Genomic DNA, 461,373 nt, shown 5'->3' on the forward strand with positions numbered 1-461,373 from the left:
ACCGTGTAGTTCTCCTTGAAACAAAATAGGAGCCGCAATCAGCGATCGGGCTTGAATTTGCTGCATCAAGCGCCCAGTCATCTCAGTTTTCAGGGAACTATGAGCCTCACCGATCGATACTAACTGATCCGCCATCAGTGCTTGGTATAACCCGCTGATTTCCTGCACAGGAATGCCCACCTCTGGCACAGTGCGGCTTGTCCCAGTTTGGCTTTTATCGCGATCGCCCAACCGTCGCCAGAAGTAACGGTGTTGCGGTTCATACCAGTAAACATTCGTGCGATTGGGTTGGATGAAGCGATGGGTTTCTTCAATGATAGATTCGAGTCGTTTCTTGAGAGTGGGCAACGATCGCAGTTTGGTCAACAAATTTAACAGCGGTTCAGCAGGACGTTTGGTTTGCTGGCGCTGCTGTTCTATTTCTAGTTGGTAAAAGGCTTCGGCCAAGCCGCCCAGAACCAGTGATAGTCGCACTTTCTCTTCAGAATGCGGTGATGTACCCCATAGGGCTGATCCCAGCATTACCACACCGAAGCAACGATCCTTGTGGCGAATCGGAAAAATGATTGTGCCTTGAATATGGAACTTTTGAGCAGCCTTACACCAGTCTCCGGCTCTGGGTTCTTCGCGCAAATCTGGAACGCCGATCGGTCGCTGTTGAATCACCACTTGTTCGAGCAGATCCCCTGGATTAAGAGAAATGCGCTGCTTCAGGAACGAGACATCACCCGTTGGAGTCACACCGCCTTTGCCAAAAATACGATGTCCAACGCGATCGTATAGCCCCAGCCACACTAAACCATAGGCAAACTCGGCTTGAAGATACTTGAGCGTGATGGCAATTAATCCATCTGCTTGATCCTCTTCTCGCAATGCCTGAAGAGCGCGTCCCAGGGCAACTAATTGTCGTTCGTAGCTCGACGGCTCTTGCTGCAAGCCCATGCCAGTTCCATTCCTGCATCATCCGCAGAATCCTGGGTTTAGAATGCCCCTAAAAGGTAAGTCCTCTTGCACAGGTTCTAGATTTCCTCTACCTATTCACCAGACAACGGTTGGAATCTCCCACCCTCACCCTAAACCCTCTTCCACAGGGCGAGGGACTGCCGATCCGGTTCCCCTTCTGCGATTGACGAGAGCGGGGGGTGGAGGATGAGTTTGGTTTGGAAAGCAAGATTCAGATGCAAGATCAACGATTGCCAGGCTAATATGTCCGTCGATTCATGAGTAGCATTTTGCCAAGGACAATTGTTTCACCCAGTAATTTTGATTTGGCTTAGAACAGTTGGCTACGGCTAGACTTGTTCTCGATCGCTTGGCTGCTCTTGAAATTGAGCCAACGATCGAAAATTGAAATCTAAAATCTGTTGGTAATACTGCGATCGTTGTTGATTGTGTAGCTCGTGCCAGCGTAACCCAATTAACGTTGTCATCGATAGCATGTATGCAGGTTCCTCTAGCTGCGTGAAAATGAAACCGTTCACGACAATGGTTAAGATGATAAACCGAGATAGATCATCTAAACAGAATCGCTGCCAAGCAACGTAGAGAATGCCTAAATAGCCCACAATTCCTAGCAGACCGAGATCGCCCCAAATTCCAGCAAATCCCCATAGAGGAGAGAAAAAACTAGAATCTAGGTAATGTCCTCGCCATGTACTCCAAATCGCATCTCCATAGGGACGGGACGTTGCGCCTAGCGGATTCAGCAAATAACCATAGTCCCTAATCATCCAGCCACCCAACCGCCCAATGGTATGCCCTGGGCCCAAACCCAAAAACCAGTTAAGCGATGAGGTGTAGAAGGTAGGAAGAATTCGGAAGGGACCTAATTTGAGAACGGTAGCATCTCCTTCGGGTGTATAGATTTCTGGTCGAATCCACCCTGCAAATGCGCTGGCGATCGGATGATCGACATTAAAGATAAACCAGAAAATCGCATAGAAAACGAGCGCAGCTAGAATGACATATTGCAGGGTTTTTAAGGGATCTTTAACTCGTGACAAGATCAAAAGAACCCATGCTCCTAAGAAAACCATCAATACCTGTTTCGCATCAGCTAGAAGCATTTGCCAAAACGTAGCAGCAAACACAGCTACGCGAATCCATATTGGCACGGATTTAGCGCTGACAAAGTAATACAAACCAAATGCCATGGACACAAACGAACCTACCACGTGCCCACCATTAGAGAGAAAGAAAACGCCTTGAACACCGTCTTCATCGGTTAAGTCACCGCGTGACAATTGTCCTATTCCAATGAGATAGTCTTGGGCGAATGCCAGTCCTACATGAAGAGCGATGAATCCCAAAATCCAGTTTTTGAATCGATCTAAACTTTTAGGAGAAGGCGCAATACTCACAATCGCGGCCAGGAACACATACGCTTCTGCTAGCAAGAGAAAATTCATCGCAACATTGATGAATCCTGCATTATTTAAGAGAGCGCTAGCCAACATGATGGCGAAGAAAAACACCAAACTGGCAATTAGTGCCTGGACACTAGCAATTTGTTTTTTATCTCGAACACGGGTTTGTAGGAGAACAATGCCAGATGCAATGGGAACGACACCAAAGTGCAAAAAATTAATAATGGAGGGAACCCCCATAGACTCAAGAATGCGAGGGAAGAACGCTGTCGCAAACGCAATTAATAGCAAAATCGAGTTTGCAATTTGTCCCCTTTCCCGTTTGCTAGCTTGTGTTTCTACCATTATTGATTGTTCTGTTGACTAATCTCAGAAGTTTCTCTCAAATTGGTCTACCTGGCGATATTGTTTGTCGCTTATGAGCGATCGTGTAAATGTTAATTAGTTCCTGGTAGTTTCTCTCGACTGTGTATTTTGCCTCAAACTCGGCTCGCGCTGCTTGGCGCATGTGGGCCAAGGTTGCTGGATTCTCTAACAACCATTTCACCTGCTTGCTGAGATCATCCGGATCACCAGGGCAAAAATGTAACCCAGTGCGCCCGTTATCCACTAACTCTGCGATCGCTCCAATATTAGCGGCAATAACGGGGGTTCCTTTGGCAAAGGCTTCGACGGCAACCCGCCCAAAGGTTTCATACCATTTAGAGGGAAAGATCAGACAAGTTGCCTCGCCCATCAACCTATAAACCTCTGCCAGAGGTTTACGTCCCAACCATTCCACCTTTGGTAAGCGCTGTGTTGCTTCAATCACGCGATCGGACAGCGGTCCATCTCCGACAATCTTGAGCGGTATTCGATCGCCCAACAGGGTCCATGCGTCCAGTAATGTGTCTAGGCCCTTTTCGACCGAAAGCCGACCTACATACAGCGCATAGCCGCCGCTGCCCTGTCCTAAACCTGGATCAGGGTGAATAAAGTGAGGCTTAACGACAATTTTTTCAGCCGGCAATCCCCCTTCAATAAATTTCTGTCGAGCAAACTCCGTCAACGCTACATAAAGATCAACCGTTTTCGTCCAGGTTCGCATGAACCGATGTACGGTCAGCAATGTGGCTACACCAGCCGATGCCACCTTGTTCTCTCGATAGCAACCGTGCTGCACACCTGGATATGGAATAACTTTTCCCAAACAATCTTCACACACCTGCCCTCCCCGAAAAAACAAGGCATTGGGGCACAGCAGTCGATAATTATGCAGCGTTTGTACGATCGGCACGCCTTCCGCCTTAGCGGCATAGTAGATTGATGGAGAAATCAGCGGAAAGAAATTCTGTACATGCATGACATCAAAGGATGCGGCGGCTAATGTCCGCCGAACAGCTTGGTAGGCGTCCTGTGACCAAACGGTTTTAGCTGCCAGTTGAACTCTGCCGAAGTGAGCCAGGCGATCGTTGGTCTCTTCATAGACTTCAACCTTGTGTCCCCTTTCACGAAGCAGCGCTACTTCTGCTTCATAACATTCGTCTTCGCCGCCGCGAATTTTGTATTCATTGTGAACTGCAAGAACATGCATCGGTCTCTGCCTTTTTTGCTTTTAGGCTTGAATGATATGAATAGAACGGTGAATTAGAAAATGTATTGAATAAACTCGTCAGTGACTAATTGAGAGGAAAATTCTTGTTCCATGAATTGCCGACTGTTGCGTTTCATGGATTCAATTAGCGGTTTGTTTTGAACCAACTCACTTAATTGCTGTAAAAGCTCAGTTTGTGAATTAGAGATATAACCATTCACTCCATTTCGGATTACCTCCGGCGCACCAAGTGCATTCTTTGTCGTTAGAATTGCTAGCCCCGCACAAGCTGCTTCACCTAGGACGATCGGATAGGCATCACACTTTGTAGGTAACACGAAAATATCATGACTTTTGAATAGTTGGCGATGGGCAGATTGTCCAAAATTAATATCGGTCTTAATGTCAACTTTTGGATGATCGACCGCTAGCGTTTTAGTCACCAATGTTAAGTGTAAATTAGGATTATTTTGCTCTAGAAACCATTGCAGCAGCACATCTCCTCCCTTCCGGTACATGTCTCCACCGACAAAGAGAATTCGTATCTGTTGATCTTGGCGATCGGGGCTGGGTTCAAAAATATCCAAATCAAAAGAAAATGGTAATCTTCCCTTTCGAAGTTTATTTTTTGGAACGCTATAGTCTTTCGCAATTTCCTCTACCACAGCGTCTGTTAACCCGATGATGCTTTTCTGTTTATTTAAAACTTTTTTGTGTATCCAGGTTAGCCATGGTGGAGAAGGCAGAAAATTCCAAATAGGTTCATAAAGCTTTCGTGTCCAATCGGTGACAATAAAACTACTATTTGGTTTGACGACCGGATAGGCAAAGAGGGCAGGACTGATCCCCTGAAACAGAATTTTTCGACCTTCTGATTGAGCTTTTCGTACTTCTCTCCACAGTTCGTAGGACTTCAGAATCCGTCTTCGTAAAAGATCCTGACTTTTTGAATGTTGATCGCGCCGAATGAGGAAGCGATATACTTTTAGATCAATTTGTTTATCAAATACTTGAATCAATCGGGTTTCAAGGGTTGTACTGCCGAAATCAATTGGAAAGGTGACTAGAAGGAGTTTGTGATTCATAGAAGTTATTCATGATAGAAGGTACACACGGTATTTTTGAACTGATTGAGCGCATAGCCTTTTAATGAGCTATGTTTGAGACGGTATCGTGAATGCTGCAAACTCTCTTGAACCTGATCGGGCGGTTTTAGGATTGCACCAAGCTGGCATAAAGCTGAGACAATTCCTTGCCCCTAGCCTGCCAACTATGCTGTGCTTGAACCAGCATTTTTCCTGCTTGCCCCATATTCGATCGCAAATCCGAATCAGTTGCTAACTGCACCATTGCGGCGGCCATATCGGTGACGGCTTGTTCCGGAGACTGGGCCGCAACCTTAAAGCCAGTTTCTTTGGTGACTTGCACCCCCGGACCACCTAAGTTCAGGCAAATCACAGGGCGTCCAGCGGCCATTGCTTCTAAACAGACCCAACCGCCCGAATCGTGTAGACTGGGATGCACCAACACATGAGATTGGGATAGCTTTTCCAGGGTTTGTTCGCGGGGTAGCCTGCCCCAAAACGTTACCTGATGCGCAATGCCTAGCTCCTGGGCTAGTGCCTGAAGCCGATCGCGCTCTGGGCCTTCTCCACAAATCCAATATTCAGCATCAGGCAATTTTGCACCTGCAAAGGCGCGAATTCCCAAGTGGAATCCTTTCCAATGCAACAATCGTCCCATGCTAATAAATCGTATTGGAGCAGCCTCCGGCTGCTGACATTGCGACAAACGAGCCACTTCTTCAGCTGGTAGCCCAGATTCGGTGAAAATTTCTACCTCGTTAGCTCCCATTCGATAAAGCCGTTGCGCAGTGTCTTCGGTTGTGGCCCGAATGACGGTACTGCGTTTAACTGTCAGTCGCGTAAACGGATCAAGTTCTCCGATGCCACGGGTAAGTGCACGCGCCGTTTCATAGACCTTGGCACGTAGGCTAAAATCCTTCCAGAAGGTTTTGGGGGCTGTTTCTCCACCACCAACCGGGCCCCAAACCAACGGCACAGGCAACAATGATAAGAAGCAGGGAGTTGAATACTTCACAAAGGTGACGTGGTGAATTAAGTCAAAGCCAATTTCCCGGTGTAGCCGTTGCGCCACAAAATAGGCTTGAATTTGCCACAGATAGTAGTGAATTTGCATTGCGCCTGACTGCCCCAAGCGCATACTGTCTTGCCAGAAAGGTAAGGTGAAGTAAACAAAGTGAAGATTGGGGACAGGGTTTTGCGCTAGTTCGGCTTCGATCGCCCGCCTGCTTTCGTCGGGTCGGGTCAAAACCCAAACGTCATGGTATTTGGCTACCTCGCGGGCGACGTTCCAACCGACTCCAGGCTCAGAACCTCGACCCGGTTCACAAGAATAAGCAGAGATCAAAATTTTCATCGCTAGTGTACTCAGGTGAGAGAGGATTTGAAAGAACAAAAAGAACAAATAGTGGAACGCGATCGGCTGAAAATCGGAGTTGGATAACGTCACCAGTTCATATCTTGTTCATAACCAAGTTCAATTAGTACATCCCCAGCAACGCGCTTAAAGGCTTCTTTGTGTTGCGGATTAAACTTCGCTCTCCAACCGCCTCTGCGTCCCTGTCCTCCTTTGACAAAGGTATGAGATTCTGCTGGATTCATCATGTGTGACGAGAACCGCTTGTCAATTTGCTGTGGCGTTAAGTTCAACTCCAAAAAATTCGCAATTTTTTCAATCGTTTGCAGGCGAATTTCCTCGCTGCTTTCTCCCCGCTCACCAACCAAATCCTCAAATTTGACGGCTAGCGCTGTTGGCTCATAAATCCACCCCTTCCAGCGAGCAAAGTCCTGACCAATATCCGGTTGAGAGACATTGGAACCAAAAGGTGAACCCACAGGAACACCCAAAATAGAACTCATGAGATGATCATCAAAATCCTTTTGCTGTTTATAAACCTTGTGTAGGAAAATTCGTTCTTCCTTCATCACCCAGCGTGCGTGGGATACAGCAACATCGCGCAAATCCCGATAAATAAATAGGATCTTGGAATCGAACTCTTTGAGAATGTTAAGAATTACATTGCAATGCATTAAGTGCGATCGAACAATGGCATGATTAGGAGCAGAACCAATCTTCCAGCGAATATGAGCAGGGGTGTTCATAATTCCACACAGAGCTTGAACGGAAACGATATCATTCCATTTGACAAGCCCTGGCATAGAATAAAGAATCTGATAGAGTAAATGAGTGCCACTCTTTGGATAAGAATTGCAGATTACCAAGGATTTAGAAGAAGTTGGTTGACGCATCCTTTCTTTGAGGTATCTCGTCAAGAAAACGAGGTCTCGCATGTGCAGACGTGCAATGTCATATGCTTGATAACTCAACAGATTCGAGCCTCCTACTTCAGATGCAAACTAACAAGCTGTCCAATTGGGTTCTAATCTAATGGCCTTGTTCTAGAAGCGTTTCGTAGACTTCGGCAATTCGTTCTCCTGTTTTCCTCCAAGTAAATTGCTTTGCTCTTTCTATTCCTTTCTCCTTGAGACAATTACAACAGGACAAATCGGTTTGTAGTTGGTAAACCGCCTTAGCGATCGACTCCACATCGGTAGGGTGGACTAGATATCCGGCCTCGCCGACGACTTCGGGCAATGAGGTAACATTCGATGCAATTACCGGAGTGCCGCAAGCCATCGCTTCTAGCACGGTCAAACCAAACCCCTCCGAAAGAGACGGAGCCACCAGCACATCGGCTGCATTATATAACTGCACCAAAGCGCGATCGTCCGGTTCCCCCACATACGAAACACAGTCTTGAAGTTGATGAGCTTGAATAAACTGCTGTTGTTCGGTATTAAAGTCGGTGCCTGCCTTCCAAAAGTGAATAGGCAGTCCTCGACTTTTGAGCAGCGCCACAACCTCTAAAATCGTAGAAACATTTTTGCGAATGTGATTCGATCCCACATTCAATAGGCAGAAAGTGTCCGCTGCTATACCCTGCTGCTGGCGGAATGCCCTGATCTCGTCGGTTGGCAGCACCCGAAATTTCTCGTCTACTGCATTGGGAATCACCGTAATTCGCGATCGATCGAGACCTAACCATTGCACGACCTCATCAGCTGTATAGGACGAAACCGAAACAACATGACTGGCTTTGTGCATTCCCCAAATCGCGTATTTCCAAATGGACATACTGAGCCAGGGATACTGTGCTCGTCCCTTATACGTTTCTGGTTGGGTCAGGTTGATAATGTCATGACAGGTAACGATCGTCGGTTGCCTCTGTTTTTGCAGCCAATAGGCAAGATGTCCGTCGCTGTGGTCAATGATGTGAAACACATCCACTGGCTGCTGCATAAGTACCCGAGGAAAGTGCCAATAGCGCTCGTAGTATCGTTGTACCTGATTAACAAATTTAATGGTGCCAGTAAAGCGTTGAGGGGCTAGTTCCACAATTTCCCAATTGGGACGAGCCGCCTTCAATCCACTGACAATGCCATCGGCATAGACATCCATGCTGAATGATTCGGTTCGGGTTCGACGGATAATGGCAACACGCATGATTGATAAGCGGCTCGTAGCGGTAAAAGATAGATCACGATTGTAATTTAGACATTCGCAAAATCTGGGTTTGGTTCTGCAACCCTGTTCTTTGCATGACGAATGCGGTTGATCACCTGTAAGAAGGCATTCAACTCGGTGTTCAAATCTTGTCCAGCAAACACTTCTTGCGATCGTTCACTATAAAGACGGCGAGTTTCAGCATCGGTCAGTGACAAAATTGCCTGCACCAGTGCATCCACCTGCCCGTATGGATAAACCAGTCCGTTATAACGATGTTGCACCGTGTCGCTGTAGCCCCAATTGCCGCAGCGATCGCTGAGAATGGGAGGACATCCCACAGCCATTGCTTCTGAAACCACCAGTGGATGCGGATCAAACTGAGAAGTCGAAATAAAAGCATCCATAGCGGCATAGTAGAGTGGCAATTGGCTTTGATTGACAAATCCAATGTTCAACACCTCGCCATTGAGTTCTGCCAACCGTTGATCGATCGCCGCTTGCAACTCGCCGCCGCCAATCATGATCCCTCGTACTCGTGAATCAACTCGATGAGCTTTCGTGATTGCTTCAATGAACTCAAACGGATTTTTCCGAGCAATATACTTACCAACAAAACAATAAAGAATTGTGTCGTTGTTCCAGCTTAATTCTCGACGAATACGTTGAATCTCGTCCTGTCCCTGCGCAATCGTTTGTTCATAGCGCTCGCGATCGACAGGATAGCAGCCTCGCACCATTTTGGCATCTGAAACACCATAGTGTCGTAGGTAAATCGCATTGTGATCGCCGCTAGAAATCCAATGATCCGCCAAGCTGTACATCAGCGGATAGAGCGTTGCCAGTGCAATCTGGCGCGCTCGACTATAGTGGTCATCACTAATAATTGTGGCATCATTTTGCATAATAATTGGAATACCACGTAACTTACACAACAACACGGTCAGTCGATAGGAAAGCGTATAGAAACTGGGCAAAAACACCGCATCAAAATTTGTAGGTTTGAGGCGAGCAAATAACCCTGGGTGAAATAGATTTTTGCTGATTTTTGATGCCACCTGTCCTGTTATAGTTTTGAGATATTCGTACTCATACCCGCTAGTGAGATCCACATCCCAAGGTTGCGAACTACCTAGATGACGATCGCCGCTTGTCTGATTCTCATTACAAAGATAGAGGGCTGTCACTGATATACCAGGCTGTTGATTCAGCTTACGCCACAAAGGTGCATGATGCTGTGTCGGATGGGTGAATACAATGCCTAAACGAAACGTATTTGACATAGGAAGTCACTGTAATTTAGTCAAGGTTAATGATAAGTGTCCCCAAACATTCACCCTGTTGCGCTGCGAATTTGCAATCCATTTATTTGCTGGAATGATGCACTAAACTTGAGTATTTTGTACCTGTGGAATCAAAAATTCATCTCTTTATTTCTTGTGTGCTCTATTTAGTAGGTTTAATTGTTCCTACTGGTGTATTTCTATGGGGATCAGTAATTTGTATTAGTGGGAAAATATTTGCGTTGCCGTTCAGAATTTAGCACCTCCTGCCACCGTTCGAGCAATCGTTCGGCAATGCGCTCATGCGTATAAAGTTGATGCACTCTTTTAATGCCATAGTGCTCAAGTTGCTTGCGCCAATGAGGGTCACGGCTCATCCGCTCTAAGATTGCTGCAAGTGCCTCTGCGTTGCCCTCTGGAAATACCACATCCGATCGCCCAATCACATTTGGAATTTCACCTGAATTTGAACCAACCACTGGAACACCCATAGCCATGGCTTCAATCAGCACGTGACCAAATTGTTCTTTCCAGGTAGCGATCGTTCGAGATGGCAAAACTAATACATCAAACTGTCGCAAGATAGCAGGCACTTTGTCGTGGGAAACGGCCTTCTGCCAACTCACTCGATCATCCACTTGCTGCCGAACGGCTTCTTGTTTAAGGTCTGCTTCCGATGACCCCGATCCACACAGTGTCACATGACAGTCTATCCCTGATTGCGTCAACAACCGAACTGCTGCAAAGATAGTATCAATCCCTTTTTCTGGAACAAAGCGACCAAGAAAGCCAATCTGCAACCTATTTGACGTGGAGTTTGACGCGGAATTTGACGAACGGTCTTCCGGTTTTGAAGAACTGAATATTTTGGGATCAACACCCAACTGAGGAATCACTTCTAGTTCGCCAGTGTAACCCCATTGGCGCAACAACTGCGCTCCATCTTGATTACCAGGAAGCATCAACTGAACAGTATTCATGACAAATTGACGAATCCAACGACGCGGTCGAGACAATTGGCGATCGAGATTTTCCCAACCAAACAACGCTAGGGGTTTTCGTGCTAACCGACTCCAAATGGAAAATTCAAGGGCACAAAGTGAAAAAACTTCTTCTTCTACCTGAATCAAATCTGGCTGAAAGTCTTGAACAACCTGCCAAATTTTCCAAGGTGCATACACATGCGCTCCCCCTCGCCCTGAAAACAAAACTGGGGCTTGGTAGAGTTTGATATTGGGGTACGGATTTTCAACTTCAAACTGGCGATTCCACTCTAACGATTTCCAATTGCTGGGAACCAACAGACCGACTTCTACTTTTCCAGTATTAGCAATCGCGTTCAGCTTTCCCTGATTGACGCCTACCACATAGGTATGGCTGACAAATAAGACGCGTAAAGTCGATCGTTCCATGTTGGTTCCGCTCCATAGTTGCTTACGTAGATGTTGCCATGCGCTTCCTGCCCAATCTGCTCCACAACTTCGGTCGTTTCTGTGGCACAAACAGCCAGGTGATGCCAATTTCAGCAAGAGAGCGTGGTAGAATTCCAACTCCAACGAACCAGAGGCTGTACAGTAACCGCTTTTGCCAGTTGTAGTCGGAATATTGCCACAATGCCTTAATACCTAAATACATCAGCCGCAGCGGATGATCCGTCTGAACTGGATGATTGATGGGATCAAGCCGGAGAGAAGACAGCCGTGACCAGACGCGACCAAACGATCGCATATACAAATTGTCTGGCACTTGGTAGCCTAACTTCGTTCCCCATTCCTGAATTAGCTCACACCGCTGCAAGTCGTGGCGAATAAAGCGATGAAATCGACTGCTGGCAATACTGGTCATAGCCCATTGGTTGCTGTCATGCAAACGATACACTCCCAACGGTTCTTCTACTGCGACCACTTCACCAAATAAGGGAATCAAAACAGATAAGTAATCATCTGAGGTAGTGGCGTACTCTGCGGCAATCGGCATAACCTTTGACAGCGCTTCCCGACTGAGAGCATTCCCGCTTGTAGCAACACCGTTATAGCCACCTTGCTCTAGAACTGTTTTCCAAACCTCGCCATGTGCCAATGATTGAGTGATGGGCGGATAGGAAAACCCGCGGGGTTCACCCTTGGTATCGACTACATTGAGGCGATAATGTACTTTGGAAATTCCAGGTTTCCAAGCCGCCACAATGCGTTCGACTGCTTGAGGATATAAGTAATCATCAGAGTCTAAAAAAATAATGATTTCGCCTTGGCTTTTGATAAACCCACTATTAAACGCGGCTCCTTGTTTGCCATTGACTTCGTGGAATATGGGAATGATGCGATCGCCATAGGCGCTAATAATTTGCCGCGAATTATCTGTCGAACAATCATCGACTACAATTACCTCAATAGCTGTATAGGTTTGATTCAAGGCACTATCAATTGCCTCGGCAATGAAGCGATCGTAGTTATAGTTATTAATAATAATGCTAACTCGTGGCTCAAATGACATATTTGTGTCTCTTCTATCTCATTTAGGATGAAAGCAATTGCTCACAAATCCATCAGCAATCTCTTGATTGTTTTACCAGCGACAGACCAATTCAAACGAGTGCGATACTCATTAAATGCAGATAGTGCTAATGCTTGATAGCGATCGTAGTCAGTAAATACAGCAGTAATATATTGACAGTATTCGGAAATATCTGCGGCTGGAGCAAACAATCGACCATTAATATCGTTTTTGATGATGGTAGGCACTCCGCCAACGGCTGTCGCAACACAAGGCACTCCCATCGCATTTGCTTCACAAAACACAAGTCCATAACATTCGGCCCTTGTCGGAAGAATTAAAAAATGAGAGTCTGCTAGTAGGTGCGCAATTTTTTCTTTACCACCCTGAGTGGCTTTACTAATGAAGCCAAGTGGACGAACAAAATCAGGATAGGAATCACCCGAGTCCGGCTCACAGCCCACAATTGTTAGCTCTGTTTTAAGCCCTGATGCATTGAGTAATTCTGCAACCTTTAAGGCAATATCTCCTCCTTTTCGGGCCCAATCAACGCCCAAAAAAATTAGCTTACAGACGTGATTCGATCGAGCCTTAATAATTTCCTGAACTTCGCTCAACGATAAGCTATTTTCCAGATTTGCCCCAAACGGAACAACCTTCACCTTGTCTGGATCAGCATTATAGTGCTCAATGGCTGTTTGAGCCGCCCAATCTGATGCAAAAATCGCAAGGTTACTTTTTTGTAAGGCTAATTGTTCCATGCGATGCCAATCGCGAACAGTTTCTTGGCAAAGCTGGCTATAGTGTGGATAGGAGCGATTTAAACCAGCAAAGGTGGCATCTGCATAAAAAACAATCGGTTTTTGAGATTCAAGATAGGCGATCGGATTACTAGTAACGCTAAAGACAATATCCGATCGAACTTTTGCTAACTTCTGAGAAACTTCTTGAGCATAATCCTTCAGAATGATAGGTTCTGGATCTCGTAAATACCGCTTACCTGATAGTTCATGATAGTGGCGCTTTATCTTTCGTACAACTTTGTGGCTCCATCGATCTTGAAGCGGCCCAATGTAATCCAGCAAAATAGATTGCTCACTCAGAGAGCGTGCAATGTAGTACCCTGTTCCTGACCATTGGTGAACATCTTGAGCATTGTAGGTAGTGACGTAGGCGATTTTCATAATGTTTACTTGTTGGTAGTTGCAAGAAGTAAGTGCTTAATCACGACGCTAACGACTCCAGTTTCAACAGCAAATGCTCAAGTTTGTTTGAACGTATTGTCCAAACTTTTGAATTGAGAATAGGCTACTAAGCACAGAGCTTTGATAAACAACTTGACCGTTCTTAAATCAACATGCCAAGTAATTGCACGGGTTGCTAATTTCATTAATTCCGCGCTGTAGCTACGAAGATTTTTGCAATTGCCACGATAGTAAACTCGCGCATGGGTGGAATTAAAGTAGGAGAAGATCGGTTGTTTACCCTGTTGCTGCAACTTAGTATTCAAAAAATCATCAACAGAATGCAGAAATTCACGTTTGACCGGTTTTTTATGCTGATACCACCAGTTATTATTGCCATGCACCCGATACTGTGCGAAGACTTCGTTTGACGAATAAATATCTCCTAGCAAAGACGCCGCTTTGACTAAAAAGTCATCAGCACAAGTTTTAATTCCTTGGCAAGGCAAAGGAAAGATTTGGGCAGCAAGAGAACGGGTGAGCGCGAAACCGCTGGTTGGAGAGGCTAAATAAGGAATGTAGCGATACTTATTGGCGTGCTTCAACACTTCAGCCGCAGTGCTGATTTGCAGCAATGCTCCATCCAGTACGGCTTTTCGCTCCTTAGTTGCATCTAAATCCTTCCACTCGCAGGAGCCACGCAATGGATCAACGGCTGGATCAACGTCCAAACGCTTCCCGGTGTTGCCAATAATTTCTAGTGAATGAAAAATTAGAACATCCGGATTGTACGATCGGATCTGATTGAATAACCCAACCATCTGTTCAACTTTATTGGGTAGAAAAACATCATCTGCGTCGAGGAAGAACAGTATCTCTCCGTGGCTGCATTCAAACGCAGCATTAAAGGCAGAGGCTTGCCCGCCGTTTTCTTTCAGAACCGGAATAATTCGATCGCCGTAGCTCAAAATGACATCCCGTGAATTGTCTGTCGAACCATCATCCACTACAATCACCTCAACGTGAGGATAGGTTTGATTCAACGCACTCTCAATCGCTTGTGTTAGAAATCGATCGTAGTTGTAGTTGTCAATGAGGATGCTGACGAGTGGCAAACTGTCCATGCTAAAACCCCTAAATGGGTTAGTAAGTTGCAGATGTGATACCCTGCTACACTTTACTGACTGAGTCAATAGGTATCAGGATAGTCAAGCGAGATTCATAGGTAGATCGATATCGATCTACTGATTAGCTGTCTATTCAGTTGTAGAAATGAAACTTGACCCTGAGGAACGCACAAAAGATGACTGGGAGTAGCCGAGGAATCCATATCTGACTTCCCTTAAATCCACTCTGAACGGTCTTTCAAGTAGGACTCACCCTTTGGTGCTTCCCTTTGATGCTCCCAGTCGTCACCTGATCAGAACTCAAAACTTTCTCTCTGTGCGCTTAAAACTTTCTGAGTTGCCATGACTGTTGCTTGCCGAATTGCTTTGTGCAACTGGCGCTGATGGGGATGCATTTTGTGTAAACGGTAGAACTCTGATATTTTGGCTTTCAACGATCGATCGAGGGGCGTTGGCAATCGATCGCGAAGCGATTCAAGAATAATCCTAGAGTACGTAGCACCTTTGACCAAACGCGAGAGATACTCTTTGGTTAGTCGGTTTTTAGGTATGAGGTGCGTGAGTTTGAGCGCTGCAAACAACCCTGTACACAAGCCAAGATCACATGCGGTATAGGCCATATCAATGTCTTCACAAGCAAGCGGGATGTCTCCTCTACCTGACGATGCTCCTCTCCGACCTAATTTTGACCGCACCGGATGATGTTTAGCATTCTCAGCATAACGCTCTGCTACAACCTTGCGAATACAAACTCCGGCCCCGTAAGGTGTTGTGTCTAATTGGTTCAATAGATTTGACCACTGATCTCGTTCCACTTCGCGAAGGGCCAGATACCCCCAGTATGGCTTAGTCCATTCAGGCGGAGGAACCTCAAATTCAGGTAGAATTTGTCCTCCCCAAGCTCCAATAAAAGGATAGTCTTTGCTGATTTGTAGAGCCACTTCAAGATAGCTTGGATCTAAAACATTATCATCATCAACAAAAACCAGTGTTTCCGCGCTTGCTTCAGCAATCCCACGCAACCTTGCAGGAGTGAGACCGAGTTCGTCTTCTCGAACTTGACGGGAATGAGGATGCCAGCTTAAGTCAATTTCTGAATCCAGTGGTTTGTTGCTTGCATTGTCAATCAGCAGCAACTCCCAGCAGTCTTTTGGTAATGTTTGAACACGGAGCGAACTCAAAACTTTCTCAAGATAATCCCGGCGAGGATTATGAGTGCAAATAATGACTGATAAATGTTGACTCATGGTTCTCTCCAAACTTGAGTTCTATTAATTAGATGCGCTGACTTTTTGCTTGCTTAAGCTATTTTTGGACTAGTTGTCTTTGGACTAGTTTAGATACAGCTTTGCAAATTTCTCTAGCACTCTTAATGAACACGAGAACAGGTCACACTTTGTCAATCTCCAGCACTTTTTTCTTGGGAACAAGTTACATATCAATAGACACTTTACACAGATAAAAGTTCCTCGATCGTCTGTTATTTTACGTTTTTATGATTTCATAAAGGCGTTTATAGGCTAAATGACCTAATTCAATTTGTTGTTGTGCAGCGCCTAACAATTGAGGCCTGATCTGTGCAGATAATTGCCATGCTTTTTCCATGCTAGTAAGCAGTTTTTCACTGATATTTTTATCATTCAAAAGTAGAACCTCACAGCCTACACCAAACTGATCAGCCAAGCCCAAAAACTTATCGATGTAGTATTGTGACTTGGCGAGACACACAACGGGTATGCCTTGTGAGAGGGCAAATACACCCGCATGATAGCTTCCAGTTACAACCACGCGACACCGCCCTACTTGGGCAATCACTTTAGATGGAGTGTCAAGCTGTTCGCCACCATCGGACGTGTCATCATAACCCATCAGCAGTTGCCGAATTGACGCACTATCTGTTTCCATAAACCCTTGATAGAAACCGTGGGCGATCGGAATTGGAATCAGCGGCACTTGCTCTTGTTTTGCAAACGTGTGCAAGGTTGATTTAATTACATGAAGCAAATGGGTATTGATTCCTGAATAGGCCGCCATTCTAAGATTAATTCCAAGCCCTTCTCCCAGTTCCGGCTGATGGGCTGAATAGGCTAATTCGATGGCATCATCACCTGTGACAATCACTTTCTCTTGGGGAACCTGAAAAGATTGGAGAAATGGCATTCCTACTCGTTTTTCTCTCAAGCTAAACAAGTTTACAGACGAGAGCGTCGATCGAGCCGTCGCCACTAATTGGTGATCTTTAAGGGGGCCAAAGCCTTGTCCGAACATGGCAGTGGGTTTGCCTAGCTTGGTAGCAAGCTTGAGAGTTTTTAGAGCAAAGTTGGTATGATCCTTAAACTCATCTGTAATGTATCCTCCTCCCGATGCCACCACCAAGTCCGCATTCGCAATCGCCTCTAGAAACGCATCGACCTCGTTCAGCCTAGCTGGATTTCTACGCAGTTTGAACTTAAGGTAGGAGCGCGATAATGAGGGAAAGTGGCTCCAAAGTTGATTTTCTAGAGCCAGCCACTTTTCAGCCATCCATGGGTTAGATAGCGATCGGTACACATGATGAACAAGTGGAGAAAAGCGTATATTACGACCGATGGGTGCTAAGGATTGTGCAACGGAAATATGCTCATTTAGCATATCCGGAACTGTTGTAAAGGTATAGATCTGTGCACCTGGAAAGAGACGATTTAGCCTTGCAACTAGAACTTGTAGCATTGCTAAATCGCCTATGTTTTTTACCTCATAGCCGCCATGCTCTACAAAAATTCTCATGGTGAATTGATGGGTTGAAACTACAAAATCACTGCGCTCAAGGTTGGGCTAGTTCTCATTAGCCAACTGTGTTCTAGCCGAGTAGTTTCAAGCAGAATGCTGGATGTAGATTAACCGAATTATCGCTTCTTATTAGCTTGCTTCATGCTGCATTTGATGATATTTCCACAGCTTGCCACGTAGGGAAAGAAGTTCTTGATAGGTTCCCTGTTCCACAATTCGTCCTTGCTCCATCACCACAATTTGATCGGCTCGCATGATGGTGGAGAGACGGTGTGCAATGGCAATCACGGTACGTCCAACCGATAACTCCTCCAGGGATTTTTGAATCAATCGCTCGGAGACGGAATCCAGCGCACTAGTGGCTTCATCGAGGATCAAAATTTCGGGATTTCTCAACAGGGCCCGAGCAATGGCAATGCGCTGTCGTTGTCCACCGGATAGCCGTACCCCCCGATCGCCTAGGACAGTCTCTAAGCCTTCAGGAAGCTTCTGAATGAACTCTAATGCATTGGCCAATCGAGCCGCTTCTAGCACCTGTGCTTCGCTGATGTTGTTAAGACCGTAGGCAATATTATTATGAACGGTGGCATTAAAAATGAATGTGTCTTGACTCACGGTTGCCATGCGGTGGCGAACAGACGTGATATCAAATTCTCGTAAATCAACACCGTCAAACAAAATGCGACCGCGAGTGGGGTCATAGAAGCGAATAATGAGATCGGCTAATGTGGATTTACCGGCACCGGATGCCCCGACTAACGCAACGGTTTTTCCTCTGGGAATGGTGAGTGAAACATCTCGCAACACTAGACTATCCGAGTCGTAGCCAAAATCCACTCCAACAAATTCAATTCCTTTCCGTAGCCCTTGAAACTGAGCTTTACCATTGCGCAAATAGGGTTTGTTGTCGGTGCTTAAGAACGCTTCAATGTTTTGAATTGAGCCTTGTAATCTGCTTAGTCCTGCGAATCGTCCGCTGACTTCTTGAATGGCGGGTGCGGCTCGAATAATGACGAAGATGAAGGTTAGCAGGGACGCGATCGTCAAAGTACCGTTGCTGACAAATACACTGATCCCGATGACTAAAATACCGATCAACACAATGCTGGCGGCCGCCTCAGCGATCGGTCGAACCACCGCATAGCGCACGGTTGCAATTTCAGAGGTGGTTGCGACCTTGTCACTGGCTTTGTAGAAGCGCTTTCGCTCGAACTCTTGAGTAGCAAAGGCATGAACGGTACGGATGCCGTTGATGAATTCCGCCGCCGTGGCTGTTAAATTTCCTCTCGCTCTGGCTTCGGGAAAACTGGATTCACGCACCCACCTGTTCAGTGTGGAAAGCCCGACGGCAGTCAGCCCAAACAGGGCGGTAGCTAACAACGTGAGTTGCCAGGAAATGCCAAAAGCAAGTACACCATAGGCAATAATCACCATCGACTTCACAAAAATATTCGCGAAGGTCGATACGGCTTCTTGCAGTTGACCCACTTCCGAGGTCAAGGTGTTTAAGAGTTCCCCAGCTTTGGTCTGTCCATAGAAGCGTAAGCTGAGGGCTTGCAACTGCTCGAACACCTGTTTGTATAGGTTGTTGATTAATTTAATGCGCCCAAATTCTGCATAGATGGTGCTGAGATAGCCAAAGATAACGCGCAGCAGGGTAGACAGCAAAATGAGACCTGAAATGCGATAAAGCCGATCGAGGGGTGCTGCATTGATGCCTAAAAGCCAAACATCGATCCATTCAATGCCAGTTTGTAACGGTTCTGAGTTCGGTTCTACAAGGTTTTGCAGAAACGTGAGCAAGAAACTGATACCAAATCCTTCAAAAGCGGCTGTTAAAAAGGAAAAAATAATTACTAGTACAATTAAGCGCGGAAATTTTTTAATTTCCTGCAACATTAACTTGTTTTCTTGCCAGAAGTTTGTCGCTTTGATGAACTGACGCAAAAAGGAAGGAAGTTGGTATGCCATAGAATTTGTCTGCTGGACGGTTCTGTAAAATGGCTGGCGTCGAAAGTACCAGAAGATGTGCGAAATTGCTTGAGTGAAACTAGATTAAGAGCGATCGCGAACAGAGAAGCAAAACGGCTTCGTAACTTTATTGCCGTTGATTCAGAGTTGATCCAGAGCTTTCTTCAATCAAGACATCTTGGCAATCCACGGTTAAGGTTTGCTTCTGCAACAACGTTTCATCTACTGTGACGTTCACACTCAATCTTCTGTAACATTCGGTTGGATCAGGAAATTTCACAATTCCTACCTCTTAGTTCATTGAAATTTGATAGATTCTGTTGCGCAATTAACTGTTTTGAGCAAGGCAACATGGTGCCTGAAATTCGCTATAGGACAGCTAGACAGAGGCTAACTAACTTCAAAATCGATCGGGAGCAGTCCGTACATCCTAAATTACAAAGACTTGATGAACACCGCCTCAGATCACAAGTAGAATTTCGGATTTGAGCATACTATAACTTGAACAAAAATCAGTGTTTCTACCGAGGCCATAACCATGACTTCACTCTCAATCCCGTCCATCTTGAGCTAAATCCGCTTTACCCTAAGATCTAATCCAACGTTGTGCAGGCCTTTTCATCAAGTTCCTAGTGCTGTCACGTGGTTCTTGCCAAGGCGTTGCATCTACTGTTGAGTTGTTTTAACGAAGCCTTCACACTCATTTGAGAGATCTTTGAGAGATCCTGCTTTCAATCATGACTATTGCTCTTACTCTAGGCGTTGTCGTTTTGGCCTTGGTTTGCTTTGTTGGCGAATGGTTGCCTGTTGATATCACTGCCATTGGCATTATGCTGCTGTTGATGCTTTTGGGATTAGTCACTCCAGAAGAAGGCATCTCCGGGTTCAGTAACTCTGCCACGATCACTGTCATGGCAATGTTTATTCTCAGTGCTGGAATTGCCCGCACAGGAGTAATTCAGATAATCAGCAATTTGTTGATGCAGTGGGGAGGCAAAAATTCAACCCAGCAAATTCTTTCCCTAGGCGCGATCGTGGGGCCTATTAGTGCGTTCATCAACAACACAGCCGTTGTGGCCGTGTTTATGCCGATCGTCGAAGATTGGTGTCGCAAACAAAGCATTTCGACTTCCAAGCTGATGATTCCGCTGTCCTATGCTGCCATTTTGGGCGGTGTTGTCACCACTATCGGTACTTCTACCAACGTCTTAGCCAGTGGCATTTCCAATCAGCTTGGCTATGGGGAATTTAGTTTGTTTGAGTTTACAGCGATCGGATTAATTACTTTTCTGGTAGGAACTGGGTATTTGGCCCTGGCATCCCCGCGTCTGTTGCCCGATCGAAGACCCCCCAACAGCGACAACATGGATCAGTCTTATGATTTGAAGGACTACGTTAGCGAGGTGGTGATTACACCCGGATCGAGCTTGATCGGTAAAACGCTCCGTTCTAGCCAGCTTCAGCGTAAATTTGACATTGACGTACTAGAACTCATTCAGAACGACATTCACTTTCCACAACCGCTAGCCAACAAAGTGCTTTCGGCAGGGGATGTGTTGTTAGTGCGAGCGAATCGCGAAGATCTGCTCAAAATCAAGAATGAAAAAGAAATTGATATCCTGCCAGAAATTCTATTCAAAGATCTAGAAGCAAGCCTTAGCTCTGGGGAAGAAACAGTAGCAGAAGTCTTGGTATTGTCCAACTCCAGTTTGATTGGCTCTACCCTGAAAGACAGCCGCTTCCGACAGCGCTACAACGCAACGGTGTTGGCTATTCGTCGAGGAGAAGAACTGATTCGTGAACGATTGGGAAAGGTTCCCCTGCGGTTTGGGGATGTGCTGCTGGTGCAAGGCCCCAGAGAAAGTTTTCTTGGTTTGCAAACCAGCCGTGATGTGTTAGTCATCGAGCAGCTTGATCTCGAAATTCTGCGCCGTGACAAAGCTTGGATTGCCCTTGCAATTCTCTTAGGAGTGATTGTGGTTGCCGCACTGGATTGGCTTCCTATTCTTGTGACTTCGCTGGTTGGTGTTTTTCTGATGGTGGTGACAGGGTGCTTAAAACCCGGTGAACTGTATACCGCTGTGCGGTGGGACATTATTTTCTTGCTGGCTTGTTTGATTCCGCTAGGTTTGGCGATGGACAAATCAGGTGCAACCGAATGGCTAGCCGACAGCTTGATTGCAGCGGGTGGTGGGCTATCTGGCTACTGGCTTCTCGTGTTTTTCTATCTGATTACGTCGCTGCTCACAGAAATTCTTTCTAACAATGCCACTGTGGTGCTACTGCTGCCAGTGGCGGCCCAGGTGGCGGAAAAGCTGAGTCTGAATCCGTTTGCCTTCATGTTTGCCGTTGTGCTGGCGGCATCTAGCAGTTTTATTACGCCGATCGGCTATCAAACTAACACGATGGTATACGGGCCTGGTGGCTATCGCTTTCTCGATTTTGTGCGCATCGGATTACCGTTAAATATGCTGTTGGTGGTCGTCATTCCGCCCCTGATCATGGCAATCTATGGGTTGCAACCTCAGTGAAGATATTTCAGTGACCATAAATTGATAGCGCTGAGGTAAAAGCCGTGGGGCGGGTGTCTTATCTGTAATTACAGAAGATACCTGCCCTATATTCAACAGTATGGCTTGATTGACTCACCGCTCTAAACCTAACAGCCTACGTTCAACCAGTATCAGCTTGCTAGATATATTGAAGCACGTCTTGCGTTTCGTACCGCACCTTTGGTCTTGCCGCTGCCCGATCGTCCTCGGCGCGGTAGCCAGCCGGACACAGCACCACTGACGTATAGCCCTGCTCAGCAAATCCTAAAATTTCATCATATTTTGCCGGAATGAATCCTTCCATCGGGCAGGTATCAATTCCCAGCATAGCCGCACAGGTCATAAACTGTCCTAATGCAATGTAGGCTTGGCGCTTCGACCATTCGTTCACATCTAGTGGAAAGGGTGGTTCGGACAGAAACCCCTTGATCATGTTAGAAAGCCCTTCTAGAGCATCGATCGACGTTTGTTGTACTTCGGCCATGCGGGCAATATAGCGATCGACATCGGCTGTATTCACATCTTTTTTGATCGTAAATACAACCAAGTGGGATGCATCAACGACTTGCGTTTGCCCCCAAGCTGGCTCCACAAGCTGCTGACGCAGGTTCGGATTTGTCACAACAAAAAACTTCCAGGGTTGAAGTCCAAATGACGACGGAGCTAGCACCAAACTTTGCTCTAGGGTTTGCCAAACATCGTCAGGAATTTTGCGAGTCGAATCAAATTTCTTGGTGGCATAGCGCCAGTGTAGTTGTTGAAGGACTTCCGTAGGATTTGCGATCGAAGATTGCATAGGTGGTATCTCCATAATTGTGAACTGCCGGGTATGAGCCTAACATTAAGTAATATAAACAGTCTTGTCTCATCTTGTTTAGCCGAGCACAAGCTGACAAAAGCTGAGTACTAAACTAAGATTTGTCTGATAGAACCAACCTGTTTTGCTTGCCAAACGATCGCCAAAACCACTACGGCTCCGGGCGGCGTTGTGTTTGAAAATGAGTACTGGCTGGCCGATCATTGCATTGGCGCGTTCGGTGTAGGCTCGATCGTTCTTAAAACGAAGGCGCATCGAGAGAATGTATGGGAATTAACGCCGAAAGAATCACACTCACTAAGGATATAAAGCACTAATGCGAGTAGTTCTTCAACGAGTGTCCTCATCGCAAGTAGTAGTGAATGGGCAGATAATTGGCAAAATTGGGCGCGGTCTAAATCTGCTAGTGGGCATTGCCGAGACGGATACCGATGCTGAACTGGAATGGATGGCAAAAAAATGTCTGGAACTGCGGCTATTTCCGGGTGAAGAGGGCGATCGGTTCGATCGATCCGTGCAAGAGATCCAGGGCGAGCTACTTGTGATCAGTCAGTTCACACTCTATGGCGATTGTCGTAAAGGGCGGCGACCTTCATTTGATCGAGCGGCCGCTCCTGATATTGCCCAGAAGTATTACGAGAGATTCGTAGAAAAACTGCGCCAAAGCGGACTCACAGTCAAAACAGGTCAGTTTGGTGCCATGATGGAAGTTTCGATCGAGAATCAAGGCCCAGTCACAATCTGGCTGGAGCGAGATGCCATGTAATGACTGGGTAAAGTACACCGCACCTATAAGTTTTTCAAATTCAACTTAATATTTTATTGTTGACGACTTATAAAAATGCCTGCTAATGTTAAGAAACATTTCGTTTGCCGGTTCTGCTTATCGTTAGCTATGACACACTGCACCGCTTCTCATTGGAAGCGCTCCCTGTTGATCTCTGATTCAGCGAACGCTTCACTTATGGGTAAAACAATCTTTTGCGATTTTGATGGCCCAATCGTCGATGTATCCGATCGGTACTACAGCACCTATCAACAGGGGTTGGCCCACGTTCAAGCAGTCTACGCTTCACAAGAACAGTCGCTTCCGCTCCATGTGCTGACAAAACACCAATTTTGGCAAATGAAACAGGAGCGCACCCCCGACCCTGAGATTGCAATGCGATCGGGGTTGCAAGGCCAGCAAATTGATCTGTTTTTGCAGCAGGTCAAACAAATGGTGAACCACCCTGAGTTGTTGCAGCAAGACCAGCTTCAACCCGGTGTAAAACAGGCATTGACGCAGCTTTATGTAGAAGGGGTGCAATTAGTGTTAGTAACACTGCGCTGTCAACAGCAAGTGCGACAATTGTTGCGTCAGTATGGCATCGCCCATCTTTTCAGTCAAATTCATGGAGCAACGGACGAGCAGGCTGCCTATCTCAACCAAGCAGAACACAAGACTCAATTACTGGCAGCCGCTATGACTGCAACTTCCATTGAACCTCATCCAGAGCCTTATACACCCGATCGCGCAGGTTCTACCCACGCTTGGATGATTGGCGATACCGAAGCCGATATTTTGGCAGGTCAGGCAGTGGGAATTTCCACGATCGCCCTTACCTGTGGCATTCGTAGCCAAGCCTATCTACAGCGCTTTGCTCCTTGCCAAATTCATACCGATTTAGCCACGGCCGTCACCTCCTTGCTAAAAACCGATCGCCATAATTGTCTTCCCAAGCATGTTGCTGCTTAGAGGCAAGATATTTAGATAGTGTAGAGATAATGTAGGTAATGGCTAGTGAGACTTGCTAGCGAGTTATAGGGCGCTTGAGCGTTTGCCCAGCTTTAATAATTTTGCTGGGTGGCTGCGGCTTCTCTAAATCACCAATTTGCTCCCACCAGCGATTGAGAGGGTAGTAGATAGCTGGGGCCCAAAGACTGCTGAGAATTGCAGAACTGAGAGCAATTTGCTGATGATAGACCCAAATTTCGCCTAAATTGCGGTTCACTTGGGCCGCATCTGATCCAAAAGTTTGCCAACTAAATTGAATGGCAATGATGGTTTCAGCAACAACCGCCATACCAAATACAATCAGCGCGATCGAAATAAAATCTTCGCGGATGTACCGCTGCTTCTGAATACGGGCAGTGAGAATCCCGACGATTGCTAAACTCAGCGCATGGGTTGGTGTCGGAGATGTCATGCCGTCTTGGATGAAACCTAGAACCAGTCCAGCCAGTGCCCCTTGAAATGCCATACGCTTGACACTCCAAGCCACGACCCAAATCAACAACCAATTGGGGCCGACCGCCAAAAGCTCCATACCAGGCAATCGAGTGGGCAAGAGCAGTAAGCAAAGCAAAACTGAACCGACTGTCACTGCCCAATTTAAAGCCCGCAGCGCCAGAGGATGCGATTGTGACCGTTCTGAATTATTCAATCCTTCTCACTCCTCAACCCAGATGAATCACCCGTTGAGTAGAGACGTTGCTGACTCGGTGAAAACTACTCAGGCAAAAACGACTCTCCAGCACGTTGTTTCTGTTCTCCTAATCGATTTAACTCATTCCCTGGATCTGTCTGAAACAGTTCAGACGCCTCCCTAGAAATATCAAGCTTGGGGTTAGGAGAGACCACGACCCACTCCAAATGGCTGATGGGAGCCGACAACGCCACCACCGCTTCAGGGGCAGGACTTTTGTTTAGGTTGATCGACTCTACCACGCCAACGGGCAAACCTGGCGGAAACAATTGGCTGTAGGAAGAGGTAGATACAACATCGCCAGGGCGCACATCAGGAACTTTATCAAAAAACTCCATGATGACTCGATTAGCGGCTTGCCCACGAATATAGCCCATGAAGCGCGATCGGCTAATGGTTACCCCAACTTGACTGGTAGGATCGCTAATTAAGAGGACTCGGCTTGTATTAGGTGTCACCTGGGTTACCCGCCCAATGATGCCACCGTTGCCAGAAACAATGAAACCAACCTCAATCCCGTCACGGCTGCCCCGCCCCAAAATCACCTGCTGCCACCAGTGGTCGGCACTGCGTCCAATCACCGGAGCGACGATACCAGCACCAGGATTTTCTGTCCGGTAGCCCAACAGTTCTTGAAGCTGACGATTCTGGCTCTCTAATTCCACTAGCCGTTGTTCCAACTGCTGCACTCGCACGGTTTCCACCTCAGCCGCCGGTTCACCCATAAAGGGTCGAGCCAAGGACTGATATAGCTCCAACACAGCCGCCCCTTGGGTTTGGCGAATTGCCCAAGCTGCGCCAAGGGCTAAGCCAATTAACCCAATCCGAATCCCGTATCGATCCCACCAGCGATGCAGTGCGTACATTCAGGTCAACAATTAACTCTAGGTGGCTTTCCAGCAAACAATGGAGCAATGCTCCCGATCGAAAAATAACCTTACAGATAAACTCACTGCTGATGAAAGGACGCGCTAGAAATTGCGAGAACGACCGCTGAACACCCGCTCTAACTGCTTAAAGTTCTCTAGAACTCGCCCTGTACCCAACACCACACAGCTTAGCGGATCAGCCGCTACATGTACCACGATTCCAGTTTCGTGGCTGATTAGAGTATCTAATCCTCGTAGCAACGCACCACCTCCTGCTAACATGATGCCCCGATCGATAATATCAGCCGCCAATTCTGGAGGAGTACGCTCCAGAGTGCGCTTGACCGCTTCAATAATAACCGATAGCGGTTCTGACATTGCTTCTCGAATCTCGGCTCCCTTCACTGTCACTGTCCGAGGTAGACCAGAGAGCAAGTGCAACCCGCGCACATCCATCAAAATGTCATCATCGTCATCGAGTGGATAGGCAGAGCCGATCGTGATCTTGATTTCTTCAGCGGTTCGCTCCCCAATCACTAGGTTGTGTACCTTCTTCATGTAGTTAAGGATAGCTTCACTTAACTCATCGCCAGCGACCCGAACTGACTCGCTCAGCACAGTGCCTTGCAAACTTAGAACAGCGACTTCGGTCGTGCCACCACCAATGTCAATAATCATATTGCCCGTTGGTTCTGCCACAGGTAGGCCTGCCCCGATTGCCGCTGCCACAGGTTCATCAATCAAGTACACATCACGAGCACCCGCTTGGGACGCAGCCTCCATCACTGCTCGTCGTTCTACACCTGTCACCCCACTGGGGATACCAATGACAATTCTAGGGGCGATTAAACCCGTGCGTCCTTCATGTACCCGACGAATAAAGTGCTTCAACATTAACTCGGCGGTATCGAAGTCGGCAATAACTCCATCACGAAGGGGGCGCAACGCCACCACATTGCCCGGCGTTCGTCCCAGCATCTTCTTTGCATCTTCACCAACGGCCAAGGGAACTTTATCCTCTTGATCGATGGCTACTACAGACGGCTCTTGCAGGACAATGCCCTTACCAGACACATAGACAAGCGTGTTGGCGGTACCGAGGTCGATACCCATGTCGCGTGAGAATGAGAAGCGATTGAAGAAACCCACTAATTTCCTAAGCTCCCAAAACGAGTGGTCTTGGTTGAATGTTTACAACAGCAAAATTCACAAAGTGGATTTTATTATGTTTTCAACTTACCGTCTAGTCATTTTGTTAAACTAATTTATCACTTTAGTTTACTCTTTACCTTCTAACTGTTTAGCTTCTAACGATTTACCGTCGAGTTAGCGATCGCATCTTTTAGAAGTAGCCGTCAGACTTTAGCAAAACCGTTTGGCTAGTTGTTCAATTATTTGTAGTTGAGTGCCATTTTTGCCTAAATTATCTAAAATGAAAGGTAAAAGAATAATACTTTTGTACTAGTCGCATTGGGTCAAGCCTTTTTGGAGAAGCTATGAGTCTTAATGTCGTTACATTAGTTGGGCGGGCTGGTCGAGATCCAGAAGTACGCTACTTTGAATCTGGAAGTGTGGTTTGCAAACTAACCTTAGCGGTCGATCGCGCCCGCCGCAACAGCGATGAGCCAGACTGGTTTACTCTAGAGATGTGGGGGAAAACAGCAGAAGTAGCGGCCAACTATGTCAAGAAAGGCAGCTTGATCGGCATTACAGGGGCACTGAAGTTCGATCGCTGGCAAGATCGCAGCACTGGAGCCGAACGTACTAGCCCCATAATTCGTGTAGATCAACTGCGATTGTTAGGTTCCAAGCGAGACAATGAAGCGGGAATGGCAAGCTTTGCAGGAGACGACGAGTTTTAATTCAAGGAATTGTCAGCAAAAAAATAGAGCATAGTCTAGCTATGCTCTGATTTCTATCTAAAAGGAACTCGTATTAATAGAATATCAATTACACCTTCGGATTTTCAGAATCTACTTCCGGAACAATATCAGGGCGCTCTTTATCTTCCCAACCCGGAGGGCGCTTGGAATTATACCAGGCAATTGAACCGATCGTTGTAGCTGCAATAAAACCAACAATAAGGACTAGTGTAGCTGATATAGGGAAATGAGGAGCTTGCGAAGCTACTTCTGCTACTAAAGATGTCATAGGTGAACCCTCTTAAATTATGTCGTAATCGAGTTTTAGACTACCAGTCGAGTTAGAACAGAGCATCTTCCTTTATGGAGATCTTAGATAATCCCATGAAGCTAGAGGTGTTGTCTAGGCAATTAGCTTCAGAAATGATCAATCTATTGCCAGTTTCAGGCTGTTGTACGGCTAATTCTTGGCACAGGATGCGATCGGTCACAATCGCTTGCATCAGTTCACTTGTGAATACTTCAAGTTGGGCTTCCGGCAACGCATCAAAGAGAATACGCTGATTAGGGAATACTACTTTCTCAAAATAGAAATCGCGAACGTTTGTAATTTTAATGATTTGAATATGAGGTGTAGTGTTGTTATAACTACACAGTATTTTGTGTTTGTGGCGTTTGGGAAAGGCGGAAAGGACTTGATGCGGGGGCTGAAACATGATGACGAATCCTCTGGAATAGACAGCAGTCGAGTAATGACAGGAGTAACTAACATTAAGAAAACCTTATCTATTTTCACAGATGGTTACGTCTGTCGTAGGAGGGATCAAGGTTTTCAGTATCGTCATAGAGGAAAGACGAATTTGTTTTAGTTGGGGAGCAATTTGACCAGAATATTTAAATTAACTGAGCACCGATCGCAGGACCTCAAAAGTACTTGCTTAGATTACACCTACTGAAGAAACTGCAAATCGTGTATTTTACGGTTGTTGCGATCGATCAATTTAATACCAAAGATTAGTGCGATATAACGATAGCTATCTTCTGTCATCTGTACCTTTCCTTACAATTAATTAACGGCATAGGTGATCAAACTAGATAGGTCTAACTTGCTTTCCAAGCATTAATATTGCTCATCAATTAATGACGAGCCGCCCTTGAGGTTCTAACTAGAGAGTGACGGTACGATCGGCATAAGGTGATCTTCTGATAGAGGCGAGAGAGGGGACGCAATTTGTAGGGTGGTATAAGCTATCTAAACAATCCAAAATAAGCGTTTGTAAACACAATTTGTAGATACGATAGAGATATGAATTACCTGGTGGCTGTTCTAGCCGATCGGATTCGAGCAGAAGCAGCATACTCTGCGTTAGAAGAGAAAGGTCTACCAAATCAACAAATCAGCATTGTTGGAGCAGGATATCAGAGCGCTGATGAATTTGGCTTGATTGACCCAAATAGCCAAGCTGGTAAACGATCGGGGCAGTTAGCTTATTGGTTGATCCCGTTTGGATTTGCGGCGGGTTATTTGTTTAATTTGCTAACGGGCATTGAAATTATCGGCTGGCTGGGACCACTGGGAAACCACCTCCTGGGTGGGCTGTTGGGGGCAGTCTCCGCTATATTGGGGGCGCTATTTGTTGGAGGTGCCGTGGGTTGGACGGTGGGCAGTGGTGATGCTTTGGTCTACCGCAATCGCATAAACAGTGGCAAATATTTGATCGTGGTAAAAGGTGACGAATCGATAGTACAAGCAGCCACTCCTATTCTGCGGCAATTTGAGCCTGAGAATCTTCAGGGTTATACCGAATCCACTAAATAAATTGCAGATCAGTGGTATTCAGTAGTGTTCAGATAGCACCTCAACGTTGGTAGGCAAAAGCACTACCGAACAGGCAGCAAAGAAGTTTACAACGTTTGATAGTTGATCCGAAATAGTTGAAATGAGAGGGACAAAATCAATGGCAACTGATCCACTTCTCAAAATTCGGGAGTCTGGTCAAAGTATCTGGATGGATAACTTGAATCGTCAGCTAATTCAGTCTGGCAAATTAAAGCAAATGGTCGAGGCTGGTAAAATCACGGGTCTTACGTCAAATCCGGCCATTTTTCAGAAGGCGATATCTAGCAGCGATCTCTATGATGCAGATATAGAAGCAGGCATTAAAGCTGGACGATCGCCAGTGGAAATTTACGAGTCGCTAGTTTTCGATGATATTCGCAAAGCCTGTGATATTTTTCAACCCGTTTATGAAGCAACGGATGGGCTAGATGGCTACGTTAGTATTGAAGTGTCGCCAAACTTGGCACGAGATACGCAAGGCACGATCGATGAAGCTCGCCGCTTTTATCAAGCAATCGATCGACCGAATGTCATGATTAAAATTCCAGGTACACCGGAAGGTTTTCCTGCGGTTGAACAGGTAATTGCTGATGGCATCAACGTCAACATTACATTGCTATTCTCGGTAGAAAGCTATGAAAAGACCGCTGAAGCTTATATGCGAGGATTGGAGCGGCGGGTAGACCAGAATCAGTCCATCCACAAATTGGCCTCTGTGGCTAGTTTCTTCTTGAGCCGCATTGACACGAATGTGGACGATCGTATTCAAGAGCGGCTGAGGCAGGTGGGTACCGATACCCTTAATAATGAAGCGCGTTTGCGGCAAGTTTTGGGTAAAGTCGCCATTGCTAATGCCAAAATTGCTTACCAAACTTTCAAGAAGATCACTGCGAGCGAGCGTTGGCAACGGTTAGCTAAGCAGGGTGCAAATGTGCAGCGGCTACTGTGGGCTAGTACTAGCACTAAGAATCCCGACTATAACGATGTGATGTACGTCAATGAATTGGTGGGGCGCAATACAGTAAACACGTTGCCTCCAAATACGATCGATGCCTGTGAAGATCACTGTGAAATTATGGCCGATCGCATTGAGTCGAACATCTCAGAAGCCTATCAGTTGATTGAAAGCTTGAACGACCCAGATATTGCTATTGATCTCGATGAAGTTATGGATGAGGTCATGCAAGAAGGAATTGACAAGTTTGTACAACCCTTTGAGTCGCTGATGCAATCAATTCAAGACAAGGTTGATCAAATGACTGTGGCAAAGTCATAACGCCTTTGGCAATAGAGTGGAGTTGCGGATGTTGACTCTAATTAAACATTGAACAATCTGCAAAGCGTGTTTCTGCATGTCAGGAATGCGCTTTTCTGTAAATAAATTTAAGTAGCAATTCTTAACATAAATCTGTAATATTGCGATCAAGCGTTTCTTCGAATCAGCTGTAATCGTATCGCTGATCACGCTTCAGCACAATTTTTACTTCCAATGCTAAAGAAATAAAAATTGCTAGCAAAAGCTCTTTAAAAATGCCCTAAAAGCCAGATGAAAACGAGCTTTGCGGTCACTGCATCTGTCTGAAAATGATCCTTATAACTATGTTAAGAAGCAGTCCGTTCCCAATTTCAACGGCTTAACCTGATAGTGATGGCGTTCGATCGTATCTTGAGTTGCTAGTTGAATCAAATAACACTCGATCAAAAAACGAAGTCCAAAGCATCAAAGTCCAAAGTATCAAGCACGTTTGACTCGGGTTGTGGGGCTGATTCGATTTCTGCTGGCACCGTTGAACCGAATCATCTTCCGTACCCAATCCTATGATAGGTCGCTTAACCTAGAGATATGAAGCAAATTCCTATTTCCTTGCTAACCCTTGTCGCAGGTGTTGTCATTACCCTAATTAGCATTTGGGTTGGTCAAAATCATGGTCTCCTGCCGGAGCAAGCCTCAGAGCAAGCTCCCCTGGTTGACAACCTGTTCAACACCATGATGATCATCGCTACTGCGCTATTTTTGGTTGTTGAAGGCGCGCTGGTGGCGTTTATGATCATGTTCCGCAAACGCGAAGGAGACGAAACGGACGGAGAACCGATCGAAGGAAACCTGCCCCTAGAGGCATTTTGGACAGCGATCCCAGCCATTATTGTGATTGGACTTGGCGTTTACAGCGTGGCGGTTTTCCAAGAAATGGGTGGATTAAACCCAGGGGATCATGCCGTCATGGCTCACGGTTCCCCCTCAACGCTGGTGGCACAAATGCCAGAAGGGGAGCCGATCGCTGGCGATGTAATGCCACTGATGGCAGAGTCCGAAGGCACATCTTCCGATGAGGTTCGTCCTTACTATGGTTTCGGTAGCCCTGATCAAGATCAAATCAAACCAGCAGATTTGGTCGTTAATGTCACTGGAATGCAGTACGCCTGGCTATTCAACTATCCGGGAGACAACATTACCACTGGAGAGCTACATGTACCCGTTGGTCGAGACGTGCAGTTGAATCTATCCGCTCAAGATGTGATTCACTCGTTTTGGGTTCCCCAGTTCCGCTTGAAGCAAGATGCGATTCCTGGTCTTAAAACCGAATTGCGATTTGTCGCTACTAAACCTGGAACCTATCCAGTCGTCTGCACGGAACTGTGTGGAGCTTATCACGGTGGCATGCGATCGCAGGTTGTTGTGCATCCTCAAGAAGAGTTTGATCAGTGGCTTGATGAAAATCGCGTAGTGGCGGAGCAACCCGTTGATTCAACAGTCGCTACGAATCCAGCTGACATGAGTGCCATCGAGTTTCTTGCACCTGTGTCTCAAGCCATGGGAATTCCTACCGATGCTCTGACTCATCTCCATGTCGCGCACGACTCTTAAATCTCTGACACCTGGGAGCTTGATTGAAAAGCTCCAACCAATTTGCCCCATCTACGCTTGATTCATTCACATTTGACTCATTCTACATAACGACGATTCCTGCAACCGCTATGACCCAAGCAGAAGTACCCGTCGGTAGCCAAGTCTATACCGAACACCACACCACACATAAAGCGTGGAAGTGGTATGACTATTTCACCTTCAATATTGACCACAAGGTGATCGGAATTCAATACTTGGTGACGACCTTCATTTTTTACTTAATTGGAGGGCTGATGGCTGTTGCCATGCGCACGGAGTTAGCCACGCCCGATCCAGACTTCCTTGATCCCAATCTCTACAATGCCTTTCTCACCAACCACGGAACCATCATGATCTTCATGTGGATTGTTCCGGCATCGATTGGCGGCTTTGGTAACTACTTAGTACCGCTGATGATTGGTGCGCGAGATATGGCGTTTCCGAAACTGAATGCTCTGGCTTTTTGGATGGTGCCTCCCGCTGGGTTGCTGTTGATGGGCAGCTTCTTTTTCGGGGGGGCGCAAGCAGGCTGGACTTCTTATCCACCGCTGAGCGAAATCACTGCTAACACTGCCCAATCCATGTGGATTCTGTCGCTGGTACTAGCTGGAACGTCCTCCATTTTGGGTTCAGTGAACTTTGTCGTCACTCTGGTCAAAATGCGCGTTCCCAGCCAAAAATGGGATCAACTGCCACTGTTTTGCTGGGCAATTTTTGCCACGTCGATTCTGGCGCTGGTTTCTACCCCTGTCCTGGCAGTAGGACTAGGGCTGTTACTGTTCGACATCAACTTTGGCACGGCTTTCTTTAAACCCGAAGCCGGTGGACAGGTGGTGATGTATCAGCACTTGTTCTGGTTCTATTCCCACCCAGCCGTGTATCTGATGATTCTGCCGATATTCGGCATTATGTCGGAAGTGATTCCCGTTCACGCCCGTAAGCCCATCTTTGGTTACAAGGCGATCGCCTACTCCAGTTTGGCGATTTGCTTAGTGGGATTGTTCGTCTGGGTGCACCACATGTTTACCAGTGGTACACCACCCTGGATGCGCTTATTTTTCACCATCTCCACGTTGATTGTGGCTGTTCCCACAGGGGTGAAAATTTTCAGTTGGGTGGCTACCCTGTGGGGCGGTAAGATTCGCTATACCAGTGCCATGCTGTTTGCAATCGGTCTGCTGATTATGTTCGTGTTAGGTGGTTTAAGCGGTGTGACTCTGGGAACAGCCCCGGTAGACATTCACGTACACGACACCTATTATGTGGTGGCACACTTCCACTACGTTCTTTTTGGTGGCTCGGTGTTTGGTATCTATGCCGGTATCTATCACTGGTTTCCCAAAATGACCGGACGGATGATGAATGAAACGTTAGGACGCATTCACTTTGCATTGACGCTGATTGGTGCAAATCTAACTTTCCTGCCTATGCACGAATTGGGTCTGAAAGGAATGCCGCGTCGGGTTGCAATGTATGATCCGCAGTTTGCTCACATTAATGTCATCTGCACGATCGGTGCATTCATTCTGGCGTTCTCCACAGTCCCATTTATCATCAACGCCATTTGGAGTTGGAGATACGGTAAAAAAGCGGGCGGCAATCCTTGGAATGCATTGACCCTAGAGTGGACAACTGATTCTCCGCCCATTATCGAGAACTGGGAAGTATTGCCTGTTGTCACTCATGGTCCCTATGACTATGGCATGAATGGCCACAGTGCCAACGGCAATGGCTATGGTGAAGCTATTCCGCCAGAACCGTCTGCAACTCGATAAACCCAGATGGTGGTCGGTAATGGGTATCGGAAACGGCGTACTCGCAAACCGCTATTTCAATTACCGATTACCGATCACCTCATTCCCTATGATTTGTGCATAACTCATTTACTGTTTCATTTCGACGAGCGCTTTAAGCTTATGCAAGGTTCCACCATTGATCCCACGAAAGCGGAACTGAATTCTCACGCTCCGGCGGCTCCGATCGAGCATCACGAGGAGCATCCTGATCTACGAGTGTGGGGATTAGTCACCTTCTTGATTTCAGAATCCCTAATGTTTGGGGGATTGTTTGCCACCTATTTGTTGCTGCGCGGTGCGGCGACAAGCTGGCCGCCTGAAGGCACCGAAGTCGAGCTACTGTTACCGACTATCAACACGATTATTCTGGTTTCTAGTAGCTTTGTGATTCACTATGGCGATGTCGCTATTAAGAAAGATAATGTAGCGGGAATGCGCAAGTGGTATATTATCACCGCCATTATGGGAGCCATCTTCCTAGCAGGTCAGGCGTATGAATATGCCACGCTGGGCTATGGCTTAAAAACCAATATTTTTGCCAACTGCTTCTATGTGATGACGGGCTTCCACGGGCTGCACGTATTTGTGGGACTGCTGCTCATTCTGGGGGTGCTGTGGCGATCGCGCCGTCCAGGGCATTATTCGTCTCACAAACACACAGGGATTGAAATGGCAGAAATCTATTGGCACTTTGTCGATATCATCTGGATTGTGTTGTTTGCCTTGCTCTATATCTTGACGCAATTCTAAAGTCCAGTGTTCATTTCAATCAAAGACGCAGAGGAGGGCATTGTCGCGGCAGTGCCCTATTGTTTTGCTATGTGTTTCATCTACCTGCTTCTCTTTTTAAAGTTTTAAAGAGAATGGGTGAGCCATGCCCACCCAATGGTTTGACGTTTTAACTAATTTTTCTCTGATTCGTTCCAGGCAGATATTTACTTACCGCTTACTCTTATCTGACCTCAATCCTCGGTCTTCCAGTTCAACCAATCTTGGGGCTTAAGAAACGTTTCATACAATTGCGCCTCGCGAGAGCCTGCTTCTGGTTGATAGTTATATTCCCAGCGCACCATTGGCGGCAGTGACATCAGAATGGATTCAATTCGGCCATTGGTTTGCAGCCCAAAGATTGTACCTCGATCGTACACCAGGTTAAATTCTACATAACGACCCCGGCGATACAATTGAAACTGACGCTCTCGATCGCCCCACTCGGTGTGGCGACGACGTTCGGCGATGGGAACATAGGCAGGCAAAAACGCATTGCCACAATCTTGAATGAAGGCAAATATTTCTTCCCAACTGCGAGCTTCTAGCTCCCCGACGGTGTTGCTGTGAGTAGCGGCAGGGCCATCTGGATCAGGGCCTCGATAAAGCTTGCCAAATCCATCTTGGTAGTCAAAGAAGATCCCGCCCACACCTCGCGTTTCCTTGCGGTGCTTCAAGTAAAAGTACTCATCACACCACTGCTTAAAGTTTGGGTAGTACTCAGGATGATGTCGATCGCAGGCAGCTTTGAGCGTTTGATGAAAATGCACCACATCTTCCAGGAAAGGATAGTAGGGAGTGAGGTCAATGCCTCCACCAAACCACCACACAGGACCCGCCTCAAAGTAGCGATAGTTGAGGTGAACGGTTGGAATGTAGGGATTACGTGGATGCAACACCATCGATGTGCCAGTTGCATAAAATCCATGTCCAGCCGCTTCTGGGCGCTGCACCAAAATTGAAGGTGGTAAGTCTTTTCCCCAAATCTCAGAAAAGTTGACGCCGCCTTGCTCAAATACGCCGCCACCCTTCATCACGCGAGAACGACCACCGCCCCCCTCATCGCGCACCCAGCTATCTTCCTGAAAGGTTCCTTCGCCGTCGAGGGCTTCTAGCCCTTGACAAATGTGATCCTGTAACGTTCTTAAAAACTCGCTAACCCGCTCTCGCGAATCAGCCGGAGGCAACGATCGAGTAGGCGAGTTTTTTTTATCAGGAAAGGATTTCACCATAACTTCAAAAGATGCGGCTAATTATCGACAAACAACTCGTGAGAGTTGAAACAACCATATAGAGACGAACGTGAAACTCAAAGGCAAACAGTCAATCAATTCCATCTACTTCCAACTTAGCAGGGCTTACCCAAACTCAGTCAAACGCCTAGAATCTCCGGAATCGATCGTTATTGTTTAACCTCAATCTAGGCTATACCGAATTTGTCCCCTCAGATGAATCGATAAATGAATGTAACGAAGCTTCACAAATAAGCTTCGTTAGATTGTTGCAAATCTTAAGACTACTGCAAATCTTAAGACTACGGCTTTCATCATCAGGACAACGTGATCACTGCGAATGGGTTGAAAGAAGAAGAAGCAAACCCTAACAGCCTTCCTGCAATTCATTGATATTCGATATTTGAGTTCTACTAAGTTCTACTAAGTTCTACTCAAAGTACGGAACTAGAGATACCTGCTTGACCAATTGAACCGATCGTCTAGATTACAATAGATAAGCTAAAGAAATCCATCGATAGGGCAGCCATCCTGGGGTTAATACTGAGATGAATAACACCATGTCGTCTGCCAAGCGGATTTTGGTAACGTTTAGATGCGGGAGATGACCTAAAATGTCAAGCTTCTGGTGCAAATTGATTCATAGACCCTTCAATGGCTTGCCGCCGCTAGCTGGAACTTATCATGTTCTCAGTTCCGCTTCGGTGGATGATCTTTGGCGAAAAGTGGTTGATTTAGCAGATGTTTCTTGGCATCCGCTGTTGGTTCGTACCAATGTTCCCTACGGATTAATTCCTAAACCCGGTTTAATTTATCAAGCAGTCAGTCGGCTTTTCCCAATCTCCATCCGGATTTTTGTCGAACGAGTCCAGCCCAACGAACTGTTAAGCGTGCGAATTTATGCCTTGCCAGGACTGGAAGAACGAGTCACCTATCGGATGGAATCCACGTTGTGCGGCACGCGAGTGTCTTATTCGGCTACCTTACGGGGGTGGCTGTCGCCGTTGGTGTGGTCGGTCATTCGTCCTTATGCAGCCCGGGTTGCCAGTGAGTTGGCACAAGCAGCCGAGCGCGATCTCCAACAAACAGAGTCCCCGTCACCAGGTACCTCTAAACCCAATTTAGACTTGCTGTTGGTTTTCTTGTCCCTTGGCATGGGTTGGGGATTAGGAGTTCGAGGGTAGGAGTTGGGATAGCAGTGGGAAAAAGCAGAAAAGTAGGCTTTTAACCCTTTGATCGAGCGTCTTCATCCAACGCTTTGCCCTTCGGCTCAGTCGGGTCTGCTCTACAATAGGCCGTAAGCTAGGAACTTATGCTTAGATGATCTTAGTGCCTAGGAGTGTCTAGACGATCTGAGGATGACGAGGGTGGAGAACACAATGCCTACAATGCTTGATACAAGTACCGTACTAGAGGTGCTGCGGCCGGTGCAAGATCCTGAACTTCGCAAAAGCTTAGTTGACTTGAATATGATTCGGAATGTTCAGGTGGATCACGGTAAGGTTAGCTTCACGTTGGTTTTAACCACTCCTGCCTGCCCTTTGCGCCAATTTATCGTGGAAGATTGTGAACGGGCCGTCAAAACTTTACCAGGTGTAGATACCGTTGTTGTAGATGTTACGGCTGAAACTCCGCAACAGAAAGCCTTGCCCGATCGCGCTGGCATTGCTGGTGTTAAAAATATCTTGGCAGTTTCCAGTGGTAAAGGTGGAGTCGGTAAAAGCACCGTGGCGGTGAATGTGGCGGTGGCGCTGGCTCAGTTAGGGGCAAAGGTAGGGGTGATTGATGCTGATATCTATGGCCCCAACACGCCAATGATGCTAGGTTTGGGCAATGCCAAGGTAACGGTACAGCAAACGGCCAATGGTGAAATCCTAGAACCTGCCTTTAATTACGGTGTGAAGCTAGTTTCGATGGGCTTTTTGATCGACTTTGATCAACCCGTGATTTGGCGCGGCCCTATGTTGAATGGCATTATCCGTCAATTTCTTTACCAAGTTCAGTGGGGCGACCTAGATTACTTAATCGTAGACATGCCACCTGGAACTGGTGATGCCCAGTTGACCCTGGCACAGGCAGTCCCGATGGCAGGTGCGGTTATTGTCACAACCCCGCAATCGGTTGCGTTACAAGATGCTCGACGCGGGTTGCGCATGTTTCAACAACTGCAAGTTCCAGTTTTGGGTATTGTTGAAAATATGAGCTACTTTGTACCACCCGATCTGCCCGATCGCCAGTACGATATTTTTGGCTCTGGGGGCGGTGAAAAAACCTCTCAAGAACTTGGACTGCCCCTCTTGGGCTGTGTTCCTCTGGAAATGCCCGTTCGAGAAGGTGGCGACCGAGGAATTCCCATTGTTATTGACTCTCCAGCGTCTATATCAGCACAAGCATTAATGGCGATCGCTCAACAGATTGCCGCTAGGGTCTCCGTTGCAGCCCTGTCCTAATTCCCAAACTCTCGCTCGAAAAGGCTCACGAACCTCTAACCCCCACCCCCGTTCCTTATGCTCCAACGATCCTTTAGTCGCCTCAATTGGAAAGCATTGTTGCAACCGTGGCAGGAGTTTGATTGGCTCTTGTTTGCCCTTGTTGTCGGACTCACCGTTTTTGGTGGCGTCGCCATTCGCAGCGTAGAGTTGCACCACGATACTGGTACCTGGTGGCAACATTGGATTACGGGCGGCGTTGGTATGGGTTTGACCTTGATGATTGCCCGATGGCGGTACGAAAATTTGATTCAGTGGCGCTGGATTATCTATGCCCTGACCAATGTGGGGCTACTAATTGTTATTTTCTTGGGAACAACGGCCAACGGGGCCCAGAGTTGGGTAGCTGTGGGTGAGTTCTATGTTCAACCGTCTGAATTTGCCAAAGTAGGTGTCATTGTCACCTTGGCAGCAGTGATGCAAGAACGAGGTGCCTCAACAATCGCCATGGTGCTCAAAATTTTGCTGATTACCGCTCTGCCTTGGGGATTAATCATGCTGCAACCAGACTTAGGAACATCGCTGGTCTTCGGTGCAATTACGTTAGGCATGTTGTACTGGGGCAATGCAAACCCGGGTTGGCTGATCCTTTTAATGTCACCGATCGCTTCTGCCTTTTTGTTTGGGCTATTTCTACCCGGCTGGTTGGTATGGGTGGTGCTGATGGTCATGATTGCTTGGCGCACCTTGCCGTGGGCTTGGACTGGAGCATTTGGCGTGGCGGTTGTGAATTTGATTGCCGGGGGACTTGGAAAATTTGTTTGGGAACAGTTGCTGCAACCGTACCAACGCGATCGCCTGGCATTGTTTCTCAACCCCGATCAAGATCCGTTAGGCGGTGGCTATCACTTGATTCAATCTCGCATTGCCATTGGAGCCGGGCAGTTGTTCGGGCGTGGGCTAAATCAGGGCACCCAAACGCAGTTAAGCTTTATTCCAGAACAACACACCGATTTTATTTTTTCAGCGATCGGGGAAGAATTGGGCTTTGTTGGCTGCGCGCTCGTTTTGTTGATTTTTTGGCTGATTTGTTTGCGGCTAGTGCTGATTGCTCAAAATGCTAAAGATAATTTTGGATCGCTGCTGGCGATCGGGGTATTATCGATGATTGTATTTCAGGTTTTGATCAACATTGGCATGACTATTGGACTGGCACCAGTCACTGGCATTCCATTGCCTTGGCTGAGTTATGGTCGAGCCGCACTGTTAACCAACTTCATTGCGATCGGGCTAGTAGAATCGGTTAACAATCATCGCCATCGCTTGAAGTTCTGAAGCGCTATTCAAGACTGCTATAGCCCGACTCGGTGACAATTTCATAGCGCACTAGCTCGGTTACATCAAATTCTACATAGGTTGGAATCACCAAAGCCTGTGGTGACAGGGCAGGCACAAGAAAAAGTTGACCGTCTGCATCATACAGAAAGAGGCTAACTTTTTCGTCATCCCCAAACTCTGCCACAATGCCGAACTCAAATCCTCGCCAACTACTCGATTTTCGCGCTGCCCAATCTTGGGAGCGGTAAGGGTGTTTTAACCGCACAATATCCCCTAGGCTCAGCCTATAGTTTTTAGCCATTGCTTCGATCTCGCTTAATTTGTAATTTCGTGTAATTTCGCGCATCTCATCGTGTCTATTGTTCCTCTATTGCTCATCCTTTCGTCGTATTGCTTCATACCACCACTCCCGCTCCGTTGGCGATAGCTTTACATGGTACAACGTCACGACAAACTGCCGTCCTGAGTATTCTTGCCCAATCACTTCAACACTATAAGAGGGGCTGTTTTTAGTGGCCATGTCAGGAATAAAGCGTTTGCCAATGCGCCGCCAACTCGGTTCCTTACCGCGCCATTCCAGGCGACAGCACGGCCAAGGTAATTCTTCGCGATCGAACAGGCGACAACAGGGCCCAAGGACTCGATAGGTGAAATGTCCACCAGGACTGTAAAACGTGTAGCCGTAGGGGTAGGGATGAACTGGTGACAAGATGGATGAAAACGAAGAAATGAAAAGAGAGGAAGGAACCACAACAATCGCCACTCAGAAGATTAAAACAATCTCTAAAAATAGTAGCCAAAAAAACCAGAACGATCGCCACCAGCACCGGAGCGATCGTCGTCGAGCATATTTCAAAGTGACAATAACTGTAAAATAGATAACCGTAAAACTGAGTCCTCTAGTCTGGTCATCTAGCTATCCTAGCTACAGCACAACCTGAAGATGACCCAAGCCAATAGTCCTACGACTAACTCAGCTTACCAACTGGATTTCACTACACCGGGCAACAACCCCTCGTGCGCCATTTCCCGAAGAACGTGACGAGATAACCCAAAGTCGCGGTAATAGCCTCTGGGGCGACCAGTCTTCCAGCAGCGATTGCGCAATCGAGTCGGAGCGCTATTGCGGGGCAACTGCTGAATTTTGCGGTGAATTTCAATTTTTTCTTGCTGAGTTTCAGCCGCAGCAAACTGCTCTAGTAGATCCTGTCGTTTCTGAGCGTATTTTTCTACTAGCTTTTCGCGCTTCTTCTCACGCTCAATCATGCTCTTTTTTGCCATGAAAAAATTTGGAACCCTCATTAAGTAGCATTTTCCATTATATCGAATTCTTTAGCAGCGTGAATAGCTTGACTAGAACCTCAGATCGGCAGGCTGACGGTTTAACGAGAGCCGCAGCAGCGACAGGGTCAGAATCAGTAAGAACATCACTAGCCCGATCGTACAGGCATAGCTGATTTCGAGATCTTGAAAAGCGCTTTCATAGATGTAATAGACCAGCGTCTTGGAGCTATTGCGCGGCCCCCCCTGAGTCATGATATAGACTTCCTCGAAGACTTTGGTGGCTGAAATAGCAGAAATTACAGCTACCAGAAACAAGTAGGGGCGCATCAAAGGAACCGTAATATCCCAATGTTTGCGCCAACCATCAGAACCATCGATCGCCCCTGCCTCATACAAATCGGCGGGAATCGATTGTAACCCCGCTAGATAAATCACCATGTAGTATCCTAATCCTTTCCAAATGGTGACAGCCATAACGCTGAACAAAGCAAAATTGGGGCTAGTCAGCCAAGGAATGCCATCTTGGGTTAGGCGCAAGGCCCGCAGCAGTTGGTTGAACAATCCGGTTTCGGCATACAACCAGCGCCAGGCAATCCCTGCCACCACCATGGAAATCACCACGGGTGTGTAATAGGCGGCACGGAACCAGCGAATACCTGGCAAGGTTTGATTCACCAAAATAGCAAGGCCCAGCGGTGCTATCACTAGAATTGGAACTACACCAATCAAATAAATTAGTGTATTGGTTAGGGTTTTCCAGAACACCCGATCGCTCAACAGTCGTCGAAAATTTTCTAACCCAATCCACAACGGCGGTTGTGTAATATCGTACTCGTAGCGAGTGAAGCTCAGATAAAACGCTTGCAGCGCCGGATAAAAAACAGTTAGCCCCAAAATTAGCAGGGCTGGCAGTAGGAACAGATAAGGGGTGAGGCGTTGGCGATACACGGGCAAGAGGTTGGAGATAGGAAGTTAGGGTAAAGTCTAAAGCATAACGATAAAAAGTGTCCCCTAAACGAGACCAAACTCCGCGTCTGTCCAGAAGCTTGTGTCAATTGTATTAACTGTGCCTAGAAGTGAACTTCAGAAAAACCCTTCTGGCTTATTTTTCATTCTTCATCTATGGCTGCAAGCTTGCGGCTAAACACCCACGGGTGTAAATAGGGCTTCTTCGATGCGTTCGAGTGCTTTTTCAATATCATCATTGACCACTTGAATATCAAACTCATGGGCCGCCGGAATTTCAGATTTCGCGCGTTCTAAACGACGGGCGATCGACTCTTCAGAATCATGTCCGCGACTGCGCAGGCGATATTCCAGTTCCAGCAGAGAAGGTGGCAAAATGAAAATTTGAAAGGCTTCTGGAAAGTTTTGGCGAATTTGTCTTGCGCCTTCCAGTTCAATTTCCAGTACCACCCAGCGCCCTTGGCGAATATTTTCCTCTACAGGACGGCGAGGTGTCCCATAGCAATTTCCGGCAAACTCTGCCCATTCTAGTAACTCGTTATTGAGTACCATCCGGTCAAATTCCGCACGACTAACGAAATAGTAGTGTTGTCCGTTAGTTTCACTCGGTCGAGGCGGGCGCGTCGTCACAGATACGGAAAAATAGAGTTCTGGATGCCGTTGTAACAGCGATCGCAGCAGTGTTCCTTTGCCCACGCCGCTTGGTCCAGTTAATACAATCAGTTTACCTATTGCCATGGTTGGATCTCGAAATTCAATAGATTGGGGTACTCAACTAGATACGTTTTTAGATACTCATCAATTAGACACGCGACTCGATGATTGACTAGGAAACCTGATTGATCTGTATCTCGATCGCCGACACGATAAGAAATTGTGATTCAGTATACCTTGTTGAGTTGCCATCAAACCGCTTAGGACAGTGAGTTTTGCATTTCCAGGACTTGAACTTAAGGTCTAAGGTGTGAATCGTCCTGTTTCAGTTCAATTCACCCTCAAAACCTTTTTAAACCCCAAGCACTAACTATCTCCGTGGTCTCCTTTATGAATCACAAAGCGATTTGCTACCGTTTCAGGCTGAATTGCTGACAGCACAACATGTCCTGAATCTGTAATAATGACCGCTCTTGTTCTGCGCCCATAGGTGGCATCGATTAGCTGACCGCGATCGCGAGCATCGCTAATAATTCGCTTAATCGGTGCGGATTCCGGGCTAACGATGGCAATGACTCGGTTGGCAGAAACGATGTTGCCAAAGCCGATATTCACCAGCTTAATGTCCATCATGTAATTTAAATCACCCAGCCAGAGGATACTAACAGCTTATTTCCAATGGTATCGGCAAAAATTTTGACCAACAAGATAAAAAAAGAGTGGATGAAGAAAGAAACACGGTAAGACCTGCCGTTGAGATAGGCAGTGAGAACAAGCCAGAAGTGGAACAAGGAGTGGGATAAAGTAGAAATATGAAGAAAAACTAAAACTTTGAGTTTAGATAATTAATGTCAAACTGCTGCTGATTAGGTTAGCTAAAAAGGGATAGCCAACCTAGCTTCCGCCTCCCAATCCCTAACTCCTCTTTACCCCTCAACCCCTAATTCCACCTCTTCTGCCGTGCAACCTGTAGACTTCACCACTTTCACTGCCACCTGCGCAGAACTACAAGCAGATTGGCTGCCCGCCCGCCTAGAGCAGGTCTATCGATGCGATCGGTATACGGTTGCCTTGGCTTTGCGCACCTTGAAGCAGCGCGGTTGGTTAACATTGTCTTGGCATCCTAATGCTGCTCGGCTATGTATAGGAGAGGCTCCACCCCGAACGCCCGACACCTTTACCTTCAGTCAGCAGTTGCGGCATCAGATGAGCGGGTTGGCCTTAGTAGCGATCGAAACAATTGCCCCCTGGGAGCGCGTAGCCGATTTGCAGTTTGCCCAACGTCCTGGTGATCCTATTCTCTGGCATTTGTATGTCGAGATTATGGGCAAATACAGTAATGTGATCCTCACCAATTCGTCCAACCTAATTGTGACAGCCGCGCATCAAGTCAACAGTCAGCAATCGAGTGTTCGCACGATTCAAACCTCACAACTTTACGAAGTGCCACCCGCTTTGACCGACCCCATACCCAGTCTGGAGGAACCGAAACAGCGCTGGCAGGAACGGGTAAGCTTGGTTCCCGGGCCATTGTTACGCAATTTGCTGAAGAACTATCGGGGCTTGAGTTCGGCGTTGCTGCGATCGATGCTTCAGGCAGCCGAGTTAACCCCAGAGCAATCCACTGAGACTTTGCAAGAATCTGATTGGCAACGCCTGTTCGATCGGTGGCAACAGTGGCTACAGGCGCTTGAGCAGAAGCAGTTTCAACCCGGCTGGCTAGCAGAGGGCGGCTATACGGTGATGGGCTGGGGAGCTACCAACCCCGAGAAAAGCGTACAAGTGCTGCTGCATCGCTACTACACTGATCAACTGAATCAACAGGAATTTGGGCAACTGCGCCACCAACTCAGCCAAAAACTGAGCAGTTTGCTGAAGAAGTTGCACAGCAAAGCCCAAGATTTTCGAACGCGCTTGACTCAATCGGAGGATGCCGATCGCTATCGGGAACAAGCCGATTTGTTAATGGCTTACCTGCGAGCATGGCAACCCGGGATGACACAAATGGTGCTACCAGATTTCACCACCAATGAGCCTGTCATCATCGCTTTAAATCCAGAGAAAAATGCCGTGCAAAACGCCCAAGCCCTCTACAAACGCCACCAAAAATTGAAGCGATCGCGGGCTGCCTTGGAACCCTTGCTAGCTGAAGTGCAAACTGAAATTGATTATCTAGAACAGGTAGAGGTGGCGATCGAGCAATTGAACGAATATAAGCAGCCGGATGATTTGACTTCGCTGATGGAAATTCGCGATGAATTAATTCATCAAGGTTACATCAACGATCCCGATCAGCGCTATCGCCATGCAGCATCTTCCCAAACAACTAATTTCTTGCGCTATCAAACTCCAAGTGGCTTCGATGTGTTAATTGGTCGCAACAATCGCCAGAATGATCAACTCACGTTTCGCGTGGCGGGTGACTATGATCTCTGGTTTCATACGCAGGAAATTCCCGGTAGCCATGTGTTGCTGCGGCTTGATGCAGGAGCCATCCCCGATGAAACCGATCTGCAATTTACGGCGGATTTGGCAGCTTACTATAGTCGTGCTCGTCAAAGCGAACAAGTGCCAGTGATTTACACGGAACCGAAGCAGGTGTTTAAGCCCAAGGGGGCAAAGCCAGGCATTGCAATCTATAAACACGAGCGCGTGATTTGGGGACAGCCGCAGCGGATTACGGGTGGGGAGTAGGAAGTGGGGAGTCGGGAAGAGGTACGTTTCACGGACTTTTATTTCCAAAGGTCTATATCTTTTGTAGTTGGACTCCATTAATCGTTTCGCTGATTTTCTGAAGTGATTCTTCGATTCCTTTCTGTTTTCGTTCACTGTAGCGATCAGTAAGATAATCGGTGTGTTCTCGTAGCAGCAATGTAAATTTGTAAAGTTCTTCCATTACATCAATCACACGATCGCGATAGGGCGAGTCTTTCATTGTTCCATCTTCGTTGAATTCTTGGTAAGCTTTGGCAACTGAGGATTGGTTAGGAATGGTGAACATCCGCATCCATCGTCCAAGTAATCGCATGGTATTAACTGCATTAAACGATTGTGATCCGCCACTAACTTGCATGACGGCTAACGTTCTGCCCTGTGTGGGCCGAACGGCTCCTAAACTGAGGGGAATCCAATCAATTTGGTTTTTCAAGATGCCTGTAATTTGACCGTGCATTTCCGGGCTTGACCACACTTGTCCTTCCGACCAAAGGCTTAATTCGCGCAATTCCTGTACTTTGGGGTGGGCATCTGGGACACTACCGTAAACGGGCAATTCACGTGGGTCAAAGAACTTCACCTCGGCTCCAAATTCCTCAATAATGCGGGCAGCTTCTTCAGCTAACAAACGACTATAGGAACGCTCGCGCAGGGAGCCATACAAAAACAGAATTCTGGGTCTGTGTTCAAGGGGCATCGCGTTTAACCTCGTTTAGAAATAATAGGCATGAATCAATTGGCAAAGATCCCGAATGATCATTGGGTGCAATCCTCAGATGTTCGATCGCACCAGACGGAAGGATCGGCTTTGCAGCAATCTTCTGTTAAAAACGCTAGCAATGCCCCAGTTCCTGCCCAATTGATGGAATAGAAGATCTGCCGCTGTACTCGCCAAGAACGCACCAAATTCGCTCGCTCAAGCTGAGCTAAATGGCGAGATAAGGTTGAAGGATTCGCAGCTAGGAGCGCCGCAATTTCTCCGGCAGGTAAACCAGAGGGTCCCGATCGTACCAGCAAACGATAGGCGGCAAGGCGGGTTTCTTGAGCCAGGGCTAGTAGCGCTTCGATCGCAGTTTTAGATTCCATTCTTTTAATTTAACATAGTTGCGCAATTATGCAAGTTTGCAATTGAAAAGTTGGCAGCAGGGCTACAGCTCTGCTGTGTTTTGCCAACGCCAGGCACAATGACCGGCAGTGTCACTAATTTAGGGGGGCGATCGGCTCTGGTGCTAGAGGCTCTGGTGCTAAGGGTTCCGGTTCGGCAAAATCCAAGGAAGAGGGATCTGGTGTGCTAAAGACAGGTTCTTCAAAGGGTTGTGGCTCAGGGTCCAATGGTTCTACTGGTTCCGCAGGTAGATCAAGGGGCAAATCAGCAGGCCGTTCTTCAGGCGCATCAAAGGATTCCGGTATTGTGGTTGGTTCGGGTTCTGGAGGGACGGGTTCAGTGGGAGATGTCAGTGCATCAAGTGGGTCGCTTCTTTGGTCAATCGGCCCAGGTTCTACAGCATCAGGGGAGGAGAGGGGTGTAGGTGTAGAGGAGTCTGCGGGAATTGGCGTCGAGTCTGGCGAGTCTGGCGTGGTAGTGGGTTCCGTAGCCGTCTGTGGCACTTCTGGTGCTTCTTCAGCGGTTTCAGTGGGTGCAGCAGGCAATTCCACCTCGGTGCGCTCGCCCCGCCGCCGCACTTCCCGGTTATAAGACGAGCCTTCGATCGTCATGTCTACTTCGATAGGAATAGCAGTGCCAGCACCCGCCCCATCAAACTCGTATTGTTGGCGAACTTGCTCCAATACTGCCTGATCCAAGTCTGAATTACCGCTAGACTCAATCAGCGTCACACCAATCACCCGCCCTTGCTCATCAGTTTCAGCCACTACCCGCACCCGCCCTTCTGCTCCTTCGGCCAAGGCGCTTTCAGGATAGTCAATTTTGGGACAACTGCGGCAACTCGCCGACCCGCCGCCTGCTCCCGCATCATTGTCACCACCAGGGGGATTAGGGCCTGTTGCCGTCGCATCCGCATCAGTGCCGTTGCCCGGACGCGGGGCGGGTGTTGATTCGGTTCCAACGGGTCGATCGCGATTGGTGGCTGCCTCGCTGGTTCGCTGGCGATTTCGTCGCAGTTCTTGCAAAATGTCTTGCATCGATCGGCGCGGTTCGGTATCGGGTGCGCTTTCAGGTTCAGGACGAGTAAAGGCAGCGGGTGGGTCAGGTTGGGATTCCGGTTCAGGCTCCGGGCGCGGATCGGGCACTACCGAATCCAGCAAAGTTTCCGGTTCTTCGACAGGGGTTTCGGCAACGGGTTCAATTGGCTCGGGGGGGGCAATGGGTTCCTCGAGCAGGGTGGTTGTATCAGGAGGGGGCGCGGCAGCAGGAGCAGCACTTTCTTCAGGTAATTCAGCTAACTCGGTGGTTTCTACCATTTCCTCTGCGGGAGAGTCGCTCGGTTCACTAACAACAATCAGAATCTCTTCCGGAGTGGTTCGCTCCACCATTTCAGGACGGTTGACTTTCAACAATAGGGCAACACCATGCAGCCCCAGCGAACCAACCAAACTATAAGTGAGGAATCGCTTCAGCGCTTTGGCTTCTTGCGCTCGCTGTTGTGCCGCCGTTTGAGAAAAAGTCATGAGATAAAGAGAATGGGCTTAATTCTTGAGAAAGATTTTAACTTGAATTTGGAAGGCTTCGTTGGTGGTCTATCGATTAGTCTGTTGGCAATGTTCCACAAGCCCTGAGTCTATCACGGCTGTAAAAGTGTTTAAACAAGGCAATTTTCAGAGCCGTTGCGATCGCAACTTGCAGCAAATCCTTACCGGCCAGATTTCTTGACAAAACTTAATAATCGAATTTACCTGGCAAATATTGACAGTAGGTTCGGATAGCTTTACGCTCACTTGAGAAGGATTCGCAACAGTTACACGGTTTACAGTTTTTCGATCGGTTTATCTGTATGTTCATATTTGATTTGCTGGTAGCAGGCGGAGTGGTCATGATTCCGCTGCTGGGGTTTTCAATTTTGGCGATCGCGCTGATTTTGGAGCGGTTACTCTTCTGGTATCGGGTGAATCGTCGCCAAAAGCGCCTAGTGCGCGATGCCCTAGCGGCGTATCAAAACTCTCCTGAAATGGCACTTGCCAAGTTGAAACAGGGGGCAGATTTACCGATCGCCCGTATTTTCTTAGAAGCCGTAGAAATGGATCGGGTATCGCCCAATGCATTTCGATTAGCCTTAGAGAGCGCCACTCAGGCAGAATTGCCCACCCTGCGCCGCTTCAACACTGTGTTCGACATCATCATCAGCGCTGCTCCGTTGCTGGGATTGCTGGGTACAATTTTGGGGTTGATTCGTTCCTTCGGGTCGCTGCAACTGGGCGATGTGGGCAGCGAAAGCGCGATCGCTGTCACGGGTGGCATCAGTGAAGCCTTGATTTCAACCGCAGCAGGACTGACGGTGGCCATCTTTACCCTGATTTTTGCCAACATCTTTCGCGGCTTTTATCGACGGCAGCTAGCTCAAATTCAAGAGTATGGCGGGCAGTTGGAGTTGTTGCACCTGTGCCGCTATGAAGGACATCCTGATACGCTGCCCATTGCGGTGGGAGACTAAATTATGCGAATCATCGATAATGAACCCGATGTGCCCGCCCAAATTAATATTGTGCCGATGATTGATGTGATTTTTGCAATTCTCACATTTTTCATTATGGCCACCCTGTTCTTGACTCGATCGGAAGGTTTACCTGTTAATTTGCCCAAAGCGCAAACGGCCCAATCTCAGCAGCAGACCCGTATTACGGTGACGATCGACGATGAAGGACAAGTATCGTTGAATCGACAACCTATTGAAGTTTCTCAATTAGCGAATCAAGTTAAAGTACTGATGGAGAATGAATCCAGCGCGCTGGTGATTATCAATGCCGATACCAAAGTTGAACATGGCCAGGTGATCGCAGTTATGGATCAATTGCGTACGGTTGAAGGAGCAACCCTGGGAATCGCTACCCAGCGGCCATAATTTCAGCCTATGACTTTGTTTCTGCATCAAGCTAAGACCACATTTCGGCGATCGCACGCTCTCCGATTGAGCGGTCTGGTGATAGGGCTATGTCTGCTGTTGATCTGCTTAGTTCTCAGCATTACACTTGGAGCCGCCGATTTATCCTTGCCCACCATTTGGCAAGCATTAGTTGCATTTGATGGTTCCACTGACCATCTAATCATTACCACTGTGCGCTTACCTCGATCGCTGATTGCGATGACGGTAGGAGGCGCATTAGCCGTGGCCGGAGCCATTACTCAAGGGCTAACCCGTAACCCATTGGCGGCTCCCGATATTATTGGCATCAATACTGGAGCCGCGCTGGCAGTGGTAGCGGTGACGTTTTGGTGGGGCAGTGCTTCTACCAATACCTATGTTTGGGCTGCATTTTTGGGTGGCACGATCGCCGCTGTGGTGGTGTATTGGCTCGGCTCAGTCGGGCGTGGCGGGTTAACACCCCTGAAACTGATTTTGGCTGGGGCCGCTCTGTCCTATCTACTGTCTTCAATCACGACGGGAATTTTGATCCTCAGCCAACGCACACTGGATGAAATTCGCTTCTGGTTGGCGGGTTCCGTCGCCGGGCGTGATATTGATACTTTGCTGATGGTGCTGCCCTATATTTTGCTGGGATTGGCGATCGCCCTGGGGCTAAGCCGACAAATTACCGCTTTGACCTTGGGCGAAGAAGTGGCCAAAGGCTTGGGTATTCGCACGGTCTGGGTGGAAGCGTTGGCAACAGTTGTAGTGATTTTGCTGGCGGGCAGTTCGGTGGCCTTGGCCGGACCGATCGGCTTCATTGGCTTGATCATTCCACATGTGTCCCGCTTCTTTGTTGGCGTTGATTATCGCTGGTTACTGCCCTATGCGGCGATCGGTGGAGCCATTTTGTTATTGTTAGCAGATGTGGGTGCACGAATTGTTGTGAGACCGCAAGAGTTACCCGTTGGCATTATGACGGCTTTAATTGGCGCACCGTTTTTCATTTATTTGGCTAGACGCAAGGTGAAAGGATGAAGGACACATTCAATCTGTTCCGCTCTTAACCCCCAACCTTGGATTTTCTCTCTCGACATTCAGTGATTAATTAACTAATCAATTCAATTATCGCACTCATGACAAGGCAGTGGTTGATTCTTCGTTCACAGCAGGTTCCGTTTTCAATGCGGCTCGATCGCCGTGTGCCGTTTTTTCTATTGGGTCTGCTGGTCATTGCCGTTGTAATTTTTATTGTGAGTGTTGGGTACGGCGAATATCCCGTGGCTCCGATCGATGTGATCAAAACATTACTGCGATTCGATACAGGCAATGCAGATCATGCCTTCATTATCTACGTGCTGCGGTTGCCACGGGCAATCGTCGCTTTTTTAGTAGGAACGGGCTTGGCAGTGTCTGGAGCTATCCTGCAAGGGCTTTCGCGTAATCCCCTCGCCGCGCCAGAAATTGTAGGCGTCAATGCGGGAGCTAGCCTAGTTGCTGTCGCCATGATTGTCGTATTGCCCTCGCTGCCTTTGGTACTGTTGCCCATGGCTGCCTTTGCTGGAGCACTGATTGCGGCGCTGTTGATTTATGTGTTGGCGTGGAATCAGGGAGCAACTCCGATCCGTTTGATTTTGGTAGGAATTGGAGTCAGTGCCATTGCTGGCGCATTTACCAGTTTGATGATTACCTTTGGCAACATCTACGATGTCAGTCAGGCATTAGTATGGTTGACTGGCAGCGTGTATGGGCGCACGTGGGAGCATATTCAAGCTCTAATCCCCTGGCTTCTAGTATTTTTGCCGCTGACGGTTTTGCTGGCCCGCGACTTAAACACCCTGGCGTTAGGAGATGAGGTTGCCCGTGGGTTGGGCAGTCGGGTGGAGTGGCAACGCGGGTTGTTGTTAATCACTAGTGTAGCGCTGGCTGGGTCCTCGGTGGCGACGGCGGGCACGATCGGCTTTGTAGGCTTAATGGCTCCCCACTTGTCACGGCAGTTGGTCGGGGCCTCCCATGAGGGATTAATTCCGGTGACGGCGGTGACAGGAGGCGTCATGGTGCTATTGTCCGATTTCGTGGGTCGATCGTTGTTTGCACCGATCGAACTTCCCTGTGGCGTTATCACCGCTGCAATTGGGGCCCCCTATTTTCTCTATTTGCTCTATCGGAATCAAACAGCCTGAAGAAAAAAGGATGGAACCTACTAGCAACGATATTGATCATCAAATTGACCGCGAATATGCGCTCACGACTCGTCATTTGTCCCTGGCATACGATGGCACATTGATTGTCGAGCACCTGGATTTGGCGATTCCAGCCGGTCAGATCACCACCTTGGTCGGTCCCAATGGGTGTGGCAAATCAACGTTGCTGAAAGGATTAGCGCGACTGCTGAAACCGATCGCTGGCACCGTGTATTTGCACAGCGCGTCTATCTTCAAGCTATCCACTAAAGAAGTGGCTCAACAGTTGGGCATTTTGCCCCAAAGCCCCACCGCACCAGAAGGCTTGACCGTGCGAGAACTGGTTGCTCAAGGTCGTTATCCCCATCAAAGCTGGCTGCAACAGTGGTCTACCGAAGATGATCGCCTCCTAGAACAGGCATTAACGATTACATCACTCTTGGAGCTAGCCGATCGCCCCCTCGATACCCTTTCCGGTGGACAACGACAGCGGGCATGGATTGCCATGACCCTGGCCCAAAACACACCTATTTTGTTATTAGATGAACCCACTACCTTCCTAGATTTGTCCCACCAACTCGAAATCCTCGATCTGCTCTATGACCTGAATCAGCACGAAAACCGAACGATCGTCATGGTGCTGCATGACCTCAATCAAGCCTGTCGCTATGCCGATCATTTGATTGCGGTAAAAGCGGGTAGTGTTTACGCTCAAGGTCATCCCAGCCAAGTCATGACCGAAGCAATGGTGCGTGCTGTTTTTGGTATTGATAGCCGTATTCTGCAAGATCCTGTTACTCAGACGCCCATGTGTGTGCCGATTGGCCGTAAAGCCAGACAGAGCCAGCTTAAGCGCACCTAAACGGTCCTCGCCCCCACCGGACCCATTCCCTTAATTTTGTTAAGAAATGTCTCTGTTCGCACAGTTAACCCCATCCTCTTTATGTAACGAACGGAAATCTAGATTACCTTAGAAGAAGATTCATTCCAGTTCTCGCTCTGCTGGTTTTGAGGGAGAGGTGGAATTTGGGCGTGCATCTATGATTGATATCGATTGACAGCGATCGATTGATAGCTAATGTTGCTGAAGCGGCTAAGGCTAAGGCAATTGTCGCTACGGACAGGGTCACGAATTGCGCCATTCCTGATTGCTCTCTAAAACTTGGATACTGAAACATAAAATGCTCACTCCATCTGAGGTTAGCCAGTGTCTCAATCTGGCAAGGGCACTTGATTTGATCACATCTAGTCGTACAATTGGTGGCGTCATGTATGTCTACAACGCGGCTGGGCAAGCAAAAGCTTGGGAGAATTTTGTAGCAGAATATCCCTTGGAGCGGCTACAAGCTATGGTCAAAAACCAGCGCTGAATTGGTGAAGATTGCTGTCCTTCCATGGTGGAAGTGAGCTAGTATCGGATCGTCCTTTGTTAACCAGATACTCATGGCGATTTCCCTAGCACAGAATGCGATCGCCCTGCTGATTGATTTGGCAGAGCGAGGGGAAATTGATCCGTGGGATGTCAAGGTGATTGAAGTCATCGATCGGTTTCTCAGCAAGCTGCAACCGGGTAGCGGTGGTTCCACTGGGCAAGTTGGACGGGCCCAATATGAATCGGACTTGTCTGAATCGGGACAAGCGTTTTTGTATGCTTCAATGTTGTTGTTGCTCAAAGCAGACAGTTTGGCCCGCCAAGAAGCCGATCGCGATGCCCCTGACGATGAAGCCGTAGAATACCTAGACGAGTCTGCCTGGAACACGCCATTGCCGCCTAACTTAGAGCGCACCCTTCGCCGACGGGCTGTTTCGCCTCCGGCCCAAAACCGACGAGTGACGCTGCAAGAACTGATTAATCAGTTGAATTTAATGGCCGCAGCCATCGCCGATCCCCGGCCACGACGGGTGTCTGCTCGTCGGCCCAAACCACAATCTCGATCGCAAGCCATTCGGGCCATTGCACAACTGGCTCACCAAGAAAACCTGTCGGAAATTGCGGCCATCTTAGAGCAGTTTCTCACAGATTATTGGCAAGATAATGATAGCGGTACAGGTAATTCAGATACGAATTGGCTCAACTTTGAAGAATTGCTGTCCATTTGGGCAACCGCGCAAACTCAAGCACCCACGAAATCGGTCAAACCTCCCTCTCCTCCTGAACCCACCGTTCACGATCGGGTGGGGGTGTTTTGGGCGTTGCTGTTTCTCTCTGCCCAATCCAAAGTCGAATTAGCTCAAGAAGAGTTCTACCAAGATTTGAAAGTCCGCAAGTTGGTTTTAGACAATCCGGCGGAAACGGCTTTTGATAGCAACTTACCAGCTATTGCTCCACCCGACTAGAGCCGCACGTCAGGCAATAGAGCGAAGAAATTAATTAATCTCCGCCTGGAATGTGCAAAATTTGCCATTGACCATTCACTTTCCCAAATAGAACGCGATAGCCCAGTGGTGAGTAGGCATAGCGATTCGACACATAGCCCGATCGATTGTTGGGCAAAATCACCGGAGTCCAGCCGCTGAGCAAATCGAGCGATTGATCTTCAGGTGGCAGTTCTTCCCAAGCCATGCGATCAAATTCCACCAGTTCATTGGAAAGGATGCCAATCACATCGCTGTTGGTGCTGGGTTGCGCCCGTACATTTACATTCTCACCAACCACAATCACTTGGCTCAGTTCATAATCAACGCCTTGTGCCGTCGCAGGAGCCGGATACTGTTCAACAAACAACTGGTTGAGGTTATGGCAAACCCACCCCTCAAACTCAGCATCACCATTGGAATAGGCTTCTTGAGCGGTAAGTGGATCACAGCCTGGAAACAGGGCTTTTTCCAGAATTGACCACAGCAAGGCATTAGGGTTGTGTAAATCTAGTTCCTCGATCGTCAGCGGTGCGCCAAACCCCAAGCTTACTCCAGAAGCAGGAATCAGCGCGGCTGCAAAATCTGCGTCACGGGACTGAACCGCTTGGCGTAGTTTTTGCCGAAACTGATCAAACTCGCTACCGGAGACCACTTCATCTCTCAGGACGATCGAACGGTGTGGAAAATCACGCAGATGGGCTGTATCTGTAGCATCACTCAATTGATCTGGCTCAGTGGCTTGCAATTCTTGAGACAATTGCGCCACTTCTGTCGATTGCATCTTTACAGCTAATCCGCCGCCTATTGCCATTGCTGTCATCACCACGAGCGCGCTTACCCAATGCTGTATCTTCATGAACCAAACCAGTCTGTCTACAATCCGCAACAACCTTGACGACGAAATTCAGTTCAACTTGCTCCATCGCAGCCAAGGGTTAAATTTGCTCAAGCCACAAGGAAACGATCGCAACTCGATAAGATGAGGATCGGGCAATGTACAGAGACACACCACTATGAATCAAGCTTTACGAGATGTACAAGCAACGGCTGGAGCTACTTTCACAACCGTGGCAGAGATAGAAGTCCCCAACAGTTTTGGCAATGATGTAGAAGCACTCAACGCCCTGCAAACGGGTGTTGTCCTGCACGATCGCTCGCACTGGGGACGGATTCAAGTTGCAGGAGACGATCGCATTCGCTTTCTCCATAATCAAACGACGAACAATTTTCAACCCTTACAACCAGGGCAGGGGTGTGACACAGTGTTCGTCACCTCTACCGCCCGCACAATCGATTTAGTCAGCGCTTATGTGCTAGCGGATTCAGTGTGGCTACTTACCTCTCCCGGCTACAACCAACCACTGATCCAGTGGATGGATCGCTTTATTTTCTTTGCCGATCAGGTCGAATTGCGCGATCTCACAGATACCACCGTTGCCTTTAGCCTCATCGGAGTTGGCAGCGATGCTCTGTTGCAAACGTTAGGAGCGGGGGCAATCGTTGGGCAACCTTCTAACTACCACCTTGTCACCAATTTGGGTGGCATCGAAACGCGAGTCGCCGTAGGATGTGGGCTAGCCATTTCGGGTTACACGCTGTTTGTGGCGGCCGATCAATCAGCGGCACTGTGGCAATGTCTAACCGAAGCAGCAGCCGTGCCGATGGGTGAACAGGTCTGGCAACGATTGCGCCTTGAGCAAGGGCGACCCGCACCCGGACAAGAACTCACCGATGATTACAATCCCCTGGAAGCTGGGCTGTGGTACACCATCTCGCTGAGCAAGGGCTGCTACATTGGGCAAGAAACGATCGCCCGTTTGCATACCTACAAGGGCGTCAAGCAACAGCTTTGGGGCGTTAAGCTCAGCCAACCCGTCGCCCCGGAAACCCCCGTTTTAACCAATGGCGAGAAAATTGGCATCCTGACCAGTTGTACCCAAGCCAATGATCATGCGATCGGACTCGCCTACATTCGCACCAAAGCGGTTCAACCCGGTTTAAAGGTACAAGTTGACGAAACCGAGGGAGAACTGATAGCTGTGCCGTTTCTATCTCATGAGTATCCTTAACCTTAGTGATCGGTAATGGTGATCGCTACGGGGTGCTCAAGTCAAGGTTGTCAGCTTTGCTAGTATATCTTTCACCGTTGCAGGCAATTGACGCATAATTTTTCCTTTCTCTCGATCGAGCGCTACTAACGTGACATGGGCCGTCACAAACAGGTCTTGTCCATCCGGCGACTGGATCTGATACTCCCATTTAATGCGCACGCCATCTATGCCAATCATGCGGGTTTTCACAATCGCAGTCATACCAAATCGCAGCGATCGGTGATAGCGAATATTTAGTTCAACAACAGGTAACTCGCATCCCAACGCCACCAAATCAGCATAGTCCACGCCAAACAAGCGCAAACATTCGATTCGAGCTTCTTCCATCCAGGCAATATAAGCCCCGTGCCAAACAATTCCAGCACAGTCGGTATGGTGAGGATGCACCCGCACTGGATACTCAAACCAATTGTCGATCGGTTGGTCGGAACGTGTTTGAAGCGTGTTAGTTGGTTCTAGGGATGGCTGCATACGTAGTTCTTAAACACACCGATTTACCTGCTCTATCTGTGCAATTATTACATGCTTCTCTGGTCAGAACGATTGGGGACGGCTGGGTGTACTGACGATTTAGTAATTTAATTTAGTGATTCATTAGTCTGTTCACCTGCTAGGCACTGTTATTGACCCAGCAATATTTGATCTTGATTTGAGATCTTGATTTGATCTTGCCTTCCGCCCCCCTCATCCCCCAGCCCCTTCTCCTTTTCTGGGAGCAGGAGAGCCGGATCGGAAGTTCCTCACCCTTTGGGAGAAGGATTGAGGGTGAGGGCCGATGTCGTAACAACAGTTGCCGGGCTAATAAATTAAATCGTTCCCCCTCATCCCCCAACTCCTGCTCTCACAGAGGGCGAAGGAAAGCTGAAACGATTGAATGGTTTGCAAACTTCCGCTTCCACTCTAGGCAAGGAATGTAGGGTGAGGGCAGAAACCTTTGGTCGGTCAATCTGCCAGCACTCCTCAGTACAACTCTGCCAATCGTGCCTGAATCTCACTAATGGAAAACACGGCTTCAAACTCGATGCCTTGGTTGGCGTAAAGTTCTGCTCCACCTTGATGTCGATCGACCAACGCTAGAATGCGATTCACTTGATAACCCGCTTGTCGCAATCGATCGACCGCCTTGAGAGCCGATTGCCCCGTTGTCACCACATCTTCTAGTACGACTACCTCACTGTTAGGTGCAAGTACTGGCCCTTCAATATAGGCCTGCGTGCCATGACCTTTGGCTTCTTTGCGCACAATCAATGGCGTAATCGATCGACCTTCATACGCGGCTGTGACACTAGTTGCCGTTACCATTGGGTCAGCCCCCAAGGTCAGCCCCGCCACAGCGATCGTTTCGACCGGTAATTGCGAAACCAAGATCCGTCCAACGGCCACACCACCCTGGGGGTGCAGCGTCACCTGCTTGCCATTGATGTAGTACGCACTATGTTGTCCGGAAGATAAAGTAAACTCTCCTTCCTGATAGGCCACGTCACAAAATAAATCCAGAAGATATTGGCGTAGAGCAGCACGATCGGCTTGCACTACGAAGGTTGTTGCTTCAAACACAGATAAACGTCGAAACGGTTGATTAGGCATAGACAAACAAGCTGAAGGTACGTTGAGGCTAATCAGTCTAACAGACAACCAACCTGCGTCTGACTTATTAACAGCAATTTTGGCTCTGTTGAACAATTTAGTTAACCGTTCACCCCATTCTTATTAACTGAAACTTGTTCTGCTCACCTCTAAATAACTACTAGCTAAAGCAGACCTTGACGCTCGCTTTTCGTCTACTTACGCCCCAGTCTGATCCTTACAAAAAGAAAATTATCTGTTGCGAGATTAATGTTTTTTGTGTCAAGCTGGATCGTAGACTTTATGATGAACTAGAGACTAAATAGAAATGGTTAAAGGGGAACTCTAGGGATGAAAGAGTAAATTCTATGGCTTTCGTTTCTTCAAATCAGGTTCGTGAGGATTCAGGAGAACAGCAATGAGAATTGTACGTGGAGACGTACCAAAACCAAACGTAAGAAGAGTGAGGATTGCTGCCTTGACACTATTATTTGTTGGGTCTTTTTCTGTCAAAGGAATGGCTCAATCCACTGTTCGTGTGACACAGTCCGATGGAGATCTGGTTGAATTGCCAACTGTGTTAGATCAGTTTGAAGATGTTTACTTCACCCGCGATCGCAACTTTTACCAAAACCAGCGGTTTCCGCGGATGCTAGCCCCATTTTTTGGTGTTGTTGAACGAGATATTGCCAGAGATGGTCGCCGAATTAATCACCTTTACCGCGAGGTCTTGGAACAGCAAATCAACAGCACCGATCTAATTCGAGTGGCAGATTTGCCCAGCCCTTTTACCGGATCATTGGCTACGACACCGCTTTACCTAGAAGAGCCGATTCCTCCTGCTCCCATTCCTCGCTTTGCTCCCCCCCCTGTTCCTGTGCCGCCTATTCCCAGAAGCGCCCCGACAACTCCAGAACGTCCGGTTCCGGCTCTGTGGTAATGCTATAGGTTCAAAATTCCAACAGCCACTCGGATGCTCGTTCTCCTAAGTCGATCGGAATGCTGACCGCTTTCCCCAATCGAGGTCGATCGCGCGTTTGCTCAATAAAAGCCTGTACCTGGGCAGTTCCTCCCCAAGCATTGATGTAGGTTGCAATCGTCTCCAAATGGGCTAAATATTCTGCCTCGGATAGGGGAAATGAGGCTTGCTCCAGGTACTTCCACATCACTTGCACAAATACCTTGCCTTGAACTTGTCGCAGTTGAACGTCGTAGGAGCGTCCCCACTTTGTTAACAATAGCTGGTGCAATTCTTCTCCAGTCATAGTTTTTCGTAGTCGAAACGCTTGTCCTTTATGCAAGTCTCCCTCTAAAACGGTAGCTTACGCTGGCAATTTTCAGAAGCAGACTCAAGACATCTAACTTTACAAAGCTCAATCAGCTAGACCAAAACTAGACTAAATACTGAACAGGTTAATGCATTGTTGATAACAAAGTTAATTAATGTAATGAATGGGTAATATGAGGTTTTCATGGAAATTCGGCAGCAGCTAGATCGTCAACGTGTGAAGCATATCGTCAGCAGCTATCACCTTGATGGTGAGGAGGTGCATCAATTCGATCGCTATTTAGAAGAGCTATTTGGTTGTTATCCATGCCCTCTCATTGAGTTGGCCTTAGTTGAAACCCTCATCGATCACTGGCTGTCGGTGCCGTTAGTACGGGGCGTGGCGTTTCTGACCGCAGCCCACAATAAGTTGAAACAATGGGACATTCAACCGATCGTCAGCACTATTACACCAGAGCAATTTCAGCAAATTTCTGGACTTGATCCCACCCCTGTTTTTGGCTCTACCGAACTACCCCCCACTTGCCCAATTGTGCGTCCTTCTCATTAGCACTTGATCTGGAGATGGTTGCAACGCATTTCAAACTGATAATGATTCGGAATTTTGTGATCGATGTTTCCACTTAAGCTTTCTGAGATTTTGCTACGGCAACCAGTCCATCTACAATCACTTGGTGTTGTCGCAAGGCAGCGGCAGCAGCTCTAGCTGTGGCCCCGGTCGTGTAAATATCATCAATCAGCAGAACAGTAGGAGGGCGACGATCGCGCCAACGGGGGTTAAGGGCGAAGGCATTGATTAAGTTTTGCTCTCGTTCGGCGGATGATAAACCAAACTGAGCCTCGGTTTGACGCAGCCGAATTAGACCATGGGACTGAAGTGGCAAGCCAGTATATTGACAAAACGATCGAGCAATCAACTCCGCCTGATTAAACCCCCGCTGCTTTTGTTTGGTAGCGTGCATGGGAATGGGAACCACAGTGAGGGAACGCCCAGTCGCATGAGGGGACGCTAGCCATGCTTGCCCCAACCATTGCCCTAATGGACGTGCTAACTTGGATTGATTATCGTATTTCAAGGCTCGAAGCGATTGTCGTAGCGCCCCACCATAGAATCCCCAAGCAAAGACTGGTAACTCTCCCTGCCGTTCTTGGCGATCGTGGCATTGGCAAGCCTTTAATTTTTTTTGGCAATCTTGGCAAAGCAGGGATAAGCTAGAACGCTGACACAAGGGACATTGAGATTGAAATAATAAATCCAGCCATGTTGTGAATGGGTTCCAGGCTCCCATAGCTTCGCTCTCCTTGCGCCTGCATCCGCCAATTGACAGTAGACATTTACCCAACTGGCATGGATAGAATAATTAGGTGTAACAAATCTATAGTTCCACTTTTGCTGGTGGGGCTTAACATGTTTAGTATCTTTAAGGTCGTCTTGCGTTTATCGCTAACTGTAAACTTCTCTTAATCCACATCAAACAAGGAATTATCGAACACTAATTGCCCATGCCTCCTGTAACTAAACAGAATCGCGACTTACCAACCATTAACGAACGCATTCGATTTCCAAAAATCAGGGTGATTGACACGGATGGCGGTCAGCTTGGCATTATGACCCCTCGCGATGCTCTTAGGCTTGCCGAGGAAAAAGAGTTGGATTTAGTTCTGGTGAGTGACAAAGCAGATCCGCCAGTTTGTCGCATCATGGACTATGGTAAGTTCAAGTTTGAGCAGGAGAAGAAAGCGCGGGAGGCTCGCAAAAAGCAGCATACTTCTGATGTGAAAGAAGTAAAAATGCGCTACAAGATTGAAGATCATGACTACCAAGTTCGTGTGAATCAAGCCAAGAAGTTTCTCAATGCCGGAGATAAAGTGAAGGCAACCATTACCTTCCGAGGGCGAGAAATTCAGCATCGCGACTTGGCAGAAAGCCTACTCTTGCAAATGGCCACCGATTTGCAGGAATTTGCCGAAGTGCAACAAGCACCTAAGCAAGAAGGGCGAAACATGATGATGTTATTGGCTCCGAAGCGGTAGGAATGATTCTAGAACGACTCTAGAGCTTTTTCTAGAACCAAGTAGAACAGCAGGTAGGGTGGGCAATGCCCACCTTCTTTTTTTTAATGTGTATCTCTCAGTCGTCTTACGATCGCCTCTACAACTAGCTCTTCTCTAGACACCGATGCAAGTGTTTCAAATGATAGCTTCGGCGCAAGCGCGGTATCAGCGGCAGGCAATGCAATGCCAGAATTTGTAGTTGAATTTGTAGTTGTTTCATAACGGTTAGCAACCCAACAAATACAAGGGGCAAAGCCACTATGGCAAGCATTGTGTGAGGTACTCAACCCGTTGCCCGTAAAAGTTTTGTATATTTTGATGCAAAATTTAGGCGAGTAACAAAATAGTAGCGATCGATGGCTTTTACAATGCTCAGGGCATGTTTAGAGGGTAGGCAGTCAACCGCACGACAGACCCTCGTTTGCTATGAGATTAATTCAGGAGTCATCTGCTCATTCATTAACCCAAACCCAGGTCAACGAGCGCCTGATTCCACCCTGGGTCGTTCAGGGACTGCGATGGTTCAACTTACGCCCCGAAGAAGGCAAACGCACCTTTCTCATGTTTGCTTTTTACACACTCAGTTCTGTTGGCATTCTGTGGCTGGAAGTGAGTATTGCCGCTCTTTTTCTGAATGAGTATGGGGCTGAGTGGCTTCCTTGGGTTTATATTGCCAGTGCGGCAATTGGCACCGGATTGGGCATTGGGTACGCTTGGCTGCAAAAGGTGTTACCCCTGCACCGCGTTCTAGTTTGCACCGCAGGGTTGATGGCGCTGCCCTTGTTGCTGTTTCGCTTGGGGTTGCATCCAGCCCTGATGGGAAGCTACACCGTTTTTCTAATGCGGCTTTGGCTAGAGGCGATTTATGTCATCAGTGAATTGAATACATCGATCGCCGCCAATCAGTTATTCACCATTCGCGAAATTAAGCGCACTTATCCCTTAATTAGTAGCGGGATTTTAGTCGCGGATGTGCTGAGCGGGTTATCGCTGCCGCTCTTACGCGGATTAGTGGGTTTATCTAATGTTATTTTGCTAGCTTCGTTGATGCTGTTTCTGGGCGCGGGGGTGTTGCTCTATCTCACAAAAGCCTATCGCCCATTTTTTCCAGATTCCCGCTATCGCTCTTCCAATCGGGAACAGCGCTTCACCCGCCACCGATTGCGCAAACCGCAACGACAGTATGTGATGTTCGTCTTTGCATTTTTTGTGCTGGTGCAAGTGCTGGCGCTTCTGCTGGATTTTCAATACCTTGGTCAACTGCAACAGAGCATGAGTTTGGAAACGATCGCCGACTTCCTAGCCTTATTCAGCGCAATTTTGGGTAGCTTTGAACTAGTTATGCAGTGGTTCATTTCTGGGCGCTTAATTGAACGGTTAGGGATATTTACAGGAATCGCGGTGTCCCCGGTTCTCCTGCTTGGACTCGGTTTGTTGACTTTCGGCGGCGTCATCAGTTTGCTGGTCGGTGTGATTCTGCTGAAATTTGTTGATGAACTGCTGCGCTATACCCTAGTGGCCAGCACCGGGCCACTTTTGTTTCAACCCATCCCCGAAGCCAACCGCAACCGAATACAATCTGTCGTGCGTGGCATTGCTGAACCTGTGTCAACCGGGGCGATCGGTGTAGGGTTGGTGCTCACCCTGGGATTTTTGCAGCTATCCCATCCAATCGCACAAACTCTAAGCAAGGCAGCAGGCTTTGTGTTCCTAGCCTATACGGTTCTGTTTTCGCTGCTGTGGCTATTGACGGTGATACATTTAAGAGCCAAATATCTGGTGGTGCTCGTGTCTAGCAGCGATCGGGGGCAACTCAGTCGTTTCAACGTTGATTTGCCTACCCTCAAACGCAATTTGATAGAAGCATTGCAACGAGCAACTACGGATGAAGAGCGCTCGTCTTGTATTAAGTTGCTCACCGATGTTGACCCAACTCAAGCAAATGCTGTTTTGGCGCCCCTACTGTCCAGCTTCTCACCAGCATTGCAACGGCAGAGTTTGGTAGCCATGCTTCACTTTCCCAACCCTGTTTATTTGAGCCATGTACAAGCGTTGGTCACTCAGCCAACACCACAGCCTATATCACCCGAGGTACTAGCGCTGGCGCTGCGCTATAGGTGGTTGAGCGATCAGGCAGACGTGGCACAATCAGAGGTGGCACAACTGAAGCCCTACCTTCGTGCCGATGTGGAACCCGTGGTGCGGAGTACAGCGGCGGCTCTGATGCTACGGCACGGTAATTCGGTTCAGAAAGCTGAAGCCACAACGGTGTTACGACGCATGTTGACCAGCAAGCAAGAACAGAACCGGATCATGGGCTGCCAAGCTCTGGGAGATGCGGTCTATCTACAGTCTCTACGGCTGTACATTAAACCAATGCTGCAAGATCCGTCCTTGCCTGTGCGCTGTGCCATGCTGGAAGCGATCGCTGCTACGCACTTGGAAGAATATTATCCTGCCCTGTTGCGAGGGTTGTCCTACCCATCTACCCGGGAAGCTGCCCAACGATCGCTGGTTCGATTGGGAGATGAGGTACTTCCACGCCTAGTAGCGTTTGCCGAACATCCTCACACACCCTCTGGGGTTCGTATCTATGCCTGGAACACGGTTGGGCAGATAGCCACTCCCAAGGCGATCGATTACTTAATCGATCGGCTGACGTCCACTAACGGCACAACGCAGCGAACGGTGCTACGGGTGTTGCTGCGCATTCCACACGAAGCTGGCGTTGAGGCAGTCTTGACGCAACTAGGACGGCGTGGCATTGAGCATTTAATTCTTCAGCAAATTCAGTGGTTGGCGCACGTCTATGCAGGGTTAGTTGATTTGCAACCTCTGCAACTTCAACAATTTGCAATGGTAGAAGCCGAATTGCTTTGGCGAGCCTTGCGTGATGCAGAAACCGATGCGGTTGAGCAAATTTTCTTGCTTATGCGCTTTCTGTATGATGCCAACCAAATTCAGGCGGCGGCGTTTAACCTTCAATCCAAAACGCGAGACAGTATGGCGCGAGGGCTAGAGATTTTAGACAATACTATCGATCTATCCAGTAAGACAATCATTCTTACTATTTTCGATCGGTTATCTGATCATGAGAAGCTGCAACACCTTGCCCCTCTAATCAACTATCGATCGCTGAAGCCCAGTCAACGACTACATCATTTGCTAGAATTACGCCATTTTTTATCAGATTGGACGCTAGCATGTTGTTTTCATTTGGCCCGTCAGACAGGTTGGACATTGACATCTGAACAAATTTTGTTTGGGTTGTGCGCTGCTAGTGGCTTTGTTCGGGAAGCCGCATTAGCTTATTTGCAAGTGGTGTTCCCAACCCGGCTACGATCCGTGTTGCCGCTGTTCAAAACCGATCCCGATCGCCTTGTGGCGCTGCAAGTCCGGCAGATGATGGCAGAATTGAGAAACCCCGTTCATCAATAGTTCAGTCTTTTTTAGTTGCAAGTGTTCTAATCACCTTGTCCCATGCTCACCGTCGATCGCCTGCTGTTTGTTCGGAACGTACCTATTTTTCAAGAACTGCGTGATGATTTTCTCGTGCGACTGGCTGCCATTATGGAAGAATTGCATTTTCCAGCGAAACACACAATCTTTACTCAAGGCGAAGAAGGTCGATCGCTTTATATTCTCGTTTCGGGACGGGTGCGGGTCTTGAGTGGCACTCGAGAACTGGCACAACTGGCTCAAGGAACTTGCTTCGGTGAAATGGCAGTTCTAGACGCCGAACCTCGTTCTGCTTCTGTTATCACCCTGGCACCGTGTCAATGCTTAATGCTGACCCAACAGCAATTGTACGAGGCGATCGAAGAAACCCCTGGCGTGGCGGTGAATGTGATTCGGTTGCTGTCCCGCCGGATTCGGGAACTGAATCAACGCCTCGATCGGTTGCAGGAGGGGTAGGGATGGGGAGGCGGAGGTCGAGCTTCATGGAGGCACTGCTGCGGTCATTACTGGATCAAGGAATAGTACATGCAGGGGATTGGGTGCCCTTCGATCGCTATTGCAGCGGTATAGTCTACTACCGGGCTGAACTGCATCATGCTCCAATTAGGGGTGGGATGTCCATTGTGTGCAAAGGCAACAATCGAATCGGATAAGTTGGTAATTTCAACACGCTTGAGTCCGGTGAGTCCTTCACCTGTCGCTTTCAAGTAGGCTTCTTTGCATGTCCATAGTTGAAAAAATAGGGCTTGTCGGCGTTCTATGGGGCATTGATTTAACAATGCTACTTCGTTTGGCAGAAAAAACCGTTGAGCTAACTGCTCCATCTCTTGGAGCGGACGATTGTATTCGACATCAATTCCAACTAAGCGATTGCATGTAATGGCATAGAGCGCTATCTGGTGAGAGTGCGACACGTTAAAGCTGAGGGGCGTTGCAGCTTGAAGGGAACTTAAACTGGGTTTGCCGCGTGCACTATAGGAAAACTCTAGCTGATCGGCCGCAAGGGGCAAGTAACACGATAGAATTAATCGCAAAATTCCCCGCCCTGCTACAAATCGTTGGCGATCGCGAGGGAAGCGAAATCGATTGGCTCTTGTCTGCTCATCGGGCGACAACAGCAACGCAAACTGCTCTAGCTGCTGGGTGGAACAATCGAGCTTGGCCCGCCAAATATGCACAGCAGGATTTACAAAAGTTATGGCTGGTAACTGCTCGAAACATCGCTCTTGCCAACAACTCAACACCATAACAACCCGCCGTGTATTCAGTTACTTCAATATTGGCATTGATAATGAGCCGTTTCACGCAGCCAGCCGAGATATCCTCAGGCAATAGGGGTTGGGGAATGAGGGCGAGACTTGCAAACGTGACACGGTCCCTGCTCTTGTTAACGTTACTAACGTGCTTACGAGGGTTCTTTATTGTTAATCGGAAATGGTCAATCGGATTAGCCATTAACCATAGTTCTAGCAAGGAACGATCGTTTTCTTTTTAAGTACGGTACTTATGTCTTCGCGGCGATCGAATCCCTAGCAAAATGCTTAAGTGTTTGTCCGATTCCATATAGTTATAACCCTAACAATTCACAAAAATCTCTAACAATTTGTTACTTCCTTAAAGCTTTTAAGTTTTAGTTGAATTTCTTTAGAACAAATGTCTTCCGCTATACGTAGAGTTTTAGTGACCAATAATTCAAATTTCTTTCTACCTGTAGCGTACTGGTTAAACAGGAACACTTTATCTATTAGGAAAACGACTGTATATAGTACATAAATACTATTTTCTTGAAAATTTAATTATGCTAATTATTAATGTAGAGAGGAAAATCCACTTTGAATCTCTTCATTTGAATTTGATGGGATTCTAAGGAAGTTATCACACCCTTGAATTTACTGCCGTGCCAAGCGTTGCTTGGCATGGTTCACTCCTAGGGAATTGTGAAAACTTGAGGCTGTAGTCATCAATAATATGAGATTACGCCCATTGAGATAAGCTAATCTAACCCGATTTTGGAGGGCAATGAATCCATGGAAACACTCGCGTTTCTCCATCTCGCTGAAGAAAACGAAAATTCTCAAGTTCGGGAATTGACGTTAGATACAAACAAGTTTGCTGGCAAGGCGGCGATCGGTGCATTGGGAATTGCGGCCGCGGCGGTGGGTGCTTTTGGTATCGCAGACAGTGCTTCAGCTTATGGCTATGGCGGTTGCTATAGCTATGACTGTGGCTATAACTACTACTCGTATGATCCTTGCTATGACTACGGGTGTGACAAGTACTACTCGTATGATCCTTGCTATGACTACGGGTGTGACAAGTACTACTCGTATGATCCTTGCTACTACGATTCCTGCGGTAGCAGCCACTACTACTCGTATGATCCTTGCTATGACTACGGGTGTGACAAGTACTACTCGTATGATCCTTGCTACTACGATTCCTGCGGTAGCTACTATTCTCCAAAAATTCACTTGTCAGTGAAAGAAATTCAGATCGCTCTGAAGAATGCAGGGTGCCATGTTTACGTAGATGGTGTGTTTGGCCCGATGACAGCCCATGCTGTTAAATCATTCCAAGCTGCCCATGGTCTGCATGTAGATGGCGTTGTGGGACCGCAAACCACAGCAGCGCTACTTCAGTATCTTTAGAGCAGTACCTAGCTAGTTGAACCATTAAATTTGTTCAGACTTAGCTAAGCACCGCTAGGTTGATCTTCATCTCACAGAACGTTGCTGAATCCTAATAGCCGATCGTCTGCCAAAACGATCTAGCGCCGATGTTGTGGCAAAACCACCAACCTCCTTGCTAACAGGCTGTTGAACCGGCAACGTTTTTCTATGAGCCATTTTAGTTGCACCGCCCACAGTCTAGATCTATCTAAGGAAAAAGTGACTTATTTCTTCAGTAACGTTTAAAGAACCTTGTGCACAAGTAGAGAAAAGTTTATGCGGGATGGTAGTAGAATGCTACGCCCAGTAAAATATAGGTCGCTAGTAGCAACGTTCCATCAAGCCAATTGCTGCGTCCACCAAAACTAACTAAATTGGTGACTAAAACAGCGATCGCCATCGCTGCCACTTCAAACGGATTGAAATTCAGGTCGATCGGTTGACCAATGATGTGTCCTACGAATAACAGCACTGGGGCCACAAACAACGCCACCAGCAAACTATCGCCCGTTACTACCGACACAACCAAGTCCATTTTGTCTTTGAGGGCTAGTCGGACAATGGTGACATAGCCTGCTACATCGCTGATCAGTGGCACCAAAATCACGCCTGTAAATAAGGAAGTTAGCCCCAGGCGTTTGGTTTCAGGTTCTACTACCCCAACAAATAATTCCGATTCAATGGCAACGGCGATCGCGGAGCTAAGCAAGACCACCAGCCACATTATTAAACTCGATCGAACCTTGGATGTTTGCTCTGCTTTGGCGGGTTGGTCTTCGTCAGTGTCCAGCAGGCCCATGTCATAAAGATAGCTGTGAGTTTTTAGGGAGAATAGCAGTGTTAAGCCGTAGACCACAATTAGCACCGTGGCTGTAGCAATAGAAAGATTGTGGATAGCGGTTCTGTCTACTACTCTAGAGGTAGAAATAACTAAGGTGGGCAGGGCGATCGCAATCACCGCTAATGTAATGGTGGCTCCATTCACGCGGATTAAAATCGGTTGAAATTCTTGTTCCTTATAGCGCAACCCTCCTGTTAGCATTCCCAGCCCCAACAGCAGTAATAGACTACTGAGAATACTGCCCGTGATGCTGGCTTTCACGATTTCAACTAACCCTGCATTCAGCGCCACCAACGCAATAATGAGTGCTGTTGCATTAGCAAAAACCGCATTAACAATTCCGCCGATGGCGGGCCCCGTCACAAGAGCTACCTTCTCTGTTGCAGTTCCTAACAATATAGAGAGCGGCACAATGGCCAGAACGGAAGTGAAAAACACGATCGATTGACCCCAATGCAACAAACTGGCGGCGATCGAGATGGGTACAAAGATCAGCAGCAGTAGGGGCAGAACTTGTCCAACCGAAAGTTTGCGTTTAACTAATAGGGAGAACTGGCGATCGGATTTCATGAATGCAAAGAAGATGAGTGTGTTTTCAGCGTAGACCCAACCGCCAATCCTGGCATCCGTCTGATGTTAGGACAATAGATGAACTGGCATGAGACCGATCAAGATTCAACCAAGTGCAAGACTTGATTTAATTTGCCGCTGCGGAATCCTTCTAAATCTAGCGTTACATAAACAAACCCATAGGACTGAAACGCCGCGACTAACGCAGGCAAATCTGTGGTTTGCACAAATTCCTGGATTTGTTCTGGTGGTAATTCAATTCGCGCAACATCGCCAGCCGATCGAACACGCAGAGTTGTAAGCCCCAACTGCCGCAAATAGCGTTCGGCGCGTCCAACTCGCTGCAACTTGGCAATCGTGATTGCTTCGCCATAGGGAAACCGCGAACTGAGGCAGGGCTGTGCAGGCTTGTTCCACCACGGCAACTCAAGCCATTTTGACAATTCTCGCACCTCGGCTTTGGTGATACCAATTTCGGCCAGGGGCGATCGGGCCCCGCGTTCTTTGGCAGCTTGAATGCCGGGGCGATAGTCACGCAAATCGTCAGCATTGACGCCATCAACTACATAGGGATAGCCGCGTTCTATAGCAAGGGGTTTCAAGGTATCGTGGAGTTCGCTTTTGCAGAAATAGCAACGGTTGACCGGATTCGCTGCATAGTTGGGGTTTTCAATCTCATGCGTTTGCACCACTTCGTGGGCAATGCCGATAAACGCTGCCTGCATCCGGGCTTCTTCCAAATCTTCGGGAAGCAGCGATGGAGACTCTGCGGTGACGGCCAAGGCTCGATCGCCCAACACATCATAAGCAACCTTCGCAACCAGCGCACTATCAACACCACCAGAGTACGCCACCAGTGCTCTGTCAGCTTCGGCCAATAGGGCTTTTAATTTTTCAAGTTTTTCTATCAACATTGTTGAGTAACACGACCCATACCAAGATAAAAACAGCTTGCAGCATTGCTTCAAGTTCCTCTAGACTAGCAATTTTAAGCCGGAGTTTAAGGAATCGAAGCCTGGTAACTCCTGCAAGCGAGGAATCAAATCATGATCTATAGCGCTAGGGTTGGAACACAAACGGTTTATGTAGAAAATCGTGGCACGCAAACCTTCATTACCTTCAGCAATCAGTCTCCGGGGCAGCAGCAATCTCAGTCAAATAGCTTCACAACGGGCGAGTGGACGGCTACTCCAACGCTGGTTCGATCGGCAACCGGAGGAGCAATTCTTCAGATTCAGTCGAGCCAAGGGCAGTGGTTCATTCAGCTTCAAGCAAACGGAATTCAGCACTTAACATCCCCCCCCACTCTAGAAACGGCTGAAGTTATTCCCATGCAACAGCAAGACACATCACCCGTTGCTCCAGAGATGCAGCCAATGCAGCCAATGCAGCCAATGCAACCAATGCAACCAATGAAAATGGGAGATATGGAAATGCAAATGAATCCGATGCAGATGCGGATGGGCAACATGGAAATGCGCATGGGAGAACCATCGTCAGTATCAAACACCGCCGCTTCAACTCACACTTCAACTAAACAGTTTTGTACCCAGTGCGGTCATGCGGTTGCACTCACCGATAAGTTTTGTGCCCATTGTGGTCATGCACAACAAGGATGAAGTCAAGGATGAAGTCACTGAAACACTAGAAAGCCGATCGATTCCTTTAAGATGGAAGAGAGTTAAGATCTGTTAACTTTACATTTAGTTTACATTTAGAGAAACCGCACCATCGAATCGTGACGACTCAGCTTCCTCAATTATCTTCCCCCTTAGAATTTCATACTTGGAATTGGCACGGGCATAACATTTGTTATACCGCTATTGGCACAGGGCAGCCCCTTGTGTTGATTCATGGCTTTGGGGCGTCCATTCGCCACTGGCGGCGCAACATTCCCGTTCTAGCCGAGGCCGGACATCGGGTGTTTGCGATCGATTTGCTGGGGTTCGGCAAGTCCGATAAGCCTGTCCTGTCCTATTCGCTAGAGTTGTGGGAAGACCTACTGCAAGACTTTTGGACAAATCAGATTCAACAGCCCGCGATTTTTATCGGCAATTCGATCGGCGCGTTGCTTAGCTTAATGATGCTGGCTCATCATCCAACCATGAGCGCAGGTGGGGTGCTATTAAATGCAGCAGGTGGGTTAAACCATCGCCCTGAAGAACTAAACCTACCGCTGCGGCTAGTGATGGGTGGCTTCACTAAACTAGTGAGTTCACCGCTGATTGGGCCAGTTTTGTTTAACTTAATTCGCCAGAAACCGAGATTGCGCCGCACCCTTCAGCAGGTCTATCACGATCACACTGCTGTGACGGATGAGTTGATTGATCTGATCTATGAGCCGTCGTGCGATGTAGGGGCACAGCAAGTATTTGCCTCTATTTTGACCGCACCGCCTGGACCCAAGCCAGAAGATCTGTTGCCCAATGTATCGCAACCGCTGCTGGTGCTTTGGGGTGAAGCCGATCCCTGGACTCCGATCAGCGGCTCTAGACTCTATCAAGCGTTGGCAACAGAAGCGCCCGATCGGGCTAAGTTTGTCTCTATTCCCAATACAGGTCATTGTCCCCATGATGAGCGCCCAGAAATTGTCAACGCCGAAATTCTCAACTGGCTGACTGATCTCAACGCTAGGTGATTGCTCACTATTCGATCGATTCGCACAGGTTTATCAGGTTTCTATCATTCAAGTCTATGTCATCCAATCCTTACAAGCTGCTGTTTGTTTGTCTAGGCAATATTTGCCGATCGCCTTCGGCTGAAAACATCATGAATCACCTGATTCAACAGCGGGGGCTGCAAGCGGAGATTGTCTGCGATTCTGCCGGAACCTCTAGCTATCACCTTGGTAGCCCACCCGATCGACGAATGACAACAGCGGCAGCACGGCGGGGCATTGCTTTGGTGGGTTGGGCCCGGCAGATTGAGCAATCGGACTTTGAACAGTTCGATTTGATTCTAGCTATGGACAAAGAAAACTATCGCGATATTCTAGCTCTTGATCGCAGCGGACGTTATGGTGATAAAGTGCGGCTGATGTGCGACTTTTGCCGTCAGCATCGCGATCGAGAAGTGCCTGATCCCTACTATGGCGGGGCAGATGGGTTCAATTATGTAATTGATTTGTTGCTAGATGCCTGCGAAGGCTTACTAGATTACATTGTGGCGGCTCAATCAATTGAGAACCGCTGAAGTGTAGGACGATACGCTTCAATGCTACATTCGAGTTTAATCTCGCCACAGTGAAATTCCACCCAAAAGCCCTGCTACATTCGGCACAATTTGCACATTGGACGGCAATTCCACCTCTAACTTTTTGGCGTTGCCGCCGCCCAAATACAGACGATCGTAGTTGAACAACTGCGACAGCGAATCGATTGCTTTCAACAGACGGCGACTCCAGCGCTTTTTACCAATGCGATCGAGTGTGGCCCGACCCAACTGTTGTTCATAGGTTTCATTCTTGCGGAACGCATGGTGGGCCAATTCCAAATTAGGAACCAGTCGGCCGTTGACAAACAGGGCTGAACCGAAGCCTGTACCTAACGTCACCACCAGTTCAACACCGTGTCCGTTGACGACGCCCAATCCTTGAATATCCGCATCATTAGCCGCTCGGACGGGCTTACCAAATCGCTCCGCCAATGCTGCTGCTAAGTTAAAGCCAATCCAGCTGGGGTCTAAATTGGCCGCCGTTTCAACCACTCCAAACCGCACCACTCCTGGAAACCCAACAGATATGCGATCGAACGTTTTATCAGCAATCAACTGATCCAGCGTCAACAGAATGGCTTCCGGCGTTGCAGGCGTTGGGGTATCGAGCCGATCGCGCTCAGAGAGGGGATTGCCCTGTTGATCTAACACCATGACCTTGACCCCGCTACCGCCAATGTCTACCGCCAGCGTTTGCAGTTGATTGACCTGAGTTTCTGCCGCCATCATTCGATCACACACCCTCCATAGAAACAACCTATTTCTTGCGCGTGATTGCGCGCGCTTGGAGGATTTAGTATAGATCATCCCAGACGAGGACATCAATGAGGGCAGTATCAAGAGGACAGTATCAAGACACCTCGTTTGGCGTTGCGTGAACAGAAGTATGATTCTCGTGCTGAAGCTTCTTGCAGCCCTCACCCTAGCTCTCTCCTCTGGGAGAGGGAACACAAGTCTGGCTCCCTGCTCCCTAGGGAGCAGGGTTGGGGATGCGGACAATTCGTATCGGCGTTCAGCAACGCTCTCGTTTCAAATGAACGCGATCGATACTTTAGGAATGAGAAGCTTTCAGAATGAGGAAAACGATATGTCGATCGGTCGGAGGTAAGCAGAAAGTGGGAATGGGGGGCAGTGTTGACGAAAACTGTCCGAAGGATTGTTAACCGAAGGATTGTTAAGGATTACCTACCCACCGTCTCAGAGTAGAGACGACCTCGTCGATCGCCATTTCTTGTGAGGCATGATCACGACGGGTGACAACTTCCACTTTGCCCTGCTTCAGCGATCGTCCGGTAACAATGCGGTAGGGAATGCCAATCAAATCAGCATCTTTGAATTTGACTCCGGCTCGTTCATCGCGATCGTCTAGCAGGGTTTCAACTCCGGCGGCATTCAGGTCGGTGTAAAGCTGTTCTGCGACCTGCACTTGTTCAGTGTCGGTGACGTTGGGAATGACGACGATGGCGTGAAACGGAGCAATGGCGACGGGCCAGATGATGCCGTCTTTGTCGTAGGATTGCTCGACTGCGGCTTGCGCTAAGCGCGATACACCAATGCCATAACAGCCCATCACCAACGGGGCTTCTTCTCCTTGCTCGGTGGTGTAGGTGGCTCCCATTGCCGTAGAGTATTTCGTGCCTAGTTGAAAAATGTGCCCGATTTCAATCCCCCTGGCACTTTGCAGAATTTGATTGGAGTCGTGAACCGCCCGATCGCCCGGCCTAGCTTTGCGCACATCCAACACGACTTTAGGTAATTCAAATTGCTTACCCCAGTTGGCTCCTACCACGTGGTAGCCCGATTCGTTGGAGCCTGTGACAAAATGTTTCAGGTCGATCGCTGTTTTATCCACCAAGCGGAGAAATTTTGCCGCCAAATTTTTCGTCGATTTAATATAGTCATCGCTGAGATCAGGAGCAATATAGCCCAAGGGCAATGGTTTTGCTGCCCACTCCTTTTGTGCCACTTCATCGGGGACGGTCAACCCAATGACTGCTTTGCCACCGTATTGGCTGCCCAACTTGACTAACTCATTTTGTAATTTGACTTCGTTTACTTCTTGATCACCTCGAATGCTGACAATCACCAACACGTTCATACCGTTGTCATAGGTGACTTGATACAGCACATTTTTAAGAATTTGCGTCGGCGAACATTTGAGAAAAGCAGCTAACGTTTCGATCGTCGGTGTATTAGGCGTATCCAACTTTTCATACCGCTTGAACGGCGATGGTTCGGCATCGGCTGGTAATGAAATTGCTTTTTCTACATTGGCGGCGTACTTACCATCATCGGTATACAGCACCTCATCTTCGCCTGCCTCTGCGAGCACCATAAATTCCTGAGAACCAGAACCACCGATCGCTCCAGAATCGGCATCTACGGCACGAAACGCTAACCCTGTGCGCTGCATAATCCGGTGGTAGGCATCGTGCATTTTCTGATAAGACACCTTCATTCCGGCTTCGTCGGCATCAAAAGAATAGGCATCTTTCATGATGAACTCTCGTCCTCGCATTAAGCCAAACCGAGGACGAATTTCATCGCGAAACTTCGTTTGAATTTGGTATAGGTTCAGCGGCAACTGACGATAGGAACGAATCATATCGCGAGCAATTAAAGTAATCACCTCTTCGTGGGTTGGGCCTAATCCCAATTCGCGCCCTTGCCGATCTTGCAACGCAAACATAATGCCCTCAGCTTGGGTATAAGTGTCCCAGCGTCCCGATTCTTTCCACAACTCTGAGGGTTGCAACTGTGTCAACAAACACTCCTCTGCGCCAGTTGCGTTCATTTCTTCGCGCACAATCCGAGAAACTTTTTGCAACACCCGCCACATCAACGGCAAATAGGCATAGATACCGCTACCGATGCGTCGAATATAACCAGCCCTTACCAAGAGTTTATGGCTAGGAATTTCTGCCTCTGCCGGATCTTCCCGTAAGGTGGCAAACAGCATTTGAGACAGGCGCATGATTCCGTTCCCTTTATCTAGTCTGGAGGTTTGCTATATCAGTCTAAAGCATTGTGCCAGGGTGATTACATCGAGTTGCGTATTCCTGAGTCATGGTCTCTCAACTTGCTTCAATCGATGCGGGTGTCTATCCCAAAAGCAACGGCAGGCCAATGGCAGATAAGACCAGCAGTTTCGCTAGATTGTGGTGATTCAGCAAAACCTGGATTGGCTCTTTGCCGATGACCAGAATGTTTTTGTAGCGGGCGATTTGCTGTGGTATTTGGTGGAAGGACGCAACACGTTGATTGTTCCGGAGAAGAACTGCAAATTTATCGCCTTGATGGGCAACTAGATGGGCAACTATATTGTCTCCTTTGCAGCGATTCAGCAACAGCTAGAACAAGAACGCTAACGGGTGGAAGAGTTCAGGCACTGTTACAGCAATATTGCAATCGATTTGGGGATCTAGGCGATCGAGCAGAGTAGGGAACCAGCCGTGAATCGGGGATCTTCAGAACAAATTCTTTGACTTGAAGCGATCCCAAGCGCGATGATGAACATTAGACTCTATTCCAGCAGCGTTTTACAAAGCGTTAGACTGTATTGATTGCGACAAATTGATCCTAATAAATTGATTGTGAGCGGAGACGTTGAACGGCTATGAGCATCGCAGTGCTTGGTTTATTGCTTGCTGGATTAGTGCTATTGGTTATTGGCGCAGAGGCGCTAGTCCGAGGTTCATCCAAGCTGGCCGCGATGGTGGGAATTTCGCCATTAGTGATTGGGCTGACGATCGTAGCATTCGGGACAAGTTCGCCAGAAATGGCAGTCAGTATTCAATCGAGCCTAACAGGACAGGCAGATATTGCGCTAGGAAACGTGGTCGGTAGCAATATTTTCAATGTGCTGTTAATTTTAGGACTGTCGGCGCTGGTGGCTCCATTGGTGGTGGCTCAACAACTGATCCGTCTCGATGTGCCGATCATGATTGGGGTATCTGTCCTAACATTGTTGTTTGGACTCGATGGTCGCATCAACCGATCGGACGGCATCGTTTTGTTTATAGGCGTTCTGGTTTATACCGCTTTTCTGATTTACCAAAGCCGTAAGGAAAATAATCGCGAAGTGCAAGATGAGTACAACCGCGAGTATGGCAATCGCGGGTCCGGCAGTCTACAACAATGGATTATCTATTTAGGATTGATTGTGGGTGGGCTATTTCTGCTAGTTCTAGGTTCGCGCTGGCTAGTGCAAAGTTCAATCGCCATTGCACAAGCGATCGGGGTAAGCCAGTTGATTATTGGGTTAACGATCGTAGCAGCAGGAACGTCACTGCCAGAGCTTGCTACTTCGGTTGTTGCTAGCATCAAGGGTGAGCGAGATATTGCAGTGGGAAATGTGGTAGGCAGCAATATTTTCAATATTTTATCGGTCTTGGGATTATCAGCAGCCGTTTCTCCTACAGGGGTTACTGTTTCTAGTGCCGCCTTGCACTTTGATATCCCAGTCATGATTGCAGTGGCATTTGCCTGTGTTCCTATCTTTGTCACTGGCAATTTGATCAACCGCGCAGAAGGCATTTTATTTGTCGGATACTACATTGCCTACACCATTTACCTGATTCTAAATGCGATGGATCATGACCTTTTGCCCATGTTCAGCAATGTAATGCTGTTTTTTGTGATTCCGCTGACGGTGATTACCTTGGCGACTGTTTTGTGGCGATCGATTACCAAACCCAGTAAGCAAAAGCAGCTTTGAGAAGTGAGTTTTAGTCCCTCATCTAGTTCCACCGTTTTTTCAAGCCATCGCCTACACTAGAGATAGTCCGATTCGCTAGGATCGGGGCAGTCAGTTAACCTATTTCGTAGTATTGCAAGGTGTAGATGTCCATGAGACGCAGACCAAAAGCACCACCTAGACCTCAATCCCGTCCATCAGACGATTACTCCAGCTTTTCTGAACGCTCTGAACGCCCTGACCGATCGGGCGGACTTGCTTCGGTGTTCAACACCGCGACGATGGCAGTACTTGTGGCTGCTTTAGTGGTCGGGATCGGGCTGGGTATGTTTTTTGGCTCAACCACCACGTCGTCTGATTTAGGCAGCGTGGCCACTCGCTATGATATCGATCGCAGTGCCCCTGACCCTGAACTGTGTGTACAGTACGGAGCCAGCGCGATGGCGGTTGATTTGCGAGCGTTTCTAACGCTGAACCCCTTTAATGTTTATGTCTCCCAGCCCAGAATGCAGCCAGGTTGTGTAATTCGTAGCAGTAACTGGTCAATTCTACAAAGCCGCAACTTGGTCAATTCTCAAGAGGCCAATCAGTGCCGCGACCGCATGAATACGTTTGCTTATACAGGCAGCATTGAAAATCAAGCAAGCGAACCTCGAATTGATTGCGTCTATCAGAATGATGCAGCAGGTAATCTCTTCTTAAGACAGCCTGGTGTGGGTGGTGCACCACCGGAAGCTCAACGGTTCTAATCTCGCAATCTCCAGATCACGTTTGTAAGGGCCGGTTCCAATCGGCCCTAATTTTGTTTATACTTAACGCCTTACCTTCACTGAGTTTTACTGACTTAAATAGCATTCACACCAGATCCTCACCCACCGCCTGCGGTACCGCTCCTTAGTAAGAGGAGGTTGGGAGGGGTCTCGTCCGTTGCAGTTCCCAATTTAAATTGGGATTAAAAGCGGTAGTTGCGATCGCGTACCCAGAGACTAATTGGAACAGCGTTACCGCTAGCATCGACTTTGATATCCACAACAAACGCTCGTTGAGCTTGTCCTTGTACTTGGCTAATATCGGTGTTGATTTGCTCCCGCCGATCTTCGGGCATGTAGTAGGTTTCCAGCCCGTACAATACTTGCCAGCCATTGAAGTGTCCCTGTAATGCCACTTGATGATCGGCTAAATCGGTGGGGCGATCGGCACTGACGCGCACAGGTTTCCAAGGTGTAGGCGGTGTAGTTATCTCTGGGGTTGGAGCTTCTAATACCACATAGAATTTGGTGTATTGTCCGGATGCTTGGGTGAGATAGTCCCCACCGGGTAACGATCGCAGCAGGTCTGGATTGGAAATATCGTAGCTTAGGGTTTGATAATAACCGCGCAGGAGATCGTAGGGATCAACTGGAGCGGTTTGCAGTGTTACAGGTGTGCCGGCAATATAGGTGTAGGCATCACGGGCTGGCACAGCCACAATCAACATGGCTTGAAATAGCAGCGGAACCCACAATCGCCATCCAGGTAAGCGTTTGGTTTGCTTCGGCAGTGCTTCTGTTTCGGGCAGGAGTTGCAGGTCGGGTTGGAGGGGTTCGATCGGTTGTTGGTTCATAGGGGTTGAGCGTGGGGAATTAGGGGTTAGACGGTGGGAGTGGGGCTAGTGCGTTCACTCTTCACTCATTGGCATTTCCGATAGTGCTTTGATATGTCCATAGACAAAACAATCAGGAGCGTCCTTTGTATGGCAGCCGATTTGCTATCGAGTTGGGCGACTTTGACCCGGTTTTCTGTTGCCAGCTGTTGCCAAGTTGCGTTCAAACCACAGCCCGGCAACAATCACGCCAAATCCACATAGGGCAAAAACGATCGATTTCAGCAACAGTCCGGTGTTGTATTCCAACATGCGGGTGATGATGCTTAAGACCAGTAGCATCATGCCGCTCCAAAAGGTAGAACGAGTGCCAAGGGCTAACCCATCACGGATAAGGACGATCGCTAGCCCAAACAGTAGGCTGTTGAAGACAAAGGTGGCAATTTCAGGAATCGCAGCGACTTCTGTATGCCAGATGAAGGTACCAGCCATGAGCATCAGCATACTGACGATGAGTTCGGTGTTAGCAAGCTGGCTGCCTGGCTGAGTGAATCGCTGTTGGGTCAGGAGTTGCCACCAACCTCTGATTGTGATAAGACCAAGAATCGTGACATCAACCAATGATTGCCAATTCCGCACATAGGCGAATTCAGCGGTAGAAGACCCGATGGCTGGAGAAATAGCCCACAACCAATGAAAGGCAAACACATAAAACACAATGCTGAGAAACCAAATGGCTAAGCGGCGGGCAATCGGTTGCAAGGCAAAAGAGGAATGTGAGATGTGAGATGCGGGATGAAGAGGAAGCCGATCGATCGGGTGTGTGCGAACTTGCCATAGGCGGCGACTGTAAACCCATAGTAGGGCTGGAGGCAGCACAAAGGCAATGGCAACGAGCCAGCCAGGAGACACGAGTTGACCATAGCCCCAACCCGCAAGGGGTCTGAGGTTGAAGACGAGTGAGCCAGTAACCAAACTCGCTCCCAGAGCAAAGATGACTCGCGATTGACAGCAATCTGCTAAGGGGATGAATAACACACTAGCAAGAAGAGGCATGTGCTGCACGAAGAATTGCCACCCGAAGCCTTCTCGCCCGATCGACCAATCTAGCCAACCCAAGCCATAGCCCCAACCAATCAAAATTGCAGCAAATACACCTAAAGAGGTGAGGCGTAAGCTGTAGGCCATCGCCACGACCCCTAGCCCCCATACCCAAAGCAACGGATAAAAATTGCCGCTTTGGTGAAACATTTGCGACATCAGTGACAGGTTTGCGCCGAGGAGCAATGCGCCTAGCAGCAGCAAACCATGCCCCAGTTTTTGAAACCGCCGATTCGTTGGGCGTCGCCACAGATAAAATCCGCTAGCATTAACGCTGATAAATAATGTTAGTAGCAAAAAGATTTTGAACGACCGTGGCCAATCTTGCCAGTTGGCAGCAACAAAGGTAATGCCTCCTAAGCCCAGCAGAACGGCTCCTAACCCAATTAGGATGGCGACGAAGCGATGGCTGGCATCCTGTTCAAGCGCCGTGAACTGATAGCGATCGGCTAGCTTTTCGTATAATTCAGCATTGATTAGTCCTTCAGTCCACCACTTTTCAGACTCTTGGCGCAACTGACGGCGAAAGGTTTCAGTGACCATGTGTGTGAAACGACGAATGGATATGTTCAAGATAGCCACTCTGTTTTCCTGCCACGCGGTTTTAAGGACACTCTCAGATCTGGCTAATTCGGATTTGTCTACCGGGTTTGTCGAATTGAGAATTGATACACTTTAGATGCACAAGCTGCAAAATTTGGAGGTTTGCGATCGGTGCTCAAAAACTCCTCACTGATCAGCGCATTCTTGATATAACGGGCAACGCTTCTGTTCTTGCGGGTTTTCACCATCCCACTGTGACTGAACAGATTATTGAGTTGAAATGAAAGCCATGGACACACTTGTGGGTAAGACGTTGCAAGGCGGCAAATATACCTTGGAGCAACAGTTAGGAGAAGGCGGTTTTGGCATCACCTTCAAGGCAATCCACCATTTTCTTGGGCAACCTGTGGTAATCAAAACCTTGAATCCGGCGATTCAACGGCATCCTCAGTTTGATAAGATTAGGCAACAGTTTCAGCATGAAGGTCGCCGCTTGGCTTTATGCGTTCATCCCAATATTGTGCGCGTCAATGATTTTTTTATTGAAGATGAGAGACCGTATCTGGTGATGGATTATGTGCCGGGACCGACGCTGAGACAGGTTGTGTTTCCCCATAACCCACTGCCAGAACCGATCGCAATTCACTACATTCGCCAAATTGGATCAGCATTGCAGGCAGTGCATCAAAGTGGGTTATTGCATCGAGATATTAAACCGCAGAATATTCTTCGGTGTGAAGGCACTCACAAGGTAGTATTGATTGATTTTGGCACAGCCCGTGAATTTACCCCTGGGTTGGTTCAAACCCATACAGGGCTGGCGTCTGAAGGATATGCCCCGATCGAACAGTACATTGCTGAAGCTAAACGCACTCCCGCGACGGATGTGTATGGACTGGCAGCCACTCTCTACTCCCTGTTGACGGCGGAAGTTCCGGTGGCAGCACCAATCCGTCACCATCAGCCGCTCCCCGAACCCCGTGATCTCAATCCTACTGTAAGTCAGGCTGTCAACCATGCGGTGATGCGAGGTTTGGCTGTGGAAGCGTGGGAGCGCCCCCAAACGGTGGCGGAATGGCTGACTTGGTTGCCGTCGTCGGAGGAGGCATCGCCTGTGGAACCGGGCATCAATTCATCGATCGCTCCTGAGATAATGACACCGACGGTTGCGACTCAAGCAATCTCCCACACAAGCTTTCTGCCCGATGCCACTCAGGTAACAGCTGCAATCCCCCCAACGGCAACCGCACCGTCTAACCATTCTGCTCGATCGGGCAAAGTCACCGGGCGTGTGTTAGCGGCAATGGCAGTCGCTGGAGTGCTGGCCGGAGCAGGCGGAGCGTTTTGGTTTCACTCACGGCAGGTAGATGCGAATTCAAATACTGCACCGTCTATCGCCACAACCCCGGTTCTGGAGCAAGACACAGCCCCTACTTCCAACCTGCCGATCGCCCCGATTGACGGCGAGTCTGAATTATCCTCACCTGAAAGTTTTGCCACGCCTACTTTTCCCGAAGAAACCCCTCGTACGGAAACAGAAAGCCCACAACCAGAGCCTACGCCTGAATTGCCAACGCCATTATTAAACAATCGACCGATCGTCGGGCTGCCTACTGGAACATCTGAACAACAAGTAGTGGCTCTATTAGGCGCTCCTTCACAAACCAATGCCAACGGCTATTGGCCCAACACCCACACAGCACTTTATGAAGTCGTACCAGAGCAAGTGACGCTGGGATTTATCTATGACAAAGACAGCGATCGAGTGCGGCAAACCGAAGCGGCTTTTGCCCAATCGGTTGATCCCGCAACCATTCGGGAAACTGCTAGTGGAATGCTCAACAGCGCGCTTCCCGCCGATGTAGAGCAAGGGCTGGATCAAGTTTGGTCACGACAGACGAATCGCTATTCGTTTACCGTGGGAGATTTAAGCGGGGTGATTGAACGAAACAATCGCGATCGCATCTATATCGGGATTTGGGAAGCAGACTTGCATGAGTAAGGGCAGGAACAAGAGCAGGTGGAAACATTAAGAGGACATTAAATTTATCAAATTTATCCAGCGAAAGCAGGGGCGGGTCTCCCTGATACATCAGTTTTTAGACAGAATAAATCACCAGCCTCGACGCTCTTTTGGATGTCTTGTTGGCTCAGTCCGACAGACGCAGTAGTGACATAAAGATTCGTCAACTCTTCTCCACCAAAGGTGCAGCAGGTGGGCCGTTGAACTGGAACGTCTACGCGCATCATCTCGTTACCATCGGGATCGAACCGAATGACACACCAGCCATTCCACATGGCTGACCAAATACAGCCCTCGCTATCTACCACCAAGCCATCCGGTTCAAACGTTTCGTGGCTAAGGTCTATCAATACTCGGCGATTGTCAATGGAACCAGAGTTGGCGTCAAAGTCATAGGCATAGATCAAATGCGGTTTAGAGTCGGTGTGATAAAAGGTGGTATTATCAAGGCTCCAATCCAAGCCGTTGCCGATCGTCAAACCTGTTTCCATCAGGTGCAGCGAACCATCGGGATCATACCGATACAAAGCCGCCTGTTCTTCATCTTCGCTCATCGAATTAAACCAGAAGCGTCCTTGCCGATCGCACTTGCCATCATTGAAGCGATTGTTAGGTTTGTCAGCCTCTACAACCAGAATGGGAAGGACCTGCCCCGATTGTGTATCCAAAAAGGCAATGTGATCGCGTTGGGCCATAATTAAGCGATGCTCGCCTGCTAGCGCGATTGGACCTACTACATCCCCTACCTCAAAGAAGCGATCGTTGCCGGTCGATGGATTAAATTCATGAACCCGATGATTGAGAATATCAACCCAATACAACAACTGCCGATCGGCATCCCAGAGTGGACATTCTCCTAGACGAGCGCGGGAATTTAACACGTTTTTGATGGCAGTGCTTGTCATAGTGATAGTGATAGTAAACAACTGATGAGAAAACCGAAGATAGATTCGTTAAAGTAAATCTTTGAACAAGAGTCCGAATCGTCCTTGCACGATTTCAGTCCAGGAACGCGATTGCCATTCAGAATAAGTTAAACAATGGCTGTCTTCTAAGGCAGATACAAAAAAACGATCGAGATGTTGAATCAGCGGAGGGTAGGTAGTGGACACATTCAACTCGTCATTGTGAAAATAGCTGCGCGGATCAAAGTTGGCGCTGCCTGTGCTGGCCCAACCGCTATCGATGAGGGCTAATTTGGCATGCATCATACTTGGTTGATACTCGCAGATTTCCACTCCCGCTGCTAGCAGTGGCCCATACAATTCCCGCGAGGCAAACCGAACGATTGGCTTATCGTTGCTTTCGCCCATAGTTAGCACTCGCACATCCACCCCGCGCTCTTTCGCATCAATGAGAGTGTCACGAGTGGGCGTATCAGGAACGAAATAGGGGCTACCAATCCAGATGCGATCGGCAGCAGCCATAAAACTAAGCTGAAACAGCATCCGAATTGCAGACTCGTCCAAGCTAGCCGCATTGTAGGTGATATACAGGGGCACATCGGCATCAGATTGGATGGGCATGGCCTGGGCTAGATCCACACGACCGCCATCGTAAGCCCAATTTTGCAGGAAGAATCCCTCCATTAGGCTAGCAATTGGGCCGGTATAGCCCACTTCAAACTCTAACCAAGGAGCAACATCGCCAATATCTGGATCGCCATCCCAATCGTCCGAAACTCCTGCCCCGCCAATTAGCACTTGTTGACCATCAATCACCAACAGTTTGCGGTGTGTTCGAGAGTTGTAGTCTAGCGGTGCTCGCCAGTCAAACTCACGGAAAAATCGTACCTCTGCGCCTGCATTAGTCAATCGTTGCCAATAATCATCGGGAATGGAGCCAGTTCCATGATTGTCTACCAATAGTTGCACCGTCACACCGTTGGTTGCTTGCTCAATTAAAGCAGCCGCAAATTCATCAGCCCGTTGACCAGGGGTCATGTAGTAGGTCTCAAATTGAATCGATCGTTGGGCTTGACGAATCGCCTCCAAACGAGCGGCATAAATGGCATCGGCGCCTATCCAAAAGCCAATCAGTTCACCGTTGGTTGGCAAACTGCTAGATAATCCCATGACCATGCGCACAAAGCGATCGTCCTCAAGGCTCGGTACATTGGCGAGCGAATAGGTAACGGACTGCCGAAAAGCACCTCGTAGGTACAGTAGCCCCAACGGAACCAGCAGCAGCATAATTAAACCCGCCCCCAGCCACTTTAGCCACGGGGTTCGGGGTTGCTGCTTTGAACCGCGTCCTCGCTTCGACATGTATTCCATCACCTAGACTACCTAAAAAGCCTCGGTTGGGTTTTCTACGCAGACCAGGCTTCCCGAAAATCGGCATACAGCGTCAGTCCGCCATCGATAAACAGAGTTTGACCGGTAATATATGCGGCTTCATCTGAGGCCAAAAACGCTACCGCCGCCGCCATTTCTTCGGAAGTACCAGCCCGGCCCATAGGAATATGACTTTCGACAACGGCTCGCTTTTCGGGATCATCCGTCCATTCATTGTTAATCGGCGTAACTGTGGCCCCCGGTGCGATCGCATTCACTCGGATGTGGCGATCGGCATATTCCAACGCCAATGTTTTAGTCATGTTCTCCATTCCCCCCTTGCTAATGGAATAGCTCACATACATAGGACGGGGAATAATTTCGTGAACGCTAGAGATATTGATGATAGTGCCGGGGCGATTTTGTGACAAGAAGTGCTTGATGGCTTCCCGGGCACACAGGTAGGCTCCGCGCAGGTTCACATTGATGACACGATCGAATTCATCCGCTGTTACCTCGTGCGACGGCTTCTCGGTTTGGATTCCCGCATTATTGATGAGGATATCTAAACTGCCAAATTTCTCGATCGTGGCATTGACCATGCGCACGATATCTTCTTCCTTAGAGACATCACCCTGCACAAGTAAAGACTGTACTCCACAATCTTCAACCTGACCGCAGGCTTGCTGCATCGCCACTTCTTCCGTTGTTTGTGCCCCTTTGGGATCACTCCGGTAATTAATGACAACATTACACCCCTCTTGAGCCAACCGAACCGCAATAGACTGACCAATGCCAGAGCTTGCTCCTGTAATGAGAGCTGTTTTTCCTTTAAGTCCTTTCATAAGTAATTCTTTAGATGTATTCCAGATTTGCTAGTGATTGGACAGCCTCGAATCCAGCAGCCTACTTAATATCGGCTCCATACCAGTAACTCTCGCGCAATACTGTTGCGCAATGGCTCTGCTCTAGACAAAAATCAAAAAGGTACCATCCCCTGACGACTCAAAATGAATAATCAGGCGTTTGCCATTAGCCTACACTCGCTCCTCTAACTGCACCAACCGCTTCAACCAACGCTAGAGGAAGCCTCCCTCGTTTGATCTGCCTTCACTATGAGCCGTTTTCAGTGAACTCACATCCATCAGAGGATATAGAGCCGCCTTTTAAAACCTACACTGGAGGAATCCCATTAAGAGATTCTAAGGTTAAATTGAGGTCTTTAGAATGTATACCAGAGCACTCAACATTGGCTCGCTAGATTGGTACCTCAAACTCCTTCGGCTCAGTCGGCTCTAAGAGGGTGTTTGAAAAGATTTGAGGTGTCAAATTTATGCCAACCGCCTCACCATAATCCGAATCATGGCAAGGTAGATCAAGGTTTCTGATGTCTCTGGTAATAATTCATAGTCTCTGACCAACCGTCTGCATCCCATTAGCCAACCAAAAGTTCGTTCTACCACCCACCTCTTTTTGAGCAAGCTAAAGCCTTTGGTTTGCTCAGGTCGCAGTACAACTTGCACAATCCAACGACAAACATCCATCACCCACATCAGAAAAGGTGCGCCATCGAACCCGCCGTCTACCCAAATGGTGATTAAGCGTGAAACCTTTTTCTTCATCCGTTTGACTCGTTTGAGGACACGTTTGCCCCCTTCGCGTTCCCCCAGGTTTGCCGCACTCACAAACACCCGCAAAACCAGTCCTAACGTATCCACCGTTAAAAATCGTTTGCGTCCTGTAATCAGCTTGCCTCCATCAAAGCCAACTTGTTGATGAACTCCTGCTGCACTCTTGATGCTTTGGCTATCGATGATCGCTTCTGATGGACTAGGATAGCGTTGCGCATCGATGCGAACCCACTGGTGCAACTGGTCATGAATGGAAATCCAGGTGCCGTCCAATCGCCAGTTGCGGAAGTACGTGTACACCGTCTGCCAGGCTGGGAAATCACCAGGTAAAGAACGCCAACGACAGCCTTCAACCAGAACATAGAGCATGGCATTGAGCACCTCCCACAGGTCAACGCTGCGAGGACGACCACCTGGCTTTGCTGCTGGAATTAATTCACTCAAAACCTCATATTGGGCGCGGGTTAGGTTACTGGGATATGCTTTACTCATCTGACTCACTCAGGGCTGTAGATATTTGCTATTCGCAGCCTACACTGAGTGAGCTTTTTTACGACCTTCCTGGCTTCTCAAACACCCTCTAAAGGGTAAACAAACTCTGAATGGTTTATGAATTTCTAGTTAGTTCAATGAGTTTGAGTCAGTGCTGGTTGAATCGATCGAAAATTCCTCAGCGCGTTGGGTGGCTTGTTCTTTCGCCATGTTTCTCACCTTGGTGTCGTAGAACAAACGGGCAATATGTCCCAGTGAAAACATCAATGCTGCATTACTCGTTGGCCCAACCACCGTGCCTACAACTGGCAGAACTTCGATAAAATTCAGCCCGGTTTTTAACACGCCTGCTCCACTGGTTGATAGTCCCCAGACGGCTAGTAATTCACCTCGTCGCGTGGGATCATTTAAAGAGAACCCATAGATGGCGGCAATGTGGTAAGTCAGTTCAGCTTGTAGAGCAGCGATCGCTGTGAGATCAACCGCAAACAAAGATAGAGCCAGCGGTGGGGCCGCATTCGTCAAGAACCCAATACCAGCCGCCTTTAAGGTGATGTCGTTGATCACGCGATTGGCCAGTTCTTCCGGCGTTTCCAGCGGATACTTTTGTTTTAAATCGGCAACCTCGCGTTCAACTTTTGCGACATCTACTTGACCAATGGCTGCCATCAGCCAGCGAAGACCTGGTACACGGGTTGCATATTGCACAAAGGAGTTCTCAGCAATGGGTGTAACAATTTGCCCTACGGTTTCGGTACTCCGTTCTACCAGGTCATGCAGGACATTGCCGATCGCTTCTCCGGCTTCAGAGGTCAGCTTGACGGCATTGGCAATAGCCTCGTTCATTGCATCCATATTTTGTTGATTAGATTGAGACTGGGACGATTGATCTTGAGAGGATGGATCTTGGACGGTCATGATGTTAGTGAACCTTAACCTTACAACCTTAAATAGGAACGCTCCTTGGATGAGGAGCGACTTTTTCCTATATGTTCCACTTTAGAAAAGAATGTCTCCAGCATCCTCTACCTTTTGGTGAACGCCGATCGTTGCCTAGCGGCTATGAATCGTTGCGATTGCCTTGTCGCATTTTGTATGGATATTCAAATAAATAGATTGAGTCAGATAAATAGATCGAGTAAGAGCCTGTTGCTTGTAAATAGATCGAGTAAGAGCCTGTTGCTTGGCGTGTTCGTAGATATTACTTTACCTTTTGTGGGCTACAGTCGTCCGGCAATTCCTCAAGGGTAACCTTCAGAGCACGACATAACGCTTTTACCTGTGGAATGGTTAATTCTGGTTGATATTCGCCGCGTTCCCACGCACTGATTGCACGCCGTGAAACCGTTCCAGATCCGGTTTTGTCTGGAATTTGTTTAGCGAGTTCCGCTTGGGTTAACCCCACTTGCAAGCGCAATTGTTTGAGAGGCGAAATCCATTGCTCTCGACTGGGTTGGTTTCTGTCCGTTAGCATAGGAGCGCGACCAGAAAACACGATATTAGATTTGAGGGCCTTGTGCCTAGACCGAACTTGTCTGGGACGACAAGATTCAATTCAGGCAACTTGACAGGATGAACTTTGAGAAGTAGGCTTCCTATTAAGCAATGAGTGTCGGCAAATTTGCTGGTTTTTTGCCGAATCACGTTACCCACTGAGATCAGATTGGGGTCAAAAATTGGGGGCATTTACAAAGGAAATTTAATTTCTTGAAAGTTTATTCTGATTGGGGCTTCTTGTACCTGTGTACCAGTTAAAGAACTGATCAACAGATATCCCATTTTTGCGAACAACGCATCGATGAGTTGAGAAAAGTGGGAGACATCACCAAAAAACTGTTGGGTACATCAGTAATTTCCTAAAACAACTCCTGCTTATATCCCCTAAGAGAATGGCGTAATTTACATAGTATTTTGCAATACATCAAAGGCGTTTCTTGAACGTTTCGATTTGGTGTTTTCTTAATAAACACTACTGTTTATTTTTTCGATCGAATTTGATCAAATTCGATCGTCTTTTCGTATGCAAAAACTCAGAATATAAATAATAAATAAATAGGAAAATTTTATTAATTTAAAAAGAATTAGACTTTCAGCACCGAGGCTCTACATATAGAGTTTATTCCAAATAAAATAAACTATTAACTCTATATATGCGGCTTACTAGCGATAAATTAACCGTTCAAAAAACATTTAAAAGCTAAATAAACCAGATCGAACTATTCACTTGTTTCGGGAATTGTGCTAACTTCTAATAGTAAAGAAATTCTCTTTTTGAGATTTCTTTAAACCATGTTAACCAAGGTTTCTTAAACTATATATCCACTCTTCTTAATCCGCTTGCTTTATACAATTAGCAAGTTTGTTTTTGTTAGATGGGTATGGAACTTTGGCTGGACGCTTCAGGTTGAAGGTGTCGCTAGCATGGCTACTCACGATACTTAAATTATGAGGAAAAAGCTCTATGGAGACTCTCGCTTATCTGCACTTGGTTGAAGATTACGAAGCTTCTGATGACAAAGCCGTTAACCTGCAAGGACTAAAGAAAGCCACGATCGTAGGCTTGGTAGGTGCCGCTGCGGTGGTGGGTGGTGTCGTTGGCACGGCGGATTCTGCCTCTGCCTATGGCTACTATGGCTGTGGTCGTCACTGCTATCGTAGCTATCGGCCTCGTTACTACTCCTATCACTACTACCGTCCGGTTCGCTATCACTACTACAATCCCTGCTGGTAGGTTGCAAAACCATCCATGCCGGTGATGTAGAGTGTTAGTCCATGCTGTGACAATTGTTGTTATGAACACTCATTCCCGCATTTGCTTTGGCCGCATATTGTTGGCTGGCAGATGCGGGAAATCCATTCAATCCCTGTTCATTGAGGTTTCGATCGATAGCTGCTACAAATTTGCCTAACCAAGGGCATTAATGAAGTCATAAATGCAATGGGCAAGTTCTAACTTGCAGCACGGTGGCACAATTGTTTGCTGCCCATGGCGATCGAGAAGAATAGCTTGATTTTGCTCGCTACCAAACCCGCTGTTTGGCTGATCAATTGGATTCGCCACAATCGCATCGAGATGTTTTCGCTGTAGTTTTTCTAGGGCTGGGGGGACAATCTCCCCGGTTTGGGCCGCAAACCCAATCAAACGCTGGTGAGGTTGTTTTATCTGACTTAAGGCAGCAGCAATGTCCGGAGCAAACTCTAGGGGCAAAGACTGGGGTAACGATCGCTTCGGTAGCTTTTCTGAACTGATATGAGCCGGACGCACATCCGCTACGGCCGCTGCCATGATGATCCAGTCGGCTTGGGAAACATGCGTCAACATAGCCTGATGCATTTCAGCCGCACTAATCACTGCCACCTGTTGCACCTGCGGAATCATCGACAGCAATTGACTGTCTATTGGAGCATGAACCAGTGTTACCGTTGCCCCCCGATGTTGCGCTGCTTGCGCTAAGGCAATACCCATTTTTCCACTCGATGGGTTGCCAATAAACCGTACCGGATCAAAATGCTCGCGTGTGCCACCTGCACTAATCAAAATATGCTTACCAGCAAGATCTCGCCGTCCTTGGGTGTACAACAGCGATCGAAGCTGCGCCACTATCTCAGTCGGTTCGGCCATGCGTCCAGCCCCAACTCGATCGCACGCCAAAATTCCGGCTCCGGGTCCAACCGTGTGAACGCGATCGTCTGAACAAAGTTGCTGCCAGTTGCGTTGCACCGCTGCTTGCTGCCACATGTCGGTATTCATAGCAGGAGCCAGCAACACAGGGCAGGTGGAAGCCAGAACCGTGTTGGTCAGCAAGTTATCTGCCAATCCGTGCGCTAGTTTGGCCAGGGTATTGGCTGTCAGGGGAGCAATGAGCAATACCTCAGCCCATTCTCCCAACTCAATGTGCAGCGGACGAGAGTAAGTGGGTTGCCAAAATTCTTGATCTGTATAAGCCGGATGGCGAGACAAACTCGCAAAGGTGAGGGGAGTGACAAACTGCTGCGATCGATCGGTGAGCATCACCCGCACCTCGGCCCCTGCTTTAGCCAGGGTTGAAACCACCTCACAAACTTTGTAAGCGGCAATCCCCCCGCCCACCCCAATCAGAATGCGTTTTCCTAGCACCATGAGTTAATAGCTTGACGATCGTTTGGAGTGTCTTAGTCGGCAACGTCTCTCAGTCTTTCAGGTAGTATCATATGCCCCCATTCACCCAAGCATCAAAAACGAATCTATGGGCGTTTGAGATAATTTGAGATGGGTAATTGAGATGGGTGATTAGGAGTTAATTACAGTGAAGTCGAACGATAAGCTGACTGAACTGTAAACTGCGCAAGCTCAAAACAGATCGTCAAACTCGGCTAAGCCTCATCATAGGCTTCCAGATCCAGCAAATAGAGATAGGGTTCAACTAATTCAGGTCGTTGGAACGCGATCGCCCGCAGAAAGTGCCAGTCTTCCAAGCCTTCAAAAGGATTGGTGTATTCGTCTTGTTCCAACCGCTTAGCCAAGTCAGCAATCTCTGCTTCAGTAACCTTGGCAACGTCTTGCCCAGAAAAGTGCAACGTTTTCATCTCCGCCCCTCCTGTTTGCGCATCTTGCCTTGATCGAAATTGATCGAACCTTGATTGAACCCGTTCAAAATTTCCGCAATGCTACAGATGCCGCCTCTTTCCCTATCCTATAGCGGTTTTGAGGGGGAATCGGGAGAAATCACCGTTTCTTCTATAAAACTTTGCATCAATCTCAAAACATGTGGCTGAATTTCATGTCCCATGTCAAGTTCCCGGTACTGCACAGCTACACCCAAGGCGAGTAACTGATCGCGAGCTTGATGAGCCGCCGCTAAAGGCACAACCTGATCCTGCCGCCCATGTACCATCAACACCGGAGGTACAGAGGCAGAACCTTCGCCAATTGCTAACCGTGCTGGTGCATGAATATAGCCACTCAGCACCATCAATGCCGCCAGCGGTAACTTGAGTCCGACATCCAGAGTCATGGCCCCACCCTGAGAAAACCCTGCCAACACGGTGCGGGATAGGGGAATTCCGGTTGTGGATTCTAGCGATCGCAACCATTCAATTAGCTGTTGACGGCTTTGGGTCAACTCGGGTTGATCGTAAAACTCAGGATTGCTGAGAAATGTGTAGTTTTCCGGAAAGTTGTACCAAACTCGACCGATCGGGGAATACAAGTAGGGGAACGGCGCATCTGGAAACACAAACTGGTAATTGGGTAAGTTCAAAAAAGACGCCAGAGCGGATACATCCTGGGCATTGGCGCCCCAGCCATGCAGCATCACCAGTAACCCTTGGGCTTGTCCCCGTTGGGGAGGAATCGCGATCGTTTGCAGAGACACAGTCTGTTTTATAGGTAGAGATGGGTAGAAAATTGTGAGCAATAGAATCTATTTCGTTTCATTCTAAACCTAGAATTCTTGACTCAGAATTTTGCTCGGGTCGCAATTCGACTATTCTGAGGAAGACATGCAACGGATTTTAAGACTATGGCACGGTTGGCACTGCTGAGTACGTCAGATAAAACAGGGATTGTAGAATTGGCACGTCGTCTGGTTGAGGAGTTCGAGTTTGAGCTACTGAGCAGTGGCGGAACGGCCAAAACCTTGCAATCCGTCGGAATTCCCGTGATGAAAGTTTCTGACTATACAGAATCACCAGAAATTTTGGGAGGACGAGTCAAAACGCTGCACCCCCGCATTCATGGTGGCATTTTGGCACGGCAAACTCTGCCCGAAGACCTGGCTGATTTGGAGGCTAACCACATTCGACCGATCGCCTTAGTGGTGGTGAACCTATACCCATTTGAGCAAACCGTCGCTAAGCCAGATGTCACCCTAACCGAGGCAATCGAGCAAATTGACATTGGCGGCCCGGCCATGCTGCGAGCCGCTGCCAAAAACTTTGCCCATCTCACAGTGTTGTGCGATCCCAGCCAATACAGCGAGTATCTCGATGAACTGCAAGAACACGGAGATGCCTCAGTAGAATTTCGTCAAGCTTGTGCACTGCGAGCGTTTCAACACACTGCCGCTTACGATCGGGTGATTTGCGAGTATCTGGAGCAACAGAAATCCACAACCGCTTCATCCTTCTCGCTTTTCGGTACGCTGCTGCAACCCCTACGCTATGGCGAAAACCCACATCAACCAGCAGCTTGGTATCAAACGGGATCTGCACCCACTGGTTGGACAGCAGCAGAAAAGCTGCAAGGTAAAGAACTGAGCTATAACAATTTGGTGGATCTGGAGGCGGCTCGCAGCCTTGTGGCCGAATTTGCCAGTGACGATCCCAGTGCGGTAATTATTAAACACAACAATCCGTGTGGGGTGGCGATGGGCAACACAATCGCCGAAGCTTACCAAAAAGCGTTTGCTGCCGATTCGGTGTCGGCCTTTGGCGGTATTGTGGCGTTCAATCAATCGATCGATGCGGATACGGCCAGCGAACTAACCAAGACGTTTTTGGAATGCGTGGTGGCTCCCGGTTGTGATCCAGACGCACAACAACTGCTTCGTGCAAAATCGAAGGTGCGGGTTTTGGTGCTGCCAGACTTAGTGACTGGCCCAACACAATTAGTGAAACCGATTGCAGGTGGATTTCTGGTACAAGCGGCGGATGATCAGTCCGTTGATCCGAGCCAGTGGCAAGTTGTCACCGATCGCCAGCCCACAGACGCACAACTGGCCGAACTGCTGTTTGCTTGGAAGGTGTGCAAACATGTCAAGTCCAATGCCATTGTAGTGACAGCCGATCGCACGACCTTGGGTGTGGGGGCTGGTCAAATGAACCGAGTCGGCTCGGTGCAAATTGCCCTGGAGCAGGCTGGCGCGAAAGCCCAGGGAGGCGTTTTGGCGAGTGATGGATTTTTCCCGTTTGATGACTCGGTGCGTACCGCCGCTGCCGCAGGCATTGCCGCTATTGTGCAACCCGGTGGCAGCGTCCGTGATGCTGATTCGATCGCGGCAGCGAATGAACTCGGGTTAGTGATGATGTTTACAGGTATGCGCCATTTTTTACATTAATGGATGAATGAGGTAGGACAGAATGAAGGACGAAGAGTGGCTGACGCAAAATCTAGTCATCGAACGAACCAAGGATACTATGCAACCCGATCGCTCAACACCCGATCGCCCTGCTGAACCAACGGAAGTTGAATTAACGTTGCTGTTGTCGGGTGGACAAAGCTATACCTTGTCGATTGCTCCTCATAATCCCTTATTGCAACAGCTATTCGCCGTCTTGATGGAAACGCCGCAACGATCTCAGCGGTTGTTTCAAATTCCCATTAAGCAAGGGCAAGCCGTGTTAGCCTTTCCGTCCGATCGACTGGTTGGCATCGTGACAGAACCGCCGATCGTGATTCAATCTCCTCCAAAGTCAGCCGCCGTTGCTCAGAAAAACCCGATCGGGGTGTTATCTGCTGATCCACTAGTTTCCCAATACATTCAATTTGAAAACTTTCTTACGCCGGAAGAACATCAGCGCTTATTGAACTACACCATTCAACACAAAGCTGAATTTGTTTCGACCCAAACATCTACCAAAGCTGCAAATTATCGAGAATCGCTGGTATTGTATGTATTTCCAGAATTTGCAAATTTGATTAGCCAGCGTGTTCAGCAAGTTTTTCCTGAACTAGTATCCAAGCTTGGGTTGAAACCTTTTCAAATTAGTCAAATCGAAGCGCAATTAACGGCTCACAATCATGGGAATTTCTACAAAATTCACAACGACAATGGCAGCCAGGAAACGGCCACCCGTGAATTAACCTATGTCTACTACTTCTATCGGGAACCGAAAGCTTTCTCTGGTGGGGAACTGGTAATTTATGACAGCAAGGTAGAAAACAATTTCTATGTCCGGGCAGATACCAGCAAAATTGTGCAGCCGCTCAACAACAGCATTGTCTTCTTTTTGAGCCGCTATTTGCATGAAGTATTGCCTGTGGATTGTCCGTCTCAGCAGTTTGCCGATAGCCGCTTTACCATCAACGGTTGGATACGTCGTTCTTAGGCAACTGCCTATTCTTAACTCAAGCGTTGTTTCAGCCAAAACGCCAGAAACGGTGAAGCTACTCGATAACCCTGCTCTGGCCCGTACAGCAATCCCTTTTGCGCTAGACTAGCCAAGGCTCCCTGGAGTCCGCCACCTCTAGAAAGCTGGTGCTTTTGGATATATTCCCGCGCTTGAGGTTTATCGGTTGGATCAAGCGCAAGGCTTTCCAAAACGCGAACTTGGCTGGCGGGTAATAGTAGGATCAGTGATTCGAAGGTATTGGACAAATCCTCCACAAGGGCAAGGGTGCTGCGATGAACGTGATGCGCTTCAATTAACCCGTCGATCGCTGGTGTTGATGGCACTTTCGGTAACCTGTCCCAGTCGATTGGCGCATTCATAAAGGCTTGGCGATCGAGCCAGATCCGCCGAGCGAGATTTACCGCATCGCCCGTATGTCCCTGAACAATGCTGAGAAATAGCTGGAGTGCTTGAGTTTCTGCATCAAACCGCAGCCCCTCGCCGGCCATTTCCGGCACAATCCAAGCCTGCATGGTTGCATCATCGAGGGGGGCGAGAGAAATAATCGGCAGATCGCTGCACTGCGCCCACGGTTCAATGACGGTGGCAACAAGAGCATAGCTGACTCGACTCTGTCGCCGAATTTCTTGTTGTAAATACTCTTCCCATTTTCCAGTGCGATCCCACGATCGAATATGGGGAAAATTCAGAAAAACTGTGACCACGCGACAGTCCATCCACTCCGCCATCATTTGAGGCAACGCTAGCAAGGATTGAAATAAGCTCCATTCCTTCCCCGAGGGTAAATGCCAGATGAGGCGAGGTCGCTGGGATTGCTCTAACACTAATGGATAAGACTGCGTCCATTGCTCGATTAATGCTAATTCTGTGGCACTAGAAAACACATCCAGAATGCTATCTGCCAACAGCCGCAAGAATCGATTGGCACTAGTGGTGCGGAGACAATCGATCTCAATCACCTTTGCCCCAACCTGCTGAGCCGCCGCCCGAATCAACGTTCGCCGCCCAATTCCCGGTGCGCCCACTAGTAGAAAATCATTATCTTCAATCAGAATTTCACTAATTTGCCGAAGCTCAGTTTTGCGACCAATCAGGTGTTGTGGAGTAAACAGGCTATTGACCATTGGGTTCGGTAAGGAAACTGAAACAAGAGACAACCACAAGAAACACAAGCTGACTAGCGTTATCTCCTAGTTTGGCATTACTTGCAACAACACTAACAATTAGTGCTAGATTATGCATCTAAGGCACTATAAAATTTTGCTGTACTGTTTGCTGTATTGTTTATTACCCGCATTGAGCTACTCTATGGCGTCTCATTCGTTGTCTAACGCTTTCCCCACTGTTTCGGTTCAACACTCGCCGTGGCATACGGTATCGGCGGCACAAGTGACAGAATTTCTGCAAAGCGATCGCGCTACAGGGCTAAGTTCCCAGCAAGTAGCAGAACGGTTAGAAAGATATGGCCCCAATGAATTAATTGAAACCAAGGGCCGATCGCCCCTCGACATCTTTATGGATCAGTTCAAAAACATCATGCTGATCATGCTGATTGCTGTAGCTGTAATCTCAGCGATTTTGGATATACGCGAGGCGCTAGCACTGGATCAATTTATCTTTCCCAAAGATGCCACAGCGATTCTGGTTATTGTGCTGCTAAACGGCATTTTGGGCTACGTTCAAGAGAGCGGAGCCGAGAAAGCTCTGGCGGCATTAAAGAATTTGGCATCGTCGAAGGTGCGGGTCATTCGCAGCGGTAAGACTCTGGACATCGACTCTAAAGAGTTGGTTCCAGGAGATTTGATGCTGTTGGAAGCAGGTGTCAAAATTCCAGCCGATGGTCGTATTTTGGAAGCAGCCAATTTGCAAGTGCGGGAAGCGGCGCTGACCGGAGAATCTCATGCCGTCAACAAAGAAGTCGAGGTACAGTTACCCGATAATGCGCCGCTGGGCGATCGGCTCAATTTCGTGTTTTCTGGCACAGAAGTGGTGCAGGGACGAGCCACAGTGCTGGTGACGGAAACGGGAATGCAGACGGAGTTGGGCAAAATTGCGACGGCGCTTCAGGAAGTCGAAGCTGAGCCAACCCCCTTGCAAAAGCGTATGACTCAGTTGGGCAATGTGTTAGTGACGGGATCGCTGATTTTAGTGGCGATCGTGGTGATTGGGGGAACGCTATACGATCGTAGTCTGTTCACCGAACTGGTGGAAGTGTCGCTCAGTATGGCGGTAGCGGTGGTCCCCGAAGGATTACCGGCCGTTATTACTGTCACGTTGGCGTTGGGAACTCAGCGCATGGTACGGCGCAATGCTCTGATTCGCAAACTTCAGGCGGTAGAAACGCTGGGATCGGTAACGACAATTTGTTCTGATAAAACTGGCACGCTGACCCAGAACAAAATGGTGGTGCAGGCGATCGGCACTGCGAAACATGCGTTACGAGTAACTGGAGAGGGCTATGCACCAGTCGGAGAGTTTGAATGTCGAGGACAGAAAATTATCGCGAACCAAGAAGCTGATTTACAGAAGCTGTTGCTGGCTTGCGTGTTGTGTAATGATGCAGTGCTGCAAAAAGAACAGGGCCAGTGGGCGATTCTGGGCGACCCGACTGAAGGAGCATTGTTGGCAGTGGCAGGCAAAGCTGGCATCCGCAAAGCTGAGCAGGAGCAACAGTTTCCTCGGGTAGCAGAGTTTCCGTTTTCATCGGAACGCAAGCGCATGAGCGTCATGGTAAAGCATTCAAGCAACGGATCTGCCCCGTACATTATGTTTACGAAAGGCTCACCGGAATTAACCCTGGAGCGATGCACGCAGATTCAGATGGGTAGCCACGTCAAACCGCTAACGGACGCCCAACGATCGCACATTTTGAAACAAAATAACCAGTTAGCTAGTCGCGGATTGCGGGTACTGGGATTTGCTAGCAAATCGTTGAATGAATTGCCACTGGAACGCTCTGAAGATGAATCTGAGAATGGATTAACCTGGCTAGGATTAGTGGGCATGTTGGATGCACCGCGCCCAGAGGTACGGGAAGCTGTGGCTAAGTGCCGATCGGCTGGCATTCGTCCAATCATGATTACGGGCGATCACCAACTAACAGCACAGGCAATCGCTGAAAATCTGGGGATTGTTAAACCGGGTGATATGGTGCTGACTGGGCAACAACTCGAAGAGCTAGTCGATCGAGAACTCGAGGCAGCCGTTGAGGATGTCAGCGTCTATGCCCGTGTGTCACCAGAACACAAACTGCGAATTGTCCGGGCCCTGCAACAGCGCGGTCATGTGGTAGCAATGACGGGAGATGGCGTCAACGATGCCCCGGCTTTAAAGCAATCAGATATTGGTGTCGCTATGGGCATTACGGGCACAGATGTTAGTAAAGAAGCCAGTGACATGGTGTTGCTGGATGATAATTTTGCCACAATCGTGTCAGCGGTGGAAGAAGGGCGGGTCGTGTACACCAACATCCGCCGCTTCATTAAGTACATCCTGGGATCAAATATCGGGGAAGTGTTGACGATCGCGGCGGCCCCATTACTGGGACTGGGTGGGGTGCCACTGTCTCCGCTGCAAATCCTCTGGATGAATCTTGTTACCGATGGCTTGCCGGCCCTGGCGCTGGCCGTTGAACCGGGCCGACCGTCGCTTATGAAGCAGCCACCTAAAAATCCGCAAGAGAGCATCTTTGCCCGTGGACTAGGCACCTACATGATTCGCATTGGCGTTATTTTGGCAGTGGTGACCATTGCGCTGATGATGTGGGCCTATGGCTATACCGAACAGGTACAGGGCAATGGTTTAGATCGCGATCGGTGGCAGACGATGGTATTCACTACGCTCTGTTTAGCTCAAATGGGACACGCCTTTGCCATCCGCTCCAGCAACCAGCTGATGCTGCAAGTTAATCCCTTCTCTAATCCGTTTGTGCTGGCGGCTGTCGGAGTGACGAGTCTCCTACAGATTTTGCTGGTTTACGTTGAACCTCTACGGAACTTTTTCAACACGCACTACTTAAGCAGCACGGAACTGCTAATTTGTGTTGGCTTTAGTTCACTGATCTTCGTTTGGATTGAGCTTGAAAAGCTCGTCATTAACGGGTTCGCAGCGTTGCAACATCACGCTGCTTCATCAAGAAAATAACCCAACGAAGGCAAGCAAAAAGGCGAAAGCAATCGCTTACTCTTGCCCAAGTGGTGCACTATGGCAATCAAGAAAATACGCAGGACAAATTCAATTGGTCGATTCCGCGCTTAATTACGGTTTCACTTCAGCTTTCATCCTTTTACAATGACATCCAACTGAACGATCGCCCAGATCCATCACGGCGGCGAGGGTTCAGGTTGGGTAGGTGCGGATTCTGCATCGTTACCCTCTACGGAATCGCTCGGCGGCGAAACATTGATATTGACATCGGGGATAGTCACGTCCGGCGGTTGAATGTTGATTTGAGGTGGTTGAACCTGTGGCGCTTCTCGCTCTGGCAACTCAACATTGATCTCCGGGGGTTGATTGGCTGGAGCGGGTACTTGATTTTGCTGCATCGTTGTATAGAAAATTGCACCTAATGCTCCAAGAGCCACAACAAATAGACCAATTAGCAGCACACTGGTTGCATTCGCATTACTACGCGCAATTTCTGCATCTCGACGCAATTCCCGTTCATATAGTTCTCGGTCCGTTCGATTATTTATAGAGTTTACACAAAGTTCGATAAAGGACTGGGCACAATGACACTTATCGTTTTTCATTAACAGTCGTTGAAACACTCGCGTTACGTAAACGCCGTATCGATCCTGTTAAATCTACGTAAGTTCAAGCTAAATTTATTGTATTCGATGCGACCTTTATATCGGTTCTGTATACGGAAATAGCGCCACCTATCCTTTGGAAAGATTTGTGAGACTGATTCGGTTTCGACGTAGAATTCAAAACACTGGTGTTTAATTGGGGGTTAGGAGTCAAGTTCTGGGGATTGATTTTTGGGGATTAGGGGTTAGGTTTCAGATAAGATCTGTCTGTCCCACTGCCCGATTTCTAACTCCCAACCTAAATTCCATCCTCCAACCTCCACCTCGCAATCTCTAGCTCCCCGATTCCCAAAATGCGTTTTGACAAAATTCTGATTGCTAACCGAGGAGAAATTGCCCTTCGGATTCTACGTAGCTGTGAAGAAATGGGAATTGCTACCGTTGCAGTGCATTCTACAGTCGATCGCCATGCGCTGCATGTGCAACTTGCCGACGAGGCCGTTTGCATTGGTGAGCCTCCCAGCAGCAAGAGCTACCTCAACATTCCCAACATCATTGCTGCCGCGTTAACTCGTAATGCCACTGCTATTCACCCAGGATATGGGTTCCTGGCAGAAAACGCTCGGTTTGCTGAAATTTGTGCAGATCACCAGATTGCCTTCATTGGCCCCACGCCCGAAGCCATCCGGATCATGGGTGATAAGTCAACAGCCCGCGAAACGATGCAGCGGATTGGGGTTCCGACCGTGCCCGGCAGTGACGGACTACTCACCAGTGAACGAGAGGCGCTGGTAGTGGCCAAGGAAATTGGCTACCCAGTCATGATCAAGGCTACAGCCGGGGGGGGTGGACGTGGCATGCGCCTGGTTCGGGGCGAAGAGGAGTTAGTGAAGTCATTTCTGGCAGCACAAGGGGAGGCAGAAGCCGCGTTTGGCAATGCAGGGGTCTATCTAGAAAAATTTATTGAGCGCCCACGTCATATTGAGTTTCAAATCTTGGCTGATAATTATGGCAATGTGGTGCATTTAGGCGAGCGAGATTGCTCGATTCAGCGCCGTCACCAAAAGCTATTAGAGGAGGCCCCTAGTCCGGCACTCTCGACCGATCTACGCGAAAAAATGGGAAATGCGGCTGTGCGGGTCGCCCAATCGATCAATTACGTGGGAGCCGGAACGGTGGAATTTCTGCTCGATCGATCGGGGCAATTTTACTTTATGGAGATGAACACGCGCATTCAGGTGGAGCATCCCGTCACTGAAATGATTACTGGGTTGGATTTAATTGCCGAGCAAATTCGCATTGCTCAAGGTGATCGCCTATCCTTCACCCAAGAGCAAATTCAACTACGCGGTCATGCCATCGAATGCCGCATCAATGCAGAAGACCCAGATTACAACTTTAGTCCCCATCCTGGCCGTATCAGTGGTTATTTGCCGCCGGGCGGACCAGGAGTACGCATGGATTCCCATGTCTATACCGATTATGAAATTCCGCCCTATTACGATTCTTTGATCGGCAAACTGATTGTCTGGGGACACGATCGCCCCACAGCCATTAAACGAATGCGTCGCGCCTTGCGCGAATGCGCCATTACTGGGCTTCCAACCACGATCGGCTTTCACCAGCGCATCTTAGAAGCCCCTGAATTTCTGGAGGGCGAGGTGTACACTAACTTTGTGGAGCAGTTGATGGCGCGGTAGTTCTTCGCCCCAGATCAGGCAGGGCAGCCCATCCAACAAGGTACTCCCACCGGCTACTCCAGGACTTGCCAATCTTGAATTCGCCACTGATCGCCCTCACGAATCAGAGTGTATTCAATCTCTAGAGTTGACTCGTAGGAGGAACTCTCATCCAATTGACCATTATTGTAGAAGTCGCCTCGTTCGGTAACTGTTGCTTGTACGATCGCCGTATTAACAGCACTCTCGGTGTTGCTTGAATTTGCGGCTGATGCCCCGGAACCTGTCGCAGTATCATCAACATCAGAGCCATCAGATTGAGTCGTTGCGGTTTCGCCAAGGATTGGTTCAACTGAGGAGACTTCAACGGGTGAGTGTTCATATTGCCAATAGGAATTGCTGGCTTCGAGTTGTTCGGCTCGGGTTTGCCATTCAGACAAGGCCGGCTCCGTTAAAACATCCGCCAACCGATCGGTTGTGTAGGTTTCTCCTAACGCCTCTGCCTTGGCTGACAACCAAGCCTCAATCACTGAAGCAGCACTCGTTTCGTTGAGTGCTGCACCCACCGTTGACGCTTGTCCCTGCGGCTCCATCACAGTGGCTAGGACGGGGGCTAAGGGTTGCACCTCCTCAACGGTTCCTTCGATCGAAGGCGCAGATCGAGTCAATAACCGCGTCAGCAGATATCCCAGAAAAAGCAACCCGATGCCAATAGCACCTAGTAAGAATAGACGATCCAATCGTAATTGACCGCCTACTCGTCGGGTTACGGGCGCCCCTCCAGAGGCATGACCTCGCCGTGGGCGGTGGAGGGGAGGGGGCGGTGGAACCGCTCCCTCAGCAAGAGATGGCTCCGAGAACGGCACCATGCTCTCGGCAGACGTGAGTCCCGATCCGTTCAGATGAGGGCGATCGACCGGGTTCACCTCAGTACCATAGCGGTTTGTAGGCGGAGACGAGAGCAGGCTTCCAGTTCGTTGCCCCAATGGCTGCACAGACGGTACTCTGTCATAGGCGGATGAACCATAGGCAAGGTTGCGGCGACTGCTCCAAGGGCTGACCGGTTCGGGGTCGCTGGGCAATTCCTCCAAGTACGACTGCACATCCTCATCCGCAAAATATTCCTTTAGCGAAGCCTGTTTGCGAACTAAATCGCGAAAATGAGGAAACACCTCGTTTTGCAGCCAACGTTCGCTGTAGAGGCACAATCCTGGCAGGAGATCCGGAGAGCCTTGAGAATGTTCCCGGATGAACGCGATTGAGTCAAACTCTTGGCTGAGATCCAGCGCCCGTGTGGCTTCTTCCGTTTGTCCCAACAGCAACGAACAGATGGACTGTTCCAAGTGCACATCTTGTCGAGTACTCAACCGCAGCAGCATGGTCTTCGCCCGGCGAATCAGCGCTGGTTGTCGATCGGCAAACCCCCGCGCCAACAAAGCATAGACCGATAGATAAACAGCCACCGCCGAGGGACGGCGAGCTTCGGACTCAAACAATGTTTGTTGTTCCGCGGCTGTCAAATAGCTACGCAACTGTTGAATAAACCGTAAGAAATCATCAATAGCCAACCCCGACTGATCATCCCCATTGCCATCAATGCCTTGGCGATCGTTCAACATATCTTGAAGCAAACTCAGTCCTTGTTGTCGAGCCGCTTCCTGGTATTCGGGCAACGCCACAAGCTCCAAAATTCGGTAAGGACGCAGCTTGTAGAGATCTGACTGCATTTCACCACGCAAGCCGGGAAACAGTCCGGCGCGCAGTAACACCTCTTGACCCGCTTGCAACGATTCGGCCGCACTTTCATACTGCCCTTGCTGCCACTGTTCGCGTCCCAACTCTAGGCAGGCTAGCGCATGAGTCAGCACAATATCGGCTGCTACAATCTCTGGCTCACCAAACTGCCCTTGTTTAAGAGCAAAATTGTTGCCATTCAAGTAGGGAGCACTGTACTTGAGAACTAACTCATATTCTCCCAAGTCTAATAAAATCAGCAGCGCCCCTACTAGTTGCTCCGGAGCAATATCAATGAATGCATAGGAATCGTCATAGTCAGAGGAACCCAAACTGTGCGAATCGTCGAATGCCTCTGAGTCGCTAGTAATCTCAGGCGATCGCCCAATTTCTGCTAATTCATAAGATTTGGACAAAAAATTAGCATCATACTCTTGGCGCTGACTGGGTTCCGAAAGCACCGAGTAGGCTTGATCAATCAATTGTCGCCGTGTCTCAATCGCCACTTCGGAAAACTCGCGTCTAGGAAGTTGCAAGGTGCGATCACGATGAGCCTGCTGCAACTGCTCAGCCGTTGCCTGACTTGGTAAGCCTAAAATTCGGTAGTAATCCAGCGGAATTCGCACAATTCCCTTCCCCCGCAACAATCGATACTATTCGGTTCGGTAGAGTCAGTCCCTGCTTGATCGGACGGAATTCCATCGTAGCAAAGAGCGATCGTAGCCGATTAGCTAGAATTTAACTCCCAAGCATAGCCAAAAACGCCTTCAATCATCTGAACGTTTCACAACGTCAACCGCTGACCGTAAGGACTTCGGCAACCCGCGCGTTCTTGGGCTTTGCTTTTAAGCTGGGAGTTCAATCAAATTCACCCCTATGGTTATACTTTGGACTTTAAAGGAGTGCAACAAACGTAAGCAACCTTTACGCGAACAATCTCAACAATCCCACTGTTCCTCGATCTATCCGTCCTCAATCACCCAATCTGATGCTTCAAAACCCCAGCTCGAATTCCAAAAAATTTAAGGAAATTACGAAATACTAGCACAAGAATTTGTAAAACCCTAGCCCGATCGCTTGAATCGAGGTGAGGAATATCGTTATGCTGATGTTCGGTGCAGACTTCACATTCATTCTGGCGTTGCTTGGCTTAACTGGGCTTTACTTTTTACAGGGCTTTATATAAGGTAAGAATTCCTTGAATTGACTATTGGTTCAGCAACGAAGCAGGGTACGCTGTAAAAGAAAGATTTATATTAAACGATCGTTGTCTTCCAGGAAGGATAGTACATTTCCATGATTCAAGAACGGACTATTCCCACCTTGCCCTCTATCAATCCAATCACACGGGACGAAGGACTGTTGCTCTACGAAGACATGGTCTTGGGGCGTACCTTTGAAGATAAGTGTGCCGAAATGTACTACCGAGGCAAAATGTTTGGCTTTGTGCACCTTTATAACGGGCAAGAGGCGGTGTCCACCGGGGTGATTAAAGCCATGCGCCCTGGAGACGATTATGTTTGTAGTACCTATCGCGATCATGTCCATGCCTTGAGTGCAGGGGTACCGGCTCGCAATGTCATGGCCGAGTTGTTTGGCAAAGCCACCGGATGCAGCAAGGGGCGTGGTGGTTCAATGCACTTATTTTCTGCTGAACACCGCTTATTAGGCGGATATGCGTTCATTGGAGAGGGGATTCCGGTGGCATTGGGCGCCGCGTTTCAAACCAAATATCGCCGCGAAGCCCTGGGTGATCATTCGGCCAATCAGGTGACAGCTGCCTTCTTTGGGGATGGGACAACTAACAATGGTCAGTTCTTTGAATGCCTCAACATGGCCGCCTTGTGGAAGCTGCCAATTCTTTTTGTGGTGGAAAACAATAAGTGGGCGATCGGTATGGCCCATGAACGTGCCACCTCTCAACCGGAAATCTTTAAAAAAGCCAGCGTGTTTGGCATGCCGGGTGTGGAAGTAGACGGCATGGATGTCTTAGCCGTGCGTACCGTTGCTCAAGAGGCCGTGGCCCGGGCCCGGGCTGGGGAAGGCCCGACCCTAATTGAATGTCTCACCTATCGCTTCCGAGGGCATTCGTTGGCCGACCCAGATGAACTGCGATCGAAAACTGAAAAAGAAATGTGGCTGGCCCGCGATCCGGTTAAGCGCCTTGCTACTTATCTATTGGAAAAGCAACTGTCTGATGAAGACGAACTGAAAACGATCGATCGAAAAATTCAGGAGATTGTCAACGAAGCTGTGCAGTTTGGACAGGAAAGCCCAGAACCTGATCCCAGTGAACTCTATCGCTATGTGTTTGCGGAAGATTAGAGAATCAAAAATAGGGAGTCAGGAGTAGGGAATAAGGGAGAACGATAGGGGGTAGGATTGTGGAGGCTAGGGTTGTTTTGCTAAACCCCAGCCCCCAGTTCCTACTCACCAATTGCTATGCCAGACCCTATCATGTATCAAAATGAGGATGCCTATGTGGTACTGGAACCAAACCAGCCTGAGCAGTTCCTCACATCGACTGAATTGTTTGACAAGTTGAAGTCGATTCTGATCGATCGCCAAGCTGATTTGCCGCCAGATTTGCAGCGGTTTTCGGATCTCAATGACCAGGCAACTTACCTCATGGAAACATCCTGCGAGTTAGATGTAGGACCAGAAGGGTTTTTGCAGTGGTATGCTGTGCGGCTAGAGAAGTAGACGACGATCGTTTTTTCAGCCTTAGAGACCAGCGCTAGTGCCCTTTAAGTGACGATCGAGAAACGCGATCGTGCGTTGCCAAGCATCTTCTGCGACTTCGGGGTTATAACGAGTTCCAGATGGGTTCGCAAAGGCATGATCGGCTCCCTCATAGATGTAAATTTCAGCCGATTTACCCAGCGAATCTAGGGCAGCTTTGAACTCGTATACAGTCTCAGGCGAAGGGTTATCGTCTAACTCACCAAATACCCCTAAAATCGGCATTTGCAGACTTTGAAGTTGCTCCGGATCAGTGACCAACTGCCCACCATAGTAAATTACAGCAGCAGCGAGTTGATCGGGAAGCTGTAGGGCAGTATTAAGTGACCAACTACCGCCAAAACACCAACCAATACTAGCAATTTTGGGAGCCTGCTGTTCGGTTTCAAGATATTGATACGCTTGACGCAGATTCTCCTGGAGCGTCTGCGGCGTTTGCAGGGCCGCTTGAGTTAGCTGCCGTGCCTGTTCTGGTGCTTCGGCAACCTGTCCTCCATATAGATCGACCGCCAGCGCCGTATAGCCTTCCCCAGCTAAGCGATCGGTCATCATGCGAATGTTGTCGTTTAGCCCCCACCACTCATGAATCACAATCAAACCGGGCAACGGTTCAGCAGCATCAGTAGGACGCGCTAAATAGCCCATCACCGGGCGACCGTCAACCATACCATAGGTTACCTCCTCTGAAGTGACGGGAACCGTTGGAGCAAAAGCTAAAGCTGGAGAAGCCACCGGCCGATCGCCTTCGTGAGAATGCATCATTTGCTGGCTGTAGTCAGGCTGACTGGAACCTTGAGCCGAAACCGCCCACTGGTGACCAGGATTCCCCAAACTAACAGTTAAAACCACAACGCAACTGAGCAAAGCCAGTGCAATCCATTTACGCATGGTGATTTAAGGGAAGAACAACATTTGAGACCTTAGTTAAAAAATCTTTACTTTGAGATCTGTCTTGAGGAAGAGTTTTCTTAGCCAAAGCAAAACAGTCGATCGGTCCTAAACATGCTGGGAACTTGATTTATGGTTTATGCTTCTAGGGGTTAGTGATGGCAGCGATAACGCCGGAAGCGTCATAGCAGACAGGCAACGAAGCCGAGCAACGGGCCTCACCGTCCTGTCTATCGCTATTTCTATTGATTCGTTTCACTGTTGATACGTCGCCAAGCAATCATTTCATGAGAAAATTCCGCAAATCGCCTGCCCGTCTGAACACCCTATTCACCCTCCCCAATGCGATCGCCCTTGCCTTTTTACTGCTGTGTGCGCTGGCTGGCTGGTGGTTTAGTACCCAATCGGGATTGAATTTATCCTCAGTTGATGCCTTTGTAGTTTCTATTCAAGCTCTTGGCAATTGGGGCATTTTTGCCTATATCGCTTTTCTGGTTGTGGCGATCGTGATTGGACCCATCCCCAGCACGCCCATGACAATGGCAGCCGGAATGGTATGGGGTCCCGTCACGGCTGGAATTTATGGCGTCGTGGGGTTATGTTTAGGCAGCATTGCCGCCTACTGGATTGGTCGCACCTTAGGGCGATCGGCCGTGAAAGTCTTGATGGGCAAAAGCATTCATTTTTCCAAACACCGTGGCGAAATCTACCTAGGCTGGATTGTATTCGTCACCCACTTACTGCCCGTCATGCCCTACGACCTAGTGAGCTACGGAGCCGGCATTTCCGGCTTATCCTTCCCCATTTTTGCCCTAGCCAACTTGTTTGGACTAATTCCCAACACCTTGCTATTAACTCACATGGGAGCCGCCTTTACCATCGGCTGGCCGATCGCCATTTTGCTAGCCGTCGTATTTCTCTCACTCTTCATAGTCCTACCCTGGGGCATAAAGCGACACAACTGGTTTGGACTACGCGACACCATCCACCTCGAATAACCCCACCGATTCCCTACTCCCGATTCCCGCCTCCCAACTCCACGCTCGGCTCAGCATTCAAATCACGCGCTAACTGAATCAAATTGCCACCATTCACAAACACCTGCCGCGTGGGATAGTGTTGCAGCAATTCCAACAGTGAAACCTGTTGATCCTCTTTAGCTGCCATAATAAACGCCGATCGCAGCGCTTGAATATTTGCCTGCCGCGAGGGAGTATGTACCACCTGAGTTATTTCGCTGAGGACATACTCGCCCCCTTCGGTGTTGAGCAGATTGTCCAACAAGTGGTGACTCACCTTAACTTCTGTGGTTAGAGCAGCCCGTAAATCCTCTGGAGCAACACCCGCCAATTCCAAGTAAAACCCGATCGAATTGGACACATCTCCTGTGTTAGCCAGCCTTTCCAAGTCACGTAGGGTAAATGAGGCTTGAAAGGCTCCATATGTCACTACAAGTTCTTCGGCTGCTGTTGCCGGAGCGATCGAACTTCCCACCATCATGCCTGCTAGCAACACAACATTGAGCGACGATCGAAGGCGTTGTCGAAGGTTTTGGAGGATGCCAACAAACTTCATCGTGGATGCCTCTGAGCGATCGGATGCCCCTGATCATACCGTAGGCGAGGTTGTCTGGCTCAGTCATCCTTAGGTTACGCTACGAGAGTTCGACCATGCACTTCAGAATTAAGAAACGTCAAGATTTGGTGAAGACGATTCCAGCTTTATTAGAATCACCAAGCAGGCTGAAGGATGGTAGATGCGAGTACTCAAGAAGCGGGAAAAGAAGCAAAAAAATTGTCAGGAACCGCTCAATGCCAAACGTTGGCGCTCTGTTTTTTCCCGTAAAAATTTCTTTTACAGCATCTTTAGCGGCTTGGTGCTGTTGGGTAGTATTACTGGCATGAACTGGAGCCTTGCTTACACCCAAGCTCAGCTAGTTCCCCAAATTGCCAAGCTCTTGCACGATACGATCGATCGCCCAGTACAACTGGGAGCCGTAGAACGAGTTTCGCTGACGGGGCTACGGCTAGGACCATCCATGATTCCAGCTACCGCCACCGATCGCGATACCTTGACGGTTGAGGCGATCGAGGTGCAGTTTAATCCACTGAATGCTATTTGGAAGCAAAAAGTTGAATTGACAATTACGCTAATTCGCCCCACCGCGTTTATTGATCAAGATGAGGCTGGTACGTGGCTCAACCTGGATTTGGAATTGGATGATGAAGAACTTGTAGAAGTCAAGCGTATTCGCCTGCACGACGCCTCGATCGAGTTAGCAGGTCAAGCAAAATCACTGCGGTCGCTTGTCCATAATCCAGAAGCTCAAGGGATTCCCGTTGCCTCTAGCCATGTCAAACTTCAACAGGTTTATCTCGACTGCACCCTAACTGAAACGCCTGATCTGGAACTGCAACTGCGCCTGTCGGGTCAACCAGCAGCGGGCGGTAAATTTCGGTTAACTGGACATATTCAACCCACTGCTCACACAGCAACCCTGAAACTACGAACAGCAGATTTAGATGTTACTGCCCTCAATCCCATATTGCCTCCCACAGCTCGGCTCGATCGCGGTCTATTTACCAGCCAACTCACGCTACAAGTTGCTCCCAATCTCCCGATCGATCTGAACGGCAAAGCCACTCTCAAGGAACTAGCGGTGCAAGTCGAAGGCGAACCGAATTTATTTACACAAACTAACGGGCGCTTTCGGTTTCGAGGACAAGAAATCTGGGTGAGTAACGGTCAGACAGCCTATGGTCAAATTCCCTTTGAAGCGATCGAGGGCACGGTTCATCTCGAGAATGGGCTGAACTTAAAGGGCAGAGTAGCCTCGGTGGCAGTTCCTGCGTTTCTGAGCACCTTTGATTTGCCCACCCCATTTCCCATCAACGGGGCGCTGCAATCGCTGGATCTAACGGCAACCGGACCAATCGATGGAGCTATCTTTGCAGGCACAGTTCGGGATGTACAACCCGTTCAAATCGATCGGGTGGCCATTGCCTCGGCGCTGGGCACGTTTACATATGATACCGGAGCCGATCGCTTAGAAATTCACAGTGCCAATATTTCTCCAGAAGTAGGAGGGGTGGTTTCTACGCAGGGTCTGGTGATTTTGGGGGAAGAGGAAGAAGGCGAACCCGATGATGTCATGCTGAAGGTAGCGGTTCGGGATGTGCCAAGTGACTCGATCGCGCGACTGTATGGCGTCAACCCAGCAGAGATTCAGTTGGGGCAATTTCAAGCCAAGGCAACGGTGTCTGTCATCAATGAAGTGCCCGATGTACAGCTTCAGTGGCAATTCACCGAGGCATCCTACCCAGCCCAAGGGATAGTGAAACTGGAGAACGATCGGCTGCGGCTGCAAGATACTCGGATTCACGTGGGCGACGGCTGGCTTGATCTGGCAGGTGAGTTGGTCAACGATCGCTGGCAATTGCAGGCACAGGGCGTTAAACTGCCGCTACATCAACTGCCCAACCTGCCCAATCTGTCCGGAACTCTGCAAAGCACCATCTACTTGACCGGCGCGATCGATCGACCCGTGCAATCGGCTCAGGGTGACATCACGGCCCACCTGGAAACCTCTGGTGGCAGCGTCAAGGCTGAGGCTACCCTAGCTGATGGTCGTTGGCAAGCCCACATCAACAGTTCGGGGCTGGCGATCGATCAATCTCCTGTGCCCGGTGCAATCATAGGTAGCTTGAACGTGGCAGGGCCATTGGTTGCCCTGACTCCCGATGCCCTGCAAGCGACTGGGCAAGTCAAGCTTTCGGAGGGACTATCTCAGGATATTGAGTGGCTGAATTATCCTCTAACAGCAGCGTTTCAGTGGCATGGCGATCGGCTAGAAATTCAGCAAGCAGAAATGGCTGGATTGCAAGTCAGCGGCACGATCACCACCCAGTTCAATGATTGGAACTGGCAGCCTGCGCAGATTACTGGCTTAGACCTCAACGTTCAGCTTCAAGATCAAGAATTAGCCACCTTGCCCTTGCCCGCTGATTGGCCGGTCACGATTGCGGGATTGGTTGATTTGCAGGGACGAGTCACCGGAACCTTGACCGCGCCCAATTTCAACGGCAACCTGCATCTGCATCACCTTGGGGTGAATCAATTAGCATTTGAGCCTTCGTTGAGCGGCCCGGTCTACCTGAAATCTGATCGCGGCTTGGGAATGAATCTGCAAGGCAGCCGCGATCAACTTGCGCTGGTGCTAGACGATCGCTACCATTTGCAAACCTTCACCGTCAAGCACGATCAGGCAATGGCTCAAGTGGTGCCTCGATCAGCCACTGACTCAAACTCCAATCGCTGGCTAGCAACGGTGCAACAGTTGCCGTTGGAATGGCTACACGATCTTGACCGAATGCTAAACCTGCCGGAATTCAGTGGGTTACTCTCTGGACGATTCGATGTGACTTTGGGATCGGCTCCAACCGTGCTCGGAGACGTTACCATCGATCACCCGGCATGGGGAATCGTGACGTCGAGTCATCCCGTTCATGCTCACAATCGCTTGGTTGGCAAGCTACGCTATGACAATCGATCGCTGGTGTTGACGGATGGACAACTGCGCCTTGGTAACAGCCTTTATTACCTTGCTGGACAGGTATCTCACAGCAATCCATTGCATTGGTCAGGGGAATTAACAACAGATTCAGGACATCTACAAGACTTGGTGACGTTGGTTCCGCCTGCGCAGTGGCAAGCAGTTTTCAATCAAGCCGCTCAAACCGATCGCCCTTCCTCCTCAACTCCCAATCTTATCCAGCAGTGGCTACTAGCAACTGGGCAACAGTCTGGTTTGCCGATTGTTCCTACGCAGGAAGGGGACATACCACACCCATTGGCACGCGCTCAACTGCAAGGCACGTTCGCCACGCAAATCAGGGTTCAGCAAGCTGCGGCCGGGATACAAATGAATTTTGGGCTACAAGGACAGAATTGGCAGTGGGGTCCCTACGGCATTGAGCAGATTACGATCGCAGATGGTCAATTTGACGGTCAACAAGTGTCAGTTGCACCCTTGCACCTACAAGGATTGAGATACATATCAGATCACCAGTCGCTCCAGCAATTTGATACCTCCGTTTACTTTTCTGGGCAAATCGGTGATCGATCCATGGGAGAAATGGCGATCGAAGGAGTTCCAATTCCGCTGTTGGGGCAGTTGCTAAATGTGCCCATTCCGTTAGGTGGCAATCTCCATGCAAGGGCAACTGTAGCAGGTCATTCGACCAATCCTGACATCACAGGAACCGTTGATATGTTGGGATTGCGGCTGAATAGGCGACAACTGCGCGATCTACAACTGGTGTTTCGCTATCATAACCAACAGTTTCAAGTCAAAGACTGGCGTGCACTCGAATAGAATCACTGAGATTGGCGTTTGATTTGGCTCCTCTATCATCCAAGTGGGGAACTTGTACCCCCCTTTTCTGGTCTAGAGGAACGCTTTTTGTGCTTGGCACTCACCACTCAGCACGTTGTTATCGATAAACCCGTTCCCTTAATCATGGCTCAACGTACTCAATCTTTGGTTGCCCTACTTCTAACAACCGTCCTTACCGGACTTGAACTGATTCCCACCTCGGTTGCGGTTGCTCAAACACGCTCTAATACGTCAGCAGCTTCTATCACACCCGACGAAACTACAGACTGTGAAATTCTAATTATTGGTGGTGGGTTGGCAGGGGCGGCCACAGCTTATGAAGCCTTGTTGGCAGGACGTACTGTTTGCATGACGGAACTGACTGATTGGGTAGGAGGACAAATTTCTTCTCAAGGAACCTCAGCACTGGATGAAGCGCAACGGCAACGCGCGCTACGGTTCTACTCTCGCGGCTATCTGGAACTACGGGAACGGATTGAAGACAAGTACAATGAAATTAATCCGGGCGATTGTTGGGTGAGTGAATCGTGTTTTCTGCCAAATGATGCCCATGAAATCCTTTGGGAACAGCTTCAGTCCGCCCGTAAACGAGGCCGAGGAGAACTGAAGTGGTTTCCTTCTACGGTCATAAAAGATCTCCAACTGAGCACCGACGGCAAGATCATAGAAAGTGCGATCGCTATTCAGCACGAACCCGCCCCAAATGCACCGCCCCTCAACACCGAACCCCTGTCTGCCACGATCGAAGACGCTTACCGCTACGAAGACTCCGATCGTTTCAACAAAACCGTAATTCGCTTCGTTCCCCCGGTGAATTCTGACGAAGCCAAAGCCTCCCCAACCCCCATCTCTCAATCCCCCTGGATCGTCGTCGATGCGACTGAAACGGGTGAAGTGATCGCACTGGCAGATGTTCCCTATCGACTAGGACTCGATCCACGTTCCTACCTTAACCCCTCGTCTCCCACCGCAACAGGCGACCCATATTGTACACAAGGTTTCACCTACACGTTTGCGATGGAGCAGACCAAGGAGCCACAGCCGCAAGAGATGCCGGATTTTTATCCACAATATGCTCCCTACTATAGCTACGAACGCCCCCGCGAGGATGGCAATTATTTTGATTATGTCTTCACCTATCGCCGCATCTGGAGTCCAAAACCGCGAGCGCATGCTAGTCCGTTCGGCGTATCGCAACCCAAACCCGGTGATATCTCCATGCAAAACTGGACGTGGGGCAATGATTACCGTCCGGGCACGTCGCAAGATAATTTAATTTACACTCGTGACCAGCTTGAACAAACTGGACAACTAGATCCCGGTGGCTGGATGGGTGGCTTGCGCACTGAAACGCTGCGTCGGGGCGAAGAAAATGCCTGGGGCTACTACTACTGGCTGGTGGCTGGAACCACAGATTCTCAGTTGGGTGACGGGGTCAAACAGCCAGCTCCTAATCACCGTTTTCTCAGCGGATTCGATGCACCAATGGGCACAGAGCATGGATTATCGAAATATCCCTACATCCGCGAAGCTCGTCGCATTATCGGTCGTCCGTCCTATGGCCATACAGATGGATTTATGATTGCAGAGCTAGATATTTCCCGCGTTGATTACCTCGATCCTTTCTATCGACAAACCTTGCCGCCGGAGATGTACCGTCAGCTATGGGTTGCCCTATCTGGTTTGGAAGCCGCCACTGTCATTCGTCAGGGACTTCAGCCCGAGCAAATCACGCGCCGCACTCGATCGACAATTTATCCTGATGCTGTTGGGATTTCCCAGTATGCGATCGACTTTCACCCCTGCATGACCCTGTCACCCCCAGAAACCCCCGGCAACACCGAACGGGAAGGAGTACGCCGATCGCATGGGCAAGCTTATCCTGCTCAAATTCCCCTACGCGCCATGATTCCGCAACGGGTGGATAATCTGCTAGTCGCAGGTAAGAGCATCGCTACCAGTGTGATTGCGGCGGCGGCCTATCGGGTGCATTCGTTTGAGTGGTCGGTGGGAGCCGCCGCTGGCACAACCGCCGCCTTTGCCTTAACTGAAGGCATCATGCCCTACGAACTGGTGGATGATCTGCCGCAACCCGAACCGTTGCTGGAACAACTTCAGGCTCAATTGCAAGCAAACGAGAATCCGATCGCTTTTCCTGACACGACAGTGTTCAATCTCGACTGGGAAGATTGGCGCGTCTGGTAGAGGGCAAGAGAACAACACCAAAAATCAGGGTACGGCAATACGGCACCCTGACGAGATGAACCAGTGATGGATTGTTTTACTTTCTTAGGCTTCTGGCACACGTAGACGACGACGCAGCCCCAATGCCCCCATCAATCCAGTAGCAGCTAATGCCATCACCATCGTGGGTTCCGGCACTCCGGTCAGTTCTCTGACGTTGGCTTCTCCAATATCAACAACCACAACTACATCGTTGAAGTCGCGATCGGAATTTTCGTTGGCGATCCCGGTTAGCGGATCGATTCCCTGTGCCCACAAGTCGCCATATAAATCTTCAAACCCCAGAATCAGATAGTTCCGATAGGCATATGCCACTACATGCTGAAGCCTATCCAGGTTCGATGCTGTTTTGGTTCCAAAGATATTTGTGCCGCCATTGTAGCCATCCGCTCTAAGCCAGAAGTCAAGCTGCGTACCAGCCGCCATCTTACCTAAACTGACAGTATCGCCTAACTTCAAGGCATCTCCGCCCCAATTGCCGATCGCCTCTGTGGAGGAAATATCACTAAAAACTAAACCAGACGCATTCGTGGCTCCAGTGGCTTCAAACGCAAGCTGGTTACGGTAACCCGCTCCCTCGTTGATGAAATGCACTTTAACTTCGTGCTCGTATTTCAGAAACAACTTGCTAGGGTCAAGTAAAAACTGTCCCGCACCAGGTAGCTGGATGCGCTCAGCTTGAACAAACTTCTGAAACGGAGCATCATCAAAGCCAATTTCGGTTTTGCTCCTGATGGTTGGTTGTGTCCAAGAGTTATTCCAGGAGAAGGCTTTAACGGGTGCAGCTAACGCTAACACACTGGCTAAGACTGTAGATGTAGCAAAGAGGGTTGTTAGAATTGAGGTCTTCATGGCAAGATTTTCAGGCTTAATTCCTTAGGATGAATGACTAGAGCAGGTAAAAAATTAACTACGTCCCATCTTGGCTAAAGCAAGTAATTAATGACACCGAATATCTTCGGAATTAAAGAATGATAGATAGATAAAGGGATGGAGTTTATTTATCTAGGTTTTATGCACTAGATACTGCGCATTGTTTTCTACGTAAATAGCAGGTAAAGAAATTACCTACTATTTCTAAGTACGTAAACTTAATGATTCAGGTTTTTTGCAGAAGGGATGCATCAACGCAAGGTTCTCTGAAGTACTGAGGTTTCCGCCTGCTGATTCTCATGAGCGCTGTTCTAGACTTAAAAATTCTGGGAACTCTTGAGGCAGAATTCCGTGTAAATTGAACAACATTCCATTCATTTATGTGAGGTTTAAAGAGCCTTCATGCAGGTATTAGTCACTGGAGTTGCTGGGTTTATTGGATATCACTTAGCCAAACGCCTATTGTCTGACGGGCTAGCGGTAATTGGTGTAGATAATTTGAGTGATTATTACGATGTCAACTTAAAAAAGGCTCGTTTAGCGCAACTAACTCATCCGCAATTTACATTCCAGCTTCTCGATTTAAGCGATCGGCACGGTGTAGCCCAATTGTTTCAAGAGCACCAGTTTGACTACGTGGTAAATTTAGCAGCGCAAGCAGGTGTGCGGTATTCCCTGATCAATCCGCTGGCCTACATAGATAGCAACATCACCGGATTCGTCAATATCCTGGAAGGCTGCCGCCACAGCGCAATCAATCATTTAGTGTTTGCCTCCTCTAGCTCAGTGTATGGCATCAATCCAAAAGTGCCATTTTCTACCCGCGACAATGTAGATCATCCCATTTCGCTCTATGCTGCTACCAAGAAGTCCAATGAACTGATGGCGCATACCTACAGCCATCTATATCAGATCCCCATAACGGGATTGCGGTTCTTTACAGTCTATGGAGCATGGGGGCGCCCGGATATGGCCTATTTCAAATTCGTCAAGGCGATCGACGAAGGCAAGCCGATCGAGGTTTATAACTTTGGCAAAATGAAGCGCGATTTCACCTACGTTGATGATGTGATTGAGGGCGTGGTGCGCGTTATGCACAAACCGCCACAGCCAGACGAATCTACCTCTAAATCCCCTTCTAATGCTTGCTATAAGCTCTACAACATCGGCAATAACCAGCCTGTTGAGTTAATGCAGTTTATTGAAGTGATTGAATCCCTGTTAGGTAAACAGGCACAGAAACATATGCTGCCCATGCAACCGGGAGATGTACCTATCACCTACGCCGACGTGGATAATCTGATGCAAGAGGTGGGCTTTCGTCCTGAAACGCCGATCGACGTAGGCATGGCGCGATTTGTCGAGTGGTATCGCGACTATTATGGTTCGGTTCAGGATTAGTCCTCATCAAAAACCGGGGCCCAAATTTCCTCAACAATCATCTCCCAACCCGGCAATAGTTCTGGCACAGTCAAACGATCACCATTTCCCAGAATCTCCGCCTTTTCCACGCCCTCAACTCCAGGGCGGTAAACTTCTAATGTTTGCGTCCTAGGATCGACTAGCACTCCCACTTGAGTGCCCAATTGCAAAAACTCCTGAATCTTTTGGCGTAGTCTGGGCAATGTATCATTCTCAGATTTGACTTCAAACATGAGATCGGGAACAAGCTGAGCATACTTGCTGGTGGTGCGTCTCAGCCGCTCTGCCCGAATAAAAGACGCATCCGGCGCACGCACATCCTCCTCAGCATTGGGTAGCACGTAACCTGCACTCGAAGCAGCAACTCGCCCTAGTTTGCGGGGTCTGACCCAATTCCCCAGTTGACGTACGATTTCGGCTGCCACTTCGTCAGATTCCAACCCGGATGGACTCATCACAATAATTTCTCCATCTACCAATTCCATTGGATAGTCGGGGAGTTGTTTTTGTAGCTTTTCTAAATCTTTGATCGTTAAGCCAGACATACGCAAAAGAATGAAGGATGGAGAAGGACAGGAGTTGAGTGGCTTTGCTGTGAGTACTCAGCCCAGCATAAGTCTAGATTAGACTTTCTGTGGCGTCTGGCAACCGATCGCTGATTTTGCCATGAATGGCTGAGATGGCAACGGTACGAGGCGAGGCGAGATAGTTTTGTCCAGTAGGGTGGCCACTGCGCCCTTTAAAGTTGCGATTAGTAGCATAGATACCGACTTCGTTTGCACCCAAAATGCCCATGCCCGCGTTGATACAGGCTCCACAACCTGTTTTCAGGATGTGTGCACCTGCCTGTTCCAAAATATTCAGATAGCCAAGGGCTTCTGCCTGTTGCCGAATCGCTTGAGAGGCTGGCACAACAAATAAACTAACGCCGGGCGCAACATGCTGTCCCTTCAAGACAGCGGCTGCTTGGGCTAAATCAAACAGTTTGCCACCGGTGCAGGAACCAATGAAGGCACGAGTGATTGCCACATCGCCAATGTCACTCACACTGCCTACCTGATCGGGCTTGGGTGGACGAGCCACTTGGGGTTGCAACTGGCTCAAATCAAAACAATACACCCGCTCATAGTCGGCCCCTGGATCGCTAGTAACAGGTTCTAGTTCCGTTGCATTATCCATGTGACGACGCAAGTATTGACGAGTCGAGTCATCTACAGGCAATAGCCCACAAACCGCACCACATTCGATCGCCATATTTGCTAGGGTCATGCGCTCGTCGATCGGTAGTTGATCGATAATGCTGCCGCAAAACTCCATAACTTTGCCAGCAGCCCCGTCACAGCCAATCTGTCCCAAGATAAACAGCATGATATCTTTAGCGCTGAGGTGGGGCGACAAAGTTCCCGATAGCTCAAATAACAAAGTAGCCGGCACGCGCAGCCACAGATCGCCCATTGCCAATAGATTGGCCATGTCTGTGGTGCCTACGCCAGTGGCAAAGCTGCCAAACGCGCCATAGGTGCAACTATGCGAATCGGTTCCCGCAATCACCATTCCCGGTCGAACCAAGCCCTGCTCTGGCAACAGCACATGACAAATGCCTGCTGCATCTCCCGGCGAAACCACATCAAACAATTGACACCCCTGTTTCTGGGCAAATTGCACCATTTGCTGATGCATCTGTGTAGCACGTGAGTCAGAGCGAATATCGTTAATTTGAATAAAGTGATCCGCCACAAACACTACTCGATCGGGCTGCCACACTCGCGCATCTATCCCAAACTCTTGATAAAACAACTCGCCCACCGTCGCTGCAATGGCATCATGGGACATGGCCAAATCAACTTTAACAAACACTACCTCGCCCGGCTGCACATAGGCATTGCCTGATGCTCGAGCCAGCATTTTTTCAGCCATGGTCATGGGGCGTGGTTTCGTTTGGCTAGGAGGTACTACTTGCTGCCCTCTGCGACGCTGTTGATTAAAGGCAAATAAACCACCCGCTGCCACAATAGCCTCGATGACAGGATGCGGTTGATGATCACCAAGTTGCTCCAGCGCTAGCCCGATATTGATGCTATTTCGATAGAAAATTTCCGCGAACGATCGCGCCCGCACCGTGCGAATACCCGCCGATTTAATGGCCAACGGTGCAAACTCGCGGCTAGATCCACAGCCAAAATTAGTGCCAGCTTCAATCACGCTATAGTTTAGAAGCTGGCCTTCTCCAATTAGATGCTCAAATGCATAGTGCCTAAGATGCTCTGGATCAGAATTTGTTCCGCGCTGGGCTGGAATGATGTCATCGGTGTTGATGTCATCTCCCAACACTAAAATTGTTTCAGACAAACTCATCGGTTGCATCGATCGCCCCGGACAAATGCCTGTTACCCTTGCTCATTGCTTATCCAAGCCAGCCTAGCACTAAAGCCGTGCTGGTGGATTGAGAAAGCGGGTAGCAAACTTAAAGGCATCGCCCAGATCCACGTCGCCGTCCCGATTACCGTCTAAAAAGGAACTTAGGACAGTATTTGATGCTGTGCTGCCCGGTTTTCCAGAACCCATTTTCAGAAAACCTAGTGCAGCCGTTATCAGTCCTGGTAACATAGACTGCACCATGTTGGCGCTTAGGCCCGTTTTTTGAGCTACCGTTTGAGCAAGCTGCTGTTGCATTTGCGGCGACAGCACAGACGACAGCATTCCTAATCCAGAACTGCCGCTTCCGGTGAACTGACTCAGCATACTTTCAAGCCCGCCTGGCCCAGTCTTAGGTTGCTGTTTCAGCATCGAACGCAGCCCCCCAGTCAAAGCTGATAAGGCTGTTTGAGTGGTGGCACTATCCACCCCACTAGTAGTCTGGTTGATTGTATTGACGATTGAACTCAACTGATCCACGCTACCCTGCTGATTGGGATTGTTGATAGCGCTGAGCACATCAAAGAAAAGTCCCATATTCTAATCCCTTAAAGCCGTTATGAATTTACAGCTAGCCCGTACTGCGATTAAGCAAATCAACGATTGCATCGACAAACTTGCTATCAATCAAGCTTTTAGTAGCTAGCAGTTCTAATTGCCTGATTTTAATACTAAACGGCTACTTTTAGAGCTATTTCCCTTCTGTTTGCACAGTGGTTGCTCCATCTGTAGCTGGAGTAGTCCCTAGCCCTTTGCCGGCAAAGTACTTATTGAGGAAGGTGCTTGCCAGCGATAGCACGATCGGCCCAAGCAGAATGCCAAGCAATCCCTGCACCGAAAATCCTGGAACCAAGATAGACGCTAACCAAAAGCAGATGCCATTAATGACAAGAGCAAATAAACCAAGCGTTAAAAATGTGATCGGTAGTGACAAAAGCGACAAAATCGGTTTGATAAAGCCATTCACTAACCCGATCGCCACCGCCGCTATCAGCGCTGCTGGAAAGTTGGAGATATCTACCCCTGGTACAACCAGATCAACGATGAGCAGCCCTAACGCTGTTGCTAAGGTCGTTAATAGGATTCCAAGCATACGGGTGTTCCTTCGTTCTAAAAATATACAAAGTATTTACCAAGTGAACATGAGTAAACCGTCAAACCAGCTAAACCGCTTCTAGAAGAATCAGTTATCAGCCTGCGTCTGTTACGTTTGTACGCTTTGAATGATTCGTTTTGTCTTAAAGATTAAGCGTGAATACTGATTACTTTATCAGAGATTTGATTGAGGGTATAACAGATCCACGAAACAATTCCTTGACGTATTTTCTGTAGCCTTGAGAACACTAAATATGTGCTCTTGCCGACAATTTGATACGGTTGCTTAACTGGTTGCTATCTAACCTGTAAGCGAACCTAGCGATCGACACTGTGAGCATAGGCGATCGTATGACTAACTTATGCAAATCCAGGTTTGAATCTATCTAGTCTTGTTAAGAGTTTTATGTTATTCAGTTAGAAGCCCACTTAAAACGATCGGAAGCTAACACACGAACAACAGTCAGGCTACTTTAATATTTCTCAAAATCGATCGAGCTTCTCGACACAAGTAGCGGACGGTTCGTTTCAAAGCATCTGATGTCGCGTCAATGAGTAAATATCAGTAGTGTATAGGCAGGTAAGTATATGAAGATACTTCGATTTGTTTTGGCTATTTTGCTTCCTCCGGTTGGTGTTTTCCTAACTTACGGACTGAGCACAACCCTATTGATCAACGTTTTGTTAACGCTGTTGGGTTGGGTTCCTGGCATTATTCATGCAGTTTGGGCACTGTCTAAATATGAAGAGAAAGTAACAGCCATCGATCAATAGCAGCAGATAGAAATGAATGGATTGAGAACATTGCCTAAAGCTCTTAATCCTTTTATAAAATGCTGGGTTTCCTTAGCTGCTTATTGTTAAGTTTCTACCTGAAAAAGTTTTATCGAGTTGATTGTGGAGAACAGTAGGTTTGGCGCACCCATGCCGATTGCACCAAAGAAACTAATATATCGCTGTTGAGTGGATTCACCAAGAAGCCGTCTAAATCCGGATTTTCTTCTTGACTTAACCAGTTAGAAACTTGAAAATCAGTCAAAGCAACAATTGTTACGCAATCGGAAGAGTTTGAAACATTTCGTAGCTTTTGCACTAATGCCTTCGTCCAGTTCTGTTGCCCTCCTGACAAAATGATGAGATAGGGGGGCGTTTGGCTAGCTTCTTCTAAGGCTTGATCAAACGATCGAGCAATTACCACAGGACATTGCAATTGAGTCAGCAACGAACCCAACGACTGTAAGTTCCTAGAATCTTGGTCTAGTACTAAGACATAACTCGATAATCGGTTCATATTAAACACGTTACGCTAGAGGCTAATATAGCTTGCTGGCAACCTCCGATTTTCTAGAGTTGGACGGCCGTAAAGCTTTTATTTGGCGGCTTTCAAGCGTCCGCCGTAGGTTTAAAATTTTCGTTTTTCTTCGGTTTCTTTTGATAGAATTTCTCAATCTTTCTAGAAAGTTAATTCCAGAATTTCTTAATCTGAAAGCAAAGTGCGACAGGCTCTGAGTTTAAGCCAAAAAGGATAAGATCTAAAAATCATTGCAGGTCATTGAAGCCCGAAACAAAACATTTCGCAGTACGCGATAGTCTTAATCATCTTTCGTATTGTTACGCTTTTGAAGCAAGGGGCGTTTAAGTTCTGCTTTGAATTTAAGTTGCCATAACGATGGATTCGAGCCACCTGATGGTAATGGTTGAATGGTGTAAGCGGACAGGTGTTCGATCGAGTGTCGCCACTCTTTTGTAGGTCGTGGATGAAACAAAAAAATATCAGTGTACTTTTCAGGAATATTTAAGATGAAAGGATTAATTTCTTTAGTAGTAGGTTGGTTGCACGTGTAACAACGAGGGCGAATGAACAGTGGCGTATTGGCTGGAAGCACATAACTGAGTGAGAGCAAATCGGCTGTCTCTGCATCACTGATTAGCAGCGGAGAAACTGCTTGATTCACCAACTGAGCAATTGCAACATTATCTGAATTGTGCGGTTTAATCCACCAAGTTGATGCTTGATGAATGGTTAAACAGGACACCAGTCCCCCGGCAAGAATGGCAACGGTAATCCAGCGCCACCGCCTGTTGCAAAGGATTGAAGCTAGGAAGTGAGCCATTGCCAGTTCGATGCCCAATAAGGCTGGAATCAAATAGCGCGGGGCTGTTGATCGAGCACCACCCAACAGCAAATCGGGAATAATCAATGCCAATATTGGGACTCCGGTTATCATGACAACCAGCAACCAGATGGGTTTGGGTGTCTGTCGAATCAAGTGGTAGAAGGCGACGCCAATCAAAACAATGATGCCGGATTGGATCAAGCGATCGACCACTGTATCACTGCGATCATAGAACAACCGCCCCAGCATACTGGCCCAACTGCTGGCTAGGCTAGTCCAAGAGCGCGTAGTTTCCGTCCATCCTGTAACGGTACGAATTTGTGCCACCTGAGTAGCAACTGTCCAAAGCCAGGGCAAAAACGCTACCACTGCCAGCAGGGTTGCCACCAGATAAGCAACAACCGTGTGACTCAGGCGAAATGTTGCCAAGCTGAACAGATACAAACCGTGGGCGATCGCCATTAACCCAGTAAATAAAAACGTATAAAAGCTAGCTGTTAATGTCACCGCATAGATGCTCCAGCTAACTGTTGAGTTTACCCGGATTGCTCGCAACAAGCTCGCTGTTGCTAACACAGTTGTCATCGTCCATAAACTATATTGGCGGGCTTCTTGAGCATAGAGAAGATGAAATGGAGAAACGGCAACCAAGGCAACTGCCATCCAGGTAACCTGCAATTGATTTGTCTCCTTTCTAGTCCTGCCTACAAACAACTCCCAGCACAGCCAATAAACACTGGGAAAAGTCAGCGCGCTAAAAATGGCAGGCAGCAACCGCATGGCAAAGACTGAATGCCCAACCCAGCGCATCCAGCCGTAAGACAAGCTGTAGTAGAGCGGTGGATGTTGGGTGTCTTCCACGGCTAGACTATGCCAGGTGTCTGATAATTGACGCCGTGGGTGGGGTTGTTGAAACGTCTGTAGGGCGGCAATTGTCACAATCGAAGATTGGCTGAACTGCTCAACAATCTCTGCTTCGGTGTATCCGGCCGAGCGTAACGAGGTGAAGGTTTCGTCATACCAATACACGTGACGCTCGAGATGAGCAAAGCGAAAGCAAAGCCCTAGTCCTATGAAAATCAAGCTAACTGAAACAATACGCCGCATTCAGGTTTCTCTAACTCTCGTGTCAGTGTGCCCAGGATACGTGCACTCTATTGCACAAACAATTAGAGCAACTTGGTAGAATGCGTTCGTTAAAATGACTCTAACTCCTTTCCTAGCTAGAGATTGATATGGTGTTGCCACAGACTACCCGTTCTATGCCGATTCCTTTCTTAGAAAGTGGCGATCGCCTAAGGATATATCCTTTGCTAGACGGATGATGGTTCATTTTCGGCTACTTTAAGCAAAGATAATCTACCAAAACACAACAATGGCTAATCCAGATGCGATCGCCAGTTCAAGTGAATCGATTGGCGAATTTTTTACCAAAAATGACATCGATGCCGCGAAAGCTGCACTACAAGAAGCTGGATTTTCAGATGAACAAATTATTTTACAAGCTGAAACGCCAGAACCCAATCAACCTGTTCAAGAAACGAAAGCGGTCGAAAGTGCTAAAGGTGGAGCAATCATAGGAACCCTGTTCGGTGGATTGTCCGGATTGTTGATTGGAGCGATTACCAGTAGCCTTCCAGGAGGCAGCGTTAGTTTTCATGTCAATCCTATAGCAATGGCACTGGCAGGTAGTGCGATCGGTGCGTTTGGCTTTACGCTGATTGGTGTTGCATCAGGCGTTAATGCTCCTCAAACTCAATCTGTAACCACTGTTGAACCCTCCTATAAATACAACTTACGAATTCGCGGCGGTGAAGAAAATGTGCGACGAGCGGCCGAAGTTCTGCGTCAAAAAGGCATTCAACAATAGAATCCCTTACGCTTGCACTCCCTATGCTTAGACAATGCCCCACCGGCGTCTCCAACTCGATGTTGATTCTCGCTGCGATTGTTGTTGCTCTTGTTGATGCCGCGCCGAGATCACTTCTGCTGAGTCTGACAAGCTGGGGTCGCGGTAGGGAATAGCCGCGCGAGTCTGTAAATGCTCTTGCTCCAATTGTGAAAGCGGCTGTAGGGAACTGGCATCAAAGGTAGCAACTGTGCCTTGAGACCATTCGTGAGGTAAGTGAGATTCTTTCACGGGGATGGTGCCGATAGAGAATCCTGCTGCTAGCATCGCCGATCGCACCGAAGCGGAACGAGAATAGGTTGCTAATCGACCATCCGCTGCCAAACATTGGGATACCTGCTGAAAGAATTCAACCGTCCATAGCTGCGGACAACGACGGGGAGAGAACGGATCAAAAAAAATCGCATCGGCTTGGAATCTTGATTGACATAACATTTGAATGGTCTGTCGTGCATCGCCAATTATCAGTTGAGCAGTTAATCCTGATTGTTGATACTGATGATTGATCGCTATTGCAGTCAACACAGCTTGTACTTGTAGCGACCATCGCTCAATGAGTCGTGGCTCAATCGCAGCCCTAGGCACCGTTGCGTCTAACTCTAAACCGTACATTTCTATCTGACAAGCTGGATTAATTTGCCAAATGGTTTCTAGAGCAGCCGCAGTGTTGTATCCCAGCCCATAGCAAATATCAAGAAGACGCAAACGATCGTGCTTGGCTTTTTGAACTAGTTGCGTCGCGTGGACAAACTTTGTGAATGCCTCGGCTCTGGCTCCCTGTTGGCTATGAAAGGTTTCACCAAACTCCTCTGAAAAGAACGTAAAGGAGCCATCCTGAGTAACTTGAGGAATCCAGGTGTGTGCTTGCTTCATGCGATGTGGAGCCTAGCATTTCGATCTGATTTAGCGGCATCGCCCACTTTAACACCAAAATAGCGAGATTCAATTGTTCGTACCACTAATTAACCACTAACTAAAATCTCTCCCTTCAGCATTCGTTGCGCTGCATCCAACAGAACCTCTTCCAAGTAAGGCTTGGTAAAGTATCCCTTCGCTCCAAGTTGAACTGCCATTTGACGATGCCGATCGGCTCCTCTAGAAGTCAACATGGCAATTGGAATATCACAAAGATTTGGATCTTTCTGTAAGCGCGACAATAGCTCTAATCCATCCATTCTTGGCATTTCAATATCGCAGAAGACCAGGTCACAGGGCAACCCCGATCGCAGTTTTTCCCAAGCTTCCTGCCCATCACGCGCCTGTTCGACGCGATAGCCGACTTTATTGAAGGTCATTGACAATAGTTCGCGCACAGTAATGGAATCATCCACAATCAGGACAGTTGGATCGGTCTTCGCAGTAGCGGCGTCTGGTGCTCCCAAATCGCCATTTGTTTCCCATAGCACAGGGCTAGCTTCCCGACGAATCCGACCTTGGGATAGATCAATTAGTTCCAACACATCCGCGATTGGCATGATTCGGCCGTCTCCTAGTACTGTCGCCCCTGCCACTCCGATTGGCTTGGGAACAGGCCCTTCTAGCTGCTTGATGACAATTTCCTGTTCGCCCAATACCTGATCTACTTGCAGCGCTAAGTAGTTGCTAGAGCTACGAAGAACAACGATTGATAGGATATCATCTTCCTGATTTCCACCATAAACGCTACCCCGTCCCAAAACACGGTTGTACTTCAGCAAATCGGAAAGGGGTTGAAACGGCAACAACGAGTCGCGCCACTGGATGCAAGACCGCCCTTGCTCGTCGATGTGAACACCATCCTTTGGCACATCCAGCATATCTTCGACGCCATCCATTGCAAAGGCAATCCGAGCACGATTACTAATACAGCAAAGCGCCTTAGAGATACTGAGGGTTAGGGGTAGACGAATCGTGAATGTGGTTCCTTTACCAATAGCAGAATCAATGCTGATGCTTCCTCGAATTTCACTCAGGTTATTGCGAACAACATCTAAGCCCACCCCGCGTCCTCGCAGGTCATCCACATTATCAGCCGTACTGAATCCGTGGTGAAACAGCAGATCATAGATTTCAAGCCGCGACAATTGCTGAGCTTCTACCGAGGAGATGAGTCCTTTGGCAACTGCTTTGGCTTTGACGGCATCTATATTAATGCCTGCTCCATCATCACTGACTGAAATGACTGTTTGATTACCTTGATGAAATGCACGGATGGTAATCTGCCCTACCGCAGATTTTCCAGCGGCGATGCGTTCAGCAGGAGTTTCAATGCCGTGAGCGATCGCATTATTAACAAGGTGCGTCATTGGGTCGTATAACTGCTCCACAATCATTTTGTCAATCAGCGTATCGCGTCCTTCAATCGTTAATTCAGCTTGCTTACCATATTTAATCGCATTGTCACGGACTCCTCGCGGTAGACGATCGGCTGTTTGCGCAAACGGCACCATGCGAGAGCGCGTTAACCCTTCCTGAAGTTGAGTTGTGATTTGGCGAAAGTTCCGGGTGATTTGATCACTTTCTTCGACTACAAAATCAATATCAGACGCAGACTCTCGCACTCGTACAATCAACTCAATCATTTCCTGTGAAAGGGTATGAAACCCTGTAAAGCGATCCATTTCCAGAGCATCAAAGCTGATCCCCGTCACGTGATTGGGTGAAGTTGCTGGAGCACCATAATGTTGAGAGAGTGAATAATTTTGACGACTAGACAACAATGAGCTTTCCAGTAATGATCGCTCGTATAAATCACGCATTCGTTGTCCAACATCGTTTAATTGTTGTACCTGATAAAGTAGGTTGTCGAGAAATTGGCGTAATCGTTCTTGGGCTTGCTCCAAACTGTTCCGGTTGACAACCATTTCACCAACGAGGTTATTCAAATTGTCCAAATGTTTGACAGAAACCCGCATCGTTTGATCGCCCGTGACACGGCGACGAGGCAGTCGGTGAGCCGTCGGATGACTAGGATTGCGAGTTGGCAAAGACCCAACACTTAATTTCTGATCGGTTTCTTGCAAGAGTGCTTCCAGATCCCCAAACTCGCGATCGTCTGTTATTGAGGTAGCTGAGCCTGTTGTGGCTATTAGAGAAAATGAAGAGTTTAACCTAGCAGATGGGCTGGTTTCGCCTTCAAGCAAAGCCTCTAAATCAGCGAAATCATCTGCGGTCAAGGCAGAATTTTGTGCTGGTTCTGGTTCGTTCTCCAGCATCGCTTCCAGTTCTGAAAATACATCTTCCTCAACAGTGGAACTTGACGATGAGGAACCGATCTCGGCAAATGACTTGGCTTCCAGTATACACTCCAACTCTGAAAAATCCTCCGATGCATCCAATGCAATCGGCACGATTGAGGCTACACTTGTCTCTTCTTCTGCTAAAGAGTCAACTTCTGAGTTAGTTGAAATCGTTTCAAAGTCTTGTTTGCTTGTAGAAATATTTGCTTGCTCAGATTTTTGTTTGTCAGAGTCAGCAAAACTACTATAAATTTCTTCTGTTGCAGTCTCAATAGAATTGACATTAGAATCCTGTAGATCTGCCCTATCAAATTCGAGATACTCTAAGCTTGAATGAGCGAGTAATGGATTTTCTCCATCTATGGCAGCATCTTCAAACAATTCAGCCTCAGCTAGTTCTATACCATTGAAACTGAGTAAGTCGCTCGAATCAAGTTCACCTGTTGTTTGCTCAGTTGTTTGATGATTAATGGTTTCTACTTCTTCACTATTGATAGTATCGATCGCAGCGATTAGAGTCAGATCAGAGTTAGAACTAAGATTCAAATTAAGTTCCAGCTTCGAATTCAAATTGCTTGTATTCAATTCATTTCCGCAGAACAATTGAGAGAATTCAGTAGTTTCTTCAACTGTATTACTTGAATTCAAAGGTTGATTCTCATGATTATCACAATTCTCAAACAGAATTTCTACGAGAGAGTCATGCGCTTCTGAACTAAGATGATTCTCTAAATTAGAATTATTTTCGATCAGAGATAATTGATCTGAGTAATCAACCAAATTAGGCAAGAATTCATCGTTAACTTTTGAATTATCTGCACTTGATATTGAATTTGAAAATTCATCTAGAATTTCATCCACATCAAGTTCGTTTTCATTCGCTGTTGCACCGAGATTCAACGAAAACATGCTTAAATCTAAATCAAGTAATGAGTTTCCGTTCTCTTGCGGTAAAGCTTCAGCTTCTAGGTTTAAATGGTCCTCTAGAGATGCGATCGCTCTCTCACCCTGATCTTTCAAACTTTCTACGCAGAGGAAATCAGAAGATTTAGATTCTTGTGCTAGTTCAAATAAGTTTTCTAATTCTGAGTTGTTAGTGTCTTCTGAGCGATCGTCTTCCCAACTCTCTATTGCGCCGAACTCAAAGCTCAGCAGACTGGTTGAATCATCGATGGGTTTTAACAACTCTGTCACTGAATCCGTCGCATCAACCTCGTCTAGTGTTTCATCCAACGATTCATCCAGTGTTAAAGATGAACTATTTAGATCAGAAAACCCATCATCAAGGTCTTGAGTCGAGGATGCTTCAGCGCAGTCCCTGTCCTCACTAGGGTCGCTGCCAATTTCGGTATCGGGCTGGACAAAGAACACCGCTATGTCGTCTGAGGTTGAGTCAGGCAATTCTAACGCAGACGGCAAATCATTCGCTATTTCTTCTAAAGCAAGTTGCAACTGTGAACTAGCCAGATCCGAACTCGTGGGAGTAGATAGAGGAGTTGTAGAATGATGGTTAGTCTGAAGTGCCACTGCATTCAACAAGCCAGATAAATCTTCCTCCTCTTCTTCATCCAGAGTTAACTCCGCTGCTGAAGCTGAATCCGTCTGATCTTGATTGAGCAGATCCTGGAACTCACGAATTTCTACAGCCGATAATTCTGGTGATGCCTCTACAAAAAATTGAGGCACTTCTTCGTCCGACCAAGTAGAGTCCAAGTTTGGAATATCGGTTTCAAATAAATCGGCCAGTGAATCTAATTCTGCTGTTCCTACTTCTGGTCCCGATCGTTCACCAATTTCAGTAGTAAGTGATTCTGAATCACTTTCAGCGATAGCTGCATCGTCAGACAACAGATGCTTCTGCGCTTGCGTTGAACAAGCTAGTTGATCGTTTTGTTGATCGTTTTGCGGTTCCACAGGATGGATGCCTTCAAACAGGTTCTCCTCAAACAGCCAATCATCTAGAGCATCAGAATTTGGGGTAACCGGAATGTCTAGGTCAAGCTCGTCTAGCTCAGAGTTATCTAATTCAGGAAGCTCTAACTCCAGATCGCCCCATGCGGTTGAATCATCGATCGAATCAGTTTCGCTACTCACCGTACTCAATAGGTCAGCTAAATCCGCTTCAATGGCAATTTCATCGTCAACGGACTCTTCTTTGGACTCTTCCAGCGAGAACTGTAGAGGCAACAAGTCAAGCAATTCATCGCAAGCTGCCACTTCAGCAACACGACCCGATAAAATCATTTCTTGCGAGCGTTTGAGGTCTTTAATCAGAAGCGGGGCTAGGGTGCGGTAGTTATTGTCCGGGTTGCCAATGGCCCGTTGAGCGACTTCCAGCAAAGTACTCCAATTTAGTAACTGGAACTGGTCTCCATATTGCCCCAAAACACGACAAAGATTTTGCAGTTGATTGCGATTGTCAACAGTATCTGGTCGTTTGAAGAGTTGCAGCATCTCTCGCAATCGAGCCGATACTTCAGTTTGAAACACGAAGCGAAGGGCATTCTCTTCCTTAGCAGCAACTAATTGATTAACCGATTGAGCAGGCTCCGCAGCGACTGGCACAGCTAAATCGACATCATCTGGTGGAGTTCCTCCAGCTTGATTCACCAAGAAGCTCAAATGTTGACTGAGTTCTGCAAATACTGGCTCCACCTGGGTCATTGCTTCCTGCGCTTTATCAGGAGAGAGTCCAAATGGCTCTTGCAGTTGGGTCACTAGTTCATGCAGTGTATCGTAAACTTGAAGAAACAACGTTTCTAGTTTTTGATCAACTTGAATTTGAGGACATTCTTTTAGAACTTTAAAGTAATCTTCTAAACGATGAGCCGTATGCTGAATGCTGTCGAGTCCCAACATGGCGGCTCCTCCTTTGACAGAGTGTGCTGCTCGGAAAACTTCATGCACCATGTCCGAGTCTGTGATGGTTGCTTGCAAGCTAACCAGCCCTTGCTCAATAGTGTTGAGGTGGTCTTTAGCTTCCTCAATGAAGTAGCCCATAATGCGCTGTTGTTGTTCCGACAGCATGGCAGTATTCCTCTAATTTGCTTCGATCGCCGAACGAGATAGCGTAAGTGAGCGGATAGCTGAAACGGGTATGACTGGAACCTGTATAGTCAGGGACTACTGAAAATGTACCCACATCAGCCGAAATCTCCATCAAGCTTAGTATTCTCCACCATCCTACTCAGTCAAGATGACAACCAGATGACAAAAAAGTGACATCAACGGTAACGCCCCTGATTGATGCACCAAACCCACAAGAAACGATCGGTCAAACCCATCAAAACAGTGATTTCAGCTAATTTTTTTAATTCTTTTCAACACGGAACCGTTCTACAGAGGTAGAAAGGTCACGAGCAACGCCTACGAGATTTTGCAGAGAGGCAGATACACGCTGTGCTTCTTGTGACGTTTCTTGTGCCGTCAATTCTACTGATTGCATGACTTGCGCTACAGCCCGCGAAGTTTCGGTTTGTTCAACCGTATCGGCAGTAATCGATCGTACCAAGGCATCAATACGATTCGATACTTGAATGATATCCTCTAGCGAGCGTTTAGCCTGCTCTGCTAAGCGTGTCCCCTCAATGACCTGCTGCGTTCCTTCCTCCATCGCAGTCATCACAGAACTCGTTTCGCTTTGAATTTGTAAGACAATCTGCTCTATTTCCTTGGAAGCCTTGGCAGCGCGATCGGCAAGCTGACGAACTTCATCCGCCACAATGGCAAACCCGCGCCCGGCATCGCCTGCTCTCGCGGCTTCAATGCTGGCATTTAATGCCAACAGGTTAGTTCTAGACGCAATTTGAGAAATAAGTGCAACAATCTTAGAGATTTCTTGAGAAGATTCTGCCAACCGTTTCACCTTGCGGGTTGTTTCAGCTACAGTTTCGCGAATCTCCAAAATTCCTGAGACTGTCCGTTCCACTGCTTCCCCACCCTTCAAAGCCGTTGCCGATGCCGAGCGCGCCACATCTTCTGCTTCACGAGCGCTTTCTGCCACCCGCTGAATGGAGTCAGTCATTACCTGGACAGAGTTAAGCGTTACAGCCAATTCTTCTGCTTGACGTAAGGCATCAGCCGAAAGCGATCGGGCAAAAATTTCGTTTTCGGTAGAGCTTTTCGTTACCTGTCGCGCCGCCGTTTTCACCTGTTGCACAATTTCCCGTAAATTTTGAATGGTTAGGTTAAACGAATCTGCCACCGCACCCAGCACATCTGCTGTAACCTCTGCCTGCACGGTGAGATCTCCCCGTGCTGCCCCTTCAACATCATCCAACAGGCGAATCACTTGGCGCTGTAAATCTTCTTTAGCTTGTTCCTGTTCTTCAGCCTTACGTTGTGCTTCAGCCGTCGTGGTCAGAATCACTCGTGCCATCTGATTAAAACTGGCGGCTAATTGCCCCAACTCATCCTCTGAGTACACAGTAGCTTTGGCATTAAGATTGCCCTGAGAAATGGCAGTAAATTGAGTTTGCAAATTGGCGGCTGTTCGTCGGGTCTGCTGTATTAGCAATCCACCTAGTGCCGCTGAGACTCCAAAACTGGCTAGTCCGGCTGTAGCACTCATAGCCAATCCGGCAATTGTCATATGAGGCAGCACCGTTGCTCGGTTTTCTCTCGGAACGCTGCTAGCAAATGCAAAGTTTACGGAAGCCACTGTCACCGCCGAGATTACTCCTGTCACTCCCGCAATGATCCACTTCTTACGAGACAGTGGCGCATTTTCCAAAGGAGCTAGCCAACCCTGTTCCACGGTCACCTCTGGTTCTAGTGTTCCATCTGCTGGGGCGAAGTTTGGCAAATTAGTCGCTCCAGCCATCGAAAACACATCGTCTTCTGGCAGCAGGGGAGTGTCACTACTGTCATCAAAGTCGAAGGTTGCTGTAGACGAGGACTGATCGACACTGCCAATTGAAGGCGTTGTAAAATCGACCGAATGGTCTGATACATCAAAATCCGGTAGGCTGCCCAAATCGTCAAACTCATCAAATTCATCTAAGAAGTCAACGCTGCTGGGTTGGGTTGCTGGGTTGGAAGAGACATGATTGGAAAAATCAGCGTCTTCAAACTCACTGAAATCAATGGTTTCGCCTCTCAGGGCTTCATCCTCACGAGGTTCTGTAAACCTGTGATCAGCGAAGGTTTGAACGTCTGCATCGTCTACATCAGGCGACGAATAGGAATGAGCCTGGACTGGATTGACACAGTGCGCTTCGGTTTCTGGCGTGGCAAAGTCTTCTCCCATAAACAGTGTTTCATCGTCAGAAGAACGCAGGTCAAACCGCAGAGAGTTTGATGCCGTTGAGTGCGGTGGAGAATGGAAATCTTCTAACGGTGGAATCTCGAGATCATCCAATGCATTGATAAATGAGCGATCGTCACTCAACTCTACTCGATCGAACTCAGCTTGGTTGCCAAATGGATGAATATCCGTTGTCACTGAATCCGCAATTGTTGGATCAAAAGAATAAGGCTCGTCTGTAAACGAAAAGGGATTGTCTGAAGCGAAATCAGTTGGAGCGTGGACTGCCGTCTCCTCCAGATCGGGAAGAGCGGAGGCAGAGCTTTCTTCTTCTAGAGTAAATTCAGCAATATTAAGGGAATTGTCTGCTCCATTCACTTCGTTAGTCACATGGGGCGACATGAACGGATCGGTGTAGGGGTCGATCGAGGTGACATCAGCATTAATGTCTGCATGAGCCGTATCAGAAAAGACGGTATCAGCAAATGCTGGATTGGCAAATTCGTCATCGGTGAAAGCGTCAGGGAGAGGCTCATCCATCAAAGCACTGGTCGCATCATCGTTTGCTATATCAGACGAGGCAGATGTTGTGGCACCAGGTGGCATTACAAACTGCTCAACATAAGCCAAGCCATCGTTGGCATAGTTGACATACTCTGTATCGTTTGTGAGGGCAATAACCGCCTGATATTGGTCGTGAGCAATATCATACTGCTGTAGCCCGCAGTAAACATGCCCTCTTAGTAAACAAACGCTTGGATCGTTAGGATAATTCTCGGCTAGCCGATCGATGATGACAGCCGCATCTTCATAATTGCCCTGAATGTAAGCGCGTTGGGCGTTTTGATAATCTTGTGCATATCCTGTAGATCCCATTTGCCTTCTCCTGCCCGTACTACTCCAATGTATTTGGTATCGCCAACTTTCTGTTCTAAGTCTCTGGGCGAGTTGTTAGTTATGCTGCCCATCGCGCCGATCGCAAAATGGCTATTTGATCCAACAGGCGAAGAAATTTTAGCTCCTCCGTATCTAACACCCATTCTCCTCGCAGGAAAGGAACCATGCCATCAGGAGCGTTGGTTGGCATCTGTACTTCGTCAACGTTGAGCCAATCCATTCCTACGATACGATCAACCGCAAGTCCTAGCATGGCATCCTGATCTTCGATCGCAATCACCGATATTTCTGAACGATCGGTACTAAGCGGAGATAGTTCTCCCAAAAACTGTCCTAAGTCAGCCACCCAAATCACCCGTCCTCGAACGTTTAAGGTTCCTAGTAACAAAGGAGAAACATTAGGAATAGGAGTAATGCGATCAGGCGGTAAGGAAATGACTTCTTTGATTCCAGTCGCAGGTAGAGCAAACTCATCCCGGGAGGTTGCAAAAAACCTCAGATGCAACTCACCTTCCGGGCTTTCTAGCTCTTGAAACTCTGAAGCTTGATCGTGACCTTTAGGAGTTAAAAAGTCTAAGTTTCCAATCATGCATCATTCCCTGCCCTAACTACAGGATTATGAACCCCTCTTCACCCTTAACCTACCCCTATCACAGCGTTCCATTTCATGTAACATCCTAAATTTTCCTCAGCAAGCTTTAAAAACAAACCTTCCATTTATTTCGGCAATGGGCTGAAATCGTCCGATAGGTTCATACCAAACTCAAGAATACTTGGTCTTCACTTCACTGAATGCACCCAACCACCCCTCAGCCGCGCAATAGCTGTTTGACCGTTCCAACCAGTTCTGTTGGCTGAAACGGCTTGGCGATGTAAGCATCAGCCCCCTGTTTCATGCCCCAATAGCGATCGAATTCTTCTCCTTTTGAAGAACACATCACCACTGGCACATCTTGAGTATTGGGATTAGCTTTTAACCGCCGACACACCTCATATCCATTCATACGAGGCATCACAATATCTAACACCACCAAATCGGGGCGCTGACCCTGAACTTTCTCTAACGCCTCGACCCCATCGCTAGCAACCGTCACCTCTAAACCACTGCCGCGCAACAAGTCAGTGATCATCTCGCGCTGAGAAATACTATCTTCCACAACTAGAACTGTACTCATAACTGCTTCGACTGACCCCACTTACTGACAAAGGTTAGGAAAGACTTACCCTGATTGAGTCCCTACCTCTTACTGAATAAAGCACACTCGATCGGTATAGTTTGTCTTTTAATGGGGATCGTTGCCAATTGTTACAGACGATCAAACTAACCATCTGTCAAAGTTCTAGCTTATCTTGCCAGGCTTGTGCCAACAATTTATTGAGGTTAGGGCGATCGCAAATAACTTCTCTCTTTTCGTTGGTTGTGTCCGTCGATTGTATTAGTTGATTACAGCACTTGGGGTTCCGATCTATTTGACTGTGAGTGTCTGTGAGTAAGCCGATTAGTAGAGAGGGATTGCCTGAATGTTAGCGCACACCATTTGTTGAATTCAGCGAATTTTAGGGAACTCTGCATATAGCCCCAACCCTAGATCAATTCACGTAATGCCAATCCTCTATTAGGTTTCACAGTATACCAATCCCTCTCAACTTCCCTTTGTTAAGGGGAGAAGCCGCCGGCAGTGGGGTAAATTCTATGCAGCATGACAAAGCATTGGTATAACAACCCTACGTAAGAACGGGCAAATACACAGACTAGACGATATCAACTATAGGCAAAATTCAGAAAAGACAATTGGGTTAGACAACCTACAAATACATTGGTTTATAGACACAGAAGAGGTTCGTCAGCGTGCTGTATCTAGCGGAAGTCATACGCAAGACAAGAGTCATTGGAAGCAGCAAAGCAGAGTTGAGACTGCTAGCCTGTCAGCGATCGGAGCTAAACTGGAGTGCCATACCCGGTGAAGAAATCATTGCGGCTCCAGATGAGATTACCTATGGGGCTGGGGTACTCATATTTGTTGATTTATCGACTGGCAAGCAGGTGCAACGTCATACAGAAGCTGGGCGGCAGCTTGTCACGATTCTGCAAAACTTTTCGCGCTTGCAAGAAAAAGCCAAAAATCAAGAAGAAGAAATTGAACAGTGGAAAGAGTCGTTGACCTATCAAAGTCAGGAGCTTAATCGCCGGGAACTGGAAATGGAGACTCGACAGGAGCACCTGGAGCAATTGGCAGCAGAATTTGAGCAATTAGAACAGCAACGGCAGGAAGTGACTACGGCTCAGGCAGAACTCGATCGTTTAAGGGCAGACTATGAACGCAAAAGCCAAGAATTGGAAGGAGCTTGGGCCCAAATTCGCGGAGCAGAAATGCGACTAGAAGAACGCCAAACCCAGCTTCAACAGGCTTCAATTCTAAATGATGACCAAGCCCGCCAGCTTCAAGCACTGCTCGATCAAATTTCTGGAGCGATCGCGCCAACCCAGCCCATCCACGAACAGCTTCATACTTCGTTTGATCTGATAGCACAACAACAGCAATCGTTAGAGCAACACTGGCAACAACTAGAACAACATCGCCACGCCGCCGAGCAACTTCAAGCTGAGGCTGAGCGCCAAGCTCAAACCGTGCAGGATCGTTGGCAAGCCTGGCATCAAGCTGTTACCGCCCTAACTCAAACTCGCGCTAATCTGCAAACTCAGCAAGAGAGGCTGAACTTGAAGCAAGAGCAACGCCAAACTGTCATGCTGCGTTTGCAAACCCAAGAAGCTCTCTGTCAGCAACTGACGCAACTATTGGGTTCTTCCGACAAGACAGTGCTAGCGGAATTAGAAGCAATGCCTCTGGAGAACCTACAATCGATCGTCATAGACTTAGAACAGGAATTAGAGAAACTATCTCGGTTTGTCAGTAGTCAAGAAGAAGAGTTGAGCTTACAGCGACAAGATATTGAAAGTCTGCGCCATCAGATTCAGCAGTCCAGCGAGTACGATCGATTGCGTCTAGAAACTGAGCTAGCTGACGAACAGGATCGATACCAAATGCTCAATGAAACCTTGGTGGGGCAACGTCGGAATCTACTGGAGCGACAGACCATTTTGAAACATCACCAAACAGTTTTGTTGAGACGACACGGCCATTCGGCAGACATGCCTCCCTCAATTGATCTAGCGCCCGTGCTATCTCAAATCGAACAGTTACGGCAACAATTGTCAGAAGAATTACAACGTTTAAACCAAGAGATTCAGCAGCTGACACACTCCATTCAATCCCTACAATCTACATTGCAACAAGACGATCGGCAACTAGAGATTCAGCAGAATGAATTGCAACAGTTGGAACAACAAGTGCGATCGCAAGTGGCTGGAGTCGCGGATCTACGTGGGCGGATCACCGTCTACCAAGACAGCTTGCAGCCTTTTCAAGATCATCTCCAAGCCTTAAACGTCGAAGTGGAGGCGATTGCCAGTGTCATGACGCAATTTCAAGAAGCCAGAAATGCCCAACACCGGGCTATTCATGCAATGCAGGAAACGATTCAGCGGTTGATCAATCCTGTCGTAGCCGAGCTAGCCGCATCATAAAATTTCAGGGCAATCGTAGATACAGTCTGTAGAATGGTGCATAGCTAAGTTGAAAGTCAAGTTGAAAGTTAATTCAGGAATTTCATGTGCCTGAGTTGTAGCTTTTCCATCGAGTGATTCCTGCGTTAGTTGTGCATGTCCTCACCCCAACCTCCTAACCCATCTCCTGATCCAAAGCAGTCGCCAGAGCCTGTGCAATCGACTCATTTGCCGGGTTCACCTCATTCGACAGCGGGTCCTGCTCCGACTCCACCTTCCCCACCTGATTCGGTTTCCAAATCAACCGGATCGAAGACACTATTGGGAGCCATTACCCGAGCCGTCCAAACTGTGCGGGCCCGAGTGAATTTTTCTCAATTGCTACTTAAGCCAAATGCTAGAGTACCGGAGATTTGGGTACAGGATGCTGACGCTCCAAAAGCAGAAATTTATCCGTTATTAGGGGAATATTATAAGTTAGGGCGTAGCTCGCGATCGTGCGATATTGTTGTCCGTAATCCGGTCGTAAGTCAGGTTCACCTGTCGCTGACTCGAGACAAGCGGCAAGGTCGGGCCCCCTTTATTTTGCGAGATGAGAACTCAACTAATGGGATTTATCGGGGCAAGCGTCGCATCACAAAATTGGAATTACGCCACGGAGATGTCCTAACCCTTGGCCCACCGGAATTAGCAGCGGCAGTGCGACTTGAATACAACGACCCGCCCTCTTGGTACGTCAAAGCCGCTCGATATGGGCTATATGGCTTTACAGGGCTGACGGCTCTTACCGTGGCTTGGGTAGGGATGGAGTGGACGCGATTCAGTGTGACTCCGTTACCCACTTCCGTGCAGGGCCCTGTCATTGTGTTGGCACGAGATGAGGAAACGCCGCTGCGGCCGATCGAAACTCGGGCACATGTGGAATTGCGTAACCTAAGAGATTTTTCACCCTATCTCCCCAAAGCAGTGATTGCATCAGAAGATTCTCGCTATTACTGGCATTTGGGAGTTGATCCCCTTGGCATTTTGCGTGCTTCATTGACGAATCTTCGCGGTGGTGAAATTCGTGAAGGAGGCAGCACTGTCACTCAGCAACTCGCTCGCAGTATCTTTCGAGAGTATGTCGGCACGGAAGATTCGGCCGATCGCAAATTGCGAGAAGCTGTCGTCGCGCTCAAGCTGGAAACCTTTTACAGCAAAGACGACTTGATGCTGACCTATCTCAATCGGGTCTATTTGGGTAGTGGCAACTATGGATTTGAAGATGCCTCTCAGTTTTACTTTGGCAAGTCTGCTAGGGATCTTACTCTCGCTGAGGCGGCAACGCTGGTGGGAATTCTGCCAGCCCCCAATAACTTTAATCCAGTCCGAGACTACGACACAGCGGTAGAGTTGCGCGATCGAGTCATTAACCGCATGGTAGCTCAGGGCATGGTTAGTGCCGAAGAAGCCCAACGGGCTAGGCGATCGCGAATTGAGATTAATCCAACTGCGATTGAAGAACTAGAAAGTATCCGTGCCCCCTACTTCTACAACCATGTGTTTGCAGAGCTAGAAATGTTATTGGGTGACCAACTAGCACAAGAAGGCAATTTTATCGTTGAAAGCACAGTAGATCTAGCGATGCAGGCTGCCGCAGAGGCTTCGCTTGAAGCGAATGTGACATCCACAGGAACGGCCGTAGGAGTGTCGCAAGGCGCGATTGTGTCGCTAGACTCCAGTACGGGTGAAGTATTAGCCCTAGTGGGGGGGGTCAATTTCCAAGAAAGTCAGTTTAATCGAGCCACGCAAGCCCTACGACAGCCGGGATCAGCATTTAAGGTTTTTGCATTCGCAGCCGCCTTAGAACAGGGAATTTCTCCGGGGACTGCGTTTTCCTGTGCTCCATTAGAATGGGCAGGGCAATTTTTTGAAGGTTGTCGCTCTGGATCTGGAGCGCTAAACATGTACGATGGGTTAGCCTTGTCAGAGAATGTTGTAGCGCTGCGAATCGCTCAGGAAGTTGGGCTAGAGCGGGTAGTTCGCATGGCGCAACGGATGGGCATTCAGTCTGAACTCAATCCGGTTCCTGGTTTAGTGCTAGGACAAAGCGAAGTCACGGTGTTAGAACTGACAGGAGCCTACAGCGTTTTGGCTAACCAAGGTGTTCGCAACCGACCGCACACCATTGCGCGAATTTTAGATAGCAGCGATTGCGCCGACATTAACGATCGCAATACCTGCCGCATCATCTACGAATTTGGACAAAACGGTGAAGCGGACGTTCCAGTTCTTGATCCAGGGGTGGCAGACACTATGACGTCGTTGTTAAGGGGCGTGGTGCAAGGTGGAACGGGTAGCGCCGCCGCGATGGGGCTAGGGGAAGTCGGCAAAACGGGCACCACAAATGACAATGTGGATTCCTGGTTTGTGGGCTACGTTCCTCGTCAAACGATCGTGACAGGCATTTGGTTAGGCAATGATGACAATACCCCTACCGATGGCGGCAGTGGGATTGCGGCACAGCTTTGGCGCAGTTACATGTCACAAATTCTTCGGTAACGATAGTTGAATAACCTTGTAGTTCGCGGATTTGCTACGCTAGGGTTCAAATCTACTGTTTGTCGAACAGTAGAGTAGTTGATCTAGATTCAACCCAGATTTAACCAGAACTCAGAATAGGGACTTAAGAGCATGACCACGATCGCCGTAGTAGATTACGACATGGGCAATTTGCATTCTGCCTGCAAGGGGTTGCAGAAAGCTGGGGCTACGCCAATCGTAACGGATTCAATGCAGGAATTAGCCCAAGCCGATGCGGTGGTCTTGCCGGGTGTGGGAGCTTTTGATCCAGCCATTCAGCATCTGCGATCGCGTGACTTAATTCATCCGCTACAAGACATCATTGCCAGTGGTAAACCCTTCCTAGGAATTTGTTTGGGGTTACAAATCCTCTTAGACGGCAGCGAAGAGGGAGTTGAACCGGGTTTAGGCGTGATTGCTGGTATGGTGCGGCGATTTCGCCCTGAACCTCGCATCACCATTCCCCATATGGGTTGGAATCAACTACAGTTAACGCAGCCTACGCTCCCTTTGTGGCAGCAGCTTCCCCTTGATCCGTGGGTCTACTTTGTCCATTCCTACTACGCAGACCCAACTGATCCAGCAGTTCGATCGGCCGTGATTACACACGGTAGCCAAACAGTGACAGCGGCGATCGCCCGCCATAACCTCATGGCTGTGCAGTTCCATCCCGAAAAATCCTCAACCGCCGGACTGCAAATTTTGGCGAATTTTGTGGCGAGCGTGAAACAACACCAACTTGTCGGTGCAACGGCAACATGAGCCTACGGATTTATGGTAATCGCCAACTGAAAACTTTACCCGGTCAGGAAACTCGTCCAACAGCAGCGCGAGTTCGGGAAGCGCTGTTCAATATTTGGCAGGGGAGCATTGCCGAATGTCGTTGGCTCGATTTATGCACGGGAACCGGAGCAATGGGAGCCGAAGCTTTGTGTCGTGATGCGGCATTGGTGATTGGCATTGAGCAATCGGGACGAGCCTGTCACATTATCCAGCAAAATTGGCAGCGCGTCGCCCAACCCCATCAATTGTTTCAAGTCATTCGGGGAGACGTGATGCAGCGCCTACCCGATCTAGCCACCCAACTGAATCACCCCTTCGATCGCATTTACTTTGACCCGCCCTACGCCAGCGAGTTGTATCAACCGGTACTTGAAACGATCGCCCGTTGCCACCTACTCGCTCCAAGGGGCGAACTCGCGGTTGAACATAGCCCCGATCGTCCATTGCCCAAATTAATTGAGTCTTTAGAATGCTGCCGTCAAAAAAGCTATGGCAACACCGCATTGACATTCTACTGCGTTTGCTAAGCTCTGCCCCTCTTCACAACACCGCACAATTTCATTCTTGGAATAAACCAGAAACGGGCAAAACAGACCCTCAGAACAGCAATATTGCAAGATCAACGATTGCCATCCCTAAGCTGTCTGCTTGCCCATTCAGTGATTTGACTTGTTCAGCCCTCAACTTGTCATCAACTCTACTTCCGGCTGTGATTTAACCCATGAAGCAGAACCTGATAGCGAGAGCTTCAGGATTATGAATTAAGCTGGTTGCCCCGCTTGAACTGCATGTAGGCAGCGACGAACAAGCCTGCCAGCGTCACCGGAATCAAACCAAGCACAATTCCTGAAAGTAAGGGTTCTACCACAACACAACCTCCTTATCGCTGTTTGGATTGTATCAAATTCACAGACCTTACCCTTTTCGTTACACTTTGTAGCGTTCTATCATAATTAGTAGGAACCCTACGAGCGATCGTTATTTAGCAATTAAAGCTAAACGCTAGTAGCTTGAGTGCTCAATTGGTCTCACTTCCAGGCAACTGCTTCTGTTGTACCTTTCCTCGGTAACTGATTGTAGAAACCATGAATTGAATTGAAAAGCTTAAATTTTGCTTATGGACAACGTGAAGTAAGTTAAATTCCTGAAGTATATTGTTAAGCGAAACGTCATTCCACGGTTTGGGCTTTGACTAAGGAACTTTTGGACAAACGCGTTATCACCTCTCACATCACCGATTCTATGGATACTTCACTGCCAAAGGAGAATGCCAACAGAAGGGCCATTGTTGTGGCACTGGCAGTGTTACTGGTGAGTTTTCTGGTATTTGTCGGCATTTATCAGATTCGGCACTCTGATCCCTATGTTCAAAGCGTCTTGTCATTGGGTGGTGATGCGAGCCGAGGGCAGGTAATTTTTCAGCAAAACTGTTCTGTTTGTCATGGTCTCAATGCGGATGGACGGGTGGGGCCTAGCCTGCACCACGTGGCATCTCGCAAATCAAGAATTGGATTGATTCATCAAGTCACAAGCGGCAAAACTCCTCCCATGCCCCAATTTCAGCCGACAGCAGAAGATATGGCTGATTTGTTAGAGTACTTAGAAAGTTTGTAATTCGCTCCTTAGCGATCTAGCTTTCTAAAAAACGACTGCTGCTGGCGACTACGATCGCGACTGTTAGTTCCACGGCTAGGCTGGATTGTTAGGGCTGGTGTGCCAAATGACTCAGCCCAATAGTGATAGGATGTAATCCGACCTGGATCGGGATCTAGATAAAAATACCCCACGCCGATTTCTTGGACTTGCACCGACAGCATATTATCTCGATGACCAGGGCTATTCATCCAGCCTTGAATGACACGATCAGGAGTGGCATACCCGATCGCTAAATTTTCGGCGGCACTGGAAAAATCATAGCCAGTGGCTAGAATTCGCTGTTGCCAAGTAGAGCCGTCTGCCCCCGTGTGGCTAAAAAAATCTTGCGTGGCCATAGCCTTAGTATAGGTTTGAGCCGATCGAGAAAGCTGAGTATTCAGCGCCAGCGGATGAAGCCCCCGCTCTCGACGTAGAGCGTTTGTTTGCTGAACCACTTGATAGGTAAAACTTGTTGTAGATGTGGGACGCGCTGCTAGCTTCAGGCGATAGCGAGTGCGTTGATTAGCTCTAGCAAACACGCGAATAAAGTAGGTCCCTGGCTCTAATCCCTGAATATTGATTGTTTCTTTTTGACGATCGGGCGCTCTAGAACTGGCAACGACTTCACCAAGTTCTGGCTGTCCATTGCGATTCCAGTCACGAAGTAACTCAACATCGGTATTGGATTTTAGACCCCTTAGTCGCAATTCGAAATGGCTTCGCTTCTTTAAGCGCAATCGATAATACTGCTCTAAGTCTAGACCCCGCAAGCGGTCTTTAACAGTTTGAAATTTTGAAGAAATTGCAATGGGGTTTGCTCGATCGAGCGGCGTTCTTGCATCAGGTAGCATGACATTACCTCAGAATTACAGCCCTCAACTCTGTTCAGCAAACTCTGCTCAGGATTCTGTTTACTGGGAAACTCCGGTAAGAGACATCAGTAAGCCCTCGCATCAATGGCAGCTAAGAGTGTGTTTGCCGCTCTCCATAAGACCTCACCAACAGACCTGCGACTAAAACGGCTTCTCAATGCCTCGTTCAATTCATCAGCCTGGAAACACAAACACATTTCCCATGATGCCGTAGGAGGAGGTCTCTTGGCAGGTTTTTGATCAGTCAATGTAGAAACCGCCAATAGAACTAGCGAGCAATGGTGAATCGGCGCAGAAAAATCGATCGCGGCAATTAAACCTGAGAGAATAAAAATTGAAGCCAGTGGATAGAGAATAAAAATTGAAGCCAGTGGATCAAGTCCTAAACCACCTTACAGAAAGACTAGACAAGTTAATGATTTGATGGTACAAATGTTCTGTGGGCCAAATTTAACCTGCGCAATTGGTTACTTGCTTTCGATCAGTGCTAGTTTGCACTGTCTTTTGTTCTATTTATGACCAATTTTTAGGTTTGATTTTTCTCATTTTACCCATCTACGAATTTGCCTTACCGATGAGCTATGGAAGCCTTAACTGAAGTCCAACAACAACTTTATGATTGGCTCGTGGAATACATTCGCGAGAACCAACACTCTCCTTCAATCCGCCAAATGATGCGGGCAATGGGTTTAAAATCGCCTGCTCCAATTCAAAGCCGTCTAGAGCACTTACGAAACAAAGGTTACATTGATTGGACAGAAGGCAAGGCCCGCACCATTCGGATCTTGAAGCCCATGGGGATTCCGATCTTGGGTGCGATCGCCGCTGGTTCGGTGGTCGAATCGTTTACTGATTCGGTTGAACAACTTGATTTTTCCAGCTCGCTATTGCGCCCTGGCGATTACGCCCTACGAGTACGGGGAGATAGTATGATCGATGCTCTAATTGATGATGGGGACGTAGTGATTATGCGCCCTGTTCCCGATCCCAAAGCCCTAAAGAACGGGACTATTGTGGCGGCTCGCGTCAATGGGGATGGAACAACCCTCAAGTACTATCACCGGAAAGGCAACCAAGTCACGCTGAAGCCAGCAAACCGCAACTATACTCCGATCGAAGCACTGGCTACGAATGTAGAAGTACAAGGGGTCCTAGTAGGCGTATGGCGCGGCTATAGCCTGTTTGCTTCTTGATGAAATTTCTGGGAATCGATTTAGGATGGCAATCGCAGCCAAGCGGCTTGTGCTGTCTAAATTGGCAGGATAATGTGCTGCGATTGGTAGAGCTACATCGCCTAGAAGCAGTCTCGGCAATTTTGTCTTGGATTGATGATCACACTGGTTTCGAGGAACCAGCGGGTATTGCTGTGGATGCTCCAACTCTGATTCCAAACGCTACAGGAATGCGAGTTCCCGATCGATTAGCTCACAAATACTTTGGTCGATATCATGCAGGTTGCTACCCAGCCAACTTGAGTCGCCCTTTCGCGCAGCGAACTGTTGAATTTGGATTAAGCTTGGAAGCTAGAGGGTTTATCCACGCGCCAGCTATCCAACCGCGCCAGCCCATTCGGTTTCAAATTGAAGTGTTTCCTCACCCTGCAACCATTCAGTTGTTTCAACTAGAGCGCATTCTGAAATATAAAAAAGGACGGTTAGCAGAACGGCAGCTTGAACTTATGAAGCTGCGGGACTATATTCTCACAATCTTTCCAACGCTAGAACCAGCGCTGCTGTTTTGCGCGGAGACGATCGCTGCATTATCTGAAGTTCCCACAACTGGCACAGCGCTGAAAGCCCTAGAAGATCGGCTCGATAGTCTTATATGTGCTTATGTTGCTGCCCATTGGTGGTACTGGGGGCAAGAGCGGAATTGGGTATTGGGAGGAGGTACACCGGAGGAGTCTTGCATAACGGGGTACATCATTGTGCCGACGCCTTCTAAAAGTACCCGTGTGGGTACTGTGAAACATAGATGTTCTTCTTCAGAATAGAGGAACAAACTCACTAGATACGGCAGTCTGATCAGGTTGCATCTTGTGTGGATGGGCATGTATCAATCCTTTGATTTTTATACATGTCCTCCACCTTTTTCACGTTTTTCACATTGAACAGTTTTTGCTTCTGCTTGTCACATCCTCTACCTAGAACAGTAGAGAAATCCGATCTTCAGTCCATTGATGCTCTGAACTAAAATAAAATTAATCTAAAGGGGATGCAGCACAGCGTCCGTTGGGTTGGTAACGGTTCTTCGGTTAGAAGAAATTCTGGCTGAGTGATGCGGCCATACCTGACAGCAATTGAAGATTCATAGGCACTTAGCATTAGACTAATCGCAATGGGATTCTTTGACTCGGAAATTGTTCAGCAGGAAGCGAAGCAGCTATTTGAGGATTATCAGTCGCTCATGCGGCTAGGTTCTGACTATGGCAAGTTCGATCGAGAAGGCAAGAAAATTTTCATCGAACGCATGGAAGAGGTGATGGATCGCTATCGCGTTTTTATGAAGCGGTTTGAACTGTCGGAAGATTTTGCTGCCAAGATGACTGTCGAGCAACTGAAAACACAATTGGGGCAGTTCGGTATTACTCCTCAACAGATGTTTGATCAAATGCACATGACGCTAGAACGAATGAAGGCAGAGGTCGATCGCTAGCGACAGGCGCTAGATTATCTTGTTTCAGTCGTACTTCCAGCTTCTAGTCTTTCAAAGCTCGGTGGCTGTTCTAAGGATGAAACTAAGGTACAAGCATCAGCAAACAGTGATTGCATTGACTGCGTATAAGGCAGAATGAGGGCTTGCTGATTTTGATCAAGCCGCCGCAGGATCTCCTCGATGAGCCAATGTAATGTCTGTTCAACCAAGCCCCAAGCTACCCCTACACTGGGAAACACCATCACACACAGCGGTAGTAATTCTTGCTCAATTGCCGCGATGTTTTGTTCTAGTAGTGAAAGTAGTAGATAGCCCTGAATCATTGTCAAGTCACGAATTGTAGAAGCGGCAATGTCTGATCGGCTAAACTCACCTCGCCGACTGTGAGCTTTAGCATAGTGGCTCACCGATTGCTGATAGGTAGCATGGGCAATTTCATGGCAACGCGGCACTAAATATTCCACTAATGCCACTATTGGCGAACTGGAGAAATGACTGGAAGCGGCTGCACACATTCGCTGCCACGGAATACAAACTTGCTCTTCAATGAATCTGAGATAGGGACTCAGTAAAACTTGCTCGTAGGGTGTTAGTTGTTTCAGCAATTCGCGGGTACTGAAGTGAAATTGCGTAGTGAGAAAACCGATCGCTCGCGAATCTTGTACCGTCAAGTGTTCGGCTTGTAGGCGCAAGAGTAGCGGTTCCAATTCTGCTACTAGGCAAGGAATTGCCGGAAGCATTAAGAACGGCATGGCTATCTTGCCGAAGAGATCGGGGGATGAGTCAATAAACTTCAGAAAGTGTCCAGGCGATTCCTGTTGAGCATAAATTTCAAGAGTGCGATCGTAAACCTGTTTGACAGAGCAAGCAATGCGCCGAGTTTCAGACAAATGCACAATGTTGGGGATGTATGCATAAAGACTGTTAGTCTCAAGCCCAGCCATCTCACAGCTAATTTGTAGAAACCGAGAAACCTTCTCAATTGTTTTGAGACGTCCCTGAGGAGATGCGGTTGCCACCAAATCCGCCGAGGGAAATCGTTTTCCTGGCTGCGTCAATATTGAGAGATCGGGTAAGTAACGAACCGTCCAGAGCTTCATCAACCGATTCGTTGCGATCGTGTTCGGAGCAACTGCCACTGTTTTGAGCATATCTTGAAAAAAATTGCAAGCTATTCAAGCCAGACAAGAGAAACAGATAGATACTACGCCCGATACTTATGTAAGGTACTTATGCAAGGAACAGCATTATTCAATCAGCTATAAGTGATTGAGCGCTCTGTCATCAAACTTTGTGGATTGAGCTTTTACAAACTAACGTCACTACTAATGGAATAGAGTCAGTCTCATGGACTAGTTTTAAGTCTTTATTTGCAGCCTTCTCAATTTTTAATATAATTCCTGATACATAGAGTTTATACAACAAATAAGCTGCTTCACAGGAAAGTTACCTGTCCTTATAAAAAATTCTATTAACAAAGTAGGCGGTTTAAAAAAGATTTTATAGACACTTCTAAAATGTGCCTGTCACCTTTGCGCCCTTGCCCTAAAATTTCTCTCTCAACTGTGGAAGAGGAACGTCGAAGCCTTTCTTCCTCTGCTCTTAACCGCGAGAAAAGCAAGCGAGGATGAGGACAAATGCAGCAGCTTACAAACGTAACAGATTCCTCTTCTAAAATGATTGCATTGCAACACTAATGTATTGCAAATGATGGCTTCTATTAGACAAAAACCTACAATCCATGTTGTTATTAAATGCCTACATACTTAAATTTCTCTAATTAGATTTTTGTTCATTTTGGACTCATTTAATAGGAATCAAGAAAGTGATTCCAACATCTTCTAGGTATCTTCTTCTAATAACTCAATAATTGCCTGAAGGACTTGATCGTCTGCTACGGGTTTCGCTAGATGGCGCTGAAAACCAACCGATAAAGCTTTTTGGCGATCGCCATCTGTGGCATAGGCTGTTAATGCTATGGCAGGCACTTGTCCACCATTTTCGGCTGACAAAGCACGAATGGCTTGTATCAAGGTGTAGCCGTCCACTTCGGGTAAGCCAATATCACAAATTAATAGCGAAGGGTTGAAGTTAGACAAGCAACGTAGAGCTTGGGGTGCAGACGAAGCGACTGAGACAATTGCTCCATGATTTTGTAACAGAAACCGTAGGAAATCTTGCATATCGGTTTCGTCATCCACAATCAAAATTCGAACATTTTGCAAGATTGAGGGGATTTGGGCAGCAGATACAGTTGGTTCAGCAGCATCACTCTCTAAGCACTCTTCATCCAGAGGTTGCAACGGTAATTGAACCATGAAAGTGGCTCCTTGATTTTCTCCAGGACTATCCGCATATACCTGACCACCGTGTAGTTCAACAATGTGGCGAACGATCGCCAATCCTAACCCAAGTCCTCCAAATTTCCGAGTGGTGGCAGCATCAGCCTGGCGAAAATAGTCAAACACATAGGGAAGAAAGTCTGAATGAATTCCTTTTCCTGTATCTCTTACTTTAACTTGAGCATACAATTCAGAATTGAACTGACTGGAAGGACGATCGACAATCGATAACTCCACCAAAATTTCGCCACTGTGAGGTGTAAACTTCACTGCATTTGACAGCAGATTCCACATTACCTGCTGCAAGCGAGCCGCATCACCTGTGACACAAATGGGCAACTGCAAAGAAGACTGAGACACAAGCGATTGTTGCTGGATATCAGGTTCTACTTGCTCAAATTTTAAGCGAATGGCTTTTGCCTCCGCAGAAAGACGAACGGTATCCAAAGCGGACTCAATCACCTCTGCCAAATCGACAGAAGCAGTACTAAGACTCAACTTACCTTGAAGGATGCGCGATACATCCAGTAAATCGTCTACGAGTTGGGCCTGTAGCCTGGCATTTCGCTCGATCGTTTCTAAGGCTCGTTTGGTGATAGCACTGTCGTAGGGTTGGCGTTGCAATAGCTTCGACCAGCCCAAAATTGGGTTTAGCGGAGTTCTCAATTCATGGGAGAGAATGGCGAGAAATTCGTCTTTGAGACGATTCGCGCGATTCGCTTCCTGATATAACCGAGCGTTGTCAATTGCAGTTGCGGCACGCCGAGCTAGATCTTCTGCCAGCAATAAATCTCTTGGTTGATAGGTACGATCTGAAGTAATGATGGCGAACGATAAGACACCAAATACACATCCACGACATTGTAACGGAACAATAATAAGCGATTTTGGAACAAACGGCAGAGCTTGATTTTGATGATTAGGAACTACTTCTAGAAGTAATTTCTCTGTGAGTGTTTCATAGACAATAGACTGACCTTGTTGCAGTTTTCGGCTAGATGGGCGAATGAAGGTTGTTTGTAGCCATGATGCAAACCATGATGAGTGTTCTAGGGAACATGATGCTGTAGCGTTATCAATATGTGTATCGTTAATAGATAAATAGTTAACAATAGACAAGGTTTTTATGGTTCCATCTGAGCAGAACTCATCGACACTACACCAATCTGCCAAGGTGGGAACTGCTAGTTCTACTAATTTAGACAAGGTAAGTTCATAATCTAGCGACGAGGAGAGGAGAGCACTGGCTTCTGCCAAGAAATGCTGAGAAACTTCTATTTGCTTGCGATCGCTAATATCTTGCGAATAAACTACCAAGCCTTTTGGAATAGGGTAGACATAATCAACAAACCAACGACCGGAACCATCGGAAGCAGGTCCTTCTACAGTGGCTGCCGTTTGTTCCTTCATAACATGGTGATAGGTTTCGTAAAACACAGAACCCACTGCTTCTGGAAATTCCTGCCAAATTACTTTACCCAGTAGATCGTGGCGAGAGCGCCCCATCATCTCTTCAAATCGCCGATTGACATAGGTAAACTGCCATTGCGAGTTCACCGCAAAAAAGATGTCAGAGGTGCTCTCTAGAATATCCGTAGCCGGTATGTTGGCAGCTTGTAATGATTGCGATCGCCAAGCTTGACTTAACCAACTGATTAAGACTCCTTGCCCAACAAATAGACCCGTGCACAGTAAACTAGGCAGTGTGAAAGACAGTTGATTCAATGGAAATTGAAACAGGTAGTTACTCAGCCAGCCAGCCAGTAGTGTTGCTAACAAACCAGTTTTCCATCCACCATACCACGCACTAAAAACAACAGCCCCAAAAAACAACAGAAATGGTGTTTGAGTCATATCCAGCCACGGGTTCAGTGCCAACATTAGCGTAGTTGCAACAAGCACTGACACAACGGCTACTCCATAAGGTAGAAAAAATACACGGGCTATCATAACCATGATGAGTAGTAAAGCTTACCAAATGAGCAGCTTTCCTTACCCTACCGTTGTTTTCGGAAAAAGATTAATTTCCTTTAGATAGATTTTCAGTTGGTCAAAAGTAAAGATGATTCTAGGATTGTGAATTAGTAATATCACTCGATAGAGAGTAGACAAGGATAGATATTGACCTATGCTTGATACGATGACATAACAAAGAAAATGATGCCAAAAAGCAAATGTTGATTATCAATCGATCGTAGTCAAACCTGATTGACTTCCAAAAGGTTTCCGCTCTCACCCTACATCCCGCTCCTACGTTGGGAGAGGGACTTTAATCTGATTCCCCTCCACCCTTTTGGGGCGAAGGGGTAGGGGGATGAGGATGGTTTGGCACAAAAGTGTCTGGGCAATTGCTTAAGGATTAGTCGATCGAATCAAATATTTCAGATCCTCGATTAGGATGGCTAGTAAATTGACACTGTCTACTTCCATCGCAATCCAAGCATTGGGCTGCACCTTAGCACTATGACGCCGATCGAGCACAGTTTTGCCACGAGTCCATTTTCCTTTCGTTTCCACCTGAACTCGTCCTCGTCGAAACAGTAAGGTTTCCGGATGAAATAAGTAAGCTAACGTAGCCGCATCATGCACCAAAAAACCAGCTTGTCCACGGGTTTCTCGAAACGCCAGTGCCGTGCTGACCATAAACTGACACAACGACACCACAAATTGGGCAATTGGGTGATCCGAATTTACAGCACTGACGCGCTTAGCCATTTCATTGGTAAAGATAAGTTGGTGCGTTACATCTAAAGGAATTACCACGAGTCGATCGCAGTGATTGAAAACAATATCAGCCGCATCAGCATCAAAAGCAATATTGAATTCGGCTTCTGGCGTGACGTTTCCTGGCGCTTCAAATGCACCGCCCATAATCACGATCTCCTTGGCCAGTTGCAGTACACCTGGTGATTTTCGTTCCGCGGCTGCTAAATTAGTGAGCGGCCCGATCGCCACAAGCGTGATATCACCAGGAGCTTGCTTCAGTTTTTCAATCAACAGGTCATCCGAATAACGAGCCGTCTCATAGGTTTGGCGAGAGTTGGGCAAGGTGTGCGACAAATTGCCCATCCCGTCGGCTCCATGAATTGCTCCAGCGTCTTCCACCTCCCCATTTGAACCACCAATCACACCGCGTCCTACTTCCACATCTGGAAAGCCACCCAGTTGCAGCAGCTTAGATGCGCCTACGAAGGTATGTTGGGCATGAACGTTGCCATCAGCAGCCGTTACAGCCACAATATCAGCGAGTCCTTGTTTCGCTAGGCTTTGTAGCCAAAGAAACGCAAACGAATCATCGCCACCAGGGTCGGTATCGAGAATGATCTTTAGTGGTTGCAGATCTAGAGATTGGGTTGTCATCGCTTTTGGTTAAAATGCTGTGAATTATTCTAAGAATAGTCTGGCGATCGAGGTGCTGACAAAATTGGTAAACGAACCAGCCAGCATTGCTCATCCCCCCAGCCTGGCAACATCATCGCGCCGATGGGGAACTAATGCATTCTCCAACCTACTGAATCAAATCATCGTTCGTTTAAGGTCCATCATGCTACTACTTGAGAACTATGACTTGAACGATGGACTCATATTCTCTAAGAAAATTGATGAATTGGTTGCGATCGCAATATTTTTTGAATGTTTGGAACGAATTACACTGTCAATGAATTCGTTACTTCTTAAAAATTAAGAATTCTCTCAATTGTGGCAATCCTATACTAGGCAAGAGCATTCGTCCCATCGCTGAGATACCTGACTAGCCGTATCCAAGTCATGCATAGCAGCGCTGAAGGTAATCAAAACTAACTAGCATATGCCAAGGAGCATCTCCATGAGTGTCGTTGTGTTTGGCAGTATCAATATGGATTTAGTGGTGCGAGCGCCTCGGCTTCCGGCTCCGGGTGAAACCCTGATGGGACATTCGTTCGAAACAGTTCCAGGCGGCAAAGGGGCAAATCAAGCCGTGGCGGTTGCTCGGCTGGGGATCGCTACCGAAATGATAGGACGAGTGGGACATGATGCCTTTGGTCAAACGCTGTTGCAAGGGTTACAGGCAAGTGGAGTGGGCTGCAATCGGGTTTTAATAGATCAAACAACTCATTCGGGAGTGGCGGTCATTAGCGTAGACGACAGCAGCGAAAATACTATTATTATTGTTCCAGGGGCCAACGGTCAGATTGATGAGGTAGATATCAATCGACTGTTGCCAGTACTGTCTCAAGCCAAGGTACTAATGCTGCAACTGGAAGTGCCACTCGCAGCGGTTACGGCAGCGGCCAAAGCAGCCAAAGCGGCTGGTGTGACGGTGCTGCTTGATCCGGCTCCAGCACGAGCGGATCTACCCGATGAACTCTATGGCTATGTTGACCTAATCACACCCAATCAAGTAGAGACTAGTCAGTTGGTAAACTTTCCAGTCACCGATTTAGCCGCTGCTGAGAAAGCCGCTGCCGTTCTGCATCAGCGGGGGGTTGAGACGGTGATTACAAAATTAGGCAAGCGGGGAGCACTATGCCTAAGTCGGGAAGAAACGTTTGAAATTCCGGTTTTTCCTGTAAATGCGGTTGATACGGTGGCGGCTGGCGATGCTTTTAATGGAGGATTGGCGGCTGGCTTGGCAGCGGGAATGTCATTAAAGCAGGCTGCAACCCAAGCGGCGGCCGTAGCTGCTCTCTCGGTCACGAAGGCCGGAGCACAACCGTCTTTACCAACAAAAGAAGACTTGACTGTCTTTTTATCCAATCGACATTCAAACGCATCAAAAGACTAATCGTCACCCTCTATTCCTACATGGATTCGATCAATCATCCGATTCTAGAGCAGAGCTTTGCCGTTATCGATCGTGAAATTGGAGCACATCCGTTTTCACCCGCAGAGTATGCGATCGTGCGCCGAGTCATTCACAGTACCGCAGATTTTGAATTCAAAGATCTCATCCGTTTTAGCTCTGATGCAATCGAAAGAGCCGTTGCGGCATTGCGTCAGCAAGTGCCGATTGTCACCGATGTCAGCATGGTGCAGCAGGGCATCAAAACCCTGGTAGGGAAAACCTTCAACAATCCTGTGATTGCAGCCGTTGAGCAAGCACCCAACGCTCTACCTGGAAAAACCCGCACAGAAACCGGAATGCTCGCCTGTTGGCAGCAATATCCCCAGGCAATTTTTGTCATTGGCAATGCTCCTACAGCATTGCTGACCCTCTGCAATCGATGGCAAACTACATCGGTGCAGCCAACCTTAGCCATCGGGGCGCCTGTCGGGTTCATCTCGGTTTTAGAGTCAAAGGCTGCCTTAGCAGCAACACCCGTGCCACAAATTCGAGTGGAAGGACGTAAGGGCGGATCGGCTGTTGCCGCCGCTATTGTCAATGCGCTGTTGGTGTTGGCTTGGGAAGCATGATGCAGAGCGACCCAATCGCTTGTCTCGATCACGCACTTCAGCAACCCGTAGGAGCCGCAAATACCGATGAATAATCCTCTGCACAGCCCCGACCCCCGATCGCCGCGACCCAACATTGTCAACCCTGATATTACCAACTACAAGGGCAACTCCCTTTGAAATTTAGCCACGCCAAAACCGTCTTAATGCCTGATGTTCCAATAGAGTCAAATCGCGCCATTGTCCAGGCGCTAACCCCTCTAACCGCAACGAGCCGATTGCCACTCGCACTAGACGCAAGGTTGGAAACCCTACGGCAGCGGTCATGCGTCGCACTTGCCGATTGCGACCTTCAGTGAGGGTCATTTCTAGCCAGGCAGTAGGAACCGACTTGCGATAGCGAATGGGTGGGTCGCGGGGCGGTAACTCGGGTTCTTGAGCAAGTAACCGCACCTGGGCTGGACGAGTGCGATCGCCTTGAATCATCACGCCCCGTCGCAATTGTTCTAACGCTGCCTCTTCAGGAATCCGCTCTACCTGCACCCAATAGGTACGAGGATGATGAAAGCGCGGATCGGTGAGAATGTGTTGCAAACGGCCGTTGTTGGTCAACAGCATCAGTCCTTCACTATCGCGATCGAGCCGCCCTACCGGATATACTTTCGACACAGGAATGAAATCTTTGAGGGTTTTGCGCACTGTTGCCGACCTCTCGTCAGTGAATTGCGAGAGCACATCGTAGGGCTTGTGAAATAATAAATAGCGATCGGACACGGGAAACCTAGATACTAGATAAAGTAATAAAGGAAAAGATTTTCTTCAGTATTTCTTAATAACTTTGCAGGCAATTGCTTGATGTAACGTAAAGGAATATTTCAACTCTTTAAAAAGAGTTAGGTAACGTCCCCTTCTATCTCACTGAGCCTTAATTTAAAGCTTTAATAAGCATATCGCTGGGGTAATGCTCTATGGACAAGAAAAACTATCGAATGATCTGTACCCTAACGTTTGGAGACATCTACGGCCAGGTAATTGTCTGGCTAGTTGTAATTTTCATTAGCCTTGCTTCTGCCTTGGCGTTGATGGGAGCCAGCCGGCCAATCTATGCCTTGGCAACGGTTGGTCTCATTCTGGTATTGTCGCTGCCCTTCTTGTTGTTTGCCTTTGTCACCACGCTGCTGAACCACATTGAACTTGCAGTGGTTGAACCGGCAAAGGAGACTAACACTCGAACCCGGCAAGTTTCTTCGCAAAAGCCCGCGACAGCAGGATAAGTGTTACCCCAATCGTTGATTGTTGGAAGGCGGTGTGCACACCGCCTTTTATGTTTCTTGAGCAACCGATCGCAACCAGTAGGCAAAGTCGGGTGTCGTAATTGCCTGCTGTCCAGAGCTTGGGTTGGCATTCAGTAACGTGGGGCGTCGTTGGTTGGCTAGGTAAGCAATGTCGTACAGTTCGCGGCAACCGCCGATGAATTCTAATTGCCCAATTGGAAGTCCTGTTCGCAGATCCACAATCACCACACCGCACCGCAGACGATCAAATCGAGTTTGAATCGGCAAATCGCCGAACATAGAAGTCTCGCGAACTTGCGATAGTCCAATCAAAGCATAGTTATCTACTAAACACAGCCCACGCGCAAAGCCTGGTAAGACACACACGACTTGGTGGTGTCCTGTTTCTGGATCAACCTGCCAAACTTCTCCGGCTCCTGAATTCAGCAACCACAGCTTGCCTTGATACCAACGCGGTGAATGCGGCATAGACAACCCCGATCGCCACACCTCCCCAGTGGCCACGTCTATAACTACTCCGCCCATAGCCTTGTTGTCTTGCCATCCCCGACAAGTATCACTGTGCCCCAATGCTGTCACATATTTAGGGCGACCATCCGCGATCGCTAACCCATTCAAATGACAGCGATCTTCGGGAACTAGTTGCGAAATGAAAGACGGCTGCCACCGAGGGATGAAGGTAAATTCTGGATCAATCTGAGCCAAGCAGCTAAAGCGCGTGTTAACAAACCACAGCCCTTCATCTCCGTAAGCTAAATCATGAATATGTAAATCTCCAGTTCGATATGTAACTCGTGGTAGATAGAGTGCATCATACCGTCCAGGTTGATTGGGCACATAGGCGGCTGCCAAAACCGATGCATTGGCAAAGAGTAACACCTCCTGTTGGGTGGCCAGCGCCAACCGATCGCCCGCTACAGCAATTCCCATGGGTTTAGGAAAGTCTCGCGGCAAGATTGTCACCTGCTGCCCGTTCCAGCCAATCAAAATCACTTTTCCCGCTTGATAGGTACTAAGAATCAATGAGCCATCTACCCGGCTGAGCCACTGACAAAATCCATCATCTACTCGACAGGCGATCGTCTCTGGGAACGGAAGCGATACGTGAGGAGAAGGGGCAATCACTAGTTTATTAACCCGGCCATATTTGATCTTGCCTTCCGAACCACCCTCATCTCCCAACCCCTTCTCCTTTTCTGGGAGAAGGGAGGCCAGATCGGAAGTCCCGCTCCCAGAGGGCGAGGGATTGAGGGTAAGGGCAGATGTCGTGACAACAGTTGCCGGATTAATAAGATTGTCTGTGTTTTGGGTTTCTGGCTTCACTATCGGAGACCATTGAGATTGCCGATCCTTAAATGCTTCGGCTTCCGAAGACAGTATCTCCTCAACCCAAAGGGTGGCTGGAGCTTGACCCGACTGAAATCGCTGCCAAATTTGCTGGTAGCCCGTCTCTAGATTTCGTACTGTCCGTGCCGTATCAAACAAAGGAAACCGCGATCGATGAGTCGCCAATTTTGCACGAAGTTGCTGGTATTCGTGCGGATGGGTAGCCCAATAGATCGCAAGGCGCTCGTAGTCGTCAAGGCTAGAGGTAATCAGTTCTGGCAATCCAACTGCTGTCAGCAAACTCGCTGCCACCCGTGAGGCAAAAGTCTTACCCATGACTGTAATTAGCGGCACACCCGACCACAACGCATCGCTAGCCGTTACGTGGGCATTGTAGTGCAACGTGTCTAGAAACAAATGCGCCTGGGAATGGCGAGCCAGATGCGCTGCTTTTTTAACCCGTGGAGCGAAGACTAATCGATCGGGATCAATGCCCTGAGTCGCTGCTTCGCGTTTTAGGTTGGCTTCAGTTTCAGGACGATCGCTCAACAACCACAGCCCACTCTGGGGAACCTGCGCTAAAATTCGCATCCAGGCTGCAAATATCTGCGGCTCGATTTTCTGACTTTTGTTGAAACAGCAGAAGACAAACGAGAAAGGTAATAAGTCAGGTGGTAAATCTGTTTCAGCCATTGATTGATGATTATCAAAGTTATTAGTTAGATAACTATTTAGCTGATAACAATTAGGCAGATAAATACAGGATTCAGTGATTGTTTCAATATCTTCTTTTGGAGTCGTAATTGCATCGGTGATCAAGTAGTCGATGCAATCTGCTCCCAATGTGCCAGGATAGCCCAAATAGTTGACTTGGATTGGAGCCGGACGTAAGGCAAAAAGTTCTGAGCAAGCATAGTCAGTATACCCTGCCAAATCAATCAAAATATCAATCTGATTATCGTATATCTGCTGTGCGGCTTGGCTAGGGCTAAGGCAGCTAATGTCGCAGAAATAATCACAATCTGATTCTAATTTTTGTCGTTCTGCACTACCGTCATTGGGGCCCAACGAGTAGGCAAACACCTCAAATCTCTGGCGATCGTGTAACTCAAATAGTTGCAAAATCAAATGTCCAACTGCATGATAGCGGAAGTCACCCGACACATACCCCAACCGAATCTTCCTATTCCCACTATTCCCTACTCCCCATTCCCAATTTCCTATTTCCCCTTTCTGCCGCCACACATTCTGCATTCGTGCCGAAATTTTCTCTGCATGACTACGAGCAATCGCTTGTTGCTCGGCAGCAGAGAACGGTAGAAATAGGCTGTTCAGTGGCGAGATGTTACAGGGCAATCCTTGCCGGAGGCGATCGTGTATTCGTGCCTTCAAGTCAGCCGTTGTTTTCATCCAGTCTGACCACTGACACTGCTGTAATTGAATTTTCAGCAGTGCATCTAGCGCTTGAATATTGTCTGCATCCAGTTGCAACACCCGACGATAGGTAATTTCAGCAGCAGGTAACTGCTCTAGTCGCACCTGAAGATTGCCTAAATTCATCAAAGCGTGTACATAGTTTGGTTGGAGAGCCAGTGCTTGTTGATAATGGTTAAGAGCGGCGATCGCATTGCCTTGTTTTTCTAATAGCGTGCCTAACCCGTTCAACGCCTCGGCATAGGATGGCTTTAAAGATAGCGCTTGCTGATAGGACTGAAACGCCTGCCTCCACTCGCCTATTTGTTGCAATGCGACTCCCAAGTTGTACCACGCTTCGGTGTACTGAGGTTGATGCTGCACCGCCTGCTGATAATAACGAATAGACTGAGAGAACTGCTGCTGTTGCTGCCACAAATTTCCCAGTTGAAAGTGAGCCAATGCATGGGTGGGGTGCTGAGCAATCAGGTGTTGATAAGTCTGCAAGGCTTCTTGCCACTGCCCTAGCTTCTGCCACGCTAGTCCCAGATTGTAGCGAGTGTGTGCCGCTTGGGGGTTCAGGGTCAGAGCCTGTTGATAGGCTGCAACACCAAATTCCAACTCACCCAAGCCACAGTAAGCTACCCCCAGATGATCGTGAAACTCTGCTCGATCGGCCTTCAATTCGATCGCCCGCTGCAACCGATACAAAGCCGCTTGAAATTCTCCCTGCTGAAGTGCAATGAGTCCAAACAGATCCCATCCGCTTGCCGTTTTAGGAAACTGCTGCACCAACCGCTGACACCGTCGCTCGGCTTCTGCAATTTTACCCGCCTGACCCAATTGAACAATTTGCTGCAATTGTCCTTCGATTGGATCAGGAGAAACGGGCGCGGAACTGAAAGAAGTCGATCGAGCCATACCCTCTCCTACTGCACAAATCGGAAGCCCTCCCAAAGGACAAGCTGATTTGAGAACCCATTCAGTGTACCCACTCCTAATCCAAAACCAATAAATTGGCTATTTTTTAGGTTTACGTGAATCCACCTTGATCGATCAATTTTGTCGGGCTTACAATCGTAGCTGTAAATCTGAATTTCACTGATTTAGATGTACGTTAAGGTGTGAGGACAAGATATATGGCATCCAACGTTTTGTGGAATTCATTGCTGGTAACGCCAACGCTGCTGGGCGCGGCTGTGCTAATGTCGGCGTCCGCCTTGGCGGCTGATGCTCCAACAACGGACGTAGAAGCGTTGTTGAACGAGACCACCACGATCGACCTGGGTACAAGCGAAGCACTTTCGGCAACTGAGTTAGTTCCCCTCGAAGTTAGTGCCGCTCCAGCGGCTTCAATGGAACTAGCAACTGAATCTCAAGTTCCTGCCAAAGTGGCAATCGGTTCTGAGCCGAGTATGCCTGATTTAAGTGTCAGTGCTGAGGTGATTGAGGCAAATCCCGTAGCTGATGCTGAACCAGTGACTCAAGTTGCGCAGGCCACTCCAGGCTCTTCAGTCAATTCTGTAACTAGCACTGCTTCGATCGACGAGATTTTACAATACAGCAACGACCAGAATTCGCAGTCTCAGGTCACTTCAATTACCCAACTCTCAGATGTCCAACCGACGGACTGGGCCTACCAAGCTTTGCAATCACTGGTAGAGCGCTATGGCTGTATTGCTGGTTATCCTGATGGCACCTATCGCGGGCAAAGTGCCATGACCCGCTACGAGTTTGCGGCTGGACTTAATGCATGCTTAGACCGCATCAGCGAGTTGATTGCCGCAAGCACCGCTGACCTCGCCACCCGCGAAGACCTCGCTACCCTACAACGCCTGCAAGAAGAATTCGCCGCTGAACTCGCTACCCTGCGCGGACGCGTCGATAACCTGGAAGCTCGCGTGGCAGAACTCGAAGAAAACCAGTTCTCCACCACCACCAAACTACGCGGTGAAACCATCTTCGCTGTGGCAGTGCCGTTTGATGAAGACGACTCCTTCAGCGCTAGCCAACCCATCGGCGGCTACCGGGTTCGCCTCAACTTCGACACCAGCTTCACCGGAGAAGACCTGCTGCGCGCTCGTCTGCAAGCTCGCGACTTCCAAAACTTCGACTCGTTGACTGCGGGCGGCTTGGGCTGGTCGTTCGGTGGTACCAGCACCCCCAGCAACAACTTGGTGCTCGATGACTTGCTCTACACCTTCCCACTGGGTGACAACATCCAAATCATCCTGGGTGCCAACAGCATCGGCGACTCGGACTTCGTCGCTAGCACCATCAGCCCGTTTGACAGCAGTGGACAAGGCTCACTGACCAGCTTTGGTGCTCCCGCTCAGTACAGCTTGATTCCCGGTGGCTTCGGTGCAGGCGCAATCATCCAGTTCAACGACAACTTGAGCTTGGACTTTGGCTACGCATCGGGTGAAGCAGGTGACTCCTCAAACGGAGCCGGACTGTTCAACGGAGACTATGGCGCCATTGTGCAGTTGACCTTCCTCAGCGACTTTGTCGATGCAGCCGTGATGTACTCCAACAGCTATGCTAACGACAGCTTCTTCTTGGATGAAGACCGTCCGCAGGTCGCCAACATCTATGGAGCTCAGGTGAACTTCAAGCTGGGCTTTTTGCAAGTCGGTGGTGGGGTTGCCTATGCACCAATTCGGGTGATTGAGCGCGGCGACTATGATGTGTGGAGCTATCAGGCAACGCTGGGCATTGCCGACTTGGGCGGTGAAGGCAACTTGCTGGGTGTGATTGCCGGAGCGCCGCTGTATGCCCGGGGCTTTGGCGATGGCACCTTCAACGCTGGGTTGGTGGACAGCCGCGGGGCTGACCGCATTCCCTTTGCCGTGGAGGGCTTCTACCGCTTCCGCATCAACGAGAACATCTCGGTGACGCCGGGTGTCATCTGGTTGACCAACCCCGGTGGCGACCCTGACCTCAGCGATACCTTCGCAGGCGCTATCCGCACGACCTTCTCCTTCTAGGGTTGTTTTTATTCAGTGAGTCTCTGTCTTTAGATCGGGTCGAATTTAGCGCAAATGATTGGTACAGAGCTGCGATCGTAGCTCTGTACTATTGTCTTGCTTAACTATGATTTTTACTTATGGCAATTTTTGATGAAGTGTATACTGCTGATGCAATTAAGCCGTTGTAATCTGTGTTAATTTAAGAGCGAACTATCCGAACATGTGGTATTTCTACATTAGAGTCCTTTAGTTTTAGGTGTGAGGACAAGATATATGGCATCCAACGTTTTGTGGAATTCATTGCTGGTAACGCCAACGCTGCTGGGCGCGGCTGTGCTAATGTCGGCGTCCGCCTTGGCGGCTGATGCTCCAACAACGGACGTAGAAGCGTTGTTGAACGAGACCACCACGATCGACCTGGGTACAAGCGAAGCACTTTCGGCAACTGAGTTAGTTCCCCTCGAAGTTAGTGCCGCTCCAGCGGCTTCAATGGAACTAGCAACTGAATCTCAAGTTCCTGCTGAGGTTGACACAGCAAATCTGGAGATTCAGCCTGTTACTGACCTGGCACAGGCAACTGTTGAGGAAGCTCCGGCCGCTTCTAGCGTGCCTTCCGATGTCACCTCGATCGATGAAGTATTGCAGTACAGTGGTAACCAAAGCTCGATCGATCAGGTTACATCCATTACCCAATTTTCAGATGTCCAACCGACGGACTGGGCCTACCAAGCTTTGCAATCACTGGTAGAGCGCTATGGCTGTATTGTCGGCTATCCTGATGGCACCTATCGCGGGCAAAGTGCACTTACTCGTTATGAATTTGCGGCTGGACTTAATGCATGCTTAGACCGCATCAGCGAGTTGATTGCCGCAAGCACCGCTGACCTCGCCACCCGCGAAGACCTCGCTACCCTACAACGCCTGCAAGAAGAATTCGCCGCTGAACTCGCTACCCTGCGCGGACGCGTCGATAACCTGGAAGCTCGCGTGGCAGAACTCGAAGAAAACCAGTTCTCCACCACCACCAAACTACGCGGTGAAACCATCTTCGCTGTGGCAGTGCCGTTTGATGAAGACGACTCCTTCAGCGCTAGCCAACCCATCGGCGGCTACCGGGTTCGCCTCAACTTCGACACCAGCTTCACCGGAGAAGACCTGCTGCGCGCTCGTCTGCAAGCTCGCGACTTCCAAAACTTCGACTCGTTGACTGCGGGCGGCTTGGGCTGGTCGTTCGGTGGTACCAGCACCCCCAGCAACAACTTGGTGCTCGATGACTTGCTCTACACCTTCCCACTGGGTGACAACATCCAAATCATCCTGGGTGCCAACAGCATCGGCGACTCGGACTTCGTCGCTAGCACCATCAGCCCGTTTGACAGCAGTGGACAAGGCTCACTGACCAGCTTTGGTGCTCCCGCTCAGTACAGCTTGATTCCCGGTGGCTTCGGTGCAGGCGCAATCATCCAGTTCAACGACAACTTGAGCTTGGACTTTGGCTACGCATCGGGTGAAGCAGGTGACTCCTCAAACGGAGCCGGACTGTTCAACGGAGACTATGGCGCCATTGTGCAGTTGACCTTCCTCAGCGACTTTGTCGATGCAGCCGTGATGTACTCCAACAGCTATGCTAACGACAGCTTCTTCTTGGATGAAGACCGTCCGCAGGTCGCCAACATCTATGGAGCTCAGGTGAACTTCAAGCTGGGCTTTTTGCAAGTCGGTGGTGGGGTTGCCTATGCACCAATTCGGGTGATTGAGCGCGGCGACTATGATGTGTGGAGCTATCAGGCAACGCTGGGCATTGCCGACTTGGGCGGTGAAGGCAACTTGCTGGGTGTGATTGCCGGAGCGCCGCTGTATGCCCGGGGCTTTGGCGATGGCACCTTCAACGCTGGGTTGGTGGACAGCCGCGGGGCTGACCGCATTCCCTTTGCCGTGGAGGGCTTCTACCGCTTCCGCATCAACGAGAACATCTCGGTGACGCCGGGTGTCATCTGGTTGACCAACCCCGGTGGCGACCCTGACCTCAGCGATACCTTCGCAGGCGCTATCCGCACGACCTTCTCCTTCTAGGAGGGTTAGATTGTTCCTCAACATATTTTTGATATAGATGTTTGCGCTCAAGTTTGCGAACTTGGGCGCTTTCTCTATGGAAAACCAACAAACCCCACTGGAGAACCGGGGTATACTGGAAGAGCAATCCCTCTAACCTTCTTGCCCGTGGAACTTTCCTGTAAAAGTGAGTATGCGTTGCTAGCACTGCTAGAGCTAGCTTCCCACTACAGTGACGGCGAACCCCTACAAATCCGTCAAATCGCAGCGGAACAGAGTATTCCCGATCGCTACTTAGAACAACTCCTGGCAACATTACGGCGTGCTGGACTGGTGCGCAGTCAACGGGGTGCTCGCGGGGGATATTTACTGTCGCGAGAGCCTTGGAAAATCTCTCTACTAGATGTCATTAACTGCATTGAAGGGCTTGATTCTAAATCCCCTGAACCCGATCGAGAGGCAAAATCGATCGAAGGCATGGTGATTCGTGAAATTTGGCAAGAAGCGGGTCAAGCAGCGGATGCAGTTTTACAGAAATATACGCTGCAAGACCTCACTGAGAGCCGTGATGCCAAACGTCAACTAGATATCATGTACTACATTTAATGCCTCTAAGCTCCCTTTCGTTTGGCTAATCTTCTCGCTCTACTGCTACTTGTGCCGCATCTTATCTTCATGTCAGCCTTTTTATTTCAAATCTATGCGCATTGCTAGTGACATCACAAAACTAATTGGTCGTACACCGCTTGTACAGTTAAATCGAATTCCACGGGCTGAAAGTTGCGTTGCCCAGATTGTTGTGAAGCTTGAGGGAATGAACCCATCAGCATCCGTTAAAGACCGCATTGGCATCAACATGATTGAAGCGGCTGAACGGGATGGCTTGATTACGCCCGGAAAAACCGTCCTGGTTGAACCCACCTCCGGTAACACAGGAATTGCGTTGGCGATGGCCGCAGCGGCTAAGGGATATCGATTGATCTTAACAATGCCAGAAACGATGAGTTCAGAACGACGAGCCATGCTGAGAGCTTATGGAGCCGAGTTAGAACTCACTCCAGGCATTGAAGGGATGGGAGGTTGTATTCAACGGGCGCAGGAAATCTTAAACTCTACACCTGATGCTTACATGTTGCAGCAATTTCAAAATCCAGCTAATCCGCAAATTCACCGAGAAACCACAGCGATCGAAATCTGGGAAGACACCGATGGACATGTTGATTTCATTGTGGCAGGTGTTGGCACAGGTGGAACGATCACCGGAGTATCGGAAGTTTTGAAGCAGCGTAAATCAACCTTTAAAGCAATCGCGGTTGAACCAGCCAATAGCCCCGTTTTGTCAGGCGGAAAGCCAGGCCCTCACAAAATTCAAGGAATTGGGGCTGGCTTCATTCCGCCGGTGCTACAGGTCAATCTTATTGACGAAGTGATTGCGGTCAGTGACGACGAAGCGATCGAGTATGGGCGACGGCTCGCTCGCGAAGAAGGATTATTATCTGGAATTTCCAGCGGCGCGGCCCTAGCAGCGGCTGTGCAAGTAGCGCGTCGTCCTGAAAACGCGGGTAAATTGCTAGTGATGATTCAACCTAGCTTTGGAGAACGTTATCTCAGCACTCCGCTCTTTCAAGATCCAGAATTACTTGCCCCCGTCTAGTACTGTCTAGTAGATATCCGCCATCCCCCTCCCTGTCTTGACTCTGCGCTTATACAATGGGCGTATGGAGCATTTCACCCACTACGAAACCCTAGACGTTTCCCCCACTGCAAGCCACGCTGATATTAAACGCGCCTATCGACGGCTTGCCAAGCAATTTCATCCCGATAGCAATCGTGAGACCGCCAATCACGATCGCATTGCCGCCATCAATGCTGCCTACGAAATTTTAGGAGATCCCCAACAGCGGCAATCTTACGATCGGCAACTCCATGATCCGAGTGGGTTCTACCGACGCTACGATCCCGTTGAAGTTAACAATCGCCAACAGCGAACAGCCGCCGCCCAGGCACAATATCAACAACGTAAAACCGGACGGGATAGTGACGAACAACTTCAGCGATGGTTAAGCCAGGTATATCAACCCGTGAATCGGTTACTGTTGCGCATTTTGAATCCCCTTGCCGATCAAATCGACGATCTGGCTGCTGATCCCTTTGATGATGAATTACTAGGCGATTTTCAACTATATTTAGACGATTGTCGTGACTACTTGCAACAAGCACAGCGATCGTTTCGTTCCTTGCCCAATCCTTCTAACGTGGCAGGTGTCGCGGCCCACTTGTATTACTGCCTCAACCAAGTAGGTGATGGACTAGACGAACTGGAACGGTTTGTCACCAGCTACGACGATTATTACTTGCATACCGGACAAGAGCTATTTCGCATCGCGGCAGGATTAAGACGCGACGCTCAAACTGCCATCCGAGAAATCCGCTAAGCTCAATTTGGTGATCCGCGATTTTGGGTTTCGGCCCCAGTTCCAGTTTTTTAAGCGACAATAGGGGACTGTAGGATTAGCAGACGTAAAATTCTACTGGTTGGCTCGTTTTTTGCTCATCTCTGCTCCATCGACTCATGTCTTTACCTGTTGTTGCAATTATTGGTCGCCCCAACGTTGGCAAATCTACCCTCGTGAATCGGTTAGCCGAAGTCAGAGATGCCATTGTGCATGACGAGCCAGGTGTAACCCGCGATCGAACGTATCGCCCGGCCTATTGGCGCGATCGAGATTTTTTAGTAGTCGATACGGGTGGGTTGGTCTTTGATGACGATACGGAGTTTTTACCGCTGATTCGAGAACAGGCCATGCTGGCCTTATCGGAAGCGAGCGTGGCAATTTTTGTAGTAGACGGGCAAGCCGGACTGACTGGAGCTGATGAAGCTATTGCTACCTGGTTGCGACAACAGCCCGTTCCAGTGCTGCTAGCAGTGAATAAGTGTGAATCACCAGAACGAGGAGCCATTCAAGCCGCTGAGTTTTGGAGTTTAGGGTTCGGTGAACCTTTTCCGATTTCCAGCATCCACGGCAGCGGCACGGGCGAATTGTTAGATCAACTGGTAGAGTATTTACCACCCAGCGAGGATGTTGAAGAGGTTGAAGAAATCAAGGTGGCGATCGTGGGTCGCCCTAATGTGGGCAAGTCCAGTCTGCTGAATGCATTTGTGGGGGAGCAACGAGCAATTGTCAGTCCAATTTCGGGGACAACACGTGATGCGATCGATACAGTGGTGGAGCGACAAGGGCAGCGCTATCGCTTGATTGATACCGCTGGCATTCGTAAAAAGAAAAATGTTGAATATGGACCGGAGTTCTTTGGCATCAATCGAGCCTTTAAATCGATTCGCCGAGCCGATGTAGTGCTAATGGTGATCGATGCGATTGACGGTGTAACAGAGCAAGATCAAAAATTGGCCGGACGCATTCTCGAAGACGGGCGGGCTTGTGTGATTGTCGTCAATAAGTGGGACGCGATCGAGAAAGATTCGTATACCATTTATGAATACGAAAAACACTTGCAAGGACGACTACATTTTACAGAATGGGCAGAAACCATTTTTGTCAGCGCTTTAACTGGTCTGCGAGTTGATAAAATTATCGATCTAGTGAATACAGCCGCAGAGCAACACAAGCGACGTGTCAGCACGTCAGTAATTAATGAGGTCCTAGAGGAAGCGGTCAGTTGGCACACTCCACCCACTACCCGACAGGGACGGCAAGGCAAAATTTACTATGGTACTCAAGTCACAAGTCGGCCACCAACCATTACCTTGTTTGTCAACAATCCGGACCTTTTCAATGATAGTTATCGCCGGTACATTGAGCGTCAGTTTCGTCAGCATTTAGGCTTTAAGGGAACACCAATTCGATTGCTGTGGCGAGGGAAAAAGTTGCGCGATCTCGAGCGAAACAACCCAAACCGTGCCACTAAGGTTTGAGGATCTGAGGATCTATGGACTTACTACGATCGCTACCGATCGGGCTGTATTTAGAACAACCTATTAGCTGGTTGCATACTTTAGATGCACGGGTCAAGTTAGGATGGTTGCTGAGCTTTCTCCTGACCCCCATCGCTGCGAGTCCAGAATGGCGACTATCGCTAGTGGGTTGGCTTTTTCTGTTGACACTATTGTCTCTGTTGCCCTTTCGCGTTTGGCAACGGCAACTGGGCTTAATTCTATTGTTTAGCTTACTGTTGTTTATAGTGACAATGTTTGCGCCCGACGGGATTACGGTGTCTAAGCAACCGCGCCTTCCCAACAACGAACTGGTGGTTCAATCAACTTCCCTGCCTGCCAATGCCACCCCTCCCCTCAGCGAATCGACGCCATCTGAGCAACCCTCCCCCAATTCACTCTCTGAAATTGAAGAGCCAGTGCAGCTACCACAGCCAACTGGATATCGCTATGTTCTATTTCACAAAGGTGCCATTCGGATTACGCGCCGATCGCTAGAATTGGCGATTCGACTGTCAACCCTGACGTTTGTTTTGATCTACAGCACTAACCTGTTTTTAATGACCACTGCTCCTGAGGAAATCACCGCTGGTATCGATAATTTGATGCAACCCTTGCGACGATTTAACATTCCAGTCACCGAGATTGTCTTAACTCTGACGTTGTCCTTGCGCTTTATTCCTCTAGTCTTAGAAGAAGTGCAAAATCTGGTGCGATCCGTTCGGACTCGGGCGATTAATTGGAAAAAGCTAGGGTTTCGTGGCTCCATGCAAGTATGGACAATGATTGCAGAACGATTGATCGACAACCTGCTAGTTCGAGCCGAGCAGATTGCCAGCGCCATGCAAGTACGTGGTTTTACGAGTCCTAATCAGCACCGGGTACAATGGCACCAATCTCGGTTGCGCTTACGCGATTGGTTTGCGATCGTGGGGATCGGTGTTTTTTGGAGCGCTCGCTGGCTGGTTGGCAGTTAAAACTTTAAACCTGTAACCTCGAACAGAGAGTATGCGCTTAAAAGCGCTAAAATTTTGTAGCATAAAGCTACCTTTATGGGAAATCACGACTCAATTTGATTGACTCATTCCCCGCTAGGTTGGACATCCCAAAAGCTTTGCAATAGCCTAACTGCGTCCAACTTCCTCACAAGGTTTCTTTCAGTACTAAACCTGATTTGAAGTTTGAGTCACTTAAGGTAGTGTCAGGGAATGTTCATTCACGTCCCTTGACTAGTTCATTCAAGTTAGTTGTCAGCTTCGTTGCAATTGTCCGCGCCACTTGGCCCAATGTTAGATCCCATTTTTCCTAATGCAGCCAAAGTCCAAATGAACCCTGAAACCTACTTAAACCATCCGACATTTGGTCTGCTATTTCGAGTTTGTTTGATTGAAGAACATCGAGAGTTATTTGCTACTCTATATGCTCAGCGGCTGTTTTTTGTTGTCACCACTGAAGCAAACGGTATTCGGTTTGAGCCAATTGGCCGAGCAGATGCACGTATTTTGGTAGAAAGCCGTTTGAGAGATCTTCGTCGCAGTGGACAGCATCAGGAATATACTCAGCTTCAGGTGACTCATAAGCAAACGTTCCAATGACGCACTTCCTCAAAGCTGAACAATTGGCCGATCGCTTGCGCGAAATTCGACAGACATTACCCGCTTCAGTGAAGCTGATCGCGGTCACTAAACAAGTCCCTGTGGAACTAATGCGGATTGCCTATGAGCTTGGTATCCGCGACTTTGGTGAGAGTCGTATCCAAGAAGCTAGCACCAAACAAGCACAACTGCGTGACTTAGCTGATGTTACCTGGCACTTGATTGGTCATTTACAAAGTAATAAAGCAGCAAAAGCGTTGGAGTTGTTTGAATGGATACATTCAGTGGATAACTTAAAACTTGCAAACCGTTTGAATCAATTGGCCAAAACCTGTTGTAGGAAGCCAAATATTTGCTTACAAGTAAAGCTCTTGCCTGATCCCAATAAGTATGGATGGAATCCAACCGATTTGTTAACAGACTTGCCAGACTTAAATCAATGTACTCATCTCAATATCGTTGGACTCATGGCAATTCCTCCCTATGGATTGGAGCCAGCCCAAACTCTGTCTGTGTTTCAACAAACTCAACAACTTGCTGAGCAGATTCGTCAGCAGAACTGGCCTAATCTTCAGATGCAGCAGCTTTCAATGGGCATGTCTGACGATTACTTGTTGGCGATCGAGGCAGGATCAACCATGGTGCGATTAGGACGAACGCTATTTGGTGAACGGCCGTCAAATGAACAATAGGTAGGCAACAGGTCAACGGTAAAACAGAACAGATACGATAGCTAGCTTGGTTTATCTATCCCTGAATAAGCTAGCGCTTCAAATGGTTAAGGGAAATTTAATTAAACTTAAATTGCAACAAAAATAATTCACCATCTTTGCTGAGTCATTTCTTCCGAAATGCGAGAAAATAAGCGATGCTGCAAGCAAAACTTAGAATGTTTTCCGCATGACGATAGTTGCAAGTGCAGCCGACCTAGCCAACTTGTAGAAGCAAAATTGCGGTTTTCCTAAATAGGTTGACATCGAGCATTTATGCGCTATACTCTACAGGTGTTAAAACAAGGCGGTCAGACCGCTATCAGTAGCGTAGTTTAGGGGGCTATTCAGTGGTGATTCGGTGGAAAGAGCAGTTATCTCATCTGCACGATTTGTATACTGTTGTGATAAGTTTAAAAGCCCGATTCATGTAACAAGGCTAAGATCGGGAAGCAACTTTAAGGTTTAATTTAGGTTTGATTGTTCAATCGAGCAGCCGCATGTTCTATATTGAACAATGCCGACCGATCGACTGATGCCAGTTAGATTGACATTCAAGCTTTCATTTATTTAGTTTTTTAACCAAGGCTGGGTGAGTGGAGTTTTCATTTCCTTGCACCTCGATTTTTTGGCAGCATTGTGATAACAATGGGCAGGTTTCTCGTGTGCTATGTGTGTTAATCGCTGTCCATGTTTTGTTTTCGTATTTTGTTTCTGAGACTCTTTAAATTAGTTAGTTTCGATCGGTTCTGCTAGAGAAATTTGGGGTATACTGTTGACTCAATCAAGTGACTCAAATCAAGTAGGTCAAGGTAACAGGGTGCTGATAAGAGCGAGCATTGTTTTGATGTTGAAGCCTCTGGCTTGGGTTTCGCTACAGAATTTGCCCTGGAATTGGTTATCTCGGTAACACTTAAATGTGACGCAGAGTTATTTTCCAGGAAGCGTTTCACAAAGTTTCATCTGTACATGAGGATACTGGTCAAAGAATCGATTTCTGGGCTAGCCTTAGGTGCTTTTCAAGTTAACCCTAGTTGTGATGGAGCGTGAACAGTGAGCAATATCTTTTCTAAACTAAGAGATTTTGTTGGGCTGAATGATCCCGTAGATTATGAGTATGAATATGCTGAAGTAGACGGGGAAGAGTACCGCAATCTCTACCAAGAAGAACATCCTCAGCCAGCAACGACGATTCCTGAAGAAGAACCGCGGCGGCGGCGGCTACGTGAGCGTATGACCCTTTCGAACGAAACATCTGGAGTTGGGACTGTGAGCAATGTAATTGGAATGCCCGGTGCAGTGAATGGAATGTCTGAAGTTGTGGTGATGGAGCCTCGTAGCTTTGAAGAAATGCCGCAAGCCATTCGGGCACTGCGCGAACGGAAATCGGTGGTGTTGAATTTAACAATTATGGACCCCGATCAAGCGCAACGGGCGGTGGATTTTATCGCTGGTGGCACCTACGCGATCGATGGTCATCAAGAGCGGATTGGCGAAAGCATTTTCTTGTTCACCCCCAACTGTGTTCAGGTCAGTACGCAATTGACCCCAGACATGGTAACACCTCAACCGCAAATGCGTCCGCGCGCCACCCCCACTCCTGCCTGGACAGCCGATCAAGCTAGAATGGCCTAATGAGAAGCAGTTCTTCAATGGTGTGCTCCATATTCCTTCAGGAGAGCTAGAGTTCATTGACAGCAAAACTTGGGATTATTGGCGGCGGGGTAATGGCTGAAGCGTTGTTGTCCCGCCTTATTTCACGGGGAACCCATCAAGCACAAGACGTTTGGGTAAGCGAACCATTACCATCACGTCGAGACTTTTTGGCGCAACAATATGGCATTCACGCTACGGGTGATAATCAGGCGGTGGTGGCTGAGGTAGACGTGCTGTTGTTGGCAATTAAGCCCCAGGTGTTTCAATCCGTTGTGGATGCACTTATGCCACCAGCTGCCGCTTCGGAGCAATTAGTCATCTCTATTCTGGCAGGCGTGTCAATTCAAAAACTAGAAGCGGCCTTTCCAGGACAACCAGTGATCCGCACGATGCCCAACACTCCCGCTACGATCGGAGCAGGCATGACGGCGATTACACCCGGACATCAAGCCAATCCTAACCATGTGCAAATAGCGCAACAGATTTTTGCGGCGGTAGGAGAGGTAGTAGAAGTACCAGAGTCGATGATGGATGCTGTCACTGGGCTTTCAGGATCAGGACCTGGCTATGTAGCGGTGATGATTGAGGCGTTGATTGATGGTGGGGTAGCAGCGGGGTTGCCACGAGCTATTGCCACTCAACTCGCGATTCAAACAGTGCGCGGTACGGCTGAATTATTGCAAACCCAATCGTTGCATCCGGCAGTTCTGAAAGATCGGGTAACTAGTCCAGGAGGAACTACGATCGCAGGGATTGCCCACTTGGAACAAGCAGGGTTTCGATCGGCAATCATCGAGGCAGTGCGAGCAGCCTATCGTCGATCGCAAGAATTGGGGCGGTAGAGACCGTTCGTGGCAATCGCGCCGCGAAGTGGCGTTCCGCTCGCTTCCCTCGTTTAAGACAAATCAGTAGAACTATTAAGCACGGGGTTACGCAGTTGAAAAAAAGGGGAGATGCGGTAGAGCCAAAGCATGAATAGACTAGTCTAAAATTCATCTGAAACGCTTCAGATTAGGTTTGGGAGCAGCAAGCATTCATCAACAAGGCATCAAGAATTGACAAAAGTAAACTTTGGTATCGTTCACAGAATTTGCAAGCTAAGAGCAGTATATTAATAACAGAAGCAACCAAGCTTCGATGGCAGATTTAACAGCCAAGTCCACATCGTCAACATAAGAGGTAAGAGCGCTGTTTTATCTGAATCTGTCTCGTCCAACTGTAACAGCATCCGATCGAAACGTTGATAGTTCCTCTGGGTAGTTTTAGAGAGCAATGTCAAGGATAACGTTGATACAAAATCAATGGGTCAATCCAGACAACTCTAGATAGAATCATTAAGGAGAGGAAATTACTCAAACGTGCAGGTATCTGGATGCTGTTACCGCTTTAAAGCCAAACGGGGCAGAATAAAATATGGCAATTATTGCGCTGAAAGCTTGGTATCTTCAAGATTATGAACCTATTCGCGAGTTAGAAAAACGTCCTCATGATTTGCGCCTCAGTAAGAATAGTTTGCTGAAGTCGGCATTGCGAGCAGATTTTTTGGAAGACAGCGAAGAAGTCAAACAGTCGGCTTGGTTTCAGCGCTATTTGGAAGGTGAAACCGTCGAGTTTTATATTGAAGGAAGTGGCGGTTATGCCATTTCAAATATTGACTTAATTAGTCACGAAATTTATTTTACAAAACAAGATGTCATGGCTCATTTAGAGCCAATTATTTTTCTGTGCTATCAGACTGAATATGCACAGTCGAGTGATCTATTACGAGAAGCTATTCAAACATTTCTAGATAAACTCAATAAACGATCGCGCCTGCCGTTAACGCTGGAAGAATCAAATCGGTTAACAGAGGGCCCGATACGCCTTAACAGCAGCTTGATGCGGAAAATTCGTAAGTGTCTATTATTTGTGGCTGATGGTACGCCCATTCTGCACATTGACAACAATCCACCGCAACTGATTCCCAGTCCCAATGTTTGCGTAGAAGTGGGCTACGCGCTAGAAGCGAAGCGATCGGAGCAGATTTTGCTGGCGCATATGGAGCGATCGGACGTAGCAGGGCAATTTCCATTTGATTTACCCAGCCATAGTCGTCTTGTGTTTCGCAATAAAACGGATTTACAGAAAACTCTGCCGACCGTGATGGAAGCACAGTTGCAACGATTTAATTTGTTCTAATTCGGTTCGTTTTGAGCGGGCTTTTGGGCATATTTGAGGTCGTAGCTTCGTTTAGGATCATGCTCCTATGCCTAGAACACCCAGCGAATTCGCAGTCCATATTCTGATGGAGGGCGGGCACCGAGAAGAAGTGCGATTTCCCACTATTCAGGAATTTCAGAAATGGTACAGTGGCGAACTTATGCCCAAAGCGGCTTCTCATGACTTTATCAGCGTTCCGATTAAAAACCTTCAAGGTGAATACATGGTGGTTCGTCCGTCGCGAGTATTGGCATTGCGTGTGGAACCTGTTTTCTTTGGCAGCGTCGAGCGAGATTATTAAGAGGGTAGGGGTTGTCCACGGATTATTTCATCCCTGTTCTCCATTCCCCCCTATCCCCTCCAGTTCGATCGCCTCGGTTGATTTTGTCTATGAAACGCTTCATCTACGTTTGTCTTGCTGTTACCGTTACCCTTGCCCTGGCTTTGAGTCTGGCTACCTCCAGAGCCGAGGAGACGCTGATTCCTCTAGAGCAAGTAAATATGGCCAGCGAAGCAGGAGATGATGACTTTGTAGATCTCTTAGGATTCGATGATCAACTGTGGGGAGAAGCTGTTGGAGAAACAGGCGATCGAGCCGCTTTACAAACTGCAATTGCCTATTCGCTGAACTACTTGCAAACCTCTGAAGCGGCAGCAGACTATGCCAACTATGATGCTATCCCAGCCTTTACTCGCGATCGGGTTTACCGCACCTTAGCACGATTTCAACAGCTTTTAGCGGATAGCACTTCAGCCGCCGAATTGCAAGCTTCGGTACGCCAGGCGTTTGATCTGTACCGCTCGATCGGCGTTGATGGTCAAGGGACGGTGCAATTTACTGGCTACTTTGAACCCATTTATGCTGCTAGCCGCACACCCACCGCTGAATTTCGCTATCCACTGTATGCCCTGCCGCCCGATCTCAATCGTTGGACTCAACCCCATCCTACTCGTCGCCAACTCGAGGGTTCCCATGGACAACCAGCCCTCAGACTACTGCAAGGATTAGAACTGGTGTGGTTGCGCGATCGACTAGAAGCTTATTTGGTACAAGTGCAAGGCTCGGCCCAACTACAACTCACTGATGGCACCATTATGTCGGTCGGTTATGCCGGGCGCACCGATTACCCTTATGTCAGCGTGGGTCGAGAGTTGGTAAACGATGGCAAAATTGCTGAAGCTGAATTGAGCCTGCCTGCGGTCATTGATTATTTTCGGCAACATCCGGCTGAGGTGGATCACTATATTCTGCGCAACAATCGCTTTATCTTTTTTCGGGAAACAACGGGATCACCTGCTATAGGCAGCTTGGGAGTTCCAGTGACACCAGAGCGATCGATCGCCACCGATAAGTCCCTCATGCCACCCGGAGCCTTGGCGCTGATTCAAACTCAAATTCCCTATTCTGAACCCAACGGCACCCTGACTCCACGCTTGGTCAGCCGCTATGTATTGGATCAAGATACCGGTGGAGCCATTCGTGGCCCAGGTCGAGTGGATATTTTTATGGGATCAGGAGAGCAAGCGGGCGATCGGGCGGGGCTGATTAACGGCCCAGGTCAACTTTACTATCTTTTGTTGAAACGATGAACCTGCTGATTTGGATTCAATTGGTGGGTAAAATGCTATGCTGAGCAGACCAGATCTGAATCAAATGGCAAATCGTTGAAGTTCGCATTAGATTAACGCAGAATTTAGATAGGCAATATCTTAGATAAAGAGAAGTATGAGTTGAATTAGAGAAGCACTCATTGCACCGTCTGATTGAACCGCATCCAACTTCCCGATCGTGGCTCAGCTTAAAGTACGCTACCAATGACGCTTCCCTAGTGAAGAACTGATTGCTGTATCGTCACCTGCTATTTCTCTATGACTGACTTAAACTTTAACTGGCAAGTTCAAGGATCGCTGACCGGGTGGCTGAATCAGTCATTAGTGATACGGTCATTTGTCGAGAGGTAGCAGGTTAGCCTGCACAACGCTTATGGACGCAGCACTTACGATTACCCTGCAAATGGTCATTGCTGTGATCGCAGGTATCAGTGCCCAAGTTTTAGCCGATTACTTAAAAGTTCCCAGCATTGTATTTCTATTGCTGTTTGGAATTCTATTAGGGTCGGATGGGCTAGATATGCTTCATCCCCACTTGCTGGGTACTGGGCTAGAGGTGATTGTGGCTCTCTCGGTAGCGCTGATCTTGTTTGAAGGTGGACTGAACCTCGAATTGCGCGATTTGGGTAAGGTGTCGGGCAGTTTGCGCAATTTGGTAACGTTTGGGTCGTTGATTACGCTATTGGGCGGTGGTATGGCAGCCCATTGGCTCAGCGAGTTTCCTTGGACGATCGCCTTTCTCTACGCCGCGCTAGTCGTTGTGACGGGTCCTACAGTCATTAGTCCGTTGCTGAAGCAGGTGAAGGTCGATCGCCAGGTGGCGGCGTTGCTGGAAGGAGAAGGCGTGCTGATTGACCCAGTCGGTGCCATTCTAGCCGTGGTGGTGCTCAACATTATTCTCAACGGAGCCGCTGATCCATTAGATGTCATCGGTGGATTATTTTTGCGGCTCGGAATTGGCGGTGGAATTGGAGCCGCCGGGGGATGGCTGTTAGGTTTTACGCTTCAGCGAGCGAAACTGCTCTCGGATGATCTGAAGAATTTAGTAGTATTAGCTAGCATTTGGGGACTGTATAGCTTGGCACAGATGATCCGCAGTGAAGCGGGACTGATGGCCACCGTCGTTACTGGAATTGTATTAGGAACCTTCTCGCTGCCAGAAGTCCGAGCGTTGCGCCGGTTTAAAGGTCAGTTAACGATCCTGGCTGTCTCTGTACTGTTCATCTTGCTGTCGGCTGATTTGTCGATCGCCAGTATTGTGGCGTTGGGCTGGGGAGCCTTGTTCACGGTTATGACGCTGATGTTTGTGGTTCGCCCCATCAATATCTGGCTTTGTACTTGGAATAGCAATCTCAACTGGCGGCAGAAGCTATTTATGTGTTGGGTGGCTCCTAGAGGCATTGTCTCGGCCTCAGTAGCTTCTCTGTTTGCCATTTTGCTGACTGAACGCGGCATCAATGGGGGCGATTCTATTAAAGCACTCGTGTTTCTGACGATTCTGTCTACTGTGTTTTTACAAGGATTATCGGCTCGTTGGGTAGCCCGCCTATTGGGGATTACCTCAACGCAAGCAACCGGAGCAGTGATTGTGGGCTGTAGCCCCCTCAGTTTGTTAATTGCCCGCGTGTTTCGCGATCGGGGTGAATCCGTTGTATTGATTGATACCGATCAGGAAGCCTGTGAAGAAGCCTTGCAGCAGAACTTTAAAGTGCTTACTAGTAGTGCTCTAGATGTGAAAGCGTTAGAGGAAGCAGGGCTGGCGTCAGCTGGAACTTTTCTAGCGATGACCAATAACGGCGAGGTGAACCTGGTGTTGGCACAACGAGCGACTGAAGAATTTCAACCACCTAGAGTGCTGGCTGTCTTTCCCAGTGAGGCCCAAGCATCTACCCAGACCAATGCGCTTAAGATTCAGCAAGCCTTTACGGCTCAGATGTCCTTAAAAACCTGGAATCGCTATTTAGAGGACAAGGCAATTAAATTAGGCGAAACAACTCTACGTGAGTCTGGGCTACTGTTTCAACAGGCCCATTTGAAAGCGTTGATTCGCGCCGGAGAATTAGTGCCAATTTTGATGGAACGAGAGGATCGCCTCCAAGTTATGCCAGCAACCGAAGAGTGGCAGCCAGGCGATCGCATTATTTACCTGCTTCACGATCCGCGTCCGAAACTATTGCGACAACTGGCAGGAGGAAATAATCAAGCTGATTTAGTCCTGGAAAAACTGCCCAGAGTCGAAGAAATTCCCATTACAGCCACCTTATCGTTGGATGCAGGAAAATAAGGGTTTCTTTAAGGGTTCTTTTACCCCTTACCCTTGATTGCTTAGCCTTTCATATACCACCATCTTCGTTCCCACTACCGGACTCCGTGCCAGCAGTTCTCCTTCAGAATCAACGATTTCCAGTTTGTCAAACTCTAGTTTGCGCGATCGAGCCAGCAGTTCAGTAGCTAGGCGGTTTTGGCTGGCAAGATCGAGGGTATACCAAGCGTCGCTCAGTTGCACAATTAACCGATCGTCTCGAAAGCTAGCCTGCACAGATTGAATTAACCCATCGGCATAGCTATCAGTAATCTCGGCTACCTGTTCTTGTAGGCGAGCAATTAAAGCTGGATCATTGGCGGTGGGGGCAACGGGTTGAACGGGCGCAGGAGCCTTCAACGTCGGGGGGGTGCGATCGCCCGCCAAGGTCGGAGGTTTACCGGGCCACAGTTGCGCAGTTAGCCATAACACAAACACCAACAGAGCTACTGCTACCGTTGTCAATACCCAATCAGGCAGTTTGTTCCAACCCGCAGGCAGCCGCGATCGTAGTCTGGGCAAAATCGCTTTCCACACGCTATAGAGCCACTGAAGCACCGTCAGCACTCCTTTCCACACCGTTCGGAGAAATCGTCCTACAATAGGCAAAAATGCCACAAAAATTCCCCACAGTTGTCCCACTAAGCGGAATAATGCTTGCGTTTTGCTTGCTGTCGAAGCAGACTCTGGGGCTGAAGCGGGTGCGGAGGAGGAAGTCGTTGTCGAAGCCGTAGAGGAGGAAGTCGATGATCCAATCGATTCTTTGGGAACGACAGGCGTGATTGATATCGGTTCTGAGGGCGGCACATTAGCTGCAATGGTTTCTCCTCCCTCTGTTGGCTCCGAACTGATTGTGGCAGCGATAGTTTCTTCAGTTTCTTCTGATTCGATAGTTTCTTCTGATTCTAAGTCTATTTCTGAGTCCATTGAGGAATCTAGCTTATCAGCAGAAGACTTGTCAGCAGAAGAATCAATAGGAGAATCAATTGGCTGAAGCTGAGAATCTGGTTGTGCCTCTGACGGTGATTGGTTTGGCTCTAGTGGGTTCGATTGATCGTGTATCATGAAAATTTCCTGAACGCAGCAACAAGGCTGAATCGATCGCTTTGCGAATGAAAGAGCTACTGATATGGTAAGGGGTGGTTATTCAACTTGGTGGTCAACCCCTACTCCCATCTTGCACCCAGCTTTGAGCCAATGGAAGTTAAGAAATTGATCAAATCCATCGTTATGGGCTGAAACATTCGCTACATTCTTGCTGGCAGGTGAAATCCATGGCAATTACAACCCAACAACTGATTCGCTTCAAGAAAGAAGGACGCCCGATCGTGGCCCTTACTGCTTGGGATTATCTGTTCGCACAACTGCTCGATCAGGCGGCGATCGATGTGGTGTTGGTGGGTGACTCGATGGCGATGGTAGCGCTAGGCTATGACACCACCATTCCTCTCACTCTAGATGAAACCATTCATCATGCTAAAGCGGTGCGGCGCGGCGTTAAGCAGGCCCTGCTGGTGGTAGACCTACCGTTTTTGAGCTATCAAGAAAGTCCAGAACAAGCACTGCGATCGGCGGGCCGGGTTTTTAAAGAAACCGGGGCTCAGGCGGTAAAAATGGAGGGCGGGTATGAGGCGATCGTCGAGTCTACTGCACGATTAGTCCAGGCAGGCATTCCGGTCATGGCTCATGTCGGACTTACTCCGCAGTCGGTGCATCAATTCGGTGGCTTTCGGCAACAGGGAAAAACCCCAGAAGCAGGCGATCGAATTTTGCAGGAGGCAATCGCCCTCGAACAAGCAGGTGCTTTCTCGATTATCTTGGAACACATTCCAGCCGACTTAGCCCAGCGTATTAGCCAAAAGTTGACGATTCCGACGATCGGTATCGGTGCAGGTCCACACTGCAACGGTCAAGTGCTAGTGACCGCAGATTTGCTGGGGCTATCCAACTGGCAGCCACCGTTTGCTAAGTCCTATGCCAACTTGCGAGAAATCGTCACCGAAGCTGTGCAGAGCTTTGGCAATGAAGTACGGCAGCATCAGTTTCCGATCGAAAAACCACAACGTTAACTAAGCACAGGAGTGTCATCGGTATTTCGCAAAACCGAGAGCGATCGCCCTCTGCTGGTAATTGCTAGTGGCGCTAATCGGGTGAATGAGAAGACGATTAGTACGCTGGTCGGCGAAAAAATTGTCAAACATGACTGTACAAAAGTTTTTCTACAACGTTTAGCTATATAAACCTGCGACATACTCACCATAGCCGTTGTAGATGATTGTGGGGACTTCCTCCCAATCATAAATCGAGGCTCCTGGTCCTACCAACCGTTCCTTGCGTTGCGACCAGCGGGGATGGGGAATGTCTGGTTCAACGTTAGCTTCAAATTTGTACTCATTTGGGCTGATGGTGTTCCAGAAAGTCGCAGGTTGAGTTTCAACAAATTCAATTTTGACGATCGATTTAGCGCCCTTAAAGCCATACTTCCACGGCAGCACCGCCCGGATGGGAGCACCGTGTTGTTTGGGTAGGGTATGCCCATAAATGCCCACCGCAAAAAAGGCCAGGTCGTTCGCCATTTCCTCAATCCGTAATCCTTCCGTGTAAGGAAAGGGTAAAAACTGCGACGGTGGGAAGGTAGGGCCTTTAGTGACTTTGGGGTCATAGTAAGATGTAAAGCGCACAAATTTTGCTTGGGAGGTTGGCTCGACTTCTTTAAGAATGGCGTTCATAGGAAACCCGATCCAAGGAACAACCATTGCCCACGCTTCAACGCAGCGAAAGCGATAAATGCGCTCCTCTAAGGGAAAGGTATTCAGCAAATCATCGAGATCATAAGTGCGGGGATTGTTCACCAACCCAGTCACTTCGACTTTCCACGGTTCGGTGGGCAGCGCCTGAGCGTTTTGCCAAATGTGCTTGGAATTACCGAATTCATAAAAGTTGTTGTAAGTGGCAGCTAGTTGCTCATTTGTGAGCGATCGATCTACCTCAGTAAAGTTAGGATTCCGAGCAGCCGCCAAACCTTTCGTTCCTTGGGTAGGTACACCATCGGTTATGACTTGTTGCTGACAACCTGTCAATGGCAGCGCTACACCTGCAACGCCTGCACCAATCAAGCCTTTGAGCAACCGACGACGACTAAGAAAGGCCGCCTCTGAAGTGACTACTTGCTCCGGTAGTTGCCAAGGTTTAGGACTACGAAGAAACACCATAACAAAGAAATAACGAATAAATACATCGATACATTTTTTAATATAGAGGAGTTAAGAAGCGAGCGGTCGATCGCAGTGCGGGAATTGCGATGGTGGGTTATGCAAACAACCGAACCTGTTCAGCCTTGGGAACTCGATACAGTGAAAACAAAGGAGAGCAGGAAGCTTGGAACTTCTGACCTCCTGAGAAGCTGAGAGAAACGCGCAGACGCACTCTGTACTGATTTATTTAATGACTATAAATTGGGAGACTGTTTTATGGCGATGATTCATTGGGCACCAATTCGGGAAATTGAGAATCTTCAACGAGAAATGAATCAGTTGTTTGATACCTTGGCACCAACTGCAAGCAATCGCTCAAATGGCAACAATGGTCTGGCGTTTGTACCCGCCGCAGAACTTTCTGAGACTCAAGAGGCGATTCACCTCAGGGTCGAACTGCCTGGTATGGACGCCAAAGAGTTAGATGTTCAGGTCATGGCCGAAGCGGTATCAATTAGTGGAGAGCGCAAAGCCGAAGCTCGATCGGAACAGAATGGGGTAATGCGATCTGAGTTTCGCTATGGCAAGTTTCAGCGCGTGATTCCGCTTCCTACGCGAGTTCAAAACGATAAAGTTGAAGCGAATTACACCAATGGTGTTCTATCTTTGACCTTGCCCAAGGTCGATGCCGAAAAAAATCGCGTTGTTAAAGTCACCTTAGGGTGAACTACTAGTGCCACAGGTTAGCCAAGCCAGGGGAGTCGAGATAGTAGCCTAACTTATTGGTTTAACCGCTGCACATTTTGTCTTTGCACAACCTTCCGGATTCTATGCTTCAGGAATCCGGAATTTTGCTATGGTAGCTACATCATAGGAGCACTGTTGTTACTACTAGTTGTTGGTACTAGTAGTCGCACTAGTATTGGCAACTGAAGAGTTGCCCTCACACACATGATTACAAGCCTAGAGCGAGATCAACGTTGACCCCGCTCTAATCCCAATCGCAATTTTGAGCAATCGGATGTTGCAAATCATCAGGGTAGTGGCTAATCACCGAAGCAAGTCTAATTTTGAGCGAATACGCTGCGATCAACCTCTACAACACCTGAAGACTAACAACGCTTAAAGACTTGTAGAGATGATATCTTTAATGCTCAAACGACTGACTTCTAAATCTCCACCCCTAATGTGATTACCGCTTAGCACCTACCGCAATCCCGTCAGATTCCTCTTCCATGACGCGCAGGCTAGGGAACAGAAAATGGTTCTCTTCAACATATTGAGCGCCGAAGAGTCCCTTTTCAGCCCAAAAATACCGATCTGTTGTGTGCTCGTTGCGCTTGACCAACAGTAAGGCTGGTGGCACAATGCCTTCAGCGTGGATGAACTTCCGGGCCGCTGTAACAGGCTTATCTTCGCCGCTTTCAATGCTATATTGAGGCACCATCTCCAAAATTCTGCGCCCTTCTAAGCGACGACGGCTTTTACGCTTACGTCTCCTTGCCAATCTATGTACCTCCTCTCTTCTCGAACTGACCTATCTAATGATTGTAACTGTAGTTACAAAATACCAAGACCCTGCAAAGTATATCGGCCTAAATTGGGAATTTCAACTTCCTTTAAACAATTGATACAAAATCTTAAGGTATTCTTCGATCGTTGCATGACTTTAGGCATTTATTAGGCTTCGCAGAATCTAGAAAACTGGGATAAGCTTAAGAAAACGATAAACTCGCTTTCATTTTTCACCATAACAGACTTGGAGTTATCACGTTTAGTCGAGTAAATCTTCTCAAACATTCACTTGATGAAGCACCGCAGTGAATGATTCATTTTTTAGCAGTAGTAGCTAATTAAATCTAAGTTCATGTCAGTTCTGAACCGACCCAAACATGATGTAGAAAGATTGAAATTACGTTATTCGATGTGATTGGTTAATAAATTTAAGTTGTTTGATGCGTTAGGTCGGATTGATGCTGATGCCTGCTAGCTCAGAATTTATTACACTTTGCCGATCGCAGGTCACCCTGCTGACGCAAGGGTTAGGGGCCGCTTTGAGCATTATTTATCTGACCGACGAACTGACCGACGCCACCGATGCTAAGTTAATTCCCATCGTGGCTTATCCCGATGCGGTAACGGATTGGGGAGACGATCGCATTTTTAGTTTGCTGTCTCAAGGGCGTGCCCCTGCCAGTTCTCGGTTGTTGCTGGCAGATTCCTCTTCATCAGCCATTACGCCCATATCGTGGCCCATTCCCTCAGAGTCCGATTCACCGTTGCCTCCTCTACAAGCTGCCGAAATGGCCTTGCTGCGGCAACAGCAAATGGTTTTGCCATTGATGCATCAAGATGTGGTAATGGGTTTATTGGTAACGGCTCGGGCCGATCGGGCTTGGAATGACTCGGAGCAAGCCCAAATTGAGAAAATTGCTGAAACCATTGCAATTGCCTGTGTGTTGGATCAACGCTCGCAGTGGTTTGCTCAAGATCGACATCAACAAGAGTTATTGCAAGAGCAAAAACACGATTTGTTTGATAATTTGGTACATCAGTTCCGTAATCCGCTGACGGCGCTACGTACCTTTGGCAAGCTATTGATTAAACGACTGCAACCTACCGATAGCAATCGCTCGATTGCCGAAGGAATTGTGCGAGAAAGCGATCGATTACAAGAGCTATTGCAGCAGTTTGATGTCGTCATCGATTTAGACGAGCAGGGACTACGGCGATTACTAGCTCCAACGGCACAGGAAAACGATCAATTGGACACTGAGCTAGATGCTGAAAATTTAGACGCTGAGATCAGTGCTGAACTAGAGTCTGAAACCAACTCTTCAACTCAACCGGTAACGGCTAATGCATTGCCTCGCGTTGTCGCTCGCGAGTTTGATGCATTGGATGCCCGTTTATTTGGCACAACTGTATCTAAATCAACCTCTCCTGCCTTGCTACCGGGTTCCAACGTACTAGTTGGGCGATCGATGCAGCTTGCCCCACACTCAGTTACTGAAGTGTTGACTCCCTTACTTGAATCTGCCAGCGCCATTGCTCAGGATCGGCAACTAATTCTCCAAACCGAGATCCCATCAAACTTACCGTTTATTCTCATAGACCTCAACTTCTTGCGTGAGGTATTGACCAATCTTATCGATAATGCGCTGAAGTATACACCATCGGGTGGGCTAATTTATGTTGGCGTTTATGCAAGCATTCCACCTAAAGAAGCTGAGCACAAGCAGCCGTTGCAAGAAACACCATCTCAACAAACCATCGTCATTGCTGACACTGGCCCTGGTATTCCACCCCAGGATTTAGAGCATTTATTTGAACGGCATTATCGCGGTGTTCAATCACAAACCGATATTCCGGGTACTGGGCTAGGCTTAGCGATCGCCCGGGAATTGATTCAGCAGATGCACGGAACCATCAAAATTTTTAGCCCGGCCCAATCTAGTGGTTTTCAGTTGCCATCGGCTCCAGTGGCGGCGCAAAATTTACCTGGAACAGCGGTAGTAGTGCAATTACCAGAAGTGTAATCATCACCGTTAAGTTTTTAATTTTAGGGTGAGGTGAGGTCTAAACAGGAGGTATCTGATTGATTATTCGCGAAATAGCAAGCAATCCAGGCCGTTCACTATCCTTTCGCAATTCAGCCTGCCTTTGTTCTAATCCTCCTCTTAGTCTTCAATTAACGCTTCAATGGGCTGTCGATAGACAAACACTGCAAAATTCCGCTGTTGTTCCTTCAATGCATACAAAATTACATTAGAAATCTCTTGGGAAACGATCGCTTTAATTTCCAGATTTGTCTCGATCATCGTTGTTTGGCTTGCTTCCGGATCGGCGGAGCGGCGGCTTTGGCGTCCTGCACCTTGTACCTCGCTGACGGTGTAACTTCTCACTTTTAATTGCGTCAGCAGCATGATCAAACTCTCTTTAAGAATTGTCTCACTAACGATCGTGATCAAGAATGCAGGCTCAACTAGGGGAAACGGTTGCTCGAAATCCAACATGGAAAGAGGAACTTGGGGAATAGGGGTTAAGGGTTGGGAGTATTCGCAATCTCATCCGCGAAATTCCAGTCTTTCATTGTAGCGAGCCATGACACATCTATTAACTTTTAACTTTAATTGTGTTTGCGTTCAAAGCCAGGGCAATCTGTCCTGATTGGCTGACACCTTCGATTCCCCTCTCCCTACATCCTCTCTCTCAAGAGCAAAGGACGCTGATCCGACTCCCCGTCGCTCTATTTAGGAGAAGGGGTTGGAGGATTAGGGTTCACGATTTGTTAGTCAATTGAGCAATCTGCCGTAACAACCTCATAGTCTGCGGCGCGTGATCCTTGCGAATGCGACAACTATTCCTCCTGAAAAAGCATGGCTGCATCGCCTCGGAGGCAAGGCAGGCAAATACCTAGACAAATGTATTGTGCACCCAGCCCACATCACTCTTTCCTGGCATTCCCCTTAGTTTTGTTGCCCTCGTTTCGTCTAAGTTTGTCTAGAAGAGGTTATAATAATTAACTGACCCGGAGCGCTGGTGTAGCTCAGTTGGTAGAGCTGCTGATTTGTAATCAGCCGGTCGCAGGTTCGAGTCCTGTCACCAGCTTTAGGAATAAGCATTTGATTCAGTAAAGGCTGGTTAACATAAACCAGCCTACGGCTTTTGAAACGTAAAGTACGGCTATGTAGCCAGCCGCTCGCCACTCTGCACGCGCCAGAGGTTCGCATAAATGCCTTGTTGGGTTAGTAGGTCTTCGTGGCAACCCTGTTCTACGAGTTTGCCGTGTTCCATCACATAAATGCGATCGGCGTTACGAATAGTGGACAGACGATGGGCAATGGCGATTGTGGTGCGATTTTGTGTAATTTTTTCCAACGATCGTTGAATGGCGGCTTCGGTTTCGTTATCGACGGCTGAGGTGGCTTCGTCCAAAATCAAAATCGGTGGATTCTTCAAAATGGCACGAGCAATAGCCAACCGTTGCCGTTGTCCCCCCGATAGTTTTTGCCCTCGTTCTCCAACAATCGTGTCATACCCTTGGGGCAATTGCTCAATGAACTCATGCGCTTCGGCGATCTTGGCCGCAGTAATGGCATTTGTTAGCGTAGCCGTGGGATGCCCATACAGAATATTTTCCAGGGCTGTCCCATGAAATAAGAACACATCCTGGCTCACCCAACCGATCGCCCGTCGCAAATCAGCCAGTTGCAATTGGCGAATATCGATGCCATCCAATGTGATGCTGCCAGATTGAATGTCGTAAAGCCGCAACAGTAGTTTCACCAAGGTACTTTTACCAGACCCAGTGGAGCCAACAATGGCGATCGTTTTGCCAGCGGGAATATGCAATGACAAATTCTCGACCACGGGCAATCCTTCCCGATAGGCGAATGTAACGCGATCGAGGTTCAGTTCACCGCGAATGGCGTAAGGGTTAGGGGGAAGGAGGGAATGGAGAGAAGGGAATGGAGAGAAAGGAGTGGGATTTTCTACTAGCGGAATGGTGCCGGAGTGAATGGCGATCGGTGTGTCGAGCAGGTTCATGACACGATGGGTGGAAGCCATTGCCCGCTGATATTGATCAAGGGTTTCGCCTAAGCGGGTTAAAGGCCACAATAGTCGTTGAATCATGAAAACTAAGGTGCTGTAGGTTCCAACGGCAAGTCTGCCTGCCACCGTCTCTAAGCCTCCATACACCAACAGGGCAGTAAACCCAACCAAAATGATGATGCGAATCAGGGGTACAAAGGCTGCACTGAGGACAATCGCGCGTTGGTTGCTGTAACGATAGGCATCGCTTTCGGTGCGCAGGCGATCGATTTCATACGCTTCGGTGACGAAGCTTTTGATCGTAACAATACCCCCCAAGTTGTTCGATAGGCGACTGTTGAGTAAACTCACCTTTTCGCGCACATCGGCATAGCGAGGAGCTAACAGTTTTTGAAAAGCAAACGATCCCCACAAGATCAAGGGAATTGGCAACATGGCCATCCAAGCCACCCTGGGAGCAATCACGAAAAACCCGGTTCCAATTAAAAGCACAGTGGTCAAAACCTGTAGGATTTCATTGGCTCCGAAATCCAAAAAACGCTCTAGTTGATTAATGTCATCGTTCAGAATTGCCATCAGCCCACCCGTACTGCGGGCTTCAAAATATTCCAGTTCCAGATTTTGCAGATGCGCATAGGCATCGAGCCGCAAATCATGCTGGATGGATTGGGCTAAATTGCGCCATAGCCTTGCATAGGCATATTGAAACGCTGATTCGCAACTCCAAACAATGAAGGTGAGAACGGCCAGCACAATAAATTGCTGTTGCACATCTTCAATACCAAATCGCGCCAACAGCGAATCTTGCTGCTGCACGACCACATCTACAGCCACCCCAATTAGCACAGGAGGCGCAAGGTCAAAAAACTTATTGAGAATGGAACACAGCGCCGCTAGCCAAATTTGCGATCGGTAGCTGTGCCCATAATGAAATAAACGGATCAAAGGATGCTTGTCCTCAATCCGGTCAGTCTGTCGATCGGACAAGAGCACTTGGCGGTTGGACACACCCGATTGGCCTTTCCGATCTCGCTTTACGTTATCCAAAATTCAGTCCTTAACAATATCATCTGCTGAATCTATTGTTGCAAAGACAGAAGATTGGAGTTGGGCATTCAGGCTCGAAGAAGGGGGAACTAGCAAAAGCAAAAGCTGGGTGAACCATCGATCGCCATTGCCGATTCCCCCATTCTCACGAATCTAATTGTCATAAATGCGAGCTTCGAGTGCATCGGGATTTTCTTCACAGTACGCCTCGAAAGCGGTCTTTGTACCATAAAGTAATTCCGCTTTTTGATGAGCCGCTTCTGCCTGCAACTCTTCGACTTCTTCCCACGCGATTGCACATTCCTTAGACGCGGCTCCTTTGTTGGCACAAACAGCCCGGGCCCGTTCGATCGCCTGCTGAATTCGTTCCTCCAATACCAGTTCTTTCGGCTGTTCCACAAAATCACCCTTTGCAAGAATGTCTTGAATGGAAACAACGCCCATCAGCGATCCTTGAATCACAGGAGCTTGATGAATACCCGTATTGGCAAATAATCGCGCCACATACTCTACACCCAAATCAGGATTTACCACAATGCAGGGCTTGGTCATGATATCGCAAACCCGCACTCGCTTAGGGTCTTTACCATAGGCTGTCACTTTGTAAACAACATCGGTTTCAGTGACAATTCCATAGGCGTCTTGGTCATGACGACGATCGACAATCAGCGTATGCGAACCTGTTTCTTTCATGCGTTGCACCGCTTCAGCCACAGTAGCAGAGCCGCGAATTGTGACAACCTGGGTATTCATAATGTCTGCCGCTTTCAACATCTGTAATCCCTCCTTGTGGTTTGTCCCTGAATAGTTCGCCCCCATTGTTACGCATTTTTGACACATTTCTTAAACAAGTTGTTACCGATCGACAGACTAAGCATAGTTAGTAGAAGTGGCGCTTAGCACTGACCTCAAATCGGAGGCAAACACGACCGTGTAATTGGGCGAGGTTCTCACAGCCCCAGCAATCGGACTCATCGCAGTGCGATCGGCTTTACGCGGAGCAAAGGCAGAATCAGCTTGTACCACCAAATTGTTGCCGCTGAGAGACAGCCCCTTCACCGAAACAGAATTGGTTTTCGTACCGTTGAGCGCCGTTAGAAACGAAGCGGCGATGACATTGCCATTCGCGGGATCGAGTCGTGCCAGAATTGCTACCTTGCCCCCCCCACCTCCACCAGGGCTATAGTCTGAGTAGCTGCGTAGCCAACCGTAGGTTGCAAACCGGCGATAGTCTTGATCGGGTGTGCCTTGAGTGCCAGTAGCAGTGAAGGCAGCATAAAGCGTATTGGTGCTGCTTTCCCACAACACATGAGTGCCGCGTCCATCATCGGCAGTGGTTTCATAGTCATCGCGATACCAGTTTAAGACGCCATTGGTGAAACTGGCCACCCACGGATCTTGGTTGCCTGTATCGTTACCGACGGTCACTTGATTGTACCCAGTGTAAATAGTGGTATTGCCAGATGTAGCCCGATTTAAGGCTTTGCTGCTCAGGGTGGTTTCTGTGGCATCATCATCTACGATCGTCAGTTGTGATTGTGCCTGAGTCCCCAGAACCGCGCCATTGGTAGGATGACTGAGGATCAATCGCACGGTTTCAGGGCTTTCAAATTTGCGATCTTGCAGCACCGATAGAGTAAAGCTCTTGCTCGTTTCACCATTGGCAAATATGAGTGTACCGTTTGTAGCAGCGTAATCATGTCCAGCGATAGCGGTCTGATCGCTGGTGCTATAACTGACTGAAGCACTGCCCGTACCATTGCTGCGAGTCACGGTAATCGTGACCGTTCCATCTGCTTCATTAACTTGGTAAGCGTTGCGACTAAACGAGAAAACAGTTGCGGTGGGAGTGGGGGTAGGACTAGGCACAGGATTGGGACTGGGGGTGGGGGGAATCATCACATCCGATCGATCGATCGTTAAGTTGGGAGTGTCTAAGCGAAGATTGTTGAGAATCGCCAAAAACTTTCCCGTTGTTCGATCTTGAATCACAACATTTCCAGCTTGGTCTCCGGTTCCTCGGCTAATGCGGAGTTGTTCAAACGTGAGTCCCGACAAGCGCAGTACATCTTGACCATCGGTAAAATCTGTAATGACTGTGGCTGTTGCCAGGGAAGAACTGCTCCACTGGGACGCCAACACAAATTGATCGCGACCGCTGCCGCCTGTGAGGCTATCGCGACCACCATTTCCTACCAAAAAATCGTCTCCCAGACCGCCCAACAGCCGATCGTTGCCACGACTACCCAGCAGCGTATCATTGCCAGCTTGTCCATGCAGCTTGTTGTTTCCGCGACCGCCCACGAGTTGATCATTGCCAACGCCACCCATGAGTTGATCGTCACCCCGATCGCCATAGAGTCGGTCATCTCCGGCAAATCCAAATAGTCGATCGTTGCCGCTGCGTCCTCGAATCCGATCGTTGCCATCGCGTCCTCGTAAAACATTATTTTGGCGATTACCAGTTAAATTTAGTCCATTAGTTTGATTAGGTAGCTGGGATGTGCGGTTGCTGATGCCTGTTAAAAATTGAGCAAGTCCTGCATCCAGCCCTACAATTGAGTGTTGCAAACTAGCCAAGCTTGATAGTGAATCTGACACAGATGTTTGGGCGATCGTGTTGTCCGATGGCAGCATGAATGAACCTCGATAATGCGTGAATAGGAGTGCAAGACGAAGCAAAAAATGAACAAAATTTTTTGCAGAACCTGAAGGTAATAACTTGTAGAAACAAACTTGTAGGAACACGCTAAACTATTAGCGAGAGCAGCACCATCGGACATAGCAAAGCTAAGTGGTTCGATCGCAACAATTTAGTTTATTTAGAGAAGCACTAGATTGCAGCAAGCGATTGACCTTCTATCTATTCTTTTCTATCAATGGATTAAACATCCGCAAAGAACGCAATTATTTTTGATTAAGCTTGAATCAATTATTAGGAATAAACAAGGCTTAGCAATTCTGGGAAATATTTCAAAAACAATGTATTAACAGCCTACAATGATATATTCCCTGAATTTTAACAACAAATAAGTATTGCGATTTAAAAAGAACAATGCACCCAATAAGGCATTCTTTGATCAAGAATTGATGATTCAACGGTACTGAATTCAACGATTGCATTTTTCGACCCTTCCGTTATAAAAATAGATGAAATGGATTGCCTCAGCAATCCTGCGAGATTTCCGTTCCTTAGGCGTTGAAGTTTATGTTAAGTTTCAGCACGATCGCGAGGTCCTGTACCATATTCATAAGTTAGGTCACTTGATTCTTGGCGCAATCGATTGGTTGACCAACCATCTTGCCCCTCTCATTCCCCACCCCCTGCTCCCGGATGGGCAAAGGAGAGGCGAAACGACGGAGGAGGTTTCAATGTCCCTCGCCGTCTCTGGAAAGAGGTTTATGTGAATGAGAACTGTTGTAAGTGTCCATTGTGGTTTGATGGAGAGCCACTTAAGTGAGAGAGTGGAAACTCAGAAGTCAAATCGATCGGTTCTACACTACCCCGCATAACTTTGATGAATCGCGTTAGCTATCGCTTATTGTGGCCTTACTTGCGTCCCCATTGGCGCACGATCGCGCAAGCACTGGTCTGTACCCTCATTTTTTCTATCTGTTGGCCTTTATTGGCGTGGATTGCAGGCGATTTGTTGCAATTTTTGGTAGAGGGCAATATTCCAGAGTTGGCCAAGCGAGCGGGAATTGTGGCCGGCGTTTTTTTGATTCAAAAGCTGGCGCAATACGGGCAGGATTCCCTCATGGCAAAAGCAGCCCTATCCGTGGCATTAGATTTACGCAAGCGGGTCTATGCTCATTTGCAATCTCTCAGCCTCAGCTACTTTGAACGGGTGCAAACGGGCGATCTGTCCTATCGCCTCACAGAAGATATCGATCGGGTGGGCGAAGTGGTGAACAAGGTATTTCACGATTTTACGCCGTGCGTGCTGCAACTGGTGCTGGTATTTGGCTACATGGTGTATCTTAACTGGCAGTTGACCGCCGCCAGTTTGATTGTGGTGCCGTTGATGGGACTATTGATCAGTTGGTTTGGCGAGCGGATGCTGGTGTTCTCGCGCCGTAGCCAAAATTTGGTTTCCGATTTGTCATCATTGATTACCGAAGTATTCAGCGGCATTCGCTTGGTGCAAGCCTTTGCCGCCGAATCCTATGAGATTGAGCGCTTTAGTCGATCGGCGGAACGTAATCGTCAAGCCAAGTTTGCCGCCGCCAAGTTGCGAGCAATTCAGTTTCCCGTGGTGGGATTCATGGAAGTCTTAGCCGTGTTGCTGCTGTTGCTGTTGGGGGGATGGCAGATTTCGCTAGGCAACTTAACTGGAGCCGCCTTTGGTAGCTACGTTGTCGCTGTAGCGATGCTGATCGATCCGATTAACCACATCACCGAAGACTACAACGAATTTAAGCAGGGGCAAGCCTCAGTCGATCGCATTTTTGAATTACTCGATATTCAGCCGATCGTCACTGAAGCTTCAGACGCCCAACCACTTCCCCCCGTCACTGGCAAAGTTGAATATCGCGATGTCAGTTTTCACTACGAACACTCCCCTACCTCTAACCCCCACTCCTCACTCCCTACTCCCCACTCCCCCACTTGGGTACTGCATCATCTTCATTTGCTGGCCATGCCCGGAGAAGCGATCGCTTTAGTGGGGCCGTCGGGAGCCGGAAAAACCACGTTAGTCAATCTACTGCCACGCTTTTATGATCCGCAAGCTGGGCAGATTTTGATCGATGGTATTGATATTCGATCGGTGACGTTGCCAAGTTTACGGCGGCAGATTGGCATTGTGCCTCAAGAAACAGTGTTGTTCTCAGGAACAATCGCAGAAAATATTGCCTTTGGTCAAAAATACTTTGATTTGACCTCGGTGCAAGAAGCAGCCAAAGTTGCCAATGCTCATCAGTTTATAAGTCAGTTTCCTGACGGTTATCACGCTTGGGTGGGGGAACGCGGCGTTAATTTATCGGGCGGACAGCGCCAGCGGATTGCTATTGCTCGTGCCGTGTTGTTGAATCCTCGAATTCTGATTTTAGACGAAGCAACCTCGGCTCTCGATTCTGAATCAGAAGCGTTGGTACAAGAAGCATTAGAACGATTGATGCAAGACCGAACCGTGTTCATCATTGCTCACCGATTGGCTACTGTGCGTCGAGCCGATCGAATTTTGGTGATTGAGCAAGGGCAAGTTGTGGAAGCCGGAACCCATGACGAGTTGCTGGCTCAAAACGGCCGCTATGCTCAGTTCTATGCCCAACAGTTTCAGTCGTAGCAGGCATATTTAGCATATCTCAGGGTCATATAGTTGAGCCACTCCGCTTGTCCTTCCGGTATCACTCGGTGCCATCCGTCACGATCGAAATGTGTGTGTAATTAAGATTGGCGATCCGGCATGAACTTGAGGCGCAGCAGCATCTTCTAGGGTAATGGCAACGGCCTGCACGAGATCTTCAGAACGGTGCACGGCTGGAACTGTAATGGTTTGAGAAACATTACCCTGAGCATCTGGATTAAGCACGGCAGTAAGAATGGCACTTTTATCATCCACAGTGACGGGGGCATTCGGGGCTACCACTGTCCATAACACGTAAATTTGGCCGGGCGGCGGTGGCGGTAGATTCTGCACAGTTAACAGCGCTTCTAAGGTCGCTGGGTTGACTACGATTGTAGCAGAAGCTGGATTCGTAGGGGTGGTGCTTTGCAAGGTATAGGTACGGGTATCTGCCGATTGAATGTCTGTTTGTGTTGCTTGCAGCGCTCGCCACAGACGGTAATTATTAATGCCCAAGATGGCAATGAGAACAGCGGCGGCAATTGCCATCGCAGGATTCCAGACTCGATTCCAAACTTCCGATCGACGAGTTGTATGAGATTTAGAGGGAACGGAAACCCACGAATTGGTTGATTGATTGGTTGATTGGTTGGTTGATTGGTTGGTTGATTGATCGATGAATGGTTCAGGTGTTGTTTGCTGCGGTTGAGCCTGATATTCAGCTTCCAGGGTATTTAAGATTTTCGATCGCAAATAGTCGGGTGGCGTCACTTCTACAGGCGCATAGGATTGTTCTAATGCCTTCTGCATGTGTGCCACTTCGGCGGCGATCGCTGGATTCTCTGCCAGCAATTGTTCAAATTCTGCGGCTTCATCTGAGTCCAAGTCACCCAGGACATACCCTGCAATTAATAGCTGTAACTGTTCGGAAGGCATCGGAGCCATAGGAGTATATTTCTTATTGACGATAATTGATAAGAGATTCGCGTAATTTTAACAACCCCCTTCGTGCTCTGGCTTTGACAGTGCCCAGGGGAATATCCAGTTGCTTCGCAATTTCAGACTGACTAAGACCATCGTAATAAGCCATTCTAAGAATTTGCTGTTGATTGTCTGACAATTGCGCCAGTGCGGCTTGTACCTCCTGAGATTGCTCAGTTTGGGTGACTTGCTCTAGGGGAACATTCGCTGTAATTTCCTGCTCTCGGCTGGGTTGCCAACGTCCCTGGGCGGTTTGGGCGGTACGGCGCGATCGAAGTCGATCGATTGCTCGCGATCGCGTCAAAATCGCTAGAAATGTTCTTAAACTCCCTCGATTTGGATCATAGGAACAACCTCTAGCCAGCGTCAAAAAAATATCTTGAGTGAGGTCTTCAGCTTCTTGCGCCACGCCAAGGATTTTCATAGCCAGCCCAAACACCAATCCAGCATGGCGATCGTAAAGAATACCGAGGGCGGCTGTATTGCCGACCCTCAATGCTAGATAAAGTTCTGCATCTGTTTGACTTGACAAGGAGGGGTCAGGGCTACCAGGTGGCTCAAGGGGCATGATGCAAGGTACAGAAATAGGCTTAATCAAACTAACTCACAAAATGGAGCAAGTGCATTGGGCAATACTGAAAAAGAAGGCACTTCTCTTGACTCTGGTTATCGTTACAGCGGAAAAATAACCTCTACACATTCTCTACTCTAAGAGAAAACTGGGGCAGGTTGTTAGAGCTATTTGAGTTTGGCTAAACCTGCCCTGTCAGAGAGATCTACTATCGGGCGGCTAAACCAGCCAAGGCGATCGGTTGAGTAATATCTTGTACATTGCCGATCAGGCTAGCGGCTCCGCTGTTGAGGTCGATTGAATACAGGGAGGAACCGGACGTAACAAATCCCATATTCATGCCGTTGCTGGTAACAATATCAAATCCGGCCTTGGCATCGACATCGATACCCAACGAGCCAACCAACGTTTGTGTGCCATCATTGGGTGGGTTTTGAATAAACAACTGATCGGTATCAGCATTGATGCCATACTGCACCGTTGTGGTTGCACCGCTGACGTTGTTGGAGTAGGCCGTCGCAACGATCGAATCGGTGTCACCATTGAGATTTCGATCAATTTGAATGCCACCTGTTAAGGTATCAGCATCAACCACCGCTCCGGTATCAGGATTTAGCCGCAAGTTTTGTCCTGCATCGCTGACTACTCGAATTCGATCAACTGTCGGGTTAAAGTCTATGCCAAAGTTCATGCCATTCAAGTTTACGGCAAATCGATCGCCTACTTGGGTAGCCCGACCTGTTGCCGCATCAATGCGATAGAGGCGGTTACTGCTGCCAACACCAAACAACTGTCCAGTGTTGGGACGAAAATCAATCCCAACCAGCGTTTCTCCAGCTCTTAATCCGGTGATGTCTACTTTGGTGACGTTATTCAACGCATTGGAATTAAAGAAGACCAAATCACTATCGGTAGTTAATCCCACAAATTTGGCAGTGGCAGGATTGGGCTTCAAAACCGGACTTCTGGCCGCAAATCCTACTAGATTAACAGGGTTGCGTCTGTTGCGCACATCGCCAATCAAGGTGGCGGCCCCGGTGGTAAGGTCGATGGAATACAGCGAAGAACCCGATGTGGCAAAGGCACGATCGACGCCATTTCGCGTCACAATATCTAGTCCTGCATCGGCACTGAAATCAACGCCTAAGGAGCCGACTACAACCTGAGTGCCATCATTGGGTGGGTTTTGAATAAACAACTGATCGGTATCAGCATTGATGCCATACTGCACCGTTGTGGTTGCACCGCTGACGTTGTTGGAGTAGGCCGTCGCAACGATCGAATCGGTGTCACCATTGAGATTTCGATCAATTTGAATGCCACCTGTTAAGGTATCAGCATCAACCACCGCTCCGGTATCAGGATTTAGCCGCAAGTTTTGTCCTGCATCGCTGACTACTCGAATTCGATCAACTGTCGGGTTAAAGTCTATGCCAAAGCTGGTTCCATTGAGCGGTACAGCAAACGGAGCACCCACCTGCGTTACCCGGCCTGTAGTGGGATTAATCACGTAAAGGCGGTTACTGCTGCCAACACCAAACAACTGTCCAGTGTTAGGACGAAAATCAATCCCAACTAATCTTTCTCCTGGTTGTAGCCCCCTAAGGCGAACCTGTCGAACTCTAGATAAATTTGTATCGTTGAAAAATGCCAAGCGGTTGTTGTCTGTTAATCCAACAAATTTTGCTGTCGCTGGGTTTGGCCCGGCCGATAGCGTTAACCGATAGTTGGTTTGTCCTGCTTTTGCTATTACTTTCACAAAATAATTCCCTCTTGCTAAAACGGTGTCAATGAATTCGGATTGCGAGCCTGAATTCCTAGAAGCGGCAATGCGATTGCGATCGCCGTCAAATAGAATCAAATCTACGTTGCGACGAAGTCCCTGTACCACCGTTTGCACTTGTGTGCGATCAGGCACGCTAAAAGTTATGAAATCTCCGCGATCTCTTCGACCCACTGAGTCACGAATCACTTCCATCTCTTCGAGCACGCCAAGCTTTCGCGCTCTACTGAACGTGTTGTCGTTTGAAGCCATGATTCAGTTTTGTAACTCAATACAGCCTAAATACGGTCTCGCGACAGAAATGGATGCCTTCCACCATAAAAAACGAAGGGAAGGAATGTTTTACATCCGCGACCCTTCGTTCGACTCTCTGCAATGGTAAAGAATGGCTCAGTAATAGCCAGTTTTCTATTTATCGAGGATTAAATGGCAGCCAGTGCTCCCGCTCCTGCTGCGGCCGCCGCCGACACCAAAGCTGTCAAAAATAACCACCAAGCCGCCGTAGCAGCCGCTTTGCGAGTTTCTTCAACTTGACGCTGAGCCTGGTATTTAACTTCCTCTAGCCGTTGTTGAGCTTCAGTTTGAATTCGTTCGGCTCGCTGCAAAACGCTGTTTCGGGCAGATTCCACTTGGTCAATCAAACGGTTTGCATCGGCTTCAGAAATGTCTTTGCGCGAACTCAGCAGCGCCACCAATGTTCCTCGATCGAACTCACTGAGCCGCTGCCGTAGGGCTTCAAACCCAGCTTGCGGATCGTCAAATAAGGTGCGAATATCCTGACGAATGCCTTCATAATTCAGTTCAGGACGGTTTAGGGAATTGAGGTAATCCCGAATTCTGGCAAAGATGCGATCGATGACACTTTGAATTCGGTATTGAATTTGTCGCATTTGATCCAATACCTGATCGCGAACTGATTCAATTTGCATCACTACGCGATTTGCTTCTTCAGGTGTCATATCAGGACGTTGTGCCAACAGCGCCACCAATGTTGATCGATCAAACCGCGAGAGGCGATCGCTGAGGCTTTGTAGCCCTAATTGCGGTGACTGCAACAGCAATGAAAAGTCGCGCTTAATGCCTTCGGGATTGAGTTCCTCTTTGTCAGTGTTACGCAAGTAGTCCTCAATACTGGCTTCAAAGTCCATTACCTGCTGTTGGGCCCGCAGCGCTAACCGTCTCGGAGATTTGATAATGCGGTTAATGCCCTCTTGCAATTGATCAATCGTATGATTGACTTGAGCTTCACTCATGCCTTCTCGCTGTCCCAACAGTCGCACCAAGGTTTGGCGATCGATTTGCGACAGGCGGCGACGCAATGCTAACGTTCCTTCTTTAGGATCTTCAAGCAACGTAGTTAGATCGCGTTGAATTCCCTCTGGATTCAATTCCTCCAGATTGGTACGTCGCAGATAATCAGCAATAGAATTCAAGGTTTGATCGTATTGCGCTTTAACCTGTTCTGTCAGCACACGAGGCGAGCTTAACAGTGATCTCCAATTGGTTTCAATTTGATCCACAATTTGGTAAGCTTCTGCTTCGCTAATGTCTTCGCGCTGACGAAGCAACTGCACAAGCGTATCGCGATCGACATGAGCGGCTCGATTGCGCAAAGACGATAACCCAAGTTGAGGATCTGAAATCAATAATTGCAGATCGCGCTTGATACCTTCGGGATTTAGTTCTGCCTTGCCTGTGTTTCGTAGATAATCTTCTAACTTTTGCTGCGCCAGGCTCAACTGCTGCTTCGCTTGTTCATCAAAGGATTGAGACTCCCATAGAACGCGATCGCGGGTTGCCTCGAGGTAATTAAGAATAGTTTCAGTTTCCTCGGGGGTGAGGTCTGCCCGTTGCCACAATATTTGCCGTAATGTGTCTCGATCATAAGAGGACAAGCGTAACCGCAGCGTTTCATATTCAGCTTCTTCGTCTTGCAACAGCGCTTTAAAGGCGGGTAGGATGCCATCTTCATCCCCATGCAATTGGTCTCTAGGAGTCAGCGTTAGGTAGGTTCCCACCCGTTGTCGCAGATCCAATGCAATTTCTCGCTCTTTAGCCAACCGGGCAGCTGCAATCACCTCTAGCCGAACAGCGTTTAGAGTATCCGCTAGTTGCTGAATCTTGTCTTGGGTGAAGACACCTCGTGAAGATAACCGCTCCACAAAGTAGTTGCGATCGAGTTGTGATAGTTGATCCGCCACGGCTGCTGGGTCAGCATCCGGATCATATAAAACATCTCGGAACTCCTTGGCAACTCGCTCTGGTGTCATCTGCCAAGAGTAAGCATTCATCAAGTAGTGCTCGACGTCTGTCCGAATGGGACTGTATTGTGACTCAGTTGCTCCCTGCACTTGATCGAGCAACTTGTCTCGCTGCTCACTGAGCCGTTCCGGGGCTGCTTGCAGGCGATTCAGAATCTTCTGAAGATCCAAATCGGACAAATCTGTGCGACCCACCAGTAAACCAATCAGCGTATTCATGCCAAACTGAAGCGTTTGTTGCATGATGCCTTGTCCGCTCGATGGCAACGCAGCCATTCCACGACCAGTATCAGTTTGAGTTGCTCTACCTTGCTCGCGTTCTGCCAGTAAGCGATCGATCTTGGCGTTCAGTTCCTCAACCTTTAACTGTCCAGATTGGGTTGAGCGTAGATAATCTACCAATTCTGCTGTGCTGTCAGGCCTGCGGCGCTGCCCCAATGCTTGTCGCCATGCCCCTTCCAATAAATCGGCTAAACGATTGACTTCCTCACGCGAGAAATCCGTCCGTTTGCTAATCAAATCTAGGAACGTTTGGCGATCGATATGGCGTAAACGATCGTCCTCAGCTAATGTTTGAATGTCGGGATCATTGAGCAAATCTACCAGATCTTGACGGATGCGATGAAAATCGAAACCAGGCAGTTGTAATCGCTGAAAGTAATCTTCGATCGATCGGCGAATACTAGCTGGATCAATCCCTGCTCCCAACTCATTCCGTACCGCAGAGGCCACGGCTTCGGCTGTCGATACCGCTTGTCGCTTAGCAGCTTGACTACCAATCACCGCAGTCGCCGTACCTAAAATAGACTGAAACCCAGAAGTGGCAGCATTTACCACCGAGCCAATTAAAGAACTAACCGTGGTTGAACTAAACCAAACAAGCAGTGAGAAATAGGCTGCCCATATGACTAGCCCAATGATAGCCCCCAGATTTCCACTTGTCACCAAACTGAGTTGCACGGCTAAAAAGCAAGCCGCAAACAAAGCCAGTGTCACAGTAATCAGCGTCCAAATACCCACTGCAAAGCTGATCTTACGAACAGAAATGCCACCACCATCATTATCTTGAGAAGACGAATTGGAACTACGACCCAAGATAGAAATGCCAGCCGCAACAGACAAATTAGTGAACACAAGCTGAAATGCAAATGCTAACAGTAGACCTGACAGCAGTGCAATGAAGAATTGAGGTCCCGAGATCAGTATGGAGGCTGCCTCTGGCGGTGCAGTTCTGGGAATTGGCTCCTGAATTACAGGAGCTTGAGCTATCTGAAACATCGATATAGATAGCCCTTTAAAGATTGTCGTGATTTCCACCATATTCTCTCCTGACTATAAACCAGCTTCTGCTAGCAGCAAGGCGTCATAACCCAACTGTGCTAGACGAGGAAATTTACTCGCGCATCTACGATATACATACCCCTGTAGTTTAAAATCCCCGTCTGAACCGAAATTTGCGTCTCTCTGAGGACAGAACTCTGTGGCTTCAGATCGTTTGAATTAGAGGCAGTTGCGTGAAACTAGGCAACTTGCAATAGGAATGCACAGTATCAAAGACAATGCTAAAAATGCGTTGAAAATCACATGGACGAAGTTCAGTTCTTCCTCGGGATAGAAAAAAGATTTATCCGTCAATGCCATGATAAAAGCATGAATACAGTAGAACGTTTGGCAACGCTTAATCGCATTCGCAGGTTCACTCGGTTAATGGATACGGCCTTTCGAGTCCCCGTACTTGGTATCCGGTTTGGATTAGATCCCATTATCGGATTGATTCCCGGAGCCGGGGATTTGGTGAGCACCATATTCTCTGTTTATTTGATTGTGTTGGCAGCCCGGTTTCAGCTTCCAGCCAAGGCGCTGCGATCGATGATTTTTAACGTTGCTATAGAGAGCACAGTTGGCACGGTTCCTCTACTGGGGGATTTGTTTGATGCGCTATACAAAGCGAATTTGCGCAATCTATCCATTCTAGAGCAACATTTGCAAGCTACAGAGCCAGACCTCGAGCAGCTTGATCCTTTGAATTTATCTAGTGTGAATACGCTGATGCAGCCAGAAGGGACGATTGCTTCTGCTGAAGTGATTGAAGCGAATCAACCAACAGCTTGATGGATTGATGGTGAAGGAAGGTGAAGCCGAGCCGCTTGAGGTAATTTGTAGGACAAGTAATTGTACTGCGTGGCTGAGGTATTAGTGAAACGCGGATGCAGCAGGAACTTCCGCTGAGTCTAAATCTGTGAACATAAAACGATACTTTTCGTTACACAGGAAGAGATATAAATCGGGGGAAATTCACTACACTTAGAAGGCATTGCAAGAAAGGACGCTATATGTGGAGTAGCAGCAGTTGTCCGACTGTGCCCTTTCTATGTAGAGTGTCGGTTTCTCTATTTTTGTACGCCCCAATATTTCACCTGTGGATCGTGGAGATATCAGCACGATGCAAATGCCCCTTTCTCTGAAATTAAAAAACTCTCGATCGTGGTTTGGTTCGCGCCATGGTCGCTGGGGTCGTCGCCGTACTTTTGGTCTAGCCCTGGTTGGTTGTTTGACAACTGGCTTGACTGTTTGGAGCATAACTAAACTTTTCAGTTGGCTAGCCATCCTCTGGGTGTTGGTTCTAGCCAACCGCGATCAGTGGGGGCATATTCTAGCTGAACTCACTATTCCAATTCTGGAGATTACAACTGCTGTTAGCCTTGTCCTATTGGTAATTTGGTCGATTCAAGTTAGACGTGCCGAACAGTTAAGCAACGAATATGCACAGGCGATTGAACAATTGCACGACTGCAAACTAGAGAATCGGTTGGAAGGTGTTCATGCGCTGGGCAGAATTGCCAAGGTGAGGCAAAAAGAACACATCACTGTAACGCGTACCCTGGCAGCATTTGTTCAGTCCCGATCGCCCCTGTCCAGGGAGGTCATGCTGCCTACCCTGCCATCAGAAATGCAGATACTCGCAACAGATATTCAATGTGCTTTAGCAATTATTGGTCAAGTTTATCCACTGCGAGTGAATTCAATGCTGTGGCAACGATGGCAGCTACCGGTATCTTCCGTTTTCTTAGCTTTCTGGCAGTGTTGTGCTTCGTCTAATCAGGCGCGCATTAACTTAGGACTCACGAATCTCTGTAAACTGCGCTTACACAATGCCCATCTCCAAAGCGCAGATCTTTACAAGGTTAGCTTACAAGCCGCGAATCTTTATCGAGCTAATCTTCAACAAGCAAATCTACAAGCGGCGAATCTGCGGCAAGCGAACCTATACCGAGCTAACTTACGAGAGGCAGCGCTACAAGCGGCTCAATTGCAGCAGGCATTTCTGCCTGAAGCCAACTTACAACAGGCTAATCTCTACCGTGCCAATTTGCAACAGGCTGAGTTGCAACGTGCCAATTTACAGCAGGCTGGATTGCAAGATGTCAATTTGCAAGACGCGAATCTTCAGGGGGCAAATTTGCATGGAGCTTTTTTGCCTGATGTCAATTTGCAAGACGCGAATCTTCAGGGGGCAAATTTGCATGGAGCTTTTTTGCATGGAGCTTTTTTGCATGGAGCGACTTTTCACGCTGCTAATTTACACCATGCTAATTTGCACAAGGCGATCGGTTTAACAGACCAACAGTTACAGCAAATGAAGCTATGTCAGACCGTCCTACCTGATGGAACGATTAGCGATCGCGATTGTCTCTTTGTGGTTAAGACAGACTTGAGTTGATTGAGATAACTCTTTGGTCAGTTACAGCGATCGTTGTTGGCGGGCCGCATAGCTCCTAATAACGATTGCACCAAGACACAGCGTTTAGTAGTGGTTGGAGCATTAGTCGCAAAAACGGTAATTTTAATGGGTCGATCGTCGGGATCTGGATTGTTCATCAAATTGGCTACACTACCATCAGCATCAAAGGCAATACAATTTGTATTATTGCAGTGACGATTTGGATCAATAGCGTTATTCTGAATGGCTTGCATTCCTAGCACGCCTGGGCGAATATCATTACCTTCTCCCAAAACAATCGTGGTTTCAGGTGAGTTTTCTGTATTGTCTGTATTGTCATTTCCGATACGGCGAGTAGTAATTTGAGGTGGGTTGGCGGTGGTGTCAAATTTCACAATCCAGACTTGGCGCGATCGAGTGGCTTCGGCTTGGGTTTGCCGCAGGATTTGCAGAATTTGATCTCTGGCTATGTTAGCTCGCCGACTGTTGGCAAAGGCAAACCATCCAGGGGCAGCCATCGCTGCTAGTACACCCACAATAACAATCACAGTAATGAGTTCAACCATCGTAAACCCAGCATTAGTAATAGGTGAGGATTGTTTTTGGAATTGTTTTTGGAACATTTTTATGAGAATTTTTACTTTTTTTAGCTTCAAGTCATACTATGAAATTGATTAATCAATAACTATAAAGATGCAACTACAGGCTTCGATTGAGAATGCCTCTTGTCAGAATTCGGGTTTCTAAAGCGGGTAATTTATCAGCACTACGAGCACCGATCGTGCGGTCATACCCTGGGCGTCCAGATACGCTGCCCTGAAGAAACAAAATTACTTCTTGATTGTCACCTAAACTTAACCCTGGAATGCCTGCTTCGGTAACTCTAGGACGCACGCAGGCATAGAAAGTACGGGCATTCTTTAAGGTACGAGGTGCTGCTTCAATCGCGGTGTTAGACGGAGAGAGAACAAAATTGTCTGGACAGCTTGCTGTTTGAGAGGTGCTTTGATGCCCGACAAAATCCACGAGTGGAGCGGTTGCGCCTCTAGCATCTGGGCGACCTGTCTCCCTGCCATTTCGGTATCGGTAGGTGGTAGCTAAAGTGTCGTCTTGTAAATTTCTGCGGGTGGCATCGGTTATATCTTTATCAAACGGCCAAACATTAAAGTTACTAAACGCTGCTGGATTGACATAGCCTTTGCTGACTTCAGGAGTGGAATTGCCGCTGCTGCTCTTAAACTCAGTGAGGGCATAGCGAACGATGCGGGCTTCCCCAGACCAAATGTTATTATCGTTCGCTATGCTCAATGAGTAAACTACAAGCGCATAGGAAGAGGCAGTTTCGCAATTAATTCCGGTTATGGCAGTTGAAGTCCCTGTTGCATTCATGTTCGCTTGACAATAACGTCGCACAATCTCTGGAAAGGGTTGATGTTTCCAAAAGGCAATGACGGGTACGCTGTTGGTGGTAAGGGAGGCAGGTAAATGCCCTCCATTGGTCAGGGTTCTAAGCTGTTCGCCTGTGTAAACATAAACGGCTTCACGTAGTTCGCTACTAATATAGTCCAAGGCCATTTGCATTTCTCGTTGGGTTTCCGATCGGGACGATTCCCGTTGATCGGTATCCATTAACTGCACCACAATGAACATCAACCCGGCAATGATGCTGCCTCCGATCGCGGTTACAACCAGCACTTCCAGTAATGTAAATCCCTGAGTTGATTGACGACGAGGTTTGCGGAAGAACTGAAATAGGACTCTAAATGTGAATGAACCGGAGATACGAGATAACCAATTACCAGATTGCTCAAGCTTAGATAAATAAGTGTTTTTCATTACTTTTTCACCCTGACGTAGGTTTAGAACGAATCCTGACAGCTTTCAATCTGGCTTCGTTGGGTTCTTTGATAGCCGCACAGAGTTGCATCTTGATCGCCCCAGCTAATGTTGGTATAGAGAACAGCCAACGGGCGCTTTAGCTGATTTCCTTGTCCGTTGGTTAACCCCAATGATGCCGCATCGGTCAGCAACCCCGTGAGGGTTCCACCTGGATTAACTAGGGCGCTGGTAGCACTACTACGACCTGCCAATAGGGAGTACACTCGCACTCCTAACTCAAAGGACGATGGGCGTTGTTGTCCAATTTGCTCGGCTTGACTCGTCGAACCAGTGGTACGAAACACTTGCATCATGAAATCTGCTTTGCAGTCAGCGTCAATATCCACCATCAACGCCGTTGTGGCGGACACTGGTGTTCCGTTATGGCGAGAACACCCACTGGTAAGGCTCGTCCGAATTTGGGATGAGGCTCTGTTAGGAGCACCCGCGTCCTGAAGCCGACCACCGGGCGGGTTAATTACAGCAGGCAAGTTTCCTGGTGTGTGTTGCTGGAGTGCCACTAAATTACGAATCCGATCGACTTCCCCTTGAGCTAGTTGCAGGGCTTGTTCGGCGCGGCGTGTCTGTACACGGGTGGCGGTAGCAATAAACAGCGGAGGCAGCACCAGTCCGATCGTTAATCCCATCACAGCAACGGCCATCAAGCATTCTAGTAGCGTTAGTCCTTGTTCACCTGAGCCAGGAGGAAAGGTATTCGACATTCGGGACAAAAGAAGGCGCTGTGGCAAATTGCGGGTTTTACGTGACGGTTCAAACATGATCATGGCTCTTTTCAACAGATGCAGTCGGAATTAAGAGGTTGTTTGAAAAGAAACAAACGATTTGCAGTCGCCTTCTGTGGCAATAGATAGCAACGTGATACCAATTTAAGATTGAGAACGTGGCAGATTGGGTAAGGGCGATTCGCGAATCACCCTTACAAGTGGTTCGTTTGTCGCGAAGATTGTTTAAAGCGGTATGGGGATAATTCATGAATCAATAGGGGCATCGCGAAATGCCCCCTGATGCGTCTGCGGTTTAGCGACCAGTGCAGCTTGTGGCGGTCTGAGCGCACTGTCTCAATAGTTGAATGTAGGGATCGTTAGCAGGCGGTTCACTATAGAATTCGCTGCGGGTGGCATCCGGAGAGCGGAATCGTTTAGCAACTGGCCCTGGCTGTGCATACTTCAGCGCTACATCAAATCCCCACCGCCGGTTGGGTGCTCGGTAGTAGGCAATCCATTCATTGGCGGCATTGGAACCCGCCGTTGGAGCAGGTTGAGACGCTTCAATTTGCTCCTGGTCGTAGGGGGCTGTGGCGTAGGTGCTGAAGTTGAGTTGAACCATCGCTCCCGACAGGAAAAACTCTCGACCTTCCCAATTTTCGATAAAGCGCGGGAAGTTATGCAAACCTCCATAGGACTGCCCAACACGAGATGGCACGATACCGCTAATCATGATCATGTTCATTTGAATGCCAGAGGGTGTGCGCACCAGCGTTCGATCGGATGAGTTGTTGATATTCATATAGTCATCAGTGCTGCCATCATAAGGACGAACCTGTTTATTCTCTGTAATGACTAAGGGTACGCCATTTGTAGAGAAGACAATCGGAGAAGTACCTCTAAAGAAAGGCAGGGGGTTGCCAAGCATTGCTCGCCAATAGGAATCGACTAAGTTCGATCGAATCCATCTGACGCCGTTTCTTCCAGGAACTAATCGGGTTGGGCGGTTCATGTTCATGTAGGACGTGGACTTATCGTTTGCGCCTTCTGCCGGACAGCCATAGCGATTCTGTAAGTCAGCCTGCCTGAGTTGGTTGCTTAAAGAAGCCGCACCCGCACTAATCAAAGCATCTTCAATGCTGCCATCGCAGAAATCGGGAGATAGCAACGTGACCGCATCGGCTAGGATTTCGGCAGGACGCCACTGATCTTTCGTTCGATCGGCAAAGTCGGTTTCTAGTGTTTTGCGATCGTAGAATTTGTGTAGTGTTACTCCACCGCTATTGCCTTGTTCTTCAAAGTTGGCGGTATTGAGTTTTTCTTTGAACTCTTCTAGTCCATCAGTACGCGCAAAACTGCTGACATTCGCTCCTCGATGCAGATTGAAGTGTCCTTGAATGTAAGCAGGGTTATCCGTAATGAAGGAAAGTCCACGTCCCTTTGAATTCGCTGCATGATTCATCGACGTTCCACGCCACAGGGCTGCACCATTACGTAAGCGGAAACCATGCGGACGCCGATCGGGATCGGGAAAGTAATCGACGGGCTTGGGGGTAATGCCGCGTGGGCTAAGCGGCGGATCGAAGGAAAACAAGGCTGGTTGGGCGCCAGTTTGCATTTGACAGCTTGGCTCGGATAGCAAAGCATCACCCGCGCTACAGGCTTCCCAGGTGTTACGATTCGGACGAACAATGTGCGCTTCTGAAACGGCGTCTTCCCGATAGGCGTAAATAATGCCACTTTCAGGCAGCCAATAGTCAGACCCTACAGGGCTAGTTCGCATCAGATCAAGATCAAGATCGAGAGCGCGAACACTCATCATTTCTCGCCCATTGTAGAAAGCAGAATCTTTGAAGGGAACTCGATAAAGTAGCCCTGCAACTGGAGTGGTGTCATTTGGGCTAACGTTTCTGGAGCAGGCAACTTTGTCTCCATTCCCATTAGCTGCACAGACTTTGATAAGATTATAAATTTTTTCATTATCCGTTCGTCGCGTTGGAGTAATACCCTCACCAACACTGACCATTGGTAATGTCCAATTTCTTTCAAACCCCATACTTGAACCAGGAAGTATCAAAGGTTTCGCTGCAATGTTAGAAATTTCTGTAGCGCTTAACGCTCTGTAGGTAATGTTGGCATTAGCAGAGTTAAGATAGTTGTAGCTGCGATCGTTATTGTCCCTGTGATCGCGCACCATCGATCGAACATTTTCTTCTGCTTCACCTGGTAGCAAGGTTCGAGCAGGGGGATTGCTATTTCCTACATCTCCATGATCAAATAGTGGAAATAGAGAAAACAGGATAGGGTAACGAGGTCGATCGGAACATAGCCGCATTAAAGGTTCCTTCAACGCTGTAGCTCTGTAGGCAGACTGTTTGCCATCTGGAGTTGCATTTGCCAACGTCTCGTACCAGCCATAGCAGGCATCTGAGAACTTATTGCCATAGCTAGGTACATTCACGGTTCCCAAATTACCTACGAAAGTATAGCTACCCACAAACCCCCACTTTCGATCGCGCTCTACTTGCTCTTTAGTGATAATCAGCCGTGCTAAATTAATTTCTCTAGTCAATCTAGCTGCTGGACTGTTAGAGGTGTCCAAACTGCTACCACTAGATGAACTGCTCGCTAGAAGTGAATCACGCCAAAATTCCAAGAGTCGAAGATAAGTTTCTGGATTGCTGGAACCTTGAGAAGGCGTATCATCAATCCAAGTCATTGATTTCATTTCATCCTGTATCAGTTGTCGGACAGGTTCTGGAATTTCCTCAGCACCACCTCGGCGATATTTAGCTGGTACTGTCACCCTAGCCGCAGAAGGTTCACCAGAGTTACCGTTTTCAATATTGCTCGATCGAGTATCGTAAATCAAAGCATCGATAGCACGAATATGCCCCCGCAGCCCTTCAAAATAATCGTCCGTAAGAGGAGGATTACTAGGAAGTGCAGCATTAGAGGGAAGAGCTTTACCAAGAACATCGGTAAGAGCAGGAGCATTGTAGTCAAACTTGTTGAGGTAGTCGAGATTGTAGGCCAACATGCCTAACATGCAAGCAGCTGTATGGAGGGTGGTTCGATCAGCCGGGCTAAGTGTACCAGAATTTGCGTACAAACCAACAGAAGTGATGCCATCTGGTCTGTTTACGCTAGCTGTTTCCGAATCTTCATCCACTTCATCAGAAGAACTACCACTGACGGCTCGACCATCTAGAATGCTACGCAGCATAGAAAAATCACCCCACATGGACATAGCAGGGAAAGGATGCGGCACACCCCCTCGAGATAAACTACCCTGTTCTGCCTTGAAAGATGGAGCACCTCCCAACGGATCGCCAGTAAAGTATGCTAGGTTTCCCAAAGCTTTTTTCAACGTAGCATTCTGGTAAAACTCCCGCTCACTAAAATTACCTGGCATGGAATATTGCCAGCCATTTGTACCTTGCCCTCGAAAGAAGTCACTAATCACCCTTCCATCTTGGTTATAAGGGGCTGCGAAACCGTCTTTGATGCCAAACGCTAGGTTTTCAAACGTGGCGCTTTTTTCCAACGTTCCCATTGTGCCAGGGTGAACCGTGGTAGCTATACAGGCTGCCGGGAAGTTGCGGTTTTGAGCGCTATGATAAACAGCCGTAGCTTGCACCGCAGCAAGGTTATCCCAGAGTGATTTGCGCTGTCGAGCTTCATTACAGCGAGTACCTGTGCATCCTCCGGTCCACGGACGCAGAGGTTCGTTTTCCAGTTTAGCTACGTTCTCTCGATCGATCGCATCAGTGCTAGCAGGGCCACCCCAGCCTGCTGGATCGCCCAATTCCAACCGTTGTCCTACAATAATCCGAACGCCATCTTTGCGGGCTTGACGTTCCCAGTAACCATCCAACCCTTCTCGTAGATCAGTGAGTTTGCGGCTGCCTGTGATTGTTTCACCGATCTTATGTGGAATCAGTTCGCGGGTGTAGTCAAACCGGGGTTTAGGGCCATAGCGATCGTCAGCGCGGAAGGTGTCGTCTAAATACGGCGGCGACAACTTTAGGTTCAGCATTCGTTTACCAAGATTGCTTGTTTCCCAGCCATTGCGACGATTATTGCGAGGATCAGTGACAATTCGCCCCACCGAAACATCTTCGGTGTGCAATTTCAGCGGATCAAGGGCAAAAGCGACTGGCCCACTGGCATGATCGCTAACAGAATCAGTCGTAGGGCTTAGGGATTGATTGCGCGGATCGGGGGGCGCATTTTCTGTCTTGAAGATATCGAACGTAGACCCGCTAGAGAACCTGTTATCGCGAATGGTGCCTGCCACAAATTGTCCTTGAAAGTCAGGAATGGTACGATCGCTGCTATCTTTAATATCCGGTGTCGTCATTTGAGACGCATCTTTTTTATAAAGACACGAGAACTGAGAGCTAACCAAATACGACTTGAACCTATCAGCAACAAAGTAGTTGCCTTCGGTATGCATGGCTCCATTCCAGAAAAAATCTGGCCCTGGATAAATCTCTAGATCATTACGAAACCAGGCAGCCCAGCGAAATCCTTGATTGGCTTGTCGATCTTGCTGAAACTCTAACGTGGCAATGCTACTACCGGGTATAGCGTTACCTTCTGGGCCGTCGATCGGCAACACATAGGCATCGACCTGAAAGTTCTTCCGCACCAGCGTCGTATCAACTGGATCTTCAAACCAGCCAGTACCCTCAATCTCAGGAGCATTTCCAGTACCTCCAACATTGCGGACGCAAGCAGGATTTGTTTGAGTATTGCTGCTCAGCGGTGCATTACGCACCAGAAGCCGACGAGCACGTCTTTGTATCGTTGCATCAGTAGAGTCACGCAACGACAATTCTGTATCAGCGGCATTCCCTTCATCCGGTTTATCAAAAATGATGGAATAGACAATGCGGCTATCGTTGACCCCATCTCCATCGCGATCGGTTTCATATTTCCAGGCATTGTCTTTTTTGCCGTCTCCATTGATGTCAATCCGAACTTCACTTTTTTCTGGATCTTCATCGACAAAGGTATAGGGATCAACCGCGTCATTATCAAACGGATAGTGTGGCACACCATTAGTTCCATCATTGAGCATCATGCCCAAAAGGGTATTTTCATTGGGAACTCCTGCAAATCGCCGATCGCGGTTAGAGTTAAACAAAAACTCAAGCTTAGACTTGGCCCGCTCAATCGCAGGCGTAGCAGCGTTGTAAATTACCCGCTGCTGTCGCTCAATGGTGGCTTGCTGCGATCGGGTATACGTGCGGTAGCTGATGGCTCCCACCGTTAATGTCACCACTAGCAGTAGTAAAACCGTGGTTGGCAAAACGAAACCAGCTTTCGACGCAAACGGGTTGCTGCCTAAGATAATTAAACCGCGCAGAAGCCAGCGAATGATTCCCTTGGTTGCGGTATGAGCCATGTCGCACATTTGCCTAAAAAAGAGGTAGATGGCTCGGGTAATCTTCGGGGTTGACATAGCTGCCTTCCTGATTAAACAGAATATCGAGAAGAACGAACAAAGACGACAAAACAATGGGCACAGGCTGAATGAACCTGTGTTGCCGACGGTATTGATCAAACAAAAGAGATACTAATGTGCGATGGGCAATCTCAAATTAGGCTGAGGAACTACAGGATATAAATGAAACAGTGCCTATCTGATGCAACTTATACTGCCCGTTTAAAGTAAAAAAACGATCACCTGAAATCACCGCAGATTAGCGACGTTGAGTGATCGTTTGAGAAAAAATGAGCTGAGGAAATTACGTAGCGCTTATATTTTTTTACACAAGCAGTAATAGTGAAGTTGAACCAGTTCGGCTTTAGTGTTGAGAGAGTGTTAAGAGCAGGGATGAGTCGCACTCTCTAGATAAACGCCAATCTGAGCTGGCGATTGCTATACCCTTCAGTGAGGCGGGCATAGCCTACCCCACAGAAGGTTCGATCGAACCACTTGAGCGTATTGTAAGGTTGATCAAAACGGTGTCTAGTACTTGCTGAGGTCGATACCCGCTTCTTTTGCCATGGCTGCCAGACCCTTGCGCTCCAGCGTTTTGATAGCTTTAGTAGAAAGCCGCAACCGTACCCAACGCTTACCTTGGGGCCACCAAATTCGCTTTTCTTGCAAGTTGGCTTCCTGAAGCTTCTTGGTACGACGGTGAGAGTGGGAGATGGCGTAGGCATTGTTGGCGGTTTTACCCGTTAAATCACATTTGCGAGACATAGCAGTTTGGGAGTGGATGGACACGATCCACCATTATAGAGCGTTATGAGTTAAGTTAAGAGACATTCACGAGAATGCCATGATCGGCACACATTCAACTAGCACATTCAACTAAAAACGAGCAGTATGGTTCAATCCGAAGAGTCGCTTGGAACTGCGCTTTTAAGGGAACCAGGCAAGCTCTGCGAATTGGCACTAGCCAGACTATTATTTTGCAAATCAGGATTTAGCGTTCTAACTTGACGCATCAGGTTAGCCATTTCGATCGCATTCATGGCATAGTCCCAGCCCTTATTGCTTTTTATCCCAGCTCGCTCTAACGCTTGTTGCATGGTATCGGTTGTTAGAATGCCAAAAACCACAGGAACGCCCGTTTGGAAACTTGCGGCGGCAATTCCTTTAGACACCTCTGCGGCAACATAGTCAAAGTGTGGCGTAGAGCCTCGAATGACTGCTCCTAGGCAAATGATGGCATCATAACGGTGTGTGAGCGCCAGTTGACGAGCCACCAACGGAACCTCAAAACTACCAGGAACCCAAGCATAATCGACTTGTGTTCCGTGTGGGTCTGGATCGATTCCGTGACGCTTTAAGCAGTCTTGACAACCCTCTAACAATTTGCCGGTTACAAGGTCATTAAATCGACCAATGACAATCGCAAATCGCAGAGGTTCAGTATGAGTGAATGTGCCCTCAAAAATGGCCATATTCTCGAATAGAATTTTCGCTAAAGGTCTAGCCTCAGACAAAACGCCTCAGGCTCTACCTTTAGCCTAAACCACAAAGTAGTTGAGTCCGCCAACCAACAGCACTAGCAGTACCCAAAGCCCTGATCCTAAAAAGAGTAAACGCTTGTTTTGATCCCAATTTTGAGGGCTAGCATAAGCAACTGGAACCGCGACCACCATTACAAACGATAGAATAACCAAAGCTGCTAAAGCAATTTGGAACAAAATCGACATTTTTATCCTCCCAATACAGCGCGAGTGATGACAACAGAATTTTGAGTCTGCTGTTCGATCGCCTCTCAGTAGTAAGCTATCAGAAATTGACACCCAATTGGAGCAGGATAAGGGATAAAGGATGAAGGATAAAAATATTTCTTTAGACTTTAGCCTTTCATCATGGATCTGATTCTCTGCCACACAACAGCAGATTTTGACACGCTTGGAGCGGCCGTGGGATTAACACAGTTGTATCCGAGTGCCAGGATTGTGTTGACAGGGGGCTGTCACCCTACGGTACGTAATTTTTTGGCATTGCACCGGGATGAATATGCTTTGATTGAACGGCGATCGGTCAACCCAGAAGCAATTCGTCACCTGATTGTGGTAGATACTCAGTGGCGCGATCGCATCGGCAAGGCGGCTGAATGGCTAGATCTACCGAACGTTGAGGTGACAGTCTACGATCATCACATTCATGCCCAAGGGGATATTGAGGGCACCCATCGGCACATTGAACCCGTTGGGGCTGTAACAACTCTAGTGGTAGAAGCCTTACGAGAATTGGATGATTGTGACGCTGGGACTCCTAGCTTAACGCCAGCGGAAGCCACGGTGATGGCGTTGGGAATTCACGTGGATACAGGATCGTTAACCTATGACCATGCCACCGTGCGAGATGCGGCTGCTTTGACCTGGTTAATGGAACAAGGAGCAAATTTGCGGGTTTTGGGGGAATATGTAGAGCCGGGGTTATCGGCCCAAATGCAAGATTTGCTAAGTGTAGCTCTGGAGAATTTAACGACTGAAACGGTAGAAGGCTACACCTTGGCGTGGGTGCTATTGCCGATTGAGGAATATATTCCCGGTTTATCTAGTTTGGCATCGCGGTTGATCAGCTTAACCGAAGCTGATGTGTTGCTGCTAGGAGCCTACGACAGCGTGGGAGACGAAGAGCAGCGGTTAGTCATCATTGGTCGATCGCGTGGCAGTGCTGGCTCTAGATCGACAACGTGGATCAACCTTGGTGAACTATTTCAACCATTGGGTGGCGGTGGGCATCCTCGGGCAGCATCTCTGACCTTGCGCAGTGCTGATCCAGACGCCGTGATGGCAGATCTATTGGCGCAGTTGCGATCGCAAATTCCTCGACCGCCCATTGCCAGAGAGTTAATGTCCTCCCCCGTGCGCACGATCCTGCCAGACACAACGATTCGAGAAGCCCAACGCATTCTTTTGCGCTATGGCCACTCTGGTTTGTCGGTAGTAGATGCTAATGGTCACTTAGTGGGTATTATCTCGCGCCGAGATCTGGATATTGCCTTACATCACGGATTTGATCATGCCCGCGTCAAAGGCTACATGACGACTAACCTCAAGACCATCACACCCGACACCACGTTGCCTGAGATCGAGTCCTTGATGGTGACCTATGATATCGGTCGGTTGCCCGTCCTCGAAGACGAGCAATTAATTGGGATTGTCACTCGCACAGATGTGTTGCGGCAATTACATCAAGAGCGGGCAGTGGAACAACAGAGAATAGGCAGAAGGCAACCAGCAGAGCTGAATGGTTCGATGCCTGATGTCCCATCTTTTCGTGATTTTTGCCTACTGCCTAGAGTTGTTCGAGAATTACTGCACGATCGTTTGTCACCTGCCTTGTGGAACTTGTTGATGGCGATCGCCAAACAAGCTGAAGTCCGAGGTTGGCAGCTTTACTTGGTGGGAGGGGCCGTGCGCGATTTACTGCTGTCTGGCACAAACAACAGTAAACAAGCCCAATCTTCTCTGCCGGATATTGATTTAGTGGTGGATGGCTTTCATCAGACGGCAGATCAGGCGGCTGGGGTGGAACTGGCCCGATCGTTACAGCAGACGTATCCTGATGCTCGATTGCAGGTACATGGGCGGTTTCAAACGGCGGCTCTCACTTGGCACAATCACCCAGAGTTTGATTCATTGTGGGTAGACATTGCCACGGCTCGTACAGAATTCTATCCCTATCCAGCAGCCAATCCCGAAGTAGAAGCCAGTTCCATTCGTCAAGATTTGTATCGGCGCGATTTCACAATTAATGCGCTAGCGATTCGGCTGACACCCCCACGAGTCGGAGAAATGCTAGATTTCTTCGGCGGGCTATTAGATCTGAAAGCTAAACAGATTCGGGTGCTGCACGCCAATAGCTTTATTGAAGATCCAACTCGAATTTTTCGGGCGGTGCGCTTTGCTGTGCGGCTTGGGTTTGCCATTGATCCTCAAACCGAAGGTTATATTCACCATGCCATCGCTAGTGGGGTATACCATCGCATTCAACTGGAGATGGAAAAGACACCAGCCCTACAAACTCGTCTGAAGCAGGAACTGAAGTACATTCTAGAGGCTCCCTATTGGAAATCAGCGGTGCGCTTACTGTCTGACTTAGGAGCCATGTGCTGCATTCATTCCAATCTGCACCTGGATGATCGCCTATGGTGGCAATTGCGGCTGGTCGATCGCTGGCTACGAAGATTTGATACCAATCACACCCTAGAACAGTGGTTAGTATTGCTGGAAGTATTGCTAGCGCAATTAGCAACGCCCGATCGCGTCAAAGTAGCCGAAAATTTGCAACTACCTGCTGATAGCATCGAGCGATTGCGCTCCTTGGATCAGATTCAAGCCAACCTCATGGCGAATCTGCCTGCTTGCTTCCGTCCTAGCCAAATTTATCAACACCTCCATCCATACAATCTACCCACCCTAACGTTGCTGGCCGTCCTGATGCCTCGTCATACCCGTCGGCAAATTTGGCACTATTTAACTCACTTGACAACCGTTAAACCTCCGATCGACGGCAATGACTTGAAAGCGATGGGCTATAAACCCGGTAAGCAGTATAAACCAATGCTAGAGGCCCTGCTGAACGCCACACTGGATGGAGAAATTCACGATCGATCGCAGGCAGAAGCGTTTCTACAGGCAACCTTTCCCTCACCCTAGCTATGAAATCACCCTCACGAATCATTCCATCGACGGCACAAAGAACAGATGATTTCAGTCAAACTCTTTCAGTCAAACTAAGTGTAGCGGGTTGAGATTGCCCATTGAGAAATATGATTTCTTCATAAATTTGTGGCGTAACCTCAGCGATTCCCCTACTGCTTAACAACCGTAGTTACGATAGGTAAGGTTACACTAGTTTTATAGGTGGCTATCAGATCAGTTCGATTTTGATGTTGATCTCGATGGCTAAGCTAAGGGTTGGATACCGACAGTAGGTTAGGCAAGAGTTTAACTACTGTGTCTGTATCCAGACATCTAAGTGAATCAAAGACTGGCTATAGCGGACGGCAAAGGGCAACGACGTATGAAGCAGGTTGAAAACAACGCGCCAACTCGCTCTCTGGCTTTGAGAGGCAAATCCTCTGAGAGAGGTCAGAAGTCGCACAATAGACTAAGAGGCTCTCTGGTAACTGGAACAGTAACAGCGCTGTGGCTGATGTTACAAGCTGCGATCGCCAGCCCTCCCAGTTTGGCTCAGCAGAATAATAACGAAGCACAGAACCAGACGAGTTACAGCGAATTATTACAAGACATAGAAGCTGGACGGGTTAGCCGAATTGAAATTGACCCAGTACGGGGTCTGGCGGAAGTCCATCTGAAAGGGCAGCCTGAAAACGCGGCGCGTGAGGTAGTCCTGTTTGCAGACGAAAACCCAGAGCTATTTGAAGCCGCTCGTCGCAATAATGTCGATTACGATGTTCAACCGTCCGCTGATAGCAGTGCCATTGCTGGCTTGATTTTTCACGGCATGTTGGCATTTATTGCCATTATGATTCTCTTGATGTTTTTGCGTCGCACCAGCAATGCGTCCGGTCAAGCGATGAACTTTGGTAAGTCTAAGGCCCGCTTCCAAATGGAGGCCAAAACTGGCGTTCTATTTGACGATGTCGCTGGCATTGAAGAAGCCAAAGAAGAACTGCAAGAAGTGGTCACCTTCTTGAAAAAACCAGAGCGCTTTACCGCCGTGGGAGCCAAAATTCCTAAGGGTGTTCTCCTAGTTGGACCACCGGGAACGGGCAAAACATTGCTCGCCAAGGCGATCGCCGGGGAAGCAGGAGTGCCCTTCTTCAGCATTTCTGGCTCTGAGTTTGTGGAGATGTTTGTGGGAGTGGGAGCTTCTCGTGTCCGCGATTTATTCAAGAAGGCGAAGGAGAACGCCCCCTGCATTGTGTTTATTGATGAAATTGACGCCGTGGGTCGGCAGCGTGGCACAGGAATCGGCGGTGGCAATGACGAGCGTGAACAAACCCTCAACCAGTTGCTGACCGAGATGGACGGGTTCGAGGGCAACACGGGCGTCATCATCATTGCTGCTACCAACCGTCCCGATGTATTAGACCAAGCCCTGTTGCGTCCAGGTCGCTTCGATCGCCAAGTTACAGTTGATTTGCCCAGCTATAAGGGCAGATTGGGCATTCTAGAAGTCCATGCTCGCAATAAGCGCCTTGATCCCAACGTGTCTCTAGAAGCGATCGCTCGACGGACGCCGGGTTTCTCTGGAGCCGAGTTAGCTAACATGTTGAACGAGGCTGCAATTTTGACAGCCCGCCGCCGTAAAGACTCCATCACCATCCTAGAAGTGGACGATGCGATTGATCGAGTGACAACGGGTATGACGCTGGCTCCTCTAATGGACAGCAAAAAGAAGCGTCTGATTGCCTATCACGAGGTGGGTCATGCTCTACTTATGACCTTGTTGAAGAACTCTGATCCCCTGAATAAAGTCACGATCATTCCACGATCGGGCGGTATTGGCGGTTTTGCTCAACAGACCTTTAACGAAGAGATGATTGACAGCGGACTCTATACGCGAGCCTGGCTGTTGGATCGAATCACGATCGCGTTGGGGGGGCGAGCCGCCGAAGAGGAAATTTTTGGCGATTCTGAGGTTACCGTTGGTGCTAGCAATGACATTCAGGTAGTCGCCAACTTGGCACGAGAAATGGTGACGCGCTATGGCATGTCAGATCTGGGCCCCTATGCTTTGGAAAGTGGCAATAGCGAGGTTTTCCTGGGTCGAGATCTCATGTCTCGTAACGAATACTCAGAGGAAATTGCCACCAAAGTCGATCAACAAGTGCGAACGATCGCCATGCACTGCTATTCCGAAGCCCGCCGTATTATCCGTGAGCATCGAGAACTAATCGACAAACTCGTTGATCTGTTGCTGGAACAAGAAACAATCGAAGGGGAACAGTTCCGTCAGATTGTGGCTAAGCACACGCCGCTACCTGAAAAGCAATTAGCAACGCAAAGCAACTAAGCAAGAAGGATAAACAGGAAGGATAAAGGATGAAGGCTTAGACGCTCTCTTTTCCCTAAACATTAGCCTTCCTAATCCTCAAGATTTATTCGTTGGTGGCGTGCGCTCGGGCGAGTTGTTCATAGCGTTTAGCATGTTCAATCAATTCGCTAGCTTCTGCCTCGGAGACTAGACGAACTGTTTTGGCAGGAATGCCCATTACCAGCGTTCGATCGGGAACATCTTTAGTGACAACCGAACCAGCCCCCACAATGCAACCGCTGCCGACGCGCACCCCGTTGAGGACGATGGCTCCGATGCCAACTAAGCTACCTTCTCCAATCTGAGCACCGTGAATCACGGCGCGATGTCCGATCGTGACGTAATCCTCCAAAATCGTTGGCATTCCCGGATCACCATGCAGAATGGCTCCATCTTGAACATTAGTCGATCGACCAATGCTAATGCGTTCCACATCTGCCCGTATGACTGCCCCATACCAAACGCTCGCTCCTGCCTTGATTTCTACCCGTCCCATCACGTCGGCTGTGGGTGCGACAAAGGCGGCTAACGAGAGATCTGGAGGCTGACAAGACGGGGCTTGCCAAGACGAAACTGCCGACAAATCTTGAGAATTGCTCATAAGATCTTCCGTGTAAACAAACAATACCTGTAGAATTCCCCTGAGGAGCAAGTTTCCCCAGTTATAATAGAGCCACCGGATTTGGCACAAGTTGCCTGTACGGATAGCAGTTGCAAGATGAACCCAGCTTTACAGTATCCAATCTTTGGTCCAGAGATTCAGTGTCCCCATTGTCGCCAGATGATCCCGGCGCTGACCCTGACAGATACCTACCTGTGTCAACGCCATGGGGCATTTGAGGCAAATCCTAAGACAGGAGAACTAATTCATCTCCAGTCTGGGCGGCATTGGCGGCGGTGGAACAATGAGTGGTATCGCCAACATACTCACCCGGATGGGATTCGATTTGAAATTCACGAAGCTCTCGATCGCCTGTACACCCAAGGATATCGAGCCACCCGGGTGATTATTGCCAAACGCTACAAGGATTTAATCAGCACCTATCTGGAACGCAGCAGTCCTTGGCGTGGGCAGCCCGAATCTCCACGTCCGCGCTTGTATGGACTACCGGTCGAGTTTAGCCCCGATCCAGCAGAGGAACCCTGCTGGGAAGTCATCAATTTTGACTTAGAAAAAGAACCGGGTGCTCCAGTTCGTTATCCCTACTTTCGCCTATTTGAGTAGAAATTAACGCTGAACCTTCAGTCCTAATCCCCAACCTCTAACCCCCAATCCCTCTATGCACCATGCCTCCATTCGCACCGCTGACATCCATCGGGCGATCGCGTTCTATGAGCAACTTGGGTTTGAAATGTGTGAGCGCTTCACAGCAGGGATGACGCTAGCTTGTTGGATGAAGGGGCTAGGAGGCCGTATTGAACTGCTCCAGGTTCCTCAACCTCGTCCAGCCGCCGATGCATTTGGTGATGAGCACTACACGGGGTATTATCATTTGTCCTTTGACCTCACCGATATGATCGACGACCTATCGGACTGGTTAGCTAGCCTGAAAATCCAATTTGCTCAAGCGTCAGAAACGGGAAAGACTCAGCCACTCACGATTTTGCTGGAACCTACACAGCAGATTATTGGCGATCGAGTGTATGAAGTAGCGTTTGTTGCTGATGCTGATGGTCTGCCACTGGAATTTATTCGGATGATGGGAACTGTGAAAAATTTCTAGAATTGTATAACCGGAGAGAGGCGTTTCTCTCAAACATGGGCTAAGTTAGCAGTCTAAGGTGAAATCATTTTTAAACTCATTTGTTATGGAATCTGGTAGTCAATCGAGCGACCCGACCGATCACACGTCTCAAAAATTAGCGAGCTTCATTGGAACCCTCATTGCTTTATTAACCCTAGCGGCTCCGATTATTTCGATCGCTCACTTCCCCTCAACAAGGTACGATCAGATCCTCCAATCGCCCCAACAGTTATTGCCGCAGCCTAACGATCTAGACTGATCACTTAGTTTGCAAACCGTGAGCGAAGGTGCAAGATTTCATGTCATTGCATGAATATCCCTGCGCATTAGCTGCTTTGCCGTGGTTTTGGTTTTAATTCTGGTTTTAACTCGCTCTTCTAGATTCGCAACGGAAAAGCTGATAGGGAAAGCCGATGCGTTCAAATCGATCCGGGTCAACACGACACAAGGCCTTGCGTCGTGGTGTGGCCCGATCGTTAATTCTAAGCCGTTCTGGATAATCTTTTGTTCGCATTCCGGGTGACGCCACCACCCAAAGATTCAGCGGCAGCGGCAAAGGTTGTTCAAGGTCTGGAAAAGCTCGCCACACAGCGCCATATCCATCCGAGCGATCGAGAAAACCAAACCGTACCTGTGAGTCAATCGTGGTGGTTGAATACAACTTTTGCAACTCCAGCGCAAAACTTAAGCCCAACGCTACCTCCTGCAACGATTCATAAGCTGTGACAGCGACCAGCGATCGATCCGGTTCAAACGCCATAGTTCTAGCAACGCGATCGGGATGATAGGACTTTTGAAACACAACACCGTTGACCACTAAAAAACTGCTGAGCAAACTCGCTACCAAAACAATGATCACCGGAGGAAGCAGCCCATCACCCGCCCAGGAATTCTTCATCCCCTGTTTTCTGTTTCTCGTTCTCTGTTCTCCCCTTCCTGTCAAACAAGCCCCTAACAGGGCACACACGCCCGGATAATAAACAAAGTTGTAGCGGGGCACAACTGTCAAATCCTTATCTAATAAATAGACAATTGCGAAGAACTGTAGAACAACGCCTAGCGTAAACCCGGAGAGCAGTAGCATCGGCGATCGAAACGGAACCTGCTGCCATCGTATACGCCAACCTCGGTAAAGTTGCCAACCCAACCAGCTAGCAAAAACTAAGCCGACGATTCCCCAACCCAGCACCACGCGATCGGGCTGATCTTCTACTGGCAGAACAACCACCATTAGCACCCAATTCACCAGCGTTTGGTACAGTGGTGCAATTCGATCCTGCCAATCGGGCTTGTAGGGAATCAACCAATCCGTTTCGGGACGACTGAAGTGGTTAATGAGGGTAGGCAACCAGGGAAGATAGCTTAGCCAGACTCCGCCAATGGCCAGTCCGATTGCCCACCAAGACTGCCAACCTAGTCGCGATCGTTGCCACAGCATCCAGACCAACAACGCCAGAACTTGGGCAATAAAAGCGATCGCACAAAAGTAGTGTGTATAAAGCCCGATGCTGTTGACCCCGCACCAACCCAGCCATACCCAAGCCCGCAAGCGGTCAGTGACTAAATCTTGTTGCATCTTCACTAGCCCCACCAGCGCCAGCGTTATCAGCAGCATGGGTAGAGTATAGTGACGGGCTTCCTGAGAAAGATAGACCGCAAAAGGGGACACAGCCATCAGCGCAGCACCGATGAGTCCAGCACGCGGTGAAAAAGCTACCCGATTCAGCCAATATAGGGCAGCGATCGCTCCTACTCCAAACAAAGCAGGCAGGGACCGCAGCCCCCAGACCCAATTGTCTGGTTGCAGCCAGTTCATCCAGCCATACAGTAAGCAAAAAAACAGGGGCGGATGCACCGATTCGGTCGCCACCGTTTGCGTAATTTGGGCACAACTAATTCCCGGCTGAATAGAGAAAATGCGATCGAGGGCTGTGAGTGGAAAGAAAACATTCAACGGCACATCCTGTTGACTTTGCCCCAGGCTGAACAAAGCCGTCAGCACCTCATCTAACCACAACGGTTTTGAGTCGAGTTGCCAAAAACGCAGCAACAACCCTCCTAAGAGGATCATGAACAGAAGAAAATAATAGAAAGCAGGACGTTTCAAGGTGGGGCTACAGAATCAGAACAAGCCAACAACACTCTAACCGTAGGGTTGTTTAAGTTGGCAATTGAGTCAGACAGACAAACCATGGAGATCTTGACACAAAATTTCGAGCAAAATACCGATGTAGAGCAAGTCTTGTCATCGAATCATGGGGGATTATGTCCACGTTACCGCTGCCATGGTTTGTTCGACGCTAAATTTAGTTCTAATGTTGCCCCAACTCACGTGGTCAGAATCATCTTGTAGTTGCCTAGTTGGTTCAATTATCTGGTCAATCGCTCCAGCTAGATGCTGAGACTAAATGAGACACACTCATGTCAATCAACCTGATTCAAGTTACAGCCGCACAACGCGCTCAAATCCTTCAGCAAATGCGATCGAGGCTACGTCCTGGTCAGCAGCGCATGGCTGATTGGCAAGCAGGACCATTGGCCATCTCAGCGGTGCCGGGTTCAGGCAAATCAACTGGAATGGCGATCGCCGTGGCGATTCTATTAGCGACTCGATCTTTAGGGAGTCAAGATTCGGGAATAGAAATCGGGCAGAAAACCGAGAATAAAGAACAGGAAATTGGACTTGGACAAGAAGAATTTACCCCTAATTCCCAGCTTCTCCTAGTGACCTTTACCCGATCGGCTGTGGCTAATTTGAAGAGCAAAATTCGCGAGCATCTGCGATCGCTATCGATTGCATCCCAGGGATTCATGGTCTATACGCTGCATGGTTTGGCGTTAAACATTGCTACCCGCCATCCTGATTTATCAGGGCTAGATTTGAACCGCCTGACCTTAGTATCGCCCAATCAGAGCAGTCGCTTAATTCGCACCTGCGTAGAACAATGGGTTGCGGCTCATCCTCAGTCCTATCAACGCCTATTAGAAGGGCGACAGTTTGATGGTGAAGAAACAGAGCGCTTGCGGCGGCAATCGGTGTTACGGACAGAAGTCTTGCCTGATTTAGCCTATACGGTGATCCACGAAGCCAAAAGCTCTGGTTTGCTGCCCCAGCAGTTGTACGAGCTTGGAAAAAATGTGACTCGTCACGCGATCCTCGACGAGGCAGATTACGATGTGTTGACGATCGCCGCAGGGCTGTATGAACGCTACCAAACTCTACTGCGACAGCGCGGCTTTCTGGATTATGACGACATGATTCTGGCAGCGTTAAGAGTATTAGAAAACTCCAGTGCCCGCCAACTGTGGCAATCTCAAATTTATGCCGTGTTTGAAGATGAAGCTCAAGATTCTTCACCCTTGCAAACTCGCCTGTTGGAAATTTTGGCAACTGCTCCCAACCAAGCCGATCGTCTCCCTAACTTAGTGCGGGTTGGCGATCCCAATCAAGCGATTAACTCTACCTTTACTCCGGCCGATCCAGCGTTTTTCTATGAGTTCTGTGAGCGCTGTGCCCTTACCCATCGCCTAGCCGAAATGGATCAGGCTGGGCGCAGCACTCAAGCCATCATCGATGCTGCCAACTTTGTGCTTACCTGGGTTAACGATCGTTACGCCAACCTCCAACCCCCAATCCCCAATCCCCAATCCCCAATTCTTCCTTTTCGTCCCCAGTATATTCACCCTGTTGCACCCGATGATCCGCAAGAAGATGCTAATCCAGACCCCGAAGGAACTGGACTAGAAATTCGCTTTCCGCCAGATATCTATCAGACGGTGAACTTGATTGGCTTGCGTGTGGCCGAGTTGTTGACCCACTATCCCGATCGCCGAGCAGCGGTATTGGTGCGGGAAAATCGACAGGGGCGATTTATAGCCGACTTGTTGCAAAATCCTGACTTCTATCATCTAGACATTAACCTGAAGCAGTCTGGCATCGAACTCTATGATGTAGGTCAACGCGATCGTCATTCTCACGTGCCCGCTGAGATTTTGACGATGCTGCAATTTCTCGATCGTCCTCACTCGCCGGACTATCTCAAAGCTGCTCTTCAAGTCTTAGTCGATCGGCAATTGATTCCTACACAAGATTTGAATGCGCTCGTGAGTTTTCCTGAACAATTTCTCTACCCCGGTCCGCTTGATCCACCTCAACCTGATCCAGTTCGACGAGCCAGACGCTATTGCGTGAGCTTGCTCAAAGCACGATTGGAGTTGCCACACTATCAACTGATTCCATTTCTGGCGATGACGCTGCAATACGAACAATCGGAACTGGCAACAGCAGACAAACTGGCAGAACGAATTATCCACCAAACGTTTGGTGATTCCTCAATGGCAACTGTCCTCGATGCGCTCGGCGAAATTGTGCGATCTGAACGGTTTGAAGCAGTGGAGATGGAGGAACCCGAATCTCGACTTCTACGCCCTCGCCAACTTACCCTCATCACCATGCACAAAGCTAAGGGTCTGGACTGGGATTTTGTGTTTATCCCCTTCCTGCACGAGCAGGTAATTCCTGGTCGTCTACGGGTACTGCCACAAGCCCAGTTTTTGGGCGACTTTACCCTATCAGAAGTTGCAAGAGCACAGATTCGAGCGAGCATTCATGGCATGTATCCGTTGCCTGATCTGCTGTCAGCGTGGCAGCGGGCCGAGTCACTGAAAATTGCGGAAGAATTTCGCTTGCTTTATGTAGCCATGACTCGGGCCAAGCGCTTGCTGTGGATGTCAGCGGCCCACAAAGCCCCATTTAGCTGGAGCAAACCCGAAAACTTAGACGATCGAGCGCCGTGTCCAGTTTTGCCAGCGTTGGTTCATCAATTCCCCCAATCTATGAGCCATCCCTCCAAGTTGAACTAGAGTTGAACTAGACATAAATGGGCATTCACTCTATGCATTAATAGACCGTGGGGGCTTTGCCCGATTTCAACCCTGTTCTAGGGTGACCCTGTTTTAAGAGTGAACCTATGTCTGATATTTTTGTCCTGGTTCGAGACCAGGATAACGTAGCTCTGACCTCGATCGAAGGAATTCCTTTTATAGCTCAACTTCGGCAAGGCATCAAAACCCTGGCAGAAGAAACGGTGGATTTAATTTACGCAGATGCTGGCTTCGACGATTTACCTTTAGGAGATTACACCGTTGTTGTTCACCATGAACGAGTTGAACCGCAAGAAGCCGCTTATGATGTAGTTATAAATACTCACGACGAAATCATCCTCCTCACATTTATTTATTTAGAACCGGAACAAATTCTGCTACACATTCAGGCTGCTAGAGAGAAGAGGCTATAGACATGTTGGTAAAGGTGATTTCCTCCTGTTCCATCAAAGCATTTCGCTACCGAGTTCACGCGCTTGAACAAGATCTATGGAAAGCAACCGATCCGGTGAGTCGAGCCAATCTGGCGCTGCAATTGGCTGATGCAGCCACAACTCTAGCCCGCCTGGAAATGCAAGAAGCTCAAAAACAGCAGCAGGATGTTCTGTAAGCCGATCGAATCCTGTTCCCACCCTAAAAGACTTGCCGCGAGCTAGTTTGCATTAGCTCATCCGGCGATAGACCAATCAAGAGTTGGGGAAAACTGGATTACGCGATGTGCACCTCTCTGGATGCAATGTTTGGAACCATTGCTGCATGGTGCGGACTCCTCCTCATTCCGTTTCTGTTTTCAACCGTTAGAGAAGACAAGGAAGCCCATCTTGCATGACCTCTGCTTCTAGCGTTGGTGAAGGGCAAAACAAGGCAAACCATCGCAGAGGCAAACCAGTTGCTGAAGTTGAAGTACATGGCTCAATTTAAAAATCTCATCAAAAATCGACCTAAATTTGCTGAGTTGGCGGTTGTAAACCTTCCTCCTACCTTTAGGTTCACTATATTAAGAAGTAGTATCCGCGATGTTCAGTTTTTAAAGGTACCGGCAACTAGAACGCAGCTACTACGCTAGGCGAAATCTGGCAATTAATGTTCATGTCTATCAGCAACGACCAATTTACGATCCGCTTTTGGGGAGTCAGGGGAAGTATTGCCTGTCCAGGACAAAGCACGGTTCGCTACGGAGGAAATACGGCTTGCGTTGAAATGCAAGTTGGGAAACAACGTCTGATCTTTGATGGGGGTACAGGGCTGCGGGTGTTGGGGCAAACTCTGTTGCGTGAGATGCCTGTAGAAGCGCATCTCTTCTTTACCCATTCTCACTGGGATCACATTCAGGGGTTCCCATTTTTTGTGCCTGCCTTCATTCGCGGCAATCGCTTTACTATTTATGGCGCGATCGCTCCCAACGGTTCTACCATCGAACAACGCCTTAACGACCAAATGCTGCATCCTAACTTTCCGGTGCCACTGCAAATTATGGGTGCAGAGCTAGCCTTCCAAGATTTAGATATTGGTGAACCTGTGCAAATCGGCGATGTGCTTGTCGAAAATGCCTTACTCAATCATCCTGGCGAATCAGTTGGGTATCGCATTAACTGGCAAGACTATGCCGTGGCTTACATCACCGATACTGAACATTTTCTCGATCGCCTAGACGAGAATGTGCTGTGGCTCGCGCGTAATGCCGATGTCATGATTTATGATGCCACTTACACAGACGAGGAATACTATTCAGAGCGATCGAGTAAGATTGGCTGGGGGCATTCTACTTGGCAAGAAGCTGTGAAGGTCGCTAAAGCCGCTAATGTGAGCAAGCTGGTAATTTTTCACCATGATCCGCTGCACGATGATGACTTTATGGATCACATTAAGGAAGAGGTGACTCGGCAATTTCCTAACAGTGTAGTAGCCTGGGAAGGTCTAGAAATTGATTTATTGGCAGTTCCCATCGCAGTTTCATAGACAGGGGCAACGTTTGCCGTAAGGTGGGCAAGTGCCCGGTGTCTGCCATTGGAATGGGCAATGTAGGAGTGGCAAAACCGCTGTTATGTGTCAGAATGTAAAGCGTGTGGATTACTTCTTCTCTTGACACAATTAAAACCCCAGCTTTTGTTGCTCTTGGAAACTTCGATGGCATTCATCAAGGGCACCAGCAAGTAATTCGTCCGATTTTAGGACATACATACGCCACGGTTTTAACCTTTTGTCCGCATCCTCAAGAGTTTTTTACAGGAAAGCAACGGGCTTTGCTGACTCCACGCGATGAAAAAGCGCAATATCTTCAAGAGTTAGGAGTGCAGCAGTTGGTGTTGTTGCCATTTAACCAAACTCTTGCCAATCTGACACCTCAAGAATTTGTCGAAGAAATCTTAGTTCGACGGCTGCAAGCCAAGCAAATTAGTGTAGGACAAGATTTTTGCTTTGGAAAACAGCGATCGGGCACGACATTAGATTTGCAGACGATCGCGGCTCAACATGGAATTGAAGTGCAAATTGCGCCTTTGTTTGTTCATAATGGAGAACGCATCAGCAGTTCTGCCATTCGTCAGGCCTTAGAGCAAGGAAATTTGTCCTATGCCAATCAATTATTGGGACGGTCCTATCGGCTGATTGGACAGGTGAATCCAGGGCAACAACTCGGACGAACGATCGGCTTTCCCACAGCAAACTTAAAGCTGCCGCCTGAAAAGTTTGTGCCACGCCAAGGGGTTTACAGCGTTTGGGTGTATCGTCGCTCGCAGCCAAATCCAACTCCCTTGCCAGGCGTTATGAACATTGGTCGGCGTCCGACGGTGAATGGCACCAGTCAAACCATTGAGGTGCACCTGCTAGACTGGTCGGGCGACTTGTATGGCGAAACCTTGAGCGTGAGCTTAGAGAGTTTCTTGCGTCCTGAGCAAAAATTCTCTTCGCTAGAAGACCTCAAAGCTCAGATTCAAACCGATTGTGAGAGTGCTCGATCGCAACTAGCCCATGCTCGTCCCCAGCCTCAATTGATGCAAAAGACTTATGATTGAGAATGTGGGGGTTGCGTCCTCTTGTACTATCCTTCTTTTAATGTGCTAATGGCTTGAATCTGTGAACCTTTCTTCTGGTGCAACTCAACTCGACTTGACAAACGTGTTTCCGTTTGAATTGGACGATTTCCAAAAGCAGGCAATTGCTGCGTTGGATGCGGGACAGTCGGTAGTGGTGTGCGCGCCAACAGGTTCGGGAAAAACACTCATTGGCGAGTATGCAATCTATCGGGCTTTGGCACGCGGCAAACGGGTTTTCTATACGACGCCTTTGAAGGCGTTGTCAAACCAAAAATTGCGTGACTTCCGAGAACGTTTTGGAGCCGATCGGGTGGGGCTATTGACCGGAGATGCTTCCATTAACCGAGATGCGCCTATCTTGGTGATGACCACAGAAATTTTTCGCAACATGCTCTACGGCACACCGATTGGGCAAGTGGGCACCTCGTTGGTAGATGTAGAAGCAGTGGTGTTGGACGAATGCCATTACATGAACGATCGTCAGCGTGGTACGGTGTGGGAAGAATCGATCATCTATGCTCCACCCCTGATTCAGTTGGTGGCTTTGTCTGCCACGATCGCCAATAGTGATCAACTGACTGATTGGATTAGACAAGTGCATGGCCCAACGCAATTGGTCTATTCCAACTTTCGTCCCGTTCCGTTGGTCTACCACTTCTGCAATCCTAAGGGTCTGTTTCCCCTACTTGACAACAAGCGCAAAGCCATCAATTCTCGCTTAAAGCCTAAGGGAGGACGCCAACGAGGACGGCAAGATGCGCCTAGTTTGCTGTATGTGGTTAGTCAGCTTCAGCAGCGAGATATGCTGCCTGCGATTTATTTCATCTTCAGTCGTAAAGGCTGTGACAAAGCTGTCGCTGAACTAGAGCATTTATCGCTGGTGAATCGCGCAGAAGCCGCCGCCCTCAAATATCGCATTGATGCGTTTTTGCAGCGTAGTCCAGAAGCGGCTCGCACGGGGCACATCGAACCGCTATATCGAGGAATTGCTGCCCACCACGCTGGAGTGTTGCCGGCTTGGAAAGGACTCATTGAGGAGTTGTTTCAAGAAGGACTCATCAAAATCGTATTTGCCACCGAAACCTTGGCCGCTGGCATTAATATGCCCGCCCGCACCACAGTGATTTCTAGTTTGTCTAAACGCACCGATCGCGGCCATCGGTTACTAAACGCCTCAGAATTTTTACAAATGGCAGGACGGGCAGGACGACGCGGTATGGACGATCTAGGTCATGTTGTCACGATTCAAACTCCCTTTGAAGGAGCCACCGATGCCGCCTACTTAGCTACCTCTGGAGCTGATCCGCTGGTGAGCCAATTCACACCCAGCTATGGCATGGTGTTAAATCTGCTGCAAACGCACACACTGCAACAGGCTCAGGATCTAGTGGAGCGCAGTTTCGGCAATTATCTATCAACGCTGTACTTGAAACCCCAACAGCAGGGAATTGAGGCCCTCACAGCCGAACTGGAACGACAACGGGCACAAATGCCGGATGTCTCTCCAGACCTGTTGACTAGCTATGAGAAATTGCACGATCGCCTCAAGGAAGAACGGCGACTGTTACGAACGTTGATGCAACAAGCTCGGGAAACCGCAGCCAACCATTTGGCAGCCTCGCTATCGTTTGCCGTTGCCGGAACTGTATTAAGCCTGAAAGGAAAGCATGTACCCGTCACCACTCCCTTACCTGCCGTTCTAGTGGTGAAAATTCCTGGCTCTGGTCAGTTTCCCTACTTTATTTGCTTAAGTCAAACTAATCGCTGGCATGTGGTGGCGGTCGGGGATGTGGTGGGAATGCACCCTGAATTTCCCCGAATTGCCGAAGTGGATCATCTAGTTCCACCCATGGAACTTTCGCCCAGGGCAGGAGCCGTGCGCAAAGGGGATGAGTTGACATTGCCGATCGCTCAGCAAATTCCCGATATTCCACCTGACACAACAGTTCCGCCCGAAGTGCAAGATCAGCAGGGACGCATGGCCGCTGTAGAAGCACAACTGCAAGCCCATCCACTGCACGAATTTGGCGATCCGGGGCAAATTGTGAAGCGCGCTCAGCGCTTGATCAAACTTGAAGAAGATATCGCATCCCGTCAAAGTAAGTTAGAGCGATACTCCCAGCGCTACTGGCAAGAGTTTTTGAATTTGATGGAAATTCTAGAATACTTTGGCTGCCTAGAGCGGATAGATGATTTTGAGGAGTTGGAACGTGAGCAACATGATTGGCAGGATTGTAACGGTCAACAGCCGCTCGATGGCTACACTGACTCAGACAATTCTTGGGAAGATGACAAGCTCAACCATTCGTCACCGAAAGAATCATCGATCGAGAGGACTATCAATCTAGCAGACGATCTAGTAGATGAAGTAGATGAATCGGTTGCTCCAAACATGCCCAGAGAACGCTGGCTTACCACGACTTCCGGTGAAATTGCGGCGGCCATTCGCGGTGACAACGAACTATGGCTAGGATTAGCCATTGCATCGGGTGAACTGGATGCCCTCGATCCTCATCATTTGGCAGCGGCTTGTGCCGCTCTGGTGACAGAAGTATCGCGCCCAGATACGTGGACTCGCTATGAAAGCTCTCCGGAGGTAGAGGCTGCATTAGCAGGATTACGACGCATTCGTCGGGAACTGTTCAAACTTCAGCGTCGCTATCAGGTTGCGCTGCCAGTTTGGCTGGAAGCGGATTTAGTGGGATTGGTGGAACAGTGGGCGTTAGGAGTGGAGTGGAGCGATCTCTGCGGCAACACCACTTTGGATGAAGGAGACGTCGTCCGTATCCTACGACGCACGGTTGATTTTCTGTCTCAAATCCCCCATGTACCGCATATTGGTAATGAATTGAAGCAGAATGCTAATCGAGCTATTCAACTCATCGATCGCTTCCCAGTCAATGAAAGTGTCGATTAATTGGATGCTTTAAAGCGATGTGTTACCAATACAGCGTGATATAATGTTGATTTTGGAGTCAATTGTAGAGTCTTACACAGGAGCATAACAGTCAGGCATGATTAAGCTGCGCTTAAAGCGATTTGGAAAAAAGTTTGAGGCAAGTTATCGCATCGTTGCCACCACTAGCACGTCTCGCCGGGATGGTCGCCCCTTAGAGGAACTGGGCTTCTACAACCCGAGAACGGATGAAGTGAAGTTAGACGTAGACGGTATTATTCGACGACTCAAACAAGGTGCTCAGCCAACTAAAACTGTTCGTCAAATTTTAGAAAAGCAGAAAGTCTTTGAGCAGCTTCGCGCCTCTTAATTCACCTTTATTCATGGGCTACATTGACCTCACTGTCTAATTGTTCGATCGCAGTTGTTGAATATGTCCTTCTCGCCCTTGTCATCGCAACCAGACTATAACGGGTTAGTTAAGTTTTTAGTCGTTCCTTTTCTAGAGTCTCCTGATTCCCTCAAGGTAGATAGTGAGATCTCACCGCGCACGTCGCGGGTTTTGATTCGCGTGGCGATTGAAGGAGAAGATAAGGGTCGAGTGTTTGGTCGAGGGGGACGCAATATTCAGTCGATTCGCACGGTGCTACAGGCGATCGCTCAGGCCTCGGGGCATGTAGCTCATTTAGAGATTTTTGGCAGTCAAACAGCGGGTCGAGATTCTGCTGGTGATGATAAACCCCATCTTTCTCGCTCTGCTCCTCGCCGTCCATCCCGTTCGCGTCACTAGATGGCCATTTCTTTAACGATCGATCTGCCCAATCCGGCTAGTGCCATGGCCCTAGCTGGAAATCAAGAGGAAAATCTGAAGCAACTGGCTCAGCAAACCGGAGCCAAACTATGTTTACGGGGACAGGCAGTACTGATTTCTGGCGAAGAAAAGCAGGTACACCTGGCTGAGCAATTAGTGCGGTCACTGGAACCCTATTGGAGCCAAGGCAAAAATATCACTGGGGTTGACATTCTGACAGCACGACACGCCCTCAATACCGATCGCCAAGCAGATCTACAAGCGCTTCAGCGGGATGTCATTGTTAAAACTCGGCGTGGTGAGGAAATTCGAGCCAAAACCTTTCGACAGCGGCAATATATTGAAGCGCTGCGATCGAAGGATTTGACGTTTTGCACCGGCCCGGCTGGAACGGGGAAAACCTTTTTGGCGGCTATGGTCGCCGTGCAAGCGCTGTTAGACAACCAATACGAGCGCCTGATTTTGACCCGTCCGGCGGTAGAAGCTGGAGAACGACTTGGCTTTTTGCCGGGGGATTTGCAGCAGAAAGTGAATCCCTATCTGCGACCGTTGTACGATGCGCTGTATGAAATGGTCGATCCTGAAAAAATTGCCAACTTGATGGAGCGTGGCATTATTGAAGTGGCTCCATTGGCTTATATGCGCGGTCGCACTCTCAACAACTCGTTTATTATTTTGGACGAGGCCCAGAATACTACGCCAGCGCAGATGAAGATGGTGTTGACCCGCTTGGGGTTTCGATCGCGCATGGTAGTGACAGGCGATATTACGCAAACCGATTTGCCAACCTATCAGCAATCTGGATTAGCTGTGGCCCGCAGAATTTTGCAGAAAGTAGAGGGCATTGCCTTTTGCGAATTGTCGAAAGCCGATGTGGTGCGAAATCCGTTGGTGCAACGCATCGTGGCAGCTTACGAAGACTATGAAGAGAAAAGCTAGCAAATCCAGGGAGGGTTGCCATTCTTCAGCTTACAGCCAGCCAGTTGCAAGACATGATTGCCCACGCTGAACGCACCTACCCTGAAGAGTGCTGCGGATTACTTATGGGCTATGTCGATCGCCAATCCGCTCCGGAACGGCGAACTCTGGTTGAGGTGTTTCCGGTCGTCAATGCTTGGAGTTTGACCGTGGCTAATGAGCTAGCTACGGTTATACCCGAAGCACTTGCGGGATTGAAGCGCGCCAAAACCGAGCGCTACTGGATTGATCCGCGCGATTTGCTACAAGCCCAGCGCTATGCCCGTGATCGCCAATTCAGAGTGATTGGAGTGTATCATTCTCATCCCGATCATGTTGCGATTCCTTCCGAGTGCGATCGGCGCTTGGCATGGCCGCACTATTCTTACCTCATCGTCTCGGTACATCAAGGGAAGAGTCAAGAGACACACTCTTGGTATTTGGATGACAGACAACAGTTTCAATCGGAAACACTTTTAATTCAGGATTGAAACCCAGGCGAGTCAAACCCGATCGCGGCAAGGGCAGGATTGCCAAGATTAGACTCTATTAGCTGCCTCAATCTGTGTCATCTCAAAACCTGCCCCTACTTTCTGAAGCGCTCCCTAGTCGTCAATCGGCTGCAAACGGCTCACTCGTAGCGTAAAGGCGCCTAAGCCTTGACCGGCATAGGGGCTGACCCGAATGATGTATTGCCCACCCTGTGTAATGCGAGCGAACAGCAATGAATTGGTTGTGCCATCAGGGCCATCGTCGTTTTCACCAACCGTAGAGCCATCGGGGGCAATCAAGGTAATGATTGTGTCAAATTCTTCAGACGTTAGATCCATTACGACTTGATCGCCTGCTTCGAAAGTGACAACATAATCTCGGTAGAATCCGCCAAAACCTGTAGGGATGTCCTGGTCAGTCAGGGAATCAGACACTTCGCTACCCGTTAGCTCGATCGGATTATACAGCGGAGGGGTTTGGGCGTTCGCTGATAAATGAGGCACGCCTACTGCCAACAGTGTGGCCGGAATCATAAATGGGAGACCGAGTTTAGCCAACAAAAAATTTCTCATACTGAATGCAGAACCCCGCCAAAAACAACATAAATTCGTCAATTTGACCCTACCAGAGTAGCTCAATTTCAGCGCAATACTAGATCTGCTTCCAAAATCTGTGAATTATTTAGGTTTATGTAACAAATTTCCCAGCGAATAGTCAGCACGGATTGAGGCTCAACATAAAAACTCAATACTAAAAAACAAAAAAGGAACATGAATGACCATGCTCCTGGCGACATAATATGCGACACAATACAGTGTTTATGCTGTTCTCTGCGATCGGTATGAATTTGATTGCAATGAATTCGCTCGCGCGGGTGCTGATTCTCTAAGTTCTACTGTGCCTGCATTGCCCGCACTAGTTCTGCGGCCACCTCTGGGCGAGAAAATTCAGGCGGCGGCAGTTCCCCACGACGCAGCAGTTCGCGGACTTTTGTGCCCGATAAGTGAATCCGTTCTTCAGGCAAACTTGGGCTAGTTTTGGTGGTTGCCATCGACTGAGTGCGGGTGCAGTAGAAGGCATGTTCAAACTTCATCGGAGTAATGCCCAACGCAGCCGGATCAAACTCGTCAAAAATATGTTGAGCGTCATAGGTACCATAATAATCGCCCACGCCCGCATGATCGCGTCCTACAATGAAATGGGTACAGCCATAGTTTTTACGCACCAAGGCATGGAAAATGGCTTCCCGCGGGCCCGCATAGCGCATGGCAGCCGGATTGATGGCAAGAATGACGCGATCGTGAGGGAAGTAGTGCTCTAACATGATTTCGTAGCAGCGCATTCGCACATCTGCCGGAATATCGTCAGACTTTGTTGCTCCAACCAACGGATGTAAAAACAGCCCATCTACCGTCTCCAAAGCACATTTTTGAATGTATTCATGCGCTCGGTGAATGGGATTGCGGGTTTGGAAACCGACCACCGTTTTCCAATCTTTGTCACGAAATAGCGATCGAGATTCGGCCGGATCGATTTGATAAGTCGGAAAGCGAGGATCAGGATCGCGCTGCAACAACCAAACCGGACCAGCAAGATTCACCGGACCCTGGTTGTAAACCACATACACACCGGGATGCTTTTCTTCATTGGTGCGATAGACGTGCAACGCTTCATGCATCTTGTCATAATGATATTTCTGCGTTAGTTGCAGTACCCCGACAAACCGGCCCGTCGCGTCATCTAACCGAACTAAACTGCCCTCTTTTAGGGGTTCCGCTATTTCTTCTGAGACCGAGAGCGTAATTGGAATTGACCAGGGCAGACCGTTAGCCAAATGCATGTCGTCCACAACGCGATCGTAATCGGACTGTTCCATGAACCCAGTGAGGGGACTAAATCCACCAATGGCGATCATGATCAGATCGGAAAAGGTGCGCTCGTCTAGAGAGATCCGGGGTAGATACTCCGCCTTGTCCAGAAATTCAGCCCGTTGTTCAGGAGTGCAAATACGATTAATCAGTTGCCCACCGTGTGGAGCAATATTATCGGTATAGTGACTCAAAATAGTCCCCTCTTTGCTAATGTGATAGGTCAGAGCCGTAACAGCATGGAATGGATGATGACAATCCGTCTGCCCAGATGCTTTTGGTGAAGCCAGCCTAGTAGAAGCCAACTCGACTAAGCAAAATTGAGCAAACCGATCGGTTAATTAATTTTGCGATTAAGCAACATTACCTAACGGTCATGTTAAGTAATGCTGAACAATATCCTAATACAGCTTTGCACTCAACTTGATCACAAACCCGATCGACTTAGGGGAGAACTGACCTTCTTAACGGTATCTTGATAAAAGCAGCGCTAAATTGAACGATGGCTCATTATTTCTTTGAATTTCTTCCTACTACAACTTTTTTGCTGTTGCAGTTATTTCGTTAGGGTTGCCTCTGCATGTCTTCTCCCCTCATCGGTATTATCATGGGCAGCGACTCGGATTTGCCCACAATGCAAGCGGCTATTCATATCTGCCGCGAGTTTGGTGTTCCCTATGAAGTGGCGATTGTGTCTGCCCATCGCACACCAGAACGCATGGTGACCTATGCCCAGCAGGCCCATCAACGCGGCTTAAAAGTAATCATTGCGGGAGCCGGAGGAGCCGCCCATCTACCCGGCATGGTGGCTGCCCTGACTCCGCTCCCCGTCATTGGTGTGCCCGTTGTCAGTCGGCATTTACAAGGAGTAGACTCGCTCTACTCGATTGTGCAAATGCCTGCTGGAATTCCGGTGGCGACCGTGGCGATCGGTAATGCCAAAAATGCAGGGCTGTTAGCGGTACAAATGCTGGCTAGCCATGATGGAACGCTATTGGAGCAAGTGCAGCGCTATCGCCAAAGCCTTCATCAAATGGTGTTAGATAAGCAGGCGCGGTTAGACGAGTTGGGCTATGAGGCTTATCTGAAGCAGCCACCTTCTTAGAGATTTCTGAGAGATCCTGCACAGTTTAGAACATCCACTCGACACCAATTCCAAGGCGTCCATTAGTTTCACTCGATTGGTGCTGCACCTGTACTTCTGTTGATAACCGCACGTGGCGAGTTACGGCATAGGCTGCCGACAGAGTAGACAAACTCATCGTTTCTTTTGTACCCGGAGCAACCCAAGTTTGGGTAAAAGCTAAATCGGCGGCTCCGGTGCGGGATGGAACCAGCAGTACGCGAATCCCGATGTTGACCCCATCAGTACGATCGTCCGCCCACTGAATCGATCGATAGCCCAGTACAGGTGCAATGTTGACATAGCCGCCCAGAGGCAACAGGTAGTAGCGAACATCGGCTCCATAGGATTCCTGAACGGCTGCAAAGGCTGTTTGATAATCGGCACTGAGGGTGATGCCCGTGCGGCCCACAAACACATCTTCGACGCCAACCAACAACCCAGAAGCGGCATCGGCATCGGGAAAATGAACATAGCCAAGCCGTAAGCGGGTGCGAAAACTGGGATCATGGCGAATATCCGATCGCACATCGGGCACTTCGTTCAACCAGCGTTGCAATACGGGGCTTTCTTCAAGTAAAGCGGGGTCAAGATTGAGGTCTTCTGCCGTTTGAGTCGTCGTATTAGGAGAAGCGACTGGACTAGGCTGAGATGGGGCTAAGTCAGGTTGAGATAATACAAATCCACTTGCCAAAACAATTCCTAATAGCGTTCGCGTAGCCATTCGTTGAGTTATACCTGTGGCAGGTTCGCTAACCGTTGAAATCAAATGGTGCATTCAGAGTGTTGAGCGATCGAGGGTTGGAATTATACCAATTTAAATTGAGAACGTGGCAGATGGGGTCAGGGCGATTCGCAAATTGCCCTGACGAGTGGTCCGTTTGTCGCTAGCCTTATTACAGGATGGGGTGGCGATCGGCCAAGTAGAGATTAACGCGATAGGACAGTTGCACCCGATCGGCGTCTGCCCAACGTTGATACAATTCCTGCAATGCAATTCGCAGTTGCTCATAGAGTTCGCCAGATTTGGGCACGTAGGACGAACTACGCACCAATCCAATTAGTTCCTCCCAAGTCAACCGATGCGTATGCAAGGGAGTGTGGGCACGGAAGTTGGTAAACCAGCGGCTCTGCTCTAGGGCCGCACCCGATTTGCGATCGGCTTGGTCAAAGATTTGTCGATCGGCTACTTTGCCAACAATAGTTGAGTATTGCTGAGTAAAGGGATCATCAAGATTGCGATCGTTCCACATCAGCGCTACTCGGCCATGTGGTTTGAGAATCCGATGAAATTCTGCCAGGGCAACGGGTTTGTTGAACCAATGAAACGATTGGCAACACAGCACCAGATCAACCGATTGATTCGGCAATCCAGTTTGTTCGGCTGTACCATCGCGAAATACGACTAGCGCATGAGGAGCCGCCGCCGCTCGCATCGCCGCATTTGGTTCGATCGCCCACACCGTTGCCCCCCGATCAGCCATCAGTCGAGCAGAAATCCCTGTGCCTGCTCCCACATCTGCCACTACCAACCTAGACGGTTCCCCCAACCCCTGCACAATCAGATCGATCGCCTCCGACGGATAGCTGGGTCGATATTTAGCATAATCCTGGGCCCGGTTAGAGAAGCGATCCAGCGGATTTTGAGTATGCAGCGGCTGAGGCAAAGATGGATTAGTCATGAGGGTTTTGTGGGTGATGTAATGCAGCTTACTTCGTTTTTCTAGGCTCCCTCTTTTAAGATTAAGCTACGGTTTAGCGTTTCTGAATCCAAGTAGGAGTTGCAAAAACGCCACCTATTCCCGGCGTTGCTGAATTCAGGTATGATTTGCCAACCTTGCTCCCAACTGTCAGGGCAATTCGCGAAACGCCCCTACGAAATTCATACCTCCGATCAGCAACGCCCCATTCCCTATTCCCTATTCCCTGCTCCCCACTCCCATGTTCATCTTCCTAATTGCAGACTACGGCATCGGCGATCCAGCTTTTGCAGAAGTGAAACAGCGGCTATTGTTGGCCCTGCCCCAAGCACAGATTCACGAATTGTCCGTACCGCCGTTTAGTACCCTGGCCACTGGATTTTGGATTGCCCAACTGGGATTGAATGCGGGGCCCGATCGCCTGATCTACCATAACTGTGCACCTCGACAGGATGATCCCCACGCGCGACGAGATAATGAAGGCGAAGGATTAACCTATGCGCTGTTGCCGAATGGGGTGAAGGTAGTGGGCGTTAATGCGGGGTATACGCTATCGTTTATCAAACATCATGCCAAGGTGCTGCGAACGGTAAACGTGTCGCGGGGTGGCTCTCAGTTTCGATCGCGAGATGTGTTTCCTCCGGCGGCGGCGGCCATTGCTCAGGATAATTTTTCTTTGTTAGGGGAAACAATCGATCCAGATACCATTCCCGAGATTCCGGGCGATCGGGTGGCGTGGGTAGATGGCTACGGCAACATCAAAACTACGATTCCTGCTCATGCTAATGCGTTTGAGCCAGAAAGCAAGATTGTGATTCGGGTGGGCGATGTGGTCAGTGATGCCATTTATTCAGATGGCAGTTTCCGTGTCCCCGAAGGAACCTTAGCGTATGCCCCGGGAAGTTCTGGTTGGACAATGCCCGATGGCACAGTTTTACGCTGGATCGAACTGTTTTTGCGCGGCGGTAGTGCTTGGGAACGGTTCGGGCGACCGCGAGTTGGGCAAGCGATTACACGCATGGGATAGGGCAGAGGGAATAGGGAGTGGAGAATAGGGAGTTTGACCCCAAAGAGTCACATATGGGGTAAATAGGAAGAGAGATAAACGGCACAAGCTACCAGGTAGTTGATGCACCCGGTAGCATTGAGGATACTTGAAGAACTTTTACACAAAGAAGACTCTATAGCGCTTTGAAGTTTGCTGGGAAGTGAAGAAGAAGCAAAAAGCAGATGAGAAACTAGAAAGCTTCCTACCTAACTGATAATCGGCGTTGCTGAATTCATATATGATTGACCAATCTTATACCCACGCTTTGTCAGGCGGCATCGCATTCGCCCCACTGCCTGCGGCTCCTCTCCTTAGCAAAGGGAGGTTGGGAGGGGTCAGCATGCTGTGCAACCGAATAGAGAATGGGTATTAGATCCTGATCGTAAGGGCGTTTTGTGAAACGCCCTTACAAGATTCATACATCCAATCAGCAACACCTGATAATTAATTTAATCTGCTTGAGAATCTGTGCTACACCAAACCCTTGCTACAGGATTTTCCACTTAGCTGTGTCTGCACACTCAGTAGCAGATTTAGGAGCCGCTGCTGCTGTTCCAACATCTTTTGCTTCACAGGTGATGGCACGAGTCTGTCCATCAGTTTGAAGAAATACTCCACCAGAGTAGGCTTTGAGAGATTTGGTATCTAACGGTTCTGCTGTGACTACCCCCTTCTCTGCATCATTGTTGCCCATGCCAGTGTACTTGAAGTTTGTAGTCGTTTCGTTTAGCCCAACTTCCAGTGCCTTAAAGTCTTTTGCAAATGTGGAATTCTCAATTCGGTAGGCTTGCTGTGCCCGGTTGACTGCACCCACATAGCTCTTGGCTTCAGACTGCTTGGCTTTGGCGGCTTGGTTTAGGAAGGAAGGAAGGGCGATCGCAGCCAAAATACCGATAATAATAATGACAACCAATAATTCAATTAGGGTGAATCCTTTCTCAGCCTTTTTACGGTCAATCATGTGCTGAAGAAACTTCACTTTAAAATTGGATTTCATGGGATAAGCTCCTTGAGTTGCGGGTATTTGGTAGATTTCTAACTCCTACGGATAACGTACCCACCTCAATTTAGGTTCATATCATTCATCCGGAAAATTCTTTCCTGTTTTTACGGAGATTTTTTATTTTTTAGTATTTTTTTATACTTAAAGACGCCGGGGTCATGCCTTTAAGCACTCACCCCCATCACCCTACCGCCTGCGGCACCTCCCCTGGGTAAGGAAAGGCAGGGAGGTTTTGCATCTAACCGGAACGCTAGCCGATCGCCCCAGCAGAACTGGTTTCCAGCAGCACATACAGAAAAGCATCCATGCGATTTAAAAGTCCCTTTACGGCAACAAAAGCGGCTGTAGCAGGTAGGGGTTGCAAGGTCTCAGGATCGATCGATCGAACTTTCTGATAGCGTTCTGCCAGTGTTTGAATCGGTTGCGGCCCATCCCACAATGGCAATAGGCAAGCGGCTTGGCTTGGCTCTAGAAACACGGGTGCCAGCGTGGGTAATTTGACTTCTCGGCTGATTTCAAACGCCTCTCCCGTCTTAATGCAGCGAATTAGCTCAGCTTTCAGCGTGTCTGTGCAAAGTTGTGGGTGGAGATGCACGATCGCTTGTTGCCAATCAGAATCATCCCATTCGTCCACTGGAGTTCCGTCCGCTTCGGGATGGGCACACCAAAAATCAATCAGCCGATGCACCGGATGTAGTAATTCAAAGGCGTGCAGCTTTTCTTCAGCAGACGCTTCTGCCAAACTCATGCACCAAAATGCAGGCAGATTATCAGCATCTTTGAATAACTCCACGATATCCCACTGCCGCCAGTTCACCAGGTTGACAAACGCTAGATCGGCAGCACGCAACATAGCGAAGGTTTCAGGAATCGTGAAGCCCTTGTCGCCCACAAACAAGAGATTCATCGCAAGAAATTCTTTGAACTTCTCAGGAGAACCTGGTAACTCTTCTTTGCTTTTCCAGGTTTGTTTCTTCAAGCGAACTTCATCTTTCAATGCATTCATTGTATCAGTTACAATTTCTTCCTCTAGTTCTTTCGGACTTTCATTCATTAATCCCATTAGTTTGAACAGCGCTTGGGCCCGATAATAGCTTTCCCGTTGATAGACATTGTGGAGATTGGCACGAATCAGCCCTTTAGGTTTCAAAACTGCCTTCATCCATTGCAACCCTTCAGCCGGATTTGGTAACAAGTACAGCATTTCATCGCAGTTAATATAGTCAAATTTCATTCCCAACTCGGCAATATTTTCGATGGGTAACACATGAAATTCTGCATCATGAAACCCGTGATGGTGCAGTCGTTGTTGTGCTAGTTTTATAGATTCTTCAGAGATATCAATACCAACAATTTTTGCACCCGGATTAGCTGTTGCAAGCACCAAGGCATTGTAGCCACTGCCACAACCGGCATCTAAAATAACTTTGCCTTGCGTATCAATAACGCGGCGATATTTGAGATAGTAGGGCGTCACCAGGTTGTGAAAATACAGGGTTTGATGATCAGTACTAGGAGAGCGATCGATCGGAATTCTGGGATAGGGACCATAGTCAAACTGCTGACGAATTTTGTCAAATTCTGTTAATTCAGGTACTGAAATGATCATGGCAACAGGTTGAGCGATACTCTGCTTTTACAATGCCCATTTCAGTTGCAATCATGAACTAATCAACAGTCATTAAGTTTGATGAAGCGTTGGATGAAGCATTAGCTCGACTTAGCGTTGTTAACCAAGCCTAACAAGAATAACAAGAACCAGTGCGGACAAGCAGGCAGGTTAGAAGGATGCGTTAAAAAAGCAGCAAGCAACTTCAGCTTACTGCACAAAGGTGGAGGTGCAAAAATAGTAGATTTTACTAGCGCCGACGGGTTTCTCGGGTTTCGTTGTCTCGCCGTCGTCGATCGCGCCATTCTATCGTTGTGAGATAGGCAACACCCCCTGAGACGGCAATGAGTAGCCCCAGAGCCAGCGTTGCAAGAACAGTTAGGAAAATATTGTCAACGCTCATGTATCAACGCTCATATGTCAATGCTCATGCTGTCTGCCAATGCTAGAAAGAGGCCAATAAGGCTTGAACTCAGCGTTTAGCGATTTGTCTAGAACCCGTTCCGTCCCCAAATCACTAAAGCGATCGAGAAGGTAAATACTGTCAGCAACGAAACCCAACCAAGAGTCAAGATGTCCATAGCTTGATGTTAAACTGCCATAATTACGATCGTTACAAATTTAATCATAGATCAAAGCGGAACACGAAACGGATGAAGAATAGGCATGGCTGAATCGGGATCTGACTCTGACCGCCCCCTCACCTTAGCCCACTCCTAACCAGCGAGAGAATGAGCGAGCCGACTCTCTTCTCCCTCCAGGAGAAGAGTTGGGAATGAGGGCAACTCCGGCTTGAATTAGCCACGCCGAAGAATAAGGCTCAAGGTTTTGATCGAAGGTTTCTTCCTATAGAGCAATGAGGATGTCTAATTTGAGACTAATCACTCACATCATTTACGATTTTGACGGGTTGCTGTTAAATACTGAGCCAATTCACGCCCAAGTCAACCAAACGATCGCCGCTCGCTATGGTAAAACCTTTGATGCCACAGTTCGGACAAAAGTGATGGGGCGCAGAGCACAGGACTCTGCTCAAGTGATCATTGATGTGCTGTCGTTACCGCTTACGGTTGAAGAATATTTGGCTCAAAAAGACGCGATTATCTATGATCTCTACCCCGCTGCTTGTCCGATGCCTGGGGCGATGGAACTGACTCGGCATTTCCATCAAGCCCAACTCCCTCAAGCGATCGCCAGCAGTTCTTCCCGCCGTCCGTTTCAATATAAAACGCTGCACTATCAAGACTGGTTACAACTTTTTGATCTCATCGTTTTAGGCGATGATCCGGCGATCGCAAACGGCAAACCTGCCCCTGACATCTTTCTACTGGCTGCCGAGCGTTTAGGTGCGGTGCCAGCGCATTGTCTCGTGTTCGAGGATTCACTGGCGGGGCTATTTGCAGCCAAACAGGCGGGAATGGCGGTGGTAGCGGTACCTGATCCAATCATGGACAAACGCTTATTTCAAGCCGCTGACCAAGTTCTGAATTCACTCACTGAGTTTAATCCGCAAGACTGGAATCTGCCCCTGTAAATTACAGGCTACTTAATTGACAACTCGTTCCCCCTCATCCCCTACCCCCTGCTCTCAGAGGGGGCGAAGAGGAGCCGAAATGATTGTGAGTGGGGTCAACGTTCCTCTCCGGCTCTGGAAGAGGGTTAGGGCAAGGGTGATCGAGCTTTTGTCAGTCAATCAGATATTAAATGGCAATCGTGCTACTTCCGATCGAGAAAGGTGGGCATGCTACCAGTAAAATCATTTCCCACACCACCCATGTTTCTCACCCCTTCCTTCCAGCCCCCCAAGCTTTCAATGTTCAGCGGTAAAGGCGGCGTTGGCAAAACCACCCTTGCCTGTGCTTGGGCGCGGTATTGGGCCCAAACCTTTCCGCACGATCGCGTTCTTTTGCTTTCGACCGATCCAGCCCATTCCCTCAGTGATGTCTTACAGCGTTCCATTAGTCATATCGCTAGCAGTGATACAAAGCTGCCAAACTTAGCCGTGCAAATCCTAGACGCGGCGGTCTTGCTTCAGACGTTTCGATCGTCCTATGGGGAGGTTTTGCAACAGTTAGTGGAACGCGGCAGTTTTATGGCTGGTTCTGACCTCGCCCCCGTTTGGGAGTTTGGTTTTCCTGGGTTGGATGAGTTAATGAGCTTGCTAGAAATTCAGCGATTGTTGCGCGACCAGCAGGCCGATCGCATCGTCGTCGATATGGCTCCTAGTGGACACACCCTGAACCTATTTAGGATGATGGATTTTCTCGATAATTTTCTGGCAGCTTTGTCGCTGTTTCAGGAAAAACACCGAACCGTTAGCCGATCGTTCACTGGACAAGTTACTGACGACGAAGCCGATTATTTTTTGCAGCGACTATCAGCTGAATTGAACGCTGGACGGCAACTGTTACAAGATCCACAGCGCACGAGTTGCTATATCGTGACGATCGCTGAACCGATGAGTTACTGGGAAACGTGCCGGTTTTTAACAGCGCTCAATGACCTTTGCATTCCCTGCGGTGGATTGTGGATCAACCAAATTACTTCTCAAACCAACAGCTTTCACAAAAATTGGATTGACCGCTTTTTTGAGATTGCTAAAAAAACTCCAGTGTACACAATTCCCTGGCAAATGCAGGAACCAATTGGCGCCGATCCAATCGATCGACTGGTTACACAGATTGAAAAGCTAGACGATGATATTTCGACTACTGTGAAAACTCCTCAATTGCATCAAATCAAACCTGTTGAGTTTCCGGCGCGAATTCCACCCAGTTTGAGCGACTTAATTGCCGACGGTCGTCGCTTGGTGATTGTGGGAGGAAAGGGAGGCGTTGGCAAAACTACCATTTCAGCCGCGATCGGGTGGGCTATGTCTATCCGTCATTCAAACTGTCAAATTCGGGTGATTTCGATTGATCCGGCTCACTCATTGGGAGATGCCTTGGGTTGTCAATTAGGGCATGATGCCATGAACTTAACCGCTAATTTAAGCGCTCAGGAAGTGAATGGACATCAACTGCTCGATCGATTTCGCAAAGACTATCTGTGGGAATTGGCTGCAATGATGAGCGGACAAACTAACGACACCGAATTACAACTTGCCTATGGGCCAGAGGCATGGCAAAAGATGGTATCACAAGCATTACCTGGAGTAGACGAAATTTTATCACTGCTGACCGTGATTGAATTACTGGAACAGGGCAAACAAGATCTGATTATTTTAGATACGGCTCCGACGGGTCATCTACTGCGCTTTTTAGAAATGCCCAATGCTTTGGCAGACTGGTTGGCTTGGATCTTTAAGCTTTGGATCAAATATCAAAGCGTTGTCAGCCGCACAGCGTTTATGAACAACCTGCGAACATTGCGGCAACAAGTGATACAGGCGCAAAAAACCTTACAGGATGCTCAATATACAGAGTTTATTGGCATCGTGCAAGCGCAGACCGCCATCACGGCAGAAACCAAACGGCTGTGTCAATCGCTGAGGGAACGCGGCATTTATCAGCGTTACTTGGTTCACAATCGCTATCAACCCGGACAGGAATTAGCTGCTGCACCGTTTTTACAAACGATCGTGCGAGTGCCACACCTATCGACTGATATAACAAGCAACCTCGATCCATTGGCGCAAATTCAAGGCATTGCTCGGTTGTTGTTTGAGTGAGATCAATTCAGTGAGACTAAGTGAGACCAATTAATGGTATATACATCATGGCATCCCTTTAGCCTTGCTTTAACCTGCCAGCCTTGTCTCTTCCTTCTGTTTCTCCTTCTAGCTCCGCTTGGCATGGTCAGTTACAGTTGACTTTCGATCGCCCCGATCAAAAAACGCTGCTCAGCCGTAGCTACAACCAAGCCCCCCTAAAAATTCAGCGTCCTTTCTACCCAGAAGGCGATCTGTGCCATAGCGTCATGTTGCACACCGCTGGCGGTATCGTTGGCGGCGATCGACTCTCGGTGCAAACCCATCTGCATTCCCATGCTCAAGCGCTTGTTACAACAGCCGCCGCTGCCAAAATCTATGACAGTAACGGCAAAACAGCGCATCAATCCACAATCTTGACCCTAGCAGCCGGGGCGTATTTGGAATGGTTGCCGCAAGAGACCATTCTTTTTAATGGCGCGTTGTATCAGCAGACACTGCGGGTGAACTTGGGCAGCGAAGCGGTTTGGCTTGGTTGGGATCTTGTTCGATTAGGACGAACCGCCAGAGGCGAACAATTTACCACCGGACACTGGCGATCGCACACAGAAATTTGGCAAGGCGATCGGTTGTTGTGGGTCGATCCGCAAGGGATTGATGGCGGCAGCGCGATGATGAACAGTCCCCACGGCTTAGCAGGCGCTTCGGTGATTGCCAGTCTTGTCTTTGCGGGGCGGTCGGTTCCCCCAGCCCTAGTTGAGCAAGTGCGCGACCTGTGGCAAACGCGCCCCCCACTCACCCAGTCCCTCTTACCAGAAACAGGTGCAACCCGACTCCCCAATGGATTCGTATGTCGCTATCGTGGACATTCTACCAACGAAGCCCGACAGTGGTTGATTCAAGTGTGGCAATTAGTGCGCCAATTTCATCTCCAGCGTCCCATTTGCATTCCGCGGGTGTGGCAACTGCGAGACATGTCTTAATCACTTACTTATCTCTTCTCAATTTTCCATGAGTGCATCCCGCTTTGATATTGAGATTGCCGTATCTGCCCTCATCTGCTGCTCCCAGCCTAGGAAGAGGAATTTAGAGTAAGGGCTACAGTAATGGAATGCCCGATTCCCTACCGTGGATCGGCCTTCGTCACAAACGTTTCATTGCCTGCCACTGTCAATTCCAGTGGTTGGCGATCGGGATAGGCCTTCACCACTTGGCGATAGACCGAATAATTAGTCGGCAAGGTCACGGTTCTGCCTTGATTTTCATAGGTAATCGAATACTTCACATCTTTGTTCAATTGCGGCGATCCCACTACCTCATCCGACGATCGAGTTCTTTCTTCAATCTCATCGATCGTGGGACGGGGTGGAATAGCAGGCCAATACAAGCCTTTATTATCCGGGCCACTGGCTGCATCGATCGGGCGTTGTCCGTTGCGGTTGACCAACGACGTAGTAGCAAACTTCTCGCGACGGTTGCGAATCGGTTTATCAGGGTTAGGCGAATATTCCACTTGCCAGGTATAAATCACCGTAGCCGTAGCTTCATACTCGGTTGTCACCACGTTATTGCAACCCGTAAGGGCCATCCCTAGAACAATTGTGGTTAGGGCAATGCGACTCCATCGTAGCCATTCAGGTTGTACTATCATCACTCTCACTCCTAAGAAATCAGGGGCAGACCGATTCACGCCAAACGATCATAGTAAGCTAGGAAAGTTGAACGCCTTTTTTCAGTATCTATGAAATTGAGTTTGTGCATGATTGTCCGCAACGAGGCTGCCAACCTACCAGCATGCCTCACCAGTGTAAAGGACGTGGTGGACGAACTCATTGTGCTGGATACTGGCTCCACTGATGAAACCGTGACGATCGCCCAATCCTTTGGAGCACAGGTGCCACACTTTGCCTGGTGCAACGATTTCTCAGCGGCTCGCAATGCATCGCTGAAGTATGCCACAGGGGACTGGATTCTGGTATTAGATGCTGATGAACGGTTAGTACCCGAAATTGTTCCTGCCATGCAGCAAGCCATGCAGCAACCGAATGCACTGGTGATTAACCTATTACGTGCGGAAGTGGGCGCGGTTCAATCTCCCTATTCACTGGTGTCGCGGCTGTTTCGCAATCACCCCGATGTGCAGTTTTCTCGTCCCTATCATGCCTTGGTGGATGACAGTGTGATGCAACTGCTGCAACAAGAACCCCAGTGGCAAGTGCTGAGTTTACCGCAGATTGCCATCCGGCACTATGGCTATGAACCCAGCACGATCGCTGCTCGGCAAAAGCTAGACCAAGCAAGAACCGCCATGGAGGAATACTGGCTGGCGCATCCGGATGATCCCTATGTGTGCAGCAAGTTAGGAGCACTTTATATCCAAATTGGCGACTTTACACAAGGGGTTGATATTCTGCGGCGCGGGTTACGCTCGATCGCCCAATCACCAACTCCCGTCGTCAATCCACAATCCTCCTTTGCCCCTATTCTCTACGAATTACACTACCACCTTGCCATTGCCTACAACCGCCTCCAGCAACCTCCTACCGCTGAACAGCACTATCGATCAGCTATTCAAGTGCCAATTCTCGATTGTTTGAAACTTGGAGCTTACAATAACCTAGGGAGTCTGCTGCAAGCCAAAGGTGATTTAGCTGGAGCCAAAGCCGCCTATGAAGCTTGCTTGAACATTGATCCCAACTTTGCCGTTGGCTATTACAACATGGGCATGGTGTTAAAAGCCTCTGGGCAATTGATGGAATCGGCAGCACAATACCAAAAGGCGATCGCGCTCAATCCTAACTACGCCGAAGCGCACCAAAATTTGGGCGTTGTATTGTTGAAACTTGGCAATATCTTGGAGGGCAAGCAAGCTTTTCTGCGTGCCATTGAACTTCATGAAAGGCAAAATTCACCTGAAGCGGCTCGGCTGCGTCAAGGACTGCAACAAATGGGATTCCGAGTCTAGTCGCAAAAATTGTTTGATGACTTGCGTAACGATCGAGAGATTCATCGGGAACAGTATGCCGACCTTTCCAACTTCCCCACACCGAGGGGGGAGCCGCAGGCAGTGGGATGAATGCGATGCTGCACGACCAAGCATTGGTAGACCCCCCGACACTACAATTTGTGCACTTGTACTAGCCAAACCGAAACAGATGCTCTAGAATGCCGTGAATGTATCGTCATGCGAGGATAATCATCATGAATAAAGGTGAATTGGTAGACGCGATCGCGAGCAAAGCGCAAATTTCTAAGAAAGATGCAGATGTGATTCTCACGGCTACTGTCGATACCATCATGGAAGCTGTGGCCAAGGGTGAAAAGGTGACGCTGGTTGGGTTTGGCACATTTGAACCGCGCCAGCGTGCTGCTCGGGAAGGGCGTAATCCCCAAACGGGCAAAGCCATTCAGATTCCAGAAACCACTGTTCCTGCCTTTTCAGCAGGCAAACAGTTCAAGGAGGCGGTAGCAGAATAGTAGGCGACATGAATCGATTCAAGCCATGCGAACAAGTGGTGTCTTTAGCCGGACGTTCAGGACGAGTACAGCATCCGTGGGTCTGGAATGCGATCGACCTTCCCGGATATTGTCTGGTGTTGTTTGATGGTAATCGAATGCCGCGATGGGTTCGCATTGATCAACTCTTACCCGATCCACAGGCGTCTAGAGATGTTTCTGTATAGCAAACTGTTCATCAGCAAGCCGCGAGGATTGGATCGATTCACTGGTTTATGATGATTGTCATTACAATCGTTGTGCTGCTTGGTTTGGGCACGGCCAGTTAGCCCGACCAGCGCCAGACAAGGTTATGGGAACATTTGACTATTCGTTAGACTTTAAAACGATCGACTTTCGGCAGCATCCAGAACTCTACCGGATTGGTCGGGGCGAACAGGGAGTGCTACTGGTTGAACCTTACAAAAGCGAGATTCTGCCCCATTGGCGATTCAAAACCCCAGACCTTGCCCGTCAATCTGCTGCTACGATTTATCAAATGTTTCTGGACTACAAGGCTCAGTCGGATTTTGTGGGCATGGACATGGCTCGCAAATTTTTGCAAATGGGCTACACTCGCTCGCGGCGTTATGCGAACCATAAATCTGGACGGAAATATGCCAAAGACGCCAAAGGCGAAGGAGCTAAAACCGTTTTACCTCGTGATGAAGATTCCGTTAAAGCTGAATCTGCCAAAATCTTCTATGACATGTGGCAATTGGCAAAGACTGATCCAGACTATCTAAAATTGGCCGATCGACATCGCCAACAATATGAGCAGAAATGAGCGCTAGAGGTCCGAATGAAGCAGTGGTGATGGTAATAGGTGATGGGCCAGTGAAAAGACTGGCTAACTGCTTATCACCCATTACCAAACTTAAAATCGCTCATTTAGAATGGCGGACTGAAAACCCTATAAACTATTAGCAGGCAAGATGGTTGTGCTACAAAGCGTTTCAGGCATTTGACCCATCGACTTACCTTATTTAACTCAATAACTTAACTTAACCTAAGTAACCTATAACTAGCTTTTGAGAAATAACGTATGAGAGCGATATCATTATTGGACTGAAGGTATGCTGTAAGTATGCAGTGACAATCACTATTCGGTGGGGGTCACTATCCTTTAATACTTCTTGCTAGTTTTCAATTCCTGATTAATTGCCAAACTTAACAAAGGCTTAATTTTAAGCAGTTTCTGCTTCGTCTCTCAGTTGTGGCAGTTTAATGACATAGCGATATCCCTCTTCGTTTGAACCTTGAACGCTGATCGAGCCGCCGTGTAGTTCTGCTAATTGACAACTGAGCAGTAACCCCAAGCTTTGCCGCGAGTGGTGATTTTCGATCGAGCCGACTGTTTCTTCGAAATCATTAGATGGCGATATACGTGCTTCAGCTTCCCACTCGTTTTGTCGCCATTTTCTGTGAGTTTGTATAGCAAAGTGATGCAGCGATCGGCTAGCTATTACGTCAGCTTGCGACATGCCATCACCTAACCAAGGATGGGATGTCCAAACAGCCAGGTTAAGGAAATTTTGTCGGCGAGAAATATGAATGCGAATAATGCTTTCTGGATTGGACGATTGCATAACGCTGAAAATGAGGTGATAGAGCATTTGTCGTACTTTGTCTTTGTCTAGTAAACAAATGCGTGGGCCAGGTTCCACTGTTAGCTGAATTTGTTGATGGTGACGTTGTGCCGCTTGTTTGAGAGTACTGAGCGCCTGCTGGCACAGCATTTCAACATCAATTGGGGTCAGGGTGAGATAGAGCGTTCGATCGTCTAACGTTCCTAGTTCCAAGACCTCGTTCACCAACGAAGATAGGTATTGTCCGCTGTTGTGAATAATGTCAATGTACTCTCTTTGTTTATGGGTGAGTGCGCCATAAATGCCCTGGCTGAGAACTCTTGCCATTCCCAGAATGGAAGTTAATGGAGTACAAAGCTCTTGTGCCATTTGAGACATTAGCTGTGACTTAACCGATGAGATGGCAGATGCCGACATAGCCGAAGCATTGACTGCGGTTGTAGGATTTGGTGATGATTGTATCCACGCGGAGGTTTTAGCCAGGTGATTGCGTTCAAACTCGCTAATACTCCACCGAGCGATTAACTGTAGAATTTCAATCTCTTTGTCTGTAAAACTACGGGGTGTTAAGCTCATCATCGCTAAAGTGCCAAGGCAATAACCATTCGACGCCACCAAAGGTACCCCCAGATAGGCACGAATGCCATAACGCTGAACTAGCAAACCTGTTGCAAAGGCTGGATTGGCAGCGGCGTCTGTAATGACCTGAACGTGTTGACTTTCGACAACTTGGGTACAAAAAGATTCATGGCGTGGCAACTGACGAGACGACGCTAAATCGTTCATCAATCCAATTCGCGAAAGCCCAACGGCAGATTTAAACCAAAGCCGATCGGAATCAAGCAAACCCAGTACACAAATTGGCATTTCTATAAAGTGAGTCGCCGTTTGAGTTGCTTCCTCAAAAATTGGCACACTTTCTGTTCCTAATAAACCTAGTTCTTCTAATGTTTGTAATCGCTGTTGCTCTTGCTCAGAGTTTGGCATGTGTTCAAAACGAGAAAATACTCTCTTATCAGGGCGTCTCATTTCAACCCCTTTCTGCATTCCCTAAATTAGCGGTTAAGCCAAAGAACCAATGGAATGGTTATTCGCTATACACAGAGTGCCCCGACTTTTTAACAGATCAACATACTGCCGTTAAAGATGGGCGAACTTCAGAGTTTTCAAGGCTAAAGATAGCTAGATCCGTTAAAAGGATAACCGTAGGATCACTGAAACACCAGGTTTTATAAGGTATCAATTTTCTATTAGTTAGAACAAAGAATAGTGATGAAACCCATCGATTAGCTTAGAGTATTGAATCAATTTTGAATCAATTGAAAAAGTATCGTTGAAGCCGTGAGTTTTAGTGTCGTGCTAATTCTAGAATACATAGACCAATGAGTACGTAATTTGCAAGGGTCTTATCGCCGCAATGAGCAAGCAAGTTCTTAGATGAAGCAAGACCTAAAAGGGATTTTTTGTGAATGTTTCAACAGCCATCGTCAGTGAAAGTATCTATACAAAACCGTCCAGGATCGATCGCTCATTTTATGCTTAGCACTCTTAATTAAGCGCATAACGTAGGTAAAGCATACTAAGCTTGTCACTTTAGAACATTTATGGTGAACCTAGGCGATTAGTCTAAGCAACTTGATTTTGACGAATGTGATGATGAGCAGCTTGTTGAAGCTGGTGCATGTGATGAAAAAGCTGCCAGCAATACTGTTCTGGTAAACCACAGGTAATGGCTCCCCGCAACACCACATTAAAGTACCAGTCATTGGGGGCGTGTTCTTCTGTCAATTTTTCAATTACGGTATAAGTACGCACATTCGTATAGGATTGCCCTTGACAGTCAACCTCGATCATTTCGTGACAGTAGCCTTCTTCCCGCTCATCCAGATAGCCACTTAATCGTAGCGGCAATTGGTAGAGAACCCCTTGGACAATCGCACCAGGTTCAGGGACGATATCAAGTACACCACAATTGCGGCGGTGGGACCGACGAAAAAAGCCGAGGCGGTAGTGCTTAAGCGTGGCTGGACCGATGACATAGGAATGGGTGTGTTCTCCAAGCGATCGCTTCAAATCAACCGGGCACATGCAAGAGCCATAGGCGAAGTAGTAGAAAGTTGGCTCGGCTGGAGTAGACAACGATTGAGTCACTTCTGCCTGTAACCACTGAGAATTCTGGCGTAAGGGCTGCTTGGACATGGCTCCTAGTTACGATAACTACGAAAACGATGGCTACTTCAACGTTATGCTCAATACAAGCAAAGCGGTTCACTCTTGCTTTACACTGACTTCAAGCAAAGCGATCGAAATTTAGCGAAATAACAGCAAAATAACAGAGTTCGTTTGAATTATTCAGTAATCTTATCAAACTCCAAGCCAAAAAACACCTATTCCGGGCGAAGAACCGTAGATTTAATTTTTCTTTAATGGGGCACTGTCAGCTATAGAATCAAAAAATGACTCATTTGCCCTTCTTACCCACTATTTCGTCCTGTAGCTGGAGCCGCTCCATTGGTCTAGGGTGGGACAATCCTTACACAGTTCGCTACGCCAGCAACATTGATGATGGACCATGGCATGGAATGCCTTTGGGTGGGTTGGGTGCAGGATGCATCGGACGATCGTCCCGCGGTGATTTTAACCTCTGGCATGTCGATGGCGGTGAGCATGTGTTTCAGGTTTTTCCAGCGTGCCAATTTAGTGTATTTGAGCAGGTAGAGGATGCCCCCCCTCAAGCCTATGCCCTTTGCACGGAAGCGCCGAATCATGACACGTTGGCAGCTTGGCAGTGGTATCCGGTGCAGGGGAAGAGGGAACGGAGAGTAGGAAACAGGGAAGCAGAACCAGATTCGGGGAAGTATTATGCACTGTATCCGCGCAGTTGGTTCGTTTATCGAAATGTGTTTCAAGCGTATCTAGAATGTGAGCAGTTTTCCCCAATTTGGGCTGAAAACTATCAAGAATCTAGCTATCCTGTGGCAGTGTTTGAGTGGTCGGCTCATAATCCGGGCAATCGACCCATTACGCTTAGCATCATGCTTTCTTGGCAAAACATGGCGGGTTGGTTCACGAATACGTTGAAGACGCCAGAGGTTACAGTTCGCGATGATGGCAGTCCTGTTTATGCCTATCAACCCCAAATTGGCAAAAGCCAGGGAAATTTTAACCAGTGGTTAACGTCAGGTGACTGTGCTGGATGCATCATGGGACAGAGCGATCGGCAAACGTTGGAAGAAGGGGACGGCACTTGGGCGATTGCCACTTGTTTTGATGCAGAAGTGTTTTATCAAGCGCGTTGGAATCCGATCGGGGATGGGAGGGATTTGTGGAGCAGTTTTGCCCAGGATGGATCGCTGCCCAATGTTGCTGATGAATCGCCAGCGGCAAGAGGAGAGCAGATTGGAGCGGCAGTTGCGGTGCGGTTTACGTTGGCTCCGGGTGAGACCAAACAAATTCCGTTTGTGGTGGTGTGGGATTTGCCCATTACTGAGTTTGCAGAAGGTGTTGTCTACTACCGTCGCTACACAGACTTCTTTGGACGCAGCGGTCAGAACGCTTGGGCGATCGCCCAGACTGCTCTGAAATCCTATAAACAGTGGCAGCAGTCGATTCAACAATGGCAACAGCCGATTTTGGATCGATCGGATTTACCCGACTGGTTCAAAATGGCGCTATTCAATGAGCTATATGATTTGACCAGCGGCGGAACCCTGTGGAGTGCCGCCACTGAGCATGACCCGATCGGACAATTTGCTGTGCTGGAATGTTTAGATTACCGCTGGTATGAAAGCCTAGACGTGCGGTTGTATGGGTCATTTGCGCTACTGATGTTGTTCCCCAACTTAGACAAGTCCATTCTTCGTGCCTTTGCCAGGGCGATTCCGAAAGAGGACGATCGCCTCCGCACCATTGGCTACTACTACACGATCGGACAGCCTAGCCCAGAAGCCTTGCGCAAAGCCAAAAACGCCACTCCGCATGATTTGGGCGCACCTAACGAACACGTTTGGGAGAAGACGAACTACACCAGCTATCAAGACTGCAATTTGTGGAAAGATCTAGGTTCTGATTTCGTCTTGCAGGTCTACCGGGATTTTGTTCTCACGGGCAGCCGTGATATGCCATTCCTAGAGGAGTGCTGGGAGGCGATCGTCGCGGCACTTGAATATCTCAAAACCTTTGATTTCGATAACGATGGCATCCCTGAAAATTCAGGCGCACCCGATCAAACCTTCGACGATTGGCGCTTGCAAGGGGTCAGCGCTTACTGTGGTGGATTGTGGATAGCTGCACTAGAAGCCGCGATCGCCATTGGTCAAACCTTGGAAAGGATGACAACTAACAGCGGAGGGGTGAACAAAAAGCCAATCCCCACCCCCCAATCCCTCATTCCTCAATGGCAAAACTGGCTAGAGCAAGCCCGATCAGAGTATCAGGAAAAATTGTGGAACGGTCAGTACTATCGCCTCGACAGCGGCAGTGGGTCTGATATAGTCATGACCGATCAGCTTTGCGGTCAGTTCTATGCGCGATTACTGAACTTACCCGATATTGTGCCGATCGACTGTGTCCGGTCTGCTCTACAGTCGATTTACGACTCGTGCTTTATCAACTTCAACCAGTGGATTCAAGATCAGAGGGACAATTGTCTAACCCCCACCCCCCTTCCCTTCTCCCCTATTGGTGCAGCCAACGGTGTGCGTCCAGACGGTTCTCCGGTTAATCCAAAGGACACCCATCCCTTGGAAGTATGGACAGGCATTAACTTTGGGCTAGCAGCCTTTATGGTGCAAATGGGCATGCAGCAGGAAGCCTTTGAGATTACAGAAGCCGTTGTGCGACAGATTTATGAGCACGGATTGCAATTCCGCACGCCAGAAGCAATCACGGCTACTCACACCTTCCGCGCCTGTCACTATCTGCGAGCTATGGCAATTTGGGCAATTTATGGTGTATTGGTTGAGTTTAAGGCACTAAAAAGTGAGAAGTGAGGGTTAGTGCCACGTTGGTCATCACATTATTTTTAATATCTTAGCGATCGACCAACTCAGTCGGGGCGTCTTTCAAGTCGCCGCTCTGCTGCTCAACAGCGAGATTATTCTTTCGTTATCGTCCGCTGCAACATATATTCTTGTGCTTCCGTCTTGCACTTCTGTATTGAAGCACCGTCGTTTACCACCATTTGGTTTAAGGTTGCCTGCCGTTCGTCTTTTTTTTCATAGCTGCGCTATCATTGCCGCTATTCATTCCTCAGAGAAAACTTAGCTGCTTGTTTTCGATCGGTATGAATCAGCATGAAGAGCAGCAGAACCACGATACAACCCGCAACAGAGCTAGACAACTTGAATCTAATCATGACAACTTCTTCCGCTTCAGATCCTCCTACCGATACGGCAAACCCAATAGCGGCTGAACCGTGTTTCCGTTCGCGTTCCTGGTTCAAACGCAAAATTTTTCATCGCTCGTGGCAAGTAGCGTTAGGTTGCCTGGCAGCCCTTACCACCGCCATTCCTAGCCCCGCAGCCGAACGGGTATCTGTCTCCTACGGGCCGCTAGAGCTTTCGCTTTCTGTAAAAGACCTGGAAACCTATGCAGAAACAGGCAGGATGAGTAATGGGTTAGCCTTTTATGCCCGATTCGTGGATGATGAAAACCTAGAGCAGTTGCGCGATCTGTTGCGCCAGCAACTGGACTTAGATGCGGTGGCCATCTCACAGATTCTCTATTCATCGTTTGGAGAAACCTCGCTGCAACAGTTGGGCGAACTGATTCAAACTGATGCGCGCCAAAATGGATTTTATGCCCTGCGATCGGCGTTAATTTTGGCTGCCAATGACCCTGAAGGCTTAACACCCTTAAACATCATCAAACACTTTCCCACACCCACAGTACGAATTCAGTCCGTCCGCGCTATTCAAGTTGCCAATGAATTTACACAATTGCTGCATCAAACCGATCGCATCAGAGCCGTGATGAGTGAACAGGCGGCTGCGGATATAGCAACAGACGTTTCGGTTGATTTTGCCCGAGGGTTAAATTTACAGGAGTTTGGCACCATCGACTGGCAACAGGAAACCTTACAGCTACACGATCGTCTGCGCAATCGCTCCATTGCAGTTGATCTCTATACGCCAAATCTTTCCGAAGCGGCACCAGTGCTAGTGATTTCCCATGGCATTGCAGCCGATCGCCAAGATTTTTCGGAACTGGCACAACATTTAGCCTCGCATGGTTTTGCAGTGGCTGTGTTAGATCATCCCGGCAGCGATCGACAACACTTTCAAAACCTGCTGCGGGGACTAACCCAAGAAATTGCTGAACCTAACGAGTTTGTTAATCGTCCATTGGATGTGAGCTATTTGCTAGATGAGCTAGAGCAACTCAATCAACCAGGTGCACCGCTGCACAATCGCCTCAATTTGCAGAAAGTGGGCGTGATTGGACACTCATTAGGCGGCTATACGGCTCTAGCTTTGGCTGGTGCTCAACTAAATTTCGACTTGCTGCGGCGCGAATGCCAATCCAGCTTCATTGATCTGAATATTGCGAACTTGTCGATGCCGCTTCAGTGTGAAGCACTGCGAACCACACTCGAGGCTCAACCGCTACAAGACAATCGGGTGCGGGCAATCGTCGCCGTGAATTCAGTCAGCCATAACGTCTTTGGACAAGAAGGACTGCGATCGGTTCAAGTTCCGGTCATGTTAATTGGTGGTAGTCGGGATGTAATTTCGCCTGTGCTGCTCGAGCAAGTGTGTCCGTTTACGTGGCTCACCGGGACAGATAAATACCTAGCGGTGATTGAAAAAGGAACCCATGTTTATAATTACCAAAATACTAGTCAAAACCAATTGTTTCCTGGTGAACCCACTAACCCCAATCCTGCTCTGGCTCACCGCTATTTGCAAGCCCTCAGCCTCGCATTCTCCAAGGTTCACGTTGCTGCACAGCCCGAATATCGCGACTATCTCAGAGCATCTTATGCGCAGTCAATTAGTGAATCCCCCCTACCTCTGACGCTGCTGAATGCGTTGAATACCGCTCCCTTGACGCGATCGTTAGTAGGCGCTTGCCCCGGAACCAGTGAAAATCGTTAAGGGGGCAAATCCGTACAAATAGAATGCAAACACCTCCTTCCGATTATTTAATAAAGAATGTTAGCCTGAGAAGGATCAACTTAGCTTAGATAAGCTAGCAGTGAAATCGGCGATCGAATGATTAGTTACCTTAAGGGAACCGTTGCTGGGATTCAAAAAGTAAGCAGTAGTCGCGTCATCCTCACCTTAGAAGTGAATCAGGTTGGATACGATTTGCAGATTACGTCTCGCTTAATGCAGCATTTGTTGGCGATCGACGAAGCTGTACAAGTATTTACACATCTACAAATTCGCGAAGATCAGATGATCCTGTTTGGGTTTGGTTCAACCGCTGAACGAGACTTATTCCGCCAACTCATTAGTGTCAGTGGTATTGGACCCCAAGTTGCGATGGCCTTACTGGATGGATTAAGTTTACCCGACCTCGTGCAGGCAATCGTTTCTAGCAACACGCGAGTCTTAACCCAAGCACCTGGGGTGGGCGCAAAAACTGCCGAGCGTTTGGCTTTAGAACTCAAAACCAAATTAGCTGAATGGCGCAACCAATCGGGCCTGGCAACTTTGCCTGATGCGGGACCAACGGCCAATGTTCGAGAAGATGTAGAAATGACTTTACTAGCGCTGGGATATACTGGCAATGAAATTACGCAAGCGTTGCAAGCTGTTGGACAAAAAACTGCACTGGCTAAAAACTCCAATGCAGAAGATTGGATTCGAGAAGCGATCGCTTGGCTTAGCCAATGAAGTCTTTGCTCAAGCGGTACGATCAATCGATTAACACGAATCGATCGAGTTACTTCATTGACGGATGAGCACGACATCAATCATAATCAATAACGACTCATTCTTTTGAAACCGGAACAGCGTGCTCAGATGGGCGAATCGGAGTACCTCGATAGCGAGAATAAACCTGGGTAAATTCTGCACCAAACAAAATAATTTGAGCCGAATAAAATACCCACACTAAAAGTACCACGAAGGAACCTGCTGCACCATAGGTAGAACCAATCCCACTATTACCTAAATAGAGACCAATGAGATATCGACCAATATTAAATAGAAGTGCCGTTGCAGCGGCTCCGATCCACAAGTTTTTCCAAGGGACTTGTACATCTGGCAAAAACTTATAAATTGATGCAAAGAGCAGCGTGATTACTGCAAAAGAGATAAAGAAATTCAATCCTTGACCAACCGCTATAAACTCTGGCATCATGCTGCCAAAAACATTACTGATTGCGGCGAGGATAGCGGAAAGGATCAGAGAAACTAATAGCAGAAATCCAATTACAAGCACCATAGCAAATGATAGAAATCGAGACTGAATAAAGTTTTTCCAGCCGCGTTCTGGCTTTGGTTTAACATTCCAAATGGCATTCAAGGCTTGTTGCAGTTGACCAAATACGCCTGATGCGCCGAACAAAAGCGTTACGACTCCCACAATTGAAGCGATCGTCCCGCCTGAACCAGGGCGTTGAGCATTTTGCAACATGGTTTGAATTGCCTCTGCCCCGTCACGTCCTACTAGACCTTGGATCTGCCCGACAATTTGACCTTGCGCGGCTTCTTCACCAAATATAGCCCCCGCAATAGCAATGGCAATTAACAACAATGGAGCTAATGAAAATACGGTGTAATAAGCAAGCGCGGCCGCATATAGAGGGACTTGATCTTGTGTCCATTCAGTGACAGTGTCCTTTAAAAGACGAACGCCGTCTTTCAATCTCATGTGGCTATTCCTTCGCTGGTATTAATTACCGCCATTATCAATAGCTCGTTTATTTATCAGCATCAGTCTATGGTAAGGAATTCAGGAAAGGGCGTTGCTGAACGCAGGATGAATTACCCGCATCCACAACCCTTCTTCTTATGGAGCAGGGAGCCAAATTTTGTTGTCCCCTCTCCTTTGGGAGAGGGCTGGGCTGAGGGCTGCAAGCAGCTCCAGCACAAGAATCATATATTCTGCTCAGCAACACCCAGAAAAGATTAAAAATGAATCAGTCTCTCATTCCGAGGCATACTTGCGTCTTACATTGGAGGAAGTTTCGCGATCGTTGTATCTGCTCGGATCAACAATCTTCCTTCATCGGTCTCCAACTCCTTCAGTTTTAGGGATATCCCGCCAAGTTCAAAATTACGTAGATCTAGTAGCTCAATCAGGTTCTGAAATAACACTGTTAACAAAGTAAGAGACAGTCCCTGCCCTTCTGCCGAGAGAATCTCAATTTCTATGCGCTGTCCATTGTCTTTCAGAATTGGTTTGATCATGGCATGAAATTCACTTCCCTCGGCATGATCGGTGCTGATAATTGCGTTAAGGTCAATTCGATTGTCGCTCAATAGTTGAAGACTAACGTGTTGAATATCGATCGGTACGATTTCGCCATCCACTTCCACTTCTAATTGGTTGAGCTTATTCCGGAGATAGTCAGATTGTAATGCACGGTTCAAGTCGGCTTCTGTTAAGATCACTTGAGTTCGAGCACAAGCGGTTTTGTTTAGTTCAATATCCCCTGTCACCGCCTTCAGTGGGTTAATAAATACTGCATCTGTCTGAATATCTACTGACTCAGCCCGCAACTCCTGTTGAATGACCAGTCCTTGTCCTTGAATTTTGACTGAATCAACCTGCCCTTGAACAAGTTGCAATGGATTTGTGCGGATATCAACCTCAATTTCTTCTACTTCATCAAGTTGGCTAGTAAGTGCTAGCTCTGCTGCCTTGTCAAGCAACTGTTCTCCCAAATCTGGATCGTGATTCATGGATTTAATACTAACTTAAACAGAAGGAGCAATAATATGGCGAAAAAGGTAAAAATGTTGCAGGTGTTAGCCTACTTTAGTACTGGTAGCTTCAACACTTATTTTCAATCTTTGATCTAGAGTTACAATCAGCTATGATTCTATTCAACTTAGCAATACAACAACGCCGTAATAGCGATTAAATGCATCTCAACTTTGCGAAAAAAAGTGAGATTTTTAAAGACCCTTCCCCAATCTGGGAAAGGGATTAATGGTAAAGCTTGTTGAGAGAAACAAATGTTTTCTTGATCAATTTTGCCTTAGAAGTAGTCTGATAACACTACATTTTTCCCTTTTGCATCACCTCTTGTAGATGACGACGAATCTCTTGAACTTGATTCATTTCAGTTTGCTGAATCTGCCGCAAAAGTTCAACACATGGCTGACTGTCAGCCTTCTGAGCATCTTGAATGTACGTCTCATATAGTTGAACAGCTTCAGCTTTGTTCTTTAATACAGCCACCAGATCATATTCTAAATCGCTGATCGCTTTAGTTTGATTGTTGGTTGCAACCATGATTCTTCTCCATTGTTTTAACTAGCTGCTCTAAGCTTGACGTACCTCTCTTACTCCAAACATCTCCCTAAAAGTGGAAAGTTATCATGTGATCATAAAAACATTTTTCTTATATCTATTAGCTCTTGAAAGGCATAAACTCCAACTTTGAAGCGTCAATAAAGCTAAAATTCAAACGATTTAAGGATGGAAGCATCTCTACCAATTTATTAGGACAGTCTCGTTCCTAGGAAAGAGGCTGTTCGATCGCCACCTCAGTACAGTTTTAAGTGTTGCAATTAGGAAGATTAAACAAATGGCAGATTTTGAAGACGCCGTAACGCGGGCCAAAGATAATATGCCGAATCTCACACCGACGCCACCAGGGTTTCATAGCCAAGCGACGCCAACTGAGTTAAAAGCCCGATTGCAGTGGGGAGAACCAGGACTGACAATTCTAGATGTGCGTGATCACAATGCTTTTAATGAATGTCGCATCTTAGGTGCGATCACAATGCCGATTGAGCAACTCCCTCAATGGGCTAACTCTAGCTTGGCTCACAAGCGGGATATTTATGTCTATGGTGCCACCGATGAGGATACCGCTTCAGCAGCAAACTTGTTGCGTGAAGCCGGATTTGACAAAGTAGCAGAGTTGAAGGGTGGACTAGAAGCTTGGAGAGCCATTGAAGGCCCTATTGAAGGTATTGCTTCCATTCAATCTCCAAGCGCTGGCGCTTACAATGTGGCTGAGCGCCTCCGCGAATTTGCCGCAGAACGAGACAAAGAAAAGAATTCATCCTTTAGCTAATTACAGCTGACTTAACAAGCAGTCAATAAGTCAATCTTAAAGAGGGGAATGCTCTAGTTGCGCCCCTCTATCAATTTAGCTGCTTTGCTTAGTTGATTTGAGTGGATTACTTTACAGTTCCGATTTAGTCGTCCTTAAGATCATACGTAACCCGTAGAAAGGCTCTAATTCTAGCTAGTAGCTCATCAAAATCAAACGGCTTCCGAATAAAATCATTTGCCCCAATATCTAAACCGTGAATAGCATCCACAGTAGCATGGGCTGTAACTAGCAGAATTGGAATAAAAGAAATGTTTGGATTTTGTCGAATTTGTCTTGTTACTTCATACCCATCTATATCAGGCATCATGACATCGAGCAAGATCAAATCCGGAGGAATAACTTGAATTTTTTCGAGTGCAACAGCGCCACCATTAGCCGTTTCCACTTCATATCCCTCTGCTTCTAAAATGGTTTGAAGTAAGATGAGATTATCGACAAAATCATCTACCACCAAGATGCGATAGGTGTGGGGAGACACTACTATTACAATACCTCATCAACAACAACCAAATTTGTAAAATTGAACGGTGGCTTTCAAGATAATTTACTCTATATTTGCCGCACTACAGACAAAAATATATCCTTCTTTAGATAGAGGTTTTGGAGCTATAAGCTAAGTAGTGGCAAAATCTCTAAGGTGCGTCTTTATCCTTCACCTTCACTTCCAAATTCGGTAGATTCTCCAATTTTTCGTCTGGTGGTTGTTCGCGCGTCGTAGGCGCAAAAATGATTAAGCCTTGAGGGACACACTCCACCTCGATCGGCGTTTTACCAATTATTTCTCCATCTAATACAATCTTTTGTGGTGGATCGGTAGCAATAACCACTCGCTTCGATCGCAAATAGCCAATATCATCCCGTTCGGCTGGATTGCCTTGAAGGGCTGTGTGCAACAAATTATAGGCGGCTGCAATGGCACCAACCAAATTTCGGGGGGAAATGATGGTGACATTAAGTAATCCATCATCTGCAATGATGCCAGCGGGACCTTGAGCCAACACAGACGTAGGAGGAGCCACGTTTGCGACGGTAATTGCTGCTGCCGAGACCTTAATTTCCTTGTCATCCGTTTCGATCGTGGCATCAAAGTGCTTGAGGTTGCGTAACTGCTTCAACCCAGACACTACATAAGCAAAAATACCAAGGTTATTTTTCGCCTCGCGATCGGCCAATTCGACCGTTTCTGCTTCAAAGCCTATCCCTGCTAGCAACAGCATAGGCTTCTGGTTGCAATAGGCAACATCGAGCGTGCGAGTTTCGCCATTGAGAATAGCTCGACACGCTTCTTCTAAATTAGTAGGCAAATTGAGGGCATTTGCAAAAGCATTGGCTGTTCCCGTAGAAATAATTCCCAATGGTGTCTTCGTTCCGATGAGTGCACCTGCCGCTTGGGAAATGGTTCCATCGCCACCTGATGCAATCACCATCTCAACCCCTCGATCGATTGCCGCTTTCGCTAATTGCTCAGGTGTAATCTCTTCGCTAGTCAAACAGACATCCAATTCAAGTTCAGATTCCAAGATGGAGCGAATTACATCTAACTGTTGCTGTGGATCACCTTGACCCGCAACTGGATTAAAAATCAAACAAGCAGACCGAGTCATATCTAACCATCTTTCAATCGCGATTAGTTTTAAGTTAAGGCAGGAAGCACCTTCGCCCCAAAATCTTCAATGAACTGCTCTTGATTGCGATTCACATTATGGAGCATCAGTTCATCAAATCCCAATTCAATATCTTGCTGAAGCCACTCAATGTGTTGCTGTAGATGCGAAGAAATACGAACTTGTTGCTCCATTTCATCGGGGTTAACGTACTGAGCCGCTGCCTCAAATTGAGCCGGAAGTTTGAGATCAGACAATAAAACACTCTGGAAAATATTAGTACTCCACTGATCAAATGCCCCAGAGCGAGCCGCTGCCTCATCTCGGTCGTAAGAAAGCTGTACCTTCAAAATCATTGGTTTACCTTCTCCACCGCCTCGGCGAAAGGCATCTACCACTTTCTTTAGTTGCTCAGGAGGACGAGAAGTTGTAATCAATCCATCAGCCCACCCTCCCAGCCATTCAGCCGTTTCAGCAGTAATAGCGGCTCCAATAATAAGTGGAGCAACATCCGGGCGGCTATATAGTGTTGCTTCCTCTACACAAACTAAACCTCGATGATTTACTGTTTCGCCTGCCCACAACCCTCGCATAATATCTACACACTCTTTCAACCGGGTGTTGCGATCGGCTTTACAGGGCCATTTTTCCCCTGTAATCGATTCATTGAGCGCTTGCCCGCTGCCTACAGTAATCCAAAAGCGATCGGGAAACATTTCAGCTAGTGTAGCGGCCGCTTGAGCAATGATAGCTGGATGATATCGCTGTCCTGGTGCACAGACCACCCGATAGGACAAACTTGGTGTAGTACACATCGCTGCTCCTAGCCAAGACCAAGCAAACCCACTTTGTCCCTGTCGCTCATTCCAAGGATGAAAATGGTCAGATGAAAGGGCTAATGTAAAACCAGCTTGCTCTGCCATTTTCACGTACCTAAGAAGTTCACTTGGCTTGAACTGCTCGTGGGAAGCATGATAGCCGATTTTCACCATAAGAGATGTACGGGATTGGGTGATAGGCAATGGATTCTCTATCTAAGATTCTAGACGAAGTTTGGATGGAACCGCTTCCACCTTAAGGTATAGACGAATCCAACAACCTCAGCCTACTGTCCAGGTGCTATGACACTCAATTTCATCGTTGCATGAATCCACACACTGTTACGTAATAGTGGTTCTCACCGTAGGTAGGTCATCTTCAAACAGGGTCTTGCTAGGCTGAAAACAATGAAATGCTGAGATCGATGATCGTTCCTAGCTTTGAAATAAAGGTAGAAACGATCATAGATTTCATCATCTAGTAACAAATAGCACCAAATTTATGACCCAGGCTCAATCTCAATCGGATCAACTACAACCAGCCCAGCAGCAAAATCAACGTCCGGGCATTGAAAAAGAAATGGCTCCTAAGCCGAACACTCGTAAGATCAAGTATAAAGGCAGTGACAAGTTACAAGATAAAGTTGCTCTAATAACTGGAGGAGACAGCGGCATTGGGCGATCGGTCGCCATTCTGTATGCCCGTGAAGGGGCAGATGTTGCGATTGTTTATCTCCTCAATGAGGAAACCGATGCAATGGAAACCAAGAAGTTGGTAGAGTTAGAAGGACGAAAGTGTTTAACCATTGCTGGAGACATCGGCGACGAACAGTTCTGTAAACAAGCCGTAGAAGAAACAATTAATACATTTGGACATTTAGACATTCTCATCAATAATGCAGCAGAGCAACACCCCCAAGAAAGCATTGAAGATATCAGTGCGGAGCAATTAGAGCGCACTTTCCGCACCAATATCTTCGGAATGTTTTTTATGACAAAAGCAGCTTTACCGCACCTTAAAGAGGGTAGCACTATTATCAATACAACGTCAGTGACAGCCTATAAGGGCAGTCCGCAACTGTTGGACTATTCTGCAACCAAGGGCGCAATTGTAGCCTTCACTCGCTCGCTATCCCAAGGGCTTGTTGATAAAGGAATTCGCGTCAATGGCGTTGCCCCCGGTCCCATTTGGACACCATTAATCCCTTCTACCTTTCCTGCTGAAAAAGTAGAAAGTTTTGGGGCACAGGTTCCAATGCAACGAGCTGGACAGCCAGAAGAAGTGGCTCCTAGTTATGTATTTTTAGCTTCAGATGATTCAAGTTATATGACTGGACAAATTCTCCATCCCAATGGGGGTAGTGTGATTAATGGATAATTTGCCTAAGTCTATTCTGCATCGATATCGCCATGGCTAGCACCTGAATTTAAGACATATATTATGGAGGCGTTTCGACCAACGTCTCCATTTTGCATATTTTGCTAAATTCGGTGTAACTCTGCTGATTTGAAGAATCAGGAATTTAGTGAAAATCGATCGTAGGCTGCAATAGAAGCATGATTAAACCAACCATAACGAACGAAAGTGTTACCCAAAAGATGATTAGATTTGGTTTCATGGCACCTTGTTGTTTAAATGTATGAATACTAGACAACACCTTAACATGACCATGACTAATACAAAACATAGCGTTAGATAGAATCATTGAATCTCTCAGTTGTTGATTGTCTATTGTAGTTTTTAAAACCGTATTCTTTATCACATTATTGATATCAGTCAAAAGTTATTGACTTAAACTGCTAGACAACTCCTATAGTCAGAGGGCGATCGCCTTTCATCATTGCTAAGTTGTAGCCACTACAAAATTACCTGTTGTTGAGTTACAAAAAACAGGAGAAACGATGATAGATCTTTCAAATTTGCGCGTTGCCGTCATTGCCACAGATGGCTTTGAGGAGTCGGAATTGACTGAGCCTGTAAATGCATTGAAGGAAGCAGGTGCAGCTGTTGAAATCCTTTCGCTCAAGCTGGATGACATTCAAGCGTTTCGGCACCACGACAAAAGTATTACAGTCAGGGTTGACCGAGCAATTGATGACGTGCAGCCCGACTCTTATCAGGCGTTGTTACTACCAGGTGGTGCGTTAAATACTGATACTCTACGGGTCGAACCCTCAGTAAAATCATTTTTACAGCAATTTCAAAAGGCAGGAAAACCAATCGCTGCCATTTGTCATGCTCCGTGGCTATTAATATCAGCAGACCTAGTTCGCGGGCGTACGTTAACTGGATATCATACTATCCAAGACGATATTCTCAATGCTGGTGGTAATTGGGTCGATCGCGAAGTCGTAAGTGATGAAAATTGGGTAACAAGTCGTCAACCCAGCGATATTCCAGTGTTTAATCGAGAAATGCTAAAGCTATTTTCTCAACAAGTCAAAGTTACTTCTTGATAATATGACTTTGGCTAGAGGAATTCTGCACAGTTCAATCGCTACTCTTATTCTCGTAACCATTCGTTTTTATTGCGTGGAGCAGGTCATGAAAAATACAGTTTTTGCTGCTATCTCTGAGATGTTTTCTAGCATTAAGAGAACTCAGGTCAATCAAGTTCTGTCGATCGTTCTAGTGGGCTTTCTCTTTCTAACCACTAATATGGGATTAAACCAGTCCGATCAATCGCTTGGTGAAAGAATGCGCGAGCGCATCCAGCAAGTAGAGCAAAATACCGAGCGCCCTAAAACCACCGGAGAATGGCTAGATGAAGTAGAAGGAGACGTTCCGTTTGGTGAGCGGGTACAAAACACAATTCGAGATTCTAAGGAAGCTTTTAGTCAGTTTGGCAAAGAATATTCGATCGGAGCACAGGAAAGTGTTCGGAATATCCAAGAGAACGCTAGCAATGCAGTCGATGATCTTACCAATTAAAATTGACCATTGACCAAAGTTGACGCTTCCCGGTAGCGGCACGAACTATCTAGGAGCCTGTCACGTCGCTCTCACTCTTGCTCCCTCTCTTCAAGGACGAGGGACTTTGACCCGCTTCTCCTTGTTTGAGAGAAGGGATTGGGGGATAAGGGTTAGACTTGCGAACGTGATATGCTCTCTTCTCTTTATTGTTACCCTGCTCTTCTTCTAATTGGGAAGGGTTTGTGCATTTATGATTTACTCCTATTTTTATTCCTATTGTGTGGTAAGGTCTATACGAATCCAGTTATCGTAGCCCTCCCCTTCCACCTTAATTGCTCGATTATGGCTTCATCTGCATCCTTGATAACTTTGACCAAGTGGTTAGTAGGTGAGTTTGACAACCAAGCACAAGCGCTAGAACAGCCCGCTTGGTTTGTGCACTTACGATTGTGGCATCGTCTTTTGCCGTTTTCGATCGAGGGAAACCCATCTTTGTTTGCAGAGCAAGCAAATTACTTGTACCCCGAAAACGCTTACCGGCAGCGAGTTGTAGTGCTGAGTTCGCTTGCCGATTCAGAACACTTGCAAGCGCAATATTATGCCTTTAAGCAGCCCGATCGCTTCAAAGGCTCAGGTGCACATCCCGATCGTCTTACCTCACTAAGCCAAGCAGACTTAGACCTGCTACCAGGCTGTAAACTGCTCATCACTCCACAACTAACCAGATTCAAAGCAGACCCCGCACCCAACAGCACATGCTGCTTTTTATACCAAGGTGAGATGCGGCAAGTAATCTTGGGATTTGAAGTCAGTGCTAATACGTTCATTAGCTACGATCGAGGCGTTGAGCCTAAGACCGGAAAAGTTCTCTGGGGAGCCATGATGGGGCCGTACCAATTTCACAAACGGCATGGCTAAAACACCAACCGCAATTGAAATGGATGAAATAGAAACATGCTATTTGGAATCCTCGTTGATAGTGCTGGCAACAAAAATCCCTTAAAATCACTTAACTGAAACCTGTCATCACTCGAAGTAAAAATAGATAGCTTATGCCACTCAATCAGCCACAGGGACAGTTAGTGATCATTGGTGGAGCCGAGGATACAGTGGGAGACTGCCAGATTTTGAGAGAATTTGTGCGGCGATCGGGTGGAACGAAGGCCCGAATTATCATTTTGACAGCGGCATCTAGTTTGCCAGATGAGGTGGGCGAAGAATATATCGAGATTTTTAAGCGCTTAGGAGTTGAGGAAGTTGGAGTAATAGACACCCGCCATGCTGACGATGCCAATCATCCCAATGCGGTGAAACAAGTGGCACAAGCTACGGGAATTTTCTTCACAGGTGGCGATCAAGCTCGGATTATTCGATCGATCAAAGGCACGATTTTGGAAGATGTGCTGCACAAACGTTATGCTGATGGGGCGGTAATTGCAGGCACTAGTGCTGGAGCGGCTGTAATGCCAGAGCAGATGATCGTCGAAGGTGAATCTGACACCAATCCTCGGTTAGATGCCGTTGAAATGGGCCCGGGCATGGGATTTTTGTCGCGAGTTGTTGTCGATCAGCACTTTGCACAGCGAGGACGATTGGGACGGTTGCTTTCGGCGATCTTGCTCGAACCCAGCGTTCTAGGGCTAGGCATCGATGAAAACACTGCTGTGATTGTTAGTGGCAACGAGTTTGAAGTGATTGGTGAAGGAGCCGTGACGATCGTCGATGAATCGGAAAAGACCTACAACAATGTCGATCATGTATTAAAAGATGAACCCGTTGCTGTATTCGGGATCAAGCTGCACATTTTGCCCCAGGGCTGCCGCTACAATTTCATTACTCACCAACCGATCGCCCCTCAGTAAATCTGCCCTTCCGCGATCGACCAATGCCCAAAACCGCTAGGCGAGAAAGCTGAGAGCATTTAGATCTTAATACCATCGAAACCGGACGACGGATACAATTCAGCAATCATTGTTTTGGCTTCAGCCGATAATAAAGGTAAATTGGCCCAAACCTGTGGGCCGTACAGCTACTATATTAAAGATAACATTAAAAGACAGCACAGATCTCAGTGTAACCTCTGTGTAGGTCGCCGGGACAAGACAGCACCGGCAGACCGCGATTCGTCTGGGGCTAGCTCCCCATCAGTGCCTGAGCGAGACCAATATAAAGGGGGATTCCTAAGCCAATCGCAACTGGTGTACCGATGGCTGTAGACGCGCCTATGTAGGCAGAGGGATTGGCCGACGGGATACCAGCGCGTAATGTGGGCGGACCTGAAATGTCGGAACTGGAGCAGGCAATCACAGCCAGAATCACGACGCCACCAAGGCTAAATCCTGTAGTATAGTGGGCAATCATCCCGAGACCGAAGGCAATGAACCCATGCAGTAACGGTGCCACTACGGCATATACAGCATACCATTGGGCCACCTTGCGTAACTCGCCAAGCCTTGACCAGGCCTCCATACCCATTACCAGCATCAGAATCGAAAGTAGTCCGCGGAAGAGGGGATCGTAGAAGCTTTCATAGACGCTTTCTGGCTTCGTTAGCAGACCGAGAGCAAGTCCGAGCAACAGTGCCGATAGAGCAGGTCCTTCAAGGCTTTCCTTCACAATAGGCCATATTTTGACGCGATTACCTGCGGTAGAACGCTGTGCACTGGGATAGCCGCTTGCGGTAATGCGCTGCTTATTAGGATACTCGCTAGTGCTGGAATACTCACCTGCAGTGCTGAAAGACGTACTTGTGGTACCGGCATACTCGCTGGCGCTGGAATACTCACCTGCAGTGCTGAAAGCCGCACCTGCAGTGCTGAAAGCCGCACCTGCGGTGCTGAAAGACTCGTCCGTAGCGCTGAAAGACTCCTCTGCGGTACGGCGGCGGCGATACTCTTTCCTTTTGGTGTAGATACTGGCTACGACGATCGCAGTCACAAGCGCTGGGATGTCCATGAAGGGATAGAGTGCAGCAGCCCAAGCCTCATATTCAATGCCTTGCGCTTCAAGTAGTGTCAAGGCAGCAGCAAGGGTAGAGCCACTGACAGCACCAAATAAGCCCGCAGTTGCGATGGCATCCACGGTTCTGACCTTGGGCAACTTGGCCAACGTGAAGCGCCCAATGAATACAATCAGAATTCCCATCACCGAGGCAAACAGCGCAGGCAACAGCATCTCCGCCAGGTTAGCACTGCGGATCGCGATACCGCCGCTCAGTCCGACTTTGATGAGTAGCATGAAGACGATAAACTTATAGATTGCATCTGGAATTTCCAGTCGGCTACCAAGGGCGGCAATGACCATACCACCAATCAGAAAGCCGAGAGTGGGGGACTGCAACTGTGCCAAGAAGTCCATTAAGAAATTGGACAAGAAATCCACAAATACCTCCTTCGGCTCCTCTAACGAGAAGTGACTATTTTGATAAGTGAACCTTTAAAGAGTTGGAGAACGTGAAGGTAAAACGCTTTACCCTCTAAGCGGGGCTGGAAGGTGATAGCTGTTCTGCACTACCCTCCATAGATTCCAATCTATCAAGGTTAGAATCTCTATTTGCTTAAGTCTATATCTAAATTGCACAAAATTTTGCACTTGTTGATTTGAATTTGAAAAGCAATATCAAATTCAAACCATAAGTTTTTCTTTTATTTTTAGGAACCCGTATATTTCTGGTCAATGTGAATTGCGATCGTAGAGGGGTCTCACTGCAACATGCTCTCTATCAAAGAGTCAAGGGGCGGCCATTCCCCTTGTCGTCCTCTTCTCTTCAAGGTAGGTAACGCCAAGACAAGGAGCATCGACGTTTAATTGCTGCAAAGCGTGTCAAAAGGCAGAAGCGTTAATTCTCAATTTGGTGCATGATTTTCATAATCATTTGACAAACATGACGAAAAGTGACATCAACTACTATTAGTTCATCACCTCGCCTACCAAATCAGCCCTCCCCTTTATCCATCCCTGAAGTGCTCGATCGAGCTTCAGAAATTGCTGACTTTTGCGCCACTAATGCGGCTGCCATTGACTATAACGGCGCTTTTCCTGTCCAGGAATTTGAATTGATTGCCAAGGCAGGTTTACTAGCCGCTCCCCTACAACCTGAACTTGGTGGACTTGGTTTGGGAATTCAGGCAAATGTAACGTGGGAACTGCTGCTGCTGCTGAAACACATCGGACGCGGAAATTTAGCCGTTGGACGCATCTATGAAGGGCATGTGAACGCGCTACAGATTATCCAAACCTTTGGAACCCCAGAACAAATAAATACCTATGCCGCTGATGCCCGCGATCGGCACAGAATCTTTGGTGTTTGGAATGCTGAGGCAGAAGATGGTGTCAAGGTCTATCCTCTTTCCAACGGACGCTATCGCCTAGCAGGCTCGAAAACATTCTGTTCCGGTTGTGGTTTTGTCGATCGACCGTTTGTGAACGGAGCATTGCCAGATGGCAGTTGGCAGATGTGCATTGTACCGATGGAAGACGTGGTAACCGTGAGTGATCCAACGTGGTGGCAGCCTTCGGGAATGCGAGCGACAGCGAGCTTCAAGGTAGATTTTAGCGGCGTAGAACTGAAGTCCAGTGCTTTGATCGGGCAGCCGGGTGACTATTTCCGGCAACCGTGGTTAACCGCAGGCGTAATCCGCTTTGCAGCCGTGCAACTAGGAGGAGCCGAAGCGTTATTTAATGCAACCCGGCAGTATCTACAAGCATTGAACCGCACTAGTGATGCTTATCAACAGGAGCGGTTAGGGCGAATGGCGATCGCGATCGAAAGCGGCAATCTTTGGTTGCGCGGAGCTGCCGATCTTGTGCAAGGCTATCACACTTTGTTTGCAGGCGATCCGCATCAACCTAGTGATTCGGCGGATCAGGCAAGTCAGTTGGTTGCCTATGCCAATATGGTGCGAACCGCCATTGAACAAATTTGTATGGATGTAATTCAACTTTGTCAGCGATCGGTAGGAACTCGCGGCTTGCTACCGCCACATCCTATGGAGCGCATCATTCGAGATTTGTCGCTGTATTTGCGTCAACCTGTCTTTGATGCATCACTGGCGGCTGTTGGTCAATATGCTCTATCCCAACCTAAACCTGCTGATGTACTGTGGTTTCAACGTTCACCGTAAGAGCTTCGCTTTAGCTGCTTGATGTATCACAGTAAAACCACAGTATTTTCTTAAATATCACACCTTAAATATTACATTAGCTTTCATGGATTCTGTTACAACTTCATCGCTATTGTATCTATTTTCTCATCCTACTCGATTACCGTTACAGACAGTAGATTTAATTGCACCTGAGCCTGAGACTAGCGTTTTAGTTGTAGCTCCCCACCCCGATGACGAAACCTTGGGCTGTGGCGGGGCGATCGCTCTTCTACGAGCATTGGGCTGTTCTGTACGGGTCTTGGTCATGAGCGATGGCACACTTTCGCATCCCCGATCGCTGAAATACCCGCCCGCCCAGCTACGAGCTTTGCGAGAATCAGAAACGCTAGAAGCTCTGAACACGTTGAACGTAAATCCTACAGAAACGACCTTCTTGCGGTTGCCCGATGGTTCGGTTCCCACACCCAAATCTCCTGACGCTGAACCTGTGATTGCTCGATGTCAAGCATATTTGCAAACGGTAAACCCAGCGATCGTCTTCTTGCCGTGGCGATTCGATCCTCACCCTGATCACCGTGCCACTTGGCAACTTATGACAGCAACTTTAAGTGCTTTGAACCATTTAGTCCGAATTATTGAGTATCCAATTTGGGATTGGGATATAGAACAAAGAGGAGATTTTTTCGAGTATAAGCGAATCACAGCGTGGCGACTTGATATTGAAGCTGTTCTTGCAACAAAGCTGAAGGCGATCGCGGCTTATCGTTCCCAAACAACGAATCTGATTGACGATGATCCAGATGGCTTTCAACTGACGTCCGATATGCTGAAAAACTTTGCCCGTCCTTGGGAACTATATTTGGAGGAAACTCGATGAATTCATCCCGCCATCAATCCCTTTCCCTAGAATACTTTAATGAACTCTACAGCCAAAATCCTGACCCTTGGAACTTTGAAACAAGCGTGTATGAAGCCAAGAAATATGCAGCAACATTAGCAGCACTACCCAAACCCCGCTATCGATCGGGCTTTGAGATTGGTGGCTCGATCGGCATATTGACGCAAAAACTGGCTGAACGGTGCGACTCTCTATTGTCTGTTGATGTATCGGAGTTAGCTCAAGCTCAAGCAATTCATCGGTGTCGTTCGCTTCCCCAAGTTCGTTTTCAACTGATGTCAGTTCCACACACCTATCCGGATGAGCTGTTTGATCTGACAATCCTTTCGGAGGTGGGGTACTACTGGTGTTGGGAAGATTTGCAGCAAGCACAGCAGCTAATAATACAACACCTTGAACCTGGTGGACATTTGTTGCTAGTTCATTGGACGCCTTACGAGGACTACTATGACAATCCTTTGAGTGGCGATCAGGTGCATGATTCTTTTCTATCTTTAACCCCATCACAATTGAAACACCTGAAGGGCGATCGAGCAGAAAAGTATCGACTTGATTTATTTGAGCGAGTTTAGTTAGACAAGAACTAGTTTTTGTTTTTAGGCAACAGCTATACATTAATACTTTAAATTAGTTCGTTCTTTTGAGGTAGGTATAGCCTTGTCAGGAAGGCTACGATCGATTCATCACTTAAGCCGTTTCTTGCGCTCAAAGATTGAGAACTAGAGCGCAGAATCGATAGCCGCAGCGATATAGTAGAGAGGAGATTTTCAATGTTTTTCCATAAAAAAGAGCCGATTCATATCGTAAATGTTGATGAAGCAAACCCACGTTTTGCTCAACTTTTGCTAGAGCAATTTGGTGGGGCAACGGGTGAACTATCTGCTGCTTTACAATATTGGGTGCAATCATTTCACGTCGAGAATGCTGGCATCCGAGATATGCTTCAAGACATTGCGATTGAGGAATTTGGACATTTAGAAATGGTGGGAAAGATGATTGAAGCCCACACTAAAAATGTGGATCAAACCGAGGCTTTCAAAAGTACACTATTTGCTGTACGTGGTGTAGGACCACACTTTCTAGACAGCCAAGGTAATGCTTGGACAGCTAACTATTTAAATGAAGGTGGTGATGTTGTTCGTGATCTAAGGGCGAATATTGCAGCCGAGGCTGGTGCACGTCAAACCTATGAAGAGTTGATCAAATTGTGTCCTGATCAAGGTACTAAAAAGGCACTAGTCCACCTTCTCACTCGTGAGATTTCTCACACTAAAATGTTCATGGAAGCGCTAAATTCGCTGGGCAAACTCGACGATCCATTTTTTGGAAATATCCAGCCTGATGAGACCGTTGATATTTACTACAACTTGTCTTCTAATGGTAAAGATGAGCGTGGTCCTTGGAACTCTGAACCAACGTTCCGTTACATTGCAGATCCAGTGAAAGAGCATCAAGCTTAGCGAATCAATTCTGATAATCCATTTATCACAGAATTGAATATAGCGAGTATAGCTATATTCAGCCATTGAGTACGAATTCCCCATTGCATCTAACCATTTTCACTAATGCAATGGGGAATTTATTTATTGATCTTTCTTCTCACACGCAGAGCAAGGGGAATCAAAATGAGCGTGGGTTCCAATGTCCCTCTCCTACTCCGGGAGAGGGGTGTAGGGCGAGGGCAGTGCGAGGTTGCCAGCCAAAATCAGGGTGTTAAAGGTAGCGGCTGATTGACTGACGGAAGCGATAGACTCTGGTGTAAATAAGGCAGCAACTGACCTGGTGATGGGTGCTTAGAGTGATTTCGCTGTTGCCGTAAGGGTTCCAGCAATAGTCGCAACTCCCAAATTGCCTGCTCAATTTTAACTAGCTTCCATTGCCGCTGCCAAATTCCTTCTGTTTTCTGTTGCTGTTCAATTTGTTCAAACAGCGCACCCAGAGACGTTGCTCGCATCATAGTAGACATCAGCCAATCTCGATCGAGTCCTAACCGATCGGCCGGCAATGCTAGAGCTTGGAGCATAGGGGAATATCCCTTCAGATATTGTTGCCACAGTTGCCTCAATTCAGACCGGGCTTGGAAACGAGCTACGATTGCAGCGGCTGGCTCTACCAGAAAGGGCTGTTGGTGTTGCCCCATCGCGGTCCAAGCGCTTAACTGATCAGCTAACCCTTTTTGAGCGCGTCCAGTTTGTCGAGCCGAAGTCGTTACCCGCACCCGAAGACTATGACAAAAGCGTGCATTGATTCGCTTTAACGCTTGGTAAAGTGCTACATCCTCAGACGACCTCACAGGTGGCAATCCGCCTGCTCGTTGATACATCTTGGCCGTTACAGCTAAGCTAGCACCAAAATGTTGAAAATGTCGAGGCCAGCGATCAAATGGATCAGGGTCAAGAAAGCTTTCCAATTCAGACACCAAGAAATAGTAGCCAACTTCTCGCAAATGACACGCCCTAGCATAGGGAGACAAAGCCGCTCGATCGGCGCGATTAGTAATAATCCTTCCACCCACTGCATCCGCTCCAGAAGCAATTTCATACAGGGTGGCGGCAATCCAATCAGGGGCAACTTGCGTATCCCCATCGGTGGATGCAATCACACCCTGAGAATGCCCTACAGACATCAAGCGATCGCACGCTTCGTCCATTAATAACTTCCGCACCCAACCGATATTGGCTTTAGAGGCAGGCAACGTGCGCTCAACCACATGCAACACTAAGTCAGGATATTGCTGCGCGAACCGACGAGCAATAGCAGCCGAGTCATCGTTGCAGTTATTGGCAAGCAGAATAATTTCATAACGAGTTGGGTCAAACGGATGCCCTCGCAAATCAACTTGATGTGCTAATGCGGTCAAGGTATGTTCTAACAATTCAGCTTCATTTTGTGCAGGTACGATGACACAAACTTGGCACTGAGATCGGGGAGGCGTTTCTACCAAACGCTCAGTTCTTTGATTACTTATTTGATTGTTTAACAGATTAGTGGAGGGAGGTGTGATCATCTTCACGCAATCACCGTTCATATCATTCACCTCTCCATCTTTGTAAACAGAGTGTTTGAGTTTGCAGAACCATAAGAGACTCTATAGTAATTTGAATAGTGCTTATTATGGACGGTTGTTTTATCGAAAATCTCCCTCTCTTGATGGAATTCTCGACAAAATTCGCCAATTTCAGCAACGATCGCCCTCAAGATAGAGGTTAATCACGCATGTAAACTCTTATTCGGTAACAATCATATCTTTGTGCTGTTCGTCCCAAGGAATGAACCATAGCGTGAACATTCCTGGCACTGTCAAAAGAAATACAAAAACAAAAAATAATGGATAGCCTAAGGCTTGTTGAATGTAGCCGCTGATCAATCCAGGTAGCATCATGCCCAAAGCCATAAACCCCGTTGAGATGGCAAAGTGTGAGGTTTTGTAGGCATCCTTGGCAAGGTACATGAAATAAACGCTATAGGCGGCCGTACCTAAACCATAGCCAAACTGCTCGATCGCCACCAGTGGATAAATCCAAATTACAGGAGGGTGAACGTAGGCAAGATAAATATAAAACAAATGGGGAAGATTCAACGCCAGGGCCATCGGTATCATGCTGCGTTGTGCTCCATATCGAGAAACTAGCCACCCGCCCAGCACACCGCCCAAGGTTAATGCCAATGCTCCCATCGTGCCATAAACCAACCCAACCTGCGCTGTAGATAACCCTAGACCACCAGCTTCAACAGAATCTAGCAGAAACGGTGGAGCTAGCTTGACCAGCATTGCTTCTCCAATGCGATACAAAAAAATGAATGCCAAAATTACCCAAATTTTAGATTGATTGAAGTAGGTGTTGACAGCACTTCGATAGAAATGCAAAAGAGACGGCGAATTTGTTCTAAGAGAATCATTCAAAGGAACCGGTAAAAACCAGGAGTGAAACCCCCAAAGCACCATAAATAGCCCCGCAGAAATAGCAATGGCGATCGTCCAACTAAGAGAAACATCCAGCGTTTTTTCTAGTTGTCCTGCCAGAAACACCAATAGCCCGGAGCCGAAAAGCATGGCAATTCGATAAAAGGTCGAGCGGATTCCCACAAAAAACGCTTGAGCTTCTTTGTCTAAACTCAGTAGATAAAACCCATCAACCGCCGTATCATGCGTAGCAGAGAGCAACGCCACGATCGCCAAAACAACCAGCGATGGAAAAAAGAAATGAGTCCAATGCAAACAAACAGCCAAGCTAGCGAGCGCAATTGCCAACGCCAATTGGGTATAAAGTATCCAGTTTCGCTTGGTTGAATAGACATCAACTAGCGGCCCCCACAGCATTTTAATCACCCAAGGCAAATACAACAGGCTTGTCCAGAAGGCAATTTGAGCATTGTCAACGCCCAATTTCTTATACATCACAATAGACAGGCTGTTGACAATAACGTAGGGCACACCCTCAGCAAAATGCAACGTTGGCACAAAAATCCACGGAGACTGACGATCGAAACGGGGCTTCCCGATCTCAGTCTGCTGTTCCAGAGAAATTGACTTTTGCTCCATCAGGTTCAATCTTACTTAGTAGTGGGTTTACCACCCAACAATCACTTTGTCTATGGATGCAGCAATTTGACTAAATCGAGCGCCGGGTCACGCAGGGCATCCGGGTCAGGCATTTGATTTAATCGCATCAGTTCCACAATGGCGGCTGTTTCTGTGTCGCGTTGGCTGCTGGCCGCGGCTAGAACTTGCTGATCTTTAATATAGAAGGCAATAAACTGCCTCTGCTGTAAATCGCCATTGATAATGAGTTCATCCCATTGGTCTGCATGACCGACATAGCGCAGCGGAAACTGAAACTGCATTGTCCAAAAGATAGGAACCGTCCTAAATGTCACCGCCTGTCCTGCCATGTTATAAGCAGCAATTCGACCCTGTTGAGCCGCGACTCGCCAGTGTTCCACACGGGTTGGTTCATGGGTGCGCCAATCTGGGTAACAAGCAATATCGCCCGCTGCATATAGACCATCTGCCGCTTTTAAGTAGTCATCGACAAGAACGCTACCGTCGGTAGGATGTAAGTCCACCCCCTCTACAAACTCAGTTGCTGGCTGTACCCCAATTCCCACAATCACTAAATCTGCTTGCAATCGATCGCCATTCTCTAATATCACTGCTGCTACGGTATCGCGATCGTCCCCTTCTAGCCGAACCACTTTCTGCCTGAAGCAAAACGTCACACCATTCTCTTCATGCACCTGCTGAAAAATTTCTCCAATCTCCGCACCCAAAATCTTCTCAAAGGGCAATCTATCGGGTGAGACTACTGTCACAGGAATGTGATGTTGTGCCAACCCAGCCGCTGCTTCCATGCCAATAAAGCTTGATCCAATTACCACAGCGCGCGATGCCTGCTGCACGGCCGCCAAGATTTGCTCCATATCCGCCGCACTGCGAAGCGTCAATACATTCTGCAACTCTTGTCCGGGAACATTTAGTTGACGTGGTTTACCACCCGTTGCCAACAGCAGCGCATCATAGGTTATCGTCTCACCGCTGGCAAAAGTAATAGACTTGCCGTTCGCATCTACTCGGACGGCTGGTTGATTTAACCAAATTTCGATGGCGTGAGCGTGGTAAAAATCAGCCGATCGCAGTGGCAACTGATCCGAAGAAACCTGACCAATAAGATAATCTTTGCTGAGCCACGTGCGGTCATACGGCAACCGATCGTCCTGCGTTGCCATGAGGATGCGCCCCTGATAGCCTGCTACTCTCAGGGTTTCGGCAGCATGGGCCCCAGCAGCCCCAGCCCCCAAAATGACGAACGTGCGCGAATCGATGTCGGGATTATAGGTGGCCATCGTGGGCGATCGAGCACCAGTCAGCGATGGTGTCTCTGGGGTATCAGCACCAACGCTAACTTTTACGTGATTTTCTTCAACTGTGACGGCATAACGACACAAAGAATCCAAACCAGGTGGCTCTTGTTGGTCTCCAGTTGTGACATCAAAATACGCATGATGCCAGGGACAAATCACCTGCTTTCCACTCAGCACTCCTTCTGCTAGGGGTGCTTGGTAATGTGTACAGTAAGCCCCAACGGCATAGAATTGTCCGTTCAGTCTTACCAGCAGCACATCGATATCACCCACGCGAACCTGCCGCATTTCGCCCTCTTGCAGATCATCAACCTGCGCCACGATCGCCTCGATTTGAGTCATCTTGTATTTTCTGTTAGATCGCTTTTGAGATTACTTTTAGGATGCTGAACCAGAACTCAAATTGTAGTTAAACAGCACCAAGGGATACCCATTCTTGATCACGCCATATAGAATGCCTCCTACCGCCTGCGGCTCCTCCCTTTCGCAAGGAGAGGTTGGGAGGGATCAGTATACTGGGCAACCTAATGGAGAATTGGTAGAAGAATACAAATTCTAAGTATTGGTCGCATAGTTCTGGAGTCATCCGCCTAAATTATCAAAGCAGCACATTCCATTAGGCTTCTAACTGAGGAAGGAAATTGTGATGGTTACGTGTTAGGAACGATCGCTGCTAGCATCACTTTCCACCATATCGATTGTTGAAAGGAGTCGAGTACAATCGAGCAGACCTGTTACTTTGATCGATTTGCTACTTACTTAAAGATTAGACATTTGGGAAGCTTCCATGCCGCGACCGCGACAGTTTTACCCACCTCAACTCGATCCCACTTTAGTGTGGTGGTTGCAAAAAATTGCTCCTTGGTTAGCTCGGCTAGTTTATCAGTTAGATGTAATCATCAGTGCTGATCCATCGGTGCAACTGACTAGCCTCAAGCAAAAACCCTGCATTTTGTTGTGCAATCATCCCAGTTTTGATGATTCGATCGTCTTATTTTTGTTCTCCGCATATTTAGAAGAATCGTTTCATTACATGACGGCCTATGAACAGTTTTTGGGGCGTCATGGTTGGCTATATCAACGCCTTGGGGCATACTCGGTGCAGCGGGGGTTGGCCGATCGCGATAGTGTAGCGCAAACGTTGACGCTATTGAGCAACCCTGATAACAAACTGGTGATTTTTCCAGAAGGTGGCTGCTCGTTTCAAAACGATACCGTGATGCCCTTTCGTCCGGGGGCAGTGCAAATTGGGTTACAGGCCATGGCCCGCTGCCGCAAACGAGGAGACCCCGTTCCCGATCTCCACCTAGCGCCAATCAGTCTCAAGTATCGCTATACCGGACGGATGAAACCTGTGATTGAAAAAACGCTGAGCCAGCTAGAGCAGGCACTGGCGCTCCCTGCCCAAGGCGATTATTATCAAAGACTGAGACAGGTAGCAGCCCGGGTATTAGACCAATTTGAACAGGAATATGGTGTGGTCTCCGCTGAAGCGGCTGATTGGAACCAACGCATTACAGCCCTTAAAACGCAGGTCTTACAGCGTTGTGAACAGAACTTGAACCTAACGTCGTCCCCAGGAGAACCCAATCGAGAGCGGGTCTATCGAATTCGCCACATGCTCGATCGGCACTACAGTTTATCTTTTCGAGAGCAGCAACAGCAGGTCGATCAGCATTCACCGACTGCAACACGTGCTGCAACACCACTAATACCACCAGATACGCTAACCCTCGATGCGATGTCAAAAGCCATGACTCGGGTGCTGAATTTTGATGCCATTTATGACGGGTATGTCGCCGAGAAGCCAACCCCTGAGCGATTTTTAGACACGCTGGTACGGTTTGAGCGGGAAGTGTTTAATATCGATAAACCCCGTCCTAAAGCTCATCGCCAAGCCTTTCTACGTGTGGGACAATTGGTGCGGCTGCATGACTACCTAGACGCCTACAGCACCGATCGAGCCGGAACCGTCGCTGAACTAGTGCAGCAGCTTCAGCAAACTACCCAACATAACTTAGATGTCCTCTCAGAAGCTACGGCAAGAGGTATTTCATGGTGATGGAAACGAACGTATTAGAGGGGGTAAATTCAAAGAGGCTGCGCTGAAACGAGGGGGCACCTCTCCAGATTTTGGGATTGCCCGAAAAGCCAATTCCCTCTTTGGGAATTCCTAAGGCGTTACAGTTGAGGGTGGCATCCATGTTCTCGTCGTGGTGAGCCGAAATGGCATAGGAACCAATTGGCAACTCTGAGAACTGAATCATCAACGGTAAAGTGGTAATGGCAAAACTGCCCGAGCGCACAGCTTTACCTGGATCTCCTGGAAATCCGTCTGCTCCTCTAAAGACGGCTATGTTGATCAGCCCAGTTTGGTTACGTAAGCCCACCACTTCTAGGGTCAATGTCCCTAGCCAATTTTTTTCTAATGTTGAAAGTGGGGAATTAGGCGGGTGAGAATATTGCACAGGAAATCTCCATTCCTATCAAAACGAACAGGCAACGCGACATAGGATTTAGAGTTCATACTATAGCGGTTTTTCGGATCTTTCATGAGATTCCTTGCGGTATCTAGATAAATTTATCGAGTTAGCTAGCTCTAATGCACACCGATCCGCCGCCAACCCAACTCTCAAAAGTCCACCATCGGAATCATTGTCTTCTTCTGTTCAATGCAGATAATAAATAATAAGATATCGGCTCTCAGCACAGCGGATGTGCCGCCAAGCGAGATGATTGAACGCAAGAAGATGTTTTCTGGTGAGCCGAACTGGTTGCAACACAATTAGGGACAACCACCATGAAGATTTTGCTGGTGGAAGATGATGAGTCAATGGCAGCCATGCTAGTGTCTGCTCTGATGGCCGATCGCCATACCGTCAATATTGCTACCGATGGGCATATGGGGTTAATGCTGGCCCAAACCTACGATTATGACTTGGTTGTGCTAGACGATCTGGTTCCGCACCTGGATGGCATTAGCGTTTGCCGACGTTTGCGATCGCAAGGGCTACAGATGCCCATTCTCTTGCTGACCGTTAAAGATTCCCAAACCGATAAGATTGTGGGGCTGAATGCTGGGGCTGATGATTATGTGGTCAAACCGTTTGATATGGAAGAACTGCGGGCGCGAGTGCGGGCCCTGCTGCGCCGTTGTAATACCTCGCTTGCAACCGTGCTCACCTGGGAACAGCTTTGCCTTGACCCCGATGCCAACACAGTCACCTATGACAGTGTACCCATTGCGCTGACTCCTAAAGAATTCGGCATTCTAGAATTATTCTTGCGCCATCCCCAACGGGTATTCAGCCGCAGCGCGATTATCGATCGCCTTTGGTCCTTAGAAGACTCTCCTGCCGAAAGTGCCGTTACGACTCACATTAAAGATCTACGGCAAAAGTTGAAAGCGGGTGGCATGGCGATCGACTTAATTGAAACTGTATATGGATTGGGATATCGCCTCAAACCTCCTCCCAATACATCTTCTGCCGCGCCAAGTGTGGACACTAACAAACCAGCTTTGGTGCAACGAGTGATGGACAAGTTCAAGGACTCGTTTGTGTCCCAAGTTGCAGTATTGCAGCAGGCAGAAGCCGCCCTCCGCTCTGGCGAGTTGACAGACACGCTGCAAGCAACAGCCAGGCAGGAAGCTCATAAGCTAGCTGGATCGCTGGGTATTTTTGGTCATCCCGAAGGGTCTGAGTTGGCCCGCGAGGCAGAACAATTGCTGACCCAAGCAACTAGTTGCCATCACATCTCTGTGTCCGCTTTTTCACAAATAGTCGCAGCCCTGCAAAAAACCATTGTCCAGTTTACCCTTCCTTCAGAGATTTCGCCTCTTTCCACCGAGAATGCAGCATTTACGGCAAATTCATCCCAAGGTGTGGCGGCGTATGCAGCAACCGATGCCGATTTGAATGCCTCTGTAACTTCCAATCCCTCCGTTCTAGACTCTGCTTCCTCACCTGCGCATACTCAGGTGGTGCTGGTGTTAAGTCAAGATTTGGTATTGACAGCCTCGCTGCAAGCAACGGCAGCGAACTGGCAGCTACAGTTACATCCGATGACGGAACTTGAAGCGGTGTGGACAGCGATCGCCCATACTCAAATAGATGGGGTTCTGCTAGATTTAAGCATCACCGATTTGCTCAGCGAAAGCCTATTGTTTCTAGCAGAGTTTACGCATCTCTACCCTGATCTCCCCGTTGTGGTGCTCTCTGAACGGGATAGTTTAGGCGATCGTGTTAATGTTTCTCGGTTGGGTAGCAAAGCATTTTTATCGAAACCCATCTCTGCTGAGGAGGTTCTCCAAGTCATTTCTCAAGCATTGCCCCAGGTGCAGAATGGCGAATCTAAGGTGTTGATTGTGGATGATGATCCGGCCGTCTTAGTGGCGTTGAAATCACTGCTGCAACCGTGGGGACTGCACGTCACTACTCTCAGAGATCCAAAGCAGTTTTGGGAGCAGTTAGTTGCAACTCAGCCTGATCTGGTTGTCGTAGATTTAGAAATGCCAACGTTCAGCGGCATTGATCTCTGCCAAGTGGTGCGTCATGATCCGCGTTGGGGCGATCTCCCTATTTTGGTTGTGACGGCTCACACCAATGCCGAGTCCATTCGTCAGGTATTCGCGGCTGGAGCCGATGATTTTATTGCCAAACCCGTTGTCGGCCCAGAATTGGTGACACGCATCATTAGCCGACTGGAACGGATTCGATCGCGCCGTCATCCCCCTGGAAGCACTGTCCAGTCTGAGGAAACCCCATGACGAGGCGAATTTTAGTGATTGATGATGAAGAGCGAATTCGGGTCGTTGTTCAAGTCTGTTTAGAAGAACTAGCAGGCTGGAACGTGGTTTTGGCAGAATCGGGAGAAGAAGGCATTGCCTACGCCAAAGCGGAAGAAATTGATGCGATTCTACTTGATGTTTCCATGCCAGACCTAGATGGAGTTGAAGTCTTTCGCCTCCTACAATCTGATGCAACGACGTGCAACATTCCAGTGATTTTGCTAACAGCCAAAACATCCCGCCACGATCGCGCCAGCTTTATTGCCGTTGGAGTGACAGGCGTTTTAGCCAAACCGTTTGATGCATTGACCTTGCCTCATCAAATTGCTGAGATCTTGGGGTGGGCACCTATCCCATAACTCCCCATTCATCAACCCATTCATCAACGTGGAGTGTATGGCGGGAAATAGGTATGCGAGTTTTGCTCGGTCAACAATCAAATACTATGTCTGCCGTTCAATTCGCAAGGTTGAATCTGCTGAGGAAATCTGGTGGCGCCTCATCCTATTTGCCGGCTAACCTCTCGTCAACTGGCAATTCAACAGACTGCCGAGTTCGATCGAGCAGGGCATAAAACGGCTGCCAATCGTCGTCTTGAGCGATCGGCTCCCAAACTGCTTCAATTTCGGGGCGAATGATCACCGTCATAGGATTATGTTGCCGTAGGCGTTGAGCCACTGCGTCCATCTCGTCGATCGGCAGATGGTTAAGCACTTGATGGTAGAACTGCCGCCATTGCTGAAACAACACTGACACTGTTTCGGCTTGGGCTTGCGGTGCGTCTATTTCCGCTTGCGCAAAAATATGAGTTGCATCCTCTCGCCAGTTTGGGGCAAACTGTTGACGCAAGGCCAAGAAGAAATCGTGATATCCCACTTTGCTTTCCCACAACAGTTTCAGGGTGCGGCGCAATAATTCCTGTCCTACTTCGATCGATATTCCTTCTAAACTCACCTCAAATCCCAGCTTGCGCACCATTCGCTCGCAGTAAGTTCTTTCATAATGAACATCAAACTGGGCGAGCACCGTTTCCATTTCGAATGCTTCGATCAATCCCTTCAGCGGCACTTGCAACATCTGCAAATTCCATAGACAGGCAGTGGGTTGATTGCCATAGCAGTAGCGCCCATAGTAGTCAAAATAAGCAGCCGTGAACTGTGGATCATACTGCTGAATGAACGCATAGGGGCCATAGTCAAAGCTTTCGGCGGCGATCGACATATTGTCGGTGTTCAGCACGGCATGGCAAAACCCTACCGACATCCACTGTGCGGCTAGTTCTGCTACTCGTTGTACCAATTCAGCATAGAAGCGCAGATAAGCATCGGGTTGATCGATTAAATGGGGGTAGTAAAACTGAATCACATGATTCAACAACGTTTGGGTTAAATCTTGCCGTCCCAAATAGTGCAGCCGCTCAAACGTGCCAAAGCGAATGTGCGATCGGGCTACGCGCACCATCACCGACGATCGAGTGGGCGAAGGTTCATCTCCCCGCCATAGGGCTTCCCCCGTTTCAATTAAACTCAGACAACGAGACGTTCTCACCCCTAAACGGTGTAGCATTTCTGCCGCCAATACCTCGCGCACTCCTCCCTTCAGCGTCAGCCGTCCGTCGGCTCCTCTAGAGTAGGGCGTGGTTCCTGAGCCTTTCGTGCCCAAATCATACAATTCTCCTTGTACGTCGCGTACCTGTCCATAGAGAAACCCGCGCCCATCGCCCAAGCGAGAGTTATATTCGCCAAACTGATAGCCGTGATAGCGCATTGCTAAAAACGGCTGTCGTCCCCGAAAGTAGCCAAAAGCGTCGATGAAATCAGCATCAGACACTGTATCCGGCCGAAGTCCAAACCGTAACAGCAGATCGTCATTGCGAAACCGCAGCGTATGACGCGGAAATTCTGCGGCAGTCACACTATCGTAATAATCATCTCCTAAGCGTTCAAAGGCAGGCTCATAGGCTAGCTCTGTGAGTGGATTGGAGACATGAAAGCGATCGATCGAGTCAGGTAGCACCATTGATTTGGAAGAAAAGGTAGACAAGAACCTCCTTTCAGTCTATCGACTCCCTCTCGCCCAATCCCTAACTTTCCCAGAAAGTACAAAAGGGAGAGCCTTTTGGCAACTCTCCCAACCATCAGGGTGCATCTACTTAGCACATTATGCCATCTGAGGGGTGGGGGGTGTCACCCCCTAAAGGAATTTGTTTACAAAAAGTTTAAATAGATGCCTAGCCTCCACTCTTAGCGAGCACCCGCTTGTGATCCCTAGGTAGAGCGAGCGGTTGAGCGTACTTTGGGGAGCGCTGATGATTTAAACAAAAATAAAGGAGAGTCGTTGAACAACTCTCCCAACCATCAGGGTGCATCTACTTAGCACATTATGCCATCTGAGGGGTGGGGGGTGTCACCCCCTAAGCAAAAAAATTTTATGGTAAGGCTATAGAAAAGGTTGATAGAGGCGTTGTGCGTTACGCCAGAGAATATCGATGGCTGCCTCTTCAGCTTCTTGGGCGCTCAGATCGCCCGATTGAATGGCATCTTCCAAAACTTGGCTCAGTCCGGCTCGTCCCCATTTGGCCCCTAGATAGTACAACTCTGGAATGAGGTGAGCATCCGAAGAATACACAATTTTACTGGTAGGGCTAAGTTCTAACAGCATCTCCAGACAACGCTTCATTCCTATAACACTGAGAAACGGAACGGCAAGTCCTGTATCAACATACACGTGAGGGTATACAGAGGCCAAATAGCCTGCTTCCTGAGTGTAGGGATAGGAGGCATGAAGCAAGACGATCGGCACTTGACGATAGTGTGGATTTTCTAGTAGGGGTCGCAAATGCAGAGGATTCGCCAGCCGCAAATCTAGATCTGGATCACCAAATCCTGAGTGAAACTGCACCGGCAGGTGGTATTGTGCCGCGATCGCCAGCGCTTCGTGGAGCAAAAAATCAATCAAGGCTTTGTCGCTGAGGCGAATTTGCTCTGGATACTGTTCTTTTAGGGCATAGAAGCGATCGGCGGCTAGATCAAGGGGAATGGACTGAATATCCAACCCGCTGCGGTAGGCGGCGATGCTCTTCAAGCCTACAACACCTTTCGGTGGCGGATTTAGTTCACTGCGAAACCATTCCAAAAAGATCTCAAACCGATCGACTTGGTTCATTAGTTGCTCGGCCAGCCATTCAATGCGCAACAATCGCTGAATCGACGTAAATTGCTGATGCCACTCCCAAGGCAGAATGGTGTCGGGCAAAAACCCGTCATCGAGATACACAGCTTGCAAATTGGCCGCCTCAAAGCAGCACCGAGTTAAGGCTTCTAGCCCTAGCTGCGATCGGCGGTCTAAAATGGCGGCTTCTGTGGGGTGACAATCCAGTAATTGGGCGATGTCGCGTAGGCTGCGGCGATAGAACAGCGTCGATCGAGCATGATGATGAACCACTTCAGGATCATATCCCTCGGTGAAGGCACAGACATAGGGCGTAGCGGCTGCCACATCCGAGCGCACTAGATTGTGGGCATGTTGATCGATCGCTGCAATGCCAGATAAATCTATCATGCTACATTCATCCCCCTCCGTGACAAGTGGGGGGAGCAGGCAACAGCGACACGTGGGCACTCACTACCCGCCAGCCATCGGGGGTACGCATCCAAGTTTGGCTTTGTCTACCGTGTTGTCTGCCGCGTTGAAACTCAGTATTGGCCGTAGCAAAATCGCGCCCGTAGGTGGTGATGATTGTATTTTTCAACGTGCGATCGAGTCCAATGGCCGATCGGGCGGTTCGAAAGGCAGCAATGGCTTCATAGCCATATAAATTCTCGGTAACGCCATAGCGAATGGTGTGCGGACTGTGCCAAAACAGTCGATCGAGAACCGGAACTTGATTTTGCACCAAAGCCACTTCGTATTGCTCGAAGGCAGCGGTTACTTCCATCACCACATCGGCAAGATTGATTTCCATAGTATTGATTTCCATTGTGATATCTATTGTGATATCCACGCAACTTAGGATAATAGAGAAGCATTGAGCAATGGACTAGCTAGGGTTGTTGTTGCTGAATTCCCGTCATGAATAGCGAAGAATTAGCGAAGTATCTGGAAACCACTAACAATATCTTTAAACCGTGGTTACTGATTCAACTGCGTCTCAAAAAGCTACAAGAGCAAAAGAACGAGCTTTCTGCCCCTGAGTATGAACAAGCTTTGTCTGACATTCACCAAGACTTGATGAATTTGGGAGAGTGGTGGGTTGGACGCGAAGATGAAGTCTTTTAAGTCCAGCGCACAAGACAACACTTTACCGCAATAATTAGTTCACCGTCAGGGGTGTTTAGGCTTGGCATCAGGAAGTTTGCCTTAACCGAGAAACCAGAATGGCGATCGCAAACAGTCCAAACTGAGCAACGACAATGCTGGGGCCAGACGCCAAATTCCAGGCCGCAGACATGACAATTCCTAAGATTGCGCTCAATGCTCCTATCCCAATTGCCAGCAACACATACCACGCAAACTGATGGCTGATTAACTTCGCAGTTGCAGCAGGAATGACCAAAAATGCATTGACCAACAAGACCCCAACAGCTTTGATGGCTACCGCTACCGCTAGCGAAAGCAACACAATGAACCAAGCCTGATGCTGTTGAACCGCTACCCCTTGTGCTTTGGCCATGCCTTCATGCAGTGTCAATAATACTTGGGCCCGATGGGTTAGCAGCAAAGACACGGCGCTTACGAGGCAAACCATCGTAGTCAACCACAGATCGATCGATTGGATAGCCAAGATATCACCGAATAGTAAATTCATCAAGTTGCCACGATAGCCTTCAACAAAACTTAGAGCAAGTATGGCACCTGCCAGAGACACTGAAAAGACAATATTGAGAACAGCGTCACTCCATAAATTGGTTTGAGAGATGAGATAAATTACACCAAGTCCAAACAATACTGTGAATGGTAACAGCGCCAGTGTTGGATTAAGGTTAAACAACACTGCAAGAACAATGCCCAGTAACGCTGCGTGACCAACAGTGTGACTGAAGAAAGAAAGCTGGCGTAAAATTGCAAAACTGCCTAAAAGTCCCCCCAATATTCCTGTCAAAATTCCTCCTAGTAGCGCTCGCTGCATGAAGGGAAAGGACATTAATTCAGTGATGCGATCGAGGGTGTCTAGCATGGCAAAGCGGGTTATATATACAAATGAGTTGGGATCATCCTATCTAGTGTTGATGGCGGTATCGAGCAAACTGAGGTCCATACGCGGCTATCAGATTTTCGATAGAGAGGGTAACGTCCGGTGTACCTTGGCAAACAATCGATCGATTCAAACAAATTACCTGGTCGCAGAATCGACTGACCATCTCTAAATCATGAGAAATTTGCAAAATCGTCCAGCCATGGTTCAACTTTAGTTGATTCAACAAGTGATAGAATTCCGCTTCGGCTTGATAGTCGAGTCCTGCTGGGGCTTCGTCTAGGATGAGCAAACGACGTGGTTGTACCAAGCAATAGGCCAGCAGCACCCGCTTGGTTTCACCACCAGATAATCTGCCGATCGACTGGTGAATGAGATGACAGGCATTCACTCGCGTTAGGGCCTGCACCACCGCCCGCTGCCGAGCGATTCGGCTTCGCCACGGCAAGCTGATTCCAGGACGCCCCCATCCCAACGCTACAAATTCTGCAACCGTCATAGGAATGCCACGATCGAACAAAAAGCTCTGCGGCAAATAGGCAATCTGAGGACGAACAGACACCGGAATTTTTCCAGCGCGAATCGATCGCCCCAAAAGTGAGACATCACCAGACTGCCAGGGAATAATACCCAACAACGCCTGCACCAAGGTGCTTTTTCCTGCCCCGTTTGGGCCAATTAAAGCCGTATCAGTGCCTGCCTCTAACGCAAACGATACATCGTGAACAACTTGATGCGTGCCTCGATAAACACTTAGTCGTTCAACCGCCAACACAGTTTCCATCAATGCGCTGCCCCGCCTGCCATGCTTAGCCTACTATGCGGTAAGGCAATCGAGCAGAGCGATCGAACGGGGAAACTGAGCGACCGTCCATCTCAGGGTAGAGGCTTGGGATTGTTCAAAAGCAGACCTGAGGTTTTCAACGTTTTCCCGCATGATTCTTAGGTAATAGTCTGCGGATAGACTGTCCGACCCACCTGTTTCCATCGGATCAAAACTGCTGACCTGCACATCCAAATCACTTGCCAGGGCCGAAAACTTGCTGTTGCTGGCTTGAGGTTCCGTCAGTAGAACCTTCAGATTAGCGCTGCCTGCGGTTTCTAATACCCGTTTTACATCATCGGGCGAGGGATTCTCTTCAGGCAAACCAACTAAATACTCTGCCTCTAAGGCATAGCGTTGGGCAAAGTAAAAAGCAAAGTCGTGATAGGTGACAAACTTCTGCCCCCTATAGGGTTGCAGCATTTCAGCAATTTCCGCATCGAGCGTTTCCAACTCCTGAATGTAAGCGGCTGCATTTTCGGTGTAGATGGCTTCACCCTCTGGATCAACAGCAATTAGACCGTCGCGGATGTTCTCCACTTGTTGAATGGCCTTTTGGGGATCAAGCCAAATATGCGGATCGAACTCACCATGAGCATGGGCATGGGACGTGCCTGTGGTTGCAGTAGACAGATCTTCCTGATCGTGAGCGTGATCATGATCGTGGGCGTGATCGCCGTGGGCATGAGCTTCATCATGTGCGTGGCTATGTCCGTATGGCTCTTCGTTTGCAATGGGTACAATGCCTTCGCTGGTGTCGATAACCTGCAAATTTGGATTGTTGGCATTTTCGATCAAGCTGTCGAGAAACGTTTCTAGTTCTAATCCGTTTTGCACCAACACATCCGCCGCTGCGATCGCGCGCACATCATCGGGTTTAGCTTGAAAATCGTGAGGGCCAACGTTAGGAGGCAACAAATAGGTTACTTCAGCCCGATCACCTGCCACAGCTTCTGTAAAGTTTGTGACAGGAATGGTCGTCGTGACAATGGTCAACGTTTCGGCATCGGACGTGTCAGCAGAAGCTACCGGATTCGTGGTATCTGTGCCCGCAGAATCGGTTGCTGTGGGTGTAGATGGTGCACAGCTACCTAGACCGGTCGCAAAGGTAGCGATTGCACTCAACAGCACCAATTTACGAGAAAGCTTAGGGGGACGGGAAGATAGATTGCTTAACTGAGACATGATCTTGTCAGTAAGAACGCAACTACTTAGCAGATGATGTCGAAACATTAGAAACCTGCGATCGAACCGGGATTGCTCCAACGGTTCCTGTCAAGAGACAGCCACAACTGGGCCGATCTACTAAACTTCAATAATGATAACGATTCTCTTGCTCAAAAAACTAAAAAGATAATAATTCTCATTGTCTACATCCTCAGAAGGCGATCAAAGGGTGTTCAAGCCAGGGATTTTGAGCACTAGCGAAGCCACCTATCATCCCTGCTTCTATCGTTGGTATAGAAGTTTGCATCTTTAAGCAAGTTTTATCTCCACCTTTGGGCCTGGATGAAACGTACCTTCTGACAGACAAATAGGAAGGGGGGATGGCGATAAGTTGAGTAGTGTTGCTCCTTACAAGTAGCGATTAACTCGAAAAATTTACAACCTACCAGGTATGAAGGAGATTAGAATGCGTCTAACCAAAAGCGAAAATCTTTTCAAGAAGTTAGCAGTGATTGCTGGACTGGCTGGTGCAAGTGCACTGATGGGCTTACCAGTGATGGCAATGGAGAGCCTTGTTGCCCAAAGTGGCACCACTAGAAATCCTGTCAACCCAGCAAACCCCGATGCAACGGGTGGTGGCGCGTTTGAACAAGAGCCTTCGGGTCAGCCCTTGCCTTCCACACCTGGCACCACCGACCAAATGAACCAGGACGGCACCATGATGGACGAAAGCACAGGCGGCGGTGCTGGTGGTGTTGAGCAAACCAATCCTGTCAACCCTGCAAACCCCGATGCAACAGGTGGCGGCGCGTTTGAACGAGAGCCTTCGGGTCAGCCCTTGCCTTCCACACCTGGCACCACCGATGATTCTAATGACTTTGGTACTCCTCAAAGCGGTACCACCACTGATGATGCAGTGGGCGGCGGTGCTGGTGGCGCGGCGGGAACTGGAGCAGTGCGTGCACTATGGTAAGGATTTGATTTGATAGTGAAGTTGAGCAATAGTTTCATTTATGTATACGTTGCTCATCCATCCATAATAAGAGCATAACGGCAACTCCTCCCTTGACCTGTTTATAACCCAACTGGTTGTAACCCGCAGAGTGGAGGAGTTTCACTGTAGACGATCGAAATCTAGTAGGAAGGAAGCGTCTCCTGAGAAGCGCTATGCTGATGGGGTGGAAACATAGCACCCTGCGTGAGTCCATGCTGTGTGCTTAGATCATAATCAATGTCTCGCTGATTATAGTGCTGCACAATTTGTCGCGTGGTTCTACTGATAGCTTCTCTCAATGCAGTACAGGAAGGATAAGCCGGAAACTGATTTAATGTACGGGTAATTTCGGTAGCAGCCGCAACGCCGTGCGCCATATGTCCGTTTTCATGAAGTTGCAGTGCTCCTACATACTGATTCCAAGCAGCAACCACGGAACCAGACGCCTCTGCTGGAACATTCCACCACGGTAACGTAAATGTGACATCCACGCTGCTTTCAACCCCAGTCACCGTACAGCCCTCGTTTGTAGTGGCGTAGTTATAAGACCAGCGCACATGCCAGTGTGTATAGCCGTCGTATGGGCGTTCGGCTAATTCGCCGTGGGGGCCGTATCGCAACATTTCAGCCCGCAAATCCATAGCCGTTGTACCGGAAATAGGATAGTAATTGTAGTGGACACGCACGATCGGAGTAGGCGTTTTCTCAAGTGTGATGTCAGGAATGGTAGGCGCAGGGGACGGAACACTGGCCGAGGCAAGAGTGGAAGTAAGCAACCAGGGAACAACAAGTTGAAAATTGAACACATCTATGCCTTTAGATAGAGGTCATATTCACAGGATTCCCTACATTTTGTTGTATCTCCGTATCGTGCAGCATTATTTAAGATGATTTCAGAAAACTTTATTTTTTTTTGCTTTATTCTGCTAAAGCGCTAGACTTTCAGTCAGAAGTATGGCCTTGCGTATTTTGAACAAGCGACCTTGCGTCGTTTTAAGCTTTGCGCTTTAAGTTTTGAATTTAAAAAAGAGGATGAAAACAATGGAGCGATCGAAATCAGCGCAGCCCTCCGATTCAGGTCCTAATTCAGCTAAAACCAACCAACCAAAATCTACTATTGAGGCTTTAAACGAGCTTGATGCAACTATTCACTCAGAGGAACAAGGTCTAGACGAAGTTAAGGTAAGCCTAGATGATCTTAATCGCATGGCTGAAGAGGACGATAGGTTTGTTGAAGGGAACACTGAGGATGATTCTGACTTTGATGCGAATCCTGATGCAAATCAGAATGCCCCTGAATCTTCTAGGTCATTAGATTAGTAACTCATTCAGTAACAAAAGTAAACGAGAGAACTATAAGCCATCGTTAAAACGCCAAAAGGTCTAATGTCCGTTTGATGGAGCTTCAGTTCTCTCGTAAATTCAGAGTGCTAGCTAGTAGCGTATTCGGTTTATATTTTTATTGCGTCTATCAAAGGATTAACTAGCCATTACACGCACCTGTGCCAATCAGTACAGTTCATACCATCATAGTGCTAGTTTTCGTCACGGCCGTGCATCTCTGCGGGGGGACTGGTTGCTTCGATCGCAGTAAAGGGTTCTAAGATTTTGTAGGTGTGATTTGCGCCAGCCGGAACAACCCAAGAACTGCCCGGCTCAAGTAAAATCATTTGTCCCTCAATGTACAGTTCAGCAAACCCATCAATTACATATCCAACGGTTTCATAATCTCGCCGTGATTCCGGTTTAGAGTCTCCGGGGTGTTCTTTCTCCCAAAGCCGCATCGATACCCGTTTGCCAGACGCTAAATATTTTTGCCCCATTTCGCCTATGGGTGAGGATTGAGAGTCAACTTTAGTTACACTTGTATCCGTCATGATTTTCTCCTTAAAGACTAGCGGCGTTCACGTAGAAGCTGCAATTTGTGGCTATTGCCAGTGTTAAATTTGCGCGTAATTCAGTTTGCTGATTATCTTGACATATAACAGCGATCGTGTGCTCTACCAATCGTTAGGCTTTTGCTTGAATTGCGCAGAATTAATTCATCAATTGCATGATGTTATCTTCTTATCTTTAGCACCCGCACCTGACAAATTTCCTGTCATTTGTATCAGAACTGAGTCCGTTCAGCCCTTTCGCCCCTTGGCTCTCCAGGTTTGGAAGTAACTGGATTGAAGTTCCCCAAGTGTGGGAGGTTGAAAGGGCAAGTGCGCAAGTCAAGGATGTCTAGGGTTAGCTTGGAGTAGAATGCAAAAACTCCGACGCAGGGTAGGTATTGTGTGCACACCAGTCTTTCACCCGATCGCCAATGAGGATTGCTTCCTGGCTAGACAAATCATGTCGCCAACGTCCTACTTGTGCCGAATTAATGTGATTCATGTGCAGTAACGTTTCTTCGTCATGATAATCGACAATTTCGCGATGATCGTTGGGTGCTAGGGGCGTTTGCAGTAAGGTGTTGGTAAACTGTTGAATTCGCACCTGTTGAATCTCGATGGAGTAATCTGCGGCAATTGCTTGACACTCATTTGGCTTCAAGTTGATGCCGAGATGCTTAGCGATTCGATCGACTTCATGGGGAAGATCAGACATGATAGTTTCATAGCGAGAAATCAAAACATTGGGTAATTCAGTCCAGCGCTTGTGGTTTTCCAAACATTGCTCAATGAATCCTTCCTCCCAAACAGAGTCAAAGGATTTGTTACGTTGTCTCATGCTAGAAACAAAAACATCTCGAATGTCACGAAATGTATAAATTCCGATTGCATTCCCTTGCCAAAACTCTGCTGCGATTGGTTCGGTACAGGTATGAACTTTGATCACTTTTAACTCAGGCTCATGAATATATCGATCGCGCACTGCATTAAACCGCAGGGCATCAATCCAGCCAATTTGCTGACCCAATTGATTGTCTTTGACAAGCCGTGAAGTAATTTGAAACTGTAAGGTAGAAGCAGAGCGATACATCCCACAACAGAAGACCCACATATCATTCCTCTACATCATCTGCAATAACTGCAATAACAATGAGATGATAGTGAGAAAACTCAGGATTGCCAATGCAAAGTCCCCTGTGGACAGAGAATGCTGAGGCGGTTATCGAGCCATTTCTCAAATAAGTCATTTAGCAATCGTTGCCGCATTGGTTCATCCAGTTGCGCTGCTATTCGTTGTTCGACTCGTAAAATGATCCACCATTCGCCCAGTTGCATCGGAGGTTGAAGCTGTCCCAAGGGACTATGGGCAAGAAGTTGTGCAAACGCAGGATGATAGCTTCCTATCTCTATAGGCCCAATTAACCCTTCCGTTTGCGCTTCGGTTCCTTGAGAGTAGAGTCGAGCTAGTTCTGCGAAGGACTGTTCGTTAGAGTTGATGCGGAAATACAATTCATTGAGGAGATCTCGATCATGCGTGCGAATCAATGAATAAATTACTTTTGTGAGTTGGTGTTGCCGCTGTAAGAAATACAGATCAATTTGATCTCCCCATTTGAGTTGCTTAAATTTCTCAATCTTTAGCCGTCGAATTACTTGCTGGTCTTCCTGTGGCAACTCAATTTGTAATTCAGTGTCATATTTAGAGGTTAAATTCTCGGTTGCTTGTTTCTCAATTTTGATGGCTGCAAGCTCATCATTGGATATGAGCACTGATTCGATCGCTTGATCAAGAACCAATTCACGCACTAAATCCAGCAACAGATGATAGCGGATGAGCAGTGGTAGTACCTCGTCTGAGGCGATCGATTGATGATTCACCTGTAAGACTGTATTCATGATCCAGACTCACCAGAGAAGGATGCACGTAAACGGGGGCGTTTCCGCCCCCATTCTTGTTAAGGGTTATGAGATAGACAATGTGTAAGGTGTGCTGCCAGTGCTGGGGAAGAGATAAACCTGCGCAAAGTAGTTGTTGCCCGGTGACAAGAACGCTGAGATTTGCTCAGACGACGTACCACCCGCTAGTGAAGTACTAATGACCTCACCACTATCGACAACGCCATTATTGTTGATATCTCGAATGAGCCGCAGGTCGGCATCAGCTTGCAGCCCCGTTAGCGAAAGGTTGACAGTTCGAGACGATGAAACGCCAAAGCGGAAAGTGTCGGCTGCATCGTTGGTACTTACAGAGTCAAAATGAGTGGTTGTTCCAGTAAGGACGCCCACGTTGGTTTCGGTGGGTAGAAGATTGCTAGGTGAGAAACCAGACGAACCTGTATTCGACATTTTCAGCGTATAGTTCACATTGTTGCCGCTAAACAGGTAGGTTTGTAGGAAATAGGTGCCTGCCGCCAGATTGCGCACATTAATTGCTTCGTCATTTGTACTCCCTGCCTGCGATCGCACCACTTCATCCCCAACATCGACAATGCCATTGTTGTTGCTGTCGCGGATCAAGCGCATATCCACATCTCCGCCCGAAATACCAGTCAAAGAGGCGTTAAAGTTGCCCGCACTGCCCATAGTAAAGCGGTACAAATTCTCCGAATCATTCGTGCTGACAAAGTTTGTTTGAGTGAATGGAGTACTGCTCAACGTGCCAGCATTCACATCGTTCGTCAACAGATTTCCCGGACGAAAGCCACCATTGGACATTCGCAGCGTATAGTTCGCATTGTTGCCGCTGAACAGGTAGGTTTGTAGGAAATAGGTGCCTGCCGCCAGATTGCGCACATTAATGGCCTCATCAAGATTGCTACCGCGTGTTGAAGAAGCAATTACTACATCGCGTCCAGTTAACACCCGATCGCCGTCTACATCTCGAATCAGCCGCATGTCCACATCAGTTCCAGCGGTGATATTAGTGAGTGACGCATTGTAGTTGCCGACGCTGCCCATCGTGAAACGAGTGACATCTGCTGTATCATTAGTGCCAACGGAATCATTGCGCACATAGGGGGCTGCTCGCAAAACTCCAGCATCAGCTTCAACGGGAAGCAAGTTACTGGGGTTGAAGTTAGACAAACTGAGGCGATAGTTCGTATTGCTGCTGCCAAACCGGCGCACCTGAGCAATATAAGAACCGGGTAAACTGACACGCACATTGATGGCGTCATCGGCATTGCCCCCTGCGCTCGATTGAGAGACGAGTTGATCGCGGAAATCAATGATACCGTTGTTGTTGACGTCTCGATACAGATATAGATCGGCATCTTGAGACATTCCAGTCAACGCAGCGTTAATATAATTGTTTGAGCCAGTGAGGAAAAAGCGAAAGGTATCTTCAGGATCGACGTTGCCAACAAAATTGTTGAAGCTACGAGTACGACCAGACGGAAACAAACCCAATTCAAATTCTGCCATGGGTATACCCCCCTGATTTTGATTAAATTAGGAAATAAATGGTTGAATCAATCAGTTAAGCGAGGAACCAAACAAATAAACCAAACGTATAAATAATAAAGCGGTATTCAGGAGACGCATTGATGAATATCTAGACTTTCTACCATGACAACCAGATTGACAATAGGAATGTAAAGACTGGAAGTCAGAAAAAGGTCAGAAAAAGGTCAGAAAAAGGTCAGATGATTTGGACTTTTAAACAGACCGTAGTCCTGAGTAGTCAATCACTTGATCAACCGATTGAAGATGACGGTAAGTTTTCAATCAATCTACTAGTTCGGCGCAACAAATTGACAACCTTCGTTGAATTATTTGACAAACTTTAATCTTATCTAAGCGAGAATATTTGTAGGGAGGTTCGCCAATCATTTCAGGTAATCCCGTGATTGCTTGTAGCTAAATCAGCCAACAGGTTTCTAATCTAGACTGCGCCATAGGTACCAAGACGCGATCGAGCGATAGGGCTGCCATTTTTGCCCAAAGGCTTCTACTAGTTTCTTGTTGGGTAACTGATCTAGACTATATAGATTACGAATGCCTACTCGCACACCTAAATCATCCACCGGAAGCACATCTAAGCGATGTAACCGAAAAATTAGCAGCATTTGAGCTGTCCATCGCCCGATTCCCTTTACCTGCGTCAATGTAGTAATAATTGCTTCATCGTTCAGCCCCTCTAATTCTGCCAACGTTGGCAAACCAGCCAGAATTTTTTGGGCCAGATCTTTGATGTAGAGCGCTTTGGCCCGCGACAGCCCCGCCTGACGCAAGACTTCATCCGGCGTGTTAAGAATATCGATCGCCCTCAGTCCAGGTTTGTCTCTGTAAAGCTGAAGAAACCGACGGTGAATAGTAGCGGCAGCTTTGCCAGAAAGCTGTTGATAAATAATAGACTCGGCAAGGGAATACAGTAAATCTCCGGTTTGCTGTTGTTGCAATAGGGTGCAATCACCGACCCGATCGATCAGAGTGGCCAAAATCGGATCAGCCTGTTTCAACGTTGTTAGGGCAATTGAGTAGCTCATTTCGATTTCAATGATATTCAGGCCTAATTCCCCTGCCGTCTGCGACACCTCATCCTGCTAGGGAGAGGTTAGGAGGGTTTTCATCTACCGCATTCACCATTGAAATTGGTATCAATTCGAGGACCGGCAACTTGGTTTGATTTTAGTACAAAAATAGTACTAAACGATCGCTGACAGCATGTGATGATCCTCGGTAAATTTGCAACTTTACATAATCAGTCCTTCGGCCAGTTGGTGTGAAAAGGCTGCCCCCCTTACCATGCCGTCCGTTTCAGCCCTCACCCTCAATCCCTCTTCCCTGTTGAGAGAGGGACTTGATCTGGCTCCCCGTCACCCTGTTTGGGAGCAGGGGCTGGAGAATGAGGGCGGTTCAGGATAAAAGTATTCGGACTATGGATCATTCTGATGGTTAGGACTAAATCGTGTTATTCTGGGAAAGACTCGGACTCATGCGGTTACAACGCCCAAACCTTGTCAGGACCGGAAGGTAGCAGCAATACGGGATGCTTGTAGCAGGCGTGAACTCCGGGTCACTTTTTTAAGGAGCTAGAAAATAAAGGTGTACGGATTATCTGAAGAGCAAGTGATTTAAGGACAAGTTAGTCACCCGTGCAATGGAAACTAAGGAACTTGTAGCGCGTCACCACAGGTGTTACAGTATTGCTTCTGGGTCCACTTTGCTTAATTCTTAGATCTGTGGGCACTTCTCCCCGTTTGCTCCTATCCTAGAAGCTATAGCCTCTGACGCAAAGGAGTTGGCGTTGAAATGGCAGGGTTTGGAGATTTAGTACAAAAGGCATTCTATCTAGGCGTAGGTGCCGCTTCCTATGCGGCTGAAAAGGCAGGAAGCACCCTATCAGAGTTGCGGGTTCAGGCGCAAAAACTGGCAGATGAGCTGGTTGCAAAAGGCGAAATTACAGCCGAAGAAGCTAAGCGCATGGTCGATGAAATGGTGATTCGCGCTCAGCAAACGCCCCCGGCTTCCCCTGGAGAGCAGCCCGCAGAACCTCGACAAATCGAAATTTTAGAAGACGATGAACCGACGCCTGATCCAGATGCCCAAGCGGTAGAAAACTTGCGCCGTCAAATCTCTCAACTACAAGACGAACTACAACAACTGAAGCGAAACGAGTAACGAGACATATGGAAGACTGGATAAAAGCATTCGAGTCTGTTACAGACGGCATAGAGCAGTTTTTTCAAGATGTTAGTAAGGATGTGAGCGCGGCGTTCGACGCTTGGCTAGAGTTGACTGATGAGTTTGCCGAAGAACTCGATCGCGCCATTAGTCCCAGACTGGCTCAGATGGACGATCAGATTGTCGAGTGGATTGAGCCAATGGTGCTGGCTCTAACTGGACTTGAATCGACGATCGATCAGGCTGTGGAACCCATGACCCATACGGTAGAGCCACTGTTGAATCAACATCCTATCTGTGTTGGCTGTCGCCATTATCATGGGCATTCCTACAACGGAGTCATGTTGGTTTGTGCTATGCATCCCTATGGCATTGTGGATGGCTCCGACGCTTGCCCTGACAAAGAAGCGGCCACTTGGCGACTCCTCTCCGAGTCTCAATTTCCAACTGATCCGTAATTAGACAGTTGGATGAGCCGCAATTGATATTGATACAGCTATTTGAGTCAAATTTTCAGTAAGTTTACATAAAGGTTAGTTGAAGTTGATTCCGTGATTGCGTAAAGCTTTAACAAACGTACTGAGCGTTGCTGTCGCCCAAGTCAGTCCTAATGTTAGGGTTAAAGAGAATTAGCTGCACTCACAGCTTAGAGGCGCGCATGAAAACGCACTGTTAACCAGTGTAGCTCCAGCAGATTTGCTATGTTCTTACGCACTTACATACAATCAACTCTCTTAGCCTTCACTTGCCGAGTGCTGTTGAAGGGAAAGCTTATCGCGAAAATGAAGTTGATCCTACAGAGAGTGCCTGCCGTCAAAATTCCGGGTGGTTTAACTCCCCCATAACAGCAGCCTCAGCATCTTCACCTGTCCAAGTTTTGTTGGTGAAGTTGTCTCATTCACCTAGCCTGATGGAGTGGACGGATGGGTGATAGTGTGTAGCGTTCTAGTTGAGAAGGTTTAGAACCCGAATGCAACTGTCAAGTCTGCTTGCCCCCGCCTGAGCAGCTTGAGGCATTGACTTACCAATCGACTGACCGTTTGAACCGGATTGGGGTTTGAATTCCCAGTTTTGCAATGGTGGTGAGTTGAACGATCGGGCTAAGAAAAATGAGTTCCCTGTGTCCCTGTACTGCGTTGACGCAATTTAACTGAGTGTGCAGGAACTAGCTAAGTATCGGAATGGCAAGGAGAAAGGAGAAAGCATGATCGACATAGCATCAAACGTAATATACTTGGCGTGTGCAGCAGACGATTTCTATGCCATGCCGCTTGGTGTCACAATCTGTTCCGCTGTGTCCAACCTTAGCAAACACTATCGCGTTGTTCTGTATGTGCTAGATGGTGGAATTCATCGAGTTAACAAACTTAAGCTGATGGAATCCCTTGATCAAGCGCGAGTTGAGATTCACTGGCTACGCCCTTCATCAAGCCAAATAGAGCAAATCTACTATCAATCTAAAAACTCTTATCCCATCTCTGCCTACTTGCGGTTGCTGTTGCCTGAAATCTTACCCAGACAAGTAGAGAAAGTCATTTACCTAGATACGGATGTCATTGTCAAAGGAGATTTAAAAGAACTTTGGGAGATTGAGGTTGAAAATTATGCTCTGCTTGCTGTCCAAGACGCGGTACATCGCTTTCTGCATCAGGCGCAACATCTAAAGCATCTGGATCTAACTGCCATGGGAATTTCTGCTGAGCACAAATACCTCAACTCTGGTGTATTGGTGATTAATTTGCAGCGGTGGCGGACTGATAGAATTGCTAATCAAGTCATCGACTTTTTAGCGCATCATCCAGAATTACCCTATCCTGATCAAGACGGAATTAATCTGATTTTGGCAGGAGAATGGAAGGAATTGCATCCGCTCTGGAATCAGGTGCATGTGCTTCATCTGTTCTCGGCATGGCACGAAAGTCCTTACTCTCAAGACTGGTTTGATGAAGCCGTCAAGCACCCGGCAATTATTCATTTCACGGGGCGTCCCAAACCATGGATATCAAACTGCACGCATCCCCAGAAAGGGGCATTTTTACACTATTTGAGTATGACAGCCTGGGCGGGAACCACAACTACGAAATGGAACTATCTTGAGCAATTACTTCGCCGCAGCATCCGGCGTCTCATGCGTGGAGTTAAAAACTGGATGTGGCGATTCACACAGCTAGCCAACGCAGAACATTAGCCTGGAGATTCATAGTAGACGAAAAAGAGAGCTTGAACCGGAGCGAAACCAAGCTCTCTAGCATTTTTATCACCTCTTTAGCGTAACGGCAGGTACTTTGGATCTCTGTAGGATTTTTACGCACAACAGTCACTTGTAGTTGAATTTTGTAGTTGAATTTTCAACGCTAGAACTCAGTTCCGATTAGTACAAATTCTGCGATCGCCGCCGCTACACCATCCGCTTCCACATCGGGCGCCACCCAGTCAGCAACGGCCTTGACACCCGCAGGGGCACCGCCCATGGCCACCCCCAGCCCTGCATATTGCAGCATTTCCAAGTCATTGAAGTTATCGCCGATCGTCATCACGTTTTCTGGCCGCAATCCCAGGATCTCTTCCGCTAAGTACTGTACCGCATTCCCCTTATTGACCAGAGGATGAGTAGCTTCCAAGAACGTCGCTACCGATTTTGTTAAGTACAGTTCAGCCGGAGTATAGCGCTTTTGTAACGAACCAAATAATCGATCAATTAAATCGATCTCCTGACTCAACGCCAATAGCTTAGTAGGTTCAGTGTCCAGTACTTGCCGTAAATCTCCTACAGCAACTGGCTCTACTTCGCTGCGTTCAGCATAGGCGATCGTTTCAGCATTAATTTCGCGCACATATAGCCGATCGTCAATATATAAATGCACCGACACCAAAGACTGCAACTCGGGTGTGCCGAGAAATTCTAACAGTTGCGCCACATAGGAGCGTGGTACAGTTAAGTGTTGATGCACTTGCCCTGATGCCGGATCTTTAATTAATGCCCCTTGATAGGTCATCAACGGTGAGGTTAGCTGCAAATCGTTATAGAACCGCAGCGCTGATTGATACATTCGCCCAGTGGCGATTGCGACTTCTACGCCCTTGTCTCTAGCCGCTTGAATCGCGGCTTTGACGGCCGGACGAATTTGATTCGTTTCACCAACGGTCGTACCATCCAAATCAACCACAATCAACCGAATGTCCTGCACATTAGGCGGCTTAACTTCAGCTTGTTTTGTTGCTAGATGGGTAGAAGTGTCCTGCATCATAGTGATTGATTTGATTCAAAATTAACGCCACCCAAATGCTAAGCCATTTTTGTAGAAGGATGAGGGAGTGGGGAGTCGGGAATCGGAAGTAGAGAGTAGAGAGTAGAAAGTGGGGATGAGAATTCACTGAATTAGCCCATCTGGGCAGAGATAGGGCACACTAGAAATCAGCCCAGTGTTAAGTAAACGACTCTATAGAGCTTGATGGTTTACTTGACTTTTATTTACTATCATGGCTGGTTGATTGCAAATGGTTTGGCTTTTTAAGCGTCGGTTTCGCAAACAAATTGCTCGAATTGAAGTCTCAGGGGCGATCGGTGGATCAACCCGTAAACAGGTTCTAGAAGCGCTGGAAACAGTAGAGGAAAAAAAATATCCGGCGTTGCTGCTGCGCATTGACAGCCCTGGAGGAACCGTCGGTGATTCTCAGGAAATTTACAGCGCACTGAAGCGGTTGGGTGAGAAGATCAAAATTGTAGCCAGTTTTGGCAACATTGCTGCATCAGGAGGGGTTTACATTGGCATGGGAGCGCATCATATTGTCGCGAACCCGGGCACCATCACTGGCAGCATTGGCGTCATTCTACGCGGCAATAATCTGGAACGTTTGCTCGATAAAATTGGGGTTTCCTTTAAGGTAATCAAATCTGGCCCCTACAAAGATATTCTGGCGTTCGATCGCCAACTCACAGAACCCGAACAGCACATTTTGCAAGAACTGATTGATGTCAGCTACCAACAGTTTGTGCAAACGGTAGCAGACGCCCGCAACCTACCAGTTGAAGCGGTGCGAAACTTTGCCGATGGGCGCATCTTCACTGGACAACAAGCGTTGGAGTTGGGGGTGGTCGATCGATTGGGTACTGAAGAAGACGCTCGGCGATGGACCTGTGAACTAGTAGGACTTGATCCTGAAAAAACTGAATCGTCTACCTTGGGCGATCGTAAAAGCCTAATCAGTCGCGTACTGCCGGGTCGTAACCAACTTGCAGGACTGGAATCTGAACTAAGTTGGTTGGCAACTGGGGCAGACTGGTTAGAATTTGAACTGACTACTAGTGGATTACCGCTATGGTTGTATCGACCGTGATGGAAAGATAAAAGGTAAAGGTAAAAGGTAAAGGTAAAAGGTAAATAATCTAGTCATATTTAGCCTTTAGCCTTTAGCCTTTTTCTCAATTCTCTTGATCAATAATGAATCACGATTAACCAATCTCTTTAAAAACGGAGGATATGAACGTGGGCTGGAAAGTGCGGGCAATTCGTGGGGCAATTACTGTGTCAGAAAATACGATCGATGCCATCCGAGACGCAGTTATAGAACTACTCGATGATTTAGAGCGCCACAATGCGATCGACCCCGACGATATTGTCAGCGTCACCTTTTCGGTTACGCGCGATCTCGATGCGGTGTTTCCAGCCGCCATTGCCCGCCATCGCCCCCATTGGCAAAATGTGCCCTTGCTAGACGTACAACAAATGTATGTGCCGGGTAGCCTAGAACGCTGTATCCGCTGTCTAATTCACATCAATGTGCCTGACCCCTTTGTAAAAATTCATCATTCCTATTTGCGCCAAGCGAGAGAACTGCGTCCAGATCTGGTCGGAGTCAGATTAGGAGAGTAGGGATTGAGAGTTTAAGCTAGATAGTCATCCCGTGTGCCCTTGGCTTCGATCGCTCCGGACAAGCGTTTCAATGCATGGACATAGGCAGCAGTGCGCATAGAACAGTTCAATTCTTGAGCGATCGACCAAATCCGCTCGGTTTCTTCGGTCATTTTCTCTTGAAGGCGATGGTTGACTTCTTCAAGGCTCCAGTAGAATCCACTGCGGTTCTGCACCCACTCAAAGTAACTGACCGTCACACCACCCGCATTCACCAAAATATCAGGAAAGACTTGAATTCCCTGCGCTTCTAAGATCGCGTCGGCTCCTGATGTGATAGGGCCATTGGCCACTTCAAAAATATAACGGGCGCGAATATTACCCGCATTGGTTTCAGTAATCTGATTTTCCAGGGCGGCAGGAATCAAAATATCCACATCGAGTTCTAGCAATTCTGCATTGGTCAGTACTTCATGATCCACTAAACTGCACACACTGCCTTCGCAATATACCGCTTGCACTCCGCGAATCGATTCCTTAATTTTGCGAATACTGGGAATATCTAACCCTTGTTGGGCATAAACCGCGCCCTGGGAATCGCTAACTGCAACCACTTTATATCCTGCACGAAATAAAAGCTCGGCAATGACTGCGCCAGCGTTACCGAACCCCTGCACCGCCACCGTTGTATTTTGAGGGGATCGATCGAGTTTGGGCAAAATGGTTTGAATGGTGAAAAAAGCGCCCATCGCGGTGGCTGTTTCGCGTCCCAAACTACCACCCATCGGAATTGGTTTTCCCGTGACAACACCTGGCGTGATTTGCCGATGAATAATGTTATATTGATCCATCATCCAACCCATGATCATAGAGTTGGTGTAGACATCCGGAGCCGGAATATCAATATTGGGTCCAATGAAATCGGCGATTGCATCAACATAGCCCCGGCTGAGTCGCTCTAGTTCAAACTTAGATAACTCTTTAGGATTAACAGTGATACCCCCTTTCGCTCCACCGAAGGGAATGTTGAGCGCTGCGCACTTAAACGTCATCCAAAAAGCGAGCGATTGCACTTCATCTAGCGTCACACTGGGGTGAAACCGCACACCGCCCTTCGTAGGGCCACGACTATCATCGTAGCGAACTCGATAGCCCTGAAACACGCGCAATGAGCCGTTGTCCATTCGAACTGGAATTGAAACTGTGAGGCTGGCTTTCGGATGCTTCAACCGCTCAGCGGCATCTTCGTGAATACTGACATACTGTAACGCCTTCTCTAGGCGACGATTGGCGTCAGACAGCAATGTATCGGTCATAAAAATCATCTCCTAAATTTTTCTGAAGCGTCTCCGGCGTCTGTAACGATTCCAACTTTGCGAGGTGAAGCGTGCATGTGCCAATCTCATCAACCGAATCCACAAACAGGCATGACGTCGGTTAGAATCTGCCTTTAAGTCAGTTGACAGTGCCTACGCTCTCTCCACATCCATGGCGATCGAAGGCAACGATTGGCAGGTATAGAAGCGGGTTATGTGCAGCGAATGGCAACACTTCTCGACGCAGCATAGCTACATCTTCAATTCTTCCGCAAAAGCTGTATCGAAAGTTACATTTTAATAAAAATTGATAATTAACAGTAGATGGTGGCGTAAGGACATGCTAAAGCTGTGAAGCTTGATGGATGGCAGGTAGTCGCAAACTCAAACAATGCCTTCCTCCAGAATTAAGGTTGAACCTGCATAGAAATATCCTGCGAGCCAGTTTTCGCTTGCCAGCACTTCAACGTGTCTAGCAGCGTACTGTCTGCACAGGATGCTAAAACAAAATCGATAGTTAGAGCGATGCTTTTGAATTGGGTTGCTTAGGGTCGCTCTTTCGGGCCATACCCGATTACCGCAACCTTGTGCCGATAAATTAGTTCAGCCCCATACCATCCGGTTAAACCAAGCAATGTGGCAACAACCAATGAAAGGAGTAGTCCTATTGGCAGGATTGCTCCTGTAGTATTTCCCCAGCGCAATCCTAAATTAACCAACGACAGAACCAGCGCTGCCACATTACCGACCATATGAAACCAGCCAGCATTATGCTGCCGAACGCGATCGATCTTCAAAAAGTCTAACATGCCCGTCAGTGCTGCAATCAATCCGGTGACAATTCCTGCTCCAATTAGCCACACCGATGCCCTGGCCCAGAATTCATCATCTGTAAACCAGTAGGCTAAATCTGTTGCTAGAACGGCCGTCAGAAAGGCGATCGGAAACGTCACTAACAAGGGATGCAAAGGATGACCAGCAATGGCAACAGTACTGGGTACGCCACTGTCGCGGTATTCTTTCTCATCACTTTCAATCAGGGGAGGAATGTTAGGGGTTTGAGTCATTGCAAAATCTCCTCAGGTTTAGTTCTATGGCTTGGATCGGTTTAATAGAAATCACTTTTTAAGTTTCGATCGTTGTAGATCGCTACTACCAATTCGTTCACAGTCAAAAACTTTACCGTGCATCTAGTGCGCAAGTTAAATCAAGAGATAATGTTCAAGATAGAGCAGAGCAACCCGTTTTGGCAGTACTCGCATAGAAGTTTAAAGAGTTCCTCCTACCGAAAACAGTAGGAGGAATTAGCGATAAACCAACCTTAATCGTTACAGTAGCTTATCTTACTTGAGAGATGAAGCTAGCTGTTGCTGTAAGCGATCTTTAGCCGCTTTGAAGTCAGTTGCCATTTTTTCACTCTGTTCACTAGAGCAATTGTTGCGAATAGCGGCAAACATCGTACTTTCTTCTTGGCGCACGTGATCCATTACCATGTCCTTCAATCGATTGACATTGGTTTTGAAGTCAGGAGAAGCAGGGTTCATGGCTCTGATCTGATCGAGTAGCACCTTCATTTCAGCCTGCTCATCGTATAGTTCTTGAGTATCACCCTCACCGTAGAAAGGACGAACCGCAGGATAAACAACTTGCTCTTCAGCTTCGGCATGAACTGTCAAATCTTTGTAGATTTGACCAAAGTATTCCTGGATCTTCTGAGGATCATTGCTTTGATTCAATTCCATGAACAGCGTGTTCACCTTTTGATGATCCATGCGAATCACGTCCTGGATGTTCATATCGGATTTATCAGAGGACTGAGTGACAACGCTACCAGCTACACCTGATAAAGCGGCAACAGCGTCCTGTACCCGTGCCCACAGGCCTTGATCTGCTTCTTGCCCCGTTAGTTCCAGAACTCCTAAAATTTCGAGAATGCCTTTTAGTTGCTCTTGATGAGCACGGTTCTCGAAGTTAACTGTGTTCAGCGGGGTGATGGCAGCTTCCACATCTGCGCCTACTTTTTGGGCTGCCTTATGCACCAACAATCCAGACATAGTTTGTTGATGCTTGAGTAATTCGTGCTGAGCAACCTTCTCATAAATAGAAAGCTTAGAACCAGACATCAGTTCTTCCACTTTCTTGGTCATTTCAGTAACGGTTTCCTTAGGTTCCGATCGGACACCATATTGAACAATGACAGTATCCAAAACACCTAGATTCTTTTGATCATCTTCTAGCATGTTCTGAAAACGCTCTTTAATTTTTTCATCCGACATTTCAGACAAGAATCGGCGTTCGTTGCTGATCAATAACTCTTGAATAACACGCATGCTCGCTAGCTTTTCAGCGATCGCCATACGCTTTGTGTCGTCTAGAGTCGTTACCATGTTTTGTTCTCCTTCATCAATGCAATTGAACATGCATGTAACGTTAGTGTTGCATTACAACTCTGCACTATTCATCGATCTAACGGTCGAACTCATCTAACAGGGTTTTGCTACTACAGCTATCAAAACCTTGGTAAAAGGTATTATTGAATTCAATAAAATGTAAAGAAGCTTGAGAAAAATGCTAGTCGCTACTCTCAGCCTTTAGATAGAGCTTAGAGGTTGCACTTCAATCAGGTTTAACACCAAAGCGCTATGTCATTTATCTTGTTAAAGTACTTAACTAAGCTTAATTAAGCCTTAACAAACACAAAAGAAGATGAATTCCCTCATGTGGCAGAGGTGATAACCAAGTGGATCTTCTACAGTAAATTAAACCCAAAGGATTGAATTCATTAAATTTAGAGAAAGGATGGTCAATGGCTCTATGAATAAGGACTCCATGCATCAATCTAATCAAGAAATCAAGCAGCCCATGGCTCCTGAGGAAGTAGATCCTCAGCAAAAGCAAGAGCAAAAGGAAGAGCTAGAAGCTCGGGGAAATAACCTTACAATTAATCCTGGCGATCGCATTGACGAATCAAAATCTTTGGAGGAGAAAGCAAAGCAAGTAGCTGTGGATGCTCCTGATATTACGGGTGATCACATCGTTGTACCAACCTACTTTGTAGTCGATGAACCCGATGGTGAGCAAAAGGCTCTACACCACGTCAAAGATGCAGAAGAAATTTCCGATGTCATCCGACAGGCCAGAATGGATGAAAATGGGGAACGGACTTGGCGCTAGAACATTCTCTGAATCTATAGCTTTGACACTAGGATTTCTCTATCTGTTGCCGATGCGGATGCCAATAGGCAGAAGTATGGAATATCCCCCATCCAATACTGGAGGGGGATATTTAGTTAAAACCTCACCTGCGCGTTAGTTCAGGGCAAAGGGAACCTGTCACGTTTAAAGCTCTCTATGCGAGAAGAAGTTGGGGGATGAAAGTCAATCTAGCAAACGTGGCACGTTTCTATAGCAAACAGCATAAGCAAGAACGCTGAAATCAAAAAGTACATGCAACGATCTGTTTCTTTTGCAATCGGTCTAAAGATAGATATTCCACGACTGATTTTGGTTGCTAATGCGACTTTGGCTAGACGAAGAATTTGTTCTGTCTCGTTAACTTTATGAGGTGACTATTTGCTCTTTTTTCCTGCCTTGCGAGTGAATAGGAGTACAATCTATCTATTAGAGACTTGGATAGATTGGTAGAGAATCCCATGAATAAGTGATCGTGAAGCATTTGATTTTTGTGGTGGCAGGAGCGTTTTCAAGGTCACTTATTTCTGAAATAACTAAGTGTATTGGAGTTGTACCATGAACAACATGACTCATAAGGTTCTTAGTGGACTAAATAACATTGTTTCTGTTTTTAAACAGTTCCGGTTAGAGCGAATTTTTATTGTAGTTGTTGCTGCTTGTTTGGTTCTAGTCACTACCGCTTGCAGCCCTGATTCTCCTAGAGTTTCGGGATCTGGTTCCTATAATGAGCGGGTAGGACAGCCTAACGGATTGCGCGAGTACACCGATCGGGCTGACAATAAATCTCGCCCAGACTTGAGTTCTTACCAAGATGAGACCGCTCGCGATTCTAGCGCAACCCGCGCTAAGGCTAAAGAACTTTCTCAACGCGCCCGTGAAAATGTTAAACAGGTTCAAACCCCAGGTGAGTTGATTGAGGAAGTTCAAGAAGGGCCATCTTTGGGTGCGCGCACTCGCAATGTATTAGATAACGTTGGCGAAGCCGTAGAGAACTTTAAGGACGATTTTGCCGAAGGCACCCGTGAGAATGCAGAGCGGTTACAGGCTGGTGCAGATAAGGCAGGGAGAAACGCACAGATGACAGCTAAGCAGATTCAGCGGAATGCTCAACAGGCGGCTGATGATGTGGCAGATACCGTTCGCGATCGGGCATAATCGCGCATTTGGTGTAAGTTTACGAATGTTTGGAGGAAACCAAGATGGCGTATAGCAATGACCCTGTCGAGCGAGTCGTTGTACCTTCTGTCCCTGTAGCAACGGTTGATTACCACGACCGAGTACGCTGGGGCCCAATTTTGGCAGGACTGTTCGTGGCAATCAGTACTCAGTTAGTTCTAAGCGGAATTGGGGCCGCGATCGGTTTGACGGGTGTTGCCGCATCAGATACGCCGGGGGCAGATGCACCAACGGTGGGAACGGCTGTTGGAATTTGGGCCATCATTAGTTTGCTGATTGCCTTATTTCTAGGTGGCTGGATTACTGCTCGTGCGTGTGGGCCAATGAATCGAAGCACTGCGTTGCTAAATGGCGCGATTCTATGGGCAACGACACTTGCGTTAAGTTCATGGTTATTGGCGACGGGTGTAGCGGGTGCGTTTGGCGCCGTCGCCTCGAATGCAGGAGACATCATTAACCAAGTGCAGCAGGGAGGCACTGCTGTACCTACTGATCCGAACTTGACCGCGCAGCAGGTTCAGGACGCTGCGGCCAATGCAGCAAAAGCAGGTTGGGCCTTTGCATTTGGCGCGCTGTTGGGATTGATTGCAGCAATGGTTGGTGCCTCGGTCGGTGCACGATCGCTGCATACAACGACCGTTGCACGCACTGATCGCCCCTATGTACAGTAGTTAAGTGCGATCGTTGCGAGTGGGGCCGCGCATAGTGGGCCTCACGAGTAAACAAAGGGTGAACAAAGGTAGTCATGCTTAGTTCTTTTGCCTGAATAAACTCACCTAACCCCAGATTTGAATCAACTCGAAACAGATGTTTCAGCCTTTGGTCATTGCCAGAGGCTTTTTTGTTGTGGTGTTAAGCACGTTACGATCACAATGCTTCTATTTCTTTAGAATTCTTAAAACTATTGCTGAAGGCAGACCGCAATGATGGATCGGATCGCTAGGATCAAAAAACAATACAAAGTTAAAACAATAACCTAAAACACAAGCGGTGCAAGCTCTTCCACGGTTTTGCTGTTGCTAACTAACCCGCTACACCTGCTCATTTATCATTCAGTTCACCGCTGGTAGTTTTATTTTGGAATAACCCACCATGCAAGAAGCCGTTGCTCCCGTCCAATCTTCCACAAACCTAGAAACAAGTCAACCGTCTGTTCCCTCGGCAACGGTCGTTCCATCATCTGACATCAGCCATTTTCACTCAAAAACGATCGACTTCAAAAAAGGGATATGGCTTTTAGGACTTTCATCTTGGGGAGTGGGTATTTTTAGCAGAACCGTCCTTGCGTTAACTGATGGTTATTTCACAGTTGTTGAACTGTCACAAGTCCTGCTGAGTTTGTTACTTTTTCTTAGCTGGTTGTGCTTCAAACCAAACAGTTCTGACTCCAGTGCAAGTTGCGATTATAGTATTCTGAAGCTGAGTGAATATCAGACGAACTTCAACGATCGGCAACGTCAACTATATCTTGATACAACTCAATTGCGAATGGCTGAACTGCGCAATCAGCACATGATTACTCAGGAATATGTGTTTCCGTTTCCGTACCTCTGCCAAATTTATCACTTGTTGAATCTTAAGCATTTGGAGGATGTACATAACTTCAGTCTTAGTAATTTGAAAGTGGTAAAAGTGAGTGAAACTCAATCAACCACGATCGGAGGAACCATGCGCTTTCAAACTATTTTGGATTCTCCTATCAATACTTTGAGAATTTGGCGGCAATCTCTAGTTGAGGTTGAATTAATTTTGCACACGCCCTATACGATCGAGTTAAACATACCTGCTTATGGAGATAAGCGCATCATTGTCATTTTTAACATCGTTCCATTAACACCAGAGGAGCACAAATTGTTCATCGATATCTATAGCAATTTGAGATGGCCAAAACCTATCTTGAAGATGCTGTTACATATTGCTTCCTCACTCACTGTCTTTGAGGATTTTCCATATTTACGCAAGTTAGCACAGCGTAACTTAACTCGGCTGATGCAACCAAATCGGGTATCAAGTCATGAAACAATGTGGTTATTTAGACGATTTGCAGAATTGTATGGAACAGGGTTATAAGCTAGTGCAGCCATTGTAGATGCGATTTAGCTAGGCATTTCTAGAAAGGAGCCTCCCACGTTTGCAAACGACTGCATTCGCCCTCATTTTTCACTCCCTGTCCTTAAGTTTGAGGGAGAGGAGCAAAACTTCAAAGCCCCGTTGCAAACATGGAAAGTAAAATTCGGATAAGGGTATAAATGTGATATACACACCCCAAAAAGGAGATAAGTGTTGCTATCCCTCTTACGTTGCGATCGGTTCTATTACAGATAATTGTCTTAATCCAGCACTTCGATAATTTAGTGTTTCAAAATTAAATGATTGTGCGAATCAAACATAATATTTCCTTCTTGTTGCAATTTTCCTAGTAGTCGAGTAATCGTTACTCTGGTTGTGCAACAAGCGCTGGCAAAATCCTGATGAGTCAGGCGTACACATAAACGAATTCCATTTTCGACAGGTTGTCCAATTTCTCGCTTCAATAAATCAAGTAGATGATGAAGTCGATCTTCTACTCGAAGCTGTCCATAGATAGACAGAAAACTTTCAGTTTGTCGGAGACGTTGTGTAATTAGGGGCAATAACACTTGCGCAAGGCGCGGCGACTGGGAAACTTCTGTGAGCGAGATGGAAACAAGCTGCACCTTCGACAGAGCAATCGCTTCGTAGGTTTGTAGCGCTGTTAAACTAGAACCGAAAACCATAGAGTCTCGCACCAGTCCCATCAGCATTTCTTCCCCCCGATCGGACATTGTAGATAATTTCACAACTCCCCGTGATACTAGCCATAATTTACTAGGATCAAGAGGAATGATATCACCTTTACTGTAAAATTGAATCGGGCGATCTTGGCAGGGATCATAGTCTGCACAATCTAGGGCTGATTCTGCCCGCTTGCGTTCAGTAACATCTCGCAGTATCCACCTAAACCCAGTTTTATTATCGAAAGACTGAGTCGTGCTGACACTAACCGATGCACTGAAAAAATCGGCATGATAACGCTGAAAACGAACCGTCAGGTCAACTCGATGGCGCTGTTGAATTTGAGAGAGTTTCGTTTGAAACGCTGCCCGATCCTCGTTGAATATCAGCGATGGCAATGGCTTGCCAATCAGAAGTTGAGGCTGAGTATTAAACAAAGCAGCAGCAGCACTATTCAACTCTTCAATGATGAACGCTGCATCCGTCACAATATATCCATCTAACAACAACTCAGAAAGCTCCTGATATCGTTGATGTTCGCTATCAATATTGGACTGCATGGAGGCTAGCTTTTCGTTCTGTCGAGCTAGCTCATTCATAACTAACTGCAAAGCTTCAGAAACAATTCCAAGTTCAATTAAAGCGGTTGGCAACAGCTCTGGAGAAGGGGAGGGAGAAGCGATCGCATGACGATACAATTCCGACAAACGCCCGTGAATTTTTTCGATACGGTGGCTTAGTGGATTCATGTCACTCATGGGGTTGATTGCGTCTAACGACGTTTAGCTGAAAAAAGTGGCTTTTTTGGTCACGTGTTCAATGACTTGTTCAACGAAGAGACTGACTTCTACTATGCAGGATGTAAAACCTATTATTCTGTGAGCAGAAGGAACAAAGTTGATAGACAGTTCCCAGAGAAACCACTAGAACAGTTGACTCAGATACCACCATGCGTAGCAATACTTACATTTCTAGACTTAACTTATCCTGGTCTTACCGTATTCATCTACACTTTAAATTTAAACTTCCTATAGGCATAGACTAAAGTAATCCCAGAAAGTCTTTAGGTTTAATTTGCCGCTATCTCTAAACTAAAAAATGATTTTCAAACACTCTTCACCGTCCATGAAGGGGCTGTGTTTTCAAAGACACAATGTTTTTTTACAAATGACTAGACTTTCGACAGAGAGCTTAGAAATAAATAGCCAGAGACTTGTTGTAGCAAGGAACATAATACCTTCATCCTTAGCTAGTAGCTGAGCCTGTATTACTCCTAGACGGCTTTAAAAGGACTTTAGTAAACCAAAGCTTAATCTCAGTATAATTTTAATTTCAGTTGGATGATTTCTAGCGAGCAATTAGTAAGGCGATCGTCTACCTATAGAGCATTACACTAATTACAATCAGAAACTCTTGAATTCCGTTTTAATAGATTGCTTTCATTCTCAATTTACATAAAAAGTTTATTGATATCTCGTCTGTCGGATGACATCGGAAATTTCTTCTACATCATAGGCGCTAAACTTTATTTTCAAATTCTACAAACGACACAAATCAGCGTGTCGAAAAATACACTTTTTGCAGATATTTCTCATATTTCTCAGCATGAATGACTCTAAAGCTAGATAGAAAATAGACCTAAGTTAAGGCAAATTGATCAGCAAGGAGAGCGCTAATAACGGAGAGCACTTAAAACATTTTTTGAATCTTCAAACATTACATCTTAGGAGGGTGACTTATGAAATTTTCTGCGTTAGTTAAGACAATATTAACGGGTGCCTTGGTTGCAGGTTTAAGTACGATTGCCTTTGAAATACCTGCGTCGGCTCAAGTTGAAACGTCTCCTGGTGTCACTGACGGGACAACTGGAACAACAGCTGTTCAAGATCAGGATGACGGATTTGACTGGGGTCTTCTCGGTTTACTGGGGTTACTAGGCTTGGCAGGATTAGCTCGTAAATCAGACGATCGGGTGACTACCTATCGTGACCCTCAAACCACGTCCACAACCACGACTCGTTCCGACCCTACTAATTTGCGGTAGTCACTTTGTGGCTATTGAAACAAATTGATTCACAGATTGATAAGCTCACTGGTTTATCAGCAAGTTTATCAGCCAGCACAGCGATTTTAGCGAATGCATTCAACTTAACCTATGTTGCAGCTAGGCAAAATTGCTGTGCTTAAACGTATTACGGGGCAAGGAGAATAACAAGCATGGAACTGACGCCGGACGAGCGCGGCAACCAACGCAATGTACTCCCAAATCAGCCACCAGAATCTAGTCACCCAAATCTGGACTTTGAGCAGCACAGTTCTGAGCAGATGAGTGAGGTTGAACGCTGGGGGTCTCTACTGACAGGAGGCGCACTTGTACTAATGGGGTTACAGCAACGATCGCTGCGAGGGGCACTGATGGCCATTGCGGGGGGTGGCTTGGCTTATCATGGTGCAACATCCCAAAAAGGGATTAAAGAGACTGTGACGGAAGCCGTAGGTTTGGACAATAGCATTCGAGTTGAAAAGTCCGTTACGATTTTCAATCGATCACCAGAAGAACTGTATCGCTTCTGGCGTAACTTTGAAAATTTGCCAATGTTCATGAAACATCTCCAATCAGTACAAGTGATTGATCAAACGCGATCGCACTGGGTTGTGGATGCGCCAGTAGGCAATTCGATCGAGTGGGACGCAGATATTATCAATGAGCAAGAAAATCAATTGATTGCTTGGGCATCGGTTGAAGGAGCGTCTGTCGAGAATTCTGGTTTTGTACGCTTTAAGACAGCACCTCCGGGGCGCGGCACTGAAGTGAAAGTTGTCATTGAATACAATCCACCGGGCGGGCAAGTCACTGCTAACCTAGCCAAATTATTTGGAAAAGATGCCAATCAACAAATTGGTGATGAATTGCGCCATTTCAAGATGCTGATGGAAGCTGGTGAAATCGCTACCACTGAGGGACAACCGTCTGGTCGCAGAGGAGAGAATTAAGCATGAAAGCCGTTTGTTGGCATGGCGCGAAGGATATGCGGGTAGAAACAGTGCCCGATCCCACAATCTTAAATCCACGAGACGCCATTATCAAAGTCTCCTCCACCGCGATTTGTGGATCAGATGTCCATATTTATGACGGCTTCATTCCCACTATGCAGCCCGGAGATATTATTGGGCATGAATTTATGGGAGAGGTCGTTGAAGTTGGCACAGAAGTTAAAACATTGCGCAAGGGCGATCGGGTCGTGGTTCCATTTCCTATCTCTTGTGGTCACTGCTTCTTTTGTCAACGAGACCTTTGGTCGCTGTGCGATAACTCTAACCCAGATACCAATGCTTGGATGATCGAAAAGCTGTATGGTCACTCCCCTGCGGCATTATTTGGTTATTCACATTTGTTTGGTGGATATGCTGGTGGGCAAGCAGAATACGTGCGAGTTCCATTCGCAGATGTGGGCCCGATCAAAATTCCAGATGGGTTATTAGATGATCAGGTATTATTTCTCAGCGATATTCTGCCTACAGGATACATGGCTGCCGAGAATTGTCAGATTCAACCTGGCGATACGGTAGCGGTCTGGGGATGTGGCCCGGTCGGGCTATTTGCTATCAAGAGCGCTTATTTACTGGGGGCGGAACGAGTCATTGCCATCGATCGGGTACCTGAGCGACTCCAAATGGCGCGAGAATATGGCAAAGCCGAAACTTTAAACTTTGAAGAACTTGATCCGGGTGAAGCTCTCAAAGAAATGACGGGTGGGCGTGGTCCTGATGCTTGTATTGATGCAGTCGGACTGGAAGCTCACGGTATGGGATTGGAGGGCTTCTACGACAAAGTTAAGCAAGCGGTTCGCTTGGAGACCGATCGTCCTAATGTATTGCGACAGGCGATCGTTGCGTGTCGTAAAGGCGGCACGGTTTCCCTTGCAGGCGTATATGGTGGATTCTTGGACAAAGTTCCCATGGGTGCAGCCTTTAATAAAGGATTGACGCTAAAAATGGGTCAAACTCATGTCCATAAATATCTTCGTCCTCTATTAAATCGAATTCAAAGTGGTGAAATTGATGCATCTGCAATCATTACCCACCGTTTACCCCTAGAAGATGCCTCCTATGGGTATGACATTTTCACAAACAAAAAAGACAACTGTGTCAAAGTTGTGCTTAAACCTGGTACGTAATAGGAGATTAGACATGCATCGTTGGAACAATCCTTTACTCAAGTTGCTACAATGGATGACGGCGTGTTTGTTCAGTTTGGTTTTGATTGTTGGCTTATCTTTAAGCCATGGGCTGGTTGCGCAAGCGGCAGTTGATACAACCTCGGCTGCTACTAAAGCTGATGCCAATAATATTAATCAGCGCAAGGAAGATGCTCCTCATTATCCAAACTGGTATCAAGATCAACGTAGCCTTGAATCTTATATGGATAACGCCGGCATGAATTCGGATCTAGCCGATCGTCCTGCCACTGAAAGCGATCGGGGTAATTTGATTGAACGTTCACGTAAACAGCTTCAGAATACGGTTGATAATGTGCGTGACACTCTGCAACCTAGTTCAAATGATGAGCGATCGAATGCCATCACTGGATACAGTCGCACTGAATACGGACGCAGCGATGATTCCGTTGTTACGTCAGATGACATTCCCGATCGAATCGGGAATCGATTGGATCGTGCCAAAGAGACTTTCCAACAGGCAACCGAACGAGCGCTTGAGGAAAACGATACAATCATTACTGGCACATCTAATTCGTAGTAATAGTGCTACCCGTTCAAACAATTGCGAGATGATTTGAGATCCAGATAAATTGCGAGATCACAGCGCCCATCAGACACAGATAGTCTCTGGGCGCTTTGTATAATACAGAATACAATGTACCGATTGCAGACAACTTTGCAGCCTTCGACTTGCACCCTTCGACAGCGTCAGGTAGAAAAACTATGAGGTATCCTTCGCCACCGTGGCGGTTAACAGGATTTGGATTTCAAACCATTCACTTACTAGACATTGAGCGGGTCAGTTCGTTAGTGCCATCTCGGCTAGATATTGTTCCGGTTTTACCTGGCAAAACCTTAGGAATTGTCTATGCCGCAGCCTACACGGAGGGGTCTACGCTGATCTATAGTGAATTGATTGTTGTAAATGCGATCGTTCATTATGCAGGCGGAGTAGGAGCTTGGATTTCTCATATCTATGTCGATCATCCTGAGTCGGTTGCCGGAGGACGAGAAATATGGGGGCTACCCAAAGAGCTAGCTCAATTTGATTGGAATTTGGGGAATTCTCCTTCTGTTTGCGTTCGTCAAAATGCCGAAGTCGTTTGTACACTTCAGTGCCAGTGGCACACACCTGGTTTAATGTTGCCATTGGGTGGATCAGTCTTTAGTAGCTTCAATTCTACGTTGATGACGTTCAGGGCACAAGGACAATTGACCTTACATTTGGCAGGAATGGAATTGCAGGTTCCCCCGGATAGCCCCTTTGCTTGGCTGATTCAAGGACGACCTATCTTGGGTGTTTATCTTGACCCGCTACAGATTGATGTGGAAGCTCCGATCGCCGTGGTTGCCTAGAGTTTCAATTTAGGCGTTGCCGATCGGATAGATGAACTCGTAGGGACGTTTCGCAAAACATCCTGAAAGTTGGGATGAAGGTTGGCAAATCATGCCCAAATTCAGCAACGCCCTAAAAGATTTGAATATCGAACACCTTCGTCGAGTTAACATCACAACCGTAAGTGAACTTCTGTCCCTTGGTATGGCGAATTTTATGATAGTCAACGCTCTGAATTGTGGGGTCTTAGAGAACAAATCCCTGCTATTGCAGGATTAATGCGTAGTGGCTAGATCGACTGGTTTCAGATCCACTAACTTAAGTGTATTTTGCAACAGATCCTGCCCTTCAGGAAGTTGTCCTGTGCGGAGCCAATGTTGCAGTTCAGCAGGCGGTTGAACCTGTTCTAAGTGGGATCGCAACGCTTCGCCCTCTAAAATTTCGGTTTGCAGTAACGTCTGAGCCGTTTCTTCAAGGAGACTCCGGTTCGTTTGCAAGACCGATAAGGCAATATGGTGAGCGCCATCAACAATCTCTTTCACTTCACGATCGATTTCCTCTGCCACTTTGGGACTGACGGAACGGCGTGGGTTCGGATAACCTTCCAAAAATTGTTGCTGAATTTTTTCAAACGCCACTGGCCCCAAGGTATCGCTCATGCCATAGAGGGTCACGGCACGTTCTGCCAGATCGGTTGCTTTCTGAATATCATCACTTGCACCAGTGGAAACTTCACCAAAGATGAGTTCTTCTGCCGATCGCCCCCCCAACAGAGTGGCAATTCGTCCTCGCAATTCACTCTCGACCATTAAAAACCGATCTTCTTCAGGCAATTGCAGAGTATAGCCCAAGGCTCCCACACCCCGCGGCACGATTGAGATTTTCTCAACTTTTCCGGCACCTGGCATCAACGCTCCCACCAGGGCATGACCCACTTCATGGTAGGCAACCGTCTTTTTCTCTAGCTCATTTAAGACCCGCGATCGCTTTTCTAAGCCAGCCACCACTCGTTCAATCGCTTCATTAAAATCGGCCATAGTCACGGCATCCCGGTTCTGGCGAGCGGCGAGCAGGGCTGCTTCGTTCACCAGGTTCGCTAGGTCGGCTCCGACAAAGCCGGGCGTGCGGGCAGCAATTTTGTCTAAATCCACATCAGCAGAGAGTTTTACTCGTCTGGCATGAACCTCCAGAATGGCTTCGCGTCCCAACTTATCGGGGCGATCGATCGCAATCTGGCGATCGAAACGACCGGGACGACGTAGGGCTGGGTCTAGTACCTCCGGACGATTCGTCGCCGCCAGGATAATGACCCCCGTATTGGCATCAAATCCATCCATTTCAGTCAGTAATTGATTGAGGGTTTGTTCCCGTTCATCATTGCCACCTACAAAAGGGCCGCCCGCCGCTCGCGATTTACCGAGGGCATCGAGTTCGTCAATAAACACAATACAGGGAGCCTGCTGCTTAGCCTGTTCAAATAAGTCACGCACCCGTGCCGCCCCCACTCCGACAAACAGTTCAATGAACTCCGAGCCGGAAATGCTGAAGAAAGGAACGCCCGCTTCTCCAGCGATCGCTTTTGCCAGCAGAGTTTTACCAGTTCCCGGTGGGCCCACCAATAACACGCCCTTGGGAATTTTGGCCCCCAGACGAGCATAGCGATCGGCATGCTTAAGGAAATCAACAATTTCCTGTAGCTCTGCCTTCGCCTCATCGATCCCTGCCACATCTGCAAAGGTGACTCCCGTATCCCCTTCTGAGTAAATTCGGGCTTTACTCTTACCCACCGTCAGTGCGGCCGGCCCTCCTTGAGCGCGATTAAACAACCATGCCCAGATGCCGAAGAAGATCAGCGGCGGTAAAACCCAACTCAAGAGAGTACCAATCCAGCCGGTATTGCTAGGAGGCGGAGCCGCAAATTCCACACCATGTTCCCGCAAAATCTTAGGTAAGTCTAGATCGATTGCCACTGGCGTTGTGACAAAGATACGCGGCTGTTCTGCCTCACCGGGACTAGACCTCAATTGATACTCAATCCGATTGGGGCTGACAATCGCCCGTTCCACCTGTCCGGCTTCGACCTGCTCAATAAACTCGCTGTAAGGCACTTCCGGTAGTCGCGGACTCAAGTTAGGGAAAATCAGCAAGTTCAGTAAAAACAGAGTGACCAGAAACAGCAATAAGCTTCCACCCACATCTCTGGGTTTAGGTTGCTTTTGCGATCGTTGAGTTTCAGTTTCCACTGGCATAAGCACAACTTCCTTTCGCAATTATCCGGTTCGGAAAACCCTCAAAGGTTCAGAGTATCTTGGACGGAAAACCCTACTTCTGTGAAGAACCCATCGGAGATTAATTCCTGCATATTTACTGATTAGAGTAGAGCAAACAAATCTGTAGAAAAAATGAGTACCGTGAGCGGAACAGTTACCTAGCTAAACCTGTGGATCATTCCTCAGAAAGTCCTCAGATTTGGTTGTCAGTTTATGGGGTGTAAGTCTGATGCCAGCCTGGATATCTTCAGGTGATGAATTTCAGACACTGACTTTAGACGCTGATTGTTAATTCGGAGGATAGATGCAATATGGCAACGGTTAGCTTAAACGTTTCTACCGTAAGACCCCTGGGCGATCGCCTATTCATCAAAGTTGCCCAGGCAGAGGAGAAAACCGCTGGAGGAATTTTGCTACCCGACACCGCCAAAGAAAAGCCTCAGGTTGGTGAAGTGGTGCAGGTTGGGCCGGGTAGACGAGATGAGTCAGGAAATCGCATCCCAATGGAGGTCAGCGTAGGAGACAAGGTTCTTTATTCCAAATATGCTGGCACAGACGTTAAGTTAGGCAGCGAAGATTACGTCTTGCTGTCAGAAAAAGATGTGCTTGCCGTTGTGGCATAGAAACTTCTGCTCAGTGTGCGTTTTGTCAATCATCTTTACGTTCATCGTGACAGGAGGATAATTGATCCTATGGCAAAGACGATTCTGTATGACGATGTAGCCCGTCGTAGCCTTGAAAAGGGTATTGATGCTCTGGCAGAAGCAATTGCCGTTACCCTTGGCCCTAAGGGACGCAATGTGGTGCTGGAGAAGAAGTACGGCGCACCGCAGATTATCAATGATGGTGTGACGATTGCCAAAGAAATTGAGTTAGAGGATCACGTAGAAAACACAGGTGTTTCTCTCCTGCGACAAGCCGCGTCGAAAACGAACGATATTGCGGGAGACGGAACCACCACCGCCACCGTCCTAGCCCATGCCATGGTTAAAGAAGGCTTACGTAACGTCGCGGCTGGCGCAAATCCGCTAACACTGAAGCGAGGCATTGACAAAGCCACCCACTTCATCGTAGATCGAATTCAAGAACACGCCCGTCAGATTGATGACTCAAAATCGATCGCCCAGGTTGCGACGATTTCTGCGGGCAATGATGCCGAAGTCGGTCAGATGATTGCCGAAGCGATGGAAAAAGTCGGCAAAGAAGGGGTGATTTCCCTAGAGGAAGGGAAGTCCATGCAAACAGAACTGGAAGTCACAGAAGGGATGCGCTTTGACAAGGGCTACATTTCCCCCTACTTTGTCACAGACACAGAACGCATGGAAGCAATTCTGGAAGAACCCTATATCCTGATTACCGACCGTAAGATCACCTTGGTACAGGATCTGGTGCCGATTCTGGAGCAAATGGCACGGGCAGCCAAACCGCTCCTCATCATCGCTGAAGATATTGAAAAAGAGGCCCTGGCAACTCTGGTGGTCAACAGCATGCGGGGTGTATTGCGAGTCTGTGCCGTCAAAGCACCAGGATTTGGCGATCGCCGTAAAGCCATGCTAGAAGATATTGCCATTCTCACCAACGGTCAGGTGATCAGCGAAGACAAAGGCTTGAAGCTAGAAAATGCCAAGTTGGAAATGCTGGGTCAGGCACGTCGTGTCACCATCACCAAAGATGACACCACGATTGTGGCTGATGGTAACGAAAAGGCGGTTAAAGCTCGCTGCGAGCAAATTCGTCGCCAGATGGAGGAAACCGACTCGTCCTATGACAAAGAAAAACTACAAGAACGACTGGCGAAGCTTGCGGGTGGTGTGGCTGTTATTAAAGTGGGAGCCGCAACGGAAACCGAGTTGAAAGACCGCAAACTCCGACTGGAAGATGCCATCAACTCAACTAAAGCTGCTGTGGAAGAAGGGATTGTGCCTGGAGGTGGCACCACCTTTGCTCACCTTGCGCCTCAACTCGAAGAATGGGCAAAGAGCAATCTTCAGGATGAACAATTAACCGGAGCGATGATTGTGGCTCGCGCCCTCTATGCACCGCTACGTCGAATCGCAGATAACGCTGGCATGAATGGTGCGGTGATTGCTGAACACGTGCGAGGGCTACCCTTTGACGAAGGTTATGATGCTGCCAAAGATACGTTTGTGAACATGTTTGAGGCGGGCATCGTTGACCCTGCGAAAGTCGCTCGCAGCGCCCTGCAAAACGCCGCGTCGGTAGCGGGAATGGTCCTAACCACTGAATGCATTGTTGTGGATAAACCAGAGCCTAAAGAAAAGACTCCAGCAGGTGCCGGAGCAGGTGGCGGTGACTTTGACTACTAAGACCACAACTGACGCTGATTAGGTTACAACTAATCAGATTTCATTGAGGAGGGGATGTATTGTTGAATTAATCCCCTCCTTAGAAGTTTTTGTACCTCAGTCAGCCGATTGCAATTAATAATTAATAATGCCTCTTTCATGTTTTTACTTGGTGCTAAATCAGCCGCTGCTAGCCAACGTCAAGCCGAAATTATTGAAGTTGTTTTACGCAACGGCTGGAATTATTTTCGCAGCCGCATTACCAAAGATGCACGACCTGATGAGCAACCTGCTTTACCTTTGCCGCAGGTTCTGCGACAAATTCTAATTGAGCTAGGTCCGACCTTTGTCAAGCTGGGACAGTTGCTTAGTACTCGCCCAGACTTACTCAGTCCAGAGTACATTGCAGTCTTAGAAACTTTGCAAAATAATGTTCCAGCTTTACCCTGGAGCGAGATAGAGCCAATTTTACAAAATGCTTTTGGAGATTCATTTCAATCTGAATTTCTCACGATCGAACCCGTTGCGATCGCCGCTGGTTCTTTGGCACAGGTGCATCGGGCGGTTCTGAAAAATCATCAAACCGTTGCCATTAAAATTCAACGTCCTGGCATTCGAGAAATTGTCGAGCGGGATCTGGAGGTTCTAGACTCGCTCGCGAATTGGTTTAGTCGAGATAAGATAGGGCAGGCTTACGATTTACCTGGCTTAGTTGAAGAATTTCGATACAGTCTGTTGGGCGAACTTGATTTTTATCGAGAAGCTCGTAATACAGAACAACTGCGTCAAAATCTCAAGAATAGCCGTTTCTGGAAACCTGGACAGGTTGTGGTTCCCAATGTGTATTGGGATTGGACAACGGATCAGATTCTGACGTTGGAATGGATTGAAGGTATCAAGCTCAATCAGGTCGATCTTCCCGAATCCCGCAAAAAGCAACTGGCAACCTTGGCGGTTCAGGTGGTGATGCAACAAATCTATCTGGATCGGTTTTTTCATGCCGATCCCCATCCTGGTAATTTTTTATATATCGGTGATGAGACTCAAGATCGGTTAGCCTTACTCGATTGTGGTATGGTTGCTTTGATTGACCCCCGCACGCAGAGCATCCTCACCGATTTACTCATTGGCATTGTGTACGAGCGCCCCAAAATCGTCACCCAAGCCATTCGGGAGTTAGGGTTTACACGCTTAGATCTGGATTTGCGGGCGATCGAGTCTGCTTTTGACCGATTGCTTAGGAGATTTTATACTCGTCCTTTGACAGACATTAACCTGGCTGAGCTACTCAATGAAGCGCTGCGGATACCGCGAGAAAACAATATTCAAATGCCAGGAACAATTGGATTATTCGTGAAAACGATCGCCAATGTGGAAGGAATTGCCCGCCAACTCGATCCCCTATTCCCCTTTGTAGAAGTCGCGCGTCCGATTGTGGAACAGGCAATTCGTCTACGCTTATTTGGAACTGAGCTATGGCAGGATACTGTGCAGTCGAGTCTCTACTTGTCTCGTTTAACCACCCAATTTCCTCAACGATTTGAAATTTTACTCGATCGCCTGGAGCGCTCAGAATTGGGAATTAACCTGGGTTGGCGACTGGAGCAAGCGTTTCTACACACTCAGCAACAAGGGATGAACCGTTTGAGTTTAGCCATCCTGTCGATGGGTTCGCTAATTGCTGGCGCAATTCTACAACACCTAGCAGGGCATGATCCCTTGTCTCTCCCTCTGATCGGGACTGTTAGTCAAGGCTTACTCCTGTTTGGCATCGGGCTGATGAGTTGGGTCGTTATCGCGCTTTTGCGTCCCTCTCCGTGACTGCTCTTGTTTGTGTATTTAAAGCAATGTTTTTTTGATGAGAGCCAAAATTCCATCGATCACATACTCTACTGCCAGTGCCGCGAGCAGTATTCCCAATACTCTGGAAATTACATTAATTCCCGTTCGTCCAAGCCATCGAGTCAGGGGTTGGGCGATCGACAAGGAGGCATAGAGCAGCGACAGCACAAACAGGATGACAGCCAAAACGATCGCCGTACCGAAGGAATAGATCGCTGCCTCTTGCTGCAAGACCAGAATACTGGCTAACGCACCAGGTCCAGCCATTAACGGAGTCCCCAGTGGAAACACACTGATGTCTGCCCGGGTTTGAGCTTCTGATTCTTCTGCTTTCGTTTCTCGCTGCTGCTGGGCGAACACCATATCAACTGCGATTTTCAGTAACAAAATTCCAGCGGCGACCTGAAAGGCTTCAACGCTGATTCCCAGATAGCGCAACACCTGATTGCCAAACACGGCAAAAACAAACAAAATTCCCCATGCAACCAAAATAGCCTGGCGAATAATGCGCTTTTGCACTTTGGCAGGATACCCGCCTGCTAGGGTGATAAAAATGGGCACTAACCCAATTGGATCTAGAACAACAAAGAGGGTAAGGAAGGCCCGCAGAATAAAAGAGGTCATGGGAAGGGAGAATTCAGCGTCAAGAACTGGCCGGTGTCAGAGCGGTTTCTAGAACTTCCTCCGCCGCACTCACTGGTACAAATTGGAGTTGATGACGAACCTCTTCAGGTACGTCCTCTAGATCTGGTTCATTCCGCTGGGGTAGAATCACCGTCTTAATGCCTGCTCGATAGGCCGCTAACACTTTTTCCCGAATCCCACCTACGGGCAGAACTTTGCCCCGCAGCGTGATTTCCCCAGTCATAGCCACATCATTGCGAACCAAGCGACCAGAGGCAACAGAGGCGATCGCCGTCATCATCGTCACCCCAGCGGAAGGACCATCTTTGGGGGTAGCCCCTGCTGGAACATGCACATGCACCACTTTACCCACAAACGCTTTAGGATCGATGCCCAATTTTTCTGCATTGGAACGCACATAGGACAGGGCTGCTTGGGCAGACTCTCGCATCACGTCTCCCAGCATTCCGGTTAACACTAACTGTTCGGCGCGTCCAGACATCATCGTGGCTTCCACAAATAAGACATCGCCGCCAGCAGGAGTCCAGGCTAAACCTGTGGCAATGCCAGGGCGATCGATCCGTTCCACCACTTCATCGAGAAATCGAGGGCGACGCAGGTAATCAGGAATTTGTTCGGCTTCAACGGCGGTAGCAGCCACTTTCCCTTCCGCAATTTGCCGGGCCACTTTACGCACCACCGTACCAATTTCTCGTTCTAAACTGCGCACCCCTGCTTCACGGGTATATTCCCGAATAATCCGCTGGAGTGCCGCATCAGTAATCGTCAGTTCCTCTGGCTTCAGTCCATTAGCCCGTAATTGTTTAGGCAGCAGATAGCGACGGGCAATATGTAACTTCTCCAGTTCGGTATAGCCAGAGAGGCTCAAAGTCTCCATCCGATCCAGTAAAGGAGAAGGAATCGTTTCAACCGTGTTGGCAGTGCAGATAAACAAGACCCTCGATAAATCAAAAGGTACGCCCAGATAGGTGTCCACAAAGGTATGATTTTGCGCTGGATCAAGGACTTCCAGGAGGGCTGCTGCCGGATCGCCCTGAAAACTTCTGCCTAGTTTATCCACTTCATCCAGCATAAAGACCGGATCAGCCGTTTCTGCCCGCCGCAGGGCTTGAATTAAGCGTCCCGGTAAGGCACCGATGTAAGTACGACGATGACCACGAATCTCTGCCTCATCGCTCACTCCACCCAAGCTAATCCGAACAAACTTGCGTCCCATCGCACGGGCGATCGACTGTCCCAGCGAAGTTTTACCAACGCCAGGTGGCCCCACAAAACACAAAATCGGTTCGCGGCGAATCTCTTCTAGCACGAGTTCTGGAGGCTTCTGGGAGGCAGGAATCTCTTCTGTAGAACTTTCTTGAGCAGAGGATTGCTCTTCCAGGACAGTGGCGCGTTCGCTCTTCAGTTTTTTAACGGCGAGATATTCCAGAATCCGGTCTTTAATCTTTTCCAGATCGTAATGATCTTCGTCCAACACCTGACGGGCATATCCCAAGTTGATCGCCTCCCCAGTCGTAGCATTCCAGGGAAGACTGACCATCCAGTCCAGATAGGTGCGAATCATGCCATATTCGGGTGAGATGGCCGGCAACCGTTCTAGGCGAGACAATTCGCGGAATGCCTCTTTGCGGGCTTCTTCCGGGAGTTGGGCTACTTCCAGTTGATTTCGTAATTCTTGAATTTCTGCTTGTTCTGCGTCTTCTTCACCCAGTTCGCGCTGAATGGATTTTAATTGTTCTCGAAGAATGTATTCTCGCTGAGTTTTAGAAATTTTTTCCTGGGCATCTGAGGCAATTTGCTGCTGCAATTCCCGCACAGCTAACTCTTGTTGGACAATCTCAATCAGTCGTTGGAGTTTATTGTCCACCGCATCCAGTTCCAGAATTTCTTGCCGCACGGAGGTTTCCATTGGAGTCATCGCCGTAACTAAGTAAGCAAATAGGCGAGGATCGCTGATGTTCTCCCCTGCGGCAGCCAATTCATTGGGAATGTCTTCAGTCAGAGGCACGAGTTTACCAAACAATTCCCCTAGCGTGCGGCGTAAGGCTTCCAGTTCTGTGCCCGCCGTCACCTGCTCTGGAGATCGTTCTACCCGTGCGACCAGAAAGGGTTCGGTCTGTAGAAAGTCCAAGATCCGAATGCGCTCGAGTCCCTGAATGACGAGTTGTAGCGTGCCATCTGGTAAACGCAACAGTCGGTGAATAATAGCGGCTGTCCCCAGGCGGTAGATATCATCCGGACCTGCCGGACGTGCTTCTGGATGACGTTGGGCCACGAGCGCCACGAGCCGATTGGTGCGCATGACTTCGTCTACAAGCTTGACCGATCGCTCTTGCCCAACCATAATGGGAACCATGGCCATCGGAACCACAACCGTGTTGATTAAAGGCAAAACTGGCAGAGCATCGGGAATTTCTGGAATATTTTGAACGTCTGTTTCGGAATTCTGGTCAACACTGATGGGCGTGTGGGTCATCATCACACCTCCACTTTAGGTAGGATGACATACAGGAAACCTCGGTCATAACGCGCCTGAACACGATCGCGCTCAATCGGTTGTTGAAGGGGTACTTCCAGACGAAAGGCACCATAGTGGATGTTAACAGCGTGGTACAGCCCCTCCCCTTCAAAGCTTTCCCAGGGTCGCACTCCCTGAATGACCAGGGCATTTTCGTAGAGGGAAATCTCAAAATCTTCTTCTGACATGCCTGCGACTTCAACTTTCACAATCAATGCGGTGGAAGTTTCATAGAGATCAGCAGCGGGTTGCCATTGGGGATAAGCAAAGCTGGACTGAGGTTGTCCCTCCCAGAGATTAGACTGGGAAGGAGCAGCGATGCCGGAAAAAAAACCCGTGTAACGGTAGCTAAATCGACGATAGCGCATAAATTTTGATGATGCTCTCTTATCCAGAACGAGGAACGGTGCTTGCACAGGCGAAGTAGTGACTTTAATCGTTGTAACTATATTGACAGTAACCCTCAGCTACATTGCTCCGGGAGTATTCTATTTGCGTAAATTGATCGGTTTCCGTAGCTCAGGCATCTTGCCTGCCAGCGGGATATTTGTAATACAAATGCAAAAGTGGGATGTACCCTATTGATCTTTTTGATCCTTCATAGGAGATGAAGATAATAATGTAATCGATCGATAATCAAATTTGTAAGGAGCCTGAGATTTTTCTAATCATAGTTCTGTATCTCCCTGCAAACTTTTGTGGGAAAGTTAGCGCAATCAAGCTGATTTCAATACATGCAACAGATCGTCTCGGGTAATGATTCCAACCAATACACCTGCCGCATCTACAACAGGTAAGCGATTCACTCGCTTTTCCAGCATCAAATCAGCCGCCTGAGAGATAGGAGCCTCTGGAGCGATCGTGACTGGGTTAGGTGTCATCACATCCTGGACTAGAACTCCCAAACTCTTCTTCAACTGCTGGATAAAATGATCAAGCGGTTCGAGATAGATAATTCCGCCCAGGAATGAGAGATACAACGGTAACCGAATCGGACGCTCTCTAAATAGCAAATCTGCTTCTGAAACAACACCAACCACCTTGCCTGTTTCATCGACTACAGGAAGCCCACTAATGTGGTTTTCCTCAAGACGTTGCAAAACCGTTCCCACAGAATCTGTCGGTTTTACAGTCACCGGGTCAGTCGTCATAAAGTCTTTGACTTGTCGCGTTTCAGTTAGCACCATCGCAATTCATCCAGACTAGACTGCTTAAGCCTAAGCTGGAAATCTGAGGAAAATCTGAGGAAAATCAGTTTTGCTGCATTGATTGCTGCATAGCGGAATTAACCCAAAAATGTCTTCCAAGGTCAACGAGTCCAAATTTCCCAAAATGGTTCATTCTCCAAAATCCCGTCGCTTGCTAGACGGAAACACGGGTCATTTTCTGGAATTTCAGTTTCTAAGGAAACGGTCGGATTCAAGGTTGTTTTTGCGCCCAATAGTCAGGAATTCTATCTTTGACGGCATCAGGACAATTGTGAAAGATGAAATGTTGTGGTTCGGTTCCTCCTATGCATCACCGTCTTGCAACAGCAACAGATTTATCTTTTAGATTGAAACCAAAATTTTTTATGGGGCTGGCGTTCTATGACTTCAAGACCGCTGTCGCTAGCATTGCAACTTTTAGCAGGAAAAACTGTGGAAAAAATGAGAAGTTTGCAGGTTGTGCAAATTTAGTTCGACGCTTTGACGGTTGTGGGTTCCTGCGGAGAAATCATTGCCAGTGCAGCTTGTGTCATCACTAAGTTACTTGCTAGTTCCACTTGATTGCGTTGGATAATTCCCACCACAGTCCGGGGGTTATCCTTATCAACCACTGGTAAGAGATATAGTCCTCTAGTCCCCATGCGCTCTAGTGCTGTGGCAACAGATTCATCCTCGTAGGTATAGAGAACTTCTGTGGTGCAGATTTCTTCGAGCGTTTGCTGAAAAGAATCCTGATTGGTTGATCGAGATATCTCATCAAGGGATTGAGATTGTTCAGTAACAATTTGGGTGATTTTTCGCCGAATATCGGCAAGGGTAACTACTCCAACTAATTGTCCTGTATTATTGACGACTAAAGCCGTGTGGCATTTGTTTTGCAGCATCGTTTGTCCTGCGTGAATTAATGGCATCGATGCCGGTAAAGCAAAATAGTCTCGACTCATAAGGGCAGAAACAGCTATATTTCGTAGAAGCTCCATCTCGTCCTGGTTTTGCAGATTCACCCCCATCTGGGGCAAATTCAATTCTCGATTCGAGGGGTCAGACTGCATCAAGTCAACGACCCAAACGCTGATCCCTACAGCTGCCATCAGTGGCAAGATAATTAAGTAGTTGCGTGTCATCTCAAACAGCAACAGAATTGCAGTCAGTGGTGCTTTCACACTTCCGGCTAAGACAGCAGCCATCCCTACTAAGGCATAGGCTGGAGGGGGTGCGATTTCGGCATTGGGCCAGATCGTTAGCAGGAAATTGCCGTACGCGCCTCCTAGGCAGGCTCTCAGAAACATGGCAGGCGCAAAGATTCCTCCAACCAAACCACTACCTAGACAAATCGCTGTGACAACTAACTTGGCGACTAGCAAGACACAGAGGAATTGTAGGGAAAACTGCTCTCCTTGAAGAATGACCTCCAGTACACCATAGCCGATACCAAGAATTTGCGGCAGCTTGAGTGCCAGAAGTCCAACAATTATTCCACCTATCAGTGGTTGTATGAGAGATGGTAATTTACCTATCCCTATCGAGTCCATCAATTCACCTTGAAAACATACTTGGGCAAATCGAATTGATCGCCTATAGATGATTGAAACAAAACTTGCCAGTATTCCCAAGCCAAAATAGTTCAAACATTCCCAGGAGTTCATGAATTGATAAGTTGGCAAATCAAAAGCGGGATGCGCTCCCAGCAAGCTTTGAGCGATTAAGGAAGAAATGACTGCTGACAGCAGAATTAAGCTGGCTGCTGGGGTAGCAAATCGGGTTCCTAAGATCACCTCGATCGCAAAGAAAACACCAGCGATCGGCGCATTAAATCCGGCAGCAAATCCAGCCGCAGCACCCGCCCCCAGTAGTAAACGATAGCGTTCTCGCGAGACTTGAAAGGTTTGTCCCAGTAACACACCCACACTGGAGCCAATTTCTACACTGGGCCCTTCTGGCCCTAGGGACGCTCCTGTGCCCAAAGATATAGCAGCAGCCAGCATTTTAACGAGGGAGCGCAACGGAGAAAACGGTTGAACCCTGGTATTGCTCAGTAATGCTGTCAGGTCTTGCCCTAATAAGGTTGGAAACCACCAACGCAAGATACCAATTAGCAATCCACCCAATGGGGGGATACTGGCGAGCGTCCAAGCTCCCCATTGTGACAGATAGCCAAGGACTTCCACAAAAGCGAGAGCATGAAACAGAGAGATCAGGCTGCGGAACAACACAATGGCTAGTCCAGCACCTCCACCAATCATCAATGCAGAAAAAAAGACAAGGACTTCTGGTGCGGGCTGCAAGCGATTCAGCAGGCTGGTGAGGCGATCGCTCAGGGAAGGGATTTTCGCTCCTAAAGATGGCAGGATGTTGGGTTGGGGAGTTGTCGCAGTCATCGAGTAGGGCTTGGATAGGGTGAACTAATTTAATGCAAATGGGAAAATAAGACTGTTCTGGCTTTTACGGTATCAAAAAGCCGATGAAGATCTTGAAGAACATTTCAATATGATCTTCATGGTTTGCTTAGATTATTAATTTAATCTCTAGAAGTTGTTAGTCCAACAAAAGCCTATGTCGGAGAACGCTGCATCCCGTGCGATCAACGCTGTCCCAAAGCCCGACTTACCTCAACGCGCGATCGGACTATGGATCATTGCCGTTTGGATTGCTGCTGTGGGGGTAACGAATGTGTTATCTGCTGTCACTCCGGGTGTGTCTGAACGAATGGAGTGGCTAAGAGCAATTTTTCCCTTTGAGGTGAGTGCAGGCGGGAATCTATTTTCGGCACTCAGTGGTTTTTTTCTGCTAAGTTTAGCGACGAATCTGCTGCGACGGAAGCGTTTAGCCTGGTGGCTGGCAGTTTTTTTATTGGGTGTTTCTTTGTCCTCTCATCTTGTCAAAGGATTGGACTATGAGGAGGGATTGCTATCGCTAGGGCTACTTGTCTTGCTGTTGCAGATGCGGCATCAATTCACAGCCCAATCTGATCGTCCGTCGATCGCCCAAGGTGTACGTATCTTAATGGGCGCATTGTTGTTTACCTTAGCCTACGGTACGGCTGGATTTTTTCTACTCGATCGGGAATTTAGTACGCGCTTCAATCTATGGCAAGCGATCGTACAAACCTTGGCGATGTTCTTTACGCTGGATCAAGCTGGATTGGAACCAACAACACGATTCGGGCGCTTTTTTGCGACATCCATCTATGTGGTGGGAGCGAGTACGCTGTTCTATGCGTTGTGGATGTTATGGCGACCAGTCATATTAAGGGGAGCACCCGCTACGGATGAAGAACGCCAACGAGCAAGAGCAATTGTGCAACGCTATGGACGCTCATCCCTGGCTCACTTAACGCTCTTAAGCGACAAGTCTTACTACTTTAGTCCTTCAGGAGAAAGCATAATTGCTTATGTTCCGAAAGGGCGAGGGGCAGTTGCTTTGGGCGATCCCATTGGTCCAGAGACAGATGTGATGCCAGCGATCGCAGAATTTGTGCGATTTTGTCATCGCAATGATTGGCATCCCGCTTTCTATCAAACCCATCCTGATTATCTGGAGCAGTATCACCGCTTAGGATTCAAGTCTGTCAAAATTGGTGAAGAAGCAATTGTAGATTTGCAAAGGTTTACGCTACAAGGCAAAGCCGGACGAAATCTGCGGAATGCAGTGAATCACTTGACCAAATTAGGGCATCACGTTGACTTCTATTCTCCGCCGTTGACCGATGAACGACTCAACGAGTTGCGATCGGTGAGCGATGAATGGCTAAAAATGCGACAGGGTTCAGAAAAACACTTCTCATTGGGATGGTTTGATGAAACCTATATTCGGGAATGTGAAGTTGCAGTCGTGCGAACGCCGAGCGGACAAATTAGTGCCTTTGCCAATGTCATTCCAGAGTACCAACTGAATGAAATCACGATTGATTTAATGCGACGACGGGAAACTGTAGAACACGGCACCATGGAGTTTCTCTTTATTTCCCTATTTCAGCACTTTAAAAAACAAGGATATGACCGTTTTAATTTGGGCTTATCTGCTCTGGCGGGTGTAGGAGAAGACCCCTACTCTCCTAAGTTGGAAAAGGCGCTGCGCTATCTCTACGAACACCTAACTCGATTTTATAACTTTCGAGGGTTGCATGAATTTAAAGAAAAATTCCATCCCCTCTGGGAGCCTCGCTACTTTATTTATCCAGGAGTGACTGCCTTACCTGAAGTGGTGGTCGCTCTGATCCGGGCTGATTCGGGCGATCGCCTGCTGGACTATTTCAAGCCTGGTGCTTAATGAACACTTAAGTTAGCCTGGACTTCTCCTGGTTGTTTGCAATTCTGTTTGCAATCTGTTTGCGCCATTCCTCGGCTGCCAGCAAAACAATCGGACAGAGAATCAGCGAGGCCCACTGCCAGCCTGCCAGGGGAGCCAGCATAAAGATCTGATTCAACGGGTAGACATAGACCAACAATAAGACAAACAGGATTTCGAGTGCAATTCCTATCCAAATCCAGGGATTGCTGAACCAGCCGAGTCGTAAGCTAGAAACACGTTCAGATCGACAGGCAAACACATTGCCAATTTGACAGGCCACGATCGCAGCTAGGGTTGCCGTAGTGGCTTGATGATAAATTCTCGTCACGTTGGGATCAGCCGTGTGGCTAATCAACGAGAATGATATTTGCTGGATATCAGCGAGGGTATATCCGTGACTCCACCAGACGATAAAAAAGGCGGCCATTCCTGCGATCGCTTCTATCACACCCAGAAATAAATAAGCTCGTACCAGCAGGCTGCGATCGAGCAGGGGTTTGTGTTTGGGGCGAGGGGGCTGCTGCATGATTCCGGTTTCTGGTGCTTCGGCTCCCAAAGCCAGGGCTGGAACCAGATCAGTACCCAGATCAATCGCCAGAATTTGCAAAACGATCAGCGCTGGGGGAATTCGCAAAAACACCATCGCCAGAAATGGCACAATCTCTGGAATATTGGATGCCAGAATATAGGTCATAAATTTGCGAATATTCTGATAGATGGCGCGTCCCTGTTCGATCGCCGTCACAATGGTGGCAAAGTTGTCATCCAATAAAACGATATCAGCTGCTTCCCGGGCCACATCGGTGCCATTCAAACCCATAGCAATTCCGATATTGGCTGCTCTGAGGGCGGGTGCATCATTAACTCCATCTCCTGTTACAGCCACCACATGACCTGAATCTTTATAGGCTTGTACTAACCGTAATTTCTGTTCTGGTAGGGCACGGGCAAAAATTAAATTTTGGGGTTGGTGCAGAAGTTGTCGCAATTCGGCATCCGACAGGTGCCCCATGGTTTCACCGGTAATGACGGTCGCTTTGCCATCTACGAGGCCAATTTGCCGTGCGATCGCTTCAGCAGTCAGTCCATAGTCTCCTGTCACCATGGTGACGGTAATCCGCGCGTCTAAACAACGGGCGATCGCGGCTTTCACCTTTGGACGGGGCGGATCGATCATGGCAGCTAGTCCCAAAAAGGTAAGATTCTGTTCCAGATCGGAGGCAGCCGCTGTCAACAGTTCTGTTTCTCCTGAACGAACCGCCACTCCAATCACCCGAAATCCCTCGCGCGCTAGGCGATCGTTTGCCTCAGCAATTTCTGCCCGTTTTGCCTCAGTCAGTGCAACCACTCCCTGCTCATCCAGGTAATTTTGACAGCGCCGCAGCACCTCCAGGGGTGCCCCCTTGGTGAAGCTGAGATAGGGAGTTTGCGACTGCCAGAGTTCAAATAGTTGCCAATCGACCACCACCGTCATCATCCGTCGTCGCGAGTCGAAGGGAAGCTCTCGCAGCCGGGGCGATCGCTGGTGCAATTCCTCCAGATTCAATCCACTTTTGATCGCAGCCACCAACAGAGCCGCTTCGGTGGGATCGCCAATTTCCTGCCATTGGCTGGAACCGGGTGGATGCAGCAAATGGGCATTAGAACAGAGGGCTGAGCCTGCCATCAGGTAGCGGACATAGGAGTTTAGTGCTGGAAAGGCATCCGTGGGCAGTTGCACCGTACCATCAGGAACATAACCAACACCCTTCACTGCAATGTCTCTTCCTGCCATCCACAAGCGGCGAACGGTCATTTCATTTTTGGTCAGCGTACCCGTTTTATCGGTGCAAATGACTGTCGTGGCGCTCAAAGTTTCTACTGACGACAACCGTCGCACCAGCGCATTTTGTCGCGCCATCCGCCGGACTCCCACTGCCAGCGCCAGAGTGACCGTGGGCAGCAATCCTTCCGGGACGTTTGCCACAATGATGCCGATGCTAAAGATAAAACTTTCCCGCGCTTCCATGCCGATCAGCCAGTAGCTGAGCAAAAACACAGAAATACCCATGCCGATCGCCAGCACGGTAATCACGCGCACAATCCGGGAAATTTGCAACTCTAAGGTACTGGGTTCGCGCACGACACGCGTTGTGAGCTGAGCAACATGCCCGAATTCCGTGCGACTACCCGTGGCATAAACCACCCCTAACCCGCGACCGGAGACCACTGTAGACCCGGCAAAGACTAAATTTCCCGCCTCGGTCGGGCGCAATCGGCTGGTTGGGTGTTGATTGGCAGACATCTCGACCGGATCGGCATGACGGGCAATGAGCAAAGACTCACCGGTCAAAATTGAAACATCCACATAGAGCGATTCTGCCTCGACTAACCGAGCATCTGTCGAAATGCGATCGCCCTCCTCCAACTGCACCACATCTCCCACCACCAGCTCTCGCACGGGTAAGGTTACCAATCGTCCATCCCGGTAAACTTTTGCCTGAAGGGGCAACACCTTTTTCAGCTCGGCTAGTGCTCGTTCTGCTTGAAACTCCTGCCAGAAACTGAAGACGGCATTAATCCAGATTACCGCCCAAATTGCCCAACCCAGTTCCGGAGTGTGCGAGATAAAAGCCAGAATGCCAGCCACCCACAACAGCAGCGCCATGAAGTGAGTCAGTTGGTCAAGAAAACGCAAAATAATTGGACGGCGAGGCGGTTCGGGAAGCTCATTGTAGCCATCTCGCTGTAGCCGCAATACCACTTCGGCTTCTGAAAGCCCCTGCTGGTGAGTATCCAGAACCTTGAGGACTTCAGCAGCAGTCAGTGACCAAATGGGGCGATGCTGGCTCATAGGGTTGGAAGAGGGGAGAGGAAAGGGGCTGGATTTATACAGTGATTCCTGAATTTCACACTGCTCGTAGTACGGGCTTTGGCTTGTTACGACTAAAGTCGTCACTACAAACGCTGCGGAATCGGTTAACTACTGCTGTTGAGCTGCTGCTTCCTTGGTACGACCAGTTGTTGTACCCTGTGGAACCTTACCCTGAACAATGAGCACCGAGCAGGGCGCATGGTGGACGACATAGTTGCTCACGCTATCTGACAACCATTCTTCCAAACCAGTCAAGCCGCGACGACCTATCACAATTAAATCAGCTTCCCACGTTTCAGCAATCTTACAAATAACTCGACCCGAATCACCAAAGTTTTGTGTAAATTCAGTTGGAACATCCGCTGCGGCTGCCTTCTCTGCATAGGAGCGCAAAAGTTCCAGACTCTTCTTCTCGTAAGCTTCCCATTGTTTACGGTGGGTTTTTGCAAGCTCACTAACCGCTAGGGAAGCATAGGGAATTCCCATTGAAAGGAGATCAAATCCACCAGTTTCATCAGAAGATAAGACATGCAACAGCATCAGCTTTGCACTCGTAGCCTTGGCTAGCTCCAGGGCCACCTCAAATACTTGCTCACTACCGGTAGAATGATTAATTGCAACCAAAATTTTCTGATGCATTGAGCGACTCCTTGAGTAAAGAATATGAGAAGAAAGCAGTGAATCTTACAACCCTCTACAGCGTCAATCCAAGCCGCAGTGCTTGTACCGCAAGCTGGGAAAGCTTATCGTCAAGGTTAATCAGGAAATCTAAGGAATTTCTGAGGATGTAATTGCTAGTTTCAAGACACAGATTCAGAGACCAGCGGCGGCAGTGCAACCCGCCGATTCAGCGGATGATATGGCATTTCATGCTTTTGTTTGAAATCGGTGAAATTGGTAACGGCTGCGGGTTGTGGTAGCAGAATTGAATGGGGCTTTTGACTTTGCCAAAGGGGAATCTGGCTGACAGTTTGTGCCAATAATCGTCGGTAAACTTCACTTAATTGAGCCGCTGCGATCGCCCAACCTGGAGTTGGATGCCAGTGACCAGAGGCATACTGTTGTAAGCGTTGCACCCATGACTCGTCCTGCAAGACCTGAGCGATCGCCCCCACCCAAGCTGTTGAAGTGTTCGTGGGAACTCGTAGTCCGGTTTCTTCGGGAATGATGGCAAATCTCGCACTACTCCATTGGGAGGCAACGATGGGGCAACCCTGCGCGATCGCCTCCAGTGCTTTATCTGCAAAGGGTTCATTCCAGTTGACAAGCACACAGACATTCGCGGCACGATAGTAAAGTTTCAGATCTTCAGATGCACAAGGTACTGACCAGTGAATATCACACAAATCTAACTGTGCAATCTTTTGTTGAATAACTGAACGTATTGCAGCGGAATCATCTGCCAAATTCAGAGTACCGGGTATGAAAACCCACTGATGTCTTCGGAAACGATGGAGTTGAGTTGTAGAAAGCTGATTCAGTTGGATTGCGACTTCAAGCCAGCGTTCAACTTGCTGAATTGCTTGAGTTGTAGATCGGATAGATGGGGCAACCCATAAAATAACTGCATCAGAGGCAGAATATCCTAACGTGTGCTTCGCTTCTATGTTGGATAGCTGACAAACTTTTTTTAGCAAAGCTTTGAAATCGTGAGAAGTCAATTCATCATTTGCAGTGAGTACAACGATTTCATCCGCATGTCGCCAGATTTCCCAAGCCACATAAGCTGAAGGATAACCACTGGTTTGCTGGACAATTTCAAGCCCATCCTGACTCCACAAATTGTCACATTGCCAGTGAGAATGAATCCACTGAATGTTTTCTGACTGTTTCAGTTGCAATCCTACTTGACCTGCTAAGCCATTCCAGGTGTGAATCAGCGGATAGTTTTTTCCTTCTTGAAGAGAAAATTTACGAAATTGCTGAACAAATTGAGCCACATCTGGTGTATTGAAATAAATTTTGCAATGATTTGGGGACTGCTGAACAGTCATCCAATGATTCGCTAACTTTTTACCATCAGCATTACCAATTCTTCCAACAAACTGATCAACGTGCCATCCTGCTCTTGCCAAGGCTGACGCAAGTTGAGTGATTTGTTGGTGAATGCGTTGTGTATCGTCCGGTGCGATCGCATTCTGCATAAGTCCAGAGTTTGAATGCTCCTCCCGATTTGGCTCAATGATCAACAGGGCGATCGCTTGCTGAGAGGGATGCATCATACTCGTCACCTCCGTTGGCTGTCTGTCAATCACCTCAGGCTGCAATCATAGGAGTTTTTTGCCAACCATTGCGCTGATAACTCGCTGCCAGCACATCCCGATAAACCGCTTCATAGCCATCGACCATTGACTGAACACTGAAGTGCTGCTCGACATGCTGACGGCAGACTCGACGGTCAATTTCAGCCACTCGATCGATCGCCGCTACACACTCATCAACGGTTTGACAAAGAAAGCCAGTTTTGCCATGAACAATCACTTCAGGAGCCGAACCCATTGCCATTGCAATAACGGGAGTGCCACACGCCATTGATTCGGTCATCACTAACCCGAAGGGTTCCCGCCAGGTAATGGGGAACAGGGTTGCGACGGCTCCTCCCATAATGTCGCTTTTCTGAGCATGGTTCGCTTCACCCAGAAACTCAATTTGTTTACCGTCAATCAGGGGTGCCACTTGCTGTTCAAAAAACTCTCGATCGACACGATCAACCTTTCCTGCCATTTTCAAATGCCAGCCCGTACGCTTCGCAATTTCGATCGCCAGATGGGGGCCTTTTTCCGGAGACATTCGTCCCAAAAAGGCCAGATAGGGCGGATCGTCGGGCTGAGGATGGAATGTATAGCTGTTTGGATCAATGCCGTTATAGACCGTAGCCATATAATTTAAGCCCAGATCATTCCGACGTTGCGAATTGGAAATACTGACAAAATTCTGGTGTTTGTTCTTGATATAAATTGGCTCAACCCAGGATGGAATAATGCCATGAGTGGTATGCAAGGTTGGTGTTTTCACCAAGTTGGCATAAGGGAAGGCTTGAAAATCAACGTGGGAATGAATAATGTCAAAGTCACTGGCATGTTCGTAAGCTTTGCTCAGTTGTAAGGCGTCATAAACCTGGGCTTCTTGTGGCGTTGCTTCCATCAAGCGTAAGGGCTGAATTGCCCCAGGTTCCAGCTTAGCGAGGGTGACGGAATCAGCCGTTGCAAATAGCGTGACTTCATGTCCGCGTCGAACCAGTTCATCCGTTAATAAACTCACAACTAATTCTGTACCGCCGTAGGCTGGAGGGGGAACTCGCTCCCACAACGGAGCAATTTGTGCAATTCGCATAGTCTGCTCTCCTGGTTTTGATAGAATGAAGCGCGATCGATCAAAGTGAGTTTGAGCAAATTTTGAATCAGCGAACGTTCGTGTAACTCGTTTGACCTTTCCGATTTGAAAAATAAGACGGGAGCGTAAGCTCTGTCATTAGGGCGATCGCTTATTCAAGGGTCGCAATGACCGAACATCAGCCTGCGGCTCTTTGACCAAAGCGATGACAACGGGGAACGGATGCAACGAGTGCTTCAAACGTTGCAATCTGATTAATGTGACTGCTGATTAAATTAGATTGAAAAAATGTAGAAATTCTGAAGTAGTACTCGACTGAGTTTCACAGAATTGCCACAACTATCCGATGCAGTCTTAGCATTACAGTTTTCACATTAACTACGCTGTCAATTATCTTCTGTACGGAAGAAACATCCCCAAGGGGCTTAATACATCCCTCCCCAAGCATCTAGGATCGTTAACATTCGCTTATCTGCTAAACCATCAACACGACTGACAATATCGCTAAAGGAAGTAAAGGGAGATTGCTTGCGAGCTTTCTCAATGTTTTTAATCAGCTTTTCAGCCGTTTTACCGCGAATACCTGCTATCGCCATTTTTTGTAACAGTTCCGCAGCGGTAGCAGCATTAAAAATTTCCAGCGGCTCAACTTTCTGCGGAATTTGTTGCTGAAGCGATGTAATTTGTTGCTCCAAACGCTGGACATCACGTTGGTGGGACTGCTTTATCTCCTGTAGTCCTGCATCAAGACGAGATTCTAGATTAGTCATACGTTGCTCTATCGTTGTTGATGCCTCAGTCGGCGAACTAGCATCAGTATACGGCTTGAGCGTGGTAGGAGTTTGTGTTTGATGTAAAGCGGCAAACTGCTTAATAGCAGCATCTTCTAGATCTTCAGGGATGATAAAAGCATTGACCATTTCGGCTGCCCGCGGGTTAATTTCTTTGGCTCTGACAGCAGCATAATATTCGCGATCGCCTGCCAACACCTCATAGGAATCGACTCCGGTTTGTTTAAGGAGTAGGGGAGAGAGTAAGCCATTGGCTTCTAGAATATTCTGTGCTAAGGTTTCTAGCTCATCCACCTTAAACTCTGAACGAGGCAGCTTAGAAGTAATACTCCTTACATCAACTAAATAGTATTCGCTCATGCGTTATACCCCAATTTTTTCCATCACTTCATTGGAGAGATTTCTGAACTCCTTAACAGAGTCAGAATTACTATCAAATTCAAAGATTGATTTTGGATCTGGAATTTCCAAACTGCCCATAGTCAGAGTTTTGTTCACACAATTTGATAGGGCAATGCGCTCGTAGATAACGGTATTGAGCACAGATAGCCCATATCGTTGAACAACTGCTTCACGCTGTCTCGGGAAGACATGTGTTAAATATCGATTGTTTGTCAACACTTTAGACGGAAGAACTCCCAAGACTTCCAGGGGGTGCTTGCCAATACTTGAGCGGGTTTCATTGACTTCAACAACGAAATTTTTTACATTACTTAAACCTTGATTAGCAAAGGGCTTCAAATCTGAAGGAATAATGAGATAGTCCAATGAGATAGTCCGCCGCAATTAAAGCAATCTCTGCGTAAAGATCCCTGGAGGGTGGCGCATCGATGATGGTGATATCGTAGTCATCCTCCACCTGTTGAAGTTTTGCATTGAGGCGCAGGCGACTGGCCGCAAAGCGAGTTAAGCGTTGCTGTTCGTCGATCAGTGTAATGTGAGATGGAATGACATCAATTTCCGGGTTGTTGAATCCATTGGATTGGCGAACAATGTCGGGAATAAAGTCAAACTCTCCAGAACTGATAAGTTGCAAAACATTTTTGTCTTTGAGATTGTCATCTTCATCAAACTGGAATTTGATCAGCCCCGTAGCAAAGGTAGAATTTGCCTGAGCATCAATGTCGATCAGTAATACCTTTTTGCCCTTATTTCTTTTTTGCCCTTATTTCTAAAGGCAGCCGCAAGGTTAACGGCAGTAGTGGTTTTACCAACCCCACCTTTGTTGTGATAGATTGCGATCGTTTTCATAGAGTAACTCTCTCAGCAGCAGAGATGTGTCTAACTTTTCACAACACATCTTTGTCAATCAGTAGTAAACACTGCATCGTCAACGATTGCTAGAATTGCTACCAGAATCTGAAACAAATCTTCAAGCTTAACAGAAACACAATAAAGATTGAGATCTTGTTCAAGCTGTCGTTATTTGCGATTGAGGCAACAAATGTCCAAACATCTCCACTGGATACAACACCGTAGAAGATAGATTCATTAGTATTGATTAATACACAGCTAATGGTATTAAACAACCCAATTCAAGCAAGCTGCAATTTCTCGATGCAGGGTTAAAGGGTTAAAGGGTTTACCAATTAAGCCTTTGATTCCTAGGGCTTCGTATTGCTTAACTTCTAAAGAATCGGCCTTCGCCGTGAGTAGGACGACGGGAATCGATCGCGTCTCTGGTTGAACCAATAGAGCATTGAGAAACTGATAGCCATCCATTCCTGGCATCATTACATCTAGAACGATCGCATCGGGATTTTCTGTCCTAGCTTTGTGCAGCCCGTCTTCCCCAGACTCTGCCACAATCACTGTCCAGTGGGCAATTTTTTCCAGACAGGTTTGCACAACGCGCCGCACATCAAACTCATCATCCACAAATAGGATACGTCGCGCGGTTGGAATGGTTGTTGCCGACGAGTCAATCATGGTCTGTTGCCGCATCGATCCGAGATTTGAGAACACCACTGCACTCCTACACCGAGAGGTCTTGTACCAACTAACCCTCAGTTTTGATACTGATAGGCTGTACTACTGGCTCAATCGTTTAAGTGTATCAATTTTGGCTTTCTATTTTGGTCCTACTTAAACCATTTATCTCCTCTTGACAGGGAAGAGATATCTACAAGCCAACCTCCCCCTAAACAGGCTAAGGCTCAGAGAGATGGGACAGGCACCCTGGAAGATAGAAATTAATCAGTGCAGGTTTTGCTTCCCATTTGAGAACAAAATTCTAAGGAAACGCTGAGGTAGGTCAGATTGCCTTGACTGTTCAGGAGATGTACTGCATTTTTTTGTTGGGATTTGGTAATGGTGTGGAACGACTGATGGAAGCTAGGAATTTAATCCGGTCATGATGCCCGTCCTCTCACTGGGCGGGCAAGATGCTTACCCTACAAGACAGTTACCCGATTATTTTTTTAACTTCCATCCAGTCGTTACTACGAACTACGAACCTGGTCTACCAGTGAAGTTGGGTGCCGATTTGATCGGCGAGATGTAGAATGTTGAAGGGTTTGAGGATGATCCCAGCAATATCGGAGTAATCTATTTCCAACTCCTGTATGGAGGTTGGATCAGTCAGGTCGGTGGGGTCGGTGGCGGGGAAGAGAATCACTGGAATCGGCCGCGTCGCTGGATTAGTTTTCAGGGTTTGCAGCCATTCTAGCCCACTGCCATCGGGTAGGCTCAAGTCAAGCAAGATAGCATCGAGCGGTTGGGTTTGGGCAAGGGTGAAGCCGTCCTGTCCGGTATAAGCCGTCAAAATGCTCCAGCCCTTGAGGCGTTCCAGGGTGACTTTAACGATCCGACAGAGATCGGGTTCATCATCAATCAGTAAGATGTAGCGATTGGAATTGGAATTGGGCATAGCATACTGAAATCTCCTTTAAGGATAAGTGGAGTGTTGCCCATGAGTACGAAGGGGTTGAAACTAGAGCGATCGCCTTCAACGGGTTGTACAGATTGTTGCCTACAACGTCATAACGTCATGTTGAGTTCTAACACGCCTGAGTTGAAGTGCTTCACCCAGACGTTCAACATGAACGCAATTGCAACGAACAACTGAAGCCCTGTCGTACTCCCAAGCAATCAAACACGAGTAACGAAAAGGGCATCACTCCAAGTTTTTATCTTGGCAGGTAGTGAAATCTTTTGAAAATACGGCATTCCCAACAAAACAGAGCGTATTTCACGCCAGGCTGCCTAATTTATTGTGGTTCCTGAGCTTGCACCTGAAGGAGTGTAAGGGTTGTAAGGATGGGTTAGAACCAGGGGCGCATTAGCGGAGCTACTGGCAAATCATCTGCAATCTTAATGACGGTGATTTTGGCATTTTCAACCACAGTGTTACCCAAAAGGGTATTGTGCATTGCCTCAAACTTTGATTCTGCTGTAATGGTGTCTTCGTAATGCACCATCACATGGTATCGCTGCTCAATTGGCACTCCTGTTTCAGAACGTTCCACGTTCTCCCAATCAAGATTCTGCTGTTCTTCAGCCCGCTGGCGGCAGGTTTCGGCTAATTGTTCCAGCGCGATTGCGATCGTATGTTCAGGCGTTTGACCATAGCACTGGAATACCTTCTGGATTGTGATCACTGAAACAGGATGATAGCTGACAAAGAAATTGTTCCTTCTCTTGAGGCAATACAGCGATCGAAAGGCTTCCAGTTAGATGCTCAGGATTGGTTTCAGTCATATCCACTGTGGCACAGCACGAGCAACTCCAGAATTACAAGCGCTACAATCTATCTTACTGGAAGGTGAGTGCTATCCTCTGCTATGACTATCGTCATTCCTCAACCTCTGACCCTAGAGCAGTTCTTGAAGCTGCCTTATATAGAAGATTCACCTGCATGGGAATTTAGCCAAGGAACAGCGATTCAAAAGCCAATGCCGGGTGGTAAACATAGTCGATTACAGTCCCGCTTGGGAGGTGCCATTAATGCCCTCAACTCTCCCTATGAAGCATTTCCTGAACTACGCTGTACTTTTGGTGGGCGATCCATTGTTCCAGATTTAGTAGTTTTGGCAACACATCAGATCCCCGTAGACTCTAATGGAGACGTTATCAGTACAGGAATCAATTTTGCACCTGCCTGGATGATTGAGATTTTATCTCCGGAGCAGGGTCAGATGAGGGTGACTCGCAATATTTTGCATAGCCTGCGCCACGGAGGGCAGATGGGTTGGCTGATTGACCCCGATGAGCGTGTGGTGTTGGTTTATCGTCCAGATTGCTTACCCAATGAATTGACAGATGATGCCTGGCTTCCCTGTCTGCCTGGAGTTGATTTGGTGTTGACTGTAGAGCAATTATTTGGTTGGTTGAAGCTAAGTTGAAGCTGAATAGTACTGCATCGATAACGTCGTCGAAGTCACGTTTATAGGTAAATCACTCAGCGTTCTAACTTACAAAGCTTTCCTGATTTTCTATGTCCTCTTCTTGCTTCTGTTCCGGACAGGGCAACGTGAAATAAAACGTACTGCCTTTGCCCAACTCACTCTCTGCCCAGATATGACCGCCATGTTGTTGCACAATCCGGCGACAAATTGCCAGTCCTAGTCCAGTTCCGCCCTTTTGGCGGGAGTCAGATGCATCAACCTGCTGAAAGCGTCCAAAGATGGTTTGCAACTTATCTGCTGGGATGCCGCGTCCCTGATCAGTGACCGAAAACCGGATCATAGCTTCAGAGGCAAGGGTTTCTGCGGTGACGATAATCGCGGTTTGCGAGGGAGAGAATTTGATGGCGTTGTTGACTAGGTTGACCAGAACCTGTACCAGCCAATCGGGATCAACCCAGACCCAAAGATTATCAGGTACAGTTGCCTCCAGGCGAATCTGATGGGCAGTGGCGAGGGCTTCAACGCTGGAAAAGGCTTGCTGCACCAGGGAAGTTACTGGACACCACTGAAATTTCAAGTCCACCTGCCCTGATTCCAGACGGTTTAATGCCAGGATGTCGTTGACTAGTCTCACCAACCGCTCGATGTTGTTATTGGCAATGCTCACCATTTCTTTAGCGGTTTGGGGATCGTCATCTAAAATGCCCTCGGCAACCAATCCCAAAGCGCCGCGAATCGAAGATAGAGGGGTGCGAATTTCATGGCTGATGATGGAGATAAATTCTTGCTTAAGCCGTTCCAGTTCCCGCTGCCGGGTAACATCCCGCAGGACGATTAATCCCCCGGTTACGGTCGTGCTGCCGTTGTGTAAAGGTGAGTAGCGGGCTTCAATCAATCGGATTTGCCCAGTTTGGGGATGGGAATGGGAAAAATCGAACGCCGTCACCGTATCCGTTGTCCCCAGATGAAGATGCGGAAGGGTCGCGTCTGGTAGGAGAGTGCGGAAGAGATTCATCCCACACTGCCCAATGGCGCGATCGCGGGGAATGCCCGTCAGGGTTTCCATGGCTGGATTCCATACGGTACAAATACCGTTTTCGTCAAACGCAGCAATGGCATCGACACTGCCGTTGATGAGTTGCAGCGATCGATTGCGTTCCTGTTGCAGCGCGTCTCGTAGTTGCACCTGAGTCGTAATATCTCGGCCTTCAGCAATTAACCACATCACCTGCTTCGATTGAGACCGATAAATGGGTTTTACCGATATATCAAACGTATGAGGTTGGTCAGTAGTGCTCTTGAAGGTGACTTCGGTGCGGAAGAAGTGCCCTGCTGCGGCTTGACCGACCGCCGTTTTAGCAATTTCAGTTAATTCAGGACGCTGCTGCCAGAGGGGGAATTCCCAAAAGGGTTTACCTAACACCTCCCTCCGACTGATCTGAGCAAAGGCAAGGGGGGCTTGGTTGACTTCGATCAAGGTTCCATCTGGTGTCAACAGTCCGGCAAATTCGTATAGCTCATCAAACACAGACTGAAATTTGTGTTCGCTCTGGCGGAGGTTGGACTCAGCCTGCTGTCGTTTTCTAGCTTCTCGTCGCAACAGGGCATAGATGGTTCCCAGGGACACCAGACTCAGACCATAGGCGATCGCCAGAATAGAATTAGATGTGCGTGTAAGTCGGGCAGTGGCGGCGGTGCGCTGTTCCAGCAGTTGTTCCTCGGTGGCGGCCATCTGGTTGAGCCGGGCAAAGATTTGTCGCTGGAGGCGATCGGGCGTTTGAATCACAGCAGAGATTCGCGCTTCAGATTGATTCCCCGTTGGGGATGGCTCAACCTGGGATTGATGGAGCACATGATATTGCTGCCAGAGGGCGTTGATTTCTTGCAGACGAGTTTGCTGGGTAGGGTTATCTGCGGACAACTGCTGAAGTTGCGCCAGGGATTGCTGAGTCTGTTGGACGCTGGTTTGATAGTCTTGCAGAAAGATGCGGGAGTCAGCCTCGATGCCCTGAGTCAGCCAATAGCCTCGCCGTGCTTTCGCCGTGCCATTCACGTTGGTTTTTGTCCGCTCTAGGGTGAGCAATACATTGTAGGTATGCTGGACTTGTTCCTGAGTCATTTGCCACTGGCGGGCATTGAAGAGTGCCACAACGCCAGTACTGCCCAACAGCAGAATGGCAACCAGCAATTCCGCATTGACCAATCGTTTCTGAAGATGAAACCGCCCCTGAGACAAAATTCTGCTCCTAAAATGAACAGGTTTTTCTTTTACGCTTGAACACTGAAGTGCCCACTGCGAGCGAGGGTGTCACTCCAAGGTTCAGTTCTGACGCTGCGCTACTCCTGACCATGAAAGAGTGTTCACGCTAATCGTAAAAGAGTGTTCACGCTAATCGTAATCTATGCTGATGATGGGAGAAAGAGGGGCGAAAACAAGGATTCTTCCTCTCTGCTAATCTCGCTTCTTTGTCAGCTTAAATCTGAACATTGAATGAATAGCATTGATGAATAACGCCCACCCAACGAGGAGGTGTTTTGCTTGGCCGCGCTAATATCTGTTCTACTGACTATTACCCTGTCTCTGCTGATCACTCGAATTGCGGCTGAGGCGCTGATTTTGACCGGGCTATCCCGTGAGGCGGCTAAATTTCAGGCCCATTCCGCCATTACAGGTTCAGGTTTCACCACGAGTGAATCCGAGTTGGTGGTTGCTCACCCGGTGCGACGACGCATTTTGATGTGGCTGATGCTGCTGGGCAATGCTGGGCTGATTACGGTGATTTCCTCGCTGGTGTTGACGTTTATTAATGTGGCGGGGCCGCGAGAGTGGCTGCCCCGGTTGATAATGCTCCTGCTGGGAATTGCGATACTGTGGGTGCTGGCAACGAACCGTTGGATCAGCCGTTTGCTTTCGTATTGCGTGGAATGGGCACTCCGTCGCTGGACTCATTTAGATGTGCGGGACTATGCCAGTTTGCTGCGCCTTTCGGAAGACTATGGGGTAATGGAACTACAAATTGACCCCGACGATTGGCTGGCGGACAAACCATTGCAGGAAACGAATCTATATCAGGAGGGAGTTCTGGTGCTGGGAATTCAGCGTTCTGATGGGTCTTATATCGGAGCACCCCAAGGTTCGACGGTGATTCATCCTAGAGATGTGGTGATTTTGTATGGTCGCCTAGATGCCTTCAGTGAGTTGGATTCTCGGAAAGCGGGGAATGCAGGAGATCAAGCTCATCAGGAGGCGATCGCCCATCATCAAGAACAAATGCGTTTAGAGCGCGAGTATCAGAATTCGGCACAGACAGGCAAATAATTGACTTGCCTCAATGACTGTTTCTTTAACCCATCTGTGGAGGGTTATTCCCCACAGTGCTAATCCGTCCCAGACGCTGTAAGATTCGCTGAATTAAATCGGCTTCGGCGATCGGCTTGAGGACGTAATCATCGGCTCCGACCGACAGGGCTTGCTGCAAGATATCTGCCTCGGCATGGGCAGACAGAAACAGGATGGGCAGCGCGTACCAATGGGCATCGCACCGAACTACCCGGCACAAGTCAATACCGCTATATTCGGGCATAGACACATCCAACAGCAGCAAGTCGGGGCGAGTGGTTCGCAGCACAGACCAGAATTGGCTGAGATCGCTCAGCCCAGTGACTTGAAAGCCCCAGGGCTGGAGTTGAGTTTGCAATTGCGTCAGCAAGTCAGGATCGTCGTCTACAATCAGCAGCTTGGCAGTGATGGGATCAAAACGATGCAACAAGCGATTGAGTACCCTGAAGATCTCGCTGGGAGATGCCGGTTTTTGTAAGTAGGCATCGGCTCCCAGGCGGGCAATGGCAATGCGTTCACTCAACGTATCTTGCTGAGTCAAAATCAGTACTGGCGTGGAACCCAGGCGTTTAATCTGAGCCAGGAGGTCCATTCCTGGTGTTTGGGTATCCGCGAGGTCCAGATCGAGAATGATGGCATCGGCTGTTTGGGTCAAAAGCTGCTGCCAGGCACTAGTGAAGTCGATAGTTGCATCCAGATGACATCCCCAACTGGGTGCTTCGGTTTGGAGGGGTTGAATCAGGGTTGAATCAGAAGCGATCGCCAAAACCCGGTGGGTCAAGGGCGGATGGGATGCTGCCGAGGCTGGAGCAGAATCGGTAAAAGGAGATTGAGTCGTAGCTTGTCGAAGTTGCTGTAACAGGGCGACTAGTTCAGGGGCGATCGCGGGTTGGGGTGTAGCCAGCCGTTGCTCGATGTGTCGTGCCAGTGTCGCGGCCTTTGGTTGCCCATAGGCACTGAGGGAGCCGATCAATCGATGGGCAATGGACTGTGCCTGCTGCTGTTGCGCTGGAGTCAGGGTTTTAGTTTCTAGGTTGTGAATCGCTGATTCTAACAGGCTTAACTGCTCCTGGAGTCGTCCTTGGAACTCCTGCCACATCTGCTCAATGGCGGCGGTCGCCTCCTGTTGTCTCACCTGCTCTTCAGCATTAAAGGGTTCCAGTGGCGTATCCGGTTGCCAAGCTCGCAAGCGATAGCCCAATCCATACAGCGTTTCGATCGGGTCGTTGGGCAGTCCGGCAGCTTTCAGCTTGCGGCGCAGTCCCCGAATTTGAGTGGTGACCGCTTCTTCCCCTGGGCATTCGTCAATGGACCAGACATGATCGAGCAAAGCCTTGCGGTCAAAAATGCGTTGGGGATAGCGCAAGAAGAGTTCCAGCAACTTGTACTCTTTGGGGGTGAGCTTAATCGGATTGCCCTGATAGGTGACTTTGCACGCTTGAGGGTCTACCTGTAACGCTCCCCAGGTTAGGGTTTCCGTCATCGGCGTTTTGCCCCGCCGCAGCAATGCCCGAATCCGTGCCAGCAATTCTGCCGCATCGTAGGGCTTGGTAAGATAGTCATCGGCGCCAGCTTCTAAGCCAGCCACGCGATCGCCCACCGCATCCCTGGCGGTCAATAGCAGAATGGGCATAGTTTGATGCTGTTGCCGCAGGGTACGACAAAGAGAAATGCCATCTACATCGGGTAGCATCACATCCAGCACGATTAAATCGTAGGGAACCGTTTCTAGCAGCGCCAGTGCCGTTTGAGCATTCGGTGCAGTGTCTACGGTCAACTGCTGGGCGGTGAGTGCAGTGCTCAGAGCAGCGGTTGTTTCGCGATCATCATCGATAATCAACAGTTTCATCGTTTCACTGCCACCCTACCCGCCTCTATCTCGATTTCCCTAAAAAAATCACTCATCCTTACAACTAACTTAATCAGCGATCGAACAACTCCGACCATTCCTCAGAAAGTCCTTAGATTTTTTCCCTACCTTTAATCTTGAATCTTTAGTGCAGAAATTTGGAGAAACTGATTTCTCTGTTTCCTGCTCAGATATAACGTTCGTAGTAACGACTTGAGTCGTCACAAATTAAAGCCTGCACTACAGATTCAACTAACCTGTCTCCAGTATTGGATGATGACTGGAAGGCGATCAAATCATTCAGGTTAGACAGTTCATTCGACCGCACAAACAACCTTACAAGTATCGACATTACAGGAGGTAAATTCCTATGGCACTCGTTCGTTGGGAACCATTTCGCGAAATTGATACGCTGCAACGGCAAATGAATCGCTTGTTTGACGAGATAATGCCAACTGTTCGTGAAGCTGGAGATGGTTTTGCCTTTGTCCCTCCGGCCGAAATGGAAGAAACCCCCGACGCGATTCATCTCAAGCTAGAAGTCCCAGGTATAGATGCTAAGGATCTGGATGTACAAGTATCAGCAGACTCTGTTTCGATCATGGGTGAACGGAAATCAGAAACAAAAACGGAAGAAAAGGGGATGACTCGCACGGAATTTCGTTACGGCAAGTTCCAGCGCGTGATTCCGTTGCCTGCCCGGGTACAAAACACCAATGTCCAGGCTGAATACAAAGATGGCATTCTGAAACTCAACTTACCTAAGGCGGAAGAAGAAAAGAACAAGGTTGTAAAAGTGAACCTGGGCTAGTCTAGAACGATCAATTCTGAGTGATTCAGTCATTGACTCTAACAAGGGGGGATCGGAAACAGGAACTTCTCTCGTCTGGAAACCCGATCCCCTTTAATCTGAACTCAGTTCTATACTCTTTTCTCAGGATACTTCTTTAGGCATCAGCGCTAAATGGTCATTTCTAATCACACCACACGTTATGACTCTAGTCTGTTATGCAGTCTGTTTCCTAGAGAATTCCTGGTAAAGAGAGATCGCAGTTAAATCTGCAACTATACCCCATTAAAGATTAGCTATCTTGCGAAATTCGTTCAGTTCGTAGTAGCGACTTGAATTGCAACAGATATGAGATCAAGTGCTTCAATCTCTCACTGGTAGCCCTGTAAGTTGATAGCACCGTAAACAGTTTGGGACATTTGGAATCGTGGAGGAAGCAAACGATGGCAAAAGTCGTTGGAATTGATTTAGGAACAACAAACTCCTGCGTGGCAGTCATGGAAGCCGGACAGCCCGTTGTAATTGCTAACGCTGAAGGTAGCCGAACCACGCCATCGGTTGTAGCGTTCACCAAAACGGGCGACAAGCTCGTGGGACAAATTGCCCGTCGGCAGGGGGTGATGAATCCCGATAATACTTTCTACTCGGTCAAACGATTCATTGGACGCAAATACGATGAAGTCACCGAGGAAGCCAAACAAGTTTCCTACAAAGTCTTGAGAGACAGCAACGGGAACGTTAAACTCGACTGCCCGATTCAGAAAAAGCAGTTTGCTCCAGAGGAAATCTCCGCTGAAGTCCTGCGTAAACTGGCGAATGATGCTAGCAAGTATCTGGGTGAACCCGTTACGCAAGCAGTCATTACCGTTCCAGCGTACTTCAATGACTCGCAACGACAAGCCACTAAAGACGCAGGTAAAATTGCTGGCATTGAAGTACTCCGCATCATCAACGAACCGACAGCGGCGGCACTGGCCTATGGATTAGATAAGAAAAGTAATGAAACTATCTTGGTATTTGACCTGGGTGGTGGAACGTTTGATGTCTCCATTCTGGAAGTGGGAGATGGTGTGTTTGAAGTCAAAGCCACCAGTGGTGACACCCACTTGGGAGGGGATGATTTTGATAAAAAGATCGTAGATTGGCTGGCCACTGAATTTCAGCACAATGAAGGTGTTGATTTACGCAAAGACAAGCAAGCCTTGCAACGGCTGACGGAGGCCGCAGAAAAAGCCAAGATTGAACTGTCAGGTGCGACTCAAACTCAAATTAATTTACCCTTCATCACCGCTACCCAAGATGGGCCAAAACACCTGGACATGACGCTGACACGATCGCAGTTTGAGCAACTGTGTAGTGATCTGCTCGATCGCTGCCGTAAACCTGTGGATCAAGCGCTTCGTGATGCGAAGTTGACCGCTTCTGACATTGATGAAGTTGTACTCGTTGGTGGTTCAACGCGCATTCCGGCGGTACAGCAACTAGTCCGGCAAATGACTGGAAAAGAACCCTGTCAGGGTGTGAACCCGGATGAAGTTGTTGCTGTGGGGGCTGCCATTCAAGCGGGTGTATTGGCAGGTGATGTCAAAGACGTGTTGCTATTGGATGTCACACCGTTGTCTTTAGGGGTAGAAACCCTGGGCGGCGTGATGACCAAAATCATTCCCCGTAACACAACGATTCCAGTGAAAAAATCGGAAGTCTTTTCCACCGCGGCTGATGGACAAACCAATGTGGAAATTCATGTGCTGCAAGGCGAGCGGGAAATGGCAGCCGACAACAAAAGCCTGGGAACCTTCCGACTTGATGGCATTCCTCCGGCACCGCGCGGTGTACCCCAAATTGAAGTCACCTTTGACATTGATGCGAACGGCATTCTCTCGGTCTCTGCTAAAGACAAAGCCAGCGGCAAAGAGCAATCAATTACGATCACGGGCGCGTCTACGCTTGATAAGTCAGAAGTCGAGAAGATGGTGAAAGAAGCGGAACGCAACGCCGAAGCCGATCGCCGCCGCCGCGAACAGATTGACACTAAAAACAATGCCGATTCCGTTGCCTATCAAGCCGAGAAGCAACTCAAAGACTTGGGTGACAAGGTTCCTACCTCAGATAAAACTCGTCTGGAAGGGATGATTCAGGACTTACGAACCGCGATCGAACAAGATAATTTCGATCGCATGAAGTCTCTCACCAACGAGATTCAGCAAGCACTCATGCAAATGGGTAGTGCTGTCTATGCCCAGGCAGGTGGTAGCACTACAAACGGTGGCAGTTCTACAAGCAGCAAAGGTAGTGATGAAGATGTCATCGATGCCGACTTTGTAAATCATTAACAACCTATAGAGGCATAAAAGAGAGACATAGAGACATCAAAAAACTCAGTGCTCTCCGTATCTCTGGGGTTCCTTCTTTCAACTTCCAAGACTACCAGGAGTAACAATCATGACTTCAGCATTCGCTAAACCTCCCGAGAAGTGCGTTTCCGCCGCCTTCAAAGATGAGAAAAAATTACAGAATGCCGTACAACGCCTGCTCGATCGCGGTGTTCCTAGAGAGCGCATTTCTATTGTTGGTCGCAACTTTCAATCGGAAGCCCGCATCACAGGATTTTTGACCAAAAAAGAGGTCATTTTGGATGGTTTGGCCAGTGGTGCTCTCTATGGTTCTCTCTTTGGCTCGGTTTTAAGCCTGCTCACTGGAGTAGGTGTGCTGTTTATTCCCTTTTTAGGGGCCGTGGTAGCAGCCGGTCCCTTGGCGGCAGCCCTACTGGGTGCTACCAGTGGTGCCCTGTATGGAGCATTAGGAGCAGGACTGGGATCGGCACTAATGTCATTAGGAATGCCCCAGGATAAAGCTGCCATTTACCAAACACGAGTGCAGGCTGGTGAATTTTTACTGGTGGTAGAAGTTCCTGAAGAAAAATCAGGCGAAATCTTCTTACTTCTGCAAAGTGCTGGGGGTGAAGAAGTTGCTACCACAGATATGCAGATTCCACGCCAACCTGAAGGCGAACTGGATGGAAGCGAGCAAATTTCACCAGAGATCAAAGCGGATTTGTCAGAAGAAGCGCAGCAAACCTTTGTGGAAACCTACAACCAAAGTTTGAGCGAATCTCAAGAGAAAATCAATGCCCTAACGAAAGCTTGGGAGCGCATCAAGCAATTATTCGATCGCGACGACAAAGGCATCTTTTCTAAGCGCAAAGCGGGTTAGGAACGGGCATTGGAGGTGATTTGTTCACTGAACTGCCTGATACACCACTCATGTTCATTTGGTAGAGGTGTCCATGGCTGCAACCGATTTCAAAGACTATTACAATATTTTGGGAGTCAGTAAAACCGCAACGCCAGAAGAAATCAAAAGAGCTTACCGCAAACTGGCGCGTAAGTATCACCCGGATTTGAATCCAGGGGATCAAGAGGCAGAAGTGCGTTTTAAGGAAATCAATGAAGCCCATGAGGTGCTCTCTGATCCAGACAAACGCCAGAAATATGACCAGTTTGGCCAGTACTGGAAGCAAGCTGCTGCGGGGACAGCGCCTCCTGGTGGAGTTGGCTTCGAGGGTATGGACTTCGGGCAGTATGGGAGTTTCGATGATTTCATTAATGAACTGCTGGGACGCTTCGGGCGCGGTGGTGGTACTGGACGGCGGGTGTATACTTACCGAACCACAACGGGGCCAGAGGGATTTCGAGAGTCTGTGGAATTTGGGGAAGATCCCTTCAGTCGCTTTGTGGAAATGCCTGCTCAGGATACCGAAGCGGCGATTGCCCTCACCTTTTCCGAGGCATTCCACGGTACTCAAAAACGGTTACAAATCGGAGATGAAACGGTCACCGTTCGCATTCCATCTGGCGCAAAGTCGGGGAGTCGCATCCGGGTGAAAGGTAAAGGGCAGATCAGTCCCTTCAGTCAGCAGCGGGGAGATTTGTACCTTACGATTGAGTTACTTCCTCATCCTTTCTACAGATTTGAGGGTAATCATTTGCTCTGTGAAATTCCGATTCGCCCGGAAGAAGGGGTGCTCGGCGCACAGATTGAAGTTCCAACGCCCGATGGCAAAGTAACGATGACAATTCCACCAGGGGTAGATTCCGGGCAAATCTTGAGATTGCGCGGCAAAGGCTGGCGTGATCCGAAAGGTAACCGGACGGATTTGTTGGTGCGGCTAAAAATTGTCACCCCCAAAGAACTGAGTGTGCAGGAAAGAGAATGCTATGAAAAGTTGCAACAGATCAGCAGTTTTAATCCTCGACGGGCGATCGCGGAGGTGCACCTATGACCACTAGCATGGGGTTGTCACGAGTAGTTTGGTCTAACGGGGGCGATCGCCTCTATAGCTTTGAGCAAGCAGCCTACTTTACCCAGACCTCAGTGTCGCTGCTTGAACGGTTTGTGACGTTAGGTCTGGTTGAACCGACGGGCACGATGCTACGTCGTCAAGATCTCATCCGTGTCGTGCAGATTCAGCGCCTGCGCCGCGATCTGGGGCTTAATCTAATGGGGGCTGCGATGGTGCTAGACATGGCAGCCGAAATCGCTCAACTCAAGGCGCAATTGCGGGCTTATCAAACAGAGCTAAAAGCCAGGAATGAGTGGGCTGGTTCTTAAACAGCAGAATACTGACTGCAATTGAGGAATTGAGCCATGCAACTAAGTCGCAACATTCTTCAACAAGTATTAGAAATAGCGGCTGAAAAGGAAGAAGCCGGGTTTGAAGAAAAAGAGATTGCTCATCTGTTTGGAGATGAATATGACCTGGTATTCCACCTAGATTATCTGAATGAAAAAGGATTTATCGCAGGGGAATTCACCCCAGGAGCCTACGCCGCATTTGCGATTTTGCCTGAACCGATTCACTTTATTCGCGGCAAAATCACCTTGGAGGGACGGCAATATTTGCAAGGGCTACAACAATCGAGTGAGGCTGCTGCAAAAAGTCAAGAAGGCTCTTAGACTCATCCTGTCAATTCCTGGAGGATTCAAATATGCAACCAACTAACCCCAACCAATTTACTGAAAAAGCCTGGGAAGCGATCGTCCGCACTCCAGAAGTTGCTAAACAATTTCAACATCAGCAAATTGAAAGTGAACATTTGATGCGCAGTCTTTTGGAACAGGAAGGACTGGCTAGTTCTATTTTTAATAAAGCAGGAGTCAATGTACAAAAGCTGCGCGATCGCACTCATGACTTCATTAACCGCCAGCCCAAAGTATCGGGTGGCAGTAGCGGTTCTTCTGTTTACTTGGGACGCAGCCTGGACACATTACTGGATCGAGCGGAACAATACCGCAAAGACTTTGGTGATGAATACATTTCGATTGAACATTTAGTGCTGGCGTTTGCCAAAGACGATCGGTTTGGTAAAAGCTTATTGCAAGAATTTGGATTAGATGAAAAGAAACTGCGTATCACGATTGAACAAATTCGAGGGAGCCAAAAAGTGACCGATCAAAATCCGGAGGGCAAATACGAATCCCTGGAAAAATACGGACGGGATTTAACCAAATTGGCACGAGAAGGGAAACTCGATCCGGTGATTGGGCGGGATGATGAAATTCGCCGCACGATTCAAATCCTGTCTCGCCGCACCAAGAATAATCCCGTCCTGATTGGCGAACCGGGGGTAGGTAAAACGGCCATTGTGGAAGGACTCGCCCAGCGAGTTGTCAGTGGCGATGTACCGGAATCGTTGCGCGATCGCACGTTAATCGCTCTGGATATGGGTGCTCTCATTGCAGGAGCCAAGTATCGGGGCGAGTTTGAAGAACGACTGAAAGCGGTGCTGAAGGAAGTCCAGGAAGCCCAGGGAAATATTATTCTCTTTATTGACGAAATTCACACCGTTGTCGGGGCGGGTGCCACGCAGGGGGCGATGGATGCGGGGAATCTGCTCAAACCAATGCTGGCACGGGGTGAACTGCGCTGCATTGGTGCTACGACGCTAGATGAATATCGCAAATACATTGAAAAGGATGCGGCTTTAGAGCGTCGCTTCCAGCAGGTCTATGTTGATCAGCCTAGCATTGAAGATACGATTTCTATTCTGCGAGGACTGAAAGAGCGCTATGAAGTGCACCACGGCGTAAAAATCTCGGACAGTGCTCTGGTTGCCGCTGCGGTGCTGTCTACTCGCTATATTAGCGATCGCTTTCTGCCCGATAAAGCGATTGATCTGGTTGATGAAGCAGCTGCCAAGCTGAAGATGGAAATCACCTCAAAACCAGAGGAACTGGACGAAATCGATCGCAAGATTTTGCAGCTTGAAATGGAGCGTCTATCCCTGCAAAAAGAAACCGATAGTGCCTCCAAAGAACGCCTCGAGCGCATCGAGAAAGAACTGTCAGACCTAAAGGAACAACAGTCGGCACTGAATGCCCAATGGCAGGCAGAAAAAGAAATCATCGATCAGATTCAAAAACTCAAAGAAGAGATCGATCGGGTCAACATTGAAATTCAACAAGCAGAACGAGAGTACGATCTCAATCGAGCCGCAGAGTTGAAATATGGTAAACTCACCGATTTACAGCGACAGGTAGAAACTGCGGAAGCTCGTCTTAGCGAAACCCAAACTGGTGGCAAATCGATGCTGCGAGAAGAAGTCACTGAAGCCGATATTGCCGAGATTATTTCTAAGTGGACAGGGATTCCAGTTAGCAAATTGGTGGAATCTGAGATGCAAAAACTCCTGCACTTAGAAGAAGAATTACACCAGCGCGTCATTGGTCAAGATGAAGCGGTCACCGCTGTTGCGGATGCCATTCAACGCTCTCGCGCCGGACTTGCCGATCCCAATCGTCCGACTGCCAGCTTTATCTTCTTAGGCCCGACTGGAGTGGGTAAAACAGAACTGGCCAAAGTGCTGGCGGCCTATTTGTTTGATACCGAAGAAGCGATGGTGCGCATCGATATGTCCGAGTATATGGAAAAACATACGGTTTCTCGGTTGATTGGTGCACCTCCGGGCTATGTGGGGTACGACGAAGGTGGACAGCTAACGGAAGCCATTCGCCGTCGTCCCTACGCTGTGATTCTCTTTGATGAAATCGAAAAGGCGCATCCGGATGTGTTCAATGTGATGCTGCAAATTCTGGATGATGGCCGTCTGACCGATGCCCAAGGACGGACAGTCGATTTCAAAAATGCGGTCATTATCATGACTAGCAATATCGGCTCCCAATACATCTTGGATGTAGCGGGTGATGATAGTAAATATGAACAAATGCGCGATCGCGTTATGGAAGCGATGCGAACCAGTTTCCGCCCAGAATTTCTCAACCGGATTGATGAGATCATTATTTTCCACAGCTTGCGACCGGAGCAGTTGCGCGAGATTGTGAAACTACAAGTTCAGCGACTGGAACAACGCCTGGTTGAACGCAAACTGGCGCTGAAACTCTCTGATGAGGCGCTCGATTGGTTGGCTCAGGTTGGCTACGATCCCGTCTACGGAGCGCGTCCGCTGAAACGAGCCATTCAACGAGAACTGGAAACGCCGATCGCCAAGGCAATCTTACGCGGAGAATTCCATGAAGGAGACACGATTTATGTTGGGGTTGAAAATGAACGACTGGTCTTTAAGCGTTTGACCCCTGAACTCATCCGTGCCTCATAGTTTGCTCAATTGCATCTCTCATAGGCTGTTCTCACTCAGACTAAGTCTAACTCCCATCCTTCTGATTCCTAACGACTTCTCATCAAATCATGCGTTTGGAGCTTACCCATATCGAGAATAATGAGACTAACTGCCCATCTCACCATCGCTCACTTGATGTTTGGTCATTGGCAACATTGTTAATTTGTTCCCACTACGGTCTGGGATTTATTTTGGGAACGGCTGAGCAGTCTGTTGCAGTCGGTGCAGCGGGCAGCCTCTATGCTGTTTCCCTGAGCATTGGTTTTTTGGCACTCCTTCTTTTGGTTAAATTTTATTGGCAAACAATTGACCAAATTTGGACACTACTAGGTAATCGATACGGATCGCTAGTTAAGGTTGGGATTGCTCTAATGTCCTGGGTATCTTTAGTCGGAATTGCTGCCGTTCAAATGATTGCCGCTGCTGCCGTTTTAAGTATTGCCGGTTTTTCAAGCAAACTGACCATGATCGGGTTGGCAATTACCCTAGGCTTGCTCTCCCTGACTCCTGTCGAACGGGCTAGTCAGGTTTTTCGAGGCTTGCTATTGTTCAATATTGGCACATTACTCTATGCCCTTTGGCAACTCCATAGCCTCTCAGAACTAGAGTTCGTTCCGCTACAATTTTTGCCCGATTTACAACATCAGGTGGAGTGGTGCCACGAGCTAGGTATCTCAGTTGCTACGATTCTGATGGTAATGGTTGACATGAAATGTCAGCAGTTCATTGTTCAAGCAAAAACGGTTCGTGTTGCCTATTGGGGCTGTGTATTAGCTGCGATCGCGTTATTTGGACTGGCATTTTTACCAACTGCTGTGGTTTTGGCGGGTCAGCATCAGGACATCATTCCAGGAACTTTGTCTGGTAAAGAAATCCTTCCCTATATTTTGTCTTGGGTCGGTGGAGGCACAAAACACTGGCAGAGCATTTTATTCATTCTCTCTCTTGTTGTTCCGGCATTAGGTATCGGGAGTAATGTGCTCCGTATTCAAACTAAGACAATTTTAGATTTAGAAATTTTTCCCAATTCGTCATTTACTCGAATTTGGATTACGATTCTCAACACTCTTTTTGTTTTCGTAATTGCCCTCAGAGGCGGAGAAATTGTGAATTTAATCCTTAACTTTTATGCCGCCTATGTATCTAGCGTCTGGATTCCTCTCATTGCCTATCTCCTGGCTCAAACAAACCGCTATATGTTCTCTCCTAGAAGTGTTCAGATGGCTCTATTAATAGGTGCGATCGCTTCTGTTGCAACACTAGGGGTCACATTAGTTGATTCGCATTCCGTGTTGTTTGGTAGCAGTGAATTAACCATTCTGATGATGGGTATGGGCGCGAGTTGCTTGACTTTACTGTTAACTCAATTACTCCCTCAAGTACTGATAGGTTATCTTAAATTTCCTCACCGAGAGGAGGTGTAGCTTCATGATTGCAGAAATTGGCAAAACACTAGTAGCTGTCGGGGCAGGAATTTTGTTGTTAGGAGGCTTGCTCTGGTTGAGCAGTGGAACATTGAAGCATTTTCCGATTGGTCGTTTGCCAGGAGATATCCTGATCCAGAATGAACACTTTACCTTTTATTTTCCTTTAGCAACGTCTATTTTACTGAGTATCGGTTTAAGTGTACTAATCTGGATGTGGCAATCTTTTGCGCGCTGAATGGATAAGGTGTGTATTTTTTTGTATTTAATGAGAGTTCCATTCTTAATCGGAAGACATTCGCTAGGGTAAGCGTATGAACGCAAAAGATAACGAGAGAAAGCATACGTATTTGGGAATTACTCATGGTTTGAATTCCTCTCCATTCAGTCAATGCTGGCAATCTTGGTTTCACCGAGAAACCATTGTCAGGAATCTAGAATTTGTTCAGGATTTGGTCGTTGTCTCCTTATGTATTGGCTTATTTTGTGTAATGTTGATTCGGTTGGGTGAAATGTTTCTTTCGCTGCTAGAGCCAATCAATTTTCAAGCCATTACCTCGGACATATTATTTATCCTGATCCTGGTCGAAATTTTCCGTTTATTAGTGATCTACCTGCAAGAGCAACGAATTTCGATCGGAGCAGCCGTTGAAGTGTCCTTAGTGTCAGCATTGCGAGAAATTATTTTAGAGGGAGTCCTGGAAGTTCCTTTGGACAACCTACTCGGAGCCTGCGTCTTCCTCGTTGTATTGGGCGGATTATTATTTTTGCGAGTCTGGATGTTTCAACAGTTTGACGCTGTGAAGCAGGCTAACAATGGAAAATTTCTAGATAGCCAAGACTCCAAATCAAGACGTGCTTCAGTTGTTGAACACTATCCTTTTTGAGTTTGATATGAATGCTCTCAATAATTTATGATTTACTTGCCAGTCACGCTGCTTCTCTTTGTAATCTTCCTGCTGCTGTTTCCATTCATCTGGTTTGCGATCGCCCTGGATGTAGTGGAAGTTGCAGTCGCCAAACTGGGTTTTTCTCCTAGTACCGCATTCCTCTTATTTGCCGCTGTAATTTTAGGCAGCACGATCAATATTCCGTTATATGAACGAGTTTCGCGTGTGCCGATGATTCCAGACTTTGCTGACCTCTGGATGGCTCGATTTTGGGGCATTCCCTTACGCAAAATTGAACAAAAGACGATCGTGGCGCTTAATGTAGGCGGTGGTTTAATCCCAACTCTATTAGCTCTTTATGAATTCACACGTTCTGATCCTTTCGCTATTTTAGCTGTCACTGCCGTTGTTACCTTTACAAGCTACTTCTCGGCTCAAATTGTTCCAGGCATCGGTATCCAAATGAATGCGCTGGTTGCGCCGTTGACAGCCGCCCTGATGGCGTTGTTAATCGTTGGAACTGGTGCAGCCCCCGTGGCCTTTGCAGGTGGCGTTTTAGGAACTTTAATCGGTGCTGATTTATTGCATCTACCTGAAATTGAAAAGATGTCAGCCGGGGTTTTGAGTATTGGTGGAGCGGGTGTATTTGATGGTATTGCTTTGTGCGGACTTTTTGCTCTGTTACTCACTTAAACCTACTCATCACTGAAAAAATTTAGTTCCTTTTTGGAGGATTGAGTTATGTTCAACGTCATTCGTCGGAGTCAAATGATCGGGTTAACGGCGATGGATAGTAGCACTGCAACTCGTTTTGGTGGTGTTGAGGAAGTTTGGGTAGACCATCAGGGACGAGTGGTTTACTTTGCTAGCAGTGCTGGCTATACTCCTCTGGAACAGGTCTCGATCGTTGGCCCAGATGCTGTTCTAACCTATTCGGATTTGGCAACGGAGCCAGCAACAACGCTACGTCGCTTGTGTGGTATGCAAGTGCGCACTCCGTCAATTTCTGATCCCTTGGGCTGGATAGAGGATTTTCTATTTGATTGGGAGACAGGGGATATTGCGGCGTATATTTTGGGTGGAGAGATTGCAGCACCCTTTGGTGGACGGGCAGTTTTGTTTCCAGAGGATGTGGAAGTAATTGATGCAGAGGTCGTCGTCATTAAAGAGGATGCTAAAAATCGACTCACGAGTGAATCTGAAGGGTTGAAGGGGTTCTTGAGTGAGAAATCGCAGCAGGTTAAGAATCTGGTAAAGCAAATGGGCGATCGCCTCAAATCCCTGGTTTACCCTCACGATCAACCTGAGGTTGTGCGAGTGAAAATCAAAGAAGTTCGAGATGAATTGGCCGCAACAGGACAATATGACCAGAATGCTCTGAAAGAGGCTGCTGACTTTCTACAGGATAAATGGGAGGACTTTCAGCAAAGTCTCAGTCGCACCGGGCAGCGAATGAAACAGGCGATCGATTCTGCCTGGCAACGATTGACTCGTAGAGCTTAAAAATCGAAGTACGACAACATCTAGAAAAACCAAGTTCCGTCCCCCCATAATTCAAATGCAGCGGAATGCCGTAAGCTAGTTGATTGAGGAGCAAAGGTTGTTTGCGTCCGATGAGCTTGGTCGCTATGCAGAGGAATAGGGGATGAACCACAAAGGAATTTTGATATTTTTCTGCGGAAAAATGGGATCTGGTAAATCCACGCTTTCCCGTAAGATGTCTGAAGAACTTAATGCTATCTTGTTGTCAGAGGATGAATGGCTATCAACTATTTATCCTGAAGAAATACAGAATTTTGATGATTACATAAAATATTCAAGGCGACTAAAACCTTTACTAAAGATTCATGTGAGAAATATACTTAAGGCTGGACTTTCGGTCGTAATGGACTTTCCGGCAAACACAATAAATCAAAGAGTATGGTTCAAAGAGATATTTTTATTCGAAAACATACCTCATAAATTGATATACCTTGATGTTGATGACAAAACTTGCTTAGAAGGAATTAGAAAGCGTAGACAAACCAACCCAGAGCGTGCACAGTTTGATACAGAAGATGTTTTTCAGCATGTAACTAGCTTTTTTCAGCCACCATCCCCTGATGAGGGTTTCTTCATTGAAGTTGTGCATAGAGATGCCTCTTAGTTCCCCTGTTTGAGAAATGCATAACAAATCACTGCACTCGACCGTATGCTATGCTCATCGCAATCACCTAAAAGTTAATGACGGCGATGTGGAACTGGGCAGCGAGGATAACCGATAACGTGTCTGGAGTCAGTTTCCTCTGATCACTAACTGGAGAAACTAGCCAGGAAAAAACTGGAACATAACCCTCTGCTGTTAAATTGCCGAACTTTCGGGATAGGGAAAAAGTTCAATGCCATATTGCACTGAGATATCCATCACTGTTTCCATACTCGGTGGTTTGTCTGATGACAACTGGCTGAGTTCCTCAAAATACTTCTCCAAACCAGCAGGCGTCAGCATAATCAGCATCTTGGCTGGGGCTTCACCAACAATAGTAAAAGCGTGTGGCGTGTCACGCGGTAAGTAAATTGTTGTACCCGCGATCGCCTGAATGGTTTCACTCCCAATCTGAAACTCAACCTGCCCCTCCAGCACATAGAATGTTTCGTCTTCGTTGTGGTGCAGGTGGAGCGGAATTCCCACACCCGGTAGATTACAGTTCTCAATCAGGGCATACCTGCCATCTGTATCCTCACTCGCCAAGATCACCCGCTGGTGATCGCCGAGTACGTTTAGCCGCTTACCTTCTCCATTTGAGGTAACCCTTGCTCCTTGGATGAATATACTCATAGTTGCTTTCCCACCTATCTCGTTCCAAGATTGTTAGCAATTGCCAATCGTTCCGTCAGGACTTGATCTTCTTGTTGATAGACTGCCTTTTCTTTCTGAATAAACAAGCTGGCTAAAGCCTCATACGCTTCAGCCCATGCGGCAATCACCTCATCGGTTGCAGCATCTTGCAAAACATCCTTCATCGCCTGCAACAACTTTTCACCAATCAGGGGATACTGCTCTGGCAAAATGCGAGTTGCAACATGACGATGGGCAATGTGATCGACTGTCGCTGTTAATTTCTCCAAGCGATCGATGTGAGTGGCATAGGCATAAACAGCCGCTGCTAATTTGTGTGCCTGCCCACCGCCATCGAAATGCTGCATCCATGTATTTTCAAAACCCCGTCTGTAGTCAGGTCGCTCGGTAAAGGCAATTTCATACATTCGCCGCGTAATCTCTTCCCCTCTTTCTTTTAAAATCGGTGCCGTTGCTTTGACAATTTCGATCGTTTTTTGACTAACCATGACTGACTGCTGAATGGTTACGAACATATTTTTTCTAATCACCGAGGGTAACTAAACCCTTCGATGAAGTCGCACATTTTCTTGCCAAGTTAGAATAAAATCTTGCTACAACTTGCGAAACTGGTTCGGGTTCATCCCAGTGTATTGGCGAAAATACTTGGCAAAATGACTCTGATTGGCAAAGCCGCAATCCAAGGCGATCGCAGTAACAGTTCGCTCTGTTTGCTTGAGTAAACGCTTTGCCTGTTCTACTCGTTGGTGAATGAGATACTGATGAGGTGATACTCCAGTCGATCGCTTAAATAGATGACAGAAGTAGTACTGGCTCATACCAAGCTGATTGGCAATATCGGTCAGAGACAAGTTTTCTCCTAGGTGCGTCTGGATATACTCAACGACTTGTTTTAACTGTTGCTGAGACAACCCATCTTCATAGTCTCGAAATTGATGATTGCGTGTAGCGTAATGACGCAACAGATGTGCCGCCAGCGCGGTTGCCATTGTGTCGGCATAAAACCGACTGCCAACCCCATCCTCTTCCAGACTAGCATTCAGTGCTAGACCAATCTGATGGATCAATAAATCTGCTTCCTTAGGTGCCAGTAAAAGTTCAACACGATCAGGATTCACCGATTCATAGGCAACCTGAGCCAGAAACGTTGGCTCCAGGTAAAAATGGATACATTCCATTGTTTGAACCAGTGAGATAGAACGCAGGCTGTGGGGCAGATTAGCAGGAATAATCTGAATACAGCCAACTGAGAAGTCTGGTTCTCGATAAGATACTGTCTCCGAACGACCCTCTGCCCCAAGCTCCACGTCATAGGTTCGATGCCCAATTGGAATGATGACAATGTGTCGGGGGCTGGAGATTTCTGGTAAGTTGAGCCATGAATTGCGGTAGTGGGCAAGCTGAATATCCCTCCAACCCGCCTGGAAGCTGGTTAGAATGGGTGGATCGGACATCCGCTTTGGCAAGTCCACACAGTCAATCACCAACGCTTGCTTTTCAGACATCGCCGCCCCCAGTTTGTGTTTAGGAAAACTGACTCTTGGCCTTACCACAATACACTCAAACTACCGCTTAACCGACGATCTTCTGGGTGTTTTTGGATTTGTCGATAACCTCCAAGAACGAGTGCAAGGACTCAATGCGGAGTCAGCTAACGTTCCCGTTCACCCGCCGCCGATCGCCCTTCTCCCTCCACCGATCGCCCTCCTCGGCCGGTGTGCAACGGGCTGGTTAGAATGAGTTGAAGACCAATCTACTGTGAGGGCGCGGCCGCGGACCCTGCAAGAATACCGCCGTCAATATTGATTTCCGCTCCAGTAATGTAGCTGGACTCATCAGCGGCGAGCATGACAGCTACCGCAGCTACTTCCTCGGGCATTCCGAACCGTCTCAGTGGCGTATCCTGCACGAACATTGCCATGTTCGACTCTCGATCCGGGCCACTGCCAAGCATTGGTTCCCACATGGGGGTGAGTATTGCCGCTGGGTGAATGGAATTACAACGCACTTTCATGCCTTGCTGAGCGCAATACAGTGCAACACTCTTAGTGTGATTGCGAACAGCAGCCTTACTTGATGCATAAGCAGCTGCCGTCGGTATGCCTACGATACCTGAACGTGAGGAGATGTTAATTATTGACCCGGTGCCAGACCCGCGCATCGCGCGGATGGCGTACTTGCAACCAAGAAACACTCCATCAAGGTTTGTCTCATGAACTGAGCGCCAAGCTTCAAGCGAGGCGTTCTCAGGGTCATGAGGCACATCATCTCCTTCAAAACCCGTGATGCCAGCATTGTTGACTAGGATGTCAAGCTTCCCGTGCTTTTGGATAATAGCTTCAGTCGTTTCGCGCCATTCTATTTCGCTGCGAACGTCGAGCGGGACAAATGAAGCGGAATGACCAAGAGACTGGGCAACAGCATACCCATTGCCTTGGTCGATGTCCGAGACGTACACAAATGCACCTTCGGCAGCGAAAGCCCTAGCGATAGCTTCGCCAATTCCGCGCGCAGCGCCAGTAACCAGAGCAACTTTGCCTTCCAGACGCATTCAATGTGTCTCCTTTATGTCTAACGTTCCCAATCACCCGCCGCAGACAACCTCGAACACTTACAGACAGACTTTCGGCGGTCGGGTGCATTGGGGTTGTTATGCCGTGCTGCTACAACTGCTCCAACAATCTGTCGTATTCTGCGTGAGAACCTACCCAAAACCAAATCACTGTATCTCCATCTAATTGCCCAACCGCTCGATAACTTTTGCTAATACGGGCAGAGTAGATCGGCAACACCGGATGAACCTTCTTGAAGCGTAGACTTGGATAGCTTGAGTCTTCCTTAAACTGACGATACGCTGCACGGGCTTGCTCTTGAACCTGTCTAGGTAAATTAGCGAATAGTTTACGAAACTCGGTAGTAGTGCGCGATTTCACAGTGTCTCTGGGTCAAGTTCTTGGGTTTGACCTGCATGATATTCAGCTATTGCAGAAGCAGCCAGTTTTGCAAGAATATTCGGTGAGCGAGAGAATGATTCATCCCAACGCCGATCGTCCTCTATCTCTTCCAAAATCATTGCAGCGATCGCATCCTGTTCGCTTTCAGGTAAGGCTTGTAACCTGGCGATTGCTCGTTCAAGCAACTCAGTCATCGCTACTCCACTCAGCACTTCATACTTACCCTATCTATTATCGCTGCTCTCAGGTAGAGTGAGCATAGCCCGAACACGCTCTTGAAATGCGGGCAAACCGCCCTGATTTTGCCAGTGTTGCTGAAAAGTGGGCATTGTTTCCAGAAACATCACGTCGCCACCCTGAAGCCTAACTGGGTAACCAAATACTTCATCCGCTTTTGCAGAATTAGGGAGATTATTCCAATCAATTACCCAAAGCACTTCAACGATTCGATAGATATTGAAATCACCTTGCCACTTTTCACGTTCTGGCTTGTAATCAAGTACTTCTACAAGGTGCGTAACATAGCCACCTTGCCGAAGTAATATTAGATCTCCTCGCTGTGGTTTGCTGGCATTACCTTCGTCATCTTTCCAAGCCAACTTAAAGAGGCTTCCAGGCTTAAAAACTTGGTAAGCCCAAGACTCCTGACCCATTGGTTTGATATTCTTCGTCCACTTCAGGTTTTGTAAGTTCATGTATTGACTTCAACTTGAACACTAACAAGTTAACTTTCGGTTACGTCCTAACCAAGGACTAAGCGGCATAACGATTTATTAGACAGAGTCACTCTGTATAATTACCTGATACGAGCAGTTAGACAGATTGTGCCCTGTACAATCACCCGATTTGGGTAAATCAACAGTAGATGATCTGCATAATAGCGCTGCTGGAGCAAGTTATGCAGCAAAGTTCCTTATATCTTCTACTTTATTCTCAGTAGATTTGCATACTATAAATTTATTGTTTCTGTTACGTTCATGCTAAGGCTAAGATCATGTAACCTTCTCGTCCCCGAAAACTACTCGATCAAGTGCGCGATGTGCCAAGGCTAAAACACTACTCCTACCGGACTGAGCAAGGTGTAGTGCATCTCTAAACCTGGACACCTAAAAAGTCAGCGTAGTAAAAACTGCTACATGGATGGTAAAAACTCGGCATATCATCGTCATAGGGTACTCCTGGCTCAGTTGCTTTACCAATTCCCGTTTTTATCCCCGTTCAACAGGTGTGATGCCTTTTTGGCAATTTCTAACTACATGGTTAATTGTCCGGCCATCCGCTCCAACTCAGCAATGCGTCCTTCTTTTTGGCTGGTTTGCTCTCCACTTTCAACGCTTGATATGCTCATTCGAGAAATTCTCGCTTCCATATTGTCAACACCGAGTTGTGGATTTTGCAAGCCCGACAAGCATCGGCTGGACTCTTTTCTCCCCGCAACACTTCGAGCACCACTTTTGCGTTGAATTGGGCAGTGTATTTGCGTTGTTTTGCTGCTATTATCTTGCTCCCTGGCTTCGACTCAGTTTACTCTCTCCTACTTGTCCAGTTTTTGGGATGCACTACACAAGGTAGTTTATTCTCTAGCCTTATTAGTTTCTTATTTTTCTCTCCTATTGTTGAACCTGTGAAGGGGAAGACAACCATAACCCTTTCCTCAAATCATGCTAAATTCTAATTTTTTTGGAGAAACCCATGAGTAACTACATGATTCCTGCCGATATCAATAATCTCAGCTTTGATAGCTTTGGTCGCAATCCTGGTCGTGATGTAGTGTGTTTGGCCCCAATCCGCACTGTTATTCGTCGCGAAGAAGAGATTACCCTAGTCCGCAAAGTCCGCAAGGTGGAGGAGGTAGACGCAGGGTTATCTTGCCCTGTGAACAGTGAAACGATGTCTTCCAACCCATTCGCTCAGTAGATAGGTCAGATTTCAGTATTGCTGAGTTGTCTAATTCAGTGGCTGCATACACGTCTCTGATATGAAGGGATTAGATGCTCAGCAATGCTGTTACCGGTGCACTTGTTTAGTTCTGCGCTATGGTTCTTGTAAAGATCACGGATAACGCAGTACATTGTTGAACTAACGTCCCTACCTATTCTGGGTAGGGATTCTATTTTGAGTAATTTCGTTGTCAATTCACTACTGGTAGCTAATTGTCGGTTATTTAACTTGGGTGTGAGGAACACAATGAAGCGAACGAAGCGATCGATTTCTTTAAAGACTATTGGGCTCAAGATGTTGAGTGTTGCAGCTATTTCATTAAGTGGCATTGTAGAAGGATTTGGAACACCCGCTGTGGCTCAAACCACTTGGTATAACTGCTTAACTCGTGAAGTGTTTACCCCAGAAAAGCAAGTCTGGTGCGATCGCTGGCAGACTCTTCAAAACGCCGACTATATCGTACCAACCTCTTTTACTGAAAACCCAGCCTATACCACTGTCACTCTAGAAAATGGACGATATGAACAATCAGATGGAGCAATGATTGTCATGTTGGCGAATGAACGCAATTGGCTAACCTTTGGTGATATCAACAATGACGGCAAAGAAGACGCGGCTGTGATTTTTGGAGTTGTTCCTGGTGGAACTGCTATAGTCACGTATTTAACCGTGCTTCTTGATATTGATGGAGTTGCTCAGGCCCTGACTCCAGTGGCGCTGGGTGAGCGAATTATGCTTAATGGCCCAATCACAATCGACAATGCCCGTGTGACGGTGCCTCTCCTAACCTCAACGGCTGTGATGAATCGCAGCTACGTTGTGGATGGCTCCAGCTTGCTAGAACTGACCCAATTACCTGCCCCCGAAGAAACGCTGGCTTTATGTGAAGGCGAGCGTCGCCATACAGCGCGGGTTTACTCGGCAAATGGACAACTGAAAATGCGGGTGTTCGATCGCCAAGATGGAGTTGTCTGGATGGATTCCGTTGCCATCCGTGACACTAATTCTGAAGTAACTACCTATTTCAATCAGTTTGGGGAGGTCACCGTACGAGTGTCGGTGAACCGCAATTCTCCTGGGGATTGCTCAATTCAAGTTGGCGACCAACCTCTGGAACCAGGAACGATTGTCGAAGGAAATGCCGCAAACTCCGAAGACCCCAATTCAGGTGAACCAAGTTTGACCGATGTGCCCAGTCCTGTGGGAGGAACTGTCAAACAATTAACCATCCCGGGTCCCGAAACCTCGGTATTGGTGACGTGCGATCGAGAGGGATTTGAACCGTTCTTTTTCACTGACCAGGGGAATTGGGTTGGTTGCCGAATCAGTGAATAGCCAGAGCTATACTGCCTCTCCACGTTTTCTGGCTTGGTTCTTATCAATTCCTTATCTTTGTTCACTATGCTGAACTCAATCCTGTTTAGGTCAATGGTTTGCAAGCAAGACAGAATCCGGTTTTGCACCAAGCAAACTGAAAAGGGAGTTCCTGAAATAGTTCAGATGCAATCAAGCAATGAGGTATCGCGATCGATCGCCATCTTTCTTACCGGTCTGATAGGCAAGTTGTGTTTTCCCTGGCACAAAGCTAAACAGTGAAACCGAGGCATTTGCGGATGATTCGGCAACAACGCAGATCTTGCGCAAATGCTTCAATTTCTAAAACACTACTAATCATGGCATGAGGAGTCTATCCCTATGGGATTGTTCTTTGATCTGTTGAGTGCAATCAATAATCCGTCACAACAGGCAACAGTCTCTCAACTGGAGACGATCACTAACTCGATTGATCGAGTGACCACGGCTCAGGGATTTGATGCATCTAAAACACAATCGCTGTTGTCTGCATTGGGAAATGCAATGCGTCCGGCTTTGGCCCAACAACAAGACAAATTAGGCAATCGCCAATTAGAAGACCTGCTGGCCCGTGCCGGCACTAACACTAATGCCACAGCCTTTCAAGCTATCTTCCCCCCTCAACTTCAGCAGCAAATTGCTCAAGGCGTTTCTCAGAGAACAGGTGTCAGTCCTAATATTCTTCAGGGAATCTTGCCAACCCTGATTCCATCGGTTTTAGGACTATTAAATATGGGCGCCAATAAGCCTGGTTCGATAGGTGGTAATCCCCTACTCAGCAGCTTTTTGGCTGGCGATCGGCGTGGCAATACCGATCTAGGCGATGTGTTTAAGTTTGCCCATCGTTTTCTGAATGGATCTCCTGCACGCTAGGCTAGTTGCTCAAACTACTAGATTAGTCATAGCAATCTGCCTGTTTTAGGTAACAAAGCTCGAAGACCCTCACCTCAACCCCTTTGCCAGAGCAGGCGAGGGGCTTTCATTTCAGGTTGAGGTTGAAGTCCCTTCGTCTGAATTTTTCACAAGCGACCAGCAAAAATTGGTATAGCTAGCTGTACGACATTAAAATTCGTCTAGTGTTAGTTTTCGATCGGTTTTTGGGCATGAAAGAGATACAGCAGGTGCATTGTAGGTTCACTCATCTCCTGTCTCTATCTTGGGATCTTTCATGTTTTTCACCATGTCCTATCGTCTTAAACTGCTGTTTATCATTTGGCTGACCTGTTTCAGCATCGCTCCAAATGCGATCGCAAAAGCAGAGACGACGGATCAAGTGGCTGAACCTCCTGTGTCCCAAACGTCTGCCCGAATGGAATGGATTTGGTGGGGGGCGATCGCCCTTGTTCCCGTCACTGTCGTGGCTGGTATCTTCTACAGCCTACATCCCCGTCAGTCAGTACAGCAACCAACCTCCCCCATTTCTGATCCAGTACCACCGCACCCCCAATCCGATTCAATTGTGCTTTCATCCACTACTCGCCTAACCAAAGTTGATAGTGTAGAAGCACTAATCCAGGATTTGGGCAGTACCGATCCCCAAAAACGGCGATCGGCAATCTGGGAATTAGGACAGTGCGGCGATTCACGAGCCATTCAACCCCTTGTCGATTTACTGATCGATGCTGACTCAAAACAGCGGGCTTTGATCCTAGCAGCAGTTTCAGAAATTGGTACTCGCACTCTCAAACCCATGCAGCGAGCCTTGATGATATCGCTGCAAGATGATAGTTCGGAAGTTCGCAAAAATGCCATTCGCGATGTCTCTCGCAACTTCGAGTGGATGGCACAGGTGAGTCAAGCGTTGCAGTACGCTACTAGCGATCCAGATACCGAAGTTCGGGAAACCGCTGAATGGGCCTTGGGACAATTAAACCGAGTGCGGCTGCCTACCTCCGAGAGAACTTTAGACACGCCATCAGCGCCAGTTTGGGAATCTGGGCAAAAGACGGGCGATGGATAATGCAGCCCTGGAAGGACGGAATCGCCAGATTCGATCACAGCTAGGGCAACGACTTATTGTTTCTTCTTCTCTTCATCGTCATCTTTGTTGATTCCAATCTATTCATGCTTCTTGCTCTAACTCATTCAATTGGTCCTCAATAGTTTGTAGCAGTTGATTTAAGCTGGGTAACGCTTCAAACCGAGCCGCCGCCAACCCTGGTTCAGTATAGGCTCGATCGCGAATTTCGTTGAGTTTGGTTTGCAGTTGTTTAGCAATACTAAGCGCATCACGCTTTAGGCTCGCAAGCTGCTGTTTTTGGTGAAATCGCAAGGCTGCTCCTCGCAATACTTGTAGCGTTGCCTCTTCGCCATATTGACCTGCCATAAACCGAAACCGCAACAAGACCCGGCTGCGATCGTATATCCGCTCAATTTCTATCTGTTGCGGTGGGGGAGCAAGAGACGCTTGGGCGAACGCTTTTAATTCTTGCAAAAGTTGATGAAAGACGGGTAACGGTAGCGATTCCAGCACAGATTGCAAAATTCCGTCCTGACTCCACAGCACTCGCCCGTATTGAAGATGACACTCAAAATATAGTCGTCCAATGCCAGCTATCAGCAGTCTAGCCAGCAGTTCTTGCAGCATCATGGGGGGTGGCAGCGTCATCAGGACCTCTACCGGATCGGTGAGATGCCGCGCCTGAATCAACAACGATGGTATGGACGCAATCAACGGTGGCAAACCTGGCATGGGAGAAGTGGAACTATTTTCAGAGCTATCTAAAACAAGAGTTGGGCAGGTATCTGGCTGCAACGGCTTCCGGTGGGACGGGGCAGGATGACGGTGGGACCGATCGCTGTCTCTTTCTAAAGGTGTCGCGTCGGCAGACTGATGAATAGAAGGCGTGGGTGACGATCGATCGCCTGTGTAGTTGAGGTAAGCTGTCAATGCAACTTGCAAAGCATCATAGGAAATCGCATGGGGAACTAGCGAATAGTTGAGGTAAGAAACAATACGACGAACATACTCTAATGCTGTTGTGTCGTTGAGTGTCACCATTCCCAAGTGCAAGCGATTGCCATCTAGAAACAGCGGTAGAACCTGATAATAAAGACACGCTTCAAGGGGTAACACACCGCTAATCAGTACAAACATCTGATCAACATTCAAACGCTCTTCCCAACCTGCCTGAAAGTGAACAAGAATGCGTTGCTGGATAGCGCTAGGAAGATTGAACTGGCTAAACTTGCCCGGAGACACCATAGAGAACCGATAGGGAGGAAACAATAAAAGCTGAGAAATCGAATAAGCGTCAGAAACTAGACTAGGCGGTTCAACCGCAGAGAGCGCTACCTCGATCGAGCGTTCCTGTTTCAAGGATTCCCAGTCCTCCCCGATTCGATTGCATGGACGAGGCAGTAACTTATTCCTTGGCTCCTTCCTTTTCCTTGACTCCTAGTTCAAGCAGCAATCTACCCAATATTAGCCACAACAAAAAATAGGTAGCCTTGATGAGCAGGCCACCCATGCCATTAACGGAGAACTATTAAAGCAATAGAACTAAAGCAATAGAACTAAAGCAATTAGAACGCAAAGGAACACTATTTAAGCAAACAAATGTAGTTCTTTCTCAAGCTCATGCAGTAGCGTGCTATCGCCCTTCGCTTTGGCAACTTCGATGCGGTGATGTAAGCGCTGGCGAATCGTTTCTAAATGAACTCTAGCTACTTCGTTCGTTTGACGTTGGCGAAGCTGAGTTTTCAAAGGTAGTGGAATGGCAACGGCTCGATCGGTAGCAGCCATTTCTGGATGAACGGTAGCAGAAACCGGATAAACTCGACCTGCTTTTGTGGTCTGATAGGTCGCACCCCGATATTTTAGATTTGCTGTAGGTTGAGGAACAGGAATATGACGTGGATAGGCAACGGTATAGTGTTGACCGCGATACTGTGCTGAAACGCCGCTGTCGATCAGATCTACAGGAGTAGGTTGATGTTGATAATGTGCACCGCGATAGGAGAGTCTCATGCTATGTGGCTCCTGAATGCATCGTATGTGAAAATAAGAGACTGAGTTGCAGTAGAAAGGTTCGTTTCTCGAAACAAACTTTTGCCTTCATCTCTAGCTAACTTAACCTTCCAGTGAAGGCTTGAGCAGACGCCACGAAAGCGATAAACGAACTAACCTTTTCTTTCTGTATCTTATTTTACTGTTTTTTAAATTGGTTGGCAAATTTAGCAAATTTAATAAATCTAACCGAAGCAATTGTCCTTAGCCGTTCCGCTTCAGCAGTTCCACACCGTCGCGTCCATCCACATTTTGCAAGTACACCTTCACCTGTTCCTCTTTGGCAGTGGGTAATTCCTTACCGGTAAAGTCTGGATGAATGGGAACCTCGCGATGTCCTCGATCGACCAATACCGCCAACCAAATTGCTTCGGGTCTACCGTATTCATTGACGGCATTGAGGGCGGCGCGAATGGTGCGTCCTTTGAAAATGACATCATCGACCAACACGATCGTTTTGCCAGAGAGATCGAAGGGAATATCAGTTTTTTCGGGAGTACGCAGATTAATGCGATCGAGATCATCACGATAGAAGGTAATATCGAGCGACCCAACCGGCACTCGCGCTCGTTCCAAGGTTTCAATTTGTTTAGCCAGCAGAGCAGCCAGCGGCACGCCTCTTGTATAAATACCCAATAGCGCTAGCCGAGATAAGTCGCCCGCCCGCTCAATAATTTGTGAAGCTAACCGAGTCACTGTGCGGCGTAATTCTTCCGCTGAGAGGATTTCAACGACTTGGGACGGCATGGCGGTTACGAAGGTCTACTCTACATCACTGGCTTACCCCGTATTATCTCCTAGCTTAGAAGAGCAGCCGCAATTTCCCAGAATCTCTTTAAGTCGGCATGGCTTCAATGAGAATTTAAGGACTTCTCTGCGGAAGTGGGAGAAACTGGAGAGATGACAGATTCACTCGTATATCGGCAAGCCATTGGATACCAATTGACGCCAGGTTATGCAAGGACTCACAGAACAAGAGGCGGCTACTCGTCGAGCCGCAGGCCAGGGCAACAATGTCACACTTCAAACCAGTCGCTCTTACTGGCACATCCTTGAAGAAAATTTATTTACCTTTATCAACGGAATCTTTTTCACCATTAGTCTGGTGATGTTTCTGCTCAATCGCGCAGGCGACGCCATTTTGGTCGTTATCGTAATTTTTGGTGGCGTCCTCGTGAATATCTACCAAGAGATTTGGGCGAAACGACAACTCGATCGCATTGCGTTGCTGAGTCGTCCTCAAGCCACAGTGATTCGGAATGGCTGTGAACAGGAATTAGATCCATCCCAAATTGTGATCGGTGATACGTTGATGGTGCGACCTGGCGATCAAATCGTGGTGGATGGTGAAATCGTTGGCAATGGACGCATTGAAGTCGATGAATCACTACTGACCGGCGAATCGGATCTGATTCCTAAGCAAGCAGGCGCTGCTGTCTATTCGGGTAGTTTTTGTGTCAGCGGTACGGCTTGCTATGAAGCTCAAAAGGTTGGTACAGAAACCGTAGCCTATAAATTGATGGTAGGGGCGCGGATGTTTCGGCGCGTGTTAACTCCCCTGCAAGTGGAAATTAATGTGGTGATTCGGGTCTTCATGTTGATTGCCTGTTTTCTGTGGCTATTGGTGGCTATCAGTTTCGTCAGCAAAGATTACTCGGTCAATGATATTGCGCAACGAGCGGCAGTGATTGCTGGGCTAGTGCCGGCCGGATTGTTAATTGCGATTACGCTGGCCTATGGATTGGGAGCGGTGCGCATGCTGGGGCAGGATGTGTTAATTCAACAGTCTAATGCGGTGGAATCGCTGAGCAATGTGGACACGCTGTGTTTAGATAAAACGGGAACGCTGACCACCAATCAGTTAACGCTGGAGGAAATTTACCCGATCGTCCACAGCAAGGACACCATTTGCCAACTATTGGGGGATTATGCCGCCACCACTACCGCTGGTAATCGCACCATTACGGCGATTGCCAATGTTATTCCGGGCATTGTGCGACAGCTTAAAGCAGAAATTCCATTTTCGTCATCCCGCAAATGGAGCGCGATCGCCTTTGACGAAGCAGAGCGATCGGGCGTTTATGTGCTAGGTGCCCCTGAGGTTTTAGCCCCCACCATGATAATAGAGGCAGAAGTGAAGTCGTATCTGCACGCCAAGGCTGAACAAGGATTACGGGTGGTATTGTTTGCCTACCGTCCCGATGTAGCTGGTGCAGTCCTTGATCCCGATAATCCGCAATTACCGTCTTTTCTAACGCCCCTAGCAGTGCTATGTTTTGCCGATCAATTACGCCCAGAAGCCTACGAAACCCTGCAAGGCTTCACTAATGCAGCGATCGAGATCAAAATTATTTCTGGTGATCACCCACAGACGGTTGCCGCCTTGGCCAAGCAAGCTGGACTGAAGCACATTCAACTCGTGTCTGGTCCGGAACTGGCAGAAATGGACGCAGCAAAATTTGCTGAAGTAGCTCAATCGTGTACTATCTTTGGTCGCGTCAGTCCCGAACAAAAGGCGTCGCTCATTTCAGCGTTGCGGCAGGCGGGTCGCTATGTGGCAATGATTGGTGATGGCGTCAATGATATTTTGTCGTTGAAGCAGGCGAACTTGGCGATCGCCATGGAAAGCGGCAGCAAGGCTACCCGTAGCGTGGCCGATATTGTGCTGCTGAATGATTCGTTTAGAGCCTTACCTCATACCTTTTTGGAAGGACAACGAATTCGCAACGGCATTCAAGATGTGCTGAAGCTATTTTTGATCCGCACCTTCTGCATCACATTACTGATTTTTGCCACGGCAATCGTCACCAACAGCTTTCCGCTACAAAATAAGCAAAGTGCGATCGTGTCTTTAATCGGTGTTGGGTTTCCCACTATGTTCATTCCCGTCTGGGCTAAACCGGGGTTGCTGCCTCGGCGCAGTATGGTGCGATCGATGCTGCATTTTGTTGTGCCAGCAACGCTCACCCTCACCTTGGTTTCGCTTGTAATCTATCTGTTCTACTTAGTGGTCGCCGTGCTTGATTTGCCCCCAATATCGGGCGTGGCACAGGTAAATCATGCCATTCCCCGCAGCGCCCTAGTCACGATTTTGGTAATGGGTGAACTCTTGCTGATTCCATTCCTCAAACCCCCCACTACAGCTTGGGTGGGCGGCGAACCTCTCAGCGGCGATTGGCGCTATTCGATCGTTGCACTGCTTTTATTTGGTGGGTATTTACTGATATTAGCCATTCCACCCCTGCGCCAGTTTTTTGAACTGTATCCTCTCAGCAAGGTCAGCTACTTGTTTATTGGACTAGTGGCCCTGGAGTGGTGCTTCATTTTGCGGGCGGTGTGGCGCAGCCGCTTTCTTGATCGCGTTTTAGGTATTGATTTGAGTTAACTCATCAGTCTCAAAAACCAAGTTATCGTTTGGGAGAGTTGCGATCGGATGCAGCAACCTGAACAGACGGAGTTGATGTCCAAGTAGGAACCATTCGTCGATAGAATTGTTTTGCCAGGCGGATAAAACGGCGGACACTACGTCGAAAAAGTTGTTCTGTGTAATTCCATTTTGTATTTGTCCAACCAGCCCAGGCAGTCATTTGCAGATAGTGCAAGAACACCCCTCTGTGCGGATGGGTACAACCGGGCATCCAAGGTTTAGGACGGCTGGTGAAATGGATGACATAGGGATGATGGAGAACATTCTCAAACATCTCCTGGTGATAGGGGCTTTCACGCCAGGATGAAAAGCTGTGAACTACATGAACTTGATTCCAACGTGGCTCTAGTTCTCCCCAATCATTCGCCAAGATGATTGAGAGCCCATCTTGATCGGGAAAAAGCAATTCTGAATGTTGGCTCATAAAATTCATGATGCGATCGGCCAGTTTCTCCGATCGCCACTTATTCAGATTCATCACGAGCACTCCTGAATTGAGATATCTGTGCTCAGATGTGATTCCCCAGGTGTTTAAATCAAAGGATTTAAGGTGATGGGCTTGATTAACAAAGCGATGAACAGGATCTTGTACCGCGAGCAACGCCTGATTGTCGATTTCAAGGTTCCAAAGGGTTTCTAGATTCCCAGTTACTACGATATCTGTGTCGAGATAAATCACCTTTTCTACTTCATCAGGAACGATATCGGGAAGCAGTAACCGGAGATAAGCAGACTTGGGATAAGGACTGGCCGAGCGATCGCAAATTTGCTTAATTTGCTTTATGGGCGGCTGTATCCATTCAATAGTAACTCGGTCGGCATCCAGCGAAGCCGCTAGTTTGCGTTTGTTAGCGTTGCGGATACCGTCATCCAACACAAACAACTTGAGATAGCAATCGTGGCTAAGATTGGCAAGAGCCGAGTACACCGTGACTCCGAGAGGCATTGCATAGAAGTCATCAGCGGCACAAGCAAGACAAATTGTTTTTGCTGGTGTACTCATGGGTTCTCCTCATGATTAAACCGTATAGATAGCGCTTGAACGACTCACCCCTTGTTCTCTCTGTCGGAGGGAAAACATAGTCAGGCAATCAGGAGCAGCAATCAGCCAAATCAGCGCGAGTAGAACTATGACATGCGAAGCCAGAGCCGGTGCAATAATAACTTGATAACAGGATGGCATGATGAATTGGCTCAGGATTAATTAGGTAAATCAGATGCACCACACGGGATGAATCAAATAATGATTAACCCATTCCAGGCTAGGAATCAGGGAGGAATTAAGTGACTAAAATTCTTGATGATTGGCATTGCATACACAGTGAAGGCGAACGTTAGATGAAATTTGGTTCGCCGCCTCGATCGACTTGTAAGAACCAGGGAAAGCGCAGAAATGAAACCTGGTTTACACATAATTACACGGCCCCGCACTCCATCATCAAACACAACTTCAAGGTTTACATCGAGTTTGACTGTACTATCCCATCCAGTCTTGTCTCAATTGAACAACTTGGCTCAGGTCAGGTTATCACCTGAAGAGAACTGAAACGCGCAATCCCCTCGCAACTTGTTCAAAAATTTACACAACTTGATGCTGTATGAGAAAGCGAAATAGAACGGTTTACCCAAACGAACTGAAACCAGTACGTCCATCCGCCTAAACAAGTTCGGTTCCACCCACTTCGATCGGGTTCAGACAATTGTTACAGTATGTTCATACAAGTCAACCGTTACCTGAGTGGCTGATATGAACGAGACCCCTAAGCGCATTTCAGATTATTTTGATGGTGGTAGCTCGAATAACGTGTTGTGGCAGTACGTTCAGTCAATGAATCCAGAGACGATCGCTCGGCTGTCAAAGCCAGATTCGGCGGAAGTATTGCAGGTCATGGAACGGAATATTATTGGATTGCTAGGCGGTTTGCCGGCTGAGCATTTTGACGTGACGGTGACAACTAGCCGTGAGCATTTGGGACGACTGTTAGCGTCTGCTATGATGAGCGGTTACTTTCTTCGCAATGCTGAGCAACGGCTTAACTTTGAACGATCGCTTCAATCGGCGGATCTCGGTGCTTCGGATGAAGGCTAGGTATTTGTCACAATCGCCGCACGTGCTTCCTAAAAGATTTTCTTAGAGTTACTCCAACTGAACCTACGCTTAAATTCACGATCAATCGATCCCTCGATTTCTCTCACGTCGGAGAACTGGAGGGATTTGGTTTATGGTGGGAGAGGGTCTTGATGATGAATCCTGTCTCCTCGCTCGATTATGCCACCGCCTTCCTGCCTGCCCCCCGTTCTCACTCCTTCTAGCCTAGACTTTCTCCGCTGTTCTCTGCTGGACTGGTATACCATATCCGGTCGCGATCTGCCTTGGCGACACACCCGCGATCCCTATGCTATCTGGATTTCGGAAATCATGCTCCAGCAGACTCAGGTAAAAACGGTAATTCCCTACTACGATCGCTGGTTGAGGCAGTTTCCCACGATCGAGGCTTTGGCAGCCGCTGATCAGCAGCAGGTGTTGAAGGCATGGCAAGGCCTAGGCTATTACGCTCGCGCCCGTCATTTGCACCAAGCCGCCCAACTGATTGTGCAAACCCACGGCGGGCAGTTTCCCGATACGCTGGAAGCTGTGCTGAAGCTACCGGGCATTGGCCGCACCACCGCTGGCGGAATTTTAAGTGCGGCTTATAACCAACCCGTACCCATTTTGGATGGTAATGTAAAACGGGTGTTGTCTAGGGTAATGGCATTGCCGGTTCCCCCAAGTAAGGCGATGAAGCACCTGTGGCAAGCGTCATCAGAATTGCTCGATCGCCAACATCCACGCGATTTTAACCAAGCGCTGATGGATTTGGGAGCCACCCTCTGCACCCCCAGCAATCCGGCGTGTTTGCTGTGCCCTTGGAGAACTGCCTGTCGTGCGTTTGATTTAAACATGCAAAACGATCTACCCGTGTCCGAACGTCGTGCACCGCTGCCCCATAAACAAATTGGAGTTGCTGTGATTTGGAATCAGCAAGGGCAAATTTTGATCGATCGCCGTCGCCCTGATGGGTTGCTAGGCGGGCTGTGGGAGTTTCCGGGCGGCAAAATTGAACCGAACGAAACGGTCGAAGCCTGTATTCGCCGCGAAATTCAGGAAGAACTGGGTATTGAAGTAGAGGTGGGCGATCGATTGATCACCATTGATCACACCTATTCTCACTTTCATGTAACATTAAACGTTCATCACTGTCGCCATGTTCAGGGTGAACCGCAGCCGATCGAATGTGCCGAGGTGCGGTGGGTGACAGTGGACGAACTCGATCAATTTCCGTTTCCAAAGGCGAATGTCCAAATCATCACGGCTCTACAAACCGCAAACTGCCCCCACTAATTGGTGCTATCCTTATCCAGTCCTACAATCGGGCGTGCTCATCAAACGCTACAAGCGCTTCTTTGCCGACATATCGCTAGATTCGGGCGAGGTAATCACAGCACACTGTCCTAACACAGGCCCAATGACTGGCGTGTGCCTTCCCGGCAATCGGGTGTGGGTGTCTCGAAGCAACAGCAAAACCCGCAAATTGCCCTACACATGGGAAGCGATCGAGGTACAGAGTGGGTCGGAGCTAACTTGGGTGGGTGTGAATACGGCTCTGCCCAATCGGGTAATTAAGGCGGCCTTGGAGGCGCACTTGTTCCCGTCACTCGAACCTTATACGCAGGTGATGGCTGAAGTGGTCTATGGCAAAGACAACAAAAGCCGGATTGATTTTTTGTTAACCGAAAGCAATTCTGATACACCACGCATTTATGTAGAAGTGAAGAACACAACCTGGGCGCAAGGCCCGATCGCTCTTTTTCCCGACACTGTCACTACACGTGGACAAAAGCACCTGCAAGAATTGACTGACCTACTCCCCCATCACAGAGCCGTGATGTTGTATTTCATTAACCGGGGTGACTGTACGCAGTTTGCTCCGGGGGACAGCGCCGATCCGGTATACGGGCAATTGCTGCGATCGGCGATCGATCGGGGTTTGGAGATACTTCCCTGTCGATTTCAAATGACTTCAACCGGAACCTACTACCAAGGCTTGGCAGAGTTGGTAGTCTAGAGAGAGGATCAGAGAGGAGAACGAACGATGGACTCGACCCAAATTGATTGCAAAACTGCCTGCGTCAACGGCTGCGTGTTGGGTGATCAATGTCCCAACAAGGAATACCAAGCGCAAGCGTCTCAATTTATTCAAGAAACCTCGCTCGATGACATGTTAGCAATCGCAGAAGAAGCCGTTCGTAAAAAAATGTCGGCTCCCCCGAAATGGGTGTTTCCAGATGAGGGTGTGAATCCAAATTCATAGATTCAACCTAGAGATTGTCTAGAATCTAGCTATCGCTTGCGCTTGGTGTCTGGCTGCACGCGATAGTTGATAGTATCTTCCTGATCCTCGGCACCAATGAGGGTGGCAAGGAGACGAGTATCGGTGAAGGGTTCTAGCAATAACTTCTTTAGCATCACCGTTAGCGGTAAGGCCAAAAAAGCGCCGATCGGTCCAAGCACCCATGTCCAGAAGATCACCGCCAGAAATGTCACCAGGGTGGAGAGATCTAATCCTTTCCCCAAATAACGTGGCGCAATGACCATATCAAAGAAATTGTTGATCAGAGCATAGCCCACAAACACGATCAGCGCTTTACCAATCCCAAATTCTAGAAGCGCCATAATCATCGGAGGAATTAGAGCAATAATGTAGCCAACATTGGGAATATAGTTGAACAAAAATGAGAGGACACCCCAAAGAATCGCAAAATCAACGCCAATAGCCCACAATAGCAACGTTTGTCCAATCGCTGTCAATGCTCCTAATCCTGTTTTAATGAATAAATAAACGCTAATGCTACGACTAAATCCTTGAATGCGATTCAGCATAGGACTAGACTGTCCCAGGCTACGATTGAGCTTTCTCGAGAAACTTGCTGATCCTACCAGCATATAAATAAAAATGAAAAGAGTAAGACCTGCATTCGACAGGGTATTCAGTAATCCTCGAATAAACGAAATAATTAGTTGAATAATGCGGCCTGGATCAATTAAATCTAGCTCGATGATATCTGAAGCTTCCAATCCTCGATCGCTTAACCAGTCTACCAATGCCGCAAGCTGAACCTCTAAACGCGATCGATAGGTAGGCAAAGCATCAGTTAGCTGCACAACGGAAATACCCAGAAACCCAATCAGCAACAGCCCGATCGCCACCACACCCAACACTACCAATACATAGGATAACCAGTTAGGCACACGCCGCCGCCGCAACCACTCCACCAACGGAGCCGTCACCAGCACAATAAACAATGACAGCAGAATTGGTCCTAATAGCCCAGCCGCTGCTTTCAGCCCAGCAATGATAATCACAAGGCTAGATAGGCTAACTAGTAAGCGGGTGATGGAGGCAGGACGTTGCATAGATCACAGAGGAAGGATATCAACCAATGTCGTAGATGTAGAGCGATCGTTTGATTGCCCGTACAAGCAATCTAGAGGAATTATAGGTCTGCTTCCTCTGTTTCGTTGAATTTCTCGTCCAGTCTCTTATCAAGTCATCGATTGATCTTGGCCGCCGAAGCAGATGGCAAAGCGGGCTGTTTAAGATACTGGGGGGTTGGTAGCGTCATGCCATAGTGTAACGACAGCATTCGCAGCAATACGATTGTTGTAAAAGCGACATAGAAGGCAACGGCTGGGCTGACGTTAAACAGCAGGCTAATCAGAAACACCCAACAACCGACAAACGAACACGTGGCATACAATGCCGTCTTTGTGCGAAAAATCATCGGAATTTCTGCTAACAACACATCTCGCAACACGCCGCCAAATACTCCGGTAATTACGCCCAGCATCGATGCGACAAAATAGGGCATTTGATCACCCAGAGCATAGGAAACGCCTGATAGACTGAACAGCGCCAACCCCAGCGCATCCACAAAATCAAACAAGCGTTTCGTCAAAAGGCGTTTAATCAGGGGATGCGTAGGATTAGAAATCCACGGAATGTATACAAACAGAAGAGATAGCCCAAACACGATAATGGGATATTGCTGATACTGCACCCAAAACAACGGCCGACGATTGAGGAGCAAATCGCGTAATGTGCCCCCACCAAAGGCCGCAACAAATGCCACCGTATAAGTACCCACAAAATCCATTCGCTTTTGGCGTGCCGCCAACATGCCCGAAAAAGCGCTAACCATGACGGCAGCCACTTCTAGAAAATATTGTAGAAACGCTAGCCGTTGCAGTTGTTTAACGATCGTTGCATCTAAGGCAAAATCTAGTGTCATAGCACTCCTCAACAGTTCCTCAGCCGCTTTCTTGCACGCTATCACCTGGATTGGGCCGTGATCCACTCTAAAATGCGATTCCAGGCCCACCACGGATCGCAATCCGCCACTTGGCGTTGACAAGCCGTACTGCTGAGATAGCCCACATGTCCGCCATGTTGCGTTAGCACTAAGTTGATTGATTGATTCTGGGCTGCAATGGCTTCTAAATCCGACACGATCGACGGCTCAAATAATGGATCATCCGCTGCATAGAGAATGAGCGTGGGCTTGGACAGGTGTGGCAAGAGGGGCAGCGCACTGCTGGCATCATAGTATTCCTCTACAGAGGCAAATCCCAAGCGCCCAATTACTAATTCATGATCAAACGATCGAATACTGTGCACCCGTTCAATCGCCGTCCGATCGAATGCTTCGGGATGATACTGATAACTCTGCCACGCCAAAATTTTCAACTGTTTGGTAATTGCTTGCTCCACGTATTTTCCAATCTGATCTTTCTCCAGATATGGCAGCGATCGGTTCGAATCCAAGCTAGGACAAATGACGGCGCCACCGCCAATCTCCGTCGGATCGATGGCCAGTTCTGATCCCCATGCGGGCAGGGTTTGTGCCGCCTTCATGGCCCACAGCGCTAACTGTCCACCCAAGGAATAACCCGTAAACCAAAACGGAGCCGGACAGCCAATCGCCTTGGCTTCCGCCGCCAGATGCACAAAATCTTTGCCCTCGTACAGCCCGTCCGAGGTTAGAGTAGGCGATAGTTCCGCTGTTTTGCCATGTGCCCGCCAATCAAACAGCACCACCGCATAACCCTGAGCAACGGCCTTGCGTCCCAAAATGCTTAAAAACCATTGATTATCTAGATTGCCAGTGATCCCATAGGTGCCAACGATTGTGCCTTTGGGATGATCGGGAATGGCGATTTTGGCAAACAAGGGAACGCGATCGGCTCCTCGCAAAACCTTTTCGTTGTACTGAGGTTCAGGCTCAAGCGTTAAGACTTGCCAACGCTGACTTGTGCGCAAAGCAGCATATAGCGTCATCACCAATCCATTGCGCAATCCCCATGGCGGCTGATACAAAAATGTGTTCATGGTTTGCTGCTTCTGTGATTCCTCACCCTTCTGGCAATTTAGTGATCAGCGACCATCCTTCAGCCGTTCCTAAAACTTGCGTCGCAGGCAGATCGATCGTATTCAATACTGCATCGTCTACGAGGAAAAACGGCTGTTCTTGTTTGTTCCACCGTTCTTTCAATTGGTTGGTTGAAGCCGGAATTACCTGGCGATTGCTATAGAAATTGAGAGACGGACGATTGTGAGGATAGGACGTAAATACTTTTTGTTGAGTGGGTGTGTGTTGCTGCACGATCGCTGCTACGGGCTTAACTGGATAGGCTTCTGCCAGTTCCCACACCCAATGATTTGATCCCATCAACAATAACAGCGCCACATACATGCCCCAAATTAACACCGTCAAAAATTGCGGATTTTGCCGTGTTACTAAAACGGCTGCTACGGTCATCGTCATGGCCACAATGGCCATAATCAATTCCAGATCTGGCTCCAGGGGAGAACTAACCCAACCAAAATATATGACCCCGGCCCAACCACCCAACGCCAGGAGCGCAAACCATCCAAACCAAATTGATGAATACTCGGTTTGCTTGGGTTGAATGACCCCAGTATAGCGTCCCTTCTGCCAAAGGTCTGCGAGGGCGGCTCCGGCAATTAGGGCTAGGGCTGGATAAATTGGCAAAATGTACCACGGTAGTTTGGTGGCCATCGCGGAAACTACCACTAGATAAGCCACACTCCAAACAAGCGCCAGTTTCGCCCAACTTAAGTTGCGATTGACCCAGGCAAGCTTAAACCCAAGTGGCAAAAACAAGAGCCAAGGAGCGCTGTATTTTAGAATTTCCAAGAGATAATACCAAGGCGGCCCACCGTTTGCTTCCACATCTTGCCAAATGCGTTGCAGCGATTGATCCACCAAATTTGTGTTTAGAAAGGCTTGCCCGTATTCTTGCCACTGAGCGACATACCACAGCAGCACCGGCACGCTGCCCAAAACGATGCCCAACCACAAATGCGGCGATCGCAGCAGGCGCGGCGTATCCCAAACCGCAAACAGAAATACGATCGCCCCCAACAAGATGCCAACCATGACACCCTTCGTTAGGCAAATCAGCGCTAACCCAATGCCAACGCCCAGAGCATAGCGATAGTCCCGTCGTGTCCGTAGCAACCAGTTAATGAGTAGCAGAAAAAAACACAAAACGGCTCCGTCTAGCATAGCCAACCGTCCATGCCGCGCGATTGGCAACCACGTAAGATACACCAGGGCGGCAAATACAGCCGGAGGGCGTGGATAAAACACCTCGCGGGCCACACCATACATTAACGGTACAGAAGCTGCCGTCAGCAGTGCGCCCGGTAAGCGAGCCGTCCATTCGCTGACCCCTCCCATTGAGTACATCAGCGCCATCAAGCTATGGACTAATGAGGGCTTGTTGAAGTAGGGTTCGCCCCAAAGAGTGGGATGTAGCCAAGTGAGTGAATTGATTGGAGATTGCCAAATTTCTCGTGCTACCTGTGCCACGAGTCCTTCGTCCCAATCTCGCAGCGGCAGTTCACCTAAATTGACCACAAACAGAACGATCGCCGCCATCCATAACCCCAACGTAATCAGCGAGTCTGTTTGGCGATCGCCTCGCTGCAAACAGCGTTCTAAATCACCCACCTGAAATTTTTCGTTTTGCATTTCAGATTGAAAATCCCAACTTTTCTGACTTTAGACGGTAGACAAGCGATCGTCTACATTAGTTGAAACGATTTGCCTCGAAATTACAACGGGTCAGTCTCAGAGATTTGCAACTGAATGTAAATCAACACTAGGGTAATGGCTAGCAACACAGTGGTAATAGTGGCAGCATAGCCAAAATCGAACTGGGCAAAGGCTTGGTTATAGACGTAAAACACCAGCAAATTCGTAGAATTTAACGGCCCACCCCCTGTCATCACATACGGCTGTTCAAAGCTGCGTAGGGTAAAAATGACAGTAGTAATTGTTACAAAAATTAATGTCGGTCGTAGCCCGGGTAAGGTGATATGCCAAAAACTTTGCCAATCTCCGGCTCCATCCAGTTCAGCAGCTTCGTAGCGACTGATGGGAATGGTTTGCAGCCCGGTCAGAAACACCACCATGTTGAAGCCAAGTTGTTTCCAAATACTGAGCAAAATTAAGACAGGCATGGCCCAAGTGGTGCTGCTGAGCCAAGGAATAGGATCGAGTCCTGCCATACTTAACAAACCATTGACCGGCCCATCAGTTTGAAATAGCCAGCGAAAGCCCAGCCCCACAGCCACTAATGAGGTGATAGACGGAATAAAGTACGCTGTTCTCAGCCAGCCCCGCAGTGCCATCGATCGATTTAACAACACCGCTAACCCCAGCGGAATGACCAAACTAGGAATAACCGTCGCGATCGTAAAGTAGATTGTATTGCCCAACACTTGCCAAAAATCTGGATCAAGCGCCAGCCGCAGATAATTGCGTCCCCCGATCCAAACCGTACCAGCCCGTGTAAAGCTACCCGTTGTAAAACTGAGGTAGAACAAGTAGGCGATCGGGTATAAAACGAAAATTCCTAGTAACAGTAACGCCGGAGTTAATAACACCCAGGCTTCTACGGTTTCTTGCCGAGACTTGTCAACCAATTTGCTTGGCATAAGCAGCGAAGTAGAGACAAATATGTCTGAGAGACAAATAAATGTGATGATAGAAAACTAGTAATGTACCATTCCTCATAGGGTAGCCCCTCTGAGGATTTGATGGATTCATTTTCCACCTTCCTCTTGACGAAACCCAACAAAACCTAACCCAGTTCCACGTTCGACTGCCAGACTCTTTGCCATTCATGTTCCCTTCTAACCCGACTGCAACTTTGATCTCGCCAGATGTATCATTGCCGATGGCACAACTTGCCGCACCGCTCAAACTTGGCATTATGGCATCTGGCAGTGGCAGCAACTTTGAAGCAATTGCCCAAGCTATTGCCAATCATGACCTCCTGGCCCAGTTGCAAGTGATGGTATACAACAACCCCACTGCTAAGGCTGCCGAGCGCGCCGATCGATTGGGCATTCCCAAAGTGCTGTTGAATCACCGAGAGTTTTCAAGTCGTGAAGTCTTAGATGCTGCGATCGTGGACGTTATGCGCGATCACCAGGTGGATTGGATTATCATGGCTGGCTGGATGCGGGTTGTTACTAACGTATTAATCGAAGCCTTTCCCCGCCGCATTCTAAATATTCATCCCAGCCTGTTGCCTAGTTTTCCTGGTGCAAATGCGATCGAGCGAACCCTGGCGGCGGGCGTCAAAATTACTGGCTGCACCGTTCACATTGTTGAACTCGAAGTCGATAGTGGCCCCATTCTAATGCAGGCGGCTGTTCCTGTTCTGCCAGACGACACCCTGGAAACGCTGCACCAACGCATTCAATCACAAGAACACCGAATCTTTCCAAGAGCGATCGCCCTCGCCGCTGTGCAATTTGGGGATTAGAAATTGCTCGTTCTTCATTCTTTGTCCTTATCATTCGTCCTTTCGCCTTACCTCCTGCCCAGCCAGGTACGAATGCGAATGCGGCTAGAAATATAGAGCGGTAGCTGGTAATGCTCGGCGAGGAGCCACGACACCATCAGTAAATGAACGCCGATCGTACATCCAAGCCAAACGTTGGGAAACCAAGCCCAAGTGCTGCCCGGTAAGGGAGGGAAGAGATAGGCCATGAGCCAAACGATCGAGCTTGGCAATACAATCAAAATGGCCCCAATGAACCAAATTACCAAGGTCAAGTTGGGGTCATCCTGGTAGGTAGACTTCCAGGTACGCCCATTCCAGCGCCATGACATCGGTTGCGAACTGTCCACCACCTGAATGGTTTGAGCCGGAAGATTCGCTGTGAAGATGTGCCGACAAAAATTGCAAGCAAAGGCGTCCATTAAAGTCAGTGCTGAAATCTGCCCATGCCGACACACAGGACAAAGATATGTGCCTTGGTAATCGAGTTCGCAGCCTTCTGACGAAGGTCTAGATACAGACGGTTCGTAAGAGAACTTGGAGGACAAGGCGTTAGATTGGCAATCAGATTTACTAGGGGGTTGATTGGGGGTAGCCCGATCGGAAGTTGGCTTCATTATTCACTCTGCGCAAAATAGCTCTGGATAAAGTAAGAATATATAGATATATATAGAACCGGAAGTTTACAATAGCCCCAGAGAAGGACTAGCGCTTCCCACATAGCGAGTCACCTCCTCGCCGTTTTCCTCTAAAATCACCACTGGCTCTACACCCATTTCAACACGCTTGACCCAAACATTGCCATCGCTCACGTACTCTCCCACCTGAACATAACGGCTTGTCTGTTCATCGGGAACTTGAACAATGACGTTGGTTTTGCCGCCCACTTCCACCACCCCACTAATCTCGATCGCTTCTGAGAGACGGCGAGGAGGTAAAGCAGGCAATACCGGAGGAAACGGATTGATGTCAACCGGGGCTGATTGTAAAACAGGTAAGGGCATTGGAGCAGCGGTCACGGGTGCCACGATCGGCGGGGCGGCAGTTGAAGTAGGAGCAACCAAGGCAGGAGGACTCGTAGCTGGAACCGAAGTGGTTTGAACAGAAACAGTCGGCGGCACGATCACTGTCGTAAAAGGATCAACCCGACCAATTTCTGACTGGGGTAACTGAGCGCTTGAAGGCGTGGACGGAATCAAGTGAGGCAGTGGCGGCGGTGAATTAGTTGTAGCAGCCATTGAGGGCAGTTGTAGCGGTTGAGAATTGAGCGCGCCATCTATGTTTTCTCGCACACCTGTATTCTCAATAATCGACGTTGATAGACGGTCCTGGGCAACCTGTTGTCCAGGGGATGCTGTCTCTGTCGAGTTCAAGGCAGTATTAGTTCGACAGCCAGCCAAAGTGCCAGTGAGAGCGATTGAAACGGTCAACCCCATCAGCCACCCACGCATTTTGATCATGACATTTCCTCAACCATCTTCCTCAGGATAATTCTAGATTTCAAATCTCAATCACTTAGATAGATAAAGAAAACATAATTTACTCGGAATATCTCGGATCTGTAACCTTAAGAGAACCTGTATTGTATCCCTCCATTTTCCCCAAGGAGAAAGAAGACAAAGCGGATTGAGCCTCCTTCGCTTGCTCTGAAAGACAAAGACTAGGTTGAAAGCGAGCAAATGCTACTGAGCATCTATTTAGCTTTTTGCTCACAATTAGTCAAAACCACTTAATCCCTCATGTTTTAGGCGATCGAGTCATACGCAAAATTTAAAATTGTTACAAAACGTAAATTGCGTTAAGCTAAGGGCAGTGGATGAAGCGGCTCAATTTCTTGACAGATGTCTAGCTCAAACTCAAATTTGCCAGAACCCGAATTATTGAAGTCCCTCTTAGAACCTTTACTAGATGATTTTTTATATTGGTTTGAGCGATCACGATCGCTACTAGAAGGTAACACCCTTAACTTTCTTAGTACTGAAGCCCAAGCCGATTTGCTGCAACGAGTCCGACAGGCTCAGCAGGAGGTGGAAACTGCCCGGATGATGCTCAAGGTTACAGACGGCCAAGTCGGCTTAGACACAGCCGTACTAATGCCTTGGCATCGCTTGGTTACAGAGTGTTGGCAGGTCAGTATGCGGTTTCGATCGCAGAACCCCTAAGAGTCGTTAGAAGCAACTAGAGAAGCAACTAGTGCATGAAGCGGGTAAACAAGAATTTCGCCTCCTAGATTGATTTACTTTTCTAAAGAATCTGAGAAACTAGAGTAATAGATTAAGAAATTGTTGCATACAATACTGGTAGAGCAGGTCTTTGTCGAGAATAGACGAATGGGAGGACACTGTCATTTCATCTCAAGGCAGTTCTAGTAAATTCCTGTTTGGCGGTTAGGCATGCATATCAGATCTGTCCATCGGTCTCGGCTTGGAGAAAAAACTTATGTTGCATCTGATTTACATCCTTGCTTTTACAATTTTGGCTTTCCTTGCCGTCAGTAATTTGATCCGCAATCTGATGACATTGGGAATGGAAGCGCAGTCTTATCGTGGTAATCAATCTCGCGGTTCTAGTAGTGGCTCTCCTTCCTCTCGCCTGCGTTCGGTTCCTCACCCAGAGCTACTGGACGAGCAAGGAAATGTAGTCAATGAACCATTTTTGGTGATGCGATCGATGACTGTAGAAGATGCTCGTGAGCAACTCGACGCGCTGTATAACTCTTCCCCAGGCTACAGTGACGAGGCACACGACGAGGCGTAGGAAAGGTTGAAAGACCGTCACAGCACAGACTATAGCCACCGAGATAGCGGACGCTGGTGGCGAATGTCCAGATCATCGGCGATGCTGGATTCATTCCAATCTAGGGGGTGATCTTCATAGGCAGGCACGACGGCAACTGATGGTGAAGCAGGCTTAGCGTGGCGTTGTGTAGCTACTACGCTGTTCTTCTCCTGCGCTAGTAACTTCTTAGTTCGACGTCGAGAGCTTTGGCGGGAAGGGTTAGCGCCAATTCGGGGCACTCGCGATTGAGACGGAAACTGGGGAGGCTGTCTGGATAATGAAGTATGGAAATGGCGCGACAGCAGCAAACAGCCCGCCGCACATCCAAGCGCTACAATGCCCAAGGAGAATAGGGGCAATGTCTCTTTAGTTGCGCCATAGGTTGCGATTACAGGTAGATCCGATCCGGCTTCAATCATGCCCCCTTGCGGCGAAGCAGAATCAGTCACCCGTGGCAAACCTTCTGTCAGGACTTGCTCTGACACATGTCGCTGAGGCTCACCGGATGAGGTAGCAGTGGGAAGGTTAGGGTTGATTTTGAAAATACTAATGGCGGCAACGCTGCCAACGCAAATAGATAGAAGCCACGCTGCACCAACCGCAGCAAATGGGTGGCGAGTTATTTGCGTTACCTTGGCGGTCAGCTTAATCGAACGGCAGCGCATCCGAGGCACACCAAGAACAAACGGAGTTAGGCACTTGATTGGACGACTGACTGAACGGTTGAGTAGCGATGCGGAGGTTGACAGGGATGGGGGTTCATGTTGAAGAACTGGCTTCACGGAGTCCGACTTGTGAGCAGCCTTAGGAGCAATCGGCTGAGCGGGCGGAATACTCTGCCGAATTCTTTCGATATTTTGCTGCCAAACATGACGATCGACAGGCGGACGTTGAGCCATATTCCACCCCGCTTAGGCGTTCCCTAATTCCATAGCCTCATATAAACAATTCTAAGGGGTAATTATTCCCATGACTAGAGGATAAGAAAAGAGAAGCATGGGAAAGAATGAGGGAGGAAGAAGGAGATGGGAGTCGATGCAGAGAAAAGCTGAAGACCGAAGAAAGAGATAATATGAACCAGATGTAGCTCATTCTTGCGATCGTTCTAGCCCAAGTTGAATCAAACGATCGATCAAGTCCGCAAAGGGTATGCCGCTTGCCGCCCACAGCATTGGATACATACTAGTTGCTGTAAAGCCAGGCATTGTATTGATTTCGTTAATTAGCACCTTGCCTGTTGATTCCACATAAAAGAAATCGACTCTGGCAATCCCGGCTGCATCCACCGCTTTGAAGGCCCGAATCGCCATATCTTGAATCTGAGCCACTACCTCCGACGACAGTGGTGCCGGAATTAGGTGCCTGGATTTACCCTCAGTATATTTAGTTTCATAATCGTAGAAGTCGCTGCTGTAAGTAATTTCACCAATTACCGAGGCTTTGGGTTGGTCGTTTCCCAACACGGCACATTCTACTTCACGGGCCGTCACTCCTGCTTCTACAATAATACGGCGATCGTAGCTGGCAGCGCTATCTAGAGCCGCTTCTAGCTGTGCTCGAGTCCGAACTTTAGCGATACCGACCGATGAGCCGAGGTTAGCAGGTTTGACAAAACAAGGATACCCCAACACCGCCTCGATACGATCGCAAAGCTTAGGAAACACACACGGGTTTGACCAAACTTCAGTGCGAGTGACCGTCACATAGTCGACCTGTGAGAGTCCTGCTTGGGCAAAGGCAGATTTCATGGCAATTTTGTCCATGCCCAACGCTGATGCCAACACACCTGACCCCACACAAGGAACCTGCATTAGCTTCAGCAAGCCTTGAATTGTACCGTCTTCACCATTGGGACCGTGCAAAATGGGAAACCATACGTCAACGTCTGCCACGTCCGATGGAAACTGCCAAAGAGACAATCGAGTTGCACCCATCGACTCATCCACTGGCAATGGTATTCCAGTTTCTAACACTTGCTGGGCGATCGCTCCGGTTTGCCAGCATCCGTCTTTTTGAATGTAGAAAGGCCGCAGAGCATAGTTCTCGGTATTAGGAGCCGTGACGAGGGCGCGGGCAATGGCTCTGGCTGAACTAATCGATACCTCGTGTTCTCCAGAGCGACCGCCGAACAACAGTCCTACATTGAGTTTTGCCATAGCCCTCTCCTTCTCTAACCGAGCGATATCGCCGCTAGCGTACCATACTCGTATCAAAGATGTTTCAACTGACGCAGTTCATCTAACAGGGCACCAGTTTTCTTCCGCTTTTTCCAACAAAGTGCAAAGTGCTCTGGCCGTGTCCTTAGTGAGGTAATAAGAGGTAATAAAAAGAGGCACAGATCAACTGTCCCCCTTTAGCTGTTCAAGAAGATGTTCAAGAATCGGTTCCTGGGCAATAAACTATTTAGCGAGATAATTCTGGTTCAGTTGCAATCCGTTGGCTTTCAGCGATCGCCACCTTTTCAGGAATAGCCATCGTTGCAGGTTGTAGCCAAGTAGTGCGAGCAACGGAATTATTAGCCAAGGTAAACAGTGGATTGGACAAAATTCCAGCTAGCGAGGTTGCCACCAGACAGACAATCAACCCCACCTGCAATGGTCGCATTCCTGGTAAATTCCATTGAATCGGCGGATAGTTTTTCACTGCATCGGACATTTCCTCCGGTTCCTTCACCACCATCATCTTCACCACGCGAATGTAGTAGTAAATGGAAATGACGCTCGTAATCAGTCCTAGCAGCACCAAGGTATAGGCTCCCGCTTTCCAGCCAGCCCAAAATAGATAAATCTTGCCGAAAAAGCCCGCTAATGGCGGGATGCCACCCAATGAAAGCAGGCAAAGGCTTAAACAGAGGGTCAGCAGTGGATCTTTTTGATACAAACCGCTGTACTCGGTAATTTCATCCGTTCCAGTGCGGAGAGTAAACAAGATTACGCAGGCAAAACCGCCCAGGTTCATGAACAAATACACCAGCAAATAGAATACCATGCTGGCATAGCCTGCCTCTGTGCCGACAATTAAGCCAATCATGACAAATCCGGCTTGGGCGATCGATGAGTAGGCTAACATGCGTTTCATGCTGGTTTGAGCCAGCGCTACCACATTGCCCAATATCATACTAAGAATTGCCAACGCCGTAAGCACAAATCGCCATTGGTCAGATACCATCGGGAAGGCACTAACCAGCAAGCGAATCGCCAACGCGAAGCCAGCGGCTTTGGAGCCAACAGACAAAAAGGCAACAACTGGGGTTGGTGAGCCTTCGTACACGTCGGGCGTCCACTGGTGAAATGGAACTGCCGCGATCTTAAAAGCAATTCCAGCAATCACAAACACCAGCGCAATTACAATGCCCAAAGATTGTTCGCCGTTATTGGCAACGATATTCGTTGTGATGGTGCTAAGTCGGGTTTCGCCGCCCGATAGACCGTACAGCAACGACACACCATAAAGAAAGATTGCCGAACTAGCTGCCCCAATGAGCAAGTACTTCAAGGCTGCTTCGTTGGAACGCGGATCACGCTTCATGTAGCCTGTCAGCAAATAAGACGAGATACTGAGAGTTTCCAGCGAAACAAAGACCATAATAAGCTCGTCAGCACCAGACAGGAACATACCTCCCAACGTGGCTGTGAGTAGGATCACAATAAACTCGGCAAGGGCCGTTCCTGACTGTTCAACATAGCGAATCGACATAAGGAGGGTGACAGCGGCTGAGAGGGCAATCACTCCCCGGAAAACAATGCTCAGCGCATCGCCATTAAACGCTCCTAAAAAGGAGATTGGGTTTGAGGTGTCCCAGCAAAAGTAGAGGGCAACCACCGCCGCAAGCAGACCAGCGATCGCCAGGTAGGGCGACCACCGAGCCGAGGATGCGCGTCCCGTGATGAGATCACCCACCAGCACTACCAGTAGGGTTGCAAGCACAATTCCCTCTGGCAAGATGGTTCCAGTATTCAACTGGGCGACAAGGTTGGCAAAGTCCATAGAATTCTGGCAAGTTGAGTAATATCAGCAAAGAACAAGAGAGCAGGAGGATGGTTGTAGATGATAGAAATGGCTACTCATTAACTTTAGCGAGGCTCGATCGCATCCTTCATCCTCATCTCTCAGTCCTTATCTGAAAAGATTCTTCATACTGGATCATACCCTGTGAAACTGCTTAATCCTGGTCGAAGCGTGATCAGAAATCACAACGTCAACTCTAGTTTTACTGATATGAACTATAAAGTATGGATCTGGGTCTGCTTACATCCGCTAGTTAGAGGCACTTGTGCAGCACACAGCCTTTCATTCACCCATCCTTAGCCGCAGCAACCTCCTGTGACGTGAAAATTTTATCTCGGAAATTTAGCCCAGTCGTTAGTTCAGTGTTCTGTTTGGCAAAGTCGGTTTCTAGGAGCGATCTTCAGCAAAGTTCTTCAACTCCACGGTTCCAAACTGCTAGGTTAGAAGAACAGATAGGTTAGAAGACTGAATGAGGCAAGCTCTCTCGAGACTTAGCCAGTTGACCGCCAGATTTTTGTCGAAGAGCGATTGATCCCATGTCAACTCTTGTCATTGTTGAATCCCCAACCAAAGCCAAAACCATCCGAAACTATCTCCCTAGAGGCTATCGAGTTGAAGCATCAATGGGACACGTGCGTGATTTGCCACAGTCTGCCAGCGAAATTCCTGCCTCGGTGAAGGGACAAGATTGGGCCAAGATTGGGGTAAACGTGGAAGCAGATTTTGAACCGCTTTACGTAATTCCACAGGACAAGAAGAAGGTCGTGAAGGCACTCAAAGAAGCCCTCAGCGACGCCGATGAATTAGTGCTGGCAACGGACGAAGACCGTGAAGGAGAAAGTATCAGTTGGCACTTGCTCCAGGTGCTAAAGCCCAAAGTGCCAATCAAGCGCATGGTGTTTCACGAAATTACCGAGGAGGCGATCCAAGAGGCCCTCAACCATTGCCGCACGGTGGACGAACAACTGGTTCGCGCTCAAGAAACTCGACGGATTCTCGATCGTTTGGTGGGGTATACGCTGTCGCCGCTACTGTGGAAAAAGATTGCTACGGGGCTATCGGCTGGGCGGGTACAGTCAGTGGCGGTGCGGCTGCTGGTAAACCGCGAACGGGAACGGCGCGCCTTCCGCAAAGGCACCTACTGGGATCTCAAAGCCAGCTTAGAGAAAGACAAAACACCGTTTGAAGCCAAGCTGGTGACGCTGCGGGGCGCTCGCATTGCCACCGGGGCCGATTTTGACGAAACCACTGGACAGATTGCCGCCGGACGGAATGTGCTGTTGTTGGGCGAAGAAGAAGCTCGATCGCTGCAAGAACGGCTACAGAATGAAGTATGGACTGTCACCAACATTGAGGAACGCCCTACCACGCGCAAGCCGTCGGCTCCGTTCACCACCTCCACTCTGCAACAGGAAGCCAACCGCAAACTGCGACTGTCAGCTCGAGAAACCATGCGGACAGCACAAAACCTGTACGAGCAAGGCTACATTACCTACATGCGAACCGACTCTACTAACCTGTCACAACAGGCAATCAGTGCTGCCCGATCCTGCGTAGAGCAAATGTACGGCAAGGACTATCTCAGTCCTCAGCCGCGTCAGTATGCAACTAAAAGCAAAGGCGCCCAAGAAGCCCATGAAGCGATTCGTCCAGCGGGTAGCACGTTCCGTACCCCCCAAGAAACCGGATTATCGGGACGGGAACTGAAGCTCTATGACCTCATTTGGAAGCGTACTGTCGCCACCCAGATGGCCGAAGCCCGCCAAACCCACATCACGGTGCAAATTGAAGCAGGCGATGCAGGATTTCGCGCGACGGGCAAACGCATCGACTTTCCAGGCTTTTTTCGTGCCTATGTGGAAGGATCGGACGATCCGAATGCAGCGATCGAAGATCAGGAGGTGATTCTGCCCCGTCTGCGTGCCGGAGATCATCCAGAGTGCAAAGAACTGGAGGCAATCGGGCATGAAACCCAACCGCCCGCCCGTTATACCGAAGCCTCACTGGTGAAAACGCTGGAAAGCGAGGGCATTGGTCGTCCCAGCACCTACGCCACCATCATTGGCACAATCATCGATCGGGGCTATGCCCAGATGGTGAACAATAGCCTAGTGCCTACCTTCACGGCCTTCGCAGTTACAGCCCTGCTAGAAAAATATTTTCCTGATTTGGTCGATCCGCAATTCACCGCTCGAATGGAGCAAACCCTAGACGAAATTTCCACGGGTGAAGCCCGATGGTTGCCCTACCTACGCCAGTTTTATTTGGGAGAGACTGGGCTGGAAACTCAAGTTAAACGGCAGGAAAGCCAGATTGATCCAAACGAGGCCCGATCGGTCCCGTTAGATGGACTAGATGTAAAGGTACGAATTGGGCCTTATGGAGCCTATCTAGAGGTAGAGGACGAGGCAGGGCCGGTGCGGGCCAATATTCCCCTAGATATGCCACCCGCAGATCTCGATCCGCAACAAGTTGATGTATTGCTGCGGCAGAAAACCGAAGGGCCCGACAAACTTGGATTCCATCCAGATACGGGCGAACCAATCTATGCTCTGATTGGACCTTACGGACCTTATGTGCAGTTGGGCGATAAAACCGACGATAATCCCAAGCCCAAGCGGGCTTCACTGCCTAAGGGCACAACTCTACAGGATGTCACCCTAGATATGGCGGTGAATTTGCTGGCATTGCCGCGTACGCTGGGCGTTCATCCCGAAACTGGAGCCAAAATTCAGGCAAATCTGGGGCGGTTTGGACCCTACATCGTGCACGATCAAGGTAAGGACGGCAAGGATTATCGCTCTCTCAAAAAAGAAGACAATGTCCTCACAATTACGCTGGAGCGAGCCTTAGAACTGTTGGCAGAACCCAAAACTGGACGTGGGCGCAGCAAAGCAGCGGCGAAACCCTTACGCGAACTGGGACCCCATCCCGAGGACGGCGAACCCGTGAATATCTACAACGGCCCCTATGGACCCTATATCAAACACGGTAAAATCAATGCCTCTTTGCCCGAAGGACAAACGATCGAGGCAATCCCGATGGATGTAGCCCTACAAGCCCTAGCCGAGAAAGCTAGCACGAAGAAAAAGACAGGACGTTCTAAATCGACAACTAGCAAGACTGCCGCTGAACCAAGTACAGCTGAAGCAACAACCGCCGAAACCAAGACGGCCAAGAAATCTACCGCGAAAAAAGCCACCAGTAAGAAAACAACAAAAACTGCTGCAAAGACGGCTAAAACCTCTAAAACCAGTACCAGCCGTAAATCGACAAAATCGAACGAATCCAGTAATGAGTCAAGCAAAGCTTAGGAACGGCAAAGACAGGAGGACAATCCGCTCAAGTGCAATCAAACCAGTTCGCTCAATTCTGATTGGGGGTTGGTTATGATCGGGCTGGGGAACTCAGGTAAAGAGCAGCATGACCCAACAGCCCCATAACTCAACGTCCTTGGACTCGATCGCGATTCGGCGTCCTCCATCCCGGCCTCGCTGGCTGTGGTTGGCGCTGTTAAGTGGCTCAGCGGTGGTTCATTCGGTGCTGGCAGTCGCAACTGTGCCATTCTTGTCCCATTTGACCAACCCTACTGACGAAGTCGCACCGATGCCGATCGAGTTGGTGGAGCTAGCCTCGATTGATCCAACTTATGCTCCAACCGATTCATCCAACTCCAACCCGATGCCACCAGACCCGATCGCGCCCAGTCCTGATGTGGCGATGTCACCTGCCAAAATTGTGGGGCCAATGCCGCCAGATCAGCAGACAGCCATCGTGCCACAGGAACCTGCCTTAGCGCCAACCTCTAACGCGATCGCGCCCTCGACTGCTCCACCTCTGGTGCCAGCGCCAGCCCCTGTTCCTGTACCGGAATCAGTCCCCGCTGCACCGCCCACTCCTCCTGCGGTTGCGCCCGCGCCGCCGCTTCAACCGGAAGCCTCTGAATTCTCAACTATCCCCATCGATCGCCCACCACCCGACGTTTCGGCAACATTGCCCACTCCTGCGAACTCCGTTGATCCATCTGGGTTAACCCAAGTTGAAGTAGATGCAGCCCGCACTCCCGTTCGGCTTGTGGCCAGTTTAGAAACTGAACGCCTGTCTACCGAGTCCACCGACGATATGCCTGAGCAACTGGCTGCCCCAGTCGGAGATGTGTTTCAACAAGATGTTGCCACCCTTGGGGATGCTGCCTGCTTAAATGCCGTGACTCCGGCCGTTCTGCAAACGATCGGCACCCGAGTAGGGGTGCAAGTCGCAACCAATGTAGAAGGTCAAGTGGTGCAAACCGTTCTTCAAGCGTCCAGCCAAAACTCAGACTATGATCGATTGGTCGAGTGTTTGGTACAACACTGGAACTTTAGCCCCGCCACAACCCAAAACCAGCCCGTGCCAAGTCAAGCCTTGCTGGTATGGGTGACGATCGAACCTCGTACCCCCTCTCAGGAGTAATTGATTGAACCCGATCGAACCCGATCGAATTCTTGCGTCCTGCTCTTTAAGGCCTTATTCTATCCCGATGGAAGTAAACTGCATGGCTGTGATCACATCACTGTGATCAGTTGTGAGTAGCAAGTATTGGGATAGCAGGGATATGCGTTTTAGTGTGGTGAACCTGAAGAGGAGTCGGCAAAACATTTTTAGAAGCGGGAAACACAAGTTGCGATCGATTGGGCTAATCGGAGTAGGACTCGTGGTTGCCTTCATGGTACATCTTCCCTTGATGGCAATGGCGCAACTGTCCTCTCCCTTACCCACATCTGAACTACGCGGCGTTTGGCTCACCAACGTAGACAGTGATGTATTGTTTTCTAGAGAGCAGTTAGAGCAAGCCATCGATCGCTTAGTTGGGCTAAATTTCAACACGATTTACCCCACTGTTTGGAATGGTGGCTATACGCTCTACCCCAGCAAAGTCGCAGAGGCCTGGATTGGAGAAGCCGTCGATCCCATTCCTGAATTTGACGATCGCGATATGTTGGCGGAAGCGGTAGAACTAGGACATAAGCAAGGATTGTCGGTGATTCCTTGGTTTGAATTTGGTCTGATGACCCTAGAAGACTCGGAATTGGCCCGGCGGCACCCCGAGTGGATTATGAGCCGTCGGGATGGCACTCAAGTGTTTGTGCACGGCGATCGAGGACAGCATCGCTTTGTGTGGCTGAACCCGGCTCATCCGGAAGTTCAAGATATGCTGACGGGTCTGGTCGTTGAAGTGATCGACAACTACGACGTAGATGGAGTGCAGTTCGACGATCATTTTGGTACTCCAGTGGAATTGGGCTACGATGACTATACCGTTAGGCTTTATCAGCAAGAGCACGGTGACCGACGCCCCCCCGATAATCCAACCGATCCAGAGTGGATGCGGTGGCGAGCTAACAACGTCACCAACATGATGGTGAAAATTTTCTCGACTATCAAAACGCGGCGTCCCGATTGTTTAGTGTCGCTGTCGCCTAACCCCAAAGAATTTTCCTATCAAAACTATCTTCAGGACTGGTATCCGTGGGTGCGGCTCCGGTTCATTGATGAACTGATCATCCAGATTTATCGGACGGAAATGGCGCTGTTTGTGAGTGAATTAGACCACCCAGAATTGTTAGCCATTCGACGACGCATTCCCGTCGGGATTGGCATTCTGACCGGATTGCGGGTCCTGACTGTGGAAACCCATCAAATTGCAGAACAAGTGCGCATGACTCGCGATCGACAATATGCGGGAGTTTCTTTCTTCTTCTACGGCTCCTTGGGCGATCGAGATGCGGTATTTCAATCGTTATTTCCGCAACCTGTCAGCCGTCCTTCAGTTCGCAGCTATGCAGCAGAATTGTGAAGATAGATGAGTTCGCAGTAGAACGGCAATCGCACATACGGCATTGGAGTGTTCTTCCGCCGCCCTATCAATTTAGGTAGTGGTATCTCTTCCTGCATCTAAAAATCATTCTGAAAAACCGCATGAAGCTCCGAAATGAATAGTGAGCACGCTGCGAATTCTCTCAGTAGCTTCATTCAGGTAATTGACAAAAGACTTTAAGACTGAGCGTGAAACTCGGTTTATTCACTCAAATGTGAAACCTAAATAAATCTAAAGTTTGTCTGCCAAAATTTAGGCTAAGCTGTTAGCACGCTATTTGTAGCATCTTCACCGTAGCGTACAGCTTTGTGGCGCTAAATATAGAAACGATCGTGTTCCTCTTAATTACAGTTGTCTTGAGCGAGTTTCCTGACCGTGGTAAATCAGCCGCTATCCCCTCGTCAAATCACTCAATTAGCTATCGTCAGCTTTCTAATTCCAGGTAGTGCCAGCATCTTGCTGGGAACTTTGCAATATTTCTCCTGGGGTGGAGGTGTTTCATCCCATTCATTTGAACCACCCAGTGCCGCCGCAAGTACCGAAATTTGGAATCCTCCATCTGGTAACACTCTTGTCACCCAAGCCAATGGTCGCCCTCAACTGACCCCATTACCGCTGCCTAAAGAGGTATGGGAATGTGAAGTCGTGGTGGTGGGAGGAACCTTAGGAGGAGTTGCCGCTGCGTCCCAAGCTATGCAATCTGGAGCAACGACCTGTTTAATTGAGTTAAGCCCATGGCTGGGTGGACAGGTCAGTAGCCAAGGCGTCTCGGCGATCGATGAATCAGTAGCCATGCAAACCAGGGATAACTACGCCCCCAGTTGGCTAGAATTTAAGCGATTAATTCAGCAACAGCTTGTAGAACTACCCAGTTGGACGGGCTTGTCATCGCCTCAACCTGTGAGCAATCTCAATAGTTGTTGGGTGGGCAATCTCTGCTTTCCACCCAAAGCAGGGGTAGGCGCGGTGCAACAGCTTCTAGAAAAAGCCGTTGAATCGGCTCCTCAAAGCCGCTGGGCCACGTCAACCGCCTTCAAAGGAGCAGAATTTGACGAAACGGGACAGGAAATTACTGCCATCTACGGGGTGCAGCGTATTCCGCGCAATCCTGGTTATGTGCCGTTGGGTAAACCGTCGATCGAATGGCCGCAGTGGTACTCTTGGGACGCCAACGAAACCTTCACCAAAGTGCCAATTCGTCTTCAGCCGCCTGAAGGTAAACGCATGATTGTCATTGATGCCACTGACACTGGCGAACTGGTAGGTTGGGCCAGAATTCCCTATCGCCTTGGTTCCGAGTCCAAAGCCACCACTGGCGAACATCACGCCCCCCGAAAAGATAATCCCCAGTGCACTCAGGCTTTTACGTTTCCCTTCACACTGGGCATTGTAGACGATGGAGGAGCGAGCCTTGCCGAACTGTCACAAATTCAACCAGCTTATACTCGCCGCGAACACGAACAGGATTATCATCTGGGGAAATTCACTATGTTCGATGGCGGCGGGCTGTTTGACTATCGCCGTATTGTGAGCACCACCCTTGGCAACCCCAAAGTGGAAGCGGCGGCACCCGGCGATATCACGATGGTGAACTGGAATCGCGGCAATGATTGGGTGTGGATGGACCCACCGTTGCTGCTTACCGAAGATGAACTGGTCATCACCGGGCAGCACGCCAATTGGATGGGCGGTGTTTCATTCAGAGCCTTGAAACATGCCGAAGAACATGCTCAGCTTTTTGCTGAATGGTTGATTAAAAATCAGAGCCAGCCAGGGCTACCTTTAACGTATTTAGCGGGAGAAGATGCCCCCATGGGGACAATCTCAGGATTAAGCATGGCTCCTTACATTCGGGAAGGACGACGAATTCTGGGACGATCGGCCTATGGGCAAGATGCCTTCATGATGCTCGAAGCGGACATCCGGGCTGACATGAGCGGCGGTCGAGACTTTAGCTCTACGGTCGTGGGAATTACCCACTATCGGGTAGATATTCATGGCTGTCGTTACCGCGATCAACGTCCGTCTTATGAAGCGAGTGGTGCCCCAACGAACGAAGACAACTTAATTAAGCCCACCTATATTCCTCTAGAAAGTTTGATTCCGCAGGGCGTGAACAACTTGCTCATTGGCGGCAAGGGTATCGCAGTCAGTCATATTGTCAATGCGTCTACACGAATCCATTACGGTGAATGGATCATTGGCTCGGCAGCAGGAGCAACGGCTGGCTGGTTAGCAACTGAAACCGATCTTGATCTGATGCCTGTAGAAATTATTCCTAATCAACTCATACCCGATTTACAAAACCATATGATAAAGCAAGGGTTACGCTTAGACTGGTGATGATCTTCCACAAAAGCTGCATCCATCTATCGTTTGGCGTTGCTGAACGAAAGTATGATTCTCGTGCTGGAGCTGCTTGCCGTCCTCGCCCTCGGGAGAAGAATTGGGGACGAGGGCAATTCATCTCTGCGTTCAGCAACGCCTGTCGTTCTATTACCTGGTATCTGGTTCTATCACGGTTGCCATTCAAGAGAACAGGGCAGAAACGCGATCGCGCCCCTGCCCAAAGCTAATGTGAAGCTTGAGTTGAACTAGAAATCCCAATAATTGATTGGTCTTTGCTCTAGTGGGAAGATGCTTAGTAAAGCTCTTCTTCTTGGTGGGTCATGATGGTGCAATCCGAGGTGGGGTAAGCAACACAAGTCAGAACATAACCAGCCTCAATCTGATCATCGTCTAGGAAGGACTGGTCAGACTGATCAACTGTACCCGCCGTAATTTTACCCGCGCAAGTAGAGCAAGCCCCAGCCCGGCAAGAGTAGGGAAGATCAAGCCCTGCTTCTTCAGCCGCATCAAGGATGTACTCATCATCGGGCACCTCGATCGTGGTATTGAGTCCTTCTGCTTCGTTGATCAAAGTCACCTTATAGGTTGCCATGCAATAATTCCTCTCAACTTAAGAAACGGCATTGAACCTCGCCTTTAGCAAAGGCAACAATTCCTGTAAAGGCGAAAAACTGCTTTTCGGCAAGTTCTTCTCTGATACTACGAGAAAACTATTGCCCTGTAACCCTCGATCGGCGGGCAGGCTGTACGGGATTCGTAATGAAAATAGCCAATTTAAACCCGAATTACTTATACTTCAGGTTTATTTAACAAAGCTATTAGTTAAATCTAAATGCGTGAAAAGAGGATTTTTAATTCACTGACAATTTTAGATAGTATTTTCTAACATAAAAAGCATTATAAATTAGCAGTTGTTATTACTTTTACAGTTCAAATTTAATTCTACTTAGCCAATAGATCCTGCTTATCCCTATTGAACCACTATAGTTTCTTAAGTGTCGAGCCGCTTGGTCTTGACGAAGTGTTGCACAGCCTAGAAGCCATAGGTTTCTTGCGTCAGACTATTCAAAGAGTGCATCTAATGAATTGGTCGAGAAACCAAACGAAGCATCCACTAAGAATGAATTAAGAACGCTATGAATCACAGCATTCCCCTCCTGCAACCAGCCTTGCCTCAACCGCCTGTATTCGAGTGCCTGGAGGAAGAAAGATTACATCGTAAGCAGAGGCTTGCAGCGGCGTTGCGGTTATTTGCGCATTACGGCTTTGACGAAGGCGTCGCTGGACACATTACCGCCCGCGATCCTGAACGGCTCGATCATTTTTGGGTCAATCCCTTCGGCAAATACTTTGGGCATATTCGCGTATCTGACCTGATTTTGGTCAATCACAAGGGCGAAGTGGTGCAGGGCGATCGCCCTGTGAATGCGGCAGCCTTTGCTATTCACTCACAAATTCACCTAGCCCGACCAGATGTGGTGGCAGCGGCCCATGCTCATTCTCTATATGGCAAAGCTTGGTCTACGCTAGGACGCTGTTTAGATCCACTGACTCAAGATGCTTGCTCTTTCTACAACGATCATGCTGTGTTTGATGACTACACTGGAGTGGTGCTGTCAAGCGAGGAAGGACGGCGAATCGGAGAAGCTCTGGGACAGAAAAAGGCAGTGATTTTGCGCAACCATGGCTTGCTGACGGTAGGACAGTCAGTCGATGAAGCGGCGTGGTGGTTCATTGCCATGGATCGATCATGCCAAGCTCAACTGACAGCCGAGGCGGCAGGTACACCCGTGCCCATCAATCCAGAGGTAGCCAAGCTGACCTTTAGCCAAGTGGGATCACCCTACATGGGCTGGTTTAGCTTTCAGTCTCTCTACGATAAAATCGTGAAGCTGGAGCCGGATTTATTGGAGTAAACGCCTATGGAGCGAGCGGCGGCGCGGCGGCATTGGGTAGGGTTTCGATCTCTGCCTGTTCGTAGGTTGCTTCTAGGGGTGTCTCACAAGCGATCGAGCTGAATTGTACGGGTTGTCCTAGCACAGCAGATACCATCATCATTCATCCTCCTCATCTATGACAGCCGCTCGATCGAGTAATAACAAATTGCGCAAAGCATCAGTATCCAGTTCGGACAACCAGTTTTCACCTGTGCCTACCACCTGTTCTGAAAGCGCCTTTTTACTTTCGATCAGTTCATGAATGCGTTCTTCCAGTGTCCCTGTACAGACAAACTTGTGTACCTGGACATTGCGCGTCTGCCCAATCCGGAACACCCGATCGGTGGCTTGATTTTCCACAGCCGGGTTCCACCAGCGATCGAAGTGAAAGACATGATTGGCCCGAGTTAGGTTTAGCCCGACGCCGCCCGCCTTTAACGACAGGATGAACAGGCGCGGCCCCTGCGGATCATTCTGGAAGCGATCGACCATCTCTTCTCGTTGCTTCTTCGATGAGCCGCCATAGAGAAATAGCACATCCCGCTCAAACCGTTGTGCCAAGTATGCTTGCAACAGCTTACCCCACTCGGCAAACTGCGTGAAAATCAGCGATCGATCGCCCTCTGCCAGCACCTCTTCTAACATTTCCTCTAGGCGTTGCAGCTTGCCAGAAGCCAGTCTAAAGGCTAAAGGCTCAAGGCTCAAAGTTGAATCGAGATCGTCCTCTTTATCCTTTTGCCTTTTGCCCTTTGCCTTCTCTTCCTTCTGCTCTCTGCTTTCCTCCTTAAATAGCACTGGATGATTACACACCTGCTTCAGCTTAGTTAATAGGGCCAAAATCATGCCTTTGCGCTGGATACCGTCGGCCGATTCAATCTCCACGAGCGATCGCTCCACTAAGGTCTGGTAAAGGGCAGCTTGGTCTTGAGTTAAGCCACAGAACACCGTCATTTCTTGCTTTTCTGGCAAATCTTGAATAATCGATCGATCGGTTTTGAGACGGCGCAGAATGAAAGGTTGCACCAACGATCGCAGGGTTTGCAGGGATGCCGTATCGCCATAGCGTTCGATCGGCACGGCAAAGCGACGCTGAAAGAAGTTGCGCGGCCCCAAGTAGCCGGGATTGAGAAAATCCATAATTGACCACAGTTCCGCTAAGCGGTTTTCTACTGGCGTGCCGGTCAGAGCAATGCGAAACTGGCAATCTAACTGACGTATCGCTTGCGATTGCTTGGCATCGGGATTTTTCACATTTTGCGCCTCGTCCAGCACTACCCCTTGCCAAGTTACCGTTTGCAGATCTTTCACGTCTCGCTGCACCAGCGCATAGCTAGTGATCACCAAATGTTTGTCTTTGATGGCTTTGACAAAAGCTTTGCCCTGCGATCGTTTGTCGCCGTGATGCACCAGCGTTTTCAGACTAGGAGCAAATCGTTTAACCTCTCGTTCCCAGTTGCCCAACACCGACGTCGGACAGACCAGCAACGTTGGTTTTTCTAGTCCCCCTTGTTCTTGCAAATGCAGCATCAAGGCGATAAACTGCACAGTTTTACCCAAGCCCATATCATCCGCTAGGCAAGCTCCCAGCCCCCATCTTTCTAAAAAGGCAAGCCATGAAGCTCCACGCACTTGATAGGGGCGCAATGTTCCCTGGAAACCTTTGGGAATCGGAATCGATTCGATCGACTGATTGCCGTTGGTGAGCGCATTGATAAGTTCTTCTAGAGGGCCAGAGGCTTCAAAGCCAACAACAGGGAGCTTTTCAATCATCTGGGCGTCGCCTGTGCTAATACGCAGCGCATCTTCCAACGACAGCGACATTTGTTCTTTGCGGCTCTCGAAGAAGGCCTGGGCTGCCCTGACATCTTGAGGACGCAACTCTACCCACTCACCATTGATTTCCACCAGTGGCGTATTGAGTGCCACCAGTCGATCGAACTCCGCCTTGGATAACCGCTGACCGCCGATCGTTAGTTCCCACTTAAAATTCAGCAAACTTTGCAGTCCTAACCGCTGATTTTTTCCCGCTTTGGGCGTTTCTGCCTGTACACGCAGTCCTAAGCGGTTGGCCCAGCCCTCCTGATTGGACAAACTAGGCGGCAAAATTACGCCAAAGCCACTGTCTTGCAGTCGCCAAGCGGTGGTTTTAATGAATTCATATACTTGCAGCGGATGTAGTTGACAGGCGTGTGGCTGTGAAACTTGCAAACTGGGTTCTAAAACGGGATACAATCGCGATGCCAACCCTAAACCAGCCAACAGCGTTTCTTGGGGTTGATCAATCGTCCGTCCCATGTAGTCTAGCCGCTCCACCGGGTTATTCCATACGGTGCGGGCACTAACCAAGAAGTCTGGATCATTAGCCGCTTGCAAAAAATACTCTAGCGTCCAGTCCTGTTGTCCTGCGGTAGGAGGATGGAGATAAAAACAGGTGCGAAAAGCATTCAAGCGTTGATTTAACTGATGTTGCAGCGGTGCCGTCCAACTGGTCAAGGACGTTACCAACCGCTCTAACTTGGCAGGTTCGCTGTCGATCGTCGGCTTGTCCCCCAAGGCTTGCAGCCATTCTCGTAACGCTATGTCTTTAGGAAAAGACGCAGAGGAGGGCATCGCTTGACTGCTAGCAACTGCACGAACTTGAGCATCGATCGCCTGATTCAAAAAACTGAGAAGAATGGGTGGAGCGGGCGACAACACCGCAGTAGCCGGATGGGTGGAGGGATGTACCCCGTTTGCCGCTGTTTCTATTTCATTCTTTGCTTCAAACTGAGTTGCTCCAGACAGAACATAAGCTCGACAAACACTGGGCATTTGCCGCGTAAAGTGTTCTAGCCGATCTTGATCCACCGAGCTATCAATCAACACATGCCAACGTACCTGCATTGCTGCATGTTGCTCTAAAGTGGGCAAAAATTTAGCGCGCGCCAATAAATCTAGTTGCCATCGAGCCACATGCGACCAGAAGCGCAAGTCAGACCCCAGCCAGGAAAATTCCTCACCTTGCACCGAACTTAACGGCAGCGATTGCAAAACCTGCAAAGCTTCAGTTACCGTGAGGCGAAGCCCTTGAATTTGCCAAGGACAGAGCGATAGGGACAAAGAATGATGGGGATGGTCGGATTCAGAAGCTGCGATCGACGATTCTAAAATTGACGTTTCTAGATCTAGCTGTCCTTGAGCGGCCGAATGTTGGGGCAACAAGGCAATGGTTTGGGTGGAGGGGGTCGGCAGTTGATAGGTTGGCAGCATCAACGATACGGTCTGCCACCGATCTGGCGGTAGGGAAATAGCCGTCTTGGTAGAGTGAGAAGATTTAGCTCGGCGGTTGTGACCTCGGCTATCTGCGGCAATGGGAGCGTCAATCGGCACATCCGCCACAGACCACTGAAGCTGCTGAGACTGGTGCTTCGATCGCAACAGCTCTAGTAGTTCATCAACCGTCATAACAAACGGATGGATCGCAGGAGCCGCAACTGCATTTGACTCGGCAGCAATCGGCTCAACTCTACGCCAAATTTCTCCCCAAATCAAGAAATAGCCACCGTCGCGATCGTCAGTATAGGAATCGGGGGTGGACTCAGCCAAAGCTTGATCAGATGAAGAAATCCAGCTACCGTGTAGAATTGCCATGCTAGTCGAGAGTCTCCGAACCTTGCTGTATTGTGAATGCCTTTGCCAGCAGCAAAATAGGTGAAAAATACTCGATCGCCAGAGGAGGCGCTGGTTTGAAGCCGCTGTTCCTCAGACAATGCAGTTACCCCTGCAACCGATTTCCTAATTGTACAACTCCACATTGAAAAGACTAACCACCCAGCTTCTAGCGAGGCTGAGAAAAGGAGGACAGAAAATCTTCTTCACCTGTTGGTTGGAACGTTATGCTAATTGCAGAAAACCATTTTCTTAAGAACAGGAGTAAGAAGAATAGGACTGTTTTCTTAGAACTGTTTTCTAATGTGAGCTTTAGGGATTATTACTGCTGAAGTTTTCAGCCTAGGGCAAGATTACACCAAACTAGTATCGGTTTTTAGTGAATTAGTTGATAAACGATCAGGTAAAACAGGCAATGTACCAGAACGAACCGCTTTCCATAGTGCGATCGTATCTAGCTCTGATTGGGTTGCTAATTCGTGTTCAAGAATGGTGCAACAGCAATCATCAACAGCGATCATATTGTTGTAAAGCTGCGGTTCGCTGTTGACGTTGTGCCAGAATTCGCATCAAACAGCGAGTCCTATCTCATTCCAGGGTTCAAGTTGAAGCTGTGTCGTTGAAAAAAATCTGCGCGGGCTGTTCCCACAGCTATATACCAAGACTGAAGCCCCAGCCATTATAGCCGGGACTTCAAGAACAATTAAAGACAAGCCGAGGTGATAATTCAGAGATTGTCTTATTGAATGCTAGTGAACACGCTAGCGCCGATTGTTCCAGCCACTCCTACGGCAATTAGCAGGTTAGTGAAAAATCGTCCTGCTTCTGAGTTAAAGCCTAGGTTTTTGTCCTCTTGTCCGGCTGTGAAAAACAACGACCATGCTTGATTGACATCGATCGCTTCAAAACGATTGAAATCAGGTCTGAAGACAACAGGTCCAATTAAATCTTTGTTAGGAAATTCAAAATCAGTTCTCATAACTGTTCTCCAAAGAATTATCGCTTAATGCTACTTGCTCGTTAACTAATTCGACTCGAGCAGTTACAGATTGCTTAACCATCCAATTACACCATGACCTGTCAAAGCTTCCAGAAGCAGCGCTGCAACAAAGCCGATCATAGCCAACCGTCCGTTTAGCATTTCCGCGTATTCAGTGAAGCCGAATCGCTGTGTGTCATCGACGTACACTTTAGGTTCGATCGCATAGTTATTCAATCGATTACCTTCTTCTACGACTGCACCACGATAAGTCATCAGCTTTACTCCCTTGTTTCTTGTGTTTCTTGTCTTGTAAACAAATATAACATAATGTAAATAAATATTGCAAACTATTGACAATTGCTGGATAGTTTTGGTGTGGACTTCAAGTCAGCTTGGTTAGCTGTAGTCGCTATCAGGGCAACGATCGCAAAACACGTTGAACTCGTGACAACTCAGGAAAATCATCGCGTTTATATCCCCCTCTATGGGATTGAACTTTTGCCGAAACAACGATTTACTGTGATCTTTGAGGTCTAAAAATCGATCGATTAAAAACCGAGAATTTTGCGAATACGTTGAAACGATCGCGGTAAACTTTCGTTTCTGAACCTTGCAGAGTGTGTTGGCGATTGATGTATCGATAAAAACAAGATTAGGTTTATGAATAAACGATTGATTTTCTTGACAACATTCGTGGTAATGAGCGCAATTGGGGTACAAAGTTGTGCTGGAGGAACCTCTCCTCAAGCAGAAGCCCCAACAAACGAACCGGCATCGCCCACGCAGCAAGCAACTGCACCGACGTCTGACGAAACTGGCACATTACAGATTCGAGCCAACGGAGAGGATTTTATCCGACAAGGATTTGTTTCTAAAGACGGATGGCAGATTGATTTTGATCATGTCTATGTCAACTTAGATCAAATTACAGCCTATCAAACTGATCCTCCCTTTGACCCAGAAGCTGATCAGTCCATTGATGCCAAAGCGCAAACCGAAGTTCGATTGGAAGGAATCAAAACGATCGACCTAGCTGAAGGCGGCGAGGATGCAGAACCCATTTTAGTTGGTGAAGTCGAAGCACCCGTCGGACGTTATAATGCATTGTCCTGGCAAATGGTGAAAGCCCCCGATGGGCCAGCAGCGGGGTATCCATTAATGTTGCAAGGCACGGCTAGCAAAGATGGACAATCCGTTGACTTTACCCTCCGCTTTGATGAGGAATTGAGCTTTACCTGCGGTGATTTTGTTGGAGACGAGCGCAAGGGCATTGTACAAGCTGGACAGACGGCCGACTTGGAAGCCACCTTTCACTTCGATCATCTGTTCGGCGATGCCGATACACCCGCAGAGGATGCACTGAATACGGGCGCACTAGGGTTCGATCCCTTGGCGGCGATCGCTGAAAATGGTCAACTGGACGCTGATCTCGCTACGCTAGAGAAGCAATTATCCCCCGAGGATTACACGAAATTGGTAGAGATTCTGCCGTCATTGGGACATGTGGGAGAAGGACACTGTCAGGAAACTACGCTTACATCATGAAACTCATCATTCGGAAAACAGTTTTACCATTCCTCAGTCTGCTGTGTGTAATGGGTTGGCAGACTAGAACCTCTGCGCATGGTGTAGTGCTTGATTATCAATCGACTCAAGCCTATGAGATTCAGGCCGCTTATGATACTGGCGAACCCATGGACAACGCACAAGTGGTCGTATTTTCGCCCGATGATCCAGCAACCCCATGGTTAACCAGCACTACTGATGCCCAAGGACGGTTTCTTTTTAGTCCCTCTGCACCGGGTAATTGGGAAGTGCAAGTGCGGCAGGCTGGGCACGGCGACATCTTAGTCATTCCTGTGGAGACTGGCTCCGTTCAGCCAGAAGCTGATGCTGTGTCTACAGCAGAGACTAACGATACTCCGTCCACTGACAACTCATCACCTACGGCTATTGCTGGAACGAGTGGGTACTCGCCGTTGCAAAAGAGCCTGATGATTGGAGCCGTGATTTGGGGCTGTGTGGGAACGGCGCTGTTCTTCTCGCGTGGCAAGAGATAACCTATGCACATCCCTGATGGTCTAGTTCCGGCTCCTGTGGCGATCGGTGGTTATGCCTTGACTGGGTTAGCCACTTGGTACTCGTTGCGGCAAATTAACCGCCGACCCGAACCGACCGCTGGCATTCCCAAAGCAGCCTTATTGACTGCCGCTTTTTTTGTAGCTTCGTCGATCCATGTTCCGATTCCACCTGCGAGTGTACATTTGGTGTTGAATGGTTTGCTGGGTGTGGTACTGGGCTACTATGCTTTTCCAGCAATTTTGATTGGTCTATTCTTTCAAGCGGTAATGTTTGGCCATGGTGGACTGACAACTTTGGGTGTCAATGCCGCCATGATGGGGATTCCAGCCCTGCTGGCCTATCACCTGTTTCGGGTATACCCGCGATTTGAACAAGCGTTGAAACCGAATTGGGCGATCGCATGTTTTGCGTTTCTAGCTGGTGCATTTGGATTGGGACTAGCCACACTAATTTTTCTGATTTTGATCATCACAACAATTCCGGCTGGATTTGATGCGGCCACTGAGCAAACGGCCGTGTATGGACTGGCGATCGCACACATTCCCTTAATGATTCTCGAAGGCATCTTTACAGCAATGCTGGTGTTGTTCTTGCGGCGCGTCAAGCCAGAGTTGCTGAAGGGTGAAATATGAGACTAGAGTTAGATGAGTATGCTCATCTCAAGTCATGGCTGCATCAATGGGAGCCTCGATGTAAACTGATTGGGCTAATGGCAATCATGTTTGCGTTCGCCTTTGTAGAAACATTGCAGCTAATTCCCTTTATGTTAGCGGTCACGGGTCTGCTCTATGCCCTCTCCAGACTACCCCTAACATTTTGGTCTACTCGCATTCGTTATCCTGGACTATTTTTGTTAGGCGTAGTGGCGCTATTGCCGTTTATGTCAGGGCAAACAGTGATCTGGAATTGGGGCCTTTTAACTCTGCGACAGGAAGGGGTAATGGCGGTCATTTTAATTGCCAGCCGGTTTCTGTCTATTATTACCGTGAGCTTAATTTTGTTTGGCACAACGCCATTCCTGACAATTGTGAAAACTATGCGATCGCTGGGGCTACCGACTATTCTGGCGGATATGCTGTTGCTCTCCTATCGTTATTTGTTTGAAATTGCCGAACGCTTGACCCAAATGCGGCGATCGATGCGATTGCGGGGATTTCAAAGCCAACGAAAGCAGCGCTGGTTGTTTCCCCATTGGCAAGACCTGAATCGCTTCGCCAGTTCGACAGGAACCTTGCTAGTGCGCAGTTATGAACAAGCCGAACGAATTTACAAAGCCATGCGATTGCGAGGATACGGGAATCAGTCACCCCAACAGCAAAACTTCATTCCTCCCGCTCAATCTGTCGCTAAAGCCAGATTTGCCCATCCGTGGAGTGTAGTAGGATTAGTGCTATCACTTGTGGTTGCAATCAGTTTCGTGGTCACAGAGGTCATTCTGTAATGCAAATTCGATCATCTCAGCAATTTACTGATTCTCCATCAATAGACCCTACGATTGCAATCACAGATTTGTGCTTCTCCTATCCAGATAACCCCGATGTTCTTCGTCACATTACACTCAATATTTGTCAAGGCGATCGAGTCGGTCTCATTGGCTATAATGGCTGTGGTAAAACCACGCTATTTCTGCTAATCTGCGGTGTACTCACGCCCAGTTCCGGTGAAATTCGCCTGCTAAATCAACGAGTTCGTCCTGGAACGTTCTATCCAGAAATTGGGTTAGTTTTTCAAAATCCTGACGATCAACTGTTCTCTGCATCGGTTTGGGATGATGTTGCCTTTGCACCCCAGAATATGGGTCTATTGGATGACGAAGTCCACCAACGGGTGACTGAAGCCCTTGCCATTACAGGCGTACAAGAATTAGCCACCCGCCCGCCGCATCATTTGTCGGGAGGGCAAAAACGGATGGTGGCGATCGCAGGCATATTAGCCATGCGTCCGCAAATTATCATCTACGACGAACCGACCGCCAACCTTGATCTGCGCGCTCGTCGTCGCTTGATTCAATTCCTTCAACAGTCTCAAGAAACCCTGTTGATTGCCTCACATGATCTAGAATTTGTGTTGGAAGTTTGCGATCGAGTTGTGCTGATGGATGAGGGACAAATTGTGGCAGACGGTAATCCTCGTCAACTGATGAGTGACATCGAGTTAATGGAGAAGCATGGATTAGAGCGTCCCTATTCCCTGCGTCCCTGATTGACTAACAAAACCTGGAACCGCCCTCCCTCTAACTCCTCTTCCAGTACAAACGTAAAAACCTCAAATGACATCAAATGACAAGATTCATAAAACCGCTGTGCCCCGTTTGCTCAACGCGAACAGTCCATCGCCCCCGCTGAGTCAGATCTGGCGTGAACGTATATCGACCTTGTGCATCCAGCGTTCCGGTTTGCCAAGGTGTGGATGGATTACCAGGTGCAAAAATATTGACCTGTGCTCCTGACATCGGCTCTCCAGTGCTGTACATTCCAATGATTTCGATCGAGGTAATCTGTGCACCAGTCGGCAAATCATCAGCCGTGTAGGTTGTTTCTCCGCTTAACGTTTGAGCACGAATATTGGCGCTGAGTCCAACTTCGTGTGCAATGACCGTTGCAACCATCGTTAGCACAAACAACGGAACGAGAAAAATCTGTCTCAGAGACTGCATCATGTATGTTATTTTCATCTTTCTTGTCATCGCGCATGACACGCATTACACATCACAGGCAGTAACTCCTTCGGCACAATAAAGACTCCACCACGGATCGAGCCGCGTTGTATCTGCCTCACCCGTACTCATATTCAGCAAGCTTTCAAAGTCAGTACCTTCGCCACCATAACGCATGTGCATGTGGATAGGTTCACCATGTGGGGAACGCAAAATCACATATTGAAATCCGCTACAGGCTGGATCAGTGGATGTTAACTCAAACAAATCCCAGATCGAAGTTTGAAACTGAGGATAATAGAACGGGTCAGGAGCCGCCCCACGATAAGTATATTGGCAGTTCTCAGCGATCGGTTCTTCACCTTGCAAATCGCGGTAAAAAGAAAACTGCTCCATTTGATAAAATTCAACTCGGGCCGGATTGCGAGGATCGTGAAGCGATGAGGGCACCGAAGTATCGAGAGTAAATACACCATCTACTCCTAAATGGGGAACATCCGCATTGGGTGACTCAAGCTCGATCGCGGGTGCAGCGGTTTGGGCTATGGTGCGTTCCGCACTCACCCCTATCATTGCAGCCACGATCGCTAAACCTATTACAGCAAATTGTTTCATATTTTTAAAGTCTACACACCCCAATCACACACTGATACCTTGATCAGCGCTCAGACGCTTGAATGAACAGCGCCAATTGACTCTAACGCTGAGTGTATAGGGTTGATCCTGAGTTTTCTATGCCCCCATCCGGGATTTCGGAAGATATGTTTCTAGTTCGTCGCGGATTTCTACCTTTAGGAAGAGCCACCAGATAAATGGGCAACCAACGCCAGACACCCTAATTCCACATCCAACCGTCCTACTCGCTCTTGGAGTTCTACACTTGTCCAGCCTCAACTAACTGATTTTCTTGACGCAAGCAGCTTTCAATAAACGGATCAATCGCGCCATTCATCACATCCTCGATCGCCGTTGTTTCTTGACCTGTGCGCAAGTCTTTGACCAGTTGGTAGGGATGGAACACATAGTTGCGAATTTGATTCCCCCAAGCAGCTTCTACCATATCACCTCGAATATCGGCGATTTCCTTAGCGCGTTGTTCTTGAGCAATTACTAACAGCTTGGCCTTAAGCCGGGCCATGGCCTTTTCTTTGTTTTGCAGTTGCGATCGTTCTTCTGTACAACGCACCGCAATCCCTGTTGGAATGTGCTTCACCTGCACCGCTGTTTCAACTTTGTTGACATTCTGCCCACCTTTGCCGCCCGATCGCGATGTAGTCACCTCTAAATCTTTTTCAGGAATGTCTAAGTCGATCGACTGGTCTAGAACAGGCATCACTTCCACACCCGCAAAGCTTGTCTGACGTTTACCATTAGCATTGAATGGAGAAATACGCACCAGACGATGGGTACCCTTCTCAGACTTGAGATACCCATAGGCATAACGCCCTTCTATTTCCAGCGTAGCTGACTTGATGCCCGCTTCGTCGCCTTCCGAAAGTTCAGTCAGCCTAACCTTGTAGCCGTGCGACTCACTCCAGCGCTGATACATTCTCAGCAGCATCTCGGCCCAATCTTGAGCATCGGTTCCACCCGCCCCAGCGTTAATTGTCAAAACAGCATTTTCGGCATCATATGGTCCAGACAATAGCTGCTGTAATTCCCATTGATCAAGTTCACGACTCAGGTGGGTAATGTTAGATTGAGCCTCCTGGAGAAGTGCTTCATCCATTTCTAACTCCAGCAACTCCAGGATGGCTTTTGTGTCGCCAATACTGGTCTGCCAGCGCTCTAGCTGCTGCATATGAGATTTCAGATCGTTCAATTCTTGCAAGATACGCTGAGCACTCGCTTGATCGTTCCAAAATTCTGGTTGAGCCGCTAGTTGTTCTAGATCTTCAATCTTGGCAGTGAGGGCAGGCAGGTCAAAGATAGTCCTGGGTTTTACCCAGGCGGTCAGACAACACGTCAAGCTCGCGCTTCATTTCTAACGTATCTAACATATTGCTTCTACAGTCTCAAAAATAAGTCCCAATCGTGATCAGCGCACCGTTGGTGAACTGGCCCTGCAAAGGCTCACATCGAGATCCATTATTGCTTAACTTCTACAAATGTTGCTAAAACGATCGCCCTCGTTGCCGCTACCTCTCCAATCCCCCTTTTCCTATTCTGTTTTCGGGTCAGTGCTGGTTCAACTCGCTTTCCTTATGGGTGCTATTCCGAAGAACAATCCAGGTAGGTCACGTTGTTCCTATTTTTCTCGCGATCGATCCTTATAATTAAGAAAGGTGAATAGACGCTCAGACGGCTTAGCCCTTACCGGTTTTCTAAGCTGGTGGGCAAACCACTCTGCTCAGGCGTTGGATGAGAAGACTCAAGTAAGAAGACTATTGACTGTTGACTGGTTCCACTCAAGCCAGTGCTATCACAACTAGCCGATGCGATCGCAAGGGGAGACAACAAACCTATGACAATGATCGAAACCAAAACCGAGCCAATGGTGATTAACATGGGCCCTCACCATCCCTCGATGCATGGGGTGTTGCGCCTCATTGTCACGTTGGACGGGGAAGATGTCGTGGACTGCGAGCCAGTCATTGGCTATTTGCACCGGGGCATGGAAAAAATTGCCGAAAACCGCACCCCCATTATGTACGTGCCCTACACCAGTCGATGGGACTACGCGGCTGGTATGTTCAATGAAGCGGTGGTGGTAAATGCGGTTGAAAAACTGGCAGATGTAGTCGTACCCAAGCGGGCTAGCTACATCCGCGTCATTATGCTTGAACTTAACCGCATTGCTAATCATTTGCTGTGGCTTGGCCCCTTCTTGGCAGACGTGGGCGCACAAACGCCCTTCTTCTACATCTTCCGAGAGCGTGAACTCATCTATGATCTCTGGGAAGCGGCAACGGGCTATCGCATGGTCAATAATAACTACTGGCGAGTTGGCGGCGTGGCTGTTGACTTACCCTACGGTTGGGTTGATAAGTGCGAAGATTTTTGCGATTACTTCTTGCCCAAAGTCGATGAGTATGAAAAGTTGATCACCAACAATCCTATCTTTCGTCGCCGTATTGAAGGGGTAGGGACAATCACTCGCGATGAAGCGTTGAACTGGGGCTTGTCAGGACCGATGCTGCGTGGCTCTGGGGTGAAGTGGGATCTGCGCAAGGTCGATCACTATGAGTGCTACGACGATTTTGATTGGGAAGTGCAGTGGGAAACCGCAGGGGATTGCTTTGCGCGTTATCTGGTGCGAATTCGGGAAATGCGCGAATCAGTCAAAATTATTCGTCAGGCATTAAAAGGGCTGCCGGGTGGTTCCTACGAGAATTTGGAAGCCAAGCGGATTGCTGAAGGCCCTAAATCTGAGTGGGTAAAAAGCCCTGACTATCAATTCATTGGCAAGAAAGTAGCGCCGACATTTAAGATTCCTAAGGGCGAAAACTATGTACGCATTGAAAGCGGCAAAGGCGAACTGGGAATTTATATCATTGGGGATGATAATGTCTTCCCATGGCGATTCAAAATTCGAGCAGCAGATTTCAACAACCTACAAATTCTGCCGCATGTGCTTCGAGGGGTAAAGGTAGCAGATATTGTGGCAATTTTGGGCAGCATTGATATCATTATGGGATCGGTCGATCGCTAATGACATCCTGATGCGATCGGGCGTGACGAATTGATCGTGTTAATTCTCATTAGGGGCGGTTTTCACACCGCCCTTATGTATGAGGGCATGGAGCTTGCAGTGCAGAAAGGGTCGGGCCGGGTCAACTTCTTTGGGGTAACTTATACTCCCCGACTTAGCTAGAGGCTAGTGGTGTTAAACGTATCGCACTGATTGATGTCGCCAGTTTGAATGCCGCGCTTAAACCACCGCACCCGTTGTGCTGAGGTGCCGTGGGTAAATGATTCTGGCACTACGTATCCTCGAGCCTCTCGCTGCAACCGATCGTCACCAATGGCGCTGGCCGCATTGAGCGCTTGTTCGATATCACCAGGTTCTAGCGAGATATTTTGCCCCGATCGATCGCCGTGATAAGCCCAAACGCCCGCTAAACAATCGGCCTGTAACTCTAACCGCACCGAAAGCTGATTGGCTTGCTCTTGTCTGACCCGCTGCTGCATAGCTTGCACCTGTCTAGAAATGCCCAGTTGATTTTGCACGTGATGCCCCACCTCATGGGCCACTACATAAGCACGGGCAAACTCTCCAGGAGCACCATGCCGACGTTTTAGATCTTCAAAGAAACTCAAATCAATATAAATTGACTGATCGCGGGGACAATAGAACGGGCCCATCGCGGCCTGAGCATAGCCGCAGGCCGACTGCACCGCTCCGGAAAACAAGGTCAGCGTTGGCTCTTGATAATTTTCTCCAAGCTGCTGTCGGAAGATAGTATTCCACGTATCCTCGGTATCTGCCAGCACAACCGAGGTCATTTCAGCCATTTCCTGATGTTGGGGAGAGATTTCGGTTTGCGTTGGATAGGAATTGGGACCAGAACTAACTTGATCCAGGACGATCGATGGGTCGCCGCCCAGCAGCATCACCAGCAGTGCCAGCACGATCGTACCAATGCCACCACCTACCGCGACCGCACGGCCACCACCGCCCCGCCCCCGCAAATCTCGAACATTGCGACTGCGACGCCCCATTTGCCACTTCATAGTCCCTCTCCTGTCTGCTTTAGCTAAATTCGATAGTTCTAATCAAACCGATATAAATACAACGCTGATTTTAAAAAGAATTGAATGGTTGTAATTTTACTATTAACAGGTCAGTGCTCACTTCAGGAGTAATGCGACATACCAATTAAATTAATAGTTCATCAGGCGTAAAGTGGTGGGTTTCCTTACTAACTTAGAAGTTACAGGTTGATTGCTTTCGAGTTGAGCATGACCTGAGCGGGTTCTGCCAATGAAAAACCGGGAGAAATTCCCCCGGTAAGTGCTGAAGTTTATTGATGTTTAAGCTAGCTTCCGTTAGCGGCGCCAGCGGCAATCGGTGAGGTCAATCCCGATGTTAGCGGCGTATCACTGGGTTGCAATAAATTGATTCCCGCACTAAACGTAGCCGCATTCGTAACACCAGTGACAGGCTCAGCCATAGCAGTTCCAGCACCGCGATCGATTGTTGCCACCTGTGACGATTGAGTGGTTGCAGTTCTGGTGGTGAGATTGTTGAGCAACGCATCATCGCTATCTCCATTCAGCGTGATCCGCACCAGTAACGGATCATGATCGCTAGCTTGATTGGAGAATTCTGCATTGACGTGCACCGCATCAAATTCGCTGCGATCGGCCAGGTTATTACTCACCAAAATATGATCGAGCGACTGGGAATTGCCCTGGAAAATGTAACTATAGCGCTCATTTTCGGGCAGCGTGTTGGTGAGGTTGGTCAGACTACGCTCTAGGATAGTTAGCGGCGAGATGAACTCGAATTCGTTCAAATCTCCGGCTACAACCACATTTGCATCGGGATTCTCGGCGGTGATGCCATCGACAAAGCTTCTGACTGATCGCGCTTGGGCCCGACGCACATCTACATCGCTGTTCACCGCTGGATTTTCCTGCAATTGGTCAGCGGGTTGAAGTTGCCCAAACAACGGAGCACTGCCGCCTTTAGACGAGAAGTGATTGTTGACCACCGTTACGTCTTCACCATTAAAGGTGAAGGTAGCCGCGAGGGGCAACCGACTCCCGAAGAAGGGATTATTCTCATTGGTTTGCTGATCGGCTGGATCGGTGACGGTGCGCAACGAGCCTTCCACGAAGCTAACGCGATCGGGATTGTACAGGAAAGCATTGCGAATGTTGCCGCCGGGTTGACCACCGCTGGTGCCGTTGCCAATGAACGGATTGTCGATGTAGGCATAGCGAATGCCGCTGATGGCTTCGATGCGATCAATTAACTGTTCCAGGGTTTCGCTAGCCGAGGTGACAGCGCTGATTTCGGCTCCGTCGTTATCCTGGATCTCTTGCAAGGCCACAATATCCGGCGAGTTGAGGTTATTAACAATGTGAGCGGCGATCGCGTCAAACTGCCCACTGCCAATATCGTCATCTACATCGTTTTCACCGCCTTCAGTCAGGGCCGGATCTTCAATTTTGGGATCTAAATTGAGAACATTGTAGCTAGCGATCGTCAGTTGCGTATCTGTGCCTCGCAGGGCGGAAACTTCCGGCTGAAGGGTGGAATCGCTGGGAGTGAAAGGTTCGGTAACGTTGACTTCGTAGTTACCAAAACTATAGCCGACAACGCCTGTGACATCCCCCAGTCGAGCACCCACGTTCACAGTTTGCTCAAACCCAGGCAACAGATCATCATCAAACTGTACTTGAACTCGCTCTGGGTTGAAGTCGTTGGGGCTAATGTTAATCGTGCCGCGATCGCTAACGCCGGTAGCGTTTTCGCCATTATCAGCCAAGGTGAAAATTTCGCCAAACTGATTCGTGGGGCTAACGGCCACAGCATCCCGAACCGTAACGCGCATTCCTTCCAAACTTTCGTAGAAATCAATGCCGTCTTCGTCGGGGTCAAAGGGGCTATTGTTCAGCCCTTCGGGAGTGGGGGCCGTCGCATCATTGTTGATGATTTCGGTGGGTGGAGTGCGTCCTTCTGCGCCAATAATCGTGGCAGTGGGCAGGGGATTGCCGCTGGACAGCACTTCTACGCTGATATCACCGCTGATCTGCGTAATCGACAGATTGCGGGTAGACTCGCCGCCCGGCTGAAACTCGCTGACCGTGCCGCTGACTTGCACCGCATCGCCCACTTGTACCGTCGGGGAATTCCCTGTAAACACGAAGATCCCCTCAGAAGTGGCGTCGTTGTCGTCAGGGTTGGGGTCTTGCAAATAGAAGCCGTTGCTATCTACAGCAGTGACAACGCCGGGTACGTCTGTCACGTCTTGACCCACCAGCGGCGAGACGTGGGCCGCACCTTGAATATCACTGATGCGCACGGGGGGATTCACCTCAAAAATGGCGGTAGTATTGCTGACTTCATAATTGACCACCAGCAGCGGCGTTCCGTTGGGGCTATCTTCCGCCGAGATAAAGGTCAAGCCTTCGGGTCCGGAATCGCCCTGAATCTCTTCAGCATCGCCGCTAAAGTCACGGGTGTTGATGTATTGCACAAACACCGGTCGATCGGGATTTGTCACCTCGTACACCATAATGCCGCCGACACGCTCCAGCCCGACAAAGGCATAGGTGCGATCGTTAATTCGCGCCGTGACCACGCCTTCCGGTTCTGGACCTTTGTTGTCGCTGCGGGTATCGAAGGTATTCTCATCGTTATCCGAGTTGAAGTTATCGGGAAGCGTAGCCGCCGTAATTTGCTCAAAGTCATCGCCGCTGTCGTAGACCAAGTTGCCCGCCGCATCACGAATCGAGAACGATCGCCCACCATAGGTGAATACTTGATCGAAATCACCATCGCCATCGGTATCGCCCATGGTGCTAGTGACAATCAGCCGTCCCAAATTTTCATCGGCTTGCAGTTCAGCCGCATTGGGAAAAGCCGTCGGGTCGAGGGGAAGATCGCTGAAACGCACTTCTTCGTTGAAGAGATCGCCTTCTGCCTGACCGGGCACTTCCTCATCTCCCGTTGGACGAATCCGCGCATCGCCCTCATTGGCAGTGATGTAGTAAGTTTGCCCGCCTGCGGTGAATGTGGCGATCGCATCCGGCTGATACATGCCAAACACTGGCTGATTGCGGATGTTAATTTCCCCATCAGCATCGCTGGCATCCAAGCGATTATTGCCCTGAGTGTAGTCTTTGTAGCCCAAGGGTTGAATAGCCGTGACGGTGCTGGTAGCAATATCCACAACAGCAACGGCATTGTTTTCTTGCAGCGTCACATAGGCGGTGCTGCCATCTGCTGAAATCGCAATGTATTCGGGTTCCACATCTTGCGCCACGGTGGCATTGGGTCCCAAAATGCGCACGCCATTGGCTTGCAGTTCCGTTTGGCGATCGTTAAATGCACGAAAGTCTGCCGTGCTGACGGTGGCGTTTTCCACCCCGTTAAACAGATTAATAATGCTAACCGAGCCTTCCGGGTCAACAGTATAGTCCTCGCTGGGTTCGCCTTCATTGGCAACGAGAACCTTGCTACCATCGGGCGTAAAGGTCAACATATCGGGCAAAGCCCCGACTTCCACTGCATTCAAGAACGTGCCATCGGTGCGGAAGAATACCACCTTGCCAGCCTCGGTGACAGGCTCGGCTTCTACCGCTACGGCTACAATGCCATTGTGAATGGCCACGCTATTGGCTCCGGCTCCGTATTCAGAGATATCCAGCGTATCCACGAGGGTGGGGTTGGTTGGATTGCTCAAATCCAGAATTTCTAGATCTGTACCGCCCGAAATCACAAACAATCGCTGAGTGGTGGCATCATAGGCAGAAATCTCCGAGCCGCTTCCGGCAAAACCGCCAATTTTCGTCAGAAATCCAGTCTGATTAGACAGTGAAGGACTGTCTGGTTGAGAAGGTTGCAATGCCGACATAAGCTCTGAATGATTAACCGTGTTATTAGGTAGAGGACACTATAGACAAGCTAGACAAGCTAATTGGGACAATCGACACCGATCGCAGAGAGACCGCAGTGACGAACCGCTAAAAGATAAACCAGCTAAACTCTCTGGGGAACATACGGATATTGAATTGATACCTCTGCGTTGCCGCCACGCCACTGTCATAGCTTGCGTCTAGCACCCTACCATCCGTATTCCGCTTTCGTTAAGTTTGCTGGACTACACGAAGCATTAAGACTGTGTGAAGTGATACAGTTTTGTCTCCAAGGTCGGATCGATGCCAGCGAAACGTCATGATTTCTGTGACAAATGTGACTTGATTAACCGATCGGACTCTGATACTGTGGAGCGTTAAGGCTATCTTGCTTTAAGAGGTGGATAGCCCGGATTCCTGGAGGCAGAATAAGCGCTGGAAAGGGAGAGCACCACCAATCCCTAACCAGCTAACCTCTTAACCTGTGCATAGCAGGCGAGAGGCTAGGCTCATTGTAGTCCTAGTCTGTCTCAACTTGCTTCCTTGCAAAAGGGGGCTGTCTCTAGGTTTTCCTCTGCATATCCTAGAGGTCTAAAATCTCATGCCACAATTTATGTCGTTTGACTCCGACGAGTCTAGTTTTGTGTTGCCATCAGCCCGTCATCGCGAGTCCGTCAAGCTGATTTTGATTGGTAAACCAGAACCCGTGACGATCGTGATTGCCAGCTTGCAAGTGAAGGGGTTCACCGATGCGGGCAACTGGTCGCGTCCATTGCAACCACCCGAAACCACCGAGGCCTTGGCGCGATCGGTGGGTGAAGTCATGCGGGTCTATAAGCACTACGTCAGCTTGTAAAGCCCACCCAAAGTCCGATCGAACTGGCTCTGTCCCAAGATGGAGATCTAGCACCATACTGATGGAAGATGTGAATTCCTCAAGTCAACTTCATACTGAAGATGGAGCCGAAATGATTTAAACCTTCTCGCGCTCATCAATCTTGTAAAGGAGACAACATATGAGTATTGAAGATCGAGCTAATGCTGTTGCCAAAAACATCGAAGGTAAAGTCCAAGAAGCCGTTGGTAATCTAACTGGCGACACGAAAACCAAGAGCGAAGGTCAAGCCAAGCAAGCAGAAGCAGCAGCCATGCATGCTGTAGAAGATGTCAAAGATACAGCAAAAGACATCGTCGATAAAGCGTAAGCCACTTGTAAGGGCGATTCGCAAATCGCCCTTACCTGATCTGATACGTTTTCAATTTCAATTTAGGGTCAGCGATGCAATCGTAGATGGGTGGGTTGGAACAATGACGCGCAGTGCTTGCTTGACCGCTTTCATTGTGACAGGCAATTCGCCGATCGGTTGTCCATCCACATGAACTGGCAGTTTTGCCCGTGCAGACAGGCGCACTTCTGCCACCCGATAGGTTTCAATTTTGGGGTTATAGTGGTGTTGTCCTAAATTAATTGACCAGAAATGACGCAACAATTCCCATTTGCTGAAGTTACGAAATACGCTAATGGTGAGTAATCCATCATTCAGTGCAGCATCTGGCGCAACGGTAAATCCACTGCCATAGTATGGCCCATTGGCTATGACAACTAATAACGCTAAGCGCTGCAACTCGTATCGTTTTGCAGCAAGGCGTTGCCACAACCTGCGTTTTGTGGGGTGGGTCGTCAAATCAGCAACATAGCGAGCCTCAGCGATCGATCGATCAAATCGCATCCGGATGCGCTTAGGCTGATAGTTCAACGTCAACGTAACCACTTGCCAGAGCCGTTGCCACCGTCCCCCCTTAATTTCTTCACCCAACGGAAATAGTACTGCATCCAGCCCAACCCCTGCCGCCTCAAAAAAATAGTGCTGGTTATTAGCAACGCCTACATCAATGCTCACAATTTGCCCATGAATCACGACTTGGCAGGCATCCATGATCTCGAGGGGAAGGTTCAAGCTATGAGCAATGTTGTTGTACGTACCGATCGGTAAAATTCCTAGTGGCATGGAGGTGTGTAACAAGCCTTTGGCCACTTCGCTCACGGTTCCATCACCACCTGCCGCAATTACCAAATCATAGGCTTGGGTCAATGCTCGTTGCGCCAAGGTTTTTGGAGAAGTGCCGGATTCCGTTAAAACCACGTCTGTGGTAATCCCCCCCGATTGCAGAGCCGAGACGATCGACGGCAACTGCTCCACGTTCACGGGGTCATCTCCGACAGTACCCGATGTCGGATTTACAATTAAACAGGCCCGCCGCATCACACCCTCCACAACTACCTGAAACTAGTTCACTGGAACGGCACAGACCTCTCTGTAGACCGATAGGTAAGGTAGACTGACTGCTTGCTAGTTTGTCTAGACTTAAGCTTTGCCTCCTTCAGTGTAGCGTGTGTGCCGAATGCACTATTAGACAGACCAACTAGGCGATCGCCCCTCTCCTCTCGTTGCAGTGGCATAATTAAGAACTGCTTATGCAAATTCCCAGAACTTCTTCTATGTCGCAACACCGTGTAACAAACCTGGCAACGGTATACTAAGGCAGGAGGTTCTGCTAAGAATCTTCACACAGTTGATCGCCTATTGCGGGAAACATGAGTCCAGGAATTGATTTACAAGGAAGTTTCATCCAGCTACTCGAAGGGTTGGGTTTGCCTCATGGGGCTGCCAAAGCCGTTTGGATACCCCTGCCCATGGTCGTCATCGTGGCGGCTGTCACAGTCTTAGCATTAGTTTCAACATGGCTTGAACGAAAAATTTCGGCAGCGGCTCAGCAGCGCATTGGCCCAGAGTTTATGGGCCCCTTTGGGATGCTGGTTCCAGCGGCTGATGTGATCAAACTGTTGTTCAAAGAAAATGTGTTGCCAGCTAAAACCGATCCCTGGTTGTTTATCCTGGCTCCCATTCTCGTTTTCGTCCCGGTCTTTTTGTCTTATCTCATTGTTCCGTTTGGGCAAAACCTCGTTATTACCGATATTAATGTCGGCGTGTTTCTGTGGATTGCCCTGTCCAGTGTGGCTCCGATCGGCTTGCTGATGGCAGGCTATGCCTCTAATAATAAGTACTCTCTGTTAGGCGGGCTGCGGGCGGCGGCGCAATCGATTAGCTACGAGATTCCACTGGCGCTGTCGGTGTTGGCAGTTGTCATGATGTCCAACTCGCTGAGCACGATCGACATTGTGGGTCAACAGTCAGGCTATGGCATCTTGGGCTGGAACGTTTGGCGACAGCCAGTTGGGTTTTTGATCTTTTGGATCGCAGCCTTAGCTGAATGTGAGCGCATGCCCTTTGACCTGCCCGAAGCTGAAGAAGAACTGGTAGCTGGCTATCAAACTGAGTACAGCGCTGTCCGTTTCATGCTGTTCTATGCGGGTTCCTACGCCAACTTGGTGCTCTCCTGTTTGCTAATTGCGGTGCTTTATCTGGGCGGTTGGGAGTCGCCAATTCCAGTTGGCTGGGTTGCTAATGCCTTGGGCGTTAGCGAAGCCACTCCCTGGCTACAGGTCATCACAGGTAGCTTGGGTATCGTCATGACCCTGTTCAAAGCCTACCTAATGATTTTCCTGGCGATTCTGTTGCGCTGGACAGTGCCACGGGTTCGCATTGACCAGTTGCTAAACTTGGGGTGGAAGTTCCTACTCCCAGTTTCCCTAGTGAATCTGCTGCTTACGGCTGGATTGAAGCTGGCCTTCCCCGTTGCCTTTGGTGGATAGTGTATTGAAAAGTTAAACGCTGAAGAGTTTTATTTCTTACCTTTCCTGTTCCCCTCGCTTGCTGAACTTGACTTCTCACGAGAACACTATGCTGAAGTTCCTCAAACAAGTCGGTGATTACACTAAAGAGGCGGTTCAAGCTGCCAAATATATTGGTCAAGGATTGTCTGTTACCTTCGATCACATGCAGCGCCGCCCGATTACAGTGCAGTATCCCTACGAGAAATTAATTCCGTCGGAACGCTTTCGCGGCCGCATTCACTTTGAGTTTGATAAGTGCATCGCCTGCGAAGTTTGTGTCCGCGTTTGCCCCATTAACTTGCCGGTTGTGGATTGGGAATTCAATAAAGAAACGAAGAAGAAGAAGCTGAATCACTACAGCATTGACTTCGGAGTTTGCATTTTTTGTGGCAATTGTGTCGAGTTTTGTCCCACCAATTGTCTATCCATGACTGAAGAGTATGAGTTGTCAACCTACGATCGCCACGAACTGAACTACGATAACGTGGCGTTGGGTCGTCTGCCCTACAGCGTCATGCATTCTGACCCAATGGTGACGCCGCTGCGTGAGTTGGCTTACTTGCCTAAAGGGGTGCTTGACCCCCATGCCTTGCCAGAGGGCACTCGTCGGGCGGGTAGACTGCCGGAAGAACTTCTGCAAGAACAAGAGCGCGCAGACGCCAAATAACTATAAGAGTAGGGAGATCGTATTGCCGTGAATTTAGCCGACGGAGTTCAACTCGTATCGTTGATCGTGCTAGCCGTGATGATGATCGGCTCAGCCCTAGGTGTTGTTTTGCTGTCCAATATTGTCTATTCAGCGTTTCTGCTGGGGCTTGTTTTCACCAGCATGGCTGGCATTTACATTTTGCTGAATGCCGGGTTTGTCGCAGCAGCGCAGGTGCTCATCTATGTGGGCGCTGTCAATGTTCTGATTTTGTTTGGAATTATGCTGGTGAACAAGCGGGAAGATTTTCTTCCGGTGAAGAACGCCTGGATTGGCAAAGCAGCAACCGCGGCTGTATGTCTGGGGTTGTTTGTCTTGCTAGGCGCGATGGTGCTTTCAACTCCATGGGCATTGTCAGCGGCAATTCCGACGGGTGATGACGCCATGGTTGTCATCGGTAAGCACTTCTTCAGTGATTTTCTGTTGCCGTTTGAACTGGCCTCGGTTCTGCTATTGATGGCGATGATTGGGGCGATCGTGCTGGCGCGTCGCGATTTTCTGCCAGACGAACTGGCCGAACAGAATGGTCGAGGTTCAACGGCTTTGACCTTGCCGGAACGCCCCCGCGAGCTTGTTTCCAGCGGTGTCTCCAGCAGTAAGGAAAATTAGAATACTTTGTGGTTGATTGAATTATGCAGCTTCAATACTTCCTGATTTTGGCGGCCGCTTTGTTTTGCACAGGCATTTTTGGCTTGGTCACTAGCCGCAACGCGATTCGAGTGTTGATGTCGATCGAGTTGATGCTGAACTCGGTGAACCTAAACCTGATGGCATTCTCCAACTATCTTGATCCAGAGCGCATCCGAGGGCAGGTGTTTGCCGTGTTTGTCATCTCAATTGCCGCTGCTGAAGCGGCAGTGGGGTTGGCGATCGTGCTAGCCATTTACCGCAACCGCAACACGATCGATATGGAACAATTCAACTTGCTGAAGTGGTAAGGGAGGATTGAGCCGGATAAAGGATGAATTTCATCCGTCGATCACAGCACCTTTGTAGAATGAAACGATGAAGCCACACAGATGTTGTGCAAGCTTCATCTTGGTTTTTATCCTTTATCCTTCATCCGTTATCCTTGATTTAGACGTGGAGCTAAACCAAGTTATTGTTGTCCACAAGGCTCATGATGCTTACAGCAAGCAGTGGGCAGAGAAATGTGCTGCTCAGCTAGAACAGCGCAATTGTCGGGTCATGCTGGGCCCTAGCGGACCGAAAGATAACCCCTATCCCGTGTTTTTAGCGTCGGCTCAGCAACCGATCGATCTGGCGGTGGTATTGGGCGGAGATGGTACCGCCTTGGCAGCGGCTCGGCATTTAGCATCCGACGGTATTCGGATTTTGGCAATCAACGTGGGTGGGCATTTGGGGTTTCTCACAGAGCCAGCTGACACATTAATGCAAGACCCAGAACAAGTTTGGGATCGCTTGTTGCAAGATCGGTTTGCAGTACAGCGGCGGATGATGCTACAAGCCATGACCTTTGAAGGCAACCGCACCAATCTAGAGCCTGTCAGCGATCGCTACTTAGCGCTCAACGAAATGTGTGTCAAACCGGCCTCTGCCGATCGCATGATCACTTCCATCTTGGAGATGGAAATCGATGGGGAAGTGGTCGATCAATACCAGGGCGATGGGCTGATCATTGCAACACCGACAGGTTCTACCTGCTATACCGTAGCTGCCAGTGGGCCAATTTTGCATCCAGGCATGGACGCCATGATTGTGACGCCCATCTGTCCCCTCAGCCTCTCTAGCCGCCCGATTGTCTTACCCCCTGGATCGGTGGTCAGCATTTGGCCACTGGCCGATCGCGACCTACACACCAAACTGTGGATGGACGGAGTATTAGCTACAGCCATCTGGCCAGGGCAGCGCGTAGACATCCGCATGGCCGATCGGGCCGCCGAGTTTATTATCTTGAAGGAAAACTATTCCTATTACCAAACCCTCCGGGAAAAGCTACACTGGGCAGGGGCGCGGATTCAGTACAGTAATAATCATCGCAATTAAGCGATTCAAAAAACTGCCCTGAAGAAGTTGCCATATTGCCCCCATCCTGTGTTACCGTTATATACGGTCGAAAAAACGACGCGGGTCGCTAGCTCAGTGGTAGAGCACTCGGCTTTTAACCGATTGGTCCTGGGTTCGAATCCCAGGCGACCCATTGAAGACTGAAATACACATTAGGAAATACACATTAGACATTCGTTTTTCCGATTTTAGCGAATGACTGCCTTCGACCTAGCTTTGGGCTACGGCTTAGTGTCATGACCGAACTCCCAGTTTTGAGCAGCACTCCCTTAGCGCTAACCGTTCAGCAAGTGTTTAGCTGGCTCGTTTTTGGCTAGCGATCGTCATTCGCGTTTGCAGCAGTTGGATAGGGGAATGGTGCAATGATAGCCACCACAGCGAAATAGAGACTCGTTGCCGATTCCCGATTCCCGACTAGTCATTCCCCATTCCCGACTCCCGACTCCCTAACCCCTCCTACCGATCGACATAGCGCTTGTAAATCCGCATAATCTCTCCGGGTTCTCGCACCGTGGCTTGTTGAATCTGGGCATAGGGCAAGGCCCGTGACCAGTTTTCCACCCGGCAAAACCCGCAGTGGTACAGATGGGCGATTGTGTGCTCCACATCCTCCGGTTGTCCAATCATCAGAATTTTGACGGCGCGGCGCTTAGTTCTGATCGATCGTGTATCTTCTGATGGAATATCAATGAAGTCAGCCATAGTGAAAACTCCTAGTTTCGGTAAGGAAACTAGAAGCTAAATTCGATTCACCATTGCAGCAGGATCTGTCAGCTAGATGAGATAATCTCTTCTAGCCTTAGACCGGCTATGCCCCGGTTTAAGGTTAGCTGGTTAGGGTCGCTGCGAACTTCCCTAATCAGCGCTCCTAGAATTCAGCTTCTAGGTAGTTTGCTGTTTAGATGACAGCTACCTTTGATAGAAGAAAAAGATAGCCTTGACTTCTGAGGCTATCACTTTGCCGTGTAATAATCAAGCGCTTTCAAGCAGGAGCACATGAACTATGTACGAACCACTGCTGCGGGATATCTACGCGCTCAGTTGAATGCTATCAATACCGTCTGACCTCAAGCCCTCAATAGAAAATCTTTGGCGAGCTATTGGGAGGTGGCGTATTGCACGGCAAAAGCTCCATCTCTATTCTCATACCCGCTATCCTGATGGTGTAGAAACGTAGCCTGACCATGCAGTTTCATTTGTTGCAATCAGAATGGGACGGCATTACCGTTGAATACGGGCAAATGCTGGAAACAGGAGAATTTGATGCGGAGATGCCTCGACATGGCGTGGCAGTGGCGTTTGCGCCGCACGATCGCGTTACTTGGTCTGTTGATGGGGGCGATCGTAAAACGACACCCCGTTGTTTGGTAAAGTTTTACTGACCAGGGCTACGTCTCACAAGCGTTGTCTGAGCCATTGCTAATACCCCACTAGCCTAACGCCGCGGCTAGTGGCTGTATTACTTCTACTGATTATTCCCATTCGATCGTCCCCGGTGGTTTGGACGTAATATCGTAGACCACACGATTGACGCCAGCCACCTCATTGACAATGCGATTGGAGATAGTTTCCAACAAATCATAAGGAACCCTGGCCCAGTCTGCGGTCATGCCATCTTCACTGGTAACAAGCCGCAGCACGATCGGATAGGCATAGGTGCGTTGATCGCCCATCACCCCCACACTACGAATTGGCAATAGCACGGCAAATGCTTGCCATAGGTCATGATAGACGTCGTTGCGGTTAATTTCCTGGCGCACAATCAAATCAGCATCGCGCAGAATCTCTAGACGTTCGGCGGTGACTTCGCCCAGGATGCGAATCGCCAAGCCAGGACCCGGAAACGGATGGCGACGGACAATTTCTTCTGGCAAGCCGATCGATCGACCAACTTTTCGCACTTCATCTTTGAATAATTTGCGCAACGGTTCGACCAGCTTAAAGCGCAGGTCTTTGGGCAACCCGCCGACGTTATGATGGCTCTTGATCTTCACCGCCACCCGCTCGCCAGTTTGGGGATCAACGTTGGTATCGGCAGATTCGATCACATCGGGGTATAGCGTGCCCTGCGCCAAATAATCAAAGGGCCCTAACCGTTTAGATTCTTCTTCAAACACACGGATGAATTCATAGCCAATGCGCTTGCGTTTCTCTTCCGGGTCGGTGACTCCGGCAATAGTAGCTAGGAAGCGATCGCGAGCATTCACATACTCCACCGGAATATGGAACTGTTCACGGAATAGCTTCAGCAGCCGCTCCGGTTCGCCTTTGCGCATAAAGCCCTGATCGATAAACATACAGGTCAACTGATCGCCAATGGCGCGATGTAGCAGAAACGCCAGCGTTGAAGAATCCACGCCGCCTGACAACGCCAGCAGCACCCGTTTGTCGCCAACCTTAGCGCGAATTTCGCGAATGGTTTCTTCCACAAAGGCATCGGTAGTCCAAGTGGGCTGACAGTTGCAAATGTGATAAACAAAATTGCGAATGAGCGCTTGCCCGCCGATCGAATGCACCACTTCTGGATGGAATTGCACCCCATACAGTTTCTTACCATGATCGGCGATCGCCGCGCATGGAGTATTTTCAGTATGGGCCAATAACTCAAACCCCTCGGGCAGATGCGCTACCGAGTCGCCATGACTCATCCACATCGTAGCGCCATCGTCCACATTGGTGAGCAAATCCGTGGGGTCGTCAATATACAACGATGCCTTGCCATACTCTCCCCGCTCGGCGCGTTCCACACCGCCGCCTAACTGCTGTACCATCAGTTGCATTCCATAACAAACACCCAAAATAGGAATACCCAATTCCCAAATTCCAGGGTCACAGTGGGGTGCCCCTTTGTCATAGACCGAACTCGGCCCACCCGATAGGATAATGCCCTTGGGGTGTAGTTGTCGGAGTTGTTCAGCCGTGGTTCGATAGGAAAGTACCTCAGAATAGACTTGCGTTTCCCGAATGCGACGGGCAATCAACTCGGAATATTGCGAGCCAAAATCGAGAATGACAATCATTTGGCGGCTGAGTTGATCCAGAGAAGAGGGCTGTGGAGGTTGTTCAGTTTGAATCACCGCTGAGATCCTACCTTAGAGGCTAATGAAGGCTAATAAACGAACAAACATAGCTTGAATACAACGGTCTAGGTACGAGCAAATTAAACAAACATAAGAAATTTAAAAGTTCTGAATATTGTAACTATATTGGCAAATCTGAGGGAATATGGCTGCGGCTGTTTTGCTTTGCGTAATTCGTTGACGTTGTCGATCGAACAGAACACACCCGACCTGTACCGAGCGCTCACTGTGGGTTTGAATGTAAGCCTTAGCCCGCCGATCAATCTCCTGAGCGATCGAGCCATATATCAGTTCTACCCAATCACTACCGCCAGTGACATCTAATTGGCGCAAATGTTGCAGAGCAGCTTCTGCGGTGGCGCTTTGAAATACTGCTTGTACCTCGGTGGTGGGTAAGCCCAAGTTCGCACAGTGGGCTGCCAAAATTTCCTGTCGGGCATCTGCCACATGATGATGGGTATGAAAAATGCCGCCCGCTAGTTTGATCAGTTTACCGTGATACCCAAACAGCACGATCGATCGCACCCCTTGCAGCCCTGCTTCCACCAACATCGACCCCAACCAATTCGCCGTTTTAATCAGGCGATCGGACTCGATCCCTAGTTGCTTGGCTAAATCTAGCCCATTCTCGCCAATGCAAAACACTAGCCCGTCATACCAATCTTGCCGCTGCCGCAATTCCTGTTGATAGAGTGCTAGCTGTCCGGGGGCGCTCAGGGGTTGGGCAATACCAGAGGTTCCCAACAGCGATAAGCCTTCTACTACTCCAAACGCGGCGTTCGAGGTGCGTTCGGCCAAGCGCTTGCCCTCTGGCAGAATAATCGTCACTTGAATCTGTTCCATCGATCGCCGCCAGCGCTGCAAATTTTGCTCCAGCAATCGCCGGGCATAGGCATAGATGGCAGGTTGCTGATCTTGATGCACTTGCTTGCCAATCCCTTCACCACCTTTCAGCAGAATTGGGGGTTGGGGATTGGGGGTTGGGGGCGTGATTTGCTCGACTAGGGCCCAGACGGGTGTATTGCGGGTCAAATCTAGGTTATCGCCGGGATCGCTACGAGTAATGGCTAATGCGGAGTTGGGACCAAGGCAAGCGACTTGTTCGATCGTCACATCCACTGTCTCGGCGGGTTCAATCAAATCAACCGAAACGCAAGAGCAAGAGTCATGATGCAAATGTCGCAGGGCGGCGATCGCCGCTGCACAAGCAAACACTGGTAAAGTATAGCCCGATCGAGGTTGAGAATTAATTGTCAAGGAGTCAGGTTTTTACAGGGGTACTATGGTGGAGTAAACAGCCCGAACGATCAACGAAGTCTTCTATCGAGTGTAGCGTCTGATATTCCGTTTGAGAGCTAGGCTGAAATAATAGAAGCTATCGATTTCGCTTAGCCCTGCCCGATTAAGTGGTCGCGTGCATTCGTTAGGATCAGTGTTAAGTGACTGTTCAGTTTCCCGCAAGTGATTTCAATTCACCGTTCACAATTCTGTCTCAGTGCCTACCGTGAATCCAATTGTTGACTATCTGCGCATCAGCTTGATCGATCGCTGCAACTTTCGGTGTCAGTACTGTATGCCTGAAGGCGAAGAATTGACATACCTTCAGCGGCAAGAGGTGTTGTCGAATGATGAACTGTTGACCTTGCTGCGAGATGTGTTGATTCCCTGTGGATTTACGCGCTTTCGTTTGACGGGCGGCGAACCGTTGTTGCGTCCGGGCGTGGTGAATTTGGTAAAACAAATAGCGGCGCTGCCACAAACGCAGGACTTGTCGATGACCACAAATGGCTTCTTGTTAGCAGATATGGCACAGGACCTTTACAAGGCTGGACTGCGGCGTATTAATATCAGCCTTGATTCTCTTGATCCGGCGACATTCGATCGCATCGTTGGTCATCGGGGTCGATCGCAGTGGCAACGAGTTTGGGACGGCATTCAGGCGGCCTATCAGGTTGGGTTTAATCCGTTGAAGCTGAATGTGGTCGTAATTCCCGGTGTCAATGATCAGGAGGTATTAGACTTGGCTGCCCTCAGTCTCGATCGCCATTGGCATGTTCGCTTCATTGAGTTTATGCCCATTGGCAACGCTGATTTATTCAACCATAAAGGCTGGATTGATTCGGAAACCCTGCGGCAGCAAATTCGCGATCGATGGGGGCTAACGGAGGGACAAGTGCAGGGGAACGGCCCGGCCGATGTGTTTCAAATTCCGGGAGCGAAAGGCACGCTGGGGTTTATTAGCCAGATGTCAGAATGCTTTTGCGATCGCTGCAACCGCATGCGTCTCTCGGCAGACGGCTGGTTGCGCCCCTGCTTACTGAATGAAATTGGGCAACTGGATCTGAAAACAGCCCTGCGATCGGGCGTCCCTCTCGCCGAATTGCGATCGCAAGTCCAAAGCCTATTAGAGCTAAAACCGGCTATTAACTACAAACAGCGAGAGTCTGGCACGATCGGACAAGCCTACAGCCGCACCATGTCTCAAATTGGCGGCTAATGTTGAGTTTTGGGGCAACTGTCGAGTCAACTTACAAGGGCTTCCATAAGTGATGATCGGGCGACAGATCAAACCCCATGCGTTGATAAAACTCGAAAGCGCGATCGTTTGTCTGAACAACCTGTAGTCCCAACGCCACCGCCTTCCCGCGAAACTCTGCCTCCAACCACTGAAAAAAAGCCGCACCAATCCCTTAGCTGCGGTACTCGTTAGAACACCCCCGAAATCTGAGCTTTATCCTTCATCTCTCGTTCTTCTTATAAAAAAGAGGCTCTCTGAACTGACGGATTCAGAGAGCATTGCGAAAGACTAGATGGCTCATCGTCGCCGCTTACGATGCAACCAAGTAAATTAAACTTTTCGAGAATAATACTCAACCACGAGCAGTTCGTTGACCTGTAGGGCGACCCACTCGCGTTCAACAATGCCGTTGACTTTTCCTTCCAACTTGTTCTTGTCAAATTCCAGATGGCTAGGCAAATGAGCCAGACCGGGAAACTGCAAATTCGCTTCTACCAACTGACGCGAGCGATCGCTGTCTCGCACACCAATCACTTCCCCAGGACGACATTGATAGCTAGGAATATTAACAACCTTGCCATTCACTGTGACATGACCGTGACTTACCAACTGACGAGCGCCCGGAATGGTGGGAGCCATGCCTAAGCGAAACACAATATTGTCTAGCCGCATTTCCAAAAGTTCTAACAGCGCTTGTCCGGTTGAACCAGCCGCACGCCGAGCTTTGCGCACATAGCGAACCAATTGTCTTTCCGAAACACCATAATTAAATCGGAGCTTCTGCTTTTCGTCCAAACGAATTGCATACTCCGAGCGCTTTTTGCGCGCTTGGCCATGTTGACCGGGCGGATACGCCTTCCGAGGGGTTTTACGCGACAGTCCAGGCAGTTCAACACCAAGACGCCGCACAACCCGAAGGCGTGGACCTCGATATCGCGACATCTAGCTTCCTCTCTAGAATATATATACCCAAAGATCCAATTTTAGCTCTAAACCGCACTTACAGCAATAAGTTTCTCAAGCGATCGATTCCAGCCCAGCTTCAGTCGTGAGTGCTCGATACGGTTTGTCTACTGCAAGGTTACTGAATTAACCGATCGGCACCCCTCACAATCAAGAAATTAGCCTATAATGTTAACTATGGGAAAAAACGAGGTGAAGATTAGCATCTGTTATGGTTCCCCAATTTTGTAAAATGTGCTGCCTTGCGATTCAAACCGTGTGCTAGCATAATCATCTAGATGGATGCATCTGGCTTTCAGAACCCTGAGAAGCTGCATGAAGCAGTTCTGTGGAGTCAGAATCGATCAGTAACTGTTTGACGAGATTTGTAAAACCTGAATACTTAGCTATGACTGAGACTCTTATGAGCCAGCGGATTGCCCATCCGATGGAAAAACTTCAGCGTCAAGTTCGTTCACTGGTGCAATCAAAAGTCTTGAACCCATCCGATCGGCTTTGGAAAATTGCACTACTTTACGGTGATGATTGGTCTTATTGGAAAAAAGAGCTAGAGGATTTTGACTTCTCGATGCAAGACCCTATCTGTGATCTTTTAGCCGTTGAAACCTGGGAAGAAGATGGCTAGCCCAGTTCATCGCACAGCACTTTAGTGACCTGTATCTTCTGCTAAAGGAGCCTACTGGTTCTGCATCTTCCACTTTGCTTTTTGTCGGTTTCTCTGTTCTAGCTTTAGTTTCTACGGTTGCCGATTGCAACCAAGAATGAATTCGCTATGAATTCTTTAACGAGTTCACCAGTCAATCGACCAGTTTTTGCACTTCAATCGACTGCTTGAAGGTCGATCGAGGCTTAAAAGAGGCATAGTTTGGGCGGACTTGAATTCGCACAGCCACGACTGTAATGTTGTCGTGACCACTAAATTGATTGGCATCCTCCACCAATTGATTAACGCCTTGGTCAAGGTCGATTTGACCGCTCAACATGGATTGAAGAGGCTCTTGCCCGTGCAGTTCTAAAAAGTCATTATCGGTCAATCCATCGGAAGCTAGGATGAGCAACATGTCTTCATTAGCTTCCAGGAATTTTACATCGGGATGAATGAAGTTTTCGTCGCGCGGGCCAAGCGCTTGTGTTAGTTGATAGGCATCAGGGCGGGCATAGGCGATCGCGGGTTCAACGCCGCGTTGGATTTCCCGTTGCCCAACTTCATGATCGGTGGTAAGTTGCTCTAACCCTTGCCGTCGGCTATAGCGGTAAAGGCGACTGTCTCCCACATGGGCGATCGCCACTTCGGTATCTTGCAGCAACAACAGCACCAGCGTTGTCCCCATGCGCCCACTGCCCGATCGCAATCCTTGCTGGTTTTGATCATAAATTGCTTGGTTGGTAAGGCGAATCGCTTCTCGAATGCTGGCTTCATTGGGTAGGGTATCGTGCCAGTGGGCGTCAAAATAAGTACGCAAGGTTTCGACCGCTAGAGCGCTGGCTACTTCACCACCATCGTGACCGCCCATACCATCGCATAGGATGTATAGCCCCTTAGCCTGAACAGTGCGGTCTTGACTATCGTCCAGTTGCTTTGTTTCGGTGCGCTGGCTGGCTGTGCGAATGTAGAAACAGTCCTCGTTGTGGTCTCGCTGTCGCCCGGTGATAGTACGCCCTGCATCTTCCAGATTTATTAGCCGCATCGGTAGGACGATCGTGGGCTGGTCATCATTCTCACTAGCAATATCGTCTTCATCAACATCAACTAACAAGGGCAAGGACTGGTTATCAACGCTGAGGGATAAATCAGAGGCTGGGGCTGGGATCATTGCTGTTGGTTGTAGGGTCGTGGCAATCGATTCAATGCGCGATCGGAGTTCGTCGATCGAGGCAATCGCTCCAGACTGAAGATCTCGACAAAGTAAAAAGATATTGCCATTTTGGGTACGCTGCGATTGTTCAAACAGAGTTTGCCACAGCAGCCCCAAGTCCTTGAGAGAGGGGGGCTGATCAGGTCGATCGGCATACAGCCGCTGAAGACATAGCACATAGTCTTCGGAGTCCACTCGCAAGTTGTCTGGCTCTAATAAACTTTGACCATAGTGATGAGGGGCTAGGGCTGCCCAGTGTTCCACAATCTCATGCAACCAGTGCAGTATTTGCAGCGGTAGTACTTCATCATTTTGGCAGGCGTCCGTGAGCAACGGCAGGTTGGCGCGATCTTCCAACAGCACAATGCTGAGGCCATTCTGCTCCCACGCATCGTGAACTTTGGGTAAGGGCAGTGATGGATATTGCTCTTGCAGCGCGATGTAGGATTGAGCAATGGTTGGAATTGTTGTGGTTTGTAGAGAATTCGACGCTAAATCACTGCCTTGATGTTGATATAACACTTCCAGCAGCGACGGTTGTAGCGGTTGGCAATCTAAGACTTTGGTCTCTACTTCTGCAAGTCTATTGGGCAGGGGAGAAAGATCTAGAAGTTGATAGCGCTGTTGAGCGTCGAGGTACTTACCGTTGGTTAACACGAGGATGCCGGGTTGCTCAATCGCATCTGCGGATTCGACAATCTGAGGCGCTTCGATCGCCGCCGAATCATGACCGTTCGATAATCGATCGGGGAAGGGAAATGCGAGAATAGCTTGCCATAAAGTTCCAGTCATATAACCGCAGTGAGGACATTGGGTGGTATCAAGGGGGGTTAGGTCCCCACAGTGAGGACAGGGTTTGTCGGTCAAAGACTCCCCACAATTTTGGCAAAAGTTGTTCGCATCTGGATTTTCAAACTGACAATGAGGACAAACAAGCATTGGGAACTTCCCTCAATCCCGTTATGATTATTTTCCGAGGTTTAAGCCTAAAGTTTGTCACCGCGATCACCTGTTAAGAACTCTTTGCCTGAGCTACACAATTCGCGAGGTGGCGCTGCCGCCGATCGATCGTTCATCAACATCTTTGAGGGATTGATCAATTACTTTGATCAAAACTGACTGCTCTAATGCTGACCCAGTAGCCGTTCTCTTTAGAGTACCCAAAGCGGCATGGGGAATGTGCAGTGAATGGGCTTAATGCTGATTTTCTAATCGATCTTCAGTTTTTTTAGTAAAGCAGCAGGATAATAGTTTCAATTCAACTATACCGATTTTGAATCGGAGAAGCAGAACTCTCAAATTTAAGTTAATACACGGGTCAGTTTTATCTTTGCAGACCATCAAGACCATCATGATATTGAGTAACTTACAGGGGTTGAAACCCCTTGTGCTTCGCGAGAAAGTGTTCAACTGGGGACAACAAACCTATTTGATGGCGGTTCTGAATGTCACCCCTGACAGTTTCAGCGATGGGGGACAATTTAATTCACTGGCGGCCGCCCTCGATCGGGCCCAAACGGTGGTGCAGGCTGGAGCCCATCTGCTTGATATCGGTGGGCAATCAACTCGTCCCCAAGCGGAAGACATTTCCTTGGAAGAGGAACTGGTGCGGGTCATTCCAGTCATTGAAGCGGTGCGATCGGCGGCGGATCGATCGGTCGATCTGGCTTCAGTTCCCATTTCTGTAGATACCACCCGGGCGGCGGTGGCACGGGCAGCGGTGGCGGCGGGCGCCGATCTGATCAACGATATCTCTGGCGCTACGTATGATCAGTCCATGCTGTCTACCGTAGCAGAACTGGGGGTTCCCATCGTCTTGATGCACATGCGAGGAACCCCCAAAACCATGCAGCAACTCACTACCTATACAGATTTGCTGGGCGAGATCTATGACTTTCTAGCTAACCGAGTGGAGGCGGCCCTCGCCGCCGGTATTGCCTCTGATCGCATCATCCTTGACCCAGGGATTGGGTTTGCCAAAACCTATGCCCAAAATCTAGAGATTTTGCGGCAGTTATCTACCTTACGATCGATGGGCTGTCCATTATTAGTAGGCACTTCTCGCAAAAGCTTTATTGGGCATATCCTCCAGCAACCTGATCCGCAACAGCGAGTCTGGGGAACGGCAGCAACCTGCTGTGCGGCGATCGCCGCTGGGGCTGATCTGGTGCGCGTGCATGATGTTGCAGAAATGCGTGATGTGTGTCAGGTTGCTGATGCCATTTGGCGTCAAGCATAGGAATAGAAAGGGACACAAGACAGCTAATGCGCTCAATCGCTTAATGCGATCGCTTAGCTTGATTCCCGTGAACTAGAGTTCCCGCTGGACGGACCTGGATTGATACGGCGGGGGCGAAGATCTGGCTCAATCAATTCCGAGAGGCTCTCGGTGAGGTCTCTCGGATTCATAAACACAATCTTAGAGTTATCACTTTCGCCGAGCCGATAGTTAGCTTCAACATAGCGTTGAGCCACTAGGTATTTGAGAATATCTTGCGGGTTGGCACCGGGCGGCAACACCTCAGCAATGCGTTTGACCGACTCGGAAATGGCTTCGGCTTCGCGGATGGTGGCTTGTTTGCGACCTTCCGCCTCTTGCACGGCAGCTTGCCTGCGGCCTTCGGCTTCCGCAATCGCTGCCCGTTTTTCACTCTCGGCCGCCCGTTCCCGCTCCAGGGCTTGAATAACACTGTCGGGCGGCTTAATATCTTGGATTTCTACGCGAGTGATCTTAACCCCCCACGGTTCAGTCGCTTCATCCAGCGCTTCTAAAAGGGCCCGAATAATTCGATCGCGACCAGAGTTCGTTTCTTGCAGCGTCATCTGTCCCACTTCCGATCGCAGAGTGGTAATCACAAGGTTTTTAATGCCTTCTTCCACATCTTCAATCGCATACCAGGCCTTTTCCAGTTCAAAAATTCGCCAAAATACTACTGCATCTACCGTGACACGAACGTTATCGACGGTGGTGGCTTCGCTGATATCTTCTCTAGGGTTAATGTCCAAAATTTGCTCTTTCACCGACGCTTGGACAACCACGCGATCGACAAAAGGAATGATTAAATAATTTAACCCTGGTGTTAGTTTGCGATGGTATCGTCCCAGTCGTTCTACCAGTGCTTCGTTTCCTTCGGTAATCAGCTTTGTGGAACCCACCGTGGCCGCGACTACCAGTAAGATAAACACAATCACCCAAGCAAATGCGCTACCCATGTATTGCTTTCTCCTGCCATGCGGCTCAATTTTAGTCGATTTGAAGCGGGATGGATCGTCATTAACCTGTGAATCACACTCCTCAACGTTGCGATCGAAGTATCTTTCCTCTGATTCACCCTAACAATGCGCCTTCCAAGCGATAGCGATACTGAAGTATGCCGATGCACCCAACATTACAGAGGATAGCTAGTTGCTAGGCTAGCATTTTCAATCGTTGGAACGAGTGAATGCTTGCCTAGGACTGATTCACCTCTCACTGTTGAGATGATCTTGTTGAGATGATTTCACTGATCCAGATACCCTAACTGCCTCAAGGCGATCGAGTGTCTTTATTCTCGATTGTCTCTCAATATTATCTGTAAGGGAATTGCCCACATGACCTTATCGATCAGAGTCGGAATAGGTATGAAGTTCCGAGTCGGGAAATGTTGTTGGCATTACGATTAACGTTAGCCCTTGTCGCGAGACCACCTGAACCGCTTCCCCTGGCAAGAGGGTAGCGTCCGAAATTTGGCAACGCGCTTTCCAAAGTGCACCGTCATAGGAAACCAAACCCGTACCACCTTTGGGAATGGTTTCTGAAACAACAGCGTGGGTACTCGGAGCCAGATCTTTGGCTTGTTTGGGAACCATGCCCCGCAATACTACCGCTAGGGCGATCGACAGCACCCCCCAAATCACAATCTGTGTGGTGACAGAAGTAACGGTGAGGGCAGCCATGGCCGTAATCAACGCAGCAATGCCAAGCGAGGCCACAATAGGTTCGCCTACTAATGTTCCTAGAACTAAAAATAAAAAACCAAGCACTAGCCAAACCGCATAGGGTTGATCAGTCATCAATTCTGTTAAGTTCACAGTCAAAACCTACCCGCTAAATCGTTGAGTAGAAGAATTGGTTAAAGGTTCTGTCTTAAATGTAACGGAGGGTGTTGTCACTATACCGCAACACCGCACAGATGAATAACTGTCTGGTAGCAGGGCGGCCTTAGCAGACAGCTAAATTTTAGATTTAGGATTTTTTATGATTTCGCGATCGCCGCCGAGATGCCTGTTTGAAGAATTGATAGCTGCGGTAGGGGCTACTACCCGACAAAATAAACATCACTAGGGGCAAGCTGCCAAACAGACAACTGGACTCGGAGCGACAGATGCCAATCGGAGCCAAGGCAACCCGGTTGCGAGACAGGGAACTGGCAACAAGCTGCTCCATGGGTAGCGCCGCCATTTTCAACCAATTGGCAAAATTGGGAGGCAACTCTGAATTCAACCGCAGCTTCAAGGAGTCGGTCGAAAACGACTGAGCATAGGTTGGAGAAAGAAACGGACTATAGTCTGCGGCTTGCGGCGAAAGTTGTTGCACAAAGGCCAACGTTACCCCTTGCAGCAGTTGACGCAGCGATTCGGTATCTTCTTGGCGTTCTCGCACAAAGATGCTTTGAGACAAGGCTCGGTTCAAATTGGCTGGATCACCCACGCTTAAATGGGTAGCTCCGATCGCCGTCAACAAATATTTGGAGGTGCGCAGTTGAGTAAAGGGGAGAAACTGCTGGCTTACCGCCGGGGTAATGGTGTCATCGGTAGACGCCAACATCAAGGTTGGAATTTTGACCTGTGACAAGCTTTTCTCATCAAACAAATGTCCAATCACCGGATTGAGCAACACCACCCGCGCCACTCGCGAGTCGCCCAAATCGGTCGGAGTATCTGGTAAATCAGCGGCGTTGCACTGAATTAGATCGGCGGGCGAAAACATGACTGGGTTTGGATCATTACAAAATTTCCGCAAATGCTCCAAACTAAGTTGCGTTCCAGCCAACGATAGGGCTGTGTATCCTCCCAACGAATGTCCAATGACAACTACTTTCTCGGTGTTGAATTTGCCGTTCAGTGTTCTTGAAAAACGGTTTAAGCGCTCAAGGCGATCGAGCAAAAAACTGACATCTTTGGGGCGATCAATGAACTCACTGGCTGGTAGCACACTGCCCGTCTTGATGCCAGACTGCTGCAATTCGCCCGTCAGCCAGGCGACATTACTCCCTGGATGTTCAACTGCCACCACCGTTAGCCCATAGGACGCCAAGTGATAGGCCAAATAGCCCAAAAACCGACGATCGGCCCCAAATCCGTGGGAGATCACCACCAATGGCCCTTCTGTGCGCCGGCGAGTCCAATACAAATCCACGGGAATCGAGCGCTCCCGCTTGTAATCTTGCAGCGTCATGGTCTGCTTCCACACCCAGTAGGGGCCAGGGTTACTGGGATCAAAGGTGGTTTTGGGTGGTTTGCCTTCGACGGTCAGTTCACGATCAAGCACCGCACTCAGGGTTTGGCTTTGCCAGGAGGGTAGGTTTAACTGAGACGCTAGCGCGATCGCCGAAATCACATCCACCGTCACGGTTTGCCCTGGAAATGCCTTCAAAAAGCCCAAGAAACTAATACCATCGGGTTGCTGTGCAGCTTGACTAAGGGCGGTTTTAATCTGTTCGGCATCGGCATCTGGGATAGCCGCTTGAAGGGTATTGAGAAACCGCTCGCCTGCCGAGGAATGCAGCAAATCCTCGACCAATTTGTCACCCAGATTGGGATCAATTTGTAGCCGACTTAATAGAATCTTGCGAACTGAGGGTTGGGATAACAGAGGCGAGTAGAGCTTCAAATCTTCAGGCACTTCGCCAGTTTCGGCAAAAGATTCCAAGGTATTGACTGATATGGATTGGCGAATTGGGCCCACCCGCACCACCAACCGTTCGGCAGCAAAACCCGGGGTTGCCATACTGCAACCTAGCAATACAAATAGCCCACCGATCGCCGATTTCCAAGACCATCGGGGTCGCCCATCTGACCGCGATCGAGCGATGTTTACAGTCTGTTGAGGTAGGCTCAACGCAGCCGCGCCCGTTGCTGCATTGCTTACATAGCTAGCCTCAGAAGAGCAAGCAGGAACATGAGTCTGGGGCGATCGAGAAAAGTTGATGGACATTGTGTTGAGAAGATGAAAGCAGCGAACACGAAACAAAGCAGTTGTGCCAAAGAACAGTTGCGCAAGAAACGGTGATGCCAGCGTGCCGTGATCCGATATCGCTTCCCTCATTCATGCTAGTGGTTCAACTCTGCGGTTGACCAAGGTGAGGGATAAAGCAAACCGAGTCAAATCAAAAGATGCTTATAATATTTCCCTATATTTTTGACCTCATATCAATGCACCCCTTCGTATTTATTTACACGTTTTTTTAACCCGAATCCCAACCAACGGCAAAAGCGGTCTGCACCGAAATTTGAAGAAGATAAGCTTTAAGTGTTGAGCCGGATGGCCCTATCTGCTGTAGCAAAAATAGCGATTTGGGAATTGTCTTTACGATCGGGTCTAGCGGACATAAGCCCGCTATGTACCAGCTTAATTGGTTGACCGATGACCGCCAAGCAGGGCTGAATCCTGTGGTTAGCTTTAGTGACTAGCTTAAGTAGGCAGGCGTAGCGCCATCCTTATCAACCAGAGGAGGCATCTGAACTGGGTACAGTTGGCAAATAAGCAACTTGTCGGGCTACCTCTGGCAGCTTAGATTGCCGTTGACCTTGAGCGCGAGCATGGCGGCACAACAGATCAAGTGGGGTGTCGATCAAACGATCGAATACAGACTCGATCGAGGTAGCTCTAGAAGGCAAGCCTGTTGCACTCAAGCAGGCAGCCGGGATCTCTTTGAATAGCCACCGACCACAACGGTATAGATAATCTGGCACAGACATTTCTCGCATTAAGCTCACTCCATGCAACTCGGACAAATAGCGATTGGAACAGCCATACCGCCGCCACTGGCTATATAAGGCTCCTAGCGTAGAGCGATGACGATGACGCACAACAGACTGTTCCGCAAACTGAATGCGCCACTGCCCCGATTGAAGAACGCGCCAGCACAAATCCGCATCCCCCCCAGTAGTGAGATAGGGTCGAAACAGTCCTGTTTGCTCAAAAACCGTTCGCCGAACTGCCAGATTAGCGGTTTGTCCGTAGGGGCGAAACGAATGAGTCAGGGTATGTTTTTGCGACAAGGTTTCGTGACGATCGGCATAGCGCTCTAAAAAGGTAGTTCCGGGCAACGCTATGATCTCTCCAGCCACCAGTCCCACCTCAGCTTCGACAAAGGGCTGCACCAGGTGCAACAGCCAATCCGGGTCTGGGCGGCAATCAGCATCTGTAAACGCATATACGTCTCCACTGGCGGTACAAATGCCAGCATTACGGGCTGCATAGGAACTTTGAATCGATGTTTCGTTGACTAAGCGTAGGGGCAGGGACGTTGAGCTTACTGCCGTTTCTAGGAGTTGCCGGGTACGATCGTGGCTACCGTTATCAACAACTATGTATTCAACCTGAGCCGTGGGATAGGTTTGGCAGCCGAGGCAAGCTATTAATTCGGGAACATCTGTTTCGCCATTATAAATAGGCACAATCACTGAAACCTTTGGAACAAACCCATAGTAGCGGGATGATGAGCTAGGACAAACCATGCTTGGTACAGAGAGAGGATGGAAGTTAGCTAGCTTCAGGTTTCCCACCTCGGTAGGAGTACGTAGCGTTGTAAACAAAACGCAATCGGGCTGCAAAGTTTTGATGAAGCATTCCGATCGCATCCGGCGCAACTTTAAGAACTGTGAATAAAGTAGTGGCTGAGTAAACAATAACGCCGATCGCCGAAAACAACGCTGGAATGGGTTTTGGAAAACCTGATAAGCTTGGCAGGGTCTACAAAACTTAATAGACCGCAACAAAATCAGGAGAAAGTGGGTCGTATTGAGTACTGGCTTGCCTAGTAGCTGAGAGCGCGAGAGTCCGAAAGACAGTCCAAGGTTCAATTTGCTGCCAAGACGTACGTAACTGAGGAAATCTCCCGCCATGATGAACCGAATGCTTCGATCGATTCTGCTCGATCGAGAGTCAAATCTGAGGCAACTCTGGTTGCAACTGCTGATAGACGTTGCCCTCATCCTTAACTCTTCTCCCCGAAGGAGCAGAGAACCGGATCGCTTCCTCGCTCGGTTGAGAGAGGGCTAGGGAGAAGGGGCGTCCAGAGTCAGATCTCAATTCAGCCATGCCTGCTCTCGAATGGCTCAACCGTGCTGCTGTAGATGGGCACTTGGAGGGAGTGCAATTATCTGAAACGACCGTAACAATCTTACACAGTGCTGTTGAAATAGCTGAGTTTATGAGACTTATCGTCGCTGTCAGCAAACCTGTTAAGCCCAATGCCTACGCTTAACGAAAACCTAAAAACAGGGTAAGGTTAAGATTTCGACTTGGGTTGACTCCGGTTATTAACTGTGACATTGCGATCGGTTGACTGACATTTGCAGCGTTCATGACCTTGTAAATCCTATTTGGCGCTGTGCTCAAGACATCGCAATTGTTTTAGCCAGGTGAACAACACTATATGGTGGTACACAAGATTCAACAACAAGGCATGTTGCTAGTTCTACCGGTTCCATTCCAAATGCATAATGGGCAGCTTTTGTTTGAAGCCCAGGCCTGCAATGGGTTGGAACGCTGGGCTGATAATTTTGGCAACGTTATCGTCGCCGCCCCGGTCATGCCCAAGTCAATAGCAGAGCACGATCGCACCATTGTTTGGAAAAACACGGCAATGCTGGACAATCCGCAGCGGTTCGAGTTTGTGCTGCTTCCCTGGGCCTATTCTCTACGAGATTTCTTTGCACACTACCGATCAACCAGAACCCTACTTGCCAAGCTTATCCACCGCAGCGAGTATTTACAGTTTGCCATCAGTAGTTTGTGGGGAGATTGGGCTGCGATCGCCGCGTTAGAAGCGAAAAAACAAAACCGTCCCTATGCGATTCACACCGACGTAGTGGACTATCGAGTCATTCTGCAAATTAATCAGGATAAAAGTTTACCCAAACGCCTAAAAGCCAGGGTGCTGTCTTCCCTGATGCAGCAGTATCACCAGTGGATCATTCGCAACTGTAGCTTGGGATTGTGGCATGGAAACGATTGCTACCAAGCCTACAGTCCTTTTTGTAAGAATAGCCATCTGATTCATGATGTGCACACCAAATCTGAGGATGGCATTACTCCTGCACAACTCAAGGCGAAACTAGAGCAGTGCCAAACCAATGCTCCGCTGCGCATCTGTTACGCCGGTCGGATGGTAGATATGAAAGCCCCGCTGGATTGGATTCGAGCCATTGCCCACGCCCAGCAGTTGGGAGCACCGCTTGAGGCAACCTGGTATGGAGAGGGCCCGCTTCGTCCTGCGATGGAACAACTCATAGCCGAATTAGGACTACAAAACGTTGTGCATTTAGCGGGGTTTGAACGCGATCGCCAGGCTCTCTTGCAAAAAATTCGGGAGGCGCATGTCATGCTGTTTACCCACATCACACCAGAGTCGCCCCGTTGCTTAATTGAGTCCTTGATCTGCGGTACACCGATTATCGGTTATCACAGTGCCTATCCCGAAGATTTACTGCGCGGCAAGGGTGGAGGGTGCTTGGTTCCTAAGCAGGATTGGCAGCAACTTGGCAAAACGCTCCACGATCTAGCGATGCATCGTCCTAGGCTCGTGCAGTTGATTCAGCAAGCCGCTGCCAATGGTGAACAATATAGCGATGAGTTTGTGTTTCAAGAGCGCAGCCGTCTGATTACCACTCATCTATCTCGACCGAACCATTACTCCTTAATGCAGGAATTGCTCAGGGTATAGGGTACAGGCAGTCTTCGGTAACATGCCCGTTTCGCCTGATCCTTTCGCTTAATCAAGGCAAGTTCATTTCATCTGAGCCAGCGTCGATCGGGATTCGTTAACTAGATTGCAACCAGCGGGCCGCGTCTTTGGCATGGTAAGACAGAATCAGGTCTGCACCCGATCGTTTGAAGCCAATCAGGGTTTCCATCACTACTCGCTGTTCATCGACCCAACCATTCAGGGCAGCCGCTTTGATCATGGAATATTCGCCAGAAACGTTATAGGCGGCAACGGGTAAATTGGTTGCTTGCTTGACGCGCCAGATGATATCCATGTAAGCCAAGGCTGGTTTCACCATCAGCATGTCTGCGCCTTCGGCAATATCTAGAGCAATCTCTTTGAGAGCTTCTTGACCATTAGCAGGGTCCATTTGATAGGTACGACGATCGCCAAACTGTGGGGCTGATTCAGCGGCATCTCGGAACGGCCCATAGTAAGCGGATGCATATTTCGCTGCATAGGACAAAATCGGAATATCTTGGAAACCGCCCTCATCCAATCCCGATCGAATGGCTTGGACAAAACCATCCATCATTCCAGAGGGCGCAATAATATCCGCCCCAGCTTTTGCTTGAGAAACGGCTGTTTTCTTCAGAAGTTCCAAGGTTGGATCATTCAATACACGCCCGGTTAAATCTCCCACTTCTAGATAGCCACAGTGACCATGCGAAGTGTATTCGCACAAACAGGTATCCACAATCACAATTAGATCGGGCACAGCTTCCTTAACAGCAGTGGTGGCCACTTGAACAATGCCATGATCGTGCCAAGCGCCAGTTGCATCCATATCTTTATCAGCCGGAATGCCAAACAAGATGATGGCTGGAATGCCCAAATCGTAAACTTCCTTCGCTTCTTCAACAATCTTGTCTACAGATAGTTGATAAACCCCTGGCATCGATTTCACTTCATTAGCAATTCCTTCACCAGGAACCGCAAACAAGGGATAGATCAGATCATTTGTCGTTAGAACATGTTCCTGTACCATCCGTCGCAGCTGGGGATGGTTACGAAGACGACGAGGGCGTTGAGTTGGAAACATAGCGTTTACTAAGCTTTACTAAGAATTGAAGCAGCGAGACTCTCACCAATGCTTAAAAGTCTAAAACCTAGCTGTCCCTCTCGTTGATATCGGGTTACAAACTGTAAAACCGTCGCTGTTGAACGAGGGGTTAAGGTGAGGGCGGTGTGAGGCTTGTCAGTCGATCGTCCTGCACAGCATAGAGATGTGCACACAGAAAGTTCATGGATTTTCAGGATCTTCCGGTTTTATCATCCGGAATAGTTCGTGTTTATCTGTAGAGGGAAGTGAGTATTGCTGCTAAGCAGCTACGTGTGGTTGAACGATTGCCCGCTATTTGAGAAGTTCCCTGACATGATTTCCTCCTCAAGGCTTAGAGTTGGTAGGTATGGTTTTGTCGGTTACTTCTATTCAGCAATTACTTCTTGAATATTTCGATCGTTGGATAGTTATCGTGACTATCTACGTGGTTAATTTGAGTGTTCAATTAACCACGTTTGAGCAGCAACGATCGAGCAGATGTTGCACACAAATTCAGAAGCCCTCTACTTGGATAGGCAACCTAGTGACTTATTCAAGTAAAAAGCTCTATCCATTCTCGTATTTAGCGTTACGCTCTGTCATCCTAATAAACGAGAATAGCAGCAAGCGGCAAGTTACTGTAATTAAATATGAGTTTCAAAGATTGACAAAATCAATTCTAAACTCTATTTTTTCTTCTAAAAATATCAATGAAATACGCTATAGTACTTGGTAAAATAAGCTCTCAAATTGGTTTCTAAACTAGATGTTTTTTGAGTTTATAATCACTAAGCGTCAGTATTAAAGTTGGTTAATGAATCGTTCGTGTAATAGCTTTCAGCAAATTGCACGCTCAATAATAGAACTGGGCAGAGATAGTTGAATTTGATGAAACGTTACGCTCTGCCAGTAAAGCATTTTTACAAGCAGGGGCATCGTCGATAGATATTGGGGCAGGGGCATCAAAATCAGTGCTTACGTAGTAGCTATCACCCAGAAGCCAATAGACCATATGAAACTTGCCCTCGTTCATGACTATTTGACCCAGCGCGGAGGTGCAGAACGTGTCTTTGAGATGCTCTGCAAGCATTTCCCCGAAGCCGATATTTTTACCTCATTGTATGCCCCTGATCGAACGATTGAACTGAGCGATCGGGTTGTGCAAACGAGTGGACTGCAAAACATTCCTGGAGCGACGAGATATTTTCGGTTGCTGGCACCGTTTTATTATCCAGCTTTTCGATCTCTGGATTTACAAGACTATGACCTAATTATTAGTAGTTCCTCAAGCTTTGCTAAGGGGGTGCGCAAACGACCGGATGCACGGCATATTTGTTTCTGTCATAACGTAACTCGCTTCCTGTGGGACACACAAACTTATCTACGAGGCTTCCGCGAATATCAATCTCTTTATCCTGTGATTGGGCCTGTGTTTGAACACATGAAGCAATTAGACTTGACCTATGCCGAAGAACCAGATTTGTATGTAGCAAATTCGACTACTGTAGCTCGTCGAATTAAAAGAATTTATGGTAAACAAGCGATCACAATCAATTACCCGATCGACGATAGTAAGTTTATTTTCTCGAACAAGAAGGAAGACTTTTACTTGGTTTCCTCTCGGATGATTAGCTATAAACGCATTGACATCATTGTGGAGGCATTTAATTGGTTGGGATGGCCCTTACTGATTGCAGGAGATGGGCCTGAGCGCAAACGATTAGAAGCTAGAGCGTTACCGAATATTCGCTTTTTAGGACACGTGAGTGATAGAGAACGATCGCACTTAATGTCCAAGGCACAATCCGTTATTGTTGCTGCCCTAGAAGATTATGGGCTAGTGCCGATCGAAGCGAATTTTAGTGGCACACCCGTTATTTGCTTTGGAGTTGGTGGCGTTTTGGATACTCAAGTACCAGAACTAACAGGATTGTTCTTCAATCGCCAAACTCCTGATGCGGTTCAATCTGCTTTACTAAAAGCTCATCAAACTGACTGGAATTATGCTGCCATTCGTGAACATGCTATGAATCATTTCACTGAAAAGGTGTTTTTCAGTAAGGTCGATCGTATTGTAGAAGCAGTTCACAAAAACCAGGTCAACTGTCTACCACAATCTACCTGGTTGCCATTACCTGCATAGCGTAAAGTCAAGTATTTATAGAGATACATATTAATCCTGAATTAACACTCAATAATTGTATGACTTAGTATAAGACGATTGACTGAATGAGAGCAGCTTCATTCAATTAAATAAATGGCGTGATGTTAAAGCATATCGTCTAAAAATGTTTTTAATCAATCTGAACATTGCGCCGTATAGTGGTTAGTTTTTAGTTGTAGATGGGGTGAATAAAGAGTGGTAGCTGATCATCATTTTCATTCAACCAATGAAGCGGAATTTGGCTATGGTCAACTACTGGCGATCGCCTGGCGGCGTCGCTTTTGGTTTCTGGCTACGTTCAGTACTGTAGTGATTGCAGCTGGGTTCGTTACAGTACGCACAGAACCAACCTATGAAAGTTCTATGCAATTACTCGTAGAGCCAAATTACCAAGCTCGCGAAAAATTAACAGAAGTAGAAGGTCAAAGCCAAACAAGCGAGCAGGATTATGCAACACAATTAAATTTGATGCGAAGTAGTCGTTTTTTTGAAGCAGTTATTGATGATTTGGCGGCCAAATATCCAGATTTATCGATCGGACATGTTCGAGGGTCACTTCAACTGTCGCAACTGGTAGAAGATGAGACAAATACTCGCATTTTTGAAGTAGTTTATACAGATAATGACCCTATAAAAACTCAGCAGATTTTGGAGTCTTTAAAGACAGCCTATCAAAACTACAACTTGGAGCAGCAAGAAGCACGACTAACACAGGGATTAGCATTCATTGATGAACAGCTTGCCACCGTTCGCAGAAGCTTGAATAGTTCTCAAGGAGAACTGGAGCAGTTTCGTCAAGGAGAAAATTTAATTGATCCCGCACGGGAGGCGGAAAGGATCTCAGAAGCACTGGGTCAAGTAAAGCGGCAGCAAGAATCTTTGCAAGCCCAATATGCAGATGTCAACAATCGCTCGATGGAACTACAGCGGCAACTGTCACTCCGACCTCAAGAGGCATTGATTGTGTCACGTTTAAGTCAATCATCTTTGTTTCAAACGCTGTTGGGTGAGTTACAGGCTACAGAAGTTGAGTTAAGTAAGCAACGGGCCATCTATACGGATAGTGCTCCGGAAGTGCAGGTATTGTTAGACCAACGTCAAGAACAACTGGGGCTATTGCAACAGGAAATTCAGCGGATATTAGGTAGTGATGCTTCGCAGCTACCCAGTCGCGCTTTGTTGTCTCAGGGAAGACTGAGCCAAATTGATTTGCAGTTAGCGAACCAGCTCGTGGATGCGCAAACCACGATCGAAGGATTAGAGGCCCAACTACGTAGTTTATCAACCACAGAACAACAACTGCGGGCAGAGCTAAATCAATTTCCGCGATTGCTAGCCCAAAACGATCGTCTGCAACCGGAAGCGGAAACTACCCAAAAAATTCTCCAACAACTTCTGGAAGATCGAGAGAAGCTGAGTGCTGAATTGGCAGGTGGCGGGTTTAACTGGCAAGTGGTGGAACCCCCCCAGGAAGGTGAAAAGATTGCTCCAAATCCCAGGCAAAACATTCTTTTAGGAGCGGTTGTTGGAATCTTCTTGGGAGGAGTAGCTGCCTTCTTACGTGAAGCAGCCGATCGAGTTGTGCACACATCGGAAGATTTGAAGAAACAAGCGGCGTTACCATTACTTGGCAGCTTACCAGAATTTCTGCCAAAACCCAACCGCTTTCCAATTCAACTGCCGCTGATGCCTGCCCAATCGTCCTCTTCGGTGACTGAGCAGGCCATGCAGTGGCAACCATTTCGAGAATCCCTCGATCTGATTTACAAAAATATTCAGTTGCTGCATGAATCTGAAAGATCTCGATCGCTGGTTGTCACCTCTGCATTACCAGATGAAGGAAAATCAACGTTAATTATTGGACTAGCGCTAAGTGCAGCCCGCAGCAGTGAACGGGTGTTGGTAATTGATGCAGATTTACGTCAGCCAGTCTTGCATGAACGCCTGAATGTATCGAATCAGTATGGGCTGTCAACGTTGCTGGAAACGGCTAGAGGTCCATTTTTACCACAATCAGTAACTCTATCTGACGCAAGCTTTGATCTATTGCCGGCTGGTCCAGAGCCGATCGATCCGGTACGACTACTCAACTCGCAGCGATTCAAAACCATGCTGCGATTCTTGCAAAATCGATACGATTTGATTCTGATTGATACACCTCCTGTTTTGGGCATGGTGGATGCAATGCAAGCAGCATCAGTTTGTCATGGCATTGTGATGGTAGGGCGACTCGATCGGGTTACTCAGGAAGAACTCAAACAAGCGGCGGCGATGCTCAGTTCGTTAAATGTACTCGGAATTGTAGCAAATGGCGGCAAGCGTACACCGTTTAGCGATAGTCAGAATGCGAATCGAAATCATCGGGCTGGAGACCAAGATATATCCGCAGCGTAACGATTAACAATTTTTGTACGTTCTTGTCGTGTTCCCTTGCAGCAATGTTCCCTATGGCTACCTCTAAAGTTGTACTGACGACCTCTAAAATTTGGATCTTAGAAGATACCTTATCGTCATCTGAGCAAGAACCAACCGATCAATCCTTACGCTGTTGTGTGTTGAAGTGGCGACAGGGAAAGCTGTGGGTGAAGGTGGCGGAAGCTGACCAAATCTCTCAAATTCCGGCGCTGCAAAATGAGCAATGGTTAGAAAATTGTTTGAAGCATTCGCTGGTGGATGTGGTGTGTTTAGATCCACAGTTAGGTGTTACCGCTGTGGAATATTGGGCCAATGCTTGTGAGAAGGCTGGAAAACCAGTTTTTCTGAGGTTACCTGGTTGTTCGCGTCGATCCCATCAGTCTGAAATTGTAGTATTGCTCAGGCAAGGACTAGACAGTATGATAGCGGTACTATTGTTATTGATTTTCAGTCCTATTATTCTTGTAATTTTTCTGTTGCTGCGATCGAGTTCTTCCAAATCTGTTTTTGATACTCAGTGGCGAGTAGGGGCACGAGGCCAGTTATTTCGCTTAATTCTCTTTCGAGAAGATAGAGAAGAAAATAGCCAAGGTTCACAATACTACTCAAACTTAATACGATACTGGTCTAGTAAACTGTGCTTGAATGGGTTGCTTCAACTCATCAACGTGATTCAAGGAAAAATGCAGTTGGTGGGCCGACGGCCTTGGAAATTACAGGAAGCAATTCAGCTTTGTCAGCATCAGTCTCAACTAATCAGTGAACCCCCAGGGATTGCTCTAGCATATCTTTGCAAATAACGTTTGAATAAAAGTAGTAGAGGCACTTACAGTGCTTCTAGCAACAGTGGATCGGGAACCTAAAGTATCGGCGAGTCAACTTTCCAAAATCATTGCTTTGAGGAGGCTATTAGCTTGAAGCTACCGATCGTCTTTCGCCACCTGATCAAGTCAACTAGTTTCTGGAGGGATAATCGCCTCTTTTTGCGAGAAATTCAACATTTTCCTAGAATTGTTTTGTTAGCGCTTCTATTTCCTATGCTAGCAGCTGTGTTTGAAGGGTTTGGCATTGGTTTTTTGCTAGCGTTTCTTCAAAATTTAGTTAGTGTCAATCCGCAACCAGTTCGTTCTGGCATTGAATGGATTGATATTTGGATCCTAGGGATTAATGAGTCAAGTTTGCATCAACTGTACCGTATCTCAGTCCTGATTTTGCTGTCAACTTGGCTTCGTGCGGTGTTCAATTACCTCGCAGGTTTCTACATGACGGTTGCGCGAATTCGACTAGTTAACCGGCTGTACAAGCAGATTTTTGAGCAGCTACAGGCAGTTCAGATCAGCTTTTTTTCACAAACACGAGTAGGTGCGTTAGTTAATACGCTAACTTCTGAGGTTGGACAGTTAAATGAAGCAATGAAATCATTCAGTCATCTGATTACGAGAGGACTGGTGATACTGATTTATGCAGCCGTCTTGCTATATATATCTTGGCAGTTGTCACTTGTAGCAATCCTTTTGTTCAGCTTAACGGCTGTGGGGTTGTCGAATCTCAATAGACGAGTACGACAGTCCAGCTTCCCGATATCGAAGGCTAGAGGCAGCTTTAGTGCACTGGCAACAGAATTTATTAATGGAATTCGTACAATTCAAGCATTCGCTACCCAAGGCTTTGAGCGGAGACGATTCTATGCAACTAGTGATGAGATTGCCAGAACCGAAATCGATGCGGCTCGAGTGACAATTATTGTACGACCCTTGGGGGAAGCTCTCGCTGGTACTATTCTGGTGGGAATGATTGTGGTTGGGGTGTCGAGCTTTGGCAGAAACAATGGTATTCAGGTTGCATCACTACTCACTTTTCTATTTGTTCTGATTCGGCTAGTGCCTGCAATTCAAGAAGTGCTTGCTTGTCTTACGGCAATCAATGGGTTTCAAGGTGCTATTCACACTATTGAAGAACTCTTGAATCGAGACAACAAACCCTACTTACAAAACGGACATCGCAAATTTACGGGCTTACAACGGGGGATTGAGTTTGTTTCAGTAGACTTTAGCTATGGTCAAGGTGCACTGGTGCTAAAAAACATTACGTTGTCAATTGATAAAGGACAAACGATTGCTTTAGTAGGTGCATCAGGTGCAGGAAAATCAACGTTGGCAGACTTGATTCCTCGCTTTTATGACCCGACCCAAGGAGAAATTCGGTTTGATAGCATAAATCTACGGGAGTTTGATCTCGACTCCGTACGCCGTCGTATGGCAGTAGTAAGTCAGGATACGTTTATCTTCAACGCATCTATTCGTGACAACATTGCCTATGGCTTAAACAATGTAGACGAAGATGCAATCTTAGAAGCAGCAAGGCTGGCAAACGCACTTGAATTCATTCAGGCTCTGCCACGAGGGTTAGACACTGTGCTGGGCGATCGTGGTGTCCTACTGTCAGGTGGTCAGCGGCAGCGAATTGCGATTGCACGGGCACTACTTAGAAATCCAGAAATTCTAATTTTAGATGAAGCAACTAGTGCATTGGACTCTGTTTCCGAGCATATGATTCAAGCTTCATTGGAAAAACTATCGATAGGTCGCACAGTGATTGCTATTGCTCATAGGCTCTCAACAATTGCAAATGCGGACAAAGTAATAGTGATGGATCAAGGGCAGATTGTAGAGCAGGGAACTTATCAGGAGTTGTTGGGAAGAAAAGGTAGATTCTGGAAATATCATCAGATCCAACACCAATACTAATCGCATAAATCTGTCAAAAGCCACTGTAAGAAAAACTATGAGGTTGTATGCCAAAAGTATCAATTGTTATTCCAGCTTACAATGCAATGCAATATTGCGAAGCAACTTTGAACAGTGCGTTGCAACAAACATTTGTTGATTTTGAAGTCTTGATTATCAACGATGGAAGCAAAGATAATATACTCGAATGGGCAAGTAAGATTGAAGACGAACGCGTAAAACTGATTTCCCAAGAAAACAAAGGATTATCGGGAGCAAGAAATACAGGTATTACCCATGCGAAGGGTGATTATATCGCTTTTCTGGATGCAGACGATCTATGGGAAAAAACAAAATTAGAAAAACAAGTAAAATATCTAGACAATAATTTAAACGTTGGCTTGTTAAGTACAAAGGTCAAAATAATTGATGAACATGATCAATATTTGCGAGAATTTAAAGTTCCTGAAAAAGAGCACATCTCGTTGGAAGAATTGCTCAGCTATAATTTTATCTTATGCGGAAGTACGCCTATTGTCCGTCGAGAATGCTTTGAAAAGGTTGGTGTCTTTGATTGCAATTTAAGTTCCGCAGCTGATTGGGATATGTGGATTAGAATTGCTCTTCATTATCCTGTAGCAGCCATCTTAGAAAGTTTAGTTCTTTACCGAAAGCATTCAACAAATATGTCTAAAGATATTGTAATCATGGTAGATGAAATAGGAAAGATTGTTCAAAAATTTCGGATGATCGTCCCTCGTTCTCTTCGACCTATATTAGATAATAGATACACGATTTCCAATCTCAATGCTATCTGGGCAATGGCTGCAGAAAGTCGCTATCGAAAAGCAATTTACTTCTCAGGGCAAGCCTTCAAGAGTAATCCTACAATTTTATTTTCTCGATCGTTTCTTTACATAAATTTCCTGATCTTTATAAAATTAATAGTACCTGCCCATAGATATACCAAATTGAGAAGATTTTTCCAAGTATTAAAGAGGAGTATGGTTTGGTTTTGAAAAAATATGGCAACACCCCCTTTGCCTTTAACTACTTTTTATGAACAGATCTGAATTAAGTAGGGCTGAATTAATTACTCTTAAACAAACTTCGGAGTAGAAATATGAAAATAGCATATTTGATCTTGGCGCATCATCAACCCTTTCATCTAGCAAGGCTAATCAAAACTCTCGATTGTGATGAGGCATATTTCTTTATACATGTGGATTCGAAAGTAGATGTTTCTCCGTTTAAAGTCTTAGTGTCTAAGACCAGTAAAACTATATTTCTAGAGAATGTGGATAGAGTAAAAGTTCACTGGTGTGGATATAGCATCGTGGCAGCAACTTTAAACCTTTTACGAACTGCGGTAGCTACTGGCATGCACTTCACCCGGTACTGTCTACTCAGTGGCTCAGATTTTCCACTCAAGAAAAACTCTGAGATCAAAGAGGTATTTAGCTCGAATATAGAGTTTTTGCGTATTGACCGAAAGCTTGACTGGATAAGTAATGATCTCCATGCGGGCTATATAAAGTACTTTCATTTATACGACAATCGCTTTTTTAATCCGAGGATGACATCTCATAAGCGTCTTCTCCCAAAAATTGAAAAATTCCTCAAAGTTATTCCCAGGACACCCTATCAAAAAATTCCTCTTTATCATAGTTCTCAGTGGTGGGCTTTAAGCGACACTGCGTAAGATATATTTTTGAGTTTTTGAATATAAACAGTGACTATATAGCCTTTCACAAATACACTCGGTCTCCCGACGAGATCTTCTTTCATTCGATCATTAAAAACTCAAATTTCGCAGTAAGCCATGACTTTGAAGCGACTACGTCACTCGATACATTTTTTGAGTCTAGTGAGTATGGCTGTCATTACATTAATTGGAAAAGCAAAGGTATTACACTACCAAAAATTCTAGACACTTCTGATGCAGACGCGCTCATGGAGACGAGCATGTTATTTGCCAGAAAATTTGAAGAGAACAGATCAGCTCAACTATTAAATCAATTAGAGAAGAGTTTATTAGAGTAGTTATTTTTATTAGAAAATCAATGCTCTACCCTTGATTCGATAATTTTAAGTAGAAGTTAGGTTTGAGGATAAAGATATGGAGTTTAGTGTCATCGTTGCTTCGCCAATCTGGAGTTTAAATGGAGTAAATGTCTTCTCAGCTAATTTAGTGCGAGAGCTTCAGAGGCAGGGTATTTCAGCACATGTTCTTCTAACTGAACCCCATATTTCTGATTCCAAGCCTATGAAACCTCCTTTGGATATAAAGATACAAAAACTGCCCGTTGGCGAACATGATTTATACAAAACTCGTTGGCATAGAATGGTTCAGTACTTGGAAGAGAACGCTCCATGCATTTATATTCCTAACCACGATATCAATCATTCCTGTATTGCACCTTTATTATCAAAACGAGTTGGCATAGTAGGAGTTGTCCACAGCGACGATCCTCAACATTATGAGCATGTTGGCCGTTTGGGCAAATACTGGAACAGTATTGTAGCAGTCAGTAAAACCGTTGCTAAAGGAACGATCGAGCGCAATCCTGATTTAGCAGAACGAGTTGTTACGATTCCGATTGGAGTTCCTATTCCTCACCGCCCAACTGAGCGCACTTATCAAGCTGATAAACCGCTCAAAATTCTGTATGCAGGTGTATTTCGACAATCCCAGAAACGTATCTTAGACCTACCTAAGATTATGCAACGCCTGCAAGCGTTACAGATTCCTACACAACTCACAATTGCAGGGGGCGGGCCAGATCAACAAGAGCTTGTCAACGCTTCTCAAACTTTGGTTGACCAAGGTGTAGTGCAATTCGTGGGGATTATTCCCCATGACGAAATGCCTGACCTCTTGAAGCAACATGATGTGTTTGTTATGACTTCAGCGTTCGAGGGTATGCCCAATGCGCTACTGGAAGCAATGGGACAGGGCTGCATTCCTGTTGTTACTGATATTGACAGTGGTATTCCTGAAATTGTGAAAGATGGAATTAACGGTTACCGTGTGAGTGTTGGAGATATCCATATTTTCGCTGAACGGTTAGCAAACTTATACCGGAACATAAGTCTTCGGCGAGAATTATCTATTCATGCCTACAGGACTGTTGATCAAGGCTCATATAGAACAACAGACATGGCTGAGCTTTACATCAAGTTGTTTTATCAAGTCTTACGGGATGCTGAGGAAGGAATTTATCAGCGTCCTAGCGATCGCATTCGACCTCCCGATTACATGCAGCCTTTATGGAAACACTATCTGCCCGAACCTATTTTCAGAGTGGGTCGATGGAGCAAACACATTCTTCAAAACTTAATCTCATAGAATTTCTAAGCTAATAGTTCAGGATTGCTCCTTAAAGCAAATTATTTAAAGCTTACTATGCAATTAGGAATAAAGAGTATGAAGATTGCATTCATTGTTGAAGGATTTCCAGTTCTGTCTCAAACGTTTGTGTTAAATCAGATTACTGGATTGATTGATCGTGGACATGAGGTCGATATTTATGCTGAGGTACAGGATGATTCGAGGAAAATACACCCAACTATCGAACAGTATCGACTTCTCGAGCGTACCTATTACCAACCCCTCCAACCTCACGATAAGCTGCAACGAGTTCTTAAAGCTCTGAGATTATTTGTTCCATGTTTTCTCGAAGATCCGGACTTGGTATTACGCTCCATTAACGTATTTAAGTATGGAAAGTCTGCTGCATCTTTACGGTTGTTCTACTCTGTTATTCCGTTTTTAGGAAACCGGAATACTTACGATGTTATTCAATGTCACTTTGGACTTCTAGGCATTAAGGGAATGATGCTCCGAGAAGTCGGAGCAATACAAGGTAAATTAGTCACCGCTTTTCACGGTGTTGATATCAGTCAAAATCTAGATCTGCTTGGAGAGAATCTTTATGATGACTTGTTCAAAGTCGGAGATTGTTTTCTTCCCATTAGTCAGCATTGGAGAAATCGATTAGCTCAACTTGGCTGTCCATCTGGTAGAACCTTCATTCACCACATGGGAATCGATTGCCAAAAATTCACCTTCATTCCCCGTATTCCTGCCCCTGAACAGCCAATTCGATTAATCAGCATTGCTCGCCTAACCGAAAAAAAAGGCATTGAATATGGAATACGAGCTGTAGCAAAAATCCTGAAACGTTATTCTAATATTGAATACTTAATTGTTGGTAGTGGTGAGCTACGAGAACGATTAGCTCAAATTATTCAAGGATTAGGTGTAGAAGCGCAGATCAAATTAATAGGATGGAAAAATCAACAGGAAGTGATAGACATCTTAAATCACTCTCATATTTTATTAGCACCAAGTGTAACAGCATCAGATGGTAATCAGGAAGGGATTCCGGTAGCTCTCATGGAAGCAATGGCAATGGGTTTACCTGTTATTAGTACTTACCACAGTGGCATTCCCGAACTAGTTGAAGATGACGTTTCTGGTTTTTTAGTCCCTGAGCGAAACATAGAAGCCTTGGCAAACAAACTAGAGGATTTGCTGCAACAGCCAGAACGCTGGGTAAAAATGGGACAATCAGGACGTTCACGGGTAGAAGAACAATTCAACATTAATAAGCTGAACGATCGCCTAGTAGAAATTTATCAAGCTCTCATTGAAACTGGACAATCTAACTTGCATCAAGAGCACAATAGAACAGATAGTGCTTCTACAAACTCTGATGTATTTATACCTTCAACATCAACAAGTCTATGAAAATCTTACTTACCATCTCTTGTAATCTTGATCCAAACTCAGGAGCAGCAGGCACAACCCTTCGACTAGGACAAGAATATGCTCGATTAGGGCATGAAGTGTCTTTTTTTACTTACAACAAATTACCGAAAACATTACCTGATGCCATAAAGATGGTTACTTTTCCAGAATTGGCGTCGCTTCATGTCTTTAATCTTTGCTATCGAGGAAAGGTTGATGTGATTGATTCTCCCTGCGGTGAAGGATGGTTATGGTCAAAAGTATTAAATTCTTTTAGAAGAATCCATCCTTTGTTGGTAACTCGTAGTCACGGATTAGAAAATACATTACATTCTTTTAATTTAGATGAAGCCAAAAAAGGAAATCTAAAATTAAGCCCAAAGTACTTCTTATACAGAGGGAGCTGGCGCCTGTGGGAAGAAGCGACTGCTTTGCGTAACGCAGATCTTGTATTCTTACTAAACCGCCAAGATGCAAAATATGCAACTGATTGCTTAAGGGTAGAACCAGAAAAAATTCATGTTGTCCCAAATGGAATTCCAGACACTTTCATTAATTTACCTGAAGCCACACTTTTCAAAAGTGAAAGCAAGTCAATTCGAATTGCCCAAATAGGTAGTTACATTCAACGTAAAGGAATTCAATATACTATACCTGCCCTAAAGGCTATCTTAAATCGGTTTTCTTATGTAGAAGTCAGTTTTTTAGGTACTGGTTGCCCAGAAGCGGTTATTTACAAAGATTTCGAGCTACATTTACATCCTCGAATTAAGGTTGTTCCTCAGTACACTTTGGAATCATTACCTCACTTACTTCAAGGTCACCAAATCAAACTATTCGCTCCATTGAATGAAGGTTTTGGGAAGGTACTGGTTGAATCAATGGCTTGTGGTTTAGCTCCCATTGTTAGCGCAGCAGCAGGGCCTTTAGAGGTCGTTCATAACGGTTATGATGCGGTAGTTGTTCCAATTGGTAACACGATAGCAATTGAACATGCCTTAGAAAAACTAATAACAGATCGAACTTATCTAGAAAAAACTCGTCGTAATGCTTATGTAACTGCTCAAAACTATAGTTGGATAAACGTTGCTAATCAAAGGCTTTTCTTGTACCAGGAGATGCTAGATAGGTTAGCTGATCAAAGGAGTACTAAAAAAATAAAAAACACTGTTTTCATACGTTAACTTAGTCATTAAGGATTTAGAGAAAATGAAAAGAATTGCGATTTTGCTTAGCTGTTATTCCTTTGAGCACCATTTTCCAAGCATGGGATTTAATCTTGAGAGTTACCTAACTGAATATAGAAATGATTGGTCGTGGGATTACATAGTAGGTTTAAGAGAACAGAGCATTGAGGCTTATTTATATATTCCCTCCATGAATCAATCTGGTATTTTTGAGACTCAAGAAGGGTTTAAAATTCGTTTTGTAAAACTATCTTCTTTGTATGAAAAAACATGGAGATTATTTATCAAAGCGAGACGATTTAAGCTAATTACTTATCTAGCTGAATCAACTAATACTTTAGCACTTATTGATAACTTAAAAAATTGCTTGGCGATCGATCAAGTCTCTTTGCTTTATGTTCAGGAATACTGGACAAATCGATTTGATATTTTGGTTAATAAGATCAATCTTCCCATTATTGGTTCAGATCAAGGTGGTACTGATAGGCTGTCATTTAATTTTATCAAGCGAAGGACTCTACAAAAGGCTTATAAACTAACTTGTCAAACAAAAGAAGAAGTTGAGAAAGTTGAAACTTTAGGTGGAAAAGCAGTTCTTCTGCCAAACGGAGTTGATACTAATTTTTTCTACCCTTCTGATGCAGGAGAGCAAAAAACAAACAAAATAATTTTCACTGTCGCCAAACTTTATAATAGACAAAAGCGACTCTCAGATTTAATTAATGCTCTAGTCTATCTTGATTCTGACTGGAGTTTAGAAATTGCTGGTGCTGGTCCTGATTTTGAAACTCTTAAGAAATTGACAAATTATTTGAAGGTTTCTAATCGTGTTCATTTTCTAGGCTTCATAAAAGACAAAGTTTTCTTAAGAGACAAGTATCAACAGTGTAGTGTGTTTGTGCTTCCCTCTGCATGGGAGGGTTTAGCTATTGCGATGCTAGAAGCAATGAGTTGTGGTGCTGCTGTAGTTGCCACTGAAATTCCTGCTTTTGAATCTCTCATATTCGATGGAATAAACGGAGTCAAAGTGCCAGTTGCTCAGCCTCAGATTCTGGCGCAGGGAATTTTAAGATGTTACACCGAGAGGTATTCCTATCGAGTCGAAGCTAGAAGAACAATTGTAGATTCATTTTCAAAGCAAAAAACTTTCTCAGAATTAGCAGAAATTATTTATTCATGCCCTAACTAAATTAAGTTCTGGTCAAGCAGGATGAAATAAAGCAAAGTCGGATTGAATGTAGGACATAACAGCATCTGCAAAAAGCTTAAAGAGTTAGGCTAGAACTGTTCCTTGATATACCGTATGAGCATATCTGTTATCATCCCAACCTATCGTCGCCCAGCCGACTTAACTCGATGCCTAGAAGCAATCAAACGACAAACTCGTCCTCCTGAGGAAATTATTGTCGTTGCACGTTACGATGATGTTGAAACATGGAGGTTACTGAATCAATATGCAACCTTGATGTTGCTAAAAACAATTTCCGTTGATGTACCTGGAGTAATAGCTGCAATGAATGCTGGATTGAAAGCTGCATCGGGGGATATTTTAGGATTTACTGATGATGATGCAGTTCCTCACATCGACTGGCTTGAAAAAATTGAAACGCATTTTCTTGAAAATGAGCAAGTTGGCGGAGTAGGTGGACGTGACTTAATCTACCAATCTGGATCGACTTTCGAACAAACCCAAGTTATGGTTGGAAAACTCCAATGGTATGGGCGAATGATTGGTAATCATCACATTGGCAAAGGGCAGGCACGAGAGGTAGATTTTCTTAAAGGGGTTAATATGAGTTTTCGCCGTATTGCTGTTGGCAATCTTCGGTTCGATTCTCGTTTATTAGGCTCAGGGGCGCAAGTTCATTTTGAAGTAGCCTTTTGTTTGTCCCTAAAACAGAAGGGCTGGAAGTTGATCTATGATCCAACTGTATTAGTTGACCATTATCCAGCCATGCGATTTGATGAAGATCAACGACATAACTTCAATGAAACTGCCTTCTTCAATGAAATTCACAACGAAACTCTGGCTCTTCTAGATTATCTTTCTCCCATTCAAAGAGTCGTGTTTTTAGTTTGGAGTGTATTAGTAGGAACCAGAAGAGCTTTTGGAGTTATTCAATATTTTCGGTTTTTGTTCAGTGAAGGTTCATTGGCCTGGCGAAAATGGATTGTTTCAATGCGAGGAAGAAAACAAGGAATTCTAACCTGGTTACATGTGACGCAACAAACATGACTAATGGTTTCATTAGTAATCTATTTATTTTTGTAAAGATCTATTGTGCATCAGCAATTTTCTCCATCTTCTAATTCTGTCACCTCAAAATCGCTCCAAGCGCAAAACCAAACGAAGCAAGCTTGGCAGTTGATCGGGGCATGGAGCCTTTTCGTTGCTCTTTGCTTGCTTGCAAA

At 48.1% G+C, this 461,373-nt stretch carries 406 protein-coding genes, 2 tRNA genes and 1 other RNA gene (2 of these 409 cut by a window edge); 208 read left to right on the forward strand and 201 right to left on the reverse strand.

What is annotated here, in order from left to right; genetic code table 11:
* The 16 genes from OXH18_RS12415 to OXH18_RS12490 form a co-directional block, all read right to left on the reverse strand.
* A protein-coding gene (locus OXH18_RS12415) for a sensor histidine kinase (RefSeq protein WP_268613093.1) crosses the window boundary here: on the reverse strand, positions 1-942 show its start. The gene continues 1,878 nt to the left of window position 1, outside the view; 942 of the gene's 2,820 nt are visible here — the first part of the coding sequence; it begins with the start codon at positions 940-942; its stop codon lies off the left edge, out of view.
* Between the two features lie 350 nt (positions 943-1,292).
* Positions 1,293-2,711, reverse strand: coding sequence for a hypothetical protein (locus OXH18_RS12420; protein WP_268613094.1), 1,419 nt, complete (start codon positions 2,709-2,711; stop codon positions 1,293-1,295).
* Positions 2,712-2,748: 37 nt separating this feature from the next.
* Entirely contained in the window at positions 2,749-3,939 is a 1,191-nt protein-coding gene (locus OXH18_RS12425; protein ID WP_268613095.1) for a glycosyltransferase family 4 protein, read from the reverse strand.
* A gap of 53 nt (positions 3,940-3,992) precedes the next feature.
* Positions 3,993-4,958 (reverse strand): glycosyltransferase family 4 protein, encoded by a 966-nt coding sequence (locus OXH18_RS12430; RefSeq protein ID WP_268613096.1) that lies wholly within the window; start codon positions 4,956-4,958, stop codon positions 3,993-3,995.
* Between the two features lie 193 nt (positions 4,959-5,151).
* Positions 5,152-6,378, reverse strand: a complete 1,227-nt coding sequence (locus OXH18_RS12435; protein ID WP_315874716.1) for a glycosyltransferase family 4 protein — start codon at positions 6,376-6,378, stop codon at positions 5,152-5,154.
* 89 nt (positions 6,379-6,467) lie between these two features.
* A complete protein-coding gene (locus OXH18_RS12440) occupies positions 6,468-7,181 on the reverse strand; it encodes a sulfotransferase domain-containing protein (protein WP_268613098.1) in 714 nt (237 codons plus the stop codon).
* 226 nt (positions 7,182-7,407) lie between these two features.
* A complete protein-coding gene (locus OXH18_RS12445) occupies positions 7,408-8,526 on the reverse strand; it encodes a glycosyltransferase family 4 protein (RefSeq protein WP_268613099.1) in 1,119 nt (372 codons plus the stop codon).
* A 47-nt stretch (positions 8,527-8,573) separates the two neighbouring features.
* Positions 8,574-9,809: a glycosyltransferase family 4 protein gene (locus tag OXH18_RS12450; protein WP_268613100.1), complete on the reverse strand. Its 1,236-nt coding sequence runs from the start codon at positions 9,807-9,809 to the stop codon at positions 8,574-8,576.
* 209 nt (positions 9,810-10,018) lie between these two features.
* Positions 10,019-11,221 (reverse strand): glycosyltransferase, encoded by a 1,203-nt coding sequence (locus tag OXH18_RS12455; RefSeq protein ID WP_268613101.1) that lies wholly within the window; start codon positions 11,219-11,221, stop codon positions 10,019-10,021.
* A 22-nt stretch (positions 11,222-11,243) separates the two neighbouring features.
* Positions 11,244-12,302 (reverse strand): glycosyltransferase family 2 protein, encoded by a 1,059-nt coding sequence (locus OXH18_RS12460; protein WP_268613102.1) that lies wholly within the window; start codon positions 12,300-12,302, stop codon positions 11,244-11,246.
* A gap of 41 nt (positions 12,303-12,343) precedes the next feature.
* Positions 12,344-13,486: a glycosyltransferase family 4 protein gene (locus OXH18_RS12465; protein ID WP_268613103.1), complete on the reverse strand. Its 1,143-nt coding sequence runs from the start codon at positions 13,484-13,486 to the stop codon at positions 12,344-12,346.
* Between the two features lie 77 nt (positions 13,487-13,563).
* Positions 13,564-14,610 (reverse strand): glycosyltransferase family 2 protein, encoded by a 1,047-nt coding sequence (locus tag OXH18_RS12470; protein ID WP_268613104.1) that lies wholly within the window; start codon positions 14,608-14,610, stop codon positions 13,564-13,566.
* A 296-nt stretch (positions 14,611-14,906) separates the two neighbouring features.
* Entirely contained in the window at positions 14,907-15,860 is a 954-nt protein-coding gene (locus tag OXH18_RS12475) for a glycosyltransferase (protein ID WP_268613105.1), read from the reverse strand.
* A gap of 238 nt (positions 15,861-16,098) precedes the next feature.
* Positions 16,099-17,379 carry a polysaccharide pyruvyl transferase family protein gene (locus tag OXH18_RS12480; RefSeq protein WP_268613106.1) on the reverse strand — a complete coding sequence of 427 codons (1,281 nt, stop codon included), beginning with the start codon at positions 17,377-17,379 and terminating at the stop codon, positions 16,099-16,101.
* Positions 17,380-17,511: 132 nt separating this feature from the next.
* Entirely contained in the window at positions 17,512-19,353 is a 1,842-nt protein-coding gene (hepA, locus tag OXH18_RS12485; protein WP_268613107.1) for a heterocyst formation ABC transporter subunit HepA, read from the reverse strand.
* A gap of 127 nt (positions 19,354-19,480) precedes the next feature.
* Positions 19,481-19,633, reverse strand: a complete 153-nt coding sequence (locus OXH18_RS12490; protein ID WP_268613108.1) for a hypothetical protein — start codon at positions 19,631-19,633, stop codon at positions 19,481-19,483.
* A 457-nt stretch (positions 19,634-20,090) separates the two neighbouring features.
* On the opposite strand from OXH18_RS12490, the gene OXH18_RS12495 reads away from it, so the two are divergent.
* The gene (locus OXH18_RS12495; RefSeq protein WP_268613109.1) at positions 20,091-21,884 is read left to right on the forward strand and encodes an SLC13 family permease; all 1,794 of its coding nucleotides are present in this window, start codon (positions 20,091-20,093) and stop codon (positions 21,882-21,884) included.
* 160 nt (positions 21,885-22,044) lie between these two features.
* On the opposite strand, the gene OXH18_RS12500 is transcribed toward OXH18_RS12495, so the two are convergent.
* Together OXH18_RS12500 and OXH18_RS12505 are read right to left on the reverse strand one after the other, a co-directional pair.
* Entirely contained in the window at positions 22,045-22,701 is a 657-nt protein-coding gene (locus tag OXH18_RS12500; protein WP_268613110.1) for an NAD(P)H-dependent oxidoreductase, read from the reverse strand.
* Positions 22,702-22,779: 78 nt separating this feature from the next.
* Positions 22,780-22,977 (reverse strand): hypothetical protein, encoded by a 198-nt coding sequence (locus OXH18_RS12505; RefSeq protein ID WP_268613111.1) that lies wholly within the window; start codon positions 22,975-22,977, stop codon positions 22,780-22,782.
* 61 nt (positions 22,978-23,038) lie between these two features.
* Between OXH18_RS12505 and dtd the strand changes: the two genes are divergently transcribed.
* On the forward strand, positions 23,039-23,488 hold the full coding sequence (gene dtd / locus OXH18_RS12510; protein WP_268613112.1) for a D-aminoacyl-tRNA deacylase: 450 nt from the start codon (positions 23,039-23,041) through the stop codon (positions 23,486-23,488).
* 198 nt (positions 23,489-23,686) lie between these two features.
* A complete protein-coding gene (locus OXH18_RS12515) occupies positions 23,687-24,460 on the forward strand; it encodes an HAD family hydrolase (protein WP_268613113.1) in 774 nt (257 codons plus the stop codon).
* A 55-nt stretch (positions 24,461-24,515) separates the two neighbouring features.
* Here OXH18_RS12515 and mreD read toward each other — a convergent pair whose 3' ends face one another.
* The 3 genes from mreD to OXH18_RS12530 all read right to left on the reverse strand — a co-directional run bounded on the left by mreD (position 24,516) and on the right by OXH18_RS12530 (position 27,172).
* Complete coding sequence (gene mreD, locus OXH18_RS12520; RefSeq protein ID WP_268607418.1) at positions 24,516-25,148, reverse strand: rod shape-determining protein MreD; 633 nt, start codon at positions 25,146-25,148, stop codon at positions 24,516-24,518.
* Positions 25,149-25,213: 65 nt separating this feature from the next.
* Positions 25,214-26,056 (reverse strand): rod shape-determining protein MreC, encoded by an 843-nt coding sequence (mreC, locus tag OXH18_RS12525; protein WP_268607419.1) that lies wholly within the window; start codon positions 26,054-26,056, stop codon positions 25,214-25,216.
* Between the two features lie 105 nt (positions 26,057-26,161).
* On the reverse strand, positions 26,162-27,172 hold the full coding sequence (locus OXH18_RS12530; RefSeq protein WP_268607420.1) for a rod shape-determining protein: 1,011 nt from the start codon (positions 27,170-27,172) through the stop codon (positions 26,162-26,164).
* 383 nt (positions 27,173-27,555) lie between these two features.
* Here OXH18_RS12530 and OXH18_RS12535 point away from each other — a divergent pair, with 383 nt between their 5' ends.
* Positions 27,556-27,921 carry a single-stranded DNA-binding protein gene (locus tag OXH18_RS12535; protein WP_268607421.1) on the forward strand — a complete coding sequence of 122 codons (366 nt, stop codon included), beginning with the start codon at positions 27,556-27,558 and terminating at the stop codon, positions 27,919-27,921.
* 88 nt (positions 27,922-28,009) lie between these two features.
* Here OXH18_RS12535 and psb35 read toward each other — a convergent pair whose 3' ends face one another.
* Positions 28,010-28,210, reverse strand: coding sequence for a photosystem II assembly protein Psb35 (gene psb35 / locus OXH18_RS12540; RefSeq protein ID WP_268607422.1), 201 nt, complete (start codon positions 28,208-28,210; stop codon positions 28,010-28,012).
* Positions 28,211-28,262: 52 nt separating this feature from the next.
* Complete coding sequence (locus tag OXH18_RS12545) at positions 28,263-28,637, reverse strand: DUF1830 domain-containing protein (RefSeq protein ID WP_268607423.1); 375 nt, start codon at positions 28,635-28,637, stop codon at positions 28,263-28,265.
* Positions 28,638-29,227: 590 nt separating this feature from the next.
* Here OXH18_RS12545 and OXH18_RS12550 point away from each other — a divergent pair.
* The 5 genes from OXH18_RS12550 to OXH18_RS12570 all read left to right on the forward strand — a co-directional run bounded on the left by OXH18_RS12550 (position 29,228) and on the right by OXH18_RS12570 (position 35,194).
* A complete protein-coding gene (locus OXH18_RS12550) occupies positions 29,228-29,740 on the forward strand; it encodes a hypothetical protein (protein ID WP_268607424.1) in 513 nt (170 codons plus the stop codon).
* 139 nt (positions 29,741-29,879) lie between these two features.
* Positions 29,880-31,037, forward strand: coding sequence for a transaldolase (gene tal / locus OXH18_RS12555; protein WP_268607425.1), 1,158 nt, complete (start codon positions 29,880-29,882; stop codon positions 31,035-31,037).
* A 567-nt stretch (positions 31,038-31,604) separates the two neighbouring features.
* The gene (locus OXH18_RS12560; protein WP_268607426.1) at positions 31,605-32,627 is read left to right on the forward strand and encodes a cytochrome c oxidase subunit II; all 1,023 of its coding nucleotides are present in this window, start codon (positions 31,605-31,607) and stop codon (positions 32,625-32,627) included.
* Positions 32,628-32,737: 110 nt separating this feature from the next.
* On the forward strand, positions 32,738-34,423 hold the full coding sequence (ctaD, locus tag OXH18_RS12565) for a cytochrome c oxidase subunit I (RefSeq protein ID WP_268607427.1): 1,686 nt from the start codon (positions 32,738-32,740) through the stop codon (positions 34,421-34,423).
* Between the two features lie 141 nt (positions 34,424-34,564).
* Positions 34,565-35,194: a cytochrome c oxidase subunit 3 gene (locus OXH18_RS12570; RefSeq protein WP_268613174.1), complete on the forward strand. Its 630-nt coding sequence runs from the start codon at positions 34,565-34,567 to the stop codon at positions 35,192-35,194.
* Positions 35,195-35,406: 212 nt separating this feature from the next.
* Here OXH18_RS12570 and hemF read toward each other — a convergent pair whose 3' ends face one another.
* Entirely contained in the window at positions 35,407-36,444 is a 1,038-nt protein-coding gene (gene hemF, locus OXH18_RS12575; RefSeq protein ID WP_268607428.1) for an oxygen-dependent coproporphyrinogen oxidase, read from the reverse strand.
* Positions 36,445-37,058: 614 nt separating this feature from the next.
* Here hemF and OXH18_RS12580 point away from each other — a divergent pair.
* The 3 genes from OXH18_RS12580 (at position 37,059) to rodA (ending at position 40,208) form a co-directional block, all read left to right on the forward strand.
* Entirely contained in the window at positions 37,059-37,628 is a 570-nt protein-coding gene (locus OXH18_RS12580) for an SRPBCC family protein (RefSeq protein WP_268607429.1), read from the forward strand.
* A 204-nt stretch (positions 37,629-37,832) separates the two neighbouring features.
* Positions 37,833-38,894 (forward strand): Mrp/NBP35 family ATP-binding protein, encoded by a 1,062-nt coding sequence (locus OXH18_RS12585; protein ID WP_315874717.1) that lies wholly within the window; start codon positions 37,833-37,835, stop codon positions 38,892-38,894.
* Between the two features lie 57 nt (positions 38,895-38,951).
* A complete protein-coding gene (gene rodA, locus OXH18_RS12590; RefSeq protein ID WP_268607431.1) occupies positions 38,952-40,208 on the forward strand; it encodes a rod shape-determining protein RodA in 1,257 nt (418 codons plus the stop codon).
* Between the two features lie 4 nt (positions 40,209-40,212).
* Here rodA and OXH18_RS12595 read toward each other — a convergent pair whose 3' ends face one another.
* The 6 genes from OXH18_RS12595 to remA form a co-directional block, all read right to left on the reverse strand.
* Positions 40,213-40,512: a hypothetical protein gene (locus tag OXH18_RS12595; RefSeq protein ID WP_268607432.1), complete on the reverse strand. Its 300-nt coding sequence runs from the start codon at positions 40,510-40,512 to the stop codon at positions 40,213-40,215.
* Positions 40,513-40,578: 66 nt separating this feature from the next.
* Positions 40,579-40,920, reverse strand: a complete 342-nt coding sequence (locus tag OXH18_RS12600) for a hypothetical protein (protein WP_268607433.1) — start codon at positions 40,918-40,920, stop codon at positions 40,579-40,581.
* A gap of 269 nt (positions 40,921-41,189) precedes the next feature.
* On the reverse strand, positions 41,190-41,492 hold the full coding sequence (gene rpsN / locus OXH18_RS12605) for a 30S ribosomal protein S14 (RefSeq protein ID WP_268607434.1): 303 nt from the start codon (positions 41,490-41,492) through the stop codon (positions 41,190-41,192).
* Positions 41,493-41,564: 72 nt separating this feature from the next.
* Positions 41,565-42,449, reverse strand: a complete 885-nt coding sequence (locus OXH18_RS12610; protein WP_390904323.1) for a carbohydrate ABC transporter permease — start codon at positions 42,447-42,449, stop codon at positions 41,565-41,567.
* A 186-nt stretch (positions 42,450-42,635) separates the two neighbouring features.
* Complete coding sequence (gmk, locus tag OXH18_RS12615; protein WP_268607436.1) at positions 42,636-43,199, reverse strand: guanylate kinase; 564 nt, start codon at positions 43,197-43,199, stop codon at positions 42,636-42,638.
* Between the two features lie 282 nt (positions 43,200-43,481).
* Complete coding sequence (gene remA, locus OXH18_RS12620; protein ID WP_268613175.1) at positions 43,482-43,745, reverse strand: extracellular matrix/biofilm regulator RemA; 264 nt, start codon at positions 43,743-43,745, stop codon at positions 43,482-43,484.
* A gap of 330 nt (positions 43,746-44,075) precedes the next feature.
* Here remA and OXH18_RS12625 point away from each other — a divergent pair, with 330 nt between their 5' ends.
* Positions 44,076-45,809 (forward strand): Rqc2 family fibronectin-binding protein, encoded by a 1,734-nt coding sequence (locus tag OXH18_RS12625; protein WP_268607437.1) that lies wholly within the window; start codon positions 44,076-44,078, stop codon positions 45,807-45,809.
* Positions 45,810-45,861: 52 nt separating this feature from the next.
* On the opposite strand, the gene arsH is transcribed toward OXH18_RS12625, so the two are convergent.
* From arsH to OXH18_RS12640, 3 genes are all read right to left on the reverse strand, one after another.
* Positions 45,862-46,527: an arsenical resistance protein ArsH gene (gene arsH, locus OXH18_RS12630; RefSeq protein WP_268607438.1), complete on the reverse strand. Its 666-nt coding sequence runs from the start codon at positions 46,525-46,527 to the stop codon at positions 45,862-45,864.
* A 59-nt stretch (positions 46,528-46,586) separates the two neighbouring features.
* The gene (locus OXH18_RS12635) at positions 46,587-46,916 is read right to left on the reverse strand and encodes an ArsR/SmtB family transcription factor (RefSeq protein WP_268607439.1); all 330 of its coding nucleotides are present in this window, start codon (positions 46,914-46,916) and stop codon (positions 46,587-46,589) included.
* 114 nt (positions 46,917-47,030) lie between these two features.
* Complete coding sequence (locus tag OXH18_RS12640) at positions 47,031-48,458, reverse strand: TonB family protein (RefSeq protein WP_268607440.1); 1,428 nt, start codon at positions 48,456-48,458, stop codon at positions 47,031-47,033.
* Between the two features lie 323 nt (positions 48,459-48,781).
* Between OXH18_RS12640 and OXH18_RS12645 the strand changes: the two genes are divergently transcribed.
* The 7 genes from OXH18_RS12645 to OXH18_RS12675 all read left to right on the forward strand — a co-directional run bounded on the left by OXH18_RS12645 (position 48,782) and on the right by OXH18_RS12675 (position 54,369).
* Positions 48,782-49,438 (forward strand): MotA/TolQ/ExbB proton channel family protein, encoded by a 657-nt coding sequence (locus tag OXH18_RS12645; protein WP_268607441.1) that lies wholly within the window; start codon positions 48,782-48,784, stop codon positions 49,436-49,438.
* A gap of 3 nt (positions 49,439-49,441) precedes the next feature.
* Complete coding sequence (locus tag OXH18_RS12650) at positions 49,442-49,846, forward strand: ExbD/TolR family protein (protein WP_268607442.1); 405 nt, start codon at positions 49,442-49,444, stop codon at positions 49,844-49,846.
* 9 nt (positions 49,847-49,855) lie between these two features.
* Complete coding sequence (locus OXH18_RS12655; RefSeq protein WP_268607443.1) at positions 49,856-50,887, forward strand: FecCD family ABC transporter permease; 1,032 nt, start codon at positions 49,856-49,858, stop codon at positions 50,885-50,887.
* 98 nt (positions 50,888-50,985) lie between these two features.
* Positions 50,986-52,032: a FecCD family ABC transporter permease gene (locus tag OXH18_RS12660; protein WP_268607444.1), complete on the forward strand. Its 1,047-nt coding sequence runs from the start codon at positions 50,986-50,988 to the stop codon at positions 52,030-52,032.
* Between the two features lie 10 nt (positions 52,033-52,042).
* Positions 52,043-52,894, forward strand: a complete 852-nt coding sequence (locus tag OXH18_RS12665) for an ABC transporter ATP-binding protein (protein WP_268607445.1) — start codon at positions 52,043-52,045, stop codon at positions 52,892-52,894.
* Positions 52,895-53,213: 319 nt separating this feature from the next.
* Positions 53,214-53,402, forward strand: coding sequence for a hypothetical protein (locus OXH18_RS12670; protein WP_268607446.1), 189 nt, complete (start codon positions 53,214-53,216; stop codon positions 53,400-53,402).
* Between the two features lie 73 nt (positions 53,403-53,475).
* Positions 53,476-54,369, forward strand: a complete 894-nt coding sequence (locus OXH18_RS12675) for a segregation/condensation protein A (protein ID WP_268607447.1) — start codon at positions 53,476-53,478, stop codon at positions 54,367-54,369.
* Positions 54,370-54,403: 34 nt separating this feature from the next.
* On the opposite strand, the gene OXH18_RS12680 is transcribed toward OXH18_RS12675, so the two are convergent.
* On the reverse strand, positions 54,404-55,246 hold the full coding sequence (locus tag OXH18_RS12680) for an SH3 domain-containing protein (RefSeq protein WP_268607448.1): 843 nt from the start codon (positions 55,244-55,246) through the stop codon (positions 54,404-54,406).
* A 157-nt stretch (positions 55,247-55,403) separates the two neighbouring features.
* Here OXH18_RS12680 and ygfZ point away from each other — a divergent pair, with 157 nt between their 5' ends.
* Positions 55,404-56,459, forward strand: a complete 1,056-nt coding sequence (ygfZ, locus tag OXH18_RS12685; RefSeq protein WP_268607449.1) for a CAF17-like 4Fe-4S cluster assembly/insertion protein YgfZ — start codon at positions 55,404-55,406, stop codon at positions 56,457-56,459.
* Between the two features lie 36 nt (positions 56,460-56,495).
* Here the strand turns inward: ygfZ and OXH18_RS12690 are convergent, their stop codons facing one another.
* The gene (locus OXH18_RS12690; protein ID WP_268607450.1) at positions 56,496-56,972 is read right to left on the reverse strand and encodes an acyl-CoA thioesterase; all 477 of its coding nucleotides are present in this window, start codon (positions 56,970-56,972) and stop codon (positions 56,496-56,498) included.
* Positions 56,973-57,461: 489 nt separating this feature from the next.
* A complete protein-coding gene (pyrE, locus tag OXH18_RS12695) occupies positions 57,462-58,088 on the reverse strand; it encodes an orotate phosphoribosyltransferase (RefSeq protein WP_268607451.1) in 627 nt (208 codons plus the stop codon).
* Between the two features lie 496 nt (positions 58,089-58,584).
* Here pyrE and OXH18_RS12700 point away from each other — a divergent pair, with 496 nt between their 5' ends.
* Positions 58,585-59,007: a hypothetical protein gene (locus OXH18_RS12700; protein WP_268607452.1), complete on the forward strand. Its 423-nt coding sequence runs from the start codon at positions 58,585-58,587 to the stop codon at positions 59,005-59,007.
* A gap of 10 nt (positions 59,008-59,017) precedes the next feature.
* Here OXH18_RS12700 and OXH18_RS12705 read toward each other — a convergent pair whose 3' ends face one another.
* Complete coding sequence (locus OXH18_RS12705; RefSeq protein ID WP_268607453.1) at positions 59,018-59,332, reverse strand: DUF3067 family protein; 315 nt, start codon at positions 59,330-59,332, stop codon at positions 59,018-59,020.
* Positions 59,333-59,539: 207 nt separating this feature from the next.
* Between OXH18_RS12705 and OXH18_RS12710 the strand changes: the two genes are divergently transcribed.
* Entirely contained in the window at positions 59,540-59,905 is a 366-nt protein-coding gene (locus OXH18_RS12710) for a hypothetical protein (protein WP_268607454.1), read from the forward strand.
* 73 nt (positions 59,906-59,978) lie between these two features.
* Here OXH18_RS12710 and OXH18_RS12715 read toward each other — a convergent pair whose 3' ends face one another.
* Complete coding sequence (locus OXH18_RS12715) at positions 59,979-60,644, reverse strand: ComF family protein (protein WP_268607455.1); 666 nt, start codon at positions 60,642-60,644, stop codon at positions 59,979-59,981.
* Positions 60,645-60,858: 214 nt separating this feature from the next.
* Here OXH18_RS12715 and infC point away from each other — a divergent pair, with 214 nt between their 5' ends.
* The 3 genes from infC to OXH18_RS12730 all read left to right on the forward strand — a co-directional run bounded on the left by infC (position 60,859) and on the right by OXH18_RS12730 (position 65,325).
* Positions 60,859-61,389, forward strand: a complete 531-nt coding sequence (infC, locus tag OXH18_RS12720) for a translation initiation factor IF-3 (RefSeq protein WP_268607456.1) — start codon at positions 60,859-60,861, stop codon at positions 61,387-61,389.
* A gap of 447 nt (positions 61,390-61,836) precedes the next feature.
* Positions 61,837-64,848: a HEAT repeat domain-containing protein gene (locus tag OXH18_RS12725; protein ID WP_268607457.1), complete on the forward strand. Its 3,012-nt coding sequence runs from the start codon at positions 61,837-61,839 to the stop codon at positions 64,846-64,848.
* A 42-nt stretch (positions 64,849-64,890) separates the two neighbouring features.
* Positions 64,891-65,325 carry a Crp/Fnr family transcriptional regulator gene (locus OXH18_RS12730; RefSeq protein ID WP_268607458.1) on the forward strand — a complete coding sequence of 145 codons (435 nt, stop codon included), beginning with the start codon at positions 64,891-64,893 and terminating at the stop codon, positions 65,323-65,325.
* 47 nt (positions 65,326-65,372) lie between these two features.
* On the opposite strand, the gene OXH18_RS12735 is transcribed toward OXH18_RS12730, so the two are convergent.
* Complete coding sequence (locus OXH18_RS12735; RefSeq protein ID WP_268607459.1) at positions 65,373-66,047, reverse strand: 4'-phosphopantetheinyl transferase family protein; 675 nt, start codon at positions 66,045-66,047, stop codon at positions 65,373-65,375.
* 849 nt (positions 66,048-66,896) lie between these two features.
* Here OXH18_RS12735 and OXH18_RS12740 point away from each other — a divergent pair.
* Positions 66,897-67,517, forward strand: coding sequence for a peptidoglycan-binding domain-containing protein (locus tag OXH18_RS12740; RefSeq protein WP_268607460.1), 621 nt, complete (start codon positions 66,897-66,899; stop codon positions 67,515-67,517).
* 295 nt (positions 67,518-67,812) lie between these two features.
* Here the strand turns inward: OXH18_RS12740 and cax are convergent, their stop codons facing one another.
* Both cax and larE read right to left on the reverse strand, forming a co-directional pair.
* Positions 67,813-68,949 carry a calcium/proton exchanger gene (gene cax / locus OXH18_RS12745; protein ID WP_268607461.1) on the reverse strand — a complete coding sequence of 379 codons (1,137 nt, stop codon included), beginning with the start codon at positions 68,947-68,949 and terminating at the stop codon, positions 67,813-67,815.
* Positions 68,950-69,047: 98 nt separating this feature from the next.
* Complete coding sequence (larE, locus tag OXH18_RS12750; protein ID WP_268607462.1) at positions 69,048-69,863, reverse strand: ATP-dependent sacrificial sulfur transferase LarE; 816 nt, start codon at positions 69,861-69,863, stop codon at positions 69,048-69,050.
* A gap of 132 nt (positions 69,864-69,995) precedes the next feature.
* Between larE and OXH18_RS12755 the strand changes: the two genes are divergently transcribed.
* From OXH18_RS12755 to OXH18_RS12765, 3 genes are all read left to right on the forward strand, one after another.
* The gene (locus OXH18_RS12755) at positions 69,996-70,568 is read left to right on the forward strand and encodes a zinc ribbon domain-containing protein (RefSeq protein ID WP_268607463.1); all 573 of its coding nucleotides are present in this window, start codon (positions 69,996-69,998) and stop codon (positions 70,566-70,568) included.
* Positions 70,569-70,687: 119 nt separating this feature from the next.
* Positions 70,688-71,587, forward strand: coding sequence for an alpha/beta fold hydrolase (locus tag OXH18_RS12760; RefSeq protein WP_268607464.1), 900 nt, complete (start codon positions 70,688-70,690; stop codon positions 71,585-71,587).
* A 56-nt stretch (positions 71,588-71,643) separates the two neighbouring features.
* Positions 71,644-72,141, forward strand: a complete 498-nt coding sequence (locus tag OXH18_RS12765; RefSeq protein WP_268607465.1) for a low molecular weight protein-tyrosine-phosphatase — start codon at positions 71,644-71,646, stop codon at positions 72,139-72,141.
* Positions 72,142-72,177: 36 nt separating this feature from the next.
* Here OXH18_RS12765 and OXH18_RS12770 read toward each other — a convergent pair whose 3' ends face one another.
* Positions 72,178-72,891 (reverse strand): ROK family protein, encoded by a 714-nt coding sequence (locus OXH18_RS12770; RefSeq protein ID WP_268607466.1) that lies wholly within the window; start codon positions 72,889-72,891, stop codon positions 72,178-72,180.
* Between the two features lie 445 nt (positions 72,892-73,336).
* Positions 73,337-75,136, reverse strand: coding sequence for a proline--tRNA ligase (locus OXH18_RS12775; protein WP_268607467.1), 1,800 nt, complete (start codon positions 75,134-75,136; stop codon positions 73,337-73,339).
* A 187-nt stretch (positions 75,137-75,323) separates the two neighbouring features.
* On the opposite strand from OXH18_RS12775, the gene OXH18_RS25505 reads away from it, so the two are divergent.
* The 3 genes from OXH18_RS25505 (at position 75,324) to OXH18_RS12790 (ending at position 77,607) form a co-directional block, all read left to right on the forward strand.
* The gene (locus OXH18_RS25505; protein ID WP_390904324.1) at positions 75,324-75,470 is read left to right on the forward strand and encodes a hypothetical protein; all 147 of its coding nucleotides are present in this window, start codon (positions 75,324-75,326) and stop codon (positions 75,468-75,470) included.
* 308 nt (positions 75,471-75,778) lie between these two features.
* Entirely contained in the window at positions 75,779-76,879 is a 1,101-nt protein-coding gene (locus tag OXH18_RS12785) for a calcium/sodium antiporter (RefSeq protein ID WP_268607468.1), read from the forward strand.
* A gap of 131 nt (positions 76,880-77,010) precedes the next feature.
* Entirely contained in the window at positions 77,011-77,607 is a 597-nt protein-coding gene (locus tag OXH18_RS12790; protein ID WP_268607469.1) for a DUF3172 domain-containing protein, read from the forward strand.
* A 203-nt stretch (positions 77,608-77,810) separates the two neighbouring features.
* Here OXH18_RS12790 and OXH18_RS12795 read toward each other — a convergent pair whose 3' ends face one another.
* Both OXH18_RS12795 and OXH18_RS12800 read right to left on the reverse strand, forming a co-directional pair.
* Complete coding sequence (locus OXH18_RS12795; RefSeq protein WP_268607470.1) at positions 77,811-78,461, reverse strand: GDYXXLXY domain-containing protein; 651 nt, start codon at positions 78,459-78,461, stop codon at positions 77,811-77,813.
* Positions 78,462-78,605: 144 nt separating this feature from the next.
* On the reverse strand, positions 78,606-80,123 hold the full coding sequence (locus OXH18_RS12800; RefSeq protein WP_268607471.1) for a DUF2157 domain-containing protein: 1,518 nt from the start codon (positions 80,121-80,123) through the stop codon (positions 78,606-78,608).
* A gap of 250 nt (positions 80,124-80,373) precedes the next feature.
* On the opposite strand from OXH18_RS12800, the gene OXH18_RS12805 reads away from it, so the two are divergent.
* Positions 80,374-82,086, forward strand: a complete 1,713-nt coding sequence (locus tag OXH18_RS12805; RefSeq protein WP_268607472.1) for a serine/threonine protein kinase — start codon at positions 80,374-80,376, stop codon at positions 82,084-82,086.
* A gap of 53 nt (positions 82,087-82,139) precedes the next feature.
* Here the strand turns inward: OXH18_RS12805 and OXH18_RS12810 are convergent, their stop codons facing one another.
* The 6 genes from OXH18_RS12810 to OXH18_RS12835 all read right to left on the reverse strand — a co-directional run bounded on the left by OXH18_RS12810 (position 82,140) and on the right by OXH18_RS12835 (position 87,980).
* Positions 82,140-83,012 (reverse strand): SMP-30/gluconolactonase/LRE family protein, encoded by an 873-nt coding sequence (locus OXH18_RS12810; protein ID WP_268607473.1) that lies wholly within the window; start codon positions 83,010-83,012, stop codon positions 82,140-82,142.
* 48 nt (positions 83,013-83,060) lie between these two features.
* On the reverse strand, positions 83,061-84,374 hold the full coding sequence (locus OXH18_RS12815; protein ID WP_268607474.1) for a phospholipase D-like domain-containing protein: 1,314 nt from the start codon (positions 84,372-84,374) through the stop codon (positions 83,061-83,063).
* Between the two features lie 44 nt (positions 84,375-84,418).
* Positions 84,419-85,228 carry an SDR family oxidoreductase gene (locus OXH18_RS12820; protein WP_268607475.1) on the reverse strand — a complete coding sequence of 270 codons (810 nt, stop codon included), beginning with the start codon at positions 85,226-85,228 and terminating at the stop codon, positions 84,419-84,421.
* Positions 85,229-85,714: 486 nt separating this feature from the next.
* The gene (locus OXH18_RS12825) at positions 85,715-86,506 is read right to left on the reverse strand and encodes an IS5 family transposase (protein WP_268607476.1); all 792 of its coding nucleotides are present in this window, start codon (positions 86,504-86,506) and stop codon (positions 85,715-85,717) included.
* 129 nt (positions 86,507-86,635) lie between these two features.
* A complete protein-coding gene (locus OXH18_RS12830) occupies positions 86,636-87,424 on the reverse strand; it encodes an EcsC family protein (protein ID WP_268607477.1) in 789 nt (262 codons plus the stop codon).
* A gap of 283 nt (positions 87,425-87,707) precedes the next feature.
* Positions 87,708-87,980 carry a helix-turn-helix transcriptional regulator gene (locus OXH18_RS12835; protein ID WP_268607478.1) on the reverse strand — a complete coding sequence of 91 codons (273 nt, stop codon included), beginning with the start codon at positions 87,978-87,980 and terminating at the stop codon, positions 87,708-87,710.
* A 987-nt stretch (positions 87,981-88,967) separates the two neighbouring features.
* On the opposite strand from OXH18_RS12835, the gene OXH18_RS12840 reads away from it, so the two are divergent.
* Positions 88,968-89,237, forward strand: a complete 270-nt coding sequence (locus OXH18_RS12840) for a hypothetical protein (RefSeq protein WP_268607479.1) — start codon at positions 88,968-88,970, stop codon at positions 89,235-89,237.
* A gap of 174 nt (positions 89,238-89,411) precedes the next feature.
* Here OXH18_RS12840 and coaBC read toward each other — a convergent pair whose 3' ends face one another.
* The 3 genes from coaBC to OXH18_RS12855 all read right to left on the reverse strand — a co-directional run bounded on the left by coaBC (position 89,412) and on the right by OXH18_RS12855 (position 91,860).
* Positions 89,412-90,626: a bifunctional phosphopantothenoylcysteine decarboxylase/phosphopantothenate--cysteine ligase CoaBC gene (coaBC, locus tag OXH18_RS12845; RefSeq protein ID WP_268607480.1), complete on the reverse strand. Its 1,215-nt coding sequence runs from the start codon at positions 90,624-90,626 to the stop codon at positions 89,412-89,414.
* Positions 90,627-90,859: 233 nt separating this feature from the next.
* Positions 90,860-91,072 carry a protein IsiD gene (isiD, locus tag OXH18_RS12850; RefSeq protein WP_268607481.1) on the reverse strand — a complete coding sequence of 71 codons (213 nt, stop codon included), beginning with the start codon at positions 91,070-91,072 and terminating at the stop codon, positions 90,860-90,862.
* 107 nt (positions 91,073-91,179) lie between these two features.
* A complete protein-coding gene (locus OXH18_RS12855) occupies positions 91,180-91,860 on the reverse strand; it encodes an alpha/beta hydrolase (protein ID WP_268607482.1) in 681 nt (226 codons plus the stop codon).
* Between the two features lie 147 nt (positions 91,861-92,007).
* Here OXH18_RS12855 and purH point away from each other — a divergent pair, with 147 nt between their 5' ends.
* Together purH and OXH18_RS12865 are read left to right on the forward strand one after the other, a co-directional pair.
* On the forward strand, positions 92,008-93,543 hold the full coding sequence (gene purH / locus OXH18_RS12860; protein WP_268607483.1) for a bifunctional phosphoribosylaminoimidazolecarboxamide formyltransferase/IMP cyclohydrolase: 1,536 nt from the start codon (positions 92,008-92,010) through the stop codon (positions 93,541-93,543).
* A 22-nt stretch (positions 93,544-93,565) separates the two neighbouring features.
* Positions 93,566-94,534: a 2OG-Fe(II) oxygenase gene (locus tag OXH18_RS12865; protein WP_268607484.1), complete on the forward strand. Its 969-nt coding sequence runs from the start codon at positions 93,566-93,568 to the stop codon at positions 94,532-94,534.
* Positions 94,535-94,548: 14 nt separating this feature from the next.
* Here OXH18_RS12865 and OXH18_RS12870 read toward each other — a convergent pair whose 3' ends face one another.
* Positions 94,549-95,682, reverse strand: coding sequence for an AAA family ATPase (locus OXH18_RS12870; protein ID WP_268607485.1), 1,134 nt, complete (start codon positions 95,680-95,682; stop codon positions 94,549-94,551).
* 184 nt (positions 95,683-95,866) lie between these two features.
* Between OXH18_RS12870 and OXH18_RS12875 the strand changes: the two genes are divergently transcribed.
* Entirely contained in the window at positions 95,867-98,701 is a 2,835-nt protein-coding gene (locus tag OXH18_RS12875; protein ID WP_268607486.1) for a cation-translocating P-type ATPase, read from the forward strand.
* A gap of 179 nt (positions 98,702-98,880) precedes the next feature.
* Here OXH18_RS12875 and OXH18_RS12880 read toward each other — a convergent pair whose 3' ends face one another.
* Positions 98,881-99,327 carry a superantigen-like protein SSL4 gene (locus tag OXH18_RS12880; RefSeq protein ID WP_268607487.1) on the reverse strand — a complete coding sequence of 149 codons (447 nt, stop codon included), beginning with the start codon at positions 99,325-99,327 and terminating at the stop codon, positions 98,881-98,883.
* 335 nt (positions 99,328-99,662) lie between these two features.
* Between OXH18_RS12880 and accC the strand changes: the two genes are divergently transcribed.
* Positions 99,663-101,009 carry an acetyl-CoA carboxylase biotin carboxylase subunit gene (gene accC / locus OXH18_RS12885; protein WP_268607488.1) on the forward strand — a complete coding sequence of 449 codons (1,347 nt, stop codon included), beginning with the start codon at positions 99,663-99,665 and terminating at the stop codon, positions 101,007-101,009.
* Positions 101,010-101,062: 53 nt separating this feature from the next.
* On the opposite strand, the gene OXH18_RS12890 is transcribed toward accC, so the two are convergent.
* Positions 101,063-103,348 (reverse strand): IMS domain-containing protein, encoded by a 2,286-nt coding sequence (locus OXH18_RS12890; RefSeq protein ID WP_268607489.1) that lies wholly within the window; start codon positions 103,346-103,348, stop codon positions 101,063-101,065.
* Positions 103,349-104,018: 670 nt separating this feature from the next.
* Here OXH18_RS12890 and pdhA point away from each other — a divergent pair.
* A complete protein-coding gene (gene pdhA / locus OXH18_RS12895; protein ID WP_268607490.1) occupies positions 104,019-105,047 on the forward strand; it encodes a pyruvate dehydrogenase (acetyl-transferring) E1 component subunit alpha in 1,029 nt (342 codons plus the stop codon).
* A gap of 117 nt (positions 105,048-105,164) precedes the next feature.
* Positions 105,165-105,425, forward strand: a complete 261-nt coding sequence (locus OXH18_RS12900) for a chlororespiratory reduction protein 7 (protein WP_268607491.1) — start codon at positions 105,165-105,167, stop codon at positions 105,423-105,425.
* A 21-nt stretch (positions 105,426-105,446) separates the two neighbouring features.
* On the opposite strand, the gene OXH18_RS12905 is transcribed toward OXH18_RS12900, so the two are convergent.
* Positions 105,447-106,352, reverse strand: coding sequence for a dienelactone hydrolase family protein (locus tag OXH18_RS12905; protein WP_268607492.1), 906 nt, complete (start codon positions 106,350-106,352; stop codon positions 105,447-105,449).
* 287 nt (positions 106,353-106,639) lie between these two features.
* Between OXH18_RS12905 and OXH18_RS12910 the strand changes: the two genes are divergently transcribed.
* Entirely contained in the window at positions 106,640-107,350 is a 711-nt protein-coding gene (locus OXH18_RS12910; protein ID WP_268607493.1) for a TVP38/TMEM64 family protein, read from the forward strand.
* Between the two features lie 13 nt (positions 107,351-107,363).
* Here OXH18_RS12910 and OXH18_RS12915 read toward each other — a convergent pair whose 3' ends face one another.
* Positions 107,364-107,927 carry an alpha/beta hydrolase gene (locus tag OXH18_RS12915; RefSeq protein WP_268607494.1) on the reverse strand — a complete coding sequence of 188 codons (564 nt, stop codon included), beginning with the start codon at positions 107,925-107,927 and terminating at the stop codon, positions 107,364-107,366.
* A 181-nt stretch (positions 107,928-108,108) separates the two neighbouring features.
* Between OXH18_RS12915 and OXH18_RS12920 the strand changes: the two genes are divergently transcribed.
* Both OXH18_RS12920 and OXH18_RS12925 read left to right on the forward strand, forming a co-directional pair.
* The gene (locus OXH18_RS12920; protein WP_268607495.1) at positions 108,109-111,726 is read left to right on the forward strand and encodes a DUF748 domain-containing protein; all 3,618 of its coding nucleotides are present in this window, start codon (positions 108,109-108,111) and stop codon (positions 111,724-111,726) included.
* Between the two features lie 144 nt (positions 111,727-111,870).
* Entirely contained in the window at positions 111,871-113,952 is a 2,082-nt protein-coding gene (locus OXH18_RS12925) for an FAD-dependent oxidoreductase (protein ID WP_268607496.1), read from the forward strand.
* 84 nt (positions 113,953-114,036) lie between these two features.
* Here OXH18_RS12925 and OXH18_RS12930 read toward each other — a convergent pair whose 3' ends face one another.
* Positions 114,037-114,843: a DUF4114 domain-containing protein gene (locus OXH18_RS12930; protein ID WP_268607497.1), complete on the reverse strand. Its 807-nt coding sequence runs from the start codon at positions 114,841-114,843 to the stop codon at positions 114,037-114,039.
* 423 nt (positions 114,844-115,266) lie between these two features.
* Here OXH18_RS12930 and OXH18_RS12935 point away from each other — a divergent pair, with 423 nt between their 5' ends.
* On the forward strand, positions 115,267-116,265 hold the full coding sequence (locus OXH18_RS12935) for an NAD-dependent epimerase (protein WP_268607498.1): 999 nt from the start codon (positions 115,267-115,269) through the stop codon (positions 116,263-116,265).
* On the opposite strand, the gene OXH18_RS12940 is transcribed toward OXH18_RS12935, so the two are convergent.
* The 4 genes from OXH18_RS12940 to OXH18_RS12960 form a co-directional block, all read right to left on the reverse strand.
* The gene (locus OXH18_RS12940; RefSeq protein ID WP_268607499.1) at positions 116,262-116,831 is read right to left on the reverse strand and encodes a Uma2 family endonuclease; all 570 of its coding nucleotides are present in this window, start codon (positions 116,829-116,831) and stop codon (positions 116,262-116,264) included. The genes OXH18_RS12935 and OXH18_RS12940 overlap by 4 nt on opposite strands.
* 73 nt (positions 116,832-116,904) lie before the next feature.
* Positions 116,905-118,641, reverse strand: a complete 1,737-nt coding sequence (locus OXH18_RS12945; protein WP_315874718.1) for an aconitase/3-isopropylmalate dehydratase large subunit family protein — start codon at positions 118,639-118,641, stop codon at positions 116,905-116,907.
* A gap of 69 nt (positions 118,642-118,710) precedes the next feature.
* Positions 118,711-119,238 (reverse strand): DUF937 domain-containing protein, encoded by a 528-nt coding sequence (locus OXH18_RS12955; protein WP_268607500.1) that lies wholly within the window; start codon positions 119,236-119,238, stop codon positions 118,711-118,713.
* A 154-nt stretch (positions 119,239-119,392) separates the two neighbouring features.
* The gene (locus OXH18_RS12960) at positions 119,393-119,794 is read right to left on the reverse strand and encodes a phage holin family protein (RefSeq protein ID WP_268607501.1); all 402 of its coding nucleotides are present in this window, start codon (positions 119,792-119,794) and stop codon (positions 119,393-119,395) included.
* 590 nt (positions 119,795-120,384) lie between these two features.
* On the opposite strand from OXH18_RS12960, the gene OXH18_RS12965 reads away from it, so the two are divergent.
* Positions 120,385-120,570 carry a YqaE/Pmp3 family membrane protein gene (locus OXH18_RS12965; protein ID WP_268607502.1) on the forward strand — a complete coding sequence of 62 codons (186 nt, stop codon included), beginning with the start codon at positions 120,385-120,387 and terminating at the stop codon, positions 120,568-120,570.
* Positions 120,571-120,679: 109 nt separating this feature from the next.
* Here OXH18_RS12965 and OXH18_RS12970 read toward each other — a convergent pair whose 3' ends face one another.
* Together OXH18_RS12970 and OXH18_RS12975 are read right to left on the reverse strand one after the other, a co-directional pair.
* Positions 120,680-121,087 carry a response regulator gene (locus OXH18_RS12970; RefSeq protein WP_268607503.1) on the reverse strand — a complete coding sequence of 136 codons (408 nt, stop codon included), beginning with the start codon at positions 121,085-121,087 and terminating at the stop codon, positions 120,680-120,682.
* 301 nt (positions 121,088-121,388) lie between these two features.
* Entirely contained in the window at positions 121,389-123,020 is a 1,632-nt protein-coding gene (locus OXH18_RS12975) for a glycosyltransferase family 39 protein (protein ID WP_268607504.1), read from the reverse strand.
* A gap of 268 nt (positions 123,021-123,288) precedes the next feature.
* Here OXH18_RS12975 and OXH18_RS12980 point away from each other — a divergent pair, with 268 nt between their 5' ends.
* The gene (locus OXH18_RS12980) at positions 123,289-123,783 is read left to right on the forward strand and encodes a hypothetical protein (RefSeq protein ID WP_268607505.1); all 495 of its coding nucleotides are present in this window, start codon (positions 123,289-123,291) and stop codon (positions 123,781-123,783) included.
* A gap of 27 nt (positions 123,784-123,810) precedes the next feature.
* Here OXH18_RS12980 and OXH18_RS12985 read toward each other — a convergent pair whose 3' ends face one another.
* The 5 genes from OXH18_RS12985 to OXH18_RS13005 form a co-directional block, all read right to left on the reverse strand.
* Positions 123,811-124,695: a tRNA (5-methylaminomethyl-2-thiouridine)(34)-methyltransferase MnmD gene (locus OXH18_RS12985; RefSeq protein WP_268607506.1), complete on the reverse strand. Its 885-nt coding sequence runs from the start codon at positions 124,693-124,695 to the stop codon at positions 123,811-123,813.
* A gap of 89 nt (positions 124,696-124,784) precedes the next feature.
* Positions 124,785-130,067: a hybrid sensor histidine kinase/response regulator gene (locus OXH18_RS12990; RefSeq protein WP_268607507.1), complete on the reverse strand. Its 5,283-nt coding sequence runs from the start codon at positions 130,065-130,067 to the stop codon at positions 124,785-124,787.
* 283 nt (positions 130,068-130,350) lie between these two features.
* Positions 130,351-133,161 (reverse strand): methyl-accepting chemotaxis protein, encoded by a 2,811-nt coding sequence (locus OXH18_RS12995; protein ID WP_268607508.1) that lies wholly within the window; start codon positions 133,159-133,161, stop codon positions 130,351-130,353.
* Positions 133,162-133,240: 79 nt separating this feature from the next.
* The gene (locus tag OXH18_RS13000) at positions 133,241-133,771 is read right to left on the reverse strand and encodes a chemotaxis protein CheW (RefSeq protein WP_268607509.1); all 531 of its coding nucleotides are present in this window, start codon (positions 133,769-133,771) and stop codon (positions 133,241-133,243) included.
* A gap of 220 nt (positions 133,772-133,991) precedes the next feature.
* A complete protein-coding gene (locus tag OXH18_RS13005; RefSeq protein WP_268607510.1) occupies positions 133,992-134,357 on the reverse strand; it encodes a response regulator transcription factor in 366 nt (121 codons plus the stop codon).
* A gap of 734 nt (positions 134,358-135,091) precedes the next feature.
* On the opposite strand from OXH18_RS13005, the gene hmpF reads away from it, so the two are divergent.
* From hmpF to rsmD, 4 genes are all read left to right on the forward strand, one after another.
* Positions 135,092-136,768 (forward strand): pilus motility taxis protein HmpF, encoded by a 1,677-nt coding sequence (gene hmpF, locus OXH18_RS13010; RefSeq protein WP_268607511.1) that lies wholly within the window; start codon positions 135,092-135,094, stop codon positions 136,766-136,768.
* A gap of 135 nt (positions 136,769-136,903) precedes the next feature.
* Positions 136,904-139,288: a PBP1A family penicillin-binding protein gene (locus OXH18_RS13015; protein ID WP_268607512.1), complete on the forward strand. Its 2,385-nt coding sequence runs from the start codon at positions 136,904-136,906 to the stop codon at positions 139,286-139,288.
* 132 nt (positions 139,289-139,420) lie between these two features.
* Positions 139,421-140,071 (forward strand): imidazole glycerol phosphate synthase subunit HisH, encoded by a 651-nt coding sequence (gene hisH / locus OXH18_RS13020; RefSeq protein WP_268607513.1) that lies wholly within the window; start codon positions 139,421-139,423, stop codon positions 140,069-140,071.
* Positions 140,068-140,619 (forward strand): 16S rRNA (guanine(966)-N(2))-methyltransferase RsmD, encoded by a 552-nt coding sequence (rsmD, locus tag OXH18_RS13025; protein ID WP_268607514.1) that lies wholly within the window; start codon positions 140,068-140,070, stop codon positions 140,617-140,619. Before hisH ends, rsmD begins: the two co-directional genes overlap by 4 nt.
* A gap of 227 nt (positions 140,620-140,846) precedes the next feature.
* On the opposite strand, the gene petG is transcribed toward rsmD, so the two are convergent.
* On the reverse strand, positions 140,847-140,960 hold the full coding sequence (gene petG / locus OXH18_RS13030) for a cytochrome b6-f complex subunit V (RefSeq protein WP_268607515.1): 114 nt from the start codon (positions 140,958-140,960) through the stop codon (positions 140,847-140,849).
* Positions 140,961-141,334: 374 nt separating this feature from the next.
* Between petG and OXH18_RS13035 the strand changes: the two genes are divergently transcribed.
* Positions 141,335-141,706, forward strand: a complete 372-nt coding sequence (locus OXH18_RS13035; protein WP_268607516.1) for a c-type cytochrome — start codon at positions 141,335-141,337, stop codon at positions 141,704-141,706.
* A gap of 8 nt (positions 141,707-141,714) precedes the next feature.
* Here the strand turns inward: OXH18_RS13035 and OXH18_RS13040 are convergent, their stop codons facing one another.
* The gene (locus tag OXH18_RS13040; RefSeq protein ID WP_268607517.1) at positions 141,715-142,578 is read right to left on the reverse strand and encodes a CAP domain-containing protein; all 864 of its coding nucleotides are present in this window, start codon (positions 142,576-142,578) and stop codon (positions 141,715-141,717) included.
* 602 nt (positions 142,579-143,180) lie between these two features.
* Here OXH18_RS13040 and lexA point away from each other — a divergent pair.
* The 3 genes from lexA (at position 143,181) to OXH18_RS13055 (ending at position 145,254) form a co-directional block, all read left to right on the forward strand.
* Positions 143,181-143,792 carry a transcriptional repressor LexA gene (lexA, locus tag OXH18_RS13045; RefSeq protein ID WP_268607518.1) on the forward strand — a complete coding sequence of 204 codons (612 nt, stop codon included), beginning with the start codon at positions 143,181-143,183 and terminating at the stop codon, positions 143,790-143,792.
* The gene (locus OXH18_RS13050; RefSeq protein WP_268607519.1) at positions 143,792-144,592 is read left to right on the forward strand and encodes a DUF429 domain-containing protein; all 801 of its coding nucleotides are present in this window, start codon (positions 143,792-143,794) and stop codon (positions 144,590-144,592) included. The genes lexA and OXH18_RS13050 overlap by 1 nt, the downstream gene beginning before the upstream one ends.
* Before the next feature lie 344 nt (positions 144,593-144,936).
* On the forward strand, positions 144,937-145,254 hold the full coding sequence (locus tag OXH18_RS13055; protein ID WP_268607520.1) for a DUF1825 family protein: 318 nt from the start codon (positions 144,937-144,939) through the stop codon (positions 145,252-145,254).
* A gap of 14 nt (positions 145,255-145,268) precedes the next feature.
* On the opposite strand, the gene OXH18_RS13060 is transcribed toward OXH18_RS13055, so the two are convergent.
* From OXH18_RS13060 to OXH18_RS13070, 3 genes are all read right to left on the reverse strand, one after another.
* Positions 145,269-146,405, reverse strand: coding sequence for a hypothetical protein (locus tag OXH18_RS13060; protein ID WP_268607521.1), 1,137 nt, complete (start codon positions 146,403-146,405; stop codon positions 145,269-145,271).
* 690 nt (positions 146,406-147,095) lie between these two features.
* Positions 147,096-149,552 carry a hybrid sensor histidine kinase/response regulator gene (locus OXH18_RS13065; RefSeq protein ID WP_268607522.1) on the reverse strand — a complete coding sequence of 819 codons (2,457 nt, stop codon included), beginning with the start codon at positions 149,550-149,552 and terminating at the stop codon, positions 147,096-147,098.
* 396 nt (positions 149,553-149,948) lie between these two features.
* Positions 149,949-150,956 (reverse strand): nucleoside hydrolase, encoded by a 1,008-nt coding sequence (locus OXH18_RS13070; protein WP_268607523.1) that lies wholly within the window; start codon positions 150,954-150,956, stop codon positions 149,949-149,951.
* 466 nt (positions 150,957-151,422) lie between these two features.
* Between OXH18_RS13070 and rbsK the strand changes: the two genes are divergently transcribed.
* Complete coding sequence (rbsK, locus tag OXH18_RS13075) at positions 151,423-152,361, forward strand: ribokinase (protein ID WP_268607524.1); 939 nt, start codon at positions 151,423-151,425, stop codon at positions 152,359-152,361.
* Between the two features lie 20 nt (positions 152,362-152,381).
* The gene (locus OXH18_RS13080) at positions 152,382-152,990 is read left to right on the forward strand and encodes a cobalt-precorrin-8X methylmutase (protein ID WP_268607525.1); all 609 of its coding nucleotides are present in this window, start codon (positions 152,382-152,384) and stop codon (positions 152,988-152,990) included.
* A 162-nt stretch (positions 152,991-153,152) separates the two neighbouring features.
* Here the strand turns inward: OXH18_RS13080 and OXH18_RS13085 are convergent, their stop codons facing one another.
* Entirely contained in the window at positions 153,153-153,743 is a 591-nt protein-coding gene (locus OXH18_RS13085; RefSeq protein ID WP_268607526.1) for a pseudouridine synthase, read from the reverse strand.
* A 194-nt stretch (positions 153,744-153,937) separates the two neighbouring features.
* Between OXH18_RS13085 and OXH18_RS13090 the strand changes: the two genes are divergently transcribed.
* A complete protein-coding gene (locus tag OXH18_RS13090; protein WP_268607527.1) occupies positions 153,938-154,243 on the forward strand; it encodes a hypothetical protein in 306 nt (101 codons plus the stop codon).
* Between the two features lie 48 nt (positions 154,244-154,291).
* On the opposite strand, the gene OXH18_RS13095 is transcribed toward OXH18_RS13090, so the two are convergent.
* Positions 154,292-157,924 (reverse strand): TIGR03032 family protein, encoded by a 3,633-nt coding sequence (locus tag OXH18_RS13095; RefSeq protein WP_268607528.1) that lies wholly within the window; start codon positions 157,922-157,924, stop codon positions 154,292-154,294.
* 218 nt (positions 157,925-158,142) lie between these two features.
* Between OXH18_RS13095 and OXH18_RS13100 the strand changes: the two genes are divergently transcribed.
* The 15 genes from OXH18_RS13100 to OXH18_RS13170 all read left to right on the forward strand — a co-directional run bounded on the left by OXH18_RS13100 (position 158,143) and on the right by OXH18_RS13170 (position 176,031).
* Entirely contained in the window at positions 158,143-159,990 is a 1,848-nt protein-coding gene (locus OXH18_RS13100; protein ID WP_268607529.1) for an iron uptake porin, read from the forward strand.
* 255 nt (positions 159,991-160,245) lie between these two features.
* A complete protein-coding gene (locus tag OXH18_RS13105; protein WP_268607530.1) occupies positions 160,246-162,045 on the forward strand; it encodes an iron uptake porin in 1,800 nt (599 codons plus the stop codon).
* A gap of 147 nt (positions 162,046-162,192) precedes the next feature.
* The gene (locus tag OXH18_RS13110; protein WP_268607531.1) at positions 162,193-162,630 is read left to right on the forward strand and encodes an Rrf2 family transcriptional regulator; all 438 of its coding nucleotides are present in this window, start codon (positions 162,193-162,195) and stop codon (positions 162,628-162,630) included.
* 94 nt (positions 162,631-162,724) lie between these two features.
* Positions 162,725-163,678: a cysteine synthase A gene (gene cysK, locus OXH18_RS13115; protein WP_268607532.1), complete on the forward strand. Its 954-nt coding sequence runs from the start codon at positions 162,725-162,727 to the stop codon at positions 163,676-163,678.
* Between the two features lie 64 nt (positions 163,679-163,742).
* Positions 163,743-164,459 carry a J domain-containing protein gene (locus OXH18_RS13120; protein WP_315874719.1) on the forward strand — a complete coding sequence of 239 codons (717 nt, stop codon included), beginning with the start codon at positions 163,743-163,745 and terminating at the stop codon, positions 164,457-164,459.
* Positions 164,460-164,596: 137 nt separating this feature from the next.
* Entirely contained in the window at positions 164,597-165,958 is a 1,362-nt protein-coding gene (gene der / locus OXH18_RS13125) for a ribosome biogenesis GTPase Der (RefSeq protein ID WP_268607534.1), read from the forward strand.
* 14 nt (positions 165,959-165,972) lie between these two features.
* Positions 165,973-166,953 (forward strand): energy-coupling factor transporter transmembrane component T family protein, encoded by a 981-nt coding sequence (locus OXH18_RS13130; protein WP_268607535.1) that lies wholly within the window; start codon positions 165,973-165,975, stop codon positions 166,951-166,953.
* Positions 166,954-167,301: 348 nt separating this feature from the next.
* Positions 167,302-167,571 (forward strand): transcriptional coactivator PipX, encoded by a 270-nt coding sequence (pipX, locus tag OXH18_RS13135; RefSeq protein WP_268613177.1) that lies wholly within the window; start codon positions 167,302-167,304, stop codon positions 167,569-167,571.
* Positions 167,568-168,263, forward strand: coding sequence for a YggS family pyridoxal phosphate-dependent enzyme (locus tag OXH18_RS13140; protein ID WP_268607536.1), 696 nt, complete (start codon positions 167,568-167,570; stop codon positions 168,261-168,263). The genes pipX and OXH18_RS13140 overlap by 4 nt, the downstream gene beginning before the upstream one ends.
* A 1,071-nt stretch (positions 168,264-169,334) precedes the next feature.
* Positions 169,335-169,916, forward strand: a complete 582-nt coding sequence (locus tag OXH18_RS13145; protein ID WP_268607537.1) for a cell division protein SepF — start codon at positions 169,335-169,337, stop codon at positions 169,914-169,916.
* 56 nt (positions 169,917-169,972) lie between these two features.
* Entirely contained in the window at positions 169,973-170,779 is an 807-nt protein-coding gene (gene proC, locus OXH18_RS13150; RefSeq protein ID WP_268607538.1) for a pyrroline-5-carboxylate reductase, read from the forward strand.
* 571 nt (positions 170,780-171,350) lie between these two features.
* The gene (locus tag OXH18_RS13155; RefSeq protein WP_268607539.1) at positions 171,351-172,115 is read left to right on the forward strand and encodes a hypothetical protein; all 765 of its coding nucleotides are present in this window, start codon (positions 171,351-171,353) and stop codon (positions 172,113-172,115) included.
* Between the two features lie 67 nt (positions 172,116-172,182).
* Complete coding sequence (locus tag OXH18_RS13160) at positions 172,183-172,437, forward strand: hypothetical protein (RefSeq protein ID WP_268607540.1); 255 nt, start codon at positions 172,183-172,185, stop codon at positions 172,435-172,437.
* Between the two features lie 89 nt (positions 172,438-172,526).
* Entirely contained in the window at positions 172,527-173,726 is a 1,200-nt protein-coding gene (gene mltA, locus OXH18_RS13165; RefSeq protein ID WP_390904392.1) for a murein transglycosylase A, read from the forward strand.
* 394 nt (positions 173,727-174,120) lie between these two features.
* Complete coding sequence (locus OXH18_RS13170) at positions 174,121-176,031, forward strand: cation:proton antiporter (protein ID WP_268607542.1); 1,911 nt, start codon at positions 174,121-174,123, stop codon at positions 176,029-176,031.
* Positions 176,032-176,058: 27 nt separating this feature from the next.
* On the opposite strand, the gene OXH18_RS13175 is transcribed toward OXH18_RS13170, so the two are convergent.
* On the reverse strand, positions 176,059-177,114 hold the full coding sequence (locus OXH18_RS13175; protein WP_268607543.1) for a hypothetical protein: 1,056 nt from the start codon (positions 177,112-177,114) through the stop codon (positions 176,059-176,061).
* Between the two features lie 209 nt (positions 177,115-177,323).
* On the opposite strand from OXH18_RS13175, the gene panB reads away from it, so the two are divergent.
* On the forward strand, positions 177,324-178,118 hold the full coding sequence (gene panB / locus OXH18_RS13180) for a 3-methyl-2-oxobutanoate hydroxymethyltransferase (RefSeq protein WP_268607544.1): 795 nt from the start codon (positions 177,324-177,326) through the stop codon (positions 178,116-178,118).
* Positions 178,119-178,130: 12 nt separating this feature from the next.
* Complete coding sequence (locus OXH18_RS13185) at positions 178,131-178,289, forward strand: hypothetical protein (RefSeq protein WP_268607545.1); 159 nt, start codon at positions 178,131-178,133, stop codon at positions 178,287-178,289.
* On the opposite strand, the gene msrP is transcribed toward OXH18_RS13185, so the two are convergent.
* Positions 178,278-179,261 (reverse strand): protein-methionine-sulfoxide reductase catalytic subunit MsrP, encoded by a 984-nt coding sequence (gene msrP / locus OXH18_RS13190; protein ID WP_268607546.1) that lies wholly within the window; start codon positions 179,259-179,261, stop codon positions 178,278-178,280. The two genes, OXH18_RS13185 and msrP, sit on opposite strands and share 12 nt — an antisense overlap.
* Positions 179,262-179,519: 258 nt before the next feature.
* Between msrP and OXH18_RS13195 the strand changes: the two genes are divergently transcribed.
* Positions 179,520-179,969, forward strand: a complete 450-nt coding sequence (locus OXH18_RS13195) for an Hsp20/alpha crystallin family protein (RefSeq protein ID WP_268607547.1) — start codon at positions 179,520-179,522, stop codon at positions 179,967-179,969.
* Positions 179,970-180,435: 466 nt separating this feature from the next.
* Here the strand turns inward: OXH18_RS13195 and OXH18_RS13200 are convergent, their stop codons facing one another.
* Positions 180,436-180,750 (reverse strand): DUF3155 domain-containing protein, encoded by a 315-nt coding sequence (locus tag OXH18_RS13200; protein WP_268607549.1) that lies wholly within the window; start codon positions 180,748-180,750, stop codon positions 180,436-180,438.
* Between the two features lie 472 nt (positions 180,751-181,222).
* Here OXH18_RS13200 and OXH18_RS13205 point away from each other — a divergent pair, with 472 nt between their 5' ends.
* On the forward strand, positions 181,223-182,782 hold the full coding sequence (locus OXH18_RS13205) for a GAF domain-containing sensor histidine kinase (protein ID WP_268607550.1): 1,560 nt from the start codon (positions 181,223-181,225) through the stop codon (positions 182,780-182,782).
* A gap of 141 nt (positions 182,783-182,923) precedes the next feature.
* On the opposite strand, the gene OXH18_RS13210 is transcribed toward OXH18_RS13205, so the two are convergent.
* Entirely contained in the window at positions 182,924-183,259 is a 336-nt protein-coding gene (locus tag OXH18_RS13210) for a P-II family nitrogen regulator (protein ID WP_268607551.1), read from the reverse strand.
* A gap of 522 nt (positions 183,260-183,781) precedes the next feature.
* Between OXH18_RS13210 and OXH18_RS13215 the strand changes: the two genes are divergently transcribed.
* Positions 183,782-183,854 (forward strand) — tRNA-Thr (locus tag OXH18_RS13215).
* 75 nt (positions 183,855-183,929) lie between these two features.
* On the opposite strand, the gene OXH18_RS13220 is transcribed toward OXH18_RS13215, so the two are convergent.
* The 3 genes from OXH18_RS13220 to OXH18_RS13235 all read right to left on the reverse strand — a co-directional run bounded on the left by OXH18_RS13220 (position 183,930) and on the right by OXH18_RS13235 (position 188,483).
* Entirely contained in the window at positions 183,930-185,786 is a 1,857-nt protein-coding gene (locus tag OXH18_RS13220; protein ID WP_315874720.1) for an ABC transporter ATP-binding protein, read from the reverse strand.
* 213 nt (positions 185,787-185,999) lie between these two features.
* A complete protein-coding gene (locus tag OXH18_RS25335) occupies positions 186,000-186,620 on the reverse strand; it encodes a CP12 domain-containing protein (protein WP_315874584.1) in 621 nt (206 codons plus the stop codon).
* Between the two features lie 96 nt (positions 186,621-186,716).
* On the reverse strand, positions 186,717-188,483 hold the full coding sequence (locus tag OXH18_RS13235; protein ID WP_268607552.1) for a Calx-beta domain-containing protein: 1,767 nt from the start codon (positions 188,481-188,483) through the stop codon (positions 186,717-186,719).
* Between the two features lie 881 nt (positions 188,484-189,364).
* Here OXH18_RS13235 and OXH18_RS13240 point away from each other — a divergent pair.
* Positions 189,365-191,134 (forward strand): ABC transporter ATP-binding protein, encoded by a 1,770-nt coding sequence (locus OXH18_RS13240; RefSeq protein WP_268613180.1) that lies wholly within the window; start codon positions 189,365-189,367, stop codon positions 191,132-191,134.
* 78 nt (positions 191,135-191,212) lie between these two features.
* Here OXH18_RS13240 and OXH18_RS13245 read toward each other — a convergent pair whose 3' ends face one another.
* The 4 genes from OXH18_RS13245 to OXH18_RS13260 form a co-directional block, all read right to left on the reverse strand.
* Positions 191,213-192,079 carry an anti-sigma factor domain-containing protein gene (locus OXH18_RS13245; RefSeq protein ID WP_268607553.1) on the reverse strand — a complete coding sequence of 289 codons (867 nt, stop codon included), beginning with the start codon at positions 192,077-192,079 and terminating at the stop codon, positions 191,213-191,215.
* 13 nt (positions 192,080-192,092) lie between these two features.
* Complete coding sequence (locus OXH18_RS13250; RefSeq protein WP_268607554.1) at positions 192,093-192,683, reverse strand: sigma-70 family RNA polymerase sigma factor; 591 nt, start codon at positions 192,681-192,683, stop codon at positions 192,093-192,095.
* A 211-nt stretch (positions 192,684-192,894) separates the two neighbouring features.
* The gene (locus OXH18_RS13255) at positions 192,895-194,604 is read right to left on the reverse strand and encodes a DUF4394 domain-containing protein (protein WP_268607555.1); all 1,710 of its coding nucleotides are present in this window, start codon (positions 194,602-194,604) and stop codon (positions 192,895-192,897) included.
* A 287-nt stretch (positions 194,605-194,891) separates the two neighbouring features.
* Positions 194,892-198,050: an MFS transporter gene (locus OXH18_RS13260; RefSeq protein ID WP_268607556.1), complete on the reverse strand. Its 3,159-nt coding sequence runs from the start codon at positions 198,048-198,050 to the stop codon at positions 194,892-194,894.
* Between the two features lie 330 nt (positions 198,051-198,380).
* Here OXH18_RS13260 and OXH18_RS13265 point away from each other — a divergent pair, with 330 nt between their 5' ends.
* Together OXH18_RS13265 and OXH18_RS13270 are read left to right on the forward strand one after the other, a co-directional pair.
* Positions 198,381-198,842, forward strand: a complete 462-nt coding sequence (locus OXH18_RS13265; protein ID WP_268607558.1) for a DUF4112 domain-containing protein — start codon at positions 198,381-198,383, stop codon at positions 198,840-198,842.
* Between the two features lie 337 nt (positions 198,843-199,179).
* Complete coding sequence (locus OXH18_RS13270; protein ID WP_268607559.1) at positions 199,180-200,451, forward strand: pentapeptide repeat-containing protein; 1,272 nt, start codon at positions 199,180-199,182, stop codon at positions 200,449-200,451.
* Positions 200,452-200,468: 17 nt separating this feature from the next.
* Here OXH18_RS13270 and OXH18_RS13275 read toward each other — a convergent pair whose 3' ends face one another.
* The 7 genes from OXH18_RS13275 to psbZ form a co-directional block, all read right to left on the reverse strand.
* Entirely contained in the window at positions 200,469-201,017 is a 549-nt protein-coding gene (locus OXH18_RS13275) for a pilus assembly FimT family protein (RefSeq protein ID WP_268607560.1), read from the reverse strand.
* 133 nt (positions 201,018-201,150) lie between these two features.
* Positions 201,151-202,287, reverse strand: coding sequence for a PulJ/GspJ family protein (locus tag OXH18_RS13280; RefSeq protein WP_268607561.1), 1,137 nt, complete (start codon positions 202,285-202,287; stop codon positions 201,151-201,153).
* Between the two features lie 23 nt (positions 202,288-202,310).
* Entirely contained in the window at positions 202,311-203,108 is a 798-nt protein-coding gene (locus OXH18_RS13285) for a pilus assembly FimT family protein (protein ID WP_268607563.1), read from the reverse strand.
* Between the two features lie 259 nt (positions 203,109-203,367).
* Positions 203,368-208,524, reverse strand: coding sequence for a hormogonium polysaccharide biosynthesis protein HpsA (gene hpsA / locus OXH18_RS13290; RefSeq protein ID WP_268607564.1), 5,157 nt, complete (start codon positions 208,522-208,524; stop codon positions 203,368-203,370).
* A gap of 510 nt (positions 208,525-209,034) precedes the next feature.
* Complete coding sequence (rpmB, locus tag OXH18_RS13295; RefSeq protein WP_268607565.1) at positions 209,035-209,271, reverse strand: 50S ribosomal protein L28; 237 nt, start codon at positions 209,269-209,271, stop codon at positions 209,035-209,037.
* 131 nt (positions 209,272-209,402) lie between these two features.
* A complete protein-coding gene (gene ribH, locus OXH18_RS13300; protein WP_268607566.1) occupies positions 209,403-209,978 on the reverse strand; it encodes a 6,7-dimethyl-8-ribityllumazine synthase in 576 nt (191 codons plus the stop codon).
* A 66-nt stretch (positions 209,979-210,044) separates the two neighbouring features.
* On the reverse strand, positions 210,045-210,233 hold the full coding sequence (gene psbZ / locus OXH18_RS13305) for a photosystem II reaction center protein PsbZ (protein WP_268607567.1): 189 nt from the start codon (positions 210,231-210,233) through the stop codon (positions 210,045-210,047).
* A gap of 162 nt (positions 210,234-210,395) precedes the next feature.
* Between psbZ and OXH18_RS13310 the strand changes: the two genes are divergently transcribed.
* Together OXH18_RS13310 and ftsH (OXH18_RS13315) are read left to right on the forward strand one after the other, a co-directional pair.
* Entirely contained in the window at positions 210,396-213,197 is a 2,802-nt protein-coding gene (locus tag OXH18_RS13310) for a CBS domain-containing protein (RefSeq protein WP_268607568.1), read from the forward strand.
* 367 nt (positions 213,198-213,564) lie between these two features.
* Positions 213,565-215,523: an ATP-dependent zinc metalloprotease FtsH gene (gene ftsH, locus OXH18_RS13315; protein ID WP_390904325.1), complete on the forward strand. Its 1,959-nt coding sequence runs from the start codon at positions 213,565-213,567 to the stop codon at positions 215,521-215,523.
* Positions 215,524-215,608: 85 nt separating this feature from the next.
* Here ftsH (OXH18_RS13315) and OXH18_RS13320 read toward each other — a convergent pair whose 3' ends face one another.
* Positions 215,609-216,145, reverse strand: a complete 537-nt coding sequence (locus OXH18_RS13320; protein ID WP_268607569.1) for a gamma carbonic anhydrase family protein — start codon at positions 216,143-216,145, stop codon at positions 215,609-215,611.
* Between the two features lie 117 nt (positions 216,146-216,262).
* Between OXH18_RS13320 and OXH18_RS13325 the strand changes: the two genes are divergently transcribed.
* The 3 genes from OXH18_RS13325 (at position 216,263) to OXH18_RS13335 (ending at position 217,548) form a co-directional block, all read left to right on the forward strand.
* Positions 216,263-216,769 carry a TIGR02652 family protein gene (locus OXH18_RS13325; protein ID WP_268607570.1) on the forward strand — a complete coding sequence of 169 codons (507 nt, stop codon included), beginning with the start codon at positions 216,263-216,265 and terminating at the stop codon, positions 216,767-216,769.
* A gap of 55 nt (positions 216,770-216,824) precedes the next feature.
* A complete protein-coding gene (locus OXH18_RS13330; protein WP_268607571.1) occupies positions 216,825-217,268 on the forward strand; it encodes a VOC family protein in 444 nt (147 codons plus the stop codon).
* 85 nt (positions 217,269-217,353) lie between these two features.
* Positions 217,354-217,548 carry a hypothetical protein gene (locus OXH18_RS13335; RefSeq protein WP_268607572.1) on the forward strand — a complete coding sequence of 65 codons (195 nt, stop codon included), beginning with the start codon at positions 217,354-217,356 and terminating at the stop codon, positions 217,546-217,548.
* 105 nt (positions 217,549-217,653) lie between these two features.
* On the opposite strand, the gene OXH18_RS13340 is transcribed toward OXH18_RS13335, so the two are convergent.
* Entirely contained in the window at positions 217,654-219,360 is a 1,707-nt protein-coding gene (locus OXH18_RS13340) for a glycosyltransferase family 39 protein (RefSeq protein WP_268607573.1), read from the reverse strand.
* Between the two features lie 350 nt (positions 219,361-219,710).
* Between OXH18_RS13340 and OXH18_RS13345 the strand changes: the two genes are divergently transcribed.
* From OXH18_RS13345 to OXH18_RS13390, 10 genes are all read left to right on the forward strand, one after another.
* Positions 219,711-222,152, forward strand: a complete 2,442-nt coding sequence (locus OXH18_RS13345) for an ATP-dependent helicase (protein WP_268607574.1) — start codon at positions 219,711-219,713, stop codon at positions 222,150-222,152.
* A 107-nt stretch (positions 222,153-222,259) separates the two neighbouring features.
* The gene (locus OXH18_RS13350; RefSeq protein ID WP_268607576.1) at positions 222,260-222,586 is read left to right on the forward strand and encodes a hypothetical protein; all 327 of its coding nucleotides are present in this window, start codon (positions 222,260-222,262) and stop codon (positions 222,584-222,586) included.
* Between the two features lie 2 nt (positions 222,587-222,588).
* A complete protein-coding gene (locus OXH18_RS13355) occupies positions 222,589-222,783 on the forward strand; it encodes a hypothetical protein (protein WP_268607577.1) in 195 nt (64 codons plus the stop codon).
* A gap of 479 nt (positions 222,784-223,262) precedes the next feature.
* Complete coding sequence (locus OXH18_RS13360) at positions 223,263-224,132, forward strand: MBL fold metallo-hydrolase (protein ID WP_268607578.1); 870 nt, start codon at positions 223,263-223,265, stop codon at positions 224,130-224,132.
* 104 nt (positions 224,133-224,236) lie between these two features.
* Positions 224,237-225,187: a bifunctional riboflavin kinase/FAD synthetase gene (locus OXH18_RS13365; RefSeq protein WP_268607579.1), complete on the forward strand. Its 951-nt coding sequence runs from the start codon at positions 224,237-224,239 to the stop codon at positions 225,185-225,187.
* Positions 225,188-225,248: 61 nt separating this feature from the next.
* The gene (locus tag OXH18_RS13370) at positions 225,249-228,125 is read left to right on the forward strand and encodes a DEAD/DEAH box helicase (RefSeq protein WP_268607580.1); all 2,877 of its coding nucleotides are present in this window, start codon (positions 225,249-225,251) and stop codon (positions 228,123-228,125) included.
* A 97-nt stretch (positions 228,126-228,222) separates the two neighbouring features.
* Entirely contained in the window at positions 228,223-228,474 is a 252-nt protein-coding gene (gene rpsP / locus OXH18_RS13375) for a 30S ribosomal protein S16 (RefSeq protein WP_268607581.1), read from the forward strand.
* 63 nt (positions 228,475-228,537) lie between these two features.
* Positions 228,538-228,894, forward strand: a complete 357-nt coding sequence (locus OXH18_RS13380; RefSeq protein ID WP_268607582.1) for a KH domain-containing protein — start codon at positions 228,538-228,540, stop codon at positions 228,892-228,894.
* Entirely contained in the window at positions 228,895-229,854 is a 960-nt protein-coding gene (locus OXH18_RS13385) for a PhoH family protein (protein ID WP_268607584.1), read from the forward strand.
* Between the two features lie 53 nt (positions 229,855-229,907).
* On the forward strand, positions 229,908-230,363 hold the full coding sequence (locus OXH18_RS13390) for a M67 family metallopeptidase (protein ID WP_268607585.1): 456 nt from the start codon (positions 229,908-229,910) through the stop codon (positions 230,361-230,363).
* 114 nt (positions 230,364-230,477) lie between these two features.
* Here the strand turns inward: OXH18_RS13390 and OXH18_RS13395 are convergent, their stop codons facing one another.
* Positions 230,478-230,897: a PPC domain-containing protein gene (locus OXH18_RS13395; RefSeq protein WP_268607586.1), complete on the reverse strand. Its 420-nt coding sequence runs from the start codon at positions 230,895-230,897 to the stop codon at positions 230,478-230,480.
* 359 nt (positions 230,898-231,256) lie between these two features.
* Positions 231,257-232,426, reverse strand: a complete 1,170-nt coding sequence (sat, locus tag OXH18_RS13400; protein ID WP_268613182.1) for a sulfate adenylyltransferase — start codon at positions 232,424-232,426, stop codon at positions 231,257-231,259.
* A gap of 386 nt (positions 232,427-232,812) precedes the next feature.
* Between sat and purE the strand changes: the two genes are divergently transcribed.
* Positions 232,813-233,337: a 5-(carboxyamino)imidazole ribonucleotide mutase gene (gene purE, locus OXH18_RS13405; protein ID WP_268607587.1), complete on the forward strand. Its 525-nt coding sequence runs from the start codon at positions 232,813-232,815 to the stop codon at positions 233,335-233,337.
* Between the two features lie 25 nt (positions 233,338-233,362).
* On the opposite strand, the gene OXH18_RS13410 is transcribed toward purE, so the two are convergent.
* Entirely contained in the window at positions 233,363-234,133 is a 771-nt protein-coding gene (locus tag OXH18_RS13410) for a hypothetical protein (RefSeq protein WP_268607588.1), read from the reverse strand.
* Between the two features lie 118 nt (positions 234,134-234,251).
* Positions 234,252-235,037: a class I SAM-dependent methyltransferase gene (locus OXH18_RS13415; RefSeq protein ID WP_268607589.1), complete on the reverse strand. Its 786-nt coding sequence runs from the start codon at positions 235,035-235,037 to the stop codon at positions 234,252-234,254.
* Positions 235,038-235,296: 259 nt separating this feature from the next.
* On the opposite strand from OXH18_RS13415, the gene OXH18_RS13420 reads away from it, so the two are divergent.
* Entirely contained in the window at positions 235,297-236,082 is a 786-nt protein-coding gene (locus OXH18_RS13420) for an SAM hydrolase/SAM-dependent halogenase family protein (RefSeq protein WP_268607590.1), read from the forward strand.
* 508 nt (positions 236,083-236,590) lie between these two features.
* Here the strand turns inward: OXH18_RS13420 and OXH18_RS25200 are convergent.
* The 4 genes from OXH18_RS25200 to petN form a co-directional block, all read right to left on the reverse strand.
* Positions 236,591-237,100 carry a type IV pilin-like G/H family protein gene (locus tag OXH18_RS25200; RefSeq protein ID WP_290428409.1) on the reverse strand — a complete coding sequence of 170 codons (510 nt, stop codon included), beginning with the start codon at positions 237,098-237,100 and terminating at the stop codon, positions 236,591-236,593.
* A 256-nt stretch (positions 237,101-237,356) separates the two neighbouring features.
* A complete protein-coding gene (locus OXH18_RS13435; RefSeq protein WP_268607591.1) occupies positions 237,357-238,715 on the reverse strand; it encodes a methyltransferase domain-containing protein in 1,359 nt (452 codons plus the stop codon).
* A gap of 250 nt (positions 238,716-238,965) precedes the next feature.
* A complete protein-coding gene (locus tag OXH18_RS13440; protein ID WP_268607592.1) occupies positions 238,966-239,118 on the reverse strand; it encodes a hypothetical protein in 153 nt (50 codons plus the stop codon).
* 88 nt (positions 239,119-239,206) lie between these two features.
* On the reverse strand, positions 239,207-239,296 hold the full coding sequence (gene petN, locus OXH18_RS13445) for a cytochrome b6-f complex subunit PetN (RefSeq protein WP_268607593.1): 90 nt from the start codon (positions 239,294-239,296) through the stop codon (positions 239,207-239,209).
* Positions 239,297-239,577: 281 nt separating this feature from the next.
* Here petN and OXH18_RS13450 point away from each other — a divergent pair, with 281 nt between their 5' ends.
* The 3 genes from OXH18_RS13450 (at position 239,578) to OXH18_RS13460 (ending at position 243,347) form a co-directional block, all read left to right on the forward strand.
* A complete protein-coding gene (locus OXH18_RS13450; RefSeq protein WP_268607594.1) occupies positions 239,578-240,249 on the forward strand; it encodes an HAD-IA family hydrolase in 672 nt (223 codons plus the stop codon).
* Positions 240,250-240,456: 207 nt separating this feature from the next.
* Positions 240,457-242,385, forward strand: a complete 1,929-nt coding sequence (locus OXH18_RS13455; RefSeq protein WP_268607595.1) for an ArsA family ATPase — start codon at positions 240,457-240,459, stop codon at positions 242,383-242,385.
* Positions 242,386-242,468: 83 nt separating this feature from the next.
* Positions 242,469-243,347 carry an urease accessory protein UreD gene (locus OXH18_RS13460; protein ID WP_268607596.1) on the forward strand — a complete coding sequence of 293 codons (879 nt, stop codon included), beginning with the start codon at positions 242,469-242,471 and terminating at the stop codon, positions 243,345-243,347.
* Positions 243,348-243,487: 140 nt separating this feature from the next.
* On the opposite strand, the gene OXH18_RS13465 is transcribed toward OXH18_RS13460, so the two are convergent.
* Complete coding sequence (locus OXH18_RS13465; protein WP_268607597.1) at positions 243,488-244,015, reverse strand: hypothetical protein; 528 nt, start codon at positions 244,013-244,015, stop codon at positions 243,488-243,490.
* A 90-nt stretch (positions 244,016-244,105) separates the two neighbouring features.
* Between OXH18_RS13465 and OXH18_RS13470 the strand changes: the two genes are divergently transcribed.
* From OXH18_RS13470 to OXH18_RS13485, 4 genes are all read left to right on the forward strand, one after another.
* On the forward strand, positions 244,106-245,329 hold the full coding sequence (locus tag OXH18_RS13470; RefSeq protein WP_268607598.1) for a glycosyltransferase: 1,224 nt from the start codon (positions 244,106-244,108) through the stop codon (positions 245,327-245,329).
* A gap of 236 nt (positions 245,330-245,565) precedes the next feature.
* Positions 245,566-245,841 (forward strand): HU family DNA-binding protein, encoded by a 276-nt coding sequence (locus tag OXH18_RS13475; RefSeq protein WP_268607599.1) that lies wholly within the window; start codon positions 245,566-245,568, stop codon positions 245,839-245,841.
* A gap of 8 nt (positions 245,842-245,849) precedes the next feature.
* Entirely contained in the window at positions 245,850-246,047 is a 198-nt protein-coding gene (locus OXH18_RS13480) for a hypothetical protein (RefSeq protein ID WP_268607601.1), read from the forward strand.
* Between the two features lie 125 nt (positions 246,048-246,172).
* Complete coding sequence (locus OXH18_RS13485) at positions 246,173-246,646, forward strand: DUF4385 domain-containing protein (protein WP_268607602.1); 474 nt, start codon at positions 246,173-246,175, stop codon at positions 246,644-246,646.
* 400 nt (positions 246,647-247,046) lie between these two features.
* Here OXH18_RS13485 and OXH18_RS13490 read toward each other — a convergent pair whose 3' ends face one another.
* Together OXH18_RS13490 and OXH18_RS13495 are read right to left on the reverse strand one after the other, a co-directional pair.
* A complete protein-coding gene (locus OXH18_RS13490; RefSeq protein ID WP_268607604.1) occupies positions 247,047-248,435 on the reverse strand; it encodes a GAF domain-containing sensor histidine kinase in 1,389 nt (462 codons plus the stop codon).
* Between the two features lie 639 nt (positions 248,436-249,074).
* The gene (locus OXH18_RS13495) at positions 249,075-249,647 is read right to left on the reverse strand and encodes a gamma-glutamylcyclotransferase family protein (RefSeq protein ID WP_268607606.1); all 573 of its coding nucleotides are present in this window, start codon (positions 249,645-249,647) and stop codon (positions 249,075-249,077) included.
* 257 nt (positions 249,648-249,904) lie between these two features.
* Between OXH18_RS13495 and OXH18_RS13500 the strand changes: the two genes are divergently transcribed.
* From OXH18_RS13500 to ruvA, 3 genes are all read left to right on the forward strand, one after another.
* Positions 249,905-252,439 (forward strand): GH116 family glycosyl hydrolase, encoded by a 2,535-nt coding sequence (locus tag OXH18_RS13500; RefSeq protein ID WP_268607607.1) that lies wholly within the window; start codon positions 249,905-249,907, stop codon positions 252,437-252,439.
* A 363-nt stretch (positions 252,440-252,802) separates the two neighbouring features.
* Positions 252,803-254,545, forward strand: coding sequence for an alpha/beta hydrolase (locus OXH18_RS13505; protein ID WP_268607608.1), 1,743 nt, complete (start codon positions 252,803-252,805; stop codon positions 254,543-254,545).
* A gap of 117 nt (positions 254,546-254,662) precedes the next feature.
* Entirely contained in the window at positions 254,663-255,289 is a 627-nt protein-coding gene (gene ruvA / locus OXH18_RS13510; protein WP_268607609.1) for a Holliday junction branch migration protein RuvA, read from the forward strand.
* 97 nt (positions 255,290-255,386) lie between these two features.
* Here the strand turns inward: ruvA and OXH18_RS13515 are convergent, their stop codons facing one another.
* The 3 genes from OXH18_RS13515 to OXH18_RS13525 all read right to left on the reverse strand — a co-directional run bounded on the left by OXH18_RS13515 (position 255,387) and on the right by OXH18_RS13525 (position 257,861).
* On the reverse strand, positions 255,387-256,271 hold the full coding sequence (locus OXH18_RS13515; RefSeq protein ID WP_268607610.1) for a YihY/virulence factor BrkB family protein: 885 nt from the start codon (positions 256,269-256,271) through the stop codon (positions 255,387-255,389).
* Positions 256,272-256,570: 299 nt separating this feature from the next.
* Positions 256,571-257,305, reverse strand: coding sequence for an LmeA family phospholipid-binding protein (locus tag OXH18_RS13520; RefSeq protein WP_268607611.1), 735 nt, complete (start codon positions 257,303-257,305; stop codon positions 256,571-256,573).
* 319 nt (positions 257,306-257,624) lie between these two features.
* Positions 257,625-257,861, reverse strand: coding sequence for a hypothetical protein (locus OXH18_RS13525; protein WP_268607612.1), 237 nt, complete (start codon positions 257,859-257,861; stop codon positions 257,625-257,627).
* 295 nt (positions 257,862-258,156) lie between these two features.
* Between OXH18_RS13525 and OXH18_RS13530 the strand changes: the two genes are divergently transcribed.
* Positions 258,157-258,651 carry a rhodanese-like domain-containing protein gene (locus OXH18_RS13530; RefSeq protein WP_268607613.1) on the forward strand — a complete coding sequence of 165 codons (495 nt, stop codon included), beginning with the start codon at positions 258,157-258,159 and terminating at the stop codon, positions 258,649-258,651.
* A gap of 124 nt (positions 258,652-258,775) precedes the next feature.
* On the opposite strand, the gene OXH18_RS13535 is transcribed toward OXH18_RS13530, so the two are convergent.
* The 3 genes from OXH18_RS13535 to OXH18_RS13545 all read right to left on the reverse strand — a co-directional run bounded on the left by OXH18_RS13535 (position 258,776) and on the right by OXH18_RS13545 (position 261,289).
* Complete coding sequence (locus OXH18_RS13535; protein WP_268613184.1) at positions 258,776-259,144, reverse strand: response regulator transcription factor; 369 nt, start codon at positions 259,142-259,144, stop codon at positions 258,776-258,778.
* A 181-nt stretch (positions 259,145-259,325) separates the two neighbouring features.
* Positions 259,326-260,297: a YegS/Rv2252/BmrU family lipid kinase gene (locus tag OXH18_RS13540; protein ID WP_268607614.1), complete on the reverse strand. Its 972-nt coding sequence runs from the start codon at positions 260,295-260,297 to the stop codon at positions 259,326-259,328.
* Between the two features lie 29 nt (positions 260,298-260,326).
* Positions 260,327-261,289, reverse strand: coding sequence for a TIGR03885 family FMN-dependent LLM class oxidoreductase (locus OXH18_RS13545; RefSeq protein WP_315874586.1), 963 nt, complete (start codon positions 261,287-261,289; stop codon positions 260,327-260,329).
* Positions 261,290-261,617: 328 nt separating this feature from the next.
* Between OXH18_RS13545 and OXH18_RS13550 the strand changes: the two genes are divergently transcribed.
* The 5 genes from OXH18_RS13550 to OXH18_RS13570 all read left to right on the forward strand — a co-directional run bounded on the left by OXH18_RS13550 (position 261,618) and on the right by OXH18_RS13570 (position 265,891).
* Positions 261,618-262,493 carry an SDR family oxidoreductase gene (locus tag OXH18_RS13550; protein WP_268607616.1) on the forward strand — a complete coding sequence of 292 codons (876 nt, stop codon included), beginning with the start codon at positions 261,618-261,620 and terminating at the stop codon, positions 262,491-262,493.
* A 524-nt stretch (positions 262,494-263,017) separates the two neighbouring features.
* Positions 263,018-263,572 (forward strand): type 1 glutamine amidotransferase domain-containing protein, encoded by a 555-nt coding sequence (locus OXH18_RS13555; RefSeq protein ID WP_268607617.1) that lies wholly within the window; start codon positions 263,018-263,020, stop codon positions 263,570-263,572.
* Positions 263,573-263,660: 88 nt separating this feature from the next.
* Entirely contained in the window at positions 263,661-264,047 is a 387-nt protein-coding gene (locus OXH18_RS13560; RefSeq protein ID WP_268607618.1) for a hypothetical protein, read from the forward strand.
* Between the two features lie 351 nt (positions 264,048-264,398).
* Positions 264,399-264,947, forward strand: a complete 549-nt coding sequence (locus OXH18_RS13565; RefSeq protein WP_268607619.1) for a chromophore lyase CpcT/CpeT — start codon at positions 264,399-264,401, stop codon at positions 264,945-264,947.
* 134 nt (positions 264,948-265,081) lie between these two features.
* A complete protein-coding gene (locus tag OXH18_RS13570) occupies positions 265,082-265,891 on the forward strand; it encodes a cyanophycinase (protein ID WP_268607620.1) in 810 nt (269 codons plus the stop codon).
* 271 nt (positions 265,892-266,162) lie between these two features.
* Here OXH18_RS13570 and OXH18_RS13575 read toward each other — a convergent pair whose 3' ends face one another.
* Entirely contained in the window at positions 266,163-267,410 is a 1,248-nt protein-coding gene (locus OXH18_RS13575) for a sodium-dependent bicarbonate transport family permease (RefSeq protein WP_268607621.1), read from the reverse strand.
* 512 nt (positions 267,411-267,922) lie between these two features.
* Between OXH18_RS13575 and OXH18_RS13580 the strand changes: the two genes are divergently transcribed.
* The 4 genes from OXH18_RS13580 to OXH18_RS13595 all read left to right on the forward strand — a co-directional run bounded on the left by OXH18_RS13580 (position 267,923) and on the right by OXH18_RS13595 (position 271,492).
* On the forward strand, positions 267,923-269,152 hold the full coding sequence (locus OXH18_RS13580) for an acyl-CoA dehydrogenase family protein (protein WP_268607622.1): 1,230 nt from the start codon (positions 267,923-267,925) through the stop codon (positions 269,150-269,152).
* A gap of 85 nt (positions 269,153-269,237) precedes the next feature.
* Positions 269,238-270,011: a PIG-L deacetylase family protein gene (locus OXH18_RS13585; protein ID WP_268607623.1), complete on the forward strand. Its 774-nt coding sequence runs from the start codon at positions 269,238-269,240 to the stop codon at positions 270,009-270,011.
* Positions 270,008-270,604, forward strand: a complete 597-nt coding sequence (locus tag OXH18_RS13590) for an SAM-dependent methyltransferase (protein ID WP_268607624.1) — start codon at positions 270,008-270,010, stop codon at positions 270,602-270,604. Before OXH18_RS13585 ends, OXH18_RS13590 begins: the two co-directional genes overlap by 4 nt.
* A gap of 198 nt (positions 270,605-270,802) precedes the next feature.
* The gene (locus tag OXH18_RS13595) at positions 270,803-271,492 is read left to right on the forward strand and encodes a manganese catalase family protein (protein ID WP_268607625.1); all 690 of its coding nucleotides are present in this window, start codon (positions 270,803-270,805) and stop codon (positions 271,490-271,492) included.
* 245 nt (positions 271,493-271,737) lie between these two features.
* Here OXH18_RS13595 and OXH18_RS13600 read toward each other — a convergent pair whose 3' ends face one another.
* The 3 genes from OXH18_RS13600 to OXH18_RS13610 form a co-directional block, all read right to left on the reverse strand.
* Complete coding sequence (locus OXH18_RS13600) at positions 271,738-272,976, reverse strand: glycosyltransferase (RefSeq protein ID WP_268607626.1); 1,239 nt, start codon at positions 272,974-272,976, stop codon at positions 271,738-271,740.
* Between the two features lie 282 nt (positions 272,977-273,258).
* Positions 273,259-274,575 (reverse strand): MFS transporter, encoded by a 1,317-nt coding sequence (locus OXH18_RS13605; protein WP_268607627.1) that lies wholly within the window; start codon positions 274,573-274,575, stop codon positions 273,259-273,261.
* A gap of 50 nt (positions 274,576-274,625) precedes the next feature.
* Complete coding sequence (locus OXH18_RS13610) at positions 274,626-276,236, reverse strand: FAD-dependent oxidoreductase (protein ID WP_268607628.1); 1,611 nt, start codon at positions 276,234-276,236, stop codon at positions 274,626-274,628.
* A 445-nt stretch (positions 276,237-276,681) separates the two neighbouring features.
* On the opposite strand from OXH18_RS13610, the gene OXH18_RS13615 reads away from it, so the two are divergent.
* Positions 276,682-277,956, forward strand: coding sequence for a 1-acyl-sn-glycerol-3-phosphate acyltransferase (locus tag OXH18_RS13615; protein ID WP_268607629.1), 1,275 nt, complete (start codon positions 276,682-276,684; stop codon positions 277,954-277,956).
* Here the strand turns inward: OXH18_RS13615 and OXH18_RS13620 are convergent.
* Positions 277,931-278,362, reverse strand: coding sequence for a DUF2141 domain-containing protein (locus OXH18_RS13620; RefSeq protein ID WP_268607630.1), 432 nt, complete (start codon positions 278,360-278,362; stop codon positions 277,931-277,933). The genes OXH18_RS13615 and OXH18_RS13620 overlap by 26 nt on opposite strands.
* Positions 278,363-278,694: 332 nt before the next feature.
* On the opposite strand from OXH18_RS13620, the gene OXH18_RS13625 reads away from it, so the two are divergent.
* A complete protein-coding gene (locus OXH18_RS13625) occupies positions 278,695-280,662 on the forward strand; it encodes a response regulator (protein ID WP_268607631.1) in 1,968 nt (655 codons plus the stop codon).
* Positions 280,659-281,042: a response regulator gene (locus OXH18_RS13630; protein WP_268607632.1), complete on the forward strand. Its 384-nt coding sequence runs from the start codon at positions 280,659-280,661 to the stop codon at positions 281,040-281,042. Before OXH18_RS13625 ends, OXH18_RS13630 begins: the two co-directional genes overlap by 4 nt.
* A 145-nt stretch (positions 281,043-281,187) precedes the next feature.
* On the opposite strand, the gene OXH18_RS13635 is transcribed toward OXH18_RS13630, so the two are convergent.
* The 3 genes from OXH18_RS13635 to hpxZ form a co-directional block, all read right to left on the reverse strand.
* On the reverse strand, positions 281,188-282,702 hold the full coding sequence (locus tag OXH18_RS13635) for a protein adenylyltransferase SelO (RefSeq protein WP_268607633.1): 1,515 nt from the start codon (positions 282,700-282,702) through the stop codon (positions 281,188-281,190).
* A 420-nt stretch (positions 282,703-283,122) separates the two neighbouring features.
* Positions 283,123-284,244, reverse strand: coding sequence for an amidohydrolase family protein (locus OXH18_RS13640; RefSeq protein WP_268607634.1), 1,122 nt, complete (start codon positions 284,242-284,244; stop codon positions 283,123-283,125).
* A 7-nt stretch (positions 284,245-284,251) separates the two neighbouring features.
* Complete coding sequence (gene hpxZ, locus OXH18_RS13645) at positions 284,252-284,647, reverse strand: oxalurate catabolism protein HpxZ (RefSeq protein ID WP_268607635.1); 396 nt, start codon at positions 284,645-284,647, stop codon at positions 284,252-284,254.
* 107 nt (positions 284,648-284,754) lie between these two features.
* On the opposite strand from hpxZ, the gene OXH18_RS13650 reads away from it, so the two are divergent.
* Entirely contained in the window at positions 284,755-284,961 is a 207-nt protein-coding gene (locus OXH18_RS13650) for a hypothetical protein (protein WP_268607636.1), read from the forward strand.
* 67 nt (positions 284,962-285,028) lie between these two features.
* Here OXH18_RS13650 and OXH18_RS13655 read toward each other — a convergent pair whose 3' ends face one another.
* From OXH18_RS13655 to OXH18_RS13665, 3 genes are read right to left on the reverse strand one after another with little or no spacing between them, the layout of a single operon-like run.
* On the reverse strand, positions 285,029-285,859 hold the full coding sequence (locus OXH18_RS13655) for a metal ABC transporter permease (RefSeq protein WP_268607637.1): 831 nt from the start codon (positions 285,857-285,859) through the stop codon (positions 285,029-285,031).
* A gap of 43 nt (positions 285,860-285,902) precedes the next feature.
* Positions 285,903-286,664, reverse strand: coding sequence for a metal ABC transporter ATP-binding protein (locus OXH18_RS13660; protein WP_315874587.1), 762 nt, complete (start codon positions 286,662-286,664; stop codon positions 285,903-285,905).
* A gap of 30 nt (positions 286,665-286,694) precedes the next feature.
* Complete coding sequence (locus OXH18_RS13665; protein WP_268607639.1) at positions 286,695-287,885, reverse strand: metal ABC transporter solute-binding protein, Zn/Mn family; 1,191 nt, start codon at positions 287,883-287,885, stop codon at positions 286,695-286,697.
* A gap of 448 nt (positions 287,886-288,333) precedes the next feature.
* On the opposite strand from OXH18_RS13665, the gene OXH18_RS13670 reads away from it, so the two are divergent.
* Positions 288,334-288,840, forward strand: a complete 507-nt coding sequence (locus tag OXH18_RS13670; RefSeq protein ID WP_268607640.1) for a hypothetical protein — start codon at positions 288,334-288,336, stop codon at positions 288,838-288,840.
* Positions 288,841-289,001: 161 nt separating this feature from the next.
* Here the strand turns inward: OXH18_RS13670 and OXH18_RS13675 are convergent, their stop codons facing one another.
* A complete protein-coding gene (locus OXH18_RS13675; protein ID WP_268607641.1) occupies positions 289,002-289,667 on the reverse strand; it encodes a DUF922 domain-containing Zn-dependent protease in 666 nt (221 codons plus the stop codon).
* Positions 289,668-289,902: 235 nt separating this feature from the next.
* Between OXH18_RS13675 and OXH18_RS13680 the strand changes: the two genes are divergently transcribed.
* Positions 289,903-290,181 (forward strand): hypothetical protein, encoded by a 279-nt coding sequence (locus tag OXH18_RS13680; RefSeq protein WP_268607642.1) that lies wholly within the window; start codon positions 289,903-289,905, stop codon positions 290,179-290,181.
* A 215-nt stretch (positions 290,182-290,396) separates the two neighbouring features.
* Here OXH18_RS13680 and OXH18_RS13685 read toward each other — a convergent pair whose 3' ends face one another.
* From OXH18_RS13685 to OXH18_RS13705, 5 genes are all read right to left on the reverse strand, one after another.
* Positions 290,397-290,738, reverse strand: coding sequence for a cupin domain-containing protein (locus tag OXH18_RS13685; RefSeq protein ID WP_268607643.1), 342 nt, complete (start codon positions 290,736-290,738; stop codon positions 290,397-290,399).
* A 355-nt stretch (positions 290,739-291,093) separates the two neighbouring features.
* Positions 291,094-291,828, reverse strand: a complete 735-nt coding sequence (locus tag OXH18_RS13690) for a sulfotransferase domain-containing protein (protein WP_268607644.1) — start codon at positions 291,826-291,828, stop codon at positions 291,094-291,096.
* An 80-nt stretch (positions 291,829-291,908) separates the two neighbouring features.
* Positions 291,909-292,634: a peptidylprolyl isomerase gene (locus tag OXH18_RS13695; RefSeq protein ID WP_268607645.1), complete on the reverse strand. Its 726-nt coding sequence runs from the start codon at positions 292,632-292,634 to the stop codon at positions 291,909-291,911.
* Positions 292,635-292,700: 66 nt separating this feature from the next.
* Positions 292,701-294,161: a PPC domain-containing protein gene (locus tag OXH18_RS13700; protein ID WP_268607646.1), complete on the reverse strand. Its 1,461-nt coding sequence runs from the start codon at positions 294,159-294,161 to the stop codon at positions 292,701-292,703.
* A 455-nt stretch (positions 294,162-294,616) separates the two neighbouring features.
* Positions 294,617-295,225, reverse strand: coding sequence for a DNA-3-methyladenine glycosylase family protein (locus OXH18_RS13705; protein WP_268607647.1), 609 nt, complete (start codon positions 295,223-295,225; stop codon positions 294,617-294,619).
* Positions 295,226-295,663: 438 nt separating this feature from the next.
* On the opposite strand from OXH18_RS13705, the gene ffs reads away from it, so the two are divergent.
* From ffs to OXH18_RS13725, 4 genes are all read left to right on the forward strand, one after another.
* Positions 295,664-295,760: signal recognition particle sRNA small type (gene ffs / locus OXH18_RS13710), an RNA gene on the forward strand.
* 231 nt (positions 295,761-295,991) lie between these two features.
* Positions 295,992-296,360 (forward strand): phasin family protein, encoded by a 369-nt coding sequence (locus OXH18_RS13715; protein ID WP_268607648.1) that lies wholly within the window; start codon positions 295,992-295,994, stop codon positions 296,358-296,360.
* 8 nt (positions 296,361-296,368) lie between these two features.
* On the forward strand, positions 296,369-296,821 hold the full coding sequence (locus OXH18_RS13720; protein WP_268607649.1) for a hypothetical protein: 453 nt from the start codon (positions 296,369-296,371) through the stop codon (positions 296,819-296,821).
* Between the two features lie 746 nt (positions 296,822-297,567).
* The gene (locus OXH18_RS13725) at positions 297,568-298,551 is read left to right on the forward strand and encodes a glycosyltransferase family 8 protein (RefSeq protein WP_268607650.1); all 984 of its coding nucleotides are present in this window, start codon (positions 297,568-297,570) and stop codon (positions 298,549-298,551) included.
* Between the two features lie 166 nt (positions 298,552-298,717).
* Here the strand turns inward: OXH18_RS13725 and OXH18_RS13730 are convergent, their stop codons facing one another.
* Entirely contained in the window at positions 298,718-299,611 is an 894-nt protein-coding gene (locus tag OXH18_RS13730; protein WP_315874588.1) for a Cof-type HAD-IIB family hydrolase, read from the reverse strand.
* Positions 299,612-299,861: 250 nt separating this feature from the next.
* On the opposite strand from OXH18_RS13730, the gene sppA reads away from it, so the two are divergent.
* Positions 299,862-300,701 (forward strand): signal peptide peptidase SppA, encoded by an 840-nt coding sequence (sppA, locus tag OXH18_RS13735; RefSeq protein ID WP_268607651.1) that lies wholly within the window; start codon positions 299,862-299,864, stop codon positions 300,699-300,701.
* A 143-nt stretch (positions 300,702-300,844) separates the two neighbouring features.
* Positions 300,845-301,237 (forward strand): chorismate mutase, encoded by a 393-nt coding sequence (gene aroH, locus OXH18_RS13740; protein WP_315874589.1) that lies wholly within the window; start codon positions 300,845-300,847, stop codon positions 301,235-301,237.
* An 11-nt stretch (positions 301,238-301,248) separates the two neighbouring features.
* On the opposite strand, the gene OXH18_RS13745 is transcribed toward aroH, so the two are convergent.
* The 3 genes from OXH18_RS13745 to OXH18_RS13755 all read right to left on the reverse strand — a co-directional run bounded on the left by OXH18_RS13745 (position 301,249) and on the right by OXH18_RS13755 (position 304,919).
* Positions 301,249-302,532 carry a Glu/Leu/Phe/Val family dehydrogenase gene (locus tag OXH18_RS13745; RefSeq protein WP_268607652.1) on the reverse strand — a complete coding sequence of 428 codons (1,284 nt, stop codon included), beginning with the start codon at positions 302,530-302,532 and terminating at the stop codon, positions 301,249-301,251.
* Positions 302,533-303,077: 545 nt separating this feature from the next.
* The gene (locus OXH18_RS13750) at positions 303,078-303,599 is read right to left on the reverse strand and encodes a DUF2231 domain-containing protein (protein ID WP_268607653.1); all 522 of its coding nucleotides are present in this window, start codon (positions 303,597-303,599) and stop codon (positions 303,078-303,080) included.
* 276 nt (positions 303,600-303,875) lie between these two features.
* Positions 303,876-304,919 carry a hemerythrin domain-containing protein gene (locus tag OXH18_RS13755; protein WP_268607654.1) on the reverse strand — a complete coding sequence of 348 codons (1,044 nt, stop codon included), beginning with the start codon at positions 304,917-304,919 and terminating at the stop codon, positions 303,876-303,878.
* A 442-nt stretch (positions 304,920-305,361) separates the two neighbouring features.
* Between OXH18_RS13755 and OXH18_RS13760 the strand changes: the two genes are divergently transcribed.
* From OXH18_RS13760 to OXH18_RS13775, 4 genes are all read left to right on the forward strand, one after another.
* Entirely contained in the window at positions 305,362-305,706 is a 345-nt protein-coding gene (locus OXH18_RS13760) for a hypothetical protein (protein WP_268607655.1), read from the forward strand.
* Positions 305,707-306,282: 576 nt separating this feature from the next.
* The gene (locus OXH18_RS13765) at positions 306,283-306,882 is read left to right on the forward strand and encodes a hypothetical protein (protein ID WP_268607656.1); all 600 of its coding nucleotides are present in this window, start codon (positions 306,283-306,285) and stop codon (positions 306,880-306,882) included.
* Positions 306,883-306,926: 44 nt separating this feature from the next.
* Positions 306,927-307,574, forward strand: a complete 648-nt coding sequence (locus tag OXH18_RS13770) for a hypothetical protein (protein ID WP_268607657.1) — start codon at positions 306,927-306,929, stop codon at positions 307,572-307,574.
* 421 nt (positions 307,575-307,995) lie between these two features.
* The gene (locus OXH18_RS13775; RefSeq protein ID WP_268607658.1) at positions 307,996-308,973 is read left to right on the forward strand and encodes a hypothetical protein; all 978 of its coding nucleotides are present in this window, start codon (positions 307,996-307,998) and stop codon (positions 308,971-308,973) included.
* Positions 308,974-309,254: 281 nt separating this feature from the next.
* On the opposite strand, the gene OXH18_RS13780 is transcribed toward OXH18_RS13775, so the two are convergent.
* A complete protein-coding gene (locus OXH18_RS13780; RefSeq protein ID WP_268607659.1) occupies positions 309,255-310,415 on the reverse strand; it encodes a PAS domain S-box protein in 1,161 nt (386 codons plus the stop codon).
* A 980-nt stretch (positions 310,416-311,395) separates the two neighbouring features.
* Here OXH18_RS13780 and OXH18_RS13785 point away from each other — a divergent pair.
* The 5 genes from OXH18_RS13785 to OXH18_RS13805 all read left to right on the forward strand — a co-directional run bounded on the left by OXH18_RS13785 (position 311,396) and on the right by OXH18_RS13805 (position 315,233).
* Complete coding sequence (locus OXH18_RS13785; protein WP_268607660.1) at positions 311,396-311,701, forward strand: WGxxGxxG family protein; 306 nt, start codon at positions 311,396-311,398, stop codon at positions 311,699-311,701.
* 281 nt (positions 311,702-311,982) lie between these two features.
* Entirely contained in the window at positions 311,983-312,651 is a 669-nt protein-coding gene (locus OXH18_RS13790) for an SRPBCC family protein (RefSeq protein ID WP_315874722.1), read from the forward strand.
* A gap of 2 nt (positions 312,652-312,653) precedes the next feature.
* Positions 312,654-313,835 carry a zinc-dependent alcohol dehydrogenase gene (locus tag OXH18_RS13795; protein ID WP_268607662.1) on the forward strand — a complete coding sequence of 394 codons (1,182 nt, stop codon included), beginning with the start codon at positions 312,654-312,656 and terminating at the stop codon, positions 313,833-313,835.
* 13 nt (positions 313,836-313,848) lie between these two features.
* Positions 313,849-314,415 carry a hypothetical protein gene (locus tag OXH18_RS13800; RefSeq protein ID WP_268607663.1) on the forward strand — a complete coding sequence of 189 codons (567 nt, stop codon included), beginning with the start codon at positions 313,849-313,851 and terminating at the stop codon, positions 314,413-314,415.
* Positions 314,416-314,600: 185 nt separating this feature from the next.
* Positions 314,601-315,233 carry an acetoacetate decarboxylase family protein gene (locus tag OXH18_RS13805; protein WP_268607664.1) on the forward strand — a complete coding sequence of 211 codons (633 nt, stop codon included), beginning with the start codon at positions 314,601-314,603 and terminating at the stop codon, positions 315,231-315,233.
* 255 nt (positions 315,234-315,488) lie between these two features.
* Here OXH18_RS13805 and ftsH (OXH18_RS13810) read toward each other — a convergent pair whose 3' ends face one another.
* Positions 315,489-317,462, reverse strand: coding sequence for an ATP-dependent zinc metalloprotease FtsH (gene ftsH / locus OXH18_RS13810; protein ID WP_268607665.1), 1,974 nt, complete (start codon positions 317,460-317,462; stop codon positions 315,489-315,491).
* 332 nt (positions 317,463-317,794) lie between these two features.
* Here ftsH (OXH18_RS13810) and groES point away from each other — a divergent pair, with 332 nt between their 5' ends.
* The 3 genes from groES (at position 317,795) to OXH18_RS13825 (ending at position 321,610) form a co-directional block, all read left to right on the forward strand.
* Positions 317,795-318,106 carry a co-chaperone GroES gene (groES, locus tag OXH18_RS13815; protein WP_268607666.1) on the forward strand — a complete coding sequence of 104 codons (312 nt, stop codon included), beginning with the start codon at positions 317,795-317,797 and terminating at the stop codon, positions 318,104-318,106.
* 69 nt (positions 318,107-318,175) lie between these two features.
* The gene (gene groL / locus OXH18_RS13820) at positions 318,176-319,810 is read left to right on the forward strand and encodes a chaperonin GroEL (RefSeq protein WP_268607667.1); all 1,635 of its coding nucleotides are present in this window, start codon (positions 318,176-318,178) and stop codon (positions 319,808-319,810) included.
* Between the two features lie 138 nt (positions 319,811-319,948).
* Positions 319,949-321,610 carry an ABC1 kinase family protein gene (locus OXH18_RS13825; protein ID WP_268607668.1) on the forward strand — a complete coding sequence of 554 codons (1,662 nt, stop codon included), beginning with the start codon at positions 319,949-319,951 and terminating at the stop codon, positions 321,608-321,610.
* A gap of 18 nt (positions 321,611-321,628) precedes the next feature.
* Here OXH18_RS13825 and OXH18_RS13830 read toward each other — a convergent pair whose 3' ends face one another.
* From OXH18_RS13830 to OXH18_RS13850, 5 genes are all read right to left on the reverse strand, one after another.
* Positions 321,629-322,255 carry a MarC family protein gene (locus OXH18_RS13830; RefSeq protein WP_268607669.1) on the reverse strand — a complete coding sequence of 209 codons (627 nt, stop codon included), beginning with the start codon at positions 322,253-322,255 and terminating at the stop codon, positions 321,629-321,631.
* A gap of 19 nt (positions 322,256-322,274) precedes the next feature.
* On the reverse strand, positions 322,275-324,752 hold the full coding sequence (lon, locus tag OXH18_RS13835; protein WP_315874723.1) for an endopeptidase La: 2,478 nt from the start codon (positions 324,750-324,752) through the stop codon (positions 322,275-322,277).
* Between the two features lie 2 nt (positions 324,753-324,754).
* Positions 324,755-325,162: an Hsp20/alpha crystallin family protein gene (locus OXH18_RS13840; protein ID WP_268607671.1), complete on the reverse strand. Its 408-nt coding sequence runs from the start codon at positions 325,160-325,162 to the stop codon at positions 324,755-324,757.
* Positions 325,163-325,510: 348 nt separating this feature from the next.
* Positions 325,511-325,978 carry a CBS domain-containing protein gene (locus tag OXH18_RS13845; protein ID WP_315874724.1) on the reverse strand — a complete coding sequence of 156 codons (468 nt, stop codon included), beginning with the start codon at positions 325,976-325,978 and terminating at the stop codon, positions 325,511-325,513.
* Positions 325,979-326,469: 491 nt separating this feature from the next.
* Positions 326,470-328,380, reverse strand: a complete 1,911-nt coding sequence (locus OXH18_RS13850; RefSeq protein WP_268607673.1) for a chloride channel protein — start codon at positions 328,378-328,380, stop codon at positions 326,470-326,472.
* Positions 328,381-328,555: 175 nt separating this feature from the next.
* On the opposite strand from OXH18_RS13850, the gene OXH18_RS13855 reads away from it, so the two are divergent.
* Positions 328,556-330,271, forward strand: coding sequence for a phosphatidylglycerol lysyltransferase domain-containing protein (locus OXH18_RS13855; RefSeq protein WP_268607674.1), 1,716 nt, complete (start codon positions 328,556-328,558; stop codon positions 330,269-330,271).
* Positions 330,272-330,278: 7 nt separating this feature from the next.
* Here the strand turns inward: OXH18_RS13855 and OXH18_RS13860 are convergent, their stop codons facing one another.
* The 11 genes from OXH18_RS13860 to OXH18_RS13905 form a co-directional block, all read right to left on the reverse strand.
* Positions 330,279-333,125 (reverse strand): cation-translocating P-type ATPase, encoded by a 2,847-nt coding sequence (locus OXH18_RS13860; protein ID WP_268607675.1) that lies wholly within the window; start codon positions 333,123-333,125, stop codon positions 330,279-330,281.
* Positions 333,126-333,254: 129 nt separating this feature from the next.
* Positions 333,255-333,785 (reverse strand): universal stress protein, encoded by a 531-nt coding sequence (locus OXH18_RS13865; RefSeq protein WP_268607676.1) that lies wholly within the window; start codon positions 333,783-333,785, stop codon positions 333,255-333,257.
* 161 nt (positions 333,786-333,946) lie between these two features.
* Positions 333,947-335,368: a glycosyltransferase gene (locus tag OXH18_RS13870; protein WP_268607677.1), complete on the reverse strand. Its 1,422-nt coding sequence runs from the start codon at positions 335,366-335,368 to the stop codon at positions 333,947-333,949.
* Positions 335,369-335,402: 34 nt separating this feature from the next.
* Complete coding sequence (locus OXH18_RS13875; protein ID WP_268607678.1) at positions 335,403-336,479, reverse strand: glycosyltransferase family 4 protein; 1,077 nt, start codon at positions 336,477-336,479, stop codon at positions 335,403-335,405.
* 425 nt (positions 336,480-336,904) lie between these two features.
* Positions 336,905-337,630, reverse strand: coding sequence for a ParB N-terminal domain-containing protein (locus OXH18_RS13880; RefSeq protein WP_268607679.1), 726 nt, complete (start codon positions 337,628-337,630; stop codon positions 336,905-336,907).
* A gap of 3 nt (positions 337,631-337,633) precedes the next feature.
* The gene (locus OXH18_RS13885; protein WP_268607680.1) at positions 337,634-338,038 is read right to left on the reverse strand and encodes a ParA family protein; all 405 of its coding nucleotides are present in this window, start codon (positions 338,036-338,038) and stop codon (positions 337,634-337,636) included.
* Positions 337,995-338,402, reverse strand: a complete 408-nt coding sequence (locus OXH18_RS13890) for an AAA family ATPase (RefSeq protein WP_315874725.1) — start codon at positions 338,400-338,402, stop codon at positions 337,995-337,997. The genes OXH18_RS13885 and OXH18_RS13890 overlap by 44 nt, the downstream gene beginning before the upstream one ends.
* On the reverse strand, positions 338,399-338,521 hold the full coding sequence (locus OXH18_RS25205; protein ID WP_290428410.1) for an AAA family ATPase: 123 nt from the start codon (positions 338,519-338,521) through the stop codon (positions 338,399-338,401). The genes OXH18_RS13890 and OXH18_RS25205 overlap by 4 nt, the downstream gene beginning before the upstream one ends.
* Positions 338,522-338,791: 270 nt before the next feature.
* A complete protein-coding gene (locus OXH18_RS13895) occupies positions 338,792-339,199 on the reverse strand; it encodes a response regulator (RefSeq protein WP_315874726.1) in 408 nt (135 codons plus the stop codon).
* Between the two features lie 532 nt (positions 339,200-339,731).
* Positions 339,732-340,139 (reverse strand): response regulator, encoded by a 408-nt coding sequence (locus tag OXH18_RS13900; protein WP_268607682.1) that lies wholly within the window; start codon positions 340,137-340,139, stop codon positions 339,732-339,734.
* 394 nt (positions 340,140-340,533) lie between these two features.
* Positions 340,534-340,869, reverse strand: coding sequence for a hypothetical protein (locus tag OXH18_RS13905; RefSeq protein WP_268607683.1), 336 nt, complete (start codon positions 340,867-340,869; stop codon positions 340,534-340,536).
* 183 nt (positions 340,870-341,052) lie between these two features.
* Between OXH18_RS13905 and OXH18_RS13910 the strand changes: the two genes are divergently transcribed.
* The gene (locus OXH18_RS13910) at positions 341,053-341,613 is read left to right on the forward strand and encodes a Uma2 family endonuclease (protein WP_268607684.1); all 561 of its coding nucleotides are present in this window, start codon (positions 341,053-341,055) and stop codon (positions 341,611-341,613) included.
* Between the two features lie 64 nt (positions 341,614-341,677).
* On the opposite strand, the gene OXH18_RS13915 is transcribed toward OXH18_RS13910, so the two are convergent.
* On the reverse strand, positions 341,678-343,852 hold the full coding sequence (locus tag OXH18_RS13915) for an ATP-binding protein (protein WP_268607685.1): 2,175 nt from the start codon (positions 343,850-343,852) through the stop codon (positions 341,678-341,680).
* Between the two features lie 303 nt (positions 343,853-344,155).
* On the opposite strand from OXH18_RS13915, the gene OXH18_RS13920 reads away from it, so the two are divergent.
* Positions 344,156-344,935 carry a TrkA C-terminal domain-containing protein gene (locus OXH18_RS13920; protein WP_268607687.1) on the forward strand — a complete coding sequence of 260 codons (780 nt, stop codon included), beginning with the start codon at positions 344,156-344,158 and terminating at the stop codon, positions 344,933-344,935.
* Between the two features lie 25 nt (positions 344,936-344,960).
* Here OXH18_RS13920 and OXH18_RS13925 read toward each other — a convergent pair whose 3' ends face one another.
* Entirely contained in the window at positions 344,961-346,805 is a 1,845-nt protein-coding gene (locus OXH18_RS13925; protein ID WP_268607688.1) for a response regulator, read from the reverse strand.
* A 370-nt stretch (positions 346,806-347,175) separates the two neighbouring features.
* Here OXH18_RS13925 and OXH18_RS13930 point away from each other — a divergent pair, with 370 nt between their 5' ends.
* The 13 genes from OXH18_RS13930 (at position 347,176) to OXH18_RS13990 (ending at position 359,692) form a co-directional block, all read left to right on the forward strand.
* Positions 347,176-347,616 carry an Hsp20/alpha crystallin family protein gene (locus OXH18_RS13930; protein ID WP_268607689.1) on the forward strand — a complete coding sequence of 147 codons (441 nt, stop codon included), beginning with the start codon at positions 347,176-347,178 and terminating at the stop codon, positions 347,614-347,616.
* 422 nt (positions 347,617-348,038) lie between these two features.
* A complete protein-coding gene (gene dnaK / locus OXH18_RS13935; protein WP_268607690.1) occupies positions 348,039-349,928 on the forward strand; it encodes a molecular chaperone DnaK in 1,890 nt (629 codons plus the stop codon).
* A gap of 109 nt (positions 349,929-350,037) precedes the next feature.
* Positions 350,038-350,808, forward strand: coding sequence for a ChaB family protein (locus OXH18_RS13940; RefSeq protein ID WP_268607691.1), 771 nt, complete (start codon positions 350,038-350,040; stop codon positions 350,806-350,808).
* Between the two features lie 73 nt (positions 350,809-350,881).
* On the forward strand, positions 350,882-351,877 hold the full coding sequence (locus tag OXH18_RS13945) for a DnaJ C-terminal domain-containing protein (RefSeq protein ID WP_268607692.1): 996 nt from the start codon (positions 350,882-350,884) through the stop codon (positions 351,875-351,877).
* On the forward strand, positions 351,874-352,206 hold the full coding sequence (locus tag OXH18_RS13950) for a chaperone modulator CbpM (protein WP_268607693.1): 333 nt from the start codon (positions 351,874-351,876) through the stop codon (positions 352,204-352,206). Before OXH18_RS13945 ends, OXH18_RS13950 begins: the two co-directional genes overlap by 4 nt.
* A 36-nt stretch (positions 352,207-352,242) precedes the next feature.
* Positions 352,243-352,551, forward strand: coding sequence for a hypothetical protein (locus OXH18_RS13955; RefSeq protein WP_268607694.1), 309 nt, complete (start codon positions 352,243-352,245; stop codon positions 352,549-352,551).
* A gap of 32 nt (positions 352,552-352,583) precedes the next feature.
* Complete coding sequence (clpB, locus tag OXH18_RS13960) at positions 352,584-355,211, forward strand: ATP-dependent chaperone ClpB (RefSeq protein ID WP_268607696.1); 2,628 nt, start codon at positions 352,584-352,586, stop codon at positions 355,209-355,211.
* 89 nt (positions 355,212-355,300) lie between these two features.
* Positions 355,301-356,656 carry an SLC5/6 family protein gene (locus OXH18_RS13965; protein WP_268607697.1) on the forward strand — a complete coding sequence of 452 codons (1,356 nt, stop codon included), beginning with the start codon at positions 355,301-355,303 and terminating at the stop codon, positions 356,654-356,656.
* A gap of 4 nt (positions 356,657-356,660) precedes the next feature.
* Entirely contained in the window at positions 356,661-356,894 is a 234-nt protein-coding gene (locus OXH18_RS13970; RefSeq protein ID WP_268607698.1) for a DUF2905 domain-containing protein, read from the forward strand.
* 76 nt (positions 356,895-356,970) lie between these two features.
* On the forward strand, positions 356,971-357,543 hold the full coding sequence (locus tag OXH18_RS13975) for a phosphate-starvation-inducible PsiE family protein (RefSeq protein ID WP_268607699.1): 573 nt from the start codon (positions 356,971-356,973) through the stop codon (positions 357,541-357,543).
* A 27-nt stretch (positions 357,544-357,570) separates the two neighbouring features.
* Positions 357,571-358,239, forward strand: coding sequence for a DUF1614 domain-containing protein (locus OXH18_RS13980; protein WP_268607700.1), 669 nt, complete (start codon positions 357,571-357,573; stop codon positions 358,237-358,239).
* Positions 358,240-358,287: 48 nt separating this feature from the next.
* Positions 358,288-359,049, forward strand: coding sequence for a PRC-barrel domain-containing protein (locus tag OXH18_RS13985; protein ID WP_268607701.1), 762 nt, complete (start codon positions 358,288-358,290; stop codon positions 359,047-359,049).
* 142 nt (positions 359,050-359,191) lie between these two features.
* Entirely contained in the window at positions 359,192-359,692 is a 501-nt protein-coding gene (locus tag OXH18_RS13990) for an AAA family ATPase (protein ID WP_268607702.1), read from the forward strand.
* A gap of 195 nt (positions 359,693-359,887) precedes the next feature.
* Here OXH18_RS13990 and OXH18_RS13995 read toward each other — a convergent pair whose 3' ends face one another.
* The 8 genes from OXH18_RS13995 to OXH18_RS25510 form a co-directional block, all read right to left on the reverse strand.
* On the reverse strand, positions 359,888-360,364 hold the full coding sequence (locus OXH18_RS13995; protein ID WP_268607703.1) for a cupin domain-containing protein: 477 nt from the start codon (positions 360,362-360,364) through the stop codon (positions 359,888-359,890).
* A gap of 14 nt (positions 360,365-360,378) precedes the next feature.
* Complete coding sequence (locus tag OXH18_RS14000) at positions 360,379-360,873, reverse strand: globin domain-containing protein (RefSeq protein ID WP_268607704.1); 495 nt, start codon at positions 360,871-360,873, stop codon at positions 360,379-360,381.
* Between the two features lie 105 nt (positions 360,874-360,978).
* Positions 360,979-361,890, reverse strand: coding sequence for a helix-turn-helix transcriptional regulator (locus tag OXH18_RS14005; protein ID WP_268607705.1), 912 nt, complete (start codon positions 361,888-361,890; stop codon positions 360,979-360,981).
* 248 nt (positions 361,891-362,138) lie between these two features.
* Positions 362,139-362,936, reverse strand: a complete 798-nt coding sequence (locus OXH18_RS14010) for a glucose 1-dehydrogenase (RefSeq protein ID WP_268607706.1) — start codon at positions 362,934-362,936, stop codon at positions 362,139-362,141.
* Between the two features lie 112 nt (positions 362,937-363,048).
* Complete coding sequence (locus OXH18_RS14015) at positions 363,049-363,318, reverse strand: ParE family toxin-like protein (RefSeq protein WP_268607707.1); 270 nt, start codon at positions 363,316-363,318, stop codon at positions 363,049-363,051.
* A complete protein-coding gene (locus OXH18_RS14020) occupies positions 363,315-363,533 on the reverse strand; it encodes a hypothetical protein (RefSeq protein ID WP_268607708.1) in 219 nt (72 codons plus the stop codon). The genes OXH18_RS14015 and OXH18_RS14020 overlap by 4 nt, the downstream gene beginning before the upstream one ends.
* 30 nt (positions 363,534-363,563) lie before the next feature.
* Positions 363,564-364,034 (reverse strand): hypothetical protein, encoded by a 471-nt coding sequence (locus OXH18_RS14025; RefSeq protein ID WP_268607709.1) that lies wholly within the window; start codon positions 364,032-364,034, stop codon positions 363,564-363,566.
* Positions 364,035-364,683: 649 nt separating this feature from the next.
* Entirely contained in the window at positions 364,684-364,791 is a 108-nt protein-coding gene (locus OXH18_RS25510) for a hypothetical protein (protein ID WP_390904326.1), read from the reverse strand.
* A gap of 240 nt (positions 364,792-365,031) precedes the next feature.
* Between OXH18_RS25510 and OXH18_RS14030 the strand changes: the two genes are divergently transcribed.
* The 4 genes from OXH18_RS14030 (at position 365,032) to OXH18_RS14045 (ending at position 368,593) form a co-directional block, all read left to right on the forward strand.
* Positions 365,032-365,256 (forward strand): hypothetical protein, encoded by a 225-nt coding sequence (locus OXH18_RS14030; RefSeq protein ID WP_268607710.1) that lies wholly within the window; start codon positions 365,032-365,034, stop codon positions 365,254-365,256.
* Positions 365,257-365,526: 270 nt separating this feature from the next.
* Positions 365,527-366,615 carry a hypothetical protein gene (locus tag OXH18_RS14035; protein WP_268607711.1) on the forward strand — a complete coding sequence of 363 codons (1,089 nt, stop codon included), beginning with the start codon at positions 365,527-365,529 and terminating at the stop codon, positions 366,613-366,615.
* A gap of 360 nt (positions 366,616-366,975) precedes the next feature.
* The gene (locus OXH18_RS14040; protein WP_268607712.1) at positions 366,976-367,506 is read left to right on the forward strand and encodes a DUF937 domain-containing protein; all 531 of its coding nucleotides are present in this window, start codon (positions 366,976-366,978) and stop codon (positions 367,504-367,506) included.
* Positions 367,507-367,813: 307 nt separating this feature from the next.
* Entirely contained in the window at positions 367,814-368,593 is a 780-nt protein-coding gene (locus OXH18_RS14045) for a HEAT repeat domain-containing protein (protein ID WP_268607713.1), read from the forward strand.
* A gap of 102 nt (positions 368,594-368,695) precedes the next feature.
* On the opposite strand, the gene OXH18_RS14050 is transcribed toward OXH18_RS14045, so the two are convergent.
* The 3 genes from OXH18_RS14050 to pyrR form a co-directional block, all read right to left on the reverse strand.
* On the reverse strand, positions 368,696-369,952 hold the full coding sequence (locus tag OXH18_RS14050; protein WP_268607714.1) for a GspE/PulE/PilB domain-containing protein: 1,257 nt from the start codon (positions 369,950-369,952) through the stop codon (positions 368,696-368,698).
* Between the two features lie 228 nt (positions 369,953-370,180).
* Positions 370,181-370,603, reverse strand: a complete 423-nt coding sequence (locus OXH18_RS14055; RefSeq protein WP_268607715.1) for a DUF4278 domain-containing protein — start codon at positions 370,601-370,603, stop codon at positions 370,181-370,183.
* Positions 370,604-370,846: 243 nt separating this feature from the next.
* Positions 370,847-371,389, reverse strand: coding sequence for a bifunctional pyr operon transcriptional regulator/uracil phosphoribosyltransferase PyrR (gene pyrR, locus OXH18_RS14060; protein ID WP_268607716.1), 543 nt, complete (start codon positions 371,387-371,389; stop codon positions 370,847-370,849).
* A 208-nt stretch (positions 371,390-371,597) separates the two neighbouring features.
* Between pyrR and OXH18_RS14065 the strand changes: the two genes are divergently transcribed.
* The gene (locus tag OXH18_RS14065) at positions 371,598-374,027 is read left to right on the forward strand and encodes an HAD-IC family P-type ATPase (protein ID WP_268607717.1); all 2,430 of its coding nucleotides are present in this window, start codon (positions 371,598-371,600) and stop codon (positions 374,025-374,027) included.
* 22 nt (positions 374,028-374,049) lie between these two features.
* Here OXH18_RS14065 and OXH18_RS14070 read toward each other — a convergent pair whose 3' ends face one another.
* Positions 374,050-375,072, reverse strand: coding sequence for a glycosyltransferase family 8 protein (locus tag OXH18_RS14070; RefSeq protein ID WP_268607718.1), 1,023 nt, complete (start codon positions 375,070-375,072; stop codon positions 374,050-374,052).
* Between the two features lie 744 nt (positions 375,073-375,816).
* Between OXH18_RS14070 and OXH18_RS14075 the strand changes: the two genes are divergently transcribed.
* The 4 genes from OXH18_RS14075 (at position 375,817) to OXH18_RS14090 (ending at position 378,421) form a co-directional block, all read left to right on the forward strand.
* The gene (locus tag OXH18_RS14075; protein WP_268607719.1) at positions 375,817-376,158 is read left to right on the forward strand and encodes a DUF760 domain-containing protein; all 342 of its coding nucleotides are present in this window, start codon (positions 375,817-375,819) and stop codon (positions 376,156-376,158) included.
* A gap of 180 nt (positions 376,159-376,338) precedes the next feature.
* Positions 376,339-377,451: an A/G-specific adenine glycosylase gene (mutY, locus tag OXH18_RS14080; protein WP_268607720.1), complete on the forward strand. Its 1,113-nt coding sequence runs from the start codon at positions 376,339-376,341 to the stop codon at positions 377,449-377,451.
* Positions 377,405-378,175: a DNA/RNA nuclease SfsA gene (gene sfsA / locus OXH18_RS14085; RefSeq protein ID WP_268607721.1), complete on the forward strand. Its 771-nt coding sequence runs from the start codon at positions 377,405-377,407 to the stop codon at positions 378,173-378,175. Before mutY ends, sfsA begins: the two co-directional genes overlap by 47 nt.
* Positions 378,176-378,202: 27 nt before the next feature.
* Positions 378,203-378,421, forward strand: a complete 219-nt coding sequence (locus tag OXH18_RS14090) for a hypothetical protein (RefSeq protein ID WP_268607723.1) — start codon at positions 378,203-378,205, stop codon at positions 378,419-378,421.
* Positions 378,422-378,450: 29 nt separating this feature from the next.
* Here OXH18_RS14090 and OXH18_RS14095 read toward each other — a convergent pair whose 3' ends face one another.
* The 5 genes from OXH18_RS14095 to OXH18_RS14115 form a co-directional block, all read right to left on the reverse strand.
* Positions 378,451-379,524: an AI-2E family transporter gene (locus OXH18_RS14095; RefSeq protein WP_268607725.1), complete on the reverse strand. Its 1,074-nt coding sequence runs from the start codon at positions 379,522-379,524 to the stop codon at positions 378,451-378,453.
* Between the two features lie 134 nt (positions 379,525-379,658).
* Positions 379,659-380,399 carry a trimeric intracellular cation channel family protein gene (locus tag OXH18_RS14100; RefSeq protein ID WP_268607726.1) on the reverse strand — a complete coding sequence of 247 codons (741 nt, stop codon included), beginning with the start codon at positions 380,397-380,399 and terminating at the stop codon, positions 379,659-379,661.
* 41 nt (positions 380,400-380,440) lie between these two features.
* Positions 380,441-381,496: a YheT family hydrolase gene (locus tag OXH18_RS14105; protein WP_268607727.1), complete on the reverse strand. Its 1,056-nt coding sequence runs from the start codon at positions 381,494-381,496 to the stop codon at positions 380,441-380,443.
* 22 nt (positions 381,497-381,518) lie between these two features.
* Positions 381,519-383,165 carry an ArnT family glycosyltransferase gene (locus OXH18_RS14110; protein WP_268607728.1) on the reverse strand — a complete coding sequence of 549 codons (1,647 nt, stop codon included), beginning with the start codon at positions 383,163-383,165 and terminating at the stop codon, positions 381,519-381,521.
* An 83-nt stretch (positions 383,166-383,248) separates the two neighbouring features.
* Positions 383,249-384,133: a carbohydrate ABC transporter permease gene (locus tag OXH18_RS14115; protein WP_268607729.1), complete on the reverse strand. Its 885-nt coding sequence runs from the start codon at positions 384,131-384,133 to the stop codon at positions 383,249-383,251.
* A 188-nt stretch (positions 384,134-384,321) separates the two neighbouring features.
* Here OXH18_RS14115 and purN point away from each other — a divergent pair, with 188 nt between their 5' ends.
* On the forward strand, positions 384,322-384,969 hold the full coding sequence (purN, locus tag OXH18_RS14120; protein ID WP_268607731.1) for a phosphoribosylglycinamide formyltransferase: 648 nt from the start codon (positions 384,322-384,324) through the stop codon (positions 384,967-384,969).
* Between the two features lie 47 nt (positions 384,970-385,016).
* Here purN and OXH18_RS14125 read toward each other — a convergent pair whose 3' ends face one another.
* Together OXH18_RS14125 and OXH18_RS14130 are read right to left on the reverse strand one after the other, a co-directional pair.
* On the reverse strand, positions 385,017-385,604 hold the full coding sequence (locus tag OXH18_RS14125; RefSeq protein WP_268607733.1) for a hypothetical protein: 588 nt from the start codon (positions 385,602-385,604) through the stop codon (positions 385,017-385,019).
* Positions 385,605-385,670: 66 nt separating this feature from the next.
* Positions 385,671-386,447: a hypothetical protein gene (locus OXH18_RS14130; RefSeq protein ID WP_268607734.1), complete on the reverse strand. Its 777-nt coding sequence runs from the start codon at positions 386,445-386,447 to the stop codon at positions 385,671-385,673.
* Between the two features lie 381 nt (positions 386,448-386,828).
* Here OXH18_RS14130 and OXH18_RS14135 point away from each other — a divergent pair, with 381 nt between their 5' ends.
* Positions 386,829-387,149, forward strand: coding sequence for a DUF2605 domain-containing protein (locus OXH18_RS14135; protein ID WP_268607735.1), 321 nt, complete (start codon positions 386,829-386,831; stop codon positions 387,147-387,149).
* A gap of 277 nt (positions 387,150-387,426) precedes the next feature.
* On the forward strand, positions 387,427-387,744 hold the full coding sequence (locus OXH18_RS14140; protein ID WP_268607736.1) for a DUF2973 domain-containing protein: 318 nt from the start codon (positions 387,427-387,429) through the stop codon (positions 387,742-387,744).
* A gap of 29 nt (positions 387,745-387,773) precedes the next feature.
* Here the strand turns inward: OXH18_RS14140 and OXH18_RS14145 are convergent, their stop codons facing one another.
* From OXH18_RS14145 to OXH18_RS14155, 3 genes are all read right to left on the reverse strand, one after another.
* Positions 387,774-388,664 carry a hypothetical protein gene (locus tag OXH18_RS14145; RefSeq protein WP_268607738.1) on the reverse strand — a complete coding sequence of 297 codons (891 nt, stop codon included), beginning with the start codon at positions 388,662-388,664 and terminating at the stop codon, positions 387,774-387,776.
* Between the two features lie 189 nt (positions 388,665-388,853).
* Entirely contained in the window at positions 388,854-389,921 is a 1,068-nt protein-coding gene (locus OXH18_RS14150) for a D-alanine--D-alanine ligase family protein (RefSeq protein WP_268607739.1), read from the reverse strand.
* 247 nt (positions 389,922-390,168) lie between these two features.
* Positions 390,169-391,752 carry an NAD(P)H-quinone oxidoreductase subunit N gene (locus OXH18_RS14155; RefSeq protein WP_268607740.1) on the reverse strand — a complete coding sequence of 528 codons (1,584 nt, stop codon included), beginning with the start codon at positions 391,750-391,752 and terminating at the stop codon, positions 390,169-390,171.
* A gap of 557 nt (positions 391,753-392,309) precedes the next feature.
* Here OXH18_RS14155 and topA point away from each other — a divergent pair.
* The 5 genes from topA (at position 392,310) to OXH18_RS14180 (ending at position 400,206) form a co-directional block, all read left to right on the forward strand.
* Entirely contained in the window at positions 392,310-395,087 is a 2,778-nt protein-coding gene (gene topA, locus OXH18_RS14160) for a type I DNA topoisomerase (protein WP_268607741.1), read from the forward strand.
* 109 nt (positions 395,088-395,196) lie between these two features.
* A complete protein-coding gene (locus tag OXH18_RS14165; protein WP_268607742.1) occupies positions 395,197-396,225 on the forward strand; it encodes a hypothetical protein in 1,029 nt (342 codons plus the stop codon).
* Between the two features lie 142 nt (positions 396,226-396,367).
* Positions 396,368-397,609: a glycoside hydrolase family 10 protein gene (locus OXH18_RS14170; RefSeq protein WP_268607743.1), complete on the forward strand. Its 1,242-nt coding sequence runs from the start codon at positions 396,368-396,370 to the stop codon at positions 397,607-397,609.
* A 396-nt stretch (positions 397,610-398,005) separates the two neighbouring features.
* Positions 398,006-399,973 (forward strand): FAD-dependent oxidoreductase, encoded by a 1,968-nt coding sequence (locus OXH18_RS14175; protein ID WP_268607744.1) that lies wholly within the window; start codon positions 398,006-398,008, stop codon positions 399,971-399,973.
* Positions 399,970-400,206: a hypothetical protein gene (locus OXH18_RS14180; protein ID WP_268607745.1), complete on the forward strand. Its 237-nt coding sequence runs from the start codon at positions 399,970-399,972 to the stop codon at positions 400,204-400,206. Before OXH18_RS14175 ends, OXH18_RS14180 begins: the two co-directional genes overlap by 4 nt.
* A gap of 65 nt (positions 400,207-400,271) precedes the next feature.
* Here the strand turns inward: OXH18_RS14180 and OXH18_RS14185 are convergent, their stop codons facing one another.
* Entirely contained in the window at positions 400,272-400,571 is a 300-nt protein-coding gene (locus OXH18_RS14185) for a ferredoxin (protein ID WP_268607747.1), read from the reverse strand.
* 544 nt (positions 400,572-401,115) lie between these two features.
* On the opposite strand from OXH18_RS14185, the gene OXH18_RS14190 reads away from it, so the two are divergent.
* Positions 401,116-401,895, forward strand: a complete 780-nt coding sequence (locus OXH18_RS14190) for a class II aldolase/adducin family protein (protein WP_268607748.1) — start codon at positions 401,116-401,118, stop codon at positions 401,893-401,895.
* 4 nt (positions 401,896-401,899) lie between these two features.
* Here the strand turns inward: OXH18_RS14190 and OXH18_RS14195 are convergent, their stop codons facing one another.
* The 5 genes from OXH18_RS14195 to OXH18_RS14215 all read right to left on the reverse strand — a co-directional run bounded on the left by OXH18_RS14195 (position 401,900) and on the right by OXH18_RS14215 (position 406,819).
* Positions 401,900-402,037 carry a hypothetical protein gene (locus OXH18_RS14195; RefSeq protein WP_268607749.1) on the reverse strand — a complete coding sequence of 46 codons (138 nt, stop codon included), beginning with the start codon at positions 402,035-402,037 and terminating at the stop codon, positions 401,900-401,902.
* Positions 402,034-405,360, reverse strand: coding sequence for a DEAD/DEAH box helicase (locus OXH18_RS14200; protein WP_390904394.1), 3,327 nt, complete (start codon positions 405,358-405,360; stop codon positions 402,034-402,036). Before OXH18_RS14200 ends, OXH18_RS14195 begins: the two co-directional genes overlap by 4 nt.
* Before the next feature lie 83 nt (positions 405,361-405,443).
* Positions 405,444-405,665, reverse strand: coding sequence for a hypothetical protein (locus OXH18_RS14205; RefSeq protein ID WP_268613264.1), 222 nt, complete (start codon positions 405,663-405,665; stop codon positions 405,444-405,446).
* Positions 405,666-406,303: 638 nt separating this feature from the next.
* The gene (locus OXH18_RS14210; RefSeq protein WP_268607753.1) at positions 406,304-406,543 is read right to left on the reverse strand and encodes a hypothetical protein; all 240 of its coding nucleotides are present in this window, start codon (positions 406,541-406,543) and stop codon (positions 406,304-406,306) included.
* 63 nt (positions 406,544-406,606) lie between these two features.
* Positions 406,607-406,819, reverse strand: a complete 213-nt coding sequence (locus OXH18_RS14215; RefSeq protein WP_268607755.1) for a chlorophyll a/b-binding protein — start codon at positions 406,817-406,819, stop codon at positions 406,607-406,609.
* A gap of 387 nt (positions 406,820-407,206) precedes the next feature.
* Here OXH18_RS14215 and OXH18_RS14220 point away from each other — a divergent pair, with 387 nt between their 5' ends.
* From OXH18_RS14220 to OXH18_RS14240, 5 genes are read left to right on the forward strand one after another with little or no spacing between them, the layout of a single operon-like run.
* The gene (locus OXH18_RS14220; RefSeq protein ID WP_268607756.1) at positions 407,207-408,091 is read left to right on the forward strand and encodes a DUF4382 domain-containing protein; all 885 of its coding nucleotides are present in this window, start codon (positions 407,207-407,209) and stop codon (positions 408,089-408,091) included.
* Complete coding sequence (locus tag OXH18_RS14225) at positions 408,088-408,606, forward strand: carboxypeptidase-like regulatory domain-containing protein (RefSeq protein ID WP_268607757.1); 519 nt, start codon at positions 408,088-408,090, stop codon at positions 408,604-408,606. The genes OXH18_RS14220 and OXH18_RS14225 overlap by 4 nt, the downstream gene beginning before the upstream one ends.
* Positions 408,607-408,609: 3 nt before the next feature.
* The gene (cbiM, locus tag OXH18_RS14230) at positions 408,610-409,260 is read left to right on the forward strand and encodes a cobalt transporter CbiM (RefSeq protein WP_268607758.1); all 651 of its coding nucleotides are present in this window, start codon (positions 408,610-408,612) and stop codon (positions 409,258-409,260) included.
* Positions 409,257-410,069, forward strand: a complete 813-nt coding sequence (gene cbiQ, locus OXH18_RS14235; protein WP_268607759.1) for a cobalt ECF transporter T component CbiQ — start codon at positions 409,257-409,259, stop codon at positions 410,067-410,069. The genes cbiM and cbiQ overlap by 4 nt, the downstream gene beginning before the upstream one ends.
* A complete protein-coding gene (locus OXH18_RS14240; protein WP_268607760.1) occupies positions 410,069-410,830 on the forward strand; it encodes an energy-coupling factor ABC transporter ATP-binding protein in 762 nt (253 codons plus the stop codon). The genes cbiQ and OXH18_RS14240 overlap by 1 nt, the downstream gene beginning before the upstream one ends.
* Before the next feature lie 73 nt (positions 410,831-410,903).
* On the opposite strand, the gene OXH18_RS14245 is transcribed toward OXH18_RS14240, so the two are convergent.
* The 3 genes from OXH18_RS14245 to prfB all read right to left on the reverse strand — a co-directional run bounded on the left by OXH18_RS14245 (position 410,904) and on the right by prfB (position 413,284).
* Positions 410,904-411,302 (reverse strand): carboxypeptidase-like regulatory domain-containing protein, encoded by a 399-nt coding sequence (locus tag OXH18_RS14245; protein WP_268607761.1) that lies wholly within the window; start codon positions 411,300-411,302, stop codon positions 410,904-410,906.
* 27 nt (positions 411,303-411,329) lie between these two features.
* Positions 411,330-411,899 carry a hypothetical protein gene (locus tag OXH18_RS14250; RefSeq protein ID WP_268607762.1) on the reverse strand — a complete coding sequence of 190 codons (570 nt, stop codon included), beginning with the start codon at positions 411,897-411,899 and terminating at the stop codon, positions 411,330-411,332.
* A 259-nt stretch (positions 411,900-412,158) separates the two neighbouring features.
* A protein-coding gene (gene prfB, locus OXH18_RS14255; protein WP_268607763.1) for a peptide chain release factor 2 occupies positions 412,159-413,284 on the reverse strand; the annotation gives its coding sequence in 2 pieces (ribosomal slippage) (positions 412,159-413,208 and positions 413,210-413,284; 1,125 coding nt in all).
* Between the two features lie 464 nt (positions 413,285-413,748).
* Here prfB and OXH18_RS14260 point away from each other — a divergent pair.
* The gene (locus tag OXH18_RS14260; RefSeq protein WP_268607764.1) at positions 413,749-414,936 is read left to right on the forward strand and encodes an NAD(P)H-quinone oxidoreductase subunit H; all 1,188 of its coding nucleotides are present in this window, start codon (positions 413,749-413,751) and stop codon (positions 414,934-414,936) included.
* Positions 414,937-415,094: 158 nt separating this feature from the next.
* On the opposite strand, the gene ypfJ is transcribed toward OXH18_RS14260, so the two are convergent.
* A complete protein-coding gene (gene ypfJ / locus OXH18_RS14265; protein WP_268607765.1) occupies positions 415,095-415,958 on the reverse strand; it encodes a KPN_02809 family neutral zinc metallopeptidase in 864 nt (287 codons plus the stop codon).
* Positions 415,959-416,263: 305 nt separating this feature from the next.
* The gene (locus tag OXH18_RS14270) at positions 416,264-419,812 is read right to left on the reverse strand and encodes a choice-of-anchor I family protein (RefSeq protein WP_268607766.1); all 3,549 of its coding nucleotides are present in this window, start codon (positions 419,810-419,812) and stop codon (positions 416,264-416,266) included.
* A gap of 602 nt (positions 419,813-420,414) precedes the next feature.
* Here OXH18_RS14270 and OXH18_RS14275 point away from each other — a divergent pair.
* Positions 420,415-420,669 (forward strand): hypothetical protein, encoded by a 255-nt coding sequence (locus OXH18_RS14275; RefSeq protein WP_268607767.1) that lies wholly within the window; start codon positions 420,415-420,417, stop codon positions 420,667-420,669.
* Positions 420,670-420,829: 160 nt separating this feature from the next.
* A complete protein-coding gene (locus OXH18_RS14280) occupies positions 420,830-421,018 on the forward strand; it encodes a CsbD family protein (RefSeq protein ID WP_268607768.1) in 189 nt (62 codons plus the stop codon).
* A gap of 57 nt (positions 421,019-421,075) precedes the next feature.
* Here OXH18_RS14280 and OXH18_RS14285 read toward each other — a convergent pair whose 3' ends face one another.
* Positions 421,076-422,077, reverse strand: coding sequence for a diacylglycerol/lipid kinase family protein (locus OXH18_RS14285; RefSeq protein ID WP_268607769.1), 1,002 nt, complete (start codon positions 422,075-422,077; stop codon positions 421,076-421,078).
* Positions 422,078-422,409: 332 nt separating this feature from the next.
* Between OXH18_RS14285 and nuoH the strand changes: the two genes are divergently transcribed.
* From nuoH to OXH18_RS14315, 6 genes are all read left to right on the forward strand, one after another.
* Positions 422,410-423,528, forward strand: coding sequence for an NADH-quinone oxidoreductase subunit NuoH (gene nuoH / locus OXH18_RS14290; RefSeq protein WP_268607770.1), 1,119 nt, complete (start codon positions 422,410-422,412; stop codon positions 423,526-423,528).
* 91 nt (positions 423,529-423,619) lie between these two features.
* Positions 423,620-424,216, forward strand: a complete 597-nt coding sequence (ndhI, locus tag OXH18_RS14295; RefSeq protein ID WP_268613187.1) for an NAD(P)H-quinone oxidoreductase subunit I — start codon at positions 423,620-423,622, stop codon at positions 424,214-424,216.
* A 27-nt stretch (positions 424,217-424,243) separates the two neighbouring features.
* Positions 424,244-424,864 (forward strand): NADH-quinone oxidoreductase subunit J, encoded by a 621-nt coding sequence (locus tag OXH18_RS14300; protein WP_268607771.1) that lies wholly within the window; start codon positions 424,244-424,246, stop codon positions 424,862-424,864.
* Between the two features lie 23 nt (positions 424,865-424,887).
* Positions 424,888-425,193: an NADH-quinone oxidoreductase subunit NuoK gene (gene nuoK / locus OXH18_RS14305; protein WP_268607772.1), complete on the forward strand. Its 306-nt coding sequence runs from the start codon at positions 424,888-424,890 to the stop codon at positions 425,191-425,193.
* A 145-nt stretch (positions 425,194-425,338) separates the two neighbouring features.
* Complete coding sequence (locus OXH18_RS14310; RefSeq protein WP_268613188.1) at positions 425,339-426,262, forward strand: NAD(+) kinase; 924 nt, start codon at positions 425,339-425,341, stop codon at positions 426,260-426,262.
* Between the two features lie 82 nt (positions 426,263-426,344).
* A tRNA-Lys gene (locus tag OXH18_RS14315) sits at positions 426,345-426,416 on the forward strand.
* Positions 426,417-426,739: 323 nt separating this feature from the next.
* Here OXH18_RS14315 and OXH18_RS14320 read toward each other — a convergent pair.
* Entirely contained in the window at positions 426,740-426,985 is a 246-nt protein-coding gene (locus tag OXH18_RS14320; RefSeq protein WP_268607773.1) for a hypothetical protein, read from the reverse strand.
* A gap of 482 nt (positions 426,986-427,467) precedes the next feature.
* Here OXH18_RS14320 and OXH18_RS14325 point away from each other — a divergent pair, with 482 nt between their 5' ends.
* Positions 427,468-427,665: a hypothetical protein gene (locus OXH18_RS14325; RefSeq protein WP_268607774.1), complete on the forward strand. Its 198-nt coding sequence runs from the start codon at positions 427,468-427,470 to the stop codon at positions 427,663-427,665.
* Between the two features lie 90 nt (positions 427,666-427,755).
* Here OXH18_RS14325 and guaA read toward each other — a convergent pair whose 3' ends face one another.
* Positions 427,756-429,303, reverse strand: coding sequence for a glutamine-hydrolyzing GMP synthase (gene guaA / locus OXH18_RS14330; RefSeq protein ID WP_268613189.1), 1,548 nt, complete (start codon positions 429,301-429,303; stop codon positions 427,756-427,758).
* A 159-nt stretch (positions 429,304-429,462) separates the two neighbouring features.
* Positions 429,463-430,614 carry a cobalt-precorrin-5B (C(1))-methyltransferase CbiD gene (gene cbiD, locus OXH18_RS14335; protein WP_390904395.1) on the reverse strand — a complete coding sequence of 384 codons (1,152 nt, stop codon included), beginning with the start codon at positions 430,612-430,614 and terminating at the stop codon, positions 429,463-429,465.
* Positions 430,615-430,867: 253 nt separating this feature from the next.
* On the opposite strand from cbiD, the gene moaA reads away from it, so the two are divergent.
* On the forward strand, positions 430,868-431,860 hold the full coding sequence (moaA, locus tag OXH18_RS14340) for a GTP 3',8-cyclase MoaA (RefSeq protein WP_268607776.1): 993 nt from the start codon (positions 430,868-430,870) through the stop codon (positions 431,858-431,860).
* A 351-nt stretch (positions 431,861-432,211) separates the two neighbouring features.
* Here the strand turns inward: moaA and rpsD are convergent, their stop codons facing one another.
* Positions 432,212-432,823: a 30S ribosomal protein S4 gene (gene rpsD, locus OXH18_RS14345; RefSeq protein WP_268607777.1), complete on the reverse strand. Its 612-nt coding sequence runs from the start codon at positions 432,821-432,823 to the stop codon at positions 432,212-432,214.
* A 424-nt stretch (positions 432,824-433,247) separates the two neighbouring features.
* On the opposite strand from rpsD, the gene OXH18_RS14350 reads away from it, so the two are divergent.
* On the forward strand, positions 433,248-433,469 hold the full coding sequence (locus OXH18_RS14350; protein ID WP_290428461.1) for a DUF4327 family protein: 222 nt from the start codon (positions 433,248-433,250) through the stop codon (positions 433,467-433,469).
* A 172-nt stretch (positions 433,470-433,641) separates the two neighbouring features.
* Here the strand turns inward: OXH18_RS14350 and OXH18_RS14355 are convergent, their stop codons facing one another.
* Positions 433,642-435,639: a serine/threonine phosphatase gene (locus OXH18_RS14355; RefSeq protein ID WP_268607779.1), complete on the reverse strand. Its 1,998-nt coding sequence runs from the start codon at positions 435,637-435,639 to the stop codon at positions 433,642-433,644.
* 93 nt (positions 435,640-435,732) lie between these two features.
* Entirely contained in the window at positions 435,733-435,864 is a 132-nt protein-coding gene (locus OXH18_RS14360; RefSeq protein WP_268607780.1) for a hypothetical protein, read from the reverse strand.
* A 187-nt stretch (positions 435,865-436,051) separates the two neighbouring features.
* On the opposite strand from OXH18_RS14360, the gene folP reads away from it, so the two are divergent.
* Positions 436,052-436,939, forward strand: a complete 888-nt coding sequence (gene folP / locus OXH18_RS14365; protein ID WP_268607781.1) for a dihydropteroate synthase — start codon at positions 436,052-436,054, stop codon at positions 436,937-436,939.
* Positions 436,940-436,992: 53 nt separating this feature from the next.
* On the opposite strand, the gene OXH18_RS14370 is transcribed toward folP, so the two are convergent.
* From OXH18_RS14370 to OXH18_RS14385, 4 genes are all read right to left on the reverse strand, one after another.
* A complete protein-coding gene (locus tag OXH18_RS14370) occupies positions 436,993-437,913 on the reverse strand; it encodes an SPFH domain-containing protein (RefSeq protein ID WP_268607782.1) in 921 nt (306 codons plus the stop codon).
* Positions 437,914-438,297: 384 nt separating this feature from the next.
* On the reverse strand, positions 438,298-438,771 hold the full coding sequence (locus tag OXH18_RS14375; RefSeq protein ID WP_268607783.1) for an NfeD family protein: 474 nt from the start codon (positions 438,769-438,771) through the stop codon (positions 438,298-438,300).
* Between the two features lie 154 nt (positions 438,772-438,925).
* Positions 438,926-440,896 carry an alpha/beta hydrolase gene (locus tag OXH18_RS14380; protein WP_268607784.1) on the reverse strand — a complete coding sequence of 657 codons (1,971 nt, stop codon included), beginning with the start codon at positions 440,894-440,896 and terminating at the stop codon, positions 438,926-438,928.
* 506 nt (positions 440,897-441,402) lie between these two features.
* Positions 441,403-442,422, reverse strand: a complete 1,020-nt coding sequence (locus OXH18_RS14385; RefSeq protein WP_315874727.1) for a glycosyltransferase — start codon at positions 442,420-442,422, stop codon at positions 441,403-441,405.
* A 581-nt stretch (positions 442,423-443,003) separates the two neighbouring features.
* On the opposite strand from OXH18_RS14385, the gene OXH18_RS14390 reads away from it, so the two are divergent.
* Both OXH18_RS14390 and OXH18_RS14395 read left to right on the forward strand, forming a co-directional pair.
* Positions 443,004-443,171, forward strand: coding sequence for a hypothetical protein (locus tag OXH18_RS14390; protein ID WP_268607786.1), 168 nt, complete (start codon positions 443,004-443,006; stop codon positions 443,169-443,171).
* 171 nt (positions 443,172-443,342) lie between these two features.
* A complete protein-coding gene (locus tag OXH18_RS14395) occupies positions 443,343-444,632 on the forward strand; it encodes a glycosyltransferase (protein WP_268607787.1) in 1,290 nt (429 codons plus the stop codon).
* A 97-nt stretch (positions 444,633-444,729) separates the two neighbouring features.
* On the opposite strand, the gene hemB is transcribed toward OXH18_RS14395, so the two are convergent.
* Positions 444,730-445,716, reverse strand: a complete 987-nt coding sequence (gene hemB / locus OXH18_RS14400; protein ID WP_268607788.1) for a porphobilinogen synthase — start codon at positions 445,714-445,716, stop codon at positions 444,730-444,732.
* A gap of 1,012 nt (positions 445,717-446,728) precedes the next feature.
* On the opposite strand from hemB, the gene OXH18_RS14405 reads away from it, so the two are divergent.
* From OXH18_RS14405 to OXH18_RS14455, 12 genes are all read left to right on the forward strand, one after another.
* Positions 446,729-447,859 (forward strand): glycosyltransferase, encoded by a 1,131-nt coding sequence (locus tag OXH18_RS14405; protein ID WP_268607789.1) that lies wholly within the window; start codon positions 446,729-446,731, stop codon positions 447,857-447,859.
* Between the two features lie 216 nt (positions 447,860-448,075).
* Complete coding sequence (locus tag OXH18_RS14410) at positions 448,076-450,274, forward strand: GumC family protein (RefSeq protein WP_268607790.1); 2,199 nt, start codon at positions 448,076-448,078, stop codon at positions 450,272-450,274.
* 53 nt (positions 450,275-450,327) lie between these two features.
* Positions 450,328-451,095, forward strand: coding sequence for a heterocyst development glycosyltransferase HepC (gene hepC, locus OXH18_RS14415; RefSeq protein WP_268607791.1), 768 nt, complete (start codon positions 450,328-450,330; stop codon positions 451,093-451,095).
* A gap of 114 nt (positions 451,096-451,209) precedes the next feature.
* Positions 451,210-453,042 (forward strand): heterocyst formation ABC transporter subunit HepA, encoded by a 1,833-nt coding sequence (gene hepA, locus OXH18_RS14420; RefSeq protein ID WP_390904327.1) that lies wholly within the window; start codon positions 451,210-451,212, stop codon positions 453,040-453,042.
* Between the two features lie 47 nt (positions 453,043-453,089).
* On the forward strand, positions 453,090-454,040 hold the full coding sequence (locus OXH18_RS14425; RefSeq protein ID WP_268607793.1) for a glycosyltransferase family 2 protein: 951 nt from the start codon (positions 453,090-453,092) through the stop codon (positions 454,038-454,040).
* 104 nt (positions 454,041-454,144) lie between these two features.
* Entirely contained in the window at positions 454,145-454,723 is a 579-nt protein-coding gene (locus OXH18_RS25515) for a beta-1,6-N-acetylglucosaminyltransferase (RefSeq protein ID WP_390904328.1), read from the forward strand.
* Between the two features lie 417 nt (positions 454,724-455,140).
* On the forward strand, positions 455,141-456,370 hold the full coding sequence (locus OXH18_RS14430) for a glycosyltransferase family 4 protein (protein WP_268607794.1): 1,230 nt from the start codon (positions 455,141-455,143) through the stop codon (positions 456,368-456,370).
* Between the two features lie 78 nt (positions 456,371-456,448).
* On the forward strand, positions 456,449-457,774 hold the full coding sequence (locus OXH18_RS14435; RefSeq protein WP_268607795.1) for a glycosyltransferase: 1,326 nt from the start codon (positions 456,449-456,451) through the stop codon (positions 457,772-457,774).
* Positions 457,771-458,958, forward strand: coding sequence for a glycosyltransferase family 4 protein (locus OXH18_RS14440; RefSeq protein WP_268607796.1), 1,188 nt, complete (start codon positions 457,771-457,773; stop codon positions 458,956-458,958). Before OXH18_RS14435 ends, OXH18_RS14440 begins: the two co-directional genes overlap by 4 nt.
* Before the next feature lie 25 nt (positions 458,959-458,983).
* Positions 458,984-460,150, forward strand: coding sequence for a glycosyltransferase family 4 protein (locus OXH18_RS14445; RefSeq protein WP_268607797.1), 1,167 nt, complete (start codon positions 458,984-458,986; stop codon positions 460,148-460,150).
* Between the two features lie 114 nt (positions 460,151-460,264).
* Entirely contained in the window at positions 460,265-461,197 is a 933-nt protein-coding gene (locus tag OXH18_RS14450; RefSeq protein ID WP_268607798.1) for a glycosyltransferase family 2 protein, read from the forward strand.
* A 45-nt stretch (positions 461,198-461,242) separates the two neighbouring features.
* Positions 461,243-461,373: the beginning of an O-antigen ligase domain-containing protein gene (locus OXH18_RS14455; RefSeq protein WP_268607799.1), read on the forward strand. 1,288 nt of this gene lie beyond the right edge of the window; only the first 131 of its 1,419 coding nucleotides appear in the window; it begins with the start codon at positions 461,243-461,245; its stop codon lies beyond the right edge, outside the window.

The organism is Thermocoleostomius sinensis A174 (genome assembly GCF_026802175.1).
Classification (GTDB): Bacteria; Cyanobacteriota; Cyanobacteriia; order Elainellales; family Elainellaceae; genus Thermocoleostomius; species Thermocoleostomius sinensis.

Coding starts and splice junctions, on each gene's coding strand:
- remA (WP_268613175.1), bottom strand. CDS start 43,745: ATGGACATTAAGCTGGTGAATATCGGCTTTGGCAACATCGTTTCTGCC.
- OXH18_RS13680 (WP_268607642.1), top strand. CDS start 289,903: ATGGAGCGATCGAAATCAGCGCAGCCCTCCGATTCAGGTCCTAATTCA.
- purN (WP_268607731.1), top strand. CDS start 384,322: ATGTTCCCTTCTAACCCGACTGCAACTTTGATCTCGCCAGATGTATCA.
- OXH18_RS12470 (WP_268613104.1), bottom strand. CDS start 14,610: ATGGACAGTTTGCCACTCGTCAGCATCCTCATTGACAACTACAACTAC.
- OXH18_RS12535 (WP_268607421.1), top strand. CDS start 27,556: ATGAGTCTTAATGTCGTTACATTAGTTGGGCGGGCTGGTCGAGATCCA.
- OXH18_RS13745 (WP_268607652.1), bottom strand. CDS start 302,532: ATGACCGATACATTGCTGTCTGACGCCAATCGTCGCCTAGAGAAGGCG.
- OXH18_RS13355 (WP_268607577.1), top strand. CDS start 222,589: ATGTTGGTAAAGGTGATTTCCTCCTGTTCCATCAAAGCATTTCGCTAC.
- OXH18_RS14275 (WP_268607767.1), top strand. CDS start 420,415: ATGCCACAATTTATGTCGTTTGACTCCGACGAGTCTAGTTTTGTGTTG.
- OXH18_RS13435 (WP_268607591.1), bottom strand. CDS start 238,715: ATGATCATTTCAGTACCTGAATTAACAGAATTTGACAAAATTCGTCAG.
- OXH18_RS13655 (WP_268607637.1), bottom strand. CDS start 285,859: ATGCTAGACACCCTCGATCGCATCACTGAATTAATGTCCTTTCCCTTC.
- OXH18_RS13715 (WP_268607648.1), top strand. CDS start 295,992: ATGGCAGGGTTTGGAGATTTAGTACAAAAGGCATTCTATCTAGGCGTA.
- OXH18_RS13285 (WP_268607563.1), bottom strand. CDS start 203,108: ATGTTTGAACCGTCACGTAAAACCCGCAATTTGCCACAGCGCCTTCTT.
- OXH18_RS13100 (WP_268607529.1), top strand. CDS start 158,143: ATGGCATCCAACGTTTTGTGGAATTCATTGCTGGTAACGCCAACGCTG.
- OXH18_RS12435 (WP_315874716.1), bottom strand. CDS start 6,378: ATGAAAATTTTGATCTCTGCTTATTCTTGTGAACCGGGTCGAGGTTCT.
- topA (WP_268607741.1), top strand. CDS start 392,310: ATGTCAACTCTTGTCATTGTTGAATCCCCAACCAAAGCCAAAACCATC.
- OXH18_RS14240 (WP_268607760.1), top strand. CDS start 410,069: ATGCAAATTCGATCATCTCAGCAATTTACTGATTCTCCATCAATAGAC.
- OXH18_RS13975 (WP_268607699.1), top strand. CDS start 356,971: ATGAACGCAAAAGATAACGAGAGAAAGCATACGTATTTGGGAATTACT.
- OXH18_RS13800 (WP_268607663.1), top strand. CDS start 313,849: ATGCATCGTTGGAACAATCCTTTACTCAAGTTGCTACAATGGATGACG.
- OXH18_RS13210 (WP_268607551.1), bottom strand. CDS start 183,259: ATGTTGGATTTCGAGCAACCGTTTCCCCTAGTTGAGCCTGCATTCTTG.
- dnaK (WP_268607690.1), top strand. CDS start 348,039: ATGGCAAAAGTCGTTGGAATTGATTTAGGAACAACAAACTCCTGCGTG.
- hpxZ (WP_268607635.1), bottom strand. CDS start 284,647: ATGGAAATCAATCTTGCCGATGTGGTGATGGAAGTAACCGCTGCCTTC.
- OXH18_RS13855 (WP_268607674.1), top strand. CDS start 328,556: ATGTCGGAGAACGCTGCATCCCGTGCGATCAACGCTGTCCCAAAGCCC.
- ribH (WP_268607566.1), bottom strand. CDS start 209,978: ATGGCCATTTTTGAGGGCACATTCACTCATACTGAACCTCTGCGATTT.
- OXH18_RS13695 (WP_268607645.1), bottom strand. CDS start 292,634: ATGAATACAGTCTTACAGGTGAATCATCAATCGATCGCCTCAGACGAG.
- OXH18_RS14020 (WP_268607708.1), bottom strand. CDS start 363,533: ATGACTGAGTTGCTTGAACGAGCAATCGCCAGGTTACAAGCCTTACCT.
- OXH18_RS13380 (WP_268607582.1), top strand. CDS start 228,538: ATGTCCTTCTCGCCCTTGTCATCGCAACCAGACTATAACGGGTTAGTT.
- ftsH (WP_268607665.1), bottom strand. CDS start 317,462: ATGCCAGTGGAAACTGAAACTCAACGATCGCAAAAGCAACCTAAACCC.
- groL (WP_268607667.1), top strand. CDS start 318,176: ATGGCAAAGACGATTCTGTATGACGATGTAGCCCGTCGTAGCCTTGAA.
- OXH18_RS14195 (WP_268607749.1), bottom strand. CDS start 402,037: ATGATGATGGTATCTGCTGTGCTAGGACAACCCGTACAATTCAGCTCG.
- OXH18_RS14390 (WP_268607786.1), top strand. CDS start 443,004: ATGCCTGCTCTCGAATGGCTCAACCGTGCTGCTGTAGATGGGCACTTG.
- OXH18_RS13310 (WP_268607568.1), top strand. CDS start 210,396: ATGGATCTGATTCTCTGCCACACAACAGCAGATTTTGACACGCTTGGA.
- OXH18_RS13880 (WP_268607679.1), bottom strand. CDS start 337,630: ATGAGCGAATACTATTTAGTTGATGTAAGGAGTATTACTTCTAAGCTG.
- OXH18_RS12445 (WP_268613099.1), bottom strand. CDS start 8,526: ATGCGTGTTGCCATTATCCGTCGAACCCGAACCGAATCATTCAGCATG.
- OXH18_RS12640 (WP_268607440.1), bottom strand. CDS start 48,458: ATGACTTTTTCTCAAACGGCGGCACAACAGCGAGCGCAAGAAGCCAAA.
- OXH18_RS13640 (WP_268607634.1), bottom strand. CDS start 284,244: ATGATAGATTTATCTGGCATTGCAGCGATCGATCAACATGCCCACAAT.
- OXH18_RS13995 (WP_268607703.1), bottom strand. CDS start 360,364: ATGAGTATATTCATCCAAGGAGCAAGGGTTACCTCAAATGGAGAAGGT.
- OXH18_RS13650 (WP_268607636.1), top strand. CDS start 284,755: ATGAATAGCGAAGAATTAGCGAAGTATCTGGAAACCACTAACAATATC.
- OXH18_RS14030 (WP_268607710.1), top strand. CDS start 365,032: ATGAGTAACTACATGATTCCTGCCGATATCAATAATCTCAGCTTTGAT.
- OXH18_RS13940 (WP_268607691.1), top strand. CDS start 350,038: ATGACTTCAGCATTCGCTAAACCTCCCGAGAAGTGCGTTTCCGCCGCC.
- OXH18_RS14280 (WP_268607768.1), top strand. CDS start 420,830: ATGAGTATTGAAGATCGAGCTAATGCTGTTGCCAAAAACATCGAAGGT.
- purE (WP_268607587.1), top strand. CDS start 232,813: ATGTCTTCTCCCCTCATCGGTATTATCATGGGCAGCGACTCGGATTTG.
- OXH18_RS13265 (WP_268607558.1), top strand. CDS start 198,381: ATGAATACAGTAGAACGTTTGGCAACGCTTAATCGCATTCGCAGGTTC.
- OXH18_RS13250 (WP_268607554.1), bottom strand. CDS start 192,683: ATGCCCCTTGAGCCACCTGGTAGCCCTGACCCCTCCTTGTCAAGTCAA.
- OXH18_RS13950 (WP_268607693.1), top strand. CDS start 351,874: ATGACCACTAGCATGGGGTTGTCACGAGTAGTTTGGTCTAACGGGGGC.
- OXH18_RS13015 (WP_268607512.1), top strand. CDS start 136,904: ATGTCCTCACCCCAACCTCCTAACCCATCTCCTGATCCAAAGCAGTCG.
- OXH18_RS12580 (WP_268607429.1), top strand. CDS start 37,059: ATGTCAAGCTTCTGGTGCAAATTGATTCATAGACCCTTCAATGGCTTG.
- OXH18_RS12915 (WP_268607494.1), bottom strand. CDS start 107,927: ATGAAGTTTGTTGGCATCCTCCAAAACCTTCGACAACGCCTTCGATCG.
- OXH18_RS12965 (WP_268607502.1), top strand. CDS start 120,385: ATGAAGATACTTCGATTTGTTTTGGCTATTTTGCTTCCTCCGGTTGGT.
- OXH18_RS12945 (WP_315874718.1), bottom strand. CDS start 118,641: ATGAGTTTGTCTGAAACAATTTTAGTGTTGGGAGATGACATCAACACC.
- OXH18_RS13925 (WP_268607688.1), bottom strand. CDS start 346,805: ATGAAACTGTTGATTATCGATGATGATCGCGAAACAACCGCTGCTCTG.
- OXH18_RS13340 (WP_268607573.1), bottom strand. CDS start 219,360: ATGATCCTCTTAGGAGGGTTGTTGCTGCGTTTTTGGCAACTCGACTCA.
- OXH18_RS13090 (WP_268607527.1), top strand. CDS start 153,938: ATGGACAAGAAAAACTATCGAATGATCTGTACCCTAACGTTTGGAGAC.
- OXH18_RS14320 (WP_268607773.1), bottom strand. CDS start 426,985: ATGGCTGACTTCATTGATATTCCATCAGAAGATACACGATCGATCAGA.
- OXH18_RS12475 (WP_268613105.1), bottom strand. CDS start 15,860: ATGAGTCAACATTTATCAGTCATTATTTGCACTCATAATCCTCGCCGG.
- OXH18_RS13485 (WP_268607602.1), top strand. CDS start 246,173: ATGGGAACATTTGACTATTCGTTAGACTTTAAAACGATCGACTTTCGG.
- OXH18_RS13490 (WP_268607604.1), bottom strand. CDS start 248,435: ATGCCAAACTCTGAGCAAGAGCAACAGCGATTACAAACATTAGAAGAA.
- OXH18_RS13120 (WP_315874719.1), top strand. CDS start 163,743: ATGGAGCATTTCACCCACTACGAAACCCTAGACGTTTCCCCCACTGCA.
- hpsA (WP_268607564.1), bottom strand. CDS start 208,524: ATGTCAACCCCGAAGATTACCCGAGCCATCTACCTCTTTTTTAGGCAA.
- OXH18_RS14220 (WP_268607756.1), top strand. CDS start 407,207: ATGAATAAACGATTGATTTTCTTGACAACATTCGTGGTAATGAGCGCA.
- OXH18_RS13595 (WP_268607625.1), top strand. CDS start 270,803: ATGTTTTTCCATAAAAAAGAGCCGATTCATATCGTAAATGTTGATGAA.
- OXH18_RS13205 (WP_268607550.1), top strand. CDS start 181,223: ATGCCTGCTAGCTCAGAATTTATTACACTTTGCCGATCGCAGGTCACC.
- OXH18_RS14210 (WP_268607753.1), bottom strand. CDS start 406,543: ATGAGAACTGATTTTGAATTTCCTAACAAAGATTTAATTGGACCTGTT.
- OXH18_RS14285 (WP_268607769.1), bottom strand. CDS start 422,077: ATGCGGCGGGCCTGTTTAATTGTAAATCCGACATCGGGTACTGTCGGA.
- OXH18_RS12495 (WP_268613109.1), top strand. CDS start 20,091: ATGACTATTGCTCTTACTCTAGGCGTTGTCGTTTTGGCCTTGGTTTGC.
- OXH18_RS12900 (WP_268607491.1), top strand. CDS start 105,165: ATGCCAGACCCTATCATGTATCAAAATGAGGATGCCTATGTGGTACTG.
- OXH18_RS12635 (WP_268607439.1), bottom strand. CDS start 46,916: ATGGAATCTAAAACTGCGATCGAAGCGCTACTAGCCCTGGCTCAAGAA.
- OXH18_RS14040 (WP_268607712.1), top strand. CDS start 366,976: ATGGGATTGTTCTTTGATCTGTTGAGTGCAATCAATAATCCGTCACAA.
- rodA (WP_268607431.1), top strand. CDS start 38,952: ATGCTCCAACGATCCTTTAGTCGCCTCAATTGGAAAGCATTGTTGCAA.
- OXH18_RS13980 (WP_268607700.1), top strand. CDS start 357,571: ATGATTTACTTGCCAGTCACGCTGCTTCTCTTTGTAATCTTCCTGCTG.
- purH (WP_268607483.1), top strand. CDS start 92,008: ATGGCACGGTTGGCACTGCTGAGTACGTCAGATAAAACAGGGATTGTA.
- OXH18_RS13140 (WP_268607536.1), top strand. CDS start 167,568: ATGACGCACTTCCTCAAAGCTGAACAATTGGCCGATCGCTTGCGCGAA.
- OXH18_RS13760 (WP_268607655.1), top strand. CDS start 305,362: ATGCATCAATCTAATCAAGAAATCAAGCAGCCCATGGCTCCTGAGGAA.
- psb35 (WP_268607422.1), bottom strand. CDS start 28,210: ATGACATCTTTAGTAGCAGAAGTAGCTTCGCAAGCTCCTCATTTCCCT.
- OXH18_RS13060 (WP_268607521.1), bottom strand. CDS start 146,405: ATGCTCAAAACAGTGGCAGTTGCTCCGAACACGATCGCAACGAATCGG.
- OXH18_RS14055 (WP_268607715.1), bottom strand. CDS start 370,603: ATGAGACTCTCCTATCGCGGTGCACATTATCAACATCAACCTACTCCT.
- OXH18_RS25205 (WP_290428410.1), bottom strand. CDS start 338,521: ATGAAAACGATCGCAATCTATCACAACAAAGGTGGGGTTGGTAAAACC.
- OXH18_RS12835 (WP_268607478.1), bottom strand. CDS start 87,980: ATGCTAACGGACAGAAACCAACCCAGTCGAGAGCAATGGATTTCGCCT.
- cysK (WP_268607532.1), top strand. CDS start 162,725: ATGCGCATTGCTAGTGACATCACAAAACTAATTGGTCGTACACCGCTT.
- OXH18_RS12700 (WP_268607452.1), top strand. CDS start 58,585: ATGGCTCAATCCACTGTTCGTGTGACACAGTCCGATGGAGATCTGGTT.
- OXH18_RS12480 (WP_268613106.1), bottom strand. CDS start 17,379: ATGAGAATTTTTGTAGAGCATGGCGGCTATGAGGTAAAAAACATAGGC.
- OXH18_RS12530 (WP_268607420.1), bottom strand. CDS start 27,172: ATGGGTATCGACCTCGGTACCGCCAACACGCTTGTCTATGTGTCTGGT.
- OXH18_RS14035 (WP_268607711.1), top strand. CDS start 365,527: ATGAAGCGAACGAAGCGATCGATTTCTTTAAAGACTATTGGGCTCAAG.
- OXH18_RS13900 (WP_268607682.1), bottom strand. CDS start 340,139: ATGCCCAATTCCAATTCCAATCGCTACATCTTACTGATTGATGATGAA.
- OXH18_RS12905 (WP_268607492.1), bottom strand. CDS start 106,352: ATGCGTAAATGGATTGCACTGGCTTTGCTCAGTTGCGTTGTGGTTTTA.
- OXH18_RS13985 (WP_268607701.1), top strand. CDS start 358,288: ATGTTCAACGTCATTCGTCGGAGTCAAATGATCGGGTTAACGGCGATG.
- OXH18_RS13480 (WP_268607601.1), top strand. CDS start 245,850: ATGAATCGATTCAAGCCATGCGAACAAGTGGTGTCTTTAGCCGGACGT.
- OXH18_RS12570 (WP_268613174.1), top strand. CDS start 34,565: ATGCAAGGTTCCACCATTGATCCCACGAAAGCGGAACTGAATTCTCAC.
- OXH18_RS14045 (WP_268607713.1), top strand. CDS start 367,814: ATGTCCTATCGTCTTAAACTGCTGTTTATCATTTGGCTGACCTGTTTC.
- OXH18_RS13830 (WP_268607669.1), bottom strand. CDS start 322,255: ATGACCTCTTTTATTCTGCGGGCCTTCCTTACCCTCTTTGTTGTTCTA.
- OXH18_RS13870 (WP_268607677.1), bottom strand. CDS start 335,368: ATGATGCATCCCTCTCAGCAAGCGATCGCCCTGTTGATCATTGAGCCA.
- OXH18_RS14370 (WP_268607782.1), bottom strand. CDS start 437,913: ATGGGTAGCGCATTTGCTTGGGTGATTGTGTTTATCTTACTGGTAGTC.
- OXH18_RS13270 (WP_268607559.1), top strand. CDS start 199,180: ATGCCCCTTTCTCTGAAATTAAAAAACTCTCGATCGTGGTTTGGTTCG.
- guaA (WP_268613189.1), bottom strand. CDS start 429,303: ATGATTGTCATTCTCGATTTTGGCTCGCAATATTCCGAGTTGATTGCC.
- lon (WP_315874723.1), bottom strand. CDS start 324,752: ATGACCCACACGCCCATCAGTGTTGACCAGAATTCCGAAACAGACGTT.
- OXH18_RS13790 (WP_315874722.1), top strand. CDS start 311,983: ATGAGTGAGGTTGAACGCTGGGGGTCTCTACTGACAGGAGGCGCACTT.
- OXH18_RS14000 (WP_268607704.1), bottom strand. CDS start 360,873: ATGGTTAGTCAAAAAACGATCGAAATTGTCAAAGCAACGGCACCGATT.
- OXH18_RS14155 (WP_268607740.1), bottom strand. CDS start 391,752: ATGGACTTTGCCAACCTTGTCGCCCAGTTGAATACTGGAACCATCTTG.
- OXH18_RS13500 (WP_268607607.1), top strand. CDS start 249,905: ATGACTCATTTGCCCTTCTTACCCACTATTTCGTCCTGTAGCTGGAGC.
- OXH18_RS13540 (WP_268607614.1), bottom strand. CDS start 260,297: ATGACTCGGTCTGCTTGTTTGATTTTTAATCCAGTTGCGGGTCAAGGT.
- OXH18_RS13875 (WP_268607678.1), bottom strand. CDS start 336,479: ATGCGAATTGCACAAATTGCTCCGTTGTGGGAGCGAGTTCCCCCTCCA.
- OXH18_RS13440 (WP_268607592.1), bottom strand. CDS start 239,118: ATGAGCGTTGACAATATTTTCCTAACTGTTCTTGCAACGCTGGCTCTG.
- OXH18_RS12980 (WP_268607505.1), top strand. CDS start 123,289: ATGGCTAATCCAGATGCGATCGCCAGTTCAAGTGAATCGATTGGCGAA.
- OXH18_RS14005 (WP_268607705.1), bottom strand. CDS start 361,890: ATGTCTGAAAAGCAAGCGTTGGTGATTGACTGTGTGGACTTGCCAAAG.
- OXH18_RS13065 (WP_268607522.1), bottom strand. CDS start 149,552: ATGGTTATGATAGCCCGTGTATTTTTTCTACCTTATGGAGTAGCCGTT.
- OXH18_RS13260 (WP_268607556.1), bottom strand. CDS start 198,050: ATGGTGGAAATCACGACAATCTTTAAAGGGCTATCTATATCGATGTTT.
- OXH18_RS13275 (WP_268607560.1), bottom strand. CDS start 201,017: ATGGTTGAACTCATTACTGTGATTGTTATTGTGGGTGTACTAGCAGCG.
- OXH18_RS12985 (WP_268607506.1), bottom strand. CDS start 124,695: ATGAAGCAAGCACACACCTGGATTCCTCAAGTTACTCAGGATGGCTCC.
- OXH18_RS14110 (WP_268607728.1), bottom strand. CDS start 383,165: ATGCAAAACGAAAAATTTCAGGTGGGTGATTTAGAACGCTGTTTGCAG.
- OXH18_RS14325 (WP_268607774.1), top strand. CDS start 427,468: ATGCAGTTTCATTTGTTGCAATCAGAATGGGACGGCATTACCGTTGAA.
- OXH18_RS12680 (WP_268607448.1), bottom strand. CDS start 55,246: ATGAAGATACAGCATTGGGTAAGCGCGCTCGTGGTGATGACAGCAATG.
- gmk (WP_268607436.1), bottom strand. CDS start 43,199: ATGGCAATAGGTAAACTGATTGTATTAACTGGACCAAGCGGCGTGGGC.
- OXH18_RS13615 (WP_268607629.1), top strand. CDS start 276,682: ATGCCGCGACCGCGACAGTTTTACCCACCTCAACTCGATCCCACTTTA.
- OXH18_RS13470 (WP_268607598.1), top strand. CDS start 244,106: ATGAAATTGAGTTTGTGCATGATTGTCCGCAACGAGGCTGCCAACCTA.
- OXH18_RS12655 (WP_268607443.1), top strand. CDS start 49,856: ATGACTTTGTTTCTGCATCAAGCTAAGACCACATTTCGGCGATCGCAC.
- OXH18_RS14100 (WP_268607726.1), bottom strand. CDS start 380,399: ATGACACTAGATTTTGCCTTAGATGCAACGATCGTTAAACAACTGCAA.
- OXH18_RS13155 (WP_268607539.1), top strand. CDS start 171,351: ATGGCAATTATTGCGCTGAAAGCTTGGTATCTTCAAGATTATGAACCT.
- clpB (WP_268607696.1), top strand. CDS start 352,584: ATGCAACCAACTAACCCCAACCAATTTACTGAAAAAGCCTGGGAAGCG.
- OXH18_RS13235 (WP_268607552.1), bottom strand. CDS start 188,483: ATGCTGCCATCGGACAACACGATCGCCCAAACATCTGTGTCAGATTCA.
- OXH18_RS13945 (WP_268607692.1), top strand. CDS start 350,882: ATGGCTGCAACCGATTTCAAAGACTATTACAATATTTTGGGAGTCAGT.
- OXH18_RS13805 (WP_268607664.1), top strand. CDS start 314,601: ATGAGGTATCCTTCGCCACCGTGGCGGTTAACAGGATTTGGATTTCAA.
- OXH18_RS13755 (WP_268607654.1), bottom strand. CDS start 304,919: ATGGTAACGACTCTAGACGACACAAAGCGTATGGCGATCGCTGAAAAG.
- OXH18_RS12725 (WP_268607457.1), top strand. CDS start 61,837: ATGAGATTAATTCAGGAGTCATCTGCTCATTCATTAACCCAAACCCAG.
- OXH18_RS14440 (WP_268607796.1), top strand. CDS start 457,771: ATGAAAATCTTACTTACCATCTCTTGTAATCTTGATCCAAACTCAGGA.
- ctaD (WP_268607427.1), top strand. CDS start 32,738: ATGACCCAAGCAGAAGTACCCGTCGGTAGCCAAGTCTATACCGAACAC.
- OXH18_RS14225 (WP_268607757.1), top strand. CDS start 408,088: ATGAAACTCATCATTCGGAAAACAGTTTTACCATTCCTCAGTCTGCTG.
- OXH18_RS13795 (WP_268607662.1), top strand. CDS start 312,654: ATGAAAGCCGTTTGTTGGCATGGCGCGAAGGATATGCGGGTAGAAACA.
- OXH18_RS13865 (WP_268607676.1), bottom strand. CDS start 333,785: ATGCATCAGAAAATTTTGGTTGCAATTAATCATTCTACCGGTAGTGAG.
- OXH18_RS13040 (WP_268607517.1), bottom strand. CDS start 142,578: ATGCTACCTGATGCAAGAACGCCGCTCGATCGAGCAAACCCCATTGCA.
- OXH18_RS13130 (WP_268607535.1), top strand. CDS start 165,973: ATGGACTTACTACGATCGCTACCGATCGGGCTGTATTTAGAACAACCT.
- nuoK (WP_268607772.1), top strand. CDS start 424,888: ATGCAGCTTCAATACTTCCTGATTTTGGCGGCCGCTTTGTTTTGCACA.
- OXH18_RS13910 (WP_268607684.1), top strand. CDS start 341,053: ATGACTATCGTCATTCCTCAACCTCTGACCCTAGAGCAGTTCTTGAAG.
- OXH18_RS14125 (WP_268607733.1), bottom strand. CDS start 385,604: ATGAAGCCAACTTCCGATCGGGCTACCCCCAATCAACCCCCTAGTAAA.
- OXH18_RS13585 (WP_268607623.1), top strand. CDS start 269,238: ATGGATTCTGTTACAACTTCATCGCTATTGTATCTATTTTCTCATCCT.
- OXH18_RS13240 (WP_268613180.1), top strand. CDS start 189,365: ATGAATCGCGTTAGCTATCGCTTATTGTGGCCTTACTTGCGTCCCCAT.
- OXH18_RS13005 (WP_268607510.1), bottom strand. CDS start 134,357: ATGAGTACAGTTCTAGTTGTGGAAGATAGTATTTCTCAGCGCGAGATG.
- OXH18_RS13515 (WP_268607610.1), bottom strand. CDS start 256,271: ATGAGATTGAAAGACGGCGTTCGTCTTTTAAAGGACACTGTCACTGAA.
- ygfZ (WP_268607449.1), top strand. CDS start 55,404: ATGAATCAAGCTTTACGAGATGTACAAGCAACGGCTGGAGCTACTTTC.
- OXH18_RS12830 (WP_268607477.1), bottom strand. CDS start 87,424: ATGACCGTCCAAGATCCATCCTCTCAAGATCAATCGTCCCAGTCTCAA.
- OXH18_RS12515 (WP_268613113.1), top strand. CDS start 23,687: ATGGGTAAAACAATCTTTTGCGATTTTGATGGCCCAATCGTCGATGTA.
- psbZ (WP_268607567.1), bottom strand. CDS start 210,233: ATGTCGATTTTGTTCCAAATTGCTTTAGCAGCTTTGGTTATTCTATCG.
- OXH18_RS13635 (WP_268607633.1), bottom strand. CDS start 282,702: ATGGTGCTACCTGACTCGATCGATCGCTTTCATGTCTCCAATCCACTC.
- OXH18_RS13050 (WP_268607519.1), top strand. CDS start 143,792: ATGAAATTTCTGGGAATCGATTTAGGATGGCAATCGCAGCCAAGCGGC.
- OXH18_RS12820 (WP_268607475.1), bottom strand. CDS start 85,228: ATGAAAGGACTTAAAGGAAAAACAGCTCTCATTACAGGAGCAAGCTCT.
- OXH18_RS12705 (WP_268607453.1), bottom strand. CDS start 59,332: ATGACTGGAGAAGAATTGCACCAGCTATTGTTAACAAAGTGGGGACGC.
- sppA (WP_268607651.1), top strand. CDS start 299,862: ATGGTTTGGCTTTTTAAGCGTCGGTTTCGCAAACAAATTGCTCGAATT.
- OXH18_RS14395 (WP_268607787.1), top strand. CDS start 443,343: ATGGTGGTACACAAGATTCAACAACAAGGCATGTTGCTAGTTCTACCG.
- OXH18_RS14380 (WP_268607784.1), bottom strand. CDS start 440,896: ATGTCCATCAACTTTTCTCGATCGCCCCAGACTCATGTTCCTGCTTGC.
- OXH18_RS13495 (WP_268607606.1), bottom strand. CDS start 249,647: ATGTCCAAGCAGCCCTTACGCCAGAATTCTCAGTGGTTACAGGCAGAA.
- pyrE (WP_268607451.1), bottom strand. CDS start 58,088: ATGCCTAATCAACCGTTTCGACGTTTATCTGTGTTTGAAGCAACAACC.
- OXH18_RS13395 (WP_268607586.1), bottom strand. CDS start 230,897: ATGATTCCGGCCACACTGTTGGCAGTAGGCGTGCCTCATTTATCAGCG.
- OXH18_RS14270 (WP_268607766.1), bottom strand. CDS start 419,812: ATGTCGGCATTGCAACCTTCTCAACCAGACAGTCCTTCACTGTCTAAT.
- dtd (WP_268613112.1), top strand. CDS start 23,039: ATGCGAGTAGTTCTTCAACGAGTGTCCTCATCGCAAGTAGTAGTGAAT.
- OXH18_RS13105 (WP_268607530.1), top strand. CDS start 160,246: ATGGCATCCAACGTTTTGTGGAATTCATTGCTGGTAACGCCAACGCTG.
- OXH18_RS13465 (WP_268607597.1), bottom strand. CDS start 244,015: ATGATAGTACAACCTGAATGGCTACGATGGAGTCGCATTGCCCTAACC.
- OXH18_RS25515 (WP_390904328.1), top strand. CDS start 454,145: ATGAAAATAGCATATTTGATCTTGGCGCATCATCAACCCTTTCATCTA.
- OXH18_RS14130 (WP_268607734.1), bottom strand. CDS start 386,447: ATGATCAAAATGCGTGGGTGGCTGATGGGGTTGACCGTTTCAATCGCT.
- OXH18_RS13750 (WP_268607653.1), bottom strand. CDS start 303,599: ATGACTCAAACCCCTAACATTCCTCCCCTGATTGAAAGTGATGAGAAA.
- OXH18_RS14025 (WP_268607709.1), bottom strand. CDS start 364,034: ATGAACTTACAAAACCTGAAGTGGACGAAGAATATCAAACCAATGGGT.
- OXH18_RS12955 (WP_268607500.1), bottom strand. CDS start 119,238: ATGGGACTTTTCTTTGATGTGCTCAGCGCTATCAACAATCCCAATCAG.
- infC (WP_268607456.1), top strand. CDS start 60,859: ATGCCTCCTGTAACTAAACAGAATCGCGACTTACCAACCATTAACGAA.
- OXH18_RS13730 (WP_315874588.1), bottom strand. CDS start 299,611: ATGATGCAGGACACTTCTACCCATCTAGCAACAAAACAAGCTGAAGTT.
- OXH18_RS13390 (WP_268607585.1), top strand. CDS start 229,908: ATGATTGCCCACGCTGAACGCACCTACCCTGAAGAGTGCTGCGGATTA.
- OXH18_RS13350 (WP_268607576.1), top strand. CDS start 222,260: ATGTCTGATATTTTTGTCCTGGTTCGAGACCAGGATAACGTAGCTCTG.
- OXH18_RS13965 (WP_268607697.1), top strand. CDS start 355,301: ATGCGTTTGGAGCTTACCCATATCGAGAATAATGAGACTAACTGCCCA.
- OXH18_RS13320 (WP_268607569.1), bottom strand. CDS start 216,145: ATGAGCAATTCTCAAGATTTGTCGGCAGTTTCGTCTTGGCAAGCCCCG.
- OXH18_RS13690 (WP_268607644.1), bottom strand. CDS start 291,828: ATGTATCGCTCTGCTTCTACCTTACAGTTTCAAATTACTTCACGGCTT.
- larE (WP_268607462.1), bottom strand. CDS start 69,863: ATGTTGATAGAAAAACTTGAAAAATTAAAAGCCCTATTGGCCGAAGCT.
- OXH18_RS14405 (WP_268607789.1), top strand. CDS start 446,729: ATGAAACTTGCCCTCGTTCATGACTATTTGACCCAGCGCGGAGGTGCA.
- OXH18_RS12790 (WP_268607469.1), top strand. CDS start 77,011: ATGAGACGCAGACCAAAAGCACCACCTAGACCTCAATCCCGTCCATCA.
- OXH18_RS14185 (WP_268607747.1), bottom strand. CDS start 400,571: ATGGCAACCTATAAGGTGACTTTGATCAACGAAGCAGAAGGACTCAAT.
- OXH18_RS12910 (WP_268607493.1), top strand. CDS start 106,640: ATGAGAAAATTCCGCAAATCGCCTGCCCGTCTGAACACCCTATTCACC.
- OXH18_RS12870 (WP_268607485.1), bottom strand. CDS start 95,682: ATGGTCAATAGCCTGTTTACTCCACAACACCTGATTGGTCGCAAAACT.
- OXH18_RS14450 (WP_268607798.1), top strand. CDS start 460,265: ATGAGCATATCTGTTATCATCCCAACCTATCGTCGCCCAGCCGACTTA.
- OXH18_RS13955 (WP_268607694.1), top strand. CDS start 352,243: ATGCAACTAAGTCGCAACATTCTTCAACAAGTATTAGAAATAGCGGCT.
- OXH18_RS12550 (WP_268607424.1), top strand. CDS start 29,228: ATGAATTACCTGGTGGCTGTTCTAGCCGATCGGATTCGAGCAGAAGCA.
- OXH18_RS13095 (WP_268607528.1), bottom strand. CDS start 157,924: ATGGCTCGATCGACTTCTTTCAGTTCCGCGCCCGTTTCTCCTGATCCA.
- OXH18_RS13860 (WP_268607675.1), bottom strand. CDS start 333,125: ATGAGCCAGCATCGCCCCATTTGGTCACTGACTGCTGCTGAAGTCCTC.
- OXH18_RS13705 (WP_268607647.1), bottom strand. CDS start 295,225: ATGAGCTACTCAATTGCCCTAACAACGTTGAAACAGGCTGATCCGATT.
- OXH18_RS14070 (WP_268607718.1), bottom strand. CDS start 375,072: ATGAGTACACCAGCAAAAACAATTTGTCTTGCTTGTGCCGCTGATGAC.
- OXH18_RS12785 (WP_268607468.1), top strand. CDS start 75,779: ATGAGCATCGCAGTGCTTGGTTTATTGCTTGCTGGATTAGTGCTATTG.
- OXH18_RS13970 (WP_268607698.1), top strand. CDS start 356,661: ATGATTGCAGAAATTGGCAAAACACTAGTAGCTGTCGGGGCAGGAATT.
- pipX (WP_268613177.1), top strand. CDS start 167,302: ATGAACCCTGAAACCTACTTAAACCATCCGACATTTGGTCTGCTATTT.
- OXH18_RS14385 (WP_315874727.1), bottom strand. CDS start 442,422: ATGGTTTGTCCTAGCTCATCATCCCGCTACTATGGGTTTGTTCCAAAG.
- pyrR (WP_268607716.1), bottom strand. CDS start 371,389: ATGCCGTCCCAAGTCGTTGAAATCCTCTCAGCGGAAGAATTACGCCGC.
- OXH18_RS12740 (WP_268607460.1), top strand. CDS start 66,897: ATGGAAACACTCGCGTTTCTCCATCTCGCTGAAGAAAACGAAAATTCT.
- OXH18_RS14170 (WP_268607743.1), top strand. CDS start 396,368: ATGCGTTTTAGTGTGGTGAACCTGAAGAGGAGTCGGCAAAACATTTTT.
- OXH18_RS13685 (WP_268607643.1), bottom strand. CDS start 290,738: ATGACGGATACAAGTGTAACTAAAGTTGACTCTCAATCCTCACCCATA.
- coaBC (WP_268607480.1), bottom strand. CDS start 90,626: ATGGTGCTAGGAAAACGCATTCTGATTGGGGTGGGCGGGGGGATTGCC.
- OXH18_RS13555 (WP_268607617.1), top strand. CDS start 263,018: ATGATAGATCTTTCAAATTTGCGCGTTGCCGTCATTGCCACAGATGGC.
- petN (WP_268607593.1), bottom strand. CDS start 239,296: ATGGACATCTTGACTCTTGGTTGGGTTTCGTTGCTGACAGTATTTACC.
- OXH18_RS14090 (WP_268607723.1), top strand. CDS start 378,203: ATGGACTCGACCCAAATTGATTGCAAAACTGCCTGCGTCAACGGCTGC.
- panB (WP_268607544.1), top strand. CDS start 177,324: ATGGCAATTACAACCCAACAACTGATTCGCTTCAAGAAAGAAGGACGC.
- OXH18_RS12970 (WP_268607503.1), bottom strand. CDS start 121,087: ATGAACCGATTATCGAGTTATGTCTTAGTACTAGACCAAGATTCTAGG.
- OXH18_RS14140 (WP_268607736.1), top strand. CDS start 387,427: ATGTTGCATCTGATTTACATCCTTGCTTTTACAATTTTGGCTTTCCTT.
- OXH18_RS13560 (WP_268607618.1), top strand. CDS start 263,661: ATGAAAAATACAGTTTTTGCTGCTATCTCTGAGATGTTTTCTAGCATT.
- folP (WP_268607781.1), top strand. CDS start 436,052: ATGATATTGAGTAACTTACAGGGGTTGAAACCCCTTGTGCTTCGCGAG.
- OXH18_RS14355 (WP_268607779.1), bottom strand. CDS start 435,639: ATGCTTGTTTGTCCTCATTGTCAGTTTGAAAATCCAGATGCGAACAAC.
- OXH18_RS13335 (WP_268607572.1), top strand. CDS start 217,354: ATGGAATCTGGTAGTCAATCGAGCGACCCGACCGATCACACGTCTCAA.
- OXH18_RS13665 (WP_268607639.1), bottom strand. CDS start 287,885: ATGTCTCAGTTAAGCAATCTATCTTCCCGTCCCCCTAAGCTTTCTCGT.
- OXH18_RS13765 (WP_268607656.1), top strand. CDS start 306,283: ATGAACAACATGACTCATAAGGTTCTTAGTGGACTAAATAACATTGTT.
- OXH18_RS13525 (WP_268607612.1), bottom strand. CDS start 257,861: ATGGTTGCAACCAACAATCAAACTAAAGCGATCAGCGATTTAGAATAT.
- msrP (WP_268607546.1), bottom strand. CDS start 179,261: ATGGTGTTTCTTCGTAGTCCTAAACCTTGGCAACTACCGGAGCAAGTA.
- OXH18_RS14095 (WP_268607725.1), bottom strand. CDS start 379,524: ATGCAACGTCCTGCCTCCATCACCCGCTTACTAGTTAGCCTATCTAGC.
- mutY (WP_268607720.1), top strand. CDS start 376,339: ATGCCACCGCCTTCCTGCCTGCCCCCCGTTCTCACTCCTTCTAGCCTA.
- OXH18_RS12935 (WP_268607498.1), top strand. CDS start 115,267: ATGCAGGTATTAGTCACTGGAGTTGCTGGGTTTATTGGATATCACTTA.
- OXH18_RS13700 (WP_268607646.1), bottom strand. CDS start 294,161: ATGGCAGAATTTGAATTGGGTTTGTTTCCGTCTGGTCGTACTCGTAGC.
- OXH18_RS14065 (WP_268607717.1), top strand. CDS start 371,598: ATGCAAGGACTCACAGAACAAGAGGCGGCTACTCGTCGAGCCGCAGGC.
- rsmD (WP_268607514.1), top strand. CDS start 140,068: ATGAGCCTACGGATTTATGGTAATCGCCAACTGAAAACTTTACCCGGT.
- OXH18_RS14215 (WP_268607755.1), bottom strand. CDS start 406,819: ATGACTTATCGTGGTGCAGTCGTAGAAGAAGGTAATCGATTGAATAAC.
- lexA (WP_268607518.1), top strand. CDS start 143,181: ATGGAAGCCTTAACTGAAGTCCAACAACAACTTTATGATTGGCTCGTG.
- OXH18_RS13720 (WP_268607649.1), top strand. CDS start 296,369: ATGGAAGACTGGATAAAAGCATTCGAGTCTGTTACAGACGGCATAGAG.
- OXH18_RS12460 (WP_268613102.1), bottom strand. CDS start 12,302: ATGTCATTTGAGCCACGAGTTAGCATTATTATTAATAACTATAACTAC.
- OXH18_RS14430 (WP_268607794.1), top strand. CDS start 455,141: ATGGAGTTTAGTGTCATCGTTGCTTCGCCAATCTGGAGTTTAAATGGA.
- OXH18_RS12560 (WP_268607426.1), top strand. CDS start 31,605: ATGAAGCAAATTCCTATTTCCTTGCTAACCCTTGTCGCAGGTGTTGTC.
- OXH18_RS12595 (WP_268607432.1), bottom strand. CDS start 40,512: ATGGCTAAAAACTATAGGCTGAGCCTAGGGGATATTGTGCGGTTAAAA.
- der (WP_268607534.1), top strand. CDS start 164,597: ATGTCTTTACCTGTTGTTGCAATTATTGGTCGCCCCAACGTTGGCAAA.
- OXH18_RS13825 (WP_268607668.1), top strand. CDS start 319,949: ATGTTTTTACTTGGTGCTAAATCAGCCGCTGCTAGCCAACGTCAAGCC.
- accC (WP_268607488.1), top strand. CDS start 99,663: ATGCGTTTTGACAAAATTCTGATTGCTAACCGAGGAGAAATTGCCCTT.
- tal (WP_268607425.1), top strand. CDS start 29,880: ATGGCAACTGATCCACTTCTCAAAATTCGGGAGTCTGGTCAAAGTATC.
- OXH18_RS13780 (WP_268607659.1), bottom strand. CDS start 310,415: ATGAGTGACATGAATCCACTAAGCCACCGTATCGAAAAAATTCACGGG.
- OXH18_RS12960 (WP_268607501.1), bottom strand. CDS start 119,794: ATGCTTGGAATCCTATTAACGACCTTAGCAACAGCGTTAGGGCTGCTC.
- OXH18_RS13410 (WP_268607588.1), bottom strand. CDS start 234,133: ATGCACCATTTGATTTCAACGGTTAGCGAACCTGCCACAGGTATAACT.
- OXH18_RS14145 (WP_268607738.1), bottom strand. CDS start 388,664: ATGGCTCAACGTCCGCCTGTCGATCGTCATGTTTGGCAGCAAAATATC.
- OXH18_RS13055 (WP_268607520.1), top strand. CDS start 144,937: ATGGGATTCTTTGACTCGGAAATTGTTCAGCAGGAAGCGAAGCAGCTA.
- OXH18_RS14200 (WP_390904394.1), bottom strand. CDS start 405,360: ATGACGGTTGATGAACTACTAGAGCTGTTGCGATCGAAGCACCAGTCT.
- OXH18_RS14010 (WP_268607706.1), bottom strand. CDS start 362,936: ATGCGTCTGGAAGGCAAAGTTGCTCTGGTTACTGGCGCTGCGCGCGGA.
- OXH18_RS13785 (WP_268607660.1), top strand. CDS start 311,396: ATGAAATTTTCTGCGTTAGTTAAGACAATATTAACGGGTGCCTTGGTT.
- OXH18_RS12730 (WP_268607458.1), top strand. CDS start 64,891: ATGCTCACCGTCGATCGCCTGCTGTTTGTTCGGAACGTACCTATTTTT.
- cbiM (WP_268607758.1), top strand. CDS start 408,610: ATGCACATCCCTGATGGTCTAGTTCCGGCTCCTGTGGCGATCGGTGGT.
- OXH18_RS14135 (WP_268607735.1), top strand. CDS start 386,829: ATGTCTAGCTCAAACTCAAATTTGCCAGAACCCGAATTATTGAAGTCC.
- hisH (WP_268607513.1), top strand. CDS start 139,421: ATGACCACGATCGCCGTAGTAGATTACGACATGGGCAATTTGCATTCT.
- groES (WP_268607666.1), top strand. CDS start 317,795: ATGGCAACGGTTAGCTTAAACGTTTCTACCGTAAGACCCCTGGGCGAT.
- OXH18_RS12500 (WP_268613110.1), bottom strand. CDS start 22,701: ATGCAATCTTCGATCGCAAATCCTACGGAAGTCCTTCAACAACTACAC.
- mltA (WP_390904392.1), top strand. CDS start 172,527: ATGAAACGCTTCATCTACGTTTGTCTTGCTGTTACCGTTACCCTTGCC.
- OXH18_RS13590 (WP_268607624.1), top strand. CDS start 270,008: ATGAATTCATCCCGCCATCAATCCCTTTCCCTAGAATACTTTAATGAA.
- OXH18_RS13775 (WP_268607658.1), top strand. CDS start 307,996: ATGCAAGAAGCCGTTGCTCCCGTCCAATCTTCCACAAACCTAGAAACA.
- OXH18_RS13505 (WP_268607608.1), top strand. CDS start 252,803: ATGACAACTTCTTCCGCTTCAGATCCTCCTACCGATACGGCAAACCCA.
- hemB (WP_268607788.1), bottom strand. CDS start 445,716: ATGTTTCCAACTCAACGCCCTCGTCGTCTTCGTAACCATCCCCAGCTG.
- OXH18_RS12810 (WP_268607473.1), bottom strand. CDS start 83,012: ATGACAAGCACTGCCATCAAAAACGTGTTAAATTCCCGCGCTCGTCTA.
- OXH18_RS12765 (WP_268607465.1), top strand. CDS start 71,644: ATGTCATCCAATCCTTACAAGCTGCTGTTTGTTTGTCTAGGCAATATT.
- OXH18_RS13360 (WP_268607578.1), top strand. CDS start 223,263: ATGTCTATCAGCAACGACCAATTTACGATCCGCTTTTGGGGAGTCAGG.
- OXH18_RS13170 (WP_268607542.1), top strand. CDS start 174,121: ATGGACGCAGCACTTACGATTACCCTGCAAATGGTCATTGCTGTGATC.
- OXH18_RS12710 (WP_268607454.1), top strand. CDS start 59,540: ATGGAAATTCGGCAGCAGCTAGATCGTCAACGTGTGAAGCATATCGTC.
- OXH18_RS13000 (WP_268607509.1), bottom strand. CDS start 133,771: ATGATTGGAAACTTAGACTTTTTAACTCCTAAAGGTCACGATCAAGCT.
- OXH18_RS13630 (WP_268607632.1), top strand. CDS start 280,659: ATGACGAGGCGAATTTTAGTGATTGATGATGAAGAGCGAATTCGGGTC.
- OXH18_RS13455 (WP_268607595.1), top strand. CDS start 240,457: ATGCTACCAGTAAAATCATTTCCCACACCACCCATGTTTCTCACCCCT.
- OXH18_RS12465 (WP_268613103.1), bottom strand. CDS start 13,486: ATGAAAATCGCCTACGTCACTACCTACAATGCTCAAGATGTTCACCAA.
- OXH18_RS13325 (WP_268607570.1), top strand. CDS start 216,263: ATGAACCCAGCTTTACAGTATCCAATCTTTGGTCCAGAGATTCAGTGT.
- OXH18_RS14260 (WP_268607764.1), top strand. CDS start 413,749: ATGACAATGATCGAAACCAAAACCGAGCCAATGGTGATTAACATGGGC.
- hemF (WP_268607428.1), bottom strand. CDS start 36,444: ATGGTGAAATCCTTTCCTGATAAAAAAAACTCGCCTACTCGATCGTTG.
- OXH18_RS12450 (WP_268613100.1), bottom strand. CDS start 9,809: ATGTCAAATACGTTTCGTTTAGGCATTGTATTCACCCATCCGACACAG.
- nuoH (WP_268607770.1), top strand. CDS start 422,410: ATGAGTCCAGGAATTGATTTACAAGGAAGTTTCATCCAGCTACTCGAA.
- OXH18_RS13550 (WP_268607616.1), top strand. CDS start 261,618: ATGACCCAGGCTCAATCTCAATCGGATCAACTACAACCAGCCCAGCAG.
- OXH18_RS13895 (WP_315874726.1), bottom strand. CDS start 339,199: ATGATTGACTCGTCGGCAACAACCATTCCAACCGCGCGACGTATCCTA.
- sfsA (WP_268607721.1), top strand. CDS start 377,405: ATGTCCAAATCATCACGGCTCTACAAACCGCAAACTGCCCCCACTAAT.
- ftsH (WP_390904325.1), top strand. CDS start 213,565: ATGAAGCAGGTTGAAAACAACGCGCCAACTCGCTCTCTGGCTTTGAGA.
- OXH18_RS13605 (WP_268607627.1), bottom strand. CDS start 274,575: ATGGAGCAAAAGTCAATTTCTCTGGAACAGCAGACTGAGATCGGGAAG.
- OXH18_RS13035 (WP_268607516.1), top strand. CDS start 141,335: ATGGATACTTCACTGCCAAAGGAGAATGCCAACAGAAGGGCCATTGTT.
- OXH18_RS13195 (WP_268607547.1), top strand. CDS start 179,520: ATGGCGATGATTCATTGGGCACCAATTCGGGAAATTGAGAATCTTCAA.
- OXH18_RS13545 (WP_315874586.1), bottom strand. CDS start 261,289: ATGGTGAAAATCGGCTATCATGCTTCCCACGAGCAGTTCAAGCCAAGT.
- mreC (WP_268607419.1), bottom strand. CDS start 26,056: ATGTACGCACTGCATCGCTGGTGGGATCGATACGGGATTCGGATTGGG.
- rbsK (WP_268607524.1), top strand. CDS start 151,423: ATGAGTGTCGTTGTGTTTGGCAGTATCAATATGGATTTAGTGGTGCGA.
- hepC (WP_268607791.1), top strand. CDS start 450,328: ATGGCTACCTCTAAAGTTGTACTGACGACCTCTAAAATTTGGATCTTA.
- OXH18_RS14190 (WP_268607748.1), top strand. CDS start 401,116: ATGAATCACAGCATTCCCCTCCTGCAACCAGCCTTGCCTCAACCGCCT.
- OXH18_RS14075 (WP_268607719.1), top strand. CDS start 375,817: ATGAACGAGACCCCTAAGCGCATTTCAGATTATTTTGATGGTGGTAGC.
- OXH18_RS12545 (WP_268607423.1), bottom strand. CDS start 28,637: ATGTTTCAGCCCCCGCATCAAGTCCTTTCCGCCTTTCCCAAACGCCAC.
- OXH18_RS13570 (WP_268607620.1), top strand. CDS start 265,082: ATGCCACTCAATCAGCCACAGGGACAGTTAGTGATCATTGGTGGAGCC.
- OXH18_RS12840 (WP_268607479.1), top strand. CDS start 88,968: ATGGAGACTCTCGCTTATCTGCACTTGGTTGAAGATTACGAAGCTTCT.
- OXH18_RS14435 (WP_268607795.1), top strand. CDS start 456,449: ATGAAGATTGCATTCATTGTTGAAGGATTTCCAGTTCTGTCTCAAACG.
- isiD (WP_268607481.1), bottom strand. CDS start 91,072: ATGAAAACGTTGCACTTTTCTGGGCAAGACGTTGCCAAGGTTACTGAA.
- OXH18_RS13070 (WP_268607523.1), bottom strand. CDS start 150,956: ATGACAACCCAATCTCTAGATCTGCAACCACTAAAGATCATTCTCGAT.
- OXH18_RS13420 (WP_268607590.1), top strand. CDS start 235,297: ATGTTCATCTTCCTAATTGCAGACTACGGCATCGGCGATCCAGCTTTT.
- rpsN (WP_268607434.1), bottom strand. CDS start 41,492: ATGGCAAAAAAGAGCATGATTGAGCGTGAGAAGAAGCGCGAAAAGCTA.
- OXH18_RS13725 (WP_268607650.1), top strand. CDS start 297,568: ATGATCGACATAGCATCAAACGTAATATACTTGGCGTGTGCAGCAGAC.
- hepA (WP_268613107.1), bottom strand. CDS start 19,353: ATGGCATACCAACTTCCTTCCTTTTTGCGTCAGTTCATCAAAGCGACA.
- OXH18_RS14445 (WP_268607797.1), top strand. CDS start 458,984: ATGAAAAGAATTGCGATTTTGCTTAGCTGTTATTCCTTTGAGCACCAT.
- OXH18_RS13175 (WP_268607543.1), bottom strand. CDS start 177,114: ATGATACACGATCAATCGAACCCACTAGAGCCAAACCAATCACCGTCA.
- OXH18_RS13930 (WP_268607689.1), top strand. CDS start 347,176: ATGGCACTCGTTCGTTGGGAACCATTTCGCGAAATTGATACGCTGCAA.
- OXH18_RS14105 (WP_268607727.1), bottom strand. CDS start 381,496: ATGAACACATTTTTGTATCAGCCGCCATGGGGATTGCGCAATGGATTG.
- OXH18_RS12770 (WP_268607466.1), bottom strand. CDS start 72,891: ATGATGGCGGCAGAAACTCAGGTCAATCAACTGCAAACGCTGGCGGTA.
- OXH18_RS13610 (WP_268607628.1), bottom strand. CDS start 276,236: ATGACTCAAATCGAGGCGATCGTGGCGCAGGTTGATGATCTGCAAGAG.
- OXH18_RS12990 (WP_268607507.1), bottom strand. CDS start 130,067: ATGCTGTCGGAACAACAACAGCGCATTATGGGCTACTTCATTGAGGAA.
- OXH18_RS12930 (WP_268607497.1), bottom strand. CDS start 114,843: ATGAAGACCTCAATTCTAACAACCCTCTTTGCTACATCTACAGTCTTA.
- OXH18_RS12715 (WP_268607455.1), bottom strand. CDS start 60,644: ATGGGAGCCTGGAACCCATTCACAACATGGCTGGATTTATTATTTCAA.
- OXH18_RS12645 (WP_268607441.1), top strand. CDS start 48,782: ATGTTCATATTTGATTTGCTGGTAGCAGGCGGAGTGGTCATGATTCCG.
- OXH18_RS12775 (WP_268607467.1), bottom strand. CDS start 75,136: ATGCGCCTGTCTCAAATGCTGTTTGCCACCTTACGGGAAGATCCGGCA.
- OXH18_RS14115 (WP_268607729.1), bottom strand. CDS start 384,133: ATGCCAAGCAAATTGGTTGACAAGTCTCGGCAAGAAACCGTAGAAGCC.
- OXH18_RS12455 (WP_268613101.1), bottom strand. CDS start 11,221: ATGGAACGATCGACTTTACGCGTCTTATTTGTCAGCCATACCTATGTG.
- OXH18_RS13670 (WP_268607640.1), top strand. CDS start 288,334: ATGCGTCTAACCAAAAGCGAAAATCTTTTCAAGAAGTTAGCAGTGATT.
- OXH18_RS12975 (WP_268607504.1), bottom strand. CDS start 123,020: ATGCGGCGTATTGTTTCAGTTAGCTTGATTTTCATAGGACTAGGGCTT.
- OXH18_RS14425 (WP_268607793.1), top strand. CDS start 453,090: ATGCCAAAAGTATCAATTGTTATTCCAGCTTACAATGCAATGCAATAT.
- cbiQ (WP_268607759.1), top strand. CDS start 409,257: ATGAGACTAGAGTTAGATGAGTATGCTCATCTCAAGTCATGGCTGCAT.
- OXH18_RS13475 (WP_268607599.1), top strand. CDS start 245,566: ATGAATAAAGGTGAATTGGTAGACGCGATCGCGAGCAAAGCGCAAATT.
- OXH18_RS13345 (WP_268607574.1), top strand. CDS start 219,711: ATGTCAATCAACCTGATTCAAGTTACAGCCGCACAACGCGCTCAAATC.
- OXH18_RS13280 (WP_268607561.1), bottom strand. CDS start 202,287: ATGAAAAACACTTATTTATCTAAGCTTGAGCAATCTGGTAATTGGTTA.
- OXH18_RS25335 (WP_315874584.1), bottom strand. CDS start 186,620: ATGTTGAAAGCGGCAGACATTATGAATACCCAGGTTGTCACAATTCGC.
- OXH18_RS13770 (WP_268607657.1), top strand. CDS start 306,927: ATGGCGTATAGCAATGACCCTGTCGAGCGAGTCGTTGTACCTTCTGTC.
- OXH18_RS13625 (WP_268607631.1), top strand. CDS start 278,695: ATGAAGATTTTGCTGGTGGAAGATGATGAGTCAATGGCAGCCATGCTA.
- OXH18_RS12795 (WP_268607470.1), bottom strand. CDS start 78,461: ATGAACCAACAACCGATCGAACCCCTCCAACCCGACCTGCAACTCCTG.
- OXH18_RS12420 (WP_268613094.1), bottom strand. CDS start 2,711: ATGGTAGAAACACAAGCTAGCAAACGGGAAAGGGGACAAATTGCAAAC.
- OXH18_RS12755 (WP_268607463.1), top strand. CDS start 69,996: ATGATCTATAGCGCTAGGGTTGGAACACAAACGGTTTATGTAGAAAAT.
- ruvA (WP_268607609.1), top strand. CDS start 254,663: ATGATTAGTTACCTTAAGGGAACCGTTGCTGGGATTCAAAAAGTAAGC.
- OXH18_RS25200 (WP_290428409.1), bottom strand. CDS start 237,100: ATGAAATCCAATTTTAAAGTGAAGTTTCTTCAGCACATGATTGACCGT.
- OXH18_RS14165 (WP_268607742.1), top strand. CDS start 395,197: ATGACCCAACAGCCCCATAACTCAACGTCCTTGGACTCGATCGCGATT.
- OXH18_RS13840 (WP_268607671.1), bottom strand. CDS start 325,162: ATGCGCTATCGTCGATTTAGCTACCGTTACACGGGTTTTTTTTCCGGC.
- rpsD (WP_268607777.1), bottom strand. CDS start 432,823: ATGTCGCGATATCGAGGTCCACGCCTTCGGGTTGTGCGGCGTCTTGGT.
- OXH18_RS12505 (WP_268613111.1), bottom strand. CDS start 22,977: ATGCGCCTTCGTTTTAAGAACGATCGAGCCTACACCGAACGCGCCAAT.
- OXH18_RS13450 (WP_268607594.1), top strand. CDS start 239,578: ATGTCTAATTTGAGACTAATCACTCACATCATTTACGATTTTGACGGG.
- OXH18_RS13160 (WP_268607540.1), top strand. CDS start 172,183: ATGCCTAGAACACCCAGCGAATTCGCAGTCCATATTCTGATGGAGGGC.
- OXH18_RS12805 (WP_268607472.1), top strand. CDS start 80,374: ATGGACACACTTGTGGGTAAGACGTTGCAAGGCGGCAAATATACCTTG.
- OXH18_RS12940 (WP_268607499.1), bottom strand. CDS start 116,831: ATGTCTGGCTTAACGATCAAAGATTTAGAAAAGCTACAAAAACAACTC.
- cax (WP_268607461.1), bottom strand. CDS start 68,949: ATGAAATCCGATCGCCAGTTCTCCCTATTAGTTAAACGCAAACTTTCG.
- OXH18_RS13385 (WP_268607584.1), top strand. CDS start 228,895: ATGGCCATTTCTTTAACGATCGATCTGCCCAATCCGGCTAGTGCCATG.
- OXH18_RS12925 (WP_268607496.1), top strand. CDS start 111,871: ATGGCTCAACGTACTCAATCTTTGGTTGCCCTACTTCTAACAACCGTC.
- ypfJ (WP_268607765.1), bottom strand. CDS start 415,958: ATGAAGTGGCAAATGGGGCGTCGCAGTCGCAATGTTCGAGATTTGCGG.
- OXH18_RS14250 (WP_268607762.1), bottom strand. CDS start 411,899: ATGAAACAATTTGCTGTAATAGGTTTAGCGATCGTGGCTGCAATGATA.
- OXH18_RS12670 (WP_268607446.1), top strand. CDS start 53,214: ATGCTCACTCCATCTGAGGTTAGCCAGTGTCTCAATCTGGCAAGGGCA.
- rpmB (WP_268607565.1), bottom strand. CDS start 209,271: ATGTCTCGCAAATGTGATTTAACGGGTAAAACCGCCAACAATGCCTAC.
- arsH (WP_268607438.1), bottom strand. CDS start 46,527: ATGCCCCTTGAACACAGACCCAGAATTCTGTTTTTGTATGGCTCCCTG.
- pdhA (WP_268607490.1), top strand. CDS start 104,019: ATGATTCAAGAACGGACTATTCCCACCTTGCCCTCTATCAATCCAATC.
- OXH18_RS13330 (WP_268607571.1), top strand. CDS start 216,825: ATGCACCATGCCTCCATTCGCACCGCTGACATCCATCGGGCGATCGCG.
- OXH18_RS12865 (WP_268607484.1), top strand. CDS start 93,566: ATGAAGGACGAAGAGTGGCTGACGCAAAATCTAGTCATCGAACGAACC.
- OXH18_RS14245 (WP_268607761.1), bottom strand. CDS start 411,302: ATGAAAATAACATACATGATGCAGTCTCTGAGACAGATTTTTCTCGTT.
- OXH18_RS13520 (WP_268607611.1), bottom strand. CDS start 257,305: ATGAATCACGATCCAGATTTGGGAGAACAGTTGCTTGACAAGGCAGCA.
- OXH18_RS12675 (WP_268607447.1), top strand. CDS start 53,476: ATGGCGATTTCCCTAGCACAGAATGCGATCGCCCTGCTGATTGATTTG.
- OXH18_RS14150 (WP_268607739.1), bottom strand. CDS start 389,921: ATGGCAAAACTCAATGTAGGACTGTTGTTCGGCGGTCGCTCTGGAGAA.
- OXH18_RS13415 (WP_268607589.1), bottom strand. CDS start 235,037: ATGACTAATCCATCTTTGCCTCAGCCGCTGCATACTCAAAATCCGCTG.
- OXH18_RS12995 (WP_268607508.1), bottom strand. CDS start 133,161: ATGGGATCTACAGGATATGCACAAGATTATCAAAACGCCCAACGCGCT.
- OXH18_RS12650 (WP_268607442.1), top strand. CDS start 49,442: ATGCGAATCATCGATAATGAACCCGATGTGCCCGCCCAAATTAATATT.
- aroH (WP_315874589.1), top strand. CDS start 300,845: ATGAACGTGGGCTGGAAAGTGCGGGCAATTCGTGGGGCAATTACTGTG.
- OXH18_RS12585 (WP_315874717.1), top strand. CDS start 37,833: ATGCTTGATACAAGTACCGTACTAGAGGTGCTGCGGCCGGTGCAAGAT.
- OXH18_RS13245 (WP_268607553.1), bottom strand. CDS start 192,079: ATGGCTCCGATGCCTTCCGAACAGTTACAGCTATTAATTGCAGGGTAT.
- OXH18_RS12425 (WP_268613095.1), bottom strand. CDS start 3,939: ATGCATGTTCTTGCAGTTCACAATGAATACAAAATTCGCGGCGGCGAA.
- OXH18_RS12920 (WP_268607495.1), top strand. CDS start 108,109: ATGCGAGTACTCAAGAAGCGGGAAAAGAAGCAAAAAAATTGTCAGGAA.
- OXH18_RS14350 (WP_290428461.1), top strand. CDS start 433,248: ATGAGCCAGCGGATTGCCCATCCGATGGAAAAACTTCAGCGTCAAGTT.
- OXH18_RS12440 (WP_268613098.1), bottom strand. CDS start 7,181: ATGCCAGGGCTTGTCAAATGGAATGATATCGTTTCCGTTCAAGCTCTG.
- OXH18_RS13080 (WP_268607525.1), top strand. CDS start 152,382: ATGGATTCGATCAATCATCCGATTCTAGAGCAGAGCTTTGCCGTTATC.
- OXH18_RS12660 (WP_268607444.1), top strand. CDS start 50,986: ATGACAAGGCAGTGGTTGATTCTTCGTTCACAGCAGGTTCCGTTTTCA.
- rpsP (WP_268607581.1), top strand. CDS start 228,223: ATGATTAAGCTGCGCTTAAAGCGATTTGGAAAAAAGTTTGAGGCAAGT.
- OXH18_RS12690 (WP_268607450.1), bottom strand. CDS start 56,972: ATGCAGCCATCCCTAGAACCAACTAACACGCTTCAAACACGTTCCGAC.
- OXH18_RS12875 (WP_268607486.1), top strand. CDS start 95,867: ATGGCGTCTCATTCGTTGTCTAACGCTTTCCCCACTGTTTCGGTTCAA.
- OXH18_RS12825 (WP_268607476.1), bottom strand. CDS start 86,506: ATGAGTAAAGCATATCCCAGTAACCTAACCCGCGCCCAATATGAGGTT.
- OXH18_RS13530 (WP_268607613.1), top strand. CDS start 258,157: ATGGCAGATTTTGAAGACGCCGTAACGCGGGCCAAAGATAATATGCCG.
- OXH18_RS13990 (WP_268607702.1), top strand. CDS start 359,192: ATGAACCACAAAGGAATTTTGATATTTTTCTGCGGAAAAATGGGATCT.
- OXH18_RS12665 (WP_268607445.1), top strand. CDS start 52,043: ATGGAACCTACTAGCAACGATATTGATCATCAAATTGACCGCGAATAT.
- OXH18_RS12815 (WP_268607474.1), bottom strand. CDS start 84,374: ATGTCGAAGCGAGGACGCGGTTCAAAGCAGCAACCCCGAACCCCGTGG.
- OXH18_RS13850 (WP_268607673.1), bottom strand. CDS start 328,380: ATGACTGCGACAACTCCCCAACCCAACATCCTGCCATCTTTAGGAGCG.